This window comes from Natrinema sp. LN54 (genome assembly GCF_052439245.1).
Taxonomy (GTDB): Archaea; Halobacteriota; Halobacteria; order Halobacteriales; family Natrialbaceae; genus Natrinema; species Natrinema versiforme_A.
In genome coordinates this window covers 219,244-661,574 of record NZ_JBQVRP010000002.1, presented here as the reverse complement: position 1 = coordinate 661,574, position 442,331 = coordinate 219,244, and the positions used below count along the sequence as shown (strand labels likewise).

The window sequence follows — 442,331 nt, the reverse complement described above, 5'->3', positions numbered from 1 at the left end:
GATCGACAGCACCCAGCCCAGCCACACGACCAGGTGAACGTTCCCGAGCCAGAACGACGCCACGGCGAGCCGACCGTCGCCGGCAAGCACCGCCCCGGTGCCGTAGACCCACGCCGCGAGCGGGGCCACGCCGAACACCGAAAGCGCCGCGAAGCCGTGTAGACTCGTCTCGAGGTAGACGGCCGTGTGGTCGAGAAAGAAGACGCCGACGCCGATCATCCCGGCGACCGTGAGCGCGAGCAGCGCTGTCCCGACGCGCTCGAGGGCGTTCCGGCTCGCGATCCACAGCCGCCAGCCGAACGGGAGTCCGAGCAGGCCGCCCGCGATCAGCCCGCCGTTGAACAGCGGGAACGTCGGCGCACCGTAGCGGCCCATATCCGAGAGGGCCCGCCCCTGCCACGTGAACGTCTCGCTCGGGGCGACGATCGTCGCGAGCACGATCGCGCCCACCGAAACGATCGGTCCGGCGATCCCGCAGTACGTCGCGATCGTCCGCCTGTCAGCCATACGGTCGCTCGTGCGTGCCGGCGTATCAACGTGACTGTTTCGAACGCTGACACCACGCGAACCGATAGGCGAGAGCGGACGACTACCGATCGAACGGGCCGGTCATCGTGGCAGGGCGGGAAGAGAGTCAGTCAGTACCGGCGGAAGCGTCCGCGTCCGTCCCGACGTTTTCTCGCCGGTTCTTCTCGCGGTGGTCCGCAGGGAACCACGCGAGGTCGTGATCGGGTGTGAGTCGGACGGCGACGCGCTCGTCCGGGTCGATCCGATCGGCGTGGTTGTGCAGACACTCGAGGGTTTCGCCACCCTCGAGTTCGACGCGGTAGCGGACGGTCGGGCCGAGATAGCGCCGGGAGACGACGCGGCCGTCGGCCGCCGACCCATCGCTGTGACCGACGGGAGCGGCCGTCACGTCGTCCGGTCGGACGAGCAAATCGACGGTGCTCCCGTCGTACCGGCGTACCGCCCCGTGAACGTCGTCGCAGTACACGTCGCCGAGCGCAGTCTCGACGACGTCGCCGCGGACCTCGCCCGAGAGGAAAGTGGCGTGGCCGAGGAATCCGGCCACGAACCGCGATTCGGGCCGCTGGAAGACCTGCTGTGGGGGATCGGTCTGTTCGATATCGCCGTCGTTCATGACGGCGACCCGATCGGAGATCGACAACGCTTCCTCCTGATCGTGGGTCACGGAAATCGCGGTGACGCCGGTGTCCTTGATGATCCGGCGAACCTCCTCGCGCATTTCGACGCGCAGGTCGACGTCCAAGTTCGAGAACGGTTCGTCGAGGAGCAGCATCTCCGGTTCCGGAGCCAGCGACCGCGCGAGCGCGATCCGCTGTTGCTGGCCGCCGGAGAGTTCGTCCGGGTAGTCCCCGCCGTGGTCCGCGAGCCCGACGAGCTCGAGCAGGTCGTCGACGCGGGCCTCGCGCTCGTCGTCGTCCCAGTTCCGTAAGCCGAAACCGACGTTCTCGCGGGCGGTTAGATGCGGGAACAGCGCGAAGTCCTGAAAGACGATGCCGACGCCGCGTTCCTCCGGCGGGACGAAGCGACCGTCGCCCGCGACGGGGTCGCCCCGTAACCGGATTTGGCCGGAATCGGGGTTCTCGAGGCCCGCGATCAGCCGGAGCGTCGTAGTCTTGCCACAGCCCGACGGCCCGAGCAGCGTCAGGAGTTCGCCCTCGCGGACGGTCAGCGAGAGGTCGCGGATAACGGCGTCGCTGCCGAACCGTTTCGTGACGTCCTCGAGTTCGAGAACCGTCGTCCCGGCCGGCGGTTCCCGTCCGCTGTGCTCGACCGTCGAGGGCAGGTGTCCGTTCGCCATGAATCGACGCCGGCGTCTGCCGGCGTATACTCTCGAACGGGGGCGTAAAATCCATATAATTGCCGGTCGGTCCCGACCGGTGGGAACGTGAGGGTCTACAGTTCGACGCCGCTGGGGATCAGGCTGTGCTGACGGAGCAAACTCCCCTCGTCGTCGTAGACGAGAAACGTCTGTTTGTCGTACGTGACGAAGGGGTCGCCGTCGAGCGTGATTGCAACCTCGTACCGGCCCTCGTCGTCGGCGTCCTCGCCGTAGCCCCGTGCCGCTCGAATGAACTGGAGGACGTCGTCGGCGTCCTCGTTGAGTTCGAGGATGAACTCGCCGGTGACGCGGTTGGTCACGCTCACTACCCCCGTGGTGTCGTCCCCGAGCGGCCCCTGCAATCGAAGGGCCGTGTCGGTTTCGTTCGCCTCGAGAACGTCGCCGTCGGGACCAGTGAGGCGCTCGCGAAGCATCGTCGCCGGGCCGGTGAAATCGATCGATACCGCGGGCTTTTCGGGTTCGCCGCCGGTTTCGACCCAGTCGATATTGTTGACGTCTAACGTGAAGTGCTCGCGCCTCATTCCGTACCCGTAGCTTCGGACTCCCGCGGTATGAACGTAACGCACGATAAGTAAGATATCAGAACAATCTCGCAAGCCGTCATCTCGGCGGACGATCAGCCAGCAGGACATCGATTCGCGTCTCCCGGGTCGGCCGCTCGCATGTGGACGTGTCGTCCGATCGGTATCCGAACGCGAACCGGTGGTGCCGGCGATGTAGAAACCCTTTAGTCCCCGACGAGGGAAGGACCGGTGGGAAGCGCACGGCCGCAAATCCGACTGCGCCATCCGCTCTTTGGGATGGCTTGGGATTGCGGAAGTGCACGGCGAGAGCCGGATGCTGTCGTTCGACAGCATCCCGAGCGGTCAGTGCGATTCCTATCCTCAACAATGGCACGAATGCACACCCGCCGTCGCGGCTCGTCCGGTTCGGACAAGCCGTCGGCAGACGAACCACCGGAGTGGAGCGACGTCGACCCAGCAGACATCGAAGACCGGGTCGTCGAACTGGCAGAGCAGGGTCACGACCCGAGTCAGATCGGGATGAAGCTGCGTGACGAAGGCGTCACCGGCACGCCCGTCCCGGACGTCAAGCTGGCGACCGGGAAGAAGATCACTGAAATCCTCGAGGAGAACGACGCGCGAGCGGACATCCCCGAGGACCTCTGGAACCTGATGGAACGCGCCGTGCGCCTGCGCGAGCACGTCCAGCAGAACCAGCAGGACCACCAGAACAAGCGCGCCCTGCAGAACACCGAAGCGAAGGTTCGACGCCTCGCCGACTACTACCGCGGCGACGAACTCGAGCCGGACTTCACGTACACGCCCGAGCTCGCCCGAGAGCTCATCGAAGACGCCGAGTAAGTAGATGTCCACCGAGGGTCGATCCGCCGAGCCGGTGTCCGCCACGAGCGCACTCGAGAGCGCCGGCTTCGTTCGGCTGGTCACCCGTGCGGACGGCGACGCGCTCGCCGCGAGCGGCCTCCTCGCGAGCGCCCTCGACGAGCGCGAGACGCCGTTTCAGGTGACCGTCGGACGGACGGTCGCGGAGCGATCCGAGCGCGCTCGAGCGCCGACCAACGACGGCGACGTGGCGGTCGTCGTCGGGGCCGCGGACGCGGCCGCCGACGAGGCCCACGTCCTCGAACTCGAGGCGACGGACCGACCCGCAGCGCTCGAGGCCGTCGATCTCGTCCGCGAACTCGGTGCGACGCCGGACCCGGTGCTCGCACTCGCCGGCCTCGTCGCCAGCGGCGGCGACCCCGGTGCGGGCGAGAGCGAGTGGCTCCTCGAGACCGCACGCGAACGCGACCGCCTCGAGCGGCGACCGGGCGTCGCGGTGCCGACCGCGGACCCGATCGACGGGCTCGCGTACTCGACGCGCCTTCGCGCGCCGTGGTCGGGCGATCCCGACGCGGCCCGCGAGGCGCTTTCGGACGCCGACACCGGTGATCCCGACGCGCTCGACGCGGACGATCATCGCGCGATCGGCTCGCTGGTCGCACTCGACGCCGTCGGTGCCGACGACGCCACCGACGCCGCCGCGGAGACGATCGGCCGGGCGCTGCGACCCTACGCCACGCCCGACGCCCCCTTCGCGACGCTCGGCGGCTTCGCCGACGTGCTCGAGGCGCTGGCACGGACCGACCCCGGAACGGGCACGGCGCTCGTGCTGGGCCACGACGTCCGCGAACCCGCACTCGAGGCGTGGCGCGAGCGCGGACGCCGCGCTCACGCGGCCCTCGAGGCGGCGTCGACCGGTCGCTACGACGGGCTGTTCGTCGTCGGAATCGACGACGCCCCCGTCGAAGCGGTGGCACGGGTCGCGGCGGCTGCCCGGTCGCCGGAACCGACCGTTCTCGCCGTTTCCGACGGCGAGGCGGCCATCGCGACTCGCGAGGCCGGCTCCCTCGGCGCGACCGTCGAGGGGGTCGCTCGCGAACTCGCGGGCGCGGCGACAGCGACGGACCCGGAGGCGGACGATGAATCCGAGACCGGAACCGGCGTCGAGTACGATGTCGGCCACCGGCGCGGCTACCTTCGGTACGACCCCGACGTGGACGAATCGACGATCATCGCGGCAGTGAGGGACCTGCTATGAGCCGGCGAGCGACGATCAGGACGGACCACGACGACGCGGCACTCGTCGCGCGGGCGCTCAGCCCGGACAACACCGACGAGATGACGACGACCGTCGAACGCGACGGAAGCGAAGCGACGGCAGACGACGACCACGCAGCCGCGATCGTCACGCGGATCGACCGCGAGACGACGAGCGGACTCCGAGCGACGGTCGACGACTACGTCGTCAACCTCGAGGTCGCGATCGACGTCGTCGAGCAGGCACGGACCGTACAGCGCGACGAACCGACGGACACGGGACCTGTGTCCGATACCGACAGCGACTCAGAACACGATACAACACAATGAGTGAACGATCAGTTTCACGTGCGAAACAGGAAAAGCGGTGGTACACCGTTCTGGCACCCGAGCAGTTCGACCGCCAGGAACTCGGCGAAACCCCCGCTGACGAACCGGAGAAAGTCTACGGCCGAACGCTCGAGACGACGCTCGGCGAACTCAACAACAACGCAAGCGAGAACAACACGAAGCTCACGTTCAAGATCACGGACGTGGGCAGCGACAGCGCCTACACCGAATTCGTCGAACACTCGCTGACGCGGGACTACCTGCGCTCGCTCGTTCGACGCGGTGCCTCCAAGATCGAGGCCTACGTCACCGTCCTCACGACGGACGACTACCGCGTCCAGATCCAGCCCGTCGCCTTCACGACCAAGAAGGCCGACGCGAGTCAGGAGAAGGCCATCCGCGAACAGATGGTCCAAATGATCGAAGAGGCCGCCGAGGAGCGCTCCTTCGAGGAACTCATCGACAGCGTCGTCGAAGGTCGTCTCTCCTCGGGTATCTACGGCGAGGCCAAGACGATCTACCCGCTGCGCCGCGTCGAGATCCAGAAGGCCACCCTCGAGGCCCACCCCGAAGAAGTCGCCGAAGAGGAAGCGACCGCGGTCGACGTCGACGACGAAGACGTCGCGACGAGCGACTGATTCGACGGCGAATCGTTCGAATTTTCTCGAGAACCGTTTCGATATTTTGCGACGGTTCGCTGGCGGGCTGAGCGGAGAGCGTCGCGGCTCCGAACGCAGTCACAGTCCGAAAACCGATCCCTCGGCAGTGAAGTTAGCCCTGCGTTCAGAGCTCGACGTCTTCTGCCGACTCGACGTCGAATCTGGTAACGTCGGGTTCGCCGGCGAGGAGGTCGGGGAGCGCCGCCGCGAACTCCCGGAAGTGCTCACTCTGGCCGTGTTCGGCGAACGCGGCCTCGTCTTCGTACTGCTCGAAGAACCGGACGAGGTTCGGATCGGAGACATCCGTCGCGGCCCGGTAGTCGATCACGCCGTCTTCGGTCTGGGACTCGGCGACGAGATCCTCGATCAACTCGAGCGCGTCGTCGCGACGGTCGGGGTCGAGCGGAAAGCTCGCGCGAATAACGATCATTACGGCAGTGACATGCGTTCCTCGAGGGATAAACGTGGCGTGACCGTTCGGACTCGGGCCACAGCGCGGTATGGTGTGGCGGTGTCGGTACGCCGTAGACAGTGGCGCGTCAGGTCCGTTACTCGGTGACGACGATTTCGCCGACCATCTGGGCTCGCTCGTGGGGGATACAGAAGTAGTCGTAGGTGCCCGGGACCTCGAAGGTGTGTTCGTACGTATCGCGCGTCCCGAGCTCGCCGCCGTGGTCGTCCCACGCGTCGTAGGCGGCCGCCTGACTCTCGTAGCCGCCCGACGCGAAGTACTCGGCCTCGTCCGGAATCTTGCTCTCGTAGGCCGTGACGGTGTGATAGGCCTCGCTGGTGTTCTTCCAGACGACGGTGTCACCGACTGAGACCTCGTGGCTCTCGGGGGTGAACTCGGTGCGAGTCATCCCGATGTAACAGTCCGCTCCGCTGCAGGACTCGTCGTCATCGAACGCGCTGCGGACGGACGAACAACCCGCCAGAGTGGCCGACACGGCGGTTCCGACGGCGGCGAGATAGACGCGCCGTTGCATACGTGACCGTTAGGAGAGTCGCGGTATAACCGCCCCGGTTCAGTTCTCGAAAACGGCGACCCTGTGGAAACGAAAACACGTAAGGTAACTCCCCGTCGAATCCGGGCATATGCTCCCCCGGTTCGCCGGTCGGCTCGGGATCGCCGACGCGGTGACGATCGCAAACGCCGCGCTGGGGTTCGTCGCGGTCGTCGTCGCCGTCGTCGACATCGATCTCGCCGCCCGACTCATCCTGCTGGCGGCGATCGCGGACGGCCTCGACGGCATCCTCGCGCGCCGCTACGGTGGCACCGACGCCGGTCCCTACCTCGACTCCCTCGCCGACGTCGCCTCCTTCGCCGTCGCCCCCGCAGTCCTCTCCTTCGTCGTCGTCACCGACGGCCTCGAGGTCGGGTTCGACGCGATCACCCCCGAACTGCTGGTCGTGACCGCAGTCTGTGCGCTGTTCGTCGCGATGGCCGTCACCCGACTCGGGATGTACACCGCCTACGACATCTCGGGTAGTTACACCGAGGGCGTCCAGACGACGCTGGCCGCGACCGTTCTGGGCGCGGCCATCCTCGCGGGCGAGACCCAACCGTGGCTCGTGCTCGCGGTCACCGGCGCGTTCTGTTACCTGATGGTCTCGCGGATCCAGTACCCCGATCTGCTGGCTCGAGACGCCGCGATCATGGGTGTCGTCCACGCGCTCGCGATCCTCGTGCCGAATTTCGTCGGTCGGACGTTCCCCTACGCCCTCCTGACGCTCGGACTCGCCTACATGGCACTTAGCCCGTGGCTCTACTGGGGCGACGCCGAGCGGACCGGCGAGGTCGACGTGCATGGAAACGCTTAGGGCCGTGCTGACACGACCGTAGAGTATGTACACTGTCACGCGTCGGCGTCGTCCCGAGGTGGGACTATGAGCGAGGACGAGGCGACCGGTGACGACGCGGCCGCCGAAGGGGAAGCGGACGAGGCGGACCAGTCGGCCGATCTCGAGGCCATCCGCGAACGGCTCGAGGCGCTCGCCGCCGACCTCGAGGGGCTCGAGTCGAACCTCGAGGCCGCCGAGACCGAAGACGACCTCGACGTCGTCGAGGCCGACCTCGACTCCATCCGGACCGAACTCGAGAGCGTCGAGGTGCCGGAACCGCCCGAGACCGACGACGAGGACGAGGAAGAAGACGAGGAACCTGCGCCCGAAGAGGAGCTACAGGACGAGTACGACGAGATCGAGAGCGACCTCTCGGACCTCGAGTCCGATCTCGAGGACCAGCGCGGTCCCTACGGGGAAGACGTCGTGGACGAGATCGACGACGCGAGCGGGACGATCACGGGCACCCGCTGGACCGAGGAGGGCAACGCCGAACTGATCGAGGCGGTCGACGACTTCCTCGACGACCTGAACGACCTGCTCGGAAGCTCGGTCACGCTGGTCAACGAGGGCGAGACGGTCCCCGATCAGTTGGACGCGACCCTCGACAACGCGGCTACAGCCGTCGAGGACGCCGCCCTCGACGCGGACGACGACGCCGAGACGATCGCCGGCCTGCTCGAGGCGACCGACGACCTCCAGAGCGATATCGACGACGCGACCGAGTGGACCGACCTCGAGATCCGCGAACAGCTCCGCCGCGAGGGCTACTACGACGTGCTCGACCACGTCAAGGACTTCCCGCCGGAGTGGCACGCGCTCAAGGTCCACGAGAAACAGGGCAACGTCGACCAGATCCTGCTCGCGCTCGAGACCTTCGACTCCGACTTCATGGAGGAACACTGCATGGAATCGCTCGAGCGCATGGGCTCTAGCGCGGAGCCGGCTATCGACGCGATGCTGCAGAAGGCGAATCGCCGCGATCAGGCTGCCATGCGTATCCTCGGGAAGATCGGCGTCGAGAACGAGGAGATCGTCGAGACGCTGGTCGATTACGTCGACTCCAACCCGAACCTCCAACAGCCCGCGTTCCGCGCGCTCGGCGAGATCGGTGCCGCGGACGCGGTCGAACCGATCGCCCAACAGCTGGTCGCCGACGAGGCCGACGTCCGTAGCTGGGCCGCTCGCGCGCTCGGCCTGATCGGCGACACCCGCGCCATCGAGCCGCTCGCGGACATCCTCGAAGACGACGATTCCGACCGCGTCCGGGCCAGCGCCGCGTGGGCGCTCAACCGCATCGGCACGCAGGACGCCCTCGAGATCGTCGCCGACTACGACGACGACCGCGCGTATCTCGTCCAGGCCGAAGCCGAGAACGCCGACCTCGAGCCCGCGGCCTGACGGCGTCGACGGATGGCTTCACCGCGTTCGAAACGGCTCGGCTGGGGAACCGACGGCTAGTCGTCCGGCCGCTCGGGCTGTAACTGCCGGACGAGGTTCAGATGCATCAGGTGGAGGTGCATCCCGATCCCGTACAGGATGGTGCCCAGCCCGACGAACGTCAGCGGCATGAGTATCGCCTCGACCGCCTGCGACGGGCTGTCGAGGTTCGCGGGGAGGACGACACCGACGGCCAACAGAAACGCGCTCAGAATGATCACCAGTCCGAGACGCACTGCCCGGGAGTACCGGCCGACCCGCTGAATTCGCGCCTCGATCTCCGCTCGAGAGGGTGGTACCGTCTCGCGATCCATGGCGTACTAGTGTCGGACGAGGTCCTTTAACGTCATACCGTCACGGGCCGACTCGAGCGAATCGCTCCGACGGTTTAAGTACGAACGGCGGGCCAGACGGAGCGATGGACACCCGTCGAGCCGCGGTCGCGGCCGTAGTCGTCTGTGGACTCGTCACCGGGACCGCGCTACTGGCGGGGTTTGCGATCGCCACCGAACCCGAACCGGCGGCGGTCGACCGAGCAACCGCTCGAGCGTCCGCCCAACCAGCCGCGAACGCGACTGCGCTCGCCTGTCCGCCACGAGCGGGCGATGCGAACGTCTCGATCGCTGACCCCCCGACACAACCGCGGATCGCCGGCCTCTATCCGAACCCCACGACCGACGGGAACGTCGGCGAGTTCGTCGTCCTCGAGACGCCGCCCGAAACCCGACTCGAGAACGTCACGCTCACCGACGGCCACACGACGGCGGGACTCCCGAACGAGACGGTTTCCGGACGCGTCGCGGTGAGCACGGCACCCAACGTCACGCGAACGCTGACCGACGCGCCGGTCCTCGAACTCGAGGGCCACCTTCAACTCGCGGCCGACGGCGACGACCTCCGACTGCGAAACGCGACGGCCGCGATCGATTCGGTTGCCTACGAGCGCGCGCCGACTGCGGAACGGTGGTATCGAACCGCCGGCAACGGCGATGAGCGGCCGACGCAGGGGGAGTGGTGGCCGCGAGACGCGACCTGTCTGCCGGTCTCGAGCAGCGAGGTCGACGACGCCACGGCGTTCGTCCTCCCTGACGGCCCCGAAATTCCGCGAGAAGCGATCCGAAGCGCCGACGATCGGCTCCTGCTGGCCGGCTACACCGTCACCTCCGAGGCGATCGCTACCGACCTCGTCGCCGCGGCCGAGCGCGGCGTCGACGTCAAGGTCCTCCTCGAGGCGAGCCCGGTCGGTGGGACGCCGGCACCGACCGACGGCGTCATCGAGACGCTCGAGTCGGGCGGCGTCGAGGTGCGAGCCATCGGCGGCGAAGGTGCACGCTACCGGTATCACCACCCCAAATACGCCGTCGCCGACGACCGCGTGCTCGTCACCAGCGAGAACTGGAAGCCGTCGGGCGTCGGCGGCGAGAGCAGCCGCGGCTGGGGCGTCCGACTCGCGGACGAGAGTCTGGCGACCGACCTCGCGACCGTCTTTCGCGCCGACTTCGCGGGTCGAGACACGGTGTCCGGCGAGACCTATCGCAGGACCACCTCGTTCGTCGAGGAAGACAGTCAGGACTTCGCGGCCACCGATTCAAACGCCGAGTTCCCGACGAATCACGAGGCGGCGACGGTCCCCGTCGAGTCGGCCGAGCTCCTGCTCGCGCCGGACAACGCCGACCGGCGGTTGCAGGTATTACTGGCCGACGCCGACGACGAAATCCTCGTCGTCCAGCCCACTATCGCCGCCGACGTCTCGGTGCTCGAGGAGACGCTCGCGGCGGCGCGCCGCGGCGTTGACGTTCGAATCCTGCTCGGGTCGGCGTGGTACAACGCCGACGAGAACGATGCGCTGGCGGCGGACCTCGAGCGGGTTGCCGAGCAAGAGGACCTCCCGCTCGAGGTCCGCCTCGTCGAGGATACCGACCGGTTCGAAAAGGTCCACGCCAAGGGCGTCGTGATCGACCGGGAGACCGCCGTCGTCGGCAGTGCGAATTGGAACGCAAATTCGCTCGAGAACAACCGCGAGGTACTCGTCGCGCTGCACGGAGACGAGGTCGCGAGCTACTACGCCGACGTGTTCGACGCCGACTGGTCGGGCGACTCGTGGTCGTTCCCGGTCGGGCTGGCCGTGGCGGTCGCCGTCGCCCTCGCGGCCGCCGCGCTCGTCGGGCGTCGCTATATTCGATTCGGTAACTCCGAAGACGGAGACATCGTCCCGATTGAACCGGGTTCCGAAACCGAAAAGTGAGCCTCAGTCCGCGCGACCGCTGGCCTCGAGTTCCAGCAGTTCACAGCAGTCCTGCTCGGCGTCGAAACAGTCGGGGCACTGCTCGGGCCGGTCGATGATCGTATCCAGCCGTTCGGCGACCGTGTCGTCGATGACGCTCTCGAGCGCGCGGGCCTCGTCGCGGAACTCCTCGACTTCGAGGACGTTCGCGAGGAACCGCTCGATGATACAGTAGGTCTGCAGCGCGTTGTGGGCGCGCTCGAGCCCCTCATCGGTCAGGCTGGCACCCTTGTACTTCTCGTGGTCGACGAGTTCGCGGTCCTCGAGTTTCCCGATCATCTCGTTGACGCTCGCCGGGCTCACCTCGAGCAAGTCCGCGAGCGTGCCGGTCGATGCGGGACCGTCCTCGATTCGTTGCGCCAGATAGATCGCCTTGAGATATTGATCTGCGGTGTTCATAGCGTCCCTCCGTCGGTCGCGTTGCGTGCCGCGTCGGTCCCTCGCCGGTGTACCCGAACCCGGGAATCGGTTCGCGTCTCGACCGCTCCGCCGTCGACGGTCGCGGCCGCCGCGTTCGCCGTTACCCCGTTCATGCTCTGTGCTCCATGATCTCGGTCACTTCCTCGACGCCCTCCTTTTCCTCCTCGCGGATGGTAGACAGCGTCTCGAGCAGCCGGTCGCGATCGACGGCGAACTCGGACTCGGAGGCCTCGATCGCCTCGATCAGGTCGTCGTAGAACTTGTAGGCCGTCTCCTCGTTTGCTAACTGATCGTAGAGGACGCCGTCGGTGTCTTCCGGCGGCCCGTATTGGGCGTCGACCAGTGCGTTGATTTCCTCGTATCCGACCGTTTCGGCCTCGAGATCGTCGATCAGCGCCTCGAGTCGCTCGCGGTGCTCGGCCGACTCCGCAGCGGCCTCCGCGAGCAACTCTTCCACCTCCTCGTCGAATTCCGCCCGCTCCGCCGGCGGGAGCGAGTCGATGTGGTGGGCGGCGCGTGACTCGACGAGTTCCTCCAGCACGACCCCGATCTGCAGCAATCGGGTCAGCTGGTGGTCGCTCGAGACACGCTGTCCCAGACTCATATCATCACAAGAGAGCCGCTGTTACTTAGTCGTCTCGGAGCACGGACAGCGAAACCGCGAGAAACGGCGGTCAAATCGGGTGCGACAGTGACGACAGGGCGACGGCGGTTAGTCGCGCTGGCGGAGCCGAGCGCCGATCAGTTCCGTGAGATCGTCGCGGAGTTCGTCGACATCGACTTCCTCGAGGACGGGCACGAAGAAGCCCTCGACGAGCATGTTGCGGGCGGCGCGCGGGTCGACACCGCGGGAGGTCATGTAGAACAGGTCCTCCTGATCGATCTGGCCGACCGTCGCGGAGTGGCTGGCCTCGGTGTCGTGGTTGTTGATGATCAGCTTCGGCGAGGCGTCGGCCTCGCTCTCGTCGGAGAGCATCAGCGTGTTCTCGCGCTGGTAGGAGCTGGTGTCCCACGCGTCGGAGCCGACGTCCTGGACGCCCTCGTAGACCGAGCGGGCGATGTCGTCGGTGACGCCGCGGGTGACGAGATCCGCGGTCGTGTGCTCGGCGCGGTGCCAGACCTTCGCGTCGAGGTCGAAGTGCTGATCGTTGTGGCCGTAGAAGGCCCCGACGATCTGCGTCTCAGAGGACTCACCGCGAAGCTCCGTCGAGACCTCCGTCTTGGTCAGTTGCGTCCCGAGGTTGCCCTCGATCCAGTCGATCGTGGCGTAGGTGTCGGTGACGCCGCGCTTGACGGTGAAGTTGTAGGCCTCCTCCGAGAGGTTCTGGAGGCTGCCGTACTGCACGTAGCTGTTCTCGCCGGCGGCGACTTCGACGATGCCGCTATAGTACTGCTCGTCCTGTTCTGCGCCGGTCGACTGGCGCTCGAGGATCGTGACCGAAGACGACTCCTCGGTGACGACGAGCGTGTAGTTGAACAGCGATCGGGAGTTCTGCTCGGTCCGGATGGCGACATCCTCGGCGTCGACGCCTTCGGGGACGTAGATGACCGTCCCGGTGCTGAACAGCGCCGTCGAGAGCGCCGTCAGGTAGTTCTCCTGCGGGTCGACGATGCTACCGAAGTGCTCCTTGAGGAGGTCCTCGTGTTCCTGGACGGCGTCGCTCCAGGACAGGACCTCGGCTTCTTCGGGACCGACCTGATCCTTGTCCTCGGCCGCGTTCAGCGGGTCCACGAGGGACTCGAAGTCCAGGTCGTGGAGGTTCGTCCAGTCCCGACCCGGCGTCCGGATGACGTCCGGCATGTCGAGCTCCTCGAGGGCCGCGAGGGCCTCGAGTCGGGTCTCGAGGAGCCAGTCGGGCTCGTCGAGATCCCCGCTGATTTCGCGTACCTGTTCTTCGGTCAGATTGGCGTGTACCTGTGTTCCTGCGCTCATATTATCCGAGGCTCCCCTCCATCTCGAGTTCGATGAGACGGTTGAGTTCGACCGCGTACTCGATCGGCAGTTCCTCCGTGATCGGCTCGATGAAGCCGGCGACGATCATCTTCTTGGCGTCGTCGTCGTCCAGTCCGCGGCTCTGGAGGTAGAAGATGTCCTCGTCGCCGATTTTGCCGACGGTCGCCTCGTGGGCAACGTCGACCTTCGACTCCTCGATCTCCATGTACGGCATGGTGTCCGACGTGGACTCGTTGTCGAACATCAGGGCGTCACACTCGACGGCGGTGCTCGAACCCTCGGCACCGTCGGCGATGTGGACGAGGCCGCGGTAGTTGGTGCGGCCGCCGTCCTTGGAGATCGACTTGGACTCGATGGTCGAGCTGGTTTCCGGCGCGTTGTGGTAGACCTTCGCTCCGGTGTCGATGTCCTGTCCCTCGCCCGCCAGGGCGATGGTGATGTGGGTGTCCGTCGCGCCGCGACCCTTGAGGATCGTACACGGGTAGAGCATGGTCACCTTCGAGCCCATGCTGCCCGAGACCCACTCCATCGTGCCGTTCTCCTCGCAGATGGCGCGCTTGGTGTTCAGGTTGAAGGTGTTCTTCGACCAGTTCTGGACAGTCGAGTACTGAACGTGAGCGTCTTCGCCGACGAAGACCTCGACGCCGCCGGAGTGGAGGTTGTGGGTGCCGTACTTCGGGGCCGAACAGCCCTCGATGTAGTGGACTTCCGAGCCTTCCTCGGCGATGATGAGCGTGTGCTCGAACTGGCCCATCCCCTCCGAGTTCATCCGGAAGTAGGCCTGGACCGGCATCTCGACGGTGACGTCTTCCGGAACGTAGACGAACGATCCGCCGGACCAGACGGCTCCGTGCAGCGCGGCGAACTTGTTGTCGCTCGGCGGCACGCAGGTCGTCATGAAGTGCTCTTTGACGAGTTCGGGGTGCTCTCGAACGGCCTCATCCATGTTACAGAAGATGACGCCCTTCTCCTCCCACTGCTCTTGCATGTTCTGGTAGACGACCTCGGACTCGTACTGGGCACCGACGCCCGAGAGGGCGTTCTTCTCCGCTTCCGGGATGCCGAGCTTGTCGAACGTGTCCTGAATCTCGTCGGGCAGTTCCGTCCAGTCGTCGACGCCTTCGCGCTTGTCGACGTCCGGTCGGATGTACGGAATGATCTCCTCGACGTCCAGTTCGGAGAGGTCGGGCATGCCGGGCCAGTCGGACGGCATCGGCATGTTGTGATACTGCTCGAGCGCGCGGAGACGCCGCTCGAGCATCCAGTCGGGCTCGTCCTTGTCGTCGGAGATCATGCGGATGACCTCTTCGGTCAGGCCTTTGCCGGATCGGACCGCGGAGTTCTCCTCCTTCTTGAACTCGAATCGGGCCTCGGTGTCTGTCTCTTTCAGGTGGTCTTGATCTGAACTCATGATTGATGTAGTTGTGTTTACGGCTGTAGCGTTATTACGGTTGTTCTAGTCGAATTCCGTTACGCAGTGCCGTAGACGTCTTCGCGGACCCAGTCGTATCCCTTGTCCTCGAGCTTCTCGGCGAGCTCCGGCCCGCCGCTCTTGGCGATCTGACCGTCGAGCATCACGTGGACGTGATCGGGCTCGACGTAGTCGAGGATTCGCTGGTAGTGGGTGATCTGGAGGATCCCGGTGCCCTGCTCGTCGCGCAGCGCGTTGATGCCCTCGGAGACGTCCTGCAGTCGGTCGATGTCGAGCCCGGAGTCGATCTCGTCGAGAACGGCGACCGAGGGCTCGAGGATGGCGGCCTGCAGCACTTCGTTTTGCTTCTTCTCCCCGCCGGAGAAGCCGGCGTTGAGGTAGCGCTGGGCGAACTTCTCGTCCATGTCCAGTTGCTCCATCTTCTCTTGGAGGATCTGCTGGAACTCGGCGACGCCGACTTCGCCCTCGTCCGCGGGGCCTTCCATCGGCGAGGATTCGAAGCCGTCGTCCTCCTCCGCTTCGTCTTCGCCGTCCTCGTCCTCGAAGAGCTCCTCGCGCTCCTCGATCTTGGCGTTCAGCGCCGTCCGGAGGAAGTTCGTCATCGTGACGCCCTCGATCTCGGCGGGATACTGGAAGCCGAGGAAGATACCGAGCGCGGCGCGCTCGTTGGGCTCGAGGTCGAGCAGGTCCCAAGTGCGAAGGTCCTCGTCGATCTCGATGTCCTCACCGAACTCGCCCTCCTCTAAGTGAAGGAGGACCTCACCGTCGGTGACCTCGTAGGCCGGGTGGCCGGCGATGACCTTCGCGGTCGTCGACTTTCCGGAGCCGTTCGGTCCCATCAGGGCGTGGATCTCGCCCGATTGGACCTCGAGATTGACGCCCTCGAGGATCTTCTCGTCGCCCTCCGCTACTTCCGCGTGCAGGTTGTTTAGTTCGAGACGTGCCATAGTATTCGCTCGTCTGAAGGGTGGGTCGTATGACTGATAACGGTTTCGTATCCAATTGGATACTGTCCCACATTAGCAAAATAATTTTCTAAAAGGGAAACTCGCGTTGTGGTCGAGCGAGTCTCTCAATCGCGAGTTCACGTCGCTCGAATAGCAGCTATTCGGATGCGCTACTTCCTCGAGGAGGCGCGAGTGGCTACATGAAGCTGTCTAAGCCCTTCTGCTCTTGACCGCTTTTCACTTCTTCCCACGAAATCCCCAGCGCCTCGAGGATCCGCTCGATCGGCCCCTGCAGCGTCTTCTCGAGCATCTTGTCGTAGTCGACGTCGAACGCCTCGGGAATCTGGTCCTCGTACTCGAAGCAGATGACGTCGGGATCGCGCTTGAACGCGCCGTAGAGCGGATCGGTGCGGGCGTCGAACCCGTCCTCCGCCTCGAGGCGCTCGAAGAACGACGGGTCGACCCGGTCGAGGTAGAGTCGCTTCGGCTTGCTGCCCCGTTGGAAGTTGGTGCCCAACAGGAGGTTGGCGTACTTCGCGCCTCTGACCTGTGCCGTGTCGGTGTCGTAGTTGTCCAATCGCTTGCCGATTCCGCCCGGGATCGCGATGTCCTCGAGCGAAATCTCTCCCTCGAGGACGTCTTCGATGACGCCGTTGACGTACTCCTTTGCCCCTTCGACGTCGCCCTCGCGGACGATCATCTCGATGACGCGGTGTTGGACCTCCTTGGTGATCGGGGCGATGTCCGAGCGCTGGTACTCGAAGCCGACGATGTCGACGTTGTCGACGTCCTTGCCCTCCTTCCACGTGATGTGGCCGGCGTAGCGCTTCTTCTTGCCGGCCTGGAAGAACCGCCGGTAGAGCTTCTCGAACTCGATCTGGAACCGGTGGTCCTCGGCGTTCAGATCCTCGCGCGCGAAGTCGTCGTAGCGGCCGTTGATGTACTCCTCGATCTCGAAGGACTGCTCGAGGGCCTCTTCCTTCGAGATATCGGGACCGAGCTCGAGCATCACGCTGTCGGTGTCCCCGTACGCGACCTGATAGTCGATCTCGCTGGCGGCGGTTTCGGTGAACTCGATGACTTCGCGGCCGGTCGCGGTGATCGCGGACGCGGCTTCCTTGTCGTAGAGGCGGAACTGCTCCCAGCCCGAGACGCCGTACAGGGAGTTCATGATGACCTTCACTGCACCCTGCTGGCGGTCGTACTGTTCGTACTCGCGGGTTCCGGGCTCGAACTCGTTGCGCTGGGACTTCTTCTCCTCGCGTTCGGCCAGCAGTTCGTTGATCATCTCCCGCATGACCCCGTCCGGCTCCTTCCGGAAGTGGGTCGGCTCGGGTCTGGTCGGCGCGACGAACGTCTCGCCGTCGTACTCGTCCGGATCGACCCGCGTCTCGGGCGAGGCGTTGACCGTCACCATACACATCGGATACAGCGACTTCAGGTCCAGTACGGTGACGTTTTCCTTGACGCCCGTGATCGGCTCGAACACCGCGCCGCCCTCGTACTCCTCGCCGGCCTCCTGCTGGCCCTTCGAGGGCAGGGCGAACCGGCCGTAGGCCTCGTGGAGGACGTACATGTCGACCGCGTCCCCCGGCGTCGGCGCGTCCTCGAGTTTGCAGCCGACGAACGAACGCACCTCGTCCCAGAAGGTGATGATCTCCTGCTGGCGGTCGAGTTCGACGCAGAGTTCCACGTCCCGGAGGTTGTACTCGAGCAGCCGGGTGGGGTCGTCCTCCCAGAGGTCGCCGATGTCGCCGGCGTAGCGCTCCTTGCCGACGCCGAGTTCCGCCTCGCCCACCGCGTCGAGCCGGTAGGAATCGAGTTCGGAGAAGACCGTCCGCTGGTAGGCATACAGCAGGTCGAAGACGATGCGGCCCTTGATGTCGGGGCCGCCCCAGTTGCTCCGCCAGACCTCGTCGACCCGGGAGAGCTGATCGATCGAGAGGTCGTACTCGTGGTGGGGGCCCGCGAGTTCCTCGAGGCGGTCGAGGAAGTACGGCGCGTCGAAGTCCTCGAAGTTCCAGCCCGTGAGGATGTCGGGATCGGTGGTTTCGATGTACTCGATGAAGGCCTCGAGCATGGCTTCCTCCTCCTCGAAGGCTCGAACCTCGTGGTCGATAGCACCCTCGATCGGGTCGTACTCCTCGATCTCGGTCGGGATCTCGCCGTCGCCGATCGGGGCCTCGTAGAGCCACATGATGTACTCGTCGCGGTAGGAGTCGTGGCTGGTGAGACAGACGATCGGTTCCTCGCCGTCCTCGGGGAAGCCGTGTCGGTCGTCGACCTCGATGTCGAACGTGTTGACGCGGGGATCGGCGTCGACGGCGGCCGATTCGACCTCGTCGTGGGGAACGACCAACGAGTCGTCCTCGGCGCGTCGCTCCGGCACGCGAAGCCCGCTGCGGATGTCCTTGTCGATCAGGAACCGGTTCGGGAACAGAATGTCGGCCTCGTAGTGCTCGAAGTCGTCGCGCACCTGCCCGACGTCGCGGGGCGTCTGGCCGAAGATCTTGGTGAGTTTCTCGCCGCGAATGCTCTCGTAGGGCTCGCCGTCTTCGCCGACCTCTCTGCTCCCCGTCAGCCGGTCGTACTGCTCCTCCGGCGGTCGCTCTAAGCTCTCAGTCGGCGCGTAGAAATACGGTTTGAAACCGACCACCTGTACGTGCTCGAGTTCGCCCTCGGGCGTGCGCCCGAAGACGTGCATGATCGGTCGCTCCTCGTCCCCGTAGCCGGCGATCGTGTAGTCGACCTGCATCACCGCGAGCTCGAGTTCGCCCTCGGGCTCGGGCAGCGTCTCCTCGACGACGTCGATCACTTCCGCGGCGTTCGACCCGCCGTTGCCGGCGACGGCAGCCGCCTCTTCCGCCGGCCGGTCGTCGCTCTCGTCGGAGTCGCCGCCGAACGCCGCGAGTCCGGTCTGGCCCGCCTCAGTCATGATACCGAGATTCGCAGTCGGCGGATAAAAACCCCTGCAATCCCCGTCTGCGTGATCGATCCCGCGCCGCCGTCACTCACCCCGATCGGCGGTGCCGGCGCAGGAGCACCGCCGGTTTTACATAATTAATTTAATGTGTAATTCGGTCCCGACGGCTTGCGGGAGCAACAAGACATATAACTTGGTAACACATAGCACGGAATCAGGTGATCGATGTGTCCACCCATGTGAACGACGACGCGACGGATCCGAGCGAACCGAGTAGCGAACCCGCGGGGACCGCAACGATCGAGTCCTACGAGACCGAGGACGGCGTCGTCTTCTACGACGCCGAGAACCCGCTCGCGTGGGTGGAGACCTCCCGGACGCTCACGCTCGCGGAGTTGGCCTGAACTGCCGTCGAAACGCGAACACTTTTCCTGTCGGTCGCCCTTCCGCCGAACGTGGTGTTCGACCCGTTCGAAGACGAGTCCGAGGACTGGGAGCCCGACGATCCCTACGACGACCCCGAGGACGCCTTCGAAGACCCGGACGACGATTCGCTGACGATTCCGAGCGTCGAAACGGACGACCTCGCCGCCGAGGCCGACGAGGAGCCGTACACCAACTCGGTCGACGTTCCGGCCGTAACCACCGACGAGACCGACGCCCCGAACGACCTCCTCGAGGCGTTCTGGGTCCTGATCATCGTGATCAACGGCGCGTTGCTCGCTCTCTCGCTCGGCGTCCTGTTTCTGCTCTTCGAGGGCGACGCGACGACGGGCGGGTGGCTGCTCGTCATCGGACTCGTGCTGAGCGGGTTCGCGGCGCGGCGGTATTGGCAGTACCAGGACACCGCGTTCGAGACGGACCCGCCGAACGGATCGGAGCCGACCGACGACGCCGCGACCGAACCGGACCCGACGGACGAATCGAACACACCCGACGACCCGACTCATTCATGAAATCCGTTCAGGACGACACCGGCAGACGATACCTCCTTCTCAAACGATCGGATAGCGCGAGTCTCGTCCGCGATCCCGAAAACGGCAACGAGTGTTACATTCAGAACGACCGCCTCGAGGTCGTCGACGAGGAATCCCCCCTCGAGACGGCCGCCCGAAGCGTGGGCGACCCGGTGCTGACGCTGCTGACGAACGTCCACGACGAGGAGACGCTCGGCCTGTTGGTCGAACTCGCGGAGCGCGGCCCGCTCGGCGTGCGGACCCTGCTCGACGGCTACGACTTCTGCGAGAGCGACCTCCACGGCCGGCTGACGGTCCTCACCGCCGCCGGACTGCTTGAGGAGACGGAGGTCGCCGGCGAGCGCGGCTACCGGCTCACCGAGGACTGCGAGACCGCACTCGAGACGATTCGCCCGAGCCTCGAGGCGACGGACGAGACGGCCACCACCGACCCCGAGTGAGCCGGCCGAACTGAACCGAACGGAGACGAAGCGTCGTTTTACTCCGACGCGAGCAGTTCCGCTTCCGGCGGCTCGCCGCGCTCGAGTCGCGAGCGGTTCGACGTGGCGTCTTTTTCGACCCGGACCAGCGAATCCGCCGCGCCGACGAGTTCCTCGTCGTGGCTGACGACGACGATCTGTTCGACGCCCAGATCACGCATGGACTCGACCAGCGAGACGAGCTGCGTGACGTGGCCCGAATCGAGGAAGACCGTCGGCTCGTCGAGGATCAGCGGCGGCATCGGCGCGGTCCCCTCCACGCCCTCGGCGAGCAACCGGTAGATCGCACACCGCAGGCTGAGGTTGAACAGCGCCCGCTCGCCGCCGGACAGCTGCTCGGGCTCGAGCGCTTCGCCGTCCTTCTGGTAGACCGTCAGCCGGTAGTCGCCGTCGAGATCGATCGCCGCGTAGGAGTCGTTCTGATAGACGAGATCGAACGTCTCGTTGAGCAGCCGCTCCAAGGTCTCGACGTTGCGCTGGCGCAGTTCCGCCCGCAGTTCCCCGTAGGTCGTCTGTAGCGTCTCGGCCTCGTCGTACAGCGACTCGAGTTTCTCACACCGATCCTCGAGGCTCTCGAGGCGCTCGCGGAGGCGCTCGAGTTCCTCGAGTTCGTTCTCGACGGCGCCGATGGCGTTCTGGACGCCGTTGCGTTGCTCCTCGAGTTCGTCGAGTTTGTCGTCGACCTGCTCGATATACCGCTCGGCGTTTTGCTTGTCCTCGCGGGCGGTCTCGACCCGCTCCTCGTCGAACTCGGACTCGAGGTCGCGCTTGCGGTCGCGCTTCTCGGAGAGCCCCTCGCGGCGCTCGTCGTTCATCGTCTCCCAGTCCTGGCGTCGCTCCCGCAGGGTTTCGATCTCGCTCTCGAGGGCCGCCCGCTCGTCGGCGATCGCCGAGATTCGTTCGAGCGCCTCGAGGGCGTCCTTGATCTCGCCGCGTTCGGTGTTGATTGCGCCGAGTTCGGCCCGCGCGTCGTCGACGTCCGCTTCGCGTTCCGCTGCCGCCGCACGCTTTTCCTCGGCCTCGGTTTCGTACTCGTCGGCGTCCTCGTGGAGCCGCTCGCGCTGGTCGCGCCGGTCCGCCAGCGTCTCTCGTTTCTCCGCGAGCAGTTGCTCGATGTTGTCGCGGTTCTCCTCGAGCCGGTCGACCTGTCGCTCGGCCTCCCGCAGATCCTCGGCGCGGTCGATCCGTTCGTCGATCTCGTCGCGCTGATCCTCGAGTTCCTCGCGCTCGGCCTCGAGGTCGGCGAGTTCCTCCCGGCGCTCATCCAGCACGTCGACGTGGGGCGAGTCCTCGACCGGTTGGCCGCACTCGGGACACTTGCCCTCCTCGAGCAGTCGTTCGCCCTCCTCGATGGCGTTCTCGGCGGTCCGGATATCGGCGGTGAGATCGTTGATCGCCGAGACCAGTTCCTCGCGCTCGGCCTCGAGGTCCTCGAGCTGTGACTCGGCCGCGCCGAACTCGACGGGTGCGTCCTGGAAGGTGGCTCGCGCGGTCTCGATCCGCTCCGCGAGGTCCTCGAGTTTCTCCTCGCGGTCCGCGATCGCCTCCTCATCGGCGTCGATCCGATCCTCGAGGTTGTCGGCCTCCTCGCGGGCCTCGTCGGCCCGCGTCTCGAGGTCGTCGGCCTCGGACCGAAGTCGTTCGATCTCGTTGTTCCCTTCGGTGATCGTCACGCGAATGTCCTCGAGGTCGTCCCGGAGTTCCTCGTCGCGGGCCTCGAGATCCGCGATTCGCTCCTTGACCGCTTCCTCGTCGGGGTCCGTGGCCTCGAGGTCGGTCTCCGCGAGCAGGTCGTCGCGCTCGTCCGCGAGTTCCTCGCGCCGGTCGCGGACCTCGCCGATCTCGTCTTTCGCGTTCTCGCGCTTGCGTTCGGTCTCGGAGATCTTCGACCGCAGCTCCTCGATCTCTTCCTCGAGCGTCTCGATCTCCTCGCGGGTCTCCGCGTGGCGCTCGAGGACGTCTTCGGCCGTCTCGAGTGTCTCGTGGGCTTGCTCGCGTTGCGTTTCGTAGTGCTCGATCTCCTCTGTGACGCCGGCACGGCGGGACTCGAGGCTGTTCAGGCGCTCGTGGAGGTCCTTCTCCTCTTTCTGCTCGACCTGATTGCGGACATCCTCGAGGACCTCGCGCTGGCCGTCGAGCACCGTCTTGACGCCGAGCCGGGCCTCGCTGGCCCGCTCGCGGTAGTCCTCGAGCGCGCCGAGTTGGAGCAGGTCGTCGATCATGTCCTGCCGGTCGCTCGGCGAGGCGTGAATGAGTTTGTTGACCTCGCCCTGCCGGACGTAGGCGCAGTTGACGAACGCCTCGGCGTCCATCCGCAGGAGTTCGGTCACCTCCCGGCGCACGTCGCGTGCCCCCTCGATCGTCTCGGTCGGCGTCTCGAGGACGCACTTCGTCGTGGTCGCGCGGTCGCCGCGCAGTTTGAGCCGCCGGTCGACGTGATACTCGCGGTTGTCGTGGGTGAACCAGAGTTCGACCTCGGCCTCCTCCTCGCCGGTCGTGATCACGTCGTCTAACGTGCGATCGTCCAGCGCTTTTGAGCCGTAAAGCGCGAAGAAGACCGCCTCGAGCAGCGTCGACTTCCCGCTGCCGTTGACGCCGTGGACGACGGTGACCCCGCGCTCGAGTGTAAGGTCGGCGTCGCCGTAGCACTTGAAGTTCAACAGGCGGACGCGGTCGACTCTCACGCGAAATCACCCAGTGAGGCGGTATCGGCGTCAGCGTCGGCATCAGTCGTTTCCTCGGTTTCGGCGGCGTCACTGTCGCCATCGTTGATGTCGCCGCTGGCAGTATCGTCGGTGGCGTCATCGGCTTCGTTGGCAACTGTCTCGCCCCCGTTCGTCGCGGCCGCCGCGTCGCCGTCCGCGTCCGCCGAGTCGGTCGACTCGGCCGCGGTCGCGTCCGCCGCCTCGCTCCCGTCCGCGAGCTGATCGGCGACCGTCGTCACGTCCTCGTCGCCCGGTTCCCGCTCCGGCGCGGGCTCGAACGCCGATTCGTCGTCCTCGAGCAGGTCGCGAACCCGCCGCTCGACGGACTCGCGGACGTTCGAATCGGCGAGGTCGCCGCTCCGGACGGTCTCGTCGATTTCGAGTGCGGCGTTGCTGAGCCCCATCTCGCGCACCCGCTCGCGGACGGCGTCGTCCGGGTTCGCGAAGCTCACCGACACATCCTCGTCCTCGTCGGGCAGGTCGCGGCGATCGTTGACGCGGGCGACGAGCGCGCCGCGGTCGATGGCGAGTTCCTCGATCGCGGCCGGCGCGATGGGGCGGCCCTCGCCCTCGACGGTGACGATGACGACCGCGTCCTCGAGGTCGTGCTGGCGGACGCGTTCCTGCACGCGGTCGACGCCTTCCCCCTCCGCGAGGTCGGCGTCGACGAAGACGAACTCCCGGGTCGAGGAGAGACCGCGGCGGCTGATGGCGACTTCGTCGTCCGCGAAATCGACGAGGTTGTAGCCCCGGTCCTCGCGCTCGCTGGCGCTCGCGCGCTCGGTCGACCCGCAGTAGGTGACCCACGTATCGCGTACCTCCGCGGTGTCCGGTTTGTGGTTGTCCCCCAGCAGGACAGCGTCGAAATCGACCGTCGACTCCTCGAGGACGGTCTCGGTGTCCCAGTCCGCGTGCGCGAAGGGTTCGAAGAGGCCGTGGCTCACCAGCGTCGCGTACGCCGCATCGTCCGGGACGGCGTCGAAATCGTAGGTCAGATCGTCCCGCCGTGAGCGGGGGACGAAGTCCAGTCCGTAGAGGGCGACATCGTCGACGACGACTGGCTCGGCACCGAGCCGGGTCGCCAGTCCGAGATCCGCGAAGAGATCGAGCCACTGGGCGTCGCGTTTCGACTCGTGGTTGCCGACGACGGCGAGAAAGGGGATGTCGGCGTCCTCGAGCACCCGGAGGATGTCGACGGTTCCCTGCAGGTCGACCAGTCCCGGCCGGCGGTCGTGAAAGAGGTCGCCGGCGTGGACCACCGCGTCGACGTCGTCCGCGACCGCGTCCTCGACGACGGTCCGGAACGCCTCGAGGAAGTCCTGTCGTCGCTCGGGCGAATTGTACTGCTGGTACCCGAGGTGGGTATCGCCCGTGTGTAGTACCCGCGTCATTGGCCAGTCGTTGGCGAGCCCGCCCTAAAGGGGTTCCGTGACCGAAGTGAAAGTAGTACGGACAGTTCGGAGAGCCTCGAGACGGCCGACCGTGTCGCGCTCGCAGACGAGAGAAACAGAAGCGAGAACAGCGAAGATCGACACGACAACGCCAGTTACGATTCGATATCGAGGCTGTACAGGCGCTTGCGAGCGTCGGAGAACGAAAAGCGCGAATCGATGACGTTCTCCTCGTCGAGCCGGTTCAGAGCGTACCGAACGGTTCGAGAGGGCAGGAGCGTCTCGTCGGCGATCTGTTGTTGGGTCATCGTGTCGTTGTACTCGAGGACCTTCGCGACGAGTTTGGCGCTCGGCGGCAGCTCGCGCACGTCGTCCCACGTTCCCCGCTCGCTGGTCTCCTGTCGAAGCGACTCTGAAGCACTCATCCTACCTCCCCATTCCGAATACGGGGTGATAATATTTTCTATTCGTTTTAATGCTCTATAGTTATATTACGAGCCTGAATACACCTACCCGAAGTCTCTTATGAACCAGTACCTAAAGGACGGGTGATGAGCGACACCGTGGACGACGTCGACCTCCCATATGATGAGGACGAGGCGTCCCAACAGGAGAAAATCCAGGCGCTCGAGGAACGGCTGGAGATCCTCGAGGCGCAAAACGAGGAGATGCGCGACAAGCTCCTCGACGCCAACGCCGAGAACAACAAGTACCAGCAGAAACTCGAGCGACTCACACACGAGAACAAGAAACTCAAGCAGTCGCCGCTGTTCGTCGCCACCGTCCAAGAGGTCACGGACGAGGGCGTCATCATCAAACAGCACGGGAACAATCAGGAGGCGCTGACCGAAGTCACCGACGAGATGCGCGAGGACATCGAACCCGACGCGCGGGTCGCGGTCAACAACTCGCTGTCTATCGTCAAGCCCCTCTCGAACGAAACCGACGTCCGCGCTCGCGTGATGGAAGTCACCGAGAGCCCGGAGGTCAGCTACGAGGACATCGGCGGGCTCGAAGAGCAGATGCAAGAGGTCCGCGAGACCGTCGAGATGCCCCTCGAGAAGCCCGAGATGTTCGACGACGTGGGCATCGACCCGCCCAGCGGCGTCCTGCTCTACGGGCCGCCGGGCACCGGCAAAACGATGCTCGCCAAGGCCGTCGCCAACCAGACCGACGCCACCTTCATCAAGATGGCCGGCTCGGAACTGGTCCACAAGTTCATCGGCGAGGGGGCAAAGCTCGTCCGCGACCTCTTCGATGTCGCCCGCGAGCACGAACCCGCAGTGATCTTCATCGACGAGATCGACGCCATCGCGGCCAAGCGGACCGAGTCCAAGACCTCCGGCGACGCCGAGGTCCAGCGGACCATGATGCAACTCCTCTCGGAGATGGACGGCTTCGAAGAGCGCGGTGAGATCCGCATCATCGCCGCCACCAACCGCTTCGACATGCTCGACCGCGCCATCCTGCGACCCGGCCGGTTCGACCGCCTGATCGAAGTGCCAAAGCCCAACGCCGAGGGCCGCGAGATCATCTTCGAGATCCACACCCGCGGGATGAACGTCGCCGACGACGTCGAATTCGCTGAACTGGCCGAAGAGGCCGACAACGCCTCCGGTGCCGACATCAAAGCGGTCTGTACCGAGGCCGGCATGTTCGCCATCCGCGACGACCGCACCGAGATCCGGATGGAGGACTTCCGCAACGCGTGGGACAAGGTCCAAGCCGAATCCGACGAGACCGAAGACGTCTCGAAAACCTTCGCCTAACACCCCGGCTCGAGGTCGACGTCAGTTCGTTATTTCGTCTTTCGCTCGCTCGAGCGACGGCATCGGTGGCCGTCAGTCGCAGTTCGAACCGACCACCGCGAGTTCTAGCAGGCTCGGACGATGGTCACAGCGCAGACGACCGCGCTACGCGCCCAGCGTGGGAGAGCCACGATACGTCGCGTCGCCGAAGCCGAGCAGCGGGAAGAAGAGGAATCCCAGGAACCACAGCCCGAGAGTGAACCCGATCCCGTAGCCGAACGCGTTCGAAACGCCGGCGAACAGTTTGTAGGTAGCGTAAATATTCACGATGGGAACGAACATGACGAGGACCCACCACCACTCGTTGTTCCCGATTTTGAACATGATGTACCAGTTGTAGATGGGGATGATCGCCGCCCAGCCGGGCTGATTGGCTTTACTGAAGGTCTTCCATGCGCCTGCGATGTAGGACACGACAAACAGCAATCCGATGATCATCGTGAGGCCGCCGCCGGCTTCGCCGCCACCTTGTTGCAGCACGGCGGTTGTAATATCCAAATATGACATCACACCGCTTTCGAACACGTGACTGATAGTCATTCCGACTATATCCGAACCGGCGGTACCGGGTCGCCGTCGACTTGTCGGGAGGATCGGTCGATCACGAGAGGCTGTACTACTGCGTAGTCGCAACCGTTCGGAACTCGGACAGGTCTGAGAAAACGGTAGTAGCCACTGAAAGTCACTGCGCACCTGATCGCCGGACAGCGTTGCGATCAGTGTGCAAATCGGGTCAGTGGCTACGATAGCAAACGGTGTGAGAACGTGCCGACGATCGACCGGAGCACAGCGCGAAGCGCCGCGTCGGAGGATCGACGCGCGAGCCGTCGTTAGAACAGGTGGTCGTCTTCCTCGAGCAGGCGGGCGGGGCCGCCGACGTCCCACGTGGTCGTCGAGACGCCGCAGTCGGAGACCGCTTCCTCGACTTCTTCGGCGTGTTCCTCGGTGGTATTGACGTAGACGCTGGCACCGGTGTCCGTCGAGAAGTAGACGGGGATGTCCTCTTCCTCGCGGAGTTCGCGCACCTTGTTGAAGACCGCGAGCGTGGCCGGCTGCCAGTAGACCCACCCGGAGGGGCCGGTCATGGTCGTCGCGGCCAGCGACAGCGAGTCGTGTTCGGCGCGTTCGAACACGCCCTCGAAGTCGTCGTTGCGCAGGGAGTCACGCATCTTCGCGATCTGCTCGTGGATGTGGGCGTTGCGGGCCTGGAACATGTGGCTGTCGGCGGCCTCGCGGTGGGCGTCGTCGGTGTCCTTGTGGTAGGGGACGAGGCCGACGATGATCTTCAGGTCCTCGTGGAGGTTCGAGGGGATCCGCTCGGAGCGACAGTCCTCGTCGTTCATCCCGGTTCGGAGATGCGAGAACGCGCCGGTGACCGCCCGCGCGGCCGAGGCCGATCCGACGCGCGCAATCGTCGAAATTTCCCCTTTCGAGGCGTCGAGTTCGGCCGCCTCGGCCAGCGCCATCGCCGCGGCCGCAAAGCCAGAGGAGGACGATCCCAGCCCGACGTTCGTCGGGAAGCTGTTCTCGCTCTCGAGGCGGACCGGGTAGACGGTGTGGGCGGCGTCGGACTTCGAGCGGGCCTTCTCGACGACGGCCTCGACCCGTTCGTGGGCCCGTCCCTCGAGTTCCTCGCCGTCGACGATGAAGGTGTCCTCGTCGTAGTCCATCGAGAACTCGACGGTCGTCCGGGTGTGGCTCGGGGCCGTACAGACGCTGATACTGTCGTGGTACGGCAGCCGCTCGATCTCGTCGCGCATCCCGTGATACTTGACCAGTCCCTGAATGGGGTGGGCCATGGCCGTGGCTTTCATACCCGGATACGTGGCTGAAGACCGCTTAAACCTCACGGCATCCTATCAGTCCGACGGTTCGAACGTCTCAGCGACGCTCCGCACCTATATCCGCAGTATATCGCACTTCTCGTCGATTTCATAAACGGTCTGATCGATCGTCCGCGGCGAACTCTCGGATCGGCGTTCTCACTTCCGACGCCGCGCGACCTATTTTCGCTCGGTCTCGGGTTCCGGGTCGGTCCCCGTTACCTCCTCGAGCGCGGACAGCCGCTGCTCGAGCGCGCCGATATCCTCCGTCAGGGACGCTCGCACCCGTTCGAGATCGCTCTCGAGGTCCGACGTGACCGCGTCGAAGGCGGTCGCGACCGTTCGCTCGAGGGCCGCGAGATCGTCCGCGAGCGCGTCGATGTCGGTGTCATCAACGCGGTCGGGATCATCGTCGCGAACGTCAGCGAGGGAATCGCGGACGGCGGTGAGCTCCGAGCGGAACTCCCGCGTCTCGGACTCGAGACTCGACAGTCGGGTCTCGAGGTCCCGCAGGCGGCGGTCGACGGTATCGAGCCGCGGCTCGAGGTCGTTCTCGATCTCGGCCCGCAGTTCGGCGTGGGCTGCCGTCCGGTCGTCGAGAGCCGCCCGCAGGGACTCGATGGCGGCCTCGGTCTCCGCGACCCGCTCCGGCGTGGCCGTCCGCTCGAGGTCGAGCGCCCGGCGGAGCGCTTCCCCGTTCGGGCCGTCGTCGGCCTCGAGTTCGGCTATCAGCACGTCGAGCACGCCGATTCTCGACTGTCCCTCCGCGCGGTCGACCTGCGTCCGGTGAGTCTCCTCTGTCATTATCGATCGCTCCTCCCGGCGGACTCGCCTTTCATACTACGTCCGTCGGATATGATAATAGTACTCCTTCCGTGAATTCTGACGGGGCGGTGAGCCCTGCGAGCCGTGTCACCGGCTCCGAAAGCGGAGGGCGGCGTTACTGGAGATTCGAACTCCCACCTCGAACCGAACGGCTCAAATGCGCGCTCTCGCAACGACTCCTGCATGGGAACCCCGCTCGAGACCCGCGCCGAGCAGGCGACGGAGGTCATCGACCGACTCGAGGAGGCGTATCCGGACTCGACGATTTCGCTGCGGTACTCGAACCGGCTCGAACTCCTGATCGCAGTGATCCTCTCGGCGCAATGTACGGACGAACGGGTGAACAAGGAGACCAAGCACCTCTTCGAGAAGTACGACGGCGCCGAGGACTACGCCAACGCGCCAGAGGAGGAACTCGCGGAGGATCTGAATTCGATCACCTACTACAACAGCAAGGCGGGCTACATCAAGAGTTCCTGCAAGACGATCCTCGAGGACCACGACGGCGAGGTGCCGGACACGATGGACGAGTTGACCGAGCTCTCGGGCGTCGGCCGGAAGACGGCGAACGTCGTCCTCCAGCACGGCCACGACATCGTCGAGGGAATCGTCGTCGACACGCACGTCCAGCGGCTCACACAGCGGCTGGGGCTGACCGAGGAGGAGTACCCCGAACGGATCGAGCAGGACCTGATCGAGATCGTCCCCGAGGACGACTGGCAGCAGTTCACTCATCTCTGTATCGATCACGGTCGAGCGACCTGTACGGCCCAGAACCCCGACTGTGCCGACTGCGTGCTGGCGGATATCTGCCCGTCGGCAAAGGGCGACAGCGAGATCGATCTCGCTTCCGACGAACCCTGGTAAGACGCGGCTAAACGGCCAGTTGCTGCAATACAGCTGCCGCGCCGACTCTCGCAAGCCCAACGCCTTTTCAGCGACCGAGGGTAGCCACAATCGGGATCACTATGTCTGACAACACTGACGAGCGCGACACCACCGGCAAGGACGAACACGGGCGGGACGTCCAGCTCACGAAAGAGGAGACCGATCCTGAGGAGGCCCAGGACGAAGAGGGGCTCACCGAGGAAGAGAAGGAAGCTCGCGAGCGCCAAGACGAGGAACAGCGCCGGCAGGACATCGAACAGCAATCGGTCGACCGGGAAGACGACGCCCTCGAGAACGAGAATCCGGACCACCACCGCGACGAGGAGCCGTACAACGGCTAAGCGGGCACAATCGAAGCGAGCCGGCCGCGACCCGGTCCCGATCGCCGACCAGCGGCCGACACCGCCGTTTTCGCGCTCTCTTCTGCCGACTCCGCGAGTCACTCGTTCGGAACGACCAGCGTCGAGAGCGTCCCGGCGGCGGAGACGGTCACCTCCGAGTCGACGGTGACCGGATCGATCGATCGTCCGTCGACGACGAGCGTCACGTCGCACGCCTCGCGTTCGACGGTGAACGTCAGCTCGTCGGTCGGCAGCACCCACTGCCGGGTCTGGGTGACGAAGGGACCGATCGGCGCGACCGCCACCGCGTCGACGGCCCGCGAGAGTTGGGGCGCGTCGACCGCGCTCGCGTAGCCGTGACTCCCCGCCGGCGTCGCCGCGACGACGCCGTCGGCGCGAAAGGTCGCCACGGACCCGCCCCGGTCCCGGACGCCGTACTCCGAGATCCGAGCGGGTTCGTCGGTGATGAGCGTCACGTCGAACAGCGCACGCACTCGAGTCGCGGTCGCCGCTGTCTCGTCACGTGTCGACTCGAGGGAAACGCCGAGAACGGTCCGCTCGCGACTGCGAGCACGGCCGTCGAGGACGGCCTCGAGCGCATCCGAAAGGCGATCGCGGTCGACCGACTCGATCCCGGAAACGGAACCGACCGGCAGAACGGGACCGTCGACATCGGCGCGAGCGACCGCCGACAGGGTCGCTTCGTCGGCCGTCACCACCACCGACGGCTCCGCCGCGAGCACGTCCTCGAGACCGCCGTTGATAGCCGTCACGTCGGCGTCCGCATCGGCGAACACCGACTCGAGGTCGTCGTCGATTTCGATGGCGCCGCTCCCGTCTGCCTCGCCGACGACGCCGACCACGGGCGAATCGCCCGCGCTCCACGCGGCATCCATGGCCGTCAGTTCACACGGGCCGCTCAAAAGCGTACGGTTGTCGGTCGCAGACTGCACGCCGGCGGTCGGCTGCGGTCGCCCCGGCCACCGCGGGCGCGATCACTCGTCGTAGGGCCAATCGCCGGTGATCCGCATCCCTTCGGCGAGGTCTTGGGACTCGAGGTCGGCCGCGATAGCGGCGGTGTCCCTGTGATCGACCGTCACCTCGCTCTCGGCGAGTGCGACGACGTATTCAGTCAGGAGGATCGCCTGTTCGCGCAGGGTTCGGGGCTCGAGTTTCTCGATGGTGTCGGCGGCGGTGTGGCCCCAGCCCCGTCCCGGCCCGTCCGAGATCGATTTGACGTGACAGCCCGGAACACCGTGCTCGACGAACGACCAGTGGTCGCTGTGGGGGCCGACCTTCGGGACCGTCCCGATCGGGTGATCGTACCGGTCGGCCACGTCGTTCGCGACCTCCTGCAGCGCGTCGAAGCCCTGCGTGACGATCGAGAGCGTCCGATCGCGGACGACGCCGTCGTTGTTGACGGCCGCCTTGATCGTCTCGCGGTCCGTCTGCTCGGCGTATCGCGCGGAGCCGACGAGGCCGACCTCTTCCGCGCCGAAGCCGACGAACTCGACGCGGGTCTCGAGGTCGTCCTCGCGCTCCGCGAGGGCGTTCGCAAGTTCGACGATCATCGCGGTTCCGGCGCCGTTGTCCATCGCGCCCTCGGCGATGTCGTGGGCGTCGACGTGGCTCGTCACGAGTACGCGCTCGTCGGTGTCGGGGCCGAGTTCGGCGCGCACGTTCTGGCTCTCCGCAGGGTGGATGTCAGCCTCGACGGAGACCGTGATCGACTCCCCGTCGAACCGCCGGGCCAGCCGCGCGCCGACCTCGTTCGAGACGCCGAGTGCCGGAATCGCGCCGACCGGGTCCGCGTCGGTCCCCACGCTACCGGTCGGCGGCAGACAGCCCTCGACGTGGTTTCGGTACACGAACCCGACGGCGCCGTTCTCGACGGCGTGGTAGTACTTCTCCCGCCGGTGGACGTACCGATCGTAGTAGTCGGGGCTGTCGCTGCGGACCATGACGATCGCGTCCTCGACATCGGTCTCCGCGAAGTCCTCGGGCATGCCGTAGCCGAGATCGATCATCGGCGCGACGACGCGCTCGTCGGGACTGCGCGGCAGGGCGATACACTCCTGTGTGGTGTCGCCGGCCGTAATCGCGCTGTCGCCGCGGGTCCAGCCCTGTATCTCGAAGGGCTCGAGGCGGGCGTTTCGCGCGCCGGCGTCGGCCAGCGCGTTCCGGGTCAGTTCGGCGGCCTCGCGTTCGCCCTCGCTGCCGGCCATCCGGTTCCCGACATCGACGAGGTCCTCGAGGTGGGTCCAGCCGACGTCGCTCTCGAAAACGGATCCGATCCAAGCGCTCATGGCTGGAGTGACACACGACGGCCGGGTAACTGTATCGCTCGCTGGACTCTGACCGCCGACAGTAGTATGTGGATTGACACCACTCGTTGACACGACAAACTACGAATCTTTTTTACGCCGCTCCCTCTCGGGGTCGGTATGCGGGAGACGCTTGCCGACTGGCGGCCGGCCATCGATGAGGCGATCGCCGATCTGGTCCCACGCGAGATCGATGCCGACTACCTCGAGTCCTTCTTCGGCCCCCCGACCTACGAGTACGACCCCACCGGCATCCAGCGCGCGCTGGCGACGCCGCTGTGGGATCTCCTCGATCGAGGCGGGAAGCGGTGGCGTGCGGTACTCTTTCTCGTCTTCGTCGAGGGATTCGGCGAGGACCCGGCCGAGTACCTGCCCTACGCCTGTATTCCGGAGATACTGCACAACGGGACGATCATCGTCGACGACGTCGAAGATGGGGCGACGATTCGGCGCGGCGAGCCCGCGCTCCACCGCGTCTACGGGCGCGACATCGCGCTCAACGCCGGCAACGCGATGTACTTCCTGCCGCTGAAGGTCCTCACACGGGACCCCGCCGACCTCCCGGCGGACCGGCGGCTGGCCGCCTACGAGATGCTCATGCACGAACTGAACCGCACCCATCTCGGCCAGGGGATGGACATCTGCTGGCACAACGAACGCGAGGTTCGGATCAACACTGACCAGTACCTCGAGATGTGTGCGTGCAAGACGGGCTGTCTCGGTCGGATCGTCGCTCGCCTCGCCGCGATCATCACCGACCAACCGCCCGAGGTCGAGGCGGCCGTCGCCGAATACGCCGAACTGACCGCGGTCGCCTTCCAGATCGGCGACGACATCTTGGACATCGAGCACTCGCTCGGCCGAGCCGGCGAGTTCGGCAAGGAGTTCGGCAACGACATCCGCGAGGGCAAGAAGACGCTCATGGTCATCCACGCCATGCAAACGAGCGACCCCGACCGCGTCCGCCGGCTGCAGTCGATCCTCGAGGCCGAGGACAACACCGACGACGAAATCCTCGAGGCCCTCTCGATCCTCGAGGACGCGGGCAGCGTCGAGTACGCCCGCGAGCGAGCCCTCGAGTTGGCCGCCGACGCGCGGGCGGCGATCGACGACGTGGAGTTCGACGCGGAGACGACCCGAAAGCTCGAGGAGTTCACCGAATTCGTCATCGAGCGCGACGAGTAGCGAACCGACGCGCCCGCCGAGTCTCCGTTTTCACTGTCTCGAGACCGTCACGAGATCAGACGGGTAGGGCCAGATACTACACCCTCGACGTGGAACGCCGAGTATGGCCGACCACTCGCGGGGAGCGGCGACCGAACCGACACGGGCCGACGGCGAGCGGCCGTGGCCGATCCTCGTCGCCCTCGGGCTCGTCGGATCGGAAGTCGGCATCGTCGTCGGCTTCCTCCCCGTCGCCGTCATCGGACTCGTCGCGTTCGCCGCAAGCGTCGCGGGGATTCTGGCGGACGCCGACTACGTCGATCGTCCGTTCGCGTTCGCGGCGACGTTCGGCGCGGCCTTCGTCGTCGTCGGCGGGGTACTGACCGCCCACGGGACCGGGACGGTGCCGATCGGCCTCCTCGAACCGCTCTCCGGGCTGGCGAGTCGTGGCGTCGCGCTCGTCATCGCCGGGGTCGTGACGATCGCCGGAGCCGGCGTCATGCGGTTCCGACGGAGATAGAACGATAGCAGCGCCGCGACAGCCGTGATGGCCACGACGGCCACCACGGTCGCAACGCGACTGAATCGAGTCGAAACCCATCGCAGACGTCCACTCGAGACCATCCACAATCAATGAGTCGACGCGCATTCGACGCCGAAATCGGGCTCGATCTCACGGTCAACCTGATTCCGTTCGCGATCATGGCGTTCTTCGTCGCGATCTTCGCGGTGTTCAACCCGTGGGGGTTCGATCCGCTCCAATCGACGATCCAATTCGCCATCCTGATCGTGACGATGGGAATGCTCGCGGTCGTCACCTACATCGCGGCTCGAGCGATCGAGACCGACGACCGCACGCGACACGACACGTCCGAGAGCTGAGTGGGGCACGCCGCTTGCCCGGACTCAGTTGATAATGAGGACGAATCCGGTAATCGACATCAGTATCGTGATGCCGACGAGCAGTACCAGGAACAGTTCCTTCTCGGACAGCCGGTGCTGGAGAACCGACCCGTCGGCGTCGGCCTTATCGGAGCTCACGGGAGGTCACTGTCGGGGCTACACCGTAATCGGGGAAGAACGTTTCCCAGCAACCGGCCGTGACGCTGGTAGCGACTCCGCCTCGCTTTCGTTGCGGTCGGATCGATTGGAGCCGCTCGAGTAAACGACGGCCTCGAGTCGACGGGGCCGTCGCCTCGTCAGCGCCAGCGATCCGACACAAGACCCTCAAATCAGGCCGTCGTACGCGGGACCGTGTCCAGTGATCGACGGATTACGGGCCGGAGCGCCATCGCCGGTCTCGGCCTCGCGCTGGTCGCCGCGACTGCCGCCTTCGGGGCGCTGCTCGGCGCGACGCTGCCCGGCCGGACCGGGCTCGAGGAGATCACCGTCCTCGCGGTCGCGGTTCCCGTTACACCGCTCACGCTCGGCGTCTACGGGGCCGTCGCCGTCGCGGCGCTACTCGGAGTACTCGGGCTCGTCATCGGTATCCTCTCGCAGTTCGACGAGGACGCCGCGTAGCCGTCGGTACCCGCCGGCGACGGCTCAGGCCAACCCGATGCTCTCGCTGTACGCGCCGTGCTGGTCCTCGAAGACGCCCATGATCTCGCCCATCGTCGCGTAGGCCTTCACGGCGTCGACGATGTACGGCATCGTATTCTCGCCGCGCTCGCTGGCCTCGCGCAGCGCCTCGAGTGCCTCCTCGACGGCCGCGTCGTCCCGGTCGGCTTTCACGTCCGCGAGCCGTCCGAGCTGGCGCTCGGACGTGGTCTCGTCAATTTGGAGGATGTCGGGACTGGTGTCCTCCTCGAGCGTGTACTCGTTGACGCCGACGACGACCTCTTCGCCTCGCTCGACGCGTTCCTGATACTCGTAGGAGGCATCCTGAATCTCCCGGAGGAAGTAGCCGTCCTCGATGCCGGTGAGGATGCCGTCGCGGACCGAGCCGTCGCCCATCTCTCGGATCTCCTCGATGTAGCGCATCGCGCGTTCCTCGATCTCGTTCGTGAGCGTCTCGACGGCGAAGGAGCCGCCCATGGGATCGACGATGTCGGCCGCACCGGACTCCTCGGCGATGATCTGCTGGGTCCGCAGGGCGACCCGGACCGCCTTCTCGCCGGGCAGCGCCAACGCCTCGTCGAAGCTGTTGGTGTGCAGCGACTGGGTCCCGCCGAGGACGCCGGCGAGCGCCTGTATCGTCACTCGAGCGACGTTGTTCAGGGGTTGCTGGGCCGTCAGCGACTGGCCCGCGGTCTGGGTGTGGAACTTGAGCCGTTTCGATTCGTCGGCCTCGGCACCGTACCAGTCGTCCATCACCCGTGCGTAGATCCGGCGGGCCGCCCGGAACTTCGCGATCTCCTCGAAGAAGGAGTTGTGGCAGTTGAAGAAAAAGGAGAGCCGCGGCGCGAACTCGTCGACGTCGGGTCCCCGCTCGACGGCATCTTCGACGTAGCCGAAGCCGTCCGCGAGGGTGAAAGCGAGTTCCTGGACCGCCGTCGAGCCCGCCTCGCGGATGTGATAGCCCGAGACCGAAATCGGGTGGAACTTCGGCGTCTCGGCCGTGCTGAACTCGAGGACGTCCGTCACGAGATCCAGCGAGGGCTCGGGCGGGATGACCCACTCCTTCTGGGCGATGAACTCCTTGAACATGTCGTTCTGGAGGGTTCCGCGCAGGTTCTCGCGGGGGACCCCCCGCCGGTCGGCCAGCGCGACGTACATCGCGTAGATCACCGGCGCGGAGGGGTTGATCGTAAACGAGGTCGAAATTTCCTCGAGATCGATCCCGTCGAAGAGGATCTCCATGTCCCGGAGCGTGTCGACCGCGACGCCCTCCTTGCCGATCTCGCCCTCGCTCATGGGGTCGTCCGAATCGAGTCCCATCAGCGACGGCATGTCGAACGCCACCGAGAGCCCGGTCTGGCCCTCATCGATCAGGTAGTGAAAGCGCTCGTTGGTCTCCTCTGCGGTGCCGAAGCCGGCGAACTGCCGCATCGTCCACGTCCGCCCGCGGTACATCGTCGGGTACGGCCCGCGGGTGTACGGCTCCTCGCCCGGAAAGCCGAGATCCTCGAGGTAGTCGAGGTCCGAAACGTCGTCGGGGGTGTAGAGGCGGTCGACCTCGTGGTTCGACACGGTCGCGAACCGGTCCCGGCGCTCGCCGTGACGCTCGAGGGCCGGCTCGAGGCGCTCCGCCGCCCACTGGTCGCCGGCTTCTCGGATCTCCTCGAGTTCCTCGTCGTCGTACATGGTCGTAATATTTGCCGACAGCGCAATGAAGGTTCGGGGGGTGTTTGCCCGACTGCAAACGGGACCGGAATGGCCCGGAGAACGGCTCAGGCCCGGCTGCGTTCGCGGGGGGTCGTGAGGGCGTCGTCGGCCCAGTCGATATCGACGAGGCGTTTCGGCGTTCCCGACAGCCCGTCGCGGCTGACGATTTCGATCGTCCGATTGCGCGCGTCGGGCGTGAACGGCGACGCGGCCATGATCCGGGCCACGTCGGCGCGCGGAATCGACCCCGAGACGGAATCGCCGCCCTCGCCCACGAGAACCTCGCCGCTCGGCGGGCTGTTCGTGAGGCTGCCGGGACGAACGATCGTATATCCCAGCCCCGATCGGCGCAGCGAGGTCTCGGCGTCCCGTTTCGCCCGCAGCGAGCCCCGGGTCGCGAGCCACGACGGCAGCGACAGCCCTGCCCTCGAGTTCCCGACGCCGATCGCGCTCTCGAAGACGAAATAGGAGACTCCCTCCGCCACGGCGGCGGTGATGAGGTTGATGACGCCCGTCCGGTCGACCAGTTTGCCGCCGGTCGCGTGGCGCAGGCCCGGTGGCGTACCGAGCGCACAGTAGACGATGTCACAGTCGTCGACCGCCTGCACGGCGTCGGCCGACTCGAAGAGATCGGCGACGATCACCTCGTCCGCCCCGTGTCGCTCGAGCGTGTCCGCGGCCGCGTACGACCGCGTGATCGCACGAACGGTCAGTTCGGTCGGCCGCAGGACAGACAGCAGTTCGTGTCCGGTGTCGCCGCTGGCACCGGCGATGAGAACGCGATCGGGCGTGTGTGATCCAGCCATCGAGCGAGGTACCGCGCCGACACGGAAAACGCTCACCAGCGGTCGGTCCGGCTGACTGTCTCCCTGCTGAGTATGAGAAATCGTCCCCGCGGTTCGCCGACCCCCTACTCGTCTTCGTCCCTGTCTCCGCCCCCGCCGTCGGACTGGAGCCGCTTGGTCGTCTGGACCAGCGGATGTCTCGCGTAGTCGACGACGTCGATGTCGTCGATCCGCTCGAGGTCCTCCTTCTCGGCGGTGCGTGCCATCCCCAGATCGATCTCGTGGGCGATGACGATGACGTAGGCGTCCATCTCGTCGATCGATAGCTGATCGGCCGCGAGCACGCGGTGGTGGCCGTCGGCCAGCAACAGTGTGCCGCCGTTGTCGATGACGACCAGCGGCTCGGCGAGCCCGCGCTCGAGTTCGTATCGCCGCCCCTCGAGTTCGTCGGCGTACACCCGGCCCTGCGTCGGGGTGAGTTCCGAGAGCGGAACGGTCCGGCGCTCCTCCGTCAGCTCGATCTCGTGGATCTGCTCTAAGGTCCGCATCAGTTTCCCCACCTTCTCGGGGGTCGCGCGCTCGATCTGGCTGCGGATGACGTCGGCGTTCGAGATGATCCCGACGAGGTTGCCCGCGTCGTCGACGACCGGGAGCTTCTGGATGCCCGAGCGGAGGATGACGCGCGCGGCGTCGTTTACCTTCATGTCGGGATGGGCGACCAGCAGATCGGTCGCCATAACCTTGAAAATCGGGTCGTCGTCCTCGGCGAGCAGCAGGTCGCGGGCGCTGATGAAGCCCTCGACGCGCCGTCGATCCGTGACGGGAAACCCGCTGTGTTCCTCGCTCTCGGCGATCCGCGTCGCGACCTCGCCGACGGTTTCGTCGGGCGACACCGTCGCTACGTCCCGCGTCATGTAATCCTTGACTTTGGGCTTCGTCCGGCCCGACACGACCTCCATACCCGGACACACGGGAGCCGCGCGCAAAAGTACTGTTACTGACGCTGCCTCTTCCTCCTCTCGACCCTCGAGTCCTCACGCGGACTCGCCGTCTTCGGGCTCGCCCCGCTGGGTGAACAGCCACTCGCTGGTCTGGGTGTAGGCCCCGACCGGGACCCCAGGCCGCGTCTCGATCGCCTCGAAGAACCGGTTCGTGATGACCTCCTCGACGACGCTGACGATCGACTCGATCTCCGCCTCGTCGTCGGCGCTGCCCAGAATGCCGATCTCGAGTTGCGCGCCGGCCATGTCGGCGTGGCCGCCGGCGCTCCCGATCCGGTCGAACGCGTCCCGCAGGGTCTCCCCGAGGTCGACATCGGCGGCCCGCGACCGGGCCGAGAGGTAGACCATCTCGTCGTTGAAGCCGAAGACGAGCGTCGTCTCGACGCCCTCCATCGCGAGCAACTGATCGGCCGCTTGGGGCAGCGCGTCCCGATCGCTGATCCGCCCGACGCTGGCGACGGCGACCGACTCGCGTTGCACCCGATTCTTGATCGCTCGCGCGATCGTCTCGAGGGTCTCGCCCTCGAGGGAGGGTTGTTCGATCTGGCGCAGGAGCGACGTGTCGACGTGGGGCCACAGCCGCGACGCCGCCCGGAAGTCGGCGGGCGACACCTCCCGCGTGAAGTCGTTCGTGTCGACCCGGATGCCGTACAGCAGCGCCGTCGCCGTCGCCGGATCGAAGTCGAGGTCGAATCGCTCGAGGTACTCGGTCAGGACGGTGCTGGTCGCGCCCGCCTGCTGGCGCAGGTCCACGAACTCGCCGGGGACCGGCCCGCGGGGCGGATGGTGGTCGATGACGATATCGACGTGGAGGTCGGACGGGAGCTGATCGTTGACGCCGGGCCGGGAGTGATCGACCAGCGCGAACGCCGAGTACTCCGAGATCGGCTGGTCGCGGTCTAAGTTCCGCAGATTCAGCCCGAGCAGGTTGACCATCGCCCGGTTCTCCTGATGGGAGATCTCGCCGAAGTAACAGGCGTCGGCGTCGACGCCGACGGACTCGGCGACGGCGACCAGTGCGACCGCACTCGCGATCGCGTCCGGGTCCGGGTTATCGTGTGCGAGGACCGCCAGCCGGCCGTCGATCCCCGCGAGTTGCTCCCGGAGTTCGATCGCCGCTTCGGCCGACGGGCTCGCCGCGCCGTCGAGGACCCGATCGGCCATGACGCTCGAGGGATCGACGACGGCGTCGGCCAACTCCTCGAACCGGTCGCGGTCCGCCGCCGTCGCGTTCCCGCCCAGATACGCCACGATCGAGGCTTCGGGGAACCGATCCCGCGCCGCCTCGAGTGCGGCCCGATTGATGTCGGTGCGGTCGCTCCCGACGAAGATTACGTCCGGGGGGTCGACGTTCGAGATCACGTCGGGGTCGGCCGGGTCGGCGCCGCGGGCCGGCACGCTCTCGTCGCGCAACGTTTCGACGACGCTCTCGTCGTCGGTGATCGCGAGCAGTCGGTCGCCGTCGCGCTCGGACAGTCGCTCCGTGACCTGTCGGCAGACGGTCCCACAGCCGAGCACGAGCCGGAAAACCATTTGTCGCGGCTTGCGACCCCGACGGGTAAAAGCTACCGGGTCTCCGCTCGGTTCAGGCGACGACCGCCGCGGCCGCCTCGAGCGCGGCGTCGGCGATCGGCCCGAACGCGGGCAGGGCGACGACCGTGAGGACGGCCGCGGCGATGATCGCCGCGTAGAGCCCGGTCGGCTGGGCGAGGCGGTCCCGGTCGAGGATCGGCTCCTCGATCCAGAGCGCCTTGACCAGCCGCGAGTAGTAGTACAGCGAGAGCGCGCTGTTGACCACGAGCGCGGCGGCGAGGACTAAGAGGATCGTGTTGTCCGCGGCCGCGTTGATCGTCTCGGTGTAGAGCAGATACTTGCTCCAGAAGCCGCCGAAGGGCGGCACCCCCGCGAGGCTGAACATGAACACGGCCATCGCGGCGCAGGCGAACGGCGCTTGCTTCGAGAGGCCGTTGTAGTCCTCGAAGGTCCGGCCGACGCCCCAGTACTCCGCGAGGGCGACGAACAGGAACGCGCCCGTGTTCATGAAGCCGTAGACCAGCAGGTGCATCATGGCCGCGCCCATGACGAGTTCCCCGCCCTCGGCCGAGAGGGCCGCGAGGCCGATCAGCACGTAGCCTGCGTGGCCGATCGAGGAGTAGGCGAGCATCCGTTTGACGTTCTCTTGAGTCGCCGCCGCGAAGTTCCCGACCGTCATCGTGACGATCGCGAGGATGACGAAGGCCAGCGTCCAGTCGACGCCGATGGCCTCCGTCGTCGCGGCGACCGGGAACGCCGTCGTGAACACGCGGAACGCGAGCACGAAGCCGGCGGCCTTCGAGGCCGAGGAGAGGAACGCCGAGATCGGCGCGGGTGCACCCTCGTAGGCCTCGGGGGCCCAGAAGTGGAACGGAACGCTCGCGGTCTTGAACGCGATGCCGCCGATCAGCATCAGGATCCCGAGCCCGAGCAGGCCGCCCATTTCGCCGACGGCTCCATCGCCGCTCTCGAGAACCGCGGCGATATCCGTGAGTTGCAAGGAGCCGGTCGCACCGTAGACCAGCGAGACGCCGTAGACGAAGATCGCCGAGGACAGCGCGCCGATCAGGAAGTACTTCAGCCCGGCCTCGACGCTGCCGCGGTTGTCCTTGAGGATCGCGACCAGCGCGTACGACGGCAGGCTCGTCAACTCGAGTGCGATGAAGATCGTCACGAGGCTGTTCGAGGCGGCCATCATCGACATCCCGGTCGCCGCGAGGACGACCAGCGAGTAGTACTCGGCCTGATAGGTGTGATCCCGCAGGTAGTCGTGGCTCGCGACCGTGACGAGGGCGGTGACGATCGCGATGATGATCATGAAGTACAGCGCGAGCTGATCGACGATGAACTGGCCGCCCATCAGATCGATGACGCCGTAGTTCTCGATCCCCGTCGCGCCGACGCCGGCGGCGGTAAACCAGACGGCGACGGCCAGCGACGACAGCGAACCGACGACGGCGACGCCGGCGAGCAGCGTGCGGTTCGTCGAGTGCGGGTTGATACTATCGAGCAGGAACAACACGAGCGCCGTCCCCGCGAGGATCAGTGCCGGCGCGAGTGCCATCCACTGCGGAAGCTCGAGGACCGCCATCAGAGATCACCTCCGTGCTGGATGATCGGATCGATTGCGTCGGTTATCATGTCGAAGATCAGGCTGGGGGCCACGCCCAGCAGGATGATGAGTCCCAGCAACACGACCATCGGCGCGATGTCGTGGAGGGGTGCACGGCCCACCTCGTAGTCGGTTTCGAGTCGATACGGTCCGAACACCGTCCGCTGGAGCGCAAAGAGCAGGTAGCCAGCGACGATCACGATGCCGAACATCGCCGCCGCGGTAAACAGCGGCGAGTAGTCGAGCAGTTCGGAGCCGAAGGCCCCGAAGAAGATCGTGAACTCGCCGTAGAACCCGCTCATCAGGGGCAGCCCCATGTAGCCGAAGGCACCGGCGATGAGGATGCCGACCGCGATCGGCATCCGATCGGCCATCCCGGACATATCGGTGACCATTCGGGTGTGGGTGGCGTTGTAGATGACGCCGACGGCCATGAACATCAGTCCGGAGATCAGACCGTGAGACACCATCTGGAAGGTCGCGCCGCCCACGCCGAAGGTGGTGTACGCGACCAGTCCGAGGATGACGTAGCCCATCGACGAAACGGACGAGTAGGCGACGATCCGTTTGAGGTCCGTCTGGGCGAGCGCCAGCATCGCGCCGTAGATGACGCTGATAACGGCGATCGCCGCGATCGGGACCGCATACATTTCGACCTGTTCCGGGAACATCGTGAAGTTGAACCGGAGCAGCGCGTAGGTCCCCATCTTCAGCAGGACCCCCGCCAGCAGCACCGACGCCGGCGTCGGCGCTTCGACGTGGGCGTCCGGCAGCCACGTGTGGAACGGGACGATGGGCACCTTCACCGCGAACCCGAGGAACATCGCGACGAAGACGACCGACGCGAGCGTCGTTCCCTCGAGGCCGAAGAAGCCCTCGGGGCCGCCGTCGAGCATCGCCCCCGCGATTTCGGGCAGCGCAAAGGAGGTGACCGAGTCACCGAGCCCGAAGACGAGCGCGATGAAGGCACCGAACATCACCAGCGACGCCACGTTCGTGTAGACGAAGAACTTGATCGCGGCGTACTTGCGGCGCGGGCCGCCCCAGATGCCGATCAGCAGGTACATCGGGATCAGGACCGCCTCCCAGAAGACGAACCAGAGGAAGAAATCGAGCGCCGTGAAGACGCCGATCAGGTTCGCCTCGATGAAGAGGATCAGGCCGTAGAACTGGGATTCGCGCTCGTCGATCGGCGTCCACGAGCTCACGATCGCCAGCGTACAGAGGATCGTCGTCAGGACGACCAGCGGCAGGCTGATCCCGTCGACGCCGACGAACCACGAGATCGAGTGTTCGCCGAGTTCGATCCACGCGGCCTGCGATTCGAACGCCAGTTCGCCGCCGCGCAAGGCGTTGCCGCTGCCGTCGAAGGCGGCGAACAGCCACAGCGATAGCGCCGCCGGCACGAGGCTGATGGCGAAGGCGAGTTTGCCGGCGATTCGATTCGGCGCGACGAACGTCACCAGCGCGCCGAGCAGTGCGACCGCGATAAGCGCTTCTATCATCATGCGAACCACCCTCCGATATAGCCGAGGACGAGTAGCAAGCCGATGAACCCGCCCACCAACAGCGCCGCGTAGTTAGTTACGATACCCGTCTGCAGCCGCTTGACCACGTTACTACCGGACAGGCTGATCCGCGAGGTGCCGTTGACGACCCCGTCGATCACCGTCTGGTCGAACCGATCGGCGGCTCGAGCCAGCGGTAGCGTCAGGCCCTCCGCGAGCCAGACCTGGTATTCGTCCTGGTAGTAGTTGCGCTTGAGGACGCCGTACGCGCCGCCGAGTTTCGTCGTGTGGCGCTTCGGCTCGGGGACGTTGTACAGCACGTGTGCCGCGAGCGCGCCGGCCAGTGCCAGCCCGAGCGACAGCCCCGCAGCCAGTAGCATGGTCGTCGTCTCGGAGCCGATCACGCCCTCCTCGAAGGCGACCGTCTCGTGGTAGTCGTGGTAGGTCAGTCCCTCGAGGTAGCCGTATTCGCCGTCGAGCCAGAACTCGAGGAAGGTGATGTCGGCGTGGAGCAGTTCCGCGACGGGCGCGAGGTTCGCGAGACCCGCGACGGTCGCGAGCGTCCCGAGCGCGAGCAGCGGGACCTTAACCGCCCAGCCGACCGCGTGGGGGTCCTCGGCCGTCTCGGAGCGGGGCTCGCCGTGGAAGGTCAGAAAGACCATCCGGAAGGTGTAGAACCCGGTGAAGAAGACGGCGATCAACCCCATCGCGTAGGCCGCGAGGAAGATCGGTTGCTCGAGGCCGACGGCGAGCGCGTCGAACAGCACCTCGTCTTTCGACCAGAAGCCGGAGAACGGAACGATTCCCGCGAGCGCGAGCGCGCCGGCGAGGAACGTGTAGTAGGTGACGGGCGCTTTGGCTTTGAGCCCGCCCATCTTCCACATGTCCTGTTCATGGTGCATCAGGATGATGACGGCCCCGGCACCGAGGAACAGGAGCGCCTTGAAGAAGGCGTGGTTCATCAGGTGGAAGACGCCGGCGACGTAGCCGCCGACGCCGAGGCCGAGCATCATATAGCCGTACTGGCTGATCGTCGAGTACGCCAGCACCTGTTTGATGTCGTCTTTGACGACGGCCATCGTCGCGGCGAAGAGCGCGGTGAAGCCGCCCACGAAGGCGATGATCGCCAGCGCGGTCGGGCTCAGTGCGTAGTAGCCGAACATCCGCGCGACCAGGTAGACGCCGGCCGCGACCATCGTCGCGGCGTGAATCAGCGCGGAGACGGTGGTCGGGCCTTCCATGGCGTCGGGAAGCCACGTGTGGAAGGGGAACTGCGCGGACTTGCCGAGCACGCCACCGAGGACGAGCAGTCCGGTGATCGTCACCCACGTCTCGGCGTCGAACCCGAACAGGGTTGCGCCGTCGTCGATCGCCGTCTCGGCTGCGGTGACGAACGACTCCTCGCCGGCGAAGCCGACGGTGCCGAACGTCGCCGCGATAGCGACGACCCCAACCAGGAAGAAGTAGTCACCAAATCGGGTGACCAAGAAGGCCTTCTTCGCGGCCGAGGGTGCAGATTTCGTGCGGAACCAGAACCCGATCAGGAGATACGAACACAGCCCGACGAGTTCGAAGAACATGAACGCCATCAGCAGGTTGTCCGCGAAGACGAAGGCGAGCATGCTGAACGTAAAGAGGCCGAGTTCGGCGTAGTACCGCGGGAGCCCCGTTTCGCCCTCGGCGTTCATGTAGCCGAGACTGAAGACGTGGACGAGCAAGGCGACGAGCGAGACGATTACCAGCATGAGCGCCGAGAGGGGATCGATAAGGACCCCGAACGAGAACGAAATCGTCTCCGCGCCCGTCTCGCTCATCGCCGCGCCGGCCGTCCACTCGTACAGTTCCGTGTGATGTGCGTTGCCGCCCGCGACCGCCGCGAACATCACGAGCGAGATGAGAAGCGAGCCACCCGTCGCGATGATACCCGGGAGCGCGCCTTTCTTCGGCAGGTACCTCCCGAACAGCAGCGTGATCACGAACGCCACGAGCGGGAGCACTGCGATCGCCGGTGCGAATCCGAACGGTCCTGTTGCTGTTGCTGCCATCTTCTACCACCTCATCGTCGTCGGTACCGTGACGTCGACGTCACGGAAGTTGCGGTACAGCACCAGAATGATCCCGAGTCCGACCGCAACCTCCGCGGCAGCCAGCGCCATCGTAAACAGCGCGAACAACTGCCCCGTGAGGTTGCCGTGATAGAACGCGAACGCGATCAAGTTGATATTCGCCGCGTTCAGCATTAGCTCGACGGACATCAGGAACAACAGTGCGTTACGACGCGTCAGCACGCCGAAGAGCCCGATACAGAACACCGCCATCGACAGCAGCACGTAGTACTGTACGTCGACGGTCATCGGTTCTCACCACCGGTGTCTGCGGATCGGCCGGTCGATTCGGCGCTTCCACCGTCGGCGACTGTCGGCGCCGCACCCTCACCGCTACTCGAGGACTCGCCGGTGCTCGAGAGCGCGGCGACGGGTTCGCCGCCCTCCTCGCGTTTCGCGAGGACGAGCGCGGCGTCGAGTGCGGCGTCGAGTGCGATCGCGACGAGCAAGACGGCGGCGAGGAACGGTTCGGTGCCGCCGATCTGCTGTAGCGAGTCGTAGCCGAAGAGCGCGTAGCCGAGTTCGGCCGTGATCGAGACGTCGTCGGGGAAGCCGGCTCCGGCGGCCGCGGTCATCGGATCGAAGGACGCGTTCAGCGTGATGAGCGCCATCACGGCGAACAGTCCGACGGCGAGTAGTCCCGGAACCAGCGTCTTGCCGAGTCGGAGTTTCGGACCGGTCGTCATGCCTGTACCACCTCGTCTGCGTCGGCGTCGGAATCGTCGCGCTGGGTCAGCATGACGGCGAACGTGATGAGGACGAGGACCCCGCCGACGTAGACGAGGACCTGCATCATGGCGACGAATTCAGCCGCCAACATCACGTAATGGGCCGCGACGCTGAGCAGCGCCACACCAAGCAGGAGCGCCGAATGCCACGGGTCCTGCATGAGCACGACACCCACCGCGCTGGAAAGCGTCACGACGGCGAACAGCGCGAACGCGATCAGCTCGTAGTTCATGTTTTGTTGATAGTGCCCGTTTGCGGGACGGGCGGACCCGTTACTGGTAGTCGACCTCCCCGTCACCCTCACCGACCCACGCGCCCCGGTCGGGTTCGCGGGCGGCGAGCGGGTCGATGTCCTTGTACCACGGTACCGCTTTCAGCTGCTCTTTGTTGTAGACGAAATCGTGTTTCGTGTCCGCGGTGAACTCGAAGTTCTCCGTGAGCAGGATGGCGTCGACGGGACAGACCTCCTCGCAGAGCCGGCAGTAGATACACTGCCCGATGTGGAGGTTGTACTGTTCGCCCTGTCGCTGATCGTTCGTGACGATCTGGATCGTGTCGTTCGGACAGACGTTCTCACACTGGCGACACCAGATACACCGCTCCTGACTGAACTTGTGGACGCCGCGGAATCGCGGCGACACGTCGGGTGCGGTCTCCGGGTACTCCACCGTGAAGGTAGAGCCGTCCAGTGCGTGTTTCATCGTCGTTGCCATCGATTTGAGTATCCCGATCATGCTATCAGCCCCACGATTACCGCGGTCAAGATGAGATTGGCGAAGGCCAGCACGAGCAGTCCCTTCCAGCCGATCTCGATGAGTTGATCGATACGAACCCGGGGAACCGCCGAGCGCAGCCACTGCGTCGCGAGGAACACCGCCCAGATCTTGATGATGAACCAGACGATGCCCGGCAGGATCGGCCCGGCGGGTCCGCCGAGGAAGATCGTCGCGATGATCGCACCGCCGAGGAAGATGTGGAGGAACTCCCCGAGGTAGATCAGGACGAAGTAGACCGAGGAGTACTCGGTCTGGTAGCCCGCGACGATTTCAGTCGGTGCCTCCGGCGTGTCGAATGGGTTACGGCCGACCTCCGCGAAGTTCGCCACCAGAAAGAGGACGAACGCGAAGGGGTTGACCAGCGCGTACCACGACGGAATCGAAATTCCTGCGATCGTGATAAGCGGCTCCGCCTGCGCCGAGACGATCTCACCCATCTGGAGGGTGCCGGCGAAGATCACGACCGACATCCCGGTGACGACCAGCGGGATCTCGTAGGCGACGTTCTGTGCCACCGCGCGCAGGCCGCCGAGCATCGAGTACTTGTTCGCCGACGCGTAGCCGGCCATCACCAGTCCGAGGCTCGCGATCCCCGAGACGGCGAAAACATAGGCCAGCCCGACTTCGGGATCCGAGAGATGGATCCCATTGCCCATCGGGATGACGGCGAAGCCAAGCAGCGCCGACGACGCGACGACGATCGGCGCGAGGTCGTAAGCCGGTCGGTCCGCGTTCTCGGGCACGACCAGTTCCTTCGACAGGAGCCGCACCGCGTCGGCGATGATGATGAACAGCCCGGCCGGTCCGAGCCGGTTGACCGCGATCCGGTCCGTGAAGGCCGCGGTTATCTTCCGCTTCGCCCACGGCCCCGCGACGCCGGTCATCGCGAGCATCAGGTTGCCGATGAGGAAGGCCGCGAGGAAGGTCGCGAGCAACTCGCCACCCAACCCGAACCCGTCGAGACCGGTCAGCTCGCCGATCCGCTCGGGGAGCAAGACCGTGTCCTGTAGCGGCACCGCCGGCAGTTCGGACAGTTCGCCGGCCGCACCTGCGATCTGGCCGCCGGACATACTACCGGTCCACCTCTCCGAGCACGATATCGAGGCTGCCCAACGACGCGATCAGGTCCGGTACGTACTCCCCTTCGGACATCTCGGGCAGCGCCGAGAGGTTGTGGAAGCACGGACTCCGGATCTTGAACCGACCCGGCTTGTCGGTGCCGTCCGAGCGGATGTAGATCCCGAGTTCGCCCTTCGCACCCTCGACGCTGCGGTAGATCTCCGTATCCGTGTCCGGCTTGAGCGTCCGCGGGACGTTGCTCTGGACCGTGCGTTCGTCCTCGGGCCAGTCCTCGAGCAGATCGAGACACTGCTCGATGATCTTCGCGGACTCCTCGACCTCTTGCATGCGCACGAGGACGCGGCTGTAGTTGTCACAGCCGTCCTCGGTGACGACGTCCCACTCGAGGTTATCGTAGTAGCCGTAGGGGTCGTCGCGCCGGAGGTCGTAGTCGATGCCGGATCCGCGTGCGACGGGCCCGGTACAGCCGTACTGTTTGGCGACCTCGGGCTCTAAGACCCCGGTGTCGTGACACCGGATCTGGAAGATCTCGTTGCCGGTCAGCAGGTCGTTGTACTCGTCGACCTTCGCGGGGAGCCCGTCGAGGAAGTCTCGCGTCTTCTCGATGAACTCCTCGCGGGGTTCGGGCAGGTCCCACGCGACGCCGCCAAGACGGAAGTAGTTGAACATGAGCCGCTGGCCGGTCAGATCCTCCAGGATGTCCTGGACGACCTCGCGGTCGCGCATGCCATATTGGAAGATGGCGGTGAAGTCGCCGTAGACGTCCAGCGCGAACGTCGCCAGCGCGAGCATGTGGGAGGCGATCCGGCACAGTTCTGCGCCCATCGTCCGGATGACCTGCGCGTACTCGGGGACCTCGATGTCCGCGAGGTCCTCGGCCGTGCGCGCGTAGGCCCACTCGTTGAGCAGGCCGGCCGAGACGTAGTCCCAGCGGTCGGGATAGGGCATGATCTGGTGACGGTAGGTCCCCTGCTGGCACATCTGCTCCTCGCAGCGGTGCAGGTAGCCGACGTCGGGATCGACGTCGACGACCGTCTCGCCGTCCAAGACCGTCTCGATGTGGAGCACGCCGTGGGTCGCCGGGTGGTGGGGACCGATGTTCAGGAACATCGTGTCCGACTCGTCGTCGTGGTGGTCCGGCTGGACCGGGTTGGCGTGTTCGGTCAGGGTCACCAGCTGGGGTTTCTCCTGATCGTAGCCCCGCGAGAGCGGGTGGCCCTGCCACGTTTCGGGCAGGAGGATGCGTCGCGGATCAGGGTGGCCCTCGTAGTCGATGCCGACGAGGTCGAAGGCCTCCCGCTCGTGCCAGTCGGCGGTTCGGAAGACCGGTTCGGCGCTCTGACTGACCGGGTCGTCGGTGGTCGTCGGGACGACGATCGACACCTCTTGGGTCGGATCGTCGTACTTCCGGAGGTGGTAGATCGATTCGTACCGATCGGCGTACTCCTGTGCGGTGAGGTTCGCGAGGTGATCGAATCCTGCCTCGTCCCGGAGGTCCGTGAGGACCGATTGGACGTCGTCCGGTCGGATGACGAATCCGGGCGCGTTCATGTGGTCGTCGCGTGCGAGCGCGCGATCACCGAGCAGCGCCTCGAGGTCGTCTTCCGTGACTTCGATCGGCGGCTGGCCGCCGCGCTCGAGTCCCGTGCTCATGGCGAATCAGCCCAGTTGTAGCGCATGACGAGGTCCTCCTCGTCGATGTCGTCCGCGAGCTTCTGGACGAGTTCGTCCTGTGGTAGGTCGCCGAACTCCTCGAGTTCGTACGGTTTGACGACGACGGGCGTCGACTCGCCGTTTCGGATCCGCTCTTGGAGTTTGGCGATGCCGTAGACGAGCGCTTCCGGTCGGGGAGGACAGCCGGGGACGTGGATGTCGATCGGGATGATCTCCTCGGCTCCCTTGACGACGTTGTAGCCCTCTTGGAAGGGGCCGCCGGAAATCGTACACGACCCCATACCGACGACGAACTTGGGTTCGGGCATCTGGTCGTAGACTCGCTTCATGCGGGGCCCGAACTTCGAGACGATCGTCCCCGGGACGATCATCACGTCGGCCTGCCGCGGCGAGGCCCGCGGGACCCCGGCGCCGAAGCGGTCGAGGTCGTGTTTGATCGCGTACGTGTGCATCATCTCGATGCTGCAACACGCGATCCCGAACTGGAGCATGAACATGGAGTTGCCCCGGACCCAGTTCATGAACTTATCGAACTTCGTGAGGATGAACGGCGTCGATCCGAACGCCTCCCGAAGCTTGGAGTTGAAGCGGTCGTCGGCACCCTCACCGATTCGCGAGTCGCGGGTGTCCGTCGACGGTGCGGTGCTATCGTAGATTTGCTGGCGTGGTTGTTCGCTACTCATGATCTGTCAGTTTCCAGCTGACGCGGTGTCTGTGCCCACTGTACTGCACCTGTGCGCCACGCCCACGCGAGTCCGACGAGTAGGATGGCGACGAACAGTAGCATTGGCCCGAGCGCGCTGACAAGCGAGATTTCCTCCGCCGCGAGCGCATCCTGATAGGCGACCGTCCACGGGAACAACAGGACGGTCTCGATATCGAAGACGACGAACAGCAGCGCAACCATGTAATACTGAATATTGAACCGGATGCGCGTCCCGCCGGTCGGAATCTCGCCACTCTCGTAGGTGGCTCGTTTGCTCGTTTCGGGCACGGTGGGTCGCAGGAGATACGATACCGCCATCATCCCGAACGGTATCAGTACCCCGACGAGCGCCAGCGCCCCGATGGCGATCCAATCATTCATCTCGGTAACGTCCGAGGCTTCAAACCGCACGCACATAAGGGTTGATTCTTCGTTTTTCGGGGAAGCACGGGCCAAGGAGCGACTTCTGTGAAAACGACTCTCGTGAATAATCACGAGAGATGATAGCCGGTCGTCGAGAACGCGAACGGATCGGTAAAACGGGATTGGCGACCGCCGAAATCGACTGCGACGCGGCCTGTGAGCGGACGGGAGTGTGCGCCGAACGAGTTCGCCAGTCGTTCGGTTACTGTGGCGGCGACTGATATGGAGGCGACGATGAGGACCACTACGAGCACATGGCGAATCCGAGACGCCGTTACCGATCGCGGTCCCGGAACGCCGGCGTGCCGCTGTCGTGCAGTTTGCGAGAGACGTCCCCGACGCCGTCGCGCAGGTCCTCGTGGTACGCGACCAACCGGTCGCGAACCTCGTCGTGCTGGCGTGCGAGGATTTGGGCGGCCGACAGCGCGGCGTTGAACGATTTGCCGGCATCGACCGCGACCAGCGGTGCGCCCGTCGGCATGCCGATGACGCTGTCGACGGACTTCTCTTGGACCGGCACGCCGATGACCGGTAGCGGGTACGCGATCGACGCGGTCATGTTCGGGAGGTCGGCGGACTTCCCACCCGCGCCGGCGATAATGACCTCGAGGCCGCGCTCCTCGGCGGTTTCGGCGTAAGCCGTCATTAAGTCGGGAGTGCGATGGGCCGAGGTGACGTAGGTCTCGAACGTAAACTGCGCGTCGGGCGCGCGTTCGTAGTCGGTCTGTTCGGCGAAGCCGAGTTCGTCCACGAACGCGTCGTACGCGCCGCGGCGCTCGCCGCCGGTCATCATCGTCTCGAGGTCGGAGTCGCTGCCCATGACGATCCCGACATCGGGTGTCTCCTCGGCCGGGCGGTCCTGTGCGGCCTCGTCGTGCAAGCGGTCGATCAGATCGGTGACGCTGTCGCTCATGCGTGACTGTGGTCGGGCGGGTGACTTGAAACGGTGGCAAACGGGCCGGTCCCGGGCGTCCCGTCTCGGCTACTCGTCTGTTCGGAACGTCACAGAATTCTCGAGGTCGCGCGCACGCTCGAGCAGGTCCTCGACGCCGGCGTCCTCGGTCTCGCCCGAGACGGTGACGTGGCCCATCTTGCGCAGCGGCCGGACCTGCCGCTTGCCGTACCAGTGGAGGTGCGCGCCCGGCGTCTCGAGGATCCGGTCGATATCACCGAACCCCGCGCGCTGTTCCTCGTCGACATCATCAGAATCGCTTTGCGATTCTGATTGGCTCGAAAGAGCGAAGCTCTTTCGAACGTCGCCGAGCAGGTTCGTCAGCACGGTCGGCGAGCGCAGTTCGGTCGAGCCGAGCGGCCAGCCCAGTACCGCCCTCGCGTGCTGTTCGAACTGCGAGCTCTGAGCGCCCTCGATCGTCCAGTGGCCGGAGTTGTGCGGACGCGGGGCGATCTCGTTGAGCAGAATTTCCTCGTCGGGCGTCTCGAACAACTCGATGCCGTAGACGCCGCGTCCGTCCATCACCTCGAGGACGTCGCGCGCGACGTCGTAGGCGCGTTCCGCGGCCGCGGCGCTCGAGCGCGCGGGAACGATGGTCTCCCGGAGGATCTCGTCGACGTGGACGTTCTCGCCGATGGGGAAGGTCGCGACCTCGTCCTCGCCTTTGACCGCGATGACCGAGACCTCGCGCTCGAAGTCGACGAACGACTCGACCATCGCGGGACCGGCGACGGACTCGAGCGCGTCCGCAGCTTCGTCCTTCGACTCGACGGGAACGTTCCCGCGGCCGTCGTACCCGCCCGTGCGGGCCTTGAGCATCACCGGCGCGCCGTAGTCGTCGATCGCCGCGCGGATGTCGTCGGCGTCTTCGACCGCGCGGAACGGCGGCACCGGAACCCCCGCGTCCTCGAGTTCCCGTTTCTGGACGAGTTTGTCGTGAATCGTCTCGAGCGTCGACGGCTTCGGGTGAACGGGCGTGCCCGTCTCCTCGCTGACGCGCTCCATCACGTCCTGGTCCGCGAGTTCGATTTCGAACGTGAGCACGTCGGCGCGCGCGGCGAGTTCGCGGATCCCCGCCTCGTCGTCGAACTCGGCGACGATCTGGTCGCGGGCCACGAGCGCCGCCGGACAGTCCGGCGTCGGGTCGAGCACGACCACTTCGACGCCAAGCGGCGCGGCCGCCTCCGCGAGCATCCGCCCGAGCTGTCCCCCGCCGACTACACCGATCGTCGGTCCCGGCGTCCGTAGCGTCGTCATTACGCGGCGGTTCTCGTCGCCCGCGCTTAAGAATTCGCAAATGGGCCGTCGCTCGGGGCGCGAGTCGGTTTCGGTCACCGGAGAACGGTACCTCTTTTACCTGCCCTCCCGACCGCTCGCGTATGACCACGCTCGGACTGGTGGTCGCGGAATTCAACCGTCCGATCACCGAGCAGATGGAGCAGGAAGCGCTCGAGGCGGCCACCGCCGCGGGTGCCGAGGTGTCCGAGACGGTCCGCGTCCCGGGGGCGTACGACGCGCCGCTGGCCGCCGACCGGCTCGCACGCCGCGACGATGTCGATGCCGTGGCCGTCATCGGAACCGTCATCACCGGTGACACGGACCACGATCAGGTGATCACCGACGCCACCGCCCAGCGGCTCTCCGACGTGAGTCTCGAGCGCGATACGCCCGTGACACTCGGCGTCACCGGCCCCGGCATGTCCGCCGCAGAAGCGCGCGAGCGCGTCGAAAACGCGGCGAAAGCCGTCGACGGCGCGCTCGATCTCGTCGACGAACTACCCGACCCCAGTCCCGCCGCCGATTCCGACTAGATCCACAATGACGATGGAATTCACCGACCGCGTCAGCCGAGTCGAACCGTCCGCAACGCTCGCCATCTCTGCACTCGCCACCGAACTCGAGGCCGAGGGCGCAGACGTCGTCGACCTCTCCGTCGGCGAACCCGACTTCCCCACGCCCGAGAACATCATCGAGGCGGGCCAAGACGCGATGGACGCCGGACACACCGGCTACACCACCTCCGCGGGCATCCTCGAACTCCGCGAGGCCATCGCCGACAAACTCGCCGACGACGGCCTCGATCACAGCACGGACGAGATCATCGTCACGCCCGGCGCGAAGCAGGCGCTGTACGAGATCGTCCAGGCGCTCGTTCAGGACGGCGACGAAGTCGCCCTCCTCGACCCCGCGTGGGTCTCCTACGAGGCCATGGTCAAGATGGCCGGCGGCGATCTGACCCGCGTCGACCTCTCCGAGACCGACTTCCAACTCGAGCCCGCGCTCGACGACCTCGCCGAAGCGGTGTCGGACGACACCGAACTGCTGATCGTCAACTCGCCGTCGAACCCCACCGGCGCGGTCTACTCCGACGCCGCCCTCGAGGGCGTCCGCGATCTGGCCGTCGAACACGACATCACCGTCATCTCCGATGAGATCTACAAGGAGATTACCTACGGCGTCGAGCCGACGAGTCTCGGCACGCTCGAGGGCATGGCCGACCGCACCGTCACGGTCAACGGCTTCTCAAAGGCCTACTCGATGACCGGCTGGCGGCTCGGCTACTTCGCCGGCCCCGAGGACCTGATCGATCAGGCCGGCAAGCTCCACAGCCACTCCGTCTCCTCGGCCGTCAACTTCGTCCAGCACGCCGGCCTCGAGGCCCTCGAGACCGAGGCCGCCGTCACCGAGATGGTCGAGGCCTTCGAAGAGCGCCGCGATCTGGTCGTCGACCTGCTCGCCGAGTACGACGTCGACGTATCAGTTCCGGAGGGCGCGTTCTACATGATGCTTCCCGTCGATGAGGACGACCAGGCGTGGTGCGAGGGCGCGATCGAAGACGCCCACGTCGCGACCGTCCCCGGCAGCGCGTTCGGCACGCCCGGCTACGCCCGAATCTCGTATGCGGCGAGTGAGGAACGGCTCGAGGAAGGGATCGAGCGACTGGCCGAGGAAGGCTACCTGTAGTCGGCTTTTCGCAGGTATCCGCTTTCGCGACCCGTCTCGACGTATTCTTCAACGCCTCGCTGTCTGCTGAGCGAAGCCGCTCGTCACTGGTGCCAGCGGCCGCGAGTTTATATCCGATACCGAAGCCAGTCCCCGCATGGACTGTCCGACGTGTGGGAAATCGCTCTCGACGGAACAGGGAATGCGACAACACCATACGAAAGTCCACGGCGATCCGCTGCCGAATCGCACCTGCAGCGGGTGCGGGACCGAGTTCTACGATCCGAAAGCCCGCCTCGAGTTCTGCGACGACTGCAACCCAAACGGCGGAACCCACAACGGGAACTGGAAGGGCGGGAAAGAAACGACGACATGCAGCCGCTGTGGATCAACGTTTGACTTCTATCCATCAGACAAACCGGGCATATACTGTCCAAAATGCGTTGCGAACGCCGATACATTCCTCGGGACGCCCTATTACGAATACCACGATATAGAGCGAGTAAAGACGGTCTGTGAATGGTGTGGCCGGATTTCGACCGTACTGAAGTCGAAAGCGGAACGCGAACCAGTCCGGTTCTGTAGCCAGAACTGCCTCAGCCATTGGCTATCGGCACAGTGGGAAAATACCGAAAACGCATACAATGGCCGCTGGAGAAGCGTTCGACGGAAAGCCCTCGAACGAGACGATCACACGTGCCAACGCTGTGGCATCACTCGCGAAGAGATCGGCCACGAACCCGACGTTCACCATATCGTCCCGGTACGAACGTTCACCGACCCACAGCTTGCACACACCCTCGATAACGTCATTTGCCTCTGCCGAAGTTGCCACCGGTACGCTGAAATTGAACCGATTGAGGCATTCTCTCCTACTGCGACTCAGAGCGAATAACAACTCATAAATCGTTCTGTCGATAACTTCGAGTTGACGGCTCAGTCCCGTGGTGTAGTGGCCAATCATATGGGCCTTTGGAGCCCATGACGGCAGTTCGAATCTGCCCGGGACTATTTTCACGTCTTACATACCTGAGAGGCGAAAATATCGCCATTAAGTCGATCGTAGAAGTCGAGAGGATTCGAGCCCTTTCGATTCAAATCTACCGTAGCTCGCGTACCGAGTTCGATCACTCACCGGCGGCTCGGACGAAACGTCGCAACCCATAGACTCGAGCATCATTCCAACCCACAGTATCGACGACCACTCCCAGTCGCCGGGAATGCGGGGCAGTCTTAGGAGCGCGCTCGAGCAAGCGGTCATATGGCGCTCTCGTCCGACCAGCAGTCACAGCGTCCGCCGTCGACGGTCACCGATCGCGAGGGGCGAACGGTGACGGTCAGTACCTATGCGGGCGATGCCGACCCGCTGGTGGAGATGTACGCCCACTTCGACGACGAATCGCGGTCGCAGGGACTCCCGCCGCGCGGGGAGGCCCGGCAACGCCAGTGGTTAGACGGCCTCCTCGAGGACGGGCTGAACGTCGTCGTCTGGCATCGAGACGACGCGGTCGGGCACGCGGTGTTGATTCCCTACGACGACACGGCGGAGTTGGCGATTTTCGTCTGGCCGGCGTATCAGTTGGCGGGTATCGGGACGGAACTCATCCGGTGCTTGCTCGGACACGGGCAGGCGAACGGGGTCGACCACGTCTGGCTGACCGTCGCTCGAACCAATCGAATCGCGATGAACCTCTACCGATCGGCCGGGTTCGAAACGACGGCCCGCGAGCGCGGCGAACACGAGATGGAACGCCAGTTGTGAGCCTCGCGTCGCCTGGGTTCGGAACATCCGGTCAGTCGGCTCGCCGCGATTCGGAATCGAAATGGCCGGTGTCCTGACGAGTGTGACTTTCTCGAGGGCGCCGTCGCTCTTCGCCGCCGACCTCGCGTGCTATCGTGGCCCTCGTCTCGCGCAAGCGGCGAGGGTCCGCCAGTCCGAGTCCGCTCAGAGGATCGGATGAGATCCGACTGCGAACGTCGGGTGGGGAGTCAGTCCGGTCCGCGTCGAATCGAACGCCATCGGTCAATCGGTCCGTACTATCGTCTCGAGTCCGTCCTTTCGCCGGCCGCCGCGTCTGTCAGATTCGCGGTATTCAGGGCTCAGTGACGGATTTAACGGATAGATAATGAAGTGTTTCGTCTCAGTTATCGGGAATAGAGACGTGGTGCAACGAACGACACCGCTGCCGGGGTCTCTCGGCGGCGGGCGAACGGGAGTACTGCGACAAACGAGGTCAACTGAACGATGACTCGGACGTTTCGCCGGGACGACGCGACAGCGACTGGGAGTACCGCGAGCGAATCGAACGGGCTGGAGACGTTACTGATCGGGATCGACGCGGGCTGTCTCCCGGTCTTCGAGCGGTTGTTCGAAGCCGATCGGATTCCGACCATCGAGCGGCTCTGTTCGGACGGCGTGACCGCACCGCTCGAGTCACAGATCCCGCCGTGGACGCCGAGCGCGTGGCCGTCGATCTACACCGGGGTCAACCCCGGAAAACACGGCGTGGTCGGGTTCGTCGGCTACGACGGCTACGACTGGCACGTGACGAGCAACGACGACGTCCACGAGCACCCGCTGTGGACGCTGCTGGATCGACACGACCGCTCGAGCGTCGTCGTCAACGCGCCGGTCACTCATCCGCCAGACGAGTTCGACGGCGCGGTGATCCCCGGCTTCCTCGGGCCCGAGGATCCGGCGTGTCAGCCCGAGGGGCTGCTCGACGACGTCCGCGACGCGATCGGGGAGTATCGCGTCTATCCGAACTACACGCGGGACGACGACTCGCTCGACGACGACGAGAAACTCGCGGAGTATCGAAACCTCGTCCGGATGCGCGGCGAGGCGTTTCGCTATCTCGCCGACGAGTTCGATCCGGATTTCGGTTTCGTGCAGTTCCAGAAGACGGACACAGTATTCCACGAATTCAGCGGCGAAGAGCGACACGTCGCGCCCGTCTACGAGGCGGCCGACGAACAGATCGCGGAGATCCTCGAGACCTGCGATCCGGACCGGGTCTTCCTCGTGAGCGATCACGGGATGGGGCGGTACGACGGCTACGAGTTCCGGGTCAACGAGTACCTCCGCGACATGGGCTTCCTCGAGACGACGACCGGCGGCAAGGGAATGCCGTCGTGGACGCCGATGCGGAGACGCCTCCGCGAGGGCGAGGAGTGTGACACGTGGGAGCCGGGAGCGGTCGCACGTGCAGCGTCGATCGCCGCGCGATTCGGCGTGACCGCAAGTCGAATCAGGGCGGCCCTCGAGCGCGTCGGACTGGCAGATGTCGCCATCGAGTACGCGCCGGGCGGCGTCTCCCGGACGGCGAACGAACAGGTCGATTTCGCCGAGTCGGAGGCGTACGTCCGCGCGCGGACCGAACTCGGCGTCCGGATCAACCTCGAGGGCCGGGATCCGACGGGCGTCGTGCCGCCCGAGGAGTACGAGGAACTCCGCGAGAACCTCATCCGGGCGCTACAGGCCGTCGAGACGCCCGACGGCGAGCCGTTCTTCGAAACAGTCGCGCCGCGCGAGCAGTACTTCCACGGCGACGAAATCGAGGAAACGGTCGATATCGTCACGATCCCGGCCGACTTCGAACACATGCTCTCCGAGCAACTCGGCGACGGGGACTACTTCGGCCCGGCCGAGCCGTGGAACCACAAGCTCGACGGCGTCTTCGTCGCGGCGGGCGAGGGTATCGACGAGGACGCCTCGCTCGAGCGGGCCCACCTCTTCGACGTCGCGCCGACGATCATGGCCGCGATGGGGGTCCCCTACAGCGACCGCATGGACGGCAGCGTCGTGCCCGTCGTCGACCCGGTCGACCCGATTTCCTATCCCGACTACGAGGAGGGGGCCGACGAGTCGCGGCCGGCGACCGACGAGGAGGTAACGGACCGGCTGGCCGATCTCGGGTACATGAACTGAGTGGCCAAACCGGACGGTTTGATCCATTGCAAGCCGCTTAAACGCGGTATAAGTATGGGTCGACGGTCCCGACGATGGCGTAGACAGCGAGATCGAAATGGGATTTACCGCAGCAATCCGCCTCGTCCACGACGACCTGCCGCTGGTACCGACGATCGAACGGTGTCCCGGCGTGACGCTCAGACTCGAGTACGGGACGACGATCGACGGGCGACGCCTGCAGTTCGTCTCGGTCTTCGGCGACGGGGACAGAGAAGAGACGGGGGCGGAACTCGAGGACGCGATGGCCGCCGACCCGACCGTCTCGGACCCGACCCGCGTCGCCGCCTTCGAGAACCGGGATGTCTATCGCGTCGTCGTCGAGACCGAACTGGAGATCGTTCCCGACCACTGTGTGGAGTACGGGATGTTCGTCTTCTCGGTGACGAGCGACGCCGGCGGCTGGGTCGCTCGGATCCACCTCCCCGACCGGGACGCGCTGTCCGCGTTCCGGGAACGTTCCCGCGAGCGCGGGATTTCGTTTCGCGTCACCCAGTTGTACGACTCCGCGGTCTCGGACGAGCAGGCCTACTTCCTGACCGAGCGACAGTACGAAATCCTCACGATGGCGTACTACGCCGACTACTTCGCGGTGCCCCGCAAGACCACCCAAGACGACCTCGCCGACCGCCTCGAGGTCTCGGATTCGGCGGTTTCCCAGCGACTGCGGCGGGCCATCTCCGAACTGATCGCGGCCACGCTCGAGAACGATCGCACGCCCGTCGAGCGCGGATGAATCGGCCAATGGTATGACAAACAACTGTCCAAAGCGTATTGAAATCCCCACACATGGGCCGAATCCGAGCGAGTGACTGAGTGACAACAGCCCGCATTCGTTCTTAAAAGCTTGCTATCCGAATCCATAGATACTGGACCCCGACATCACTCAGAAAGAAGTGACTTTCAATGTCGGATCGAAGTGATATGCAGCGCTCGAATCGTGACGTTTCTCGTCGTTCTCGGTCGGCCGACGGGGAGGACGGTCGGCCATCTCTCGACGGCTCGGATTCGCGGACGCGATCTCGCCGGCGGTTTCTGGGAGGTACCGTTGCGGCGTGTGCCGCCGGAATCGGACTGACGGCGACCGCCGGTGCGGCCTCGGAGCCGTACGGCCACTACTACGACGACTACGCGACCGTCGTGGACGTGACCGACGCGGGCGCGGACGATACCGGGACCGAATCGATCACGCCCGTTCTCGAGAAACTCCGGGACGACGACACCCTGCTCGTCTTTCCCGAGGGGGAGTACTTCATGGACGAGCAGTTCCGGTTCACCGGCTTCGAGAACTTCGGTGTCGTCGGCGAGAACGCGACGCTGATCCCGGCGACCTACCACGAGTTCGACGGGCCGCAGTATCGACTGTTCCGTCTCGGCGTCTCGTACAGTCCCGGGAGTCACCTCCGCTTCGAGGGGTTCGACGTCGATCAGACCGCCCCCGACACGGGGATTCGGGTCATCGAAGCCTACGCCGCCGACCGCCTCGAGGTCCGCGACGTGACGGTCCGCGGCCAGCACGACAGCGGCACGTGGGGGCCGGGCCTGTTCAACGTCACCGACCCCGACGGCCGGGGGATCGTCGAACGGTTCCGAGCGCCCGACGGGGGCGCGTGGGTCAGTGAGACGCCGAACGCGGGCAACCGCTGGCGCGGCCCGATCGGGATCGAGGCGAACGAAACCGAGGGAACGCTCGAGTTCAGGCGCTGCTGGCTCGGCGGGTTCCCGAACAACGGTCTCTACGCGGCGGGCGGGAACGGGACGGTCGTCGTCCACGGCGGGCTCTACCGGAACAGCAACGGCGCGAACGTACGTGTCGGCGGTCGAGGCAGCGAAATTCGATGGCCGACCGTCGAAGTCGATTCGACGCGGTCGGCGGACGAGTCCCAGCGCGGCATCCGGATCGAGAACGGACGCGACCTCGAGATTTACGGCGCCGCCGTCGAGATCTCCTCGCCGAAGCCGACCAGCCACGCGATTTCGGTGATGAACACCTGCAACAGCGCGCGAATCGACAACACGCGGATCGAAATCCGCGGCTCGGAGGTGAACCACGGGATCGTCCTCTCGCCCGACTGCGGGGAGGCGACGATCGTGGACACGGAGATCACCCACGAGACCGCCGGCGGCTATCCGCTCTGGATTCGGGACAACGACGAGGGCGAGCAGGTGCTCGCGGAGACCCTGACGATCTCGGGGCGAGCGGGCGACGCCAGCGGGTTCCGCGACGGCATCCGCTGCGAACGGGATAACTGTCGGTTCAGTAACATCGATGTTACGCAGCACGGACGCGACGGAACCGACCGAAACGCCGTCGTCAACACGGGCGAGGATCTGACGATCTACCGGAGCGACCTGCGCGCCAGTCAGTACCCGTTCGTCGACCTCGGGACCGAGGCGCTCGTTCGCGACTCGACGCTCGAGTCCTCGGCGGGCCGCGAGGCCGTCTGTCTCTACTCGTCGTCGACGAATCCGACCTTCAAGAAGAACCGGCTGGTCGGCGGTATTCGCGACCTCGGTGCGAGCGGCGTGACGACCTGGGAGAACACGCTCGAGTAGGCGATCCTGCGCTACCAAGGAGTCGTCTTCGTTGCTGGAGACCCGTCTCACGCGGTCACCGTCGGCGGCTATCCTCCGTTTTCGGTCATCGCCGATCCGCGTCTCGAGCCCGTTTAACCCCAGTATAATAACGCCTCGTTTCGCCCACCGTGTGACTACAGTGAGTCCGTCGTATCGTGACCGGTCGTCGGCGAGCGGTGCCGTCGACGGTCGGCTCGAACGCTACAGGGTGAAACCGTGAACAGGAGTATCGCGAGCGGCGTCGTGTCGGTCGTCAGCGCGAAAGTCGTCGTGCTCGTCGTCACTGCGCTCTCGACGCCGCTGCTGTACCGGCTTCTCGGCGCGTCGGCGTTCGGCGAATACTCGTTCCTGCTCTCGGTCTTCGCCATCTACATGATCTTCGTCAGTTCCGGCGTCACCGACGGCGTTCGCAAGTTCCTCGCCGAGGACCGCGCCGCGGCGAACTGGAGCGAACACGTCGTCGGCTTCTACTTCCGGCTGGCGATCCTGCTGGCCGGTCTCGGTGCGGTGCTACTGGTCCTTTCGACCGGGCTCGGAATCGTCGACCTCGCGTTCGGATCGGGGCTGACGCTCTACTTCTACGTCCTCGCCGCGCTCGTGGTGACGGCGCAGTTCCGCGACTACACGCGGAAGACGCTCATGGGCTTCGGCCTCGAGCGGTACTCGGAGCCGCTCAAGATCCTCGATAAGATCGCCTTCGTCGCGGTCGCCGTGCCGTTGGTTTCCCTCGGTGCCGGCGTGATCGGCGCGCTCGCGGGCCATCTGGTCGCGAGCACGCTCGTCGCCGTCATCGGATTGGTCCTCGTGCACCGACGGGTGTCGCTGTCGTGTCTCTTCAGCCGACCGACCGAACGGTTCCCGCGGAAGCAGATGCTCACCTTCAACTCGATGAGCATCGCGCTGGTCTTCCTGCTGATGTCGCTCTATCACATCGACATCGTGATGCTCCAGCGGTTCCGGGAGAGCGCGGCGGTGGGCAACTACAAGGCGGCGCTGACCCTCGCGGAGTTCCTCTGGTTCATCCCGATGGCGCTCCAGACGGTGTTCGTCCACTCGACGTCGGAGCTGTGGTCGCAGAACCGGCTGCGGGAGATATCCGACCTCGCGTCCCGGACGATGCGGTACACGTTCCTGCTGACGGCCGTCATGGCGGTCGGCCTCGCGGCGCTGGCCGACGTGGCCGTCCCGATTTACTTCGGCGAAGAGGCCGTGCCGGCGATCACGCCGCTGTTGCTGTTGCTTCCCGGTGCGCTCGGCTTCGCGCTCGCGCGGCCGATCCTCGCGATTTCGCAGGGGAAAGGAACGCTCCGGTATCCGGTCGCGGCGACCGGCGCTGCGGCCGCGATCAACCTCGTCCTCAACCTCGCGCTCATCCCGCGGTTCGGGATGGGAGGTGCGGCCGTCGCGACCAGCATCGGGTACGGGTCGATGTTCGTCTTCCACTGCTGGAGCGCTCGACTCGTCGGCTTCGATCCGCTCGCGGACGCGCGACTCGGCCGCGCGGCGCTGACGACCGTCCTCGCGGCCGTTCCGATTTTCACTCTCTCGGCGGCGATCGCGAAACCGTGGCTCGCGCTCGTCGTCGTCCCGCCCGTCGGGTTCGGGATCTTCGTCGGATTCGCGCTGCTCGTCGGCGCGCTGGACCCGGCCGAGCCGTTCGAGGTGCTGTCGATGGCCCCCGATCCGATCGGCTCGCGGGCGGCCGCGATACAGGTCTCGCTCGAGGACGACAATGACGGCGAGACGCGGAGCTGGTTCCAGAGCCTGCTGTTCGTCGCCGGGCTGTCGCTGCTCGTCTCCGGGCTCGCGCTGGGAATTGTTGGCACGGACATCCGGTTCTTCTAGTCCTGACGACCATCGGCCGACGGCGCGCAACGACGTCGTTCGGTCGGGATCGACTCGCGAGCGATCCGATAGCCGTCGCTCTCCGACACCTTCATGCACTCGAGCAATCCCGGTCGCTGACGTTTCTCGATCGTCCGAAACGCGAACCCGCTCGTCCGTTGAGCGACGGTCGACCGATGCGGCCGCCGGTGATTCGCTGTGACGACGAGACCGAAACCGACCCTCCCAATCTTAAAGTACATCGGGAAAACACAATATGATGTAGATGGATGGAAATACCCTTAAACGGCCCTGGAATCGAATAGCAAGCCGATATACTCCGGATTCCGAATCGGATTGTTGCGGCACTAATATCGTCGAATCACAATCTGATTCGACGGAGGCCGACTCGGTGGAGTGCTGCGAATGACCGGCGACCGATACGAAAACTGATGTCCAATTCGAATTCACTACCTGAGGGCGCCTACGACGCGCTCGACCGACTGTACGACGATCCGGAGGAACGAATCGCCGACCTGCAGGAGATCCGACCGTCCGAACGGGACCAGACTGATCGTGAAACCGTCTTCAAGGCGCTCGGAAACGAGAAGCGACTCCGGATACTCGAGGCACTGCGCGAGTCCGAATGCTGTGGTTGTGAGTTACAGGTCGTCCTTGACGCGCCGCAGTCGACGGTCGCGACGCACCTCCGTACGCTGCGAGAAGCGGGCCTAGTGAAGTCCCGGAAGAAGGGAAAGTGGAACTACTACCGGATCGCCGACACCGCGGTGTTCGAACTGCTCGACCTCGCGGACGCTGTTCAGATTAACGAGTAACTGAGACGAGACACGATGATTCCACCGACTATCGCCGACGCGGCCATCGACTCGGGGGAGTACTTCGTCCACCTCGCGGTGGTCCTCGTACCCCTGTTCGTCGGAGCATCGTTCCTCGTCGGTCTGGCCCAGGAGTACCTGCCGCCGGAACGAGTCGAACGAACGCTGCGCGGCCACGACGACGGCGCCGGAAATATCGCTGCGGCCGGACTGGGATCAGTGACGCCGTTCTGTTCGTGTTCGACCGTCCCTATCCTGGCCGGACTGCTGCAGGCGGGTGCGCCGCTCGGACTCGCCTTTTCGTTCCTGCTCGCGTCGCCGCTCGTCAACTGGATCGCCGTGGTACTGCTCGTCGGCCTGTTCGGCGTCGAAGTGACCGTCTGGTACATCGTCATGACGTTCAGTGCGGCCGTCGTCGGCGGAGTCGTCATCGGACAGCTGGGGTTGGCCGATCAGGTGAAGGAGGTCCGTCTCGCGGATGCCGACGAGACCGTCGCGACGGACGGTGGCTCCGTCGAGTGCTGTGCCGGACGGACGGCGAACGCCGAACCCACCCACGCGGAACACTTCAAGACCGCTTCACGTGAAGCGTGGTCGTTCTTCGTCGACACGCTCTCCTACCTCATCGTCGGGATGGCGATCGGAGCACTGATTCACGGGGCCGTCCCCGCGGACCTGCTTCAGACCGTACTCGGGTCCGGGAATCCACTGGCCGTTCCGCTGGCCGCACTCGCCGGCGCGCCCGTCTACGTCAGCCTCAGCGGAATGTTACCCATCGCGGCCTCCTTAAGCGAACACGGGATCGCTGTCGGCACCGTTCTCGCGTTCGTCATCGGCGGCGCCGGCGTGAGTATTCCGAACCTGATACTCCTGAACAAACTGTTCAAACGACGACTGTTGCTCGTCTATGCCGGCACCGTCATCACCATCGGTATCGCCGTCGGATTGACGTTCAACCTCGTTATCGCCTGAGAAACCAGAAAAGGAGGATAATACAACACGATCGGAGAGATCGAGGACGAATCGGCCCTCTAAACGAGCACTGCGTGCAGACCGGATTTAAAACGACTTACGAGACTACCAATGTCCGAAAACACCGCATCAGAAGACGAGTCGACATTCACCGCTAACGAACAACGCGAGACGGTCCGTGACCGATACACCGAAGTGGCGAGCGACGAGGAGAGTTGCGGGTCGAATACGGCGACCGAGTGCTGTAGCGAGACGGAGAACCGGTCGAACACCGAGGAGAACGAAGCGTCACTGACCGGTTGTTGTACGAACGAAACCTTCGGAAGAGTGGGCAGCGGAGGTGGGATATGACGCCGATGAGATAGCGGCGGCACCAACGGAAGCAAACCTCGGCCTCAGATGCGGGAATCCGACCGCGATTGCGAATCTGGACCCGGGACAGACCGTCCTAGATCTCGGTTCTGGCGGTGGGTTCGATTGCTTCCTCGCCGCGACCGAAGTCGGCGAGGACGGCGCCGTAATCGGCGTCGACATGACGCCGGCAATGATCGAAACGGCTCGAGAGAATCTCGCGGAAAGCGATACCGAGAACGTAGAGTTTCGGCTTGGGGAAATAGAACACCTTCCCGCGGGAGACGGTACCGTCGATGTCATCATATCTAATTGCGTCCTCAACCTCTCACCCGACAAACACCGAGTCTTCAACGAGGCCTATCGAGTGCTTCGTTCCGGAGGACGACTCGCGATTTCTGACGTCGTCTTGAGCGCGCCGCTTCCCGCCGACCTGCGTGCGGACCTCGACTCCGTCGCCGAGTGTATCGGCGGAGCAGCACCGGTCGGGGAACTGGAGTCGCTGCTCACCGAAGCGGGATTCAGGGACGTTCGAATCGAACCCGAAGACGAGACACAGGAGTTCCTTCGCGAGTGGGGCGGCGACCGCGATCTGGACGAGTACATCGTATCCGCGTCGATCACCGGACGCAAACCGGCGGAGTAACGGTCGCGACTACTGCACCTGTCGCTCGAGGTGTTCGCTTTCTCCCATGTCGAACACCATCGCGAACAGGAGGAAGGCGACACCGGCGACGAGCAGGAGCAGGATCGTCGATCCCTGTACCGTCGGGCCGACCGTCGAGAGCGTCGCGAACAGCGCCACGCCGGCGGCGAGGACGCCGGTCGCTGCCAGTCCCGCGCCGACGAGGTAGAAGAACGCGAGCGGGTGGAAGTCCAACACGAGGTACTTCGTCTTCAGCCGCCACAGGAAGTCGCGAAGCAGCATGCTCGACACGTTCGGGATGTACTGCGAGTAGGTGATACTCGAGTCCTCCTCGCCGTAGACGGCCGGCATCGCCACGTCGGCGACGCGCATCTCGCGGACGTTCAGTTTGACCAGCAGGTCGTTGCAGTAGCCGTAGTACTCGTAGAGGTTCTCGACATCGATCGCCGTGAGCGCGTCGTGGGAGATGGCCGTGTACCCGTTCTGGGGATCCATCGTCTTCCAGTAGCCCGACGCGATCTTCGTCAGGAAGGTCAGGATCGCGTTCCCGAGAAAGCGGAAGCGCGGCATCGCCGCTCGGTACTCCCGGGAGAGGAGCCGGTTGCCCTTCGCGTAGTCGGCCTCACCCTCGACGATCGGGTCGAGGAGCCGCGGCAGCTGCGAGAGGTCCATCTGGCCGTCCGCGTCGACGGTGACCGTCGCGTCCACGCCGTCCGCGAGCGCGGCGAGGTAGCCGGTCTTGATCGCGCCGCCGGCACCGCGGTTCTCCCGGTGCTCGATCGGCACGACGCGGCCGATGGCGTCGCGAACCGTCGCGCGACTCGAGAGCGCGGACGCGCCGCCGTCGGCCACGAGCGGGTCGATCGGTTCGTCGGGACCGCCTCGGCGCTCGCGGTCGTCCGCGTCGTCCCGTGCGGCCTCGAGGATCTCGTCGAGGGTCCCGTCGGTCGATCGATCATCGATCGCGTAGATCCGGTCGATATAGGCGGGCATCTCGCGGATCACGTCGCCGACGAACCCCTCCTCGTTGTAGGCGGGGAGCACGACGCCGACGCTCGCGCCCCGGTACATCAGCGGACACCCCCGGACGCGGCGCGGCGCGTCGCCTCGGTCGCGCGCTCGAGTTCGTGCTCGAGTTCGGGCTCGTCGCTGCCACCGAACCGATCCGGACCGCCCGTGTCGTGTGCGGTCATGCTCCCTCCAGCAGGTCGGTTGCGGTGACGACGTCGACGTCCCGCGCGTCGACGTACGCGAGGAGGTCCGCGAACGCGCCCTCGCTCAGCCCGTCCGCACCGATGTGTTCGAAGTGCAAGACGGCGAGTTGGCCGTAGTCGGCCGCGAAGTCGACGTACGATTTCGTCTCCTCGCCGGCGGCACCGGAGAAGAAGCCGACGTTGTGGGGGTCCGTGAGCGGCAGGCCGTTCGGGCCGCCGCCGAACCGGAACGCCTGCTCGTGATGTTCCCGGACGAGATCGAGGCCGTTCGGGCCGAGCACGTTCCGGGGCGTGACGAAGTGGTTCGCGCCGTCCTCGAAGCCGCGGTTCTCGAGGAAGGCCTTCGTCCGCCGGATCATTCCCTCCTGCTTCTCGGGGGTGTACTCGTGGAGGAATCGAGAGCCCGTCCGCGGGCGAGCCGCCATGTCCCAGCCCGCGTCGTGCAGGTCGTGGAGTTGATCGAGCGTGAGCCGACCGCCCTCGCCGACGGCTTCGGGGATGACCGCTTCGACCCCCGCGAACCCGTAGGACCCCATCAGGTCGGCGGCACGCGTCGCGTGACTCTCGAGGGTCCCGTCGAACAGGAACACGACCTTGCCCGTTTCAGGCCGGTCGACCGCCCGGAGGTCGTCGACCAGACAGTCGATCGAGCCGGAGCGATCGCCGCGACGGCGGGCCGTCAGGCGGATCTCGCGCACGTCCGAGAGGTCGGGCTGGCCGTCGATGCGGTCGGTCCCGAAGTCGACGCGGACCCACCGATCGGTCGGGCCGGTGAGCGTTCGCTGCACCGCGTAGGAGTCACGCGAGTTCGGCGCGAACAACTCGAGCGTGAGCCGGAGCTGATCGCGGCCGGTGAATTTCGTCGCGAGCGAGAGCGTCGTCTCGCGCAGATCCAGCCCGTCGGGGATCGTCCGGTAGACGGCCGCGTACTCGGTCTCCTCTGTGGCCGTGAGGCGGGCCGACTGAGAGCCGGCGTACGGCGCTTCCGTCTCGGCCTCGAGGTCGCCGGCGTCGATCATCGCCGTCCACTCGTCGAGGGCTTCGAAGCCGTCGATCGAGTTCCCCGGGAGGTCCGGACGGTCCCCGGAACCAGCATCGGCACTGGAGCCGTCGGTCTCGTCGTTCGACTGCGTCGACGCCGGCTCGCCGTCCGCGCCGCGCCACTCGCGCACCTGCGAGAGGCAGCCGGCGAGTCCGAGCGTTCCGGCCGCTGCAACCGTGGTTACGAACGATCGGCGGTTTCGATTCGTCATCGACCGCGTCGACGGAGCGATCGCTCTTGCTTATACAGTCATTAGTGCGTCTATCGCCGATTGAGGCCAGTCGGCTCGCGGACGCTGTGCGATCGGCCGGGCAGCCTCTCACAGCCGATACCGTCCGGACGCGGCGTTTATCCACGCGATAATAATCCGCTATACCCAGGAAGGTCGGGGAAATGACTCGCGTCAGCGTCATCATCCCGACGTACAACAGAGCGGCCACGCTTTCGCGCGCGATCGACAGCGCGCTCGAGCAGACGATCGACGATCTCGAAGTGGTCGTCGTCGACGACGGCTCGACCGACGACACCGACTCGGTGCTGGCCGCCTACGACGATCCCCGCGTTCGACCGGTCGTCCACGCGACCAACCGGGGTGCGAACGTCGCCCGGAACACGGGCCTCGAGCACGCGCGGGGGGAGTACGTCGCCTTCCTCGACTCCGACGACGAGTGGCACCCCGAGAAACTCGAGCGCCAGTTCGCGGCCCTGGAGGGGCGCTCGGACGACTGGGTCGGCGTCTACTGCGATTCGACGTACGACCTCTCCGGCACGGGCGGCCGGCTTCGGTCGGTCGCCGCGTCCGTGCTCGCCCGTTCGGACGACGAGCCGACGCGGGAGGGCAACGAGGAACTGGTCGGCGAGATCCTCGCCGACAACGTCCAGCCGGGGGCCGGGTCGACGCTGCTCGTCCGCACCGACGTCGCCAGCGCGGCCGGCGGCTTCGACGAGGACCTCGACCGGTTTCAAGACCCGGAGTTCTGCCTGCGAGTGCTCGAGCACGGGAAACTCGCCTACGTCGACGAAGCGCTCGTGCGCCGCGAGGAGACCGGTTACCCGTCGGCAGATGTTATCGCGAACGCGAGCGAGCAGTACCTCTCGACGTACGAAGACGAGGTCGAGCGCTTCGAGGACGAGGGGTACGAGATCCGCTCGAGCCACGCGCTCGTCCTCGCGAAGCGGTACGTCGCGGAGGGGCGGTTTCTGCGGGGCGCGTGGTATCTCAGGACCGCCGCGGTGTCGCCGCGGACGTATCCCGGCATCTGTTGGGTCGCCGGTTCCGGCGTTCGGCGGCGGCCGCTGCCGATCGCCGCGACGCTCGTCGCCCTACTGGTCGCGGCCACGCTCGGTCGGCGGACGCTCTCTCGGTGAACCGACCGGGTTCCCGGCTACCGTTGCCGATCTGAAACGGCTTCGTCGGTCGGTTCTATCGGCACAGACCGTTGCACGAGCGCAACGGTATCGTTTCCAGCGGTTATCACACCTGTAGTAAACCCGGCCCACATCCACGGGACGGACGGATGAGACGCGATACACTCTCACGGCGATCGGTATTGACTCTCACTAGCGGTTTCGCACTCGCGAGCGCCGGCGTCGCAAGCGTCGTCGGCAATTCGGCACAGAACGACGAGGGAACCGTTTCTCGAGAGTCCATCGTCCTACGCGAGGGGACCGAGGAGGAGACGACGGCGTACGTGACGACCGCGGACGCCGAGGGGCCGACGGCGGTCGTCGTCGGCGGGATGCACGGAAACGAGGTCGCGGGCTACACGGCCGCGGGCCGGATCGCGGAGTGGACGATCGACGCGGGCACGCTCGTCGCGATCCCCGAGGCCAACGCCGCTGCGATCGAGCGCGGGACCAGAAACGACGCCGAGGGGAACAACCTCAACCGGCAGTTCCCCGAGTCGGAGACGCCGGAAACGGAACTCGCACGCGCCATCTGGGACGTCGTCAGCGAATACGACCCCGACGTGATCGTCGACCTGCACGAGTCGACGGGCATCTACGCGGGCGATCCGATGGACGGCGTCGGACAGGCGATCTTCCACTCCGCGGGCGAGGCGGCCACCGACGCCGCCGCCGATGCCGCCGACTACGTCACGCGGACCGCCGTGGACGACCCCGAGCTCGCCTTCGAGATCGGCCCGTTCTCCGAACCCGAAACCGACCCGTCCGGCCTGCTCGCGCACAAGACCGCTCGAGACCTGAACGCCGACGGGTTCCTCGCGGAGACGCTGTCGACCGATGTCGAACTCGAGACCCGCGTCCAGTGGCACACGGCGATCGTCGAGCGACTGCTCGAGGGGGAACTCCTGCTCGACGAGTCCGACACCGGGAGCGCTTCCGACGACCCGACCGGCGAGGAGCCGTCGGAATCCGAACCCGACGAGGAACCGGCGGACGACGAGTCGGGCGACGATACTGACGACTCGGACGGTGAGGAAGCGGCGTCGAACGAGTCCCCGGTCGCTCGGATCGACCTTCTCCCGACGTGGCGCTCCGAATCGGCCCTCGAGCCGGGGGAGACGGTCACGCTCGACGCCTCGAACTCGGACGATCCGGACGGCGAACTCGTCCGCTACGAGTGGTGTATCGGCGACCACGGCTCGTTCGACGAGACCGGCGAGACGGTCGAGGTGACGGTCAGCGCCGACGGCGACCACCCGGTCGCGCTGCGCGTCGTCGACGACGACGGCTCGACCGACATCGATCGGCTCACGCTCTCGACGAACTGCTGACTCGCCGTCGAACTCCCCGTGTCTCCGTCGCGACGAGCTTCCGTCGTGACTGCCCTTCTCAGCCCGAAACGGAACCATAGCTGGCGCTGAACCTCGACCTGATGACGGTCGAAAACAGCCTCCGAACAGCGTCGCGATGTGACGCCGACCGTCGCCGTTCAACTATTACTCGTCCGCAGTCGCCAGAGGTCGTCGAAGGTAATGACCTCGACATCGGCGCCGTCGATGTGCTCGAGTAACGACTCGTAGTCGGCCTCGGGCATCGTGTTCGACGCGTCGAACGTGTGGAAGTTCAACACCGTACACTGGTTGTGCTGGGCAGCGAGATCGACACATCGCTTCGAGATCTCGAGGTCGTGGCCGATCGTCCGCGGCAGCGCCAGCGGATCGAAGCCGTAGACGTTCGTGGTGTTGACGTTGCCGGCCTGATTGAACCCGCCGCAGTAGTGGTAGTCGGTCGCGTACTCGAGGCTCGTCTTGTCGTAACTGTTGTGCGGGTAGACGATGTAGTTCGCCCCCTCGAAGTCGTTGTCGACGAACCAGCGTTTGTCCTGTCTGAGTCGCGCCTCGATGGCCGATTCGTCGTCGAGTTCGTGAATGGGGTTGTGTGTCCCGTGGACGACGATCTGATCGCCAGCCTCCTGGCGCTCCTGCAGTTCCGAGACCGACATGGTCCCGTCCTGATTCCGTTCGACCCAGCGCGGCACCGCCGCCTGCACCGCCGGGAACCCGTATTCGTCGTGCAGCGGCGCGGCCGTCTCGTAGTAGTCCCGCGTGCCGTCGTCCCAGCTCAGCATGACGTACCCCTGATCGGGCGTATCGTGGGTCCGCAGGTCGTCGATCCAGATCTCCGCCTCCGACATGGAGTGAAGCACCTGAATCTCGAGTCGATCGAGGTGATCCAGCGCGGGTTCGTACTCGCTCTGCTGGAAGACGCCGGGGCTCGAGCGGAACCAGCCCACGTCGGGCGACCGGTAGGTGATCTCGCGGAGCGAGTACACCTTCTCGCTCCCGAACTGGTCGACGAGGCGCAGGTTGACCGCCAGGCTCTGGGGCGTCGTCGTCCGGACCGCAAACGAGAGGTCGGTTTCGGTCAGGTCCTCGCCCTCGAGGCTCCGCTGAGCAATGATGTTCTCGCTGCCGTTCGACTGGAGCTTGAAGCTCTGTTCGCCGTCGAAAACGACGTCCGTGTCCGCTTCGCCCGATCCCCGACCGACGGTCCACGCATCGAGGTCGCTGAAGTCGTCGAACGACTCTCCCGGCTGGCGATACCGTTCTCGGCTGTCGAACTCGGTCTCGAGCGGCGGAACCCCGTCGGTGAGTCCCGGCACGGCCGAGTCGTCGGGATCGCCCGAAGAGTCGTCCGATGAGTTACCGCTAAGTTCGTCGGACGCCGACTTGAATCGGTCCGCACAGCCGGCCATTCCGGTGAGTCCGGCGGCACCCGACAGTGCGAGGAACCGACGTCGTGTCGCGCGGTTTCGTGTCATTGGCGGGCCGAAGCTACCCACGGTGATCCCATTATTATAGATTTGATAGGCGACATCGAGACCGGTTCAATTCGTCCTGTACGCGCCGGCTCGGCGCTTAACAGTCCCATAGTAATTGAGCGACCGTCCGATGCTGTTCCACGGAGGCGTACGTGCGGCGAGTCGTCAACTCGACTCCACCGGACTGTGATCGTACGCCGTCTCGAGGTGGTCTTCGACGATGAACAGGGAACTATTCGGTGTATTCGGCGGTATCGACGCGTTCGAGCGGTTCAGATCCAGCGACGACTTCGACGAGGTGCTCGCCGGACCGGCCGTCACGGTCGGGATCAGGGACCCCGATCTCGGCGCACCCGGCTGGAGCGCTACCTACGCGAGCGAGGAGGGGTGCTGTCTCATCTGGGGCGAGGCGTACGTTCCCGGCGACGAACGGAACGCGGCTCGCTGGCTCCTCGAGCACTACGAGACTGACGGACGCGACGCGGTAGACACGCTCAACGGGTCGTATCTCGCCGTGCTCGACGCCGGCTCGAACGGCGACGCGGTCGTCGCGACGGATCCCGTCCGGTCCCGGGAGTGTTTCTATACCGATGACCCGGGGACGCGCGTCTTCGGAACCGACGCGGCCGCGGTCGGCCGCACGATTTCGGACCCGACGCTCCACCGAGACGGCGTCCTCGAGTTCCTGCATCTGGGCGTGACCCTCGGCGAAAAGACGGCCGTCGAGGAACTGAATCGGCTGCCGCTCGACAGTCTGCTGACGCCCGCGTCGGTCGACTCGCTCGAGCGGTTCGTCTACGATCCGCGGCCGTCCCGGGAGTTCGATCCGGTCGACGAACTCGCCGACCGCCTCGAGCGGGCGCTCGGCCGACGGTCGTCGCTGCCGGGTCGAACGGGCGTGCTTCTCTCGGCGGGCTACGACTCGCGGATCATCCTCTCGCAGGTCGGCGACATCGACCGCAGTTACACGGTGGGATCGTTAGACGCACAGGAGGTCCGCGGCGCGAGAGCCCTCGCCGCCCAGTACGGCGCGAGCCATACCGCGTTCCCGCCCGACGAGCGCTATCTCCGCGCCGACGAGTCGAAGACGCGGTACTCACAGGGGATCAAGGAGTCCTTGCACATCCACCACGCCGGCTACACGGACGAGATCGAGGTCGAGACGATGTATCACGGCCTCCTCTGTGACACGTTCCTGCGCGGCCACTTCACCGCCTCGGAGACCGTCGACGTCCTCGGAAAAACCGTCCCGACCGGCCGGCTCGAGTCCGATCCGGACCCCGTGGAGGTGCTCCTCGAGAAGTTCGGCTACAGCCGCGAGGCGAGCCTCGAACTCGCCGAGTTGACGTCCCTCGATGCGGATCCGGAATCGTTCGTCAGGGACGCGATCGGCGACGAGTTCGACCGGAGACGGGGTCGTGCGGACACGATCCAGAACGCGCTCACCTGCTGTGGCATCGCCAACCAACCGTCGATGCCGTTCCATACGCACCTCGCCGATCACTTCGTGACGTCGTTTCCGGCGACGGACCGCGAACTGATCGACTGGCACCTCCGGGCGCCGCCGGAACACCGAACGACCGAAACGTTCCTCCGGGCCTGTGAGCAACTCGACGACGATATCTTGCGGCACAGACCGCCCGATCGACCGTACGATGCGACGCTGCTCAACGAGGTCGAAGGGTTCGTCCGGCGGAAGACACCGTTTCTCTCGTCGTTCGAACCGCCGTGGCCGGACCGGAAGACGCTCTTCGACCGACACGACCTCGACCGCCGCCTGCTTTCCGACCTCGAGCACGTCCACGACCTGCCGGCCAGACATAAACTCAGGCTCACCGACCTCCGGGGATGGCTCGAGAGTTGGTCGGACGCGAGAGCGCAACTGCAGCCGTGGTTGCGCCCGTCGGAGCCGATAGTTGCCTGAGCTGAACACGTCGTCTCAGGGACTCCCCCGATCGGTCGACCGTCTCGGGATCGGATATTGCTGCCGGAAACCGCTCTAACGGGTCTTTATTTCGTTTACGGGCGGTGAACCGTGAGAATACTTATATACCAAGGGATTTTAGCGTGGAATATGCGTCTGACGCCGTCCTGGTTTCGCTCTTCGTCCGACGAGTCCGACGAAGCGGACGCTGGGGATCCGCATGGGATATCTGGGCTGACGATGGTTCACGCCCCGGGTGAGGTCCCCTCGACGGGCGAGGACGACGACGATTATCCAGCGGGGGAATTCCTTCCGGAGTCCGACGGCGCGCTCCTCGCCGTCCTCGAGGGGATGAGTACGCCCGTGACCGTCGACGAGGTCGCCGATACGCTGGTGGAACCGGCACAGCCGTCGATCGAAACGTGGGCCGTCGTCCACGAGCGACTGCACGCCGATCGACTGCCGTCACTCGATGCGTCAGGGGCCATCGAGTTCGACGAAGCGCAGGGGCTCGTCGAACGGACACCGCCCCACCCGAGTGAGGCCGGTCGCTTCGCTGCGACCGTGTTGACGGCGATCTCGATCGGATTCCTACTCGTCTCTATCGGTCTCGTCTCGATCTCCGTTCTCATCGCGTAACTGTACTCAGCGGACTCGCGTCGTCAGGCGGTCGGTCAGAACAGAAGCGCGTCGTCCGTGGGTTAGTCGATGACGCGACTGATAGTGAGAGCCGTAAAGAGGAACAGAATCAGCGCGCTCAGGCCGATGCCCGAGAGGAACGAGATGAACGGGAGTTCGATCACTGCACCGAGGAGGACCGCGTAGCAGAGGACGGTCGTAACGATGTAGTAGTCGTCCCACTCTCCGTCGTCGGACCCCTGCTCGTCGGCTGATTCGTCCGTCGAATCAAACTCGAGGTACTGGTCGACGCGATCGGCGAGGGGCTGTCGCTCGACGATCCCGCGGTTCTGCTGATACTCGATCAGGCCGGCCTCATCGAGCTTCGAGAGATGAGACTGATAGAGCGGAATGTAGACGCGCTGTCGTTGCGTGGACGTGAGGTCTTCGACGGTCGTATCGTGCTCCCACGCCGCGACCTGCTCTGCGACATCGCGCATGCGTACGGCTCCGTCAGTCCCTTGGAGATACCGGAGGACCATCCGTCGGCGTTCGTTTTGCAGGAGATGAAAGATTTCGTCCTTCGAAAACGCGGGCTCCTCCGAGGGACTATCAGCCGTCTCATCTGCGCCCTGAGCGTCGTCGTTCACACCCTGCTCGTCCTGCTCTTCAGAGCTGATATGTTTCGCTTTCATTGCGCCAATCCCCCCTATTCAGAAGAGGGTAATAAATGGTAGAAACCGTATACCTGAGACATACACAGTTTACGTGTTTTCATAGTATGTGATTTCTTTTTTCGTGATTTTAAAACCCAGATATTCTCGATAATAGGGCCTGATATCAGGATCTGGAATATCGGATAGGTCCTTTATTTCGAGCGATTACGCTGCACGTATTTCAAAACATCATCCCGAATTTCGATTCGTTCACGGTTCTATGACAGTCACAAAGAACCGAAAGCTATGGACTCGTATTCTGTGTCGTGTTCGTTATAGTTCCGCGTCAGACGGCCGTCGGACCGACCGGGTGGATCGGGGCTTATCGTGGCGATAATAAACCGCTCTTACCCCCTACTGACGACGTAATGAGCGACACCAACTGGTGGTTTGTCGATCAAGCACTCGTCATCGCGGTCACCGGCGCGCTCACGCTCGGGATTCTTTCAGGGATCGGCGGCGTCGGACGAATAGCTCTGACGGTTCCGCTCGTCCTCTTTCTTCCCGGGTATGCGCTCGTCTCGGCCCTCTTTCCGGACGAACCGAACGACGAGTACCAGTCCTTCGACGACGAGAAAACCGGGCTCGGAAATCCGTTGCTGGTCAGTGGCGGACTCGAGTCGATCGAGCGAGCGATCCTGTCAGTCGTATCCAGTGTCGCGGTCGTTCCAGCGGTTACCCTTTTTTCGACCGCGACCCCTAGGGGCATAGCCCTCGAACCGGTACTCTCCGCGCTCGCGGTGCTCACCGTGCTCCTCGCACTCGCCGCGATCGGCGCTCGCTACCGCTGTCCGCCCGATCGACGGTTCGTTCCCGCGCTCCCGTCCGGGTCCCCGTTCTTCGCTCCCGGGCGGCCCAGCCCCTATCAGCGGGTCAGTTGTCGTCCGTACAACGTGGCTATCGCCGCCGGGCTGCTCCTGTTGGTCGTGAGCGGTGGCTTCGCCCTCGCGAACCCGCCACAGCACGACGGGTTCACGGAGGTCTCGGTCGAAACGGAGAACGTCTCCGGCGAGACCCAAACGATGTACGACTCGACATACAGCGCGGGAGAGCGCCACGAACTGAACGCGACGATCACGAATCAGGAACACGAGGAACGGACCTACACGACCGTCGTGATGCTCGAGCGGGTGAGCGACGACGGGGACGACGTAACCGTCCACGAGTCGACTGAGATGGACAGACGGACGGCGACGGTTGCCGACGGGGAGTCGCGACAACAGACCCTCGAGATCACGCCGTCGATGCGAGGGGACGATCTCCGGCTGACACTGTTGCTCTACAACGGCGAGGCGCCGGCAGAGCCGACGACAGAGTCCGCCTATCGCACGATGCACCTGCCGATCGAGGTGGAATAGATGTGGCCGTGGGAGCACCTCGCGTTCGCGTACGTCCTGTACTCGCTGACGACGAACGTGGTGTTCCGGCGGTCGCCGTCGGCCGGCGAGACGATCGCCATCGCCGTCGGCTCGCAGTTCCCGGACCTCCTCGACAAGCCACTCGCCTGGACGATCGGGATCACGGAGACCGGCTACTCGGTCGGCCACTCGATCTTCGTCGCGCCGTTCGTCTGTCTCGCGGCGTACGCAGTGGCCGCTCGGCTGGGCGACCGAACGCTCGCGAGCGCCTTCTCGGTCGCGTTGGTCTCACACCCGATTGCCGACATTCTCAACCGAGTTCTCAGGGGAGAAGTGGTCGACCCTCGGATCGTCCTCTGGCCGATTGCGTCGCCGCCTGTGGGATCTCAAAGCGGTTTCATCGACCACTTCAGGCGGTACTTCTTTCGGTACGTTCACCAGCTCCTCACCGACGGGCTGACGCCACAGGTCGCGTTCCAGTCCCTGCTGGGACTGTCCGTCGTCGCGATCTGGCTGTTCGACGGTGCGCCGGTCGCGGCCGATCTCTGGCGAGCGTGGCGCGACCGAAGCCGGCAGTGACCGGCGAGTAGCCAGTAGTCGGAGACGGCACGGCGGCTCGAGGCGACGAGCCGTAACGCGAATCACAGCGCATCGACGTTTCGACGCTCGAGCCGTTGAGTGGTAGTCATCGTATCGAACGAACGGCAGTGATCGCTCCGTTCTCGCCCTCGAGAGATCATCCGATCGGGAGGACCAGCCGACCGGGAGGACGACGATCGCGGGAAAGGCGGCTACGGACTGTCGGTCGCATCGACTGGCTAAACCATCGTTCCCGACAGCGGGTCGGGGACTGGGACCCTTGAGGTCACTCGTCGTAGCGGATGGCTCACAGTGAATCGAAACGAAACTCGAGCGGCGTCGCAGAGGATGGCGAGAGGGGAGGTCCGTCAGTTACCTGCCGGAGAGGGCGTACACATCGTCACGTCTCCGTTCGTGTAGACCGTGCCCTGCTCCGGTCGGCAGAGTTGCGTCCGAGAGAGCTGTTCGATCCGCGCGTTCCCGTCGTCGTCCGTGACGTACGTCGCGTCGGTCGATTGCTCGGATCGATAGACCGTGTACCCGTGATCCGCGACACCGCCTTCGGGAACCGTCGCGGTCGTCGTGGACGGATACGCGCCGGTCCGACTGAACAGCGTCTGATACGGGTGGTCGGTGTGGAGTTGCTGGTCGGGACGGATCTCGTCGCCGTCCGGCGAGCCGGTCAGCGCGGCGATCGACTCGACTGCGGCGAGTTCCGACTCGTCGTAGGCGAGTCGCTCGTGGTGATCCGAAAAGACCGGATTATCGGCGTTGCTCTCGACGGCGAGGATCATCGCGCCCGGATAGACGAGCACGACCAGTAACAGGACGGAGACGACGAGCGCCGGCGTCAGGCTGCCCCGTAGCGTCCGTACCCCGATCGCACCGAGGACGGCCATCGGCGCGTAGAGGAACGCGAACCAGCGCGTCGGGATGAAGTTCCGGATGCCGAACATCGGCAATCCGAGGACGAACACGAGCATGAAGGCCGCCGCCAGCAGGAGGGTAAACACCGACTGCTCGGCGCGTCGCCTGTGAACGACGTACAGACAGCCGACGAACGTGACCCCGAGCAGGAACAGGAAGCCGAGGGTATCGACGTAGGGGACGATCTGCTCGACCAGCGTCGGTGTGGCCTCCGCTCCCGCGTCGGCCGCCTCGGCGGATCCGCCCGCCGTGTTGAGGAACCCGGCGCTCTCCTCGATCGTCTCGCCGAGATACAACAGGACCGTCTCGAGGAACGAGCCCTCGCCGTACGGCGTCAGCGACCAGACGAATATCGTCAGCCCGGCGTTGAAGACGACGAGGCCGACGAGGTTGACCGGCTTTTTCGTCCGGAAGACGCTCGTGTCGAGTCGCGTGAGCCCGAACGGACCAATCACGAACAGGACCTGCGCGACGAACGCCGCGAGCAACAGGACGAGCATGATGAACGTCGACACCTGATGGGTGAGGATCACGGCGACGCTCAACAGGAGGAGCAGCGAGAAGTCCCGGATGGTGTACTCGATTCGCATCACCCGGATCAGGGCGTACAGCATCGCGAGGAAGAAGACGAGCCCCAAACTCGTGGGGATGAGATGCACCCCCCACCGCGCGACGTGGCTCCCGAAGGCGTAGAACGCGGTCGCCAGCACCGCCCAGCGCGTCGAGACGAGCAGGTTCGTGGTCGCGTAGATCAGCAGGACCGACAGCGGCATCACGAGCCCGACGGAGAGATACAGCGCAGTGCGGATCGGGACGTCGTACAGCAGCGACGAGGCAGCGACCAGCAGGTGATAGAACGGCGAGCCGTAGTGTTTGTCGTGCGAGATCGCGCTCAGTGACCCGTCCGAGAGGATCGACTCGACGAAGGAGTGGTGGGTCCAGATGTCGATTCCGATGTATCCCGGCGTCGCGTACAGCGCGGTAAACCGGAAGACGAAGGCGAAACAGACGATCTGGAGGAGCAACAGCCCGGGGTGAAGATCGTGGTCGCTCGCGAAGATGATCTGCCCGATAACGAGGGTCCCGACAACGCTCGCCAGCCCGAAAAAGAGGGGCGTTCGCGCCCCCTGTACGACCGTCAGGGCCACGAGCCCGGCGAGTCCGGCCAGCACGACGCTCGGCAGCGCCATCGATACCGCAGACGGCAGCGTCGGGAACGCCCCCGCGTCGTCGCCCTGATACAGGGAGAGCAGATACAGCGCACAGGCGGTGCCGAGGACGACCGGCACGGTCTCGAGGTAGATCTGCGACGAGAGCAGTCGCAACGGGAGCAACACCGCTGCGAGCAGGAACCCGCCGATCGCAGCGACGGTGTCGAGTCGCAGCGGCCGCAGTTCCGACAGCGATCTATACGTCATGGCTGACCCCCGTCGGGTAGCCCGTCCCGTCGTCCCGGTCCAGTACGCGGCGGTAGAGTCCGTGCAGACGGTCGCCGAGCGAGTCGACGGAGAGCCCGTCGATCGACTCGCGGCCGTCGGATCGACCGCCGTTTTCGACGGCCCGCTCGAGGCCGCCGAGGAGGGCACCGTCGTTGTCGCTGACGACGCAGTTGCTCACGCCGCGGATCGTCTCGCCGACGAAGCCGACGTCGGTCGAGACGACCGGCAGGTTACACGCGGCGGCCTCCTTGACCACCATCGGGCCGCTCTCGCGCCGTGACGTGACGAGTAGGGCATCGCTCGCGTTCATGTAGTAGGGCATCTGGGCGTGATCGACGCCGGAGACCGTTCGCAGTTCGATGTCGGCGTCGGCCCGCTCGACGAGCCGTTGCGCCCGCGGATAGTCCTTGACCGATCGGGTCCTGTCGTAGGGAAAGAGCGCGATCGGTCGGTCGGTCTCCCAGCCGACCTGCTCGCGCGCTTGCGCCCGCGACATCGGTCGGAACAGGTCGGTGTCGACGCCGAAGGGAATCAGTTCGTGCTCGGTCTCGAGGTCGCGGGACATCGTCCGGCTCGGAACGATCGCGGCGTCCGCTCGGCGGGCGCCGTACCGACTGCACGACCGCAGCCACGACCGGTCGCTCATGAGGTCCGTCCCCCACAGAGTCAACACTACCGGACGGGTCGGTTGGGCGAGCGCGAAGGGCGCGACGAGGCCGTAGTTCGCGTGGACGAGGTCGTACGACGTCGAGCGGACCTCCGAGACGATGTCGGGATAAAACCGCGCGTAATTCGTCGGCGTCCGGCCCGAATCCCCCTCGTGTTCGCCGGGGACCTCGAGGACCGTACAGTCGACGCCGCGGTCCTCGAGAGCCGAGACCTGCTGTTCGAAAAACGGTCGCGACGAGGTGACCAGTTGCAGTACCTTCATGATTAGCCCGGATTCGCTGCGGGAGCGGAGCGCTCCGACGTGCGCGCCTGCGCGAGCGTCTCGATCTGTCGAACGACGAGATCCGTGACGTCGATCCGGTCGGCGAGCAGGCGCTCGCGACGGCGCTCCCACGTGTCGGCCGGCTCCTCGACGATCGAGACCGCCTGCTCGAGCCCGCGGGTATGTCTCGTCTCGCCGGCGTACTCGAAGAGCAGGCCGTACTCCTCCTCGAGTTCCGTCGTGTAGCCCAGCGAGAGCGGGTTCACGTAGACCGCCGGCGTGCCGAGTACGGCGGCCTCCGCCGCGGTCGTCGCCCCTTCGCTCAGGACGACGTCCGCGTGGGCGAGCAGATCGTGCATTCGGTCCGGCGAGGTCTCGAACTGATAGGATTCGAGGTCGTCCGGCGGCTCCCCCTCTGCCGTGAGCAGGACCCGCAGCCCCGCGTCCTCGAGTCGGTCGACGACCTCGCGGGGGTCGTCGAACCCGCCGTGACCCACGTCGTGGGACGCGTCCCAACTGCTGAGCCGGACGACGGCGAACGAGTCCTCTGGAGCCACGCCGACCGCCTCGAGCACCGACGGATCGGGCTCGAACCGATCGGGGTGGAGATAGGCGAGTTCGTGATAGCCCGGATACGTCACGTGTTTCGAGCCGATCTCCGCCCGATAGCACGCCGGCGTACAGATCACGTCCGCGAAGGGGTAGCCGAGTCGCGTGATGAGCGTCGCGTGTTCGGTGTCGTAGAAGACGAGGCTCTTCGTGCGCAGCACCGACGCGACGTGGGCGGCGGCGACGCCGCCGATGGCCGTGATCACGTCCGGATCGATCCGCCGCGCCCGCCGCAGCAGTCGCATCTCGTAGGTCGCCTGCACCGCCGCCAGCGAGACCAGCGAGTCCGACTCGCCGGCCAGTACCTCGTGGTCGATGTCGTAGGCCTCGAGCAACTGGACGGCGACGCCGCTCTCGCGAGCGAAGACGTGGACCTCGTGGCCCGCGGCTTCCAGTTCCGCGATCGGATGGCGGAAGAAGTGGACGTGGCCGGGGTGCTGGATCGTGATCATCACGCGCATCGTCGATCCGCCTCCGTGACCGGCCGGTCGGCCGAGGTACTGCTCGTCTCTGCTTCTGCGTCCGGCTTCGACTCCGAACCCGATCCCGGCTCTGAACCCGAACCAGACGGCGCTCGAGTCCCCGCTCGGGTCGGCACCGGTGTCTCGTCGGAGGACTGGCGCTGGTCTCGCATCGCTTCACAACCTCCGGTAGACGAGTCCCGCATCGGCGGCCGCGTCCGCCTCGACCGCGCCCGTCACGTCGATCAGTGCGGGGTCGTCCGCGAGTTCGCCCGCCACGGCCTCGAGATCCAGTTGCTCGAACTCCGCGTGGGGCGTCGCGAGCAGGACCGCGTCGAAGCCCTCGAACGAGAGCCGTTCCTGAACGTCGATATCGAACGACTCGCGGGCCGCGTCGTCGTCGGCGAACGGGTCGAATCCCTCGATGTCGATGTCGTACTCCCGGAGTTCGTCGATGACGGTGCCGATCTTCGAGCTACGGATATCACCGACGCCCGGTTTGTACGACAGTCCCAACACCAGCACGCGACTGTCGCGGAGCGTCTTGTGACACTGGTTGAGCGCCTTGATCGTCAGCTCGGCGACGTGGTCAGGAACCGACTCGTTGACCTGCCGGCTCGTCTGCATGAGTTCGGGGTCGAACCCCTCCCGGGACGACCGGTACGCGAAGAAGTACGGGTCGACCGGGATGCAGTGACCGCCGACCAGCCCCGGCCGGTAGTCGTGGAAGTTCCACTTCGTGCCCGCGGCCTCGAGGACCGCCTGCCCGTCGACGTCCATGCTGTCGAGGGCCATCGAGAGCTCGTTGACGAACGCGATGTTGAGATCGCGCTGGGCGTTCTCGACGACCTTGCAAGCCTCGGCGACCTCGATCGAGGGGGCACGGTGGACGCCCGCGTCGACGACCGACTCGTACAGCGTCGCCACGTCCTCGAGGACCGTCTCGTTCTGTGCGCTGACGACCTTGACGACGTCCTCGAGGCCGTGTTCCTCGTCGCCCGGCGTGGCGCGCTCCGGGGAGTAGCCGACGAAGAAGTCCTCGCCCGCGGTCAGCCCGGACGCGTCCTCGAGCGCCGGCACGAGGACCTCGCGAGTCGACCCCGGGTAGACCGTCGACTCGAGGACGACGGTCGTTCCGGGGTCCATCTTCGAGCCGACGGTGGTCGCCGCGCTCTCGACGTAGCCGAGGTCCGGCCGATCGTCGTCGTCGATCGGCGTCGGCACGGCGACGATGACGTAATCGGCCTCGCCGATCTCGGCCGCGTCGGTCGTATACGAGATGTCACCGTCCTGGATCGCCTCGTCGGAGAGGTCACCGGTCGTGTCGACCCCGTCCTGGAGTCGACCGACCGTCACGTCGTCGACGTCGTAGCCGATCACGCGGTAGTTCGACTGTGCGAACCCGACCGCGAGCGGGAGCCCGACGTATCCCAATCCGACGACACAGATCGTCGCCGCACGCGTCGATTGGGTCTCCGTGTGCTCGAGGGCGGTTCCGCCGCCCGCGTCCCGTGCGTGCTGGTCGCTCTCTCGATCGTCCGTTCGCTTCTCCGTGTCGCTGATTATCGTGGTCATGGGTGAGACGTTGTCGCGTTCCCGTCACACGACCGAGTGCGACGGTGACGTTGGTGCACCCGCGATCGGCGGGGGCTTCCGTGAACGCAGCAAGTCGTCGTCGGGGGTTTACTATAGCTCGGATAAACGGATGCGAGAGCGACAACGAGCGGAAACCGCCGGTCGGGAACGCTACCGGCGGCTCTGGCGGACCGGGGGCCGGTCACCGCCGCGATCGCTTAGAACGTTGTTAAACACACCTGTACTGCTCTATAATGAAGGGGGCGCGGGTCGGATCACCGATGCGGTCGGCGAGTCCACGGGATCGTGGCTCGGTCACGCACCGACTGCAGCAGACACGCGAACCATGGTGATTACGTCCCAGATCGGAGTCCGCGGCCGGCTCGAATCGATTCACGACACCGTCTCGATCGACGCGGTTCCGGCTTCGATACGGCAGTCCGAGGGCCACGCGATCGCGTCGGAAGCGATCGGTCCGCAGGTCGGTGACCTGTCGGGTGGACCGTTGTCCTGGGGACAACTGCTACGCGTGGCGTCGTTCTGGGAATCCGCGCTGATCGCGGCGCTCTTCCTGTTGATCAGCGGCCTCGTCGGGCTCCGAATCGCCGACGTGGCATCGGATCGCGACGTCGACCTGTCGTCGCTCCCGCTGGTGACGAACGCGGCAGGTGACGGCGACGACCCGGATCGCACACGCGCCGCCGATCACCGGGCGTACGAGTCGTATCTCTCGCCCGACACGCCGCCGCGACTCCTGAGCGACGAGGGACGAGTGGTTCGGCTCCTGATCGCGAATCACGGTCGCATCCGGCAGCATCGAATCGCCGACGAGACCGGCTGGTCGAAGTCGAAGGTGAGTCGCATCTGCTCGCGGATGCACGCCGACGGCACGATCGAGAAGCAGTCGGTCGGTCGGGAGAACGTCATCACCCTCTCCGATCGAACGCCGGACGATGCGACGCGGTCGGACGAAGTCGAGAACCCGTTACCGTAACGCATCCCCCTGTCATCGCACAGCAGTCCCGCCGCGTACGGGCGGTCGAAACCGCTACCGCCGCTGCCGACCCTTTCTGCCGTCGCGTCTCGAGTTCGAGTCCTCGAGTCGGCGATCCACACCGCGAGACGGGAGGCCGCGTCCGTCGGTTTCGGCGGATCGAAGTGTCCCGATCCGTTGCCGAACCGGGTAGAACTGCTCGAGACGGACGGACTGGACTGAGACAGTCAGAGACGAAGAACGGACTGAGACCGTCAGAGACGAAGAACGGACTGAGACCGTCGAGGCAGACGACTGTCTGGGACGTTCGATATCGGGTGACCGAACTGAGTACCGTTCGACGGGGCGAAACGAGCGTCACGTCGCGCCAGGATATCGTGTCGAGCGGAAGAAATCACGGATTGTGAAAACGAATGGTGGATTATACAGCCGATAGCGACCGTCGTATTCACGGTACCGTCTTAATCGTGGTATAGTAATGGCCGCTGTCGCACGTGGTGGAAGTGAAGCCCCGGCCGTCGGCAGCGACGGCGGACGGGGTCGGAGATACCAATGACACGGAACAGTTCCGCACTGCCGGCAGCGAGATCGAACCGCCCCGAAACGACCGCCGCGACCGCCGCAACCGTCGCCGACCGCGCTCCCTGCCGCCAGCTCGGTGCTCCGCCGTGGTCGACGGTCGCCGCTCGAGCGGGGGTGATGGGCTGATGTGCGGAATCATCGCACGGATCGGCCACGGCAACGCGACGGAGACGCTCCTCTCGGGGCTCGAAAACCTCGAGTACCGCGGGTACGACTCGGCGGGGATCGCCGTCCAGAACGGCTCCGGCGTCAAGGTCCACAAGTGTTCGGGCGAGGTCTCGAGTCTCAAATCGACCCTGGACGGACGCCCGAGCGGGAACATGGGGATCGGCCACACCCGCTGGAGTACCCACGGTCCTCCGACCGACGAGAACGCCCATCCGCACACGGATACCGCGGGCGACGTCGCGGTCGTCCACAACGGCGTCATCGACAACTACACCGAGCTCAAGGCGGACCTCCGGGAGAAGGGCCACGAGTTCGAGAGCGACACCGACACGGAGGTCATCCCGCACCTCATCGACGAGTTCCGGTCGGAGACCGGCGACACCGAACTGGCCGTCCGCCGGGCCGTCGACACCCTCGAGGGGAGCTACGCGATCGCCGCGATCGTCGACGGCGAGGAAGCGGTCTACGCCGCGCGGAAGGGCTCGCCGCTCGTGCTCGGCCTCGACGAGGAGGAGTGGTTCCTCGCCAGCGACGTCCCGGCGTTCCTCGATCACACCGACGACGTGATCTACCTCGAGGACGGCGATATCGTCGTTCTCGAGCCCGACTCCTACCGGATCACCGACCTCGCCGGCGAGCCGATCGAGCGCCCGGTCGACACCGTCGACTGGGACCCCGAGGACGCGGGGAAAGGCGAGTACGACCACTACATGCGAAAGGAGATCAACACGCAGCCGACGGCCCTCGCGAACACGATCGAGGGCCGGATCGAGAACGGCGACGTCGCCTTCGAGCGACTTCCGCCCGGCTCGTTCGAGGGCATCGACACCGTCCAGTTCGTCGCCTGCGGCACCTCCTACCACGCCGCGATGTACGGCGGGCAGCTGGTACGCGAAGCCGGCCTCCCGACCGAGGTCCTCCGCGCGAGCGAGTACGAGTCGACCTCCGGGCCGGTCGACGAGAACACGCTCGTCGTCGCGGTCACCCAGAGCGGCGAGACCGCCGACACGCTCGACGCGGTCCGGAAGGCGACGGACCGCGGCGCTCGGTCGCTCGCGGTCACCAACGTCGTCGGCTCGACAGCCGCGCGCGAAGCCGACGACGCGGTCTACATCCGCGCCGGGCCGGAAGTCGGCGTCGCGGCGACGAAGACCTACTCCTCGCAGGCGGTCACGCTCGCCCTGCTCAGCCAGCGCATCGCCGGTGACGTGCCGGAAGCGACCCCCGTCGAGGATCGAGCGGCGATGCTCGAGGCCCTCGAGGACCTGCCCCGGCACGTCGAGACCGTCCTGGAGGCGAGCGAAGCCGACGCGCTCGCCCGGGACACCGTCGACAGCGAGTCATTCTTCTTCATCGGGAACGGGCTCGGCCGCTCGGTCGCGCTCGAGGGCGCGCTGAAGTTCAAGGAGATCACCTACGAGCACGCCGAAGGATTCGCCGCCGGCGAACTCAAACACGGCCCGCTCGCGCTCGTCACCGAGGAGACGCCGGTGTTCGCGGTCGCGACCGGCGGTGTCGACGACAAGACGAAGACGAACGCGATCGAGGCGCAGGCCCGCGGCGCGCCGATCGTCGCCGTCGGACCGGAGGACCACCCCCTCGTCGACGTCGCCGACGAACACCTGTCGGTCCCCGAGACGCATCCGGTCTGGACCGGGCTGCTCGCGAACGTCCAGTTACAGCTGCTCTCCTATCACGCCGCGGACCAGCTCGACCGGCCGATCGACAAACCGCGCAACCTCGCGAAGAGCGTCACGGTCGAATGATCGTCTCCGCTTCCAGATAACGCCTTTTCGACGCGTTCGTTCGACACCGAAACCGAGAGTCCCGTCTCAGTCGACCTGCGCCGACGCCACGTCACAGCGGCTCGATAGCGAAGCATTCCGGATAGCAGTGTCCCGTCTCTCGAGCGCTGTGCGAGATCACAGCGGGCGGTCTCTCGTTCCGCTCGAGTCGCTGTCGCAGTAGCGAGTCGTCTCTCCGACGCGGCTCGGCGCGCTGTCGGCGACTCGAGGAGAGGTTAGAGTAGATTGTAGTGTGATTTCGTTATTCAGAAGTATGACTGAGACCGACTCGGGCAGTTCGGTAACTACGTGTGCGAACTGAACAGTCGGTTCCCTGAAAGCACTTATAGAGCGTGTTAGTAAGGGAGAATATGAAGCGGCGAGTACTCCTTGGTGCTGTCACGACGGGAATAGCTGCAGTGGCTGGTTGTCTTTCCGATAGCGGCAGCGATAATCCTAATGACCACACAGAGAATGAGCCAACGAACGATGATGAGGGACAAGATGATAACTCAAACCCGTATAATCAGCCAGCAGAGTATGATGAAGTGAAGAATCTCACAGTACAAAACAACCTGAATGCGACGCTGAACGGGTCAGTAACGGTCATAGATAACGATGAGGACGCTACTCTCTCTGAGACGAATATAACTATTCAAGCGGGAGAGAGGGTCCGTGATAGAATACCTACTGCTGATGAGAGCGGGAACTATACGGTGAAAGTAACGGTTGACGGTCGAGGAACTGTAGCAGATGATTTCAATCTCAGAACGCCAGTTGGTGAGCCTCACTTGTACATTAGCGAAAGCCGAGATGATGATGAACCATTCTCGGTGGGTGTAGATGGAGCTCCTAGTGTCTGACCTACACCAACAGTGAGCAATATCGAGTCTTTTCCTTCTATCACCTGTTACTGGCTAGCTGTGACTGCTCTCGAGAAAACTAACGCACTCTATCGTCATACCACTGATTCACGATCTCCTGTCCGACTCTGTCTGATTTCTCGGACACAGTCTCGGTAACTACGTCCGCGGGCTGAACACCGAAGTACCAGAAAATACTTGCCATCAATTAGACAATTGTCGTTTAGATGAAGGTACGATCTCTTCTGTCGATTTCACTCATTATCGCGATTCTCCTTACAGGCGCTATCTTCTATTCCGGTGCGCTCACGAAACCGTATAGTGGGGATAGCGAATACTATGCTATTGCACACGAATCGTCAGAGGCATATAAAGAAGATATCGGCCACGCCTCTCATAGAAGTGATGGTGGTATTCCCGTGGAGAGTTTTTCTGAGAGTCAGCGAAGAGCCTTCGAAGAAGCGAAAAAACAGGAACCGAGTAGAGCCGGGTTGCGGTCATTAGGGAAACCTCCTGTTTGCTCTCCCACACTACTCCTATGTGATAAGTATGAGAGCTTTCCACATCCAGCCAGTGATGGAAGTCGTGATCATGGATATATCGCTGTAGAAGATTCCACCGGCGATCAGTTCATAGTCAAAATAGGCCAGGCTGACCCAATTGGGGGAATAGAGCAGATAGTTATGTTCATTCTGGGCCCATATGCTCTCTTTCTCGCATATCATGGGTGGTCCGACCGGTTACCCGAACCAACATTTTTCTCGGTCGGGTATGGTGCTACCCTCTTAACGATAGTATTTGCGTATCCGTATACCCTGATGTTCACAGAAGTCTCTCTCCCGTCATGGCACCTCCCGTTCTTAGCTATAGTAACGTGGGGGGTGATACTCGCTGAGATATGGCGGGCCGAAACAAAAACCAACCAAAAATAGCCTGTATTTCTGAAGACCCCATCACTTTACACCGTGATGTCAGTTCAGGTGCTAAGTACTTCACCTAGACTGAACTCGAATTCACTCCTCACTCTGAATAACGAAACCGTGGGACCAACTACTGTACCCCGTCCGCGACTGATGGCGACGGGCAGCGAATAGCGGACTCGAGACGACGTGAACCCGCCGACGGGCCCGTGATAGCAGTGCTCGACACACGCTGGAAACGCCGCTGGCAGCTGTCCACAGCGCCGATCGATACTCGACACGAGCACCACCGCTCACACAGACACAGCAGTCGTGTGATCGACGGTGCACTGTTGCAGCGGCGACTCGAGTCTGTCGACGGCACCGGCCACCGCGTCGACCAGTGGCGAGACCGCGTCGAACGGGCGGATCGATCTCTGGGTATGCGCTGCCCTCGAGACTCGAGATTACCGAGACGCCCCTTCGGAAAAACAGCCGACCGACCGAGACACGCGCCGAACGGTGATTCGATCAGCCGTCGTCTTCCGCGATCGTCAGCGTAATTTCCCGATCCGAGCCGTCGATCTCGACCGTTCGCTCCGTCTCGGAATAGCCGTCCGCGGTCGCGATTACCGTGTACTCCTCGCTCTCGCGTTCGAACTCGACCTCGCCGTCGTCGTCGACCGCCTTCTCCTCGCTCGAGGCGATGATACCGGAGTCGTCCTCGAGTTCGACGGTGGCGGTATCGACCGCGCTGCCGTTCTGGTCCTCTACGGTCACCGCCAGCGTGTACGGGCCGTCGCTATCGTCACTGTCGTCGTCATCGGTGCTATTGCTATCGTCGCTCTCATCGCTGTCGCCGCCGCTTCCATCACTATCGCTCCGTTCCTCGAGTGTCAACGGAACCGTCGCGTCGTCGCCGTCGATCCGGACGGTGGTCTCCGCGGTCCGGTATCCGTCCGCGTCCGCGGTGACCGTGTAGTCGCCGTTCGCGCGCTCGAAGTCGGCCTCGCCGTTCTGCCCGACCCCGCTCTCCGTCGTCGTCCCTTCTCCGGAGACCGTGACCGTGGCGTTGTCGAGCGTATCGCCGTCTTGCGTTTCCACGACCGCCGTCAGGACGTGCGTTTCGTCGCCGTCATCGGCGCTTCCGTCGCTCTCGTTTCCGGCATCCGTCCCGCCGTCACCACCGTCGGTCTCGGCCGGTTCGTCGCCGCCGCTCGTTCCGTTGGCTCCGTCACCACCGTCAGCACCCCCGGTGTCGTCGGTCACCTGATCGGCGTCGTCGCCGGCCGGCTGTGCGGAACCGTCCCATCTGTCGGTGACCGACCCGACCGCGCCGCTGATCGACGCCCCGCTCGCAGCGAGTACCAACCCGGCCAACAGGAACACGATGCCGCTGACGGTGAGTAAAATCTGGACGCTGCTCTGAATCGATCGAGTCTCCGTCCGCTTCCGTTTGGCATTGCTGCGCATTGGTAGTATAGGGGATTGAAATCGATAGTCAGTCGTTACGCGCTCGCCGCCTCGAGGGCGGTCTCTCCGCACTCGGCTTCGGACACGACTGTCGTGACCGGTCTCGGGCTGTGCGTCTCACTGTCTTGCCTGTAGCGTGCGGGTACGAGTGATTTCATTACACCATCGTTTCGCTGTTCGGCGGTTCACTATACGGACGATAAAACCGTTTCAGCGGGGGAAAACCGACTGCAACAGCGATGGATTACCTGCGTGTAACTCGATTCGAGCCCGCTCGATCCGCCGACTGTACCGGCCGTGAAGTGGGCAGGGAACAGCCACGGGATCGGTGGAATCTGGATTGCGATAGTCCGTCCACCGATGCGTTTTCGTTCGGTGCCGTCACCGTCACAGTCACGGATACCGCTCGGACCCCGACTCGGGTGTCCGTCGCTCGAGCAACTCGAGGACGGGTTCGCTCGCGGCCAGTCGAATCCCGAGTCGCGTGAGCCGGTCCCGGATCGCGGCGGGGACGAGCGTGCCGTACAGGGAGCCGAGCAGGGGCACCGGACCGACGCGGTAGTGCGTGTCGGGATTCCGGGCGGTCGCTGCCTCGCGAATCGTCGCGGCGACTCGGTCGGGGTCGTTGATGAAGGGGCCGCCGCCGTCGACGGCGCGGAGTCGCCGGAGGACGCGGTAGAGGTCGGTGTAGTCCGTCGGCCTGACGACGGTCGAACGCGTCTCCGAGACACCCGCCGCGCCGGCGTCCGAACCGCCGCCGACGGCTCGCGACCGAGACTGCGCGCTCGCGGCCGCGTCGTCGACCGCCGTGACGGCGCGGTCGTAGAACGGCGTCCGAACGATTCCGGGCTGTACGACGACGACCTCGACGCCGGAGCCAGACAGCTCCTGTCGGAGCGCGTCGCTGAGACTCGCCATCGCCCACTTCGACGCGGTGTAGCCGCCGATCCCGGCGAGCGCGAGGCGGTCCGCGGCGCTGGTGACGGTGACGATCCGCCCGCGGCCGCGCTCGCGCATGCCGGGTAACACCGCCCGAATCAGCCGGTGCGGGCCGAAGCAGTGGACGGCGAACTGGCGCTCGAGCAGGTCCGTCGGCACGTCTTCGACCGGGCCGAACTGTCCGTAGCCGGCGTTGTTGACGAGGCAATCGACGCCGCCGGCCTCCTCGCGGATGCGATCGACGACGCGGTCGATATCGTCGGGTTCGGTCAGGTCGAGCGCCGCGATATCGGCCCCGCGATCGGCCAGTTTCTCGAGGCCGATCCGGTCGCGGTCTCGAGCGGTCGCGTAGACGCGCCAGTCGTCGGCCAGCAGCCGGCGGGCGGTTTCGTAGCCGATCCCGGTGGAGCAGCCGGTGACGAGTGCGGTCGAGGGCATGGAACGTGGTACGACGGCACCGGAGAAGGTGATGTTCATCGGTCGGGTTCGGAGACCGTCACGGCTCCCGATAGGTCCGGTGAGGCGGCGATTCGGGAGTTACTCTCCGAACGGCCCGGCGTCATCCGGCGGGCCGCGCTCGTCGTCCGATGGCCCGGCATCATCCGGCGGGCCGCGCTCGTCGTCCGATGGCCCGGCATCATCCGGCGGGCCACGTTCGTCATCCGATGGCCCTGCATCGTCCGGTGGGCCGCGCTCGTCGTCGGCCGCGTCGTCTTCGTCATCGGCCGAGTCGTCCTCGTCGTCGATCAGTCCGGCTCGCTCGAGCGCCCACTCGAGGCCGGTGGGATCGGACGACTCGTCCGCGTCGTCGGTGGCCGATCGGTCGGATTCGGTCGCCGAATCGTCGGCCGCGGGTTCGTCGTCCGACGGGTCGACCGCGGGTTCGGTCGCCGAGTCGTCGATGGAGTCATCGTCCGCCGAGTCGGTCGGCGGATCGTCCTCGGCCGAGGAATCCTCGGCCGAATCGTTCCGTTCGGCGACGCTCTCGTTCGCGTCAGCCGTCGCGTTCGCATCGGTCGTCGGGTTCGATTCGTTCGTCGACGCGGCGTCGCGCTCGAGTGCAGTGTCCGTCGGGTTCGTCTCGCCGGCCGTCAGGTCCGGGCCGAAGACCGAGGCGAGCAGCCCGAACGCGAGCAAAACGGCCGCGATCGTGACGAGTAACGTGACCGCCGATGGGAGATCGTCGCGAAAGCGGGACATTCGACGCGTCGTTCGTAGACGACCCACCCGCTTTGTTAATCTCAGCCCACAGCGACCGACGCCGACCCGCCGATCGATCCGGGGTCGGTCGTCACCGACTCGAGCCCGGCGGCTCGAGTCGGGGGATTCGGTCACGACAGGGGACGACTCCCCCGCGTGCGGCCGAACAATGATATAGCCGGCCCACCGAGTGGGTGACAACGGACCTCGCCGACAATGACGAGTCATTACGATCACGCGCAGGTACAGGAGTTCTGGCAGTACGTCTGGGAGCGCGACGACGTCTACGCGCTCGATGCCGACGCCGCCGATCCGACCTACGTCCTCGGCATGTTTCCCTACACGTCGGGCACGCTCCACATGGGGCACGTCCGCAACTACGCGATCACCGACGCCTACTCGCGCTATCGTCGCATGCAGGGCGACGACGTCCTCCATCCGATGGGATGGGACGCGTTCGGGTTGCCCGCCGAAAACGCGGCCTTCGAGCGCAAGACCGATCCGGAGTCCTGGACGCAGGCCTGTATCCGGCGCATGCGCGAGGAACTCGAGACCATGGGCTTCGGGTACGACTGGTCTCGGGAGATCACCACCTGCGACCCCGACTACTACCGGTGGAATCAGTGGCTGTTCAAGCGGCTCTACGAGGCCGGACTCGTCGAGTACGAGGCGGCAACGGTCAACTGGTGTCCGGACTGCGAGACGGTACTCGCGGACGCGCAGGTCGTCGAACGCGAGGATGAACACGGTGAGTCCTCGGATCAAGGGAGCGACGAAGCGGCGAGCAGCGCCCACGATCGGGTCTGCTGGCGCTGTGAAACCCCCGTCGGTCGGCGCGAACTCGACCAGTGGTTCTTCACGATCACCGACTACGCCGAGGAACTCCACGATGACCTCGACGACCTCGAGGGGTGGCCCGACGGCGTCCGGGAGATCCAGCGCAACTGGATCGGCCGACAGGAAGGGGCGCGGATAACGTTCGAAATGGAAGACTACAGCGGTCACGGCGACGCCGGAGACGGCGGCGGACCCGGAACCGTCGACGTGTTCAGCACCCGACCGGAGACCATCTACGGCGCGACCTACCTCGCGGTGTCCCCCGGTCACGAACTCGCCCGCGCGCTCGCCGAGTCGGACGACGAGGTCGCCGACTACGTCGACACCGTCCGCGAACGAGGCCCCGACGAAGTCGGTTTCTCCGGCGTCGAGACCGACGCGACCGCGATTCACCCGCTGACCGGCGCGGAACTCCCCGTCTACGTCGCCGGCTACGTCCTCGAGGACGTCGGCACCGGGGCCGTGATGGGCGTTCCCGGCCACAACGAGCGCGATCACTCCTTCGCACGCGAGCACGGCCTGCCGATCGATCGCGTGATCGATCCCGACGACGGCTCGGAGGAGGCCGACGTCGAAACCGAGGCGTACACCGGCGACGGCGTCCTCGAGGGAAGCGGCGAGTACGACGGCCTCGAGAGCGAGACGGCCGCCGACCGACTCGTGGCCGATCACGACGCGCTCGAGGAAGATGTCACCTATCGGCTTCGGGACTGGCTCATCTCCCGGCAGCGCTACTGGGGAACGCCGATCCCGATGGTCCACTGCGACGACTGCGGCCGCGTCCCGGTACCCGACGAGGACCTCCCCGTCGAACTCCCGGAGTTCGTCCGGACTACGGGCAATCCGCTCGATGCCGCCGAGGAGTGGAACGAGACGACCTGTCCGGACTGTGGCGGCCCCGCCCGCCGCGAGACCGACACGATGGACACCTTCGTCGACTCCTCGTGGTACTACCTGCGCTTCCTCTCGCCCGATCTGGCGGACGCCCCCTTCGACACCGACCTCGCGGACGACTGGATGCCGATCGACGTCTACGTCGGCGGCGACGAACACGCCATCCTGCACCTGCTCTACACCCGCTTTTTCACGAAGGCGCTGGCCGATCTCGGCCTGCTCGAGCGGCGAGAGCCGATCCGGGAACTGCTGAGTCAGGGGACGGTGCTCTACGACGGCGAGAAAATGTCCAGTTCGAAGGGGAACGTCGTCGCGCCCGAGGAGTACGGCGCGGAGACGACCCGGCTGTTCGTGCTTTCGGCGGCCCACCCCGAACAGGACTTCGAGTGGACCGCCAACAACGTCCGCGGGGCCTACGACCTCCAGCAGACGCTCTACCGAATGGCGGCCGCCTTCGTCGAGGAGGGTGACGCCCGCGTCGAGCGCCGCGATCACGACGACTACGTGGCCCGGGAGATCGATCGGACGATCGCCGCGGTCACCGAGGAGTACGATCGGTTCCGGTTCCACCGGGCCGCCACCGAGATTCAAGAGCTCGCGCGCCTGCTCCGGCGTTACCGCGAGTACGACGGGCCACACGGCGACGTCTACCGGCGCGGGCTGTTGACACTGGCCGCGCTGATCGCGCCGATGGCCCCCCATCTCGGCGAGGAGTGCTGGAACAAGCTCCGCGGCGAGGGCCTCGCCGTCGAGGCCGACTGGCCCGAGCCCGAACGCGAGGTCTCGGCCGTCCAATCCGAACGGCAACTCGTCGACCGCACGCTCGAGGACGTCCGCGACATCGTCGACGTCGCCGCGATCGACGAACCGGAACGGATCGAACTGGTCGTCGCCCGCGAGTGGAAGTACCGGGCCGCCGAACTGGTCGGTCGGACGACAGCGGCGGACGACGGCGAGATCGGCGGCATCGATTCGATCGTCGACCGCGTCCTCGAGGACGAGACGCTCGACGGTCCCGACGATCGCGAGCGCGTCGCGGCCTTCGTGGGCGAACTCGTCGACCGCGACGGCGGAACGGAACGCGATCAGTTGCTCGCGGCCGACCGCGAGCAGGCGATCCTCGAGCGCGCGTCCTGGCTCGTCACCGACGAGTTCGGTGCGGCGGTCACCGTCAGGCGGGCGTCCGCCGACGACGAGCAGGCGGCCAAAGCTCGACCCGGCAAACCCGCGATCCACATCAGCTAACGGCCGCTCCGGTTTTCCCGACGACGTTACGCGGTCGTCCGTCGGGTGTCGCGCTGCCTGTTGACCGTCGCTAACCGCTATATTCCGTCGATAACTCTTGTTCCGGCGTCGGATATCGCTCCCGCGTACGGCTCCCGTTCCGTCACTCGCTTCGCCGTGAGCGGTTCGTGCGGAACTGGGAAGGACAGTTTTATTCACCGGGATTCAGAAGGAGAGATACGATGGTTGAGGGTGGCGGTAGCGTCGGTGCATCGTCTCGGAAGGCACTGAGCCAAGCGGTTATCGAAGCAGTCGCCGAGGCGGAAGGCGTTTCGCCGACGGAAATCTCCCCGCCGGCGTACGAACCGCTCCACGCGGTCGTCGATCCGGCGGCGCTCGACGCGCTCTTTGCGGACCGACACAACGGCGCGAGCAGATCGCTCGGAACCGTCTCATTCCCGTTCTGTGGCTACGATGTCACCGTCTCTCAGGACGGGACCGTCTTGCTCGAGGACCCGACTGAATCGGCCGAGTGAGTCCGCGCCGGCGGATCGATCGGATGCCGGTACTCCCGCCGGAATCGAGCGAGCGGCCCGACTGACTCGAGGGACGCAGGGACGGAAAGACTCTTTTCGACCAAGGGACGAATGGGCTCATCGTGGAGCGCCACTACGACGCCCTCGGACTTTCGCCGGACGCCGACGAGCGGACGGTTCGGCGGGCCTACAGGTCCCTCCTGAAGGACCACCACCCGGATCAGGGTGGCTCTCGCGAGCAGTTTCTGCGGATCAAGGAGGCCTACGAGGCGATCCTCGGCGAACGGGTGCCGAGAGACCGCGAAACCGACGGCGGTGCCATTACGCGAGGCGACGACGGGTCGCGACGCCGGCGTCAACCTACCTACGACCCGGACGAGCGCGACGGGCACGCCGACCGCGACCGGACCCACGAGTTGACCGTCAACAGCGAGTACCTCACGCTCGCGCTCGCCGGGCTGGTCCACGACGTCGACCTCGCGTCGCTGGTCGACGGCCCCGTCACGGCGGCGACGACGCGGACGGTCGCGTTCTTCCGCGTTCACAACACGAGTTCCCAGCCGCTCCCGTGGCGGGGAAAGACGAACACGAGCTTCATCGGTGACGACGGCTTCCTCTACGAGGGCTCGAGCATCGTCGCCCCCCATGCGACCGATCTGCCGGAACGGTGGGTCGGGACCGACGTGACCCTCGAGCCGGGCCGGGCGCTGGACGCGGTCGTCATCGCACAGGAGATGCCGGACGGCGTGACCGTCGAGCAGGTCATGTACGCCCAACACGTTCCCGACGAGGAGAGCGAGGGCGACGGCCTCGCCGACACCGAACGCTACCTCTTCGAGTTGAAACCGCTCGTCCGCGAGCGGCTCAACCGGTTTCCGTTCGAACGGGGCTGAGTCAGACAGCCGGAACGCGCCGGCGTCGCCGCGGCCGGTCTCGGAACAGCAAGCGTGATACGGCGGTGCTCCAAAGGACCACTAATGGCAACCGCTGACGCAAGACGGCGGCTCCGCGAGCAGCCGATGGGCGTAACGCTCCTCCTGACGATCGTCGGGTACGCGCTGGTCCTCGGGACGTTCCTCCTCGACATCCCGATCTATCCCGATCTGACGAACGCGCAGGTCGACCTGCTGTCGCACGTGATCGCGGTCATCAACACGACCGCGACCGTCGTGCTGACGCTCGGCTGGTACTGGATCCGCGCCGGCGAGGTCGAGAAACACCGACTCGCGATGATCGGCGGGTTCGTGTTGATCCTCGGCTTTCTGGTCGTCTACCTGCTCAAGGTCGGCGGCGGCGGGACGAAGGAGTTCGTCGGCCCCGATCTGGCCTACTATCCGTATCTCGTCATGCTGGCGATCCACATCATCCTCTCGATCGTCTCGGTCCCGGTCGTCCTCTACGCGCTGGTCCTCGGCCTGAGCCACACGCCCGCCGAACTCCGCCAGACGGCACACGCCCGCGTCGGGCGGATCGCTGCCGGCGCGTGGATCCTGAGTCTCTTCCTCGGGGTCGTCACCTACGTCCTGCTCAACCACGTCTTCACCTACGAGTTCGCGTCGATCGTCGCGCCGGTCGTCTTCTAGACCGAGCGCGTCGGGTTCGATCCTCGTCGACCCCCGCTCGAGCCGGTCGCCGCCGGTCCGACCGACAAGTTATCCCGTCGGCCGCCCGTAGCCACGAGCAACGAATGCAATTCGCCGAAGAAATCGTCGTGGACGAGTTCCTCCCGACTATCCGGTCGCTGCTCGCCGGCGACCTCCGGGACCGGGGGCTCACGCAGAGCGAGGTCGCCGAGGTGCTCGGAATCAGCCAGAGCGCCGTTTCGAAGTACGCCCACGGCGACGTGACCGTCAACGATCGCATCGCCGAGGACGACCGGGTTCGGGACCTCGTCGACGAACTCGGAAGCGGACTGGCGGCCGGCGATATATCGCCCGTCCAAGCGTTGATCGAGATCGAGGTCCTGATCCGCGAACTGGAGTCCGGCGGGGACCTGCTCGCCCAACTCCACGAGGAGGCCGTCCCGGAACTGGCCGATCACGGCTCGAGCTTCCGGGTACACGACCCCGAGAGCGACCTCCGGACCAGCGAGCGTGTCCTCTCCTCGCTCCGGCGCGGACTCGGCATGCTCGAGACCGCGAGCGGATTCACGGGCCTGATCCCCGCGGTCGGCTCGAATCTGGTGGCCTGTACGCCGGACGCGGAGACCGTCGACGACGTCGCGGGCGTCCCCGGCCGGATCTTCGACGTGAAAGGACAGGCCACGGTCCCCGCGGACCCCGAGTTCGGCGTCTCCGAGCACGTCGCGCAGGTGCTGCTGGCCGCGCGCCGCCACGGCGCGGACGCCTCGGCGGCGATCAACATCACGTACGATCCCGAACTGATCGACGAACTGACCGAGCGGGGCCGCGTCGCCGCCGAGTTCGACGAGTCCGGCGACGTCGCCTCGAGCGTCGGCGCGGCGATCGAGGACGAGCCCGAGGCGACGGTGCTCTACCAGACCGGCGGCATGGGGATCGAGCCGCTGATCTACGTCCTCGACACCGACGCGGAGTCGATCGCGGACACGATCCGGTCGCTCATCTGACCGGAATCGGACTGCTCTTCATGACGACCGAATCAGCACAGGAGTTCTACGGCCGCTGGGCGCGGCTCTACGACTTCGTCGCGCGCCGAACGCCCGGGATCGCCGGTCTCCGGAGCCGCGCGGCCGCCGCCTGCCGGCTCGATCCCGGCGACACCGTCGTCGAGATGGGCTGTGGCACCGGTGCGAACCTACCGTATCTCCGCGAGCGAGTCGGCCCCGAGGGCACCGTCGTCGGGATCGACTTCACGCGACCCGTCCTCGAGCGGGCTCGCGCGGCCACCGCGGCGTACGACAACGTCCACGTTCTGCAGGGTGACGCGACGCAGCCGCCGATCAGGAGCGGCGGGAGCGGGGCGCTAAATGCGGTCGCGGACGGCGATGCGATCGACGCCGTTCTCGCGACGTTCGTCGTCGGCATGCTCGCGGACCCAGCCGATGCGGTCGACGACTGGTGCGATCTCGTCGGTCCCGACGGCACCGTCGTCCTCGCCAACGCCGCCCGGAGCCGGGAGTGGTACGCGCCGCCGGTCAACGCCGTCTTCCGGGCGATCGTCGTCCTCTCGACGCCGCCGACGACACAGCTCCGCTACGAGAACGAGCCCCACCTTCGGCTCGATGAGAAGATCGATACCGCACACGCTCGGCTCCGCGAGCGCGCGGTCGCCGTCGCGGACGAAACGCACGTCTTCGGCGTCGTTCGGCTCACCGCCGGCCGACTCGAGTGAGTCGAGCGAAGCGAACGGCCGTCGACCGCCGGTGGCCGATCACGCCGCCGCCTCGAGGCCTTCGTACTCCCGGATGCGTCGGGTCATCGCCTCGGGGATCGAACTCGGCTGCCTCGTCTCGGGATCGACGTGGACCATCGTCGTCTCGGCGGTCGCCACGACATCGCCGTCGACGCGGATCTCGTAGGCCATGGTACAACTCGAGTCGCCGAGCCGCGAGACCGAGAGCGCGACCGTGGGGTCGTCGCCCATCGTGATCGGCCGCTCGTAGGAGATCTCGAGGTTTGCGAGGACGAAGGAGATCTCCTCGGAGTCCAGTTTCGCGACTTCCTCGAGATAGGCGGTTCGGGCGACCTCGAGGTAGCTCGCGTAGACGGCGTGGTTGACGTGGTCCAGCGGATCGAGATCGCGATAGCGGACGGGAACGTCGACGGTAAACTCAGCACTCATTGTGTGTTGTCGGAGGCTACCGGGACAAAAATACGAACCGGTTCGGAGCGTTCAGGGTTCGTAGCGCTGCGCGTGATCGCGACAGAACGCGGGTGCTCGCAGTTGCGCGTCGATCAGGTCCTCGTGGTAGTGGGCGTTGTACAGCCGACAGCCCTCCCGATCGCAGAACGCCTCGCCCGTCTCGAGGTAGTGGTAGCACTGCAGGACGTACCCCTTCAGCGCGTCGGTCGTTCACGGATCGTCCGCGATCAGGAAGTCGCCCTCGACCTGATTCTCGAGGACTTCCCGCGGCGGTGTCCCGCCGGACAGGAGGGCGTGGCGCTGCTGTTCCTTGTAGTAGGCCTCGGGCTTTGCGGGAGCCTCGTAGAGGCCGGGTACCGAGACGAGCGCCGGTTGTCCGAGGACGGTCACGCGCTTGTGCCAGCGGCCGTCGTGTGTCCCCCACGTTCCGATCGCCCGATCGAGGATCGGGACGTGAAGCGTCTCGAGGCCCCGTTGATGGGCCGGAAGCGCGGCGTTGAGCGCGCGCTGAACCGTCGCGCCGTCGTAGAGCACGCCGCCCTCGAGTTCGGGGTTCTCGAGGGCGCGTTCCTCGTACCGGATCGTCCCGAGCATCGTGTTTCCCGTCTCGCGGTCGTACGGCGAGGGGACCCGCGCCTCGGCGAACCGCTCCGCGAGGTCGTCCATGCGGTGGACATCGAGGAAGCGGTCCCGGACGGTCACGTCGGCGTCGATCCGCGCTCGCAGCCAGTCGGCGATCTCCTCGACCGAGGCGACCGTCGACGGCGCGCGGTAGCAGATGAGTCGATCGACCATACAGCGGGAGATCCGCGATCAGTCGTCGGCCGGGGCCGCACGCGAGGTCAGTTCGACGGGGTCGGCGTCGACCTCGAGTTCGTCGAGCGCGACCTGTGCGGCGCGCTTGCCCGAGACGAGCATGGCACCGAAGGTCGGCCCCATCCGCGGGAGGCCGTAGGTCGTCGCGGTCGCCATCCCGGTCGCGATGAGGCCGTCGTGGACGAGCCCGGTGTGCTCGACGACGGCGTCCTCGCTCTCGCCGACCCACATCGAGTCGTGGCCGGGCGAGTCGTGGCCGGGCGCGCCGTAGGTGTCGTCGCCGGTGCTGTCCATGCCGGTCGCGTTCTCCTCGGCGTCGGCGATGCCGGGTGCGTCGAGGACGCCGCGCTCGTCGAGTTTCTTGACCGCCATCGCGTCGTGGCCCGTCGCGTCGATGACCAGATCGGCCTCGACCGCGATCGGGTCGACACAGGTGATCTCGCGGGGCAGCGCGTGGACCGGCGTCCAGTTCATGACGATGCCGCCGACGCGGTGGTCCTCGCGGATGACGATGTCGGTGAACTCGGTCATGTTCTGCATCTTCGCGCCCGCGTCGCAGGCGGCCTTGATCAGCCCGGAACAGGCCTCGGGGCCGTTCGCGACGTAGAGCCCCTCGCTGTCCTGGGACTGCTTGTAGTCGACCTCGAGTTCGTCGAGGACCTTCTGGGCCGGGTCCCGGACCGTGACCTTGTTCATCAGGAACCCGCCGAGCCAGAAGCCCCCGCCGAGGTAGTTGTTCTTCTCGACGACCATTACCTTGACACCGCGCTCGGAGAGCTCCTTCGCCGCCGTGAGCCCCGAGGGGCCGCCGCCGACGATGATGACGTCCGAGTCCGAGAAGTCCATAAACTCCTCGGTCCACTCCTGTCCGATCGCGCGGGTAACGTCCGCTTCGCCCACCTGACTGAATTTCTCGAATTCGCTCATACAACTAGGTGGTAACACCAAGTAGTGTTAAGTCTGTCGCCGCTTCGATCAGCCGTTGATACACGTTGTAGAGGTCTCTCGAGACAGGAAAATCGTCGCGAGACGTGCGGTCGTCATGGCTGTTCGCCAGCAGCTATCGGCTCGCAGCCAGTGCAAGCAGACGAGTCGTGACCAGTCAGCGATCAGCCAGCGGTCGTACACGGTCCACGCGCACGCGACGCGACCCGCACGCAACGCGACCGCACGCACACCCGCGCTGTCGGCCGGTTTTCGGCGAAAACGTTATCAGATACTCACTCGTACCGAGCCACAATGACCGACACTCGTCCGCGACGACGGCGACGGACTCGAGGAGCGGGAGGTGATCCCCGGTGGAGCTGATAATCACGGAGAAAGACAACGCTGCCCGCCGGATCGCCGACATCCTGAGCGGCGGGACCTACGACTCGAGTCGCGAGAACGGCGTCAACGTCTACGAGTGGGGCGGCAAGCGCTGCGTGGGGCTTTCGGGCCACGTCGTCGGCGTCGACTTCCCCTCGGAGTACTCCGACTGGCGGGACGTCGAGCCGGTGGAGTTGATCGACGCGAGCGTCGAGAAGACGGCGACGAAGGAGAACATCGTCGCGACGCTGCGACTGCTGTCCCGTCGCGCCCAGCGGGTGACGATCGCGACTGACTACGACCGCGAGGGCGAACTGATCGGCAAGGAGGCCTACGACATCGTCCGGAACGTCGACGAGGACGTGCCGATTCGTCGGGTGCGGTTCTCCTCGATCACGGAGAACGAGGTCCAAAGCGCGTTCGACGAGCCCGACGAACTCGACTTCGATCTCGCGGCGGCCGGTGAGGCCCGCCAGATCATCGACCTCGTCTGGGGAGCCGCGCTCACCCGCTATCTCTCCCTCTCCGCGGGGCAACTGGGCAACGACTTCATCTCCGTCGGCCGGGTCCAGTCGCCGACGCTGAAGCTGATCGTCGACCGCGAGCGCGAGATCGAGGCCTTCGATCCCGAGGACTACTGGGAGCTCTTCGCGGATCTGACGAAGGACGAGACGGCCTTCGAAGCGCAGTACTTCTACCGCGACGAGGACGACAACGAGGCCGAACGCGTCTGGGAGGAGACCACCGCGGACGAGGTCTACGAGACGCTCGCCGACCGCGACGCCGCAACGGTCGTCGACGTCAACCGGCGGACCCGCACCGACACGCCGCCGGAGCCGTTCAACACCACCCAGTTCATCCGCGCGGCGGGTGCCATCGGCTACTCGGCCAAGCGGGCGATGTCGATCGCCGAGGACCTCTACACCGCCGGCTACATCACCTACCCGCGGACCGACAACACCGTCTATCCCGACGATCTCGACCCCGAGGATCTCTTGGACGAGTTCGTCGGCCATCCCACGCTCGGCGACTCCGCCGAGTCGCTGCTCGAGGCCGACGAGATCCTGCCAACGGAAGGCGACGAGGAGACGACCGACCACCCGCCCATTCATCCCACGGGCGAGATTCCGACCCGCGGCGACGTGAGCGACGACGAGTGGGAGGTCTTCGAACTCGTCGTGCGTCGCTTCTACGCGACCGTCGCCGACGCCGCGGAGTGGGAGCACCTCAAGGTCGTCGCGGAAGTCGAGGACCACCGGCTCAAATCGAACGGCAAGCGGCTGGTCGAACCCGGCTATCACGACGTCTATCCCTACTTCTCCACCACGGAGAACTTCGTCCCCGATGTCGACGAGGGCGAGGAGTTGGGGCTCTCCGATGTCGAACTCGAGGAGAAACAGACCCAGCCGCCGCGCCGGTACGGCCAGTCGCGGCTCATCGAGACGATGGAGGAGATGGGGATCGGGACGAAGTCGACGCGTCACAACACCCTCGAGAAGCTCTACGATCGGGGCTACATCGAGAGCGATCCGCCGCGGCCGACGAAGCTCGCGATGGCCGTCGTGGACGCGGCCGAGAACTACGCCGACCGGATCGTCAGCGAGGAGATGACCGCCCAGCTCGAGGCCGACATGGACGCCATCGCGAACGGCGAGGCGACCCTCGACGACGTGACCGACGAGTCCCGGGAGATGCTCGAGGAGATCTTCGAGAACCTCGCGGAGTCCAGAGACGAGATCGGCGATCACCTCCGCAAGTCGCTCAAAGACGACAAGCGCCTCGGGCCGTGTCCCGAGTGCGGCGAGGACCTGCTCGTCCGTCGGAGCCGCCACGGCTCCTATTTCATCGGCTGTGACGGCTATCCCGACTGCGAGAACACGCTCCCGCTGCCCTCGACCGGCAAGCCGCTCATCCTCGAGGACGAGTGCGAGGAACACGGCCTGAACGAGGTCAAGATGCTCGCGGGCCGCCAGACGTTCGTCCACGGCTGCCCGCTCTGTAAGGCCGAGGATGCAGGCGAGGGGCCGGTACTGGGCGCGTGTCCCGAGTGTGGAGACGAGCACGGCGGCGAATTGGCGGTCAAAACGCTCCAGAGCGGCTCGCGGCTCGTCGGCTGTACGCGCTACCCCGACTGCGAGTACTCGCTGCCGCTGCCCCGCCGGGGCGACATCGAGGTCACCGACGAGCGCTGCGAGGAACACGACCTGCCGGAACTCGTCGTCCACAGCGGCGACGAGCCGTGGGAACTCGGCTGTCCGATCTGTAACTATCAGGAGTTCCAGGCCCGCGAGAGCGAATCCGGCTCGGACCTCGAGGCGCTCGACGGCGTCGGCGCGAAGACCGTCGAGAAACTCGCCGACGCGGGGATCGAGGACCTCGAGGATCTGACCGACGCCGATCCGGACGCGATCGCGGACGACGTCGAGGGCGTCAGCGCCGACCGCGTTCGGAGCTGGCAGGCGAAGGCGTAAACCGGCGCTGGCTCTCGACCGGTCGCGCGGATCGCAGCGTTGAATCTCGTTTTGCTGGAGGTAGAATTAACTGAGTGTGTCTGCATGTACAACTATCAACGCGATTGCGTGTAGCGGAATCACGCACGCCGTGAGACAGGGACCACTATGTCAGAATTGAACAATATAGCGGACAGAGCGGGCGAGGGAGAGGGGGACGGAGTCGAAGTCACCGTCGGTATCGATCAGTTAGAGGAGTTCCTTACGGCCGACGACCCCGAAGTCAGGGAGTACGCGGCCAAGACGCTGGCAAACGAGGCGTCGGATCGACCGGCGGACGTTCGGTCCGCGGTCGGATCGTTGACGGACTGTCTCGAGGACGATCCGGCGATCAGATCGCACGCGGCGGCGGCGCTGTCGGCCGTCGCGGCCGCCTACCCGCGAGACGCGCGGGACGCCGTGCCGGCGCTGACCGACCGCCTCGAGGGGTCGACGGCGGTCCGAGGGGACGCGGCGGACGCGCTCGCGTCGATCGCCGACGACTACGCGACCGGCGTCGCCGACTCGGCGGCGGAACTCGCGGCCTACGTCACCGACGATCAGGAGCGGGTCCGAGTTCGGACGACGGACGCGCTCGCGGCGATCGCCGACGCCGATCCCGAGCGGGTCGTGTCGATCGCCGATGAGGTCGCGGCCGCGACCGACGACGAGACCGCGACGGTCCGGGAGAACGCGACGGCGATCCTCGCGGCCGTCGCGGAGCGAGAGCCCGACGCCGTCCTCGACGCCGTCGATCGGCTCGTCGACCGACTCGAGGACGAGCCCGTCATCAGGGAACACGCCGCTCGAGCGATCCGGTCGATCGCGGCCGAGCGGCCCTCGGACGTAACGACGGCGGTCGAACCCGTCGCGGCGGGACTAACCGACGAACGCGACGCCGTTCGCACCGACGCCGCGGCAACGCTCGCGGCGGTCGCGGCGGAGCGGCCGGAGCCCGTCGGCGAGGTCGTCGGCTCGCTGGCCGCCAGCCTCGACGGCGAGGCAGCCGTCCGCCGGGAGACGGTCGGCGCGCTCCGGGCCGTTACCGGGAGCGCCCCCGACACGGTCGCGCCGGCCGTCGACTCGCTCGTCGACCGACTCGCCGACGATCTCGAGTCGGTTCGTATCGATGCGGCCGCCGCGCTGGCGACGCTGGCGGCGGAGCGGCCCGACGCGGTCGAGTCGGCCGTCGAACCGCTCGCGGAGCACCTCGAGGGGGACGAGCCGGCGGTCCGAAGCCACGGCGTCGCGGCGATCGCCGCCGTCGGGGACGCGACGCCGGAGGCCGTCGCCCCCGTCGTCGCCGAACTCGCCGCCGTACTCGCGGACGAGGACGACGACGTACGGTTCGAAGCCGCCCGCGCCGTCGCGGCGGTCGCGGCGGTTCGGCCCGACGCGATCCGACCGGTCGTCTCCCGGCTCGCCGACCGACTCGACGATCCGCACGAACCCGTCCGCCGCCGCGCGGCCGACGCGCTGGGCGAACTCGCGCTCGCGGACGCCGACGACGAGGACGGCGTCTCGGCGCTGGTCGACCGACTCGAGGACGACGACGAGTGGGTCCGCGGCCACGCCGCCCGCCGGCTGGCCGAAATCGCCGAGTCCCGAGTCGCCGACGCGCATCCGGCGGTCCGATCGCTGTGCCGGCGGCTCGAGCACGACGACGCGGCGGTCCGGCGGTCGGCCGCCAGAGACCTCGTGCCGATCGCCGCCGAACGGCCGCGGGAAGCCCGCGAGGCCGTCGCACCGCTCGGCGACCGGCTCGCGGACGACGACGCGAGCGTTCGGAACAACGCCGCGCTCGCGCTCTCCCGACTCGCGGGGACCGACCCGGACGAGGTCCGGCCGGCGCTGGTCGGGCTCTTCGGCGCGGTCGACGATCCCGACCGCAGCGTTCGCGCCACGGTCCGGGAGACCCTCGCCGCGGTCGCGCCCGTCTCTCGCAGCGACCGCCGGCCGCCGGTCGCGCTCGCCGTCGCGGAGACCGACGCCGACGAGGAACCGATCCGCATCGCCGCCTGCGAGGCGCTGGCCGCACTCGGCCTCGAGACGGGGGCCGAAACGGCGGCCGCCGTCGGGGCCGTCTGCGACCTGCTCGTCGAGCCGACGCCGAGGGTTCGAACGGCGGCGCTGGAGACGCTCGAGGCGCTCCTCGCGGCGGAGAGCGAGACCGAGCCGACGGCGATGGAGGCCCTCACCGAGATCATCTCGACCGGCGACGAGCGCGCGACCGCGGCGGCGACGGCGCTGGCCGACATCGCGCGGACGGACGCGGACCGGCTCGCCGAGGCCGCGACTCCGCTGGTCGAGCGGTTTCGGGCGGCGACGGGCGACCGGCGGCGGGCGCTCGGCCGCGTCCTGACGGCGGTCGTCGCGGAAACCGACCGCAGACCGGTCACGGCGCTGTTGCTCGACGACCTCGAGTCGGCCGAGGCCGAGACCGATCGGGCGTCGATCGCGGGCGAGATCGCCCGACTGGCGGCCGCGTCTCCGGACGACGCCGCGGAGAGCCGGGAGCGACTCGTCGCCGTGCTCGACGACGATACCGAGGCGGTCCGCGGATACGCGGCGCTGTCGCTCGGAACGCTCGCGCTCGCAGACGCCGACGACGGCTCCGCGTTGGGGGACAATCTCGACAGCGTCGACGACCGACTGCTCGACGCCGCCTCGCTCGTCAGCGGCGGCGAGACGCCGAGTCACACCGACGGGATCAACAACCAGCTCTCCGGACTGGGGAACCGCCTCGAGGACGACCCGTGGGCCGCCGGGCTCGCCGTGCTCGCGCTCGGGGTGCTCGCCGACGAGTCGGACAGCCTGCGGCCGACCGGCGTCTCGAAGGTCGCGGCCGGGCTCGCCGTCGAGAGTCCGATCGTCCGAGCCACCGCCGGACGGACGCTGGCGACGATGGCCGCGGACGATCCCCAGGGGCTCGAGGCGGCGACCGACGAGCTGTCTGCGGCGCTGTCTGATCCGGACGCCGACGTTCGAGCCGCCGCCGCCGGCGCGCTGGCCGACGTCGCCGAGTCGACCGACGAACTCGAGGCCGAGGCGGATAGTCTCGCGGCCGAACTCCGACCGCGCCTCGCCGATCCCGACGGGCGCGTTCGAGCCCGTGCGATCCGGGCGCTGACCGCCCTCGAAGCCGTCGACTCGCTCTCCGCGATTCGGCCGCTGGTCGACGACCCGGTCCCGGCGGTCTCGAGCGCGGCGTCGACCGCGACGGACCGCCTCGAGGACGGCGACGACGGGAGCGACGAGTTCGACTGGCCGATGGCCCGCGCGGGGCCGGCGGGCACCGGCTCCGTCGGTCGCGGCGACGCGCTCGGCGGGCAGCCGACCAAGCAGTGGCGCGTCGAGACCGCCGGGACCGTCGACGCCCCGCCGGCGCTGGTCGGCGACACCGTCTTCGCCACGAGCGACGCCGGCTCCGTCGTCGCACTGGCCCTCGAGGACGGAGACGAGCGCTGGCGGTTCGAGACCGACGCGCCGATCGGGACGACGCCCGCCGTGGTCGGTGACACCGTCTACGTCGGCGGCGACGCCGCGGTCTACGCGCTCGATATCGAGACGGGCGAGCGGCAGTGGCGGTATCGGATGGACGCTACGGTCCGCACGTCCCCGGTCGTCGCCGACGGAACGGTCTACGTCGGCAGCGACACCCTCCACGCGATCGACGCCGACACCGGCCACCCGCGCTGGACGGCCCCGCTCACGGATTCGCTCGTCGGCGTCGCCGTCGACGATGGCGTCGCCTACGCCGCCTGCGCCGAGCGCGTGATAGCGCTCTCGGCCGCCGACGGGAGCCGGCGCTGGGAGACGTCCCTCGAGGTCGCGGGAACGGTACGAACGCCACCGGCGGTCGCAGACGGGAGCGTCTACGTCGGCTGCGGGGGGACGCTGTGCGCGCTGTCGGCCGCCGACGGCTCGCGGGAGTTTCGGTTCGACACCGGCGGCAGGTTCGCCGCGTCGCCGGCGGTCGCGAACGGGAGCGTCTACGCCGCCAGTACCGACGGAAGCGTCTACGCGGTCGACGCGAGGACGAGCGCGGAACGCTGGCGGGTCGACGCCGGCGAGGCGACGACCGATCCGGTCGTCATCGACGACACCGTCTGTCTGGGTACCGGCGACGGCCACGTTACCGCGCTGGGGATCGCCGACGGCTCCCGGCAGTGGGAACTCGCGGTGGACCCCGTGACAGCGGTAACGGCGCTCGCCGTCGCGAGCGAGCGGCTCTGTCTCGTCGGGCCGGACGGCATCACCGCGATCGGGGACGCGCAGTCGTCGTGGAAGGAGTCGATTTCGGGGCTGTTCACCCGGTTCGGAAACGGCTCGTCGTAGGTCTCGGCGGCTCGAACGGGTGACCGTTCAGTCGCTCGCCGATCGCCCGCTCGTCTCGTTCTCGGAGGCTGACTCGGACATCTCTCTATCGTTCGCCTCGAGGACGGACTCGACGGCCGCGACGATATCCGCAGCAGCTGTGACCCCGAGTTCCTCCCAGCGTTTCTCGCCCTGGTCGTCGATGACGGCGGTGACGGGGTAGCCGACGATGCCGTAGTTCGCCGCGAGCGTCGAACTCGAGTCGTAGCCGACGGCCCAGTTACCGCTGTGGGCACGCCACCACTCCCGGAGTTCGTCGTCCGGCATGGTATCGAACGACTGGTAGGTCACCGACAGAAAGGTGAGATCGTCTCCGTGGTCCGCGACGAGGCGAGACCGTGCGTCGGCGACTCTGGGCAGTTGCGCCTGACAGTTTCCACATCCAGTGACGAAGAACATGGCGACCGTAACGTCGTCGTTGGGGACGGTCATCGTCCCGTCCTCGCTCCCCCGGGCGTCGATCGTCTCCACCTCGACCGGGCCGTCCGTCTCCCCGCCCTCCTCGGATGCGGTGCGGTCCGTCCCGAACGAGGGAACTCCGCCGAGGGCGATCCCGGTCGCCCCGGCGAGTACGCCGACGCTGCCGAGCCCGGCGATCAGCTCGCGCCGTCTCATGGTCGTCTCACCGTCATGGAGCACGTGGACGGCATGTCGTATGACCTGGTATGGGACGCGATGCAAAAAGGATTCACTGGTTCGTGCGTCGAACCGACCACCTGCGTTCGGAACCAGTCGGACGGCCCCGTTCGGAGCCCGACAGTTAAGCGTCGAGCGTCCGTCGATAGCCCCGTGAGCGACGACCGCGACCGATGGAACGACCGGTACGAGCAGGCCGACTTCGACCCCGACGATGACCCGGTTCCGTCCCTCGAGCGCCGTATATCGACGCTTCCGGACGATCGCGCGCTCGACGTTGCGACCGGGGCCGGGCGAAACGCGCTCTTTCTCGCCAAGCACGGCTACGACGTGGACGCGGTGGACATCTCCGACGCCGCGCTCGAGCGCGCTCGGGACCGCGCCGCCGAACGGGGTGTCGACGCGAACTGGATCCGCGCCGATCTGGCCGACTTCGATCCCGGCCGCGAGCGCTACGACGTGATCGTCGTGAGCTTCTTCGCCGCCCTCGAGCACCTGCCGGCGCTCAAAGACGCGCTCGCCCCCGGTGGGGTGCTGATCTACGAACACCACCTCCGATCGAGCGACCCGGTCGCCGGCCCCTCGACCGATCGCTACCGATACCGGTCGAACGACCTACTCCGAGCCTGTCTGGACCTGACGATCCTCGCCTACGAGGAGCGGCGGCGACCGGTCGGGAACGGAGACGAGGATGAGAATGAGGACGACGATGACAGTATCGCAGTCGCGACGCTCGTCGCGCGGCGCTCGAGCGGCGGGACGCAGTCGTATCCGCTGGTTTCGGATGAGGGCGGTGACGACGCCTGAATACGGAACCCGACCGCGGTTCCGCGAGGTGATGCGACCACCGACTGCCGCGTGTTCGATTCGCGACCGCCCCGCGTTCGGGCCGGGCGAGCACGGCGGTCGAATTCGCGATTCTTTTCACGGCAGCACGCCCACTTGCAACCGAGAACGCGTGGCTTCATTCGTCGTTACAGCGCTGGCCGGCGTGATCTTCGGGCTCGCGCTCGCGGCACCGCCGGGGCCGATGAACGCGATCATCGCCGAGGAGAGCGTCGTCCGCGGCTGGCCGGCCGGCTTCCGGGCCGGCCTCGGTGCGATGCTCGCGGACGCGATCTTCTTCGCGCTCACCTTGGCCGGCATCGTCGCCGTGATCGACCGCATTCCGGCCGTCAGGCCCGCGCTCTATCTGGCCGGGGGCTGTCTGATGCTGTACTTCGCGATCGGTGCGATCGACGAGGCCAGAGCCGCCACGTCGTTTACCGATGCCGGCCGAGCCGCCGCCACGGGGTTTCGGAAGACGTTCGTCCTCTCGCTGACGAACCCCTACCAGATCGGCTTCTGGCTCACCGTCGGAGTCGGCCTGCTCGAGCCGGGGACCCTCGACGTGCTCGCACACGCCCCGGCGGTCGGGCAGGTCCTCGCGGGAACGCTGGTCGTCCAGACCGGCTCGCCGGCACTGCTGATCGGCTTCTTCGGCGGGATCGCCCTGTGGATCGTCGCCTATCCGGCGGCGCTGGCCGCGGCCGGCAAGCGCGTCGATGCGTTCGCCCCCGCGGTCGCCGCACTGAGCGCCGTCGTCCTCGTCGGCTTCGGGCTGCTCTTTCTCGTCATGGGCGCGCTCCGGTTCGTCTGAGCGGCCCTCGAACTGCGTCTTGCTCGATTCCTCGAGCCATCGCTCGAGCGGTTCCGACTCGAGGCCGGCGGCTTAGCACCTGAGCATCTCGAAGCGGCCGTCGGATTCCGCCGTCTCGCCGTCGCTACCCGTGGTACCCTCCTCGCCGTCCGACTGATCCCCGTCGGACTGGGTCGATTCCGCGCTGAGTCCCGTCGTCACGTTCTCGAGCATCGGAAGTTGGAAATCGAACCCGCTGACAAGGTCGATCGCGTCGGCGGGGCTCGTAAGGAGGTCGCGGAGCCCGTCGCCGACGTACTCGAACCCGACGACGACCTCGGTGATCGACGAGCCGCCGGTCGAGCCGGCGAGTTCGGCGCCGATCGAGCCGCCGGAGTCGGTCAGCATCGCCGCGTGCAATCGAACCCAGATGTGCGTGCCGTTCTCGGAGCCGATCGTAAACTCGGTTCCCGACCCGGTGAAACACGTCGAGACCGGTTGCCCGCTCGAGTCGGCACCGTTCCCGACGGGAGCCGGAGACTGCTGGGCGACCGTCGCGACGGGGACCGTAGCGAGAAGTACGAGACAGCAGAGGGCGAGAACTGAGATGGTGCTCGGTCGACGTGGGATGTGCATTACACTCGTCTCGAGAGCAGACCAGTATGAACGCACCGGCCGATTCGGTCGGTCGTCGATCGGGAGACGCCGGTCTCGAGGTCGTCAGAGAAACAGGACTCGAGCGGGCGAGGCCGCGACCGGCACCGGACCCGTTTAGTTACCCATCGCGGCGATCTCGTCCTCGAGCCACTCGCTGAACCACTTGACGCGTTTCAGGCGCTGGTGGGCGATGCCCTCGGCGGTGTCGCTCTGAACACGGGAGGCGGCGTCGTAGCCGCGCTCGAGGACGCGCTCGACCATCTCGTCGCAGTCCATGTGGGTGCGGGCCTCGTAGCCCATCCGGAGCAACATCAGGGCGGTGCCGTTCGCGCCGACCTTATCGAGCAGATCGGCTTCGATGAGACACTGAGTCTCCAGTGCGAGATCGGTCAGATCGCCCTGATAGGAGTGGTGTTCGATCGCGCGACACACCTGCTGGATGAACGACTCGGGGTACTCGGCGCGGGACTCGAGGTACTCGCGGGCGACGCGAGCGCCGGCCTCGGCGTGGAGTTCCTGATCGGTCTCGAGTTTGGCGACGTCGTGAAAGAGGGCGGCGACGCGGGTGACGTCGACGTCTGCGCCCTCCTCCTCGGCGATGTCGGTCGCGAGATCGACGACGTTGAGGATGTGGTTGTGGCGGTACTCGGCGGAGTGCCACGGGTACCAGCGCATGCGACCCCCTTCCTCCTCCTTTTCGACGCTTGCCGCGAGGTACTCGAAGACGAAGCCCTTCATCTCCTCGAACTCGGCGTCGGGCACACGCGTTTCCTTTATTTCAACGCCCACGATAGATCCCTCCGCAGTAGACGAACGATAGTCATTAGCGGAATGTTCGGTCGTTTCGTTCTTTAGCCTTTGGTTCGGACCGATTCCGTTGAGACGTGACAGTAACGAAACAATATACGCGCCGGGAACGGGGCGATCGACCGGCGGTTCGCCGGCGGGCGGAGACCTCTCTTCTCGTCGCAACTTCAACCATCTTCCGTTAAAGTCAAACAGTCGGATCGGGTAGGTGTGTGTATGAGCAGCGAACAGGAAGCGGAGTCGATCCGGTGTCTCGTCGCCAAAGTCGGTCTCGACGGCCACGACCGCGGTGCTCACGTCGTCGCGCGCGCGTTCCGGGACGCCGGGTTCGAGGTCATCTACTCCGGACTGCACAAGTCCCCTGAGGAGATCGTGCAGGCGGCCGTCCAAGAGGACGTCGACGTGCTCGGGATCTCCATCCTCTCGGGCGCACACGACACGCTCGTCCCGAAGATCATGGACGGCCTCGAGGAGTACGGGGCGAAAGAGGACACCCTCGTCCTCGCCGGCGGCGTCATCCCCGACGAGGACCGCGAGGGGCTCAAAGAAGAAGGCGTCGCCGCCATCTTCGGCCCCGGCACGTCGATCGAGGAGACCATCGAGTTCGTCCGCGAGAACGCGCCCCAGCGATGACCATGGACGCCGACGACGAATCGCTGCTCGAGGACTTACTGGCGGGGAAACACCGCGCGCTCGCCCGGATCATCTCGAAGATCGAGAACCGATCGCCGGGCTATCGGGACCTCGTCTCCGAACTGTACGCGCACACGGGCGACGCCGATGTGATCGGTATTACGGGCAGCCCCGGCGCGGGCAAGTCCACGCTGGTCGACAAACTCGCCGAAACCTACCGCGACCGGGGCGAGACGGTCGGCGTCATCGCGATCGATCCCTCATCGCCGTTTACCGGCGGCGCAGTGCTGGGCGACCGCATCCGGATGGCCTCCACCGTGGGCGATATGGACGTGTTCGTCCGCTCGATGAGCGCCCGCGGCACGCTCGGCGGCCTCTCGACGGCGACGGCGGACGCCGTCAAGGCGATGGACGCCTTCGGGAAGGACAAGATCATCATCGAGACCGTCGGCGCGGGCCAAAACGAGATCGACATCGTCCGGACCGCCGACACCGTCGCCGTCCTCGTCCCGCCGGGTTCGGGCGACGACATCCAGACGCTGAAAGCCGGTATCCTCGAGATCGCGGACGTCTTCGTCGTGAACAAGGCCGACCGCGACGGGGCGGACCGCACGGTACAGGAGCTTCGGGAGATGGTTCACCTCGGCGAGGAGAGCGGGCTCGGCAGTGGCAGCGGTGGCCACCACAGTCAGGAGGTGATCGACGCCCACGACGACTGGGACGGCGAGACCGACGCGGACGAAGACGAGGCCGAGGACTGGACGCCGCCGATCGTCGAAACGGTCGCCACGAAGGGCACCGGCGTCGAGACCTTTATCGACGAACTCGCGAACCACCGCGCGTACCTCGTCGATTCCGGCACTCGAGCCGAGAAGGTCCGCCAGCGCTACGCCGAGGAGATCCGCACGCTGCTCCGCGAGGACGTCCACGCCCTGCTCGAGGACGAACTCGACGAACGCGGCGGAATCGACGGGCTCGCCGACGCCGTGCGCCGGGGCGAGACCGACCCGTATTCGATCGCGAACGACGTGCTCGCGCCCGTCGAGGCCTGTGTCGAGAACCTCGAGACCGAGCCGGGCGAGGGCGACTCGAGCGGAGAGTAGCGGTACGAAACAGGGAGAACGGCGTTCGGACTTATTTCATTCGTCCATCCGTTTCGGCCCGTTAGTCGCTCGAGCGTTACGCCGCTTGCTCGAAGTTGATTCTCAACAGTACATTTCAATTACCGAAATGTTAAATGGCGGAAAGATGCAATTCTCTCGTATGATTGACCTCCTGTACGGCAGCCTGCCGATCGTCGGAGCGTACGCCGTCTACGTCGATGCGACAGATCGAGAAACCGACCGCCCGATCTGGTGGGCGATCACGACGCTGGCCGTCGGCTACGCCCTCGGGCCGGTACTCATGGCGGTGTTCCTGCTGCTGTACCTCGTCCTGCACGCGATCGAGGCCCGGTGGATCCGGAGGGGCCGTGGTCACGATCGCGCCGTCTGAAATCGCTCGCCGATTACAGCAAGGTCTGAACTGAGACCTGAAGTCTAAGGCCATTGCCCTCCAACGACCCGTTATGAAAGCCCGAACAGTCCTCGGTGCGGCCCTCGGAACCGTCGGTGGGGCAGTCCTCGGCAACCGTCTCCTCAAGCGACGCGCGGGCGACCTCGAGAACCCGCTGATCGGCGTCGAGCGGACGTATCGCTGGCGGGGAATCGAGACGAGTTACACCGTCGCGGGCGATCCGAACGACCCCGACATGCTCCTCCTGCACGGGATCTACGCGGGCTCGAGCAGCCACGAGTTCGAGCCGATCGTCGAGCAACTGGCCGAGGACTACCACGTGTACGCGGTCGACCTCCCCGGATTCGGCCGGTCCGAGCGGCCGCCGTTGGTCTACTCCGCGACCCTCTACGCCGAGTTCGTCCGCGACTTCGCGGCCGACGTGACCGACGAGCCGATCGTCGTCGCCTCGTCGCTGTCCGGAACCTTCGCCGTCGACGCCGCCGACGAGACCGACTTCGAGCGGCTGGTGTTGATCTGTCCGACAGACGAGACCGGCGACGAGCGGCCGTGGCTCCGGACCCTCATGCGGACGCCGATCGTCGGCACGACGCTGTACAACCTGCTCGCGAGCAAGCCCTCGATCCGGTACTTCTACGACCGGGACGGCTACTACGATTCCGACCGGATCGACGCCGACGAGGTCCAGTACGCGTGGACCAGCGCCCACCAGCCCGGCGCACGCTACGCGACCGCCTCCTTCGCCGCAGGCACCCTCGACCCCGATTTCGACCTCGCGACGGAGCTGGCGGCCCTCGAGACCCCCACGACGCTGATCTGGGGCCGGGACGCCGAGCTCGTCCCGCTCCGGGAGGGCAGGGATCTCGCCGAGGCGGCCGACCTCGATCTCGTCGTCATCGACTACGCGACGCAGTTGCCCCACGCCGAGCATCCCGACAAGTTCGTCGAGTACCTGAGCGCCGAGCTCCCGCGAGCCGATCTCGGCGGCGACGAGTAGTCGAGCAGCCGATCGAGACGACCTTCTTCCGAAATTTGACCCGCTTCCAGACTCGGCGAGTTCGAACCTAAAAAAGCGGCTACGCCGGACGGAGTCCGATCACGCGCTCGCCAGTCGTCTCCGAAACCGTGATCTCGAGTTCGACCGAGAGCCCGGTTTCGACGGCCTCGGGATCGATCCCGACGACCTGTCCGGTCAGTCGAACGGAGCCGAAGTCGACGACGGCCGTCGCGTACGGAGCGTCGTCCTCGAAGGCCGGCGTCGGGACGTGCGTGACGGTAAACGTCTGAATCTCGCCGGTTTCGGGCAGGTCGGCCTCGGCGAGGTCGGTCGAGCCACAGTCGGGACAGACCCGACGCGGCGGCAGGGAGCCGTGACCGTTCGCACACTCGAGGTAGTACGCGTCCCCCTCCTCGGCGGCCGCGAGCCAGTCGTCGAAGCCGGCGTCGTGGACCTCGTTTTCGGAGTCGCTCATCAGTTCGTCACCTCCAAGACGTGAACGGTCGCACTCGCGACGGTACCACCCGCGTTGTGGGCGACGCCGGTCGTCGCGTCCGCGACGTGGTCGCTGTTCGGATGCTCGCCGGCCAGCAGATCGGTGACCTCGGCGATCTGGGACGCGCCGGTCGCGCCGACCGGGTGGCCCTTGGCCTTCAGCCCGCCCGAGAGGTTGATCGGCGTCTCGCCGTCCGCGGTCGTCCGCCCGTTCCGGGCCGCCGAGATCCCCTCGCCGATCGGCTCGAGATCGAGCGCCTCGAGCGCGAGCACTTCGGCGATCGTAAAGCAGTCGTGGACCTCCGCGAAGTCCACGTCGCCGGCGTCGACGCCGGCGTCGGCGTAGGCCTCCGCGCCGGCCTCGCGTGCGGCGGGTGAGCGAGCGAGATGCTCGCGGTCGTGCAGCGCCATCCGGTCACCGCCCTGTCCGGTCCCCGTGATCGCGACGGGGGCCTCGAGGTCGTGGTCCTCCGCGTAGGCCTCGCTCGTCAGGACGAGCGCGGACGCGCCGTCGGAGATCGGGCAGGCGTCGTAGAGCCCGAGCGGTTCGGAGACCGGCGGGGCCTCGAGGACGTCCGCGACCTCGATCGCGCGCTGGTACTGGGCCTTCTCGTTGGTGAGGGCGTTCTCGTGGTTCTTCACCGCGATGTGGGCCAGATCCTCGTGTTCGCCGCCGAACTCGTCGAAGTAGGCCTGTGCCATCAGCGCGTACGCGCCGGGGAAGGTCACCCCGGCCCGCACCTCCCAGAGGTCGTCCGCGGCGATGGCGAGCGCCTCGGTCGCGCCCGCGGTGCCGAGGTTGGTCATGCGTTCCGCGCCGCCGACCAGCAACACGTCGTTCTCGCCGTTGCGGATCCGTTTGACCGCCTCGCGGACCGCGACGCCGCTCGAGGCGCACGCGGACTCGTAGCGGGTCGCCGGCGCCCGCACGCCCGCCGCTTCGGCCATCAGCGGCCCCTGATGGCCCTGATGTTCGGAGAGTTCGCCCATGAAGTTGCCGTAGAGGACGGCCTCGACGTCGTCCCGGGGAACCCCGCTCTCTTCGAAGGCCGCGATGCTCGCTTCGGCGAAGAGATCCCGCCCGGTCCGCTCGGGACTGTTGCCGAACGGCGTCAGCCCTGTGCCCGCAACACGTACGTCACTCATATACACACGAGTAGTGGACGGATCCGTTAATACTCCGCGGTTACGACCGCGGACACTCATCGCATTCGGACTCTCCGCCGGCCGGAACGGCGCTCGCGGCCCAACTCACGGCAGCGCCCCGCCCGTTTCCACGACCTTATATCACATCGCGCCGCACGTACGGGCATGACAACCGTTCCGTTCGATCTGTCGCTCCTGACGGAGTTGACGGAGACGAGTGGCGTCCCCGGCTACGAGGATCGCGTCCGCGAACTCGTCGTCCGGGAGTTCGAGGACTCGGTCGACCGCGTGCGCACCGACGCGATGGGCAACGTCGTCGGGACCCTCGAGGGCGAGAGCGACTACTCGGTGGCCGTCGCGGCGCACATGGACGAGATCGGCTTCATGGTGCGCCACGTCCGCGGTGACGACGACGGCTACGGCTTCGTCGAACTCGACGCGCTCGGCGGCTGGGACGCTCGCGTGCTCAAGGCCCAGCGCGTGACGATTCACGCCGAAGACGAGGACGTTCCGGCCGTTATCGGCTCGCCACCGCCGCACACGTTAGACGAGAGCGAGCGGGAGAAGACCCCCGAGGTCGAGGACGTCGTCGTCGACCCCGGTCTACCCTACGAGGAGCTAACCGAGCGCGTCTCGCCCGGCGACCTCGTCACGATGGACCAGACCACCGAGCGCGTCGGCGAGACGATCACCGGCAAAGCGCTGGACGACCGTGTCTGTCTGTTCGCCATGCTCGAGGCGGCCCGCCGGCTGACCGATCCCGACGTGACGATCCACTTCTGTGCGACCGTCCAAGAGGAGGTCGGACTCCGCGGCGCTCGCGCCCTCGGCGTCGATATCGACCCCGACCTCGCGCTCGCACTGGACGTCACCGTCGCCAACGACATCCCCGGCTTCGACGCCGGCTCGCACGTCACCGAACTCGGCGACGGCACCGCCATCAAGCTCAAGGACTCGAGCGTCATCACCAACCCGAAACTCCACGGCCGACTCCAGTCGCTCGCCGAGGACGAGGAGATCGACCACCAACTCGAGATACTCCCGTCGGGTGGCACCGACACCGCCGGCTTCCAGCACACCGCCGGCGCGAAACCCGTCGGCGCGATCTCGGTCCCGACCCGATACCTCCACACCGTGACCGAGACCGCCCACGTCGACGACATCGCTGCGACGATCGATCTGCTCGAGGCCTTCCTCGCGACCGAAAACGGCGAGTACGACTACACGCTCTGACTGGGGATCAGACATCGCGACTGCGCGAACGGCTCTTTTGAGGAGTAACGGCCAGTATTCGACGATAGGGGACGAGTGCGGCGAACTCATTCGGGGCAAGCGGCGGCGTATGACGCCGATTCCTGACGAAGCACATTTCAACGATGCCTCTCATTTCACTCGTACCGACTCTCATGGATGCGTCCGACGTTCCCGATCCCGATCCCGATGCCATCTCGCCGCGCGCGTGGCGACTGCTCCGAGTCGCCGCCGGGTACGACCAGCGGGCGGTCGAACGGGAAGTCGACGAGCTCATGCAGGCCCACATCTCGATGCTCGAGAGCGGGAACCGGTCCCTCTCTCGAGCGCGCCGGGAGACGCTCTTGGAGCTCTACAGCGTGGAACTCGCCGACGAACAGGTGCGGGCGATCGTCGACCATTTTTAGTCGGAGTGAGGACCGTCGCTGTGACCACCGCAGATTCCCCGTCGCGTCCGCGAGGCGAGTTGTAGACCTCGCATCTCGACGCGTGAACAGCGTGGGTGGTGATCTCACGCTCGCGGATGAAAAGGTTTAATAACAATAATGATTATTTATGGCTGTATCAATGATACATCGGCTCTTGGGCGGGTCAAACAAGCGATTAGTACAATTCCTCCTTGCGGGAATCGGGATGGTTGCGATCGCAGCCGCCCCGTCCCCGGCCGGGCTCTCGGTGACGGGCCAGTACGCCATTGCGACGATGTTCTTCGCAGGCATCCTCTGGGTAACCGGTGCGCTTCCGCTGGCGGTCACCGCACTAACGATTCCCGTGTTGCTGACCGGCACCGGCGTCTACGACTCGATGGACGCCGCGCTCGTCGGGTTCGCGGATCACATCATCTTCCTGTTCCTGGCCGGGTTCATGCTCGCGAACGCGATCCAAAAGTACGATATCGACCGGCGGATCGCGCTGTACTCCATCGCCAAGATGGGCAGTTCGCCGCGGCGGTTGATCCTCGCGATCATGGTCGTGACCGCCGTGTTGTCGATGTGGGTCTCGAACACCGCAACGGCCGCGATGATGACGCCCATCGCGGTCGGGGTCCTCACGCAAGTCCTTGACCGCGATGACCTCGCGTCGTCGGAGGCGAAAACGCAGGACGCGTCGGCGTCCGAAGAACCGGCCGCCGACGGCGGGATCGCCGAGTCGCCGGCCGCGTTCACGAACCTCCAGATCTCGATGCTCCTCGGGACCGCCTACGCCGCCAGCGTCGGCGGCGTCGGGACGATCATCGGTACGCCGCCCAACGCCATCCTCGTGGGTCAGCTCAACGCCATTCTGGACTACGAGATCGGGTTCGCCGACTGGTTCCTCGTCGGCTTCCCGATCGTCGTCGTGACGCTCCCGCTCGTCTGGTTCATCCTGACCTACGTGCTGTATCCGCCGGAGGTCCCCGACGTGGGCGCCGCTCGAGCCAGTGCTCGAGAGCAACTCGCGGCGGAGGGCGAACTCGATCCCCGCGGCAAGCGCGTGGCCGCGATCTTCGCCGCGACGGCCGGGCTCTGGATGGTCGGCGGGCTCGGCGAGTTCTTCGAACCGTACCTCTCGAGCGTCTGGATGACGACCATCTTCGGCGGCGAGGGGATGACGGTCTTCGGCGTCGAGGGCCATCAGGGACTGCTCTATTACGTGATGGTCGGCGTCGCCGCGGTTCCGGCGCTCGTACTGGCCGACACGATGGAGTGGGAGGAACTGGTCGACATCGACTGGGGGACGCTGTTGCTGTTCGGCGGGGGTATCTCGCTCGCGAACGCGCTCGCGGACACGGGTGCGACGGAGTGGATCGCGAACACGGCGTTCAGCGGGCTCGTCGGCGCGCCCATCGTCCTCGTCATCGGCGCGGTCGTGTTGCTGGTCATCTTCCTCACCGAGATGACGTCGAACGCCGCGACGACCAGTATCATCGTTCCCATCCTGATCAGCCTCGGGAGCGTCTTCTCGGCGACGCTCGGGCTGACCGACTTCTCGACCGCGCTGTTCCTCTCGGTCGCCGGGACGATCGCCGCGAGCTTCGCCTTCGCGCTCCCGGTCGCGACGCCGCCCAACGCCATCGTGTTCGGCAGCGGCTACGTCGAGCAACGCCACATGCTCCGAGCGGGGCTCGTCCTAAACGCGATCATGACCGTCATCTTGACCGGAGCCATCTGGTTCCTGTTCACGTTCGTCTGGCCGCATCTGCTGTGGTAAGCGAGACATTTCGGCTCGATCGGAGAGGCTAACTTGAGTCGCCCTCGAGAGTCGGAGATTACTGTTCGTATCGGTGGCGGCTATCGAAGCCATCGTGTGCTCGTCGGCGGTACGCTAGAGTCGAGTTCGGAACTCTCTAAGAGAAGCCTGCGACCGGCGATGACTCCTTGCCTTCGCTTTTCGGCTATCGCCCCGAGACCGCGGGACGATCAGAACTGAGGGGACGATTCCGGATCTGCCGCACGGACGAGAGAGCAACGACTGCCACGTTTCTCCCCGATCGCACGCGGGGTGCGGTCGGTGTACGCGACGGTCAACGGGTACGAAGCGGCGTTACGAAGAGCCGGACTCACCGATCGGGTCGTCGGAAAGGTCTGTCCGTTCGTTCTCGAGAGCAAGACAACGGCTCAAAACGCGAGCGCGTCGACGAGGATCGCGACCAGCACGGCTCCGAGGAACGCGTTCGAGGCGTGGAAGGCCCGGAACGCGGCGGTCTCGGTCTGCTCGAAGTGGAGTCGGACGGCGGCCCAGAGGAAGAGCCCGCCGAAGACGACGACCGTCCCCGCGTACAGCGGACCGAGGTCGGTCAGCCACGCCAGCGCGATCGAACTCACGAGCGTCGCGGCGATGTAGTAGATGATCTGCTTTCGCGTCTCCGTCTCGCCGCGGACGACCGGCATCATAGGGAAGCCGCCGCGGGCATAGTCGTTCTTGTAGGCCAGCGCGAGGTTGTAGAAGTGCGCCGGCGTCCAGAGGAAGATGACGCCCGCGAGCGCGAGGCCCGGCCAGCCGATCTCGTTCGTCACGGCGGCCCAGCCGATGAGCGCGGGCAGCGCGCCCGCAGCACCGCCGATGACCGTGTTCTGAACCGTGTTCGGCTTGAGCAGGAGCGTGTAGACCACGCTGTAGAAGATGATCGCGGCCAGTCCGAGCGCCGCGGCCAGCCGGTTGATCGTCAGGAACGCGGCCAGCGACGCGACGGTCAGTCCGGCGCCGAACAGCAAGGCGTTGCGAACCGGGATCAGATCGACCGCCAGCGGCCGGTCTGCCGTGCGGGACATCTTCTGGTCGACGTCGCGCTCGAGGACGTGGTTGAAGGTCCCCGAGGCGCCGATCGCGAGGACGCCGCCGCCGAGCGTCGCGATGATCGTGGGAATCTCGAGGCCGGGGCCGGCGGCCAGTGCCATCCCCGCGGCGGCGACGAGACAGAGCAGCCACATCAGCCGCGGTTTCATCATCTGGAAGTACGCGAAGGCGGTGAGCCGAGCGCGAGCGAGGCGACTCGAGGGGAGCGTGCGTTCCGAGGCGGTCGGCACCGATTCCTCGAGGTCCGCGAGCGGTTCGGGCGAGTCGATGCCGTCCTCGTCCTCGCTGCCGGTCGCGAGCTCGAGGTCCCACGCGAGCGCGAGGACGATCCCCGAGAAGATCACGAGTCCGAGCCCGAGGTGGAGCCCGGGGAGGATCGCCGCGGGGCCGATCGTCGCGGTGACGGCACCGACGCCGATCTGGACGACGTAGAGCGCGGCGGCGACGACGAGCGTCGTCCGGATGCGACTCGAGGTGTCGCCGAGGACCGCGGCGACGGCGGTCGCGGCGACGAGCAGGCCGACGACGACCGCCGTGAGCCGGTGGGCCCACGCGATCGCGAGTTCGGTCTGACTCAGCGGGTCGACGGGCGCGTGACAGGTCGGCCACGTCGAACACGACGCGGCCGCGTTCGTCAGCGAAGTCGTCGCGCCGACGATCAGGAGCAGGTAGACGCCCAGAGCGGTCGCTGCGAGCAGTGCGGAGAAGCGGCGTCGCGTGCCGATCGGGCGGGGAAACGACTCTCTTGCCACGGCTATTCTCGTCTACAACCTTCGACTCCGCGTATTTAGGGCTCCCGCTTTTTCCCATCAGCGGCGGCGAGTTTCCGGGCGTCTGTCGGCCGCCGACACAGTCCTCGAGAGACGACCGAAGAGGGATGGGGCAGGTCCTCGTAGCCGGTCCCGTGTCCGGCGAATCGCGCGGTCGCGCCCCCGCGGTCGACACCCCTGCCGTAGCGACCGCCATCGACGGCGAGTTCGAGGGGAACGATCGCGACGGCGAGCCGCCCGCCCGCTGTCCGTACTGCGACCGGCCGTTCCGACGGGAGCGATACGAGCGGCTTCACCGCGGCCTCGAGCACCCCGATCGCCTCTCCGATCGCGAGCGGGCGGCCGTCGAGCGGGCGGCTCGCGAGGAACACACGGCGATGCGGCGCTTCCGGCTGTACGCCCTCGGCGTGCTCGTGTTGCTGTACTTCGGGCTGTTAATCCTCGCGGCGTTCGTCGTCTGAGTCACATCCCCATGTCCTCGGCCGCCTCCGGGATCGGGAGGTCGTGTGGCGAGACGCCGAGCAGTTCGCCGACGTGATCGAGCGCCATATCGAACCCGTAGTAGCGCTCGAGTTCGTCGCCCTCGGCCGTCGGCCGCACTTTCAGCATCGCGTACCCCTCGCGGTTCTGGGCGATCGCGGCCGTTCCGCCGGCCGCCCGCTCGAACGCGAGGACGCGCTCCGTCTCGGTCTCGTCGTAGGTGGCCGTGATACCGTCGGCTTCGGCCGTCCGGTCGTCGGTCATGATCGGACTTCCTCGACCGATCACCGGGAAACTGTCGGTTCCGGTCGGGACTCGCGGTCCGAACATCGACACCGATTTTTCGATGGCCTTCGAGTCTCGCTCCGTGAGCCGTTCGGACTCCGTCCAGACCCGTCGCCCGCTCGCGACGTTTCGACTCACGCGATCGGTCGCGATACAGTGGCTCGTCGTCTCCGCGGTGGGATTCTTCGGCTTCGCCTACGCGTTCGGCCACGTTCTCGCACGGATCCGGGGTACCGCGCTCGAGCCGATCGCGATCGCGCCGTCCTCGCCGCCGACGGTGCTCGGCGGGCTGGTCGTCTCACTCGGGCTGCTCGTCTGCGTGGTCGTCCCCCACGAACTCCTCCACGGCGTGTTCATGGCCCGGTACGGTGACTCCCCGAGCTACGGCATCGGTCTTTCCTACTTCGTGTTGCCGTACGCCTACGCCGAGACGAGCGGGGAGAGCTACACCCGGAATCAGTTGCTCGTCGCCCTGCTCGCGCCGTTTGCGGTGATCACGGCCGTCGGACTCGCCGCGATGGTCGTCGTCCCCACGCCGTTGCTGATCGTCCCGCTGGCGGCGAACGCGGCCGGTTCGATCGGCGACCTCTGGATGGCCGGCGTCCTCTGTCAGTACCCCGCCGACGTTCGCGTGGGCGACCCGCCTAGCGGCGTTCGCGGATTCGGCATCTACGGCGCGGACGAACGGGCCGTGAGCCGCCTGCCGGGGACGCCGCTCCTCTCGCGATTCCTGCGGGGAAGTGTCGCTACCCTCGCCGCAGTCGCGGCGTACGCGCTTCTCGCGGTGTTTCTCTCGCTCGCCTTCGGCTCCGGCGACGTCGTTCTCGGCGATCCCGACCGCGGCTGGCTGCTCTTCCGCCACGACCGCCGACCCGGCGGCACCGCGTTCCTCGAGATCGGTGACCGCGCCCTGCTCGGCGTGGCCGCCCTCGGCGGCCTCGTCTGGACGCTCGTCGCGACCGTCCGTCACTGGCTCGAGCGCAAGTGAGTGTGCGTGGGCGCGGTCCGCGAACACGGAAACCGTAACGCTCGAGCGGCCGCCACCCCGACACTGCGCCATGAGCAAGTGGCTCCGGAGCGGCCGCCGCCGAGACATCTGTTTCCTGCTCGCCGCGGCCGAGGACGGCGAACTGCGCGGCCAGCAAGTGAAATCCCGCCTCGAGTCCCACTACGACGACCGGCTCGAGCCGAAATCGTTCTACGGCTCGCTGTCGGCGCTGGTCGACGCGGGCTTCGTCGAGAAACGGACGGAGGGGCTACACGACGTCTACGCGCTGACCGACGGTGGCACACGGCGAGTACAGGATCACTACGCGTGGGTTCGGGACTGTCTCGAGGACGGCGACGATACCGACGAGTAGGCCGGGATCACCGCATCGGTCACTCGAGGGACGGGTCTCTGATGAGGCGGACGACCACGTACAGTGGAATGGCGAACAGCAGTCCGAAAAGCGGGACCATCGCGAAGTCGACGTATGCGCCATCGATCGTGAACGTCATCACGATCAGCGTGTACGCGATGATCGCGAGGAACAACTCCGTTCGGTCCATGCGCCCACTGGACGCTGGATTACTGTAAACGTACTGTAATCGATACGGTGGAACAAACGAGAGCCGCGATAGCCGCGACGGCCGGCGGCTGTGAATCGTGACCGAGCGACTACTCCTCGAGCAGTTGGTCGCCGATCGTGTTCCGCAGCACTTCGCTGGTGCCCTCGTAGATCTCGTTGAGTTTGGCGTCGCGGTAGAACCGCTGGGCGGCGAAGTCCTTGGTGTAGCCGTAGCCGCCGTGGATCTGGATGCCCTCGTTGGCGACCTCGCGGCTGACCTCGGAGGCGTAGAGCTTGGCCTGCGAGGCGTCCTTGATGTAGTCCTCACCGCGGATCTTCTTGTCCGCGGCCTTGTGCATGAGCATCTTGGCGGCCTGAATCTTCGTGTCCATGTCCGCGAGCTTGTGCTTGATCGACTGGAACTCGCCGATGGGCTGGCCGAACTGCTCGCGCTCGTTGGCGTAGTCGCGGGCCTCCTCGAAGGCTGCGCGGGCGATGCCGACGCCGCGGGCGGCGATCGTGATTCGGCCGCCGTTGAGCGTTTTCAGCGCGTGGACGAAGCCCTTGCCCTCCTCGCCGAGCCGGCGCGATTCCGGGATCCGAAGGTCGTCGAACCGGAGTTCGGCGGTCGGACAGCCCTTGTCGCCGAGTTTCTCCTCCGTGCCCTCGACGATGAAGCCGTCGTCCTCCTCGGGCCGGACGATAAAGGAGGAGATGCCCTTGTTGCCGGCCTCGGGGTCGGTTTTGGCGAAGAGCGTGACCGTGTCGGCGACGGAGCCGTTGGAGATCCAGAGCTTGCCGCCGTCGATCACGTACTCGTCGCCGTCCTTCTCCGCGACGGTATCCATCGCCGGCACGTCGCTGCCCGCGCCGGCTTCCGAGAGCGCGAACGCGCCGATGTCCCGACCCTCTGCCAGCGGCGTCAGGTACTCCTCCTTCTGGGACTCGTCGCCGAACTCGTAGAGCATGTTCCCGGCAAGCGAGGTGTGGGCGGCGACGATCGTCCCCAGCCCGCCCGAGCCGCGAGCGATCTCCTCGAGCCCGATCGCGTAGGAGTGGTAGTCCAGTCCGGCACCGCCGTACTCCTCGGGGAACGGCATTCCCATCAGCCCGAGGTCGGCCATCTCGCCGACGAGGTCGGCGGGGAACTCGTCCTCGTGGTCGATCTCGTCGGCGACGGGGACGACCTCCTCGTCGACGAACTCCGAGACCATGTCCCGAATCTGTTGCTGTTCGGCCGAGAGTGCGAAGTCCATACCCGGAATGCGTGACCTCGCGCCTTTATAGTTCGCTCTTCGGCAGCGGCCTCGAGGCGACGCCGAGTCCCGATTTCGGGCGACTCACGCGGCCAGCAGACCGACGATGACCGCGGTGATGAGCAGATTAGCGATCGAGCACACGAGCAGCCCCTTCCAGCCGATCTCGATCAGTTGGTCGATCCGGACTCGGGGCAGCGCGGAGCGCGCCCACTGCGTGAACAGGAACACGGCCCAGATCTTGGCGAGGAACCAGACGAATCCGGGAAGGACCGGGCCGGCTGGCCCACCGAGGAAGACCGTGGCGACGATCGCACCGCCCAGAAAGACGTGGACGAACTCGCCCATGTAGACGAGCACGAAGTAGACCGAGGAGTACTCGGTCTGGTAGCCGGCGACGAGTTCGGTCGGTGCTTCGGGCACGTCGAAGGGGTTGCGGCCGACTTCCGCGAGGTTCGCCGTCAGAAACAGGGCGAAGGCGAAGGGGTTGACGATCGCGTACCACGACGGGATCGACAGCTCGCCGAGTTCGAAGAGCGTCGCTTGCTGGGCAGCGACGATTTCGCCCATCCGTAAGGTGCCGGCGAAGATCACGACCGACAGCCCGGTGACGATCAGCGGAATCTCGTAGGCGATGTTCTGTGCGACCGCACGCAGTCCGCCGAGCAGCGAGTACTTGTTCGCCGACGCGTAGCCGCACATCGTCAGTCCGAGCGTGGCGAGCGACGCGACCGCGAAGACGTACGCCAGCCCGACCTCGGGGTCGGCCAACTGAACGGTGACGCCGGCGATCGACCCCATCGGAACGACTGCGAACCCGACGATGGCCGAGAAGACGACGAGGACCGGGCCGAGATCGTACGCCGGCCGGTCGGCTTCGTCCGGAACGATCAATTCCTTACTGAGCAGGCGGACTGCATCGGCGACGATGATTAGCGTTCCGCCGGGCCCGAGTCGGTTCGGGGCGATCCGGTCGGTGAACGCAGCCGTTACTTTGCGCTTTGCCCAGATAACGATCGCGGCACACGTCAATGGAACCGCTGCGACGAGTACGGCGGCAGCGATCGCAGCGACAGTCTGCTCGAGGAGCGTCGGCGAGTTACCGAACAGCGTCCGAGCAACCGCCTCGGGGAGGAGCGTCATGCGCAGTGGTTCGGCCCGATCCAGGAGTTTGGTTCTGCGAGACATATTCGGACATTTATAGTAGCGCCGTCCGAACCCCGAGCTATGCGGTATCTCCGACTGACCGTCCGGCCGACGGACCGCGAAATCCATCCTGTGCACACGGTCATGACGGAGCGGGGGTTCGTCGATCGCGTCCGGATGGTCCACTGGAACATCGCGGACATCGACGTCCCAGCCATCCTGTTCTCCGTCGTCGGCGACGCCGAAGCGCTCGCGGACGCGCTCGAGTCGACCGCCGAAATCGAGTCGTTCGCCATCACGCGAATCGATGAGCAACGGTTCTACTGTTATACGCAGGGGCGGACGACCGCGGTCGAACGAGCCCTGTACGAGGCGTTTACGCGTGATGGGCTGGTCGTCCTCCCACCGTTGACCTACGAGGACGACGGTGGGATCCGCTTCGAGGTGGTCGGCGAGGCCGACGCGCTCCGGACTGCACTGGCGACCGTGCCTGACGGAATCGACGTCGCGGTCGAACGCGTCGGGGAGTACGACACGGCGCGAGAAACCGTCGATGCTGCGCTTACGTCGCGCCAGCGCGAAGCGATCACCACCGCGCTGGCGACGGGCTACTACGAAACCCCGCGCGAGGCGACGATCGAGGACGTGGCGGCGGAACTGGAATGTGCGCGAAGTACCGCGGCGGAGCACCTCCAGAAGGCGGAGTCACGCATTATCCGAACGGTACTGTGACGACCACGGCGGCGGCCGATGCGGTGCGCGGAGAACTCGATTACTGCGAGCAGAACCACTCGAGGGCCTCGCCGATCGGCTCGTCGCCCGAGAGAATCTCGAAGGTCTCCCCGATGAGAGCGTCGTAGTCGAGCGTGGCCACGAGGGTTCGGGCAACGTCCTCGCGGGGGATGTCCCCGGCGTCGAGCCCGATGTCCTCCCCGATTTCGATCGTCCCGACTCCGGAGTCGTTGGTCAGCTCCCCCGGCCGGACGATCGTGTGGTCGAGCCCGCTCTGCCGGAGGTACTCGTCGGCCTCCGCTTTCGCGGTCAGGTAGTCCTCGAGCGCGTCGGGACCGGCCGCGGGATCGTCGGCACCCATCGAACTGAGCATGACGAACCGGTCGACGCCGGCGTCGCCCGCCGCGTCGATCAGGTTGATCGCCCCGTCGCGGTCGACACCGTAGACGTCCTCGCCGCCGGAGCCGGCCGCGAAGAGTATCGCGTCGCAGCCCTCGGCCGCGTGATCGACATCGCCGGTCAGGTCCGCGACGACCGGCTCGCCGCCCAGGTCCGCCATTTCGTCGGTCTGGGAGTCGTCGCGGACCATCGCTCGAGCGGTGTGCTCGCTCTCGCCGAGTAGTTCCGTGATATGCTGTCCGACCTGTCCGTGAGCGCCGGCGATGAGTACGGTCCGAGTCACAGGCACGGTTACGCCTGCGGTGGCATACGAATTTCGTCGGAACTCGCCGGGCAGCGAGGAACCGATCGACCCGCGTTCACACCGCGATTGCCGCCGATCGGAAGAACACGCCGCGACCGCGGTGTTTTTCCCGGATGGTCACGAAACTAACTCGAGTAGATGACCACGGGCCAGCCCGAACCCCCCACTGACGCCGACCTCGAGTGGTGTTATGATGCGGTTCACGGCGTTTCGCGGACCTTTTCGATCACGATCGATCGGCTCGAGGAGCCGATGGCGAGACACATCTGTCTCGGCTACCTCCTCTGTCGAATCGCTGATACGATCGAGGATGCGGGACACATCCCGCCGGAGACCCAGACCGAACTGCTCTCGACGTTCGATCGGCTGCTCGATCCGGACGAGTCGGCATCGGTCGCGGCCTTCATGGACGACGTCGAGCCGTGGATTCCCGAGGAACGCACCGACGACTGGGAGGTCGTCGACGAGACGCCGCGGGTGCTGCGAACGTTCGAATCGCTCGAGGAGGAGCCCCGAGAAATCATGCGCGAACCCGTCCGCGAACTCGTCGACGGCATGGCGATGTTCACCGACCGGTACGCCACTGAGGGCGGACTGCGCCTCCAGACCATCGAGGAACTCGAAGAGTACTGCTGGTACGCCGCCGGCACGGTCGGCACCCTGATTACGGGCCTGGTCGCCCGCGGCACCTCCAACGAGCGGGCCGCGGAGATGCGGGAGAACGCCCGATCGTTCGCGCTCCTCTTGCAACTGGTCAACATCGCGAAAGACGTCGAGGACGACTACCACGAGGAAAACAACGTCTACCTCCCCGCCGAGTGGCTCGCGGCGGAGGACGTCGACGTCGAGGCGGTCACCGACGAGGCCCACCACGGTGGCGTCACGAACGTCATCAAGCGGGTGACAGGCCGCGCCGAAGGCTACCTCGACGACGCCCAGCGCTACCTCGAGGTCGTGCCCGAACACCACGGCAACCGGCTCTCGGCGTGGGCGATCCCCTACCTGCTCGCGGTCGGGACCCTCCGGGAACTGCGCGAACGCCCGGAAGACGTCGTCCGCGAGGGCGACGTGAAGGTCTCTCGAGCGGAGGTCTTCGCGCTGCTCCAGCAGTTCGAGGACGGCGTCTCCCGCTCGCGGCTCGAGGAACTCCGGCGTACGATGTCCGAACAGCCGCTCCACCAGTAGCCGGCCCGCGCCGACCGGAACCCTGAATTGGAACCGGCCGCAACGGGGAGACAACAATGAGTTCGGAGACGCCGGACGGCCCGGTCATCCTCTTCGACGGCGTCTGTAACCTCTGTAACGGGTTCGTCCAGTTCATTCTCCCCCGGGACACCGAGGGGACGTTCCGCTTTGCCTCGCTCCAGTCCGATGTCGGCACCGAACTGCTCGCCGAGCACGGCCTCCCGACCGACGAACTCGAGTCGATCGTCCTGATCGAGGGCGAGGACTGTTACGTGAAATCCGACGCGGTCATCCGCATCGCGCGGCTCCTCGGCGGCGTCTACGCCCTGCTAGGCCCGTTCCGATTCCTCCCGCGCCGGCTCCGGAACTGGGCCTACGACTTCGTCGCCGCGCGTCGCTATCGCTGGTTCGGCAAAAAAGACCAGTGTGCCATGCCGCCGGCTGACGTCGACGTCGGCGCGCGATTCCTCGAGTAGCGCCGGTGTCGGCACGTTCGGTCTCGAGTGGAAATCGACTACGAGGAGCGCTCAGTCGACCCCGAGAGCCAGCCGTCGACCGAGCAGCGCGAGCGGGTAGCCGAAGGCGGCGACGACTCCGACCCACGGGAGCAGTAAGAGGCCGTAGACGGTCGGCCCGTATCCGAACAGGGAGACGGGAGCGATGCTCGCGATCGCACCGACCGGCGCGAGCGCGGCGACCGCGACGAGTGCGATCGGGAATCGCCCGCGCTCGGCGGCGTACCCGATCGGGAGACAGAGCGCGGTGGCCGCGCCGAAACAGAGCGGGAACCCGTACACCGGCGGGCCGACCAACAGGAGAGTTATTCCCGCAGTGGCGACCGTCGCGAGGATCGACAGCCCGACCAGCCCGCGAGTCTCGAGTCCGTCCCCGAACCGGCGCGCCGCGCTTCCCAGCAGGGCGTAGCCGACCCCGAGCGCGGCCAGTGCGACGGCACCCGGTGCGGGATCGGCACCGGTCGCGGCCACGCCGACGACGAGGAAGCCGCCCGCGCCGACGGCACCGACGGCGACGATCAGCCGCTCGAGCGTCGCGGCGTCGACGGCGTCGATCCCCGTGTCGATTCGACCGATCGCGACGGCGACGAGTCCGAGCAGGACGCCAGGGATGAGGCCGCCGGTCACGCCGTGCTCGATCGCCGTCGGACCGGTCTCGAGCCCGATCGTGGCGTAGCTGGTCGCCATTCCGGGGATGCCGCCATTGCCGTAGGTGATGGATGTCTGCCTGTCGAACCCGGTCTCGGCCGTCCACGTCGCGGCGTTCCCATCGACCTCGGCGTCGGGGACGCGGTTCGTGATTTCGGTCCCCTCGGGCGTGTGGACCGTCACCCGATCGGCCGCCAGCCCGTACCGGGTGTTCGACGCGCCCACGGCGAAGTAATCGACGAGCCACGCGTCGCCGACCCCGCGGCTCGCGACGTCGTCGACGGTGTAGTTCACGACGACCGTCTCGTCCTCGAGACTCGAGTCGACGGTGCCGACGTTGCCGGCGGCCGCGTGGTAGCGCGCCCACGCGTCGTCGACTGCGGCCTCGAGTGCGGTGTCGTTGCTCCGGTATCGCTCGGCGGCCGACGAATTGACTGGAACCCGAGCCTGCCACAGCGAGTCACCCGTTTCGTCGATATAGATATCGAGCGTGCCGGGTTCGGTCGCGCCGTCGATCTCGGCGTCGTTCGCGACGTGCGGGCCACAGACCCCGCAGAGCTGCGTCGGCGGGGGCGCGCCCGCGACGGTGGCGAGGCCGCCTATCGCGACGAGGCTACAGCAGAGGGCGAGGAGCGCGAGTCGGGCGGGTCGCATCGTCGCCGAGTACGCGTGTCAACTGTAAATAAATTAGGTCTTGATGAACTGTACTCGAGCGCTCGAGGACGCTGGCGTGGTAGCCGGCGATCGAACGCTCGTTTCAGAACGGACAGTCAACGGTACGCGCCTCGAGCCGGGCAGTGAGAGGGCGTTCACTCACTCGTATTCGTAGAAGCCCGTCCCCGTTTTCTTGCCGAGGTCGCCGGCCTCGACCTTTCGCTTGAGCAGGTAGGCGGGCTTGTACCGGTCGCCCAGTTCCTCGTGGAGCGTTTCGGAGGCGTGGAGACAGACGTCCAGCCCGATGTGATCGGCGAGGGTGAGCGGTCCCATCGGGACGTTCGTGCCGAGTTCCATCCCGCGGTCGATGTCCTCCTTCGAGGCGACGCCCTCGTCGTAGGCGCGGATCCCCTCGTTGATCCAGGGCATCAGGATGCGGTTGGTGACGAAGCCGGGCTTGTCGTCGGCCTCCCACGTCGTCTTTCCGAGATCCTCGGCGATGTGGTGGGCCAGTTCGGTCGCCGCATCGGTCGTCTTCTCGCCGACGACGACCTCGACGCCCTCCATGATCGGCACCGGGTTCATGAAGTGTAGTCCGACCACGCGCTCGGGGGCCTCGAGATCGCTCGCGATCGAGGTGATCGAGAGCGTACTCGTGTTCGTCGCCAGCAGGACGTCGTCGTCACAGACCCGCTCGAGGTCGGCGAAGACTTCCCGTTTGACCTCGAGCTCCTCGAGGGCGGCCTCGACGACGAGATCGCAGTCTCCCAGATCCTCGAGGAGCGTCGTCCCCTCGATCCGGTCTCGGACGGTCGACGGGTCCTCGCCGAGGTCGCCGCGGGTCGCGAGTCGCTCGAGGCTGTCGTCGATGGTATCGAACCCGTTCTCGACGAACTCCTGTTCGATGTCGCGCATCACGACGTCGTACCCGTTGGTCGCCGCGACCTGTGCGATGCCGCTGCCCATCGTTCCCGCGCCGACGACGCCGATCCGGTCGATCTGCTCGCGAACCATACGGGCGCTACCTCGGTCGCGGCCGTAAGCGTGCTGGTGTCGGAGCCACTGAAGTGGCTACGATACGGGACGCGGCGAGGATAAGTTTCAAGACGGGACAGTGTGAGCTACGGACAACCGGTGGATCGCGTGAGCAAGAAAAACGCCGTCAGCGACGCGGGGACGGGTACACCAGCCGAGAGCGAGGGAGAGGGGAGCCGTATCGTCGATATCGGCATCACCGTCGACGTGAGCGACGACGGGAACGCTGTCGTCGATGCCGGCGGCCGCGACGACATCGAACTCGAGTTCGACGAGGACGACCTGCTCGAGGCGACCGACGCTGTGGCTGAGACCGCAGCCGACACAGCAGTCGATACGGACGACGACCCCGACGGAACGGCGGAGACGGATGCGCCGATCGAACCCGATGAGCGCGACGCGCTCGAGGCGGTCGATATCGATCCGGACGCCATCGCGGACAAGGAGTACTCCTACCGGATGTTACTGGATCGAGGCGTCGCGGAACCGATCGCGGACACCCTCCGCCGGCGGTACTCGCTGCCGTGGTCGTTCGAGAGCGACGGCGACCTCGAGCGACGCTCGGACGAGGTTCGGGGCCTCGGCGACGCCGAACGCGAGTGGATCGCCGTCAGCGGGGACGAGGACTGGCAGGCCTTCGAGTACGAACACTCGGAACCCATCGCCGTCGGCCGAGAGCGACCGTCGGAGCGACCGTATCCCAGACCGACGCCGATCACGGCGGTTACGGGGGTCGGACCCGACGACGCCGACACGTTGGCCGAAGCCGGCGTCCGCTCGGCGGAGCGACTGGCGACGATCGACGCGATGGCGGTCGCCGGCGTCCTCGATCTGAACGTCCTGCACGTCCGGACGTGGCGGCACAACGCGCGCGAACTGCTCGGCGACTGAGTTCGCCGGCGACTGTTCCGATTCGGCGCATTCTCGCGATCCGAGCGTTCCGTCGCCGACTCGAGGCGATCGCTCTGAACACGACGCGTGTTCATTTCGAACCGATAGTTTTCAGTTCGATACAACGATTCGCCACGGAAAACCGGCCATATTACTACTGTTATACTCAATTTCGATAATCCGGACCATCAGAGATTTATAGCGGCCTGTTGGACCGTCTAACAGATGATTCCGATCGACGACTCTCCGATCGTTCGCGACGGCAAGTCACTGATTCTCGCGATGGACCACGGGTTAGAGCACGGGCCCGTCGATTTCGAGGAAGTACCGGAGAAACTCGATCCGTCGACCGTCTTCGAAACGGCGACGCACGACGCGGTCACCTCGATCGCCGTCCAGAAGGGGATCGCGGAGGGCTACTACCCGAGCTACGAGGACGACGTCAACCTCCTGGTGAAGCTCAACGGGACCTCGAACATGTGGATGGGCGAGCCCGACTCCGCGATCAACTGCTCGGTCGACTACGCGGCCGAGATCGGTGCCGACGCGGTCGGCTTTACCGTCTACAGCGGCTCGAACCACGAGGTCGAGATGTACGAGGAGTTCCGCCGCGTCCAGGAGAAGGCCCGCGAGTACGACCTCCCCGTCGTCATGTGGTCCTACCCGCGCGGACAGGGACTCAAGAACGACACCAAGCCGAGCACGATCTCGTATGCGACCCGCATCGCACTCGAGGTCGGTGCCGACATCGCGAAGGTCAAATACCCCGGCAGCACCGACGCCATGGAGCACGCCTGCAAGGCCGCGGGCGACATGAAAGTCGTCATGAGCGGCGGCTCGAAGACCTCCGACTACGACTTCTGTTCGACCGTCGAAGCTGCCGTCAACGCCGGCGCGAGCGGCCTCGCCGTCGGCCGCAACGTCTGGCAGCGCGAGAACCCGACCACGATCCTCGACGCGCTCGAGGAGGTCATCTACGAGGAGGCCACCGCCGACGCCGCACTCGAGGCCGCCGACTAGGATGACGGTGTCCGATCCAGTCGTCGAGAGCGTCGTGGCGACGATCAGTCGCTCGGCGACCGAGATCCGACAGGGGCTGATCGGCCGACGCGGGACGGTCGACGAGGAGAATCCCAGCGGCGAGACCCAAGCCGAGGCCGACGTCTGGGCCGACGAGTTGCTCGGCGATCGACTCGCCGGAATCGACGGCGTCGGCCAGTACGCGAGCGAGGAGCGAGCCGCAGTCATCGACTGCGGCGCGGATCCGTCGGCGTCGGATAGCTACGCCGTCGCCGTGGACCCGCTCGACGGCTCCTCGAACCTCAAATCGAACAACACGATGGGGACGATATTCGGCGTCTACGACGCCGCCCTCCCGGCTCGCGGCGAGACCCTCGTCGCCGCCGGGTTCGTCCTCTACGGACCGATCACGACGATGGTGATCGCGACCGACGAGACCGTCACCGAGTACGAACTCTCCGGCGGCGAGCGCACGGTCGTCGACCGCGACGTGACCCTCCCCGCGGAGCCGGTCGTCTACGGCTTCGGCGGCCGCGTTCCCGACTGGCCCGCCGACTTCCGCGAGTACGCCCGCGAGATCGAGTCCGAACTCAAACTCCGCTACGGCGGCGCGCTGATCGGCGACATCAATCAGGTGCTCACCTACGGCGGCACCTTCGGCTACCCCGCCCTCGAGTCCCGTCCGGACGGCAAGCTCCGGCTGCAGTTCGAGGGGAACCCGATCGGCTACGTCGTCGAGCGTGCCGGCGGGCGCTCCTCGGACGGCACGCAGTCACTGCTCGCCGTGGAACCCGACGAGTTACACGACCGGACGCCGGTCCACGTCGGCAACGACGAGCTGATCGAGCGACTCGAGGCGACGCTCGCGTAACGGCTCAATCCTCGCCGTCACCGTCGCCGGTGGTCCGGACCCACGCCGGCGTCACGGTGACATAGGTCGCGACACCGATCACGAGCAGCGTATAGAACGCCCAGCGGGGCCACGCCGTCTCGAGGAACAGGAGCGTCAGGAAGAGGACCCACAGCGAGACGGCGAGCAGGTCGCCAAGTAGTCTGAGAAGACCGCGTGCAGCGGTACTGACGGTGCTTCGATTGCGACCGGCGTCCGTCGAGCGGGCGGTGTCGTTACTCATCTGCGGTCGGGTTGAGCGGGCTCGTCGGCCCGGTATGAGTTCTGTCGTCGATTCCGCGGCGGTCAGAAGTGGTAGCCATGTTTCTCGGTCAATCGGTAGGCACCGACGCCCCAGACGTAGCTCTGTCCGGGCCACCAGGTGCGGGCGTTGTTGAACCCCGCGACGAGCACGTCGCCGTCCTCGCTCTCGGGGTCGCGGTGGTAGCTCACGGAGCCGCTGTCGCCGTCGGTCAGATCCATCTCACCGCCCCAGCGGATCTGCCCGCGACGACAGAAGTCGTCGGTGAAACAGGTGACGGCGTCGACCCCCTGAATCTTGCCCGTCGTGTGGCCGCTCAGGGCACCGACCTTCTCGAGTTCCTCGTCACGAGCGACGAGATCGGCGAGGCCGAACTTGGTGTACTGCCCGCGGACACGGGGCTGGGACGGCGCGTCGATCCTGCTCGCGGGTTCGACTTCGCCGGTAGGGACGACGGCGGCGATGTCCTCGACGGGATGGTAGTCGGCGACGGTCCCGATTTCGAGCGTCTCGTCGCCCTCGCGGGGCAGCAACAGGGAATTGCCGGTCGTGTCGCTATCCTCGCCGAAGGCGTGGTCCGCCGTCACGAAGAACTGCCGCTCGCCGTCGGGGTGGTACAGCGCCGGCCCGAGCGTCGCCATGCTCGAGGGCGTCTCGCAGGCGACACCGCTGGGGACGCGGCCGTCCGCGGTGAGATCGGCGATTCGCGGCTCTCTGGACTCGGGATCGTTCTGGATGTCGCCGACGTCGATGATCGTCTCGGCGTTGATGTCGATCCCCTCCGCGAGCTCGCCGAGCAGCTCCCGCAGGGAGTGACCGTCGCTCGAGAGGCCGACGGAGACGGTGGCGGTCCCGCTCTCGTAGCTGCCGGGGATGACCGCGCTCCCGAGGTAGCCGGTGAAGGCGCGGCGGGCCAGCAGGTCGTTGATCTCGAAGGCCTTCTCGACGGCGGCGTACCACTCCGCGGGGACGTGGCGCGTTCGGTCCCGGACCGACCACGGATCGTCGGGGTCGTCCCTGACGAGGGCGGTGACGACGGGGACCTCGCCGTCGTCGGCGGCGAGGAAGTCATCCACGCCGAGCCACTGGGCCATGCCGACGGCGAACCCGCCACTGACGACGGTTCGCAGGAACTCTCGCCGGTCCATCCCCGTCTCGAGTCGATCGCGAAGCGTTGCGAGTCGCTGCACGAGACGCCCGGAGTGTGCTGTCGACATACCGCGATACTGATGTTCGGTCGCTGTGCGCCCCGCTCCGTCGAATCGTCTGTTCACGGACACGGGATCGATAACCGTCAAAACGAACGGCAAAATTGACGAAAGGGGTTCTGCCTGCAGCTGCCGCCGAAGGTAGTATTCCCGATATACGGCGGTTTCGATGCGTTTCCGCCGGATTTCGGAATTCGACGGCCCGCCCACGAGACGGCGGCCATTCCCACTGGAAATACCCCTATATAATAGCTGCACGACTGAACGCAAGCGTTCGTGTCACGTGCCCGGTCAGTACGTATTGTCTCCGCGTTGGTGACCGCGGAGGCAGAACGCACCTCTCGATCGGTTCGCGCCGGCCGCGATGACGCAACCTCCTCATCCCCTCGCGGCGAGCTCCGATGATCAGTGGCGATCGATTCGGCGCGGACCGTTCTCTCCTTTCCACCTCTGTGCCTCGAGCCCCCGAGCCGACGGCCCGCTCGCTCGAGCGATCGCGAATCGGGGAAAACGGTATCCGGTCGCCCGACACAGGCAGTAGCATGCGAGTTCGTATCACGGCCGGTGCCGACGACGAGGAGGCTGCGGCGATCGCGGCCGCGCTAGCCGATCACGTCGGCGAGACGGTCGAGGTCTACTGCGCCGACGAGAGTGATCCGACGGCGGTCCACGAGATCGACGGGGAGCCCGGCGTCCCGGCCGATGAGGGAACGACGGCCAGCCCTGGTGCGGAGACCCACGACTCCGGCGATGACGACGACCTCGAGCCGACCGAGCGCGAGCGGCGATTGCGGGACGAAATCGCGGACATCCTCGAGGGTGGTCCCGAGAAGTACAGGGACCAACTTGCCGAGGAGGGGAAACTGTTCGTCCGCGACCGGCTCGAGCTGTGGTTTTCCGGCGCGGACAGCGAGTTGCGCTTCGAGGACGGCAAGTTCGCGGCGTTCGACGACTGGCACTCGAGCGGGGCGAACACGGACGAGGACACCGACGACCGGCTGCCGGCGGACGGCCTGATCACGGCCGCGGCGACCTTCGAGGGACGGGATGTCCACGTCATGGCCAACGACTACACGGTCAAGCGCGGAAGTATGGCCGCCAAGGGCGTCGAGAAGTTCCTCCGGATGCAACAGCGCGCGCTCAAGACCGGCAACCCCGTGTTCTACCTGATGGACTCCTCGGGCGGCCGGATCGACCAGCAGACCGGCTTCTTCGCCAATCGGGAGGGGATCGGGAAGTACTACTACAACCACTCGATGCTCTCCGGGCGGGTACCACAGATCTGCGTGCTCTACGGGCCCTCGATCGCCGGCGCGGCCTACACGCCGGTCTTCGCGGACTTCACGATCATGGTCGAGGGGATGTCCGCGATGGCGATCGCGTCCCCGCGGATGGTGCAGATGGTCACCGGCGAGGACATCGACCTACAGGAACTCGGCGGGCCGCAGGTCCACATGCGCGAATCGGGATCGGCGGACCTGATCGCCGACGACGAGGAACACGCTCGCGAGCTCGTAGCGCAGTTGATCACCTACCTGCCCGACAACGCCGACGAGACGCCGCCGAATCGGGAGCCGACCGCGCCCGCGAAGTCGCCGGACGGCATCGACGCGATCGTCCCACAGCAGCCAAACCGGGGGTACGACATGACCGACGTTATCGACCGGATCGTCGACGCGGGCTCGTACTTCGAGTTACGCCCCGATTACGGTCCCGAAATCGTCACGGTCTACGCCCGGATCGACGGCCGGCCGGTCGGCATCGTCGCCAACCAACCTGCCCACCGCGCCGGGGCAATTTTCCCCGACGCGGCCGAGAAGGCCGCGGAGTTCATCTGGAAGTCGGACGCGTTCAACATTCCCTTACTCTACCTCTGTGACACGCCCGGCTTCATGGCCGGCTCGCAGGTCGAGAAAGACGGCATCTTAGAGCAGGGCAAGCGGATGATCTACGCGACCTCCTCGGCCACGGTGCCGAAACAGACCGTCGTCGTCCGCAAGGCCTACGGCGCGGGCATCTACGCGATGGGTGGGCCCGCCTACGACCCCGAGAGCGTGATCGGGCTGCCCTCCGGCGAGATCGCGATCATGGGGCCCGAGGCGGCGATCAACGCCGTCTACGCCCGCAAGCTCGCTGAGATCGACGATCCCGACGAGCGCGAACGGCTGGAAAAGGAACTCCGCGAGGAGTACCGCGAGGACATCGACATCCACCGGATGGCCAGCGAGGTCGTCATCGACGAGATCGTCCCGCCGAGCGCGCTGCGCGAGGAACTGGCCGCCCGCTTCGATTTCTACGCCGATATCGAGAAGTCGCTGCCCGACAAGAAACACGGGACGATTCTCTGACGGGCCGGCTGGCCGACAGCGAGGCGACCCGTTCGTCACTGTTCTCGCCCGCGAATCCCGGACTACTCCGCGCCGCTCGAGCGGAGAATCCGCGGTTATGACGGCTTACCGACGACGGAGCGGCCCCTACGCTTGGCATAACAATACCCCGCGTGCTGGAATCGACGCTCGTTCCCGAGGGCGCGACGAGCCGGTTCGATTCCGGCGGGGAGCCTATGAGTTCCGAGGGCGCGTTCCTGCGCCATCGTTTGCCGGGCGACGTGACGCCCGTCGACCTCGAGCGGCTGCTCTGGGCGGTCGTGATACTGGCCCTGCTCGCCGATGTCGTGACGACGTTCGTCGGCCTCCACGTCGGCCTGTCTGAGTCCAATCCCGCCGCTCGCGGGGCGATCGAGAGCCACGGGCTGGGCGGGATGCTCGCGCTGAAGGGCTTCGCCATCGGCGTCGGACTGGTCTGTCGGCTCCTCCTCGAGCGAGAGTACCGGCCGATCGTCCCGGCCGGGCTCGCGCTGCCGTGGCTGGCCGCCGCGGTGCTTAACGTCTACACGATCGCGAGCGTTCTCTGATCGGCGAAGGGGCGAGAATCGGTCCGAATCGGGGTCTCGCGTCCGTTGCTTCGAGCGGTCGGACGACTCGAGTCCCGGACCGTCTGTACTGTGTGCTGTCATCAATGGATTTATCTTCTGACATAGAAACTATATTCTCATGACAAATAGAACGACGAGACGGCGGTGGCTTCGCGGGTGCGGCGCGCTCAGTGTCGTCGGACTGGCCGGCTGTCTCAGCGACGATATCGGCAGTTCCGAGACCGACGACGGACCCGAGGGCGAATCGACCGACCTCGAGTTTCCGCCGGGGTTGAGTATCGACGGCATCGACGACTCAGCGGCGCTGTTCGACGCTCACAGCAGCGTGGTGACAGCGACAGCGTTTACCGGCGAGCACGCGGTCACGGTCCGACGGACGGACGAAACCACGGGTGAATCGACGACGACGACGCCGGCGTCCTTCGAGATCCGTGCCGAACCCAGCGCCGAACGCGCCGAAAAAACCACGTTCGAGGGGCCGGACGGGAGCGACGTGGACCACGCCGTCTACATCGACGGCGACCGCGGCGCGACGAGTACCGGCGACCATGTCACGCAGCGCACCGCCGACGAGTTGGTCGAGGCGTCGCTCGAGCCGATGGGATCGTGGGTGCGGATCGTCGACGGCGAGTACGACGGGACGGAGACCGTCGGAGAAGAAGCCGTCCACAGCGTCAGCATCACGGGCCTCGAGGAGCAACACGTTCCCGGCGACGAACTCGACGAGGAGGGATCGATCCTCGTCGACGAAGACGGGCTGATTCGGCGGTTTCGAGCGGCCCAATCCGGGGTACGGAACGACACGCGCGTCGAACTCGAGGCCAGCTTCGAATTCAACGATGTCGGCGAAACGACCGTCGAGAAACCCGCGTGGGTCGACGACCTCGAGGAAACCGGCGAAAAACGGTTCGAGGTCGAGCCCGGTAGCACGGTCGACCTCGCGGGAGAGATTAGCGCGTGGGTCGGGCGCGCACCGTCGGCCATCGCCGGCGTCGAGAACCCGACGCTCGTCCTCGAGGCGGGCGAATCGTACGAAATCGGCTGGTCTGTTGGTAACGGCGCGGCGCACAACATCGAAATCCGGGACGAAAACGACGAGGTCATCGACGACTACGAAACCGAGGTAACGACCGATCCGGGTCCTGAACAGTTTCTCGACATTACCGCGAGCGAGGAGATGGCGAAATACGTCTGTAACCCGCACGAACCCCTGATGAACGGCGATATCAAGGTTCGCTGAGCGGGGGCTGATTACGGGTTCCGCTCGAGGCTCCGTCGCCAGTCCCGGACCTCGGCGAGGACCGCTTCCCACTGGTCGCGCCGGCCCGGGATCTCGCTCCCCGTCAGACGCTCGCGTTCGGCCTCGAGTCGGTCGCGAATTCGGCCCGGTTCCTCGACGTTCCAGAACGCGAGTTCCGAACCGCCGGCGGTCTCGATCGTGACGGTGCCGTAGCCGACGACCCGGCCGATCGGGTCCTGCTCGACGGTCGTGTTCTGGATCCGCTCGAGGGAGACGATTCGGACGGTCCGCCCGAGGACGCCGTGTCGCGTGGCGGCGACCGTCTCCGTGACGACGAACGCCGTTCGCGAGACGCGAGCGTACTGCCACAGCGCCGGCGCGAGGACGACCGGCAGGCCGGCGACGGCGACGATCGGAAGCACGTCGACGACGACCGCGGCCAGCAGGGCGACCGCGCCGACGAGTGCGAGCGCGGCCCACGGGAGGATAGTCTGGATTCGCGGACCGGCCTGCCAGCGGATCCGGTCACCGTCCTCGAGCGGGAGCCACGGGGGAGCCGACGCGGACGGATCGGCGGCCGACGGCGTCTCGTCTGCAGCTCTCGCCGGCCCGCCGGCCTCAGATCGACTGATCCTCGTCATACTCGTAGGACTGGCGGTCGTCGGCTGGCTGGGCTGCGGATCGGTTCTCGGTAGACGACTGACCGGACGACCCGTCTTCGACGGCCGTTCGAATCGCTCGGAGTTCGGTGAGGATCTCCTCGAGCACGTCGTCTTTCGTGCGGTCGTCGGCGGACTCGCCGCGCTCGCGTTTGATCCGTTCGCTGATCCGCTGCTGGACGGCCTTCGGGTCGGGAACCGAGTTGAACGCCATCTCGACGCCGGAGCCGCCGGCGGTGCTGACCTCGACGGTACCGTAACCGAAGTGCGTTCCCAGCGCGCTCTGGCTGTAGGAGATGTCCTGGACCTTCTCGTGTTCGATCCGCTTGACGTCCCGCGAGAGCACGCCGGTCTTCTTGTACAGCGCGCGGTTCGTCACGACGTAGTGGGTGTTCGTCACGCGGAGGTACTCGCTGACGATGATGACGACGCCGATCAGGACGATCGCCAGCGGAATCCCGATCGCAAAGGCCGGAATGAGCGTTCGGCGATCCGGGCCGCCGGCCCAGATGATCTCCTCGTCGCCGTCCAGCGAGAGCCACTCGAGGGCCGCGGTGTCGGGACCTACAGCGTCGGACGCTTCTGATTCGGTGCTCATCGCGATCACGCACCCTCACCGTTCGCGTGCTCGTCGCCCGCGTTTCCAGCGTCTGTGTGGTCGCTGGTCGCATGCTCCCGTTTCAGCGAGAGCACAGTCCTGTCGAACTCGCAGACGAGCGGTTCGTCCGGATCGTTCGCTTTGAACGCCTCGACGTGCATGGTGACGATCCCGCGCTCGCCGTCGCTGGTCTCGCGCTTGTCCGTGACCGTCGACCGGGCGCGGATCGTATCGCCGTGGAAGACCGGGTTCGGGTGCTCGACGTCGTCGTATGAGAGGTTCGCGACGATCGTCCCGTCGGTCGTCTCCGGAATCGAGACCCCGACGGCCAGCGACATCGTGTAGAGCCCGTTGACCACCCGCTGGCCGAACTCGGTATCGGCCGCGAACTCGGCGTCGAGGTGGAGCGGTTGCTGGTTCATCGTCATATCACAGAAGCGCTGGTTGTCGCTCTCGGAGATCGTCCGCCGGCGCTCGTGGTCGATGGTCTCGCCGACCGAAAACTCCTCGTAGTACAGTCCCGTCATGCGTTCGAAATCACGCAGATCCTACAAAAGCGTGGCGTCGTCCCGGGCTCGAGACAGAAGCGGGACGAACGGTCGCCTGTCCCCGCCGCTCGAGTCCCGGCACCGGTTTCGATTTCGGCTCAGTCGGTCACCGGCCTTCCGCTCCGATAACCGCCTCGTGTCCGTCACTCGACCATATCGGTCTCCTCACCGGCGTCCTGCTGGACCCAGATGGTCTTGGTGTTCACGAACTCCCGGATACCGTGTCGAGAGAGTTCGCGGCCGTAGCCCGAGTCCTTCACGCCGCCGAAGGGCAGGCGCGGGTCGGACTTGACGAGTTCGTTGACGAAGGCCATCCCGGACTCGAACTGGCGGGCGACTCGTTCGCCGCGCTCGAGGTCCTCTGTCCAGACGCTCGCGCCGAGGCCGAAGCGGGTGTCGTTGGCCTTCTCGATCGCGGCGGCCTCGTCCGGGACCCGGAAGACCGTCGCGACCGGGCCGAACAGTTCCTCCTGATCCGCGGGCGCGTTTTCCGGGACGTCCGTGAGTACCGTCGGCGGGTAGAACGCGCCGTCGCGGTCCATCGGCTCGCCGCCGAGTTCGATCTCGCCGCCCTGATCGACCGTCTCCTCGACCTGCTCGTGGAGGTCGTCCATCAGGTCGTCGCGGGCCTGCGGGCCGATATCGGTGTCGTCGTCCATCGGATCGCCGACGACCTGCTCGTCCATCGCCTCGGTGAACCGATCGACGAACTCGTCGTAGACATCCTCGACCACGATGAACCGCTTGGCCGCAATACAGGACTGGCCGTTGTTGATGAGTCGGGCCTGTACCGCCGTCTCGACCGTCTGCTCCATCGGCGCGTCCTCGAGCACGACGAAGGGGTCGCTCCCGCCTAACTCGAGGACGTTCTTCTTGAGCTGGCTGCCGGCCGTTTCGGCAACCGCTCGGCCTGCCCCGTCGCTGCCGGTGATGGTGACGGCTCGAATGCGGTCGTCCTCGATCACCTCGTCGATCTCGCTGGAACTGATCAGCAGCGAGGTGAAGGCACCCTCCGGGAACCCCGCCTGTTCGAAAACGTCCTCGATGGCCCGCGCACAGCCGGGGACGTTCGAGGCGTGTTTCAGCAGGCCGACGTTGCCCGCGGCGAGGTTGGGGGCGGCGAAGCGGAACACCTGCCAGAACGGGAAGTTCCACGGCATGATGGCGAGCACCGGGCCGAGCGGCTGGTAGGCGACGACCGTGCGGGCGCTCTCGTCGCTCGCGACGACCTCGTCCTGTAGGTGTTCGGCGGCGTGTTCGGCGTAGTAGTCACAGACCCACGCGCACTTCTCGACCTCGTCGTGGGCCTGTCCGATGGGTTTCCCCATCTCCTCGGTCATCAGTTCGGCGTACTCGTCCTCGTTGTCCCGGAGGACGTCGGCCGCCCTCGAGAGGAGCCGCTGGCGGGCCTGGATCGGCGTGTCGCGCCACTCCTCGAAGGTCTCGTTCGCCCGCGCTAGGTGTTCGTCTCGCTCTTCGGTCGATGTCTCGTCGAAACTGTCGACCACGTCTCCCGTCGCCGGATTCGTACTCTCGATGGACACGCGGGAACCGACCACGACGAACCGCTTAGTACGCAGGGCTGCCAACTAAAGGACGAGTCGGACCGTCACGGTCGTTCGTACCACACAACCCCTATACTCCTCGAATTCCTAGAAACGGCAATGTCAACGCAGACCCAACACGACGATTCACACCCGCCGCCAGCGCAGCGAAAGACCGTCCTCTTCTGTCCGGACTGTGGCCACGAGAGTCCGATCACCGGCGACTGGGAGACCGCGACGGCCGACGGCGAGCGGTTGCTCGTCTGTACCGACTGCGGCTCGGTCGTCGACCGCCGATCGCGACGCCGGTCCGACCTCGCCGAAGCAGTGTAACACGGAGTCCGACTCTTTTCGACGGGCGATGCGAGCGGTGTCCAGATCGCAACGAGGGTCCCCCACCCCTCGTTCAGACTGAAAACCGTCTCGAGCGGGCGGGGTGGGTGTGGGAAGTTGGAGGTGAGTGTGTGGGTAGTCGGTGAGCGAGTAGGTAACCGGTGAGCAAGTGGGTAGTCGGTGAGAGGACAGTGAGAGAGTAGTTGATGGTGACTAGGTCGGCACGAACGGGATCCCGACCCAGCGGTTGTCCTACGAAAACGACTCGAGGTCGACGTCGCGGTCCGCCGTCGACGAGTCCCGCTCGCGGAGGTGATCGTACGTCGGCAGTTCCTCGAGCGAGGAATCGCGGCGGACGGCCTTGACGATGTGTTTCGGATCGGTGACGAGGCGATGGAGGAGGTAACTGCCCTGCGACCGGCCGCCGCCGGTCTTTTCGGACTCGATAACGCCGAGGAACGCCTGTTCCTTGAGTTGGCGGTAGAGTCCGTTCTCGGTGATCGGATCGTTGGCAACCAGTTCGCAGATTCCGACGTAGCGCTCGTAGACCTCTCGGGTCTTGTAGGTCTCCCGATCGCCTGTAATGATGCGGCTCGCGAGCGCGTACAGCGCGAGTTTCGCGTGGACGGTCGCACCGCTGGTGAGTTCTTCGATACGGTTGATCTCGGCGACCTCCTGTGCCTGCTGGATGTGATCCTCCGAGACCGTCTCGCTGCCGGTTCGACGGGCGAGTTCGCCGGCTTCCTTGAGGATCTCGATCGCCTTGCGCGCGTCCCCGTGTTTCTTCGCGGCGAGGGCCGCACAGAGTTCGATCGTGCCGCCCTCGAGCACGTCGGGCTGGAAGGCGTCCTCGCGATTGCGCATGATCTCCCGGAGTTGGGAGGCGTCGTAGGGATGGAAGAACAGTTCGCGGTGGCCGAAACTGCTGTCGATCCGTTCGTCGAGGGTCTCCCGATACTGGACCTTGTTGCTGATCCCGATCACGCCGATGTACGCGTCGGTTTTCCGGGCTTCGCGAGCGCGGGAGAGCTGCATCAGAATGTTGCTGTTGTCCAGTTTGTCGATCTCGTCTAAGATGACGATGACCGCGTCGAAACACGCCTCGAGAATGCGCCAGATGTGCTGGTAGTACTCCATCGTTCCGACCCCCCGAAGCGGGATGTTCTGTTGGTAGTCGGTCTGGTCTTTCAAACTGAGCGCCAACTGGCGCGTCGTTCGGGTTTCCGTGTTCGCCTCGGAGCAGTCGACGTAGAGCACGCCACAATCGATATCGTTGCTCCGGGCGGCGTCTTGGGCTCGAGTCGCGACGTGCCGGGAGATGAGACTCTTACCGGTTCCCGTCTTGCCGTAGAGCATCACGTTGTTCGGCGGGTCGCCGCGCGTGATCGCACCGACCTCGGCCGCGACGGACTGGATCTCGTCGTCGCGCCCGACGATGCGGTCCTCATCGGGGACGTGACCGACGTGGAGGAGTTCCTTCCGATTAAAGATGGGGTCGTGAGATTCGAAGAGCGGGTCCCCACCCGTCTGCTCAGCCATGTTTCCGTTCTGGAAGACTGTCGTTATAAATCTATGGAAGGTGGTTCAGACTGATAAACATAGAATAGAGACGTGATAACAGCAGTATAATCCGAATATGGTGCAATCAGCCTTCTCAGCCGGATGCAGACTGAACTCGCATCGTGAGCGGTCCACACCCCTCGTTCAGACTGAAAATGCGAGCCGGTGGAGATGAGAGACGAGACCGGTCGGATGGAGACCGCTGTGCTCGTTACGGCGGCGTCGCAGATCGGTTTCGAGCGGCCCCGAGGCGATACAGCGCGATCGCGATCGCTTGGACCAGCAGGACCAAAAGGACGCTGTCCACGAGAAAGACGGCGACGATACTGCAGACGAACGCGACGATCGCGATAAGCAGCGGAGAACGGCGGTTGTGAACCGCGGCTTCGCGGTAGACGAACCGTGCGATGTTCCCTTGGAGACCGAGATAGACGACAAATCCGAGTGCGATCGCAGGCATATGGTTTCGTTCCTGTCATACCGTATATCTTTTGTGTCTTCTCGCCGGGTGGCTCCCGCTGCGTCTACAGCACGACTGCCGACTTTCAGAAGATCGAGACACGAGCCACGATTTGCCGCTCGAGCCACTCTATCGGCAGATTCCCGTCTCAGATTGGCCATTGATCGAACAGAAGCCCGCAGGAATGGTTCGGAATCGCCGGCAGTCGTCGACACCCCGCCCCCGCTCGGACCCGTTTTCACTCTGAACGGGGGGTGTGGGCCCCATCACCGTCGCTTCGCCGCCGGAGTGCCCCTCGTGCAGAGTGAAAACATCGCAACCGCAGTCGGGGGTTTCACTCTGCACGAGGGGTGGGAACGATTTGCGCACCGAGCAGCACCGGCCATCGCTTCGGTCACGAACCACCCCCACGTGTCGACGCGCCTTTCACTCTGCACGAGGGGTGTCCGTCACCGAACGGGTCACTGTCCGCGTGAGACCGTCTATGATCCGTTCGACGGTCGCAGCCCCGGTCGGGTTCCCACTCGAGTGTGCTCCTCGAATCGAATACTCGAGCGGTCGTCGACGCGTCGAAACGCGCCGCCACACCGACGCCTTTGACCCTGGACGACCGAGATGAGGACATGGTTCGCAGAAGCGTCCTGTTCACGCCCGGTGACCGACCCGAAATGTGCCGGAAAGCGCCCGAGTCCGGAGCGGACGTGATCGTCTTCGACCTCGAGGACGCCGTCTCCCCCCAGCGAAAACCAGAGGCCCGCGAGGCCGTTCGGGATGTGCTGACCGATCCCGACTTCGATCCCGAGTGTGAGGTCTGCGTTCGAGTCAACGCGGCGGAATCGACGCTCAGGGACGACCTCGATGCCCTACTGGGAGACGGCACGGAACTCCGGCTCGATAGCGTCATGCTCCCGAAGGTCGGCTCGGCCGACGACGTCCACGCGCTCGTCGACGAACTCGGTACGTACGAGACGATGTTGCCCGTCTTCGCGCTGATCGAGAGCGCCGCCGGCGTCCTCGCGGCAGCCGAAATCGCGGCCGTGGCCGCGACCGACGCGCTGGTGTTCGGCGCGGAAGACCTCTCGGCGGACATCGGGGCGACCCGGACCGCAGAGGGTATCGAAGTACTCTACGCGCGGGAACGCGTCGTGCTCGCGGCGGCGGCCAACGAGTGCACCGCGATCGACACCATCGTCTCCGACTTCGAGGACGAAGACGCATTGCGCGAGGACGTCGACTTCGCGATCCAGTTGGGGTACGACGGCAAACTGGCGATCCACCCCGCGCAGGTCGAACCGATCAACGAGGCGTTTACGCCCTCGGCGGCGGACCGCGAGTGGGCGACCCGCGTCCTCGAGGCCAAACGCGAGGCCGACGCCGAGGGGCGTGGCGTCTTCGCGGTCGACGGCGAGATGATCGACGCGCCGCTGATCGCCCGCGCCGAACGGATCATTGAGCGGGCAGAAGCCGCCGAGGAGGTCTGACCGAACGATCAATATAAAAGGTACTTTCAAGGATCAAACTGGACGAGTGGCCCATTCCATGATAGATATTCGCTACGCTTATCCCTCGGTCGCCGGAACCCACTGCGTATGAGCGATGATACCAACCCGTTCGAAAGCCTGCAGTCGCAGATCGACGACGCTGCGGCGTACCTCGACATCGGCGACGATGTGATCGAGCGGCTCAAACACCCCGAGCGAGTGCTCGAGACCAATCTCACGATCGAACGCGACGACGGCGACCTCGAGCGATTCACGGCCTTCCGCTCGCAGTTCAACGGCGACCGCGGTCCCTACAAGGGCGGCATCCGCTATCACCCGCAGGTCTCCCGCGACGAGGTCAAGGCGCTCTCGGGCTGGATGACGTACAAAACCGCGATCGTCGACATCCCGCTCGGCGGCGGCAAAGGCGGGATCGCGGTCGATCCGGACGACTACTCCGAAGCGGAACTCGAGCGACTTACCCGCTCGTTCGCGAAAGAACTCCGCCCGCTGATCGGTGAGGACCGGGACGTTCCCGCACCCGACGTGAACACGGGCCAGCGGGAGATGAACTGGATCAAAGACACCTACGAGACCCTCGAGAACACGACCGAGCCGGGCGTCATCACGGGCAAGGCACTCGACTCCGGCGGGAGCGAGGGCCGCGTCGAGGCCACCGGTCGCTCGACCGTCATCGCCGCGCGCGAGGCCTTCGACTACCTCGACAAGGATCTCGAGGGCGCGACCGTCGCCGTGCAGGGCTACGGCAACGCCGGCTGGATCGCCGCCAAACTGATCGACGAGATGGGCGCGACCGTCGTCGCGGCCAGCGACTCGAGCGGCGGTATCTACAACCCGGACGGGTTCGATCCGGTCGCGGCCAAGGACTACAAGAACGAGACCGGCAGCGTCGTCGGCTACGAGGAAAGCGAAGCGGAACTCACCAACGACGAAGTCCTCACCCTCGACGTCGACCTGCTGATCCCGGCCGCGCTCGAGAACGCGATCGACGCCGACCTCGCCGAGGACGTCGAGGCGGACGTCATTTCCGAAGCCGCGAACGGGCCGCTGACCCCCGCGGCCGACGACGTGCTCGAGGAGAAAGACGTCTTCGTCATTCCGGACATCCTCGCGAACGCGGGCGGCGTCACGGTCTCGTACTTCGAGTGGGTCCAGAACCGCCAGCGCTTCTACTGGGCCGAAGAGCGGGTCAACGACGAACTCGAGACGGTCATCGTCGACGCCTTCGACGCCCTCGTCGAGACCTACGAGGAACACGACCTCGAGAACCCCCGAACTGCGGCCTACGTCGTCGCGGTCCAGCGGGTCGCCGACGCCTTCGCGGAAGCCGGGAGCTGGCCCTGATTCGGGGACCGGTCGTCCGCGGCCCAGAACCATCGGTTCGTGCGGGCGCGGCCGATTTCCTTTCGTATTGACAGACGGTCGTCGTTCCAACAAACACTTACCAACTGAACCGCCATTTCTCAGGAAATGAATCGACGAACCGTACTCGCTGGCGCTGGAGCTGCAGGCCTCGCCGGCCTCTCGGGCTGTCTGGGACTGATCGGTATGGACGAACACGAGTCCTCGCCCGCCGGGGTCGAGGCGGACACGCGATCGGCGACCGGCTACGACCAGATCGGTATCGAGGAGGTCGTCGTCGAGCGGGAGGTCGGGCCCCTCTCCGAGGAGATCAGCGTCACGAACTACAAGACCACCCACGAGAAGGCAGTGGATATGGGGCCGCTGGGCCGACAGCGCGGTGCCGTCTTCATCGTCCTGACGACGCCGCAGGTCTCCCTGCTCGGCCGGGAGTTCAACCCCGTCGAGGAGATGTCCGCCACCGAACTCATGGAACTCGTCGCGAGCAACTACGACGGGCTCGGCGACGTCTCCCCCGACGAGGAGTTCTCCGTCTCGATCCTCGAGGAGGAGACGACGCGGTCGCGGTTCACCGGCGAGGCCCAGTTCGACGGTGCCGACGTCGACGTCGACGTCCACGTCAGCGAAGCCGTCGAGGCAGGCGAGGACCTGCTCGTCAGCATCGGCGTCTACCCACGACGGCTCCGCGGTCAAGAGGAAGACCGCATCGTCTCGCTCATGGAGTCCGTTACTACCGATGTCGACGAGGACGCCTCGAGCGGAGATTCCGGTTCCGACGGCGACGGCGGCAACGAGAGCAGTGACGACTCGGGGAGCGGAAACGAGACCAACAGCAGTGACGGCAACGAGAGCGACGGCGACGACGGCATCCTCAATTAAGCCGGTCCGGCGACCGGGTCGACCGCGAGAGCCGCTCGGCGTTCGTCAGCCGCGCCGCCTCGAGCCCGCAGCCGCCGGAGCCGTCTACAGGCCCAATTCCCGGCCGATGACCACGTGTTGAATCTCGCTGGTCCCCTCGCCGATCTCCATGAGCTTCGCGTCGCGGTAGAACCGTTGCGGCGCGAAATCGGTGGTGTAGCCGTAGCCCCCGAGCACTTGGACGGCGTCCTCTGCCACCTCGCGGGCCGCCTCGCTGGCGTCGAGTTTCGCGAGCGCGGACTCTCGGGTGACGGGATCGCCCCGATCGTACGTCCGCGCGGCTCTGTGCGTGAGCAGTCGCGCTCGCTCCGTCTTGCGGTGCATGTCGACGATCGTGTCCCGAACCGCGTCGAACTCGCAGATCGGCTGGCCGAACTGCTCGCGTTCCTTGCTGTAGGCTTTGGCGTGCTCGTAGGCCCCCTGTGCGAGCCCCGTCGAGAGCGCGGCGATGGAGATGCGGCCACCGTCGAGGGTCTTCTTCGTCTGTTCCCAGCCCTCGCCCTCCTCACCGAGTAGGCGGTCCTCCGGCAGGCGCACGTTCTCGAGGGAGATTTCACAGGTCGGAGAGGCGTTCAGCCCCATCTTGTCCCAGACCGTCGTCACCTCGAAGCCGTCGTCCTCGCGCGGGTCGACGATGAACGTCGAGATCCCGTCGTAGCCGGCATCGGGGTCCGTGACCGCTTTGACGAGGATCGAACCGGCCTCGGAGGCGTTCGTGATGAACTGCTTGGTGCCGTCGAGGACCCACTCGTCGCCCTCTTTCCGGGCGGTCGTGTCCATGTCCGACGCGTCGGAGCCGCTACTGGGTTCGGTCAGCGCCCAGCCGCCGACGTAGTCGCCCTCGGCGAGCGGGCGCAGCCAGCGTTCTTTCTGGGCCTCGGAGCCGAACAGTTCGATGGGTTTCGACGCGAGCGACGTGTGGGCGACGTAGGAGAGCCCGATCGCGCCGGAGACACGGCCGAGTTCCTCGGCGACCAGCGCGTACATGAGCGTGTCACCGCCGAGCCCGCCGTTCTCCTCGGCGATCGGGACGCCCATCATATCGAGATCGGCGAGCTGGTCGAAGATTTCGGCGGGGAACCGGTGCTCGTCCTCGATCTCCTGGGCGATCGGCTCGATCTCCCGCTCGCAGAAGTCCCTCACGGTCTCCCGGATCATCCGGTGTTCGTCGGGCAGGTCGAACTCCATACGTGACACTTGCTAGCGCCCGAAATAAGCGCACCGACGATCCGCACGATCGCACGACGATGGCCGTCTCCCGCGACCCGTCGGAGACAGTTCTACCGCCAGCCGTCGTCGTCCTCGTCGCGGTCGTTCGAGCCGTCTCGGTCGTCCCGCCAGTCGCGACTGTCCGACCCACCTCGGTCGTCCGGCTCGTCGTCCCAATCGCCGGAGTCGTCCCAGCCGCTCGAGTCGTCCCGTCCGTCCGAACCATCCCGACCATCGGAATCGCCCCAGCCGGAGCCGTCGTCGGACTCGAACCCACCGGATTCGGTTCCGCCCCCGGCGTCGTCCCGCCCGGCCGATCCGAGACCGCCGTTACGGACCGCCTCCCGTCGGTCGGGGATGAGATCGAGATCGTCGTCGGCATCGCCGAGGAGCAACAATGCGTAATACCGGAAGTACGCCGTAATCGGGACGTAAAACAGGAGAGCGAAGACCGCGAACAGCACGAGGCCGACGAGGGCGACCAGAATTGCCAGTACTAGGCCGATCGCATCGAGGGCGATGAACAGCAGGATCGCGACGATAGCGAACGGAATCGCCAGTATCAACCCGCCGAGTCCGAGGACGAGTCCGGCGGCGATACCGACGATGAGCTGGAGGACCCAGACCAGCAGCAGGTAGACGCCGTAATCCGCCCAATTCGCTCGTAGCGTCGCCCGGAACCGACCCCACGAGGCGAGCACGCCGCGGTCCTCGAGCAACATGATCGGCGTGACGAAGTCAGTGGTGAATCGCATCACGATTGTGTAAATCAGCCCCAGCGCGAGCGCGTAGAGGATGTAGAGCAGGAGGAAGGTGGCCGAAACGCCGTCGAGCCCGGATTCCATCGAGAGGATGATGGCTACGGCCGGGACGACAGCGAGGGCGCCGACCAGGATCTGGAGACCGAGTCGGAAGAGGAACAGCCACAGCCCCTTCCCGAGGTTCGCCGAGAAGTAGCGCCTGAGACGCACGTCGGACGAGCGAAGCGACTCGAGAAAGACGAACTCCATGACCGCGGCGACGAACTCGAGGGTGAGCCAGAGCACGAGGACGACCGCGAGGATAGCAAGCACCCAGAAGAGCACGTCGTCGACGGGAAGGTCCGTGGATCCCGTCGGCTGTTCGCCCTCGAACGTCGGGTCATCGGTGCTCGCTCCGAAATTGCCGGGAAATCCCATCCCGCCGATCCCGAACGAACCCACGAAAAAGACGACGAGCGCGAGTTTGAGCCACGTTCCTTTCCGAACCGGTGTCAAGCGGTTTCGCGTGACATCGATCGCATCGCCGAGATCGTCGATAGCGTCCATATTACTCGACGATACTTTCGCAGCAGTGATAATAATACTGTTCTGATGGGCAGTCAGTGAACGGGACGAGCAAACGGTCGGTCGACGGCAGACACGTTCCCCCGGCAACACTTCGAGGAACATTTAACCACAACCGCCGACAGTGCGAGTATGGATATCCGCCGGCTCGCACGAGGATCCGTCGAGTGGAGCCGCATCGAGCGTGTCGTCCGCACGCTGGCGGATCGCTACGACCGCGACTGCGTCCGCGTCGAGTTCCTCGAGGCCGACAACTGGCTCTCGACGCCTTGCGTCATCGACGACGAGTGGTTCGTCAAGATCGTCTCCCGGCAGAACGCGCTGGTCCACGCGGTGCTGACGACCGGTCGCAACGTCGGCGCGTTCTCCGCCGGGAGCGAGGGCTTTTTCGACCGCTTCGACACGCCCCGCGAGATGGTCGAACACGAGTACGCGGCGACCGAACGGATGCGGGAAATCGGCGTCAACGCGCCCCGACCGATCGATGCATTCGAAGTCAACGGCCTCGGCGTGCTCGTCCTCGAGTACCTCCCCGACTTCCGGTCACTCGACGACGTCTCGGACGATATCGTCGCGGGACGAGCGCCCGAACTGTTCGCGATGCTCGCGACCGTCCACGAACACGGGCTCGCCCACGGCGACCTGCGGGCCGAGAACATCCTCCTCTGTGACGGCGAGTTCTACTTCATCGACGCCACCAGCGTCAACGACGACCGCGTCGACGAGACAACGGCCTACGATCTGGCCTGTGCGCTGGCCGTCCTCGAGCCCCGAATCGGGCCGCGGAACGCCGTCGACGCGGCCGCGACGGCCTACGGCCCCGACGTATTGCTCTCCGCGCGGGAGTTCCTCGACTTCGTCCGGCTCCGACCCGATCACGAGTTCGACTCGACGACCCTGCGGAGCGAACTCGAGAAGGCGGCCGATCTGGGCGGGCAGTGACCGAAGGACGACCGGCGGTCGATCGGAACAGCGGCCACAGCACAGGCCAGTGCAGGCACCACGGGTTTTCGCGGGGTGGCGCTATGGTCGCGCATGTGCGCAACGTTTACCGACGACGATGTCGGGAAACGGGTCGAAACCGCCGGCGGCGACGTCCTCGGGACCGTCGAGATGACCGAACCCGAGACGGCCTACGTCGACGTGAACGACGACGCCCGAAACACGCTTCGGGCGATCCTCGAGTGGGAGAACGAGGCGAACGTCGTCCCGATGGACGCCGCGGCCGTCGGCGAGGTCACCGGGACCGCGATTCGACTCGAGGGAGAGCGCGACTCGCTCGCGGCGTCGGACGAGGGAACTGATCCGGTCATCGAGCGCGACGAGAGCACTGACGCGCGAGACGACAGCGACGAACAGCGGACGATGGGGCCGCCGTCCGGAACGCCCGACGAGCCGGCCGCGAGCGAGGAGGGTCGGACCGGCGAGGGCCTCGAGCCCTCGACGGAGGGGATGACCGAGGCGGGTGACGAACGCCACGAGGACTTAGAGGACGCGCCGCCGGAGGGTGAACGGACCGTCACCGAGGACCGCGGGACGGAAGAGGATCGATAAGTGAGCGTTCGAACTTTCCATTAGTCGATACCGTATTCCTCGTCACGGTACGGATCATATCTTCGGCCGCAATTATCGCATTCATAGAATTGTATCCGCCATCCCGGCGTCGTATAGTGTGCTGAGTACGTCTCACGCTTCCCACAACGTGGGCAGATAGTTGGTGGAGACGATTCCATCACTGGTAATGACTAAATGTACCACGATAAATTCGTTCCCTGTACTGAGCACGTAATCCGAATCTCTTCGTTGCTCGGCAGACAGAGCGAATCTCCACAGTGGTCACACGGCTGTCGTCGAGCGTGTTCATAGCAGTGACTGTCTTTCCTCGAGTCGAGCACCATCCACCCGATTCGGGGCGTGTGAACCACCATCAGGATTTTCACCGCTGCCGCCGTCCGGTCTAGTATGAGCCAGCAACTCACCGAACAGGTACACGGCCACTACATCGGCGGCGAGTGGACTGAAGGGGACGAGGACACCTTCGAGAGCGAGAATCCCGCCACCGGGGAGACGCTGGCGACCTTCCAGCGCGGGACCGAAGCCGACGTCGACGCGGCCCTCGAGGCCGCCGAGGACGCGTTCGAGGAGTGGCGCTCCCTGTCCTACATCGACCGCGCGGAGTACCTCTGGGACATCTATCACGAGCTGCGGGAGCGCCACGAGGAGCTGGGCGAGATCGTCTCGAAGGAGTGTGGCAAGGAGATTTCCGAGGGGAAGGCAGACGTCACCGAGGCGTGGCACATGGTCGAGTGGGCGGCGGGCAACGCGCGCCACCCCCACGGCGACGTGGTTCCGTCGGAGGTCGCGGGCAAGGACTCGTTCATGCGCCGGAAACCGCGGGGCGTCATCGGCTGTATCACGCCGTGGAACTTCCCGGTCGCGATCCCGTTCTGGCACATGGCCATCGCCTTGGTCGAGGGCAACACCGTCGTCTGGAAGCCCGCCGAGCAGACGCCGTGGTGCGGCCAGATCATCGCCGAGATGATGGACGACGCCGGGATTCCCGACGGCGTCTTCAACATGGTACAGGGCTTCGGCGACGCCGGCGCGGCCATCACGGACGACGAGCGCGTCGACACCGTGCTCTTTACCGGCTCCGCGGAGGTCGGCCACGAGATCGCCGGCAAGGTCGGCGGCGAACCCGGCAAACTCGCGGCCTGCGAGATGGGCGGCAAGAACGGGATCGTCGTCACCGAGGAGGCGGATCTGGACATCGCCGTCCACTCCGCCGTGATGAGTTCGTTCAAGACCACCGGCCAGCGCTGCGTCTCGAGCGAGCGCCTGATCGTCCACGAGGACGTCTACGACGAGTTCAAAGCGCGGTTCGTCGACATCGCCGAGGACATCGCAGTCGGCGACCCGCTCGAGGCGGACACGTTCATGGGACCGGCCATCGAGGCCGACCACGTCGAGAAGATCAGCCGGCACAACGACCTCGCCCGCGAGGAGGGCGCGACCGTCTTGGTCGATCGGTTCGAACTCGAGGAGAGCGAGATTCCGGACGGGCATGACGGTGGTCACTGGGTCGGCCCGTTCGTCTACGAGATCGACTACGAGTCCGACCTGCGCTGTCTGAACGAGGAGTGTTTCGGCCCGCACGTGGCCCTGATCGAGTACGCGGGCGATATCGAGGACGCGGTCGAGATCCACAACGACACCCCCTACGGGCTCGCTGGGGCGATCATCTCGGAGGACTACCGCCAGATCAACTACTTCCGCGACCGCGCGGACATCGGGCTCGCGTACGCGAACCTGCCGTGTATCGGCGCGGAGGTCCAACTCCCCTTCGGCGGCGTCAAGAAATCGGGCAACGGCTACCCCAGCGCCCGCGAGGCCATCGAAGCCGTCACCGAGCGGACCGCGTGGACGATGAACAACGCCGAGGACATCGAGATGGCACAGGGGCTGTCGGCCGACATCAAGACATCCGAGGACTGAGCAGGTACTCGAGGCTGTCTCGACACGCCCCACGAGGTAGAGTCCCGCCACATCGACGCGGCGTTCGATTTCCCAGCAGTATTAACGGAACGCTCGTCTTTCATTTTCTACTCGCGAACGAATCGCTTATCCGGGGATTCGTGGAAGGGGCGAGTACATGAAGGCAGTCGTTCTCGCGGCGGGGCAGGGAACACGAATGCGACCGCTGTCGGAATCGGTGCCGAAGCCGATGCTCCCGGTCGCCGACCGACCGCTTGCGGCCCACACCGTCGACGCGGCGATCGAGGCCGGAGCCGACGAAATCGTGCTCGTGATCGGCTACGAGGCCGAGACGGTCCGGGACTACTTCGGCCCGGAGTACCGGGGCGTCCCCGTCTCCTACGCCGTCCAGGAAGAACAGGCCGGAACCGCCGACGCGGTCAACGCCGCTCGAGACCACCTCGAGGGGCCCTTCGCCGTCCTCAACGGCGACAACCTCTACGATCAGGCCGCGATCGATCGGCTGTTCGACGCCTGTCCGGCGATCTGTGCGATCGAGGTCGATCGGCCGAGCAACTACGGCGTCCTCAGCACCGAACCCGGCGGGGACCGCGTCACGGAAATCGTCGAAAAACCCGACGAACCGCCGACGAATCTCGCCAACGCCGGGGCCTACGCCTTCCCAGCCGAGGCCCGCGAGTGGCTCGAGGTGCCGGCGAGCGAGCGCGGCGAACACGAGATCACCGACGTGGTCGCCCGCGTGATCGACGAGTACGACGTGACGCCGGTGACCCTCGAGCGCTGGCTCGACGTGGGCCGGCCGTGGGAGTTACTCGAGGCGAACGAGTGGAAACTCGCCGACCTCGAGCGCCGGATCGACGGCGACGTGAGCGAGGACGCCACGCTCGAGGGGCGGGTCGTCGTCGAGGAGGGCGCGACGGTCGAACCCGGCGTCGTGATCGAGGGCCCGGCACTCGTTCGTGAGGGTGCCGAAATCGGACCGAACGCGTACGTCCGCGGCGCGACGCTGGTCGGCCCGGACGCGGAAGTCGGGCACTCGGTCGAGATCAAAAACAGCGTCCTCTCGCGGGGCACGTCGGTCAGTCACCTCTCCTACGTCGGCGACAGCGTCCTCGGCCGGAACGTCAATTTCGGCGCGGGAACAAACGTCGCGAACCTCCGCCACGACGACGCCGATATCGAGTTCACCGTCAAGGGCGACCGCGTCTCCACCGGCCGCCGGAAGTTCGGCGTCGTCGCCGGTGACGAGGCCAAGACGGGCATCAACACGAGTCTCACGCCCGGCCTGAAACTCGAGGGCGGCGCGACTACACATCCCGGCGAAACCGTTGATCGGGACCGATAACCGGTGACCGGTGACGGCGGACCGTCTCTAACGCCGTTCGCCGGCTGTTACCACCGCTTTTGGCGAATGGTTTTCTTCCGGTAGTCGTTGCTCGAGCACCAGTGCTTATGTCCCTCTGCTGACTGGTGGCACGCATGTCGTCGGCGACGGTTCGCGGAACGATCAGGGGGATGGGGAAACGAGCGAATCCGGCGTTTGCGGTCGCTGTCGTAGCGGTTCCGCTCGCCGCACTCGGCTACGCGGTAACGGTCGCGACGATCCAGCAACACACCTTCGTCCACGTGATGGCGGGGATTCTGTGGACGGGGTTCGACGTCTTCATCGGTGCCGTCCTCGGGCCGGTCATCGGCGGTCTCGACGACGAACAGAGCGCGGCGGTGTTCCAGCGGCTCACGCCCAAGACGGCGTTTCTCCTCCCGTCGCTCGCGTTCGTCACGATCGCCGGCGGCATCACGCTGGCTCAACGAACCGGCATGTTTCCCCACGCCGAGTCGTGGCTGGCGCTGTTTACCGCGGCGAACCTCATTCCGATCCTGCTGTTGTTGGGCTGGCGGCTGAACGCGTGGCGCGATCGGCGCTGGCAGGTCCCGTTCGCCCTCGCGACGGTCGGCTCGCTGGCGTGGATCGCGGTCACCGTCGACGGGTTCGCGATGACCGATCCCGCGATCGCCGTCGCGCTCGGAATCGTCACGATCCTCTCGGTGCAGGGTTTCGGCTTCCTGCTACCCGGCGAACTCCGCATGTACAAGGAGATGCGCTCGGCCGATCCCGACCCGTCGATCATTTCCGCGATCGGCCGACAGAACGCGATGCTCGGGGGCGTGCAGGGCTTCTTCCAACTCGTCCTCATCCTCGATATGGTCTATCTGCGCTACGGCGGCTTCCCCGTCTGACTCGAGCGAAAACGGGCGAGAACGGGCGAAGACGAACCTCAAGAGTCTCGGATCGAAGTCGAACGGTATCGAAACGAGAGCGCGGCGAAAGGTGGGACGAGGAGACGGGTGCGGGCGTGACGCTCGGTTCCCGGGAAACCGAGCGCGCGACGGGCCGGAGCGACGCGCAATGCCGGTGAGACGTGAAAAGCGCCTATGCCGGCATCCGTATTGAGAACGTGCCGAGATAAAAAGTCAGCGGTCGGTCCCCGCCACAGCGTGCGATTCCGTGACGGTCACAGTCGCCGATCCCGCAGCGCCGGGAACTCCTCGCGGACATCGGCGACCGTTCCGGAATCGATTTCGGTCGTGACCAGCGCCGGCTCGTCCCCGCTCGAGGCCAGCGAGACCCCCCACGGGTCGTAGACGCTCGAGCGGCCCAACAGGGTGGCGTCGTCGAACTCGCCGGCCCCGTTTACCGTCGCGACGTAGGCCTGATTCTCGATGGCGCGGGCCCGCGAGAGCGTCGTCCAGTGTTCGATGCGCGGGTAGGGCCACGCGCTCGGGACGAGTACCAACTCGACGCCGTCGTCGACCAATCGCCGGTAGAGTTCCGGGAACCGCAGGTCATAACAGGTGGTCACGCCGACGGTCAGCCCGCCGATCGACGCCGTCTCGAGTCGCTCGCCGGGGACCAGCAGCTCCGACTCCGCTGACTCGTAGCCGAATAGGTGGTGTTTCCGATAGACGAGTCGGAGGTCGCCGTCGGCGTCGAACAGCGCGGCGGTGTTTGCCAGCCCGTCGTCGGCCGGCGTTTCGACGGTCTCGGTTTCCCCCAGATCCTCGACGATGCTGCCCGCGAGGACGGCGATCCCGTGGTCAGCGGCCGCCTCACGGATCCGGGTGAACGTCTCGCCCGCGAAGGGTTCCGCGTTGCGCGCGTAGAGATCGAACGCGAAGTAGCCCACATTGAACAGTTCCGGCAGCGCGACCAGGTCCGCCCCGCGAGCGGCGGCCCGCGTCACCGCCTCGTACGCTCGATCGACGTTCGCCTCGACCTCGCCGGCCTCCACCCGAATCTGTGCGAGCGCGAGTGTGAGCGAGTCGCCGGCGTCGGCGCCGGCGGCCTCGGCGTTCGTATCGACGGTCATACTCCTATCGTGGCCTCCACCACCGTTACTGTGTCGTCTGGAGGTCCCGCTCGAGCGCGCGCTGGAGGTTCTCGAGTTCCGAGTCGAGATTGCGCTTGAAGAACTTCTCGACGCCCGGTAGCTTGCCGTCGACGACGAAGGAGTTCTCGAGGCGGGCACCGTCGTCCGTTTCGACGATCTCGTGTGTCCCGGTGACCTCGAGGACCTTTGATTTCCCGACGAACTCGACGTATTCGGGCGGTCTTCGGGTGACGTCCTCGGTGTTTACGGTGACGGTCTTTCGGACGAGGGGGATGGGGAGTTGCACGTGCCAGGTCACCCGTCGTCCGTCCGGATCGTCCACCGAGTACTCTTCGACGACGCTGATCGCCCGGGCGCGGTTCGCCGGATCGGCGATGAACTCCCAGACCCGCTCGGGCGATGCCGACACGTCGAACGACCGGTCGACCCGTACAGTCATGCCCGTATGTGTGCGATTGTCGGATAAAAAGACCGTGGACCGCGGGCGGTCGCCGGCGTCAGTTCGAGCGGTGGCAGTCGGGCCCCGGCCGGGGTCCGTTCGACCCGACTCAACTGATCGTGACGCGCCACGTCGTCGACCGAGCGCGACCCCATTTCTCGATGTCGACTTCGTCTGTCTTCTCCGCGAGATGGGGAAGTCGAGCGCCTACCTGTTTCGACGAGAGTCCGATCGCGTCCGCGATGTTTTTCGCCCGGAAGTACTGCTCGCCGCGGGCGGTGCTCTCGCGGAGGTACGAGATAATTCGCTGCTCTTCGTCGGAGTAGTCGGTCATCGTCCGTGGGTTCTCCTAGGTGGTCGTCGGTCTTAACTTTTAACGGCCGATACGGCCCGATCGCGAGCGGATCGCCGTCGAGTATCGGGGTCGACCCGCGATTCGATCGTCGTCAGTGCCAGTAGAGGTGGATGCCGACGACCGCCAGCGAACTAAAGAGAACGGCCGCGGCGAAGCCCCACGCCGCGGTCACGTCCGGTGCGCCAGTGAGCATTAACAGTGCGCCGATCACCGCGAGCGCCCCCAATGCGAGCGCCAGTCCGACGCCCTTGTCCGTTGTCTCGGATTCCGTAGCCATGTCCGGGCGTTGTGTGTGGGGTCTCTTAACTTCACTCATTCCAACGAACGTTCGGGCCCGGCAACGGGAGCCGAGGGAGACGAGAGAGATAAACGTGCCCGCACTGCAGCGAGCGGGCCGATCAGTTGATCGTCGTGTGCTCGGATTCCTCGTTCAGCGCGAGGTTCGCCGCTATTTCGGCGTTTCGCATCGCGTACTGGGCGGTCTGCTGCAGACTGACGAGCACTTCGCGGATCCGCAGCAGGTCCTCGTTGTCCATCTCGGGCAGCCCCGAGAGGATTTCCTGTTCGAGGTCGTCGATCTCGTGGAACAGTTCGCGGACCTCGTTGGATTTGTCGTAATCGCGCTCGACGGCCGCCTCGACGGCTCGGGAGGTGATCTCGTCGACGAGGTCGTTCAGCTCTCGGATCTGGCGCATCACCGAACTGTCAACGTTCAGCGTGTGCCCCTGGGTCTCGATGACGATTTCGGCGATGTCCTCGCCGTTGTCAGCGGTCAGCTCGAGGTTCTTCGCGATCGAGCGGTAGCCGATCAGCGGAAAGCCGGTGTTCAGGCCGACCGCTCGCGCGAGGTTGGGGTTCTGGTAGGCCGTAAAGATCAGGCGAAGCAGGAGGACGAAGATCTTGTTCGCCTGGCGCTCCCGGTTGAGCGCGCGCTGGGCCAGGTCGGGGTTGCCGTGGGCCAGGGCCTTGATCCCCTCGCCGCGCATCGTCTGGCCGGTCCGCTCGAGGCGCTCGAGGAGGTTGTCGAGCGTGAAGTCCTCGGGGTCGACCGAACAGCGAATCGAGATGCTCTCGGGGGTCTCCTCGATGACGCCCAGCCCCATCAGCTGGGTTTCGGCCTGATAGACCGCGTTGATGTGGTCTGACTCGAGGGCGCCGTCCTCGCGTTCGATGCGGATGATCCGCCGGCCGAGGACGTACTGGGCGACGATCGCGCGCTCGACGGCGTTGGCGTCGAGGTCGTCGGTGTGGATGATCGCTTCCGTTTCCTCCGAACTCGCGGACTCAGGCATCACGGTCAGGGTCCCCTTCCCGCTGGTCCGCAGGGAGACCTCGTCGCCTTTCTCCACGTCGTGTTCGGACGCCCACTCCGCGGGGAGCGTCATCGCCAGCGTCGACGGGCCGAGCCGTTGCACTTTCCGCGTTTCCATACGACACCTTACGAGGGACCCGACCTTAATCTTGACTATATGGTCATTATATAGGATCGGATCGTTATATGGTTGATTTCCGTGACCGTTTCGGCTAGCACCTTATATGCCGATGTGCTGCCGGGGTGGCCCTTAGACACGTCTGCAGACTCCCCTAGACGACGTTCACGAGACGAGTCGTAAACCGTCCCGTTCGGACCTGCAGCCAGCCTCTGAGTTCCTCGTCGACCGCCTCGTCGTCGGTGTCGACGCGCAGCGAATCGATGTCGTCGAGTTTCTCGTCGGCGGCGACGACCGAAACCTCGTCGGCCCGCCGGATCACCGCGGGCGAAATCTGGTGGTTCCCGCGGCCGAAAACGAACCCTTGCCCGCCGATCGGCGAGACGACGATCGTAACCGGATCCGCGAGCACCTCGAGAATGTCCGACTCCGCGGCGTCGCGGGCGAGTAGTTCCCCGCGCTCCGCAGTCGAGTCCGCCGCGTTCCCCTCCGACTCACCGCGGTCGGCCGCACGCCAGACGTCGACGCCCAGCGGCGAGGGATCGATACCCAGTTCTTCCTCGATCGCACCGACGGTGCTCCCGGGCCCGAAGACGTAGGTCCGCCCCGGCTCGACCTCGCGGGCGAATCCCGCGGCCAGCGAGTCGACGCTGCCGCTCGAGACCTGCTTGCTCGACTGGACCGCCGGAGCGACGGGGACCGGGACGACGGCCTTGAGTTCCGTCCGGACCTCCCCCTCGCGGTAGGCGTCCTCGTCGATATCGTTGACCTCGCGGGCCTCGACCCGGTCGAACTCGGCGGCGATCCGGCCGGCGTCGGCCGGCGTCACGCCGAAGACCGACGAGTAGATCTTGACGCCGGCCGGCACGCCGAGCATCGGCGTCTCGCCCTCGGCCGCCTCGAGCACCTCCGCGACATCGACCGCGGTCCCGTCGCCGCCGACGAAGAACACGAGGTCGACTCCGCGCTCGAGCAGCGCGCGGACGGCCGCTCGGGTATCGGCCGCCGTCGTCGCCGCGGTTTCGGTGTCGCTGGCGTTGGCGTCAGCCGGATCGTAGACGACTTCGGGGTCGTAGCCCGCGTCTCGCGCCGCGCGTTCGCCCATCGCGCCGGCGGCCGTGTAGACGGTGATATCGGGCGCACGGCGGTGCAGCGATCGCAGCGCCTCCCGCGCTCGGTCCGGCGCTCGCGGCTCCGCACCGCGGCGGCGCGCCTCCGCCACGTTCCCGTCGGTCCCCTTCAGCCCGACCCGACCGCCCATCCCCGCGATCGGGTTGACGACGACGCCGATGGACTCCATAGTGGAGGGTGGGGACCCCAGCCGGAAAGCCGTATCGCAGGGCTCGTCGAGGCCGGTGTGCCGCTCTGAGATGCCGCCGCGTGCGCAACTCGAGTCCGGTTTGCGGGACCAACTCGGTTTCTGAAAGGTTAAGAGGGATGCGGACGGATCGCCGATCATGTCTGCACTGATCGACGCCGCCGTTCTCGCGACGGAAACGGGAGCCGAACCGGAGCTACCGATGGCCGTCGTCGGCTGGGGGGCACTCGCGCTGGGCCTGCTGGTCACGATCGCGTGGCTTGCCTACTTTTACCGCTGAGGACTCGCGGAGCTTACGGAGAGTCGACCCGCTCGCGGAGCCACGCGGCCGCCTCCGCGACGGTCGCCTCGTCGGTCCCGTTCAGTTCGATCCGGACCGATTCGCCCGGATAGCTCCCGACGGAGACGTCGAACCGCTCGCGGAGTTCGGCGATCCGATCGAGCAGCGCGCTCTCCGGTTCGTCGGCGACGACCGCCTCCCGGTAGGTCGGCGTCCCGGTGAACTCCTCGGCGATCGACTCGAACATCGCCTTCATCTCCGAGGGCACGCCGGGCAGTACGTAGATGCCCTCGAGCACCGCACCGGGGGCAACGCCCGGCTCGTTGTGGAGCGCCCGCGCGCCAGCCGGTAGCTCCGCCGTCCCGGACGCGAGGTCGTCGCGAGTGTAGCCGTCCGCCTCGAGCCACGCGAGGGCGTCCTCGTGTTCCTCGACCGAGCGGCCGAGCGCGGCCGCGACGCCGTCCATGGTGATGTCGTCGTGCGTCGGCCCGAGGCCGCCGGTGACGATCACGGCGTCGTACTCGGCGCGGTACTCGTTGACGACGCGGGCGATATCGGCGACTCGATCCGGGACCGTGGTCACGCGCTCGACGGTGACGCCGCGATCGGCGAGTCGCTCACAGAGCCACGTGGCGTTCGTATTCGTCGTTCGTCCGGCGAGCAGTTCATCCCCGACGGTCACGACCGCGACGTTCATACCGGTCGTTCGACCCCGGTCCTCAAATGGGTCTCGCCCTCGAGTCGATCGTCACTATTGTCAGTGGTCTGTCCTCCTGGCGAGTGATCACTGACGGATATCACATAAAGTAGTAGCCGCGATAACCACAAGATTCAATTTAGGTAATTAGTAACGAAGAGAGTATGTCTCGGAGTCGAACACAACATACCGACGCGGATTCGGCCGCGATCCTCGCCGCGCTGGGTAACAAATACAGCGCGGAAATCCTCTGTGCAGCCGGAACGCCGAAATCTGCACAGGCGCTGAGCGAAGATATCGAGATCCCCATCGCAACCTGTTATCGCCGGATCGAAGAACTCGTCAACGCCGGACTGCTGACCTGTGAGGGGCGACAGCTCTCCGACGAAGGGCGACGGACGAACATTTACCGACGCACACTCGACGAGATCGAAATCGATTTCTCCGACGAGACGCCCGCGTTCTCGCGGAAGCGTCGCACGGAAGCCAAGAACAGACTGCAAGACCAGCTCACGGACTGAGATCGACCGGGTGTCCCGTCGGAACGTCACACGCCGCTCGAGCGAGTAGTGGTGCCGTCACCGCGGATTTCTGTTGCTGCAGTATCTCTCGAGAGAACGTCTAGTACGCCATAGAGCGCCGAGTCCCGTCGGTGAATCTCTGGCCCGCTCGTGGGCGGCCGACCTGCGTTCGATCGCACTCGGCCATCTTTAAGTATTCTCTCGAGAATATAGAGGTATGACCGAACCAGCCGCGGAGCGCGACGACGTGCCCACCGACACGGCGGACGACGGGGTCGTCGGAACCCCTCGCGTCCTCCGCGTCGGGAACGATCGCCCGATCAGGATCAGTGCCGGCCACCGGCTCCAACACCACGACGGCAAGTGTTCGCGACCGCACGGGCACAACTACGAGATCGCCGTCACCGTCACGGGCCGCCTGACGGAGGAGGGGTGGATCGCCGACAAAGGAGATATTACCGACGTGATCTCAGAGTGGGACCACATGTTCCTGCTCGAGGCCGGCGACCCCCTCGTCGAGGCCTTCGAGGCGGCCGGGGACGCCGACGGGGTCGTCGTCCTCGAGCAGCCGCCGACGGCCGAGGTGATGAGCGTGCTCCTCGAGCGGAAACTCGCGGCGGCGCTGCCCGAGACGGTGACCGACGTGGCGGTCCGGGTCAGCGAGACGAGCGAACTCTGTGGAGGGAGCGAGCGCTGAGATGCCGGTTTCCGATTCCGTCGATCGCGAGGCCGGAGCCGAGACCGATTCGGGAGGCAGCGGCGACCGGCCCGAGGGGCTGCCGATCAACGAACTGTTCGCCTCCCTGCAGGGGGAGGGAACGCTCGCCGGGGTCCCATCGGTGTTCGTCCGCACGAGCGGCTGTAACCTCCGGTGTTGGTTCTGTGATTCCTATCACACGTCGTGGGAACCGACCCACGCGTGGCTGGGACTCGAGGAGATCCTCGCCGAGATCGAGTCCTACGACGCCGATCACGTGGTTCTGACCGGCGGCGAACCCCTGATTCACGAGGAGAGCGTCGCCCTGCTCGAGGCCCTCGACGACCGGGGCTATCACACGACCGTCGAGACCAACGGCACGGTCCACCGCGACGCGCCGATCGATCTCGCCTCGATCAGCCCGAAACTCGAGAGCAGTACGCCGACGCCCGAGCGCGCGCCGGACGGCGCGGACGAGGCCGACGCGGAGCAGTGGGCCGAGCGCCACGAGCGCGACCGGATCGACATGGACGCGCTGGCCGGTCTCGTCGAGGACTACGAGTTCCAACTCAAGTTCGTCGTGACCGACGCCGAGGACATGCCGGAGATTTTCGATCTGCTCGCGGACCTCCGCGAGGCCGCCGCCGTCCCGATCCGCGACGACGACGTGCTCTTGATGCCCGAGGGCGCGACCCGCGACCGGCTCGCGGAGACCCGCACCCGCGTCGCCGACCTCGCGATGGACCACGGCTTCCGGTACACGCCGCGACTGCACGTCGACCTCTGGAACGACGCGCCCGAAACCTGAGACTGCACGCGACTCATGACTGACACCACCGACACGACCGACACCGCGACCGACGAATCGACTTCCGAACGCAAACGCGCCGTCGTCCTCCTCTCGGGGGGCATGGACAGCGCCACCGCCGCCTACGAGGCCCGCGAGCGGGGCTACGAGATCTACGCCCTGCATACCTCCTACGGCCAGCGAACCGAGGACCGCGAACTCGAGTGCGCCCGCCGGCTCGCCGACGAACTCGACGCGGCCGATTTCCTGCGACTCGAGACCGACCACCTCTCGGCGATCGGGGCCTCGAGTCTCACCGACGACGAGATGGCCGTCGCGGACGCCGACATGGAGAGCGACGAGATTCCGACCTCGTACGTCCCCTTCCGGAACGCGAACCTGCTCGCGATGGCGGTCTCCTACGCCGAGGCGAACGACTGCGAGGCGGTCTTCATCGGGGCACACAGCGAGGACTTCTCTGGCTATCCCGACTGCCGCCCCGAGTTCTTCGAGGCCTTCGAGAACGTGGTCGACGTCGGCACGAAACCCGACACCGAAATCTCGATCGAAGCGCCGTTCGTCGAGCACTCGAAGACAGACATCGCCGAGCGCGGCGTCGACCTCGCGGTCCCCTACGAACACACGTGGAGCTGCTACCGCGAGAACGAACCCGCGTGTGGCACCTGCGACGCCTGCGCGTTCCGGCTGCAGGCGTTCCAGAACATCGGCGTCCGCGACCCGATCGAGTACGCCGAGCGGCCGTCGTACGTCGACGATTCGTAGCGACCGCGTCGCCGCACTCGCCTTCGCGTTCGGCAGTCGATGGAAACCTTCACCATCCGACACGTCGAACGGACCGCTAAGGGCTCGCAATGCGTGACTGGTTCCGAGACGACGACGGAGGCTGGCAGATTCCGGACGGACGACGCGGCGAGTTCGTCGCGCTGCTCGTCGGACTCCCGTTATATATCGCGTATCTCCGCTGGGATATCGGACTCCCGCAGCCCCTCGAGTACTGGCCAGTAGTGCTTGTCGGGGCGTGTTGCGGGCTATTCTACGTGACTACCTATCGGGACCGCATCGCCGACCGCGTTCCCGACTACACCCCTGACTGGGCCGACGCGGGGCAACTCCTCTCGCTCCTCCTCGGCGGCGCCGGTCTGAGCCTCCTCAGGCTCGTTCACATCGCCGATCCGACGCTGGTGTTCCTGCTTTCGGCGTGCGGTACAGTCCTGCTGTGTTACGCCGTCAGGCTGTGCTCGCCGGTCCACCCCGGCCTCGAGCCGCCGCCCCGCGGGGCTGAACCGCCGCCGGCGGTCGATGGGACGGACCCCGGCGTCGATCGCTGAGACGATCGTCTTACCACGCCGCCTCGAGCACCGCTTCGATTTCGTCGACTGAGGGGTCCAGTCCCGGCGGTGCGTTCGCCATGAACGGGTCGTTCAGGATCGACTCCGCGACCGCGGTGAACGCCGCGGGCTCCGGGCCGTCGACCTCGCGGAGTTGAGACGGGAGGTCGAGCCCGTCCCGGATCGCCGCGACCGCCTCGACGACCGCAGCGCCGTGGTCTGCGGCACTGTCAACGCCGAGCGCGGTCGCGAGCATCCCCGCCCGCGCGTCCACGCCGTCCCGATCGAACAGGTACTCGAGGACGTGGGGCGCGACGACGGCGTGAGCCACTCCCTGCTGGACGGCGTCCGTTCGCGCGAGCCCGTGGCCGAAGGCGTGAATGATCGAGGCCGTCGTCTCGCCGGGCCGCGAGATGCCGTACTGGACGAGCACGATCCCCTCGAGTATCGTCTCGAACGTGCCGGTATCGCGGTTTCCGTCGCCGAACGCGCCGAGTCCGTCCGCGAGTTTCTCGAGGCCGTGTCTGGCCGTCGCGTCGGTCACCGGCGTCGCGTTGCTCGCGTAGAGGGTCTCGATTCCCTTGTCGAAGCCGTTCATGGCCGACCCCGCGAGCACCGACTCCGGCGTGGTCGCGACCAGTTCGGGATCGTAGACCGCGGCCGCGGGCATCAGTCCGGGACCGGAGATGTCCCCGCCGATCTCCTCGTCGACCACCCCCGAATCGGGCGAGGCGGTGACGCCGGCTACCATCGAGAGGTCCGCGCCCGCGAGCGTGGTCGGCACCGCGACGATCGGCACCAATCCCTCGTCAGGGACCGAAAGCGTGCCCGATTCGGCGAACTCCCGGCCGGCGGCCGCCGGGCCCCGATCGGTCGCCGCGAGGACGCTGATGACCGTCGCGACGTCGAGGCTGCTGCCGCCGCCGAGGCTCACGAGCGCGTCGGCGTCGACGTCCTCGAGCCGGTCGCGGCCCTCGAGGGCCGTCTCGAGGCGCTTCTCCGGCGTCGTCTCGTCGAAGACGCCGGCGAGCCGATCTCCGAGCCCCGATTTCACTGGTTCGATCACCGTTGGCGTCTCACCCACCGTCGAGCCGCAGACGACCAGCGCGCGTTCGAGGCCCTGTGCCTCGAGTTCGGCCGCGAGGTCGTCGACGCAGCCGGCACCGAACCTGATGGTCGACGGCTCGTACTCGAACCGAAAGGCCGGATCGCGGTCGCTCGAACTGGACGGAGTCATGGCTGTCCGTACGACCGACGTGCTGTTAAAGGGACGCGGCGGTGCTCCGATCGAGGCGGTTATCAGACGCTGAAATCGATACTGAGCTGCCGCTCGGCCCGGTCGGCCCACGGCCGCAGGATCGCGTGGACCGCCTCGTTCATCGGCGCGTCGATGTCGACCGCGTCCGCGTGGCGAACGACGGAGCCGTGCAGCGCCTCGAGTTCCAGCCGCTTGTCGTGGGTCAAATCGTAGTGCAGCGACGAGTACATCTCCGGCTCGAGGTCGCGCGCGAATTCGAGCCACTCGTCGACGGTGTCCTCGGGGAGGTCGACGCCCTCGGCCCTGCCGACGGCACAGACCTCCTCGATGAGCCGGCGGTACATCGCCCACGAGGCGTCGGTCTCGCGGATCTCGCCGACGGGGAGCCGGGTCGTCGCGGTCATCCCCGCCTGCGCGCAGATGAACGCGAACTTGCGCCAGAGTTCGACGCGAATGTCCGCGGCGAGCACCGCGTCGACGCCCTCGCTCTCGGAGAGGGCCGCGTCGAGTCCCTCGATTCGGGCGGTCCGCTCGCCGTCGAGTTCGCCGTAGACGAACCGCGCCGGGCCGCCGGTGTGTTCGACGACCCCGGGCTCGCCGATAGTCGAGAAGATGTAGGCCACGCCGCCGACGACGTGGTCCGCGCCGATTTCCTCGGCCAGCCACCCCTCGTTGTCGACGCCGTTTTGGAACGAGACGACGGCCGTGTCGTCGCCGAGTAGCGGCTCGAGGTCCGGTGCTGCGTCTCGCGTGTCGTGGGCTTTCACGCAGAAGAGGACACAGTCGCACGGCCCGATATCGGCCGGGTCGTCGGTCGCCGGGAGGTCGATCGCCGCGTCGCCGCGGACGCTCTCGAGGCGCAGTCCGTCGGACTCGAGGGCGGCGAGATGGTCGCCCCTCGCGACGAGGTGGACCTCGTGTCCCGCGTCGGCGAGGCGGGCTCCGAGGTAGCCGCCGACGCCGCCGGCACCGAAGACAGCGAATTTCATACACTCCGTACGGACAGATCGGTCAAAGGGGTTGTGGGCTGCCGGGCTCGCTCGAGCGTCAGTACCGGTCGTCGGAACCCGGCGCTCGAGTCGTTTGCTCGCGTTGGCGTTACCGCCCCGAACCTCCCGTGTTGCAGCGACCGTTACCACCCCGCGACGTAACGGACGGTATGGGCGGTCCCGATCTGGAAGACGGGGGCGGATCGGCCGATCCCGACCGCGACGACTCGTCCGCGTCGCCGAGGAACTGGGCCGCGAGGTCGCGATGCCGGCGCGGGCGCGGGAGATCGTCGGGCACTGAGAGCGAGCGTTCGACGGCGGTCCGTCAGGGACCCGGAGGAACGCTTCGGCCCAACCCTTACAACGCCCGACCCGTGGTGAGCTAGTATGGACCTTCAGCGAGGCGGCTTGGAGGACCTCGAGGGGCGACTCCGAACGGCGATCAGCCGAATCAGTGAACTGCAGGCGGGAATGCGGGTGACGTCCGACGAATTCTTCTCGGACCCGTTCATGTGCGAGCACACGCAGTTTCGCTCGTTTCCCGCGTTCTGCGAGGCGAGTCCGTGGTCGCTCGAGAGGCCGCGGACCATCCAACGGGTGAACAGACGGCGACTCGACGCCTACGTCGCGGAGACGACGGACTTCGAGAGCTGGGAGGCGATGAAGACGCAGGCCGCCGAAGAAGAGATCATCGATCAGGCCGTCTCGGACGTTTCGTGAATCACGCGAGTCCCGGAACGGCGTGTAAGCCGTAATAGAGTCCGAAGCTGAGGATCCCCGCGCCGACCATCGAGCCGACCCACGATCCGACCGTGTAGCCGACTTTTCGACCCGAGACGCCGCCGCCGGACGAGTTCGCTGCGAGGCCGCTGCCGACGATACTCGCGATCATCACCTTGTTGAACGAGATGGGGATGCCGAGGACGATCGCCAGCTGGGCGATGAGAAACGCCGGGATGAGAGCGGCGATCGACCGTCGCGGGCCGAGCGAGGCGTACTCGTTCGAGACGGCCTGGATGAGCCGCGGCCCGCGCGTCCACGCGCCGAGGAGGATGCCGCCCCCGCCGAGCGCGAGCAGGTAGATCGAACTGAGTCGGAGATCCGATTCGAAGACGGTTTCCAGCGGACCGGTCGCCAGCCCGACCTGCGTGCCGCCGCTGGTGAAGACGACGACGAGGCCGAGGGCGATCAGGAACTGATCGATGCCCGCGGTCTCGTCCCGCCGGAGGAGCAGCCGCGTTGTCCCGAGCGCGGCGATCCCGACGACGGCGCTGACGAGCACCATCCCGACCGTGTACGGTCCGACGAGTCGGGTCGAAACGAGGTGGTACCGAGCGGCGACGAACCGCGCGACTGAGCCTTGTGCGCCCGATTCGGTCGGAATGATCGTCAACTGGATGTTGGCGAGTGCGTAGCCGACGGCACCGGCGAGCGCGGGAATCCCGACATCGTCCGGAATCGCGTCGCTCCGGAGCCCGCGAGCGAGTCCGTACGCGAGGATCCCCTCGACGATTGGGATCGCAAACCAGAATCCGAGAATGACGGCGTATTCGTGTACTGCAAAGCCGCCGCCGAGGGCGATTCCGGCTCCGATCATCGCTCCCGTGACGGTGAAGGCCGACGGGATCGGGTAGCCGTACGAGTTGCCGACCGTGATGAGCGTCGCGGCGGTGACCAGCGCCGCGGCCGCCGCCAGCGGCGTGATGGTGACGCCGGTGACGAGATCCTTCCCGATCGTTTCGGAGATGCGCCCGCCCTGCAATACCGCGCCGAGCCCGGCCACGAGACCGACGAGTAACGCCGCTCGAAGGACTGACAACGCGTTCGCGCCCACGGCGGGCGCGACGGGTGCGGAGTTGCTATTGACACCGACCGTGTACGACATGAAGAGCGCCGCGACGAGCGCGATACTCAGAACGAGCAGTACCGAAGCCATTCGTTAGACCACGCTCGATCGGTCGCCGCGTCGTTCGCCACCCGTCGAAGCGGTCCGGACTCCCCGTCCTCTCATTTGGCTACAGGGTACCATCTGGAAGCGATGAATCCGTCGATCTCCCCTATATCACCGTTTATTCTGCCAATATTCGAGATAACATATGACCGAGAGCGGACGGCCGCCGCGCCGTCTCGGCTCACGGGGCACCCCCGAGCGGGCCCGATTCTCGCACTGTCGGACGACGGTCAGTAACCACTCGATCGCGTCTCGAGTGCGATCGGTGTGTGCATTGATTTGTCCGACGGGATCACTCCCCCGCGAGTCGCTCGACCGCCGCCGCGAACTCCTCGCGGGTGTTGACGTTCTCGAAGGTCTCGAGGGTCGCGTGCTCGCGGACCTCGTCCTCGTCGACGACGACGTAGTCGAGTTCCAACAGCGGTTCGACGATTCGCCGCTCGCCGCGCTCGAGGGCGCGCTCGCAGGCGTCGACCATCGCTTCGGTCCGGTAGACGGCCTGTGTCGTCTGAAACCACTGGTCGTCGAGTCGGGGCACCGCGGCCTCGCGGCCGGCCGCCCGTTCGAAGAGGTGGTCGACGAGGTCGGGGTCGACGAACGGCATGTCGCAGGCGACGACGGCGGCGTACTCCCCCGCGGCGTCCCGGAGGCCGGTCATGATGCCCGCCATCGGCCCGCGGTCGGGGACCGGATCGACCGCGACGGACACCGCCGGCCCGCCGTCGAGCGCCTCGCGGATCGCCGGCACCTGCTCGTCCCGGCAGTTGACGACGATCTCGTCGACGACCGGCTCGAGCCGATCGACGACGCGGCGGAGCATCGGCGTGCCGGCGAGGTCGGCGACGGCCTTGTCGTCGTCGCCGAAGCGGGTCGAGTGGCCGCCGGCGATGACGACGCCCGTGCGCTCGTCTCGGCCAGTCTCGGGGGGCATGGGCGACTGTTGGTCGACCGATCGCAAAAGTGTGCGGTCCCGGCGGTGGGTCGGCACGGCTCGAGCCAACTGTCGACTCGATCCTGCTCACGGCGGAATGGATGTCACCGGGCGGCTCCCGACTCGTCCACTGTCACCCCGGCCAACTCGAGCCACGGATCGGCCGCCGACTCCGAACAGACGCGTTCGACCACCGGTTGGTCACACTCCTCACAGACCGACCGGATACCGACGCGGGGCCGCCGACAGCAGTGCTCGAGACGCTCGGCGGTGATCGGTAGCCGCTCGCGACAGGTCGGACAGTCGGTCCGCAACAGTCGCAGCCCCGTCAAGAGGTCGCGCCGCTCACCGACCTCGAGCGCGTCCCAGCCGTCGATTCGAGCTCGGAGTTCGGCCGCCGCGGCACTGTCGGCCGCGAGCGCCGCAGTCGATTCCCACCGGACCCGCTTCTGACCATCCAGGACGAACGCGGTCTCGCTGACTCGCTCGCTCTCGTCGGCCCCGAGCATCGATCCGATGTCGGCCGCGCTCGGGTCGGCCGCGTCGCCGCTCGAGAGGCGGTCGTTCCACCGCCGTCGGAACGCGGGCGCGAGTCGGATCCCTCCCTCGTCGGCCGTCGCAACGCCGGCGGCGGTCAGGACGCTCGCGAGTCCGTCGGGGGAGACCGTCTCGATCGTCGGAGTGTCCGCTGTCGACTTGCCGAATCGCTCGAGGAGGCGGTCCGGGAGGTACCGTCGGGTGATCGTCGGGGTGCCCGGAACGAGGTAGCCCCGGAGGCGGATGAGAACCAGACAGACGCCGAACGCGAGCGCGCCGGTGATCGCGGACCCCGCGACGGCGAGGCCGGCCGCGAGGGCGAGCGCGATGGCGACGTTCACGGCGGTACACGGCAAACACCGATTGTCACCGGTGTACGCGGGCTGCTCGAGCCGAGCGACTACCTCTGGAATGTCGACCATCACCGGTCACCCCGTGGTACGCGTCGAACGGTGAAAAAGCGCCACCGTAAGCTCCGGCGAGCACCGTCGGCCGACGGAGGCGACTCGAGCCAGAACGGGTCGGGAACCCGATGTTCCCCGCCACCGGTGGACGGGTACCCTCTAGGGCCCGTCCGAGTCACTCTCGTCGCCCTCACTGGGGGCGCGGAACGGCCGACAGATAACGCGTCCACAGAATTACATCTATTCAATAATCATACTCATTTAGCCTGTCTCGAGAACCCCTGAACTAATTGACAAGTATTATCAAATCACGAGGTGGCGGCAATTGTGCCGTGGTATCATGGCACAAGTATCCACTGCGTCAGACATGACGGTCGCGGAACAACGCGATCTGGCGACGGCCCTCGGCGTTGAGACCCCAGGGGACGGGGCGATAACGTGGGAGCTACTCGCGGGACAGATCGAACCGCGGTCCGACTCGACGTTCGCCTCTCGAGGCGACGCGATTCGGGCCGATCTCGCCGGGCGACTCGATCGGGAGTCGCTCGAGCGGGAGCGGGCGGCTATCGCGGACGAAATCGGTCGCTTGCCGGCCGTTCGCGATGCGGGCGTACCGGACGAGCAACACGGACTGTATACGGCGGTCGCGGAACCCGGGTGGCGTCTCTACGACCACCTGCTCGAGATCGGCTTCTTCGAGAGCCTCGACGAGAACCTGCCGCGGTTCACGGCGGATCACGTCGAGACGACGACGCGCGAACTGATCCTGACTGACCCGCTGTCGTCGGCGCTCGACGACGTCGGGTTCGACGAGTCGGAGAAGACGGCGCTGCTGGTCGACGTCGCGAACAACGACGAGCGGCTGGCCCGGTGGGTGCCGTCGAATCAGATCCCGGCGGGCGTCGAGTTCGAGACCGACACCGTGCCGCCGCTCCACCAGCGCGCGATGGGCGGGGCGCTGCTGTGGATCCGCGGGCTCGACAGACACCTCTGGCAGAACGAGGTGCTGGTCACCGACGACCTCCTCGACGCGGCGGTCAGGTACGTCAAGGCGATGCTGGGCGGGCTGTTCGTCTCGGCGACCGCCGCCTGCGATCTCGCCGGCGACGAACGCTTTACGGACGAACAGCTGACGGCGGCGTTCACCGCGGGCTCGGCGGTACAGATCGTCAGCCAAGAGGAGCTGTTGCACACCGTCTTCTACGTCACGGACGAGATGCGCGCTCCCAGCGAACTGAGGTGATCACGCATGGCACTACGCAACGACAGGGCCGTTCAGGCCGCACGCGAGATCGAACTGCGAGAGATCGAGGACGGCTACACGCTGGTCGGGGGTCCAGACGACTCGGTCACCGAACAGCACGATACCGACCGCATTCCGGAGGTCGACGTCGATCAGGAGATGCTGAGCGGGACCGGCGACGACCCCGAGTCGTGGCTCATGTACGGCGGGAACTACGAACAACACCGGGCCACGCCCGCCGACACGATCACGCCCGAGAACGTCTCCGACCTCGAGCTCGAGTACGAGCTGTCGGTCGGGACGGGTTCGAGCATGGAGGGGACGCCCATCGTGATCCCGGGCGACCCGCCGGTCATGTACCAGACGAACGGGCCGAATCACATGAAGGCGATCGACCCCCGCGAGGGGGAGGTCCTCTGGAGCTACACCTACGCGGTCCCGATCGGGGTCGAGCTGTGCTGTGACGACAACAACCGCGGGGCCGCCGTCTACGGCGACAAGGTGTACATGACGACGCTCGACTCGGGCGTCGTCGCGCTGAATCGGTACACCGGCGAGGAGGAGTGGTACACGAGCACGGCCGACCACGAAGAGGGGTACTCCGCGACGTGGGCACCGGTGATCCGTGACGGGACGCTGTACACGGGCAGCGCCGGCGGCGAGTACGGCGTGCTCGGATTCATGGCCGCGCTCGATGCGGAGAGCGGCGAGATCCAGTGGCAGACCGAGACGCTCCCGGAGGACGAGTGGGTCGGCGCGAGCCGCGAGCACGGCTGCGGGACGACCTGGATGACGCCGACGATCGACGAGGACCGCGAGGTCCTCTACACGGCGGTCGCGAACCCCGGACCGGACTTCGACGGCACGGTGCGGCCGGGACCGAACTTCCCCACCTGCGGAACCATCTCGCTGGACCTCGAGAGCGGCGAGTGGGAATGGGGGTTCCAGAGTAGCCCGCACGACGTCTGGGACTACGACGCGGTCGCGCCGCGGGTACTGATTCGCGATGTAGATGTCGACGACGGACCGTCGAAGATGGTCGTCGGTTCGGACAAGACCGGCTGGGTGTACATGATGGACGCCGAGTCCGGCCGGCTCCACGAGCGCAGCGAGGAGATCTGCCAGCACATCAATATGTGGGAGATGATTCCCCACCTCAGCTCGGACGAGCGGATCCCGTTCGTCCCCGGCGCGCCGGGGGGAAACGACTGGCAGCCACCGTCGTACAACCCGGAAACCGGATACGTGTACGTCGTCCATCAGAACTTCCCACAGGACCTGATGTGGCGCTACGAGGAGTACAGCGAGGGCAACCCCTACTGGGGCGGCGATCTCTCCGACCCGGCCGAGGAGTTCCCCGACGAGTGGAACGAGTCGATCACCGCTTTCGCCGCGATCGATCCCGCGACGGGCGAGCGCGTCTGGCGCGAGTGGATCGAGAGCGAGGACAACCACTACATGTGGGGCGGGTCGCTGTCGACTGCGACCGGACTCGTGTTTAACGGCACCCAGAACGGCAACTTCGTCGCTTACGACGGCGAGAGCGGCGACCGCCTCTGGGAGTACGAGTTCGACGTGCCGATCAGCGCCTCGCCGATGAGCTGGTACGATCCCGGCGAGGAGAAGCAGTACGTGGCCGTCCAGGTCGGCGGCAGCGGCTGGCTCCGTCAGGGACCGCGCGGCGACACGCTCGCCGTGTTCTCGATGGACGCCTGAACACAAGACAGCATCCACACAACAATGTCAAACGAAAACCAATCTCGCGACGACGTTTCCCGTCGCGGCGTGCTGAAAGGCACGGCAGCGCTCGCCGGGACGGCCGCGATGGCCGGTACCGCCGGTGCCTACCGCGACGAGATCGACTTCCGACTGCCGGCCACACAGAACGACGGCGAGGGCCGGACGCTCTCGCTGCTCGGCATCGTCGGCGGCTGGGTCGGCGTCGCACCCGCAGAGATCGACGGCGCATCGAACCCGCCGCTGCGGCTGATCGAAGGCGAAGAGAACGAGATCGTCTGGACGAACGGCGACGGCTCGCGTCACAACTTCACCCTCGAGGACGAGAGCGGCGACGTGATCGAGGCGACCGATTTCGTCGAAGAACAGGGCGAGTCGACCTCGCTCACGATCACGCCCGAAGGGGAGATGGCGGACTACTACTGCGTTCCGCACCCGGTCCAGATGCGCGGTCCGGTCGAACTGATCGATCCGGACGAGGTCCACGAGTTGCGGGTCCAAGTCGAAGACCAAGAGGGCGAGCCCCTCGGCGCGGAGGTGTTCGTCGGGGATCACCACTCCTTCTCCGACCCGTCCGCGCGGCCGAGTCCACCCGAAGAGCAAACGGAGGAATCGGAAGCACAAGAGACGGACCCGGATCAGGCGACGGACGCGGAGGAAGGAGCCGAAGAGACGACGCCGGAAGCGGACCAGACCTCGGAGGACGAGGACGGAGACGGAACCGGGGACGAACAGGGCCAGGAAGACCCGCCGGCGATGGCCCGCTTCGACATGCTCGAGGACGGCGAGTACGACCTCGAGGTCTGGACCTACGGCCACGAGCGGGTGACCGACACGGTGACGATCGACGGCGACGACACCGAAGTCACCGTCACGCTCTCGGCCACCGAACCGGGCGAGCCGACTGAGACCTACTCGCTCGCACTCGAGGAGGGCCAGTGGGTCGGCCAGGAGCCCGAGGCCATCGCCGACGAGACGAACCCGACCCTCGAGTTCGAGGCGGGCGAGACCTACGCGATCGAGTGGGAGAACGCGATCGGGCGACGCCAGCCCGAACGGGAGAACCGGACCTTCGAACCGCTGCCCGGCCACAACTTCGTAATCGCCAGCGACGGCGACACGAACCAGTGGAACACCTACGTCCGATCCGCCTTCCTCGACGAGGAAGGCGAGACGCAGTCCGTCGAGTTCGTCGCCGAGGAGGACATGGGCGTCTACCTCGACCAATCCCAGCTCGAGGCGGTCGGCGAGATCGACGTCGAGTAGCCCACCGCTCCGCCGATTCGCCGTTTTTTCGCACCCTCTCGGCCTCGGGAGACACACAATCAGACCGACTTCTCACTCCGCCGTCTCGCCACGGCGCTCGCGCTCGAGGGTCGTCACGAAGACCCCCGCGATCACGACGAGACCGCCGGCGATCGTGACCGCGTCGGGGACCTCCGCGAGCAAGACGAGCGCGAGCAGGGTCGCGCCCACCGGCTCGCCGAGCCACGCGACGCTGACGACGACCGACTCGAGGTGCTCGAGGACCCAGTTGCTCACCGTGTGGCCGAAGACGCCGGGGCCGACGGCCAGCCCGAGAAAGAGCAACCACTCGCGGGGCGGGTAGCCGACGTAGCTGTGGCCCTGCACGCCGACGAGACAGAACAGCGCGAGCACGCAGGCGCCGTAGACGACGGTCACGTAGGGAAACAGCGGCACGCGCTGGCGGATCGAGCGGCCGGCGAGCACGTAGCCGGCGACGGTCACCGCGCCCAGCACGGCGAGGGCGTTGCCGTACGGCGTCGCACCGGAGAGGGCCGCGCCCCCGGCGTCGCCCAGCGACATCGCGGCGGCCCCGACGATCGCGACGGCGATTCCCGCCGCCGTCTCGCGGCCGATCCGCTCGCCGAGGACGAGGCTCGCACCGAGGGCCACGAAGATGGGCTGGCTCTGGACGAGCGTGACGCTCGCGGCGACCGTGGTGTGCTCGAGGCTCTCGAACCACGCCGCGAAGTGGACCGCGAGCGCGAGGCCGGCGACGGCGGCGCCCGCCAGATCGCGCCGCGAGAGTCGCGCGAAGGCCGCGCGGTGTCGGGTGACGGCGAGCGGCGCGACGAGTATCGTCGTAAAGAGGACCCGATAGAAGGCCGCGACCGAACTCGGGGCCGCGCTCCAGCGGACCAGAATCGCGCTGGTACTCGTCGCGAACACCGCGACGGCGAGCGCGACCGCCGGCGTGACCTCGAGGTCGGTTTTCACACGTGATCGCACTCGCTCGAAGGGCCAAACGGGTTCCGGAACGAATCGTCGGGTCGCTACTCGTCGGGGAGTCGCGAGCCGCGGTAGATCGATGCGATCTCGAGGTCGACCTCGTCCAGTCCGACGATGATGTCCTCCTCGGGATTCAGGTCTTCGGCGTCCCACTCCTCGAGGAAGGCGACGGCGTCCTCGCGGTCGGCGTAGGGACGCGGGTCGATCCCCATCGGATCGTCGGCTGCCTCTTTGTCGGTGATGAGGACGAAGTGGGCCTCGGTCGCGTCGATGAGGTCGCCGGTCCGGCGGTCGACCGTCCAGGCTCCGGTGATCGGCGAGTCCGGCGTCGACGAGGCGATGTAGGCGAACAGACAGCCCGGCGACTCAAAGGTCGCTCCCAACCCGTTTTCGTGAACGAGTTGCCCCCGACCGCCGAAATATTCCTGGACCGACATGTTACAGACCGCACAGGAGTCGTCGTCCCCGAACTCGACCGGTCCCTCCTCGACGCCCTCCATCGTCGGTTCGTACACCTGCGCCTGCGAGTCGTCGTCCTCGTCGTCGCCGCCGAGACACCCCGCGATGCCGGCGATTACGCCTCCCCCGAGCGCACCCAACAGCCCCCGTCGCTCGAGTCCGTCGCGTTCAGTCATGCGCCGCTCTAGCGCCGCGACCGCCAAAACGAGCGTGGTACACCTCTCGAACCCGAACGGAACGGCGTTCGTCGCGATCGATCTCGCCGATCACTCGAGTTGGGCTTTCGCCAGCCGGTGGCGCGCCCGGAACATGGCCTCGAAGCCGAGCGTCGAGAGGGGTTCGACCGCGTCGCCGAGCCCGCCGAACGGGAGTTCGTACTCGACGCGATCCCGAACGATCGTCCGATCGCGGTCGGCGTAGAAGGTGTGGGTGTGCTCCCAGTGGTCGAACGGGCCGTGAACCATCTCGTCGCGAAAGTACGCCGACCCCTCGCCGCGCTCGCGGTCCGTGATCACCGACGTCCAGTGCTGGCGCGGCCCCACGCCGAACGGGCGCATCGATAGCGCGATCTCCGATCCAGGCTCGAGCACGTCCGGCTCCGGCTCGCCGTCGGGACCGATCACGCGCTCGACGCGTAAGTGCAGCCAGTCGGGCGTGACCGCCTCGAGCCCGGAAATCCGCGAATTGAATGCCCAGACCGATTCGAACGGCGAGTCGACGGTCGTTTCGCGTTCGTACGTCTGCATGAACTGACTGGGTCTACGACGGCGAGCGTGAAAACGTGAATCCCGACGGCGACGACGGAGAGTGCCGAGGGGCTTACTTCAGTCGCTCCTGCAGGAACGAGGGATGGGCCGCGGTGACCCCGTCGATCTCGAGGAGTTCCTCGGAGATGGTCTCGCCGAGGGCGTCGCCGTCCTCGGCGCGCACTTCGGCCATCAGCATGTGGTCGCCGCTGGAACTGTACAGCGCCTCGACCTCGTCGAGGGACTTGAGCGCTTGCGTCGCCTCGACGTAGCGCTCGCTGGCCACGTCGATCCCGACCAGCGCGATCGTCTGGCTCGAGAGCTTCTTCGGGTCTACGTCGGCCGAATAGCCGACGATGACGCCCTCTTCCTCGAGCTGATTGATGTACTTGCGAACTGTGGGTTTCGAGACGTTCGCCCGCTCGGCGATCTCGGCGTAGGACGCCTGTGCGTCCTCCTCGAGAACGTCGAGAATACGGTCTTCCGTCGCCTGCGTACTCATGAGAGTATGTTTTGCTCGGGCGGAAAAATATCTTTTGTATACGAAAACGACGGATATCCGAACGGAAGCAGGCGAAACGGCGGGTATGCGGGCCGCAGTTCGAACAGATAACCGTCGGACTTATTCGCCCGCTTGGCACAGATCCGGCACCGAAATGGTCGATCCGAACCTCGTCAGCGGCTTCGTCTGGATCCTCTGTGGACTCGCGATTCTGGGTCTTGGCTCCCTCATCGCGTTCCGCGGGCGCGTCGACCTCCACGCGAACTACGACGAGTCGGTCGACCCAGCACACGTCGCCCGATGGGCGGGCGGGACGGCCCTGCTCATGGGTGTACTCGTGGTGGCGTACGGCGTCCGCGAGATGCGGTCCGGCTTCGACCCCCGCTTCCTCGCCGGGCTGATCGTCGCCCTTCTCGTCCTGCGGTACCTCTCGAACCTGTTCGCCGGCGGGTTCGGTGCTCGCGAGTAGACCGTCGACAGATCCGACGACGACGGAGTCCGGACCGACGAGTTAATGATCGCTGAAAAGTGAGGTAGATAACATGTTGGCCAGCGATCGCGACCCCCGATCCACCCTTCTCACCGTCGCGCTGGCGCTCGTCCTCCTGACCGCGGGCTGTGCCACGCTGCCGAGTAGCGGCCCGACCCCGGACGACCTCGAGCGAGAAATCGGCGACGCCGAGCCGCCGGACGACGTCGCCGCGACGGTCGAGGTTACCCGGACCGTGGACGGCGAGACGACTCAGTATACGGAAGCCGTCTGGCTCCGAAGCGACGGGAAGAGCCGAATCGAAACCAGCGCCGGCGGCACGGACACCGTCATCGCGGACGACGGCGACGAACGCTGGCACTACGACGCGGGCCACGACTGGGCGACCGGCCTCGAGACCGACCCGAACGCGATGTCGTACCTCGAGGGGCTGTACGCACAGCAAGAGCGCTACCTCGAGGCCTACGAGATCACGACGGCCGAAGCGACGACGGTCGACGGCCGCGACACCTACCGCGTGACGTTCGATCCGCCGGACAACGAGACGATCGAGCGATCGATCAATATCCTGATCGAGGACACCGAGTACGTCATTCCGCTGGCGACCAGCGAGGGCGAGCCCGCCGACCGCAGCGTCGACCGCGTCGAGGTCTGGTACGATCAGGAGACGCTGTTCCCGGTCAAACACGCGATCGAGGGCGACGGGATCGCCCTCGAGCGAACCTATCGAAACCTCTCGATCGACGGCGGGATCGACGACGAGCGCTTCGCGTTCGACCCACAGGCGGCGGGCGCGAACGGCACACACGTCGAGACGGTCGAATTCCCGTCGATCGACACCTACGATACCCTCGAGGCGGCCGACGCGGCCGTCCCGTTCGCGGTCGCCGAGCCGCCGGCAGATACGCTGCCCGACGCGGTCGAACTCGACTCGATCACGAGCTACGAGTTCCCCGACGAGAACCGGACGCAGGTCTCGCTCCAGTACCGAACGCCGGACGACGAGACGGTGTCGGTCACGACGAGCGACGGCCCGCGCCAGTTCGCGGTCGGCGGCGACGCGGTCGCGGTGGGGACCGCGACGGGAACGATCGCCGAAACCGACGAGGGGACGGAATTACAGTGGTCGTGCGGCGACCGGACCTATTCGGTCTTCGCCGACGACGCGTTCGACGACGGCACGGCCGTGATGGTCGGCGAGTCGCTCCCGACTGGCTGCTAACGGAGTCGGGGCCCACTTCTATCTCTATCTCTGCTCGTCGCACTCGTGCGGTTGTGACACTCTCGAATCGGGGCGAGACGAACTAGAAAAACCGAACCGCAGGGATCGCGCGGATCGAGTCTACGTGTGGCGCTCGAGCAGGTCGTAGCTGCGCTCCCACTCGACGTCGTCGTCGAAGTACCGTTCCGCCAGCGGCTGGTCGGGCATCTCGCCGACGGCCTGCTTTTCCTCTTGGTAGGACGGTCGGTCCTCGTCGACGTAGTAGCGGCCGGTCAGGACGGTGCCCTCGTTGAGCACGTCCTCGGTCTCGCGCATCATCTCGGCGGCTTCCTCGCGATTGGTGACGTCGAAGTCGTAGTCGTCGGACTCCTGAACGTCGACGTAGGGGACGTACTGGCGGGCGTCCTTGTTCCACGTCGGACACTGGGTCAGGAAGTCGATGTGAGCGAAGCCGTCGTGTTCGATGGCCTCCTTGATGATCTCCTTTGCCTGATTCGGATTGACCGCAGCGGTGCGAGCGATATAGCTCGCGCCGGCAGTCAGCGACTGCGACAGCGGCCGAATCGGCGTCTTTGCGCTGCCCGAGGGCTGGGTCTTGGACTTGTGGCCCTTCGGGCTGGTCGGCGAGGTCTGGCCCTTCGTCAGGCCGAAGATCTCGTTGTTGAACACGATGTAGGTCATATCGTGGTTCTCCCGCGCCGAGTGGATGAAGTGGTTGCCGCCGATCCCGTAGCCGTCGCCGTCACCGCCGGCGGCGATGACCTCGAGGTCGGTGTTGGCGAGCTTCGCGGCGCGAGCCACGGGCAGCGAGCGGCCGTGGATCGTGTGGAAGCCGTACGTGTCGAGGTAGCTGTTCAGCTTGCCGGAACAGCCGATCCCGGTGACGGTCAGCACCTCTTCGGGCGTCTTGCCGATCTCCGGCAGCGCCTGTTTCAGTGACTTCAGAACGCCGAAGTCACCACAGCCCGGACACCACGTCGGCTGCGGTTCGACGCCGGGGGTAAACTCGTCCCGGTCGATCTCCCGTTCCTCTCCGATAGCGTTGAATGCACTCATGGTTCAGTCACCTGCAGCGGGTTCGATTCGTACCTGTGCGGTCGGTTCGCGGTCCTCGTCGGCGAGGTTGACTTCGTAGCCCTCGACGATCTCGGCGGGCTCGAAGGGGTTGCCGTTGTACTTCAGCAGGCTGGTCAGCTTCTCGCCGAAGCGACCCAGTTCCTTCTGGAGCAGTCCGCGGAACTGCGCGGTGGCGTTCATCTCGACGACCATCGCCTCGTCGACACTCTCGAGGAATTCGGTCACCTCCTGCTCGGGGAACGGCATCATATCGGAGACGCTGAGCCCCTTGACGGAGTGGCCGTTCTCGTTGAGTCGCTCGATGGCCTCCTCGACGGCACCCTGACTCGAGCCCCACGTGATAATCCCGTAGTCGGCCGTCTCGTCGCCGAAGTAGGTCTGCGTGGACTCGCGTTCCTCGTCGAGTTCCCGACGGATCGACTCGAGCTTCTCGAGGCGACGATCCATCTGGAAGACGCGGTTGTCGGGGTCCTCGCTGATGTGGCCGACGGGCGAGTGCTCGTTACCGGTCGCGAGGTATCGACCGCCCTTCTGGCCGGGCAGCGACCGCGGGCTGACGCCGTTCTCGGCGTCCTCGTGGTTGAACCGCTTGAACTTCCCGGAGTTGTCGTGTGCGGCCTCCCGGAGTTCGTCCTCGGTCAGCGTCGACCCCAGATCCGGCTTGGGCTCGCGGTCGAAGAACTCGACGTCGACGTTGGTGTTCTCCCCGGAGAGCTTCTGGTCGTAGATGATGATCGCCGGGATCTGGTAGTCCCACGCGATCTCGAAGGCGAGTCTGGTCTGTTCGTAGGCCTCCTCGATGTTGCCCGGCGCGAAGACGACGCGCTGGGAGTCGCCCTGACTCGTGTAGAGGACGTGCTCTAAGTCGGCCTGTTCGGGCTTGGTCGGCATCCCGGTCGAGGGACCGGCGCGCATGGCCTCGATGAGGACCAGCGGCGTCTCGGTCATCTCGGCGAGGCCGAGCGGTTCGCTCATCAGGGCGAATCCGCCGCCCGAGGAGCCGGACATGGCCTTGACGCCGGCGTGACTCGCGCCCACTGCGAGCGCGGCCGCGGCGATCTCGTCTTCGACCTGCTCGGAGACGCCGCCCATGTCGGGGAAGTTCTGGCTGAGGATGGTGAACACGTCCGTCCACGGCGTCATCGGGTAGCCGGCGATGAACCGACAACCGGCGTCGATCGCGCCGTAGGCGATCGCGTTCGAGCCCGACAGCAGCGCCTGCTCGGTCTCGTGGGAGCCTTCGGGGACACGGAGGTCGTGCTCGAAGTCGTACTCCTCCGTGACGATATCGTAGGCCTCGTGGAGAATCTCGAGGTTCGACTCGAGGATGTCCCCGCCCATGGCGTCCGACATCAGGTCCTCGATGTGCTCGAGATCCATCTCGAGCAGCGCCGCGGTGACACCCACACCGGCGGTGTTTCGCATGACCTCGCGGCCGTGATCGCGGGCGAGCGACCGAAGGTCCATCGGGAAGACGTGCCAATCGTTCTCTTCGGCGCGTTCCTCGAGATTGATCGCCTCGACGTCTTCCTCGCTGACGAGACCCTCGTCGTAGACGATGATCCCGCCCTCGCGGAGGTCGTCTAGGTTCTCCGAGAGGGGTTTGATCTCTTCGTTTCCGTAGTAGGCTTCTTCCTGTGGGTTACGAGCGAAGGAGTCGCCCAGCGCGAGCAGGAAGTTGTAGCCGTCGCCACGTGACTGTACCTCGCGGTCCGCGGCTCGGATCTCGACGTAGGTGTGGCCACCGCGAATCCGCGACGGATAGTGGCGGTGTGTAAATACGTCGAGCCCCGAGCGCATCAGCGCCTTGGCAAAGTTCTGGCTCGTCGAGTCGATTCCGTCCCCGGAACCGCCCGCGATTCGCCAGATGAGTTCGTCGCTGCTCATAGGTGGATCAGTGGCCGATGGGCCAACCGTACCCGGATTTTCGTCCTACCGTACCTAAAGCCTTTGCTATAGATTACCAAGGAACTTTCGTGAAGAATGGACAGCCATTGAAGAATATGTATGAAAGATCATTACTATACTCGGGCCTCGAGCGTATAATTGTCCACATTCGTTCGGGGAACGGAAGTCGCGTTTGCAGCCATTGAACTGCTACGACGTGTTCGGCCGTTTTTTCGGTCGCTACTCGAGGCCGGCGGGTTCGACCGGCTCGAGTCCGGTCTCCGCGACGAAGTCGTCGAGGAAGTCGGCGCGGTCGGGAATCTCGCTCGGGTGGTGTGAGTCGGTGCCGACGGTCACGGCTACGTCGTGTTCGCGGAGGACGGTGAGAAATCGCTCGGAGGGGTGGACGATCTCGGCGTCGGTCAGCGCCCGGCCGGCGTTGATCTCGGGGACCGTTCGGGAGTCGGCGAACGCCCGCGCCACCTCCCGGTACTGCGCCTCCGTCGCCCGCCCCCGCAACGGCGGCGTCCGCTCGAGCAGGTCGACGTGAGCCGCGATGTCGAACAGTTCGGACTCGACGAGCGCGATCAGCGTCTCGAAGTACTCGTCCGTGACCGCGTCGCGTTCGTCGTCGGACATCGCCGCGAAGTTCGACGCGACTTGGACGTTGTTCCCGCCGATCCCGTGGACGCTCCCGATCGCGTAGTCGAAGTCCGCCTCGTCGAGAAACGCATCGATCGCGTCCTCGTCGCGGGGATCGTAGTCCATCTCGACCGCGTCGTAGATCTCGAGGTCGAACTCCTCGCGGAGCCGCTCGATCCCCCGTCGCCGGCGCTCGTAGGTGAGATCGAGGTTGAAGCCGTAGAGGCTACGCATCGATTCGGGTCCCGCGCGCGAGGCCACGTTACAGTGGTCGGCGAAGCCGACGCCCTCGAGCCCGGCCGCCTCGGCGGCGCGCACCATCCCCCTGAGAAAGTCGCCGTCCGAGTAGTTCGAGTGGACGTGAAAATCGCGCATACGCCGTCGACCACGGAGGGTCGGTTAGTAGTTTCGCTCGCGGAACACGTTTCGAACGAGCGGTGAACCGCCGCCTTACCCTGTCTGACAGCATACATATTCGATACTCGAGGGGAGTAACACCGGGGTAATCACCTAACACCGGTATCCGCGAGCGCTTAAGTCCGATACGTCCCCATTCAAGGATACGGATACATTCAAATGTCACAGCAGAAATCCGATTACGTAGACGACGCCGAGATCGACGCGACGCTCGACGAACTCCCGACCGACGAGGCCGTCGCAGAGGCCGTCGAAAACCTCGAGGAAAACGGCTTCGACGTCGTCGTCGCCGACTCGGCCGAGGAAGCCCTCGAAGCGATCCAGTCGCAGATCCCCGCCGGCGTGTCGGTGATGAACGGCCACTCCACGACGCTCGAGGAGATCGGCTTCGCCGACTACCTCTCCGAGGGCGACCACGAGTGGGAGAGTCTGGCCGACGAAATCTGGAGCATCGACGACGACGCGGAGCGCCAAGCCGCGCGGCGAGCGTCACAGACCGCCGACTACTTCCTCGGCGGCATCAACGCGATTGCCCAGACCGGCGAACTCGTCGCCGCCGACCGCTCGGGCAGCCGGATCGGCGCGTACCCCTTCGCCGCGAGCAACGTCGTCATCGTCAGCGGCGTCAACAAGATCGTGCCGACGCTCGACGACGCGCTCGAGCGCCTCGAGTCGGTGGCCTACCCCCTCGAGAACGAACGCGCACAGGAGGCCTACGGCGTCGATTCGGCCATCGCCAAGGAACTCATCTTCCGACAGGAACTCGAGGAGGGGCGCACGACCGTCGTGCTCGTCCGCGAGCAGCTGGGATATTAACGAGCCGGTCCGTCGGACAGGGTCTCTGCAGTGCGGAGACACCACCTGACACAGCGCTCTCTCTTGAATTTTACCGATCAGGACAGCGGGAAGAGATATCGGATCGGGTCCGGAGACGAAACGCGAATCGGTTCGTGACGCGGTGCGTGGCTCCGCGGTGATATTTACCCTCGGGACGCCATGAAGCGGACGATGGCTACGGAGGCTTCCTTTACGGTACCGTCCGACGAGTTCCCGCTGGGGACAGTGTTCAAGCGACTGCCGGACGTGTCGATCGAACTGGAGCGGATCATCCCCGCTCGAGACGTGGTGATCCCCTACTTCTGGGTTCGGGGAACCACGATCGACGACATCGAGGGGGCGTTCTCGGAGCATCCGGGCGTGAAGCGAATCCAGTTCATCGACTCCGTCGAAGACGAGAACCTGTTGCGCGTCGAGTGGGCGTTGGACTACGACGACGTGTTAACCACGCTGACGGAGACGGAGATCGCGCTCATCGAAGCCGTCGGCACGAACGAGCAGTGGACGTTCGATATTCGTGGCGACACTCGTTCCGATATCGCTGATTTTCAATCGCGGTGTCGCGAGGTGGGCATCCCGATCGCGCTCACGGAACTGCACGCGCTCACGCCGATCGAGACGGCTACCGAGGCGGCCCTCACCGACGCCCAACAGGAAGCGCTGGTCCTCGCCTACGAGCGCGGCTACTTCGAATCCCCGCGCGAGACGACGATGGAAGAACTCGGCGACGACCTCGGCATCTCACAGCAGGCCGTCGCGTCCAGACTCCGGCGCGGGATCAAGCGTACCCTCGGGAAGACGCTCTCCGACGTGTCGGCTCCCTCTCGATAGTGGTCTTAAAAGCGTGTTGAATACTCAAAAGTGAGGATAATCCGCGACGCCATTCTGAACCCGTGTAATGACCGAGGACCCCATCGCGTTCGACGCCGTGCTCGACCTGTGTAGGGACAAGCATCGTCGCATCATCCTCGCAGTGCTCGCGGAAGAGCGGCGTTCGTTGACGGTGAACGACCTCAGGAAAACGATTCTCTCCTGTGACCATCATCTGCCAGTCACCGAAACGTCCGAAGCGACGCTAACGGAAATCGAGCGCTCGCTACACCACACGCACATTCCGAAGTTGGAATCGGCAGGGGTCATCGACTACGATTCGGACCGGCAACTCGTGGAGCCGACGGACCAGTTCGACCGGCTACAGCCCCACCTCTCTGCGATTCTCGATATCGATCCGACGCTCGAGGACCCGATCGAGCTGTGAGTTCGGCCGGACGGCTCGCTGTTGACGACGTCGCGATGGGGAGCCGACGAATCGGGGAAGACGGATCGATCAGTTCGCTCTCGTCTGCGTTCGAGCCAATGTACCGTCTCCGTCCGCGAAACGGACTCGAGTGGGTATCCGGCCGGCGAACTACTCGTTGTTCGGGTTGCTCGGGTGGTAGTCCGTGTCGTATTCCCCGGGCTGGTCGTCGACGCGGTCGGGGTTGATCCGGCCGCTGAGGAGCATGAAGTCGACCAGCGTCAGCGCGAGCATCGCCTCGACGACGGGGACGCCGCGGGGCGGGAGGACGGGATCGTGGCGGCCGATGACCTTCTCCTCTTTGAGTTCGCCCGTCTCCCAGTCGGCGGTCTGCTGGGACTTGGGAATCGAGGTCGGCGCGTGCAGCGTCACTTCGCCGTAGATCGGCTCGCCGCTCGAGATCCCGCCCTGAATCCCGCCGTGGTCGTTCTCGACGGGGGTCGGGTCGCCGTTCTCGTCAAACTCCCAGTCGTCGTTGCGCTCCTTGCCGGTCCACTCCGCCGCCTCGGTTCCGAGACCGAACTCGAAGGCCGTCGTCGCCGGCACCGCCATCATGGCCTGTCCGAGCCGCGCGGACAGCGAGTCGAAGCGGGGCGCGCCGAGGCCGACGGGGACACCCTGCGCTTCGAAGTAGATGCTCCCGCCGATGGAGTCGCCCTCCTCTTGGTACTCCGCGATCCGCTCTTGCATCGCCTCGGCCGTCTCGGGGTGGGCACAGCGGACGTCGTTCTCTTCGGAGTGCTCCTTGATCTGCTCGAAACTCACGTCGGGGGCCTCGATATCGCCGATCTGGTTGACGTGGGCCTTGAGTTCGATTCCCTCCCGTGCGAGGATCTTTTTCGCGATCGCGCCCGCGGCGACCCAGTTGACGGTCTCGCGAGCCGACGAGCGACCGCCGCCGCCCCAGTTGCGCGTGCCGAATTTGGCCGAGTAGGTGAAGTCGCCGTGGCTCGGCCGCGGCGCGGTGATGAAAGGTTCGTACTTGCCCGAGCGGGCGTCCTTGTTCTGGATGACCAGCCCGATCGGCGTCCCCGTCGTGTAACCGTCCTGGATCCCCGATTTGATCGAGACGTCGTCGGGTTCGCCGCGGCTGGTCGTGATCATCGACTGGCCCGGCTTTCGCCGGTCGAGATCCGCCTGAATGTCCTCTTCGGAGAGCTCGAGGCCGGCGGGACAGCCCGAGACGGTACAGCCCATCGCCTCCCCGTGGCTCTCGCCGAACGTGGTCACCTGAAAGAGGCGACCGAAGCGGTTGCCGTTCATTACCACGTCGTCGGAGGCGGGGCCACTTAGCGGTGCAGGGTTCGAACGCGGTCCGATCCCGCGTTGTCGCTCGAGCGACCACTCGAGGTGGAGCCGGCTGCCCATCTCGTCCGTCGCCGTCGCGTCCGAACGGTTTCGCGACCGTCCTCGAGCGTGAAAGAGACCGAATATATCAATGAACGATGCCGGATACACTACCGGACTGCACTTTGGTACCCCCGGACACTCCGGTGTCACCACGCTTATACGGCTCACCGCGAAAGTCCGCGGGTAGAACCAATGCGCTGGCAGTACCGGACGACGGTGCTCGTGCTCTGTCTGCTCGCCTTCTTCGTCACCTACTTCGCGCGGATGGCGATCAGTCCGGTCATCCCGTTCATCGTCGCGGATTTCGACGTCTCGAACGCGGAAATCGGGCTCGCGCTGACGGGGATGTGGCTCGCCTACGGCCTCTCGCAGTTCCCGAGCGGCGTCCTCAGCGACCGGTACGGCGAGAAACCGGTCATCCTCGTCGCCGTCGGCGGTACCGTGGTCGCGAGCGTCTTGCTCGCGTTCTCGCCGATTTTCGCCGCGTTCGTCGTGCTCGCGATCCTTCTCGGCTTAGTCGCTGGCCTGCACTACGCCGTCGCGACGACGCTGCTCTCGCGGACGTACGACGAACTCGGCCGCGCGGTCGGGATCCACTCGATGGGCGGCCCGCTGGCCGGGCTGGTCGCGCCCGTCGCGGCGGCGTGGGTTGGGTCCCGGTTCGGCTGGCGGCCGGCGCTCGCGCTCACCGTCGCGGTCGGCGTTCCGGTCTTCGCGCTGTTCGCGTGGCGTATCCGCCCGACCGAGCCGCGGCGGCCGGACCAACCGATGCGCGACCGGTTCGAGGTCGCGGCGCTGTTCGACCTCGTCTCGCGGCCCGCGGTCGCGTTCACGCTCGCGATCGCCATGCTCGGGACGTTCATCGTCCAGGGACTGCTCACGTTCCTCCCGACCTTCTTCGTCCAGCACCGCGGCTACTCGGCGACGGTCGCCGGGACGGCCTTCTCCGCGTTTTTCGTCGTGCGCACCGTCGGCCAGTTCCTGCTGGGCGACCTCTCCGACCGATACGGGCGCGACCTCGCGATCGGCGGCTCGATGTTCGCCGGGACGATCGGCCTCTTCGGGCTGGTCGCCGCGCAATCGCAGGTCGTCGTCGGCGTCGCCGTCCTGCTGGCTGGCCTCGGCTCGAGTTTCTTCGCGGCGCTCGATCCGCGATTCCTCGACCAGTTCGGCGACGCCGAACGCGGTGCCGGGTTCGGGCTCGTCAGGACGTGTTACACCGTCGTCGGCTCCGCCGGCTCCGTCGGCGTCGGGCTGCTGGCCGACCTGTTCGGCTGGGGACCGTCCTTTCTCGTCCTCGGCGGACTGTTCGCGATCACCGTCTGCTCGCTCGCCGTGAACCGGGCGTTCGGTCTCGGCTACTGACCGCGCGTCGGCGCGAGGAGGCCACGCGATCCGTCTCCGAGCGGCCGCCCCGCCGTTCGTCTCGCGACTGCGTGTGATCGGTATAACTTACAGAAAACTATGCTAACACGTATCCATATGATTATATATGCCCTGCGGTCCTTCTAGGTAGTAGGAAGTTTTCTTCCGCCAGCATGACTACATCCACCATCTCCCCAGACTCGCACAACACGTTCGAAAGCACCGTTCGCGGCTACACGGTCGGCGGTCGCGCCCACAGCCTCTCGGCGTGGTTCGTCCTCTCGCTCCGGCTCATGATGGGCTACGCGTTCGCGTACTCCGGGTTCACGAAACTCGTCGCGGCCGAGCCGTTCAGCGCCGGCGGCTACGTAGCGAACGTCGCGGCGACCAACGGCAACCCCCTCGCGAGCGTCTTCGCATGGATGGGGTCGACCCCGTGGGTCGTCGAGTTCGCGAACGTCGCCGTTCCGTGGGGCGAACTCCTCATCGGTCTCGGGCTCCTCGTCGGCGCGTTCGTCCGCCTCGCGGCGTTCTTCGGCGCGTTCATGATGCTCATGTTCTACTTCGGGAACTGGGACATGGCCCACGGGTTCATCAACGGGGACTTCGCGTACATGCTCGTCTTCCTCGCCGTCGCCGCCTTCGGTGCCGGCCGGATTCTGGGCCTCGACGCCCGACTCGAGACCTACGACCTCGGCGGCGAAACGCTCCTCGAGCGCTACCCGCGCCTCGAGTACATCCTGGGATAGGAAGTCTCTTTTCTCGGCTCGTCGCTCCGACCCCGTTTCAGCCGCTGCTCGCGGCCGGCCACCGTGGACAAAACGATCCAAAAAGGCTACTCCAACGCCTCAGGGCAGTTCGAACTCGATCGCCGCACCCTGACGCGACCACCTTTTATCTCGCTCGTCGCTTCGCTCACGGGTCGCTTTGCTCCCCGTTCGCGTCTGCAGTTCTCGTTCACTTCGTTCGCTTCGAACTGCACCCTCCTCGCTCGCAAAATCTGGACCAAAAAGCCCAGACTAATCGCCTCAGGGCAGTTCGAACTCGATCGCCGCACCCTGTCCGAAGCCGACGCACTCGGTCGCGATGCCGCGGTCGACGCCCTGCCGATTCATTTCGTGCACCAGCGTCACCGGCAGTCGCGCGCCCGAACACCCCAGCGGGTGGCCGATGGCGATCGCGCCGCCGTTGACGTTGAGCCGGTCGTCCGGAATCCCGAGTTCGCGCTGGGAGTACAGCGTCTGGCTGGCGAACGCCTCATTGATCTCCACGAGCCCGTAGTCGTCGATCTCGCGGCCGGCGCGCTCGAGCAGCCCCTCCGTCGCCGGCACCGGGCCGACGCCCATGATCGTCGGGTCGACGCCGGCGACGTAGCTGGTCCCGACTTCGGCGAGGACCTCGAGGTCGTTGTCGTCGGCGAAGTCGCGGCTGGTGAGCATGACGCCGGCCGCGCCGTCGGCGATCTGGGAGGCGTTGCCGGGCGTGACGGTGCCGTCCTCCTTGAATACCGTCGGCAGTTCGGCGAGTTTCTCGGGGGTCGTGCCGGGGCGGAGGCCCTCGTCCTCGTCGTGGACGCCGTCGTCGGTTTCGATCGGGACGATTTCGTCGTCGAATTTGCCTTCCTCGGTGGCCTCGACAGCGCGCTGCTGGCTGCGAGCGCCGTACTCGTCCTGTTCCTCGCGGCTGATATCGTACTCCTCGGCGACCTTCTCGGCGGTCATCCCCATCTGGAGGTTCTGCATCCCGTACTTCTCGTCGAGTTTCGGATACATCTCGCCGCTGTCGGCCGCGCCCATCTTGACGCGGCTCATGCTCTCGACGCCGCCGGCGATGACCGCGTCGTGGCGGCCCGCGGCGATCGAGTCCGCGGCGCTGATGATCGCCTGCGCGGAGGAGGCACACTGGCGGTCGATGGTCGTCGCCGGAACCGACTCGCCGAGGTCCGAGAAGAGCGCGATCTGTCGTGCGATGTTCGTCCGCTGCTCCGAGCGCTGCTGGGCACAGCCCCACATCAGGTCGTCGACGCCCTCGCCCTCGACGCCCGTCTCGGCGAGCATCTCGTCGACCAGCGGGATCGAGAGGTCTTCGCTGCGAATATCCGCGAGCGCACCGTCTTCTCTCCCCTGTGCCGTTCTAACAGCGCTAACGATTACTGGTGTATTATCTGCCATTGTATGACATCATTGTTCGTGTCGTAAATAGCTATCTCTGCCGGAAAGCGATCGGTGCAATCAGCGAAGAATGGAAATCTCGAGAAACGCCAGTCGTACCGCTCGAGCGAAACAGCCAGTTCCTCGAGCAGTCCGAAGATTTCGAAGACCGGGATACCGACGGAGTCGAGGCCCTCGATCGGCGTCTTCCGTCGCCGACGGACCGCGAGCGTGAGGGCGAGATGCCGAGCCGTCAGTGGTGAACGTTGCCACTACTTTCCGTTCTGAATATATTGTATCACAGAACTTATTGCATAGATTACCAGTCTAGTACTATGGTTCGCCGCCGCCAGATTCTGCTCACGACACTCGCCGCCGGAGCGACCGGTATCGCGGGCTGTACGAACGACGATACCTCCGACGACAGTACCGACCCCACCGACGAACAGGACGACGAACCGAGCAACGACGGAACCCCGACGGATCTCGAACGTCGAGGTGACGGTATCTACGAGGTCGATATCGGCGCGATCAGCGACGGGCAGGTACAGTTCCACGAGGGCGGGGTCACAGAGGGGTCAGTGGTGTACGTTGCCCCGATCAGGATCGAGTGGATGTACGGTCACCTCCGGGACGCCGATGTCCCAGAGTCGTTCGAGATCGACCCGGTCCTCAACACGACCGACGACGCGGAGAACCTCTTTGTGGCCCCGGTCTACGACGCCGACGCCGGGAACTGGACGATCAACGCCTACGCCGACGAGACCTACTACGAGACATGGGAGAACCACCAGATCCACCTCGGGAAGTTCATGGGGGCCGTCGACGACCGGGAGATCGAGGAACACGACGCGGCGTTCACCGAACACCACGACGGCGTCTACCGAGCGAGCGTCGATTTCGGTCCGACGCCGGGCGATTCCGAGGATCCCCGCATGGTTCACGTCTCGAACATGACCGTCGAAGCGGCCGATAGCGACGACACGGGCCCCGAAGTGGGCGGCTACCTGAACCCGAACGTCATCGACCGCGACCCGCCCGAGGTTCCGAACGTCGAGTTCTCGTTCGAGTACGACGACGCGGCCCAGCGAGTCACGATCACTCACGAGAGCGGTGAGACGCTCGACGGTGAGTCGACGTGGACCGTCCTCGGCGGCGATCCCACCGACAAGCAGTTCTCCGGCGAAATCGCACCCGGCGATCAGCTCACCGTCACAGTGACGGACGCGAGCCCGGGTGACGTACTCATGATCGCCTGGACCGGTCCCGAAACGGACGACGGAATTCCGCTCGGTAGCGTCGAGATTCCGGAGTGAGCTACCGTCCGTCGTCGCGCTCGAGGGCGACGCCTAACTCCTCGAGCACGCCGAAGAAGCCGGGGAACGAGACGTCGACGTGGTCGGCACCCTCGATGGTCGTCTCGCCGTCGGCCGCGAGCCCGGCGAGTGCGAGCGCCATGATGATCCGGTGATCGTCGCGCCCGAAGACGGTCGCTCCCTCGAGGACCGAGTCGCCGCCGTGAACCGTCAGCGAATCCCGCTCTTCGGTCGTCTCGACGCCCATTTCCCCGAGTTCCGCGGCCATCGCACTCACGCGGTCGGTCTCCTTGTAGCGGACGTGCTCGGCGTTCGTAATGTGCGTCTCACCGTCCGCGACCGCACCCAGCGTCGCGATCGTCGGCAGCAGGTCGGGCGTGTCCTCGACGTCGACCTCGATGCCGGAGAGCGGGGCCGCCGAGACGTCGATCGTCCCCTCGTCGCGGTCCCAGTCCACGTCGGCACCCATTCGCTCGACGATGTCGACGATGGCGCTGTCGCCCTGCGCACTGGGGTGTGCGCCCTCGATGCGGACGCCGTCGCCGTCGTCGCCGGCGATCGCACCCGCCGCGAGCGGGTACGAGATCGACGAGAAGTCACCGGGAACCGCGTACTCGCCGCCGGCGGGCGCGTACGATTGCCCGCCGTCGACGGCGAACCCGGTCTCCGTCTGTCGGGCCTCGACGCCGAAGTCCGCGAGCACCTCGAGCGTGATGTCGACGTAGGGCGCGGACTTGAGTTCCGTCTCGAGGTCGATCGCGATCCCCTCGTCGGTGACCGCGCCGGCCATGAGCAGGGCGGTGATGTACTGCGAGGACACGTCGCCGGGGATCGACACCTCGCCGCCCGCGAGGGGGCCGGTGACGACCAGCGGGGCCTGCCCGTTCCCGCGGGTGCTCTCGGCGGCGGCGTCGAGGTCGGAAAGCGCCTCGAGCAGCGGGCCCTGCGGTCGCGAGCGCAGGGACTCGTCGCCGGTCAGGACCGTGGTCCCGTCGGCCAGCGCCGCCGCGGCGGTGACGAGTCGCATGGTCGTCCCGCTGTTCGCACAGTCGATGACGTCCGCCGGCACGTCGGGGCGGCCGCCGAAGCCGTCGACCGCGAGCGTGCCGTCCGCGGCCCGGTCGACGTCGCCGCCGAACAGTTCGACCGCGCGAGCGGTCGCCTGCGTGTCCGCGCTCCAGAGGGCGTCGCGGACGGTCGCGCCGTCGGCGTAGCCCGCGGCGAGGATCGCCCGGTGGGTGTAGCTCTTCGAGGGCGGTGCCCGCGCCGTGCCGGCGACGCTCGAGGGCGTGATCGTGACGTTCATGCTCGCTCTGTGGAGTGGCCGCCCCTTACCGATACCGATCCCAGCAGTATCGACTCGAGGCGAGCGATCCGGGCACGGATTCGGTCAGAGCGCGTCTGTGTCCGTCGATCGGAGGGCGAATGGAAGAATCCGATTTAGGCGAAAACGACGCCGAGTTACGGACAGCCGATCGAGGCCGCGATCTCCCGCAGCGGGTCGTCCGCGACCAGACTCGAGACTTCGTAGCTCACGTCGCCACAGTCCCAGAAGATGCTCTGAATCCGGCCGTCCCGGTAGTAGGCCGTTCGGCCGTCGATCTCGATCTCCTCGAGGAGGGTCGGTTTGAATCGCGGTTCCTCGCGGACGACGACGAAGAGTTCGCGGGCGACGACGTTCGGATCGTCGTACCACAGCGTCGTCGTCGTGCCGCCGTACTCGTCGGCCCGCTCGACGACGGTGATTCGATCGGAGAGGTACGCGTCGGGAACGTCCGAGTCCGGCAGGTCGTACGGGACCGCGTCCTCGGCGTTCTCGACCGAGCGGAAGATCCCCGCCGGCTCCGACCCGTCGGTGACGACGTCGGCGTCGGCCGGCGGCTGATAGGTGAACGTTTTCGGCTTCAGTCCCTCGTCGATCGCGAGGTCCTCGTACGTGACGGTCAGACTGTAGCGCGTCTCCTCGCCGTCGCTGACCTCGTTTCGCTCCTTGACCGGATACCGGTACTCGTCGTCGATCCAGACCGTCCGCGAGACGTCTAGCTCCTCGAGATCGCCCGGCGACAGCGGAACGGCGTACGTCGTGTCCCCGACGACGAGATCGATCCGCCGCCCCGTCTCGTCGAGCGGCGGCCGCGTTTCGATGATGTGGGCGTCGCGTCCGTCGACGGTCGCCGTCCCGCCGTAGCCGAGCCGATAGTCCGCGAGGAGGGTCTCGAGTACCTGCAGCGTGCGGTCGGCGTCGACCTTGGTCCCGTGAAACTGGACGTCCACCATGTCCGTCTCCGGGTTGTACTCCCACGTGACCTCCCGGTTGGTCACGATGACCGAGTCGGCCGGTACGTCCGGATCGGTCGACTCGAGGACCTCGATCCGCTGGTTGGCCGGCGGCTTCCGGGCGACCCGCTCCGTGCGCTCGACGGTCTCGTCCGGCGTTTCGACCGTCACGGTTCGTCGGGCCTCGAGGTCGGTCATGTGACGGCGCGTCTCGATCGCGTCCCGGACGAAATCAGCACTCGAGGGGGAGTCGTCGGCCGGCGAACTGACACAGCCGGCGAGCGCGATTGTGGCTCCCGCTGCCAGAATCCGACGACGGTTCATACGCGGTGATTACCACCTCTATTGATAAGTTTGTGGATTCGAATCGATCCGAACGGCTGGGATCCACGGGATTATGTACGCCGACGTTACAGATTCGCACATGAACGTCGATGTCGACCTCTCCGCGCTTCGCGAGTATTTCGAGGCCGAAAGCGTAGACGGCTATCTCATCGATGACGACGCCTCGGACTCCGACCAGCGGTACGTCTCCGGCTTTACCGCCCCGGACCCCTACCAGACGCTGGTGACCCGAGACGGCGTCCACCTGCTCGTCTCCGGCCTCGAGTACGGGCGGGCGAGCGCGGACGCGAACGCCGATTCGGTCACCCGGCGGGCGGCGTACGACTACCAGCGGCTGGTCGCCGAACACGGCCAGTACGAGGGGAAGATCCGCACGCTCGCCGCCTTTCTCGAGGACCACGACGTCGAATCGATCGCGGTCCCGCGGAACTTTCCGACGGGGACCGCGGACGGTCTGCGGGAGTTCGGTCTCGGCGTGACGGTCGAACGGGAGGGGATCATCGCGACCATCCGCGCGACGAAAACCGATTGGGAGGTCGACCAGATCCGGGCGAGCCAGCGGGCCAACGAGGCCGCGATGGCGAGAGCCGAGGAACTGATCGCGACCGCCGATATCGAGGACGGGGTTCTCGTTCGCGACGGCGAGCCACTCACCAGCGAGCGAGTAACGGAGGAGATCGAGGTCACCCTGCTCCGCAACGGCTGTGGGTTAGACGAGACCATCGTCGCCTGCGGAGCCGACGGCGCGGACCCCCACGACCGCGGCAGCGGCCCGCTCGAGCCCGACTCACCCATCGTGATCGACATCTTCCCGCGGGACAAGGAGACGGGCTACTTCGCGGACATGACCCGAACGTTCGCCCGCGGCGACCCCGGCGAGGAAGCCCGCCGGCGCTACGAGGTCACTCGCGACGCGTACGAGGCCGCCCTCGAGACCGTCGCAGCGGGCGTCACCGGTGCCGCAGTCCACGACGCGGCCTGTGACGTGATCGAAGACGCGGGCTACGAGACCCTGCGGAGCGATCCGAACACCGAGACCGGATTTATCCACAGCACGGGCCACGGCGTCGGCCTCGACATCCACGAGGAGCCGAGCGTCTCGCCCGCCGGCGGCGACCTCGAGCCGGGTCACGTGATCTCGATCGAACCCGGCATCTACGATCCCGCGGTCGGCGGCGTCCGCATCGAGGACCTCGTGGTCGTCACCGAGGACGGCTACGAGAACCTGACCGACTATCGGATCGGGCTCGAGCCGACGGCCGACGGGGAACGGTAGACTGCCGCGGGTTCGGTGATGTATCGGTTCGGACCGGAATGTCGTCTCTGACACTGCGGCGTCAGTCGTCGTCCGCCGAATACGACGTGCCGGCGTTCGAGGAAGCGCCGGTCGATGAGTCTTCGACCCGTTCTAGCACGGCGATCGTCCCCGCGGCGTACGCGACTACGCCGGCACCCGTGACGAGGAACCCGAGTCCGAGCCGTAGCTCCTCGGAAATCGGGAGCGCCGGACTCACCCCCGTGAGAGCGGCGAGGGTAACGAGTCCGACGCTGAGCCCCGTCCACCGTTTATCGGCCCACGTTTCGCCCGTGGCGTATGCCGGATACAGACGGCCGATGCGGAAGGTGAGTCCGAGCCCGCAGGCCCAGCACAGCCCGGCTACGAGCGCGAGGCTGGCGTATCCGCTGAGCCAGTAGATCCCGGCCCCGATTCCGCCTCCGAGCAAGAGAGCGATGAGGGTGTGTCGACGGGCGCGTTGCATAGTGGCGGAAACGTTCGACTGTCAGATAAATGTAATCGAATATACGTTATTGGCACTCGCTGTGACCCTCGCTTCGGGTACCGAAATGGAGTCGAGCCACGACGATCCTGAGTCAGCGATAGCCGCCGTCGTCTGCCCCGCGAGCGGCGTCGATCCGCTCGAACTGCTCGTCGCTCAACTCGAGGTCGACCGCGCCGACGTTCTCTTCGAGTTGCTCGGGCGTCCGCGCGCCGACGATCGGCACGCAGGTAAACCGGTCTTGCTCCATGAGCCACCGCAGCGAGACCTGTGCGGGTGTGGCGTCGATTTCGTCGGCAACGGTCTCAACGGCCTCGAGGACGTCCCACGCGGTGTCGCTCGTGTAGCGGTCCTCGAACAGATCGGTGAGACTGCCGCGAGCGCCGTCGGGTGCGATGACGGTTCCGTCGTCGGCCCGCTCGTACTTTCCGGTGAGGAAGCCGCCGGCCAGCGGCGAGTACGGACAGACGGCGATGTCCTGATCGTCACAGACGTCGAGGTAATCGCCCACGTCGTCCGTATCGGCCGCGTTGAACATCGGCTGAGTCACGTCGAAGCGCTCGAGCCCCTCAACGTCGCTCTCCCATAGCGCCTTGGTGAGCTTCCAGGCGGCCATGCTCGAGGCCCCCAGATAGTGGACCTTCCCCTCCCGGACGAGTTCGGTCAGCGTCTGCATGGTCTCCCGGATCGGCGTGGTCTCGTCCCAGCGGTGGATGTAGTACAGGTCGAGGTAGTCGGTACCCAGTCGCTCGAGGGTGCCCTCGATCTGGGCGCGGATGTGCTTGCGCCCGAGCCCGGAGTCGTTCGGACCGGGCTCGCCGCGACCGTCGAACGGGAAGTAGACCTTCGAGGCGAGGACGAGGTCCTCGCGGTGGTGGCCCCGATCCTCGAGCCACTCGCCGATCCACTCCTCGCTGGTGCCGTTCGGATCGCCGTAGACGTTCGCGGTGTCGATGAAGTTGATGCCGCGATCCCAGGCGGTGTCGAGCAGTTCGTGGGCCTCCTCGCGGTCAGTTTCGACGGTGCCGTCGCTCTCCTTTCCGAAGCGCCACGTGCCGAAGCAAAGTTTCGAGACCGTCGTACCCGTATCGCCGAGCGTGGTGTACTCCATGGGCACAGGTTCGTCCGCGGGGTGCAAAACGGATGGGGAAGCGGCGAGCGAGCGACGGTCACTCGAGCGCGGTGACGATTCGTCGAACGCGGACGCGATGGGACCGCGAGCGGTCCTCTCGTCGTTCCGAAATGATCCGCTCGAGTTCGGTCGCTGTCTCGTCGGTCAGGGTGCCGTAGTACTCCTCGAGTCCGGTCACGTCTCCGTGTTTGGGTTGGAACAGGAAAACGCTCACTAGAACGACGGCAGTACCTCCTCCTCGTAGAACTCGATCGCCTTCTCCTGTTCCTCGCCGATCTGGTGGAAGTAGACGTGATCGTAGCCGGCGTCGATCGCCTGCTCGATGCTGTCGATGTGTGCCTGCGGGTCCGGCTCGGTGGCCGTGCCGGCCTCGGCGATGTCCTCTTTCTCGACCATCTGGGCGGCCTGTTCGAAGTGGGCCGGCGTCGGGAGTTCCTGCCCGAGTTCGCCCGAAATCGAGCCGTTTGGCCACTGCTCGTAGATCGTCTCGATCGCCTCCTCCTCGCTGTCTGCGTAGCAGCCGTGGAGTTGGGTGTACTTCGGCCCCTCGCCGCCGGCCTCCTCGTAGGCCTCGACCGGCTCCGATTTGGGGCCGGAACACCAGAGCCCGTCGGCGGTCTCGGCGACCCACTGGGCCGTCTGTGGGCCGAACGCGCTCCCGATCGTCGTCGGCTGCTCGTCGGGAACCGTGTAGAGCCGCGCGTTCTCGACCGTGTAGTACTCGCCGTGGTGGCTCGTCGTCTCGCCTGTCCAGAGCGACCGCATCACGTCCATCGCCTCGTCTAACATCTCGAGGCGAACGTCGTGTTCGGGCCAGCGCTCGCCGGTGACGTGCTCGTTCAGGTTCTCGCCGGTGCCGACGCCGAACGTGAAGCGATCGCCGAGCATCTCGTCGACGGTGGCGACCGCGTGGGCGACGTTGACCGGATGGATCCGAATCGTCGGGCAGGTGACGCCGACGCCGACCTCGATGTCGTCGGTCGCGGTCGCGATCCCGCCCAGCGTCGACCAGACGAACGGTGACTCGCCCTGCGCGGAGATCCACGGATGGAAGTGATCCGAAATCGAGAGGAAATCGAAGCCGGCGTCCTCCGCCTTGCGGGCGATATCGACCAGTTCCTGCGGACCGAACTCCTCGCTCGAGAGGGTGTATCCGAGTTTGACCATTCTCGGCTCGCTACCACGAACTGACCGGTAACGGTTGAGCCTGCGAGGGCAAGAGTGCGGGCGCGGTTCGGAGATGCGCAGTTCGGAACGAGCGAAGCGAGTGAGAACCGCGATGCGAACGGTAACACCGTAAGCGAACGAAGTGAGTGAGAACCGCGATGCGAACGGCGACGCCGTGAGCGAGATCCGTGTTCGAACGTGGACGACACCGTCCGTGAGCCCTTGCGAGAATCGAACCCCTTACCCGCGATGCGCGGGAACCGCCCCGTATGGAAGCCGTAGTCGACGCGACGGACCTCGAGAAGCGCTACGGCGAGACGACGGCGCTCGCGGGGGCGTCGCTGTCCGTCGAGGCCGGCGAGGTCTTCGCGCTGATCGGCCCGAACGGGGCCGGCAAGACGACGCTCGTCCGCGCGCTGACGGGAACGACCGATCCGGACGACGGAACGGCACGAATTCTCGGCGAGACGCCGTCGGCCGTCGACCGCGACCGGCTCGGCGTGTTGCCACAGGAGTTCTCGCCGCCGGCCCGGCTCAGCGCGCGCGAACTGCTGGCCTATTACGCGGGCCTCTACGACGACGCGCGGGATCCCGCCGACGTCCTCGCGGATGTCGGCCTCGTCGACGCCGGCGAGACGTGGTACGAGGATCTCTCGGGCGGCCAGCAGCGGCGGGCCTGCGTCGGCTCCACGCTGGTCAACGACCCCGACCTGCTCTTCCTTGACGAGCCGACGACCGGCATCGACCCCGCCGGTCGCCGCACCGTCTGGCGGCTGATCGAGGACCTCGCCGACGCCGGGACGACCGTCGTCCTGACCACCCACGACATGGCCGAGGCCGAACGCCTCGCCGACCGCGTCGGCCTGCTCGCCGACGGACGCCTCGTCGCGCAGGGAACCCCCGAGTCGCTCGTCCGCGACCACGGCGGCTCGAGCCGGCTCACGGTCGAGACGGCCGCCGATCCGGACGCCTTCGCAGACCTCGAGTACCCGGTCGAACGCCCGGACCGCGGCCGGGGCCGCAATCCGGAGAAGGCGGTCGTCGTCCGCGACATCGACCCCGCCGCCATCGGGGCGGTGGTCGACTACCTCGAGGCGCGAGACATCGAGTACACCGAACTCTCGTGGGCCGAACCCGACCTCGAGGACGTCTATCTCTCCCTCGCCGATACGGCCGAACGCGAGCGGACCGATCGTCTCGAGGGCGAGCGCGGAGCCGACGGCTCCGATCTCGCACACGCGGGTGAGACGGCATGAGCCGGATGGGCCGTGTCGGCGCCGAGACGAGCGCCGGCTGGCGGTCGTTCGTCCGACGCCGGACGGCGGTCTTTTTCACCTTCTTCTTCCCGGTGATCCTGATCGTCATCTTCGGGGCGCTCATTCGGACCGATCCGACCGGAGAGGGGCTGTTCACGGAGCCGGCGGCGTACTACGTGCCGGGGTATCTCGCCGTCGTCGTCCTCTTTACGCCCCTGTCGCGGATGGGCAGCGAGGTCGCGCGCCACCGCGAGGGCAGCCGCTTCGAGAAGCTCGCGACGACGCCGCTTTCCCGTGGCGAGTGGTTGCTCGCCCAGATCGTCGTCAACGCCGTCATCATCGGGCTGGCGAGCCTGCTCATCCTCGGGTTAGTGATCGCGCTGACCGGCGCGGAGATCGCGTTCTCGCCGCTGCTGGTGCCGTACGTCCTCGTCGGCGTCGTTTGCTTCTGTAGCGTCGGCGCGATGCTCGGCAGCTTCACCGACTCACAGGACGGCGCGGTCGCCGCCAGCAACGCGATCGGCCTCCCGCTGCTCTTCCTCTCGGAGACGTTCATCTCGCTGTCCCAACTGCCCGGCTGGTTCGAGCCGCTGGTGAACCTCTCGCCGCTGACCTACTTCGCGCGGGGCGTGCGGGCCGCGACCTACGCCGACGCGGGGACGCCCGCGGTCGCCGGCGTCGACCCCGCGCTCGCGAACCTCGGGATTCTCGCCGTTCTCGCAGTCATCGCGTTCGCGATCGGCGCGTGGTCGATTCCGCGGACGGACTGACTGCGGGGCCGAGACGAATCGACAGCGAACGATTCTCCGCCGCGAGAACGAACCGATTTACGCCCGGCACTCGAATCGCCGCCAACCAGTATGCGCTCAGCCCACCCTACGGAGCAGGCCGTCGGCATGGACCACTACGTCAGCGAGACCGACGGCGTCGGCGGTCGCCTGCGCGAGGACGACGCGGACTTCCGGGTGCGCGAACTCGAGCGCTTCGACACCGAACCCGTCGACGCGCCGACGGACGCCTACCCCCACCTCGTCTTCCGAGCGACGCTGCGCGGGTGGGACACCAACGATTTCGCCTCGCGGCTCTCGGACGCGCTCGGCATCTCCCGCGAGCGGGTCAACTGGGCCGGCACGAAGGACAAGTACGCCGTGACCACCCAGCTGTTTTCGGTCTACGGAGCCGATCCCGCGGACCTGCCGGAAATCGACGGCGTCGAGCTCGAGGTGCTGGGCCGCGCGGGGCGAAACCTCGAGTTCGGCGACCTCGCGGGCAACGCGTTCGAACTCGTCGTCACCGACCCCGAACAGCCCGACAACGCCGCGGCGATCACCGACGAACTGCGCGCGTTCGGTGGGCTCGAGAGCGGCAGTGGCGGTGGTGAGAGCAGCGATTCCGCGACATCGATCGGCGTCCCCAACTTCTTCGGCCAGCAGCGCTTCGGGAGCCGCCGGCCGGTGACCCATAAAGTAGGCCTCGCGATCGCCCGCGACGACTGGGAGGGCGCGGTGATGGCCTACCTCGGGAACCCGACGGACGCCGAACCCGAGGGAACGCAGGAAGCCAGAGCGTTCGTCGAGGAGACGAGGAACTGGCAGGAGGCCCTCGAGCAGGTGCCACACCGCCTGCGCTACGAGCGCTCGATGATCCACGCGCTCGCCGAGTACGACGGCGAGCCCGGCCCCGAGCAGTTCAGAGCGGCCCTCGAGCGGGTGCCCTCGAACCTCCAGCGGCTGTTCGTCCACGCGGCCCAGTCCTACGCGTTCAACCTGATGCTCTCCGAGCGCTTAGAGCGCGGGCTCCCTTTCGATCGCCCCGTCGCGGGCGACGTGGTCTGTTTCTCGGACACCGACGCTCCCGACGGGCTCGCACTGCCCGACACCGATCGGCTCCAGCGCGTCGACGAGCGCCGGGTCGACTCGGTGACTCGCCACTGCGAGCGCGGCCGGGCGTTCGTCACCGCGCCGCTGGTCGGCACCGAGACCGAACTCGCCGACGGCGAGCAGGGCGAAATCGAGCGCAGCGTTCTCGACGACCTCGGTCTCGAGCCCGCGGACTTCGACCTTCCCGGCGAGTTCAATTCGACCGGAACCCGGCGAGCCGTGCTCCTCCGGACGGATCTGGCCCTCGAGACCGAGCCGCTGACCCTCGAGTTCGCGCTGCCGAAGGGGTCGTACGCGACGGTCGTCCTGCGGGAGTACCTGAAAGTCGATCCGGTCGACCTCGGCTGAGCGAGTCCGCCGACGCCGGGTCCCGCTGACTGACGCTGACTCGAGCGGCGACACGACACAATCTTTAGGTCGTTGTCACGAGTATCGACGCGACGAATGGACACCGCGACTCACCGCGCGCCGAACCGCGTACCTTCTCGAGCATGATCGGCACGACCGGAGACCGCGAGATCGTCGACTGGCGGAAGATCACCGAGGACGGGGAGACCGTCTACGAGATCGAGTACGACGGGCCCGCGCCGGAGTTGACGGGCCGGTCGAAGTCGCTGTTCGGCGCGAGCAGCGGCGGGACGGTTCCGGCCGGCGAGCAGTACTACCAGCTTCCGGACGGCGAACAGATCGCCGCGACCGAGGCGGCGTTCGAGGCCGACGGAACCACGCTGCGGGTCCGCCGCCAGCGATCGATCGTCGCACGTCTGCGGCGGTACCTGCCGTGGTAACGGTTTCGGATCAGTATTGTTAACTCACTGTCGGGTGTCCCGGAATTTATGTTCGAGCTATTCTCGATATTCATGTCGGTACTGTACGTCGTACAGGGGTTACTGGGCCTCTCCGAACAGCGACTCTACACCGACACGCAGCGAGCGCGCGCACCGCTGCTCTCGAGGGGCCACCGCCTCATTTCGATCGCGGTCACCGTCGTCGGCGTCGCCAGCGCGTTCTGGGTTCGCCTGAGCGGACTCCCGACGATCTGGTATCCGACGATCCTCTCGTGTGGACTGTTCGTCCAGATCGTCGTTCAGGGACGGATGTACCGGGCAATGGGCGTCCCGCACAGTCCGGTGATCGACCGCGTTTCGGCGCGCCTGCACTGAGCTCCCTCGAGTCCGCCCGCATCAGAGATAGGTTCGGAGTATCGCGCCGAAGCCGGCGGCTCCGAGACAGATCGCGAGGAGGCCGCCGATCCCGGTCACCGCGAGCGCCCCGCTGATACACGCAGCGACCACTAGCGGCTTCAACCAGCCGTCGTTACGACCGACCAGTCGGTCGGCGATGGCGAGGGAGGCGATCGCGCCACCGATCGCCCACACCAGATACGCGACGACGATGAGCGGAACTGCGAGCAGGATGCCGATGATCGTGATGGCCAGGAGCAGTATCACCAGTCCGAGCGCGAGCAGCGAGACGATCCCGTACGCGAAGGTTCCGACCGGGTCCTCGAGCACGTCCGCCATCATCCGCTCGGTGAAGTCGGGGGCGACGGCGACCAGAATAGCGCCGACGACCAGCGTGGACAGGAACACGCCGATCGCGCCGCCGAGAAGTCCGTTCGTCGTCCCGATATCGAGTTGACGCCGGGGTCGGTCTGTGCGAGTAGCGAGGCGATCTGTGGCCAGTAGTCGAATCCGATCATGCATCCCGTAGGAGCGACGAGTACGTAAACCGAACTGTCACGGAGCCCGCGGACAGTCGGGACCGAACCCGCGGGGGACCGAACTGATACGTAGCTCGCCCGCCACCGGACGAACAGGCAATGGAACTGGATTCGGACCCCCACATTCTCCTGACGAACGACGACGGAATCGATGCGCCCGGCATCCGAGCGTTACACGACGCGCTCTCGGCGGTCGGCACGGTCACGGTCGTCGCGCCCGACCGAAACCGGAGCGCGGTCGGCCGGTCGCTGTCCTACGGCCGGACGCGGTCGGCCGACAACGACGACCTCTCGCTGGATCTCGAGGCCGACTCGTTTACCTCGCTGGTCCCGCACGTAGACCACGACCTCGGCTACGCCGTCGACGGCACCCCCTGTGATTGTGCCATCGTCGGGGTCAAGGCCCTCGAGCCGACCCCCGACATCGTCGTCTCGGGCTGTAACTCGGGGGCGAACCTCGGGACCTACGTGTTCTCTCGATCGGGGACCGTCAGCGCCGCCATGGAGGCGGCCTTTCTCGGCACCCCGTCGATCGCCGTCTCGATGGACACGCTCGGCCACGACGGCGACCTCGAGCCGGCGGACTTCGAACGCGCGGGCGAGATCGCCGCGAAACTGGTCGACGGCACGCCGGGAACCGGACTGTTCGACCGCGTAGACTACCTGAACGTCAACGTGCCGCGACCGGACTGCGAGCCGAACGGCGTCGAACTGACTCGGCCGACCGACGTCTACGAGATGGACGCGACGTTCGAGAACGGCCGGTTTCAGCTGACCAACCGGCTCTGGCAGCAGATGGCGAACCGGGACATTCCCGACCCCGACGACACCGATCGGCACGCCCTGCTCGAGGAGCAGGTGTCGGTCTCGCCGCTCAGAGTGCCCTACGAGGTCGTCGACACGGAGCCGGTTCGGACCGTTCTCACCGATATTCTGTAGCCGCTGACCGTCTCGAACGCGGTTCTCTCGAGAACCCTACTAATGTAAACAGCCTCGAGCGGGCCGAGTTCGAACTCCGAGACCCCGAGACGGGCGAGGCGATCGACGCGGCGACGGCGGCTCTCGGCGGTGACAGCGAGACCGTGACCCGGACGCTGCGCGCTCGAGGGAGCGAACAACTCGCGACGTATCGGATCGCCGTCACCGCTATCGACGCGGACGGAAACGCCGGGAGCGACGAGACGACCGTGAGCGGGAGCGGGCCGTAGCTCGGACCCAGCGGGGATTCGACCGTTCTCCCGGAACCGCCGGATTCCGGCCCGTTCGTCCGGTGAAACGCAGCCGAACCTCGTCTCCGACGAAAACAGGCCTGTTTTACCTGTGTCGCCCGATGCCTCGATATGGAGTGTCGTCACTGCGCATCGCCGCTCGAGAAACCCGGTGACTTCTGTCTGGTCTGTCGGGAGGCCAACACCGAGGCGATCGTCCTCGAGGCGGCACGCGACAGGGCGACCATCACGATGCTCGCCGGCGAGCCCGACGAGCCGGGCGAGCGAGACGCCGACGAACAGGTTCTCGGGGAGACGACGATCACGACGACGCCGGAGGACGGCGAGAACGAGCCGATCGAACTCCGGAACTTCGCGGGGCTGATCGGCGACGAGATCCGGCGGAAACGCCCGGAAGAGGTCTACGCCGGCGGCGTGCGAGCGGTGATTCGCGCCGTTCGCGAGGACGTCCACCACCCGTTCTACCGCGTCGACGACGACGAACCCGTCGCGGCGGTCCTCGAGCGCCGCGGGAACCGCGCGCTCGACGTGGTCGAGACGCCGCCGGCCGAGAAGATCAGCGGCAGTCACTCGACGCTCATCGGCGGCCGGACGGGAATGCGGGCCATTCACACCGTCGCGGATCACCCCCACGTCAAGAAGGTGATTCCGGGCCCCATCGACGCCGGCGGCAAGGGCTCCCAATCCGGCATGCGCGCGAAGGTGACCCGCGCCGACGACGGCGGCAACGTTCGCATGCTCCTGCGGGACGGCTCGAGCGTGCAGGAAAACCGCGTCGTGACGACCGCTCGCGACCGTGAAATGGGCGAGCGGATTCGCGAGGATCTCAACGACGTGCTCGCGGACGCGGAGTTCCAGTAGTCGCTCGTCGCAGTCGCGGACTGCTAGCCGTCGATGTCGATTCCGCAGTCGGGAGACTCTCGAGGCAAATATTGTGCCGAATCGATGGAAGTGTCAGTTGCTGCTGGTTGTCCGAGCCTTATCGGGACGGCCGTAATTAGATATAATTAGCCATGCTCGAGCGACCGGACGCCGTCCTGACCCTGATTCCGCTGTTGGCGACGAGCGGTCTCGCGGTCCGCACGCTCCTCGCGGCCCCGAGTATCGGCCCGGGACTGCTTACCGCGCCGCTTGCGATCGCCGGGTATCTCGCCGCGCTCGCGCTCGTCTTTCTAGAACTGCTGGCGTGGCCGGTCGCCGAGCGAATCGGCGGGTCGTGATCTGGGCCGACCGACGAAGCGCCGTCCGAGAGCCGTCACGACTCAACAGGTTTAAGAATCCGCTGGCGATAGTGAGGACTACTATGGCCAAGAAAGGACAGGTCGGTAGCGCTGGCCGCTTCGGCGCCCGCTACGGCCGCGTCGCACGACGTCGCGTCAGCGAGATCGAGGACGACATGGAAAACGCCGAAGTCGACGGCGACGACGTCACCCGCGTCGGCACCGGCATCTGGAAGAACGAGGAGACCGGCGAGGTCTTCACCGGCGGCGCGTACCGCCCGGAGACCCCCGCCGGCCGCACCGTCCAGCGCTCCATCCGCGCTGCCCTCGCAGAGGACGACGAATAACGCGTCATTCAGGTCCCGCATGAGTTACAAATGCTCTCGCTGTAAACGCGACGTCCAGCTCGACGAGTACGGCGGCGTCCGCTGTCCCTACTGCGGCCACCGCGTGCTTCTGAAAGAACGCAGCCGCGATGTCAAGGAAGTCGACGTCCAGTAACTGCGCGTGTCTTCTCACGACGCGACCCTCGAGTTCGACTACGAGACCGCGTCGCGCGCCGAACTCGTCGCCGAGAGCGTCGCCCGCGAAATCGGCGAGATCGACGACGAGCGCTCGCGGACGACCATCGAACGGGAGGGTGCCCGCGTTCGCATCGAGATCGACGCCGACGACGTAATCGCGCTTCGAGCGGCGCTGAACACGTGGTTTTCGCTGATCGACGTGGCGGAACGGACCGCTGACGTGGGCACAGCCGTTCTCGAGTCCCAATAGATCGTGGCTCTCCGTCCGGTGACTCTGGCCCCAGTAGATGATCCCATCTCGAGCGACTGCGTCGACCGACCCTGTACGGGCAGGCAACGCGGTCTTCGTTCTCGTTTCCGAAGTCACGGTATGGCCGAACGGGAGGGCACGTGGCTCGGACTGCGGCGGGACGCCAAGCCGCTGGTGATCGCCGGACTCGCGCTCGGGCTCGGGCTGGGCGGCTTCTTCGACGGGATCGTCTTCCACCAGATCCTCCAGATCCATCACATGCTCTCGTCGTATCCCGACTCGAGCGTCGCGACCGATCTGGAGCTCAACGTGATGGCCGACGGGCTCTTTCACCTCGGGACGTACGTGTTCACGATCATCGGCGTCGTGTTGCTCTCTCGAGCGTGGCGGTTCCACTCGGTCCCGAACTCCGGGCGGGCGCTGTTCGGTGCGGTGATCATGGGCTGGGGCGTGTTCAACCTCGTCGAGGGGATCGTCGATCACCACCTGCTCGGGCTGCATCACGTCTGGCCCGCCGGTCCCGGCCCGATCGTCCTCTGGGACGCAGTCTTCCTGCTCTGGGGCGCGCTTTTCCTCGTCGGGGGCTACCTCGTGATCCGAACCGACAGCGCCGCGACGCCGACGGCCGGCGACGACGCGGTCGCAACCGACGGACGCGGTTCGAACTAGGCCAGGACGATCGGCAGTCGGTGCCGACCGCCGACCGGAAGACAAAGCTGGTCTTTATCAGTCCGGAGGGCGACGGTCGAGATATGCAAGGAAACCTGCCGCCCGAGGCACAGGAGAAAATCGAGCAGCTTCAGGACCTACAGGAGACGGCACAGGAAGTCGCCGTCCAGAAACAGGAAGCCGAATCGGGTCTCACCGAGGCACAGAACGCCCTCGACGAGCTCGAGAACATCGACGAGGGAACGACGATGTACCGAAACGTCGGCGAACTCCTCGTCGAGACCGACTACGATCAGGCCGAAGAGGACCTCGAGGACAAGGTCGACTCGCTCGAGATCCGTCTCGAGACCCTCGAGAAGCAGGAAGAGCGCGTCCAGGACCAGTTCGAGAGCCTGCAGGAGGAACTCGAGGACATGCTCGGCGGCGGCATGGGCGGCGGTCCGGCCGGCCCCGGCGGTCCGGGCGCTGGCGGCGCGTAAATGCCGACTGACGAGCCGTCGGACGAGACCGTCGTTCAGACGGCGGCCGACGCCGCGGAAGGCGTCATCTTTTCACAGTACAAACAGTCCGACGTGCGCGATTACGACGTGACCGTCGTCTTCGAGGACGGCGTCCTCGAGGTCGACGTCTACCTCAACGCGCCCGAGGACGACGAGGCCGATCCCGACCCCGAACAGGTCGCCGACGACGCCGCGCTCGCGGCGCGACACGCAGTCGACGAACTGTTCGAGGCGTAGGCACGCGGTTTCGTTCGATTCGCTGTACTCCTGCCAGATAGTGAGCGATCCGCTCGAGTCGCGCGATTCGTTACGACCGTAACCGGCCGCTCCCGATGACTGCGAGCCCGAGGGCGCCGACGAGTATCAATGCGCTGAGCACGGGCTCCGGCAGGGTATCGATTTGTTCGCCGACGACGCCCACGACGACGAGCAGTCCGGCGACTGCAGCGGGAAGCGGCCGTGTGACCAGTTGTTGCCCGAAGGCCCGGAGCGACCAGTATCCCATCTCGAGTTTCGACGCGACGGCGGCCCCGAACGGGCGGTTTCCGTCCGGGTTTGCGGCCGACTCGAACGCCTCGAGGTCGGCCTCTGAGACCCGCTCGAGTTCGCCGGTGTTGACTCGTCTGCCATCAGCGTCCCCGACACGGAGTAGTGTCACGGTCTCTCCGCTCGTTCCGACGACGCGGTAGATTCCGGCAGGGTAGTCGCTATCAGTCGGGCGGAAATGGTCGTAGATGGATACCGAAGTCATTCTACTACCTGTGCGGGCTCGAGTTTCGTTCCCTACCGCCGAGAGCCGGGTGCGAGCAACTCGATCGGATGCGGAACCTCGCGCTCGAGCAGCGCCTCGAGCTGGTCCCCACACGACGTTCCGGACGCGACGACGGTTTCCGCGTCCTCGACCTGTGTCGCCAGCCGCTCGCCGACATCTATACTGAGTTCGTAGTACTCCCGCTTGTAGCCAAAGGAGCCGGCCATGCCACAACACTCGGCGTCGGAGGGTTCGGGCGCGTAGCCACAGCGCTCGAGGACGGCCACGGTGGGGGCTTCGAGGTCGAGCGTACGCTGCTGGCAGTGGGAGTGGTAGGCGACCAGCTCCGCTCCGTCGCCGGTCGACAGGGCCGACGGCTCGGCTCCGTTCTCGAGCAGGCCGTAGACGTACTCGCAGATCTCGTAGCTGCTCTCCCGGAGCCGATCGAACGACTGCTCGGGGAGCAGGCGCTCGTACTCGCGGTGCATGGCGGCCAGATCGGAGGGCTCGATGACGACCACGTCCCGGCCAGCATCGAGGTCCTCGGCTAGTGCACCGAAGAGCCGGCTGGCCTGCCGGTCCGCCGTCGCGATCATCCCCTGTGAGAGCGCCGCGCGCCCGCTCTCGGGCAGGTCTGGAACCCGAACCGGAACGCCGAGCGCCTCGAGTGTCTTGACCGCGGCTTTCCCGCGCTCGGTGTCGACGTAGTTCGTGTACACGTCCGGGTAGAGGACGACCTCGCGGTCGATCTCGGTCCCGCCGTCTCGAGCGGCCCGTGCTGCTCGTCGGCTCGAGGCGTCCGGGCCACCTCGCTCCTCGAACCAGTCGACAAGGGACTCCCGCCGGAAGGTGGGCAACTCTCGGCGGCGGTCGATTCCGAGGGCGTGCTCGAGGGCCGCGCGGACGGGGCCGGCGTCGGCGAGCCAGTTCGAGACGGGCGCGGTCGCGCTGGCGGCCTTCGCGACGGTGCCGATGTTGCCGAAGAAGCGTTTGCCGGGGTCGATCCCGCCTGCTTCCTCGTCGGGCGTAAGCCCGTCGACGAGGAAGTCGTACGACTCCGCGTCGCCGCTGCGGTTGATCCGGTCCCGGACGACGGTGTTGATCCACGGGATGTCGATCTTCACCGGACAGGCGTCGACGCAGCGCGTACAGCCGGTACAGAGGTCGTTGAACTCGGCCGCCGAGTCCTGTCCGTGGACGCCGGCCTCCCAGCCGGTCGCGATGCCGCCCGAGTAGGTCTCGCCGCCGAACCCGTGGCCGCCGACCGACTGGAAGTTCGCACACGAGTTCGAGCAGGCCCCACAGCGGATGCAGTACAGCGTCTCCCGGAGCTGATCGTCCTCGCGCATGTCCGTGCGGCCGTTGTCCAGCAAGACGAGGTGGAAGTCGCGGTCCGAGTTCCCGAGTTCGTCCCCCGCTCCGTTACCGTCGCCCGTGATCGGCTCGTCCGGCGACTCGAAATCCAGCGTCGGCGAGTCGGTCGGCGGGGACAGCATCGTCACGTACTGGGAGATCGGCTGGCCCGTCGCGCTCTTGGCGATCAGATCGACGAAGGGCTCGAGGTCCGACAGCGTCGGGATCAGTTTCTCCACGCCCGCGATCGCGACGTGGGTGTCGGGCGTGACCGCGCACTTGCGGGCGTTGCCCTCGTTCGTGATGAGCGTGATCGTCCCGCTCTCGGCGACGACGAAGTTCGCACCCGTAATCCCCACGTCGGCCTCGGTGATGATCTCGCCGAGGTGGTCGCGGGCGAACCGGGTCAGCTCTTCTGCCGTCTCGAACGGCTCGTCGGGGTCGAACCGCTCGTTGAACAGCTCGGCGATCTGCCCGCGATCGAGGTGCATCGCCGGGCCGACGATGTGGGAGGGCGTATCGTCCGCGACCTGCAGCACCCACTCCCCGAGGTCGGTCTCGGTGACGTCGATCCCCGCGGCCTCGAGTCCCTCGTTGAGATCGATCTCCTCGGTCGTCATCGATTTGGATTTGACGACCGACGGCTCCGCGGCCGCCGCGTCGACGTCGGCACCGCTCGCGGCCTCACTCTCGACCACGTCGGCCACGTACGCGTTCGCGTCCGCGGCGTCGTCCGCCACGTAGACGGTACCGCCGTTGGCTTCGACGGCCGCCCGGACCGTCTCGATCAACTCCGGCAGTCGCTCGATGGCGTCTTCCTTGATCGCCCGTGCGTCGGTTCGCAACGCCTCGAGGTCGTCGGTCCCGCCGTAGGTCTCCTTCCGGCGGTCGTTCGAGGCGCTCGCCTGGGCGTGGATCGCCGGCCCCTCGGTCTCGAGCAGGTGCCGGATCCGCTCGGCTCGCTCGGATCGCGTGCGCTGGGCCATCCTATCGGTCCTCCAGAACGATCACGTGGACCTCGCCCGGCCCGTGGACGCCGTGGACGAGGTCGCCCATGTCCGCCGTCGCGCTCCGTCCGGTCGCGAAGACGACGCTGTCCCGGCCCGCGTCGAACCCGTCCGCGAGCCGGTCGAAACCGGCGCTGAGATTCGGGACGACGTCGCTCTCCGGGACGACCGCGACGTGACGGTCCGGGTAGAGGGCGATCGGTTCCGCGCCGTCGGCCGTCGACTCCACGGCGACGCTGCCGTACTCCGCGATTGCGAACCCGACGGGAGTGACGCCCGTTCGTGCCGCCTCGAGTTCGGCGGTCGTCGGCGCGGTCGTCACCGTCTCGGGGAGCGAAACGCCCTCGTAGGGAAGCGCTGCGCCGACGGCCGGCGCGTCGGCGACCGCGTCGATCCGCTCGCTCGCGTCGGCGGCCGCGACGCGCTCGAACCCCACCTCGAGTCCCTCGAGGGCGCGTTCGAACCGACCGATAGTGTCAACTGTCATCGTCACCCACATCCGGGCGGACGGGCAAGAGACTGACGGTCAATCGGGGACGTGGTGAGCCTCGCTGCTCGAGCGCGTGTTCGATCTCCCAGGTGGCGAAAAAGAAACTGAATGCCGGGCCGCTCTCACTCCGAGACCGACAGTTCGCCGTAATCGAACTCCTCGCCCATTTCCGAGAGGCTGTCGAGTTCGTCCTGCTCCTCCCGCAGCGTCTCCTCTAAGGTGTCCGCGACGTCGTCCATGCCGAGCTGGTCCGCCATCGGGATGAGGTTCCCGTAGACGGCGATCTCGTAGTGTTCGGACTTCTGGCCGGCGGCGATGTTGAACCGGTCGATGGCCTCCTGACTGGGATCCTTGTCCATGAACTCCTCGTGGGCCTCGATCATCCCGTCGACGACCGGATCCGTCTCGGCCTCCGCGTCGGCGTCGAGTTGCTCGAACACGTCTTCGATGCGCTCGACGTGATTTTGCGTCTCCTCGCGGTGCTCGGCGAAGCCCGACTTGAGTTCCTCGCTCGAGGCAGTTTGCTCGAGTTCGTCGAGGGCCTCGACGAGTTGCTGTTCGGTGTAATACGCGTGTTTCAGTCCGTCTACGAAGAGGTCTTCGGTTGAGTCGATAGTCATAGGCGCTCGTGTGAGTCGACAGCGCTGATTTCAATAAACAGGTGGCTTGCAGATGAGACGGTCGCCGGTCGCCGCAACCGTCCGAACCCACACGAGCACGTATGATAGCGGTGTGGCGGGACCGGGACTACCGCGATTCGCAGATCGCGACGAAGTTCTCGAAAATCTCGTCGCCCTCCTCGGTATGGGCGACCTCGGGGTGCCACTGGACGCCGTAGAGGTCGCGGTCGGTGTCGCTCATCGCTTCGACGTCACACACGTCGCTTCTCGCGGTCAGTTCGAAGCCGTCCGGCAGTTCCGTGACCTCGTCGGCGTGGCTCGCCCAGACGCGGGTCTCGGGGTGCAGGGTGCCGGTCAGCGGGTCCTCGTCGTCGACGATGTCGACGGTGACGTCCGCGTAGCCGCCGTAGTCGCCGCTGCCGACGCTCCCGCCGAGTTCCTCGGCGATCAGTTGCATCCCCAGACAGATACCGAGGACCGGGATATCGGCCTCGAGGTACTCGGCCGACGTGCCGATCCGATCCATGTCGGGACCGCCCGAGAGGACGACACCGTCGGCGTCGACGGCTTCTGGCGGCGTGTCGTTGTCGATCAGTTCCGTGTCGACGCCGAGGTCGCGAAGCGCTCGGCGTTCCAAGTGGGTGAACTGTCCGTGGTTGTCCACCACGACGATCTTCGTCATTGCGTGCTCGTAGCGGCTCACTCGGTAAAAACGGTCCGAAAACCGCGCTCGGCTCGCACGCGAGGCGGAACGCTATCGCCGCCCCGTCATAAGCGATGAACGACTCGAGGCGCGGGCTTTTCAGTGCACAGTACAATCCCGGCATAGAGTATGACTCGCCCGAGTGTCGATGCCGGCGATATGCGGTGGGGATGGACCTGTCCGCTGTGCGAGACGGACGCCTCGGTCTCGAGGGATCCCGAGTCCGAGACGTTCCGATGGGAGTGTGACGACGAGTCGTGCGAGGCGGTGGGCTTTGGCTTCACCTCGCGACGCAAGGCCAGACTCGCCCTCAGAGAGTACCGCGAGCGGTATCAGAACATCTACCGGTAGTCGGGTTACGACGGACTGCTCGAGGCCCCATCGATTCCGCCGATGTAACCCGTGAGTCGGCGTTCCGGTACGTTTATGCGTTCGTCACCGGATGACAGAGACATGGCTGTCGATCTGAGCGAATTCGACCATCCGGCGTGGCTCACTGTCGTGGGAACGGGTATCGGCTACGGACTGATCCTCGCCGTGCTGACGCTGGCGATGTTTATCGTGCCGTGGCTCGTCTTCTCGGCCCTGTAGCGACGCACTCACCGGCGGTCGTTCGCGCTCGTTTTCCCGCTTCGGTAGGACCGAATCGCCGACTCGAGTCGGATCTGTAGATACCGTTCCAGTCGGGGCGATCGTCCACCGGTCACTATGCGACTCGAGTCCCTACGCCTACCCATGCACGTCGTCGTTCTCGGTGCGGGCTACGCGGGGCTGACCCTGACGCGGTTGCTCGAGGAAGACCTCCCCGAGGCGGTCGACATCACGCTGGTCGACCGGTCGCCGGACCACCTCGTTCAGCACGAACTCCACCGGGTGATCCGCCGGCCGGAACTGGCCGCGGCGATCACGGTCCCGCTTCCCGAAGTGCTCGAGCGGGCCGCCGTCCGCGTCGCTCGCGTCGAAGAAATCGACCGCGACGAGCGGGTCGTCTCCCTCTCGAGCGGCACGCTTTCCTACGACGTAGCGGCGATCTGTCTCGGCGCGCGGACCGCCTACTACGGACTCGAGGGCGTCCGGGAGCACTCGACGCCGCTCAAGCGGCTCTCGCACGCCAATCGGATTCGGTCGGGCGCGCTCGAGGCGTTCCGCGGCGACGACCCGCGACTCGTCGTCGGCGGGGCCGGCCTCTCCGGGGTGCAGGTCGCGGGAGAACTTGCGGCGCTCGCTCGCGAGGAACGGGCCGACGCGACGATTACGGTCCTCGAGCAATGCGAGCACGTCGCACCGGGGTTCTCGGACCCCTTTCAGCGCGCGGTTCGGACCGCACTCGAGGAGCAGGGGGTCGAGGTGCGGACCGACGCGGCCGTCCGGCGAGCCGACGAGACGCACGTCCACCTCGACTCGGGCGACCGGGTTCCCGCCGACCGGTTCGTCTGGACCGGCGGAATTCGGGGCGCGGACGCGCTCGAGGGCGAGCGGCCGACGGTCCGGAGCGACCTCCGGCTCGACGAGCGGACGTTCGCGCTCGGGGACGCGGTCCGCGCGGTCGGCGCCGACGGGGAGCCCGTGCCGGCGAGCGCACAGGCCGCCGTGCGGGAAGCGCGGACGGTCGCGGAGAGTATCACCACCCTCGCTACGGACGGCGACGGGATCGAGGTCGACGCCGCTCTCGAAGCGTTCACCTTCGAGTCGCCCGGCTGGGTCGTCAGCGTGGGCGACGACGCGGTCGCGACGGTCGGCGACCGCGTCCTCACGGGCCGAGCAGCGAACGGGCTGAAAACGACGGTCGGGTTGGGGTACCTCTCCGCGGTCAGCGACGCCGAAACCGCGGCGGGGTTCGCCTATCGGGACCTCGTCCCGGAGCGGTTCCAGCGCGATCGGTGAGTCGCGGTCGACCGACGCGTCGGAACGGTTGCGGAACGGCCGTAGTGTCGGTCCGCTGGGGACGGTTTGCTGGCTCCCGGAGACCGGCACGCCGCGGCCGCGACTTCCGAGAGAGGCCGGCACGACAGTCGTCTCTCCCCACTACAGATCTTTTAGGGCTCCGCACGGTACTGCTCGGTAATGAGTCGACAGGCCGAACCCGACGATCAGGAGGGCCCACCGGATCGCGGGGGCGGGATCGAGGCACTGCGCCGGAGTTCGGCGTTTCGCGGCCCGGCCGAACCGATCGAGGCCCACGACCACTCGAACGGCCATCTCGCGTTGCTCTACGAGAGCCGCGACGAGCAGTTCGCGGCCACGATTCCGTTCGTCCGGCAGGGGCTCGAGCGGGGCGAGCAGTGTCTCTACATCACCGACGAAACCGACGGGGATGCGGTACTCGAGGCGCTGGGCGATGCCGGCATCGACGTGGATTCCGCGCTCGAATCGGGTACGCTGCTGGTTCGATCAGCGGACGAGACCTATCTGGCCGACGGGTCGTTCGACCTCGAGGAGTCGCTCGCGTTCCTCGAGAGCACCGTGGCGGCGGGGCTCGCGGAGTTCGAGGGCGTTCGCGTGGCCGCAGAAGAGACGTGGCTGCTCGAGGAGGCCGACACGGCCGAGGAGTTCATGGCGCTGGAATCGCGGGTGAACGAACTGTTTCGGGACGAGAACTGTGCCGTGCTCTGCCAGTACGACCGCGACCGGATGCCGGCATCGATCCTCCACGACGTTATCAAGACGCATCCGCACCTCGTCGTCGGCCGGACCGTCTCGCAGAACGTTTACTACACGCCGCCCGAGACGTTCTTCGGGCCCGATGACCCGGCCGCGACGGTCGATCGAATGCTGGCGACGGTCCGCGAGCGGACCGAAGCGAAGACGGGGTTACGGGAACACGAACGCTACCTTCGGGAACTCTACGAGACCACCGCGAACAGCGACGGATCGTTCGAGGAGACGGTCGAGCGACTGCTCGAGCTGGGCTGTGAGCGGTTCGATCTCAGGGGCGGCGCGCTGGCGCATCTCCCGTCGTGGGAGAGCAACTTCAGGGCGGAGGCCACGGTCGGCCCCGACATGGGCGATCTGGAGGGCGAGTTACCCGTCCAACCGGCCGAGGGCAACTTCTGCCGACGGGCGATTACCTGGGACGAGCCGACCGCCGTCCCCGACGTCGTCGAGGCCGGCTGGGACGACGACGTCGTGTTCGAGGAGTTCGGACTCGAGACCTATTTCGGCATCAGGGTCACCGCCGGCACCGATCCCTACGGAACGCTCTGGTTCTACGACACGTCGCCGCGAGACGACCCGTTCACCGACGACGAGCGGACGTTCCTGAAGCTGATGGGACAGTGGGTGAGCAACGAACTCGAGCGCCGGGAGCGCGAGCAGTTCCTGCGGACGAGCTACGAGATCACGTCGAACCCCGATCACACCTTCGAAGAGAAAGTCGACCAGTTGCTCGAACACGGCCGCGACTGGTTCGGGTTCGACATCGGCTATCTCACGTCGGTCGCGACCGATACCAATCGGTTCGAGGTCGTCGACGCGGTCGGCTCGCACGAACGGATTGAGCCGGGCGTCACCGACACGCTCTCGGAGACGTACTGCCAGCGGGTGATGGACGCCGGGGAGTCAGTGAGCGTGACGAACGCCGTCGCCGAGGGCTGGGAGGGCGATCCCGCCTACGATACCTTCGGTCTCGACGCCTTCCTCGGGACGACCCTGGAAGTCGACGGCGATCGCTACGGAACGCTGTGTTTCGGGGCACAGACTCCGCGAGAGGAGGAATTCACCGACACCGAGTACACGTTTCTGGAGCTGATGAGCCAGTGGGTGAGCAACGAACTCAGTCGCCGCGAGCGCGAGCGGTTCCAGCGGCGGCTGTACGAGATTGTCGCCGACCCGGATCGGTCGTTCGACGAGCAACTCCAGTCGGTTCTCGATCTCGGCTGCGAGCGGTTCGACATGAAGTTGGGCGGGATCGCCGCGGTCGATCCGGAGACCGATCGATTCGAAGTCGAGGTCACGAACGGCGATCACGACCACCTCGTCCCGGGCGAACGGTACCCGCTCTCCGAGACGTACTGTCAGGTCCCCGTGACCAACGGTGGTACGAGCGCGATCACCGACCCCCTCGCCGACGGGTTCGACGGGAAACTGTGCGCCCAGCGATTCGGCGTGCGGGCGTATCTCGGGACCTACCTCGAACTCGAGGAGGCCGACGACCGGACGTTCTGGTTCATCGCGAACGAGTCCCGAGACGAGTTCTCGGAGGCCGAGCGGACGTTCCATCACCTGATGGGGCAATGGGTGAAGTACGAACTCGAGCGCCAGCAGTACGAGCGGGACTTAGAGCAGACGGTCGCCCAGCTCCAGCAGTCCAACGACCGGCTGAAACAGTTCGCCTACGCCGCCTCGCACGACCTGCAGGAGCCCCTGCGGATGGTCTCGAGTTACCTCCAGCTCCTCGAGCGCCAGTACGGGGCCGACCTCGACGAGGACGCCCGGGAGTACATCGATTTCGCGGTCGACGGCGCGGACCGGATGCGAGCGATGGTCGACGACCTGCTCGCGTACTCGCGGGTCGAACAGGCAGACGGCGAGTTCGAGCCGGTCGACTGTACTGCCGTTCTGGAGAACGTGCGGGCCGACCTATGGGTGGCTATCGAGGAGCGCGACGCGGAGATCACCGTCGGCTCGCTTCCGACGGTGACCGCCGACGGCGAACAGCTCGAGCAGCTGTTCTCCAATCTCGTGTCGAACGCCGTCAAGTACAACGAGAGCGAGCCGCCGCGGGTCGACATCACGGCCGAGGAACGGGCGAACCACTGGCAGTTCGCGGTCGCCGATAACGGGATCGGGATCGATCCGGACAAGACCGACCGCATCTTCGAGGTCTTCAAGCGACTCCACCACGACGAGGAGTACGCGGGCACCGGCGTCGGACTCCCGCTGTGCCAAGAGATCGTCGAGAACCACGACGGCGACATCTGGGTCGAGTCCGAACCCGGTGAGGGGTCGACGTTCTACATCGAACTCCCGAAACGCACCGCGAGTTGACGGTCGACGGTCGGACGGTCACGCGCTGCGAGCGGCTCCGTGTCGATCGAGACCGAGAACCCGACCGGCGCTCAGGTCCAGCGATCCAGCCCCGTCTGCGTGACGCTCTCCTCGATGCGCTCGAAGCCGCGTGCGACCTCGCCGGCGTCGACGCCCCACTCGTCGGTGACGTAGGCCCTCGCCGCCTCGAGGTCCGGATCGACGCTCGCGTCGAACTCGTAGTCGTCGGTCACGTCGGGATCGCGGAACAGTTGGCGAACGCGGTCGCCGTACTCGACGTGGTCGCCACGCGCCTCGAGGACGCTCCAGAGGTCGCCGTGTTCGGTGATCGCCGAAATCGCCGTCTTCGGTCCGATCCCGGAAACGCCCTCGTTGAAGTCCGTCCCGATGAGGATCGCCGCGTCGATCAACTGCTCGAGGGTCAGGTCGTGGTGGGCGAGGGTGGCCTCGAGATCCATCAGTTCGGGGTCACCCTTGCTCGTCAGTTGGCGCAGGGTCAGCGGGGAGCCGAAGAGGAGGGCGTCGTAGTCTTCCGACCCCACGTAGTCGGCGTCGCCCCGTTTGACCATGTGGGCGGCCTGGGCCTCGCCCTCCGCCGGCGCTTCGACGATGGGCACGTCGAGCAGTCGCAGCAGTTCGCGGCTCGTCTCCTGGATCGTCGGCGTCAGCCGCTGCGTTCGGGACTCGAGTTGCGCGATGGCGACCGAATCGCCCTCCTCGCGGGCGGTCTCGAGTTGCTCCTCGTAGCTCCGGCGCTGCTCGCGGCGGGACTCGATCTCGTCGTCTTTCAGTTCGGACGGGCCGCCGTCGAAGACCATCACCGGCGTGATGTCGTGTTCGAAGAACTTGGGCAGCCCTTGGACGATCCCGACGAGGTTGGCGACTTCGGTTCCGTCTCCGGTCGTGTACTTCCTGCTGTCGGTCCACTTGACCGTCGTCGTCAGATAGCGGTAGAGCCAGTTGTGCGCGTCGACGGCGACGGTCCCCTCGATGTCGTCGAAGGGAATCTCCTCGATGACGGCGATGTCCCGAAGTGCGGCGTTTCCCATTGGCAGCCATTTGGGCGGACCGGGATTTGAATCGTTGGCTTCGACCCGCCCGCGTACCGAGTCGATCGGCGTCGATACGAAGTTTTATTCCGGAGATAAAATGGATATACACTAACTGATAGCATGGATAACGCCTCGAGCCCGGGTCGTCGGGCAGTGCTCGCCGGCGTTGGAACGCTGCTCGGCGCGGGCGCGGGCTGTCTCGGCGCGGACCGGACGCCCGCCGCGAGCGAGACCGACTGGCGAATGTACGGCCGCGATCCGGGCCGAACGCGGTACGTCTCGGACGCTGACCTGCCACGGGACGGCGTCGAGATCGCTTGGTCGCGCTCGGTCAGCGCGTCCGGGTGGCTCCCGCCGGTCGTCGCGAACGGGACCGTCTACTGCCAGTACGCAAACGGGCTGTTCGTCGTCGATGCCGAGACCGGCGACGGAGATGTCGCCAATACCTACGGCGGCTTCGGTCGGGGTGCCGGCCCGATGGCGTTCGCCTCGACGACGGTCTACCGGGACGGCGTGTTGCTCGTCCCGTACGGGAACGCGGTCGCCGGCTACGCCGCCGAACCCGACGGCTGGCCCGAGACCGTCTCGGGGATCGGCGAGGACCGGGCGCGCTGGTGGATCGACGGCGAGGGCGTTAGTACGGCGCCGCCCGGCGGGTTCGGTGCGGACGCGGCGCAGTCCGGCACACCGGTCGTCGCGGACGGGACCGTCGTTAGCCTCCATCCGCGGGGAACCGTTTCGGCTGTCACGCCCGACGACGGCGGCGAACGCTGGCGATACGGACTGGCGGCCGCCAACCCCGACGACGAGTACTCGCTCGTTCCCATCGACCACGTCATCGACACCGCGACCGGGACCGTCGTCGTGAAAGGGCGCGTCCTCGGCGGACCTGTGCTCGTCGGACTCGACCTCGCGGACGGCACTCACGAGTGGACCGTCGGTGAGGGGCGGACCTCCGAGTGGCGGGTCGAGGCCGATGACAGTATGGCGGCACGCGACGGGACGGTCTACACCGTCGGATGGACGGAATCGGACTCGAGCCGGGCGGTTCGGATCCGCGAACTCGACGCGGCGTCGGGCGGTCGCGGCTGGACTCGCCCGCTCGAGCGCGACGCACACGTCGGGTTCGCCGTCGACGAGACGACCGTCTACCACGTCGGCGTGATCGAAGCCGACGAGGGGGCTGACCCGATCGGCGTCGCGGCCATCGACCGCGCGGACGGCGGCGTTCGGTGGACGGAGACCATCGACGACGCGCCCGGCAGCATCCTGACGGAAGGGGGCCCACCGCCGACGGTCGCCGGTGACCTCCTGCTCGTCCCCAGCCGTGTGGGTCTCCACGCCCTCGCGACGGCGGACGGCGAACGGCTGTGGACGTTCACCGAAACGGTCGGGACCTCGGGCGGCGGCGAAACCGAACGTGCCGCCCTGACGCCCGCGGTCGTCGCCGGCGATCGAATCGTCATCGGAACGACGCTGATGCTCTACGGGCTGGGTGACGATGGCGACTGACGACTCCGATTCCGACGCGGTCAACGGGGGCGAGACCGGGCCGGAGCCGGTCGTCTCGAGTCTCGGGGCCGGTCCCGGTCTCAGGTCGATTTTCGCGACCGTGGTCGCCCTGCTCCGCGGGCGGCCATCGCTGGTCAGCCCATTCGCCGTCGCCGGCGCGTTCGGTGCCGCAAGTACGGTCGCTAGGCTCGCGTCGCCGTACCCCGTTGGCCTCGCGCCGTTCCCCGACCGTGGCCTCGTCCAGCTTTCGCTGCCGCTTGTCCCGCGGCTCGAGCCGACGGTCGAAATCAGTTCCGCGATCCTGTCCGGGATGAAACCCCGGTTTCTCGTCGCCTTCGTCGGCTGGCAGGCGCTGCTCAGCGCCGCGACGGCGGTCGCGTTCGCCTGGTGTCTCTGGCTGGCGGGCACGGACACGAACGGGGTTGTCCCGCCGCTCGATCGGGTCGCCCGACTCGTCGCGTTCGTCGCGGTCGTCGCCGGCGTCTCGCTCGGCACGGTAGTCCTGGCCGGCGCGTGGACCGGGTTCGGCATCGGGCTCGCGTTCGTGGCGCTACTCCTGATCGCTCCCGTTTTCGTCGCGCTCTTCGTCGCTCCCGCGGCCATCGTGATCGACGGCGACGATCTGGTCGCGGCCGCACGCGAGAGCCTCGATTACGCGGTCGCAAGTCCCGGCACGATTCTGGTGATATTGGTCGGGCTCGGCTCCGTCGGATACGCACTGACCGGCGTCTCGCGGCTCGCGTCGTCGCCGCCCGTTGGAGCCGTGCTGGCGACCGTCGTCAGCGTGACCGTCGCGGGAACAGTCCACGCCGTCACGGTCGCCGCGCTCCACTCGGCGGGGCCGCAGTAGGGTTGTCGGCTGGGACTCCGTTGTGTCGCGACCCGTCGTCGATACGGCCTCGCCGTCCGTTCACTCACCGCCAGTCTCCGGCGGCTCACTGCCGAGCCGCGACTCGAGGAACGCCTCCTCGTCCGCCGAGAGGTCGCGAGCGCGGTACTCCTCGAGTCCCGCCTGATACCGCTCGCGCGGGGTCCAGTCCGCGTCGGCGTCCGGGGCTGCGTCCGCATCCGTCTCCGGGTCCGAGTCCGGGCTCGGATACTCGAGGATCAGTTCAGCGATGCCCGTCGTCTCGCCGGTGTAGGCGAAGCCGGTCCGGTAGAGCGCCTCGTAGGCGAAGGGGTTGTTGACGGCGATCCGGAGCCGGTCGTAGCCGCGCTCGAGGGCCCGATCGCGGACCAGTCGACAGAGCCGCGGGCCGATCCCCTCGCCGCGGCGCTCGCGGTCGACGGTCACGTAACGCAGCCACAGCGTGTCGCCGTCGGTGCGGTCCTCGTTGAACGCGACGGCCGCGACGATCCGGCCGTCCTCGGCTCGAGCCACCGCCTTCCCCGTGTTCGTCATGACGAACTTCCCGGCGTAGCTGAACCGTTCGTGATCGAGTCGGAGTTTGGGGCCGTCGGGCGGCCACTCGAGCAGTTCGTACTCCACGGGAGCGCTTGGCGAGCGAGCCACTACAATGCACGGATCGGGACGTTCCGCCAGCCCTGAGATGCCGGAAAACCGACGGAACGAACACTTTTGGACTCGTTTGTGGTAGCGATGACATGATGAGTAGTGAATCCAACACCGTGGCTACGACCGGACTCAGCGGCAACACCGGATGGCTCGTCGGCGGCGCGCTCGGCGGTGCGATCGGTGCGGTCGCGTTCGGCATCGTCATGTGGCTGCTCGACCCGGACGTCCTCTCGGCCGCGATCCCGTCGATCTATGGGCTCGATCCCGTCAGCCCCGTGGGCTGGGCAGTCCACGTCGCTCACGGGGTCGTCCTCGGAATCGTCTTCGGGGTGCTGGTCACGCGCCCGCCGATCCTCGGTACCCTTCGAACCGATGTCGAGACGGATGCGCTCTCCCGAACCGGGATCGTCTTCCGAACGACCGCCGCCGGGTTCGTCTTCGGACTGCTCGTCTGGACGGTCCTCCCCCTCATCGTCCTCCCCGTCTGGCTGGACGCGGTCGGCGGTAGCGGGGCCGAACCGCTCACGACGGCCGCCGCGGGGAGCCTGTTCGGCCACCTGCTGTTCGGAACCGTCCTCGGGGCCGTCTTCGCGGTGACCGTGGATCTCCCCGACCGGACGGCCGAAACGCCGTTTTAGCGCGGACCCTCCGCAGCGCCGTTCCGAGTCTGCTATCGTTTTCGTTTCGAAAATCCAACCAGAACCGACGACTGTTTATTGATTGACCGTTCAGTCAGTATACGAGATGACACCATGAACGCGATACGCGTCGACGGACTAACCAAGGAATTCGACGGCGTGACCGCTGTCGACGACCTCTCGTTTACGGTCGCGCAGGGCGAACTGTTCGGTCTGCTCGGACCGAACGGGGCCGGCAAATCCACGCTCATCAACATGCTGGTGACGCTGTTGCCACCGAGCGCGGGAACCGCGACCGTCAACGGCCGCGATATCCGCGCCGAAAAGGGAGCCGTCCGATCCAGTCTGGGAATCGTCTTTCAGGAACCAGCGCTCGACGAGGAACTCACCGGCGCGGAAAACCTCGCTTTTCACTCGCGGCTGTACGGCCAGCACGCGACCGAACGGGCCGACCGCATCGACGAGGTGCTCGCGCTCGTCGGCCTCGAGGCCGAGCGGGACGACCCCGTCGGCACCTACTCGGGCGGCATGAAACGTCGCCTCGAGATCGGTCGCGGCCTGTTGCACGAACCGGCGGTCCTCTTCCTCGACGAACCGACCGTCGGCCTCGACGCGCGCACCCGCCAGGACATGTGGGCGTATATCGAGCGGCTGAACGCGGAGGCCGGCGTCTCGATCGTCCTGACGACCCACTACATCGAGGAGGCCGAACGCCTCTGTGACCGCGTCGCGATCGTCGACGAGGGCGACATCGTCGCGATGGACTCGCCGACGGCGCTCAAAGACTCGCTGGGCGGCGACGTCGTCGCCCTCGAGTTCGCGGACGACGTTCCAGCTACACTGCTCGAGCGACTCCCCGAGCAGCCCTGGATTCGCGAGCACGCCGTCGTCGATACCGGCGTCCACGTCACGGTCGACGACGGCGACGCGCGGATCGCCGACCTCGTCCGTCTCGCCGACGACGCAGGCGCTCGGATCTCGGCGGTCGACCTGCGCGAGCCGACCCTCGAGAACGTCTTCCTCGACCTGACTGATCGCTTGGCCAGCGACGAGCGGGACGGCGTCAGCCTCGAATCCGGCACCGGCAGCGAGGGGGCCGGATCGGCCGCGAACGGCTCGAGCGCGGCGACGGGAGCCGGTAGCTCGGGTACGGGTCCGGAGGCCGACCGCTCGAGTACGGTCCCGACGGAGGAGCAGCCGTGAACGTCGTCGACTGGCAGGCCATCTACGGGCTCTGGCTGCGCGATACCAAGCGGTTCCTCCGGACGCCGTCGCGGATCGTCGGCTCGCTCGCGATGCCGCTGCTGTTCCTCGTCTTCATGGGCTTCGGGTTTCAGGGGGCGGCGATCCCCGGCCTCCCCGAAGACGTGGACTACCTCCAGTATCTCGTCCCCGGTATCGTCGGCTTCACCATGCTGTTCGGGGCTTCCTTCGCCGGGCTCTCGATCCTCGCGGATCAGGAGGTCGGCTTCCTCAAGGAGATTCTCGTCGCACCCGTCAGCCGCACGTCCATCGTCCTCGGCCGGATCGCAGGCGGCTCGACGACGGCGCTCGTCCAAGCGCTCCTCATCCTCCTGCTCTCGATCCCGCTCGGGTTCGCGCCCGTGAGCCTGCTCTCGGTACCCCTCGCGGTCGTCTTCCTCGCGCTGCTCGCGATCACCTTCGTCGGCTTCGGGATCGCGCTCGCGTCCCAGTTCAGCGACAGCGAAGGGTTCGGCCTGATCGTCCAGTTCGTCATCTTCCCGCTCTTTTTCCTCTCCGGCGCGCTGTACCCGCTCGAGGGACTGCCGAGTTCAGTGCGGTATCTGGCGTACGCGAACCCACTGACCTACGGGGTCGACGGGCTGCGAGCGGTGCTGGTCGGCACGTCGTCGTTCTCCGTCCTGGTCGATCTCGGCGCGCTCGGGTTCTCGTCGGTCGTGATGGTCGCGATCGGCGCGTCGCTGTTCGAGCGCGTCGAAGCAGTGTGAGAGCGGGTACTCGAGAGGGGGTTTTCGCGAACTTTTGCAGCCGTTCGTCGAAACGTACACGGACCGGGATTCGAACTACCTGAAGACGGTCTCGCTCGTCTCACTCGCGAATGTGCGTCTTCCGTCGGTCAAATCCTTGAGCGATTGCTGTGGCTCACGTATTTGTTCGCCGCAGGAATGCGCGGACCGGGATTTGAACCCGGGCCATGAGCTTGGAAGGCTCAGGTCCTACCACTAGACCATCCGCGCGCATCTCCCGATTTTCGTCCCACGTTTAAGGCTCTTCCTTTTCCGCTCGAGTCCCGGCTAGCGATTAGCCCGCATCGAGGACCGGGTCACGCGAAAAAACGGTGTCGCATCAGCCAGCGGATGGTGGTCACGAGCGCGACTCCTGGACGGAATCGGTGAGTCGGAACCGTTATCGCTCGAGCAGGGCACCGGAGGAGCCGACGGCGATGTCGACGGGGCCGGTGGCGACGGCTTGGAGGTTCTCGCCGACCGGCGTCTCGTTCCGGGTCCACTCGCCGTCCTCGAGTTCGAAGACCGCGCCACCGCTACCGACGGTGTACCCGGTGCCGGCGTCGGTCTCGATGTCGAAGAGGGCGGCGTCGCCGAGGCTCTCGGGGACCCACTGGCTCCCGTTGTACGTGAACACGGAGGCGTTACCGCCGCTGACACGGACGTCGTCCGCGGCGTCGCTGTCGAGGCCGTAGTAGGTGACCCCGGCGTCCTCGATGCCGATCGGGTTCCACGTGACGCCGTCGTCGGTGGCGAACACCTTTCCGTTGGTGTCGATGACGTGGCCCGAGCGGGCGTCGTAGAACTCGATCGCCTTCAGCCCGGAGCCGCTGCCGGGGACCTCGTAGTTCCACGTGCCCTCTTTGCCGTTGTCGAAACTGTAGTGGACGGAGCCGGAGTCGTCGGCCACGTACACGTCCGCTTCGCCCGCGGGGCCGGTGACGGCGATGTCGTTGAAGTTCGCCGTGAAGTCGTTGGGCGCCGAGCGGTCGACGAGGTTGCCGGTCGTCACGTCGTACTCGCCGATCGCACCGCTCGAGCCGACGAGCCAGAGTCGCTCGCCGTCGTCGGTGGTGTCGACGCCGTAGAGGTCGTTGCCGTTGCCGGTGGGACCGCCCTGCAGGACGACCTCCCAGCCGCCGGCGGTGCGTTCGATGACCAGTCCGGAGCCCGCGACCGCGTGCGGGTTCGTCGCCGTGTAGGCGATGTCGTGGATCGTGCTGTCGACCGGGGTCTCGACGACCGTCCAGTCGGACTCGGCGGCGGAAACCGTCGCGGGAACGGTAGCTGCGGCAAGCGATGCGCCTGCGGCCTTCAGTGCCGAACGTCGGGTGAGACGCGTCATAGCGCATCCGGGGCTGGCGGCGAGACGATCATAAAAGCCGGACGTTCTTCAGACCATTCCGGTCCATTCCGGACCTTTCATTCCATTTTATTCCGTTCTCAGTGACTGACACTCGGGCGGATATGCGGCGCGTAACTGGGCCAACCCGCGAAAAACGGTTTCCGGTGGTGATTGGGTCTGGCTACCACGGGAAATCTACACACTTCGTGGGTTCCGACGGCACTGGTATCGAAACGGTATAGCGGAGGGTCCCTCGAGCGAGTTCTCGACACCGCGCGCGGAACTCGTCCCGATCGCGATCCGATGGGCTACCGACTCCGCGATCGGCCGTGTCCCGCCACCGTCGCGTAACAGTTACCGCTCGAGAGTTCCCACTCGCGGAGCTCGAGGTCACTGTTTTCGAGATCGGCCTCGAATTCGTCGGGCGCGTAGATGTGGTAGAAGCGGTCGACCGGTTCGCCGCCGGGGAGGGTCCACTCGACCGTCGTGTCGAAGCCCTCGGTCTCGTCGAACCGGTCGTGGGCGGTCGACCACGCGCTGACCAGCGCGCGGCCGTCGGGCGAGAGCACCCGCGCGAGTTCGTCCAGACTGGCCCGGCGGGCCGCTCGCGTCGGCAGGTGGTGCAGCGTCGCGACGTAGACCGCGATGTCGATCGCGTCGTCGGCCACCGGAAGGCTCGCCGCGTCGCCCTGTACCAGTTCGACGTCGAACTCGCGCTCGAGAGCGCGGTCTCGCCCCGTCTCGAGTAGCCCGCGGCTGACGTCGAGGCCGACGACGGACTCGCAGTCGGCGGCGAGGAGTTCGGCGTGCCGGCAGTTGCCACAGCCGAGATCGAGCCCGACGCCGCCGGCTCCGTGGTCGGCCGCGCTCGCGACGAAGGATTCGACCTCGGGCCACGCGTACTCCCGCGTGGACGCGAAGTGTGTCGCGATCCGGTCGTAGGTGTCGCGCACGTCGTCTCGGCTGTGTGCTCGCTCCTGATCCCCGGCCATCGTCGGATTTCGTCGGGGTATCCGGAAAAAGCGTTCGCAAAGCCGCTCGGATTTCCACTCGGGGTCCCCCGGCGAGCGGCTGTAGTGTGTCGCTACTGTGGGGTATCGGGGTCGATGCGCTTCATCGGGTGTGAGTCGGCAGCCACAGGGCCCCCAATGCTCTATCGGGCGCCGGGACGTGACCGTGTGAATGTGGGACCGTGACGGGGACTCGAGGAATTCGAGGGGTTTATCTATTCCCGACGGGAACTGTGGGATGCGTACGAGGGCTCGTAGATCAGGGGTAGATCACTCCCTTGGCATGGGAGAGGCCCCGGGTTCAAATCCCGGCGAGTCCATCTCTGTTTTGCCGTTTCAGGCCTTCTACACCGCGAATACGTGCGCTTGAGGGTGTTCTGAAGACTATCCGTGAGTCGATGCTTTCAGCCGCTTGTTCGTGGGTCATGTTCCTGTCTATAGATCTTCGATGAAGTCGCGTCGCTGTTCCATCTTCTCGCGGTCTGTACGCCGGTCGTAGTGGCGCTCGAGGACTTCCGAGGAAACATCACAGCGATCGCTAACGATTTTCTCGGGAATGTCCTCACGGAGTTGGTGCGTGATCGCCCCGCGCCGGATCGTGTGCGGCGAGAGACTGCTCGGGCACTGGGAGTAGTGGCCATACTCCGTTGCCCCACAGCTTATCGGCTCGCGGTCGTGCGGACAGTCCTCGATCATGCAGGGCTGCGTGAGCCGGTACACCTCCGAGCGTATCTGTCCGGAGCTCAGCCGCCCTTGCGTACTCGTCACAAGCGGCTCACGGCCGTACTCGTCGGTGACATCGTTCCGATGGAATCGGATGTACTCATCGAGGACATCGCAGTAGTAGTCGTCGAGCGCGATCGCCCGCTCGGCCGGCTCCTGATTCTTGAGCGGTGTGTCGGTATCCGGCCGGTGACGGAGCCAGAAGCACTGGTCCTCGGGCTCGTAGTCCTCGAGGTCGACCGCTCGAAGACTCCCGAGGCGGATCCCCGTGTGCCAGAGGACGGCCATGATGACGTGCTCGCGGCTCGCGCGCTTGTACCGCTCGAGGTAGCCGATGATCTTCCTGGCCCGCTCGGTGTCGACCATTTCGTCGCGAGCTTCGTCACCGCGGTCGACGTCCGGGAGTTTCACCCGCTCGCGCATTCCAGGTTCCACGGCGTCGATCGACGCGCAGAACTCGAGGAAGACGCGCAGCGTTGCGAGCTGACCGCGGAGGGTGACGACGTTCACGTCTTGCTGTCGCCACACTCGGTACCGGTGGAGATCCCGACCGGTGAGATCGTTGAGGTTGTCGATCCCGACCTCGTCACACCACTCGACGAAGGCGTTGAGCCGGTACTTGTGGTTCTGCAGGGTCTTCGCGCTCACCTCGAGTTCGCGGTGGGAAACGTAGAGGTCGACAGCCTCACGAGGGCCGATCGGCTCGAGGTCGTCACTCATGCGCTGACCCTCCGTGTGGCGTAGTTGCTGAGCCGGCGGAAGACACCGCCTCGCCGGAGTTCTCTACCGTCCCCGGTATGGGCGATGTGGCCGCCAGCGTGGCACTCGGTACAGCGGTAGCAGGGCGTCTCCGCTGATCCCCAAGCGACCCGTCGCGCGGGTTCACCGCAGGTTCTGCAGGTGACCGTCTCGGGTGCGACTGTCATGCCGATCCTCCCTGTACACTGCCGTCGGTGGCAATTTCCGGTTCGGCTTCGTACTGCTGCTCGAGTTCGGCTGCGCAGTCCTCGCAGACGTAGCCGTCGGGCGTGATTACCTCTTTCCACCCGTCGCAGTCGGGCGTATCGCAGGAGTAGAGGCTGTTCCCGCTCATTCGTCATCCCCTTCCCCGTCCTCGAGCGGACGGAAGTTCTGCTGAACCATCCCGGGAGCGGGAATGTGTCCGTCGCGCTCATATCCGACCTCCTTGAGCGCCTCGTCGATCTCGTCCACATCTTGGTCGTCGGCATCGCTGTGGATCACGAAGTGACCACAGTCGTCATCGTACTGCGCGATGCTGTCCGGGTCAGCGTCGGGGATCGACTCGACTGCGCCGACGAGCGCATCGTCGACCATCTCAGATCCCCTTCTGTTCACGGCGGGTCACTTCATGGTCCGTGATTGCGGTATGGATCGCCGTTCCCGAGCGTATTCCCTCGCCGTGGATCGTGTCGAGGGTGGCGATAATTTCGGTGAGAACAGCGTTCTGGTACCGCAACTCGCTCGCAATCGTCTCGAGCGTGTTGGCTTGACGTTGTTCCTCTGGCGAGCCCGCAGTGGGACCGCCGTCAGCGTGGATCGTCGCGCACAATCGGCAGGCTGGTTCGTCGAATCGAGCGTCGTAACACTCCGCTCGAGCGCCGCAGGCGCAGCGAGCGTTAGACCTTTTGGCTGGCGATGCTTCTTGCCGTGCGTGGGGTGCATGCCCCACGGAAGTTCCGAGATTCATTTCGAATCACCGAAGTTACCTTCCGGGCGGCGCTCCAACGCCGCCCGCCCTCACATACCAACAAGAGTCATCTTCAGCCAATTTGGTAACTCCGCAGCCCCACCTTTGTATCCAATATGCATAAATGCATCGCAGACTCGGAAGGGGGTTCAAGATAAACACACGGGTAAATACTGGGAAATAGGTTCCCCCACCCTGTATTAGGATTTAATGAGGCAGTCGGGTACTTGGATGACGATCTGGGATGACCGGATTCTCGAAATCATCCGTGATGAAGGACCAACACCAGTAGGTAAATTAACGGAACGTGATGGAGTTCGAATTAGTCAGTCATCAGTTTCTCGAAGATGCCAGAAACTAGCGGATCACCGACTCTTGATCCCGATTGGGAACGGTGTCTACGATATCTCTGACATTGGGAAAGCCTATCTCGATGAAGAATATGACGCCGAAAACGAGACCTACCTCAATGGTGGCGACTCGAGAGATGGACCGAGCGCCAGTGGTACTACCCAACCCTAATGAGCCGAAAGCCCGCTTGCTGGATGTGTACGCTTGATGAACGGATCCTTGAGCATCTCTCGGAAGATTCGTGGTCGACACCGCGACATATGTCTCAGGCCGTCAAACTCACTGCATCACGTGGGCGGGTTGAAGAGCGATGTCTGATGCTTTCTCAGGTCGGACTAGTTGCTCCGATCTTCGAGGATAGCAACATGTACGAGATCACCTGTGAAGGACAGGGGTACCTCGATGGCGAGCTTGATGTTGAGAATCGGCCGGAACCATCACCTGGTGCAACTAGCTTGCCAAAATCCACATGGTGATTATCTAAGATATATCTCTAGGTGTTCTCTTTCCCCTTCAGTCGAGATAAACGAGACGTCGGACTTTTAGTAGTGGGAATATAGGCATTAGATAGAAGGTCCAATATGGAAAATCTGAAAGTGATCGATTTATTTTGTGGTGCAGGCGGTGCCTCTACGGGATTGATCAGAGCAGGATATGATGTAGTCGGTGCCGTCGACGCATACCAGGAGGCACTGGACACGTATCGAAAAAATCTGTGTGAAGGAGATCTGACTAACGAGTTCCCTGGATCGGTAACATTCGATAAGCCCCTTCGAGCGGATCTAAGTCAGGGTTACGATGATAGCGGTAAAGGGGAAAATCTCCCCGAGATCACGTTCGAGGATATCCGTGAGAACTTCGAACTGGAAGAAGGAGAAGTAGATGTCATTTGTGGTTGTCCACCCTGCCAGAATTTCAGTAGTCTCCGTGATACGGAACCATGGCCAGATGGAAAGCCGAAAGACGGATTACTTCGTGCATTTGTTGATTTCATTCGTGAAGAGGTTCCTGACGTGGTTCTTTTCGAGAACGTCAGCAATATTCTCAATGCTGGCGAGGAAGTCCCTTCGACCTACGTAGACTGGTTCATCCGACAGATGAAGAATATTACCCGACCATCCGACTCACCCCAAGAAGGCGGATATGGATATACGTTCAAGGTCGTCAACGCAGCAGATTACGGTGTTCCTCAGCGACGACGGCGGACGATCGGGATTTTCATCTACGGTGCAGAAGATGAGGAGGTAACAATTCCGGCTCCGACACATGCACGAGATCCCGAAGAAGATAGTGACCGGGAGCCTTGGGTTGAAGTACAGGATCGAATCTTCCGGGAAGATCTAAAAACAGACTTAGATCTTGGCCAGAAACAGACTGGAATTGACGGGTATCCCGACGATCCTGCACATCGCTCTCGCCGTCATCATGACAGCACCATCGAAATGATAGAAGCAATCCGTGAACATGGGGGTAGTTGGAAAGATCTTCGCGGCACTAACGATAAAGACCTAATCAAAGAGTGCCATCAGGATTTGAGCAGTGGTGCTAGATCGGCGTATGGTATTATGGCAAAAGATGAACCAGCACCAACACTGACAACTCGCTGTGCGAACGTAAGTTCAGGTCGCTTTACTCATCCTACAGAGAATCGAGCAATTACATTTCGAGAAGCCGCACTTCTCATGGGCTTTCCACGAGATTACAAACTACCAAGCGTCAACGAACATGCCGAACGTGTCGTCGGTAACGCCGTACCACCGTTGCTTATCAAGAAGGCCGCCGAACATGCCCGCTCAGATCTTCAACAAGTGAAAAAGAAAGAGATCACAGAAGCAGCTTAAAAGTCATCTACGGCAGCCTGATAACCAAAGCTGTCACCGTCTTCCTGCTCAGTTTCGTCTAAATACGTCTGTAGCATCTGGCTTTCAGTGCGTTCTGCTTTGCGCTCAAAGACATCGAGGAAGGCCTTGTGAGAGCGACGAGCAATATCTTTGATATCATCGTAAGTCCTGATTCTCATGTCGTCCATCTTCATACGCCGAACTTCCTGATTTACACGCCGTTGATCTTGTGTACCTGCTGCAATGATGTATCCCTCAACATCTCGCCCATCGATTGGTGACATATCTCGGATAGATCGTAGGTAGTCGACATAGTCCTTGAATTCGTCTAATTCGTCATTCCCCAGGATATGGTCTGTTTCACGGATATCTACGAGTCGGACAGTATCGGTCCCGCCAAGGCTGATAAACCCAACTCGGCTGTCATCATCAGTATCGGAGAAATTCTTTTGAATCTCTTCACGGATTTTAACCTCTTCATCAAGATAGTCCCAACGAGGATCAATCAGCCACGGGTTATCGCTGACAAATCCGTGGAGGTCGTCGATATCCGAATGACTTTCCTCAATGAGTTCTTCGAACTTCTGTATTGCATAGAACCGGCCACGGACAATACGAAGAGAGTTCATCGCATCAAGGACTTCATACTGATCGAAGAGTTCGACAAGTCGCTCTGTATTAGAGATATTTGATTCTTCAATTTCTTTGAGAAGTTTTTGGAAGGATTTCTGTTGAACTCCGCTGGAGACATATGACGCCATCTCTCCCAAGGTCCCATCATCGTAGTCTCCCTTTTCAGCCAACTCCCCGAGGAACTTATCTGCTAGTTTCTTTTCTCGATCATCCAGTGGCTCAATATATCGTTCATACGGTTCCTCGTCCCGTATATCCTCCATCTGTTCGTCACGACGTTTTTTCGGCCACTGTGAACAAATCTCTTTGATTTCCTCCACAAGGAATTCACGAAGTTGCGTTGCAGGCTGCTTGTCCCACAGTACTTCACTTCGATGTGTGGCAATTAGGTCCTCATCTTCGTCGAGGAAGTCAGCATGAATTTCGCCTACAAGATACTGTAGAGCCATCTGTCCACGAGTCCCACCCTCAGCAACTCCGAAAGTAATTGGTTTCTGGACCGTCTTACCTCGAGCCATTACAGCGACACCGCCCTCAACATTGTTAGGAGTGGGATTTGGTAGTGTACCGATCCAACCACTCACTGTGTATTCACCGTCGTTGTCAATCGGCGTCTCTTGGTAGGTGTTCTTGAACTCACACCTGCCTTTCAGGTTCCGCTCGTCTCCACGGACTTCCTCACTGTTAACCAGAACCTCGAAGTCGTCTCCAACTACACTGAAGCGGCGCGAAATCCTCTGACGAACATATTTTTCTCGAGGGCGTTGTGAATGGTCGAGTTTCGCCAAAGTAACTGTCGTACCACTTTGCTCATTAGTATCTCCTTCGCCGAGAATTTCTGGTCGATACGTAGTGGTCGTGTCGTCACCTTGTTCAGCTTCCCGTTGCATTTCTCCATAATTAAGTTCGAACTCAACAAATTTGCCATCCTTAACGGTTCGAATCCGAACAATTTCGGCGATGCCGAATCCAGCCAATTTCCCAATCCCCTTTCGTCCCATCACCTTCCGTTTTGAGCCATCTTTTTCGACGTAGTCTTTCCCGTCGTCTCGACGCCTGTTCCGACCGACGACAAGAAATTCTTCGTTGACCTCATCTTTTGTCATCCCCCTCCCATTATCCTCGATCGTGATCTCATAATCAGAGGTCATTTTTTCCTGAGGAATCGTTATTTCGACCTCTGTCGCCCAAGCATCCCATGCATTTGCCACGTACTCGGAAACTACAGCAGGGAGGCTGGTATACATCCGGAGGCCTAAATGTTTGAGAACATTTAGGTCGAACCGCATCTCTAAGTCAGCGTCGTGTTCTGTAGTCATTTTATTCATCTCCATCCGGTCTGTTTTCCCGCACGGTCTTCTCGGCATCAACGAGTCCGGCGATTCGTTGCATTACGTCATGGAATTCGGCCGGCAATTCCTCGATATCAGTGTTCTGAGACAATTCACTGATCTCAGTTGGTTTGTCGAGAGAATCAACACCCTCTGGGAGATCATAATGTCTTCTACATATACGCTCCAATCGCTTATCAGGTTTTATCTCCTCATCATCAGCAATTTCATCAATGACGCCATCATCTACCTGATTATATTTTTGTTTGATATTTACACGATCCGCAAGGAGATAGTGTTCAATCTCTATATGTTCCCAAGCATGAACATCTTCGAGGCTAGCCCCAGCACTTTCTGAGTGGTCCGAAGAATCATCATTTATCCACTGATAGAATCGCCCCTCAATAGCGCCAGGGGTGTCTGGTATTCCCTGTTCGTCATCGTCAGCAAAGTGCCTACCAATATCTGAGTCACAGACGAACAAGTAGGGGACATTGAAAATATTCAATAACCGTGCTACAGGACGGGAATGTTCTACCATTCGGCTACTACCATCCATCACGAGGACACCGATATTACATTCATCGAAATCTATTCCATACTTTGGACCTATTTTCTCGAGAGCGATTTTATCGGTGACCCCTTCCACTATAACGACTGCTTCCGACTGTAACATTCCGGCATATTCGTAACCCAATTCTCGAAGGTCAGCTCCAATAGTCTTCGAATCAGTTGGTTCGATTTCCGTGTCGCCCTGGCGGTTGATGCGATAAATATTATTCACATCAAGGTGGTGAATGAAAACGCTCGAATGAGTCGACAGAAGGACCTGTAATCCATTTTCCCCTTCGACTTCCTCGACAATAAGGTCGAGAATTTCTTTTTCGGCAGCGGGGTGAAGATGTAGTTCGGGCTCCTCAACGAGTAAAAGGTCAGTGTGTCCGTTTGCAAGAACAATTTTAGTAATAAGCGTAAGAATCTCTTTTGAGCCAGCTGAGATTTCACTCAATTCGAAACCGATATCCTCGTATTCTTCTTCATCAACTACAACAGTCGTTTTATCATCTTCGGATAAAGATGCTCTAATTCCCTTAACTCCCGCCATTATGTCTGCATATTTGTTCGAAATCCTTTGGAACTCGTCTCCTTTCTCGCCACGTAGAGTAAGTAGAACCCTTGTAAGATTCTCACCACTTTTATCGAGGGAGAGTTCACGTCTCGCTTGTTGAAGATCGTCCGGTTCTCTGAACGCATCGATGAATTGCCAAGACTCGATAGATGACTGCATTATATCTTTCAAACCCCTCCAAATCCGACGTTCGTCGGTATAGTTAATATCGGGGAGAGTTCTGAATTTTAGATATTCTGCTCCCTCCTCATCTAATGGCCCACGGCGAAGGTAGACTTCTTCATCTCCAAAGTTGGTCGTCATAATAGATTCGCCGGTAACATGATCATGGCCTCGAGGGGAGGAACGGATTACGAGCCGATGGGTGATTTCCTTCAGATATCCACTGTCTCGCCACCGTCCGACTTCGTTTGCCCCAAGGGAGTAATTAGTAAGTTGGTCGCAGAACTTTGCGTGTTCCTCGTCATCTAATTCGAACTCTAACTCGAAAGTGATCTCACCGGTAGGATTCTTTTCTGTATTTCGCTTGTGAGCCCAGCCAGAATACGTGTCGTTTGCAACGGGGAATATATCACGGTAGTCGTCAAGAGCATCAATAACGCTTGACTTTCCAACGTTGTTTTCTCCTAACAAAACGTTCAGATCGCCAAACTCTACAGTTTGTGGCTCTCGGATTGACTTGTACCCCGATATAGTTAGCTTATTAATTTGCATTGGCAGAGTATCTGAGGCAACAGAGTTGTACACTGGGTCTGTGCCGAATTATACGTTGTTCTATGTTTAATGCATATCATTTTGACGGTTCCAGTCAAGTGGATGCATTTTCTGTGCTACTTAGAATGACATCGGAATTAAGTCAGCAAGCCGAGTAACCGTCTAGTTCCTATCTACGGTACTGTCACTGACCCTTCTTGAATCCGGTGCCTATGACAGAGAGCGAAATACAGCGGTGCTACTCTACTGATTTTGTCCCGACTGGCATCGCTGACGTGTTCGAGGCTTCTGACTTGCCCGAGGTCCTGCCTTCGAGATAATTCACCTTCCCACGCTCCCGGCGAATCGCTTCCGGCGAGAACTCTCCGAGGTAGTGCCGCCGGAACGTCTCCCAGTCCTCCCAGCCGCCCCAATCCATCACGACCGATGGCAGGACGCCCTGCTCGAGCAGGTTCGTCCCCCAGGTCCGCCGAAGGTCGTGGACGTCAAGGAACGACCAGCCGCGATCTCCGCTCTCGGCGTGGAGTCGTTCAGCAGCTCGCTGCACCCAGCGGTAGACCGTCTTGTCAGTCACGTCGACGATCGGCGCGTCCGGTGCGATCCCCGCGGCGTCAGTGTGGGCATCGATATACGTCGCCAACTGATCGGGGACCGGCGGCTCGCGGTAGTGTTCCTGTTTCGCAACGTCCTCCCAGACGCGCAGGTGCGTCCCGGTCGGCGTCTCGACCACATCGGCGGGTGTTACCTGGACGATCTCGCAGCGACGCAGTCCGCATCGACCGGCGAGCAGGAATGCGATCATCTGGCGGTTGTCCTCTGCCTCGTCGATCACAGCCTGCAGTTCGTCTTCACTCAACCACACGCGCTTCCCTTCGCGTTGCGGGTAGGGCTTCAGTCTCATCGCTGTCCTTGATACTCATTTTTAGCCCAACAAACCATGAAGAATGGGGTTATCAGTACAGAAATCGGCCTCGATCTCGGGGCAAATTGTCCGCGAAGAGTGGGTTCGCGGACACTCTTCTCTCACATTCGAAATTTGTAAACATAACATTGAGATAATGGTTTGTATCTGATGATCAAATCACGCACCAGGGAAGTACTCAAAATTATTAGCTACTGCTATCAATCCACAAGCAATTCCGAATGGAAAGGTGATTAGAGCGATCATTAGGCCTATGTTAGGAATAATCGACATTAGGAATAAGATAGGAGCTAATATAGTGAGAATTATTCCCAATACGACAAGCCATCCACCGATTTTTCCCATCTTGTCCGCGAGTTTGATTTCCGTTCGATACTCAAAAGCGATCCCGATTGATCCATCCTCCTGGATATCTATTACCGAGTTTGGATTCTCGACTTCTTCAGTAGGATCTCTACTTTCAGATGGGGCTTCATTAGACGGACTGTCCGCTGAAGGAGTCGCAGATTCTTGTTCTGACGATCTACCTCGTCTTTCAACGACTTCTGTTTCTTCACCCCTCCGACCCATTTCCAATGACCTCCTTTATACTTTCAATTGCTGTGGAAAGTTCGGCTATTTTCCCTCCCAACCATCCATAAAATACTAAGAAAATGAAAGAGATGACTATTGCAATCTGTTCTTCAGTTAATGGACTGGAAACTGCGTTTGAAGCAACTAGGGCTGCTATAGAAACAGATGTAATCAATCCAAGAATCCCACCGATAATTACCCTCTTCTTTAATTCATTAGTTCTATTAACAGCCTCTCGAAATTGTTCTGCTCCATTTATTATCACTCCCTCAAAGTCACTATTAACAGATTTTACATCAGTGAATTCTGCTCCTCTAAGATCAGCATTAGAAAAATCAGTATGATCTAATAGAGTTCCCTGAAATACTGAACCACGCAAATCTGTATGTTGTAATTTTGATCTAATGACCTCAGATCGACTTAAGTTAACATCTCGTAAGTCTGATCCAGAAAAATCTGATTCTTGTACATTAGCGTTAGTGAGATTAGCTTCCTGAAGGTGGACCGAGGTTAACTCAGAAGTAATCAAGTTTGAACTGGTTAGGTCAGCCTGCCCAAGGTTTGCCCCGGTAAGATTTGCATCTTGAATATTTGCCTTTGTGAGATCAGCGCCTTGGAGATTTGCTCCGGTGAGATTTGCCCTATAGAAGTTTGCCCCAGTAAGATCAGCGCCTTGGAGATTTGCTCCTGAGAGATCCGCCTCGCGGAAGTTTGCGCCTGTGAGGTTAGCATTCTGAAAATCCGTTTGACGGAGTGCAGTGCGGTTAAACGGGAATCCTTCTTCGAAGTTAATATCGGAGACATTAGCCCCATCGAGGATTTCCCTAAAATTAGACTGAGAAACAGAACCTATCCAGGATTCGCGCGTCTCTCTAAGCATCTCGATTGTTTTCTTTTCTGTGTCATCTGGATCTGCATGCCAGACACAGCGGTCTGTATCTGGTAATGTCTCTCGGTAACAACAACTCTGGTAAGTCTGTGGTGTATAATAGATGTGGCCCCCATTCCATGTATAGCCACATCGATCCGGTGGTGGACTCTCCATAGGAATCACTGACTCATACCGACCATACAACTTTTTCCCTAGAACTACTGTACAACTTCCTTCCAGCCTCAAAAATCCGATCTACGTATATATATTTCCAAATAGGAGTGAGAAGTGAAGTTTCTATCATGACCTTTGCTTTGATCGCCCCTAAGATATCTTATGCCTCCGCCTTTGGATAATCGTTAGGATCGATCACAGATACTTCCCATGTCCCTGTATCAGTCTGCGTTACCCGTATTGGTTGATCTTTCACGTCCCCGTTCTCATCGACCAATCCAAGCGCTCGAAGTTCGCTCTTCGGAAGCACAACACCGCCCGACGTACGACCAACTTGTGTCAACTGGTGGATCGGCATGGCTACGTTCCTAACTGGTCCTGAACCTGTTTAAATATTGGTCTCACCAGTACGAGACTATGATATTCCCGACCGCTATCAGCTACTCTCGAGTCCCATCTGAGCATGGGGACAGACAACCCGCCACCGACTGACGAGAAGTCTATCGACGAGGTCTACCACGACCGGAATCTCCTCGCGATCGCCTTCGCGAGAGCGGTCCGACTCACATGGGGCCCGAACACCGCGGGCTGGTACTGGCACGACGGGTGGCCGGTCGTCTGGGTCGATACCCCAACCGGTCAGAAGTCGTGGCACGTCACGCCCGACCTCGAGGATGTCCTCAAGCGGTCGTCGCTCCAACAGATCAAGCCGACCGGCGGTTACGACGGCCACTCGCGGACGCTGAAGAACTGCCGACTTGCCCGCTACATCACCGGAGCCTACTGATGACCGAACGAATCGAGTTCGGATCGAAAGCGGCGGCTGACCAGTTTCGCGACGAGTACGAGGATCAACTCTGTACCGACGACGATCGCCGACTCAAGACCGTCGCGATCTCCTCGGACGCACCCGACCACGTCCTCGAGACGGCAACAGTCGAAGCGTCCGATAGCCAGGCCGACCGCAACGGCTCAGGCCAGCTCCCGCTCGAGGACTACGAAATCGAGTCGATCGACTGGTCGAAGGGACGGGCGAACGTCCCGTGGGCCCGCTCGGTCAAGGCGGTGATGCGCGACGAAGGAGTCGACGACTGGCTCGCCTACCTCGATCCGTCGCTCACCGTCGACGAACACCGCGAGGTTGCCAAGCGAGCTACTCGAGACGAGCGCGGTGATCGCCTCGATTCCAAATCGGATGTCGAAGAGCAACTCGCCGAGACGAGAGCTGCAGGCGATCAATGCGGCAACGCGGCGACCCACTGTGAGGACGGCGACGATGCTGCCTGTGAGTTCCTCACCGACGAATGTGGCTTCGACGAAACCGAGGTACAGACACTGTTCTCCGATTTCGACGACGAAATCCCGTCCGACGAAATCACCGGGAAGTGGCTCGGTGCGATACGGCGGGCCTGGCAAGGCTACCACAACGCGACTGACACGCTCGAAGCGGCCCTCGCAGAAGCCGGCGATTCGGTCAACCACGCGATCGCCGCCGCGAAGGCCATCAACGGCATCCGTCGAGCGCACGGTCAGGACGAAATCGAGGCGTTCACCGAACTCGAGCGACTGCAGCGGCCCCTTCGGTGGGATCCAACGGCGGAGATCAGTGATGAACTCGACACCGACGACGAATCTGACGACCAACCGCTCGCAGATGACCGCCACCTCGAAGACGAGACCGACGAGACGCTGTTCGACCACGCGGTGAACGAACCCGACGAAGGATCCGACGGACCCTCGAGGGAGTTCCGCGCAACTCAGCAAGACGGCTACCTCCGACAGAGTGACGGTGACGACGTCGACGAACGCGAGGGACTCGGCCAGTTCGGAGCCAGGAGAAGCGACACGAAAGCACTCGAAGACTTCGAGAGCGACTCATGACAGGCTACTTCTGCCCCGTCGAGGGGTGCGACAAACACGACGATGAATGGGACGACGAGCAACCTCCTTTCGCCTCGAGGGAGGCGGTCAGGAGCCACATCAACGCGATGAGCGGCGACGACCACCAGCGAGCAAGGGACGAAGGGGCCTGGGAAGGGGCCCCGACCAGCAGCGAAGGCACAGACGGAGAGGGGGTCGAGAGCAGCAACGACCAGCAACCCGAAGGGACCGAGAGCAGCAACGACCAGCCAGACGAGCAGGCAGAAAGCAGCAACGAAGGGGACGAACCCAGCCCCTCGAGCAGCGACTCGACTGACGAGAGCAACGACGACCAAGGAGACGAGCAAGTGAAACCCGAAGACAGCACCGACCCGTGGGACCCAGACGAGCAGGGAAACGACCAGCAAAAAGGGGCCGCTCAAGGGGCCTCGAGCAGCGCCTCGATCGGTGGACCGAGTCTCCGGACCACTGCCGTCCTGATCGGAGCGGCCGTCGCCGTGGCGCTCCTGATCCTCTTGTGGCGTCGTCGCCGGTCGAACATGATCAACGCCGACTCGGCCGACCCGACGCCCAACGAGGACGACTCGAGCGGCAACGGCATCGACCGCGAGGCCGGGGGTGGTCTCGTTGACTGACGACCGAGACGGCGACCGCGAGGACGAACCCGAGCCCGAGGAGTCCCTCGAGGAAGACGCCTACGCGGACATCGATCCGGAGATAGCCGAGCAGGTTGCGGAAGCCGACGCCGAGGACCCCGACAAAGAGGTAGACGTCGACGACCCGGCAGAGGAGCAGGACGGCACCGACGACAGTACCAGTACCGGCGACCGGAAGACGGTCGGTCACGTCTACTGCCGGGCCCTCGGAGCCGGCGCGGCGATCAGCCAAGACCGGATGGGGTCGGGCGTCGACGACCGCTCGGCGGTGATCGACGAGTACGCTGACCTCGCGAAGGAACTCGACCTCGACGAGTACATGGACCAGTGGTACCGGGAGAACCTGAGCGGCAGCTCGGAACTCGGGCCCGGTCAGGGACTCGTAGCGATGACCTCGCTGTTCGCCGTGATGGTTCTCGTCGAGGACACGGAGATGCTCGACGGGGCGATCGACTCCATGAGCGGAGCCACTGCGGAGGTGGAGGCATGAACCTCCGGGAGATCGCGACCGGCGGCGACCCGCGGAAGGCCCTCGCGACGAAGTTCTTCCAAAGCAAGCAGGCCGAAGCCTTCCTCTCGATCGTCGCTCACCGCGAGCGGCGGATCATGGAGGCCGTCGCCGATCTGCAGGAAGCCGTCGACGATGACAACATCGAACCCCTCGAGGGACTGCCGTCGGTCGACGACCGCGTCGAGCAGATTCGCTCGATGGCGCTCGCGATGATTGACGATTCGCTCCCCTCGTGGTACGTCGAGGAAGCGATCGACATCGACAACGCCGAGGAAGCCGCTCAGTACGCCGATCTCTCCGACGAGGAGTGGCAGACGACCAAAGAGACGTGGGCCGACCGCTACCGCGAGCAAGGCGTCGAGGGCGGCGTTGACGAACTCGCGACCGCCCACGTCCGTACCCGCTTCGATGTCGACGACCTCGAAACGTTCCGCGAGGCCGTCGTCGAGTGGCCCAACGAGCGACAGCAAGCCGTCCTCGAGGAAGCCCTCGCCGGTGGCCTCGAGATGGCCGAACAGGGGATCCGCGACGTAACCGACGCCGTCGACTCGGAGGATCGATGAACCTCGCGTTCGGTGCCCGAACGAACTGGGGGAAATCGTACGGTCTACAGGCGTACACGGAACGCAACGCGCCGGAGTACGACCGGACGGTACTCGTCGACTACAAGGACGAGTACACCGGCCTCGTCGAGTCAGGGCTCCTGCAGCGACTCCCGCTCCGACCGGGAACTGACGAGCTCTCGCGGGCCGAGTGGCGACGGATCTTCGAGGACAACGGCAGCCTCCAACTCGCCCGCGACGGCATGACCGACGACGCCTGGCGCGAGGCGATCGCGACCGCCATCGCCGCGCTCGCCCAGCTCGAGGAACGCACGTTTCTGGGGTTGGACGAGGCTCACCGGCTCGCTCCCCAGCGGGACGGCTATCCCGACGAGTTCGACACGCTCGCGACGACGTGGCACGGCGACGGGATGGGTGTCGCGTGGGTCACCCAGCGCTTCGCGAAGCTCGACGAAGACATCGCCTCGCAGTGTCAGGCCTCGATGCTCGGCGGCTTCGGCTCCGGCAACGATCTCGACAAGGTCCGCGGGATCGTCGAATATCCGGCCGATGTTCACAAGGCCGACGCCGAAACCTGCCCGCGAACGCTCTCCAACGAGTTGCTCGTCAACGGTGAACCGCTCACACTCCGTCGGTTCAGCGATGACGCAGGCAATACGATCGGCTCCGAATGGATCTACTCGGACGACACGACTCTCAGACGCATCGATTCACGCGACTGGACGCTCGAGAGTACCCACTACGGGAGCGATCGCGTTCGAATCAAACACCCCTTCAACTAACACAATATGCGCATCGACGTTTCACTCCGTGAGAGCAAGGCTGATCAGTTTAAGCGAATCCAGGAGTACCTTGAGGATCGACGTGGTCACGAGTTGACCCGTGCAGACGTTGCTGCACACCTCATGGCTGAATTCGAGCAGCGTCATGATTAGTAAATAGCAAGCAGAATCTTCGCGGCAAGTCAGATAGTTATCTGAACCACAATTAAGCCCCATAAGAAAGAAGAGATCACACTGGTCAGACTTCAATCATTCAAAATATGGATAGTTTGTCTGAATCCGTGCCATCCTCTCAAAATTAAAATCTGTTTGAGTTTCCCACAGTTCTTCGATGGCATACTCAAGCGAGGTTAATTTCCTGGCCTCAGAAGTTATATTAGTAAGAAAATGATAGTGTGGATTCCGGATTCTCTGATATAATCTCTCTCCAAATTTATCAAAGGTCTCGCCTATGAACCCGCTGAATAATTGTAATGCTTTGAGGAAATACTTTGCTTCCCCACCTATCCCTGGTATCGCAGGAACACTCTCTACCGCTGCTTTGACTGTTGTACCCCCAAGCTTAGAAGTTAAACCAGATGCCTCATCGTTTAGGACTGACTGTATCTCTTCAATTTTCTCTAGATTTCCTTTCTTAACTTCTGTGCGCAGTTCTTTCGAGTGTTCTCGATATGGGCCTGCTTCATCCCTAACCTCTGGGAGAACATCCATTAAATCTTTAGGCTCGTTAGCACGCTGGATTAGTACGGATAAGAACATTGGACATCTAAATGTTATTGGTTCTGCTAAGTATGGATTTTTATCTCTCTGATTTTCGAGTTGATCGTCGAGTTTCATCTCAAATTCATTGATTATAGCGTCAAAAGTAGGCTTAGACCGTCTTGTGTTTGAGATGATATAATCTTCAATTGGTCCGCGAGCTGAATTTGGTAAATATACTAACCCAAGTTGCCGCGCCAGTTCGTGATTAAAGAAAGATCGGAATGTAGACATCGTAATGAAATAATCATCAACTGCTCCTAAAGATCCGCTATAACTCAAGTTTTTATAAAAATTTGGCGGTGAATTCACGGCTAGGTCAACAGACCTCCAATCAAACTCAACTTCGCTAATGTCTTTCCCTAAATAGTTAGATATTGATTTCCTCAATTTTATCTCATCTTCTTCTGGGAGTGATTCTAATTTTGTTACTGTATCGTACCATAATGCATGGAGAAATAGATCCTCTTGTTTATTCCTGGGTTCAAGGGCATGAAATATGTCCTCTTCAAAAATAGAATTGACCTTATCCATGTCCGGACCAGCCGTCACATAAATATCGTCGAATAATATTGTAGCATACGCAAATACCTTTAGGTCAAGAATCCTAAGATCTGAAATCACGTTTCCGTCCTTCATGAGAGATATTGCATTTTTAAAAGTAGTTGAGTCAAGCATGATAGAATTTTTCTTCGATACTTTCTCCCTTAATCTTCGTCCTCCCTTCAGGGAACCATCTTCTAAGTATCCAGAACGGTCAAAGTCGCTCAAAGCATCTGTGTTCAGTTCAACAGCGATACTCTCAGCAACCAATCCAGGATCTATATTTTCTGGGTCTACGAATAGTTCTTTTAGATCTTCCTCCGTGAACTCAAACTCAGAGTCGGTAGATGAAATAACATATTCGCCATTATTTCCCTCATCAATACTGATGTCCTCCGTCATAATAGAATACTGTAGCCAGGGTATCAAATTAGTATTGGATGGATTCTGTTGCAAATCGCGTCAAATTGACACAATTTGAGTCAGCTAACGTCGGTTCTAACGCGCTCTTATATCTGATTTCGGCCGGTTGGTCGGAACCGCATGGCGATGAATTTCGATCAGGCCACGCAGGCCCTGACTGACAGCGACGTGTGGATGGATGTCGGCATGGTCGCGGGCGGCTACCTCGCCCCGTACCTCGTCGATACCGCGACTGGCACGATGCTCCCGTCCGAGATCTTCGGCATCGGCGGGATGGCTCTCGGCGAGATGGTCGTTAGCAACCGAGCGTTCACCCTCGGCTCGGGCGCGTTTGTCGTTCGCGAGGCAGCCGAGCGCTTCAACGCCCAGGGCATGATCAACGAGGTGCTGGCGTAGATGAGCCTCTCGCTGTACGCTGCGCTCGGTGATACCTCGAAATACATCTCGACGAAGACGAACATCACCGATCAGCTGACGCCGGTCCTCACAATCAGTCCGAAAGACGGTATCGGAGTGCTCATCCGGAACGCTGTCAGCGTGGGTGACAAATCCGGCCTCCCGATCTACGGCAAGTTCAACGACTCGAACGGAAACCCGCTCCCGGCAAACACTCGAGTCGCGCTCGGCTACAAGGCTCCAACTGACGAGAGCATCCAGGTCGTCTCGGATCCCAAGGCCACGATCGCGAGCTACATCAAGAACAGCGTCTCCGACCAGCAGGACGATCGGAAGGTCGACGCTGTCAAGCACCAGCTCAAGGGCAACAAGCTCGAGGTACGGGACATCGACGAAGCGTACATCCTCGTCGATTCGTCTGAGCAGATCGACCACTCCCAGAGCGAGATTTACTTCGAAGAAGCAGCACTGGCGGAGGTGGACCTCGAGTAATGGCGATCAAGAACAAACTCAAAGCGGCCTCCTGGGTTCCTGGTAGCGTCACCCTCCGCGAGTTCGACACCCAGGCGGGCACGCCCGGCGAAGCGAGCGTCGTCGCCGAGATCAAACTCGGTCGGCCGCTCCAACTTCGCGACGATCCCGACAGTGAACTGCGACTCGTCCTCCCGGCACACGAACACTTCACGACCAACGGGACCGCCGACGAGCAGGAGACGTTCGAACTCGGTCATAATCTGATCGAGAGCCCGTCGACGCAGGATTTCCTGCTATGGGAGGACGGGAACGTCGTACAGCCCGACAGCGTCGACTACGACGCCAACTCCTTCGACTACACCTCGAGCGGGACGGAGACGGACCTCGACGTCTTCTACGTGCCCCGGAATCCAGCGTCGGTCGAGATTCGGAAGACCGCACCGGGAGCGGGCGGTAAGGTCAATCAGACGCTCAAGGAGGCACAGACGGCAATCCTGCACACTCGCGATCAGGCTCAGCAGGAAATCCAGTTCGGCTTCGACCGAACTCCGCTGCAGCCGTACCTCCCCCGGAAGTTCAAGCTGCAGGTCGTCGTTGACGCTCCGTATACGGTCGCGTTCGAGGCTCCCGAGCGAGCCAACGGGACGCCGCGAGCCCGTAATGCCCTGCTGTCGCTGCCGCGGTTCCAGACCGAGGCCCGGATCGAGGGTCTGGGCGCGGCGGTCAAGCAGGACATGATCGGAGTCCGGGGGTGATCCCCCGTGCAGGGCGGCTTATCCGACGGTACCGAACCCGGAGAGTTAGCGGTGACGACGGCTACGTCGGCGTCGACTGCGACCTCGAGTCCGGAGAACCAGAACCAACCCCAGCAGCCCCCGGAGAGCCCGACAGCGCGGCTCGTCTACGGCACGCAGTGGACTCAGGACGACATCATGATCGGCCTGCTGGCGCTGCAGGCGGTGCTGCTGGTCTTCGTCACGATTCGATCATGAACGGACACACGCAGGGGCTCGTTGGCATGACCGTCGCGGGCCCTCCCGATGGTATCGGCACGGAGGTGAGCTGACCGATGGCGGGACCTGCTGCAGCGATGGCCGCCGGCGAGGCGGCCGACAAGGCTGGAGATGTCGCGGAGCCTGCTGCAGAGGCCGCGAGCGATATCTCGGACAGCATGAGTGAAGCCGCCCAGAATAGCCGCGGCTTCAACATCGCGATGGTGATCGGTGCGATCGTCATCGGTTACATGATGTACCGGGTCCTGCAGATGATGAGTGCCCCCGGTCAGACCGTTGACGGAATCGGCGACTCGCTCGGCAACATCGTCGACGGGACGACCAACGCAGCCGGTGGAGCTGGCGATGCAGCCGGTGGAATCGGCGGCGCGATCGGCGATATTTGGGGTGGTTCAACCGACGCAGCCGGCGGTCTCGGCGGTGCGATTGGTGATATCTGGGGCGGCTCAACAGACGCAGCCGGTGGGATTGGCAACGCTGTCGGCGATGTGTGGAGTGGATCGACCGGTGCACTCGGCGATATCTGGGGAGGATCGACCGATGTCGCGGACGGTGCCAGCGATGCGGTCGGCGACGCGATCGACGCTGGCGGCAACCTCTTCGGTGGTATCGTCGATACCGGCGGCGACGCAGCCGATGGTGCGGCCGACACTGGTGGTGACCTACTCGATGGCTTCCTGAGCGCTGGCGGGAATGCGGCCGACGAGGCCACCAACACTGGTGGTGACGTGGTCGATGGCGCAACGGACGCCGGAGGAGATGTCATCGACGGCGCAGCCGACGCTGGCGGCGATCTCGTCGACGGGGCAACCGACTTCGCCGGAGGGCTGATCTGAGATGGAGCCCACCGCTTTGCTCAACAACTTCGGCTTCCCGACCGTCGCGTTCCTACTCATGTATCGGCTGTACCTGAAGGAGCGCGACCAACGCCGCGAGGAACGGGGCAACTGGCTCGAGGCGATCCAAGAGCACACGGCCGCCGTGCGCGATCTCCGGCGCGATGTCAAGACTGTCGCGACCGACGGCGGCGAGCAGGAGGGGGATGCACCGTGATCGGCTCGTCAACGGTCGGCCCGAACAGCCCCATCGAGCGCGTCCTCGAGGACTACGGCGTCGGAGCCTCGTCATGGGGCGAGGATCTCGTCGAGAATGACACCGAGCGGCTACTGCTCGCGTTGCTCCTCGAACACCGCGGGGAGAACGCGGTCGAGGCGCTCAACCCCGAAGCGGAAGACAGTCAGGAGGCCGCGTATTTCGTGACAGAAGATCCGCTTCCGGTAACGACGGCCGAAGAGAATCGTCTCAAATGGGGATTCCCGGCGACCTCGGTCACTGTCTGGGGATTCGACGAGCCGATCTATGTCGCATTCCGGTCGGAAGGCAACTATCGAAAGATCCCTCTCGAGCCCTCAGACGCTCCGTATCATGCGGGTCCAGAAGGTGGGCTCGGAGCGTCAGCCGCGTGGATTCGGAAACAGAGTAGCGATACAGCAGACACGACTGTGAAGGTTAAAGCCTACAAGTAAAAATGACGACAATCGCAGAAACGACGGGGAAACTCCCCGACCTGATCGACGATATAGCATCGGCCGCGACCGCTCTTAGCGAGTGGTCCGACGCAGATACCGCCGTCACGAACGACGGCAGTTCGACGAACTACGTCGACAACGGTCGCGTACTACAGCACGCCTCGAGCGGCCTGTACGTCGGCCTGTTCGTCCAAACGTCGCACTACGCTCGCCATGACGACAACTACAACAACGCCCATGCTGGCGGTATCCGAGTCGTTCACTCCTCGGATTGGGACACCTCAACCAACTCCCCCGCTGGCAACACCGACGTTCGCGCCTCTGACCCGTGGAGCGGAGACGTTGGGAATAACGCCTCGTCCTCGTTCACGACGTACAACACCGACAACGGACAGTACAACTGGACTCACGGGAACGCGAAAGGATCGACTCAGGTCTACGTTATCGAGGGCAACAACGGGATGAGCGCCCTCCAAAGCACGGATGTGACGTACTTCGGTTCCGTCACGAACAACTGGATCAATTTTGCCGCGTGGAATACCACCGACGGGAACAACGGCCGTTGTGGGTACTACTCGGGCGAATACGTCAACAACAAGTTCTGGGCGGACGGGAATCAGCCGTTCGCGGCCTACGCCCAGTCGAGTACCAGCCGCGGGAACGAGACGGCGCTCGCGAGCTTTCAGGTCTACTACGGCCGAGCTAACAACAATACCAGTTACCCGTACGGTGCGGTCGGATTCGACCGCCCGAGATGGTGCGTCGTCAACCCTGACTCGGCGGATGATACGTACTTCTTCCGCCGCGGGGTGATGTACCAGACATCGAGCCAGAGCATCCCCGTCGCCTACATCAAGGCGATCATCGGCAACGACATCAACGAGGGTGGAGCGCATGGCGACACGATCGATCACAGCGGGGAAACCTACCGCGTGGTTCGACAATCGGGAGCAGGGACGAATACGACCATCTCGGCGGCACTGCGGTACGAGTAAGCGATGGCCGCGTACTCAACGACGAGCGCACAAAGCGATTCGGACGGGTTCGGCACCAAGGGCGTTTCGGCCCGCTCGAGCGGGTCGACCGTCACAGGCGGAGTCGCCCTTTCGAGTCGTTCTGTCGTCAATCGCGAGGGGTACACGGCCGAAGGGTCGGCCGCGACGACCGACCACGATCTCGAGCACCGACTGGGCCAGTACGTGATTCCGGTTCAGGACATCGAGGGAGTCCAACCGGAGGGCATAGCGGCAGCGTCGAAGTCGTCGAGTAACACGTTCGGCGGGGTCTCCGTCGGTATGGACTCTCCAACAGCCGCGTACATCCCGAGCGCGTACTTCAGACGCGTTCGTGGCGTAGCGATCAATCCGAAGGGAGAACGGATCACTACCGGGAAATGGGTCATCGCACAGGACGGCCTACCAACTGCCGGGAAGGTCGACGACAACGGCGAGTTCGAGATAAACCTACTCCGGAGCGAGTACGAGGACTTCGCCCTTCTCGTCGAAGCGGAGGACTACAGTGGACTCGATTACGTCTGGTATCAGTATCGGCGGACGGTCGTCGACTCGACGCGAGCCGAGGTTGTGCTCGTATTCGAGGAATCGGAGGTATCGAACGGTCTCGCCGGCGATATAGGGGTTCATATGGGATGATGGGCTACGACATCCCGGTCGGCCTGCTCGCGGCGATCGTCGTCGCGTTCCTCGCTGGCGCGTGCTGCCCGACATACTACGCTACCGAGCGCCTGCGCGGGTTCGGCCGGGCGACCTTCGGCAGGATCCCGTACCAGCCCCCGCCGGGCATGGACAGCGAGCAGGCGATGCGTGCGGCCCTCGAGAGTGCGGAGGAACACGACGCGGAGAAGCCAACCGAATCTTAACCGGTGTCCAGCCAGTCAATTCCTCAAGGAGGAGTTGTCGGTCATCCACAAACAGAACGGTAAGAAGGGATCGGGTTACGCGACTGCTTTCTCTCCCGCCTCGACGATGTCCTCACCGTCGGTGTAACGCATCGGCGGCACAATCACCCAGACATGTTGGTTCCCCGCCCAGACCGAGACGTACCCCTCACTCTCGAGGGGCTTGATAATCTCGTCGAGGACGGCGCTCTTCGGCGTGCTGTTGTCGTAGAGCTTGTTCTTCGCAGTCTCGAGTTTGACGCGGCGCTTGCTCTTGTGACGAGCAGACGCGCGTTCGTGGAGCATCCGGTACGCCTCGGCGAGTCGTTCATCGTCGGGAAGAACCGGCTGGGGTTCGTCCAGATCACCCTTTGCCTCGACCTCTTTCTGGACCAGCTCGCGAAGCTTCTCACTTCGATTCTTGTCCTCCCGCTCGGCGATCTCGTCGAGCGTCTCGAGCAGGTTGTCGGGACAACCGAACGAGACGCGGCTCGAGGGGTCGTGATCCATCCGGCCCATCAGTGGCTCACCCCGATTTGCATATCCCGTGAATACGCAGACGGCGTCGGGCTTCGCAGTTCGTATGCAAGGGGGGTGGGGATGCCTACGGAGGCGGCTATCGCGCGGGTGTGCGTGCGCGTCATAGCCGCACCTCCGCCTCCCGCTCGTGGCGTCGTGTCTTCTCGATCGCCCCGTCGTGGGGCTCGCCCTCGAGCGCCTCGTTGGTCGCGTGGCGCATCTCGTGTTCGTCGTCGGGACTGCCGTCGGTTGACTTCACGTCGATCAGTTCGAGGAAGTCGGCCTTCCGGAGCGTGCAAAGATGGGCGCAGGGGCCGTCGTGGTACTCCCAGCCCTTGCAGTCGCATCGACCGATGTACTCGCCGTTCTCGAGGCCGAGCGCGCAGTAGTGGACGCTCTCGCCGTCTCTGAGCGTGACCTTGTAGCCGAACCGACCGAACGACTCGATCAGCGCCTCGCGTGGATCCGCTCGAGTCCACGACTCGGTGTCTGCGTCCCGCTCCTCGAGGAAGTCGATGTCCTCGCCGTCGGTCGGCTCTGGGAAGGCGCTCATCGGCCGTGGGACACCTCCTGCAGATCATGTGGGCCGTTCTCACAAACGCGACGGGGGAGGCCGCCGGTCGAGGTTTCGGTGATCATCCGACCACCGCAGTGCGGGCAGTATCGGGTCATGCTCCAACACCTCCGCTGTACTGCGATTGATTACGACCGCGGATTACAGTTGCCCGCCCGGCGAGTCCACTTCTCTATCACTCGGTTCCCACGGAGCCGACAGCACTGTGTTTGAGGCTCCAAAACTTCTCGAGCCTCGAGCAGAGAGACGCCGCGCTAACCAGTACACAATCGGCTCAGAAACGGACACAGACCGCCGCTCGAGTCGGTCTCAGAAGAGGCCTCTGAAGAGATACAGCGCGACACCGGAGAGGACGATGAAACTGAGGAAACCGACGAAGATGAGTCCTGCTTGGCGTCCGGTGAGCGATTCCCCGTCGAGGAATTCGTCTGAAGGCATGATTGCTGTCTTCGCAACTCGGTCGCTTAAACATGATGGTCCCGTGAGGCGGACAGTCGCGACCGCGAACGGGCTGATCGATCGGCTAGAGACGCGCTACTCGAGGCAGGTCGCAACGCACCGATCACCCGCCGACCGATGGAGGGGCAATGCTCGAGCGACCGGCGGAAAGCGGATACTCACCCCTCGTCGGGTCCCACCTCCGAATCGTCGTCGGAGTCTTCGACGAGTTCGAAATCGGTTGAACCACACGAGCAACTTTCTTGGCCGATGACTCGGATCTCGCCGTCGGGCCACTGTCGAGCCGCATAGATCGATCCACACGCGGTACATGCTGCAAGCACCCGTGTTACGTCATCTTTGTGTGCCATCCCCAGTGGAAAGGTAGCAAAACTACGGAATGAACCTTTCCACTTGGATGAAGTTCATTGCGGAGAACAACCACGACGCTGACCGAGGCAGCGACGCGTTCAATCGCGGTAAACGATGTATCCGCGCGTCTCGAGTTCCTCGAGGACCGCGTCAGGCACCGTCGACTCCGGGCCGCTCGTGTCGTCGTACGCGAGTTCGGTCTCGCCGACGACCTCGAACGAGTAGTCGGTCCCCTCGTAGTCGACCACGACCTGCGCGTCCTCGATCGTGAGATCCATCGGAATCGACTCCGCCTACGCCGACACTGCCCAAAAAGCTGGGCCGGGAGATGGCCGGGTAGCAGTCGGCCGCGAATCGTCGTCCGACTGTAACGCCGAAGCGCCCGGAGAGGAACCAGAACCATACCCGCTCGAGAACGACCGGACTGAACACCACTGAGTCCCCAGCTCGGTCGATCCCGCCGCCGCTCGAGTCGAAACAGTCTCGGAGTAGAATCGTCGTCGCCGTTCCCAGGTCGGATAACGGGGACGTTATTCGTTGAGATGGCCGCGGTAGCCCTTGGGTTCGAAACCGCGTCGGCAGATTACGCGCTTGCGACCGACGGTAATCGCACTGACTTGGTCGTCGTCTTCCATGCGGTCGATGACGTCCGCGAGGCGATCCTGGGACCAGCCGGTCTCCTCGCGGACGGTCGATTGGTCGACGCGGCCGCCGCGTTTGACGAGCAGTCTGAGAACCTTGTCCTCGTCCGGCAGTTCGCGTTCGTCGACGCCGTATTCGATGTCTTCGGCGTAGCTTAACGTTTCGTCGTCGGTTTCCTCGGTCGGTTCCTCGGCCGCTGTTGTCTCGGACTCGTCCGATGGGGACTCGTCGGACGACCCGGTCCAGAGAGACGAGAGGCGAGTCCAGAGTGTATTGAATACCATCTATTGATCACGCTCCGTTGGGACTATCACAGCTTGAACGCCCACCTACCTTGATTTTATGTTCCACATATGACATGGTTGCGCTCCGTTGGTTACGTTGTGACTATCGTGACGGTGCCGTTGTCGAATAGCAACCGCCTTGCGACCCGCAAGTCAGTTATCACTTTCAGCGACCGACAGGCTCGCCGACAACCTTACCCGGCCGATCGAGCACACGTACCACGTGTCCGATACCGCGGTAATCGACGGTTTCCGCGCCTCGAGTCCCGAAACGAGCGACGACTCACGCCCGGTCATGACTCGAGCGGACACGGTCTCAGCGGCTCCGGTAGGAGTCGGCGAGCGCGTCGAGCGCCTCGTGGTGGTTCGTCGTGTGCGGGGCGGTCAGCGGCGAGACGCTGATGCGGCCCTCGACGACGGCGCGGCGGTCGGTCCCCTCGGGGTCGGGGAGCGACTCGGGATCCATGTCGTCCCAGACGCGGTCCTGAAGGGTGACGTGGGCACCCTCGCGCTCGGCATCCATCTCGTAGCGCTTCGAGGGGCGCGTGATCTCGATCGGCGCGGGCTCGCCGTCGGGCAGCGGGACGTTGACGTTGAGGTACGCGGCGTGCTCGAAGACGCCCTCCTCGAGCGCGCGTTCGGCGAGATACGAGGTCACGCGGGTCGCTTCCGCGTACTCGTCGGCCGTCAGTTCGACGTCCTCGAAGGGCGTGTCGTCGACGGGAACGTACAGCGACGTCGCGATCGCGGGGACGTCGAAGAAGGCGGCCTCGACGGCCGCGCTGATCGTTCCCGATCGCCCGAGGACGTACTCCCCGAGGTTCGCGCCCTTGTTACAGCCCGCGACGACCAGATCGGGATAGGGGCCGAGTTCGGCGAGGCCGGCGACGACGCAGTCGGCCGGCGTGCCGTGGACCGCATAGCCCAGCTCGCGCTCGTCGACTTCGACTTCGTGGGAGAGCGACCGGCCGCAGGCGCTTCGGTCGTCGGCCGGGGCGACGACGGTCACGTTGGCGTGCTCGGAGAGGGCGTCGTGGAGCGCCCTGATGCCGGTGCTGTCGATCCCGTCGTCGTTGGTCAACAGGATCTCGAGGTCGTCGCTCATGTCACGGCGGTCGGGCGGCGGCGCGAAAAGCCCACCGCTTCCGGGGCGGGTTGCCGTCGGCCGCCCTCCTCAGGCGATCCGGTCGACGATCGTCTCCTCGTCGACGACCAGGTTGTAGGCCTCCTCGTCGTCGTTCCAGAGCGCGAGGATCCCCTCGAACGAACAGATGTCGCCGTAGTCGGCCTCGAGCAGCGGGCGGTTGAGCGCGGTTTCCCTCGTGAGGACCGCGTAGTGGTCGATCTCCTCGCTGCCGTCGCTGATCTTGAACAGCGGGTTCGATCGTCCACGGCCGCGACCGTCGTTTCCACCGTTGCCGCCCTCAGAGAGCGAGCGGCTGAGCTTCGCTGCGACGAGGTCGATCCGCTCGGTGACGTGGCGTTCCATCTCCGCCATCTTCGCCCACTCGCTCGTCTCGAGGGCCATGTCGATCCGCCGGCGGCCGTCGAGTCGGAGCTGGGAGTAGGAAAACTGCACGTCGACGTTGACGAACTCGCCGGGGGCGTGGTCCTCGTCGTCGGCCGGCGCGGCCTCGTCGAGTCGGCGCTGGAATTCCGGGACGGCCAACTCCGGCCGAACGTCGAACGACCAGCCCCGATCCGAGGGCCGTTCGCCGGGCCAGAGACGGACGGTGGGGCCGTAGGCGGTGACTTGACCGCGGCGGTATTGCTCCGCGTCGCCGCCGCTCTCGTCGTCGAACGCTACCGCCGTCCGCTCCCAGAGGCGTTCGTCCTCGAGTTCGCGTTCGACCGCGCGCAACTGTACGCTCGTGTTCTTGTCGGCGGGTGCCATCGCGAGGAACGTCCCCTCGGGTGCGAGCGCCTCGAGGTACGAACGCGCGACGGCGGTCGGATCCTCGAGTTCGCTCAGCACGTTACAGGCGAAGATCAGATCGAAGCCGTCGTCGGGGGCGGTGGGATCGAACTCCTCGCCGGAATCGTCGCCATCACTGCCACGGCCGTTGGCGGCCTCGCTCGGGTCGAACTTCTCCGCGGTCTCCCGGTGAATCGTCGTGTGGACGTTCCGCCCCGTCTCCGCGAGCAGGTCCTCGAGTACGTCCGCGGCCGCGCTCGGCTCGACGGCGTGGTACTCGAGCAGGGCGTCGTCGGGGAGGTAGTCACAGAGGCCGAGCGCGGGGCCGCCGACGCCCGCGCCGATGTCGAGGACCCGGAGGTTGCGACCCAGCAGCCCCCGGTCCGCGAGGTCGTCTAACGCGTACTGGATCGCCGCGTAGTAGCCCGGCAGGTGATAGATCGCGTAGCCGGCCGCGACATCCTCGTCGTACTCGACCGACCGGCCGTCGAGGTAGTCGGCCTTGAACCGGCGGATCGTCGACCGGAGCAGGTCTCCGGAGACACCTTCCTCCCAGTCGGGGCCGTAGCGCTCGACGAGCAGGTCCTCGAGCCGACGCTCGTACTCGGCGGGGAACCGCTCGACCGGCCCGCGCCGCGGGGAGACGGGCTCGTCGTCGACGGGGACGAACGTGCCGTCGTCTCGCTCGATCAGTCCCAACATCGCGGCGTCCTCGCGGAGGTGCTGCCGGACGACCGCCGGATGCGGGGTCCCCTCGACGTACTCGCAGATCTCCTCGGGGTCGATCGGCCGGACGTTGCGCAGATACTTCGCGTTCGATCGGATCGCCTCTCGTTGCTCACTCACTCGGATTCACCCCCGGTATCGCGCCGCTCGTCGCTCCCCGCTCCGTCGCCGTGCCAGTTCGCCGCCGCCTCCCGGTACAGCGCCTCGAGGTCGTCGGCGTCGGCGGCCGCGATCTCGCTCGCGGCGTCGGCGACCGCGTCCGCGCCGTCGAAGGTCGCCTGAATGTCGGCGTAAACTCGCGGCGTGCCTGCGGTCACCTGTTCGGCGAGCCGTTCCAACCCTTCGTAGATCGGCGTCTCGAACCCGTCCGGGACCGACTCCGCCGCCAGCGCGAAGGACAGAACCGCGGCGTGGGTCGCCGCTTGGACCGTCTCCATCGCCTCGTCGTGTTCCGTCGCCGTCGTCTCGAGTAACTCGTTGCCCCGCTCAGCGAGCGCGGCGAGCAGGTCGTCGGTCGCCGGTCCCGACTGGTCCCGGACGACGGCGATCGAGCCGGGTGCCCGCTCGGGCGCGAAAAGCGGGTGCAGGCTCACGCGCTCACGGTCCGGCGCGGCCCGCTCCATGGCCGCGATCGCGGGCTCCATCACGCCCGACACGTCGACGATCGCCCGCTCGGCTCGGTCGGCCTGCGCGGCGATCGCATCGCGGACGTGCGTCATCGGCACGGCGAGACAGACGACGTCGTACGTCGTCTCGCCCTCGAGGTCGGCGACCTCACCCCCGACCCGTTCGGCCGCGGCGGCCGCCGCGTCGCGGTCGACATCGGCGAACGCGACTCGGGCGTCGATCGCGTCCCCGAACCACGCCCCCATCGACCCCGCGCCGACGATCAATACGTCCATCGCCCGCTCTTACCCGCCGGCGTCGCAAAAGCCGTTCGATCCGACGGCTCGCGAGAGCGTCACCGCGCGCGAACTGTCTCGGCGGCGTCTCGCGTTCGGCTCCCGACCCGACGACTCAGTGCTCGTGATCGCTGCCGTCGCTGTGGTCGTGATCGTGACCGCCCCCGTCGCCGTGGCCGTCGCCACTCTGCCCGTCCGGCCCCGCCTCGAGCACCTCGCGGACCCGCTCGTTGTACCGCTCGAGTCCCTCGACGGCGGCGTCGGGGCGGTCGTCGGCCGGCGGTTCCAGCCCGGGTTGGCCCTCGGGGTCCGGCCAGCCGACGACGACGGTGCCGACCATGCCGTCCCGCTCGTGGGGCGCACAGACGTAGTCGTAGACGCCCTCGACGTCGAACGTCCGCGAGAAGGTCTCGCCCTCGTCGCTCAGGTGGTCGCTCGCCCACGGCTCGGCCTCGTCGGGGATTCGTTGCCGGCCGTTGTACACGTCCGGATGGTACGCGGTGGTGTCGTGGGCCCCGCGTTTCAACACCCACTCGACGGTGCCGCCGGGTTCGACGTGAACGACGTGGGGAATGAAGTGCTTGCCGGCGTCGTTCGTGGTCATCTCGACCGTGATTTCGGACACCGGCTGCCCGATTTCGTGATCGGTGTCGTGGTCGTGGGTGTTGGACCCGTGCTCGTGAGTGTCGTCTCCGTCGTCGCTCTCGTTGCCCGCGTCGGGAGTCTCGTCTCCGGGGTCGTCCTCGTCCGCCTCGGTGGTATCGTCGCTCCCGCCGAGACAGCCCGCGAGGCCGACTGCGAGACCGCTACCGCCGGACGCCAGTAGTCGCCGTCGGGTCGGATTAGGGAGATTCATTTTCTCGAAACGATCACGTTCCCGAAGAAAAGCGTTCGCGACTGTCACAGTTCCTGAACCGTTCCAGCGATCGCTATCGGCACAACCGGCAATCGACGTGTTCCGTACCCGGATTCTTACAGGACCGTGCCCGAGACACACCCATGACCCGAATCGGAATCGTCGGCGCAGGTGCGGCCGCCGCGGCCGCGACGTACGCCCTCGAGGAAACGCCCACCGAAACGGAGATCACGGTCCTCGAGAAGTCCCGCGGCCTCTGCGGCCGGGCCGCGACGCGGCGGCGCGACGACGTCGTCTACGACTACGGCGCGAACTACGTCACGTCCGACGACGAGCGTGTAGTCGAGTTACTGACCGAGACGCTGGACACCGAGGGGTTGGTCGACGTGACGGACCCGGTCTGGACGTTCGACGGCGACGGTGCGGTGTCAGAGGGCGACGACCGCGACAGGCACAAGTGGACCTACCGGCAGGGACTGACACAGATCGCGAAACGGCTGTTCGCGCGCACCGACGCGACGATCCACCGAGAGACGCGGATCGAAACGGTAGTCCAGAGTGACGGCGGCGGGAGCGAGAAGGGGAGCGGAGACGCGGGCAAGCGTGGAGACGCAGGCGGGCACGGAGACGCGGACGGCGTCTGGCACCTCGAGGACGCCGACGGAACCCGCTGGGGTCCTTTCGACGCGCTCCTCCTGAACCCGCCGGCACCCCAGACCGCCGACCTGCTTCGGTCGGCCGAGTGGGACGCGGACGTTCGCGGCGATCTGGTCGACGCCGTCGAGGCGGTCCCCTTCCGGACGATCTGGACCGGGGTGTTCCACTACCCCTTCGAACTCGAGCGACCCTACTACGCGCTGGTCAACACCGACAAGGCCCATGCGGTGGGCTGGATCGGCCGCGAAGAGTGCAAGCCCGGCCACGTTCCCGACGGCGAGTCACTGCTGGTCGTGCAGGCAAACCACGAGTGGTCGGTCGAACGCTACGACGAGTCGCCGGCCGAGAACCGCGAGCGACTCGCCGATCTGACCGCCGACCTCATCGGGGACGAGCGCCTGCGGGACCCGGACTGGGCCGACCAGCAGGGCTGGCGGTACGCCTTACCCGAAGACGGCGTCGACGACGACCCGCTGCGCCGCGCCGAACGCGAGGACCTGTACTGTCTCGGCGACTGGGTCGCCGGCGAGGGGCGGCTCCACGCGGCGCTCCGGAACGGGCTCGAGGTCGGCGAACGGATCGAGCACGGGCGCGGAGCCGACGGCTGCGGCTCATAACGCCGATGTGATCTCGTCTAACACGGCGGTATCGACGAAGAGGACCACGTGGTCGCCCCCGCGGACGACCGTCTCGCCGCGGGGCGTAATCAGGTCGCCGTCGCGGCTGATCGCGCCGACGACGACGCCGTCCGGCAGGTCGGCGATCGCGTCCTGAATCCGCGCCTCGAAGAGCGCGCTGTCCTCGCCGATCTCGATCTCGAGGACCTCCGCGCGATCGGACTCGAGCATGGCGACGTTTTCGGCCCGGCGCTTGCGCGTGAACCGGGTGATCTCTTCGGAGGTGACGAGCCGGGGGTTGACGCCGACGTCGATCCCGACCGTCTCGAAGAGGTCGACGTACTCGCCGGACTCGACGAGCCCGATCGTGCGCTCGACGCCGATCCGCTTCGCCAACAGGGAGACGAGCAGGTTCTTCTCGTCGCTCTCGAGGGCGGAGACGACGATATCTGACTCGTCGACGTGTTCCCGGACGAGGAAGTCGATGTCCGTCGCGTCGCTCTCTAAGACCAGCGTCCCCGGCAGTTGCTCGGCCAGCTCTCGCGCCCGATCCGGGTCGCGTTCGACCAGTCGCGGCTCGAGACCCTCCGCCTCGAAGAGCCGCGCCGTCTGATAGCCGATGTCGGTTCCGCCGACGATGACGATCTCGTGGGCGTCCGCGAGGGTCGGTTCGGGCGTCAGCGAACTCGCGAAGGCGCGGACGCTCTCCTTGGACCCGATGACGACGACGGCGTCGCCCGCCGTGATGACCGTGTCACCCCGCGGAATGATGACGTCGTCATCGCGGAGCAACGCGGCGAAGGTCAGCGACTCGAATCGGTCGGCCTCGGAGACGGTCTCGCCGTCGATGGGACTGTCCGAGCCGATTTCGAACTCGGCCATCTGGACGAGGCCGTCGGCGAAGGTTTCGACGTCGTGAGCGCCGGGCAGACCGGCGATCCTGACGATCGTCTCGGCGGTCTGTAAGTTCGTACTGACCATGAAGTCGACGCCGAACGCGCCCGTGGACTGCTCCCACGTCCGCAGGAGGTTCGTCTTCTTCACGCGGGCGATCGTGAACGGATCGGCGACGGCCTTCGCCGCGCCGCAGATGACGATGTTCGTCTCGTCGACGTCGGTGCTCGCGATCACCAGATCCGCGTTCTCGATACCGGCCTCCCGCAGCGTCTCGATCGAGGTGCCGTCGCCCCGAATCGCCAACACGTCGTGAGAGTAGGTAATCGAATCGATGCGATCGGGGTCCGTATCGATCACGACGACGTGATGATCGTCGTCGAGGCTCGCGGCGATGTTCGAGCCGACCTCGCCCGCACCGACGACGAGGACGCGCATCAGCGTCTCACCCGGAGGTGGCGAGGACTCGAACCGGTGCAGCTTCCGCTCATATCAGCAGTGTCGGCCGCCGAGCAGTAAGTGGGTTTGCCCTGCCAGCGAACCGGTTGCGAGACGAGAACAGCGGCCGCCGCCGCCGACGGCCTCCGCGCCGCGCGAGCGCTACGGCATCTCGTGAACCGTCAATTCCACGTCCCGCGGCCGCCCCTCGATGTCCGCGACGAGCCGTTCGACGACGGATCGGGCCTCGCCGAGCAGTTTGGGTTCGACCTTCTTGACGACCCAGTCGAGCGAGACGAACCGCGGGAGCGAGATGGCGTCTTCGTTCGCCGAGTGGGGGTCATAGCGCGCCTCGAAGTAGATCCGACTCGCCGTCTCCGCGTGGGCCGGCGCGGATTCCGGCTCCGGTTCGACCCGCCACTCGCCGCGGGCGTCGAGGTCGTTGACCAGTTCCCACGTGAGCGATTCTGGAGCCGAGATCTCGGTCACTCTCGAGCGAGCGGTGTAGCTCAGCTTCCACCACGCCAACTCGAGGTCGTAGACGGAGCCGACCCCGCCGTTCCCGTTGACTCGAACCTCCTTGAGGTGGTCCGTGTACCGCGGGTAGTCGGTAAAGGATCGGACGTACGGGAAAACCTCCTCTGGCGACCGGTGGGCGAGCGTGCTGAGGAGAATTCTGTCCACACCGGTCGTACGACGGGTCCGAAAGTAAGGATTGGCATACTATCAATCGGCTCCGCCACGGTCCCCGCTCGAGTCGCTCGGCCGCTCAGGTCGGGTCTGCGAACTCGGCCGCCCTCAGCGCGGGTCCGCGAGGAGCGAGTCGTCCGCGACCGCGGCGGCGAGTCCGAGGCGCTCGACGGTCGCTCGAGTCGGCCGGCCGTCGGGTCCCCAGCCTCGCTTCCGATAGTAGCGCTCGCGGGCCGTCTCGAACCACTTGTCGTCGACGGCTGACCCGGCGTTCGGCCCCGACTCGAGGGGCTCGCGGAGAGGGGCGGGCAGTTCGTCGGCTGCCCGCCCCAGCCCCTCCCGGACGTTGAACAGGCGAGTCAGGGTCCAGACCCGCTCGCCGACGGTCAGGGGGTCGCCCGCCGTCTCGAGTCCGACCGCGTCCAACCACTCCGCGCCGAGGTCGTCGAACGCCTCGCCGACGAAATCGTCCGCGACGAGACACCAGAGGACCGAGCGCCGGTTCTGCTCCTCGATGACGGCCGCCGCCGCGCGGTCGGGACTCCACCGCCGGTCGAACACCTCCCGCTCGATGGGGCGGGCCCGCCGGTGACAGGCCCCGCGGTCGCTGGTGGCGTACGCGAGCGCCATGCTCCGTGCGCCGCGCGGATCGTACGCCGGCAGCGCCATCGCCTTGACCGTCGGGACGAGGTCGTCCCCGCCGAACCGTTCCGCCGCCGCGTCGACGCCGTCCGCGAGCGCGTCGCCGACCGGCGTCCGCCGCGCGGCGATTTCCTCGAGTAACTCCCGAGCGGCGTCGGGGTCACCGAAGGAGATCGAGCGCTCGAGCAGGCCCGCGTCGGCGGCCTTGATCGCCCACGCGACCGCGCTGCCGGCGCTGATGAGGTCGATACCGAGCCGGTCGCAGGTGCGGCCGAGTTCCGCGACGGCGTCGAACTCGTCGATGCCAAGCCCCGCGCCCAGCGACATCGCGGTGGCCCCGCGCGGGACGTAATCGCCGTCGTCGGTCTCGACGCGGAAGCCGCCGGGCTCGCCGTCGCTGTCGGCATTACTGTTGCCACCGCTGTACTCTCGCCCGGTCATTCGCTCCCTGACCGCAGCGATGCCGATCCCGTCGGCGCCCTCGAACCGGCCGTCCTCCCAGCCGCGGGTCGAGAGCGCGCCGATCTCGTTCGCGAAGTCGACGGTTTCGACCGTCCCGCTCGCCTCGAGCCACCGGCCGGTCTCGTCGTCGCGGTACCGTTCGGCGGCGGCCTCGCGCAGGTCCGCAAGTCCCTCGGGCGGCTCCCCCCGCGCGACGACGGCCTTCAACCGCTTCGATCCCATCACGGCGCCGGCACCGCCTCTGCCCGCGTGGTGGTCCCCCTCGTCGGAGGCGATCGTCGCGGAGGCGACCCGCCGCTCGCCCGCCGGGCCGATGCAGGCGACCGACGCGTCGGGGAACGCCGCGGCCGTCTCGAGGGTGTCCTCGCCCCACGCGTCGGCGGGTTCGACGGTCGCCGTCCCGTCCTCGACGACGAGACGGACGGGTTCGTCCGCCCGCCCCGTGACGAGCAGTCCGATACTGGGACCGAGCGCGCCGGCGAGCGCGTCCGGAAACGAGCCGCCGGCATAGGAATCGAGGAAGCCGCCGGTCAGCGGCGATTTCGTGATGGCCGCGTATCGCGACTCGCCGGGCAGGTAGCCCGAGAGCGGGCCGAGCATGAATAGGAGGGCGTTCGCCGGCCCGAGCGGATCGGTCTCCGCCTCGAGTTCCGCGTAGAGGTATCGAGCGCCGAGCCCCTTCCCGCCGACGTACCGGCGGAGCCACGGCTCCGGGACGGGGACGCGTTCGACCGACTCCGCCGAGAGGTCGACGCGGAGGAGTCGGTCGGGAGTAGCGAGTGCCACGGCGAACGATCACCGCGGACGGGAAAAAGCGTTATCACGGCACGTGTTGGCCCCGTCGTCGGGCGACCAGATCGTGCGTCGCTCCGACTCGAGCGGACGACGGGAGAGTGCCGACCAGTGCTAAACGACGTCCACGAGCGGCCGATCGGCGCGCATCTCCGCGAGGACGACCCGCGGAACGTCCGCCCGCTCGTGGATCTCGGCGGCGACCCGCCGCGCGGTGGCCGCGAGCGCCTCGTCGTCGACCATGTTGACGAGTGGGATCACTGTCGCGCCGTCCGGAACGTCCTTGCGGCCGCCGCGATCGCTGGCGAGGACGGTCGCCACGTCGGCCGGCCGTATCTCGTCGCCCGGCTCCAGTCCGGTCAGTTCCGCGACCCGATCGACCCGGTGCACTCGCTCTTCGGTCAGCGGCTCTCCGACGACGCGTGCGCTCGCGATCGGCACGACCGTGTCCGCACTCGAGGGAAGCTGTGGCTCCCGCCCGTTCGGGGCTTTGAACCGCCGCATCCGCGCACCGTCGGCTTTGACGAGCACGGGCGCGTCGAGGTCGGCGAGGGCCTCGACCGTCGCGCGATCGTACCCCAGATAGCGGTCCTCGCGTTCCCGCTCCGGGACGAGGCCGAGCGGCCAGTCGGCGGTCCCCTCGACGGCCGCGACCGGGTCGTCCGTGACCGCGACCCGCTCGACCCAGTCGTCGAAGATGGGAATGCGAACGGTGGCAGTGACGACCGCGCGCTCGAGGACCGACGCGAGCGTCGCCATCGTCGTCTTCTTGCCGCCAGCCCCGACGAAACAGGTCGTGCCGCGCCGCGCCTGGAGGGCCTCGACGACGTCCATACCGAACACACCGCACGGCTCGCCATAACGGTTTACTCACCGGAACGGAAGACGGCGGTTGGCAGCGAGACGGACGGCTCCGAGGACCGGTACGCAAAGGAGTGATCGAACCGGTTCGGGACCGCGACGGACGATAACATTCTATACCCGGGCCAGTCAACGGGCGGCCATGCGAGACGTCTGTATCGTCGGCGGCGGCGTCGCCGGCCTCGCCGCGTCGATCTTCACCGCCCGCGCCGGACTGGACACCCTCGTCGTCGACAGCGGGGAATCCATCCTCGCGCGCAACGCCAGCCTCGAGAACTATCCCGGCTTCCCGGACGGGATCGACGCCCGCCGGTACTTACAACTGACCCGCGAGCAGGCCCGGAACGCGGGCGTCGAGTTCGAACTCGGCCGCGTGACCCGTGCCGAACCGGTCGTCGAGAGCGATCTCGAGGAGGGGTTCGTCCTCGAGACTGATGGCGGGGAGCCCCTCGACACCCGACGGCTCGTCGCGGCCTCGTGGTCGGACAGCGACTACCTCGTCCCGCTGGACGTGGGTCGAACCAAACGCGGGAGCAAACACTTCGTCAACGTCGACGACGGCGGGCGGACGGCCGTCGACGGTGTCTACGCGGCGGGCCGACTCGCGGACGAGCCCCACCAGACCATCGTCGCCGCCGGCCACGGCGCGAAGGTCGGCCTCGCGGTCGTCCACGATTCGGACGCGAACTTCTACCACGACTGGGTCGTCCCCGAGGGCTACTTCACCGGCCGTGGCCGAGAGGTACCACCGGGCTGTGAGGAGATCGACGACGAGGAACGGCGAGAGCGCGACGAACAGGCGAGAGAAACGATGCTCGAGGCGTTCGCGGAGCCGCTCGACGAGGAGCCGACGATGCATCCGAGCGTCGAGCAGGACTGAGCCACTCGCCGCTTCCGCGGCCGACGCTCGGTCTCACGCGGTCAGCACAAAAAACGGCTCCCGATCGGCCGGTCTCTCGGTTAGTTCGCCTCGAGGGCGCACGCGGGGCTACAGAACCCGCGCTGGGCCGCGTTGGCGTCCGGATATGCCTTGAAATCGCCACCACACTGCTCGCACGTGATGGATTCGAAGTCAGACATACTCGGTCGTACCTTCGGCGTCCGGAGCCGAAAACGTATCGGAATCGCCCCGTACCCGGTCGATCCCCAGTTCGAACCGCATCGTTTCGAGACCGGAAACAGCTCGTTTCGTACCGATACGGTCACCCGGACCGTTCTCCCGCTGAAACGGTTCGATCTCCTGTCGGACCCACTGCGCAACGGACGATGCAATTATGTTGGTGGACTATGACAACATATATCATGAACGGTGTTCTGAACGAGACGACGAACAAGATCCACAAGCACGAATCGGGCCGGTCCGACTTCCAGACGACCTGTGGAGCGACCGCTCACATCGCTCACGAACACCTCCGCGTGATTCCCGTCGAGCAGGCGGTCAGCGACGGCGACGCGAACCGGTGCGGTCGCTGTTTTGCCGACGGCGGCAGTTACTGACGACCGGTCGAAACGGGCTTACAACACCCGCAACTCCGTCGTCCAGAACGATCGAACGGCGTCCTCGAGCGCCGGCTTCGGGTCGCCGGTCGCGTCGACGGCGGCCGTCGCGGTCGGCTCGAGGGCCGATTCCTCGACGAGCGCGTCGACGATGCCGCGCTGGCCGACGAGAGAAAGCGGCGTGTCGGCGGCCTCGCCGCCGGGTTCGTACCCGGCGAGGGCCTCCCGGCAGCGCTCGAGGTGGTCGTCGATCTGGCCGTCGCGAATCCGCTCGAATCGAGCCTGAGAGAAGCCGCCTTTCGAGTGGCTGCCCTTGACATCGCTCTCGAATCCGCGGTAGTCGACGCGGTCCGCGCCCTCGTAGACTCCGAGGGCGAACAGGTCGGTCCGGACGAGGGCGATCGCGTGGCGGCCGGTCGGGAGGAACCACTCGCGCTCGAGAGCGAACCGGTCGCTCCACGTCACGTCTCGGTCGGGAACGACCGGGGGCTCGAGTGTCACGGTGAGCAGCCCCGCATCGTCGACGCAGCACAGACACGGCGCGGCGTCGTCGACGAGCGCGACGCGATCGCCGAGGGCCGGTTCCAGTTCCGCGCGGGCGGACTCGGAAACGCCCTCGTCGTCCACGCCGACGGTCAGTGCACCTTCCGGACCCGTCCGAAACGTCGTCAACCGGTCGATCACCGACTCGAGACGGGCACCCCGCAGTTGCTCGCGGCGGCGGACGGCGAGCCCGGTTTCGTCCTCTTCGACCCGCTCGAGTTCGCCCTCGAGTTGGGCGATCCGATCCTCGAGTCGGTTGATCCGCTCCTCGGCGTCCTGTCTGGCGGTCGCGGCGTCGGCCCGGCGCTCGGATTCGGCCTCGTAGCGCTTCCGTAACCGCTCGTTTTCGTCCTCGAGTTCGTCGATTCGGTCCTTGAGCGATGCACGGCCGAGCAACTCGTCGAACATCCGGGCGAAAACGGGAAGCGAGCGTACTTCTAGGTTCCGGCGTTTCGCAGGTCCTCGTCGGGCCGGTCACCCGAGTCCCGCCATCCGCCGGTGAACTCGAGCAACTGCCGGGCGCGCTCTCGACGGGCGAGAAACACCTCCCTGAGCGAGGGCGGGTTCCTGATCTCGGACCCTTCGACCATCGATTCGGGCAGTGCGAGCGTATTCGTCGGGACATCTTCCGCCCCGTGAACCGGGAAGTGCTGTGACTCGAGTTTCATCACCAGCGGGGTGTCGAGGCGCTCGAGTCCGTCGCCAGTCGCGTACACGGCCTCGTTGATCCGCTCGTGTTGCTCGCTGTGCATGAGTGCGTGATCCCCGTCGGTGGGGGTCACGTAGAGACGTCCGAGATAATAGCTGCGCGAGAACACCTCGAACATGGTAACAAGTATCACGAGTTGGAGCGATATAACTGTTTGCGGATACGTTTAAATCGTCGCGCTATCAGACAGATCTCCGGACGAGGTGCCGGGGTGGGTTGGAAACCGCCGACCACTTCAGGGCTGAGTTATCGGGTCGGCTATCGGTTCCCTCGGCTGACCCGTTTCGTTCACAACGGTTCGTAGCACGTGATTGATGCGTACTCAGTCGCCTCGAACGATTCGAACGGAACGGGCGGCAGTCGGCCGACTCGAGGAACGGGTCCCACTGGGATCGGGTCCGATTACGGAAATTGAGCCCTGCTTGAACGCTCAGAACGAATCTCGGTCACCGATCGAACTGTGTGAACGGTTCGAACGAAAGTCCGTCTTTTTAGTATATTCGGTACAACGACAGAAGCGATGACAACCACTCGGTCGGTCACCCTTCTCGTGGCCGCACTGGTCGTCGGCCTCACGGTCGCGCCGCTTGCAAGCGGTGCCGTCGCGAGTTCGTTGACCGCGGCCCAAACGAGCCAATCCGACCAATCCGAGACGACGAACGCGTCCGTGGGGACGCTGATGCAGGCGAACGCAGCCGAGACGAAAAACACGGTCGACTCCGAACTGTTCGAAGCGAAATACGAAACCGCGGACAACGAGAGTCGGGACGCTGTCGTCAGTGATCGAGCGGCCGAACTCGAGGCCCAGTTGACCGAACTCGAAGCCGAACGCGCCGAACTCCGCGAGCAGCGTGACACCCTCTCCAATGGGTCCTACCGCTCTCGAATGGCGAAACTGACGGTCGAAATCGCCAGCCTCGAGCGGTCGGTCGAACGAACCGAGCGCCGCGCCGCCGAAGCCGGCGTCAACGAGACCGACCTCGCGGATCTTCGGGAGAGCGCCTCGAGCATCCGGCAAAACGCGTCGAAAGAGGCGGGTCCGGGCACTGCGGCAGTCGCTCGCGGGCTGTCTACCGGCAACGGTAACGGTCCGGGAAACGGCAAGGCTCCGGGCAACAGCAACGCTCCGGGCAACGGTAACGGTCCGTCCGGTGTCGGCGGTGGCCCACCGGACGATCGCGGTCCGTCCGCCGAGAAGGGAAGTCAGGGAAACGGTGACGCACCCGGGAACAGTGAGAACGCCGGGAACGGTGATGCGCCGGGAAATAGCGGAGCTGCAGGAGACGGTGATGCGCCGGGAAACAGTGAGAACGCCGGGAACGGTGATGCGTCGGGAAATAGCGGAACTGCAGGAGACCGCAATGATTCTGGGAACAGTGAGAACGCAGGGAACGGCAATAATTCTGGAAATAGCGAGAACGCAGGAAACGACAAGAGTTCCGGAAACAGCGAGAACGCAGGAAACGACAAGAGTTCCGGAAACAGCGAGAACGCGGGGAACGACAAGAACTCCGGAAACGGGAAGAACGCAGGAAACGGGACTGGCAACTAGCCAGCGGAACCGCCCCGGTGATCTGATCGGTCGGATCCGGACGACTGGCGGTCGGAGCCTAACGCGATCGACGGGAACGAAACCGACAGCGACCGCACAACAGTCCCTGAGACCGGAGTCGACGTCGACCTACGTCTGTCGGTGGAATCGAAACGAATCGCCTCGAGCCTCGAGGGTGCCATCGAATCGCGGTCGGCCCTCGAGTCTGACGAGCAGACACGCTTTTCAGCGGTGATCACTAACCCTCTCTCGATGGACTCCGCCGCGTTGTTGGATTTACTCGGGAACGAAAACCGGAGACGGATCCTCCGGTTGCTCGCCCGCAAACCCTGTTATGTCACCGAAATTTCGGAATACCTTGGCGTGAGTCCCAAGGCGGTTATCGAACACTTACGGAAACTCGAGGAGGCGGGCCTGATCGAGAGCCGCGTCGACGATCAGCGACGAAAGTACTTCCACATCGCCCGGAACGTCCGCCTCGAGGTGAACGTCTCGCCGTACGGGTTCGCGAGCAAGAGCGCCTATCCGGCGAACAGTAGCTTCGATATCACGACCTGTCGCCACCTCACGCTCGACGTGTCCTGGGACGACGCCGGTGATCTCGACGACCAACTCGCCGCCCTCGAAGACCTCGAGCGGCTCGAAAACGAACTCTCCTTGGCCCAGCGGTGGGTGCAGGGCCGGCTCTGTGACGTGCTCGATTCGATTTCCGAGAACGTCGGCGCTGGCCCGGAGAGTCGGATCTACGCCGACCTGCTCGCGAGCGTGCGCTCGGAGCCGAAATCCGTCGGCGAACTCAGCGAGGACATCGACGCGCCCCGCGAGGTCGTCGCCGAGTTGCTCGAGGTGATGGCCGACAACGGCGTCGTTCGGCGAACCGAGCGCGGCTGGGAACTGACGACGAACGGGTGAGGAAGGGGTCCCACACGGCGAGCGATCGGAGTCCGGCTCAGTCGATATCCCGCACGAGACCGTCGCGGAAGTCGCGGCCGAAGTAGTAGCCCACGACGGACGCGAGGAGTCCGACAGTCGCGCCGACTGCGACGATCGTTTGTCCGGAGCCGAGGGCCGCAAGGACGGTGTTGCTGAGAATCGCGCCGACGCCGCCGACCGAGACGCCGGCGACGCTCACCTCGAGGTAGCGTCGTTTCGACGCGAGCAGGCCGACGGTGAACGCGACGCCGAACATGCCGATCACGCGACCGGCGAACGGGAGCACGGCCCTGCCGGCCAGCAGGCCGGCACCGAGGACGAGCACCAGCGCGAGATACTCCTTCGGCGAGAAATACTGCCCGAGCGAGAGCCGCGACGTGAGCGGAGCGAGCCACGAGCGCGACGAGCCGGCGTCGGTCTCGCCGGCGGGTTCGGGCTCGGTCTCTGGCCCGCGGTCGATTCCGGTAGACAGGTCCTGCAGGGGGTCACTGCCGGACGCGTCCGACGGCTCCGCGGGCCCGGGCGACGCGTCGCCGGTACCGCCGCCCGACCCGGAGAGCAGTCGATCCGTCTCCTCGAGGAGGTCGTCGGTGGCGGGCGGGTCTCGGTCCCGACTCTCGGTCACCTCGTCCGAACGGTCGCTCATATGTCATCTGAGGGTCCCCTGTCTCATGGACCTTTCCCCGAGACGGCCACAGGCTATAGGGTGGTCGCCGTCCCACCGGACCTATGACCTGGGCCGCGCCGGCCGTGTTCGGGCTGTGTGCGGTCGGTGTCGGTACGTTCGTCTACGTCCTCGTGGCGAACCTCGAGCCCCAGCCCGAGTACCCGGAACTCATGACCGACCTACTGCGGCTGCTCGGGTTCGCGATCGCGGCCTGTGCGGTCGGAATCGGGATCGTCTTTCTCGTCGCCGCCGGGCGAGCCTACACGTGGTGAGGGGCGGCTCGACGAGATCGACGGGTCACTTCGCTGTGGACCCGGTCGATCGGTTCAAACGCGTCACTCGAGGCAGGGACCGAAACCGAGGCGGGCTCGGAAAAGAATCACCGCGGCTCCGTGGCGAAAACGGATTTCGAGGTGGTTAGCGCACCGAATCGAGCAGGAGCTTCTGTTCGACGCGTTTGACCTCGTGTTGGACGTCGCGGACGGCGTCGATGTTCGCCGAGATCGACGTGATGCCCTCGTTGGCGAGGAACTGGACCATCTCGGGTTTGGAACCGGCCTGTCCGCAGATACTGGTGTCGACATCGTGTTCGCGGCAGGTTTCGATGACGTCACCGATCAGGCGCAACACGGCGGGGTGGAGTTCGTCGAAGCGGTCGGCGACGTGCTCGTTGTTGCGGTCGACCGCGAGCGTGTACTGGGTCAAATCGTTGGTGCCGAAGGAGGCGAAGTCGATGCCGGCCTCGGCTAACTCTTCGACCGAGAGCGCGGCCGCGGGCGTCTCGATCATCGCGCCCCACTTGCGCTTCTCGGGGTCGATGCCGGCCTCCTTCATGCACTCTTTGGCCCGATAGACGTCCTCGGCGTCGTTGACCAGCGGCAGCATGATCTCGACGTTATCGTAGCCCATCTCGTAGAGCCGGCGGAACGCCTCGAGTTCGTGGGCGAAGACATCGGTTCGATCGAGCGACCGGCGGATGCCTCGGTAGCCCAGCATCGGATTGTGCTCGTTGGGCTCGTCCTCGCCGCCCTCGAGTTGGCGGAACTCGTCGGTGGGTGCATCGAGGGTGCGCACACGGACGGGACGGGGATAGAACTCGTCGGCGACGCCGCGGATGCCGTCGATGAGTTCCTTGGTGTAGGCGTCCGGACCGTTTTCGTCGATGAACTTCTCGGGGGTCTGGTTCAGCGAGAGGATCATGTGCTCGGTCCGGAGCAGGCCGACGCCGTCGGCCCCTGTCGCGGCCGCGCGTTCGGCCGCTTCCGGAATCGAGACGTTGACCTTGACCTCGGTCGCGGTCATCGGCTTGACCGGCGACTGCGGGCGGACTTCCTCGACGGGTTCGGTCTCCTCGTCGGGTTCGACCGCCGACCCCTCGAGCACGGAACCCTTGTCGCCGTCGAGGGTGACAACCTGTCCGTCCTCGAGAACGGTGGTGGCGTTGGTGGTGCCGACGATAGCGGGGACGCCGAGTTCGCGGGAGACGATAGCGGCGTGGCTGGTCATGCCGCCCTCGTCGGTGATGATTCCCGAGGCCCGCTTCATCGCGGGGACCATATCAGGCATCGTCATCTCGGTGACGATAATGTCGCCCTCGCCAACTTTAGCCAGATCGTCGAGTTTCGTGACGATCCGTGCCGGCCCGCTGACGGTGCCCGGACTCGAGCCCAGTCCGTCGACGATGACCTCGCCGGAGCCGCTCGCGTCGGCGGTGTCGGCGCTGCCGCCCTCGGCGGCTTGAACGCTGCCGCTGCCGTCGGTAAGTCCCTTCGCGGGATCGCCGCCTTCGGCGTCGGCGGCGTCGCTGCCGCTCTCGTCGATCGTCGTGATCGGCCGGGACTGGAGCATGTAGACCTCGCCGTCGACGATGGCCCACTCGACGTCTTGGGGTTCGCCGTAGTGGTCCTCGACGCGCTCGCCGAGGTCCATGAGGGCGTCGATCTCGTCGCCGGAGACGACCCGTTGGGTCCGTTTGTCCTCGGGGACCTCGCGCTCGACGGTCTGCCCGGTCGCCTCGTCTTTCTCGTGTTTGACTTTCTTCTCGGCGATGGTGACGTCCATCGACCGGTCTTCGCGATCGATGACGTAGTTGTCCGGCGAGACGGCGCCGGAGACGACGGCCTCACCGAGCCCCCACGCGGCCTCGATGATCATCGTCGGATCGCCCGTCGAGGGGTGGCTCGTAAACATCACGCCCGACTTTTCGGCGTCGACCATCTGCTGGACGACGACGGCGATGTTCACCGCGGAGTGGTCGAACCCTTGCTCCTGTCGGTAGTAGATCGCCCGCTGAGTGAACAGCGAGGCCCAACACTCCCGGACACGGTCCAGCAGGTCCTCCTCGGTGACGTTGAGGAACGTCTCCTGCTGGCCCGCGAAGGAGGCGTCGGGCAGGTCCTCGGCCGTCGCAGAGGACCGAACCGCGACGAACGCCTCGCCGTTGCCGACCTCGCGATAGCTCGCGAGAATTTCCTCGCGAAGCTCCTCGGGGAACGGCGTCTCGAGGATGAGTTCCTGTGCGCGGTCGGCGGCGTCGGCCAGCGCACTCGAGTCGTCGACGTCGACGTCGACGGCCTCGAACAGTTCCTCGTCGATTTCGGCGTCTTCGATAAACGCTCGATAGGTCCCGGCAGTCACGACGAATCCCGGTGGAACGGGCAGCCCCGCGCCCGTGAGCTCGCCCAAGGAGGCACCTTTACCGCCGACCTTCTCGAGGTCGCCGGCACTGATCTCGTCCAGCCAGAGTACAGCCATCTCTACTGAGGTGGTCACTGGAACGAATAAAGAAGGTTGCGAACAGTTTCGCCCAATCGCAACTCACAAGTGAATGAGTTTCTGCCGTAGCGGCCGGCAAACGCGCGGTTCGTATCGGGAAGCCGCCGAATCGAACTGCGCGGTTACACGGGGCGACGACCGATATGAAGCCGTCAGGTTACCGGACGCCGATAGCGTCGACCTGTTGCCCACAGCGATTATACAAGTTCGGTGATTGTTCCCGATATGGAACTTCGAAATCCGTTCAAGTGGACGCTCGTCTATCGCGCGATTACGGTGGGGGCGCTCGGACTCGGGCTGGCGCTCGTCGCCGCGGGATTTCTCGCCGGCTTCGGCGGCGCGATCACCGGGTTACTCGCCGATCCGCTGAACCCCGGTACAGCGATCGAGAGCGCGAACCCGACGATCACCCTGCTCTTTGCCGCGCTCGGCATCGTCGTCTGGCAACTCGGGAAGAGCTACGCGCTGTTCGTCACGCTCCCGCGCGCAGCGGGCCGAGCCGCCGGCCGCCAACTCGACCCGAACCGACTCGCGAGCGAAGTCCACGACGGACTCGATGACCGCCTCGCCGACATGGAAGCCGAGATCGCCGAGACTCGCCGGGCTATCGAGGCGCTCGAGGAGAACGACCGGACCGCGACGTTCGACGAGCGCGAGCACCTCGACGACGCGGCGACCGCCGACGCGGCCGGGGCCGCCGGATCGAACGAGACGACCGACCGCGCCGTCGCACCGGCGACTCGAGAGACGGCATCGGAGCCGGCATCAGAGCGGGAGTCGGAGACGGAGCCGAAATCCGAATCGTCGACCGAACCGTCCGGAACGGGGCCGTCACCGCCCTCGAGTCCGTCGGACTCACCGCGGGACGGTCTCGAGAGCGACAGCAGCGGCGGCGGTGAGGGACGTAGCAGCGATAGCGACGGTGACAGCAGCGGCGGCAACGGCGGCAGCGACCCGCTCGCCTGAGCGCGGCCGTGGCCGCGGACTCAGGCCTCGAGAATCTCGTCCTCGTCGGCCTCGGGGACGACGATGGAGCCGTCGAGGGCGGTCACGCCGCGGCCGCCGACCCGCACCACATCGTCGAGGCGAACGCGGACGATCCCCGGCCGGTCGACGTAGTGACCCTGCTCGAGCCGAAGCTCCTCGGGCAGGTCGTCGTCGAACGCACCGAAGCGGTCGAGGTACGCGCCGACGGCTCCGCTCGCGGTGCCGGTGACCGGGTCCTCCGGGACGCCGGCACCCGGCGCGAACATGCGCCCGTGGACCGTCGACTCGGCCTCGAGCGCGTCGAACGTGAAGAGGTAGACGCCGGCGGCGTCGACCGCGTCGGTGAGGGCTTCGATCGCGGCCATATCGGGCGCTGCGTCGCCGACGTCCGAGAGGTACGTGATCGGTGCGATCAGGAACGGCAGACCGGTCGAGGACACCGCCAGCGGGATATCGGCGCTCGCGCCCTCGAGGGCGGCCCGATCGACGCCGAGCGCGTCGGCGACACGGTCGTAGCCCACGTCGATTTCGCGGATCGTCGGCTCGTCCTGGGTCATCCAGACCGTGCCGTCGTCCGCGACCTCGATCTCGAGCGTCCCGACGTTCGTCTCGAGGGTCGTCGTTCCCGTCGCAAGGCCCTCCTCGTGGAGGTGTGCGAAGGTGCCGATCGTCGCGTGACCACAGAGATCGACCTCCTGTGTCGGCGTGAAATAGCGAATCCGTCGGTCGGCGGTCTCGCTCGAGCGGAGGAAGGCCGTCTCGCTGACGGCCATCTCGGCGGCGATCGCCTGCATCTGGTCGTCCGAGAGACCGTCCGCGTTCGGAACGACTCCCGCCGGATTCCCGGTGAGCGGTTCGTCGGTGAAGGCGTCGACCTGCAAGACCCGAATCGTCTCCATACGACGTGGGTCGGGCGACCGGCGTATGAATCCTCGGTCCATCGGTCGAGCGACCGGCGGCTCGGTCTCGGTGGTCGCCCGGCTGCGTTACAATCCGTCGATCCAGTCCGAGAGATCGGTGACGACCGCCTCGTCGACGTTGTTACGAACGGCGTAGGCGAACTCGACCGACTCTCCCTCGCCGGGCATGAACAGGTGATTGAGCCCGTCGTAGGTCTCGAAGTCCGCCGCCGAGTCCCCCTCGAGGTCGGACCGCCACCGTGCTAAGTCGTCGTCGGCGCTGACCTGAAAGTCGCGCGTCCCCTGCAGGAAAAACAGGGGCGCGTCGATCTCCGCCGCGGTCGCGAGGTGATCGTAGGACTCGAGGCTCTGCCAGAACGCACCGGGTTTGTTGAGCAACGTTTCGTCCGCCTCGTACTCTCCCGATCGAACTCGTTCGATCTCGTCGGTCCAGGTTTCGTAGACGCTCGTCAGATCTCCCCACTCCTGTGAACCGACCGACGCCTTGTGCTCGAGTTGCTCGAGGGTGAGCTCGTGGAACGGCCGCGCCGGCGCGGCGAGGCCGACGACGCCGGCGAGAGCCCCGTCTCGAGCCGCGATCCGTGGCGCGGCCCGTCCGCCGAGGCCGTGGCCGACGACGGTGATCCGATCCGGGTCGACGCCCTCGACGCTCCGCAGGCGCTCGACCGCGACCAGTGCGTCGTCGACGGTGACGCGGTCGAGAGTGTACTCGGTGCCCGTGACCTCGCAGGCGGGAACGCGCTTGTCGTACCGAAGGGTCGCGATGCCCTGCGTCGCGAGTCCCTCGGCGAGATCGGTGAACAGCTGGGTGCCGCCGCGAGCGGTGTCGGCGGTCACCGGTCCGGAATCGTGGACCAGTACGACCCCGGGGACGCCGTCGCCGTCGGCCGGCGTCGTGACGGTACCGGGGAGCGAACAGCCCTCGACCGAGAGACTGAGGTCCTCGCTGGCGACCGCACTCGAGTCGACGTACGACGGCCGTTCGTACTCGTCGGTGACCCCGCAGTCGACGATCCGCGATTCGGCGTCGACGACGACGCGGCAGTCGTGATCGCCGCGGGCGAACGACAGCGTCAGATCGACCGCCGACGCCCCGTCGCCCGTCGTCACGCTCGTGTCGGCGATTTCCTCGAACGAGCCGCCGACCGCGCCGTACCCCATCCAGAGCCGCTCGAGACGGCCGGGGTCACCGTACCGGTCACGCTCGCTCGAGACGAATCGTTCGCTCGCCCGTTCGAACTCCCCGTTCGCGAGGTTCTCGACGAACGCCGTCGCGACGGTTTCGTCGCTCGTCGGGCCGCTTTCGTCGTCCGTGTCGGCGAGCAGGTCGGCACAGCCGGCCGCTGCCGACGCCGTCGCCGTCGATACCGCCGCCAGTACGGTCCGCCGTCGAGGTGCCATCGATACCGAATCGACCACGGTCTGTCGGATAAAGACACGGTCGATTCTCTGTGACTGTGTTCGGTTTTGATATACGAAGGCCCGCGCCCCTCGAGTCCGCGGGTTTGCGGAGCCGCGAAGCCACGTATCAGTCGTCTCCCGGTTCCTCGAGCGAGTCGGCGCGGTCGTGGTCCGCCATCGGCGGCAGCTCGCCCGACTCGTGGGTCCCCACCGGCGGCCGGTTGACCTCGGCGGCGGACGAGGACTCGAGGTCGGTTCGGTCCTCGCCCTCGATGGCCGCCATCTCGCCGTCTTCCCTCGCATCTTGGTCGATCCGCATCGAACAGAACTCGGCACCGCACATCGAGCAGAAGCGGGCCTCCTTGTAGTTGTCTCCGGGCAGGGTCTGGTCGTGGAACGACCGGGCGCGGTCGGGATCGAGCGCGAGTTCGAACTGCTCGCGCCAGTCGAACTCGTATCGTGCTTCGGAGAGCGCGTCGTCCCAGTCGCGCGCGCCGGGGCGTTCGTTCCCCACGTCGCCCGCGTGGGCGGCGATTCGATAGGCCGCAAGTCCGTCGCGAACGTCCGCCTCCTCGGGGAGCCCGAGGTGCTCCTTCGGGGTGACGTAACACAGCATCGCGGCACCGGCCTGGGCTGCCATCGCCGCGCCGATAGCACTCGTGATGTGGTCGTAGCCCGGCGCGATGTCGGTCACCAGCGGGCCGAGCACGTAAAACGGCGCGCCGTCGCAGACCTCCTGCTGGCGCTCGACGTTCTCCGCGACCTTGTGCATCGGGACGTGGCCCGGCCCCTCGACCATCACCTGCACGCCGTGGTCCCAGCCGACGCGGGTCAGTTCGCCCAGCGTGTCGAGTTCCGCGTACTGGGCCTCGTCGCAGGCGTCGGCCAGACAGCCGGGTCGCAGGCTGTCCCCGAGACTAAAGGTGACGTCGTGCTCGGCGAAGATCTCACAGATCTCGGGGAAGACCTGATAGAACGGGTTCTGCTCGCCGTTCGCTTCCATCCACTTGGCCATGATCGAGCCACCCCGCGAGACGATCCCCGTCTTCCGGCCGTCGGTCAGCGGCAGGTGTTCGGCGAGGATCCCCGCGTGGATCGTCATGTAGTCGACGCCCTGTTTCGCCTGTTTCTCGATGATCTCGAGCAGCAGGTCTTTCGTAATGTCCTCGGGGCTGCCCGCCTGCTTGACCGCCTCGTACAGCGGCACCGTGCCCAGCGGCACCGGCGAGTGCTCGACGTGGGCCTCCCGGATCTCGTCTAAATCGCTGCCCGTTCCGAGGTCCATCACCGTGTCCGCGCCGTAGTGGACCGCGGTGTGAAGCTTCTCGAGTTCCGTCTCGAGGTCGCTGGTCGTCTCGCTGTTGCCGATGTTCGCGTTGACCTTCGTCGCGAACTCGCGGCCGATGATCATCGCGTCGAGCGCGTCGTGATTGACGTTCGCCGGAATCACCGCCTGTCCGTCGGCGACCTGCTCGCGGACGAACTCCGGATCGCGGTTCTCTCGCTCGGCGACGCGTTCCATCTCGGGCGTGACTGTCCCTTCGCGGGCGGCCTGAATCTGCGTCTGCGCCATCGATAACTAGGTTGTACCATTCGATTATAAACCTCCGGCGGTTCGGGTCGGCGACGGTCGGGCCGCTGGCGGGCGCGATCCGTTTCAGCCGACTTAAGGGGACCGCGCTCGAGACACCGGGTAGGTGGCCATCAGATGTCCGACTTACCGGACGATTTCGACTGTACGATAACCAACTGGGAGTATATCTACGGCCTGTGTCGGGACGTGAGCGACGAGATCCGCGACGACGAGTTCGAACCGGACGTCGTCGTCGCGCTGGCTCGCGGCGGCTGGTTCGCGGGGCGGTGTCTCTGTGACTTCCTCGGACTGGACGACCTGACGAGCCTGAAGATGGAACACTACGTCGGCACCGCCGAGAAGTCCGGCGAACCGACCGTCCGCTATCCGATGCCAGAGGGCAGCGTCGAGGACAAGGACGTCCTCATCATCGACGACATCGCCGACACCGGCGGCTCGATTCAGCGGGCCTACGAGTACGTCGACGACCGCGACGCCGGCGAGGTCCGCACCGCGACCCTGCAACTGCTCGGTACCAGCGAGTTCCGCCCCGATTACGTCGGCGAACGCTTAGCGGAGTGGACGTGGGTCGTCTACCCCTGGAACTTCATCGAGGACATGGTCGACCTGATCACCAGCGCGATGGAGAAAGCCGACCAGCAGTCGTTTACCGAGGAGGAGATCCGCCACTTCCTCACCGAACACCACGGCATCGAGCGTATCGAGATGGAGATCGCCCAACCCGACCGCCTGCTGGAAGTCCTGAGCGAGATGGAACGGCGCGAGGTGCTCGAGTCGGTCGGAGCCGACGAGTGGGCGCTCGCCGAGTAACGCGTCTCGTCGGGTCGTGTCTTTCGTCGAGACGGTAGTTCGTTCTCGATCCCGGATTTGAGCTGCACTTTTCGGTAGGAACCCGGTACGCACCGTTTACTCCGCGACAGACTCGGCCTCGCTCGAGTCGGTCGTCTCCGATCCCGCCTCGCCCTCGTCGACCAGCGTCCCCTTCCACGTGCCGCGGCTGAACCACGCGACGGCGGCGATCGCGCCGGCGATATCGCCGATCACGACGCCCGTCCAGATGCCGGTCGGGCCCCACCCGGCGACGAAGAGTAGGTAGTAGGTGACGGGGACGCGGACGATCCACAGTCCGAGCACCGCGAACGCGAGCGCCGTTTTCGTGTTTCCGGCCCCGCGGAACGCGCCCTGAATCACCTGTAACACGCCCATGAAGGCGAAGCCGACCGCGGCGAATCGGAGGTAGGTCACGCCGTAGTCGATCGTCGCCTGCTTGCCCGCGGCGTCGGCCGTGACGAACACCGAGACGAACGGCTCCGGAAAGAGCGCGGCGAGTACCCCCGCCGCGAACATGACAGACCCGATCACGCCCGCCGCGAGCCGGACCGCCCTCGCCGCCCGGTCGGGTTCGCCCGCGCCCAGATTCTGGCCGACGATCGTGTCCGTCGCCTGCCCCATCCCCAGCGCCGGCAGGAACGCGAGCGAGATCAGCCGATTCCCGAGTCCGTAGGCCGCGACGACCGCCGGCGGGAAGGTCACGACCATCGCCGTCATCGCGACCAGCGCCAGCGCCGTCATCGACTGCTCGAGCGCCGTCGGGATCCCCAGTCGCGTGATCTTCGCGACGTACTCGCGTCGCGGCCGGAGGTGCGAGGGCTGGATGTCGGGGCCCACGTCAGTGTAGTACAGCAGGTAAAAGCCGATCGCCGTCGCGATCCCCCGCGAGAGGAGCGTCGCGACGGCGGCTCCCTGCACCTCGAGGCGCGGGAGGGGGCCGACGCCGAAGATGAGCAGCGGATCGATCGCGACGTTGATGACGACGCTGACGAGCATGACGCGCATCGGCGTTCGCGTGCTGCCGTAGCCGCGCATGAGCGCGACGAAGACGAAGAAGCCGAAGAGGAAGGGAAGCCCGAGGAAGAACACCCGCAGATACTCAGCGGCGAGCGGGATGATCGCGGCCTGGGTCTCGGCGTCGGCGGGCAAGACGGCGAGCATCGGCTCGGTCGCGACGAAGCCGAGGGCGCTCAGCCCGACCGCGACCAGCGAGACGAACGAGAGCGTCTGGCCGGCGATCAGCCCCGCGTCGCCGCTCTTCGCGCCGGTGTGCTGGGCGATCAGGATCGCGCCGGCCGTCGTGAAGCCGCCGCCGATCGCGATCAGCAGGAACAACAACGGGAAGGCGAGGCTCACTGCACCGACCGCGTCGGGCGAGAGCGCGCCGAGCCAGAAGGTGTCGCCGACGTTGTAGGCGACCTGTAACAGCTGGATGACGATCAGCGGCCACGCCAGACGGATCATCGGCCGCACGAGGGGACCGTCGGTGAGACTGCCATCCGAAGCCTCGTCGAAAGCCATACCCCGATAGTGATCGCGGCGGTACTTGGGTGCTCGTGACCCGTGATAGCGACGGCCACCGGATCGAACCGCACAACGGGGGTCGGCGGTAGCCATCCGCATTGCAGGGCTGACCGATATCCGCGCGTTTAGGGTCCTGCTTGACAGACGTCCGTGCATGACGATCGGCGTTATCGGCGGTAGCGGTATCTACGACGCACTGCCACTCGAGAACACCCGCAAAGAAGCGGTATCGACACCCTACGGCGAACCCAGCGAGGCGGTCACGCTCGGTGAACTCGCCGGGAAGGAGGTCGCGTTCCTCCCGCGCCACGGCGAGGACCACCAGCATCCGCCGACCGACGCGGCCTACCGCGCGAACATCTACGCGCTCAAATCGGTCGGCGTCGACCGGGTCATCGCGACCAACGCGGTCGGGAGCCTGCGCGAGGAGCTGCCGCCGCGGACGCTGGTCGTCCCCGACCAGATCTTCGACCGTACGAAACACCGCTCGCCCACCTTCTTCGGCGACGGAATGGTTGTCCACATGGGCTTCGCCGATCCCTACTGTCCCGCGATGGTCGACCACCTCGCGACCGCGGCCGAAGAGGCGACCGACGACACGAAAACCGAGGAGGGCGGCACCTACGTCTGCATCGAGGGCCCGCAGTACTCCACGAAAGCCGAGAGCGAGTTCTACCGCGATCAGGGCTGGGACGTCGTCGGGATGACCGCCATCCCGGAGGCCAAACTCGCCCGCGAGGCCGAACTGAGCTACGCCACCGTCGCCGGGGTCACCGACTACGACGTCTGGAAGGACGACAGCGAGGTCACCTTGGACGAAGTCCTCGAGAACGCCGCGGCGAATCGCGAGGCCATTAACGCGGTCGTCGAACGCGCCATTCGAACGATGCCCGAGGACTTCCACAGCGAGGCGTGGACCGCTCTGGAGGGCACCATCAACACGCCACAGGAGGCGATTCCCGAGGACACCCTCGAGCGCGTCGACCTGCTGGCCGGCGACTACCTCGAGTAGTCACTCGAACGCGCGTCTGAGTTCCAGCGCGGTCGTCTCGTCGCTCCGGTCGACGCGGCGGGCGCGCTCGAGCCGACCGGCGCTGCGGTCGACGTGCGTCGTGGCGGTCGACGGCGCTGTCGGTCCCCGGTTCCGGTTCTGATTCTGATCCCGGTGCCGATCCCCGTCTCGACCTCGACTCCGCTCCCCCTGCGGCACCGTCGACTGAGCCGCCGTCGGCTCCGGCCCCGCGGCTCGGTCAGCCTCGGGACTCGAGCCCGCGCCGTCCGCGAGTCCGATGCAGTCTGCACAGAAGTCGTTGTGCCCCCACTCGAGGGTGTGCAGCGGCACGCCGAGGACGACGATCTGCTTGGCGTAGCGGCGGTGCGTGCCCGATTCCACGAGCGTCTCGCAGCGAACGCACCGTCGGCGCTCGGTCTCGAACGGCTCCTCCTCGAAGCGGTATTCGACTCCGAACGTGTGGGCCGGATACAGCGGCAGGCGACTCACGAGGTGGAGCCCGACCAGCACGAGCAAGACGCCGAGTGCCGAGAGCCACATCCCAGTCGTCGGATCGGTGACGGCGATCGGCCCGACCAGCGCGCCCGCGAGGAGTGCGATCGGCAGGCACCGCCGGATCAGCGCGAACGTCTCGATCCGGGTGCGAAAGAGGACATCGTCCGGCCTCGTCATCGACCCGACGTTTCGCCGGTGCGGGCTAAACGCTTGTGGGCGCTCGAGTCGATCGGAGTCGGAACCGGCCTGTTTTGTCGCGGAATAAACGGCCCGCTCGAGTCCGCGGAGCGGTCCTGGCGACAGAAGTACTCACTCAGCGATCGCTTCGCTCGCGTCCGACGCCACCGTGGCGTCTTCGATCCAGAGGTCGCCGAACAGTTCGTCCTGCTCGAGGGAGACTCGACCGCGGTGGGCCAAGAAGAGCAAGGCGAGATAGGTCATCACCCGCGTGCCGCCGACGTCGTCGATTTCGGCGTACAGCACCTCGTCGCGGCCCGCCTCGTAGTTGGTCTCGAGTTCGGCTTCGACATCGTCGATGACGGACTCGATGTCCTCCTCGTGGGTCGTGTGGGTGACGTCGTCGCTCGTCGGTTCGTCGTCGACCCGAAAGTCGTCGCCGGAGTGGTAGTTCAGCTCCTGCACGCCGCGATCGTACCCCTTCGGCGAGTCGCTCGTGTCGTAACTTCGCGACTCCTTCCACCACGTGTCGCGCTCGGCGGTCCGAAGCTCCCGGACCAGTTCGTCCAGCGTCTCCGGCTTCCCGCGGGCGTGTTTGCGCTCGAGGCGCCGCTCCATCTCTTCCTCGAGGTTCTCGACGGGATCGAAGCCGGGCGGGTAGTCCTGCTCCTCGTCCTCGGGATCCATCGGCCCGTCGTCGGCGAAGGGCGCTTCCCACGGCGGCAACTCCTCCTCGTCGGGGTCGTCGGTCGCGAACAGTTCGTCGCTTTTCATCCGCAGGAGGACGCTCGCGTAGAACAGCGCCCGGCCCGACGTCCGCAGGTCGACGTCCTCGATCGCCTCGAGGAACTTGTCGGTGACCGCGACGATGTCGATGTCCCACGGCTCGATCTCGCCGTCTTTCGCCAGTTGGACGAGCAGTTCGACGGGCTCGACTTTCTCGTCGTCCTCGTCACCGTCGTCCCCGTCCGAGGCCGTCTCGACGTCCGTGAACTCGAGGACCGATTCACCCTCGTCCTCGCCGGCGGGGTCGTCGGTGCTCGAGGGCGACTCGCCCGGCGGCTCGCGGTCTTCGTGCCCGGTGATGTTCAGCGGAATTTCCTCGCCGCCGTCGGCTCGCAGTTCGTTTCGATTGTCGTCGCAGAGCGGTTCAGCCGTCTGCTCACGGGCCTTTGGCCCGCTCGCATCGTTGTCCCCCGGGTTGCTTCGCTCACGGGTCGCTTCGCTCCCCGTTCGCGTTTCCGAGGACCCCGTCGTCGGCTCCGCCTCCTCGGGCCCCTCGCTAGTCATCAGCAGGAACCTCCCCACTACTCAGATCGATCCCGGTCACTGCGCTCACGTTGTCCTGTTGCATCGTCACGCCGATCGCCCGCTCGGAGCGGTCGAGCATCGCCGAGCGGTGGGAGACGACGACGAACTGTGCCTTGTCGGAGAGCTCCTCGACCATCTCGCCGATCCGCTCGGCGTTGACCGCGTCGAGGAAGGCGTCGACCTCGTCGAGCGCGTAGAACGGGGCCGGGTTGTGCCGCTGGATCGCGAAGATAAAGGCCAGCGCGGTCAGCGACTTCTCGCCGCCGGACATCGCGTCCAGCCGCTGGATCGGCTTGTCGCCCGGCTGGGCCTTCATCGTCAGCCCGCCGTCGAACGGATCCTCCTCGTTCTCGAGGTGGAGCGTTCCCGTCCCCTCCGAGAGCTTCTCGAAGATCTCGGTGAAGTGGGCCGCGATCGCGTCGTAGGCGTCCATGAACGTCTGCTTCTTCTGGGTCTCGTACTGCTCGATGCGGTCGCGGATTCCCTCCGCTTCCTCGACCAGCGTCGCCCGCCCCTCCTCGAGGTCGTCGAGATCGCTGCGGACCTCGTCGTACTCGTCGATCGCGAGCATGTTCACGGGCTCCATGGCCTCCATGTCCGCCTGCAAGTGCTCGATCATCTCGAGGACGGTGTCGTGGTCGGGCACGTCCTCGGGGTCGTAGTCGCCGACCTCCGATTCGAGGGATTCGATCTCCCACTCCAAGCTGCTCGCCCGCTCGCCGGCGTCCTCGAGTTTGCTCTCGACGGCGTTGACCCGGTCTTGCTGCTGATCGCGTTTCGTCCGGGCCTCGGAGAGTTCCTCCTTGAGGTCGCTACGCTCGGCTTTCAGCTCCGTGAGCTCTTCCTCTAACTCCTCGACGGCGGCCCGTTTTTCGTCGAGTTCCTCGCGCTTGCCGGCGATTTTCGTCTCGTAGTCCTCGATCCGTTCCTCGTGCTCGGCCTTGCGATTCTGGGCCGCCTCGATGTCATCGTGGAGGTCCTCGATGGCGTCCTGGGCGTACTCCTTCTCGAGGCTCAGTTCGTTGAGTTCGTTGTCGAGTTCCTGAATGCGGTCCTCGCGCTCGTCGATCTCGGCCTCGAGTGCCTCGATCTGGTCCGTTAGCTCGGGAATCTTCGAGTCCGCGAGCTCGCTCTCGAGGTCCGCGATATCGGCCTCGAGTTCCTCGACCGTCGCGGTCTTCGCCTCGATCTCCGCGGAGATTTCGTTCATCCGCTCGTCGACGGACTCGCGTTCCTCGCGGAGCTCCTCGAGGTCGGCCTCGAGCGTTTCGATCTCGCGCTCGACGTCGTCGCGCTTCTCGTCGAGCCCCTCGAGTTCGGACTCGATCGACCGGACCTCGTCGGCCGCGTCAGACTTCCTGTCGCGGGCGTCGTCGAGTCGCTCCTCGACGCCGCGCAGGTCCTCGCGGAGGGACTCGCGTTCCTCCTGCAGTTCCGTGATCTGTTTCGCGACGCGCTCGAGTTGGCCCTCGCCGCCGCCGGTAAAGGAGTACCGGGAGCCGCCGCCGGAACCGCCGGTCATCGCGCCGCTCTTCTCGACTAAGTCGCCGTCGAGGGTGACCATCCGGTAGTCACCCATGTACGAGCGGGCGGTCTCGATGTCCTCGACGACCAGCGTGTCCCCGAGGACGTAGGAGAAGACCCCGGCGTACTCGCTGTCGAAGTCGACGAGGTTGTACGCGAAGTCGACGATTCCCGGATCGCTCGGCGCCGACGGCAGCCGGCGCTGGCTCATGTCCGTCAGCGGCAGGAACGTCGCCCGTCCCGCGTTTCGGGACTTCAGATGCTCGATACACTGCTGGCCGATGACGTCGTCGTCGACGACCACGTTCGCGAGGCGACCGCCCGCGGCGGTCTCGCAGGCCACGGCGTACTCGCCGGGGACGTTCCCCAGTTGGGCGACCGCGCCGTGGACGCCGTCGATCCCCGAGTTGAGGATCGTCGTCACCGCGCGCCCGAACGAGGAGTCGCCGCTCTCGCCCGCGTTGGCCTCGAGTTCGGCGTACTCCTGCTGTTTGGCCTGAATCTCGTCGTCGAGGTCGTCGACATCGGACTGGAGCCGTCGTTTCTCGCCTTTCAGGTCGTCGACGACCTCCCCGATGTTCGCGCGGTTCCGTTTCGCCTTCTCGAGTTCGCGCTCTAAGTCGCCCCGCTGACTCTCAATTTCGGGGATCGCCTCGCGTTTGTCCTCGATCGTCTGCTCTTTCTCGCTGATGTTGTTCGACCGCCGCCGGGCCTCGTCGAGCAGACGGTCCTGCTCGCGCTGGAGGTCGTTTTTCTCGGTCTTGGCCGCCTCTAACTCGTCCTTTCGCTCGGCCAGGTCGGCTTTGAGCTCGTCGAACTCGGTGTCGACGGCCTCGATCTCGGCCTCGAGATCGTCGCGTTCGGTCTCGCGTTCTTGAATCTCGCTCTTGATCGAGGCCTTCTCGAGTTTGTGCTCGCGCATCTCGTCGGCGAGGTCGTCGATCGTCTCCTGCTTGCGGTCGATCTGGACGAACGCCTCCCGGCGTTCGGACTCGGCGTCCTCGATCTGTTCCTCGCTGGCCTCGATCTTGTCCTCGAGCCGCGAGATGTCGCCTTTGATCTCCTCGATCTCGCTTTTGATCCGGAGCTGTTCGTCCTCGCCCTTGCGCTCGATTTCGGCGTTTAAGTCCTCGAGGTCCTCTTGGAGCCGGACGACCGCGCCTTCGCGTTCGTCGAGTTCCCGCTGAAGGTCTTGGAGTTCGGCTTCGAGATCGTCGACCTCGCTCTCGACCGACTCGAGTTCGTCGCGTTTCTCCTCGAGTTCGCTGGCCTTCCGGTAGCCCTCGTACTCCTCTTTCTCGCGGCGGAGCCGGCGATACCGCATCGCCTCGCGGCGTTCGTCCGCCAGCTGTTCGAGCCGGTCGCGTTTCTCCTCGATGCGGAGTTCGGCCTCGTCGATCCGTTCCTGGACCGTCTCGAGTTCCCCGAAGGCGTCTTCCTTCTTGGCGTCGAACTCCGCGACGCCCGCGATCTCGTCGATGATCTCCCGGCGGGCGTGGGGGGTCATGTTGATGATCTCGGTCACGTCGCCCTGCATGACGACGTTGTACCCCTCCGGCGTGATCCCGGCCTGTGCGAGCAGGTCCTGGATGTCCGAGAGGTTGACCGAGCGATCGTTGAGGTAGTAGTAGGAGTAGTAGTTGTCCTCGGTCTCCTTGACCCGGCGCCGGATGCGAATCTCGTCGACGTCGCCGACGTCGTCGCTGCCCGCGGCGTTGACGACCTGCGAGCGCTCGAGGGTTCCCTCGGAGTTGTCGAGAATGACCTCGACGGTGGCCTCGCGGGGTCCGCTCGAGCCGCCGCCGTCCTCGTGACCGGGGTTGTAGATCAGATCGGTCAGTTTCTCGGCGCGGATCCCGCGGGTACGGGCCAGTCCGAGCGCGAAGAGAACGGCGTCGATGATGTTCGATTTGCCGGAGCCGTTGGGGCCCGTGACGACGGTGAAATCTTCGTAGAACGGGATCTTCGTTTTCCGGCCGAAGCTCTTGAAATTGTCGAGGACGATCGCCTTGATATACATTCTTCTTGCGAGACCTCCGTACCGCAATCGGCCGTCGGAGCGGGCGCGAGGATCGCGTCTCGGCTCCCCACCAACGGCGATAGCCGCAGTTATGCTACAATGATGTCGTCGCTACCTGAGTCTTCCGCTTCGTCGTCGGCCGGTTCCGCTTCGGTCTCGGCGTCGGCCGCCGCTTCCGCGACATCGTCGGGTTCGGCCTCGGGCGTTTCGTCGCCGTTGGACGCCGTCGTTCCGGTCTCCTCGTTCCGTCGCTCCGGCACGCGCGTCGGCGTGTCGGCATCGAGTTCGGCCTCGAGGACGCGGATTCGCTCTTTGGCTTCGATGAGTTCGTCCGTCAGCCCCTCTACCGTCGACTCGAGTTCCGCAACCGTCGATTCGAGCGTCTCGACGCGGTTGTTCGACATATCAGCTAGGGGACCGTCCGGCCACATAAACGTACGTCAGACGACTATAAGTCATATTACAATTCTTGCGTGGCGCGGTCGGCGAGTGCGCGCACTCGCGCTGACTGCGGACCGGAACAGGCGTCAGTGACGACGGCGGGGCGGTGACGACGTGAACCGGGGGTCGTGACGACAGCGGAGTCACTGCCCGGCTTCCGCCGCCGCGGGGAGCGTAAACGAGAACGTCGATCCCTCGCCGGGTTCGGACTCGACCCAGATCTCGCCGCCGTGGCGTTCGATGATTCGCTGACAGAGCGCGAGGCCGATTCCGGTGCCGGAATACTCCTCGCGGCTGTGGAGGCGCTGGAAGACCTCGAAGACGCGGTCGGACTCCTCGGGATCGATCCCGATCCCCTCGTCGCGGACCGAGATTACCCACTCTTGCCCCCGTCGGTCGGCGTCGACGGAAATCCGCGGCGGCTCGTCGCCGCTGTACTCGATCGCGTTCGACAGCAGGTTCTGGAACACCTGCCGCAACTGGTCCGCGTCGCCCTCGACCCGGGGGAGCTCCGTCGTCTCGATCTCGGCGTCGCTCTCCTCGATCTGGAACTGCAGATCCGTCAGCACGCTCTCGAGGACCGAATCGAGGTCGGTCGGTTCGAGCGGCTCGCCCTGCGTCTCGATCCGGGAGTAGGTCAGCAGCCCCTCGATCATGTTCCGCATCCGCTCTGCGCCCTCGACGGCGAACTCGAGGAACTCCTCGCCGTCCTCGTCGAGCGCGTCGGCGTAGCGGTTCTCGATGAGTTGGAGGTAACTCGAGACCATCCGCAGCGGTTCCTGCAGGTCGTGGGAGGCCGCGTAGGCGAACTGCTCTAACCGCTTGTTGGACTCCTCGAGTCGGGAGATCGTCTCCTCGAGTTTGCGCTGGTACTCCTTGCGTTCGGTGATGTCGTGGGCCATCGTCACCCCGGCGAAGACGTCCCCCCGGTTGTCGGTGATCGGGACCGTATAGATCACCCACTCCCGGCCGGCGTACTCGAGTTCGATCGATCGCTCCTCGCCCTCGAGGGCCGCCCGAAGCGCCGGTTCGAGCGCGTCGCTCGTCGCCGCCGGCCAGACGTCGTCGAAGCGTTCGCCCTCGGCTTCCGTCGGGTCGACCGGTATCTTATCGAAGCCCTGCCCCGCGACCAGCGTGTACTCGAGGTCGTGGTCGAACAGGGTGACGACCCCGTTCGGGAAGTGTTCGGCGAGGGTGCGGTAGCGCTGTTCGGACTCCTCGAGTTCGCGCTCGCGCCGCTTTCGCGCCGTGATGTCGCGGTCCGAGACGAAGATCGACACGACGTCTCCCTCGTCGTTCGTGACCGGCCTGAAGACGCCGTTGAGCGTGTACTGGTCGCCGTCCGGCCGGGTGAGGTCGGTCTCGAACTCGACGTACTCGCCCGCGGCCGCGCGCTCGGTCCACTCCTTGACGGCCGACTGAACCCCATCGCCCGCACCCCACCACGGCGTCTCCCAGAACGGCTCGCCGGTCACGTCCGCGAGGTCGGCGTCGACGTACTCCATCGCGGTTCCGTTGATGTCCAAGACCGTCCCGTCGGGCTCGAGCAGGCCGACGAGGATGTTCGGGTCCTCGAAGATCGCCTCGAACCGACGTTCGGTTCGCTCGAGTTCCCGCTCGCGCTCCCGGCGCTCGGTGACGTCGCGGAAGTACACCGAGATACCGGTCTCGGAGGGGTAGAGGTTCGCCTCGACCCGGAAATCGAGCGTGTCGTAGTAGAGTTCGTAGCTGGTCGGCTCCTGCGTTTCTAAGGCCGTGTGGAAGGCGTCCCAGACCTCGTCGAGGTCGTGGAGATCGGGGAACACGTCCCAGAGCCGCTCGCCGAGGAGTTCCTCCTCGGAGTGCTGGAGGAGTTCCGCGGCGCGGTCGTTGACGTGCGTAAAGCGGAACTCGTCGTCGACCGCGTAGAAGGCGTCGGAGATCCGCCCGAGGATGCGCTGGAGTTCGGTCTCGAGTTCCTGCTCGCGCTTCCGGCGATCCGTCATGTCCCGCGTCACCTTCAGGTAGCCCTGAAGCTGTCCGTCGTCGTCCCGGATCGCCGTGATCGTCACGTTCGCCCAGAACCGCGTGCCGTCATCGCGGACCCGCCACCCTTCGTCCTCGACGGACCCGTTCTCGGTCGCGGCCTCGAGGTTCCGCTCGGGGACGTTCGCCGCTCGATCACCCTCGGTGTAGAACGTCGAGAAGTGCTCGCCGACGATCTCTTCGTAGTCGTAGCCCTTGAGCTTCCGTGCGCCCTTGTTCCAGCTGATGACGCAACCGTCCGTGTCCAGCCGGAAGATCGCGTACTCCTCGACGGCGTCGACCAGCGACTGGAACTCGGCTTTGTTCTCCTGTAAGTCCTCTTCGGACTGCTTCTGGTCGGTGATCTCGTAGTAGAACTCGACCCGTCCGCCGGCGAACTCGCCGGATTCGATCGGTTTGCTCTGGTAGGAGAGCCAGCGCTCATCGCGGTCGTCGTCGGCAGCGACCCGACACTCGAGGCGGTCGATGTAGCGCTCCTCGTCGTACGTCGAGACGACGGTCTCAGCGAACGAATCGGGGTCGGCGATCCTGTGTTCGAGCGTGTCCTCGATGAAATCGCGACCGTTCCGCCCGATGAGCGCCTCCCGATCGAGGGCGAAGTACTGTTCGACGGTCTCGTCGACCCACGCGATCTCTTCGGCTTCGTCGAGGACGAAGACGCCGATATCGGCCGTGTCGATGACGCTCGTTATCGATTCGTACGATGCCACCGCCGATGCGAGCGTCTCCTGTTGGCGCTGTTCCGCGGACCGATCGCGAGCGACGCCGATAGTGCCCTGAAACTCGCCGTCCTCGATCAGCAGGTTGACGCGCAGTTCGCAGGGGATCACGTCCCCGTCGGCGGTTCGGATAGCCAGTTCGAAGGTGGCGATATCGTCGTTTTGCGCGTCGATCTGGCTCGCAATTTCGCGTTCGATTCGATCGGTGTCGGCGTCGTCGAGCAGAATCGAGACGTGCTCGCCGAGGAGTTCCTCGCGCGGATAGCCGGTCTCCTCGACGATGACGTCGTTGACCGCGACGAACCGACCGTCGACATCGAGCTGATAGATCGCGTCGTCGATCGTGTTAACGAGGGTCCGATAGCGTTGGAGCGCGACGTCGTCGTCGGCATCTCCCCAGAATGCCCCATCGCTCGCGCCCGCTCGAGTGCTCATAGTTATCCGAATGCGATAGACCGGGAAAAAACGCTCGCCGGCCCGAACCGAGCGATCCGACGGACGGCGGTGCTTCGATCGGTTGCGGTCCCGGAGTTGAGTTCACTGTTAACATGTTTACGTTCTCCTATTTGGTTTGGTAGCTCGTCTCACACATATGGCGCGACAGACGCGCGGTGTGCACTACCGATGACAACTGGACCACTCACGGCGGCGGAATCCGACGGCATCGATCGACGAACGCTACTGAAAACAGTCGGCGGTTCGGCGCTTGCGGTCGCACTGGCCGGCTGTACGGAACTGCTCGAGGACGGGGAGGACTCGCTTGCGGACGCGGACGTTCCGGACGAACCGATCGAGTCGGGGCTCCAGACGTTCACCGAGGGCGCGCCGTCGGTACTCGGCGTACAGGCCCAGTACGGTGCCGAAACGGCGGTCCGGCGAATCAACGAGAACGACGGGATCGCCGGCCGGGAGATGAACCTCGACGTCGTCGAGGAGGGCGGCGCGTACCTCACCAACTACCAGCAGTTCGTCGACGAGGGCAAAGACGTCACGTTCGGCCCGATCTCGAGCAGCGGACACGCGGAGATGGTCCCCGAGATCGAGGCACAGGAGGTCATCAACGTCTCCACGGACGGGACGGTGACGACGCTCTACGAGGAGGACTTCCCGGACGTGACCTACTCGTTCCGGTTCCAGAACCACGACGTGATGGAGGCGCTCGCGGCCGTCATGCAAGCGGTCGAAGTCCTCGGCGCGGACTCGATCGACACGTACGCCGGAATCAACCCCAACTACGCGTTCGGTCAGGACGAGATGGACCTGTTCTCGCGGGGGATCGAAGCGCTCACCGGCGCGGAAGAAGTGTACAGCGGCTTCCCGGATCTGGGTACCGGCGACATGTCCACCCACATCACCGAGGTCAACGGGGAGGCCCCCGACGTCGTCTTCTCGAGTTGCTGGGGCGGCGACGCGACGCTGTTGCTCGAGCAGGGCCACGCCAACGGCATGTTCGACGCCGTCGACCTGCTGGTCGGGCCGGTTCTCTACGGCTCGGCGAATGACCTGAGCGAGGACCTCGTCGACGGACCGATCTACTCCGGATCGCGCAACTTCTACTGGGGGGAGCCGTCGACCGACCGGTGGAGCCCGGCCGCGGACCTCGTCTCCGAGGTAGAAGACGAGTACGGCGTCGTTCCGACGGCCCACTTCATGAGCGGCTACGGCGCGGTGACGGCGTGGGCCACGGCCGCGGAGAAGGCCGTCCGTCTCCTCGGCCGCTGGCCGGAACAGGAGGAACTCGCGACGGTCCTCGAGAATCACGGCTTCTTCACGCCGGCGGGCTACCACACCATCGGCGCGGACCATCAGGGGTACTCCAACGCGCACTTCGGCGAACTGACGTGGTCGTCCGACCACGACGCCGCGGCGCTCGCGGACGTGAACGTCTTCGCCGCGAAGAACGTGTCGCCGCCGCCGGGCGAGACCTCCGCCGACTGGATCGGGAGCTGGTGACGCCGTGCGAGACGGGACTCAATAACTATGCTCGAACACGTACTCAACGGGTTCTATTACGGCTCGATCCTGTTCATGATCGCGTCGGGGATGACGATTATCTTCGGCGTGCTCGGGATCCTCAACCTCGCGCACGGGGAACTGTACGCGCTGGGGGCGTTCTGTGCCTTCAGCATCGTCGGCTTCCTCGCCGGGCAGGTCGCCGCCCCGACCGGACCCGCGACGGCGATCGTCTTCGGACTGGTCGTCCTCGCCGGGTCGCTCGCGGCCGCGGCCGTGTTACTGCCGGTCGGCGGCGCGCTCGAGGCGACGTTCATCAGGCCGATCTACGACCGGGACGAGGTCTACCAGCTCCTGTTGACCTACGGGCTACTGCTGGTCCTCACCGACGTGATGAAGTTCGTCTGGGGCCCCTCGCCGGTCGACGTGGGCGTCTTCAGCGCCGTCAACGAGATCCCGACGACGGAGTTGGTCGGGTTCGGCTACCCGTCGTACAACGTCCTCGTCATCCTGATCGGCGTCGCGGTGTTCGCCTGGCTCGCCTGGTTCTTCGATCGGACGAAGACCGGCCGCATCGTGCGGGCGACCGCGATCAATCGGGAGATGTCGACGGCGATCGGCGTCAGCACGGACCGCATGTTCACGCTCGTGTTCGCCATCGGCGCGTTCTTCGCCGGCTTCGGCGGCGCGATGGTCAGTATCGGCCCGAGCAGCGCCTCCCTCGGGATGGGGCTCAGCTGGCTGGTGCTCTCGTTCGTCGTGATCGTCATCGGCGGGCTCGGGAGCCTGAAAGGCGCGTTCGTCGGTGCGCTCTTGGTCGGCGTCTCGAGCCGCGTCGTGACGCCGTACTACCCGCAACTCGAGCTGGCCGTGCCGTTCCTCCTGATGGTGCTCGTCTTGCTCGTCAGGCCCGAAGGCCTCTACGGAACGTGGGGTGAGATCCAATGAGTCGCTTTCTCGTCGAACGGGACGGCGAGACCCGCGTGCGACTCTCGGAGGGCATGGAACTGACGAAAGGGCAGTCAGTCCTCGCAGTCCTCGGCCTCGCGGTCCTCTTTGCGGTCCCCGATATCACGCGACTGACCAGCCTCTCGTTTCAGGCGGTCCACCGCGGGATCCTCTTCGGCCTCGCGGCGGTCGGCCTGAACCTGCTGTTGCGCCACACCGAACTCGTCTCGTTCGGCCACGCGGCGTTCTTCGGCGTCGGGGCCTACGGCGCCGCCGTCTTGGCGTCGCACTTCGACGTCTCGAGCGGCCTCCTGTTGCTGTTCGGTGGCGTCCTCGCGTCGACGGTGACTGCGGTGCTGATCGGCTACTTCGTCGCCGGCTACCTCGACATCTACTTCGCGCTGCTGACGCTCGCGTTCAATCAGGTCCTGTACGCGTTCGTCCTGCAGAGCGGCTACTTCAACTACAGCGACGGGCTCAGCGTCCGTCCCGACGGGCTGAATCCGCCGACGCTGTTCGGCCTCCAGTGGACGTCGTCAGGGTACGACCTGATCCTGTACTACTTCACGGTCGTCGTCCTCGTCGTCTCGCTGCTGGCGATGTGGAAGCTCGTCAATTCGCCGTTCGGCCGGGCGCTCGACGCGATCGGACAGGACCGAACGCGGGCCAGATTCGTCGGGATCCCCGTCGAGAAGTACGTGTGGATCGCGTTCGCGATCTCGGGCGTCTACGGCGGACTCGCCGGCGGGCTGTTCGCGCTCCTGCAGTTACACGTGAGTCCGGATCCGACCCTCTACGCGTTCGTGTCCGGCGAGATCCTGTTCATGGCGATCCTCGGTGGGTTCGGGACGCTCGTCGGCCCGGTGATCGGCGGCGTCGTCCTCGTCTATCTGCTGATTCAGGCGCCGTTCTACGTGGAGTACTACAACGCCCTGACCGGGCTGGTACTGATCGCGGTCGTCCTCTTCCTGCCGGAGGGAATCCTGGGATCGATCCCGAAGATCGGCACCGGGCTGGCGCGACGACGGCGTGATCCCGGCCTGCTCCGCGAGGACCTCACGACGCTCGGCACGTCGCTCCGTCGCGGCGCGAACCGGGCCGTAACCACCGTTCGAATCATCGTTTTCGGGGTAAACTGAGATGCTCGAAGCACGAGACCTACGCAAGGAGTTCGGAGAACTGCGCGCCACGGACGACGTCTCGCTGGAGTTCGGGAAGACCGACGGCGAGATGGTGTTCATCGTCGGCCCCAACGGGGCCGGCAAGACGACGCTGATCAACCTGTTGACCGGGCTCCTCGAGCCCGATCGAGGTTCGGTCGTCGTCCACGGCGAAGAGAACGGCGCTTCCGTCGAAGACGACATCACCGAGATGGCGCCCGAGGACCGGGTCAAACAGGGCCTCGTCAGGAGCTTCCAGATCGTCCACGTCTTCGAGGAGATGACCGTCCGCGAGAACCTCCGCGTCGCGGTCCTCTCGCGCCACGGCAAGACACTGAGCATGCGATCCGTCGACGACGGCCACGAGGAGGTCGAGTCCGAAATCGACGGGCTCCTCGAGCGGTTCCGTCTGACCGACGTTCAGCACGAAGTGGCCGAGACGCTACCCCACGGGGACCGCAAGCTGCTGGACGTGGCGATGTCGTTCGGGCTCGACCCGACCTACCTGCTGCTCGACGAGCCGACCGCCGGCGTCGCGACCCGCGAGAAGGAGTACGTCATCGAGACCATCGTCGAGGCCGGCGAGGCCGACGACGTCACCACGGTGACGATCGAACACGACATGGACCTCGTCAAGGAGTACGCCGACCGCCTCGTGGTCCTCCACGAGGGGCGGGTCTTCCGGGAGGGCGATCCCTCCCTTCTCGAGACCGACTCGGAACTCCGGCGGGTCCTGTTGGGGGTGGACGAATGAGCACGCTCGGCCCCGGTTCGGGTTCCGACGCCGGACCCGGTGGCTCCGACCCGCTGCTCGAGGTCTCGAACCTCACGTCGACCGTCGAGGGGTTCGAGGTCACTCACGGCATCGACCTCGAAGTCAACGAGGGCGAAGCCGTCGCGCTCGTCGGCCGCAACGGTGCCGGGAAAACGTCGACATTCCGGTCGATCATGGGCCTGACGCCGGTCGCGAACGGGTCGATCAGGCTGCGCGGCGAGGAGCTACTCGACATGCGGCCCGAGCTGATTCCCAAGCGGGGGATTGGCTACCAGCCGGAGAACCGCGACCTCTTTACCGGGATGACTGTCGAGGAGAACTTCCGGCTCCCGATCTGGACCGCCGGGACGGCGCGCGGAATCGAGGACGAGGACGCCGTCGTCGAGGACGTCTTCGACCTCTTCGCGGAACTCGAGGAGCGGCGCGACGCCGAAGTGCAGAACCTCAGCGGCGGGCAGGGGAAGATGACCGCGATCGGCCGAGCGCTCGCGCTCCGGCCGGACCTGCTCATCCTCGACGAACCGCTCGAGGGGTTGGCGCCGGTCGTCGTCGAGAACGTCAAGTCCCACATCCGCGAGATCATCGATCGGGACATCTCGGTGTTGATCGCCGAGTCGAACGCCAGTCACGTCCCGGAGATCGTCGACCGGATGTACGTGATCGAACGCGGCGAGATCGTCGATAGCGGCGACCCCGAGGCCCTCTCTGCCGACGAGGAGATCCAGCTGTTGATGCAGGGCGGCGGGGAATGAGGCGTCGCTGCGCCGCGTTTCCGTTCGACCGCTCGCAGTGCTACCGACGTTTGTCGCAGTGAGTGACCGGATGTCTCCCCGAAGCAGCGGAACAGACGTTTTCGCCGTCCCGCTCAAAACTGGTCGTCGTTCATCCGCTCGAGCACGCCCAGCGCTGACTGGAGCACTTTGCGCTCGCTCCGGCGCAAGTTCATCGAGACGGCCGTCTTCGAGATATCGAAGTGCTCCGCGAGGTCGTCGAGCGTCGTTCCGCGGGGCGTCTCGTAGTAGCCGTTTCGGAACGCGACTTCGAACGTTTCGCGTTCGGTCTCGGTCAGCGATCGGCAGCCCTCGAGCAGTTCCATCGCGCTCTGGGCGTTCTCCAAGAGGTCGAACAGCGTCGACGGACCGAACTGATCGCGGTCCTCGACGCTGAACTCGTTGTGGCGCTCGAGTTCCGCGAGGGTTCGGTCCTCGTCTTCGTCGGCGTCGAAACCGATGTGCCACCGTTCCCGGCCGTTCTCGATCTGAAACGGGCCGGTGATGTAGCCCCCGTTCCGTTGGATCGTCTGCATGGCGTTGGTCACCTCGATTTTCGTGCCGATTTCGGCGACGGTGTCGCGCTTGGAGAGGAGATAACAGTCCGTCATGTTCGAGTGGGTTCGGAGCGCTCGAAGCCCGTCCTCGAGCGTTTCCCTCGAGTCCCCCTCGGCGATGAGTCGCGTCTCGAGCTGTTCGGCGTCGGTGTCGAGTTGCCACTGAACGGCCGAGAACGCGATGTCGACATCGTCCGTCGTATCGATGAACGGACAATCGTACTGCCGCATATCGATATCGAGGTCGATCATCGCTAGGAAGAGAATAACTGACATACAATGTCTTAATAGTTGCTATTATTTACACACACTAGCCCCTTACCGTCGGAACTAGCGTATGGTCATGTAATTTGACAGACGATAATAGTACGATTAACTACTCCGAAAACTACGCACCGTACGGTCGTCCGATAGGTCGTCGTTGACATGTTAATGGCGATCTTTTAGGGTGGTCCTCGATAACAATGAACTGTGTACAATGACTCAAAATCAGGTCACGGCGCCCACCGTCTCCGCTGAAGAGATATACCGATTTCCCGACGAATCGTTCACCGAACGCAACGTCTGTCTCGTGACGGGCGGGGCCTCCGGCATCGGCCGGGCGACCGCGCTGGCCGCCGCCGGCAACGGCCTCACCGTCGCGGCCACGGATGTCGACGAGGACGGCCTCGCGGGAACGATCGACCGCGGCGAGGACCTCGGCCTGGAGGGGACCATCGAGTCGGTTCCCGGCGACCTCACGAGCGACGACGACCTCGAGCGCATCGTCGACGAGGCCGCGCAACTGGGCGATCTCAAATACCTCGCGAACGTCGCGGGGATGCAACACATCGACCCCATCGACGAGTTTCCGATGGAGACCTACGACCTGATGCACCGGATCATGCTCCGGGCACCGCTGTACCTCTCGAAACTCTGTATTCCTCACTTCCGGGAGACCGACGACGGCGAGGGCTGCGTCGGCAACATGGCGTCGGTCCACGGTCACTACGTCACCAGCGACAAGGTCGCGTACAACGTCTCGAAGTTCGGCCTGCGCGGGCTCACGCAGTCGATCGCCGCGGAGGGCGAGGGGAAGATTCGGGCGTTCTCGCTCAGCACCGGGTACGTGAAGACGCCGCTGGTCACGGCCCAGTTAGAGGACACCGCCGAACAGCGCGGTATCTCGGTCGACGAGGTGATCGAGGACGTCATGCTCGGCCAGTCCCGCGTCAAAGAGATGATGGAACCGATCGACGTCGCGAACCTCTTCCTGCTCGGCTTCTCCGATCTGGGCCGCCACCTCGACGGCGGCGACCTGTTGTTTGATGGTGGCATGACCCTTACCTACGAGTAACAATGTCGGAAAACACCAGTCTCAGCCTCGAGGACATCGACGAAATCGCCCACGAGCCGAGCCGGGAGTTCGTCGAGTCGACGAACGTCTTCGAGTTCATGCAGGCGTACGGAATCGACGACTACGAGGAACTGATCGAGCGGACGACGACCGAACTGGAGGGCGAACCCGAAAGCGGCGTCGACTGGTTCTGGGACGAACTGGTCGACTACCTCGGGATCGAGTTCTACGAAGCGTACGACGAAATCCGAGACGACAGCGAGGGACCGCAGTTCACCGACTGGTATCCGGGCGGCGAACTCAACATCGCCCACAACGTCGTGGACCGCCACGCCGCGGTCGACGAGGAGCGCCGGAACAAGGTCGCCACCATCTGGGAGGGCGAGGACGGCGAGGTTCGCGAGGTCACCTACCACGAACTCCACCGGCAGTCGAATCAGGTCGCGAACGCGCTCGCAGAGCGGGGCGTCGGCACGGGCGACACCGTCGGCCTCTACATGCCGATGGTCCCGGAGGTCGTCTCGATCCTCTACGGCTGTTTCAAGGTCGGCGCGATCGCGGTCCCGATCTTCTCCGGGTTCGGGGTCGACGCGGCTGCGACCCGGATCGCGGACTCGGAGTGTTCCGTGCTCTTTACCGGCGACGGTTTCTACCGCCGCGGCGATCCGGTCTTCCTCAAGTCCGCGGCCGACGAGGCCATCGAGGAGGCGGGTCACGTCGAGCGGACGATCGTCTTCGATCGGTTAGGGTCCAGTTCGACGACCAGCGAACACGAAATCCCGTGGACCGACGACCGCGACGAGTGGTGGGCCGACGCCGTCGAGGAGAGCGACGACGAGTACGAGACGAAGTCCCTCGACTCGAGTCAGGAGTCGATGCTGCTCTACTCCTCGGGGACGACGGGGAAGCCGAAGGGGATCGTCCACACCCACGCGGGCGTGCAGGTCCAGTGTCCCAAGGAGGTCTACTTCGGGATGGATCTCAAGCCAGCGGATCGGTTCTTCTGGGTCTCGGACATCGGCTGGATGATGGGGCCGTGGAGCCTGATCGGGACCCACACGTTCGGCGGCACCGTCTTCATGTACGAGGGCGCGCCGGACTACCCCGAGCCGGACCGCTTCTGGGAGATGATCGACCGCCACGAACTCACCCAGTTCGGCATCTCGCCGACCGCCATTCGGGCGCTGCGCAAGCACGGGGACGAGTGGCTCGCGGGCCACGACCTCTCCTCGCTCCGGATTCTGGGCTCGACGGGGGAGCCGTGGGACCCCGAATCGTGGCACTGGTTCCACGAGCACGTCGGCGACGGCGAGTGCCCGATCATCAACATCTCCGGCGGGACCGAGATCTGTGGCTGTTTCCTGATGCCGATGCCGACCGAACCGCTGAAACCCTGCACGCTCGGTGGTCCCGGCCTCGGGATGGACATCGATATCGTCGACCGCGACGGGAACTCAGTGAAAGAGGACAACCAGCGCGGGTTCCTCGTCGCGCGGGACTCCTGTCCCTCGATGACCAAGTCGCTGTGGTCGGGCGACGACCGCTACCTGAACGAGTACTGGTCGACCTTCGAGGACCCGCCGCTGTGGGACCACGGCGACTGGGCCCAGAAGGACGACGACGGCTTCTGGTTCCTCCACGGCCGGGCCGACGACACCCTGAACGTGGCCGGCCGGAAAGTCGGCCCGGCGGAGGTCGAAGGCGCGCTCATCGACCACGAAGTCGTCAATCAGGCCGCCGCCATCGGTGCGTCCGACGACACCACCGGCACCGCCGTCGTCGCCTACGTCGTCCTCGAGGACGATGTCGCGGAGTCCGACGACCTCCGGGCGGAACTCCGCGCGCAGGTCGGCGAGGAGTTAGGAAAACCGTTCCGCCCGCGCGAGGTGCTGTTCGTCGACGAGTTCCCCAAGACCCAGTCCGGCAAGATCATTCGGCGAGCCATTCAGGCGGCCTACACCGGCGAGGAGCTGGGCGACATGAGCAGTATCGAGAACCCCGAGGCGCTCGAGGACCTCGAGGACGCGAGATAGGCGGGAACGCGGCGGTCAGTCGTGGGAGCGCCAGCATGACGGGTTACTGCTATTCGTTGCCGTCCGCCTCGCTATTCTCGGTCTTCGGTATCGCGGGTCAAAGACGTGAGATCGCCGGCGTTGGACCCGGTTCAAAGAGTCGGAACGCCGAACAGGAGCGTGAACGCGGCGGCACCGAGCAACACGACGCCCAGCGCGACGGCGACGTCGTCACCGTCGGGGGCCAGTCGCTCGAGCGAGACGACGAGCGTCAGGCCGACCATCACGAGGGGGTTCATCGTTCCCAGAACGACCATGAGCGCGAACAGCGGCCACGTACAACCGATGCAGTTGACGGCGTATCGGACGCCGTCGCGGGCCATCCGAGCGAGTTCGGGGCGGTGTGGGGCCGACTGGCGGCAGCCACACCGCGCGAGGAGGTCGCGTTTCAGCGACGTGAACTGGTAGCCGCCGGCGAACGCGAGCGAGCCACCGATACCGACGGCGCTGGCGTCGACACCCAGCACCGACGCGGTCAGCAGGCCGCGGATCGAGAGCAGATACTCGACCGCCAGCGGGACTGCGCCGACCAGCGTCCAGACGAGGCCGTACGCGCCGAGGAACGCGGCGATCGAGGGCAGGAAGACGGACGGTGAGTCACACAGTTCGTCACGGTGGCGGCGGACGACCGGCACGAGCGACGGGAGCATCATCGCCAGCATCATCGTTCCCCACATGAGCAGGTACGCGACGAGACCGGTGAGGCCGTTCGCCGTCGCCAGCGCCTCGGGAACGCCGGGCGCACGCATCGGGGCCTCGAGGCCGGCAGGGGCCGGTCCCAGTCCGGGGAGCCACCCCTCGAAGAGGACGAGCCACAGCAGGGCGGACAGCGAGAGGACGAACGCGTCCGCGACCGGGAACGCGTCGAAATCGATACGATCACTGCACGGAAGTGAATTATCGAGAACCATTGGGGACGCGGCGGGGCGGTCAGCGGGCGATCCGGAAACGGCACCGAAGGCGATAGTCGCCGTGATACTCGCGGTCGCGGGTTACGAGCTCCCGTCACGGTCGCTCGAGCGAGCGCGCCGATCGCGCTCGAGGATGGCACCGCCGGCACCGACGGCGACGTCGACGGAGACCGTCGCCAGCCCGTCGTCGACGTCGTCGCTCGAGCGGGCGAGCGCGAGTCCGCGAAGCGACTGTTCGGTGGGGGCCTCGAGTCGGGTCCAGCGGACGCTCTTGTCGCGTTCGTATATCCGGCCGCCGGTGGCGACCGCGACCGCGTCCGTCCCGACCGATCGGATCGCCTGCAGCGCGCCCTGTCCGACGTGCAGCGGCGTCCAGTTCTCACAGTGGGGATCGTACCGGTAGGCGATGCCGTCGGCACCGGCGATGAACACGGAGTCCGTGCCGGCCCAGATGTCCTGGAAGTCGACCTGTGCGTTCCGGACGCCGATCCGGTCCCACTCCTCGGGGTCGCTGTCGGTGGGTTCGGTGTCCGCCGGCTGGCCGTCTCTGGATCCGGAATCCGTCGTGTCCTCGGCGGCCGTAGTATCGTCCGCAGCCTCGCTCGAGGGGCTGGTGCCCTTCGAGTCGCCGTCCGCGGGTTCGGAGTAGGCGCCGCCGCTGGTGTCGACGGCGTAGAACCCGTCCGGCCCCGCGGTCAGGCCGGGAATCGTCGACCCGCCGCCGGGTTTGACCACCTCCCCCCAGACCGGACAGCCGTCTTCGACGGCGCAGTCGAGCACCTCTCCGGACCCGTTGGCGACCCGGACTCGCTCCTCGCCGGTCTTCCCGGTGACGGCGATGGCCTCCCACGTGCTCGTCTTCTCCATCGGCGCCGAGTAGTCGCTGAGGTGGCCGTCGGCCACGTCGTAGTAGCCGAGCGCACCGCTGTCGCCGGCGAACCAGAGCCGACAGCCGTCGTCGGTCGTCGCGATGGACCGGAGGGTGTTCTCCGAGACGCCCGGCCCGCGCTCCAAGAGGATCCGCCACCCGTCGGGTGCCCGGTGGAGCAGGAGGCCGCCTTCGCCGCAGGCGTACGGACCGTCCTGTCCGTGGACGACGCCGTGGAGGGTCCGCGACGTCGGCGATTCGACGGCCTCCCAGCCGCTTCGATCGCCGTCGTTCCCGTCGCCATTGCTCCGATCGGTGGCGCTCGGCTCGAGTCGCGTTTCGGCGTCGGGATCACCCCCGTCGGCTCGCCGGTCCGCCGCGTCGTCACCGCTCTCGTCCCCTCCGTCGTCGCGCCCGTCCGTCGCCGGGCCGACGCGCTGGAGCCAGTCGAGCGCGTCCGTCAGCGACTCGTCGAGGCGGTCGATCACCGCACCACCTCGTGGGCCGCCGCGACCCGCGAGACGCCGACGCTGTAGGCCGCCTCCCGCCAGCTCAGATCACACCGCTCGCGGCGCTCTCGCACGTCGTCGACCGCGTCCGCGAGCGCGTAGTCGAACTCGTTTGTCACGCGGGCCTCGCTCGAGCGGTCGCGGCCGACGCTCTCGACCCACTCGAGGTGGGCCGCGATCATCGTCCCGGCCGTCGCCAGCACGTCGGGGACGACGGCGATGTCGCGGTCCTCGAGGGCGCGCTGGCCGCCGGGTGTCACGCTCCCCGTCGCGCCCTCGACGACGAGATCCGCGTGAATCGCGTCGGTGTTCTCCGCGGTCACCGCCGTCGCGGGCTCCGCGAGGACCAGCACGTCGACGTCCCGCTCGAGGACGTTCTGTGTCCCGGTCATCGTTCCGTCGTCGTACTCGGCGAGCGTCCCCGGTCGCTGGAGATAGCTGGGGGCGAGGTCCGTGTCGAGGCCGGTCTCGTTGTCGGGAGCGGTCAGCCCCGCTCGATCGCTACACATCGCGACGACGGTCCCACCGCGGAACTCGAGCAGGCGAGCGGCCGTCGCGCCGAGGGGGCCGGTGCCGTAGACGGCGATCGTCGCGTCGGACAGCGGCCGGTCGTGGTCGGTCTCGAGGACGTCACGGGTCACGCGGGCGACGCTCTGCCCGCTCGCCCGGGAGATCTCTCGGAAGCCGCCGATGGCCGGCGGCTTGCCGGCGACCGTCGCGTTGTGCGGGCCGTCGACGCGGTCGGCGACGGCGTCGGCGAACCGCGCCATCGTTCGCTCGTCGGTCCCGACGTTCGGGACGAAGACGTCGCTGTCGGGTCCGACGCCGGTGACGCGGGCCGCGTAGGCTCGAGTGAGTCGGACGCGTTCGTCCCGCGAGAGCGTCGCCGGATCGACCGCGACGCCGCCCGCCGCGCCGCCGAAGGGGACGCCCGCGAGCGCGGCGCTGACGGTCGTCGCGGCCGCGAGCCCGGCACAGTCGTCGCCGCGCAGTTCGGAGGTGTACCGGTGTGGCCCGACGAAGGGGCCGCGAGCGCGGTCGTGGCGCACGCGGTAGCCGTCACAGACGCCGAGCGTGCCGTCGTCGCGTTCGAACTGGACCGTGATCCGCTGGCGGTGGTGCGGGTGCAGGAGTCGCTGCTCGATCTCGTCGGGAAGCGAGAGCCGACGCGCGGCGGTCGTCGCGTACGTCCACGGGGCGTCGAGATCGGGGTCTGTTCGACTGCGTTCGTCGCTGGAGAAATCTGTGTCTGGTGTCATTGTCGGTCGATTACGTGCCACAACGTGGCCGATCGGTCGGATCGGCCGATCGGCCCGTCAGTCGCCATCGGACCGGTCGCTCGACTCCGTCGGCGTCGAAGTGGCCGGTTCGGCTACCCAAGCGGCTCGATCGCGGCTTCGACGGACCGCTGTCCGTGACCGCCGCCGGGTGCCACCACGGACGGGTCGCGCTCACGGGAGGTCGCGAAAGAGACAGCGACGCTCCCACTCGTAGTGCTCCTCGAGGCGCTCGTTGGCGCGCGTACTCGGCCGGTAGGCGTAGGTTCGGCCGTCGAGGGGATGCTTCTCGACGTAGCCCTCTTCGATGAGTTCGGCCAAGTTCTGGTAGAGCCGCCCCTGCGTGATCTCCTCGTCGTAGTAGCAGTCGAGTTTGTCCTTGATGACGAGGCCGTGGGGGTTCCGGTCGGCGAGCATTCGGATGACGAACAGTTGATCGCGCTTGAAGCCTGTCAGGTTCGTCAGCGGACGCGGATCCGCGTCGTCGGTCGTCGACCGTTGGGTCTGGTCGTCGGTATTCGATTCGTCACTGTCGTCGGTATTCGATTCGTCACTGTCGTCGGTGTTCGTGGGGGTGTGATTGGACATCGATTCGATATCGGCGGCGGGGCCGCCGAAGCTACGCGCGGGGATCGAACCCGCGGTCGGCCGAATCCGAGCGTAGCGAAGTTAGGGGCCGTGTTCCTTCCGGTGCTCGCGGTAGAGCACGGCGAGGAAGGCACCGAGGGGGACGAGCCCGAGAATGACGAGCAACAGCCCGGCGACGACGGTCGCGGCCAACTGGACGCTCGCGACGAAGTACGCCAACACGGCGACCGCGCCCGCGATCAGCAGCGCCACGCTCGAGACCACGAGGCCGAAGCTCAGCTTTCGAAACTGCCACTCGAGGTTCTCCGACCGGTTCAACAGCCGGATCAGGACGACGACCGGCGGGATCGTCAGGGCGATCAGTTGCAGAAGCATCAGTGCGACGTCGGTGCTGACAGTGGTTGACATGGATAGACTCTGGACTGGCGGGAAGGTGGGCGGACAGCGCGCAACTGCGGTCGTCGGCCGGCGATGCGACTGAACAGTCTGGTGTCGATACGTCTGTGGACGGACTGCTATCGGTTCGGCAGGGAACGGGTAGCGGTCGAGACGACCGTGAGCGCCGGCCGCCGGACCGCAAACCGCGCGGGCGGCGAGTCCCCGCGATCGCACGTCGGTCGTTCAGTCGCGATCGCGGGGACTCGACCGCCATTCGCGCGTGTGAGTGGGGCCGCTCTCGAGGTCCCATGGATCGTCGGAGGCCGGTTCGCCGACCCACAGCGATCGACCGAGATTCGCGAGAAACACGAGTTGACCGGCGGCGATGACGTACGCTCCGACGGTCGCGAGTTGCTGCAGCGGCGCGTAGGCCGCCGGATAGGTTGCGACGCGTCGGGGGAGCTGTGCGAGCCCGACGAGCAAGAGCGCGCCGAAGGTCACGGCGACCCCGACGATCGTGAGCCAGCCGTGCAGGCGGGCCAGCCCCGGCTCGAGCCGACGGTCGGTGAGCAGGGGGAACCAGTAGTACGCGCCGGCGACGAGCGCGAGCCCGACGAACCCGGCAAGTAGCAGGTGGAAGTGCGCGACGACGTAGTAGGTGCCGGTGTAGCGGACGTTAATCGGGACGGCGGCGAGGAAGACGCCGGTGACGCCGCCGACGACGAAGAAGCCGACGGCGGAAAGCACCGCGAGCATGGGCGCGGTGTCCCGGATCGAGCCGCCCCACAGGGTGACGAGCCACGTACAGAGCTTCGCGGAACTCGGGACGGCCACCGCCAGCGTGGTGAGCATGAAGACCGTCCGAATCGACGGGCTCATCCCGGTCACGAACAGGTGGTGGCCCCAGACGGTAAACGAGACGACGCCGATCGCGAGCGTCGAGTAGACCGACGACCGGCGGCCGAACAGTCGCCGCCCGGCGAACCGCGGGAGGACGTGGCTCGCGATCCCCATCGGCGGCAGGACCAGCACGTACACCAGCGGGTGGGCGAAGAACCAGAACAGGCGTTGCCAGCCCAGCGGCCCGCCACCGCCGACGAGGAACCCGGTCCCCAGCGACCGATCGGCAAGCAGCAGGGCGACCGTCGCGGCCAGCACCGGGAACGCGACCAGCGCCATCGCGGCGGCCGTCAGCACCGTCCACGTGAACGTGTCGATGTCGAGCCACCGGATCTCGCGCCGCCGCAGGACCGTGACGACGAGGTTCGCCGCCGTCGCCGCGGTCCCGACGGCGACGAGCGCGAGCCCGACGAGGACGGCGTCGACCGCGGGGTTCGACGAGAGAAGACTCAGCGGCGGATACAGCGTCCACCCGCTCGCGACCGGCTCGAGCCCCGCGATCCCGAGAATCCCGCCGATAGTGCCCGATCGAATCGCCAGCGCCGCCGGGACCTGCAGCCAGAACGCCCAAGCGCCGAGCAGCGGGAACGCGGTCCCGTCGGCCTCGATCAGCAGGGGGACGGCGGCGTACGCGAACCCCCAGATCGCCGGCAGCGCGAACAGGAACAGCATCGTCAGCCCGTGAGTCGTGAAGAAGGCGTTGTAGGTCTCTGCCGTCCAGCGGTCCAGCGTCGGCGCGACGAGCGCCGTTCGGAGTAACAGGGCGTCGAGTCCGCCCCACAGCCCCATCGCCAGCGCGAATCCGAGGTGCCACCGAGCGAGCCGTCGATGACCGACGTTCGAGAGCCCCGCCAGCGAGCCGTTCGCTCCCTCGAGCGCTCGTCTCGACGTGGACGGCGTCATCGTCGATCGGAGGTGAACGCGCGTCCCAGTTCGCGCACGCCGAGCAGACCGACCGTCGTCGCGACGGTGAAGGCCACGACGGGATCGATCGCGTACAGGAGTCCGCCGAGCAGCGGCGCGGGAACGACGGCGACCCGGACCGCCGTCCGGATTTCGCCGGGGAGCCGCGGGCCGGGAACCGGGCTCGCTCGAGCGCTCGAGCCGACGGTCGGCCGGAGCGGCTCGATGGCGGTGCGACAGCCGAGCAGGCCGAAGAGGGCGGCGACGACAGCGGCGTTGGCCGGTGCCGCAACGAGCGCCATCGGGAGCAGCGAGAGCGCCGCGAGGCCGACGGCGAGGAGCGCTCGGCGATCGACGCGCGAAGCGAGCGCGGGGAACGCGACCGCGCCGAGGGTCGCGCCGGCGGCTTCGACGAGGACGAACAGCCCGAAGACGGCGGCCGGCGCGAGCGAGAGGCCGCCGACCGAGAGGGCGATCGGCCGGTAGTCGACGACCAGCAGGATCAGAAACGGCGAGATTCCGGCGATCGCGACCCGGACGACCGCGTCGCCGATAACGGCCCACCGGCGGCGGTCGGGCAACCGCGAGACGGCGCTCCGAACGACCGCGATCGACGGGTCGGCCTCGCTCGTCGCACCACCCGCTCGGTCATCGCTCGCCGCTCCGCCGCCGGAGAGCGGCGATCGGTCGCCGACCGTGCCGAGTGCGACCGCGCCGACGACAGCGACCGCAGCGCCGGTCGCTGCGACGAGCGCGAAGCCGGTCCGGACGGTATCGGCGCTCGCGACGGCCGTCGTCGCGAACGTCGCTGCGGCGACGACGCCGAGCGCGCCGAGGACGACCGGCGTTCGCCGATCGGAGCCGACGGCTCGAGTCGGGGAGCAGTCGCGGTCTTCGTCGGCCGCCGTCGACGGCGAACTCGTCACCCGGGTGTCGACCGGCCAGAAACCGCGTGCAGGCCCCCGAACGTGCCACGCCTGCAGGAGCGCGACGCCGATCGCGAGCCAGCCGAGCGCCGAGAGCGGCGTTCCCAACAGCGTATCGAGCGCCGGCGACCCCGCCCACGCCAGCAGGCCGACCGCGGCGATCAGCGCCGACAGCACCGCGACCGCCCTCGCCTCGAGCGGCGTCGAATCGCCGCCGATCGGTCCGCTCGAGTACTCGGTCGCGGCGACGGCGATCCCGAGGCCGAGGGTCACCAGCGAGCCGACGACGATCGGCCCGTAGCCGAGCGCGGACAGGAACTCGGGGAGGTAGCGTTCGGCCAGGCGAACCAGACCGTGGGTCGACACGAGGGTCGCGAGGCAGACGAGTCGGACCGGATCGCTCCGTTCGACGGGGTCTATCGAGTGTTGAGTCATGGGTACTGGAACAGGGGAATGGGGTCGCGGCCGTCTCGCGGCGACGGTCAGCGACGGCTGCGGCGGCGTCGACGCGGCGGGATCGGTCGCGGAACGGTCAGCGTCACTTCAGCCCGCGATCCTCGAGCGCGTAGGCGATCCGCTCGAGGGTCTTGTAGGCGTAGTAGATGACGCCGGCGACGTGGGGTGCGAGTCGGTTACCGATACGGACGCGCCGATCTGGCTCGAGGGCGACGTAGACCTGTACCGCGAGGACCGGGATGGTGACGACGTTGAGGACGGCCGTGTACGTCCCGGGGACGGTGCCGCCGGCTGCGCTCACGGGCGGGATGAGCCCGAGGCCGCCGAACAGCAGGTGGACTGCGAGACCGGCAGTCACTGCTGCGAGGAAGAACGCGACGAAAATCACGGCAGCCATCCGGATCCCGTAGTAGCGGCGATAGGCCTGAACCAGCGGGAGGATCAGCAGGTCCGCGAAGATGAACGCGAGGACGCCGCCGAAGGAGACGCCGTTCTGCCAGAGAACGACCCCGAAGGGGATGTTCCCGACCGAACAGAGGAATGTGACGACGCCGACGACGGCACCCAGAACGACGTTCGAGACGAGCCGAACGGCGCTGCCCTCGGCACCGACGCCGAAGACGGCTGTCCACCAAGCGTTCGGCACCAGCGCGGCCAGCAGGCCGGCGATGAGAAAGCCCAGCAGGATGTCCCGCCAGAGCATGTCCCACTCGCGGATCGTGTTCGCGGCCGCCGCCCGCCAGCGGTCGCCCGAGAAGAGTTCGGGGCCGGCAGTGACCGCCTCCCGGTCAGTCGCCGGATCGTACGCGCCCCGACAGCCCTCACAGCAGAAGTACCGCCGTTCGCCATCGACCTCCCGCACGATCGTGTCCTCGTCGGCCGGATCCGCACGCATGCCACAGGTAGCACACTCGGTCTCCTCGAGTGTCCGGGCGTGCTCTCGTGCGCGTTCGATCCACGCCTCGGGGACGAACCGACGGTAGACGATCGCGAGGACGACGATCGCCACGAGGCCGCCGACGATCTCGGCGAGGGCGAACTGCCAGCCCAGCAGGAGCAGAACGACCAAGGCGAGTTCCAGTACGAGATCCGTACTCGCGAACTGGAACGCCCCCAGACTGGCCGCGGCCGACGCGCCCTTCGTGAACAGCGACCGGGTCATCGAGACCGCCGAGAACGAGCAACTCGAGGACGACGCGCCGAAGAACGAGCCGTAGGCGACGGCTCGCCAGCTGTCGTCGCCGAGGTAGTCAGTGATCCGGTCCTCGGAGAGGAACTCCTGGATCGCGCCGGAGAGCGTGAAGCCGAACACGAGCGCCCACCACGTCTCCCAGCCCATCTTGAACGCGATGATCGTGCCGTCGACGAGAGCCAGCAGGAACGCGCCGAGCAGCCCGACGAGCCGTGCGGCGAGGTCGAGTCCGCCGTCGTTCGGGGCGACCATTCCGGGGCCGGCCAACCGCCCGACGAACGGGGGACGCCGTCCGTGCTCGATCACCGTCAGTGCCAGTGAGGCGAGCGGTCGTCCCTGTGCGAGCGCGAGGTCTGACGCGTCGATGATCGGATGTAACGCTGAGAGCATGGTGGATGAAAGCGAGGCGGCCCGCCAGAAGCGAGGGCGTTCGATCGAGGCTGCGATCGGACAGCAGCGGCTGTGCCGTCGAGCCAGGAGGTCATCCGCGCCGAGGCGCGTCGTCCGGGCTTTCCAACACCAATAACCAATGGATTGTGCCCTATAAAAATGGACGAAACCTAGAAGATATAAATCGGATGTGCGACGTGTCGGTGTCGATTCGTTCGCGAGCCCACTCCCGGGGCTGTTTCAGCGGTTCAACAGGCCGATCGCTCGGTGACGGTTGTAGAGGTAGGCGATACAGACCGCCACGGTCGAGAGCAGAAACGCGACGATCGCGATCGCGATCGCGATTCCGAACCCGGCCGCCAGCCCGGAGAGCACGCCGAGGAGAAGGGGTGCGGCGACCGCCGCTCCGACGTAGATCTTGCGGTCGGGGGCCCACGAATCGGTCTCGCTCGCGACGTATTCGACGTCGCGCCAGATCGCGGGCAGCGTCACGGCGCCCGTCGCGGTGACGACGATCAGGAGGGCGACGCTCCCCAGACTCGAGGCCACCACCGAGCCGCCGCCGGTGAGGCGAGCGAGCGAGACGATTCCGAGGAGGCTCAGGGCGGGATAGCCGATCAGGACGTACCAGTACCACGGCGCACGGTCGGTCGGGTCGATCGCTGTGAGATCACCACGTGACATGACGCATCCGCCGTTCGAACCACCCACTGATAAGCTGTCTAGATACATAATATTAGTACACAAAATAACTGAAATAGGCGTCTAGCGTGTCCTATGGGTCCGTATCTTTATTCTAAACACTCTCAGTATTGTGTCTGTTTATGGCACTGGCACCGCTAGCCGGGATACCCCGGTCGGACCGCTCTGACGGTCCGATCGACCGCAAACACATGATCGGTGAACACGCATTCTGTCCGACCAGCGGTGCATCTCTCTCGCGAGAGGTCCACTACGACGAACGCGGCCGTCCGGAACGCGTTCCCCAGTCCGACGACCTCTCGCCGAACGCGTCCCTCGACGCCCCGCTCACGACAGGGGAACGGCGCTCCTCGAGGCGTGCGCTCGCGACCCACTTCCGGCGGTGTCACCGCCGGCACGCCGACGCGGACGACGAACTCTACTGTCGCGCCGCGCTCTCGCTCGCCCGACTCAAGCGGGCGGCGGCGGGTCGCCAAGGGCGCGATGTCATCGTCTGGTACGCGCTGGCCGAACGGCTCGCCCGCGACGGGTTCGACGTGGACTGGATGAGCGCCCACGCCGAACCGCGATGTCCGGACTGCAGCGGTCGGCTAACGTACGTCGAGGGCCCCGACGGGCCGATCGGCCGCTGTGGCGGGTCGTGTCACGGGACGCGTGCCGATCGACTCGAGACGATCCGTGACACCGTCTGCTCGCTGTTCGCGCGAACGTTCCCCGACGATCCGACCCCAGATACCGATGCACTCACGCTACTGTGATCGACCGCGACGGGTATCGCCGGTCCACCCTCGCCACGGGAACGACGAATATGCGACTCCTGACCGTGCTTACCACCTCGCAGTCGAGTACAGACGAGGTCACGGCGATCGTCGAGCACCACGACCTCGAGTACAGTCTCACCGACCACACCGACGGCGAGAGCCGGACGATCACCGTCCCCGCGCCCGCCCACGCGATCGAGCCGTTGGAGGACGATCTGGCGACGGTCGGCGACGACGTCTCCATCGTCGTCGAAGAACCGATGGCGATCGTCGGGAGCGGCTGGGACGAGTCGCCGCCCGCGAAGCGACGCGAGTGGCTCTCGTTCGAACGCATCTCGCGGAGCGAACTGCGATCGAAGGCCCAATCGCAGTTGCCCTCGCTCGTCATCTTCGCCGCGATGACGGCGATCAGCGGCGTCGTCGCCACCACCGGCGTCCTGCTGAACTCGCTTGCGGTCCTGGTCGGCGCGATGGTGATCGCACCCCTGCTCGGGCCGGCGATGGCCTCGAGCGCCGCGACGGTGCTCGACGAGCGCCAGTTGTTCGTCCGCGGGGTCAAGCTCCAGCTCGTCGGCATCGGCGTCGCGATGGCGAGCGCCCTCGCGTTCGCGGCGTTCGCGCGGACCTCCGCGGTCATCACGGCCGCGGTCGACCTGCAGGCGAGTCTGGGGCTCGGCAGCCACGGCCTGCCGCCGTCGCTGCTCGTGACCGTCGCGGTCTGTTCGGGCATCGCCGCGGGGCTCGGGATGGCGACGACCGGGATCACGGACCTCATCGGAGTGATGATCGCGGCCGCGATCATGCCGCCGATCGGCGTCGTCGGCGTCGGCGTCGCCTGGACAGAACCCGCGGCCGTCCTCGGCTCGCTCGTCGTCGTCGCGGTCAACGTCATCGCGATCAACGTCGGCGCGATCGCGACCCTCTGGACCGTCGGCTTCCACCCCTCGGACCGCTCGCGCATCCGGACGACCCGAGGGGCCATCCTCCGGCGAGTCGTCCTGCTGACGGCCTTGCTACTGGTCGCGATTCGACTCCTCGAGGTCGTCTCCGACGGCCTCTGAACCGTCCCGATACCGCCGCATCTCCGACCCATGACTGACGATCCGTCACACCCAGATTCCGAACGCGCACCCGATTCGTCTCCGCCACCCGCGGCGGGCAACACCGCCGATTCCGAGGCGGTCCGCGGAACCGGCCGCTCGAGCGATGACGGCGACTCCGACCGCGACGACCGAGACGACTACGACAGCGACGGCCATGACCGCGACGACCACGATACTCGCGACGACCGCGACGGCGGGGACGAGTCCTCGCTCGGCGTCTCCCTCGTCGGCTACGCGCTCCGACTGACGGCCGCCGCGCTGGTGGTCGGCGGGCGGCTCCTCTGGACCGGCGTCCGGATCGGCTCGCGGTACGTCACCGACACGCCGTCGCGACGGCGGGGCCGCCGGTGGCTCCTGCTCGAGGGCGATCGGCGGGTGATCGTCGGCTGGTTCGTCGCCGGCGTCTTCGCCGTCGCGCTCGTCCTCGGGGTTAGCGACGTCATCGGCGTCCGGGAGAGCCGGTTCGTCACGACGATGTTCAGTACGATGATCGCGGGGCTGTTCTCGTTCATCCCGATCGTCGTCGCGGTCAACCAGCTGATCATCTCGCGGCTGTTCGGCACGCCCGATCGGCTCACCGAGCGGATCGACGGCGTCCAGGCGTTCCGCAGTCGCGTCGAGACACAGACGGAGGGCGACGGTGTCAGTCCCACCGATCCCGCCCCGTTTCTCGCCCGCCTCGCCGGGACGCTCGGCAGTCGCGCCGACGAACTCGCGACCGAGTGCGGGGACGACCATCGGCCGACCGACGGCGGCGAGCGCAGCCGCGTCAGCGACGCCGACGACACGCCAATCTCGGCCCTCGAGTCGATCTGTCGCTTCGCGTCGCGAACGCGCGAGCACACCCGAGACCTCTCCGCGCGGCTCACCGGCGAGACCGAGTCGGTCTTCGCCGTCGTGTTACCGACGATCGACCACGACTACGCCGGTGCCGCAAACGAGGCGCAGCGGCTCGGTCACCGGTTCGACGAGGAACTGTCGGGCCGGGCCGCGTCGCTGCTCGAGGAACTCCGCGAACTGTTCGTCACTGCGGACGCGACGCGGCAGTACTTCACGACGATCTACCTCCAGCGCGAACTCGCGCGGCTGTCGCGGCTGATCACCTACAGCGGCACCGCCGCGATCCTGCTCTCATCGCTGGTCATCATGATCTACGCGAGCGGCTACCCGCCGGTCGCATTCGAGGGGTGGCTGCTCGTGCTCGTGAGCCTCGCGCTCGCGGTCGCGTTCAGTCCGCTCGCGGTGCTGTTCGCGTACGTCGTCCGCATCTCGGCCATCCTCAAGCGGACCTCCGCGCCGGGCGCGTTCACGCCGCCGGGCGAGTTCCACCGGTCGTACGACGCCCGCGGCGCGACCCAGCCCGGCGAGGTGACGGCGACGACTCGAGCGGCCGACGCCGACGACCGGTCGAGCGAGGGCGATCGGTGACCGGGCGTCACCAGTCCCGGCGCGCCGTCCTCGCAGCGGTCGGGACGGCGGTCGGATCGCTGTCGATCGCGGGCTGTGCCGACACCGACAGCGAGTGGGTCGCCGCCGACCCGCCCACCGACGCGGCGCTGGAAGCCGTCGTGACGACCGCCGACGGGGCCTACGCCGTCGGCGAGGACGGGATCGTCCTCGCCCGCGACGGCGGCGACTGGACCGTCCGCCTCGAGCGCGGGCTCGGCGGTGCGGGCGACGGCTTGCGCTCCGCGGCGGTCACGAGCAACGGACGAGCGATGTGGGTCGCCGGCGACAGCGGCGCGCTCGGCTACTACGACGTCGTCGCCGACCGCGCCGTGGACTTCTCCGCACCGAAGGAGAAGACGACCTCGTGGACGGCGGTCGCCGCCGCCGGACTGGCCGGCGACGAGCGGCTCACGGCCATCAACAGCTCCGGCGAACTCCTCCGGGGCCGGCGCGACGGCGCGACCGTCGACTGGAGCGACGTGATCAAACCCGGGTCCGGCTCGAGCGTGACCGACATCGACCTCACGCCGCTGGCGTACGGCTACGTGGTCGACACCGACGGCGGCGTCTTCGAGTCTCGAGACGGCGGCGTCTCGTGGAGCCGCATCGGGCTCGAGGGCGCGGGAGTCGACTTCGCGACGGTCGCGGCGACGGACAGCGGTCGCGTCTCGGTCGCCGGCGGCAACGGCGTCGTCTCCACCTACAACGGCGTCGACTGGTCGCGAACGACGCTGGGCGAGCAGCCGATCGCGGCGCTCGCCCGGGACCGCGACACCGCGCTGGCGGTCTCGTCTGCGGGAGTGATCTACGAGCGCGGCTTCGACGGCTGGGCCGAACTCGCCGACCTCCGGCCGGGGAACGAACTGCGGTCGGTCGCGCTCGCCACCGCCCGGTCGCCGCAACTGGTCGTCGGTGAGTCCGGAACGATATTCGAACGGCGGTACTGACGGCCGTCGGTCCCGGGACCGTCGCCGACTCGCATCCCCGCTCGTTCCATCAGTGATTACTTGTGTCTCTCCGTCACGTTCGAACGATGGTCTCACGAAGAGACGCCCTCGCTCTCGGTTGCGGTGCGGGCGTCACCGCAATCTCCGGCTGTACCGGCCTCCTCTCCGACTCGTCCCGCCTTTCGCTGATCGCGTTGAACTTCGATTCGGAACCGCACGCGATGACCGTCGAACTGCTCCGCGCGGACGCCGACAGGTACTCCGAGGCGGTCGAGTTGCGAGAGCGATACGAACTCGAGGCGCCGCCGGACGGCGACGCCGCGTATGAACACCGCGAGCCGGATTCGTTCGAGAACGAGAGATACGTCGTCAGGGCCGATCTCCAGGACTTGCCCGCGACGAGGGCGACGTATCAGTACTATCCGGACTGTCCGGACGGCGACGAGTCCGACGACCTCTACGTCGAAGTCAGAACCGAACCGGAGAGCGACGACCGGTACATCGAATTCACGCAGAATCGGTGTTCGGGCAGTTCCGGGTGGTTCTGAACGGCCGTTCGCACCGCGCTGCGATCGCGACGAGCGATCGGTCCGGGGACGGTCGCGCTGGGACGGCGGGGACGCCGTCGGCTCCGTCCCGTTACGCTTTACCCCCACCAGCCCGAATCGAGGCGCAATGACTGCCCAGACCGCCCAGCAGGGCGACCTCGTGACCGTCATCGGACTCGAGGTCCACGTCCAGCTGGAGACCGACACGAAGATCTTCTGTGGCTGTTCGACCGAGCCGAGTGACGAACCCAACGACAACGTCTGCCCGGTCTGTCTCGGCCTGCCGGGTGCGTTGCCGGTCCTCAACGAGGCCGCCGTCGAGGCCGCCGTCAAGATCGGGAAGGCGATCGACGCCGACATTCCCGAGGAGACCCGGTTCCACCGGAAGAACTACTACTACCCCGACCTGCCCAAGAACTTCCAGATCACCCAGTACGACGAACCGATCTGTGCCGACGGCGAACTCGAGGTGTCCGTCGAGGGGAACCGCCGCACGGTCGCGATCGAGCGCGCCCACCTGGAGGAGGACCCGGGCAGCCTGCAACACGTCGGCGGCGGTGGCGGCATCGATTCGGCCGACTACACCCTCGTCGACTACAACCGCGCGGGCACGCCGCTGATGGAGATCGTCACGGCCCCCGACTTCCGCAGTCCGAGCGAGGTCCGAGCGTTCCTCGCGGAACTCGAGGAGGTGCTCGAATACCTGAGCGTCTTCGACGCCGAACGGGACGGCAGCCTGCGGATCGACGCCAACCTCTCGATCATCCCCGAGGAGGAGATCGACGGCGACGACACCGACGAGATCGGAATGGACGCACTCGAGTCGGCCAACCGTACCGAGGTCAAGAACATCTCGAGTCACAAGGGCGCCGAGAAGGCCTTGGCCTACGAGGAGACCCGCCAGAAGAACGCGATCCAGCGCGGACGCGCGGTCGAACAGGAGACCCGCCACTGGGACGAGTCCCGCGGGATCACGGTCTCGATGCGCTCGAAAGAGGAGGAGAAGGACTACCGGTACTTCGAGGAGGCAGACCTGCCGCCGCTGCGGGTCTCGGGCTGGAAAGACGAAATCGCGATCCCGGAACTCCCCTCCGCTCGCCGCGAGCGGTTCCGAGACGAATACGGCCTGAGCGAGGAGGCGGCCTCGAAGCTCACCTCGACCAAGCAGGTCGCGGACTTCTACGAGGACGTTGCCGGCGAGTTCGACCCCGATCTGGCCGCGACGTGGGTCGCGGACAACCTGCTGGGCGAACTCAACTACCGCGACATTGAGATCACCGAGATCGAGGGCCGACTCGAGGAGATCAAGCGACTCGTCGAACTCGTCGCCGAGGACGAAATCACGGCGAAAAACGCCCGGGAAACGGTCCTGCGATCGATGCTCGACGACGGCCGAACGCCCGACGAGGTCGTCGCGGAGGAAGGACTGGGCAAGACCGGCGAAGACGAGGTCCAGCAGGCCGTCGTCGAAGCGATCGACGAGAACCCCGACGCCGTCGGCGACTACGAGAGCGGCGACGACGGCGCGATCAACTTCCTCGTCGGGCAGGTCATGCAAAAGACTGGCGGCAGCGCGGACCCGGGCGACGTGAACCAGCTGCTGCGGGCCGAACTCGAGGACTAACCGGCGCGTTCGACGTTTTCTCACCTCCACAACCGAGCTTGCGGGTCTTGTCGGCCTGACGTGCTCCGAGTCGCGACTATCACCGGAGTCGTTTCCGTACCAATCCGGTACACGTCCCCTTCCGCGACCGCGTGAATTATGAACTATCGATATGTTCCTAGCCGGCATGGACCGCATTACGCTCGGCAACGAGGAGTTCGAGGGCCGAAACAACGCGTACGTGTTCGCTGACGACGACGCGGGCGAACTCGCGCTGGTCGACACCGGCATCGCCACCGATCCGGTTCGGCGGGATCTCCGCGACGGCCTCGCTGAACGCGGCTACGATTTCGCCGACGTCGACGACATCGTCCTCACTCACTTCCACGTCGATCACGCCGGACTGGCGGGCGAGATTCAGGCCGAAAGCGACGCGACCGTCTACGTCCACGAGGCCGACGCCCCGCTGGTCGCACAGGACCCGGACGCGGTCGCCGCCGTCGAGGACCGCCGCCGAGAACGCCTCGAGGAGTGGGGCGTCCCCGAGGACGCGCGAGCGGAACTGCTCGACTTTCTCGAGTCGGCCGAAATCGATGGTCCACCGGCCGAGCCGACGCCGATCGAAGACGGGGAGATACTCGAGGTCGGCGGCCGAACCCTCGAGACGATCCACGCGCCGGGGCACGCGGCCGGGCTCTGCTGTTTCGAGACGGCGGGCGGCGACGAGGCCTTCGTCGGCGATGCCGTCCTCCCAGTGTACACGCCGAACGTCGGCGGCGCGGACGCCCGGGTCGAGCGTCCGCTCGAGAAATACGTCGCGACCTTGCGGCGGATCGCCGACCGCGACTACGAGCGGGTCTGGCCCGGGCACCGTGACCCCATCGACGAGCCGACCGACCGCGCGCTGACGATCCTCGAGCACCACCGCGAGCGGACCGAAACGATCCTCGAGTTGCTGGACGACCGCGGCCCGGCCGACGCGTGGACGATTAGCGCCCACCTATTCGGCGACCTCGAGGGGATTCACATCGTTCACGGGCCGGGGGAGGCGTTCGCCCATCTCGACCATCTCCGGCACGAGGGGGTCGTTGCGTTCGAAAACGGCGAGTACCGATCGCTGGACGAATCGGTGTCGCTCGACGACCTGTTCTGATCGGTCGGTAGTTTCGAGAGAGGGAGTATCGCTTCGTAGCCTCCGCCATCGGCAACTCTGAACACGTGTCTCGTTCACAAGTTCCTTGGTAACTACCCTCATCTTTATTAACGAGGGTTCGAAAGAAGAGTGTGAGAATCGGTAACTCAGTGACTCATAATGCCTAACGAAGATAACAATACTCTCGGAATGGATAGATCTGGTAAGGGGGGCGTGGGACGCCGGACGTTTCTGGGTGCGGCTAGTGCCGGTGCCCTGACGACGACGCTGGCCGGCTGTCTCGGCGGCGGTGGCGACGACGGACTCACGATCGGCCACCTCGCGCCGACCGACAACCCGCTCGGCATCGGCTCCACACGAACCGCGGAGATGGCCGTCGAGGAACTCAACGAGGACGGCGGGTTCAACGGTGAGGAAGCGGAACTCATCACCAGAGACACGCGAACGGACCCGGCCGAAGCCCAGAACGTGACGGAGGAACTCATCCAGCAGGAGAACGTGAACCTGCTCATCGGGACGTTCAACTCCGAGACCACGCAGTCGATTTTAGACCTCACCGCGGAGTTCGACGTCCCGTTCATGATCACCGGCTCGGCCGCGCCGAGCCTGATCACGGATTCCGTCGGATCGGACTACGAGGAGTACAAGAACATCTTCCGCGTCGGCCCGATCAACTCCGATTTCCAGGCGGAGTCGATCGCCGATTACTGCACCTATCTCAACGACCGACACGACTGGAGCCGGGTCGCGTTCCTTCGCGATCAGGCCGAGTGGACGACACCGTTCGGCGATCAGATCCCGGACCTGCTCTCGGAGCGCGGACTCGATCTCGTCTACGAGGACGCCCTGTCGATCGAGGGGACCGATTTCAGCCCGGTCATGAGCGATATCAACGACTCGGACGCGGACTTCGTCTTGCGGTTTTTCGCACACATCGACGGCGGCGACATGCTCACGCGCTGGCACGAGGGCCAGTACGAGTTCGGCATCGAGGGCGTCCACGTATCCGGGATGCTCCCGTCGTACAACGAGGCCTACAGCGGCGCTGCGACCTACGAGACGACCTCCCAGTCCGGCGCCGCGGGCGTCGCCCCCATCACGGAGCGAACGGAGTCGTTCGTCTCCGACTACGCGAGCCGCTATCAGGACGAAGCGGAGCCGCCGATCCGGGCGCCGATGTACATGGGATTCAACACGTACGACGGCATCTCGGTCTTCAAGGAAGTCGTCGACGGGATCGGAACGACGAACACGCGGGACAATCTCGACGACTTCGTCGACGAGATGCTCGGCGTCGACTTCACCGGCGTCGCCGGGCAGGTCAGTTTCTACGGGGAAGACGCCGACTACCCCCACGACGTACAGGAGGAACGCGGCGACGACGGCACGGTTACGAACTACCCGGTGACCCAGTGGGTGTCGGAAACGGAACTCGAGTGCGTCTACCCCGAACAGCACCGCACGGCCGAGCATCAGATGCCGCCCTGGATGCAGTGAGCAATGCTCGGAGATATCGGGACACTGGTGTTGCAGGGGACGATGATCAGCGCCGTCTACGCGCTGATCGCCATCGGGTTCACCATGATCTTCGGCGTCGGCGGGACGCTGAACCTCGCCCACGGGGCGCTGATCATGGGCGGTGCCTACGTCTTCGCGCTCCTCTCTCGAGAGATCCACGCCGCCGTCGCGTTCCCCGTGACGATCGCCGTGATCGCCCTCCTCTCGTGGGGGCTCTATCAGGTGCTCGTCCGGTGGGTCGAGGAGAACGTCGTCATCACGTTTCTGGCCACCGTCGTCGTCGCGATCGCGACGACGGAGTTCGTCCTCTACCAGTTCGGCAGTTCGCCGATCGGGATGACGCTGATAAGCGGCGCCGTGAACCTCGAGCCCTACGGGATCAACGCGCGGACTCGCTACGTCCAGTTCGTCGGCTTCGTCATCTCGTGGCTCGCGATCGGGCTGCTGTGGTACTACATCACCCACACCGACGACGGGCGATCGGTCCTCGCGGCCTCGATGAGCGAACGCGGGGCCCAGTTGACCGGCGTCGATCTCCACGCGGTCCGGTCGAAGACGTGGCTCATCGCCGGGGCGCTGGCCGGAACCGCCGGCGTCATCCTCGGCTCGACCGGCGGTGCGACGCCGCTCATGTGGCTCAATCCGCTGGCGCTGGCGTTTATCATCGTCGTCATCGGCGGCATCGGCTCGATCAAGGGATCCGTCATCGCGGCCTACGTCATCGGATTCCTCGAACAGTTTACGGTCACCTTCATCGGGCACGGATTCAGGGGCATCCTCTCGCTGGTCGTGCTCGTGGTCTTCCTGTTGTACATGCCACAGGGACTCTACGGGAGGGAGTTCGCCCATGATTAGTACGATCCTACTCCTCGGAACGGTACTCGCGACGGTGACGAGACGACTCGGCAACGTCGCCGGCACGGTACGACGAGAGGTCCTGTTACCGATCGGTCAGGCGCTCGAGCGACTCCTCGCGCCGATCGATCGAGCACTCGAGCCCGTCGCGAACGTCTACAACCGGTCGCTCGGACCGTATTTCGGCACGATGACGGGGCTGCAGTTCGCGCTGATACTCGTCAGCGTCGTGGCCCTCCTGACCGCGGGCGTGTGGGCGCCGATGGTCGGTCCGCTGGTCGGCGGCGGCCTCCTGCGGACGCTCGCGCTCGCCAGCATCTGGGCCATCTTCGCGATGAGCTGGGACATCCAGAGCGGTTACACCGGCTACATCAGCTTCGGCCACTCCGTGTTGTCGGGGGCGGCCGGCTACACGACGGCGCTCCTGCTCGTCCACGTCGATCCGGGGCTGTCGATCTGGGTCACGGCCTCGGTGTCGGTCCTCGCGGCGCTCGTGATCGGGCTGCTGATCGCGCTGCCGACGCTCCGACTCGAGGGCCCGTACTTCTCGCTGATCACCTTCGTCGCCGTACTCCTGTTCTATCGGCTGACGACGGCGTTCAGTTCGCTGGGCGGCATCCCCGGGTTCGGACAGCCGGACGTCTTCACGTGGGATCCGGTCATGCGGTACTACTACATGGCCATCCCGATGCTGCTCATCGCGCTCGGGCTGACGTTCATGGCCCGGTCGAACCTCGGCATGATCCTGGTCGCGATCCGCGAGAACGAATCGGCGGTGTCGGCCGCCGGGATCAACCCGACGAAGTTCAAGATCTGGTCGTTCGCGCTCAGTTCGATCCCGATGGGGATCGGCGGGGTGCTCTTGGTCGGCTTTACGGGTAACGTCGACCCGGAGACCTTCGTCATCGTCGACAACAGTATCGAGATGATCGCGATGGCCGTCATCGGCGGCATGAGCTCGATCCTGGGACCGCTCGGCGGCGCGTTCCTCTTCGAGTTCCTCAATCACCAGCTCTTCCACAGCTACTCGACGCCGGTCCGGTATCTGTTCCTGTGGGGACTGGTCTTGCTCGTGCTCGTGTTCGCGCGGGACGGACTGTTCAGGATGATCTGGCACCGCCTCGGTGCCGTTCGAGGTGAGTCCGAATGAGCGTCCTCGAGGTCGACGGACTCACCAAACGGTTCGGCGGACTGGTCGCCGTCGACGACTTCTCGCTGGACGTCGAGGAAGGCGAAATCGTCGGCCTGATCGGACCGAACGGATCGGGCAAGTCGACGGTGTTCAACTGCATCATGGGTATCTACGACGTGACCGAGGGGTCGATTCGGTTCAACGGCGACGACATCACCGCCGATTCGACGCACGAGATCGTCAACAGGGGGCTCTCGCGGGTCTCACAGGAGTCCAATCCGATCGATCTCTACTCCGTCGCCGGCAACATCAAGCTGTTCACGCTGCCGAACAGCATCCGCTCGCTCCACGGCGGCGCGAGCGACGAGGAGATCTACGAGTACGCCGCCCGCATCGACATCGAGGACAAACTGGAGGAGATGCCGGGCGAACTGCCCCACGCGGACGTCCGTCGACTCGAGATCGCCAAGGCGCTGGCGACCGAGCCGGATATGATGCTGCTGGACGAGCCATTCGCCGGGATGAATCAGGCCGAGATCTCGGAACTGTCCGACCAGATCGAACGCTTCCGCGAGAACGGCATGACGATGGTCGTCGTCGACCACAACATGGGCGGCCTGATGGAACTCGTCGATCGGGTCGTCGTGCTCAACAACGGCGACTTCCTCGCGGCGGGTACTCCCGAAGAGATCGCCGAGAACGAACGCGTTCAAGAGGCATACCTCGCCGGGGAGGGAATCGAATGACAGATCCGATACTCGAGGTCGACGACCTCAACGTCTACTACGGCAAGTCACACGCACTGAAGGGCGTCTCGCTGTCGATCGATCAGGGCGAAATCTACGGCGTGATCGGGCCCAACGGGGCCGGCAAGACGACCATGCTCAACGCCATCGCCGGGTTCGTCGAGTACGAGGGGACGATCCGCTACGACGGCGCGGACCTCGCTCGCGTGAGCCCCCAACAGATCGTCAGGGACGGCCTGATCTACTGTACCGAGGACCGGGACCTGTTCCCGTACTTCTCGGTCCACGAGAACCTGCTGATGGGCGCGCAGTTCCGCGACGACCGGGATGCGGTCCAGGACGACCTCGCGATGGTCTACGAACTGTTCCCGCGGCTGGACGAACGCCGCGAGCAGGAGGCCGAAACCATGAGCGGCGGCGAACAGCAGATGCTCGCCGTCGGCCGCGCACTCATGAGCGATCCCGACGTGTTGATGCTCGACGAACCCACGCTCGGGCTCGCGCCGGTCATCATCCAAGATATCAGCGACGCGCTCGAGCGGCTCTCCGAGCAGGGGCTGACGATCCTGCTCGCCGAGCAGAACTCGACGTTCGCGCTGCGCCACGCCGACCGACTCTCGCTGATCGAAACCGGCGAGATCGAACTATCGGGAACGTCCGCGGAGTTCCACGACAACGAGTACGTCCGCGAGGCGTACGTCGGCGTTCACTGAGACGGGTTGCTGTAACGATGTACCGGCGCAACCCCGACCGCTCTGGGGTTGCGCCGGCAATGACTTACAGCAGACCGTATGAAGAACCGATTCGCCGCGGACTCCATTTTTCGGTCGGGTCGGCGACGACGGGCGGTGAGGCGAGTGCGTACCGATCCGGAGCCCGTCGGCCACGCCGTGGTACCCGGATCGGGAGCGACGGTCCTGTAAATGCTTGCCGGCCACCTACGTGTCGTCCCGTCGACGCTACCGTATGGTCAAACTCTCGACGATCGTCATCGTCGCCGGCATCGTGATGCTGGTCTTCCCGATTCCGCCGATCGCGAGCGCGCTCGGCGGGGTCGTCGTGATCCTCGTCGGCATCATACTCCGGTTGGTCGCGGGGAAGTGAGGCCGCCGCGGCGATCACCAGTCGCTGTCCGACCGTTCTCGGAGCCGGCTCGAGCGGTCGGACGATGATGCGATCGGGTATGCACTGCCGTTCAGAGATTTCACACAGCTATCAGTAGTCGAACACACCTGCATTAGTGGGCCGACGATTTTATTCGCCGCTGGCCGACGGTCACCTATGCAGACGACTCCGCGGGTACTCGTCGCCGGCGGCGGACTGGCCGGACTGGTCGCCGCGCGCCATCTCGTCGCCGGCGGCGCGGACGTGGCGCTGCTCGAGCGCAGAGAGCGGGTCGGCGGCCGCGTTCGGACCCTCGAGCGCGACGGCTACCGGTTCGATCGCGGTTTTCAGGTCCTCTTTACCGCCTATCCCGCAGTGAAGCGGGAACTCGATCTCGAGGCGCTCGAGTTGCGCCGGTTCGCGCCGGGAGCAACCATCGCGGGACCCGACGGCCGATCGGTGCTCGCGGACCCGCTCCGGGAGCCCGGGACGATCGCAAAAACGCTGTCGAACTCGTTCCTCTCTGCCGGCGACGCGCTCCGGGTCGCCCGGCTCTGGTGGGAGCTTCGCCAGACCGACCCGAACGAACTGTTCGCCGGCGAGGACGGACGAATCGACGCATTCCTCCGCGACCGCGGCTTTTCGGACGCGTTCATCGAGGGCTTCGTCGCACCGTTCTACGGCGGGATCACGCTCGATCGATCGCTCTCGACCTCGAGACACGTCTTCGAGTACACGTTCCGCACTCTCGCGGCGGGCGAGACGGCGGTTCCGGCCGCCGGCATGGGCGCGATTCCGGCCCAGCTCGCCGCCCGCGTTCGCGAGGCCGGCGGCACGATCAGGACGGGAGTCGGCGTCGAGTCAGTCGCGGCGAACGGCGGCGACTCGAGCAGGGAACGCCCCGACACCGACGGCTCCGTCACCGTCGAGACCGACGAGGGGACCGTCGCGGCCGACGCGGTCGTCGTCGCGACCGATCCGCCGACCGCTCGCAACCTCACCGGCGTCGAGTCGATCCCCACCGACGCGCGGGGCTGTGTCACCCAGTACTACGCGCTACCGGACGATATCGACCTCGAGACCGGGCGGCGGCTCCTGTTGAACGCGACCGATCGGGGGCCGAATCACGTCGTGCCCCACAGCGCGGTCGCGCCCGAGTACGCCCCCGACGGGATGGCCCTACTCAGCGCGACCTATCTCGGCGTCCCCGACGAGAGCGACGACGCCTTGGCCGATCGGACGCGAGCGGCCCTCGAGTCGTGGTATCCCGACCGGGAGTTCGACGCGCTCGAGGCGGTCCACACCGAGCGCGTGCCGTTCGCGCAGTTCGAGCAGCCGCCGGGGTTCCGCGACCGGCTGCCCGACGCTCGCGACCCCGCGGGTCCCGTCTATCTGGCCGGCGACTACACGCAATGGTCGTCGATTCAGGGCGCGATGGAGAGCGGACGGGACGCGGCGAAAGCCGTGATCGACGATCTGTCGCGATAATCCGGGCGGAGTCGGACTCGAGTCGTCCCCGTTCGATCGGATCGACTGATGGCTACGCGGCGGTCAGACTCCTTCGATCCCGTGACAGTCCCGCGAGTAGCGGAGAACTATTAAGCGCCGCGAGCCCCCTTCTGGAGACACGGAGACAGCACAGCCATGGCTCTGGACGAACTCCTCGAGGGGACAGCGTTGACCGGGCGGCAGGCGGCGATCATCTTCTTTACCTTTCTCACCCTGATTATCATCGCCGCGCTGATCCTGATCACGTTCAGCGACTTCTTCAGGGACCTGTTCATGTACCGCGACGCGGCCGACCTTCGAGTCGGCGCGCTGGCTCTCGTAGCCGGGCGGTCGGCCCTCGGAAGCCGCGGTCCCTGATTCCGATTTCGGAGGCCGCCGCCGATCGGTACGGACCAATCGCGGCTCACAGCAGCCGCCGACACTGCCCCAGCGGCGGGAACCAAAGCGTCTCGCCGCTCGAGGCGTCCCTGACCGCGGGATAGAAGGCGTCGGGGGTGCGGACGAGCGGCGTCTGGAAGTCCCGGCCGGACATCCCGTTGACCGTCGCCCCGGCGGCGAGGCGGGTAAACGCCGGGAGCACGAGCACGTCCGCACCCTCGTACCGTTCGGGTCCGTAGAGGAAACACGGGCGTTTGCGCCCCTCGATCGATAGCGCCGGGTGATCGTGACCGACGATATAGCGGTCGGCGGCCGTGTCGGGGCGCTCGTGGCCGTGACAGACCACCGTCTCCCCGTCGGCGACCGCGTACTCGGCGGTCGTCTCGCCGTCGAACGCATCCGCGAGCATCGGGTCGTGGTTGCCGGGCGTGACGATCAGTTCGGCATCGGCCCGCTCGACGATTTCTGTAAGGCGATCCAGATCGCGCGCCACGCCGCGGGGAACCCGCGAAAACGAGTGCAACAGATCGCCGGCGACGACGACGGTTTCCGGGGTCGTTTCCGCGAGGAGGTCCCGGAGCCGCTCGAGGCTATCGCTTCCGTCGTCGATCGGCGCGTCGACGCTCGAGGCGGCCGCTTTGCCGAGGTGGACATCGGTGAGGACGAGCGTCTCGGCTGCGGGCAGGAAGACCGCGCGATCGCGGACGGAAAACGGAACGTCGATATCGACATCGGGTGCGGTCATCGCTCCGGTTCGGTGTCGGACTCGGCGTCCGTCATCGCTGTCTCGGACGCCGGCTCCGTCCCGGACGCCGCCGTCGTCGCCCCGCCGTCGGCGCGCAGTTCCTGTCCGAGCGCGTCCGCGAGGTCGTACTCGGTGCCCGTCAGGATGTAGAGCACGTCCTCGAGGGGCTCGAGGACTTCGGGGAGAATGCGGACGACGAGGTAGGTGATCCCCAGCAGGGCGACGATCGACAGCGATTGGGCGATGAAGTTGTGGGCGACGATGTAGGACGTGCGGTCGGCGGGGGCACCCATGAACTCCGTGACGACGTAGACGAGGGCGTCCTGCTGGAACCAGCCCCACGGCGAGGCGAGCCCGATGAAGACGTTCCGGACGAGGTTGAGGAACCAGATGACGCCGATCGCGAGCGCGAAGGCGGTCGCCTTCCGCTCGAGCGGCGCTTTGACGGCGGCGATGAGGCCGCCGAAGATGGCCATGCTCCCGATACCGGTACAGGCTGTGATGATGTAGGTGGTCCGGCCGGTCACCGTCTCGTTCGGATCGAAGTCGAACTTGCTCACGTAGCCGTTGCTCCCCTCCGTAAGCCCGGGACTGTGACCGAGCAGTTCCATCCCGAAGTGGGTCTGGGACGCGGTCGTCTCGATCAGCCACGTGCGAACGACCGGAATCGTCTCGACCGGCAGGTAGATCAGCCCCATGATCGCGACCGCTTTCGAAAGCAACAGGAGCGACTCGCGGCCCTGAAAGAGCAGATACCCGGTATAGACACACAGCGGCAGCGCCGCTATCGTTAACAGGGTCTCGATCGGGCTCTTGACCTCGAGATAGTAGTGGGGGGTGAGCGTGACCCAGAAGACGCCGAAGACGACCCACGCGCCCGCAGCGAGGTACCGCGCCGGATCGACAGCATCGAGCCACTCGAGGACCATCGCGGTTACGAACGCGCCGATCGCGAGCCACGCGAGCGCGTCCGACAGGGTGATCGAGCCGATACTCGCGAAGAGAGGCGTCGCGGGTCCCGCCGCGACGTCGACGACTGCGTCGGGAATCGCGGTCGTCGCTGGTAGGGCCGGCATACTCACGTGAATCCGACGAACTCTCCCGCTATCAACTTGACGCCTCGAGACTATCGCCGATTCTGAGAGGGAAGTATCGCCGATTCGGCGGCCGACAGTCGCGCATTCGGCGGCCGGACGGAGCGCGACCGCGTACCTTTTTGCAACGCTCTCGAAAAGGCTAGCCATATGGTCGACGTCCTCGACAACAAGCGGGCCGCGACGCGATTTCGGATCCTCGTCCAGATCGCCGAGCGCCAGCCCGCGGTCAGCCAGGGGGAGATCGCCGGGGAAGTCGGCGTGACGAGTCAGGCCGTCAGCGAGTACATCCGCGAACTCGTCGACGACGGTCTCGTCGAGAAGGAAGGCCGATCGCGCTATCGCGTCACCCGCGAGGGCGTCGACTGGCTCTTTCGGGCCGCGGACGACGTCCGGCGGTTCGCGGACCACGTCACCGGGGACGTGCTGGGCGCGATGAGCGAGGACGCCTATATCGCGACCGAGGATATCGAGGAAGGCGAGACCGTCTCGCTGTCGGTCGAAGACGGCCTCCTCCACGCCGCGCCGGGCAGCGAGGGTCCCGCGACCGGTATCGCGACCACCGACGCCGCGGCCGGCACCGACGTCGGCGTCACCAGCTTCGAGGGTGTCATGGAACTCGATCCAGGATCCGTCACCGTCCTGCAGGTCCCCTCGATCCGAACCGGCGGGAGCCGTGCGATCGACGACGAAACCGTCACCGAGGCCTGCGACGAGGCCGACGTCGTCGTCGCCGCCGGCGTCGAAGCCGTCGTCGCCTGTCGGCAGGCCGGCACCGATCCCGACGTCACCTTCGCCGTCGGCGACGTCGCGGCCGACGCCGCAAATCACGGCCTCGAGGTGACCGCCGTCGCCACGACCGACGCCGTCGGCCGGGTCACCGACGCGCTTCGGGACGCAGACGTCTCCTACGAAGTACTCGAGGGATAACCACCGGTCTCGTCGGCGTATACTCACTGCTCGAGCGGCGTGACGAACGTCTCCCTGCCAATGACTTTAGGTAGAATTCCTTTCCCGTCACGGCCGCTTTCTCGGACTGAGGTTGCGAATGGAACCCTCCGACGCGTACAGAGTAATCGCCAGTGTCGACCGACAGTATCTACTCCACGAACTCGTCGAGCACGGCGGAGAGAGTAGCGTGAGAGACCTCGCGCGGAGGGTCGCCATCCGACGACATCGGACCGACAGCGCGAACATCTCCGAGACGGAGATCGATCGGGCTCGCCTCAGACTGGTCCACATCCACCTGCCGCAGTTACTCGAGCGGGACGTGATCGACGTCGACTGGAACGACGGCGCGGTCGCGCTCGCCGAGGATGACCGCGTCGACCCGCTGCTCGAGGCGGCCGAAGAGGTCGCGCAGTGGCCGCCGGAACCGCAACTGCCACAGCGGTCGGAGTCCGAGGCGTAGCGCGGTGTATCCACTGATCGAGTGACCAGTGTCTCGACCACCGTTCCGAGTGCCGCGACGACCGGAAGTGCCGAACGAACGAGACGCTTAGCCGATGTACCGCAGGTCGTCGTCGGTCGGCACGTCCATCTGCTGTTGCTGTTCCATCTCTTGGATCTTGCCGATGACTTCCTCCATCTCGTCGGCCCGCTCGTCCAAGGACTCGTAGTCGAGTTCGAAGCCCAGCACTGCCTCGAGCACCTCGAGGACCGCGCGAGCGCTCTTGGGGTCGACGAGGTAGCCGCTGGTCTCGCCCATCAGGCAGGTCGCGTCGAAGCCGCGGCGCTCGCCGAGTCCGAGCAAGAGTCCGGAGACGCCGACGATACCCCCCGCCGGCTCGTCTTCGCGGAACTCGACGCCCGCGTCCTCGAGTGCCTCGAGCAGCGACTCGTCGCTGACGGCCCCGACGACGGCGTACTCGTCGATGAGTTCGCCGGTCGGAACGCCCCCGAGCGCGTACACCTCGGTCGCGCCGAACTCCTCGGCGACGTCGAGGAAGGCGTCGGTCAGCGTGTAGTGGCCCTCGTTGCTCTGGGCCTGATGATCGCCGGTCAGCAAGAGGAGGTCACGGCCGTCGGGCACCTCGACGGCGTGAATCTCCGCGCAGGTCAGCGTCGAGACGCCGTCTTCGACGCTCACCTGCGGCGGGAACTCTTGGGAATAGATTCGCCGTACGAGCGTGCTCTCACCCTCGAGTTCCTCGAGCAGGTGCTCGACGGCGAGGTTGCCGACGTGCCCGACTCCCGGCAACCCCTCGACGAGGACGGGGTCGTCCAGTTCGACCTCGGCGACTGCGTCGATCTCGAGTTCGTCCATACCGTATCAGCGGCGGCGACGTTTAAGAGCGCGTCGGTACTCGCCGTACGGATCGTTCGGATTGAACGGTGCCGGGGCGCTGTTCGCCGTTTCGGCACCGCAGTCGGGGCAGGTCGCAGAAAGGGTATACACCGGGCTGTCGTGGGCCTCGCGCCACGCCGAGCAGACCCGGATGTCGGATTTCATTATTCGTCGTCGGTCCGGCGCTCGCGGTGGTACTGCCCGGAGCCACCCTGGTCCTCGATCGCGACGACCGCTCGCTGTGCGCTCTCCTCGAGCTGGGATTCGGCGGTCTTGTAGTTGGGCGCCTGCACTTTGATTCGGTACTCGGGTGCGCCGACGTAGCTCACTTCGAGGTCGACTTCCTCGGGCACCTCACCGTTGCCCTCGGCGGCTTCCAGCGCCTCACGGATCCCGTCGACGCCGGTCTCGGTCGGGTTCTCGAGGTCGACGTAGCCGGTGACGTTGACGTACGGCACCGAGACGTTCTCGCGAGCTGTCTCGACGATCGCGTCGATTTCGTTCTCCTCGAGATCGGTGTCCTCGAGGGCCTCCTCGCCGTGAATCGCGGCCTGCTTGAAGCCCTCGTAGAGTCCGCCGTGGATGCCGATCAGTTCGTTGGCGATCGCCGTGTAGTCCTCGTCGTCGATCTCCTCGCCGAAGGCGAGTTCCATCCAGTTGTCGGCCTTCTGCTCGTTTTTCCACTCCTGAATCTTGTCGGAGCGCTGGTGGTCGTTGACGTCTTTCAGCGAGAGGTCGATCTGCTGGGACCCCTCGTCGACGTCTAAAACCTTACAGACGGCGATCTGGCCCTCGCGGACGTGATCGCGAACGTTCTTGATCCAGCCGCTCGCGACTTCGGAGATGTGGATCAGGCCGCGCTTGTCCTCGTACTCCTCGAGATCGACGAAGACGCCGAAGTCTTCGATTTCGTCGATCTTGCCGACGACGAGTTCGCCGGGTTCGGGCCAGCCGCTGTACTTCATCGTGACTCGACTGTCTCGAGGATCTCGTGTTCGATCTCGGCTTTGCCACCGGTCGGTCGCACGAGCGTCGTCCCGCAGACGGCGCAGGCGACCTCGGAGGAGGCCTTGCCGAAGACGGTCTGTTCGTTCTCGCAGTCACTGCATCGAACGTTGTAGAAATTTCCTGCCATTGGAATCACTCCTGGAACTCGAGTCGGCCGGTACGCCATCCCTCGCGGAGATGGGCCTTGCCACACTCGCTGCAGCGGTATTTGAGGTCGGTCTTCTTCGTCGGCTTTTCGCCGACCGGCACCTTCGAGAAGCGACCGGAGTTACCGATGCTCGAGGTGCTCCGACGGGTGCGGCGAGCGTCCCACTTGAGACCACTCGAGCGGCCCGTTCGGGACTTTTCGACTTCGTGTTCGTGGTGTTCGTTGCAGTGCGGACAGTACGTATTGAATCGGCGTGGCATCTGCATAGTTATCTCACTTGCCGTGGGCTAAGATAGCGCTGTTTAAAACCCGTTTGGTTCGTCGTCGTTCGTTCCCGCCGGCTGTCGTGTTGGATCGCTCTCGGCGGTCGCCGCTGTCGCTCGCTCCGAAGCGTTTAATCCGCTCTCCTGTGAAGCGTGAGCCATGAAGCAGCTCATCATCCACGGCGATCCCGGGATCCGAAACGGGGCGATCATCCAGTACGAAGGGGAGGAGGTGGTCTGTTTCGGGATCAACAGAAACGGCGAGTACCACGGTCCCGAGCGGGTACAACTCTGGTGTACCGTCGGCTCCGAGGACGAGTACGAGGACTACGAGAAACGGAACTTCACGCCGCACTTCCTCGATGTCGACCGCGCCGACGCCGAGGACATCGACGTCGTGCAACCGAAGAGCGATCTGGCAATCTAACGGCCGACTCTTGATCGCGACGGCGATTCCACGCGCCGATTTTCCGACCCGTGTTCGACCGACGCCCGTTTTCTGAGCCAGCGGCCGACTGACCGAGCCCGCCGACCGAAACGGTATCCCGCGGATAGTCACGATATCTGATGTTTTTACACATCAATCGCAAGAGGGAAAACGAAGCCGTCGACAGTAGACGATACTCTCGAGGCCGAACCGACGATGAGTAAGTCCCTCTCAGAGGCCGTCCGAACGCGGATTCGCGCGCTCCGCTCGACGGCACGGTTTAGTCAGTTCGTCGGTGTCGGCACCGTCGGGGCGACGGTCGACAACGTCGTGCTCTTTCTACTGGTCCAACGGACGGGGCTCGGACTTGCGTGGGCGAAACTCATCGCTTGGGAACTCGGCATCGTGGTCATCTTCGTGATCAACGAACAGTGGACGTTCTCGAGCCACGGCGAGGACGGGATCGGACCCCTCGGACGGCGGTTCATACGTTCGAACGCGGTTCGATTCGGCGGATTACTGGTTACGCTTGCCGTGCTAACGGTGCTGACCGAGCAGTTCGGCGTCTGGTTCATGGCGGCGAACGTGATCGGGATCGCCGTCGGCTTCTTCGTCAACTACACCTGTGAGAGTCTCTATACGTGGCAGGTCCATCAGGAGTAGCGGTAGAAATCCGCATACGGCGTCCGAATCATAACCCTTAACTAGCACACTCGGGTATGATGTGGTAGCGGGATGGGATAGCCAGGAGATTCCGGCGGGCTCATAACCCGCAGACCGGTAGTTCAAATCTACCTCCCGCTATACTTTCGCTGCGAGCAAATACGCGAGCAGCGAGTATAGCACAGTAGTGGATTTGAATCAGGGAGCAGCTTTGCTGTGACCGTGGTTCAAATCTACCTCCCGCTATGTTTTGGCGCAAACAAATCCGTGAGCGCCATCCATAGTATAATGGTAGTTTGTACTAGGGAGCAGTTTCGCTGCGACCGTGGTTCAAATCTACCTCTCGCTGTCCTTTTGCTGTGAGCAAATACGCCGAGTAGTGAACTCTCGTCCTCGAGTCCGTCAGCACTCGGTCTCGAGAGGCCTGGGTCGAGACTCGCCGGAAGCGGTTATGAAGAGTATCAGAGCCAAACTAAACAGGAATAGCGTTGAAAGGCGTTTATCCCCTACATCCCATATGAATCCAGAGCGAGGGAGTAACGCGGTCGTCGCGGACGGTGGCACGGCGTTTCTGACGGAGCGAGATCCGGAGGAATCGACGACGGAGGCGATCTCCCGGAGTATCGCCGCGGTAAAGGGGGTTCCCGAAACGGACCTCGATCCGCTGTACTCGAAAATCGAACTGGAAGCGCTGGAAACGATGGTGCGACACGCCGACGAACGCGGCCGCTCGGTGCAGGTCGAGTTCACGGTCGACGAGTACACGGTGCTCGTACGCGGTGACGGGGAGATACGAATACGTCCCGATGACGCCGGTGGATATCGGTGAGCGATGCGAACCGGGATCTTCGGAAACGCGCGGCGACACGAAAGAAGCTGAGCTGACGGAGCCCCGTCTTAGTCGACGATTTCGATCTCGGTTCGGTCGACGAGCCCTCGGTCGTCGGCGTCCGGACGAGTGATCCCCACGTCGATCGTGTACCGTCCAGGATCGACGGGCTCCCACTCGTCGTCGGCGACCCGAATTCGCTGTGGCCACTCCCGTCGGAACCGTTTCCGCTCGCTTCGGGCGAAGGAAAACGCCGCCGGGCGATCGGGAACCGCTCGAGGGATCCGCGAGGCGTTCCGCAGGCCGTCGATGGCCCAGTACCAGCGGTTCGGCGATTCGGTTCGGATGCGGATCGGGAACGGGAGCCGATTGCGAAACTCGACGGTGATTTCGACCGGGTCACCGCGCTCGTACCGTCGCTTATCCGTGGAGACAGCGACGCTGAGTCCGCGGTGGCGCAGCGCCAGCGGGGTGAACGCGTGGCTGAACGCCGTCCAGTCGATCGTTCGCGGCCCGCGTGCGTCGCCGCCCTCACGTTCCGGAGTGAACGGGTCGTCGTCCGCGCGCTCGAGCGCGCGTGAATCGTAGATCCGTCTCATGGCTGGCTCCCTCGCGAGGAGTGGTCGCCGCGCTCGGCCGTGGTGTCGGTTTCGGCGTCGTCCGCCTCGTACCGGTCGTCGAACCGGTGACAGGCGATCGGGTGGTGGTCCGGACCCGCCGACAGCGCCGGGTCGCTCGTCTCGCAGGGCGTTTCGAACGCCGACGCGAGGCGCTCGCGTGCGGCGTCGAGGTCGCCGGCCGCGGCGGCCTCGAGCGCGTCCAAAAGCGCGGCCTCCGCATCGGGATCCTGCAGTCGTCGGGGGATGTCGTAGGCCTCCCTGAGTGTCGCCGTGAGATCCTCGCTCCGGTCGGGCCGAGAGCACAGCGCCTCGAGCCCCGCATCCGGGTCCGCGTCGGCGAGTCGGGTTCGAAGCGTCATGACCGCGCGGAACGCGTCTTCCTCGAGGTCGTACTCCGCGGGCGGGATGACCCGCGGACAGCGGGTGTGGAACCGACAGCCCGAGGGCGGGTCGGTCGGCGACGGGACGCTCCCCTCGAGGACGATCCGGTCGCCCGCCCAGCAGGGGTCGGGTTCGGGGATGGCCGACAGCAGTGCCTCGGTGTAGGGGTGAGCGGGTGAGTCGAAGACCTCGGCGGTCGTCCCAGTTTCGACGAGTTTGCCGAGATACATCACGGCGACCCGGTCGGCGACGTGTTCGACGACCGAGAGATCGTGGGCGATGAAGAGGTAGGAGAGGTCGAACCGCTCCTGCAGGTCGGAGAGTAGATTGAGAATTCCGGCCTGCACAGAGACGTCGAGCGCGGACACGGGCTCATCACAGACGATAAGCGACGGTTCGACCGCGAGCGCGCGGGCGATGCCGATCCGCTGGCGCTGCCCGCCCGAGAACTCGTGGGGGTACCGGCTCGCGTGGTCGGCCCGGAGCCCGACCGTCTCGAGCAGGTCCCGAACGCGCTCGTCGCGTCGCTCCGGCGGCACGATGTCGTGGACTGAGAGGGCTTCGCCGACGATTTCGCCGACCGTCAGTTGCGGGTTCAGGCTGGCCGTCGGGTTCTGGAAGACGTACTGGATCTCGGTTCGCAACTCCCGCAGTTCCCCTCGAGAGCAGTCCGACAGGTCGGTCCCGCGGTACGCGACCGTGCCGCCGGTCGGCTCGAGCAGTCCAAGCAGCGTCCGGCCGAGCGTCGTCTTGCCGCAGCCGCTCTCGCCGACCAGCCCGAGCGTCTCACCTTCGCGGATCTCGAGGTCGACGCCGTCGACCGCCCGGACCGTTTGATCGCGGCCGAGCAACCGATCGAGGAGTCCGTCGGCGGTCGTGTAGTGTTTCTCGAGGTCGGTCGCCCGGAGGAGCGGCTCGTCGTCGGTCGCGGTCATCGCGTCTCACCCCCGCGGTCTCGGTCGGATCGCTCGGTCGACGGCTCGTCTCGTACCCGCACCTCGTAGTCGAGTCCCTCCTCGAGGTCGCCGGTGTACTCGAGGCAGGCGGCGAGGTGGGCGTCGGGCGCTGCCTCGGCCGCCGACGTCTCCGAGTCCGTCTCGACGAGCGGCGGACTGCGTCTGGCACACGCGTCCTCGGCGTAGGGACACCGAGGGTGAAACCGGCAGCCGGTCGGCGGATCGACGAGCGACGGGACTGTACCGGGGACCGTCGTAAGACGCTCGCGGTCGTCGCCGAGCCGGGGGATCGAGGCCAGCAGCCCGACGGTGTAGGGATGTTTGGGGTCGTAGTAGAGCTCCTCGACCGGCGCGCGTTCGACGATCTCCCCGGCGTACTGCACCAGCACCCGATCGCACAGCTCCGCGACGATCCCGAGGTCGTGGGTGACGAGTTGGATCGCCGTGTCCGATTCCCGCGCGAGGTCGTCGAGCAACTCGAGGATGCCGGCCTGGACGGTGACGTCGAGCCCGGTCGTCGGTTCGTCGCAGACGAGGAGGTCGGGATCGCAGGACAACGCCATCGCGATGACGACCCGCTGTTGCATCCCGCCGGAGAACTCGTGCGGGTAGTCCGCGTACCGCGCGGCCGGCTCCGGAATGCCGACCCGCTCGAGGAGGTCGATCGCTCGGTCGCGAGCCGCACGGTCGGACACGTCCTCGTGGGCGCGGATCGCCTCGGCGATCTGTTCCCCGACGGTGTAGACCGGGTTGAGCGCCGCGTCGGCGTCCTGAAACACCATCGCGATCTCGTCGCCCCGAATCCCCCTGAGTTCGTCGGTCGAACACTCGAGGAGGTTCCGGCCGTCGAGGCGGATCTCGCCGCCGACGATCTCGCCGGGCGCTCGAATCAGGCGCAGCAACGCGAGGCTGGCGACGCTCTTGCCGGCCCCGCTCTCGCCGACCAACCCGACCGCCTCGCCCCGCCGGATCTCGTAGCTGATGCCGTCGACCGCCCGGACCACGCCGTCGTCCGTGTAAAACTGGACGGTGAGATCCTCGACCTCGAGCAGCGCCATCAGCGCATCCGCCTCCGGTCGTCGCTCACGTCTCGGTGGGGATCGAGCGCGTCGTTGATCCCGTCGCCCACGAGGTTGATCGCCAGCACGAACAGGAAGATCGCGAGCCCGGGGAAGGCGGTGACGTGCCAGTGGCCCTGCGCGAGCGAGTCCCGACCCCGCGAGAGCATCGCGCCCCACTCGGCGCTCCCGGGCTCGAGACCGAGTCCGAGGAAGCCGAGCGCCGCCGCGGCGAGGACGACCGTCCCGACGTTTAACGTCGCCTGCACGACGACCGGCGCGATGGCGTTCGGAACGACGTGTCGCCGGATGATGGTCCGATCGGGGACGCCGAGCGCGCTCGCGGCCGTCACGTACTCGCGTTCGCGGACCGAGAGGATTTCACCGCGCAACAGTCTGGCGTAGCCGATCCAGCCGGTGACGACGAGTGCCAGCACCACCGTCCAGAACCCCCCGCCGAGGATCGGGATCGGCTCGAGGATCGGGACGATCGCGATTGCGAGCACCAGAAACGGGAAGGCGTAGAGCACGTCGACGATCCGCATAACGACCTCGTCGACCCAGCCGCCGAAATACCCCGCGATCGCCCCGAGGGGAATCCCGACGCCCAGCGCCAGTAGGACGGCGACGAGGCCGATTCCCAGCGTGTAGCGCCCGCCGACGAGGATCCGGGCGAACTGGTCTCTCCCGGCCCAGTCGGTGCCGAAGGGATGGTCCCACGAGGGCGGCGCGTTCGCTGCCCCGACGGCCGGCCGGGACGGATCGTGCGGGGCCAGCGAGAACGGCTGAAGGGTGATCGTGTACTCCGCCGTCGAGACCTCGATCGGCCGGGCGAAGATCGCGAGCACCGCCATGCCGACGATGACTGCCAGTCCGACCATCGCCGTTCGATTCCGGCGAAACCGGTGCCACGCGTCCGCGAGGCGGTGGCGCTCCGTTCCCTCGAGTGTGGATTCCGCCGGCTCCGTCGCTCCCGTTGCCCCAGTCGCCCCCGTCGGTGATTGGGGTCCCGCATCGGTACGCTCAGGAGAGCCGTCACTGTCGCGCTGCGACGAGTCGGCGTCGTCGAAGCCGACGATGCGAATCCGGCCGCGTTCGGTGGTGGGTCGTCGGTCACTCATAGTCAGTATCGAATGCGGGGATCGAGGACGGCGTAGACGATGTCGACGAGCAGGTTCACGAGGACGATCGAGACGCCGATGACCAGCACGGCGGCCTGAATGACCGGGTAGTTTCGCTGCAGGATCGACCGGACCAGCAGCCGCCCCATGCCCGGCCACGAGAAGATCTGTTCGACGACGACGGCACCGTCGACCAGAAACGCCAGCTGGAGGCCGGCGACGGTCACGACCGGGAGCAGGGAGTTCCGCAGGACGTGTTTCAGGATCACCGTTTGCTCGCGGAGCCCCTTGGCGCGTGCGGTCCGGACGTATCCCGCCTCGAGCTCCCGCAGCATCGACGAGCGGAGCAAGCGCGTGACGAGCGCGGCCGAGGCCGTTCCGAGCGTGATCATCGGCAGGAGCATGAACTTCGCCATCGCGAGGCTCGCGAGCGGCGCGTCCGGCGGGATCACCCGGAACCACCCCAGCCGGACGCTGAAGACCAACAGGAGGACGAGGCCGAGCCAGAAATTCGGCGTCGCGATCCCGGCGAGGGCGGCGACCCTACTGAGTTCGTCGGCCGGTTCGCCCCGCTTGACCGCGGCGACGATGCCCGCCGGGACCCCGATCGCGAGCGCGAGCAGCCACGCGGCCCCGCCGAGCGCCAGCGTCGCGGGAAGCCGCCGTCCGATCGTCGCCGCGACGCTCCGCCCGGTGACCGGCGACCGCCCGAACTCGAGTGCGAGGGCGTCCCGCAGCCAGAGCACGTACTGTTCCCACACCGGCCGATCGAGGTGGTACTCGGCCCGGATCGAGGCCTCGGTCTCGGGGCTCACAGTCTGGTAGCCGATGATCGCGTCGACCGGATCGCCCGGCAGCGCGTGCAGAAACGAGAACGTCAGGACGGTCACGCCCAGGAGGACCGGAACGGCGACCAGCAGCCGCGTGAGGACGTATCTCCCGAGGGACATCTATGGGTCAGTCCGGACGGACGTATTCGTCGGCGATTCGCTCTCGAAACCCCTCGTCGGCGTACGTCTCGAGCAGCGGTGAGATCGGCGTGTAGGTCGGCTGCCCGTGCCCGTGATAGACGTTCTCGACGATTGCCTCGCGGGGGATCAACATGTTACAGCCCCGGCGGACCTGCTCGTCGGTAAACGGCTCGCGATAGAGCGGGTAGATCACCAGATCGAACCCGCCGCCGACGTGACGATCGACGCCGTACGCGTCGTCTTCGCCAAGTTCGGCGAGACTCGCCGACGACACGCCGTCGCTGAAGTCGATATCGCCGGCCTCGAGCGCGCCCTGTCGAGCGGCCGCCTCCGTGATGATCTCGAGGGTCACGGTTTCGATCGGTGCCGGGGCCGGGACCGTCTCGTCGCCGTCGAACCAGTAGTCTTCGAACCGCCTCAGCCGCCAGTGATCGCCCGCCCGGTAGTCGTCGAACCGATAGGGACCGGTTCCGACCGGCCGTGACGCGAGGTCGAGGTCGCCGTCGATCGCCGCCATCGGGACGATCGGGAGGTCGAACAGTCGCCGTTCGAAGGGGCCGTACTTCCGCCAGCAGCGGACGTCGATCGTGTAGTCGTCGACGATCTCGCTGCCGTCGTACCAGTCGGTGACGTCCGACTCCCTGGCTTCGCCCTCGTAGCGTTCGAACGAGCCCTTGACGTGTGCGGCGGTCAGTTCCTCGCCGTTGTGAAAGCGGACGCCTTCTCGGAGGGCAACCCGGTAGGTCGTCGAATCGAGTTGCGTCCAGTCCGCGGCCAACACCGGTTGGACCGTCCCGTCGAAATCGACGCCCGTCAGCCCCTCGTAGACGAGTTGCGTCGCCCGACTCGAGGCGGTGTCGTTCATCGAGACCGGATCGGTGGTCGAAACGTCGCCGCCGAGATCGCCGACGAACTCGTCGCCGTCCTCGAGATCGGTGTAGACGCCCGCCCACGGAGCATAGATCGCGGTGTAGGTCCCGGACTCGAGCGGATACGCCCGCCAGCCGCTGACGCTGTCGGCGTCCCAGACGTGTGCCGCTTCGCTCACGCGGACGAACGACGCCGGGGAGTCGGCGACCAGTTCCTCCTGTAACTGCTGGTAGATCTCGACCCGCTCGTCCGGGGTCGTCTCCTCGAGGCCGTCGTCGATGTATCCGTCGACGGTCTCGCTGGCGTAGTGGTTGATGTTGAGCCCGGTGGGCGTGTGATTGTCGGAGTGAAACAGCGTATTGACGTAGTCGTCGGGGTCCCAGCCGCCGGTCCAACTGACGATGAAGAGGGCGTTTTCCTCGTCGTCGGCCGCCGCGTTCAGCATCTCGAGATAGGTCGTCCACTCGTATTCGCTGATCGAGATATCGAAGAAACCGGTGTCCTCGAGTTCGGTCGCGAGGAGTTGTGCGAACCGGCTCCGCTCGGTGTCTTCGGTGATCGCGATCGTCGTCTCGAACGGCGGCTCGATGCCGGTCGCCTCGAACCCCGTCTGAATCAACTCCTCGGCCGGGCCGTCGGCTTCGATATCGTTACTGCGAACACAGCCCGCCAATCCGGCGATACCGGCCGTGCCCACGCCCTTCAGCAGCGACCGCCGCCGCAGGCGATGGCGGTCACTCGGCCCGACGGGGTTCTCTGCCATCGCTACGAGGTTCAAATCGTGGCGACATATTCCTTGTGATGGCGAAACACATTAGTTGAAAACCGAATGCGTCCGGTACAGCCGAGACTCCGTCTCCGTCGAAGATACAACGGAACGGAATATCGGGAGACGTGCTATGCGTTGGGCCGAGAAACGAGTGGGTCGTACGCTTCGTGTTCGAACGTACCGAGAATCGTCCCGTCTATCGTCTTGACGTGGGTGTACAGGACGCCTTCGTCCGCCCAGACGGTCGGCACGCGCCATATCGTATTCACGACTTACAGCCGTTGGACCACCGATAGTGAGAAAGCCGACCGGATCTGAACGGGGGAGATCGGACCGAACCGAGAACTGTCAGTGGTCGCCGTCTTCGTCGACGATAACGACCTCGCCGTCGACGACGTCGACGTTGATCAGTGTCTTGACGTCGTAGCCCGCGTCGTCGACCTTGTTCTCGCCGCCGACCTTCTTGATGACCGCGACCGTGTCGATGACCTCGGCGCCGATCTCGTCGAGGGCCTCGAGCACCGACGCGAGCGTGCCGCCGGTCGAGAGCACGTCGTCGAGCACGAGCACGCGCTCGCCCTCGCGGACGTCGTTGATGTACATCTCGTTCTCCGAGTAGCCGGTCTTCTGAGAGATCGCGACCTCGTCCTCGAGGCCGTACTGGCGCTTGCGGATGACCGTCAGCGGAATGTCGGTCATCAGGGAGACGGCCGTCGAGATGTGAATGCCCATCGCCGCGGGCGTGACGATCCGGTCGACGTTCTCGAGTTCGGCCTTCCGGATGATTCGGATGACGATCTCCCGCAGGAGCGTCGGATCGAGCTTCGGGACGCCGTCGCTGATCGGGTGAACGAAGTAGTGATAGCCGTTCTTCTCGATGATCGGCGCCTCGAGGAGCGACTGCTTCAGTTGATCCATGTCGTAGGTCGGTCGGTACCGGAGTAAAAGTTGACGATACGAGCGAAGTGGCGCCACCTGCGAACGTCCCGCATTCGCCGCGGCGGGTCGGAGCGGTTCGGCACCGACTCGAGTCGATACGCTCGTTTTCGCGCCCGCAAGGCGGCCGAATCGATCGGGTCTCGAGCGCAGTCGGCGCTACTTGTCGGTCCCGTAGCTGAGTTCCGGCGGCTGATCGCCGTGGCCGAGGCGCATGTTCCGTTCGTGGTAGACGTGTGCGACCGCGGTGAGCGTGAACGTGACCGCGACGACGGCCACCCACGACAGGTTCGACAGGATCGTCAGCGGATAGATCCCCAGCCAGAGCGCGGCGACCAGCGCGCAACTGATCGCGCCGAGCGAGAGGTACAGTTCCCGCCACGCGAACTCGCGGCCGGGGACGATCTCGAGGTAGACGCTGATGTCCCGCGTTCGTTCGGTCCCCTCGATGACGCCCCGATCGGAGTCGAAACGGAGGATCCCGGCCGTATCCATCTTCGGGAGATGGGTTTGCTGGAGTGTCGTATAGACGCGTTTGCGCTGTTCCGGGGTGACGCCCTCGAGGGTCGTGTCGTACTCCCACGCGGCGACCTGCTGGGCCAGATCACCGAGTTCGACGGGTCGGTGGTCCTGCTTGAGGTACTGGAGGACGTAGCGCCGTCGCTGGTTCCGGAGGACTTCGAATATCTCGCCTTTGGAGAGCGATTCGTTCGTATCGGACGTGTCGCCGTCGGCGTCTGGGGTGTCGGCGTCGGCATCGGCCTCACCACCCTCGTCGGCCGCGGTGGCGTCGTCGGGTTGCTGTCGTTGTGCCACCTCGATCACCTCAAATTGCCGGCTACCGGCGCCGTCGCACGAAGATCCGCATCCGGTCGTCTATCCATTACGTCGGTCGGATGAACCCCACCCATATAATTCTCCTGACGGCCCGCCCGCTCAGTCGGCCGCCGCGGAACCGCACACCGCGGCGATCGAGTCGGCGATTTCGCCGCCCAGCCCCGCCTTCGTCCCCTCGTAGCGGGCGGCGTCGGTCGCGTGGACCAGCAGCGCCGACGTTTCCGCCGCACCCATCACGCTCGCGTCGTTGGCGACGACGAAGGCCAGCCCGGCCCGTTCGAGCGTCTCCCTCGCCCGCTGGATCATGGCCCCCTCGTCACCGGACGTTTCGGTCTTGAAGCCGACGATGGGGAGGTCGGGGTGCTCGGAGCGGATCTCGTCGATGAGCTTCGGGGTCGGCTCGAGCTCGAGCGTGAGCCGCTGTCCCGAACGGATCTTCTCGTCGCTCGTCTCGACGGTGTAGTCGCCGATCGCGGCCGCCGAGACGAGCGCGTCGGCCTCGGCGCAGGCCTCGCGGGTCGCGTCGAGCATCTCCGCAGCGCTCTCGACCGCGCGGACATCGGCGTAGGGGACCGCCGGCCCGTCGTGGACGAGCGTGACAGCTGCCCCGCGGACGTAGCAGGCCTGCGCGACCGCGCGGCCCATCTTCCCCGACGAGCGGTTCGTGATGATCCGAACGGGGTCGATCGACTCGCTGGTCGCCCCGCTGGTGACGACGACGTGCTCGCCCTCGAGCGGCCGGTCGCCGGCCGCGCGGGCCGTCTCGCAGACGATCGCCTCCTCGCTGGCGATCTTGGCCTTCCCCTCTTCGAGGCGCGGGTCGACGAAGTCGACGCCCCACCCCTCGACGGTCTCGATGGCCTCGAGCACGCCGGGGTGGTCGTACATCGGTTCGTGCATGGCCGGCGCGATCACGACCGGCGTCTCGGCGCCGAGCGCGGTCGTCGCACACGTGGTGACCGGCGTGTCGTCGACGGCACCGGCGATCTTCCCGACGGTGTTGGCCGTCGCGGGCGCAATCACGAACACGTCGGCCCAGCCGTCGTAGCCACAGAGGTCGACGTGTTCGACGCTCCCCGTGATCTCCGTGACCACCTCGTTCTCGGTCGCGAACTCGACGGCCCACGGGTGGATGATCCCCTGCGCGCTGTCGGTCATCACTCCGCGAACCGCCGCACCCTGCCGCCGCAACTCGTGGGCCAGTTCGACCGTCTTGACGGCCGCGATCGACCCCGTCACCCCGAGCGCGACGTTGACTCCCTCGAGCATTCAGTCACAGTTCGCGCGTGGTCGGTTTATCAGTACCGCCATCGGCGTCACCGTCGGCGTCGACCCCGGCCGCGGGCGCGGCTCCGGCGGCCGCCGGCGTTTCGACGCGGTCGCTCCGAGAGAGCGCCTCGAGCGAGACGCTCGACTCGGTTAGAACACCGCCGCGAAGCCGCCGACCACGCCCAGCGTGACGACGAGCCGGCCGAGGCTGCCGAGGAACGTCGCGAGCGCGAACTTCGGATAGTCCTTCTCGAGGATAGCGAAGGCGTATATCGAGATCGTATCGGGGAAAAACGGGACCGAAAGGGCGATCGCGAGCCCGCCGTAGCCGTACTTCTGTGCAAGTCGGACCGACCGGACCTCCGACCACGCGAGGACGTCCCACCGGGACTCGCGCAACCACCGCTCGATCGGTCCGGATCGCTTGACCTCCTGTCCGAGGTGAAACGCGACCACGCTTCCGGCGGCCTTCCCGGTCGCGCTGACGAGCATGATACTCGAGAGGCGGAGCCACGGCGGGAAGCCGAGATCGAGCGGCGCGAGGAGGACGACTTCGCTGGGACCCGGGAGCGCGAACGCGATCAGAAACGAGTAGCCGAAGATGATACCCATGCCGGGCCAGCCGGTGGCGGACTCGACGAGTGCCTCGCCGCTGCCGGTGAGGACACCGCCCAGTGCATCGAACGCGAGAATCGGTGTGAGCGAGAGTGTTTCGATCATTATCGAAATTTCGGTCGGGCAGGTCGCGGTCGGTTCGCGGGTCGCGCGGCGCCGGGCGGGAGCCGGTCGGTCCGGTCGAGCGGTGGTCCGTCCATCGCTATCCCCACGTCCAGCGGGCGTCGAGGACGTACCGGTATACCCCGCTGAGGACGATTGCGATGCCGTTTGCGAGCAGGTACGGGACGTTTCCCCACTCGACGAAGCCGAAGAGGACGCCGAGCTGGATCGGGATCGCCGTCCCGCGGACGACGTTCGTCTTGAGCAGGCCGACGAGATACTCGGCGGTTCCGGTGTTCCGGCTCGCCCGAAACGTCCACGCGTTGTTCAGAACGTACGAGAGGATGATCGTGGTCTCGATCGCCAATACCGCACCGAGCAGGTAGTGCAGGCCGATGCTGTCGACGAGCGCCCACAACAACACCAGTTGCACTCCGGCGGCGACGGCCCCGACGATGACGAACCGACGCATCTGGCTCGCGAACGGGCCGTCGACGAGACTGCGCAGGAACGATCGAATCATCTATCGGTAGCCGAGTGCCGACAACCGGGCCTCGAGGTCCTCGTCGACGTCCTCGTCGTCGGGCGTCGCCTCGGCGTCTCGTTCTCGTATTGTCTTCGCATGGGCAGTAACGATCGGCTCGAACGATTCGATAACGTCCCGTTGTTCCGGGGTCGGATCGGTCGCGAGATTCGTCTGCTGGGTCGGATCGTCCGAACGGACGTACAGTTCCTGTTCGTCTGTGTCAACGTTTTCGATGTAGGTCCAGTCCCGATCCCGAACGCTGACGAGGAGATCGCCGTCGGCCAGCGACCGCGGAATCGGCTGTTTCGTCACCGATTCGCCGCGGACGGTGACCGACACGACCGGCTCGTCACCCGGCTCGTCGCCATCGCGAACGCTCGGGACGAGGGTGTCGCCGGTCCACGAGTCCGGGGTGTCGGCATCCAGCAGGTCGGTGACCGTCGGCGGGATCGAATCGAGCCCGACCTGTCCGTCGATCCGCCCGCCGTCGGAGCCGGGAACGTCGACGATGAGCGGGACCCGAATCAGTTCGTCGTAGAGCTTCGGATAGTGGGCGAGGTGACCGTGTTCCTGAAACTCCTCGCCGTGGTCGCCAGCCACGACGACGGCCGTGTCGTCGTCGAGCCCGTTCGACGACAGCGTCTCGAGGAGTCGCCCGATGCTCGCGTCGACCTGCCGAACCGCCGCCTGATAGAGGGTTCGGAGGTCCGAGCGCGTTCGCTCGCTGACGTCCCACCCGAGCCCGGTTCGCGTGTGGGCGAGCAGCATCCTGTGGGTGCCGAGGCGATCGGAGGAAACCTCGCGGATGTACCGCGGTGCGGGGACGTACGGCGTGTGAGCGTCCATGTAGTGGACCCAGAGGAAAAACGGGGAGGACGCCTCTTCGATGAACGAACTCGCGGCGTGTTCGACGTCGAACATCCGCGAGGTGTCCAGAAACGGTCGATCGTCGGTCTCCCCGCGGAGCCACGAACCGGCGCGACGGACCGGCGAGGCGGCCAACTGGAGCCACGCTTCGACGGTCGGATGCGTCGCGAGATAGCGACTGTAGACGCTCGAGCCCACGTTCGCGACGAACGAGTCGAACTCGTCGAAGCCGTCGTCGTACCCCCAATGGGTCGTGAGAAATCCGTTGGCGGCGTTGAAGCCGCCGGTTTCGATGTCTTCGTCCGACAGCGCTTCCGCGAGCGTCGTCGATTCCTCGACGCCGATCCCGCCGCTGTCGGCGAACACGGGCCGTGAGGAAAGGATCGACGGAAACGAGAACGGGGTCCAGTTCCCGGTGGCGAAAGCGCGGTCGAAGACGGTGCCACTGTCGGCGATCGAATCGATCACGGGCGTGTGCCGGTCGGTGTCGTACGGGCTAACCGCGTCGGCCCGCAGCGAGTCGACTGTGACCAGTACAACATTCGAAACCTCATTTGTAGATGACATCTTTGTTCGGTTCGTCTCGTCGGACGGCTCCGGTCCGATGCTCGAGCGAGTTCCATCGAGCGCGACAGAAGTGTTGAGTAGGGGCCCCTACACCGGTCCAGTCGCGCTGATGGAATAATACGATACCGTCGAATCGGTTTGATATCGAAATGAGAGTTTCGGTCTTCTTGAATCGGGATTATATGTTGACACGATCGGTTCTCGAGTCGCGTCGATAGGCGACGGGGCACGACCCACATTTTCGAAATCGGCTGGAGAGGGATAGGCTGTCGCCCGTCAACCGATTCGACCTCAAACAGTGAGGCTCGAGGAAAGCGAAGACTCTCCGACGCGAATCCCCCGCCGGAACGGGTCTGTAGCCTTAAGTGACCCCCTCGCCATGTGCCAGTATGAACGTTGCAATTCTCGCTCACGAGAAGTTCCCGGATCGGGCGAAGACCGCGCTCGGCGTCCTCCGATATGCCGACCACGATGTCGTCGCCGTCCTCGATCGGGAGACCGCCGGGCAGCGCGTGACCGATTTCGTCCCCGACGTACAGGACGCACCGATCGTCGCCGGAATGGACGACCTCGAGCCCGACGCTGTCGACACCCTCCTGATCGGGATCTCCCCGATCGGCGGCGAGTTCGACGAGAGCTGGCGCGACGACGTCCGGACGGCGCTCGAGGACGGGTGTGACGTGATCTCGGGACTGCACTACTTCCTCGCCGAAGACGAGGAATTCGCGCGGTTGGCGGCCGAACACGGCTGTGAGATCCGCGACGTACGGAACCCGCCGGCCGACCTCTCGGTGGCCGACGGCGTCGCCGGCGAGGTCGACGCCGAGGTGATCCTCACCGTCGGGACGGACTGCTCGGTCGGCAAGATGACGACGACGATGGAACTGGCTCGCGACGCCCGCGCGGCCGGCCACGACGCCGCCGTGATCCCGACCGGCCAGACCGGGATCATGATCGAGGGGTGGGGCAACCCGATCGACCGCGTCGTCAGCGACTTCACCGCGGGCGCGGTCGAGGAGATGATCCTCGAGAAGGGCGACCAGCACGATTATCTGTTCGTCGAGGGACAGGGCAGCATCGTCCACCCGGCGTACTCGCCGGTCACGCTGGGCATCCTCCACGGCTCGATGGCGGACGAATTGGTGCTCTGCCACGAGGCCGGGCGCGAGGCAATCCACGGCTACGAGTCGTTCTCGCTGCCGTCGATTCCGACCTACGTCGACCTCTACGAGAGCATCGCCGCACCGGTCGCGGAGAGTCAGATCGTCGCCGGCGCGATAAACACCGCCGGTCTCGCGGACGACGCGGCGGCCCGTGATGCCGTCGAGGAGTACGCCGACACCCTCGGCGCGCCCGCGACCGACGTGATCCGCTTCGATACCGACGACGTGCTCGAGGCGTTGCTCTAGCATGGCCCTCGAGACCTCGTTCGAGCGGCGCTCGCTGCCGCTCGAGTACCCGTTCGGGATCGCTCGCGGGACGACGACCGAGACCGAGGCCGTCTTCGTCCGGATCGAAGATGGCGACGGAACGACCGGGATCGGTGCCGCCACGCCGTCGGCCCACTACGGCGAGACCGCCGCGACCGTCGAGGCGGTCCTCCCGGACCTGCTTTCGGTCGTCGAATCCGTCGGCGATCCCCACCAACTCGAGCGGATCGAGCGCCGCATGCGCGAGGCGGTCCGGCGGAATCCGGCCGCCCGGACCGCGGTGAGCATCGCTCTGCACGACCTCGTCGCGAAGCGACTCGCGGTCCCGCTCTATCGCTACTGGGGGCTCGATCCCGCGGAGACCCTCGAGACCTCGTACACGATCGGGCTCGACGACCTCGAGACGATGCGGGAGAAGACTGAGACGGCCGTCGATCGGGGCTACGGCACGCTGAAGGTCAAACTCGGCACCGATCGGGATCTCGAGATCGTCCGGACGATCCGCTCCGTCGCCCCCGACGTCCGGCTGTTCGTCGACGCGAACGAGGCGTGGACGCCCCGCGAGGCGGTCGCGAAGATCGACCGGCTCGCCGAGTACGACCTCGCGTTCGTCGAACAGCCCGTCCCCGCCGAGAACCCCGAGGGGCTGCGGTTCGTCTCCGAGCGCTCGAGCCTGCCGATCGCCGCCGACGAGTCCTGCGTGACGCTCGCGGATATCCCGCGGATCGCGGACCGCTGTGACATCGCGAACCTGAAACTGATGAAATGCGGCGGGCTGCGGGAGGCCAGACGGATGATCAGCGCCGCCCGCGCCCACGGGCTCGAGGTGATGTGTGGCTGCATGACCGAGTCGAACGCCTCGATCGCGGCGGCCTGTCACCTCGCGCCGCTGCTCGACTACGCCGACCTCGACGGCTCGCTGCTGCTGGCCGACGACCCCGCCGACGGCGTTCCGATGCCCGACGGCCGGATCGACCTCGCCGGCCTCGAGCGCCCGGGAACGGGTGCCGTCCTCGAGGCCGCGTTCGACTGACCGGCGAGTCGCGGACGGCGGGTCGCGTTCTCCCAGTGGCGACTGTCAGTCCGACCGGCAACAGGGTTTCATAGCCGTCGTCGGTGTGGAAGTGCTGGTATGCACGACAGTGACGACGGTCTGAACGTATCTCGACGAGCGCTGTTGCAGGCGTCGGCCGGAACGGTCGGGCTCTCGGCCGTCGGCAGCGTCCGCGCCGACGGAGCCGACGGCGGGACCGAGGCCGAGGTCGCCCGGCAGTTCGATCGGGACTGTCCGGACGCGACCATCGAACCCGGGATGGCCCACTGCGAGGGGACGACCGCGGAGGGCTGTACGGACGACCATCCGGCGACAACCGAACTTCGGTCGGCGGTCGCCGACTCCCTCGAGACCCAGTTTCCGGACGCGAACGCGCTGATCGACGCGGGGTACAAACCCTACTTCGACACCCTCGAGAGCGGCGACGACAGCTGGTCCCATTGGCTCAGCCCGGAATTCATCGGCGACGACGAGATACTGACCCCCGAGCGGCCGGAATCGGTCCTCGTCGACAACGACTCGTGGCGGTCGATCGGCGTCATGTTCATCGCGACGCGGGACGGGGAGCCGGTCGAACCGCCGGCGGTATACGGCGAGGACGAGGCGGCGGCCGAGGAGCGATGTTCGCCGTGGCACGCCCACACCGGCCTCCCCGGGCGGTTCGCGTGGTGGTTCTACCAGCAGACCTACGAGCAAGACTATCGGGAGGGCGACCTCGAGTTCCCCTGTCGGACGCCGTGTATGCTCCACATCTGGACCGTCGACCACCCCGAGAGCGTCTACGCACACGACGCGCCGCCGGCGGAGTATCGTGACCTGCCGCCCGCCGACGACCCCGATTTCGATACCAACGCGGTCCCCGGTGAGGACGAACTCGGCTGGGACGTGCTGCCGGACGACATCGTCCCTGATCAGACACCTGGGGAGTTCACCGTGCCCGATCCGTTCGGTATCGGTTTCTGAAGAAACTGCCGACGGACGCGACGGGAAGGAATTGCACCCTCGGCACACCCGTGGCACGGGCGTGTGTTACGCTACACCACCGTCGCACTGACCGCATCCTGACTATCGGATGCATATGAAAAAGTTATATTCCGAATACCGGGACGTAAGCGCCGCCATAGCGGGTCGTTACCGCTCGAGCCAGTCCCCGATCGCGGCCGCGATCCGAGCGGCCGCCTCGCCGGGCCCGCACCGGTCGGTATCGATCTCGCGGTCGGCGTCGGGCGCGTCGAACTCCCGATAGACCACGTGGACTCCCTGCTCCTCGATCGAGTCCGCACGCGTTCGATTGCGCTCGAGGCAGGTCTCGAGGCTCGCGGTCACGTGGACGAACCGAACGTCGTCGAACGCCCGAAATCGCCGCTGCCACTTCCGGCGATAGAACGTGCCGTCGACCAGCGTGACTCCCGCTTCGGGCGCGTCCATGACTCGCTCGGCCAGTTGCTCGTAGGTCCGACTCGAGAAGGAATCGGAGTGAAACGACCGGACCGGAACGGCTCGGGCCTCGAGTCGGTCGCGAACGCGGGCCGTGACGGTGGACTTGCCGGCACCCGGCGGCCCGCAGATGACGACGATCACGGCCGACGGTAGCGGCCGGGGCCATACCAATGGCGCGGATCGCGAATCGGCAGTCGAGGTCGGTCCGGACGGCTCAGAGCACCGCGGACTCCGACCCCGTCGGTCTCGAGGGGAGTTCCGCGAGACACTGTCGACAGTAGGTGTAGAAACCGTCGTTTTCGGTCCGGCAGACGCGGCATTTCTGCGTGGTCGTCGTGTCGGATACCGTCGACATGGCCGTCGGTTCGGGCCGAGAGCCAAAAGCCGCGGGGCTCACGTCTGCAAGCATCCGCGACGCTCGACCCGAGACGGCGCGCTCACTCCCAGTCGATCTCCTCGCCGCGACTCGACTCTCGGAGGATGAACGGGCCGATCGCCAGCGTCCGCTTGGCCATCGTCGCGACCCGCAGGATGAACGCGATCAACAGCAGGAACGGCGCGACGGCGATCGTCGCCGCCGCCACGACGATCCAGACGAGGAGATCGACGCCGATGAACACGCCCGACACGGCGTTCGCGTCGAAGAAGAGCAGCATCGACATCGTGACCACCAACGCCGGGACGGCGACGTACATCATCGCCCGCGAGAGGTTGATCAGTTCCCACTGGAAGTACAGCGTCTTGAAGTGCTCCCGGGCGAGGCCGAACAGCTTCAGCGACTCGAGCAGGTCGTCGTAGGCCTCGTGGGCCTCGTCGGTAAAGGAGTCGGCGTGGACGTTCCGAATCCGTCGGGCGCGGAAAATCTTCCACGAGTAGTTGTAGTCAAGCGCCGCCTTGAGGACCGCGTACGTGCCGAACTGGGCGTCCTCGAGGCCGTCGCGGATCGAGTCGGCGTGGGTCGTGACGTTGTCGACGAAGTCGTCGACGCGGTCTTTGAGCTCCTCGTCCTGACTCTCGGAGACGGCCTCGCGGAAGTCGTGTGCCCGGTCTTCGGAGGCGGCGACGACCGCCTGCAGGAACGAGGACGGTTCCGGCGGGCTGATCGGCGCGTCGATCGACCCCTCGACGTTCCGCCGGAAGTCGAGCGCACCCTCGAGGCGCGTGCGCTGATCCTCGACGGCCCCGAGTTCCTGGGACAGCACCAGCGAGTTGATGGTGACCACGAGCGTGACCCCGGTGATCAGCGCGGTCGTCAGTGCCTGAAAGAGCGTCCCGATCGGATCCTGACTCCCCACGAGCGCCCTGAACGAGACGGGACTGAAGCGGGCGACGGCGAGGAGACCGACGAAGACGAACAGCATGAGCCCGGCGGTGACGACCCACCGGTTCGCGTTCAACAGCAGGTGGTGTTTCCACGTCGGGTCCGTGCTGCGCTCGGCCATCGTGTCGCTGGGCTGGGACCCGTCGCCGCTCATCGTTCGATCCGGACGATACCAGACGGCCCCGGAAATAGCTACGGCAAGCGCCGGCGGACCGAACGCGGCGGTGTCGGCGAAGTTACCCGAGGTCCTCGTCGCGCTCGGACTCCCGCAGGATGAACGGTCCCATCGCGAGGGTCCGCTTCGCGACCGTCGCGATCCGGAGGATGTAGACGATGAAGACGACGAAGGGCGAGATACCGATGACGAACCCCGCGCTGGTCAGCCAGACGAGATTGTCGACGGTCAGCGTCGTCCCGGGGAGCGTACCCGCGTCGACGTACATCATCAGTAGTCCCATCACCACCAGCGCGGGCACCGAAATGTACAACAGCGCCCGCGAGAGGTTGATCAACTCCCACTGGAAGTACAGCGTCTTGAAGTGCTCGCGAGCGGGGCCGAAGAACTTCAGCACCTCGATCATCTCGTCGATCTCGCTGTCGGCCTCGTCCGAGAGGTCGTCGCTGTGATCGGCGCGAATCTTGCGCGCGTCGTGGATCTTTCGGGAGTAGTTGAAGTTCAGGGCGTTCCAGATCACGTCGAACGTCCCGAACTGGGCGTCCTCGAGGTCGTCCTTGACGACCGCCGCGTTCTCGGTGATGTCGTCGACGTAGTCGGACACTTTCCCCTGGATTTCGTCGCCGTGATCGGCCGCCACCGTCGATTCGAACTCGTTGGCTTCCCGCTCGATACCGTCGACGAGTTCGTAGAGGAACGCCGCGGGTTCGGGGGGCGTCACGTCCTCCTCGTCGAGGACGGCCTCGATATCGCCGCGAAACTCCATGGCGTCCTGCATCCGGTCGCGCTGGTCGCCGACCGCCCCCAGTTCCTGGGACAGCACCAGCTGGTTGATCGTGACGACGATCGACGTCCCCGTGATGATCGCGCCGATGAACGCCGAGAAGATCCAGAAGGTGCCGTTGTGCTGGCCGATGATGAGACGGAGCGGTGTCAGCCCGAGTTTGCTGCAGGCGACCATCACGACGAAGACGACCGCCAACGCGACCGCCGCGAAGAGCCAGCGTCCCATCCGAAGCAACACCCACAACCGCAGCCCACCGACGCCGGCCCGCTGACCGAGGACGCCGCTCGAGTCCGAATCGCTCATTGACTGTGGAAAGGGGAACAACGGCGCGGGATAAAATACTCGCCCGGGAGTGAGCAACCCCGCGGGTAGTCGACGGCGCCCGCTCGCGATCGAAACCCACCGCATCAAGCGTCGTGCGAACGACGAAAACACTTGTCAGCCCGGCCGTGGTACGACCGGCGCACATGAGCGAGTCCGGTCGGAGCGCGAGCGACGAGACCTCGAACACGATGGTCGACCGCGTCCGCGGCGGTCGCTCGGCGCTGTGGTTTCTCGTGGAAGGCAACCGCGTCCTCGTCGCCGGCGCGATGCTCGCCGTTTCGTTCGCCCTGTTGATCGTGCTCGGGACGTTCGGTCCCGGTTCCATCTCGAAGCTGTTCGATCCCGCGCCGATCGCCTCGGTGTTCACCCCGACTATCATCGGGATCATCATGGGCGTCACTCTCGTGTTGACGTTCAACCAGTTCGTCCTCGCCGAGGAACTCGGGCCCGTCGCCGACCAGCGCGAGCGAATGGCGGGCGCGATGGCGTTTCGCCGGGACACCGAAGACGCCGTCGACCGCACCACCAGCCCGCCCGAGCCCTCCGCGTTCCTCCGCGGCCTCGTCGAGGCGACCGGGGCCCGAGCCGACGACCTCGTCGCCGCGCTCGAGTCCCATCCCGACCTCGACGACGCAGTCCGTCGGGACGTCCGCGAGTACGCCGAGGGGATCGCGGCCGACGCCGATCGGGTCGCCGATAATCTCGAGGGCGCGCAGTTCGGCCGGTTCGAGGTCGTCAAGGCCGCCCTGGAGTACAACTACTCCTGGAAGATCTACACCGGCAACCGGGTGCGCAACCGACACGAGGACGTACTGCCGGACGCCGTCGACGAGGAACTCGAGGGGTTACTCGAGGTGCTGGGCTTTTTCGGCCCCGCTCGGGAGCACTTCAAGACGCTGTACTTCCGCTGGGAGATCATCACCCTCTCGCGATCGCTGGCGACGCTCGCCCTGCCGGCGCTGTCGGTGTCGGCGTACATGATTCTCGTCTTCGAGGTCGGCGACGTGGCCGGGACGACCGCGGGGATCGACCACGGACTGCTGTTCGTCGGGTTCGCCTTCGCCCTCGGCGTGACGCCGTTCGCGATCTTCCTGTCGTACATCCTCCGGGTCGTCACCGTCGCCAAGTGGACGCTGGCGATCGGTCCCTTCATCCTCCGGGAGACCGACCGCGGGGCCGACGTGGACTGGGAGTGATCACCGGTCCTCGCCGGCGGTCACGTCGAACGGTCCTTCATCGGGGTCCTTCTGCGGGATGAACGGACCGACCGACGCGGTCCGGCGGGTAACGGTCGCGGTCCGGAGGATATAGGAGACCAGCAGCGCCAGCGGCGAGAGAACGATGACGATCAGGACGGAGACGACGTAGGGCAGCGCGGCGACGCTGACGCTCGGGCCGGTGAAGTCGGCGTACAGGAGGCCGACGAGGATCGCCGACAGGATCGACGGGACGCCGCAGTAGATCGTCAGCTGCGAGAACCGGGTCAGTTCCCGTTGCAGGTAGGTCGTCTTGAACTGCTCGCGGGCCACGCTGAACAGTTTCAGGGAGCCGATCAGTTCGTCGAGTTGCTCTTTCGCGACCGGCGACAGCGACTCGTCGTAGTCGTTGCGGAGATGGGTCGCGACGTACAGCTGCCAGGCCTCGTCGTAGTTGATCGCCGCCGAAACGGCCGAGAAGGTGCCGAACTCGGACTGCTCGAGCGTGTCGTCGACCCGGTCGGCCCGCTCCTTGACGCTGTTGGTGTACCGGACGACCGTCTCCCGGACCTCGTCGTCGTGATCGGCGACCATGTCGGCGAGTTCGGCGGCGTCGCCTCGGATCGCTTCGATGATCAGCTCGAGGACCCTCGTGGGCGCGGCCGGCGTGGCGGGAACGGCGGCCTCCTCGGCGACGTCCTCACGGAACGAGACGACCCCCTCGAACCGGTCGCGGGCCTTCCCCGCCGCGCCGAACTCCTGGGAGAGGATCAGCTGGTTGACCGAGACCACGAGCGTCACCAGCGAGAACGTCCCCGCGATCATGCCGCTGGCGACGCGGGTGACGGAGTTCTGGTTGACGAAGTTGATCACGCCGAGTTCGTACAGGCCGACGATAAGCGCGAAGATGACGGCCGAGAGCAACGCCGCGACGGCCAACCGGTTCCCCTGAATCAGCACCCACTCGTGGAACCGCGTCAGCGGTCCCCCCGGCCCGCCCACGTCGGCCCCGAAGGACTCGAGCGTCTCGTCGGTCTCGGAGGACATGGAGACACGTTCAATCGACCCGACAATAAGGGCCTGCGTTGCACACACCGCCGATCGCCGTCCCACCGCCGCGGCCGCCCTCGAGACGGCGGTTCGGGCCGCGGCGAGACACCGAGCGGTCCGAGCGCTGTCGCTTCAGGGCTTACACTGAAATGCGTCGGCGGTGTCCCCGAAGACATGGTCGGTACCGGAATCGATTCGCAGACGAGAGGCAGGTCGCGATGACGCGCTCGGACGCGACGAGCCGACGGCGACTGCTCGCATCGCTCGGCGTCGGGATGGCGACCGCGGCCGCCGGCTGTACCGGCAGCAACGGACTCGGCGGCGAGCCGAACTACGAGAGCGGCAATATGGGCCAGATAAACGCCAGCAACGCCTCGAGCAGGAACGCCACGGAGATGTCCACGGCCTCGTCGCTGGCCCAACAACAGCCGACCAACTCGGTGACGCCACTCGATCCCCTCGAGTTGGTCGAACACGAGTTCGTCGTCGAGGACGGCTACCTCGGCTCGACGGTCCAGGGGGTCGTGACCAACACGGGAGCCGACCGGATCCAGATCGTCGAGGTCCGGACCCGGATCTACAACGACGCCGGCAACCTCCTCGGCCGGTATCTCGCCAGCACCGGCGACCTCGACGGGAACTCGACGTGGGAGTTTCAGGTCGTCGTCCTCGAGGCACCCTCTGACGTCGCTGACTACGAGATCACCGTGCTCGGAACGCCGTCGTGAGTCCGCGCCCGTCTGCTGCCGCGCTCGACGCGACCGCCGTCCGCCGCGGCGAGGTCAGTCGCCGGCCCCGTTCAGAAGTTCGTCGTCGACGCCGTCGTAGACCCTGCCGGCGGTCACGGCGAGCGTATAGGCGGGCCGTCCCTTCCCCGTCGGCGACGTCTCGGTCGGCTCGACCTCGTCGACGAGCCCCTCGTCCTCGAGCCGGTAGAGCGATCGAATGACGTCCGCTTCGGTGATCGTGCCGACGACCTCCGTGTCGACCTCGGAAAGCTGTCGCCGGCAGTGCCGTCGGAGGTCGTGGGTCTGGACCGGCGTCTCGTCCTCGCGGGCGAGTTCGGTGACGCCGAGCAAGACGACCTGATTGGTCAACGAGATGGATTCGAACGGTGACTCGTCGCTCATAGTGCAGAGTAGTCGTGAACGATCGTAACCGTTTCTCCGCCTCACAGCACGGGAGACGGGTACACGCCGACTGACTGGGAGCAGCAGGGAGAGACAGCTCAGCCCAGATCGGCAGTAAACACGTCCACGCAATCAACACGGACACAAAAAACGTGTCTCCGCCGCGACCCCGTCGGCAGCCGCTCTCTAGGCGTTCTCTTCGTCCTGGAGCTCCGCGAGTTCGGCCTCGACGTCCTCCTGATCGTCGCCCTCGAGTTCCGTGAGTTCCTCCTCATCGACCTCGCTCGCGGCGTCCGCCCCGGCCTCGGATTCCGTCTCCGTCTCGGCCCCGCCGACATCGGACTTGAGCGTCTCGAGTTCGGCCTCGACGCCGCTGTCGGTCTCTAACTGCTCGAGTTCGCGGTCGATGTTGTCCTTATCCGAAAGAACGTCGTCGAACGCGCCCGACTCGTGGAGTTCGTCCATCGCGGCGGCGCGAGCCTCCATGTCCTCGGTCTGTTCCTCGGCGCGCTCGATGGCGCGGCCGACATCCTCGAACTCCTCGCCGGTGGCCGTCATGGCCTCCGAAACCGTGGAACTGGCTTTGGCGGCCTCGTGGCGGGCCTTCATCGTCTCCTTCTTGGTGCGGAACTCCTCGATGCGGCTTTGGAGTTCGTTCTTCTGTTCGATCAGCCGATCCTGCTGGCCCTGCAGGTCCGAGATCTGGCGCTCGAGGTCCTCGATCTGGTTCATCTTCGTCTTCTTCTTCTCGAGGGCGCGTCGCGCCAGATCCTCGCGGCCCTGCTGAACCGCGGTTCGGGCCTGATCGTTGTGTTTCTCGACGTTGTCCTCGAGGCGGCGTTTCTGCATCTCGAGGCGCTTTTTCTGCGTCGTGAGGTCGGCGATGCCGCGTTTGACCTGCTGGAGCTGGTCCCGCATCTGCTCGTAGGAGTAGTCCAGCGTCTCGGTCGGATCCTCGGCCCGGTTGAGCACCGAGTTGAGCTTCGACCGGATGACGTAGGAAGTCCGAGAGAGGATGCCCATACTCGCAACGTATTGCTCCCCGGCCTTAAAAATGTCACCTCAGAAATATCCACTGTGAGACGACGTTCTGTGGAGTCCCCCGGCCGGCGTCGGCCGAGCCGCGACTAGCGCTCGAGGGCGACGGGGATTGATTACCACCGCTTCGTAACAGGGCCCCATGAGCGATGTCCTGATCCCCGGGAGCCGCGACGTTCGCGGGACGCTCGAGGAACCGGCCGGCGAGACCGAGGCGATCGTCGTCGCGTGTCCGCCCCATCCCCAGCAGGGCGGCTCGCGAAGCGATCCCCGCCTCGTCGCGGTCTCGAAAGCACTTTGCGAGGCAGGTATCGCCTGCCTCCGCTTCGATTACGGCCCGTGGGACGAGGGTGACGGCGAGCGAGCGGACGTTCGCAACGCCGTTCGATGGGCCCGCGACGAGGACGACCTCCCCGTCGGCGTCTTCGGCTACAGTTTCGGCGCGTCGCTGGCCCTGCTCGCGGCTGCCGACGTCGATCCCGCTCCCGACGCCGTCGCCGTTCTCGCCCCCGCAGCGCGGCTCGCGGACGACCTCGACGCGGCCGCGGCGCTCGGGCCTCTCTCGAGTGAGACGCCCGTCCGCGTTCTCTACGGGGAACGGGACACGACCGTCGACTGGGAGCCGGTGGTCGAACGCGCTCGCGAGCGCGGCGACGAGGTCACCGCGCTGCCGGCAGACCACTTCTTCCTCGGGAAACGCGAGGCCATCGCCGAGGCGGCCGCGGGGTTCTTCGAGGGCGAACTGCTCGAGTCGGGGTCACAGTAGCTCGAGACGGCCGAACAACTCGAAGCGGAACGGAGGGTCGCTGCGAATCGATCGACAACGGGGGCGCGCTGCGCGCCGGGCGTTCGATATTCTTGCAGCGCCGTTATTTCCGCGGCGGCGCTAGGGTCGAGTATGCTGAACCGGTCTCTCGAGGAATCCCATCGGACCGCTCACAGCGACCGATGACCGACGACACGGATGCCCAGTCGACCGTCCGCGCCGAATCGTGGACGGAGCTACAGGACCTGGTCACCGCGGAGATGTGGATGCCCGACATCTCCCGGCACCGCTCGCCGTACGTCTTCCGGGGAGTCCCTCACGTCGATCACACCCTCGAGACATCGATCAACCGCTTCGTCGGCGAGTCCGGAAAGTGGAACCTCGAGCCGCTCTTGCTCCGGAATTTCGCCCAGTACGCGGCCGACGAGATCGACGAGTCGCAGTCGATCTGGCACCTGCTCTCGATCGCCCAACACTACGGGCTGCCGACGCGGCTGCTCGACTGGTCGTTCTCGCCGCTCGTCGCGGCCTACTTCGCGACGCGAACCGGTGACACCGACCACGACGGAGCGATCTGGGCCGTCGACTACCGGCAGCTACACGCCGACCTGCCCGACTCCTACCAGTCGGTCCTCGAGATGACGGAGACCCACATGCTCGACACGCATCTCCTCTCGAACGTGACGCTGGACGACGAACCGCGCGAGTCCGGCCCCGACGACGCCGGATCCGGCCTGACTCGAACCCTCGACGACGTCACCCGCATCGACGAACTCTGGCAGGAGTTGTGGGCACCCGACGAGGGCTCCGAAGAGGAGTACGTCATGTTCTTCCGACCGCCGGCGATCGACGACCGCATCGCCAACCAGTCGGCCGTCTTCTCGTTCCAGTCCGATCCGCGGCTGCTCCTCGATCAGTGGCTCGCGGACCACCCCGATTGCTACCGGAAGATCGTCATCCCGGGCGAGCGCAAACTCGAGTTCCGCGATAAACTGGATCAGATGAACGTCAATCACCGGACGCTGTTCCCCGACCTCGAGGGGCTGGCGACGTGGTTGAAGCAGTACTATCAGCCCCAGTCCGGGGAGTGACGGGCGGTTTCGATCGACTCCCCCGAACGACGTCCCCGTCGATGCCGTCTGTCGACAGTACGACCGTTCTCCCGACCGCAACCGAGACGATACGTTCCGCTTTCCGACTGATCGCCGACTGCATTCTCGGTACGACTACTCTATTCGGTTATTTCCAATAGTTGCAACAGTTTTACAGTCCGTATTACTACCGTATTCTCCTCCGAACGACCGGTCGCGATGAAACGACGTTCGAACGCAGTCGTAACCGCGACAGTCGCAGCGATTCTCGCACTGAGCATGATCGGCGTCGGGGCCGCAGCACCCGGCCACGGTCCGTCCGTGACCGATACGACGGTCACTGAGACCGTGGCTTCAGGGCCAGAGACCGTCACGCAATCGGAGAGCGTGACGACGGTAAGTACGGATACCGAGATTGACACCGAGAGCGTCGATACGGGCGCGTCCGGAGACGACGCCCTCGAGTCGGTGCCGACCGATCTCCGGTCGGGTCCGGACGCGGACCTGCCCGGTTCGACGTTCCTCGAGGACCTGTTCGACGACCTCGGAGAGAGCGGCGATTCCGTCAGTGACAGTGACGATTCCGACGGTGACGAGTCTGCCGACGATACCGGCGCGGACGACGATACTGGAACGGACGACGCGGAGACGCCTGACGAAACGACCGAAACCGGTGATGGCGAATCCGACGAGAGCGCCGACGGCGAAACGACCGATGATAACCTCGACAGGAGTCAGGTCGAACGAGACGTTCACGAAGCGGTAAACGAGGAACGGACGGCCCGCGGCCTCGAGCCGCTCTCGTTCGACACCGAACTCCGCGACATCGCTCGCGGCCACAGCGAGGACATGGCCGAGCGCGGCTACTTCTCGCACGTCGACCCCGAGGGGAACGATTTCGCCGACAGGTACGACGCGGCGGGCTACGAGTGCAGCGCGAACGGGTACACCGGGGGTGAGAACATCGCCCAGACGTGGTACGACACGCGAGTCGCGACGGGCGACGGCGAGATCGTCCGGTACGAGAACGAGCGCGAACTCGCCGACGGAATCGTCACCCAGTGGATGAACTCGCCGGACCACCGCGAAAACATCCTCGCGTCCCAGTGGGAGAACGAGGGTATCGGCGTCTCCGTCACTGACGACGGCCGGGTGTACGTCACGCAGAACTTCTGTTGAGTACCGCCGGCGGGCGCGACTTCCCGTCAGCCGGTCCGTTTTTTCAGTCCCGGCCGTGCCGGGTGAGACACTTCGGCAGCCCGATCAGTTCGACCGGCTCCGAGTTATCGGGCGAGTAGACCACCATCTGGCCCTTCTCCATGTAGGGGACCTTGGACTCGAGGTTGCTCGGGATGTTCACGCTCTTGATCGCGTCCTCATCGCCGAGGTTGAGCACGACGGTGGTGTTGATCTGCTTGAAGACGGCGTCGTGGATGTCCTGTGGGTCCTGCGTGATCAGGAAGAGGCCGAGACGCTCTTTCCGGCCCTGTTTGGCGGCTTCGGTGAACTTGTTGATGACCTTCCCCGCCTGCACGGAGTCGGCGTCGGTCAGGAAGTTGTGGGCCTCGTCCATCCCGAGGACGAGCGGGGTCTCCTTGATCCGGTCGTAGGCCGGGTCGTTCGAGAGTTTCTGGTCGATGACGAGCGAGGAGACCGCGAGGACGATGGCCTCGGTCGCCCGGCTATCGTTGATGTGGTAGGTCGGGACCACGGTCAGCCCGCCGGGGCGGACGAACTCGTGGACGAGGTCGGTGATCGGGCGCGCGTCCTGATCGAAGACGTGGCCGAAGCCGAGCACGCGCCGCCGGACCGCGTCGAACGTCGCCTCGTGGACCCGCCCGGATTCGTCGAGTTCCTCGCGCAACGCGGGGTCGTCGAGGAACGTCGTGAACTCCTCGTAGGTGCCGCCGTCGCCGTACTGCTTGCGGAACCGCGGCAGGAGCACGCTGACCAGCGCGCCGTACTGGTTGTCGTTCAGCCCGCTACCCGCGACCAGCCACGGGTTGTCGTAGACCATCGAGAACGGGATCGTGAACTCGACCTGCTCCGCCCGGTGGTGGCCCGCGGCGTACGACGCCGATCCCACTTTCGGAACGAACGCGGTCGTGTCCTCGTGACCGCCGTAGGCGATCCCCTCGCGCTCGAGGCGGCGCGCGAACTCGTCGTCCAGATCAGGGTTGTCGTCGTGCATCTGGGAATACTCGTCTTGGGGGTCGAACTGGATGACGGCGGGGCGGACCTCGCGGCCGTCGTCCATCGGATACGTCCGCTCCTCGTCGAGGTATTGCCGCAGGATGTTCTTCGCGCCGTGGGTCTTCCCCGACCCCGTCCCGCCGGCGATCAGGGAGTGGCGGAAGACGAGCGGATCGCCCGCGTCGTAGTCGTCTTTCAGCCGGTAATCGATCGTCGGCGGGGTGGCCGCCGTCCGCACCTTCTCGCCGCCGACCGAGAGGTGGCCGAGGAAGACGCCGTCTTCCGGCATCTTCAACCCGGTCTTGATCTCCTCGGTGTCGTCGGCCTGCCGGATCACCGTCTGGGGTTTCGGCACGCGGTCGGTCATCCGCCGTTTCAGTTCGCCGTCGTCTCGCGGGCTCTGCCCGCTCGAGTCGTCCGCGGAGCGTGGCTCCGCGCTGTCCTCATAGAGAATAGCAACCGGCTCGAGTTCGGCGACGAACTTGTAATCGGACTCGTCGATCTCGTCGGTCCGCATCGCCCGCCGCGCGTGGATCTCCGTCGCGTCGTCGGCGTGGTACTGCTGGGCGTACTCGAGTCCCGTAATGCGACAAAAGAGCGTCTCGCCGTCGGGGTAGGGCGCGAGCAGGTAGCTCCCGATGCGGATCGAGGAGCGGTTGCCGCGGGTGACGTAGGCCCGGAGCGCGGTGTCGTCCCCGTCTTCGGCGACGCGCAGGCCCTGCGAGACGCAGATCGTCCCGATACCGACGTCATCGCCGCTGGGCTCGACGGGCGTCGGTTCGAACTCGTCGTTTTGCTCACTCGTCGTCGAACTCGCGCTCGCCGCCTGTTCGGTGGCCGAAGACGACGGCGACGAGCCCGCTGTGTCGGCGTCAGCGCCGTCTCCGGTATCGGCGTCGGCGTCGAATTCGCCGAAGTCTCCCAGATCGGTCATATCACCTCAATCCGGCCCGTTCCTCAAACACGTTTCCCTCCACCTGTCGGGACTGTTTATTAGCGGCGGCCATCACGACCGGCCGAAAGGCGGTAGACCGCGAGCGCGACGGCCACGAGCGCGATCTCGAGCGTAAATCCGGAGACCGGCTCGCCACCGTCGGTTTCGGCCGCGTCGTCCCCGCTCGAGGCCGTGGACTCGCGGTCGATCTCGTCAGGATCGGGGTGGTCGAACGTCTCGAGCGACTCGTCGCCGCCGTCGATCGCGACCGTCACGGGCTCGTCGACGACGGCGGACGGGTAGTCGCCGGTGAGTTCGATGTCGCTCTCGTCGAACGAGATCGGCGTCGTCCCGGCCGGTGCGTCCTCGGCGACGCGGACGGTCAGTGTCGCGATCGTTCCCGTTCCGGTCGTTCCGCCGGCGGCGGGCTCGCGGCGCTGCTCGAGGATCGTCGTTCCCCGCTCGCGAGCGTCGGTTTCCGTCGCGCGGATTTCGGTCCCGTCGCCCTCGAGCCACGGCCCGCGCTCGATATCGGTGATCTCGAGGTAGTCGGGGTGATACTGGGCGATCAGTGCCACGGCGGCGACGCCCTCGCCGCCGTGACCGCCCTGACTCCGGAGGGAGACATCGATCTCGATCGTCTCGCCGGGCGCGGCCTCGACCTGTGTCTGCTCGGGCGAGAGGATCGCGACCTGATCGATCGCGGCGGCCGGTCCCGCGACGATCGGGATCGTCAGCGAGAGGGCGAGGACGACGGCGAGCAGGCAGGCGACGACGCGGTCGCTATCGGGTCCTATGCCGTCGGTCCGACGGTCGCCGTCACGCGCGGCGTCAGTTCGCGACACGTCTGCCCGTAGGGACGGGAACGAACTTACCGTTTGGCGATCCGGGTGAAAAGACGAAACCGATGCGGACGCGGGCGATCGGACGAATCAGTGGGTCGGACAAACGAAACTCGGTCGAACGGGCGGTCGGCCGGACCCGAGGTGGCGACTACTGGACGATCGAGACGACCTGCTCGTATCGCGTGACCCGCTGGGACTCGGCGTCGTAGCTGACGACGCCGAGGTCCGCCATCGCGGGCAGGTGGGAGTGGTGGAGCGCGATCTTCGCACGCTCGGTGTCGTCGAAGGGGCCGCCGTCGCGGGCGCTGAGCTCGGCGGCGAGGCGCTCGAGCGAGACCGGACTGTCGCCCGCTTCGAGCAGCGAGAGGAGACGCATCCGAACCGGATCGACGAGCGTCTCGAGCAGGGTCTCGGCGTTCTCGCTGTCACAGAGGTCGAGGAGGACGGAGAGATCCGCGGGGTGTACCGGCGGTTCGTCGACGAGCGCGACGCCGTCGTCGTCCCAGTCGACGATGTCGTACTCCTCGAGTCGCGGGAGGTGGTTGTGGACGAGAGTGATCCGAACTTCGTGACGCGCCCGTCCGTTCGAGGCGGTCGTCGACATCCGGTCGATCAGTTCCGTCGTTAGCTCCGACAGCGAGAGTCGCGTCTGCCGACAGCCGAGGACTTCGAGCAGCCGAAGTCGGCGCGGATGGCGCAGGATCTCGTAACACTCTGTCGGAACGGTCGCGAGTGGGTCGGGCATGTCGCCGCCGAGGTGAGCGTCCGAACTCATTACTCATTCCAACCCCTGCAATGGGGATAAGGTCGTTTCCAAAACGATTTGGGCCGAAAATTCTGTCATTACTCCCGTAACCTCATCGTAACCCAGTGAAGTCCCCGATGTCGGTGTATAGCGGTGATTCCGTCCGGAAATACGTCTATCAGGAGCCGTGACTGCCCTCTCGTCTCGAGTGATCACGTGTACTGATCGTCAGCACTGCCGTCTCGTACTCCGGGATTACTACCGCTGTAATCACCGTTCGATGGTGATTCGGCTTCCCCATCACCGCTAATCGGCCGGTCGGGCGGGCGGCGAGCCGTCCGCGTGCCGAGATGAACGGAGCGGATTTCCGACCGCTCCCAGTCGGACCCGGTGAACCGTGCAGCCACCGCGTCGCACGGATCGACCGATGCCACGACGTTTTTGCGTCCGCGAACCCTACGAGAGCGTATGCTTATGGTACGCGGTCGCGCGGGCGGGACGGAGCTCACCGGGACGCTGTACGAACGGGGTGAACGAGCCCCCACGTTCCGCGGTGCACCCGACGAAGACGCCGCGTACGTCTGGGTCTGTGACGAGTTCTACGAAGTCGACAGCGGCGGCTCGACACAGCTCGTCGACGGCCGAGAGGTCAACCTCGCCTTCGAGTCGCCCATGCCGCGGGGCTTCGACACCCGCGAACAGGCCCTCGAGGGAGCCAAGGAACACGTCCGGACGCAGTTCGCCCGGATCGGCGTCGACCCGGACGATGTCGAACTCGAGGTCGAGAAAAACGACGGCTAGTACGGACACGGTACATGAGACCGCCGGTCTCGCACTCTGGAGATGGTTCGCGGAACCACTGGTTCCGTGCTCGCGCTCCCGTTCGCGCTCTCTTCCCGCGGATCGAGAATAGCAGCGACACCTCCTGTCTGGCTAATACGGCTGTTCGTCCCACCGGTGGTCGTCGTAGGTTCGGTCCTGGGCCGCGTCGAATCGCTCCTCGAGGGTCTCGCGGAGCGAGGCCTTCTCCGCGTTGCTGATCCGGGCGAGTTCGTCGGCTTTCTCGACGATCGTCGGCGGGCCGTGGGCGATGGCGACGTCCTGTAACAGCTGCATCGTCAGTCGCTCGCGCGTGTCCGGGTCCTTCGTGAACGCGTAGGGGGCCTCGATCCGATACAGCAGGTCGTCGCGCGGGTCGTAGATCACGAAGAACGTCACCTCGTAGGCCTCGCGCTCGAGGCGGCGGTCGACGCCGAGCGCGTCGCCCTCGGCCGACAGCGGTCGATCGACCCCGCCCCGCGACCGGAACCAGTTCGTGTAGGTCAGCGCCGACGTGTCCCGCTCCCAGCGGTCGCCGTCGACGTCGTCGACGTACTCGCCGCGCTCGAGCAGGCGGGTGAACAGCGCCGAGTCGTCGCTCCACGGCACGCTGACGTCGACCTCCCGCTTCGACTTCAGCGTCCGCGTGAGGACCCGCGTCGCGGGGTTTTTGACGAAGCCGACGAGGGGAACGTCCCGTTCGACGAACTCCTCGACCAGCCGGACGTAGTTCTCGAGGACCGTCGTGGGCCGGGGGTCGTCGAGCAGGAAGTCGGCGAGGTCGGGGTGCTGGTCGGCCCAGCGCAGCAGGCCCCGCGGGTACAGCGGCCCGTCGAGGACGAGCAGGTCCGAGACCGTGTCGGCGTGGTCGCGGGCGTGCGTGCTCTCGGCGAGGTACAGCGCCAGCGCGTGGACGACGCCCTCAGCGAAGCGCGGCAGCGGCGGAATCTTGACCGCGCGACTCCGGCTGTAGCCCTCGTCGAATTTCCCCCACGTCTCGTCGACCATCATCGTCTCGTCGTTCGAGTGGACCGTCATCACGGTCGTCCGCGACCGGTGGAGGTCGAGGTCGCTCGGAGTCGCGCTCATGGCCGCCTGCGCGATGTCGATGACCAGTCCGTTCTTGAACGTCGTCGGGTTGATCGTCCCCGCGTCGAGGCCGTGTTCGGTCGGGAACTCGCGGTCGCGCAACGCGACGGCCTCGCAGTCGACCACCCGGCGGGATCGCTCGTCGATCGGCTCGAGGATCGTCCGTCCGTCGTGAACCAGCGGGTCCAGAAACTCCTCCCAGACGGTCTCGGCGAAGGCGCGTCGGTCGCGCTCGTCGGTCCCGTGGTCGATCCGCCTCGCGAGCCGCGCGATACCGTCGAAGTGGACCGGATCGAGCGTCATGACAGGGGGCACCCACCCGACTCGCAAAAATCCAGTGGTCGTCGGCTCCGGACGTTAACTCGAGGCCGGGTAAAAAACTATCAGAAAACGTATATGTGGGCACGTCGAGGCTGGTACTATCTCGATGTCCGAGCGAGAACCGGCTGCCGTCACCCGCGACGATCGTGCGATCAACTGGCGACAGGACAGTTCCGGCGTCACCCTCTACGAGGACGGGAACCGCGACGCCTGGATCCGCGCCGACTTCGAGGCCGGCGTCGCACCGGAACACCGCCTGTTCATGATCTGTGACGAATGTGGTGCCGTGTTCGCACAGCGAGTCAAGCCCGGGAAGGGGACGACCTGTGGCGACTGCGGGACGACCTTCGAACACGACGGGGACGCGACTCGACCGTCGCACTGAGAGAATCGGAGTCGCTCGAGGATCTGTTCTGGCCCGCATCGACGGGGAGACGGCCGTGAAAGAGACGTTTCAGTATACACTAAACTTATGCCGGTCGATACGAGAGCCGAGAGCGAACACGGAAACGATGGCTCAGGCCCTTCCCAGCGAGGCGCGGAATCGAGCGGCGACCGCTCTGGATAGTCTCTCGAGAGCCGTCCACCGACGGTTCGAGATCGATCTGCGAGCGCTGGCCGCCTTCCGCATCGCGGCCGGGCTGTTGATCATCACCGATCTGGTTCTCCGGGCCCGCAACCTCAGGACCTTCTATACGGACGCCGGCGTCCTCCCGCTCGAGGCGCTGTTTTCGGACTACTCGTCCGTGTACTCCCTCCACGCGATCTCCGGCGAACCGTGGGTTCAGGCGGTCCTGTTCGCCGTCGCCGGTTGCTTCGGGCTCGCCCTGGTCGTCGGCTACCGAACTCGAGTCGCGACGGCCGTCTCGTGGTTCCTCCTGGTCTCGTTGCACATCCGGAACCCGATGGTGCTCAACAGCGGCGACGTGCTGTTGCGAATGCTGCTCTTCTGGGGCGTCTTCCTCCCGCTCGGGGAACGCTGGTCGATCGACGCGCGCCGGATCGATCGGGACCGGTCGACGGTGGCCTCCATCGGGACGATGGCCGTTCTATTGCAGGTGTTGCTGATGTACGCGACGAACGCCATCCACAAGACCAGAAGCGACGTGTGGATGAACGGCGACGCGCTCGTCGAGATCTTCCAGGCCGACCACCTCACGATCCTGCTCGGGAACGTCCTCGCCGACCAGTTCCTCCTCTTGGACATCGCCGCCTACGCCTGGATGGCGCTCATCCTCCTGTCGCCCCTACTCCTCGTCCTGACCGGCTACCGGCGGGCGATATTCGCGTCCTGTTTCGTCGGCATGCACCTCGGGATGCTGGTCATGCTCAGGATCGGCTTGTTTCCGCTCATCGCCGTCGCCGGACTGCTCCTGTTCTATCCGACGGTCATCTGGGACCGGCTGACCGCGCTGGCGACTCGAGCCGGCATCGCGCCCGACCTCCGCGACGGGCTGGCGCGGCTCCAACGGGGCGCGCCGCGACTCGCCGTTCCCTTGCTCCCGACGGCCCTGGAGACCGTGCCGTCGGCCGCCGCCATCACGAGCCGCGGTCGGGTCCTGTTCTCGACGGTCGTGCCGTGGCTCTTCCTCGCCCTCGTCATCCTCTCGAACGCCGAAGCGGTCGCCTACACCGACGTTCCGGACCCCGCCGAGGACGTCCTCGAGACGGCACAGGCCGAGCAGAGCTGGCGGATGTTCGCGCCAGAGCCGACTTCCGACGCGAAGTGGCTCGTGGTGCCGGGCGAACTCGAGAACGAGTCCGAGGCCGACGTCTTCCACGGCTCGGCCGTCAACTGGGACAGACCGCCGTCAGTCGACGAGACCTACGAGACGGCGCGGTGGCGAAAGTACGTCTCGAACATGCGATACGCCGGCAACGAGAACCACCAGTCGTACTTCGCCAACCACCTGTGTGGTCGCTGGAACGAGACCCACGAAACCGGCGTCGAACGGGTCACCGTCTACGGGCTGACCGACCGGGCCGCTCCGTACGACGACGAGCCGGACATTGCCGAGTACAAGCTGCTCGAGTACGACTGTTCGGGCGAGTTCATCCAGAACGAGTGATCCCAGCGGTGCGTCGATCCAACCGTTCGAGCCGCGCGGTCGGAATCGAACCCGGGCGTTCCAACTCGCGGCGGACAACGATAGCTAAGTAACCCCGGCTGGAAACCGAGGACACATGGAAGCTGCGCTGATCGTTCTCGACGGCTGGGGGCTCGGAAACGGCGGTAGAGATGCAGTCCAAGCGGCCGAGACACCAGTTTTCGACCGGATAGCGGACACGGGGTCGTACGGCCGGCTCGAGGTCGCGGGCCGGCGCGTCGGCCTGCCCGACGGCCAGATGGGAAACAGCGAGGTGGGCCACCTCAACATCGGCGCGGGACGGGTCGTCTATCAAGAGTACACGCGGATTTCGGACTCGATCGCGGACGGCTCCTTCCGGGAGAACGACGCGATCAACGCGGCCTTCGATCAGGCGCGGGAAAACGCCGTCGGACAGAAGTCCGACGAGCCCTCACTCGCTGACGCTCGCGAGGACGACGGGCGCGTCCACTTCCTCGGACTCGTCAGCGACGGCGGGGTTCACGCCGATCAGGAGCACCTGCACGCGCTGATCGAACTGGCGGCCGACCGCGACGTCGAGGCCGTCACCCACGCCATCACCGACGGCCGGGACACCTCGCCGACCGGCGGCCGGGACTACCTCGGCCGGCTCGAGGACGTAATCGACGAGCACGGGACCGGCGACGTGGCGACGGTGTCGGGCCGGTACTACGCGATGGACCGCGATCAGAACTGGGAGCGGACGAAGCGGGCCTACGACGCGATCGTAAACCGCGAGGCCGAGTGGACCGCCGACTCGGCCGTCGACGCCGTCGAGGCGTCCTACGACCGCGGGGAGACGGACGAGTTCGTCGAGCCCACGGTCGTGGACGGGCAACCGGCGCTCGAGGACGGTGACTCGGTCGTCTGGTTCAACTTCCGATCCGACCGCGCCCGGCAGTTGACGCGGATGCTCGCCGATATCCGCCCGGAGGACTGGGCGGACGAGGTCCAGACGAACCCGCCCGAGGCCGAGGTCGTGATGCTGACCCAGTACGACAAGACGTTCGACCTCCCCGTGGCCTACCCGCCGAACCAGCCCGAGCAGGTGCTCGGCGAGGTGCTCGCCGACGCGGGCCGAACCCAACTGCGGATCGCCGAATCCGAGAAGTACGCCCACGTGACCTACTTCTTAAACGGCGGCCGCGAGGTCGAGTTCGACGGCGAGATCCGGAAGATCGTCGAGAGCCCCGACGTACCGACCTACGACCTGCAACCCGAGATGAGCGCGCCCGAGGTGACTGACACGGCGATCGACACCATCGAGTCGGACGATCCCGACGTGCTCGTGCTCAACTACGCCAATCCGGACATGGTCGGTCACACGGGCGACTACGAGGCCGCGATCGAGGCCGTCGAAGCCGTCGACACGCAACTGGGGCGGCTCGTCGAGACGCTCGAGGCCGCCGGCGCGCACGTCCTCGTCACCGCGGACCACGGCAACGCCGACGACATGGGAACCGAAGAGAACCCCCACACCGCGCACACGTACAACGAGGTCCCGCTCGTCTACGTTTCGCCCGACGGAACGGACGGCAATCGGACGGTCCGCGAGGGCGGGACGCTCGCCGATATTGCGCCGACGATACTCGAGGTCATCGACCTCGATCAGCCGCCCGAGATGACCGGCGAGTCGCTGCTCGAGTGAGTGCGGCTGCGCCGGACGACGCCGACTCCGCGACTCGAGATCAACTGATGGCGTCGACCGTTCGGCTCTCCGATGTCGTCGAGTCGGATTCGGCGGCGTGACCGGCACCACGGGACCGGGACTCGAATCCCGGTCGCCGTCACTATCGTCCTCGCAGTCCCCGCGGTCATCGGCCTCGGTATCGGAACGGACGGCTCTCGAGAGATATATACGGTTCATACGAAGCTTCAATAGGGCGATAGGACTGGCTTCGGCTGGAACCGTTCCGATATGTCCCAGACCACATCCGTCCCCGACACCGAGGAGTCAGTCGTCGACGCGTACGTTCTCGACGTTCGCATCGTCGAAACCGACGCGGCCGACGACGAGGACCCGCGCTACCGATTCGAGGCACCCGAACACACCGCAATCGCGTTCGACAATCTCGAGGACGCACGGCTCTACGCCGACGTCTACTTCGACGTCAACGGCTTCGTCGAGGAGGGAACCGGCGAGCGCGGCATCCCGCCGGAGGTCGTCCAGGCGGGCAAGGACACCCTCGCCGCCTACCTCATGACGATGCCGTGGGCCGACCGCGACTGGGTCGCCTCCTTCTACGGGTCGACGCCGACCGAACTCGATCGCTACCTCACGTGGGTCCGCGACCGCGCCGAAACGATCCGGACCGACGTGCGGGAACAGGGTCTCGACTGACGGGCGCGACGGTCGATCCCGTCGTTCCCCGCCCTCGTCTCATTTTCGTCGCCGCCACCGCTCTGTACCGCTCGGAACCGCGATACCGTCGCGCCCGACGCGGTACCGCCTGACCGACACGGCGGGTCTCGAGTCGTTCGGTTCGTGCTCCGATGGGCCGAGTACCGTCGGTCCGCGCCGGAACCGACTCCCGGTCCATATTGGCGATTGTATACCACTCAATAGTCATCAGAGCGCTCTGTTCGCTATGTTCCGGAACGTTCGCCTTATCAATATACATTATAATAAGTTCCAATATTATAAAATCTAATCAGTTAATAGGGGGTTGATCCGGTTGCATGGTCGAATTTACGAGGCGAAAGCTGATAGCATCGTCAGCGGCAGCGGCAATCGGCACGGGGGCAGTCGGCCTCGCGGGGGCAGAGGAGTACCCGGAGGAACACGACACGCTCGAGGCACCTCACGTCAAGGGGAACATCGATCGGTTCTCGACGACGGCGCTCGGCGCCGAAGTAACGGGACCGTTCGTCTTCGAGACCGGGGAACTCCTCTACAGTCTTCAGGGACCCCGTAACGACAACATCGAGCCGTTCGACACGGGCGGAGTCGGCGTCTTCGACGATTTCCAGTTCACGTTCAACGGGGCGAACGACGAGTTCGACGAGCTCGAGGCACCGCGGACCGACCGCGAGGAGAAGCAGGTCCTCTCGGCGGCCGGCGAGTACCGGTTGCTCGTGCAGACGGGCGACGAGATCAACGGCGGGACCGAGCGGTTCGGCCACCCCCAGACGCCCGACGGGACGGAACTCGTCGAGATCTGCGAAGACGAGTACGAGGGGATCGGCGAACAGGCCGACATGAACTTCTTCGTCTCGACGAACGAGGAAGGGACGGAGGGGTACCTCTTTACCAACAACGAGATCCGGCCGGGCGGGATCACGCGAACGCCCCTCTACCGCGACGAGGACGGCTACTGGCAGGCCGATCTCGAGAACGCGATGGAACTTGAGAACACCGAGCCGTTCCGCGATATCGGCGGGACGAAGACCAACTGTTACGGCGATCTGAGTCCGTGGGAGACGCCGCTGTCGGCCGAAGAGGAATACGGTCACCCGCGAGTCAACGGGCTCGCGACGGTCAGCGACATCGTCGACCAGGGCAGCGGCGTCGGCCTCCGCGGCGGCAGCGAGTTCTGGAACCGACCCAACATCCTCGAGGTCGAGGCCTCGCTCCAGGAGATCTTCGGCGACGAGACCGCATACCCGATGGGGCTGCACAACAACCGCAACACCGAGAAGTTGGCCTATCACCTCGGCGTCGACCCGGTCGACATCGACGACGGCGAGGATACGCCCCGACCCATCGGCGACGAGAAATTCCCGAACCGCTACCGCTACGGGAAGATCGTCGAGGTCACCGAGCCGACGGCCGAGGTCCCGACGCCCGTCAAGCACCACGTCTTCGGTCGCGCCGCGTGGGAGTGTCCCGAAGTGCTGCCCGACGAGCGGACGGTCTATCTGGCCTCCGACGGCGGCGCGAAGGGGATCTACAAGTTCGTCGCCGAGGAGCCGATTCCGGAGTACGACACCCGGATGGACGTCCGCGGCACGCTGTACGCCATGAAGGCCACCGAGATCGGCGAGGGACCGGTCGCGGAAACCGACCTCGAGATCGAGTGGCTGGAACTCGGGACGGCGAGCAACGCCGAGATCGAGTCCTGGATCGCCGACTACGACGACGTCACGCAGGTCGACTACCTCGAGACCCACGCCGAGACCGACTGGGAGGACGACCTCGAGACCGCGCTCGCAGAGGCCGACGAGGAAGTCGCGATCAACGGCAATCGGGACTACATCACCGACGAGGAGATCGTCGAGTGGGCCGCACAGTACGAGGAACGCGGCCCCGACGGCGTCGACGAGGAACTTCGCCGCGTCCCCTTCCTCGAGACTCGCGCGGCCGCCAAGGAGATCGGTGCCAGCGTCGAGTTCAACAAGGCCGAGGGGATCGACTCCCACGACGAGGCCGAACCCGGCGACTTCATCTACTTCGGCATCTCCTCGCTCGGCGGCTCCATGGCCGACGAGCACGGCGACATCCGATTCGACGAGGTCCAGTCCGGCGTCCTCTACCGAGCCGAACTGCAGGACGACTACGACGTCTCTCGACTCGAGCCGGTCGTCGTCGGTCCGAACGGGAGCGACTCCAAGTCGGTGCTCAACCAGTCGCTCATCAACGTCGACAACGTGATGGTCATGGACGACGGTCGAGTCCTCCTCTGTGAGGACAAGAGCCCCTTCGGACGGGAACGGACGTACAGAAACGACGCGCTGTGGGTCTACGAGCCCCCGACGTCGCTGTCCGTCGACTCCGTCGCGGTCAGCCACGGCGGCACCGGCACCGCCGACCTGACGCTCTCGTCGGTGCCCGACGGGCTCGCGGGCGGTCGCGTCACCGTCTCGCTCGAGCACGCCGAGGTCGCCGAAATCACGGGCGCGAGCTACCACGACGCGATCGAACTCACCGCCGGTCCGACGATCAGCGACGACGGCTCGAGCGTCGAGTTCCAGTTCGCCGACCTCGAAAACGCGATCGAGTCGGGCTCGATGGACGTCACGCTGGCGTCGCTCGAACTCGAAGGGACCGGCACTGGGACGACGGATATCACGGTCGATATCCACGCGCTGGACGACGACGACGGGAACGCGATCGACTCCCGATCGCACACCGGTGTCGTGGTCACCGGACCGCCGGCAGTCGGCGGACCCGGCAGTGGCCGGAACCCGACGGACCCCGACGGCGACGGGAAATTCGAGGACGTCAACGGCAACGGCCGACTGGACTACGACGACGTGGTCTTGCTGTTCGATCACATCGAGGACGAGTCGGTCACCCTCAACGCCGACGCCTACGACTTCAACGAGAACGGCCGCATCGACTACAACGACATCACCGAACTCTACGACGAGATCTGAGTCGATGGCACGGCACGACGCTGACCCGGCAGTCAACGAGACGGGCCGGGGACGCACACCGACGGACGAATCGGACCGGGACGCGACCCCTTCGCGACGGTGGAAACGGCCCGTCGCGGCGCTCCTCGTCACACTTGCGATCGGCGTGGCGGTCGTCCCGATCGCTTCGATGGCGGCCGCCGACGCGGGAGCCGCGACTGCGACCGCGACGCCGACGGCCGCCGGACCCGACCTCGTCGTCGACGACGCGGCCGTCGAATCGGGCGAGACGGCGACCCACCGGCTCGCGCTCACCGACGCACCGGACGGCCTCGCCGGGTTCGAACTCACCGTCGAGCTGTCGGGCGACGACGGAACCGCGACCGTCGCGAACGCCAGCTACCCCGACCGGTACACTCCGACGACCGACCCGGCAGTGAGCGCCGACGGCCAGTCGATCACCGTCGAGGCCGCCGACCTCACCGACGAAGTGACCCCCGGCGCGAGCGACGTGACGCTCGCGACGATCGAGGTGAACGGCACCGACGCCGGGTCGACCGCGCTCGAGGTGACGGAGCTACAGATCGACGCGGACGGCGGCGACCGCATCGAACCGTCGCTCGAGGCGGGGACGCTCACGGTCGACGGCGGGTCGGCGTCACAGAACGAGACCGGCGACTCGGACGACGGGACGGGATCCGACGGCTTGGACTCGGTCCCCGGCTTCACGGGCGGCGCCGCGGTCGCTGTGATCGCCGCCCTCGCGGTCGCCCTGCTCGCGCGGTCGCGCTGACGCTGGTCGAGCGTTTTTTCGGCCGACTCGGTCGCGCCGGTCGCTCGAGTGCCGGCGAGGCGGAACGGACGACGACGATGGACCTGTCGCGTCGGCCGATTTTATTTTCGGAACGCACGTCCCGGCGATAGTCAGGGACGTTTACACGTCCGGACGATGACGGGGACAGTATGAACGGGGACAGCGACGATCCGACGGACGACAGAGCGCGGACGACCGCTCCGAACCGGTTTCGCCGGCGAGCCGCCGGCGGTCAGCGATGATCGATATCCTCACCTTGCTCGCGCTCGCCGCCGTCGGAACGGCGGTCGTCTGGAAAGGCAGCGACTGGCTCGAGGAGTCGGCGAACGCACTCGCCGCCGCGTACGGGCTCCCGCTGGTCGTCCAAGGGGCGATCGTCGCCGCCGTGGGCTCGAGCACCCCCGAACTGGCGAGCGTGTTGCTCGCGACGGTGCTCCACGGGGAGCTCGAACTGGGCGTCGGCTCCATCGTCGGCTCGGCGGTGTTCAACCTTCTCGTAATCCCGGGGCTCGCGATCCTCGTCGGCGGCGGGATCGACACGACGCGCGAACTGGTCTACAAGGAGTCGCTGTTCTACATGCTCGCGGTCGCCGCGTTGCTGCTGACGTTCTCGCTCGCGGTCATCTACAACCCCGTCGACAGCGCCGACGGCCTCATCAGAGGGGCCGTCTCGAGGCCGCTCGCGCTGTTTCCCCTCGCGCTGTACGGGCTCTACCTGTTCACCCAGTACCTCGACGCCGCGGCGAGCGACGAGCCGAACGACGAGTCGATCGCTCTCGTCCGGACGTGGCTCCGGTTCGTGCTTGGGCTGGTGCTCATCGTCGTCGGCGTCGAGGCGCTCGTCCGCGCCGCGATCGGGCTCGGGGACGCGTTCGGCACGCCGTCGTTCCTCTGGGGGATGACCGTCGTGGCGGCCGGCTCGAGCCTGCCCGACGCGTTCGTCAGTCTCGCGGCGGCGCGGGCCGATCGACCGACGGTCACGCTGGCGAACGTCCTCGGGAGCAACACGTTCGACCTGCTCGTCGCCGTCCCCATCGGCGTCCTCGTGAAGGGATCGCTGACGATCAACTTCGCGTACATCGTCCCGATGATGGGGTTTCTGGTCTTCGCGACGATTACGTTCTTCGCGATTTCGCGGACCGGGATGTACCTCTCCCGTCGGGAAGCGTGGGCACTACTGGTGACCTACGGACTGTTCGTCGTGTGGCTCGTCCTCGAGAGTCTGCGGGTCGTCAGCGTGCTCGGACTCTGAGGGAGGCTACTGGAATCCGCCCCGGAGACAGTTCGATCGATAACCCAAGGGAACCGAACGAATTCGCCTAATAGCTTTACCAGTTCCCGTTTGATAGACCGGTATGAGCGACGATCCCGATTCCGACGAGCGTCAGTTCGCCACGAACAGCGTCCACGCCGGACAGGAGCCCGATCCGACGACGGGTGCCCGGGCACCGCCGCTGTACCAGACCACCTCCTACCAGTTCGAGGACACCGACCACGCCGCCGCCCTCTTCGGGTTAGAGGAGGCCGGCAACATCTACTCGCGGATCATGAACCCGACGAACGCGATGTTAGAGGAGCGCATCGCGACGCTGGAGGGGGGCGTCGGGGCGCTTGCCACCTCGTCGGGGATGGCCGCGTTCGACCTCGCGACGTTCATCCTCGCCGAAGTCGGCGACAACATCGTCTCCTCGTCGTCGCTGTACGGCGGGACCTACACCTACCTCACCCACACCGTCGAAAAGCGGGGGATCGAGACGAAGTTCGTCGATACGCTCGACTACGAGGCCTACGCCGAGGCCATCGACGACGACACCGCGTTCGTCCACCTCGAGACGATCGGCAACCCCGCGCTGGTGACGCCGGACATCGAACGGATCGCCGACATCGCCCACGACCACGACGTGCCGCTGTTCGTCGACAACACGTTCGCCACGCCGTACCTGTGCCGCCCGCTCGAGCACGGCGCGGACCTCGTCTGGAACTCGACGACCAAGTGGATCCACGGCGCGGGGTCGACCGTCGGCGGCGTGCTCGTCGACGGCGGCTCGTTCCCGTGGCCGGAGGGCGACTACCCCGAGATCACCGAGCCGAACCCGGCCTACCACGGCGTGAACTTCTACGAGACCTTCGGCGACGCGGCCTTCTCGGTTGTCGCCCGCACCCGCGGCCTGCGCGACCTGGGCAACCAGCAGGCACCCTTCGACGCGTGGGTCACCCTGCAGAAACTCGAGTCCCTGCCCCTGCGCATGGAGAAACACTGCGAGAACGCGATGGCCGTCGCGGAGTACCTCGAGGACCACTCGAAAGTCTCCTGGGTGAACTACCCCGGCCTCGAGAGCCACGAGACCCACGAGAACGCCAAGAAGTACCTCGGGGGCGGCTACGGCGGCATGATCACCTTCGGCCTCGAAGGTGGCTACGACGCCGCCGAGACGGTCTGCAACGAGGTCGACCTCACGAGCCTGCTCGCGAACGTCGGCGACGCGAAGACGCTGATCATCCATCCCGCGAGCACGACCCACCAGCAACTCACCGAGGAGGAGAAACTGGCCGGCGGCGTCACCGACGACCTCGTGCGACTCTCGGTGGGGATCGAGGACGTCGACGACGTGATCGCGGATCTCGATCGGGCGATCGAGCAGGTGTAACTCGCAGGCGCCGCCGCGACTGCTGGCGACCGTTTCAGCGCGCTGTGAGTAGCCCTCGCGGTTAAGTTCGCTGAGACCGACTGGTCCCACGTATGCCGACTGGGATACTCACGTCAGAGGCAGCAGAGCAGATCGTCGCGACCTGTCGAACGGCCATCGGCGACAGCCTCCGTTCGGTCACCTACTTTACGCGCGACGACTTCGAGCAGCTCTACCTCCGCGACGACCTCGAGCGCGACGCCGACCTCTCGACGTTCATCGGCCACGAGTGGCGCGGCTTCAAGACCACGCAGACGGCCTACGAAGGGTCGGAACTCGGTGGATACGACTACACGATCCGGGTCTTCGAGAACGGCTTCCTCATTCGCGTGACCAACGACAGCGAGGGCGTCTTCGCCACGACTGACGGGCTGACGGTCAAAGACTTCGAAGAAGTCGCGACGGCACTCGATTCGTTCCTTACCGATCGGCAGACGGCGTAGCAGCGTCGTCGCTCGAGCGGTCGTCGTCGCGGTCGGCCGCGTCTCGGTCGTCCTCCTCGCTGTCGGCGTCCCGCCCGCCGATCGGCAGGCCGGAGCCGTGGTCGCCGTCCGTTCCGAGGAGGCGAGCGAAGCGACGACGTTCCGCGGCGTGTCTGTCCAGACTCATGCCGTCGATAGAGGACGGTTTCCCTTGTAGTAATGGGGGCCATTTTCGGTAGAAACACGTTACTTCCCTGTGAAACAGTGCCGCTGCGACCCCGAGAGCCACACCCGATGGCCCCGCTGTAGCGGTTTCCTACGAATCGATCCGTCCGTAGTCGGGACAACGTAACACCCTTTTCCGCCACGCCCGTTCGTCCGACAATGAGCGACCTTCCAGATTCCATCGCGCGCGAACTCGAGTCGCACGACGCGTTCGACCGGACCGACGACGGCTACGCCCTCGCGACGACCGTCTTCGACACCACGATCACGGCCGACGACGCCGAGGGGAAACGAGACGGCCGATTCCGCGTCACCGTCTTCCTCCCGACGCTCGACGCCGCCGTCGCCGACGAGGTCGTCGCCGACCCCGTCGAAAACGGCTGGTTCGAAACTCTCGAGCGCCGACTCGAGGACGTCTTCACCGTTGCACAGACGAGCACCCACGACGAACCGGTCGTCGAACGCGACGCCAACGAAGTCCGCGTCCGTCTCGAATACACTGCGTGGGACGCCGGCGAGGGCGTCACAGACGCCAAGGCCCTGATCGAATTCGTCGAAGGCACCTTCGCACAGGGAATCATCCCCGGCTACGACTATCAGGGGGAAGCGGCGACGCTGCTCGAGAACGCCCAGGACAGAGGTCAGCAGGCCGCGGACGGCGACGGCAGCAGCGGCGGCATGCCGCTCTAAAACGAAGTTTTGCGCTGTCGTTCGAGAGAGCTTCGCTCTCTCGTGATGACGAAAGACACCAGAGGCGTCTTTCGAACCACGGGTACGCCTGCGGCGCACCTCGACAAAAATTCGATTAAAAGCCTTCCTCGCTCCCAGTGGTCACTCGTCGGCCCGAACGCGAAGCGCTCGGTGAACAGCGGCGCTCAGGTTCTCCGAACTGTTCGATTTCTGATGCAACATTAGTGGGAGTCCATCATTCGTTGCGCCGGTTGCAACTACCCACCAGCAGTATAGACCTCAGCCCAGAGATACCCTATTCCGATGCAAGCGTATAAGAGACCGAACACGGCGAACTGCCATTCGCTATCTACGAAATACGAACCTGCCTGAACGAGCCCCAACAGAACCATCGCGACTCCAAGAATTGCTTTGTGTTGTCTCTGTACCATATTTGGAAGGTAGTCTACTTGGTTGATAAGTTCTAGTGTTGGACTATCAAACGACCGCTGTGGCCAGGAGCGCGGCTCGAGCAGACGCGAGAGCCGTGCACCCCGGGGGAGGGCAGGCCGTTGCAAGTCGCCGACCGCGAGCGAGTGAAACGAGCGAGCGGGCCGACGACTGATGTGGAGAGCGCTGTGCGCTCGGAACGGAAGGAGGAGTGCTTTTGATCGAAATTTTGCCGAGGGACATCGCGAGCGAAGCGCTCAGCGCTTCGCTCGCGATAGACCGCAGAGGAAAATTTCGTTCTTAATCCATCGCGATGTACGTCTGCGTGTTTTCGACGCCCTCGATGGCCTGAATGTGGGTGGCCGCGATCTCCTTGACTGCGGCCGGCGTCTCGACCTGCGTTTTTGCGATGAGGTCGACGTCGCCAGCGACGATGTGGGCCGACTGGACCCCGTCGATGGATTCAATGCTGTCTTTGAGCCGATCCGCCTCGCCCGTGTTCGCCTTGATCATGATAAACGCGGTAACCATCAGTTGACACCTCCGGTGTCGGAGTCGGTCTCCGAATCCGCCTCTCCCTCCAACAGTTCCGTCGCCGCCGAACTCGAGCCCGTGCCCGCGTTCGCGGCCGCTTTGGTTGCCGTTTCGCCGACCAACAGTTGGCGCACCTCGCTCAGGACGTCGAAGTCCGCGAGGACGACGAGTCGGTCGCCGTCCTCGAGCGAGAGGTCTTCGGTCGGGATGCCGAGGGGTTGGTCGCGCTTGCCGAACGCGAGGACGGTCGCGTCGGCGGGCAGTTGCAGTTCGCTGATCGTGTAGCCGTTGACGGGGGCCGCGTCGGTGAGCGTGAGTTCGACGACCTGCAGGTGCGGGGCGATGTCGGCGATGGCCCGTATCGTCCCGCCCAGCAGGGCGTTTTTCGCGCCGATCGCGCCGAGTCGCTCGGGGTAGATGATCTCGTCGACCTGATCGGCGTACTTGCGGTAGATGCCCTCGCGGTAGGCCTCGTCGATCCGCATGACCGTCCGACAGCCGTAGTGGTTGGCGATCATGCAGGCGGTGAAGTTGACGTTGAGGTCGCCGGTCAGTGCGCCGACGGCGTCGGCCGTGGTGACGCCGGCCTCCTCGAGAATGTCTTCGCGGGAGCCGTCGCCGTCGACGACGGTAAAGCCCTGATCGCGGGCCCGTCTGCGCGTCGGTTCGTCGCGTTCGACCATCGTCACCTCGTGGTCCTCGTCACGCAAGACGCGTGCTGTGCGCAGGCCGACCCGTCCAGCCCCGATAATCACGAACCGCATGTACTGGGGTACGCTCGCCCCGGTGAATAAGTTTGCGCCCGATTACCATGGTATCGAATGCAACGCCGTCGCTCGAGCACCGAAAGCGGCGGTGGAGAGCCCGTGATCGAGACGCCCGCCGCGCCGGTCTCGGTCTCCTACCCCATCGCGATGTACGTCTTCGTCTCCGTGACGCCGCTGAGTCCCTGCATGCTCGAGGAGACGGTCTGAAGCACGTCGTAGACCTCCGGTGCGTCGACCTCGGCGATGATGTCGTAGTTGCCCGCGACGATGTGGGCGTCGGCGACCGACTCGAGGCCGTCGATCTCCGCGAGCAGCCCCTCGGATTTTCCGGCGGCCGTCTTCACCATGATGAACGCGTGGACCATCGGAAGTGTGGTACAGTCTATCACGACTAAAGCCTTTGCCCGAACCGATGGTCGGGAGGTGGCGTCACGAACAGGGAAAACCGGTAGGACGCGGTTAGCTCGAGTCGGATACCGCCGACGCGAGCGCGTCCGTCACCGACTCGAGTACTACCGCCGGCGACTGCGTCGCGTCGACGCGGACGAACCGGTCGGGGTCGCGCTCGATCAGCCGTTCGTAGTTGTCCCGGACCGACTCGAGGTACTCGGCTCGCTCGAACTTGTTCGTCGTCCCCGCGCGGATCGCGGCGGTTTCGGGGTCGAGGTCGAGGTAGATCGTCAGATCCGGGGTGATCGAGAACGGCTCGTGGATGTCGATGACGTACTCGAGCGGGTCCGGGAGATCGTGGCCCTCGGCCGCCGCGAGCGTCGCGCCCTGATAGGCGAATCGGGAGTCGGAGTAGCGATCGGAGATCACGAGATTGTCCTGCTCGAGGGCGGGTTCGATCACGCGCGAGAGGTGGTCGGCGTGGTCGGCGGTGTAGAGGAACAGCTCCGCCAGCGGGTCGGCGTCGTCGTCCTCGATCGAGCGGTAGACGACCTCGCCGTACCACGAATCGTCCGTCGGTTCCCGCGTGAACGTGGCCTCGGGATAGCGCTCGTGTAAGGCCTCCCAGACCGTCGTCTTGCCGCTGCCGTCCAGTCCCTCGAGCGTGACGAGCATGGTCCCACCTCGTGGCGGTTCCTATTACAATCCGTCGAACGCCGGCCACACCGAACAGTGTCGCCGCACACCTATTTATCGCTGTACCTGCATCTCTCGGGTATGAAGGTCCTCGTCGCCGGCGGCACCGGATTCATCGGAACGAATCTCTGCGAAGAACTGGCCAAGCGCGGCCACGAGGTGACGGCGCTATCGCGGTCTCCGGGTGACGCCGGCCTCCCCGACGGCGTCGAGTCGGCTCTGGGAAACGTCAGCGCCTACGACTCGATCGCCGACACCGTCGTCGGCCACGACGCCGTCGTGAACCTCGTCTCGCTCTCGCCGCTCTACAAACCGCCCGAGGGAACGAGCCACGAGGAAGTTCACCTCGAGGGCACGGCGAACCTCGTCCGCGCCGCCGAGGCCGCCGGCGTCGATCGCTTCCTCCAACTGAGCGCGCTCGGTGCCGATCCCGACGGCGAGACCGCCTACATCCGTGCCAAGGGGAAGGCCGAGGCGGTGGTCAGAGAGTCGGCGCTCGAGTGGACGATCGTTCGCCCGTCGGTCGTCTTCGGCGACGGCGGCGAGTTCGTCGAGTTCACGAAGACGCTGACGACGCCGTACGTGACGGGGCTGCCGGGCGGTGGGAAGACCCGGTTCCAGCCAATCTGGGTCGGCGACCTCGTCCCGATGCTGGCCGACGCGCTTGAAGGTAGCGAGGCGCGAAGCGCCTCGGAAGCGAGCGAGCAGGGCTCGCGAGCAGATGACGCCCACGTCGGCGAAATCTACGAACTCGGCGGGCCGCAGATCGCCACGCTCGCGGACGTGACGGAACTGGTGTACGCGGCCGAGGGGAAAGACGTCACGATCGTCCCGATCCCGATGGAACTGGCGAAACTCGGCCTCTCGGCGATCGACTCGCTGCCGTTCGTTCCCTTCGGCCCCGATCAGGGCCGGTCGCTCGAGTTCGACAACACCGTCGCCGACAACGACGTGACCGCGTTCGGCCGCGACCCGACGGCGTTGCGAACGCTCGGTTCGTATCTCGGTCTCGAGGGGACCCGCCACCGGGCGAAACCGGCAGAAACGGCCTGATTGCGGCCGCGATCACAGGTATCGCGCGCGATTGCACTCGCCGGATATACGTAACATAAAAAACATCTGTAGGCCGAGTAAGCAGTGATTTCCGGAGCGGAATACCCGCTCGAATACCGCCTCAGTCCTGCGATTAGCCCGAATAGTATGCGACTAGAGAAAGTCAGTTTAGCACAAGACTTATATCCTCCATCGCACTGTTACCAATTCAACGGAGCCCCCTGACAAATAATGAAGCTGGCGATGATCGGATTCGGACAGGCTGGTGGCAAAATCGTCGATCGATTCCTCGATTACGACGATCGGACGAACAGCGGAATCGTCCGGGCGGCAATCGCCGTCAACTCCGCGAAAGCGGACCTCATCGGTCTCGACAATATTCCACAGGAGAACCGCGTACTCATCGGCCAGGCCCGGGTAAAGGGCCACGGCGTGGGTGCTGACAACGAACTCGGCGCGGAAGTCGCCGAGGAGGACATCGACGAGGTCCAAAACGCCATCGACTCGATCCCGACCCACGAGGTCGACGCCTTCCTGATCGTTTCGGGGATGGGCGGCGGCACCGGCTCGGGCGGCGCGCCCGTCCTCGCGAAACACCTCAAGCGAATCTACACGATCCCCGTCTACGGGCTCGGCGTCCTGCCGGGTACGGACGAAGGCGGGATCTACACGCTCAACGCGGCGCGATCCTTCCAGACGTTCGTCCGCGAGGTCGACAACCTGCTCGTCTTCGACAACGACTCCTGGCGACAGACCGGCGAGTCCGTCGAGGGCGGTTACGAGCAGATCAACGAGGAAATCGTCCGTCGCTTCGGCATCCTCTTCGGTGCCGGTGAAGTCGGCGACGGACAGGAAGTCGCCGAGAGCGTCGTCGACTCTTCGGAGATCATCAACACGCTTTCCGGTGGTGGTGTCTCGACCGTCGGCTTCGCGAGCGAGGAGGTCGAACTGAACTCCGGCGGCGGCCTCCTCTCGCGGTTCACCGGCGACGACGGTGGCGGCGCGGACGACGACCTCGACGCCGCGAACACGACGAACCGCATCACGAGCCTCGTCCGCAAGGCCGCGCTCGGCCGGCTCACGCTCCCCTGCGAGATCGAAGGCACCGAGCGCGCCCTGCTCGTGCTCTCCGGTCCCTCGGAGTACCTGAACCGGAAAGGCATCGAACGCGGCCGCAAGTGGCTCGAGGAGGAAACGGGAAGCATGGAAGTTCGCGGTGGCGACTTCCCGCGAGAGGAGCCCGAAGTGGCCGCGGCGATCTTGCTCTCCGGCGTGACGAACGTTCCCCGGATCAAGCGCCTGCAGCAGGTGGCCATCGAGGCACAGGACAACATCGACGACATCCAGCAGGAGAGCGAAGAGAACCTCGAGGAACTCGTCGAAGACGACGAGGACGAACTCGAGCCGCTGTTCTAGGCCCTCGTTCTTTCGGTTTTCGACGCCGCGAGCGGTCGCACTCGTGTCGGGGGGCACGAGATCGGAGCACACGTGTCTCCGGGGGGAACCGGTCGCATTCCGACGTGTTTTTGAGCGCGCCCGGACTACCGCAACTAGATTCAGATGCGCGTCGTCGTCCCGTTCGCCGCCGAGACGCCGAAAACTCGCCTCGAGTCAGTACTCACGCCGGCCGAGCGGTCGGCCGTCGCCCGCGCCATGCTCGCAGACGTCCTGCGCGCGATCGTCGACGCCGGCCACGAGCCGACGATCGTCTCGACCGCGCCGCTCGCGCTCGAGGATCTCGAACTCTCGAGCGAGGTCGCCGCGTCGACATCGATCACGGTCGACGACCGGTCGCTGACGGACGCGGTCAACGCGCGGCTGCCGGGGACTGACGGGAACGAGGATGGCGAGAGCGAGAGCGACGACGCGGCCACTGCTCCCGACCGCGAACCCGTCGCCGTCGTCATGGCCGACCTCGCGCTGGCGACCCCCGATGCGCTCGAGCGACTCCTGACGACTGCTGCCGACATCGCGATCGCACCGGGGCGTGGCGGCGGAACGAACGCGCTCGTTGTCGGTCATCCCGAGTTCCGCGTGGACTACCACGGCACTTCGTATCTCGACCACTGCGAGATCGCCCGCGAGAGCGGGGCCACCCTCGAGACGATCGACTCGTTCCGGCTGGCGACCGATATCGATGAGCCGGCCGATCTCGTCGAGGTGCTCGTCCACGGACGCGAGGGCGACCGCGCACCCGCTCGGCTCCGCGAGCTGGGGTTCGAACTCGACGATCGAGCCGGCCGAGTCGACATCGCCCGGAGCGAGGATCGCGCGAGGAAGTGATCGGTCGCGCTCGAGGCGATCACGTCGAGGGAAGGCCTTATGTGCCGAGCGACGACATCCAGAGGTAATGTTTCCCGGGGCGAGCGAGTACGGCGTCGATATCGCGGTCGACGACGGAGCCGTCGACGAGCTGTTACAGACCAGCCCGAGCGACGTCGAGGCACCGCCGTCACTGACCTTTTCCCGAAACGTCTTCATCCCGCTGACCACGGCCTGTCGCTACACCTGTACCTACTGCACCTACTTCGACCCGCCGGGACAGGCCTCCCTGCTCTCGCTCGAGGAGGTCCGCGAAATCTGCCGGCGCGGGGCCGACGCCGGCTGTACGGAGGCGCTGTTTACCTTCGGCGACGACCCCGACGAGCGCTACACCGAGATTCACGCGCAACTCGAGGAGTGGGGCCACGACTCGATCCACACCTACCTGCGGGAGGCGTGCGAGGTGGCCTTAGAGGAGGGACTGCTCCCCCACGCGAATCCGGGCGATCAGACCCGCGAGCAGCTGGCGGCCGTCGCGGACGTCAACGCCAGCATGGGCGTGATGCTCGAGACGACCGCCGAGGTGGGCGCACACGCGGGACCGCGGCGCAAGGTGCCCGGCCAGCGGCTCCGGACTCTGAAAAACGCGGGCGAACTGGACGTCGCCTTCACGACCGGGATTCTGGTGGGGATCGGCGAGGACTGGCGCGACCGCGCGGAGAGCCTGCTGGCGATCCGCGAGTTACACGAGCGCTACGACCACATCCAGGAGGTGATCGTCCAACCGGTCGTGGACAACGAGCGCTGGTCTGACGGCTCGCCCGATCTCGCGACGATGCGGCAGGTGACGGCGATGGCCCGCGTCGCCCTCCCCGAGGCGGTCTCCGTGCAGGTCCCGCCGAACCTCGCCCCCGCGAAGGACCTGATCGACTGCGGCGTCGACGATCTGGGCGGCGTCTCGCCGGTCACCGACGACCACATCAACCCCGAGTACAAGTGGCCCGCGCTGCGCGAACTCGAGGAGATCGCCGACCACGCGGGCGTGCCACTCGGCGAACGGCTCCCGGTCTACGAGCGGTTCCTGCCCGCAGATCTGCGGACGACAGGGTTCGACGGCACCCTCGCCGACGGCGCGGACGGCGACCGGGAGTGGATTTCGCCGACGATTCGGGACGCGCTCGGCGGCGACGGTTCGGCCGGCCGGCGCTACCGGTCCGTGCTCCGGGACGAGACGGCAGCGACTGCCGACTAACCGAACGGCAGCGCGGTCCGCTGGCGACCCGGGATGGTCGTCGAACGACTAAAAGTAGTCCTCGTGGACGGCGAGTCCCTCGTCCTCGAGCACCGGTCCCTCCACATTCGTCGACCCATTTGCCCGGTCGACCACCTCCTCGCAGGGAATTTCGATCACGCCGTCGTCGCGGACAGCTGCGAGCGAGTCGACGGAGACGCTGTAAACCACCCGATCCAGCCCCGCGTAGACGATCGCGCTCGCACACATCGGACACGGCTCTGTGCTGGTGTACATCGTACAGGATGCGCGCTCGTCGGGCTCGAGTTCGCTCGCGGCCCATCGGGCTAGTTCGAACTCCGGATGGGCGGCAATATCGTCGTCGGTGAGGGTGGTGTTCTCCGCAGTCCGGACGACTTCGTCGTCGACGACGAGCAGGGATCCGAAGGGCGTGTTGCCGTGGTCGACCGCCGATTCCGCGAGATCGATCGCCTGCCGTACGTACGATTCGTCGGTGGCCATAGCGGCCGTTCGACCGCCGATTCCGAAACGCTTCCCCTCGAGGGGCACTCGAGCGAGGCGTTACGTACAGGAGAAGCCGCCGTCGACGACCAGCGCCTGCCCGGTGATCCAGTCGGCCTCGTCGCTGGCCAGAAATAGCATCGCGTTCGCGATGTCCTCGGGCTCGCCGAGGCGCTTGAGCGGATAATACCTCGATAGCTCTTCCTTCCTCGCCGCCCACTCCTCCTCGGTGTAGTTCTTCCGGGGCATCGCGGTGTCGGTCACGCCCGGACAGACCGCGTTCGCCCGGACGCCGGCCGGGCCGACCTCCGCCGCGACGGTCCGCGTGAAGTTGACGACCGCGCCCTTCGACAGCGAGTACGCGCCGAGTTCCGGCGCGCCGATGACGCCCGCCAGCGACGCCGTGTTGACGATCGCGCCCGACCCCTGCTCCTTGAAGTGGGGCAGCACGGCGTGACAGCCGTTCCAGACGCCCTTGACGTTCACGTCCATGACTCGGTCGCGCTCGCCCTCGGCGATCTCCTCGATCTTCGCGCGCTCGTGGCTCACGCCCGCGTTGTTCACCATGATATCGAGGCCGAACTCCGAGACCGCCTCGTCGACCGCCGCGTGGACCGCGTCGGCGTCGCGGACGTCTAACTCGAGTGCGGTCCCGTCCCGCCCCATGCTCTCCACGCGGTCGATCGTCTCCTGGGCCCCCTCGAGATCGACATCGGCCGCGACGATCGTCGCGCCCTCTTCGGCGAACAGTTCGGCGGTCTCCCGGCCGAGACCGGAGCCCGCACCCGTGATAAATGCTGACTTACCTTCGAGTCGCATATTCACATGTTATTAAGTATCATCATAAATCATCGCCCCGTAATCGGAGCCCGAGCGCGGGCGGCGACTCGAGAGCACACAGCGTTATCCCCCTCCACCCACGGATACCGCGTATGCACGTCGATCTGAGCCACCCGATCGAGACCGGGATGCAGACGTACCCGGACGACCCGGCCGTCGCCGTCCGGCGGCACACGACCCACGAGGACCACGGCGTCCGCGTCGACGCCCTCGAGTGTGGCAGCCACACCGGAACCCACGTCGACGCGCCCGCCCACACCGAACCCGACGGAAAAACTCTCGAGGCGTTCCCGCTCGAGCGGTTCGCCGTCGACGCGGTCCGGATCGACTGCCGCGATCTCGGGGCCCGCGAGCCGATCCCGGCGGACCGGGTTCCGGCCGTCGACGCCGATCTCGCCGCGTTCTGGACGGGCTGGGACGCCCACTGGGACACCGATCGCTACCTCGAGCATCCGTACCTCTCGCCGGCAGCGGCCGAGGCGTGCGTCGAGCGTGAGTTCGACGTGGCCGTGGACGCGCTCAACCCCGATCCAACTCCGACGGAAAACGCCGGTGAGGACGAGCCAGCGGGGTTTCAGGCACACCACGCGCTGCTCGGCGACGAGCGGTTGATCCTCGAGAACCTGACGAACCTCGAGTCAGTCGGGGATCGCTTCGAACTCCGGGCGTATCCGCTGGCGCTCTCGAGCGACGGCGCGCCGGTGCGGGCCGTCGGTGTCGAAAGCATGGAATAGAACTGCCTCCTTCCGGCGCCGGCTCGAGGCACCCGTCTCTCCGGTTCGTTCGGGTATCGGCCGTCGCCGACCGGCAGCCGCTCAGTCGTCGGCCGGAACCGCTCGCTCCTCGCGCTCCGCTCGAGTCAGCAGCGGCGTGCCGTCGGCCTTCGGCCCGAGTCGAGGGCCGAAGGGCGGGTCGTCGGGATCGATGACGCGCCGCTGCTCGTAGTCGGTCGAGCGTTCGACGGGGACGCGACCGATCGAGGCGATCATCTCGACGTAGTCCTCGAACGAGCGGAACTCGCCGAAGCCGCCGCCCGCTCGTTTGGTGATCTCCTCGGAGAGGATCGTTCCCATGTAGTCGTCGGCCCCGCAGTTGAGCATCTTCAACCCTTGCTCGTCACCGTACTTGACCCACGAGGACTGGATGTGGTCGATATTGTCGAGGAACAGCCGCGAGACGGCGATCAGCAGTTCGTCCTCGTCGATGCTCGGGCCGCTCGAGACCACGTCGTGTTCGAACAGCGGCGTGTTCTGGTGGACGAAAGAGAGCGGGACGAACTCCGTAATGTTGCCGGTCCGGTCCTGCAAGTCCCGAATTCGTTTCAGGTGCAGCGCGCGGTGGGCCTCGTTCTCGACGTGGCCGTACATGATCGTCGCCGTCATCCCGAGTCCGACGTTCGCGGCGGCCTCCATGGCCTCGAGCCAGTCCTCGGTGCCGATCTTGCCCGGGCAGATCACGTCGCGGACTTCCTCGACGAGGATCTCGGCCGCGGTTCCGGGAACGGTGTCGAGGCCGGCGTCTTTCAGCCGCCGGTAGACCTCCTCGTAGGACCAGTCGGTGCCCCGGCGGGCGTGGTAGGCCTCTTCGGGCGTCATCGAGTGGACGTGGACGCCGTCGACGCTCATCGCCGCGATCTGGTCCGTGTAGGTGCCCGGGCTGGTGTCGTACCGTTCGGGGGGCTTGTAGTTGACTTCCTTCGGGTTCGGGTGATCGTCGAGGATCGCTCGGTGTTCCTCGTCGAGCGCGAACGCGGGGTGGAGCCCGGAGACCGACGTGACCTCGTAGATCCCCCGGTCGACCGCATCGGAGACGATCTCGCGGGACTCCGCGGGCGTCTTCGTGAAGCCGGCCGTCTCGATCTCCGTCTCGCTCTCGAAGGTGTGGGCGGCGTCCTTGAAGTTACAGAACAGACAGCCCACGTTACAGGCCGTCGTCACGTTGTTGTTCAGGTTCGCGATGAAGGTGACCTCCTCGCCGACCTGCTCGGCCCGGCGGCGGTCGGCCGCCTCGAGCACGCGCTCCTTGCGTTTCCGGTCGATCCCCTCGCTCTCGGTCCCCGTGGTGAGTAACTCGATCGCGTCGTCGACCGCGAGTCGCTCGCCGTCGCGCGCCTTTGCCAGTGCGTTCTCGAAGGACTGGTCGGTCTCGGGAACGTGATCGAACGTGAGGTCGGCCTCGGTCACCGGTCGCTCCATCGACGTAACGATACCCGTACAGCGAGAAAAGCATGATGGATCAGGAACCGCCGTCCGCCCCGGCGTCTCCGGCCGCGGCTCGCTCGAGACAACTCGGAGTTCGCAGGTCCCGAAGCTATCCGCGAGGCGAGCGAAGGCAAGCATATGAGCTCACGGACGCCGGAGGAATGTATCGACCTCGCCCTCGACGACGAAGCCGCCGACGGGCGGCGAACCGATGCGATTCGCGAACTGAAGACGGCAAACGAGTGCGACGAACTCGCGGCGCTCGTCCGCCGGGAGAACTTGGCCGATCAGTATCGCCGGCAGGCCCTCGAGGCACTCGCGACGCCCCAGTGCGATTCGACGCTTCGAACCCTCGTCGAAGACGGGCTCGAGGGATCGTTACAGCAGGACGCCGAAGAATTGCTCGCGACCGTCGAGGACGACTGAGAGTGTGGACGAATCCGTCGGTTCGCACACGAGTCATGCGCTCGCGCCGCCGATCAGCGGTCTCCCGCGCGATACTGAAACCTTCTTACGGTCCGGCCACGGCAACTGGGATATGAACTGCGGGAGCGGACACGGTCTGGGGTGTCTCGAATGACGAGCGTCAAAGAGTTCCGCATCGAGGAGGCGGCGACCGCCGACGACCTCGGTCGCGGCTCGTTCGTCTTCACCGACGACTACTCGGTGTTCGACTGGGGGAAGATGCCCGACCAGATCCCACAGAAGGGCGCGAGCCTCTGTACGATGGGTGCGTTCAACTTCGAACTGCTCGAGGCCGAAGGCGTCCCCACCCACTACCGCGGGGTCGTCGAGAACGGCGACGTCATCCCGCTCGAGGACGCGTCCCACCCGCCGTGGGAGATGGCCATCGATCTCACGCAGGTGCCCGAGCTTCCCCACGAGGGCCGCGAGTACGACTACGACAGCTACCACGACGCAGCCGGCGAGAACTACCTGATCCCCCTCGAGATCGTCTTCCGCAATCGAGTCCCCGTCGGCTCGAGCCTGCGGGATCGGACCGACCCCGCCGACCACGGCCTCGCGTTCGAGAGTTGGCCCGACGAGGCCGTCGACCTCGAGGACCCGATCGTCGAGTTCACCACGAAGTACGAGGAGAGCGACCGCCACCTCGACCGCGACGAGGCCGATTCGATCGCCGGCAAGGCAGCGATCGAGGACCTCGAGTCCCTCGCCCGCGAGGTCAACCGGATCGTCACCGAACAGGCCGACTCGGCCGGGCTGGTCCACGAGGACGGCAAGATCGAGTGTCTCTACTACGGCGGCGAAATTCGCGTCGGCGACGTCGTCGGCACGTTCGACGAGAACCGCTTCAGCTACGAGGGCACCCAGCTCTCCAAGGAGGTGCTCCGCCAGTACCACAAGCGCACCCAACCCGAGTGGGTCCAAGCCGTCGACGCCGCCAAGGCCGAGGCCAAACGAGAGAACGTCGCCGACTGGAAGTCGCTCTGCGACGAAGAACCGGAATCCCTCGAGGACGGTGTCCTCGAGACCGCTCGCGACCTGTACTGTGCGGGTGCCAACGCCTACACCGGCCAGGAGTTCTTCGACGCGCCGCCGCTCTCGAGCGCGATCGGTGCGGTTCGGCGGCTCTGAGACGGCTCGACCGGCGCTTGCCGACCGCAGTCCCGAACTCGACGGGATCGCACACCGTGAACTGTGCTATCGTTCCACAATCCGTAGCGAAGAAAGTAACCCTCATATTGAGGGCCGAACCACGGTCGAACGAACGCAAATGACCCCTGCTATCGCCAGTGGCGCCGCAACGAGTATCGTCCTGTTCAGTCTCACCAGCGGGATCGCAGCCGTCTCGAGCGCCGTGCTCGCCCTGTTCATGCTCGTGATGGTCGGCTTCGCCGTCGCACCGCTGTTCTCCTCGTCGTGGATCGGCCAGCAGGACGTGTCGTCGGCCGCGGCCAACGCCGAACCGAACGACGACTGAGTCCCCCGTTTTCTTTGCTCGTCGTTCGTCTCCGCAACACGAGTGGCTAGGCGCTTGTCCGATCCTACCGCAGGAGCATCACGAGTAGAAAGAGGACGGGAAACCCGATGCCGACCAATAGGATCCCGATAAAGACGATCTGGGGGGAAAGAATCGGGAGAAGCAGTACGAGAAGGACGGCACTCAGAAGGGCGATAATGAGATTCAGGCGGAGTTTGATCCCTGACTCGTCCATTACGATATCTCTCACGTAGCACACGATATGTTTTTTGATTTACGTATAGCCGTTGCCCGCGAGCTCGTCCTCTCGAGTCGCTGTCCGCCGACGATGGAGATGCGATGACGGCTTGCAACTGAGTGCCCAATCCCGATGGCGTTGACCGGCGAAGCGCCGTCCATGCAAGAAAGCGAGTTCTACGGACTGGTACAGGAAGCGGGCCACCTCGACACGACGGATCGCGCGCAGGCCGCGACCGAGGCCGTCATGGCGACGCTCGCCGAGACGCTGACCGGCGGCGAGGCCGAGAACGTCGCCGCACAGCTCCCCGACGAACTGGCCGGGATCGTCGAGGACGCCGATCACGACGCCGCCGGCTACGACCGGGACGATTTCGTCGAACGGGTGAGCGAACAACTCCGCGGGACGGACGTCGAGCCCGACGACGCGGAACAGTACGCCGACGCGGTGACCGACGCCCTCGCGGTCGCGCTGACCGACGGCGAACTGCAGGACCTGAAGGCCCAACTCGACGACGACCTCGATCCGCTGTTCGAGGGCGTGACGGTCGACCGCGAGAACGTCTGAACGGTCTGAACGACTCGAGCGGGCCGAAAGCGACGGTCAATACCGAGTCGTCGTCATCGAGCCGCCAACCGGTGCCGTTTCGGGGTTGCCGGCCGGGCGAACGGATTCGCCGACCGTGGCCGAATACGCCGCAATGGATTCGTTCAAGTGGGCCTCGGTCCACCTGTCAACCGATGACCGATTCGACGGACGACGACTCACCCGACTGTCGACAGTGTGGCAATCCCGTAGGACCGTCCTCCGAACAGCGCGTCGTGACGACCGTCGAGGACGGAACGACCGTCTACCGGCACTTCTGTACCGACGACTGTCTCGAGCAGTGGGAGTCGTCGACGTCCGCCTGAGCGCCGGACTAGTTCTTCGCTGTAGTCACCGAAACCGACCGCAAAAGCCGCGCGTTCAGTTGTCTTCGGCGACCGCACTGCCGATGCCGTCGACCGGCCGGTCCGGCGTGAACTCGTCGAGTTCCTCGGGCAGGCCGAGCTGGTACTGGGTGCCGTTCTCCCGGACCGACGTTCGGCCGCGGTGGACCGACACGTCGCCGTTTAAGTGGAGTTGGACGGCCTCGAGCAGGGCGTCGGCCTCGAGGGGCTGGCCGCGGCGTTTCATCACGTCCAAGTCGGCGTCGTCGGGGACGTCGAACGCGCGCTGGGTGATGATCGGACCCTGATCGAGGTCGGTCGTGACGTAGTGGGCGGTGACCCCGGCCACGCGAACCCCTTCTTCGACGGCCTGTCGGTAGGCCTCCGCGCCGGGAAACGCCGGCAGCAGGGAGGGGTGGACGTTGATGATCCGGTCCTCGTAGCGGAAGACGACGTTCGGGCTCAGAATGCGCATGTACCGCGCGAGGACGATCAGGTCGACGTCGTATTCCGCGAGGAGTTCGAGCAGTCGATCCTCGTTTTGCTGGCCGCCCTCGTCGCCGATGTCGTGAAACGGCACGTCGTAGTGCTCGGCCAGCGGCTGGAGATCGTCGTGGTTGCCGATCACGACGCCGATATCCGCGCCGAGGTCGTCGTTGGCCCACGCCTCGAACAGCGCCTCGAGGCAGTGACTCTCCTTCGTCACGAGGACGGCGATCTGTTGGGTCTCCCGGTCGGCGGGGAACCGGACCTGGACGTCGAGGTCGAGGTCGTCGCCGAGGTCGCGGAGGTCCTCCCGGAGCGTCGCTTCCGTACAGACCATCTCGGAGGTATCGACGGCGAGATACATCCGGAAGACGCCGTCGCGGACCGCCTGATCGAGGTCCTCGATATTGATCCCGCGCTCGAACAGGAGGCTGGTCACGTTGGCGACCAGCCCGGTGTCGTCGTCTCCGATCACCGTGATTTCGGTTACGTCGGTCGTCAACGCTTCCACCTCCGCTCGAGCGAATCGCGATTCATCACGACGGAGTGCAGTCCGCGGGCGGCTAAAAGTCCTGCTTTCCGTAGAGGGCCGTGCGAATCGCACGCATTCCGTTCGAGAGACGGAGCACACCGGGAGATCACGCCGAGCGACGACGTGAGTACGAGATACTTGTTGGAAGACGTATGACAGACGCCCCGAATCGACCCCGCCCCCGTCACGTGAACGCGTTTATTTTGTCGTACAGGAGAATGAAATATGTCTGACAGGGATTTATACGGTGGTCTGTGGTACGACTGTTTAGTCACGCGGCGTGACAGTCGCTAATAGGTAGGTGAATACAATGACAGTAACACCGGACGACCACGGCCGATCACGAATCGATCGCGAACGGAAGACGGCGTTCGTCTCGCACGACTGGGAGGGGACGGAGTCGTTGACGACCACGATCGTCTCGACGGTTGCGGAACTCTCCGGGAACGACCCGACCGACGTCGAACGACTCTACGACCGGATCGATCCCGAGAGCCTCGAGGCGCTCTTCGCGCCGGCGAACAGCGCCGCGAGCCGAAGCACCGGGCAGGTATCATTCCAGTTGGACGCGTACACAGTCACCGTTCACGCGACGGGCGACATCGTCGTCGCGCGAGCGGCGTAATCGGCCGTCGGGCGACTGCGGCTCGAGACGGGAACGGGGGTCCGCCGCCGAGTCACGCGTCGGTGTCCACGAACGTGTATTACGCAGCCAAGGCGAAAGCGTTTTTGAGCACGGTTACGGGGTATCAGGTAATGACCGCCTACACCGCGACGGTGACGGTTCGACTCAAACGGGGCGTCTTGGACCCCGAGGCCGAGACGACGACGCAGGCCCTCGAGCGGCTGGGCTTCGAACTCGAAGAGCTGCGATCGGCCGACCGCTTCGAGATCGACCTCGAGGCCGACTCCGCGGACGGTGCGCGCGAGCGCGCAGACGAGATGGCCGAACGGCTGCTGGCGAACCCGACCATCCACGACTACGACGTGGAGGTCGCCGAACGGTAGATGACGGTTTCGATCATCCGATTCGGCGGCTCGAACTGTGACCGCGACGCCGAGCGCGCGCTGGCACACCTCGACATCGACGCCGAGATCGTCTGGCACGAGGACGGACTCCCCGAGGACACGACGGGCGTCGTCCTCCCCGGCGGGTTCTCCTACGGCGACTATCTCCGCGCGGGGGCGATGGCGGCTCGTTCGCCGATCATGGCCGAAGTTCGAGAGGCCGCGGCCGACGGCGTGCCGGTGCTGGGCGTCTGTAACGGCGCACAGATCGGCTGCGAGTCCGGCCTGACCGAGGGCGCGTTCACGACGAACGAGAGCGCTCGCTTCCAGTGTGAACACGTCTATCTGCGCGTCGAGCGTGCGGACACGCCGTGGACCGCCGCCTACGACGAGGGCGAGGTCATCGAGATCCCCATCGCCCACGGCGAGGGCCGCTACGAGATCGACGATGACCGATTGGCCGACCTCGAGGACGAGGGCCGAGTCCTCTTTCGCTACTGCGACGAGAACGGCGAGACGGGACCGGACGTGAATCCGAACGGGTCCAAGCACAACGTCGCCGGCGTCCTCGGCGACCGCGAGTCCGTCGCGGTGTTGATGCCACACCCGGAGCGCGCGACGCTGCCCGACGTCGGACCCACCGACGGACAGGGGGTCCTCCGCGGATTCGAATCGGAAGCAAGCGGTGTATAGGACCGTAACCGGCTGTTTTCCGCGGAATACGCGAGCGGTCGACGAAGACAACTCAATTCGTGAGTCGAGTCAAAGAGTAATAGTGCCGGCGTTCGTTGGATCGAACTGAATACAGGGGATGGGCACGAATAGCGGACCGGACACCCGAGCCGTCATCGTCGGTTCCGACGCCGGAGCCGTCCTCGAACGCCCCCTCGCGGAGCGCGGCGTGACGACCGAGACCGTTCGGACGACCGACGCGTGTCTCGAGTCCCTCTCGGCTGTCGACTGCGTCGTGATCGGGGACACGCTCCCCGACGCCGACCCCGTCGACTGCTGCCGGGCGGTTCGAGACCGCCGGTCCGATATTCCGATCATCGCTTTTCCAGACGACGGCAGCGAAGCCCTCGCGGGCGCAGTCGTCGCCGCGGGAGCAGACGGTTACGTCCCTCGCTCGCAGGGACACGAAACGCTCGCGACGCGACTAGATGCACTGCTCGAAGAGCGACGGGTCGACGCGGAGACGACCACCGACACGGGAACGGCCGCCGGCGCGGCCGAGTCCGGGTCGCCGGAGCCGGCCGACGACCCCTCGGACCGCCTCGAGTTGCTGGTCGAGCAGTCGCCGCTCGCGATCATCGAGTGGAACCTCGCGTTCGAGGTACGAAACTGGAACCCGGCGGCGACCGAACTGTTCGGCTACACCGCCGAGGAGGCCGCTGGCGAATCCGCGGTCGACCTGATCGTCCCGGAGTCGGAGCGAGCGGCCGTCCACGAGTACTGGAACGACCTCGTCAGCGGGTCGACCGACGGACAGCCGTCCCGGCAGGTAAACCGCAACGTCCGCGCGGACGGCACGCCGATGACCTGCGAGTGGTTCAACACGCCGCTCGTCGAAGACGGCGAGGTCGTCAGCGTCCTCTCGTTCGGACAGGACATCACGGCCGACCGCAAGCGAGCGAACGCCCTCGAGGCGCTCCAAGCGACGACCCAGGAGCTACTGCGGGCCGAGTCGACCGACGAGATCGCCGACGTCGTGATGGCGGCCACCGAGGACGTAATCGATCGGGCGCTCGGCGCGATCAGGATCTACGACGAGGACAGCGAGACGCTCGAGTTGGCCGGCGTCACGTCGGCGCTCGACGAACACACCGACGACATCTCGTCGATTAGTTCGGCGGACGGCGTCCTCTGGGACGCCTACACCGACGACGAGCCGACTCTCCTCGAGGACGTCTCGCGAATCTCGTACGACATCGACCTCGACGTCGAGAACGCACTCCTCCATCCGCTCGGCGACCACGGCTTGCTGTCGGTCGGCGCGGCGGGAGCCGACGAACTCGACGACGCCGAGATCCACTTACTCAACGCCCTCGCCGCGACTGCCGAAGCGGCGCTCGATCGAGCAGCGCGCGAACGCGAACTCGAGCGGACGGAGACCGTCGTCGAGACGGTCGGCGACTGCGTCTACCAGCTCGACCCCGACGGTCGGTTCGTCACGGTCAACGAGACGATGATGGGAACGACCGGCTACGACCGCGACGACCTCCTCGGCGAACACGTCTCGACGATCCTCACTGACGAGAGCGTCGAACGGGGACGCCGACAGGTTCGGGACCTCGTGGCCGACGACGATCGGCGCGTCGCGACCTACGAAATCACGCTCACGGGTCCCGACGGGGAGCGGACGCCGGCCGAGGTCAACATGTCTCTGTTGTACTCCGACGGCGAGATCGACGGCACGGTCGGCATCGCTCGCGACATCAGCGACCGCAAGCGCATGGAACGGAAACTGGTCGATCGGAAGTCGAAGATCGAGGGGCTCCACAGCGTCGCCTCCCGGCTCGACGACTGCGAGAGCCGCGCGGCGATCTACGACGTGGCCGTCGAAGCCGCCGAAGACGTCCTCGACTTCGACGTCTGTCTCGTCAACAGCATCCGCGACGACTCCTTCGTCACGGAAGCCGCGTCCGCCGGCCTCGAGACCGACCTCGAGGGACGGCGGCCGATCGGCGAGGGCGTCGCCGGGCAGACCTACCGCACGCAACGATCGATCCGCGTCGACGGGAGCGCGGCGAGCGACGCGGTCCCGGAGATCGACGACTGCCGGTCGGTCTTGAGCGTCCCGATCGGGGATCGCGGCGTGTTTCAGGCGATCTCGGCGGAGCCGGACTCGTTTACCGCGTCCGACGAGGAGTTAGCGGAGCTGTTGCTGTCCCACGTCACCGACGCCCTCGATCGAATCGCCTACGAGAAGCGGCTGCGAGCCGAACGCGACCGGTTCGCGGCGCTGTTCGAGAACGTCCCCGACGCCGTCGTCAGCGTCAGCCGGCTCGCGGACGGGCCGATCGTCGAGGACGTCAACCCGGCGTTCGAACGGTGCTTCGGCTACGACGAGTCGGAACTCGTCGGGACGCCGATCGATCAGGTCATCGTTCCGCCCGACAGAATGACGGACGCCGAGAGGCTCAACCAACTGGGCAGCCGCGGCGAGGTGAGCGAGACAGCGGTCAAGCGGCGGACCGTGGACGGACTGCGCGATTTCAGGCTTCGAGTCGTCCCGATGGAGATGGACCGGTCGTCGGATCGTGCGTTCGCCCTCTACACCGACATCACCGCCCAGAAACAGCGACAGAAGCGACTCGAGATCCTCAATCGCGTCTTGCGCCACGATCTGCGCAACGGCATGAACATCATCAACGGGTGTACGGAAATGCTCGCGGACGCCGTCGACGACGCGGATCGGGAGTACGTCGAGACCATCCAATGTCGGACGAACGAACTCATCGGCCTCGCGGAGAAGACCCGCGCCGTCGAACGGGTCCTCGACCGCGACGAAGTCGCGGCCGGGCCCGTCGATCTCTCCGAAGCCGTCGAACAGGCGGTGAGCCGCCTCGAGAGTGCCTACGACGTCGATATCTCCTGTTCGCTACCGGATCGAGCCTTCGCCCGGGCCGACGAGTACCTCCGGACGGCCGTCTTTCAGGTGCTCGAGAACGCCGTCGAACACACCGACCGGTCGCGACCGACCATCGATGTGACGCTGCGTGACCCGCCGGACGGCGAGTTACTGACGCTGTCGATCGCCGACGACGGCCCCGGGATGCCCGAGGAAGAGCGGGAACTGCTCGAGGGCGACCGGGAGATCACGCAACTCCGCCACGCCAGCGGGATCGGGCTCTGGCTGGTCAACTGGGTCGTCGCACAGGCCGGCGGCCAGCTCTCGTTTACCGACAACGAGCCGCGGGGGACCGTCGTCACACTCGAGGTTCCCCGGGCCGACACGGCGTCGATCCAGTCCGCGTCGGACGGCACGGCGACCGGCGACTAGGCCCGTCTCCCCTAGCGGCCCCACTCGTAGAACCACCAGCTCCCGCCGAGTAACATGAGTCCCGCGCCCAGCGCGGAGGTCGCGGGCTCGGGAAAGACGAACAGCAAAAAGCCGACGACGATCAACACCGCGGGCTCGAGTTCGTTCCAGTAGTCCGAGAACGATGGGAGTGCCATACGAGGAGTTGTCGGCCGACGGTAAAGTAAGTAGCCCCGACTCCCGCCGCGCGGCGTTACCGCGTCAGCGGCTGGTTGAAGCTCCGTTCGCGCTCCATGACGGTCTCCCACGTTAGTTCACACTCGCAGGAGACCTGCTCGAAGACCGAGGGGTCCTGCCGGAGGTCGAAGTCCTTGATCGCCTTCTGGACGTTGTCGTCGCACTCCTGACAGTTGTGCGGGCCGCGATCGGAGCCGTGTCCGACGGGGTCCGAGACGACGATGGCATCGACGTCCGCGGTCTCCTCGAGCACGTGGGCGACCGACCAGAGCCACGGCGGGCGGTAGCCGTCCTCGAAGTAGAGGTCGTCGACCATGGTGTAGCGCTGGACGTTACAGGGGTTCATCGAGACGGTGTGACAGCCAGCGACGTCGGCACAGCGCTCGATCGAGGAGATCATGTCCGCGACGGCCTCGGACTCGGTGAGGAACGGTGGCTTCATCAGGAGGTAGGCCTTGATGCCGGCTGCGACGTCGTCGCCCGCGGCCTCGTCCCCGGCGGCGGCTTCCGCGCAGGCGTCCTCGAAGTCGGCGAAGTCGAAGTACTTGTTCACGCAGTCGTGGCGCACGCGGTCCGTCGCCGTCTCGAGGCCGATCGCGATGTCGGTGTCGAGCCCGTGCTGAGTGAAATCGCCGATCTTCTCGCGGTCGACGAAGTCCGGCAGCGATTCGACGACGATCCGCTCGCGGTCGGCGAAGGTGTCGGCGATCGCTCGGCGACTCTCCGCGCCGACCTCGCGCTCGTCGAGGAACGAACCGGAGGTGTAGATCTTGATGAGGTCGGCCGGCTCGTCCGAATTCTCGGACTCGTGGGCCAGACAGATGTCGATCTGGTCCATCAGGGCCTCGTGGGAGACCGAGCCGCCGTCGACGCTCTCGGCGACGTAGCCACACATCGTACAGCCGCCGGCGCGGGCCCACCGGCAGCCGCCGGTGTTGAGAATGATCGTCAGACTCGTCTTGACGCCGTCGGGCGTGTTGTCCTCGTCGAGCCAGACGCGGGTGGGCTCGTGGGGGTCGTAACTGGCCTCCTTTCGGGAGCGGATCTCCCGCATCGCCTGATTGTGGGCGTCCATGCCCTTGCCCTGCTCGTATACCTCGGGCGTGGGTTTACTCATTAGGAAACGCAAGCGGTCCAGCGCCTAAAGCGCCTTCGTCTGTGACCGGTCGCGGCCGCCGTACAGCGCGGTATCATCGCAGGGCAGCACACAGCAGGCGCAGCCGGGGTTCGCAACGAGGCTCGCAGAAAAACGGAGTATTCGGAACCGCCGAACGCAGGTTAGGCTTCGCTCTCGTTCGCGGAGTCGTCCTCGGTGATTTCGATGTCCGTGTCGTTGTCGTCGGTTTCGTTGTCGTCAGTGTCCGTCTCGTTCATCTCGTCGTCAGACGCCATCGAATCGTCGCTCTCGATGTCCTCGAGTTCGCTCGCGTCGCCGAGCGTGAGGGTGTCACTGGTCGCGTTCTCGATCGTGATCGAGGACGCGGAGAGGTTCGAGATGGTCTCGCCGGAGCTCTCGTTACTCTCGGTGTCCATCTCGTCGGTCTCGTTGTCGTCCTCGGAGATCTCGAGATCGTCGCTTTCGTTGTCCGCGGACTCGTTGTCCTCGTCTTCGGAGATCTCGAGGTCGTCGCTCTCGTTCTCCGTCTCGTTATCGTCCGTACTAGCGCTGTCGTCCGCTTCCTCGACCGAATCGACGGTCATCGATTCGATCGTGATCTCCTCGGCGTCGAACTGCTCGATCGTGAGTTCCTCGATCTCCTGGGACTCGTTCTCGCTTTCGGTCGACTCGTTGTCGGTCGCGTTGTCGTCCTCGGAGATTTCGAGGTCGTCGCTTGCGTTGTCCTCGTCTTCGGAGATTTCGAGATCGTCGCTCTCGTTCTCCGTCTCGTTGTCGGCCATCGCGGAGTCGTTCGACTCGTTGTCGTCCTCGGAGATCTCGAGGTCTTCGCTCTCGTTGTCCGCGGACTCGTTGTCTGCCATCGCGGACTCGTTGTCGGCGTCCTCACCGGCGGTCAGCTCCTCGACGGTCAGCGTCTCGACGTCCATCGTCTCGATGGTCAGGTTCTGAACCGTGACCTCGCTCGCGTTCTCGTCGATCACGGACTCGTTGCTGGAGCTTTCGGTCTCGGACTCGGTGTCGTTCTCGACCGTATCGTCGGCTTCAGCGTCGGCATCCGTGTCGGTATCATCGGTTTCGAGGCCGTCCTCGTCGTCGGACGCGTTCATTTCATCGTCGTCGGACGCGTTCATCTCCTCGTCCGTCGACGCGTTGGCCTCACCGCCCTCTTCGAACTCCTCGAGCGAGACGCCCTCGAGCTCGAGTTGCTCGAACTGGATGTCGGAGAGGGTTACGTTCTCGCTGCTCGCGTTGGACTCGTTGTCGTCAGCGGTCTCGGTCTCGTTCGACTCGGTGTCGTCCGACTCGGTGTCGTTGCTCTCGAGTTCGTCCTGGAGTTCCGCGACGTCAGCGTCGAACTCCTCGACGTTCAGCTCCTCGATCGTCGCGTTCTCGACCGTGACGTTCTCGAGTTCGAGTGTCTCGACCTGTACGTTCTCGAGCGTCGCGCTCGATTCCGATTCGCCCATGTCTCCGGCGTCGTCGCCAGCGCCCGCTGTCGCACCGGCGAGGGCAGGACCCCCCGAGAGTGCGATCAGCAGCGCGACGAACACAACGCCAACTTTCTGCGGTCGTGAAACCATGCGCTCTCCCCTACCCCCGGATCCGGGCTAAAACGAGGCGACTGTTACAGGATTATCTCGGAGAAAACCAGTGTTGGAACCGTGCAACGGTCTCTAATCTCCGGTTCATCTGTCGCGATCGATGACGATCACAGCCGTCAGGAAGAACGCATTTCCGTGCCGCGATATGGCGCTCATCACGACGGACGAATGCCGTGCTTGTGGCTGCCGGGATCGCATCGCGAACGGGACAGAACGGGGCGTTTATCGGTTCTATCAGCCACTGACGCCTGTCCGATCGCCGCGTCTCGGCCGGCCGGTCGGTCGAAATCCGTCATGACTTACGTCGGACAATCCAACACGCGGTCAATGCGCGAGTGCTTCGAAGTCCGGGACACCGACGCCGGCGGCCGCATCGGCGAACTCACCGTTCCCCGAGCCGACGCCACCGTCGAAACCCCGGCCCTGCTGCCAGTGATCAACCCGAATTTGGACACGATCAGCCCTCGCCGGCTCGCCGACGAGTTCGGCGCGGAGATTCTCATCACGAACTCCTATATCATCCACGGGGACGATACCCTCCGCGAACGCGCGCTCGAGGAGGGCCTGCACGATCTGCTCGATTTCCCGGGCGCGATCATGACCGATTCGGGGTCGTTCCAGCTCTCGGAGTACGGCGAGATCGATGTCACGACCGAGGAAATCCTCGAATTCCAGCGCGAGATCGGCTCCGACATCGCCACGCCCGTCGACATCCCGACGCCGCCGGACGTCTCCCGCGATCGCGCCGAAGCCGACCTCGAGACCACACAAGAGCGACTCGAGATCGCCGAGACCGCCGATACGGGCGAGATGCTCGTCAGCGCGCCGGTGCAGGGATCGACCTACCCGGCCCTCCGCGAGCGGGCCGGCAGCCACGCCGAGGGGACCGCTCTCGACGTCTTCCCGGTCGGCGCGGTCGTGCCGCTGATGAACGACTACCGGTACGACGACATGATCGACGTCGTCGCCGCCGCAAAACGCGGGCTGGGTGCCGACGCGCCCGTCCACCTCTTCGGTGCCGGCCACCCCATGATGTTCGCGCTCGCCGTCGCGATGGGCTGTGACCTGTTCGATTCCGCGGCCTACGCGCTGTACGCCCGCGACGACCGCTATCTCACGGTTCGGGGCACCCGCGCCCTCGACGACCTCGACTACCTCCCCTGTTCGTGTGCCGTCTGTACCGAGCACTCGCCCGACGAGTTGCGCGCCCTGCCAGACGCCGAGCGCGAGACCGAACTGGCCGCCCACAACCTCCACGTCACCTTCGCCGAGATCCGCCGGATCAAGCAGGCGATCCGCGCCGGCACCCTCATGGAACTCGTCGAACAGCGCGCCCGTGCCCACCCGACGATGCTCGACGGCTATCGCACGCTGCTCGATCACGCCGAACAGCTCGAGCGCTCGGACCCCGTCTCGAAGGGCGCGTTCTTCTACACCTCCCACGAGAGCGCCCGCCGACCCGAGGTCGTCCGCCATCACCAGCGCCTCGAGCGGCTGTCCGTCCCCGATTCCCTGCTGCTCACCGAAGGCGACGCGCCGCGGGGCGACGAGTTCGACGACTCGTGGCGGGTCGAACCGCCCTTCGGCCCCTTCCCGCGGGCGCTCTCGCGGAGCTACCCGCTCACCGCCGAAGTCCCGGACCGGACCGACCGGGCCGCCCTCGAGGCCGCGGCCGACGGCGTCGCTCGGCTCGTCGACGTGAATCCGGACACTGCGATCACGCTCGCACATCGAGGGTGGCCCGCGGGCGTCCTCGAGCGCGTCCCCGAGGGCGTCGCGCTCGTCGACCTCACGTCGGACTGAGCGGACCTGTCACTCTCCGTCTGCGTGATTTCGAAAACGCCTGCTTCGATACGGCGGGGTCGCGGTGGGGCGGAATTACGCGTTCGTCAGCGAACCGGGTTCGGAATCGACGACGACCGGTCTGGCGACCGGCGAGTCGTCGATCTCGATCGCCACGCCGTCGGTGCAGTCGACGGTGATCGCGTGCCCGTCGTAGGTGAACTCGAGTCGGCCGCCGCGAGACCCACCGCGCCGGGTGGGTGCGAAGATGGAATCGAGCGCGTCCGGGTCGATCCACTCGTACAGCGGCGGGAGTTCGGCCGGGTCCGCCCCCCGGTGGGTCGCGACTGCGGTAACGACGGCGATGCTCACAGACTCGTAGACGTCGTCACCGGACGACTTGTTGAAGGAAGTACTCACGACGTACTTCAACGGACGGGTACGTAAAAGGCTACCGGCGATACCTCTGTTACCGCAATTAACGGATTGTGAATTTAGATTTCCGAAAGTATGACCCAAAACAGGAGTGTTTACTCACCGGGCCTGTGTGAGAATCGAATCGACAGATGCCCCGGTCAGGCAGGTGACAGCGACCCTCGATGGCCGGTTGACAGCGGCCGTTGCAGCCAGTGGCGCTCGGTTGACGGCAGCCGATACCCGCTCAGTCGTCGGCGGGACTGAGTCCGAAGTGATCGAAGGGCTGGAGGTACTCCGCCTTCAGTAACTCCTGTTCCTCGACCTCGATCCCCTGCTGTTGCAGCCGGCTTACTGCCGCCGTGATTTCGTCGGTATCGCCGGCGACGAGGTCGATTCGGAGGTTCCGATGACCGGTCATCACTTCCCGAACACCGACGACACCGTCGATGCCGAGCGCCGTCTGGGCGATCGCTCCTCGCTCGTGGATCGGCACCGTACACTGGACGACCATATGCATCGACTTGTCCGTCTGCTCGTAGTCGATCACCGGTACGTACCCCTTGATGATCCCTGCATCCTCGAGCCGCCGAATACGGTTTCTGACGGTGTTGGCCGTTACGTCGACGCTCTCGGCGATATCCGTCGCCGTGTTGTGTCGCGCGTCCTGCTGGAGGAGATGGAGGATCCGCCTGTCGACCGCGTCGAGCTCGAGCCCCATAGCGACTACTGCGCCCCCAGCGACAAGCGCTTGCTGGTTGGGCGGTCGGTGAGCCAACCGCCCGTCGAGACCGGAACATCGAAGACCGAGGCGACGTCCGGTTCCGGTATGCTCGGCCCGGCAGTACTCGGCGGGAGCGCCATCGTCGCCCTCGTGATCGGATCGTGGCTGTTCAAACGGTTCCGCGGTCGGTCCGCGGGCGAACGCCGATCGTGGGAACGACACACGGATGCACAGGAGCGCGACCCCCCGGTCGATATCGGAGATGTCGAGGAAACGGCGATCCGCGAGTTCAGCGACCACCACTCCGGCGAGCGGCGAGCGGTCTGTAAGATCGAAGGGTTCGTCGTCTTCGTCGAGGACGTGCCCGACGACTGCGACCCGACGGACGTGATCCGGATCAAGATCCTCTCGTTCAACCGCGGCCACACGTCGGCGACGGCGACACACCTCGAGACCGTATAATCGGCTGCGACTGCGGTTTCTCAGCGGTGTTTCGACGCCGAGAGCGGACGCTACCGGTGCCGTTCAATCGCTGGCAAAAAGGATGAAATCCGGTTACGCTGCGGACGGTCGGATCGGGACTACGTTCGCTGTCGGAGGACGAGCGCCGTCAGCAGTCCGGCGATCGCGGCGAGTCCGACGCCGGCACCGAAGCCGGGAATGCTTTCGGACTCTTCCTCTTCAGTCGTTTCGCCGCTCTCGGCAGAGAGCCCGAGGTAGTTGCGCATTTCGGTGGTGTCGGGTTCGGGGAACTCCTCGTCCCAGTCGCCGGCCTGCCGGACGGTCGTCTCGGAATCGACCACGCCGAGGTGCTCGATGTCCGATTTGGTCGCCGACTCGGTGTCGACATCGCCCATATCGTCGACGTGGACGTACATGGACGTGTTCCCATCGGTCGTTTCGGTTGCGATTCCGCCGATGCCGACGGTACTACTGAGGCTGTCCGCGACCTTGCTCATGTTATCGAACTTCGCGCCGCCTTCGACGCGAACCGTGTCGTCGGTGAGGCTGGCATCGACGCGGGCGACCTCGAGTTCGGAGTCGGCGAGCGTCGAGACGAACTGGTCCGCCTCGGAGGACGACGATGTCGTCGGCCCGGACTGAGCGGACTGGGCCATCGATTCGATCGCCTGACTGGCCAGATCCTGTGCCTCGACGTCGAACTGTCCGTCGACCGCGAGCTCGTCACCGTCGGTTTCGGCCGTCAGACTGAACGTGACATCGTTCGGGGTCTCGACGCCTCTGGACTCGAGTTCGTCGATGTAGGCGACCCAGTTTTCGGTGTCGCTCGTGAGTTCGGCATCGAGCTGGAGTTCGTCGTTCGACGTCTGCTCGACTGTGGCGTCCCACTCGAGTTCCCACGTGAGGTCCGCCGCCTGCTGTGCCTCGAGGGAGGTTCGGGCGTCCTCGATGTCGGACTGGTTCAGCGCGTCGTTCATCTCGGCCGATTCGGCCAGATCGAGCATGGCGAGGGAGAGTTCGTCGTAGTTCGCGAGCGCGAACTCCCACTCGATGTCGATCGAGCCGTCGCTCTCGCTCATCGTGAACTCGGCGGTCTCGATCTCGAGGTCGGTGACGCTGGTCGCGATCTCTTCGGCCTCCGACCGACTCAGGTCCATCGATTGGTCGTTTGCCAGCGTGTCCGTGAGTTGCTCTTCGATTCCGTCATCGATTCCGGTGTACTCGACCGTGAAGTCGATCTCGAGGCGATCCTCTCCGGTCGATCGCTCCTCGTAGTTGTAGTTCGTGATCTCGATAGTGCTCGTTCCGCCCAGGCCAGTTGCGAGGTCGCCGTACTGGCGCTGGAGGGTCTGTTTGGCCTGCTCTCGAGTCTCCCAGTCACCGGACTGGAAGTCGGCGAGATTGCGCTCCCGGGAGACGTCCACGGTGTAGCCGTCGCTCGTGTCCTGCAGGGAGACGTCCATGTACGTTCCAGTGTCGCTGGACGCCATTGGGTCGTCGACGGAAACGCTGCCCGCCGTCTCGAGTCGGTCCGTCGTAGCGGTCACGTAGCCGCTCGTGCTGACCGCGCCGGTGGACGTGGCGTCGCTCTCGAACGTACCGGTGGCGGTCGCATCGAACTCGTTCGTCTCGTCGGAGACCTCACCGGAGACATCGACGGAGAGATCTTCGATGTCCTCCGGTTGCTGCATGACGAGGGAGCCGTCACCGGAGAACCCTTGTTGGTCGAGGATCGCCGAGAAGTTCGCCTCCTCGATATCCTCGACGCTGTCGTCGTCCTCGATGTCGTCGACGACCAACATGTGGACCAGCCCTTCGCTGGCGTTCATACCCAGCTTGAACTGGTTGACATCCGAGTCCTCGTCGTCGTATCGGAGGACGGCGCTCCCGTCGTCACGGAGGTACACTTCGTCGGCCGGGTCGAGTTCCGATTCCGCCTGCGAGATCGTCTCGTACGATTCGACATCGGCAGTGTCCGTCGCTTCGGCGGTCGTCGTCATGCCGCCGTAGACGACCGGCAGCCCCATCGACGCGATGCCGACGGCTGCGACCAGCAGGAGGGCGAGGAAGGCTCTGCTGGCGTCGGTCGATTGTCGTCTCGAGTCTGTTGAATCCGATGGCATAGTTGTAACTTCGACTACTAACGCATAAAGGTTAATTTTCCATTATTTCATGGGATGGGTTCAGTCACTGTCTCAAGAAATACATGGGTGACTGAATACGATAAAGAGGGGCAACGGGAGTGGAACCGCTCAGCGGGTCGCTCGCTATCGACAACCTCTTTCGCCCGCCCCGGCCATATCGGGTATGACCGACTATTTCGAAGTACACGAGCGCGACGGGGCCGCGCGCGTGGGCGAACTCCGCCTCTCCTCGCCGATTTCGACGCCCGCACTCGTCGACGACGTCCTCGAGGACGCGGGCTCGCTCTGGAGCGCCGACCGCGAACTCCCCGACGGCGACGACTCCCGACTCACCGTGCTGCCACACCGGGCGTTCCCCGGCGGCACCGCCGACGAAGTCCGGGAGTCGTTCGGCGTGGACTACCCCGACGTCGACTACCCCAGCGTCGCGGTCGTCTCGAGCGAGAGCCCCGAAGACCACGGCACCGACGCGTACGCGGTCTCGAACGTCCAATCGGTGACCGGCCACGGCGCGGCGCTGGTCGAGGCCGTCGTCGACGCCCGCGAGGCGATTCCGGCCGACACCGCCTTGCTGTTCTCCGGCGTCGCCACGCCCCGGAACGTCGCCGTGTTGGCCTACGCCGGGGTCGATCTGTTCGACGAGACCGCAGCCGTCGTGAAGGGGACCGAAGGCCGGTATCTCACGACAGACGAGGCCTACTTCCTCGAGGACCTCGAGGAACTCCCCTGCTCGTGTCCGGCCTGTCAGAAACCGCGCGAGGAGTTCACTCGCGAGGACTGCGCCGAGCACAACGTCAACGCCCTCGAGTCCGAGCTGGCGATCGTCCGCCGCCGGATCCGAGACGGTCGGCTCCGGGACTACGTCGAGGGGCAGGCCCGCCACGATCAGTGGCTCACCGCCGCCGTGCGCGAACTCGACTCCCAATGGGGCTACCTCGAGGAGCGGACGCCGATTCTGCGGGACGCCCAGATTAGTGCCGCGACCAGCGACACCCTGCGACGCGTGGAGATCCAGCGCTTCGCCGACCGGGTGACGACGCGCTACCGGAACCGCTTCAGCAACCCGCTGGTGCTCGTTCCCTGTTCGGCCGCCAAGCCCTACAGCGAGTCCCAGAGCCACCGCCAGTTCCACGACGCCATTCAGTGGCGCGCCCACCTCGTGTCGATGACCAGTCCCATCGGCGTCGTCCCACAGGAACTCGAGACGACCTATCCGGCCCAACACTACGATACCGTGGTCACGGGCCGCTGGTCCGAAGACGAGAAGCAGTTCGTCAGCGAGGTCCTGCAGCGGTACCTCGAGCGCAACGAGTATCCCGAGATCATCGCCCACGTCCCCGACGAGGGCTACCGCGACATCGTCGAGCGCGTCGAGGAGCGACTCGACCTCGATATCACCTACACCGTCGCCGAGCATCCGACCGACGACGAGTCGATCGCGAACCTCTCGAGTGCCCTCTCGGGCGAACTCAAATACTCCAAGCGCGAGCGCGAGCACAACACCGTCCGCGCCATCGCGGACTACCTGCTCGGCGACGGGGCCGGCGACGACCTCTTCGAGGACATCCAGACGACCAGCCGCTACCCGAAGATTCAGGTCCGCGACCCCGAGGATACCCAGCTCGCGACGATGGTTCCCCAGTACGGCACCCTCTCCTTTACGCTCGCCGGCGCGCGGCAGTGGCTCGAGAGCGACGCGCCGACGAAGCGCGTCGAGATCGACGGCTTCGTCCCCCACGGCAGCGTGCTCGCGCCGGGGGTCGTCGACGCCGACGAGGACATCCGCGTCGGCGACGAGGTGGTCGTCGAGGGGCCGCAGGCGTTCGCCGTCGGCCGCGCCGAGATGTTCGGCCGCGAGATGGCCGAAAGTACGCGCGGCGTCGCCTGCGAGATCCGCCACGTCGAAGAGAAGTAGCCCGCACCGGGGCGAGCGCGTGACTACGGGTCCGGGTCCGAATCGGACCAGCCGTCGGACTCCCCGCGATCGGAGACGGTTTCCCCACAGGACGGACACCGGCAGCCGTTCACGAAGCCGTTGACGGACCGTCCACACATCGGACACTCCCAGAGTCTCGAGGTCGAAGCTCCCGTCACTGTTTCGCTGTGATTTCGCCGACTCGTATAGGGTTTTCTCCGTATTTCAGTACCAGAGAGAACGGCGGGCCGAACGACTCCGCTCGCGGCACGACACTGATCACGAGACGCGAGCACGACAGCGCGCGTCTCAGTCGCCCGAACACTCCTTGAGCAGGTGCTCGCGATAGACCGCCGCGGGAACCGTGTCGCCACAGAGATCGCATTCGCGGTACTCACTGCTTCGATCGTCCGTCACGGCTCGATCAGACACGGCCATCGAAATAACGGTCGCGCTTCGGCGTCGAACTGCATCTCTCGTTTCCCAGCTCTCCCTCGAGCCCGCTCGAGACGCCCCATCCGTCCCGGTTTCGGACCGGTCCGAAACCGAGACAATCTATCAAATTGTGTATCTGTATTATATACTGAGACGACGTAGATAGTATCGGTGACTCCGATGAACAGTATCACAGCATCCACCGGACACGACGGGGGCTACTCCCTCGAGAACGAATGGCGAACGCTCGCGATCGCGGGTGTGGCAATCGGTCTGATCGGACTCCTCGCGATGGCCGTCCCGATGGTCACCGGCCTGTCGATGACGATCGCGCTCGGCGTGCTCCTCGTTGCGGGCGGGATCGTCCACGGCGTTCACGCGTTCGCCGCCCGGGGCTGGCGCGGCGCGATCTGGCAGACCGCGCTCGCGGTCGTCTCGGTGATCGCCGGGGTCGCCGTACTCGCGGCACCCGCGGTCGCACTCGTCACGCTGACGCTGGCGCTCGTCGCGTACTTAGTCGTCGACGGCGTCGCGGAACTCGCGGCGGCGACGCGAATGACCGGCGCTCCCGGCCGGACCTCGATCGCCGTCAGCGGCGCGGCCTCGGTCGTCCTCGCCGCGCTCCTCTGGGTCGGGTTCCCGGCCACCGCGGCGTGGGCGATCGGCCTGCTCGTCGGCATCAACCTCCTCGTGACCGGGCTCTCGATGGTGGCCGTCGCGATGGCCGCCCGCCCGCTCGAGGACGTGACTCCGCCCGCGACCGAACCTCGCGGGGCGTGATTATTTTTTGAACTGTCGCTCGACACCCCAGTTATCGTATCCGACTAGGTATTTCCGTTTCACTGTCGTCCCGTCCTCGAGCGGGAAAACCGAACGAGGCGAGTCGAACGGGCGCAACGAACGGAACGAACGGTTATTGGGCGCGGACCCCCGAACGCAGATGTGAACCTCTCGATCGTCGATCTCGCGCCGGTTCGCGACGGAGACAGTGCGACCGATGCGTACGCCAACACGGTCGACCTCGCCCAGACGGCCGAGGAACTCGGGTACTCGCGGTTCTGGGTGGCCGAGCACCACGGGATGGCCGACTCGATCGCGAGCACGACCCCGGAGACGCTCATCGCGTACCTCGCGGCCGAAACCGACGAGATCCGGGTCGGTTCTGGGACGGTCCTGCTCAACCACTACCAGCCGTTCAAGGTGGCAGAGACGTTCGGCTCTCTCGACGCGCTGGCACCGGGCCGCGTCGACCTCGGCCTCGGCCGAGCGACCGGGATTCCGGCCGCTGACCGCGCGCTGGGGACCGAACGGAAGAAACGGAACCCCGACAAAGACCACGCCGAGAAGATCGAAGCGACAGTCAACCACCTCTACGACGGCTTTGGCGACGACCATCCCTACGCCGAATTAACGCTCCCGCGATCGGCCGACGACACTCCGGAGACGTGGGTGCTCGGCTCGAGTCCCTCGAGCGCCGAAATCGCCGGGGAACTCGGCCTCCGATACTGCTTCGCCGGGTTCATCCGACCGAACCTCGCCGAACGAGCGTTCGAGACCTATCGAGCCACCTTCGAACCCTCGCCGCTCGAGGCGGGGCCGGACGACCCGACGGGAATGCTCGCGCTGAACGTGGCCTGTGCCGAAACGGACGAGGAAGCGGCCAGACTCCGGTCGACCGCCGAGGCGTCCTATCAGCGAATGCGACGCGGCGTCGTCGGGTCGCTGCCGCCGGTCGAGGAAGCCATCGACGAACTCGGTGGCGTCCCGGAGCCGACGCCGAACCCCCTGCCGGACGGCGACCGGCCGCGTGCGATTTCCGGGGGTCCGGAAACGGTGGCCGACCTGCTCGGACAACTGACCGATCGGGTCGGCGTCGAGGACGTCATCGTCCAGAATCTGATCGCCGACCACGACGACGTGGTGCGCTCTCACGAACTCCTCGCCGACGCCGTCGGACTCTGACGAATTCGGGTCGCTACTCGCCGAAGACGGAAGTGAAGAACTTCCGCTCTGCCGTCCGCAGATGCTGGTTGAACGTCGCCGGCGCGATTCCGAGGCGGTCGGCGATCTCCTCGCCCGTGCTCCCGCGGGGCCAGTCGAAGTAGCCCGCGAAGAAGGCCGTCTCGAGGGCGGCCCGCTGTTTGTCTGTCAATTCCTCCTCGAGGACCGAGGAGGAGCCGGAATCGCTGCGCTCGCTGCGTTCGGTGGTGCGCTGGGCGAGGTAGGTCACGTCGTCGCGCTGGGTCCTGATGAGTTCGATCATCTGGCGGGTGTCCCGGCCGCGCGGGAGTTCGACGACGAACCGGAACTCCCCGTCGGCGATCGTCGCCGACGCGACGCGGCCGCCGTGGGTCGCGATCGTCTCGAACAGCGAGACGGCCGCGGGCGCGACGAGTTCGAACTCGAGTTCGTCGCGCCTGACCGAGAAGAACCGAACGTCGCCGATCCCCTCGGTTTCGTCGAGGGTGTCGGTGAACGCCTCCTGTGAGATACCGCGTGCCGAGCCGTAGGCGAGCAGCGCCTCGTCGCCGCTGACCAACTGTTCGAACTCGATCGTACACGACTCGGTCGCCGAGAGGGCGACCAGTTCCTCCGCCATGTCCTCGACGCGGAACTCGAGTTCGACGACGGCGTCGCTGACCAATGCGTCTTTGCGTTCGATCGCCGTGATCGCGTGGGCGATGACGTCGCCGATCCGGGCGAGGACGGCGGTCTCCGGTCCCTCGAACGCCCGCGGCGACGACGAATAGACGTTCAACACGCCGTAAACGAGGTCCTCGTGGACGATCGGGATCGCCGCGGAGGACCGGTAGTCGCGGGCGCGTGCCTGCTCTCGCCACGGCTCGAACTCGGAGGCGGTCTGGACATCGTTCATGACCTGTACCTTCCCGGTCCGGATCGCCGTTCCCGCGGGCCCCTGCCCGCTCTCGTCGCTTTCGGCGACGGAGATGTCGATCTCGTCGAGATAGCCGTCCTCGACGCCGGCCGCCGCCTTCGGGACGACGCGGTCGCTGCCCGGATTGACTCCGCCGATCCACGCGAACCGGTAGGCGTCGGAGTCGGCGAGCCGATCGCAGACCTGCTGTTCGAGTTCCGCCCGCGTCTCGGACGTGATCACCGCGTGGGTGATGTCGTGGCCGATCCGGTTGAGCCGGTTGAGCGCCTCGAGTTGTTCGCGTTGCTGGCGGCGTTCGCGCTCCTGTCTGGCGCGCTCGATCGCGTGGTGGATCGTCCGCACCAGCAGTTCGCTGGTCACCTCGTCTTTGACGAGGAAGTCCTGTGCGCCGCGCTGGATCGCCTCGACGCCGACCTGCTGGTCGCGGACGCCGGTCAGGACGACGATCGGCGTCTCGCCGGTCTCCTCGTGGACCGTCTCGAGGGTCGAGAGCCCCTCGCTGTCGGGGAGGTTCAGATCGAGCAAGACGATGTCCGTGGGCTCGGAGTGGGCCGTCTCGAGCCCGTCCTCGAGGCGGTTTTCGCGGGAGATCTCGGGCGTCTTCCCGGTCGCCTCGCCGGGGCTTACTCGCTGGGCGAGTTCCTCGGTGTCCCGGAGCATCTCCTGGATGAGCCGGGCGTCGCCGGGATTGTCCTCGATGAGGAGGATGCGGAGCATGTCGGCCGCCTCCGCGTCCTGCTCGCTCTCGGCTTGGGTGTCCGTCTCGCTCATTGGCCATCGACCTCGGGGGGAAGCCGCACGACCGAAAACCAGAACTTCTCGAAGGCGCGGACGGTCTCGATGAACTCGTCGGGGTCGACCGGTTTCGTGAGGTAGGCGTTAGCGTGTAGTTCGTAGGACTTGACGACGTCTTCCTCCGCTCGCGAACTCGTCAGCACGATCACCGGAATCGATCGCAGCGCCGAATCGTCCTTGAGTTCCTCGAGCACTTCCTCGCCGTCCTTGCCGGGCAGATTGAGATCCAGGAGGATGAGGTCCGGCCGCGGTGCGTCGGCGTACCCGCTGCGCTGGGAGAGGAAATCGAGCGCCTCGGTGCCGTCGGAGACGACGTGCAGGTCGTTCTCGATCCGACCCTGTTTGAACGCCTCCTTGGTCAGGCGCACGTCGCCGGGGTTGTCCTCGACCAGCAGGATCTGTGCCGGCTCGGCCTGAAAGCCGTCGGTCTCACTCATCGGTTGGCCCGTTCGCGTCCGCATCGGTCTCCGGTTCCGTCGCCGATTCCGCGTCCGTCTCGGGTGCGGTCGGGAGCGCGACCGAGAACGTCGTCCCCTCGCCGGGCTCCGACTCGACGGTGATCTCGCCGTCGTGGCGCTCGACGATCCGCTGGCAGAGCGCGAGTCCGATTCCGGTGCCGTCGTACTCCTCGTGGCTGTGGAGGCGATCGAACACCTGAAAGATACGGTCCGTGTCGCCCGGTTCGATCCCGATCCCCCGATCGCGAACTGAAACCATCCATCTTGTCTCATCTTTCTCCGCGAATACGGATATACGTGGGGTTCCGTCGCCGGAATAGGTAATCGCATTGTCGAGCAGGTTCTGGAACAACTGACGGAGTTGGCCGGGATCGCCGTCGACCCGGGGCAGCGACTCGACGGCGATCTCGGCGTCGGTCTCGTCGATCCGCACCTCGAGGTCGGCCAGCACGTCCGCGACGACGGCGTCGACGTCGACGGTGCGGAACGGATCGCCCTGCGTGTCGACCCGGGAGTACCGGAGGAGCCCGTCGATCATCTCCTGCATCCGTTCGGCCCCGTCGACCGCAAACTCGATGAACTCCTCGCCGTCCGCGTCGAGTTCGTCGCCGTACCGTCGCTCGACCAGCGTGAGGTAGCTCGAGACCATCCGCAGGGGCTCTTGGAGGTCGTGAGAGGCCGCGTAGGCGAACTGCTCGAGCCGCCGGTTCGACTCCTCGAGGTCGTCGACCAGCCCCTCGAGCGTGCGCTGGTACTCCCGCTGGTCGGTCACGTCCCGCCCGATCCCGGTGACGACCGGCTCGCCGTCCGGGTTCTCGAGCGCCGAGGCGACGAACTCGTAGGGGATCTCCGTGCCGTCTTTCGTCCGCACCGTCGCTTCGGCGCGCGTGCGGCCCGTTTCGAAGGCCTCCTCGATCGCGGCCGCGATGTCGGTCGCGTCCTCGTCCCCGAAGAACTCGAGGGAGTGCATCGACGCGACCTCCGCGTCCGTATAGCCCGTCACCTCGGTGAGCGTCTCGTTCCACCGCGTGAGGTCCCCCGTCTCGTCGAGGACGTAGAACACGTCGTCGATCGCGTCGATCACGTCGTCGGTGTACTCCTTGAAGCGCTCGAGGCGGGACTCGCGCTCGCGGAGTTGGCGTTGTTTCGCCTTGGCCTCGGTGACGTCTTGGACCATGACCATCCCGGCGAACACCTCGCCTCCCTCGTCCTCGATCGGCACCGCGTGGGCCGTCCACTCGCGGCCGTGGAGGCTGAACTCGAACGACCGGTGGTCGCCCTCGAGCGCGGCCCGAAAGTTCGTTTCGAACGTCTCGCGCGTTTCGCCTTCGTACCGTTCACGAACCGTCTGGCCGACGAACTCCGAGACCGAGAGATCGATCTCCTCGAGAATCTCGCCCCCGGCGAGCGTGTACTCCAGCTCCCCGTCGAACAGCGCGACCATCCCGTTCGGGAAGTGCTCGACGAGGGTCCGGTACCGGTGTTCGCTCTCCGCCAAGTCGCGCCGATAGGCCCGGCGCTCGAGTTCGTCGCTGACCCACTGGGTCGCGAGTTCGACGAACGAGCGCTCCGCCGGGGTGAACGGCCTCGAGCGAGCCGACTCGTCTTCGAAGCAGAGCGTGCCGTAGGTGTCGCCGTCGACGATCACCCGGCCACCGAGATACGACTCGAGCTCCCACTCCTCGTAGGCGTCCTCGCCGATCCCGTGCTCGAGCGGCGAGTCGGTGAACGCGAGCAGGCCGTCCGATTCGATGGTCCGCTCGCAGTAAGCGTTCGACAGCGACGAGACCGTCCCCGGCCGGAGCCCGTCGGTCCCGCCGCTGGCGTGGGTCACCTCGAAGCGGTCGGCGGCCTCGTCGATCCGCGCCAGAAAGCCGCCCTCGAGCCCGAGCCGCTCGCGGCCGAGCGCGAGCAGGTCGTCGACCGTCTCGTCGAACGTCCGCTCGTCGTCGGCGGTGATCGCGTAGAGGCGCTGCAGGGTGCGGTTCGACTCCGCCAGTTCCCGTTCGTTCTCGACCGCCGACTCGAGGAGGGCCGCGGTATCCGCGAGGAAGTCGATCTCGTGGTCGCCGAACTCGCGGGCCGCCGTCGCGTGGCCGACCAGGACGCCCCACGGCTCCGCCGGGTCGCCGATCGCGACACCGAGTCGCCGGGGGCATTCGGCGTCCGCGAGCGGGGCGATTTCGGCGCCCCCATCACGGCCTCCGCCGGCCGTGACGATCGGCTCCGGCGACTCGAGGGGCGCGCCGGCCCAGGAGTCGGGATCGGTCGCGACCGTCGTCGAGCCGACGGCCCCCCGCTCCCAGCCGACGCCCGCTCGCAACACCGCCGCATCGCCGTCCGGATACAGTTCGAGGACCGAACAGGCGTCGATCTCGAGCGTCTCCGTGACGACCGCGGCCGCGTCGGCGAGCGTCCCGTCGAGATCGGACGACTCGAGGGCTCGCTGGCCGAGGTCCGCGACGGCGTCCCGGTGACGGAGCCGCGAGCGAAGAGCATCTGCTGACGAATCAGCGGCAGCCATATTATCCAGTCGAAGGCCGGCAAGCAGTGTAAACCTAGCGTTCAAATTACACGCGAGAGAAACTCTCGTGACGGAATAACGGTCACAGCGACGTGAACGAGTCGCGGGTCGGATCGAGAGACGGACGCCGTGGATTCGTCGGTTCCGAGCGGCGACCGTCTCGTTACGCGGCGGACCGAACGCGGATCGCGATTCCGTCCGGATCCGCCACCTCGATGCCGCCGTCGGTCTCCGTGATCGAGACGCCGCCGTCCGCGAGTCGCTCTCGAACCGCCTCGAGCGCGTCGGCGTCCGGAACGAGGAGTTCGAACCACGCCAGTCCCAGCCCGTCCGCCGTCCGCGACCGCTGGTTCCAGGTGTTCGCGCCGACGTGGTGGTGATAGCCGCCCGCCGAGAAAAAGCGCGCGCCGGGCGCGAACGACATCGAGACGTCGAGCCCCAGCCTCTCGACGTAGAACGTCTCCGTCGCCTCGAGCGATGATACCTCGAGGTGGACGTGGCCGAGGACCGTTTCGTCGGGTGCCGGTTGCGAGCCGGTCGAGCCCGCGTCGTCCGCCGCCGCTGCGACCTCCGAGAGGGCCAGCGGGCCACCGGCCGCCCGGACGGTTCCGTCCTCGGTCCGCGGCCACGCCTCTCGCGGCCGATCGCGGTAGATTTCGACGCCGTTTCCCTCCGGGTCGGTGCAGTAAAGCGCCTCGCTGACTCCGTGGTCGGAGGCTCCGTCGAGCGTCCAGCGATCTCGAATTCGCCCGAGCGCCGCCCCGAGGGCCGCACGCGACGGGACACGGAACGCGTTGTGATAGAGCCCCGCGCCCCGCTCGTCGCGTGACTCGACACTCGGCTCCGCGAGTAGCTCGAGCAGCGGCGTGTCGTCGATGCCGAGTGTCGCCCTCGACTCGTCGCGGTCCAGCACACGGAGGCCGACGATATCGCGATAGAACTCGATCGTCACAGTGAGATCGGCGACGCGAAGCGCGGTCCGGCCGAGGCGGGTGTCGTCCGGAAGCGCGGAAGATCGGCTCATACTCTCGTATCGGACACCCGCGAAGTGGCTCTTACGGCCGGTCGGTGACTGAACCCGCGGTCGTCACGACTCGCCCTCGGCCCCGCCGGGATCGTCGACCAGTCGGTAGGTCCGGCCCCGGCGCTCGCCGACGGCCTCGATCAGGTCGTAGTGGACCATCTTCGTCAGGTAGTTGCGCAGCGTCCGGTTCGTCTTCGGCTCCTCGACGCGGCGCTCGTACTCCGCGTAGAGGTCGCCGGGTTCGATCTCGCCCGCCTCGTCGATCACGTCGTACAGCACCCGCTGGTGTTCGATCAGCCCCTCGACGGTCTTCCGGCGGATCGCCGTCCGTGCGTCCGGAATCGCCGCCTCGAGCACGTCATCCGTAATCGACGCCGACCCTTGTCGCTCCGCCCGGCGGGCGGCCGACCGGAGGATGCCGATTCCGACGCGGGCATCCCCCGACGCGGCGTCGGCGATCGCTCGCAGTTGCGAGTCGCTCACCGACGCCGGCTCGAGGGCCTTCGCAGCCCGTTCGGCGAGGATCGCCGCGAGTTCGTCGGTGCCGTAGCGGTCGAACCGCACTCGAGTGCCGGCGTGCAGCCTCGAGCGCACCCGGTCGTCGAAGCTCGCGAACAGTTCCACCTCGCGGTTGGCGATCAAGACGGGCGAGACGTGGGGAAGCCGGTGGAGATCGTACAACGCGGCCGTTTCCTCTAACTGGTCGACCTCGTCTAACACGACGACGATCGGCCCGTCATCCGTTCGGGAGAGTCGCTCGAACAGTTCGTCTTTCGGCGTCGAGCGATGGACATCGGCCGCCCGCCCGACCGCCTCGAGGATGCTGTAGAGCACGCGAAACCGCGTGTACTTCTGCCAGCAGTTGACGTAGGCGACCCGCACCCGCGGCTCCTGTTCGCACAACTGGGCGAGGACGTAGCGAGCGATACAGGTCTTGCCGACGCCCGTCGGCCCGAACAGGAACGCGGGGTCCGGCCGTCCGCCGGACAGCAGCGGCTCGAGGGTCTCCGAGAGGTGGGACACCTCGTCGTGGCGGTGGACCACCTCGCTGGGCACGAAATCCTCGCGCAGGACGCGGTCGTCGGCGATCACACCGGACCGATTCGTCCTCGATGCTAATAAACGACGCCGGGCCGGTTCCGATACTTCCGAAACCGAGCGTATTCGATATCGCAGTATGTGATTTATTGAGTGTATTCGAGGCCGTTTCGGCGGACAACGACAGCAATCTCGAACGGGGCGAACAGCGCTCAACAGTAGCGCGCTATCGGATTTTCGGAAACCGGAGCCGAAACGTTCTCTCGAGTGTGTCCAGCCGATTCGGACCACCGCCCTGCAGCCAACCGATTCGAAAGCCGCCTGATCCCGCTCGAGCGAACCGGCGATTTCGCGACGGCAGTGATACCGCCATCAGCTTGCGACCGAACCGACTGTCGTCGGGTCCGGCTCACACGAAGTGCGAATCGGCAAGTCGAGTCGGGACAGTATCTCCGACTGGACGCGATTCCGGACTCGACACCCACCGAACCCCGACCGTTCACTGTCGGTGCCGCGGCAGCCGGCTTCGAACGAGCCCGAATCGTGATCGCTGGTAGCTACGAGATTACCGCTTTCCGTCACTGATCGGACCTCTTCGATCGCTTCCGTACGCAGGACTCGAGTCGACTCGAGCGGAGCCCGGATCTCGACGTCTCACTCCCGGGGTTGCGGGCGAGAAACAGGGGGTTACCACCTCGAGTAGGAGACTCGAGCCGGATCGGAATATCGCCAGCCAGCGGACAAACAGCTGCAGAAGAGCGACCGAAACCAGCAGTCGAAATCGCGCGCTCTCGAGGTCCGGTCGCAATCAGTTCGAATTCCGGCCAGTCGACCATCTCGATAGACCGATCTCGGCTGCGGTTGAGATTACAAATCACGCCCGTCGATACCGCTCGAGTATCGACTCGAGTTACACCCACGCCGACGAGTGGTGATCGGCGGAGAGATGCCTCAAAAAGCGGAGCGACCGCCGTCCGGTTGATCAGGATCTGCTATGCTCTAAGCCAGAGTCTCAGCGTCAGCTCCGAGGGTCTGACTCGAAAATCCGAAGAACTCGACACTCCGCGGCGTCGATAAATCGAAATTCGCTATATCAATTTCCCTCTCGTGCTGACATCGTTTCGATTAGCCGGACCGCGAGCGCTAATCGCCTATTGGCCGGACGCGACGGCCCTCGGCGCGATTCGAAACGATTCGGGACCGCGGGCAATCGGTCGCTTCGGCGCGGCCGGACGGTTGCGGCGACCGATACGGATCGCATACTAATGGCGGCAGTCGGTGGGGTCTCGATATGAGCATGTATCCGACGGGATCGCTCGAGGACGACGTGCAGCGCCGCGTCTACGAGTACGTCGAGCGTAACGGTGCAGTCACGCCGGCCGAGTTGGCGCGATCGATCGAGATCGACGACGGCCGCGCCCACTCGAAACCCGCCCGATCGGGTACCTACACGGAAACGGTCGCGCCGGACCCGGACGAGCTCCGATCCTGTCTCGAGGCGCTGCAGGCCGAGGGCTACCTGACCGAAGTCGACGGGAAGTTCAGGGTGGCACTCGAGGCAACGACGACGGACCTCGAGTGCGGGGACGGGGTCGTCACTATCCGGCCGGCGCGCGAGGAAGACCGGGAGGGCGTCGTCGAGACGATGCGAACGGTCGCCGCGGACGGCACGTACGTCGTCGCCGAGAGCGTCGCGACGGAACTCGAGCGCGAACCGGCCATCGTCCGGGCCAACGAGGAGCGCTCGCGGGTCTGCTTCGTCGCGGAGTTCGAGGAGGGGACGGACGAAGAGAGGGACGAAAGCGATGCAGACGAAGCTGGCACCGGAAGCGACATGGGGGTCGACTCGAGCGGAACGGGCGGGCACGGGAGAGGTGAAATCATCGGCTGGCTCCATCTCGACGCGCCCGAACTGTCGTCGCTCCGTCACACCGCCGAGGTGACCGTCGGCGTCGATCCCGAGTTCCGGCGGCAGGGCGTGGGCTCGTCGCTGCTCGAGTACGGCCTCGAGTGGGCCGCTAGCGCGGGATACCAGAAGGTCTACCAGAACCTCCCCGGGACGAACGAGGCCGCGATCGAGTTCCTCGAGGACAACGGCTGGCAGCGCGAGGGCGAACACGAGGGGCAGTACTGTCTCGAGGGGGAGTTCGTCGACGAGATCATGCTCGCGACGTGGCCCTGAGCCCGGATCTCGAGGACCAGAGCGATTCACGTCAGCGGAGCGACGACCGAACGGGAATTTTCTTGCCACTCTATCGCATACCGGACCGTATGGAGGAACTTTCCCTCGGCGTTCCGGAACCGATTCTCGATCGACTGCCGGCAGACGATGAGACCGTGGCGGCGGACATGCAGAAGGCCGTCGCGGGCTGGGAGACGCAGTTCAATCGGATCCTCGAGGAGGCAGCGGACGAACGCGAGGCCGCGGGGCAGGTGCTCGAGGCGATCGACCGGTTCGAGGAGCGCTACGAGACCTACGACGCGTTCGTCCCCGAACTACGGGCGTGGGGCCAATCACCGATCTACGCGATCGCGTGGCGAACGCTGTACGCCGACGTGATCGCACAGCTCCACGAACACGACGAGTTGGGCGAGCACCTCGACCGGGAGCGGAACGCGCGGCTGGTCGAGGACGGGATCCGATTGCAGGATCTGTAGCGGCCGTCGACTGGCTTCGCTCGACTTCCGGACTGGTATCAGGTAGCTATGTATTTCTAAATACTTCTAACATCCCGTACTGACGACTCTATTGGTTGCTTTTCGAATCGTGGATGTCGAGGTGAAATGTATAGTACAGAAACAATTTTGTGGTCGCGCTCGAGAGAAAGAGGTGTGGCAACGACGATCGACGGGAGTAGTTCGGGCGAGGCCGGCGCGGTCGATCTGACGACACGCATCCGCCGTCGCGTCCTCCCGGCGCTCCATCGGATCAAGGAACCGCTCGGCGGCTACGCGATCTGTCGCCAACACCCGGCGGAGTACGTCGGGACCGTCAAGCGCGAACTCGACGCGGTCCGCTCGACGCTCGAGACGTTGGCGTTCGAGTCCGAACCCATCGCGTCGCTGAAGGTCCACGACGACGGGCGGCTCTCGGCGGGTAGCTGGGTCCGACGCGAGTCGCCGCTGGCGAGGTGGCAACTCCACGTCACGCTGTTTCAGACGGGCGATGGAGCCGTCGAGGTGTTCGCCCACCGGGAGTATTCGTGGCTTCGCCATCCCTACAAACACTACACGCAGGCGGGGTGGGATATCGCCGGCGGCGTCGAGCGGATGCGGTCGCTGCTGTCGGCACACGGTGTCCCGTTCTGGATCGAGTGAGCGATTGCACCCGATGTACCCATCCCAAGCGTTCAACTGCCGGGACTGAGTAGGGAGCGCATGGAGTTCGCTGTCTCTCGTGCGGGGACGACGCTCGTCACCCTCCACGGCGGGTCCGACACGACCGCTTGCGACGAGGCGACGACGGAACTCGCGGCGACCTTCGAGTCCCTCACAGCGGAGGGGCCGATCACGGACTGGGATATCGCCGATGCGGACGTGTACGAACACCCGACCGGCCCGTTCGATCCGTACACCATCGTACTCGAGTTTTCCGTGACGGTGGTCGTCGAGGCCGACGACGCCGACGAGGCGACCGAACGCGGCGCGAGCGCGATCGACGAGGCGCTCGAGGACGCGGGCGTCGAGTCAGTGTCGTACGCGTCGCCGCCGACGGCGTCGGCGGACTGAGAACCGCCCGCGCTCGGAACCCGGCTACGGAGCCGACGGTTCACCGCCCGGACTTATGTCGTCCGGACACGAGTGTGACGTATGGACATCGACCTCCGGTTCTTCGCCACCTTTCGGGAGGCCGTCGGGGAGAAAGAGCGGACGCGAACGGTCGACGACGACGCGACCGTCGGCGACGTGCTCACCGCGCTCGAGGCCGAATACGACGGGCTCGAGGGACAGTTGCTCGAGGACGGAACGATCCGCCCCCAACTGAGCGTGTTGAAGAACGGCCGCAACGTGGTACACATGGAAGGCGTCGACACGACGCTGGCGGAGGGCGACGTGGTGTCGGTGTTCCCACCGGTCGCGGGTGGATAGCGGAGTGGCGGATTCGGTTTGACGAGAGACGCGACCACTATGTTTTTTACAGACAAGAACAATTGCTGATCTATGCTCGACGATCTCCTTCTCCTCCCGTTCGAAGCCGCGGTCGAATGGGCCGTCGGTCGGACGGAAGACCAGACGGTGATCCAGCAGCTGTGTCTGTTCTTCGGCATCGTCTTCGCGTTGCTCGCGGTCGTATTGGCGGTTGTTAGCGGCCCGTTGTACGGACTCGCCGCGGGCGTCATCGCGGTCGCACTGCTGTATTACGGCGCATGATCGGAGCCGAAATGCGAGTGAATCGGCTTGATCCCCCTCGTCCGCGGGCGGTTTCGAGAACGATTTACGCGTCCTTGGACTGTAGCCGAACGTGACGGGATTCGACGGCAGCGACGCCGATCACGACCCCGGCGACCCCGCCGGCCGGGCGACGGACGAACCGGTCGCGGAGAGCCGAGCCCCAGCCGACGAACGCCAGCCGGTCACGTTCAGCCGGGAGGGGATCCGCGCCGGCCTCCTCACCTGTCTCCCGGTCGCCGTCGGCGTCGGCGGCTACGGCGTCGCCTTCGGCATGCTCGCCCGCCGGGCCGGGCTGAGCGTCGCCGAGGCGGCGCTGATGAGCGCGACCGTGCTCGCCGGTGCCGCCCAGATCGTCGCCGTCGAGCTCTGGGCGGAGCCGCTCCCGGTCGCGACGATCGTCCTCACGACGCTCGCGATCAACCTGCGCTACTCGCTGATGGGGGCCGCGCTGGGCCCGTGGCTCGAGCGGCTCTCGCCGGGCCGGAGCTACGGCAGTCTGCTCCTGATGGCAGACGAGAACTGGGCGCTGACGATGCGCGACCTCAAGTCCGGCAGCGGACGCGGCGCGTTCCTCCTCGGAACCGGTATCGCGATGTGGTGTTTCTGGGTCGCGTCGACGATCCTCGGCGCGGCCGCCGGCGGCGTGATCGGCGATCCGGCCCGCTACGGCATCGATTTCGTCCTCGCGGCGGTGTTCGTCGCGCTCGCGGCCGAACTCTGGGAGGGGCGCTCGACGCTCGTTCCGTGGCTCGTCGCGCTCGCGACCGCGGTCGCGGCCGCGGAACTCGTTCCGGGCCGGTGGTACATCCTGCTCGGCGGGCTCGCGGCCGCCGCCGTCGAGGTGATCCGCCATGATCGCTGAGGGGGCCCTCGCGCTCGATCCGCTCGTGGTCGGCGTCATCCTCGCCATGGCGCTCGTGACCGCGCTCACGAAGGTCGGCGGACTCTGGGTCCTGCGCCGGATCGAAGTGAGCGAGCGACTCGAGGCCGGGCTCTCGGTCCTGCCGGGCGCGATCGTGATCGCGATCCTCGGGCCGGAGCTGGCCGCCGGCGGGCCGGCGGAGTGGGGCGCGGCCGGCGTCGTCTTGCTGGTCATGTGGCGAACCGAGAGCATCCTGCTGTCGCTCTGTGGCGGCGTCGGGGCCGTGGTCCTGTTCCGGGCGCTCGTCTAGCGAGGGCGGTCGGTCCTCGTTACCGCCGAACGCGAATTTATCCGTTCGGGCGTCGAATCACGGATATGGCAACGCGTGTCGAGCGCTCCTTTCGCGGCATCTCCGAGCGGCTCGCGATCCGCTACCTGACGAATCTGGGCGGCGAGCAGGTCGCGGACGATACCGTCGAGGGCGCGGACTGGACGGCGACGCTTTCCTCGGAGCAGGTCGGCGTCGGCCCCTCGTTGAAACTGACCGAGGTGACGATCGCCTTCGAGGGCGACGATGACACCCTCGAGCCGCTGGTCGAGCGGTTCGCACAGAAGGCGATGCGCGCGGGTGGCTGATGGCGGGCGACCCGATCGAGGGGCAGGTGCTCGTGCTCACCGCCGCCAAGGCGAGCGTGCCGCCGACCAGACTACCCGATCTCATCGAGCGCGCACAGGCGGTGCTGGGACCGGCCCGCGAGCGATACCGCCGCGAGTACGAACGGCTCTACGCGGACGACGACCTCGAGGCGTTCCTCGTCGACTGGGGCCACTGGGAAGAGATCGGCGAGGAGATCGACGTGACAGAGCGAGAACTGTCGGCGATCCGCCGCGCACACGAGGAACAACTGGTCAAAATCGGTCGGCGAACGGACCGCGAAGACGAGTTCGAGACGGCACTCGAGATCCGGGAGCCGGTCGTCATCGGAACGAGCGATGTGGAGTCCGCCGGTGGCGACGGCGACGAATCCGCCAGTAGCGGCGACGGGGACGACCTCGAGTCAGCGGAGTGAGCCGGGCGACCGGTCTTCCGCTCCGCTCGCATCGACGGCCCGTCAGCAGCACGCCGACGACGCGACGATGGGTCTCGCGGTCGATAGCAACTATAATGGTCACGTTTCACCTTTGGCAAACCACTGAGACGATGGCCATCGACCAGGAAACCGAGATGACAGATGCGGAGATCGACGACTTCCTCAGCCGTCACGAGACGGGGGTGTTGTCGCTCGCACGCACGGACGAACCCTACGCGATCCCGATTTCGTACGGCTACGACGACGATTCCCGTGAGTTCTACATGCGGATGGTATCGACGCCCGAGAGCGAGAAGCGCCAGTTCCTCGAGTCGGAACCGGAGGCGCGACTCGTCGTCTACGACGAAGCCGACTCGACCTACCGGAGCATCATCGCCACGGGAGACCTCGAGAGCATCGAGCCGTCGGCACTGACGCCGGACGAAATCGCCCAGTACGGGGACGCGAAGCGGCCGCTGTTCGAGATCTGGGCCGAGGGGAAAGACGCGCTGAATATCGAACTCTACCGTCTCGTGCCGTCGACGCTCAACGGGCGGCGGACCGAAGTCGATCGCGAGGAGTGAGTTCTCGAGGACGGTCGGAATCGACGGCGACCGGCGCTAGCTCGTCTGCTGTTCCGTGACGAACGCCGAGGAGGTGACCGACGCTCCACAGACCGGACAGCCGTGCGTGAGCGTGGCCTCGCGCATCGATTCGTTGACCTCGATCTCCTGCCCGCACTCCGGGCACGTGAACTCGTATCTACTCATATCAGGGGTCAGTCGTGTGAAACGCCGGTTGTCTACCGTCTAGCTGTACGTCCAGTATATATAGGGTTGCGGTTCGGTGCCGTCGGTCTGTAGGTCCCGATACGTTCATGTGCCTCGAAACTACGCTCGCCTCGAGCGGCCGATCACTCGTGGTCCAAGATGGCGTCCAGCAGCTTCGTCTGGGCCGCCGCGAGGTGTTCGGTGAACGTCGTCCCGGTGATGTCGAGTTCGTCGGCGACCTCGCCGGCGTTGGCTCGCTTGGGGTGTTCGAAATAGCCCATTCGGTGGGCCGTCTCCAAGACCTCCGTCTGGCGATCGGTCAGCGTGCTCCGATCGACGAAGACGAGGTTGCGTTCGTCGTGGTCCTGTTGGGACTGGAGCAGCCGCTGGACGTCGAGGTTCGCGTAGCGGTCGCGTAACTCGCCGATGACCGCCTGCAGCCCGTGCATATCCGGCGCGTGAAAGGTCAGGTACAGCGCCGCACCCTGCGTGCGGACGTCGACGACGGGACAGTCGTGTTCCTCGATGCACTCGCAGGGACAGCCACACCCGAGTTCGCGCTCGAACCGATAGACCGAACTCGAGCCGTAGGAGAAGATCGGCGAGAGGTCCGCGTCGACGTCGAACTCGTCGGGGTAGCGCTCGGCGTCGAGCATGAACTCCTCGGTCACGCGCTCGGGCGCGGACGGGCTGGTGCTCTTCGAGACCGAGAGGACCCGGCCGTCGGCCTCCGCCGAGGCCTGCGCGACGACGCAGTCGGGCGGGTCGTCGATCTTCACCTCCGCGCGAATCCCCGAAGCCATACCCACTTCTGTGGAGCCGTCCACCCTAAATCCTGTGTCTACGGGCCGGAAGCACGTCGGCTGCCGACCCGCGGGGCGTGGGGCCGTCCGACGATCCATCGCGGCGGGCCCGGGGCGTCCACCTCGACCGAACCGACTCGAGGCCGATTCGCCTCGAGTATCTTCCTACCCCATATAAAGAGCCCTGTATTTATTGGGACTCATTTGGAGGGGGATCGGTCGGTACTAGAAGGTGTAACAGATGTCCGCTACGAACCCTGACGCCCGAAACCGAGGCTGGCAGAACGACGATCAGATCGACCCGCAGGCCGTCCTCGCCGCGCTCGACGACGGCGCGTGCCGAGCCATCCTTGAGGCGACGACCGAGAAGTCGCTGACGGCGACGGAGGTCTCCGAGGAGTGCGACATTCCGATGTCGACGGCCTACCGAAAGGTCGAAATGCTGACCGAAGCCGATCTGGTCGACGAACAGGTCCGGATCAACACCTCGGGCAAGCACGCGACCGAGTACCGCAAGAGCTTCGACGACGTGCTCGTCTCTGTCGCCGGCGAGGGGATCGAAATCGAGATGACCAAACCCGACGCCGAGACCGACTCCGGAGCCGCCTACGCCGTTGCTGACGACTGATTTTCTCAGTGTGTCTGCGAGTCGCGCTACCGACACCGTTCGATTGGACCGATAGCGGACCGGACGACGAGAGATCGATCACCGTCTCTCGAGAGCGACGGCTACCATCGGATTCGATATCGCACGGCGGTTCGAGAGATAGTCGCGTCTCCGTCTCAGCTATGCGAGGGTCTCGAGCAGGAGCATCGCCGGCTGCGTCTCGGGCGGGTTACCGAGGTCGAGGACGAACGCGGCGATGACGGCGGCGATGACGATGACAGCCGGGATGTACAGAATGACGGCGATCACCGCGGCCACGGCAGCTTTCCCCGTCGAGATGTCGTGAAATGCAGCCAGTCCCTTGATCTGCAGGTACCAGCCGTAGAAGCCAGTGGCCCAGCCGATGACTGGGAGCCACCAGAGCCCGCTACGGATGAGGGTGGGAAACGCGTACGCCTCCAGTGTCAGGGACGCGCCGCGGCCGCCGAACAGAGAGGCGATAACGTGGGCGACCAGCGCCTCGATAACACCGAAAATCCAAGCGACGATGCCGAAAACCAGCGCCACGACGATTCCGATCGCCGCGTCCGCCGGCGACGCCAGATTGAAGATTATCATGAGCGCCGCGAACGGCAGCATCGTGGCGAGAAACGAGAGCAGCATAAACGCGAGCGGATACCCCGCGCCGTGGGTCTCGTCGTACTCCGAGAAGAACGTTCCCGGATCTCGAATCATGTAGCCGTTGACACCTTTCCATTGTTTCAGTATACTCATACAACCAGATACGAGTAGGATTATAAGAATATATCGGAAATAGATATAACTCGTTTAACGGCTTCATCCGAGTTACGAGCCGAGATATTTGATATGGCTGATTGGGACTGGCAATTACCCATACATATCAAGATGGGGACTGGACATCGTGGGTCGTCAGAGTCCTCGGTGACGAATCGCTCCCCGAGAGCCGTTGCGCCGCCGAAAAGGGAACGGTCGACAGGGTCGGAAGACTGCGCTAGTCGTCGCTCGAGACCGCCGCGCCGCCGCCGCTGCTGACGCCGGTGCCGGGCCCGAGGTCGATCCCGAGTTCGTCGAGTTTCTCGTCGGGGACGACGCCGTCGACCCAGCCGCGGTGATCGTAGTACTCTGCCTTCATCTCCTCGAGTTCGCAGTACTCGCCCTCGCTTGCGCCCTGTCCGCGGATGCCGTCCTCGAGGAAGCGCTCGGGCAGCGAGTCGTCGCTGCCGTCGAAGCCGTTGAGGTTGTTGTAGTAGCGCTCCAAGTTGTAGATCCGCTCGCCGGCCTCGAGGAGTTCGTCCTCGGTGACGTCGCGGCCGGTCATGCCGTTGTACTGCAGGACGTACTCCTCGATGCCTTCGGCGAAGGCGTTGAACTTGCAGATGTCGAAGGAGTCCGAGATCGCGTGGAGGTCCTGGAACTGGGCGGTGAGTTCGCCTTTCCCTTCGTGCTCGTAGGGATCGACCTTCTCGGGGATGCCCAGAATTTCGGCCGCGGGGGTGTACCCCCGCAGGTGGCAGGCCCCGCGGTTCGAGGTGGCGTAGCCGATGCCCATCCCCTTCAGACAGCGCGGGTCGTAGGCCGCGATCGTCTGGCCCTTGACCGCGAGCGAGTTCTCGTGGGCCTCCTTGCGGTCGGCGACTCGGCGCGGCCCCTCGGCCAGCAGATCCGCGAGGTCGTCCTCGCGGTAGGCCATCCGCTCGATCATGTCGACCATCGTCTCGGCGTCGCCCCACTCCAACTCGCCGACGCCCTCGAGTTTGCCCTCCTCGGTCATCTCCATGGCCATCGCCATCATGTTGCCCGCGTCGATGGTGTCGACGCCCATGTCGTTACAGCGGTCGATCATGAGGGCGACGGCGTCGCGGTCGGTGTGGCCGGAGTTCGGGCCGAGCGCGTACGCTGATTCGTACTCGTAGGACTCGGTCCGGACGTTCATCTCCTCGCCCTTGTGCATCTTCGTCACTTCGACTTCCTTCTTGCAGGCGACCGGACAGGAGTGACACGTCGGCTCGTCGACGAGGATGTTCTCGCGGACGTTCTCGCCGGAGACGCGCTCGGCGTCGATGTCGACGCCCTCCGCGTCGCGCATGCTTTCGGTCGAGGTGTATCGGCCGTTCTTGGTCGGGAGACCGTCCATCTCCTCGCCGATGTTCATCAGGACGTTGGTGCCGTACATCGAGAGGCCGCCCTCGTTGGGCGCGGTGACCTCCGACTCCTGAATCGCCTGCATCGCCTGCTGGTGGCCCTCCTTGAAGGTCTCCGGATCCGCCGGCTTGGGCATCTTCGTCGTGGACTTGACGACGACTGCCTTGAGGTTCTTCGAGCCCATCACACAGCCCGTGCCGCCGCGGCCGGAGGCCCGGTCGTCCTCGTTCATGATCGAGGCGAACTTGACCTCGTTCTCGCCGCCGGGACCGATCCCCATGATGCTGAGGTTCTTGCCGTAGGAGCCCTCGACTTCCTCCTCGATCGCGTCGCGCGTGTCGTGGAACCCCTCGCCCCAGAGGTGGGACGCGTCCCGGAGTTCGACCTCGCCGTCCTCGACGACCGCGTAGACCGGCTCGTCGGCCTCCCCCTCGAACAGCAGCCCGTCGAAGCCGGACCACTTGAGCCGAGCGCCCGACCAGCCGCCGTGGTGACTGTCCGTGACGGTGCCGGTCAGCGGCGACTTCGTACAGATGGCGATCCGACCGCTCATCGTTACCTGCGTGCCCGACAGCGGCCCGTTCATGAACGCGAGCAGGTTATCGGGTCCGAGCGGATCGACGTCCGGTCCCTGTTCGAAGACGTACTTTACCCCGAGTCCCCGCGCACCGATATACTGCTTCGCGTCCTCGTCGTCGATCGACTCGTACGCGACCTCCCCGTCCGAGAGATCGATGCGGGCGACCCTGTCTTGAAATCCGCCGAGTTCAGTCATGGTAACCGTTCGTTCTTGTATACGACCTCCAGCGTGTTAGTCGTTCTCTACCTATCGTAACCGGAACCGATTACGCGGACGGGGACGCAATCGCTCTGTGTATCGCTCGAGGGAGGCGACGGTGACTCGAGACGGACAATCGGGAGTGCTGGCAAGAACTGCGGAAACGTAACCGTCAGAGATCACGCCGTTCGACGGGGCGGCGAAAACCGAGGCGAACCGGCCGCTGTGCCATCCGGAGGGTCCGACTCGAACGGCGCGACGCCGGCGGGGGACTCGCCGGATTATAACAGCAGTGCGACCACCGCGAGAATGATGAAGATCAGCACGAAGATCCGCGCGATCTCCATCGAGATGCCGGCGACGCCGCGAGCGCCGACGGCGGCGGCGACGATCGCGAGGACGAAGAAGATGAGCGCCCAGTACAGGAACCCACCGCCGGCTTGGAGCGGAGCTGTGAACGGAAGCATAGGAACTGCTCCCACGACGACCCACATAAATATCGGCGACCGTCCGCAGGGCTAAGCCGCGGCTACAGGTCTCGAGCCGTGATTGTCATTGAAAACGGCGACTACGCGTCCCCGAAGAAGGCTCGACACAGTTTCGCCTCGGCCGTCCGCAGGTGCTCGTGGAAGGTCGGCCGCGAGACGCCCATCGACTGGGCGAGTTCCTCGCCGGTCGTCGGTCGAGGCCACTCGAAGTAGCCGCCGAGGTAGGCCCGCTGGAGCGCGCCGAACTGCCGGTCGGTCAGCGACTCCTCGAGGCGGGCGGCGAACTCCTGTCGGGTTTCGCCCTCGCGTTCGCGCTGTTGGAAGGAGACGACGTCGGTTCCGTCGTAGCGGTCCTCGACGGCCTCGACGACCGAGCGGACGTTCGCCGAGCGGGGGATCTCGAGGGTGACGCGGGCGCGTCCGGCTTCGCTCTCGATCGTCCGCGTGCGGGCGCCGCGCCCGGAGAGCCAGCCGACGAGGTCGTCCGCGCTCGTCAGTTCGATGAGACAGCCCTCGTCGCGTTCGACGATGACCCGGCAGTCCACGTCGGGAAGGTCAGCGGCAGCGGCGGCGACATCGTCCGCGCTCGCGCCGGTGACGGTAAACAGCGACGCCGTCTCGTCGTCGGATCGGTGGACCGAGCGGCGGTACTCGAGCCGGCAGTCCGCCGCGGCGGAGAGCGCCACGGGTGTGAGGTCGCGATCGGTCAACTCGAGTTCGACGGCGACGACGGCGTCGGTCGCGAGCACGCGGCTCGTCTCGCGGGCGTTGATGCCGCTCGCGACCGCGCGGGCGAGCGCGGAGAGGATCACCGTTTCGCGGTCGTCGGCGGCGCGGTCCCGATCTGCCCGAACCGTCACGACGCCGTACTCGATGCCGTTGTACGACAGCGGTAACGCGACGCGGGTCGTTCCGCCGACGGTGTCGACGGCGGGCTCGTTCGTCGCGACCGCCTCGGCGGCGGGATGGTCGGTTCCGGCCTCGAGTCGCTCGCGCTCCGGACCGTCCCCGGCCTGCGAGCGGATCTCGATCGTACCGGTCGCGGGGTTTCGCTCGCCGATCCACGCCCCGTCGTAGGCGTCTTCCGCGGCGATCCGCTCGCAGACCTCGCGCTCGAGGTCCGAGCGGTCGGTCGAGCCGGCGACGACGGCGGTGACGTCTTGGATCAGTCCCTCGACGCGATCGAGGATGTACTCGAGTTCCTCGGTTCGGCGCTCGAGCGCGAGTTCGGCTTCCTTGCGCGAGGTCACGTCGTTCTGGAAGCCGACGTAGTTGGTCACCCGGCCGTCCTCGTCCCGGACGGGGGCGATCGTCACCTCGTTCCAGAACTCGGTGCCGTCCTCGCGGTAGTTCTCGAGTTCGACGGTGGTGGGCCTGTTCTCGTCGATCGCCGCCGCCATCTCCGCGATCGCGTCCTCGTTCGAGTCGGGTCCCTGGAGGAACCGACAGTTTCGACCGACGACGTCGTCGTACGCGTAGCCGGTGATCTCCTCGTAGGCCTCGTTGATGTACACCAGCGGATTGTCCTCGCGGTCGGGATCGGAGATGGTGACCCCGACGGGCGCTTCCTCGAGCGCGCGGTCTTTCAGCAGCCGGTCGCTCGAGCCCGACGGCGAGCCGGTCGCGCCGTCGGCGTGGGTCTCGGAGCCGTCGCGGTCGAACGTGATCGTCGCGCCGTTCGCGCCGCGGTGGAGACGCACGCTCCCCCGATCACCGTCGAAGTCGACGCGTCGGGCGGTGCCGACGGTCGTTTCGTCGATGGCCGCCGCGAGCCGATCCCAGCGCGCGCCGAGTGCCGTCGCCGCGTCGCGGTCGGCGTCGCCGAGGTCGAACGCGTCGCGGGCGGCCTCGTTCGCGTACGTGATCGTCCCCTCGACGACCGCCACGACCGGATCGACGACGTACTCGAGTGCGCGGACGGCCGCCGCGGGGTCGTCGACGGCGTTGTCGCCGCGCTCCGTGTCGGCATCGTCCATAGTTCGTACTACGGACGGCTCCCTAAGAACCGTTGTGATCGGAAGACCGGACGACCCCCGGTTCGGCAAGCTAGGTTGTTATATAGTACCACGGTGTATGTACACATATGTCAGTACATCGATCGCCGTTCGAGCGACTGCGGGAGAAGTTCGACGAGTCGGAACTACGGTGTCCCGCGTGTGGCTACGTCGACACCGACGGCGGCTGGCGCGTCACTACGTCGGGCGGCCGGGTTCGCTACCAGTTCGTCTGCCCGACCTGTGACGCCGTCGAGACGCGGGAACTCCGACTCGAATAGCCCGTGGGTGCTCCGACGCAGCCTCGAGCGACCGCGTCGCCTCGCAGACCGACGAGCCGACGTACCCGACGTGTTCGGCACCGATCGTCGTCGCATCCTTCGTTCGAGCGCTGACCGTACTGCCGGAACAGTAGATCGCCGCGCGGTTTCGGTATGCAGAACCACGGTCGAAAATAGATCCGAGAAGCAAGTCGTGCTCGGTAGATAGCGCGTCTCTCGAAGAGGGTTCAGTTTCTCATCCTCTCTCGGTGTAGTGGACCACCACTTCGGCACGGTGGGACTCGATGAGCGGCCCGGTCGGCAGAGCGATCGCCGACTCGGCGTAGACGCTCTCGCGTCCCTGGATCTCGTCGACGAGCGGCGGCGGGTCGGTCCCGACCGGGTAGCCGACCCTGATGACGACGCGGTCCGGTTGACGGGGCGGGACCGGATCAGTGTATTCGACCGTCACGTCGATGAGCGTGAGCGCGGCGTACTCCGGTGAATCGAGAACGGCTGCGATGTCGGCGTTGACCTCTTCCTCGTAGGCCCCGGTTCGGTAGGTGTCGTAGGTCACGACCCCGAGAAACGCCGAGAGGACGAGGATCGTGACGACGAGTGCGAGGGCGCGTTTTTCCGTCGCGACGCGGGCGTCGCCCTGCTGGGTCCAGCTGTCCGGCCGATAGCCCTTGTACCAGAGGACGGCGAGACTGGTGATGTTGATCGTGAGGATGTTGACCAGAACGAGGACGCCCGCGGCGAGGGTGACGTCCGGGAGTCCCCACGCGATACCGATGCCAACGACGCCCAGCGGCGGAACGAGCGCCGCGGCGATCATGACGCCGACGAGGGCGGCGGAGGTGCCCGCGGTGAGCGTCCACGCCCCCGCGACGCCGGCACCGATCGCGATGACGAGCGAGAGCATATCGGGGCTGAGCCGGCCTTCGATCTCCGAGATTTCGACGATGTCGATCATCGGCGAGACGAGCCCGGTCGTCCGGATGGCGAACGCGAAGATGGCGGCGGTAATGACGCCGACGCCGAGTCCGATCGCCTGGAGTTTGATCCCGCGCCGAAACAGTGTGCGATCGTTGATGACCGTACCGACGCTCGCACCGAGTGCCGGACCGATCAACGGTGCGATCACCATCGATCCGACGACGACCGCCGGCGAATCGAGCAAGAGACCGGCAGTCGCGACGATCACGCTCATGATGGTCATGACGAGATACGTGCTGAACCGGGGAGTGAGATCCTTCGCTTGAGCCTGCATCTCCTCGCGAGAGATGCGCGGGCTGTTCTGGGCGTACCGCTGTTCGAGGTCGTCGAACTGTTCGGAGACGACGGTTTCCGCCTCCAGAATCACGGTATAGGAATCCTCATCGATCCCGGTCTCTCGGAGTTCATCGAGGACGGACTCGACTGCGGGTGCCGGCAGTGGGAACGTGATGACAACCGAGGGCTCATCGCGGCTTTCCTCCGCGACGAGGGTGAAGTCAATCCCTTCGTCCTCGAGCGTCTCCTCGACGGCTTCGCGCTTTTCCTTCGGAATCAGAACCTCCACGAGCCGCATACGCTCACGTCCACAATGCCGTGGATAAACGTTCGTTCCGTCCCCACGTTCTGTCGGCGAGGCGATCGTGGTGTCGGTGATAGCGACGATATCTGTCCGTCGAACAGTGGGCGTGTGAAACGCGACACGGTTGGTAAACTCCCGTACTCCATGGTCCGCCTGTACTGCTCGCGATTTCACGCCGCACCCTGAATAGAGGATTTGTGTTGGAAGCTACTGGTGATTGCATACGGTATCCCCAGAAGAGGGCGTGTTCGACCCCTTCCGGGAACCCAGATGACGGCCAGACAGGCCATCACAGCGGAGCGGGGTCACCGTCGAGGCCTCGCGTTCTCTTTCGGGGCGGAAATAGATGCTTTTCGCCGCTCGAGAGCGGTAACGGGCCGCTGAGACGAGCGCTTCGAGTCGATGGTGACTCAGTTACTGTGAGACAAGGTCGTACGCGCCGATACCGGTGTTGGCCACAGAGCGGGATCGCGGCGGTCGTACACCGATGCAGCGCAGCATCCCGATACCGGATCGGCCGCGAACGGTTTTCCTCGAGTCCACAACGGTGGTTTTCTCCGCAATAATTCCGTAACAGTCTGCCCGTTTTAGCCGCGCGACGGCCGTACCTCGGGGCGTATGGTTTCACGACCGCGAACTATCGGTGTCGCATTCGTCGCGGTGCTGGTCGCGCTTTCGGGGGGTCCCGCCCTCGTCGGCGGAGCGACCACGGCCGCGACCGACGACACCGGAGACATGAGCGACGCGAGCGCAACGCTGGAGAACGTACAGGTCGAGACGCTCGAACTCGAGAACCTCACGATTCAGAACGTCACGATCGAGGAACTCAACGCCGGACAGTTGAATGTTCAGGACAGCCAGGAACTCGAGGGCGAACTGAACCAGACGGGTGACAACGAGTCGGAGGACAACGAATCCGCCGATAACGAGTCCATGGGCAACGAGTCGGAGGACAACGAATCCGCGGACATGCAGGTCACGATTTCGAACGTCGGCCTCGAGTCGCTCGCGCTCGAGAACGTCTCGATCGACGACCTCGGGACGGACGGAGCAAACGAGAGCGAGAACGGCGATAACGAGAGCGACGCCGACGGAAACGAATCGTCGTCCGGCATCGAGCAACTGATCGGCGAGGACGCCGACAACGCGACGGTCCAGAACATGACCATCGAGTCGTTGAACACCGATCAGCTGACGATCGAGGACCTCACCGTCGACGAAGACGAAGGGGGTATCCTCTCGGGTATCTCCGACTTCATCGGCGGACTGTTCGGTGGTGACGGCGACGGCGGCGACGGTCAAACGAACGAGAGCGACTCCGACAACGCCAGCTCCGAAGCGATCGAGTCCCTGACCGTCGAGGAGTTTACCCTCGACGAGCTCACGTTCGAATCGATGACCGTCGGCACCCTCGAGAGCCAAGAGGGTGGTACCGAGACGGGTGACGAGAACGCGACGGCCGACAACGAAACCGCCGATAACGAGGCCGGCGAAGACGCCAACGCGACCGACGAGAACGCGACCGACGAGAACGCGACCGACGAGAACGAAACCGACGGCGACAACGAGACCGCCGCGGACGGTGCGATGAACGAAACTGCCGCTGACACCGAGGGCGAGACGATCTCGTCGCTCTCCGGCGGGACGATGACCGTCGAAAACGGCAACGCGGACACCGTTACTCTCGGCGAAACCGAGGGACTCACGGAATCGCTCGAGCAACAGCAGACCGACGGCAACGAGTCGACAAACGAGAGCGCGAACGAAACCGAGAACGAAACCGGAAACGAGAGCGACGGCTGAATGTCGAGTCGCGCACTCGGCTGATCGAACCGAGGCGACCCGCGAGACACGCCGGTGTTCGACGGCGGTGTCGAACATCGGGTCCGTTTTTCACGCCGCCCGAGTCCCCGTCAGCGATCGGTATCGGTGGCGGGAACCGGCACGCGGATCGCGTCGCGGTTGGGGAGAGTCGACCTCACTTTCCGTCCAGGCCGCTGCCCTCGGCGAACAGCCGGTAGTACGAGAGGGCGAGTACCGTCCGGCCGTCGCGGATCTCGCCGTCGGCCACCGCGTCGGTCAACGCCTCGAGCGAGCGCTCGGTCACGCGAATGCTCTCGTTGTGATCGAGTCGCTGTTCGGCCGTCGGCCGGCAGCCCTCGGCGACGAAGAAGTGCAAGACGGCGTCCGCGATGCCGTTGGCCGGTTCGACGGTCGTCAGCGGCTCGAGGCGCTCGGCCTCGTGGCCGGTCTCCTCGGCGAGTTCCCGGCGCGCCGCCGCCTCGAGGTCGTCGTCCTCGGGTTCGACACCGCCGACGGGGAGGCCGTGGCTGATCCGCGAGACGGCCTGTCGCCACTCGTCGATGCAGACGACGTCGCCGTCGGGCGTAAACGGCAGGACGCAGACGCTCGCCGGTTCCGAGAGGTAGTCGAACTCGGTTTCGGTCCCGTCGGGCAGTCGAACGGACTCGTTAACGACATCGAAACCCGGACAGGAGTAGGCTACCCGGCGCTCGCGCGTCTCCCAAGCGAGTGGATCGGTTGGCATAGCGGCCGGTACGGCGGTGCGCGTCAAAAACGCCGCGTCACGCGGCGCCCTCACGTCTCGGTGATAAGCCCCCGCGTTCCGCCGAGTGTGTCGCCCGTCAGCGGTCCTACGCGGTGCGTTCTCGGTCTCACCGGAGACGTACCAGCTCTATAACAAAGCCACAACACCGTGAACGTCGTCACTCAGAGGGTGATCCATGGACCAGCTAACTGGCTTCCAGCGAGACCTGTTGTACGTGATCGCAGGGAAAGACCGGCCGTCAGGGCAGGAGATTCTCGACGACATCAATAGCTACATCGATCAGCCGGTCACGCACGGCCGTCTGTATCCGAATCTCGACACGCTCGTCGAGAAAGAACTCGTCGAGAAAGGCGAACTCGACCGACGGACGAACTACTACGCGCTGACGCCGAAGGGCCGACGCGCGCTGCAGCGCCGCCAGGAGTGGGTCGACCAGTACGTCGACGTCTGAACTTCTGGCCGTGTTCTCTCTCGAGGACAACCGCCGAAGAGCGCTCGCTCCGCGCCGAGTTCGCGTCGACGGACCCGCGGCCGCGCTCACCGAGCGTCGTCGAGGTCGACGACCGTCTCCATATCGGCGGTCAGCCACGCGTTCAGTTTCTCCTCGGTGGTCCCGTCGCGGGGGACGAGCGTACAGCGGTCGCTCCCGGACTGGTAGCGGACGACGATGGCGTCGAACAGAACCGATCCGGCGGGATCGATCTCGTCGGTCTCGGCCGCGTACTCGTGGGCGATGCCCTCGTCCCCGTCAGCAGAGCCATCCATGGTAGGTCAGGCGACCGTCGTCGCCACCGTCCGATAGGCACAGACGGTACAAAACGGCTACTAGTTCGGGTATAGAGCGTTCGGGACCGCTGTATATCGCTCCACAGTCGTCTCGAGGATCGATGCGACGACCGCGACGAACGACCGCGTGACTGCGGGCGCGGTCCGAGCCAGACCCCGTGATCGAATGATCCGTGCTCGAGGCGAACCGTCACCCCTGCAGTACGGGTCGATGAACGGCGGAAACGACTGCATACCGCCGCCTCGAGAGCGAAGACGACTGCCGCCTGCCCTCCGGGTCCGTCTAGACGTCCTCGAACCGGATCGTCTCGAGGTCCGCCTCGAGGTCCTCGACGTGGTCGTTGAACGCGTCGACGAAGGCCGGAACGTCGTCGGCAAGCCGGCGGACTTCGGGGGCCGCCGGCGGGCCGTACTGGGAGAGCAGATAGACCCCGTCGGAGCCGCCGACTCGTAGGTAAGAGGCAGTGTCGGCCTCCCACTTCAGCTCCCAGCGGGTGCCGGAAATCGTCGCCGCGTAGCTCCCGTAGTCGCCGTCGTACCGGTGGAGCTGGCTCGCCATCGCGTTGCACACGTCGCGAATCCGGTCGACGATCCGGTCCCGTTCGGCGACGAGTTCCGCCGTCGACTCCACCTCGGGGAACTCGTCGGACACGTCCGCGAACAGGCCCTCGAACGAGCGGACGTACTCGTTGTAGGCGCTGACGAACGCCCCGTAGTCGGCCATCGCCCGCTCGAGGGGCTCCGGTTCGGGCGGCTGCTTGCTCGAGACGACGTAGGTCTCCGAGCCCGATTGCGGATCGAAGCGCAGGTACTGCACGTCGCCGGCCTCGTACTTGAGCGTCCAGCTCCCGCCGTCGGTGTTGAACGTCTCTTGGCCGTAGTCCCCGCCCTGCAAGACGGCGAGTTCCCGCGCGATCTCGCCGGCGTGGGTCCGAACGCGAGCCGCCAGCTCGTTGCGCCGCTCGGCGATCTCGTCCGTCCCCTCGACATCGGTCTCGAGTCCCTCGGTCATTACTCGAGATAGGTGTCGGGTGCCGGTAACGGTTACGTCTCGTGCCTCGCGGGCGGGCGGATCCGACTCGAAAAGAGACGACGGCCGCCGAGAGAGACCGGTCTACTCGCTTTCGTTGCCGCTCTCGTTTCCTGTTTCGTTGTCGCTTTCGTTCGCGCCGCTTTCGTCCGTGCTTTCGTTGAGTTCCTCGGTCTCGTTTTCGCTCTCGTTGGTCTCGTCGGTTTCCGTCTCGTTGCCCGCGGCGGTTTCGTTCCCCGCCTCGGGGTCGTCTTCCAGGTCCTGTCCGTTGCCCGTCCCCTCCTCGGCTTCGGGTTCGTCTTCGGTCTCGTTCCCACCGCCGCCGCCCGGACCGCCACAGCCGGCGACGAGGGCGGTCGAGGCCGCTGCTCCTGTAAGTGTCAGTACTCGACGGCGAGTCGGCGGCTGCCGATCGGTCATACGTGAGCATCGCTGCGGAGGTTCATAAGCCGCCAGCCGACACTTGCGTGGTTCGGCAGCGTTCGTGTCCGCCGCTTCGAGACGGCTAATCCGTCGGTTTCGGTGACCGTTCGTTCCCGGTGGGTGTAGGCAGTATACACAAGAACGAGGGCGGTGAACGGAGTCCATGGCCTCGATACCCGACGAGTTCGACGACCTGTTCGAAAAGAAAACGTTCGCCCACGTCGCGACGCTGACCGAGGAGGGGCTCCCACACGTCACGCCCGTGTGGATCGACTACGACGCCGACGACGACCGGCTGCTGATCAACACCGAACGGGGCCGGCAGAAAGAACGCAACGTCCGGAACAACCCCGCCGTCGGCATCAGCATGGTCGACCCCGACAACCCGTATCAGCACCTCTCGGTGATCGGCGAAGTCGAGGAGACCACGACCGAGGGCGCTCGAGAACATATCGACGAACTGGCGCGGCGATACACGGACGACGACGAGTATCAGACGCCGATCGAAACCGAACGCGTGATTCTGCGGATTCGGGCGGATCAAGTCCTGTAACCGGATTCTGATCGGCAATACGTCTCCCCCGGCTCGAGGCGTTCCGACCGCGGACGACGGCGTACAGCAGTGGTAAACCAATAGACGCGATATAGAATACACTAACCAATCATATTTCTGAAGTGGTGTGCGATTAATGGACGGCGACGTGGACGGGACGACCATGCAAACGGCATCCGACCTGCTCGTGACCTGTCTCGAGGCCGAAGGCGTCGACCGCGTCTTCGGCGTTCCGGGCGAGGAGATCGAGGACCTGTTGTTCTCGTTGCGGGATTCCTCGATCCGGTTCGTCCCGACGCGCCACGAACAGGGTGCGGCGTTCATGGCCGACGTACACGGCCGCCTGACCGGCGAGGCTGGCGTCTGTTGCTCGACGCTCGGCCCCGGCGCGACGAACCTGATGACCGGCGTGGCCGACGCCCAACTCGACAAGAGCCCGGTCGTCGCGATCACCGGGCAGGGCGGCCGCGAGCGACTGCACAAGGAGAGCCATCAGGCGCTGGACGTGGTCGACATCTTCGAGCCGATCGTCGCGTGGAACTCCCAGATCGCCGAGCCCGAGATCGTCCCCGAATCGGTGCGCAAGGCGTTCAAACTGGCCGAGTACGAGAAGCCGGGCGCGACCCACCTCGAGTTCCCCGAGGACGTCGCCGCGGCGGAGGTCGACGCCGAGGCGATCCCGACCCGCGACCCGGTTCGCCGGCCGGATCCGGACGACGAATCGGCCGAGCACGCGGCGCAGTTGATCGCGGACGCCGAGCGGCCGATCGTCCTCGCGGGCAACGGCGCGGTGCGGACCCGCGCCTCGGAGCACATTCGCGCTATCGTCGACCGCGTCGGGCTCCCGGTCGTCGAGACGTACATGGGCAAAGGCGCGATCTCCGACCGCGACCCGGCCTCGCTGATGACTCTCGATTCGGGGCCCGAGGGCGAGGCCGCGAGGGCGATCGAACGAGCGGACTGCGTCGTCGCGGTCGGCTACGACATCGCCGAGCACGACCCGGCGGGCTGGAATCCGGACCTCGAGAAGACGATCGTCCACGTCGATTACGAGCCCGCGGAGGTCTACCGCCACTACAACCCCGACGTGGAGATCGTCGCCGACGTGGGCGCGGCGCTCGAGGCCATCGACGAGCGCCTGCCCGACGAGGCGTGTTCGCTGTGGTGTGGCGATCTGCACGATCGACTGCTCGAGGCGGCGACGGAGCCGCCGGCCGAGGACGATCCGGTGACGGTGCGAAACGCCTTGCCCCTGTTGCGCGAGGCGATGGCCGACTCGGACGTGCTCGTCTCGGACGTGGGCAGCCACAAGATGGCGATCGCCCAGTCGTTCCCGACCTACGAGCCGAACACCTGCGTCATCTCGAACGGGCTGGCGAGCATGGGCATCGCGGTGCCGGGCGCGCTCGCGGCGGATCTGGCCGTCGAGTCGAACGTCGTCGCGGGCACCGGCGACGGCGGGTTCATGATGAACGCGGCGGAACTCGAGACCGCGAGCCGGTTGGACTGCGGGTTCACGACCGTCGTCTTCAACGACGAGGACTACGGCCTGATCTCCGAGAAACAGGACGAACACCGCGGCGAGCACACCGGAACCGAACTGACGAACCCGGACCTCGTGACGTTCGCCGAGAGCTTCGGGATCGAGGCCTATCGGCCCGAGACGTGGACCGAGATCGAGGCGGCGTTCGCGGAGGCCGTCCCCGCCGACGAGTTGGCGCTGATCGAGATCCCCCTCGAGTGACGGTGCGAGTCGTCCGCGGCCATGGCTCAGATCGTCCGCCGGTAGGAACACTGTGGACAGTACAGCGACCGCCGGGTGACGATCAACAGGCTCTCGCCGCACTGGCAGGGGCCGCCGACGGACACGTCGTCCGTGCGTCGAACGATGTGCCGGAGCGCGTTCTCCAGTCGGACGAGCCGCTGGGACTGCTCCTCGAGGTCCGCCTCGAGGGCGCGGAGCCGCCTGTGTAGCCGCCGGCGCTCTCTCGCGCCGTTCGGACGAATCCGTCGACCCATACGCACGCCATCACGCGGTACTGGAAGTGTCTTCGGATCGGAGAGAAATCCGGACTGTCGAGCGAGTTCACGTGTCTGAGTGCCGACTCGTGATCGGCCTCGCGCGGCGTTCGGCCGGATCCACAGACGGACGACCGCGGACCGCCGAGCGCGAGCGACTCGGGACCGGACCTGAGTAAAGACTATGCATCCGGACATATAGTTTAGAGCCGTTCCGAGCGATAGAAAGGAGCGAACCGACCGGCGGCTTACGCCGTTACTTCGGCCACGCATGCAGCGATCACCAGCGTACCGCACCACCCGCGAACTGTTCGCCACCGCCGCTCTCGAGGACCGCCTCCCCGAGACGGATGCGTGGAACGCGGTGGCCGCGGAGGAACTCCGAGAGAGCTACGCCGAAATCGTCGAGCACTGGGACCGCGAGCGGGAAGCGGATCCGAACCGAAAAGAGACCGAGTCGGACGCGTCGTTCGTCCGATCGGTGGTGGAAACGGTCGGGCTCCCGTTCGATCGGTGGGCTGCGGACGGACACCCGGACGGGCACGAACGTCCCGATTCGGACGCCGTCGCGGTCGCCGACGTGAGGCGATGGGATCGCGGCGACAGTCGCGAGCGCGACGACCGCGAGCACGGATTCGGCGTTCCCGACTACCGGCTCCACGCGTTCCTGCGGGACGTATCCGCCCCGTGGGCCGTGCTCACGAACGGGCGACGGTGGCGACTCTATCGCGCGTCGGGGAACTGCCGACTGGACACCTACTACGAGATCGACCTCCCCGAACTGCTGGAAACCGACGATCTCGAGGCGTTCAAATACTTCTACTGTTTCTTCCGTCGCGAGGCGTTTCCGGACGACGCGGACGGCGGCTGCTTCCTCGAGACGGTATCGAACGAGAGCGACGCCATCGAACGGGAGATGGCCGCCGCGCTCGAGGCGAACGCTCGCGAGGCGCTGGCGGCCCTCGCCGAGGGGTTCCTGCACCACCCCGACAACGACCTCGACGAGGACGACCTCGAATCGGTCTTCGACGGTTCGCTCGTCTTCCTGTATCGGCTGCTGGTCGTGCTCTCCGCCGAGGGGAGAGGTTGGGAACTGCTCGAGACGGCCGACGAACGGGACGATCGAGCTGGTGGCGGGGACGCACATCCGCTCGAGCGAGCGATCGGTGCGGAAGCCGACCCGACACGGTCGACGGACGGCTGCCGGAATACGCTGCAGTCGCGCCTGAACGATCTCTTCGCGCGCGTCGACGAGGGCCGCACGGGATGTACGCCCTCCCCCGGTCCCGAAGCGGAGCGCCCGATTCCGGCGGCCCCCGGCTGGCTGTTCCGACCCGAACCCGACGGCGACGACCGACCGGAGGTACGGTTCCTCGCCGCCAATTCGATCGACGACGCGACCCTGTCGAGGGTCATCGAACTGCTGACCCGGCAGACGAAATCGTCGGGTAGCAGTGACGAGCCCTCGTTCATCGACTACGCCTCGCTCGACGTTCGCCACCTCGGGAGCTGCTACGAACGGCTGCTCGAGTACGACCTCGCGGTCGCCGACGCGCCGCTCGCACTCGAGGACGGCGAGTACGTGCGAGCGACCGACTCCGACGTGGTCGCCGTCGAACCGGGCGAGGTGTACCTGCGAGCCGACGGCGGCGAGCGGAAGGCCACGGGCTCGTACTACACGCCCGAGTACGTCGTCGAGTACGTCGTCGAACACACGCTCGAGCCCCTCGTCGACGAGGTTCGCGAAGAGGTTCTGACGCGGAACGAGCCGGGAACGCCCGGTTTCGCCGACGCGTTCGCCGATCGAGTGCTCGAGTTGACCGTCCTCGATCCTGCGATGGGCTGTGGACACTTCCTCACGTACGCCGCCGACTACCTCGCGCGGGAAATCGTCGACGCGCAGGCGATGCAGGCGGCACGGGCGGGCCCGGAGACCGTTACCGGCGATCTCGATTACCATCGGGCGCGCCGGCGAGTCGCCCAGCGGTGTCTCTACGGCGTCGACTGCGACCCGTTCGCCGTCGAACTCGCGAGGGTGTCGCTGTGGCTGCGAACCCGCGGCGCTGACCGGCCGAGTGTCCCCCTCGAGTCCCACCTCCAAGCCGGGAACGCGCTCGTCGGGGCGGATCTCGAGTCGATCGACGAACTGTCAGGGGCGAGCGATGGCGGCGCTCGGGCCGACGGGTCACCGTGGAACCGGCTCCGACACCGGGATCGGCTCGAGGCGGCCGCGAACGTCCGTACCGCGCGGGAGTTCGGACTGGAGACCGTCC

The 442,331-nt window shown here is 65.6% G+C and carries 450 protein-coding genes, 4 tRNA genes and 4 pseudogenes (2 of these 458 only partly in view); 234 read left to right on the top strand and 224 right to left on the bottom strand.

The window, feature by feature from the left end; translation table 11 throughout:
- From ACT4ML_RS08515 to ACT4ML_RS08505, 3 genes are all read right to left on the bottom strand, one after another.
- A protein-coding gene (locus ACT4ML_RS08515) for a DUF998 domain-containing protein (RefSeq protein WP_444720467.1) crosses the window boundary here: on the bottom strand, positions 1–507 show its 5' portion. The gene continues 135 nt to the left of window position 1, outside the view; 507 of the gene's 642 nt are visible here — the first part of the coding sequence; it begins with the start codon at positions 505–507; its stop codon lies beyond the left edge, outside the window.
- A gap of 127 nt (positions 508–634) precedes the next feature.
- Positions 635–1,825, bottom strand: a complete 1,191-nt coding sequence (locus ACT4ML_RS08510) for an ABC transporter ATP-binding protein (RefSeq protein ID WP_444720466.1) — start codon at positions 1,823–1,825, stop codon at positions 635–637.
- A 95-nt stretch (positions 1,826–1,920) separates the two neighbouring features.
- On the bottom strand, positions 1,921–2,388 hold the full coding sequence (locus ACT4ML_RS08505) for a DUF5793 family protein (protein WP_444720465.1): 468 nt from the start codon (positions 2,386–2,388) through the stop codon (positions 1,921–1,923).
- A 369-nt stretch (positions 2,389–2,757) separates the two neighbouring features.
- On the opposite strand from ACT4ML_RS08505, the gene ACT4ML_RS08500 reads away from it, so the two are divergent.
- Genes ACT4ML_RS08500 through ACT4ML_RS08485 form a run of 4 tightly spaced genes read left to right on the top strand, consistent with a single transcriptional unit; the run spans position 2,758 to position 5,435 of the window.
- Positions 2,758–3,231: a 30S ribosomal protein S15 gene (locus ACT4ML_RS08500; protein WP_444720464.1), complete on the top strand. Its 474-nt coding sequence runs from the start codon at positions 2,758–2,760 to the stop codon at positions 3,229–3,231.
- 4 nt (positions 3,232–3,235) lie between these two features.
- Complete coding sequence (locus ACT4ML_RS08495; RefSeq protein WP_444720463.1) at positions 3,236–4,468, top strand: exonuclease; 1,233 nt, start codon at positions 3,236–3,238, stop codon at positions 4,466–4,468.
- Entirely contained in the window at positions 4,465–4,797 is a 333-nt protein-coding gene (locus ACT4ML_RS08490; protein WP_444720462.1) for a KEOPS complex subunit Pcc1, read from the top strand. The genes ACT4ML_RS08495 and ACT4ML_RS08490 overlap by 4 nt, the downstream gene beginning before the upstream one ends.
- A complete protein-coding gene (locus ACT4ML_RS08485; RefSeq protein ID WP_444720461.1) occupies positions 4,794–5,435 on the top strand; it encodes a 30S ribosomal protein S3ae in 642 nt (213 codons plus the stop codon). Before ACT4ML_RS08490 ends, ACT4ML_RS08485 begins: the two co-directional genes overlap by 4 nt.
- A 145-nt stretch (positions 5,436–5,580) precedes the next feature.
- Here the strand turns inward: ACT4ML_RS08485 and ACT4ML_RS08480 are convergent, their stop codons facing one another.
- A complete protein-coding gene (locus tag ACT4ML_RS08480; RefSeq protein ID WP_444720460.1) occupies positions 5,581–5,886 on the bottom strand; it encodes a putative quinol monooxygenase in 306 nt (101 codons plus the stop codon).
- 118 nt (positions 5,887–6,004) lie between these two features.
- The gene (locus ACT4ML_RS08475; protein ID WP_138245649.1) at positions 6,005–6,442 is read right to left on the bottom strand and encodes a cupredoxin domain-containing protein; all 438 of its coding nucleotides are present in this window, start codon (positions 6,440–6,442) and stop codon (positions 6,005–6,007) included.
- A 109-nt stretch (positions 6,443–6,551) separates the two neighbouring features.
- On the opposite strand from ACT4ML_RS08475, the gene ACT4ML_RS08470 reads away from it, so the two are divergent.
- Both ACT4ML_RS08470 and ACT4ML_RS08465 read left to right on the top strand, forming a co-directional pair.
- Positions 6,552–7,277 carry a protein sorting system archaetidylserine synthase gene (locus ACT4ML_RS08470; protein ID WP_138245650.1) on the top strand — a complete coding sequence of 242 codons (726 nt, stop codon included), beginning with the start codon at positions 6,552–6,554 and terminating at the stop codon, positions 7,275–7,277.
- A gap of 66 nt (positions 7,278–7,343) precedes the next feature.
- On the top strand, positions 7,344–8,699 hold the full coding sequence (locus ACT4ML_RS08465) for a HEAT repeat domain-containing protein (RefSeq protein WP_444720459.1): 1,356 nt from the start codon (positions 7,344–7,346) through the stop codon (positions 8,697–8,699).
- A 56-nt stretch (positions 8,700–8,755) separates the two neighbouring features.
- Here the strand turns inward: ACT4ML_RS08465 and ACT4ML_RS08460 are convergent, their stop codons facing one another.
- Positions 8,756–9,052 carry a hypothetical protein gene (locus tag ACT4ML_RS08460; RefSeq protein ID WP_444720458.1) on the bottom strand — a complete coding sequence of 99 codons (297 nt, stop codon included), beginning with the start codon at positions 9,050–9,052 and terminating at the stop codon, positions 8,756–8,758.
- A 104-nt stretch (positions 9,053–9,156) separates the two neighbouring features.
- Between ACT4ML_RS08460 and ACT4ML_RS08455 the strand changes: the two genes are divergently transcribed.
- Positions 9,157–10,983, top strand: a complete 1,827-nt coding sequence (locus ACT4ML_RS08455; protein WP_444720457.1) for a phospholipase D-like domain-containing protein — start codon at positions 9,157–9,159, stop codon at positions 10,981–10,983.
- Between the two features lie 3 nt (positions 10,984–10,986).
- Here ACT4ML_RS08455 and ACT4ML_RS08450 read toward each other — a convergent pair whose 3' ends face one another.
- The 7 genes from ACT4ML_RS08450 to ACT4ML_RS08420 all read right to left on the bottom strand — a co-directional run bounded on the left by ACT4ML_RS08450 (position 10,987) and on the right by ACT4ML_RS08420 (position 18,710).
- Positions 10,987–11,421, bottom strand: a complete 435-nt coding sequence (locus ACT4ML_RS08450) for a metal-dependent transcriptional regulator (protein WP_138245653.1) — start codon at positions 11,419–11,421, stop codon at positions 10,987–10,989.
- Positions 11,418–11,555, bottom strand: coding sequence for a hypothetical protein (locus tag ACT4ML_RS08445; RefSeq protein WP_444720456.1), 138 nt, complete (start codon positions 11,553–11,555; stop codon positions 11,418–11,420). The genes ACT4ML_RS08450 and ACT4ML_RS08445 overlap by 4 nt, the downstream gene beginning before the upstream one ends.
- Positions 11,552–12,046, bottom strand: coding sequence for an enoyl-CoA hydratase/isomerase family protein (locus ACT4ML_RS08440; RefSeq protein WP_138245654.1), 495 nt, complete (start codon positions 12,044–12,046; stop codon positions 11,552–11,554). The genes ACT4ML_RS08445 and ACT4ML_RS08440 overlap by 4 nt, the downstream gene beginning before the upstream one ends.
- A 108-nt stretch (positions 12,047–12,154) precedes the next feature.
- Positions 12,155–13,375: a Fe-S cluster assembly protein SufD gene (gene sufD / locus ACT4ML_RS08435; RefSeq protein WP_444720455.1), complete on the bottom strand. Its 1,221-nt coding sequence runs from the start codon at positions 13,373–13,375 to the stop codon at positions 12,155–12,157.
- A gap of 1 nt (position 13,376) precedes the next feature.
- The gene (gene sufB / locus ACT4ML_RS08430) at positions 13,377–14,807 is read right to left on the bottom strand and encodes a Fe-S cluster assembly protein SufB (RefSeq protein ID WP_444720454.1); all 1,431 of its coding nucleotides are present in this window, start codon (positions 14,805–14,807) and stop codon (positions 13,377–13,379) included.
- Between the two features lie 59 nt (positions 14,808–14,866).
- On the bottom strand, positions 14,867–15,775 hold the full coding sequence (locus tag ACT4ML_RS08425; protein WP_444720453.1) for an ABC transporter ATP-binding protein: 909 nt from the start codon (positions 15,773–15,775) through the stop codon (positions 14,867–14,869).
- A 196-nt stretch (positions 15,776–15,971) separates the two neighbouring features.
- The gene (locus tag ACT4ML_RS08420) at positions 15,972–18,710 is read right to left on the bottom strand and encodes a DNA-directed DNA polymerase (protein ID WP_444720452.1); all 2,739 of its coding nucleotides are present in this window, start codon (positions 18,708–18,710) and stop codon (positions 15,972–15,974) included.
- Positions 18,711–18,916: 206 nt separating this feature from the next.
- On the opposite strand from ACT4ML_RS08420, the gene ACT4ML_RS08415 reads away from it, so the two are divergent.
- The 3 genes from ACT4ML_RS08415 to ACT4ML_RS08405 are packed head-to-tail and all read left to right on the top strand — an operon-like array spanning position 18,917 to position 20,115.
- Complete coding sequence (locus ACT4ML_RS08415; protein ID WP_175416415.1) at positions 18,917–19,102, top strand: DUF7331 family protein; 186 nt, start codon at positions 18,917–18,919, stop codon at positions 19,100–19,102.
- A 51-nt stretch (positions 19,103–19,153) separates the two neighbouring features.
- The gene (locus ACT4ML_RS08410) at positions 19,154–19,654 is read left to right on the top strand and encodes a DUF7322 domain-containing protein (RefSeq protein ID WP_444720451.1); all 501 of its coding nucleotides are present in this window, start codon (positions 19,154–19,156) and stop codon (positions 19,652–19,654) included.
- A complete protein-coding gene (locus ACT4ML_RS08405) occupies positions 19,651–20,115 on the top strand; it encodes a DUF7346 family protein (RefSeq protein WP_444720450.1) in 465 nt (154 codons plus the stop codon). Before ACT4ML_RS08410 ends, ACT4ML_RS08405 begins: the two co-directional genes overlap by 4 nt.
- A gap of 38 nt (positions 20,116–20,153) precedes the next feature.
- Here ACT4ML_RS08405 and rad50 read toward each other — a convergent pair whose 3' ends face one another.
- The 3 genes from rad50 to ACT4ML_RS08390 all read right to left on the bottom strand — a co-directional run bounded on the left by rad50 (position 20,154) and on the right by ACT4ML_RS08390 (position 24,675).
- Positions 20,154–22,838: a DNA double-strand break repair ATPase Rad50 gene (gene rad50 / locus ACT4ML_RS08400; RefSeq protein ID WP_444720449.1), complete on the bottom strand. Its 2,685-nt coding sequence runs from the start codon at positions 22,836–22,838 to the stop codon at positions 20,154–20,156.
- Positions 22,835–24,250 carry a DNA double-strand break repair protein Mre11 gene (gene mre11, locus ACT4ML_RS08395; protein ID WP_444720448.1) on the bottom strand — a complete coding sequence of 472 codons (1,416 nt, stop codon included), beginning with the start codon at positions 24,248–24,250 and terminating at the stop codon, positions 22,835–22,837. The genes rad50 and mre11 overlap by 4 nt, the downstream gene beginning before the upstream one ends.
- 155 nt (positions 24,251–24,405) lie before the next feature.
- Positions 24,406–24,675, bottom strand: coding sequence for a MarR family transcriptional regulator (locus ACT4ML_RS08390; RefSeq protein WP_138245663.1), 270 nt, complete (start codon positions 24,673–24,675; stop codon positions 24,406–24,408).
- A gap of 126 nt (positions 24,676–24,801) precedes the next feature.
- On the opposite strand from ACT4ML_RS08390, the gene pan1 reads away from it, so the two are divergent.
- Positions 24,802–26,019, top strand: a complete 1,218-nt coding sequence (gene pan1, locus ACT4ML_RS08385) for a proteasome-activating nucleotidase Pan1 (RefSeq protein ID WP_138245664.1) — start codon at positions 24,802–24,804, stop codon at positions 26,017–26,019.
- Positions 26,020–26,163: 144 nt separating this feature from the next.
- On the opposite strand, the gene ACT4ML_RS08380 is transcribed toward pan1, so the two are convergent.
- The 3 genes from ACT4ML_RS08380 to ACT4ML_RS08370 form a co-directional block, all read right to left on the bottom strand.
- On the bottom strand, positions 26,164–26,565 hold the full coding sequence (locus ACT4ML_RS08380) for a DUF5684 domain-containing protein (RefSeq protein ID WP_138245665.1): 402 nt from the start codon (positions 26,563–26,565) through the stop codon (positions 26,164–26,166).
- Between the two features lie 323 nt (positions 26,566–26,888).
- Positions 26,889–27,872, bottom strand: coding sequence for a phosphomevalonate decarboxylase MvaD (gene mvaD / locus ACT4ML_RS08375; protein ID WP_444720447.1), 984 nt, complete (start codon positions 27,870–27,872; stop codon positions 26,889–26,891).
- A gap of 189 nt (positions 27,873–28,061) precedes the next feature.
- A complete protein-coding gene (locus ACT4ML_RS08370) occupies positions 28,062–28,685 on the bottom strand; it encodes a hypothetical protein (protein WP_444720446.1) in 624 nt (207 codons plus the stop codon).
- A gap of 204 nt (positions 28,686–28,889) precedes the next feature.
- On the opposite strand from ACT4ML_RS08370, the gene nth reads away from it, so the two are divergent.
- The gene (nth, locus tag ACT4ML_RS08365) at positions 28,890–29,573 is read left to right on the top strand and encodes an endonuclease III (protein ID WP_444720445.1); all 684 of its coding nucleotides are present in this window, start codon (positions 28,890–28,892) and stop codon (positions 29,571–29,573) included.
- A gap of 101 nt (positions 29,574–29,674) precedes the next feature.
- Complete coding sequence (locus tag ACT4ML_RS08360) at positions 29,675–29,935, top strand: hypothetical protein (RefSeq protein ID WP_444720444.1); 261 nt, start codon at positions 29,675–29,677, stop codon at positions 29,933–29,935.
- Between the two features lie 98 nt (positions 29,936–30,033).
- Here ACT4ML_RS08360 and ACT4ML_RS08355 read toward each other — a convergent pair whose 3' ends face one another.
- On the bottom strand, positions 30,034–30,831 hold the full coding sequence (locus ACT4ML_RS08355; protein WP_444720443.1) for an NAD(+)/NADH kinase: 798 nt from the start codon (positions 30,829–30,831) through the stop codon (positions 30,034–30,036).
- A gap of 99 nt (positions 30,832–30,930) precedes the next feature.
- Complete coding sequence (locus ACT4ML_RS08350) at positions 30,931–32,241, bottom strand: M28 family peptidase (RefSeq protein ID WP_444720442.1); 1,311 nt, start codon at positions 32,239–32,241, stop codon at positions 30,931–30,933.
- 138 nt (positions 32,242–32,379) lie between these two features.
- Here ACT4ML_RS08350 and ACT4ML_RS08345 point away from each other — a divergent pair, with 138 nt between their 5' ends.
- From ACT4ML_RS08345 to ACT4ML_RS08335, 3 genes are all read left to right on the top strand, one after another.
- A complete protein-coding gene (locus ACT4ML_RS08345; RefSeq protein WP_444720441.1) occupies positions 32,380–33,444 on the top strand; it encodes a polyprenyl synthetase family protein in 1,065 nt (354 codons plus the stop codon).
- A 103-nt stretch (positions 33,445–33,547) separates the two neighbouring features.
- Positions 33,548–33,943: a DUF7541 family protein gene (locus tag ACT4ML_RS08340; protein ID WP_444720440.1), complete on the top strand. Its 396-nt coding sequence runs from the start codon at positions 33,548–33,550 to the stop codon at positions 33,941–33,943.
- Between the two features lie 113 nt (positions 33,944–34,056).
- Positions 34,057–34,305: a DUF6684 family protein gene (locus ACT4ML_RS08335; protein ID WP_444720439.1), complete on the top strand. Its 249-nt coding sequence runs from the start codon at positions 34,057–34,059 to the stop codon at positions 34,303–34,305.
- Between the two features lie 24 nt (positions 34,306–34,329).
- Here the strand turns inward: ACT4ML_RS08335 and ACT4ML_RS08330 are convergent, their stop codons facing one another.
- Positions 34,330–34,464 (bottom strand): hypothetical protein, encoded by a 135-nt coding sequence (locus tag ACT4ML_RS08330; RefSeq protein WP_444720438.1) that lies wholly within the window; start codon positions 34,462–34,464, stop codon positions 34,330–34,332.
- Positions 34,465–34,677: 213 nt separating this feature from the next.
- Between ACT4ML_RS08330 and ACT4ML_RS08325 the strand changes: the two genes are divergently transcribed.
- Positions 34,678–34,944, top strand: a complete 267-nt coding sequence (locus tag ACT4ML_RS08325) for a DUF7520 family protein (protein ID WP_444720437.1) — start codon at positions 34,678–34,680, stop codon at positions 34,942–34,944.
- 24 nt (positions 34,945–34,968) lie between these two features.
- Here the strand turns inward: ACT4ML_RS08325 and ACT4ML_RS08320 are convergent, their stop codons facing one another.
- The 17 genes from ACT4ML_RS08320 to ACT4ML_RS08240 all read right to left on the bottom strand — a co-directional run bounded on the left by ACT4ML_RS08320 (position 34,969) and on the right by ACT4ML_RS08240 (position 52,831).
- The gene (locus ACT4ML_RS08320; protein WP_444720436.1) at positions 34,969–36,669 is read right to left on the bottom strand and encodes a methylmalonyl-CoA mutase family protein; all 1,701 of its coding nucleotides are present in this window, start codon (positions 36,667–36,669) and stop codon (positions 34,969–34,971) included.
- 86 nt (positions 36,670–36,755) lie between these two features.
- The gene (locus tag ACT4ML_RS08315; protein WP_444720435.1) at positions 36,756–37,496 is read right to left on the bottom strand and encodes an SDR family oxidoreductase; all 741 of its coding nucleotides are present in this window, start codon (positions 37,494–37,496) and stop codon (positions 36,756–36,758) included.
- Between the two features lie 104 nt (positions 37,497–37,600).
- Entirely contained in the window at positions 37,601–38,434 is an 834-nt protein-coding gene (locus ACT4ML_RS08310) for a CBS domain-containing protein (RefSeq protein ID WP_444720434.1), read from the bottom strand.
- A gap of 75 nt (positions 38,435–38,509) precedes the next feature.
- Positions 38,510–40,009, bottom strand: coding sequence for a DHH family phosphoesterase (locus ACT4ML_RS08305; RefSeq protein ID WP_444720433.1), 1,500 nt, complete (start codon positions 40,007–40,009; stop codon positions 38,510–38,512).
- A gap of 52 nt (positions 40,010–40,061) precedes the next feature.
- On the bottom strand, positions 40,062–41,600 hold the full coding sequence (locus ACT4ML_RS08300; protein WP_444720432.1) for an NADH-quinone oxidoreductase subunit N: 1,539 nt from the start codon (positions 41,598–41,600) through the stop codon (positions 40,062–40,064).
- Positions 41,600–43,129, bottom strand: coding sequence for a complex I subunit 4 family protein (locus ACT4ML_RS08295; protein ID WP_444720431.1), 1,530 nt, complete (start codon positions 43,127–43,129; stop codon positions 41,600–41,602). The genes ACT4ML_RS08300 and ACT4ML_RS08295 overlap by 1 nt, the downstream gene beginning before the upstream one ends.
- Positions 43,126–45,174 carry an NADH-quinone oxidoreductase subunit L gene (nuoL, locus tag ACT4ML_RS08290; protein ID WP_444720430.1) on the bottom strand — a complete coding sequence of 683 codons (2,049 nt, stop codon included), beginning with the start codon at positions 45,172–45,174 and terminating at the stop codon, positions 43,126–43,128. The genes ACT4ML_RS08295 and nuoL overlap by 4 nt, the downstream gene beginning before the upstream one ends.
- Positions 45,175–45,177: 3 nt before the next feature.
- Entirely contained in the window at positions 45,178–45,483 is a 306-nt protein-coding gene (gene nuoK, locus ACT4ML_RS08285) for an NADH-quinone oxidoreductase subunit NuoK (RefSeq protein ID WP_006181260.1), read from the bottom strand.
- Positions 45,480–45,920, bottom strand: a complete 441-nt coding sequence (locus ACT4ML_RS08280) for a hypothetical protein (RefSeq protein ID WP_444720429.1) — start codon at positions 45,918–45,920, stop codon at positions 45,480–45,482. Before ACT4ML_RS08280 ends, nuoK begins: the two co-directional genes overlap by 4 nt.
- Positions 45,917–46,195 carry an NADH-quinone oxidoreductase subunit J gene (locus ACT4ML_RS08275; RefSeq protein WP_138245685.1) on the bottom strand — a complete coding sequence of 93 codons (279 nt, stop codon included), beginning with the start codon at positions 46,193–46,195 and terminating at the stop codon, positions 45,917–45,919. Before ACT4ML_RS08275 ends, ACT4ML_RS08280 begins: the two co-directional genes overlap by 4 nt.
- Positions 46,196–46,235: 40 nt before the next feature.
- Complete coding sequence (locus ACT4ML_RS08270) at positions 46,236–46,697, bottom strand: NuoI/complex I 23 kDa subunit family protein (protein WP_006429628.1); 462 nt, start codon at positions 46,695–46,697, stop codon at positions 46,236–46,238.
- Entirely contained in the window at positions 46,694–47,809 is a 1,116-nt protein-coding gene (locus ACT4ML_RS08265) for a complex I subunit 1/NuoH family protein (RefSeq protein WP_444720428.1), read from the bottom strand. The genes ACT4ML_RS08270 and ACT4ML_RS08265 overlap by 4 nt, the downstream gene beginning before the upstream one ends.
- Before the next feature lies 1 nt (position 47,810).
- Positions 47,811–49,472 carry an NADH-quinone oxidoreductase subunit D gene (locus ACT4ML_RS08260; protein ID WP_444720427.1) on the bottom strand — a complete coding sequence of 554 codons (1,662 nt, stop codon included), beginning with the start codon at positions 49,470–49,472 and terminating at the stop codon, positions 47,811–47,813.
- Positions 49,469–50,176: an NADH-quinone oxidoreductase subunit B gene (locus ACT4ML_RS08255; RefSeq protein ID WP_006429625.1), complete on the bottom strand. Its 708-nt coding sequence runs from the start codon at positions 50,174–50,176 to the stop codon at positions 49,469–49,471. The genes ACT4ML_RS08260 and ACT4ML_RS08255 overlap by 4 nt, the downstream gene beginning before the upstream one ends.
- On the bottom strand, positions 50,173–50,580 hold the full coding sequence (locus tag ACT4ML_RS08250; RefSeq protein ID WP_138245688.1) for an NADH-quinone oxidoreductase subunit A: 408 nt from the start codon (positions 50,578–50,580) through the stop codon (positions 50,173–50,175). Before ACT4ML_RS08250 ends, ACT4ML_RS08255 begins: the two co-directional genes overlap by 4 nt.
- Before the next feature lie 316 nt (positions 50,581–50,896).
- Positions 50,897–51,535, bottom strand: a complete 639-nt coding sequence (locus tag ACT4ML_RS08245) for an AIR carboxylase family protein (protein WP_444720426.1) — start codon at positions 51,533–51,535, stop codon at positions 50,897–50,899.
- Between the two features lie 69 nt (positions 51,536–51,604).
- Positions 51,605–52,831, bottom strand: a complete 1,227-nt coding sequence (locus ACT4ML_RS08240) for a 5-(carboxyamino)imidazole ribonucleotide synthase (protein WP_444720425.1) — start codon at positions 52,829–52,831, stop codon at positions 51,605–51,607.
- Between the two features lie 122 nt (positions 52,832–52,953).
- Between ACT4ML_RS08240 and ribH the strand changes: the two genes are divergently transcribed.
- The 12 genes from ribH (at position 52,954) to arsM (ending at position 65,693) form a co-directional block, all read left to right on the top strand.
- Positions 52,954–53,385: a 6,7-dimethyl-8-ribityllumazine synthase gene (gene ribH, locus ACT4ML_RS08235; protein ID WP_138245691.1), complete on the top strand. Its 432-nt coding sequence runs from the start codon at positions 52,954–52,956 to the stop codon at positions 53,383–53,385.
- Between the two features lie 7 nt (positions 53,386–53,392).
- On the top strand, positions 53,393–54,538 hold the full coding sequence (locus ACT4ML_RS08230) for a pyridoxal phosphate-dependent aminotransferase (protein ID WP_444720424.1): 1,146 nt from the start codon (positions 53,393–53,395) through the stop codon (positions 54,536–54,538).
- A gap of 136 nt (positions 54,539–54,674) precedes the next feature.
- On the top strand, positions 54,675–55,412 hold the full coding sequence (locus ACT4ML_RS08225; RefSeq protein ID WP_444720423.1) for an HNH endonuclease: 738 nt from the start codon (positions 54,675–54,677) through the stop codon (positions 55,410–55,412).
- A gap of 43 nt (positions 55,413–55,455) precedes the next feature.
- Positions 55,456–55,528, top strand: a tRNA-Gln gene (locus tag ACT4ML_RS08220).
- Positions 55,529–55,778: 250 nt separating this feature from the next.
- Complete coding sequence (locus tag ACT4ML_RS08215) at positions 55,779–56,279, top strand: GNAT family N-acetyltransferase (protein ID WP_444720422.1); 501 nt, start codon at positions 55,779–55,781, stop codon at positions 56,277–56,279.
- A 483-nt stretch (positions 56,280–56,762) separates the two neighbouring features.
- Positions 56,763–58,448: an alkaline phosphatase family protein gene (locus ACT4ML_RS08210; protein ID WP_444720421.1), complete on the top strand. Its 1,686-nt coding sequence runs from the start codon at positions 56,763–56,765 to the stop codon at positions 58,446–58,448.
- Positions 58,449–58,545: 97 nt separating this feature from the next.
- The gene (locus ACT4ML_RS08205; RefSeq protein ID WP_444720420.1) at positions 58,546–59,223 is read left to right on the top strand and encodes a helix-turn-helix domain-containing protein; all 678 of its coding nucleotides are present in this window, start codon (positions 58,546–58,548) and stop codon (positions 59,221–59,223) included.
- A gap of 170 nt (positions 59,224–59,393) precedes the next feature.
- On the top strand, positions 59,394–61,043 hold the full coding sequence (locus ACT4ML_RS08200; RefSeq protein ID WP_444720419.1) for a right-handed parallel beta-helix repeat-containing protein: 1,650 nt from the start codon (positions 59,394–59,396) through the stop codon (positions 61,041–61,043).
- 237 nt (positions 61,044–61,280) lie between these two features.
- A complete protein-coding gene (locus ACT4ML_RS08195) occupies positions 61,281–62,909 on the top strand; it encodes an oligosaccharide flippase family protein (protein ID WP_444720418.1) in 1,629 nt (542 codons plus the stop codon).
- 431 nt (positions 62,910–63,340) lie between these two features.
- Positions 63,341–63,724, top strand: a complete 384-nt coding sequence (locus ACT4ML_RS08190; RefSeq protein ID WP_444720417.1) for a metalloregulator ArsR/SmtB family transcription factor — start codon at positions 63,341–63,343, stop codon at positions 63,722–63,724.
- A 15-nt stretch (positions 63,725–63,739) separates the two neighbouring features.
- The gene (locus ACT4ML_RS08185; RefSeq protein WP_444720416.1) at positions 63,740–64,696 is read left to right on the top strand and encodes a permease; all 957 of its coding nucleotides are present in this window, start codon (positions 63,740–63,742) and stop codon (positions 64,694–64,696) included.
- A 340-nt stretch (positions 64,697–65,036) separates the two neighbouring features.
- Positions 65,037–65,693 (top strand): arsenite methyltransferase, encoded by a 657-nt coding sequence (gene arsM / locus ACT4ML_RS08180; RefSeq protein WP_444720415.1) that lies wholly within the window; start codon positions 65,037–65,039, stop codon positions 65,691–65,693.
- A gap of 9 nt (positions 65,694–65,702) precedes the next feature.
- Here arsM and ACT4ML_RS08175 read toward each other — a convergent pair whose 3' ends face one another.
- The 3 genes from ACT4ML_RS08175 to ACT4ML_RS08165 are packed head-to-tail and all read right to left on the bottom strand — an operon-like array spanning position 65,703 to position 68,160.
- On the bottom strand, positions 65,703–66,764 hold the full coding sequence (locus ACT4ML_RS08175; protein WP_444720414.1) for a glycosyltransferase family 2 protein: 1,062 nt from the start codon (positions 66,762–66,764) through the stop codon (positions 65,703–65,705).
- Positions 66,764–66,886, bottom strand: a complete 123-nt coding sequence (locus ACT4ML_RS08170) for a hypothetical protein (protein ID WP_444720413.1) — start codon at positions 66,884–66,886, stop codon at positions 66,764–66,766. The genes ACT4ML_RS08175 and ACT4ML_RS08170 overlap by 1 nt, the downstream gene beginning before the upstream one ends.
- Positions 66,883–68,160, bottom strand: a complete 1,278-nt coding sequence (locus ACT4ML_RS08165; protein WP_444720412.1) for a polysaccharide deacetylase family protein — start codon at positions 68,158–68,160, stop codon at positions 66,883–66,885. Before ACT4ML_RS08165 ends, ACT4ML_RS08170 begins: the two co-directional genes overlap by 4 nt.
- Positions 68,161–68,342: 182 nt before the next feature.
- Between ACT4ML_RS08165 and ACT4ML_RS08160 the strand changes: the two genes are divergently transcribed.
- Positions 68,343–69,317 (top strand): glycosyltransferase family 2 protein, encoded by a 975-nt coding sequence (locus tag ACT4ML_RS08160; protein ID WP_444720411.1) that lies wholly within the window; start codon positions 68,343–68,345, stop codon positions 69,315–69,317.
- A 149-nt stretch (positions 69,318–69,466) separates the two neighbouring features.
- Positions 69,467–70,687 (top strand): PKD domain-containing protein, encoded by a 1,221-nt coding sequence (locus ACT4ML_RS08155; protein WP_444720410.1) that lies wholly within the window; start codon positions 69,467–69,469, stop codon positions 70,685–70,687.
- Positions 70,688–70,845: 158 nt separating this feature from the next.
- Here the strand turns inward: ACT4ML_RS08155 and ACT4ML_RS08150 are convergent, their stop codons facing one another.
- Positions 70,846–72,177, bottom strand: a complete 1,332-nt coding sequence (locus ACT4ML_RS08150) for a polysaccharide deacetylase family protein (protein WP_444720409.1) — start codon at positions 72,175–72,177, stop codon at positions 70,846–70,848.
- A gap of 220 nt (positions 72,178–72,397) precedes the next feature.
- Here ACT4ML_RS08150 and ACT4ML_RS08145 point away from each other — a divergent pair, with 220 nt between their 5' ends.
- Complete coding sequence (locus tag ACT4ML_RS08145) at positions 72,398–74,101, top strand: hypothetical protein (RefSeq protein WP_444720408.1); 1,704 nt, start codon at positions 72,398–72,400, stop codon at positions 74,099–74,101.
- 240 nt (positions 74,102–74,341) lie between these two features.
- Entirely contained in the window at positions 74,342–74,740 is a 399-nt protein-coding gene (locus ACT4ML_RS08140) for a hypothetical protein (protein WP_444720407.1), read from the top strand.
- 62 nt (positions 74,741–74,802) lie between these two features.
- Here the strand turns inward: ACT4ML_RS08140 and ACT4ML_RS08135 are convergent, their stop codons facing one another.
- A complete protein-coding gene (locus ACT4ML_RS08135; RefSeq protein ID WP_444720406.1) occupies positions 74,803–75,414 on the bottom strand; it encodes a DUF7344 domain-containing protein in 612 nt (203 codons plus the stop codon).
- Positions 75,415–75,803: 389 nt separating this feature from the next.
- Here ACT4ML_RS08135 and ACT4ML_RS08130 point away from each other — a divergent pair, with 389 nt between their 5' ends.
- Positions 75,804–76,793 (top strand): DUF1616 domain-containing protein, encoded by a 990-nt coding sequence (locus ACT4ML_RS08130; RefSeq protein ID WP_444720405.1) that lies wholly within the window; start codon positions 75,804–75,806, stop codon positions 76,791–76,793.
- Positions 76,794–77,372, top strand: coding sequence for a metal-dependent hydrolase (locus tag ACT4ML_RS08125; RefSeq protein WP_444720404.1), 579 nt, complete (start codon positions 76,794–76,796; stop codon positions 77,370–77,372).
- Positions 77,373–77,740: 368 nt separating this feature from the next.
- Here the strand turns inward: ACT4ML_RS08125 and ACT4ML_RS08120 are convergent, their stop codons facing one another.
- The 4 genes from ACT4ML_RS08120 to ACT4ML_RS08105 form a co-directional block, all read right to left on the bottom strand.
- Complete coding sequence (locus tag ACT4ML_RS08120) at positions 77,741–79,717, bottom strand: hypothetical protein (protein ID WP_444720403.1); 1,977 nt, start codon at positions 79,715–79,717, stop codon at positions 77,741–77,743.
- Positions 79,707–80,669 (bottom strand): glycosyltransferase, encoded by a 963-nt coding sequence (locus ACT4ML_RS08115; protein ID WP_444720402.1) that lies wholly within the window; start codon positions 80,667–80,669, stop codon positions 79,707–79,709. The genes ACT4ML_RS08120 and ACT4ML_RS08115 overlap by 11 nt, the downstream gene beginning before the upstream one ends.
- Positions 80,670–80,671: 2 nt before the next feature.
- The gene (locus tag ACT4ML_RS08110) at positions 80,672–81,739 is read right to left on the bottom strand and encodes a DUF354 domain-containing protein (protein WP_444720401.1); all 1,068 of its coding nucleotides are present in this window, start codon (positions 81,737–81,739) and stop codon (positions 80,672–80,674) included.
- A gap of 177 nt (positions 81,740–81,916) precedes the next feature.
- Entirely contained in the window at positions 81,917–83,314 is a 1,398-nt protein-coding gene (locus ACT4ML_RS08105; protein ID WP_444720400.1) for a nucleotide sugar dehydrogenase, read from the bottom strand.
- Positions 83,315–83,660: 346 nt separating this feature from the next.
- Here ACT4ML_RS08105 and ACT4ML_RS08100 point away from each other — a divergent pair, with 346 nt between their 5' ends.
- From ACT4ML_RS08100 to ACT4ML_RS08080, 5 genes are all read left to right on the top strand, one after another.
- Positions 83,661–84,308 (top strand): helix-turn-helix transcriptional regulator, encoded by a 648-nt coding sequence (locus tag ACT4ML_RS08100; protein WP_138245714.1) that lies wholly within the window; start codon positions 83,661–83,663, stop codon positions 84,306–84,308.
- A 552-nt stretch (positions 84,309–84,860) separates the two neighbouring features.
- Positions 84,861–85,016 (top strand): hypothetical protein, encoded by a 156-nt coding sequence (locus tag ACT4ML_RS08095; protein WP_175416418.1) that lies wholly within the window; start codon positions 84,861–84,863, stop codon positions 85,014–85,016.
- The gene (glmS, locus tag ACT4ML_RS08090) at positions 85,016–86,824 is read left to right on the top strand and encodes a glutamine--fructose-6-phosphate transaminase (isomerizing) (RefSeq protein WP_444720399.1); all 1,809 of its coding nucleotides are present in this window, start codon (positions 85,016–85,018) and stop codon (positions 86,822–86,824) included. The genes ACT4ML_RS08095 and glmS overlap by 1 nt, the downstream gene beginning before the upstream one ends.
- A gap of 389 nt (positions 86,825–87,213) precedes the next feature.
- A complete protein-coding gene (locus ACT4ML_RS08085; RefSeq protein ID WP_444720398.1) occupies positions 87,214–87,705 on the top strand; it encodes a hypothetical protein in 492 nt (163 codons plus the stop codon).
- Between the two features lie 227 nt (positions 87,706–87,932).
- A complete protein-coding gene (locus tag ACT4ML_RS08080; protein WP_444720397.1) occupies positions 87,933–88,637 on the top strand; it encodes a hypothetical protein in 705 nt (234 codons plus the stop codon).
- A gap of 498 nt (positions 88,638–89,135) precedes the next feature.
- Here the strand turns inward: ACT4ML_RS08080 and ACT4ML_RS08075 are convergent, their stop codons facing one another.
- The 3 genes from ACT4ML_RS08075 to ACT4ML_RS08065 all read right to left on the bottom strand — a co-directional run bounded on the left by ACT4ML_RS08075 (position 89,136) and on the right by ACT4ML_RS08065 (position 92,216).
- Positions 89,136–90,077: a DUF3869 domain-containing protein gene (locus ACT4ML_RS08075; RefSeq protein WP_444720396.1), complete on the bottom strand. Its 942-nt coding sequence runs from the start codon at positions 90,075–90,077 to the stop codon at positions 89,136–89,138.
- Positions 90,078–90,470: 393 nt separating this feature from the next.
- Entirely contained in the window at positions 90,471–91,454 is a 984-nt protein-coding gene (locus ACT4ML_RS08070; protein WP_444720395.1) for an SDR family oxidoreductase, read from the bottom strand.
- Between the two features lie 99 nt (positions 91,455–91,553).
- The gene (locus tag ACT4ML_RS08065) at positions 91,554–92,216 is read right to left on the bottom strand and encodes a cell surface protein (protein ID WP_444720394.1); all 663 of its coding nucleotides are present in this window, start codon (positions 92,214–92,216) and stop codon (positions 91,554–91,556) included.
- Positions 92,217–92,432: 216 nt separating this feature from the next.
- Here ACT4ML_RS08065 and leuS point away from each other — a divergent pair, with 216 nt between their 5' ends.
- From leuS to ACT4ML_RS08035, 6 genes are all read left to right on the top strand, one after another.
- Positions 92,433–95,192 carry a leucine--tRNA ligase gene (leuS, locus tag ACT4ML_RS08060; protein WP_444720393.1) on the top strand — a complete coding sequence of 920 codons (2,760 nt, stop codon included), beginning with the start codon at positions 92,433–92,435 and terminating at the stop codon, positions 95,190–95,192.
- 221 nt (positions 95,193–95,413) lie between these two features.
- The gene (locus ACT4ML_RS08055) at positions 95,414–95,707 is read left to right on the top strand and encodes a HalOD1 output domain-containing protein (RefSeq protein ID WP_444720392.1); all 294 of its coding nucleotides are present in this window, start codon (positions 95,414–95,416) and stop codon (positions 95,705–95,707) included.
- 122 nt (positions 95,708–95,829) lie between these two features.
- Complete coding sequence (locus ACT4ML_RS08050) at positions 95,830–96,600, top strand: J domain-containing protein (protein ID WP_444720391.1); 771 nt, start codon at positions 95,830–95,832, stop codon at positions 96,598–96,600.
- Between the two features lie 84 nt (positions 96,601–96,684).
- Positions 96,685–97,290, top strand: a complete 606-nt coding sequence (locus ACT4ML_RS08045) for a DUF420 domain-containing protein (RefSeq protein ID WP_444720390.1) — start codon at positions 96,685–96,687, stop codon at positions 97,288–97,290.
- Between the two features lie 104 nt (positions 97,291–97,394).
- Positions 97,395–98,294: a thiamine-phosphate synthase family protein gene (locus tag ACT4ML_RS08040; RefSeq protein ID WP_444720389.1), complete on the top strand. Its 900-nt coding sequence runs from the start codon at positions 97,395–97,397 to the stop codon at positions 98,292–98,294.
- Positions 98,295–98,314: 20 nt separating this feature from the next.
- Entirely contained in the window at positions 98,315–99,019 is a 705-nt protein-coding gene (locus tag ACT4ML_RS08035) for a class I SAM-dependent methyltransferase (RefSeq protein WP_444720388.1), read from the top strand.
- A 39-nt stretch (positions 99,020–99,058) separates the two neighbouring features.
- On the opposite strand, the gene ACT4ML_RS08030 is transcribed toward ACT4ML_RS08035, so the two are convergent.
- The 3 genes and pseudogenes from ACT4ML_RS08030 to ACT4ML_RS08020 all read right to left on the bottom strand — a co-directional run bounded on the left by ACT4ML_RS08030 (position 99,059) and on the right by ACT4ML_RS08020 (position 101,233).
- Positions 99,059–99,469 (bottom strand): acyl-CoA thioesterase, encoded by a 411-nt coding sequence (locus ACT4ML_RS08030; protein ID WP_444720387.1) that lies wholly within the window; start codon positions 99,467–99,469, stop codon positions 99,059–99,061.
- Positions 99,470–99,520: 51 nt separating this feature from the next.
- Positions 99,521–100,285, bottom strand: a pseudogene (locus ACT4ML_RS08025) (DUF7001 family protein).
- Positions 100,286–100,303: 18 nt separating this feature from the next.
- Entirely contained in the window at positions 100,304–101,233 is a 930-nt protein-coding gene (locus ACT4ML_RS08020; RefSeq protein WP_444720386.1) for a sulfide-dependent adenosine diphosphate thiazole synthase, read from the bottom strand.
- A gap of 371 nt (positions 101,234–101,604) precedes the next feature.
- Here ACT4ML_RS08020 and ACT4ML_RS08015 point away from each other — a divergent pair, with 371 nt between their 5' ends.
- Positions 101,605–104,085, top strand: coding sequence for a DNA topoisomerase I (locus ACT4ML_RS08015; protein ID WP_444720385.1), 2,481 nt, complete (start codon positions 101,605–101,607; stop codon positions 104,083–104,085).
- Between the two features lie 147 nt (positions 104,086–104,232).
- Positions 104,233–108,441, top strand: coding sequence for a sister chromatid cohesion protein PDS5 (locus tag ACT4ML_RS08010; protein WP_444720384.1), 4,209 nt, complete (start codon positions 104,233–104,235; stop codon positions 108,439–108,441).
- A 27-nt stretch (positions 108,442–108,468) separates the two neighbouring features.
- Here the strand turns inward: ACT4ML_RS08010 and ACT4ML_RS08005 are convergent, their stop codons facing one another.
- Positions 108,469–109,095, bottom strand: coding sequence for a TlpA family protein disulfide reductase (locus tag ACT4ML_RS08005; protein WP_444720383.1), 627 nt, complete (start codon positions 109,093–109,095; stop codon positions 108,469–108,471).
- Between the two features lie 174 nt (positions 109,096–109,269).
- Here ACT4ML_RS08005 and ACT4ML_RS08000 point away from each other — a divergent pair, with 174 nt between their 5' ends.
- Both ACT4ML_RS08000 and ACT4ML_RS07995 read left to right on the top strand, forming a co-directional pair.
- Positions 109,270–109,923, top strand: coding sequence for a class I SAM-dependent methyltransferase (locus ACT4ML_RS08000; protein ID WP_444720382.1), 654 nt, complete (start codon positions 109,270–109,272; stop codon positions 109,921–109,923).
- A 151-nt stretch (positions 109,924–110,074) separates the two neighbouring features.
- On the top strand, positions 110,075–110,755 hold the full coding sequence (locus tag ACT4ML_RS07995) for a LysE family translocator (protein ID WP_444720381.1): 681 nt from the start codon (positions 110,075–110,077) through the stop codon (positions 110,753–110,755).
- Positions 110,756–110,827: 72 nt separating this feature from the next.
- Here the strand turns inward: ACT4ML_RS07995 and ACT4ML_RS07990 are convergent, their stop codons facing one another.
- Both ACT4ML_RS07990 and ACT4ML_RS07985 read right to left on the bottom strand, forming a co-directional pair.
- Entirely contained in the window at positions 110,828–111,370 is a 543-nt protein-coding gene (locus ACT4ML_RS07990; protein ID WP_444720380.1) for a DUF7332 family protein, read from the bottom strand.
- Between the two features lie 135 nt (positions 111,371–111,505).
- Positions 111,506–112,180, bottom strand: coding sequence for an HD domain-containing protein (locus ACT4ML_RS07985; RefSeq protein WP_083902750.1), 675 nt, complete (start codon positions 112,178–112,180; stop codon positions 111,506–111,508).
- 234 nt (positions 112,181–112,414) lie between these two features.
- Between ACT4ML_RS07985 and ACT4ML_RS07980 the strand changes: the two genes are divergently transcribed.
- From ACT4ML_RS07980 to ACT4ML_RS07965, 4 genes are all read left to right on the top strand, one after another.
- Positions 112,415–112,831 carry a cobalamin B12-binding domain-containing protein gene (locus ACT4ML_RS07980; RefSeq protein WP_138245735.1) on the top strand — a complete coding sequence of 139 codons (417 nt, stop codon included), beginning with the start codon at positions 112,415–112,417 and terminating at the stop codon, positions 112,829–112,831.
- Positions 112,828–113,934, top strand: a complete 1,107-nt coding sequence (gene meaB / locus ACT4ML_RS07975) for a methylmalonyl Co-A mutase-associated GTPase MeaB (protein ID WP_444720379.1) — start codon at positions 112,828–112,830, stop codon at positions 113,932–113,934. Before ACT4ML_RS07980 ends, meaB begins: the two co-directional genes overlap by 4 nt.
- Before the next feature lie 160 nt (positions 113,935–114,094).
- The gene (locus ACT4ML_RS07970; RefSeq protein WP_444720378.1) at positions 114,095–114,325 is read left to right on the top strand and encodes a hypothetical protein; all 231 of its coding nucleotides are present in this window, start codon (positions 114,095–114,097) and stop codon (positions 114,323–114,325) included.
- A gap of 73 nt (positions 114,326–114,398) precedes the next feature.
- Positions 114,399–115,343 carry an alpha/beta fold hydrolase gene (locus ACT4ML_RS07965; protein ID WP_444720377.1) on the top strand — a complete coding sequence of 315 codons (945 nt, stop codon included), beginning with the start codon at positions 114,399–114,401 and terminating at the stop codon, positions 115,341–115,343.
- A gap of 79 nt (positions 115,344–115,422) precedes the next feature.
- Here the strand turns inward: ACT4ML_RS07965 and ACT4ML_RS07960 are convergent, their stop codons facing one another.
- Positions 115,423–115,818: a Zn-ribbon domain-containing OB-fold protein gene (locus ACT4ML_RS07960; protein WP_444720376.1), complete on the bottom strand. Its 396-nt coding sequence runs from the start codon at positions 115,816–115,818 to the stop codon at positions 115,423–115,425.
- Positions 115,818–116,984, bottom strand: coding sequence for a thiolase C-terminal domain-containing protein (locus ACT4ML_RS07955; protein ID WP_444720375.1), 1,167 nt, complete (start codon positions 116,982–116,984; stop codon positions 115,818–115,820). Before ACT4ML_RS07955 ends, ACT4ML_RS07960 begins: the two co-directional genes overlap by 1 nt.
- A 165-nt stretch (positions 116,985–117,149) precedes the next feature.
- On the opposite strand from ACT4ML_RS07955, the gene ACT4ML_RS07950 reads away from it, so the two are divergent.
- From ACT4ML_RS07950 to ACT4ML_RS07940, 3 genes are all read left to right on the top strand, one after another.
- A complete protein-coding gene (locus ACT4ML_RS07950; protein ID WP_444720374.1) occupies positions 117,150–118,217 on the top strand; it encodes a M42 family metallopeptidase in 1,068 nt (355 codons plus the stop codon).
- A 173-nt stretch (positions 118,218–118,390) separates the two neighbouring features.
- The gene (locus ACT4ML_RS07945) at positions 118,391–118,642 is read left to right on the top strand and encodes a hypothetical protein (RefSeq protein WP_444720373.1); all 252 of its coding nucleotides are present in this window, start codon (positions 118,391–118,393) and stop codon (positions 118,640–118,642) included.
- 160 nt (positions 118,643–118,802) lie between these two features.
- Positions 118,803–120,425 carry an SLC13 family permease gene (locus tag ACT4ML_RS07940; RefSeq protein WP_444720372.1) on the top strand — a complete coding sequence of 541 codons (1,623 nt, stop codon included), beginning with the start codon at positions 118,803–118,805 and terminating at the stop codon, positions 120,423–120,425.
- A 407-nt stretch (positions 120,426–120,832) separates the two neighbouring features.
- On the opposite strand, the gene ACT4ML_RS07935 is transcribed toward ACT4ML_RS07940, so the two are convergent.
- Positions 120,833–122,263 (bottom strand): heme o synthase, encoded by a 1,431-nt coding sequence (locus tag ACT4ML_RS07935; RefSeq protein WP_444720371.1) that lies wholly within the window; start codon positions 122,261–122,263, stop codon positions 120,833–120,835.
- A 125-nt stretch (positions 122,264–122,388) separates the two neighbouring features.
- Between ACT4ML_RS07935 and ACT4ML_RS07930 the strand changes: the two genes are divergently transcribed.
- Positions 122,389–122,742: a DUF7410 domain-containing protein gene (locus tag ACT4ML_RS07930; RefSeq protein WP_444720370.1), complete on the top strand. Its 354-nt coding sequence runs from the start codon at positions 122,389–122,391 to the stop codon at positions 122,740–122,742.
- A 1-nt stretch (position 122,743) separates the two neighbouring features.
- Here the strand turns inward: ACT4ML_RS07930 and ACT4ML_RS07925 are convergent, their stop codons facing one another.
- A complete protein-coding gene (locus ACT4ML_RS07925) occupies positions 122,744–123,025 on the bottom strand; it encodes a DUF7111 family protein (RefSeq protein ID WP_444720369.1) in 282 nt (93 codons plus the stop codon).
- Positions 123,026–123,128: 103 nt separating this feature from the next.
- Here ACT4ML_RS07925 and ACT4ML_RS07920 point away from each other — a divergent pair, with 103 nt between their 5' ends.
- Together ACT4ML_RS07920 and ACT4ML_RS07915 are read left to right on the top strand one after the other, a co-directional pair.
- On the top strand, positions 123,129–124,034 hold the full coding sequence (locus ACT4ML_RS07920; RefSeq protein WP_444720368.1) for a DUF3267 domain-containing protein: 906 nt from the start codon (positions 123,129–123,131) through the stop codon (positions 124,032–124,034).
- A gap of 70 nt (positions 124,035–124,104) precedes the next feature.
- Positions 124,105–124,407 (top strand): helix-turn-helix transcriptional regulator, encoded by a 303-nt coding sequence (locus ACT4ML_RS07915; RefSeq protein ID WP_444720367.1) that lies wholly within the window; start codon positions 124,105–124,107, stop codon positions 124,405–124,407.
- A gap of 19 nt (positions 124,408–124,426) precedes the next feature.
- Here ACT4ML_RS07915 and ACT4ML_RS07910 read toward each other — a convergent pair whose 3' ends face one another.
- From ACT4ML_RS07910 to ACT4ML_RS07900, 3 genes are all read right to left on the bottom strand, one after another.
- On the bottom strand, positions 124,427–124,597 hold the full coding sequence (locus tag ACT4ML_RS07910) for a hypothetical protein (protein ID WP_444720366.1): 171 nt from the start codon (positions 124,595–124,597) through the stop codon (positions 124,427–124,429).
- A gap of 109 nt (positions 124,598–124,706) precedes the next feature.
- A complete protein-coding gene (locus ACT4ML_RS07905) occupies positions 124,707–125,852 on the bottom strand; it encodes an acyl-CoA dehydrogenase (protein ID WP_444720365.1) in 1,146 nt (381 codons plus the stop codon).
- 84 nt (positions 125,853–125,936) lie between these two features.
- Positions 125,937–126,995 carry a complex I subunit 1/NuoH family protein gene (locus tag ACT4ML_RS07900; protein WP_444720364.1) on the bottom strand — a complete coding sequence of 353 codons (1,059 nt, stop codon included), beginning with the start codon at positions 126,993–126,995 and terminating at the stop codon, positions 125,937–125,939.
- 84 nt (positions 126,996–127,079) lie between these two features.
- Here ACT4ML_RS07900 and ACT4ML_RS07895 point away from each other — a divergent pair, with 84 nt between their 5' ends.
- Positions 127,080–127,730, top strand: coding sequence for a helix-turn-helix domain-containing protein (locus ACT4ML_RS07895; protein WP_444720363.1), 651 nt, complete (start codon positions 127,080–127,082; stop codon positions 127,728–127,730).
- A gap of 40 nt (positions 127,731–127,770) precedes the next feature.
- Here the strand turns inward: ACT4ML_RS07895 and ACT4ML_RS07890 are convergent, their stop codons facing one another.
- Complete coding sequence (locus ACT4ML_RS07890; RefSeq protein ID WP_444720362.1) at positions 127,771–128,412, bottom strand: SDR family oxidoreductase; 642 nt, start codon at positions 128,410–128,412, stop codon at positions 127,771–127,773.
- Positions 128,413–128,571: 159 nt separating this feature from the next.
- Here ACT4ML_RS07890 and ACT4ML_RS07885 point away from each other — a divergent pair, with 159 nt between their 5' ends.
- Together ACT4ML_RS07885 and ACT4ML_RS07880 are read left to right on the top strand one after the other, a co-directional pair.
- Positions 128,572–129,618 (top strand): phytoene/squalene synthase family protein, encoded by a 1,047-nt coding sequence (locus ACT4ML_RS07885; RefSeq protein WP_444720361.1) that lies wholly within the window; start codon positions 128,572–128,574, stop codon positions 129,616–129,618.
- Between the two features lie 56 nt (positions 129,619–129,674).
- Positions 129,675–130,094: a thiol-disulfide oxidoreductase DCC family protein gene (locus ACT4ML_RS07880; RefSeq protein ID WP_444720360.1), complete on the top strand. Its 420-nt coding sequence runs from the start codon at positions 129,675–129,677 to the stop codon at positions 130,092–130,094.
- A gap of 51 nt (positions 130,095–130,145) precedes the next feature.
- Here ACT4ML_RS07880 and ACT4ML_RS07875 read toward each other — a convergent pair whose 3' ends face one another.
- Positions 130,146–131,435, bottom strand: a complete 1,290-nt coding sequence (locus ACT4ML_RS07875; RefSeq protein ID WP_444720359.1) for a hypothetical protein — start codon at positions 131,433–131,435, stop codon at positions 130,146–130,148.
- A gap of 159 nt (positions 131,436–131,594) precedes the next feature.
- The gene (locus ACT4ML_RS07870; protein WP_444720358.1) at positions 131,595–132,449 is read right to left on the bottom strand and encodes a 3-hydroxyacyl-CoA dehydrogenase family protein; all 855 of its coding nucleotides are present in this window, start codon (positions 132,447–132,449) and stop codon (positions 131,595–131,597) included.
- Between the two features lie 129 nt (positions 132,450–132,578).
- On the opposite strand from ACT4ML_RS07870, the gene ACT4ML_RS07865 reads away from it, so the two are divergent.
- From ACT4ML_RS07865 to ACT4ML_RS07850, 4 genes and pseudogenes are all read left to right on the top strand, one after another.
- Positions 132,579–133,361 carry a hypothetical protein gene (locus ACT4ML_RS07865; protein ID WP_444720357.1) on the top strand — a complete coding sequence of 261 codons (783 nt, stop codon included), beginning with the start codon at positions 132,579–132,581 and terminating at the stop codon, positions 133,359–133,361.
- Between the two features lie 135 nt (positions 133,362–133,496).
- Positions 133,497–133,583: pseudogene (locus ACT4ML_RS07860) on the top strand (hypothetical protein); the annotation flags it as partial.
- A gap of 3 nt (positions 133,584–133,586) precedes the next feature.
- Positions 133,587–134,381: a class I fructose-bisphosphate aldolase gene (locus ACT4ML_RS07855; RefSeq protein ID WP_138245755.1), complete on the top strand. Its 795-nt coding sequence runs from the start codon at positions 133,587–133,589 to the stop codon at positions 134,379–134,381.
- A gap of 1 nt (position 134,382) precedes the next feature.
- Positions 134,383–135,252, top strand: coding sequence for a class 1 fructose-bisphosphatase (locus ACT4ML_RS07850; protein WP_444720356.1), 870 nt, complete (start codon positions 134,383–134,385; stop codon positions 135,250–135,252).
- Between the two features lie 4 nt (positions 135,253–135,256).
- Here ACT4ML_RS07850 and ACT4ML_RS07845 read toward each other — a convergent pair whose 3' ends face one another.
- On the bottom strand, positions 135,257–135,514 hold the full coding sequence (locus tag ACT4ML_RS07845) for a hypothetical protein (protein ID WP_444720355.1): 258 nt from the start codon (positions 135,512–135,514) through the stop codon (positions 135,257–135,259).
- A 62-nt stretch (positions 135,515–135,576) separates the two neighbouring features.
- Positions 135,577–136,749 carry a hypothetical protein gene (locus ACT4ML_RS07840; protein WP_444720354.1) on the bottom strand — a complete coding sequence of 391 codons (1,173 nt, stop codon included), beginning with the start codon at positions 136,747–136,749 and terminating at the stop codon, positions 135,577–135,579.
- A 533-nt stretch (positions 136,750–137,282) separates the two neighbouring features.
- Here ACT4ML_RS07840 and ACT4ML_RS07835 point away from each other — a divergent pair.
- The 3 genes from ACT4ML_RS07835 (at position 137,283) to ACT4ML_RS07825 (ending at position 140,915) form a co-directional block, all read left to right on the top strand.
- Positions 137,283–139,088 carry an acyl-CoA carboxylase subunit beta gene (locus tag ACT4ML_RS07835; RefSeq protein WP_444720353.1) on the top strand — a complete coding sequence of 602 codons (1,806 nt, stop codon included), beginning with the start codon at positions 137,283–137,285 and terminating at the stop codon, positions 139,086–139,088.
- A gap of 215 nt (positions 139,089–139,303) precedes the next feature.
- Positions 139,304–139,654: a DUF5658 family protein gene (locus ACT4ML_RS07830; protein WP_138246790.1), complete on the top strand. Its 351-nt coding sequence runs from the start codon at positions 139,304–139,306 to the stop codon at positions 139,652–139,654.
- A gap of 139 nt (positions 139,655–139,793) precedes the next feature.
- The gene (locus tag ACT4ML_RS07825) at positions 139,794–140,915 is read left to right on the top strand and encodes a DUF7537 family lipoprotein (RefSeq protein ID WP_444720352.1); all 1,122 of its coding nucleotides are present in this window, start codon (positions 139,794–139,796) and stop codon (positions 140,913–140,915) included.
- Positions 140,916–140,926: 11 nt separating this feature from the next.
- On the opposite strand, the gene ACT4ML_RS07820 is transcribed toward ACT4ML_RS07825, so the two are convergent.
- The 4 genes from ACT4ML_RS07820 to ACT4ML_RS07805 form a co-directional block, all read right to left on the bottom strand.
- Entirely contained in the window at positions 140,927–141,556 is a 630-nt protein-coding gene (locus tag ACT4ML_RS07820) for a PH domain-containing protein (protein WP_444720351.1), read from the bottom strand.
- A complete protein-coding gene (locus ACT4ML_RS07815; protein WP_444720350.1) occupies positions 141,534–142,172 on the bottom strand; it encodes a PH domain-containing protein in 639 nt (212 codons plus the stop codon). The genes ACT4ML_RS07820 and ACT4ML_RS07815 overlap by 23 nt, the downstream gene beginning before the upstream one ends.
- A 5-nt stretch (positions 142,173–142,177) precedes the next feature.
- Positions 142,178–142,699 carry a MaoC family dehydratase gene (locus tag ACT4ML_RS07810; protein ID WP_444720349.1) on the bottom strand — a complete coding sequence of 174 codons (522 nt, stop codon included), beginning with the start codon at positions 142,697–142,699 and terminating at the stop codon, positions 142,178–142,180.
- A 164-nt stretch (positions 142,700–142,863) separates the two neighbouring features.
- Positions 142,864–144,264, bottom strand: a complete 1,401-nt coding sequence (locus ACT4ML_RS07805; RefSeq protein WP_444720348.1) for an NAD-dependent succinate-semialdehyde dehydrogenase — start codon at positions 144,262–144,264, stop codon at positions 142,864–142,866.
- A gap of 120 nt (positions 144,265–144,384) precedes the next feature.
- Here ACT4ML_RS07805 and ACT4ML_RS07800 point away from each other — a divergent pair, with 120 nt between their 5' ends.
- A complete protein-coding gene (locus ACT4ML_RS07800) occupies positions 144,385–144,597 on the top strand; it encodes a hypothetical protein (protein WP_138245766.1) in 213 nt (70 codons plus the stop codon).
- A gap of 252 nt (positions 144,598–144,849) precedes the next feature.
- Here the strand turns inward: ACT4ML_RS07800 and ACT4ML_RS07795 are convergent, their stop codons facing one another.
- Together ACT4ML_RS07795 and ACT4ML_RS07790 are read right to left on the bottom strand one after the other, a co-directional pair.
- Positions 144,850–146,136 carry a Cdc6/Cdc18 family protein gene (locus ACT4ML_RS07795; RefSeq protein WP_138245767.1) on the bottom strand — a complete coding sequence of 429 codons (1,287 nt, stop codon included), beginning with the start codon at positions 146,134–146,136 and terminating at the stop codon, positions 144,850–144,852.
- A 232-nt stretch (positions 146,137–146,368) separates the two neighbouring features.
- Positions 146,369–146,617: a sporulation control protein gene (locus tag ACT4ML_RS07790; protein ID WP_444720347.1), complete on the bottom strand. Its 249-nt coding sequence runs from the start codon at positions 146,615–146,617 to the stop codon at positions 146,369–146,371.
- A 623-nt stretch (positions 146,618–147,240) separates the two neighbouring features.
- On the opposite strand from ACT4ML_RS07790, the gene ACT4ML_RS07785 reads away from it, so the two are divergent.
- The 3 genes from ACT4ML_RS07785 (at position 147,241) to ACT4ML_RS07775 (ending at position 150,360) form a co-directional block, all read left to right on the top strand.
- On the top strand, positions 147,241–148,098 hold the full coding sequence (locus tag ACT4ML_RS07785) for an HpcH/HpaI aldolase/citrate lyase family protein (protein WP_444720346.1): 858 nt from the start codon (positions 147,241–147,243) through the stop codon (positions 148,096–148,098).
- Positions 148,099–148,206: 108 nt separating this feature from the next.
- Entirely contained in the window at positions 148,207–149,463 is a 1,257-nt protein-coding gene (locus tag ACT4ML_RS07780; RefSeq protein ID WP_444720345.1) for a Glu/Leu/Phe/Val family dehydrogenase, read from the top strand.
- A gap of 126 nt (positions 149,464–149,589) precedes the next feature.
- Positions 149,590–150,360 carry a DUF6517 family protein gene (locus tag ACT4ML_RS07775; RefSeq protein ID WP_444720344.1) on the top strand — a complete coding sequence of 257 codons (771 nt, stop codon included), beginning with the start codon at positions 149,590–149,592 and terminating at the stop codon, positions 150,358–150,360.
- Positions 150,361–150,444: 84 nt separating this feature from the next.
- Here ACT4ML_RS07775 and ACT4ML_RS07770 read toward each other — a convergent pair whose 3' ends face one another.
- Both ACT4ML_RS07770 and ACT4ML_RS07765 read right to left on the bottom strand, forming a co-directional pair.
- A complete protein-coding gene (locus ACT4ML_RS07770; RefSeq protein WP_444720343.1) occupies positions 150,445–151,587 on the bottom strand; it encodes an acyl-CoA dehydrogenase family protein in 1,143 nt (380 codons plus the stop codon).
- A 92-nt stretch (positions 151,588–151,679) separates the two neighbouring features.
- Positions 151,680–152,915, bottom strand: coding sequence for a DUF7544 domain-containing protein (locus ACT4ML_RS07765; RefSeq protein WP_444720342.1), 1,236 nt, complete (start codon positions 152,913–152,915; stop codon positions 151,680–151,682).
- Between the two features lie 150 nt (positions 152,916–153,065).
- Between ACT4ML_RS07765 and ACT4ML_RS07760 the strand changes: the two genes are divergently transcribed.
- The 5 genes from ACT4ML_RS07760 (at position 153,066) to ACT4ML_RS07740 (ending at position 158,666) form a co-directional block, all read left to right on the top strand.
- Positions 153,066–153,875, top strand: coding sequence for an RIO1 family regulatory kinase/ATPase domain-containing protein (locus ACT4ML_RS07760; RefSeq protein ID WP_444720341.1), 810 nt, complete (start codon positions 153,066–153,068; stop codon positions 153,873–153,875).
- 93 nt (positions 153,876–153,968) lie between these two features.
- Positions 153,969–154,487, top strand: a complete 519-nt coding sequence (locus ACT4ML_RS07755; RefSeq protein WP_444720340.1) for a hypothetical protein — start codon at positions 153,969–153,971, stop codon at positions 154,485–154,487.
- Between the two features lie 408 nt (positions 154,488–154,895).
- The gene (locus ACT4ML_RS07750; RefSeq protein ID WP_444720339.1) at positions 154,896–156,428 is read left to right on the top strand and encodes an aldehyde dehydrogenase family protein; all 1,533 of its coding nucleotides are present in this window, start codon (positions 154,896–154,898) and stop codon (positions 156,426–156,428) included.
- Positions 156,429–156,585: 157 nt separating this feature from the next.
- Complete coding sequence (glmU, locus tag ACT4ML_RS07745; protein ID WP_444720338.1) at positions 156,586–157,773, top strand: bifunctional sugar-1-phosphate nucleotidylyltransferase/acetyltransferase; 1,188 nt, start codon at positions 156,586–156,588, stop codon at positions 157,771–157,773.
- Positions 157,774–157,943: 170 nt separating this feature from the next.
- Entirely contained in the window at positions 157,944–158,666 is a 723-nt protein-coding gene (locus ACT4ML_RS07740; RefSeq protein WP_444720609.1) for a hypothetical protein, read from the top strand.
- A 275-nt stretch (positions 158,667–158,941) separates the two neighbouring features.
- On the opposite strand, the gene ACT4ML_RS07735 is transcribed toward ACT4ML_RS07740, so the two are convergent.
- The 6 genes from ACT4ML_RS07735 to ACT4ML_RS07710 form a co-directional block, all read right to left on the bottom strand.
- Positions 158,942–159,796, bottom strand: a complete 855-nt coding sequence (locus ACT4ML_RS07735; protein WP_444720337.1) for a carbon-nitrogen family hydrolase — start codon at positions 159,794–159,796, stop codon at positions 158,942–158,944.
- Positions 159,797–159,821: 25 nt separating this feature from the next.
- On the bottom strand, positions 159,822–160,256 hold the full coding sequence (locus tag ACT4ML_RS07730; RefSeq protein ID WP_138245778.1) for an SRPBCC family protein: 435 nt from the start codon (positions 160,254–160,256) through the stop codon (positions 159,822–159,824).
- A 109-nt stretch (positions 160,257–160,365) separates the two neighbouring features.
- Positions 160,366–160,590 (bottom strand): DUF7123 family protein, encoded by a 225-nt coding sequence (locus ACT4ML_RS07725; protein WP_444720336.1) that lies wholly within the window; start codon positions 160,588–160,590, stop codon positions 160,366–160,368.
- A gap of 112 nt (positions 160,591–160,702) precedes the next feature.
- On the bottom strand, positions 160,703–160,888 hold the full coding sequence (locus tag ACT4ML_RS07720) for a DUF7525 family protein (protein WP_138245779.1): 186 nt from the start codon (positions 160,886–160,888) through the stop codon (positions 160,703–160,705).
- A gap of 121 nt (positions 160,889–161,009) precedes the next feature.
- On the bottom strand, positions 161,010–162,041 hold the full coding sequence (locus ACT4ML_RS07715; RefSeq protein ID WP_444720335.1) for a PhoU domain-containing protein: 1,032 nt from the start codon (positions 162,039–162,041) through the stop codon (positions 161,010–161,012).
- A gap of 154 nt (positions 162,042–162,195) precedes the next feature.
- Entirely contained in the window at positions 162,196–163,341 is a 1,146-nt protein-coding gene (locus tag ACT4ML_RS07710; protein WP_444720334.1) for an ATP-NAD kinase family protein, read from the bottom strand.
- Between the two features lie 157 nt (positions 163,342–163,498).
- On the opposite strand from ACT4ML_RS07710, the gene ACT4ML_RS07705 reads away from it, so the two are divergent.
- Entirely contained in the window at positions 163,499–163,639 is a 141-nt protein-coding gene (locus ACT4ML_RS07705) for a hypothetical protein (protein WP_175416421.1), read from the top strand.
- 13 nt (positions 163,640–163,652) lie between these two features.
- On the opposite strand, the gene ACT4ML_RS07700 is transcribed toward ACT4ML_RS07705, so the two are convergent.
- On the bottom strand, positions 163,653–164,336 hold the full coding sequence (locus tag ACT4ML_RS07700) for a competence/damage-inducible protein A (protein WP_444720333.1): 684 nt from the start codon (positions 164,334–164,336) through the stop codon (positions 163,653–163,655).
- Between the two features lie 164 nt (positions 164,337–164,500).
- Between ACT4ML_RS07700 and ACT4ML_RS07695 the strand changes: the two genes are divergently transcribed.
- The 5 genes from ACT4ML_RS07695 to ACT4ML_RS07675 all read left to right on the top strand — a co-directional run bounded on the left by ACT4ML_RS07695 (position 164,501) and on the right by ACT4ML_RS07675 (position 167,690).
- Positions 164,501–164,857: a winged helix-turn-helix domain-containing protein gene (locus ACT4ML_RS07695; protein WP_138245783.1), complete on the top strand. Its 357-nt coding sequence runs from the start codon at positions 164,501–164,503 to the stop codon at positions 164,855–164,857.
- 217 nt (positions 164,858–165,074) lie between these two features.
- Positions 165,075–165,554, top strand: coding sequence for a 6-pyruvoyl trahydropterin synthase family protein (locus ACT4ML_RS07690; RefSeq protein ID WP_444720332.1), 480 nt, complete (start codon positions 165,075–165,077; stop codon positions 165,552–165,554).
- A gap of 1 nt (position 165,555) precedes the next feature.
- Positions 165,556–166,362 carry a 7-carboxy-7-deazaguanine synthase QueE gene (locus tag ACT4ML_RS07685; RefSeq protein WP_444720331.1) on the top strand — a complete coding sequence of 269 codons (807 nt, stop codon included), beginning with the start codon at positions 165,556–165,558 and terminating at the stop codon, positions 166,360–166,362.
- Positions 166,363–166,377: 15 nt separating this feature from the next.
- Positions 166,378–167,124, top strand: a complete 747-nt coding sequence (gene queC, locus ACT4ML_RS07680) for a 7-cyano-7-deazaguanine synthase QueC (protein ID WP_444720330.1) — start codon at positions 166,378–166,380, stop codon at positions 167,122–167,124.
- 89 nt (positions 167,125–167,213) lie between these two features.
- The gene (locus ACT4ML_RS07675) at positions 167,214–167,690 is read left to right on the top strand and encodes a hypothetical protein (protein WP_444720329.1); all 477 of its coding nucleotides are present in this window, start codon (positions 167,214–167,216) and stop codon (positions 167,688–167,690) included.
- A 10-nt stretch (positions 167,691–167,700) separates the two neighbouring features.
- Here ACT4ML_RS07675 and ACT4ML_RS07670 read toward each other — a convergent pair whose 3' ends face one another.
- Positions 167,701–168,927, bottom strand: coding sequence for an iron-containing alcohol dehydrogenase family protein (locus tag ACT4ML_RS07670; RefSeq protein WP_444720328.1), 1,227 nt, complete (start codon positions 168,925–168,927; stop codon positions 167,701–167,703).
- A 62-nt stretch (positions 168,928–168,989) separates the two neighbouring features.
- Complete coding sequence (locus tag ACT4ML_RS07665) at positions 168,990–169,937, bottom strand: 2-dehydropantoate 2-reductase (protein WP_444720327.1); 948 nt, start codon at positions 169,935–169,937, stop codon at positions 168,990–168,992.
- A gap of 387 nt (positions 169,938–170,324) precedes the next feature.
- Here ACT4ML_RS07665 and ACT4ML_RS07660 point away from each other — a divergent pair, with 387 nt between their 5' ends.
- Positions 170,325–170,657: a hypothetical protein gene (locus ACT4ML_RS07660; RefSeq protein ID WP_138245790.1), complete on the top strand. Its 333-nt coding sequence runs from the start codon at positions 170,325–170,327 to the stop codon at positions 170,655–170,657.
- A gap of 1 nt (position 170,658) precedes the next feature.
- Here the strand turns inward: ACT4ML_RS07660 and ACT4ML_RS07655 are convergent, their stop codons facing one another.
- From ACT4ML_RS07655 to ACT4ML_RS07645, 3 genes are all read right to left on the bottom strand, one after another.
- Complete coding sequence (locus ACT4ML_RS07655) at positions 170,659–171,873, bottom strand: anion permease (RefSeq protein WP_444720326.1); 1,215 nt, start codon at positions 171,871–171,873, stop codon at positions 170,659–170,661.
- A 307-nt stretch (positions 171,874–172,180) separates the two neighbouring features.
- Positions 172,181–172,819, bottom strand: coding sequence for a molybdenum cofactor guanylyltransferase (locus ACT4ML_RS07650; RefSeq protein WP_444720325.1), 639 nt, complete (start codon positions 172,817–172,819; stop codon positions 172,181–172,183).
- Between the two features lie 104 nt (positions 172,820–172,923).
- Positions 172,924–173,778, bottom strand: coding sequence for a hypothetical protein (locus ACT4ML_RS07645; protein ID WP_444720324.1), 855 nt, complete (start codon positions 173,776–173,778; stop codon positions 172,924–172,926).
- A 322-nt stretch (positions 173,779–174,100) separates the two neighbouring features.
- On the opposite strand from ACT4ML_RS07645, the gene ACT4ML_RS07640 reads away from it, so the two are divergent.
- Genes ACT4ML_RS07640 through ACT4ML_RS07630 form a run of 3 tightly spaced genes read left to right on the top strand, consistent with a single transcriptional unit; the run spans position 174,101 to position 178,006 of the window.
- On the top strand, positions 174,101–175,003 hold the full coding sequence (locus ACT4ML_RS07640; protein ID WP_444720323.1) for a hypothetical protein: 903 nt from the start codon (positions 174,101–174,103) through the stop codon (positions 175,001–175,003).
- A 6-nt stretch (positions 175,004–175,009) separates the two neighbouring features.
- The gene (locus ACT4ML_RS07635) at positions 175,010–176,719 is read left to right on the top strand and encodes a pyrroloquinoline quinone-dependent dehydrogenase (protein WP_444720322.1); all 1,710 of its coding nucleotides are present in this window, start codon (positions 175,010–175,012) and stop codon (positions 176,717–176,719) included.
- Between the two features lie 24 nt (positions 176,720–176,743).
- Positions 176,744–178,006 (top strand): plastocyanin/azurin family copper-binding protein, encoded by a 1,263-nt coding sequence (locus ACT4ML_RS07630; protein ID WP_444720321.1) that lies wholly within the window; start codon positions 176,744–176,746, stop codon positions 178,004–178,006.
- 72 nt (positions 178,007–178,078) lie between these two features.
- On the opposite strand, the gene ACT4ML_RS07625 is transcribed toward ACT4ML_RS07630, so the two are convergent.
- The 4 genes from ACT4ML_RS07625 to lrpA1 form a co-directional block, all read right to left on the bottom strand.
- Positions 178,079–178,981 carry a DMT family transporter gene (locus tag ACT4ML_RS07625; protein WP_444720320.1) on the bottom strand — a complete coding sequence of 301 codons (903 nt, stop codon included), beginning with the start codon at positions 178,979–178,981 and terminating at the stop codon, positions 178,079–178,081.
- A gap of 56 nt (positions 178,982–179,037) precedes the next feature.
- A complete protein-coding gene (locus ACT4ML_RS07620; protein WP_444720319.1) occupies positions 179,038–179,628 on the bottom strand; it encodes a nitrous oxide reductase accessory protein NosL in 591 nt (196 codons plus the stop codon).
- Between the two features lie 90 nt (positions 179,629–179,718).
- Positions 179,719–180,198: an SRPBCC family protein gene (locus ACT4ML_RS07615; RefSeq protein ID WP_444720318.1), complete on the bottom strand. Its 480-nt coding sequence runs from the start codon at positions 180,196–180,198 to the stop codon at positions 179,719–179,721.
- 73 nt (positions 180,199–180,271) lie between these two features.
- Positions 180,272–180,700, bottom strand: coding sequence for an HTH-type transcriptional regulator LrpA1 (gene lrpA1 / locus ACT4ML_RS07610; protein WP_444720317.1), 429 nt, complete (start codon positions 180,698–180,700; stop codon positions 180,272–180,274).
- Between the two features lie 154 nt (positions 180,701–180,854).
- Between lrpA1 and ACT4ML_RS07605 the strand changes: the two genes are divergently transcribed.
- Both ACT4ML_RS07605 and ACT4ML_RS07600 read left to right on the top strand, forming a co-directional pair.
- Positions 180,855–181,169: a hypothetical protein gene (locus tag ACT4ML_RS07605; RefSeq protein WP_444720316.1), complete on the top strand. Its 315-nt coding sequence runs from the start codon at positions 180,855–180,857 to the stop codon at positions 181,167–181,169.
- A 73-nt stretch (positions 181,170–181,242) separates the two neighbouring features.
- Positions 181,243–182,412 carry a LolA family protein gene (locus ACT4ML_RS07600; protein ID WP_444720315.1) on the top strand — a complete coding sequence of 390 codons (1,170 nt, stop codon included), beginning with the start codon at positions 181,243–181,245 and terminating at the stop codon, positions 182,410–182,412.
- Between the two features lie 120 nt (positions 182,413–182,532).
- On the opposite strand, the gene ACT4ML_RS07595 is transcribed toward ACT4ML_RS07600, so the two are convergent.
- The 3 genes from ACT4ML_RS07595 to ACT4ML_RS07585 all read right to left on the bottom strand — a co-directional run bounded on the left by ACT4ML_RS07595 (position 182,533) and on the right by ACT4ML_RS07585 (position 186,393).
- Complete coding sequence (locus tag ACT4ML_RS07595; RefSeq protein WP_444720314.1) at positions 182,533–183,468, bottom strand: thiamine pyrophosphate-dependent enzyme; 936 nt, start codon at positions 183,466–183,468, stop codon at positions 182,533–182,535.
- Positions 183,469–183,471: 3 nt separating this feature from the next.
- Entirely contained in the window at positions 183,472–185,376 is a 1,905-nt protein-coding gene (locus ACT4ML_RS07590) for a 2-oxoacid:acceptor oxidoreductase subunit alpha (protein ID WP_444720313.1), read from the bottom strand.
- A 240-nt stretch (positions 185,377–185,616) separates the two neighbouring features.
- Positions 185,617–186,393 (bottom strand): PHP domain-containing protein, encoded by a 777-nt coding sequence (locus ACT4ML_RS07585; protein WP_444720312.1) that lies wholly within the window; start codon positions 186,391–186,393, stop codon positions 185,617–185,619.
- A gap of 201 nt (positions 186,394–186,594) precedes the next feature.
- Here ACT4ML_RS07585 and ACT4ML_RS07580 point away from each other — a divergent pair, with 201 nt between their 5' ends.
- The 3 genes from ACT4ML_RS07580 to ACT4ML_RS07570 all read left to right on the top strand — a co-directional run bounded on the left by ACT4ML_RS07580 (position 186,595) and on the right by ACT4ML_RS07570 (position 188,530).
- Positions 186,595–187,251, top strand: coding sequence for a lactate utilization protein (locus ACT4ML_RS07580; RefSeq protein WP_444720311.1), 657 nt, complete (start codon positions 186,595–186,597; stop codon positions 187,249–187,251).
- A gap of 192 nt (positions 187,252–187,443) precedes the next feature.
- The gene (locus ACT4ML_RS07575; protein WP_444720310.1) at positions 187,444–188,103 is read left to right on the top strand and encodes a helix-turn-helix domain-containing protein; all 660 of its coding nucleotides are present in this window, start codon (positions 187,444–187,446) and stop codon (positions 188,101–188,103) included.
- Positions 188,104–188,170: 67 nt separating this feature from the next.
- Positions 188,171–188,530 carry a DUF7344 domain-containing protein gene (locus ACT4ML_RS07570; protein ID WP_444720309.1) on the top strand — a complete coding sequence of 120 codons (360 nt, stop codon included), beginning with the start codon at positions 188,171–188,173 and terminating at the stop codon, positions 188,528–188,530.
- A 150-nt stretch (positions 188,531–188,680) separates the two neighbouring features.
- Here the strand turns inward: ACT4ML_RS07570 and aroC are convergent, their stop codons facing one another.
- Positions 188,681–189,832, bottom strand: coding sequence for a chorismate synthase (gene aroC / locus ACT4ML_RS07565; RefSeq protein WP_444720308.1), 1,152 nt, complete (start codon positions 189,830–189,832; stop codon positions 188,681–188,683).
- A 279-nt stretch (positions 189,833–190,111) separates the two neighbouring features.
- Between aroC and ACT4ML_RS07560 the strand changes: the two genes are divergently transcribed.
- Positions 190,112–191,284 carry an MFS transporter gene (locus tag ACT4ML_RS07560; protein ID WP_444720307.1) on the top strand — a complete coding sequence of 391 codons (1,173 nt, stop codon included), beginning with the start codon at positions 190,112–190,114 and terminating at the stop codon, positions 191,282–191,284.
- Positions 191,285–191,457: 173 nt separating this feature from the next.
- Positions 191,458–192,033, top strand: coding sequence for a DoxX family membrane protein (locus ACT4ML_RS07555; protein WP_444720306.1), 576 nt, complete (start codon positions 191,458–191,460; stop codon positions 192,031–192,033).
- Between the two features lie 279 nt (positions 192,034–192,312).
- On the opposite strand, the gene ACT4ML_RS07550 is transcribed toward ACT4ML_RS07555, so the two are convergent.
- Positions 192,313–193,455 (bottom strand): thiolase family protein, encoded by a 1,143-nt coding sequence (locus tag ACT4ML_RS07550; RefSeq protein WP_444720305.1) that lies wholly within the window; start codon positions 193,453–193,455, stop codon positions 192,313–192,315.
- Positions 193,456–193,769: 314 nt separating this feature from the next.
- Between ACT4ML_RS07550 and ACT4ML_RS07545 the strand changes: the two genes are divergently transcribed.
- Entirely contained in the window at positions 193,770–194,750 is a 981-nt protein-coding gene (locus tag ACT4ML_RS07545; protein WP_444720304.1) for a hypothetical protein, read from the top strand.
- A gap of 1 nt (position 194,751) precedes the next feature.
- On the opposite strand, the gene aroA is transcribed toward ACT4ML_RS07545, so the two are convergent.
- Positions 194,752–196,056 carry a 3-phosphoshikimate 1-carboxyvinyltransferase gene (gene aroA / locus ACT4ML_RS07540; protein WP_444720303.1) on the bottom strand — a complete coding sequence of 435 codons (1,305 nt, stop codon included), beginning with the start codon at positions 196,054–196,056 and terminating at the stop codon, positions 194,752–194,754.
- 155 nt (positions 196,057–196,211) lie between these two features.
- The gene (locus ACT4ML_RS07535) at positions 196,212–197,351 is read right to left on the bottom strand and encodes a LolA family protein (RefSeq protein ID WP_444720302.1); all 1,140 of its coding nucleotides are present in this window, start codon (positions 197,349–197,351) and stop codon (positions 196,212–196,214) included.
- 100 nt (positions 197,352–197,451) lie between these two features.
- On the opposite strand from ACT4ML_RS07535, the gene ACT4ML_RS07530 reads away from it, so the two are divergent.
- A complete protein-coding gene (locus ACT4ML_RS07530) occupies positions 197,452–198,648 on the top strand; it encodes a M24 family metallopeptidase (RefSeq protein WP_444720301.1) in 1,197 nt (398 codons plus the stop codon).
- Positions 198,649–198,709: 61 nt separating this feature from the next.
- Here the strand turns inward: ACT4ML_RS07530 and ACT4ML_RS07525 are convergent, their stop codons facing one another.
- The 4 genes from ACT4ML_RS07525 to ACT4ML_RS07510 all read right to left on the bottom strand — a co-directional run bounded on the left by ACT4ML_RS07525 (position 198,710) and on the right by ACT4ML_RS07510 (position 201,449).
- A complete protein-coding gene (locus ACT4ML_RS07525; protein ID WP_444720300.1) occupies positions 198,710–199,132 on the bottom strand; it encodes a sterol desaturase in 423 nt (140 codons plus the stop codon).
- Positions 199,133–199,244: 112 nt separating this feature from the next.
- Complete coding sequence (locus tag ACT4ML_RS07520) at positions 199,245–200,261, bottom strand: aldo/keto reductase (protein ID WP_444720299.1); 1,017 nt, start codon at positions 200,259–200,261, stop codon at positions 199,245–199,247.
- A gap of 58 nt (positions 200,262–200,319) precedes the next feature.
- Positions 200,320–200,496, bottom strand: coding sequence for a hypothetical protein (locus ACT4ML_RS07515; protein WP_444720298.1), 177 nt, complete (start codon positions 200,494–200,496; stop codon positions 200,320–200,322).
- Positions 200,496–201,449 carry a TIGR03557 family F420-dependent LLM class oxidoreductase gene (locus tag ACT4ML_RS07510; protein WP_444720297.1) on the bottom strand — a complete coding sequence of 318 codons (954 nt, stop codon included), beginning with the start codon at positions 201,447–201,449 and terminating at the stop codon, positions 200,496–200,498. Before ACT4ML_RS07510 ends, ACT4ML_RS07515 begins: the two co-directional genes overlap by 1 nt.
- Positions 201,450–201,718: 269 nt before the next feature.
- Here ACT4ML_RS07510 and ACT4ML_RS07505 point away from each other — a divergent pair, with 269 nt between their 5' ends.
- The 5 genes from ACT4ML_RS07505 (at position 201,719) to ACT4ML_RS07485 (ending at position 205,748) form a co-directional block, all read left to right on the top strand.
- Complete coding sequence (locus ACT4ML_RS07505; protein ID WP_444720296.1) at positions 201,719–202,705, top strand: ABC transporter ATP-binding protein; 987 nt, start codon at positions 201,719–201,721, stop codon at positions 202,703–202,705.
- Entirely contained in the window at positions 202,702–203,475 is a 774-nt protein-coding gene (locus tag ACT4ML_RS07500) for an ABC transporter permease (RefSeq protein WP_444720295.1), read from the top strand. Before ACT4ML_RS07505 ends, ACT4ML_RS07500 begins: the two co-directional genes overlap by 4 nt.
- Positions 203,476–203,565: 90 nt before the next feature.
- Positions 203,566–204,933: a tRNA pseudouridine(13) synthase TruD gene (gene truD / locus ACT4ML_RS07495; protein WP_444720294.1), complete on the top strand. Its 1,368-nt coding sequence runs from the start codon at positions 203,566–203,568 to the stop codon at positions 204,931–204,933.
- Positions 204,934–205,076: 143 nt separating this feature from the next.
- Positions 205,077–205,373 carry a hypothetical protein gene (locus ACT4ML_RS07490; protein ID WP_444720293.1) on the top strand — a complete coding sequence of 99 codons (297 nt, stop codon included), beginning with the start codon at positions 205,077–205,079 and terminating at the stop codon, positions 205,371–205,373.
- A 72-nt stretch (positions 205,374–205,445) separates the two neighbouring features.
- Entirely contained in the window at positions 205,446–205,748 is a 303-nt protein-coding gene (locus tag ACT4ML_RS07485; RefSeq protein ID WP_444720292.1) for a hypothetical protein, read from the top strand.
- 21 nt (positions 205,749–205,769) lie between these two features.
- Here ACT4ML_RS07485 and ACT4ML_RS07480 read toward each other — a convergent pair.
- A pseudogene (locus ACT4ML_RS07480) lies at positions 205,770–206,287 on the bottom strand (hypothetical protein).
- Between the two features lie 120 nt (positions 206,288–206,407).
- Here ACT4ML_RS07480 and surE (ACT4ML_RS07475) point away from each other — a divergent pair.
- The 10 genes from surE (ACT4ML_RS07475) (at position 206,408) to ACT4ML_RS07430 (ending at position 210,937) form a co-directional block, all read left to right on the top strand.
- Positions 206,408–207,247: a 5'/3'-nucleotidase SurE gene (gene surE / locus ACT4ML_RS07475; protein ID WP_444720291.1), complete on the top strand. Its 840-nt coding sequence runs from the start codon at positions 206,408–206,410 to the stop codon at positions 207,245–207,247.
- Positions 207,248–207,390: 143 nt separating this feature from the next.
- Positions 207,391–207,516 (top strand): hypothetical protein, encoded by a 126-nt coding sequence (locus ACT4ML_RS07470; protein ID WP_444720290.1) that lies wholly within the window; start codon positions 207,391–207,393, stop codon positions 207,514–207,516.
- Positions 207,517–207,648: 132 nt separating this feature from the next.
- Positions 207,649–208,398: a DUF2103 domain-containing protein gene (locus ACT4ML_RS07465; RefSeq protein WP_444720289.1), complete on the top strand. Its 750-nt coding sequence runs from the start codon at positions 207,649–207,651 to the stop codon at positions 208,396–208,398.
- A gap of 152 nt (positions 208,399–208,550) precedes the next feature.
- Positions 208,551–208,757 (top strand): hypothetical protein, encoded by a 207-nt coding sequence (locus tag ACT4ML_RS07460; protein ID WP_444720288.1) that lies wholly within the window; start codon positions 208,551–208,553, stop codon positions 208,755–208,757.
- A gap of 83 nt (positions 208,758–208,840) precedes the next feature.
- Positions 208,841–209,104 carry a hypothetical protein gene (locus ACT4ML_RS07455; RefSeq protein ID WP_006429482.1) on the top strand — a complete coding sequence of 88 codons (264 nt, stop codon included), beginning with the start codon at positions 208,841–208,843 and terminating at the stop codon, positions 209,102–209,104.
- Positions 209,105–209,123: 19 nt separating this feature from the next.
- Positions 209,124–209,258, top strand: a complete 135-nt coding sequence (locus tag ACT4ML_RS07450; RefSeq protein WP_006181151.1) for a DNA-directed RNA polymerase subunit P — start codon at positions 209,124–209,126, stop codon at positions 209,256–209,258.
- A gap of 6 nt (positions 209,259–209,264) precedes the next feature.
- Complete coding sequence (locus ACT4ML_RS07445) at positions 209,265–209,531, top strand: KEOPS complex subunit Pcc1 (RefSeq protein ID WP_444720287.1); 267 nt, start codon at positions 209,265–209,267, stop codon at positions 209,529–209,531.
- A 120-nt stretch (positions 209,532–209,651) separates the two neighbouring features.
- A complete protein-coding gene (locus ACT4ML_RS07440) occupies positions 209,652–210,200 on the top strand; it encodes a DUF2243 domain-containing protein (protein ID WP_138245831.1) in 549 nt (182 codons plus the stop codon).
- 83 nt (positions 210,201–210,283) lie between these two features.
- The gene (locus ACT4ML_RS07435; protein ID WP_444720286.1) at positions 210,284–210,679 is read left to right on the top strand and encodes a prefoldin subunit beta; all 396 of its coding nucleotides are present in this window, start codon (positions 210,284–210,286) and stop codon (positions 210,677–210,679) included.
- Positions 210,680–210,937: a DUF3194 domain-containing protein gene (locus tag ACT4ML_RS07430; protein ID WP_138245833.1), complete on the top strand. Its 258-nt coding sequence runs from the start codon at positions 210,680–210,682 to the stop codon at positions 210,935–210,937.
- A gap of 70 nt (positions 210,938–211,007) precedes the next feature.
- On the opposite strand, the gene ACT4ML_RS07425 is transcribed toward ACT4ML_RS07430, so the two are convergent.
- The 5 genes from ACT4ML_RS07425 to ACT4ML_RS07405 all read right to left on the bottom strand — a co-directional run bounded on the left by ACT4ML_RS07425 (position 211,008) and on the right by ACT4ML_RS07405 (position 215,603).
- Complete coding sequence (locus ACT4ML_RS07425; RefSeq protein WP_444720285.1) at positions 211,008–211,358, bottom strand: hypothetical protein; 351 nt, start codon at positions 211,356–211,358, stop codon at positions 211,008–211,010.
- Positions 211,359–211,483: 125 nt separating this feature from the next.
- A complete protein-coding gene (locus tag ACT4ML_RS07420; protein ID WP_444720284.1) occupies positions 211,484–213,790 on the bottom strand; it encodes an LUD domain-containing protein in 2,307 nt (768 codons plus the stop codon).
- 1 nt (position 213,791) lies between these two features.
- Entirely contained in the window at positions 213,792–214,298 is a 507-nt protein-coding gene (locus tag ACT4ML_RS07415) for an LUD domain-containing protein (RefSeq protein ID WP_444720283.1), read from the bottom strand.
- Positions 214,299–214,423: 125 nt separating this feature from the next.
- On the bottom strand, positions 214,424–214,921 hold the full coding sequence (locus tag ACT4ML_RS07410) for a YciE/YciF ferroxidase family protein (protein WP_138245837.1): 498 nt from the start codon (positions 214,919–214,921) through the stop codon (positions 214,424–214,426).
- Between the two features lie 127 nt (positions 214,922–215,048).
- Complete coding sequence (locus ACT4ML_RS07405) at positions 215,049–215,603, bottom strand: GMP synthase subunit A (protein WP_444720282.1); 555 nt, start codon at positions 215,601–215,603, stop codon at positions 215,049–215,051.
- Positions 215,604–215,753: 150 nt separating this feature from the next.
- On the opposite strand from ACT4ML_RS07405, the gene ACT4ML_RS07400 reads away from it, so the two are divergent.
- From ACT4ML_RS07400 to ACT4ML_RS07385, 4 genes are all read left to right on the top strand, one after another.
- Positions 215,754–215,975, top strand: coding sequence for a hypothetical protein (locus ACT4ML_RS07400; protein ID WP_444720281.1), 222 nt, complete (start codon positions 215,754–215,756; stop codon positions 215,973–215,975).
- Positions 215,976–216,077: 102 nt separating this feature from the next.
- Positions 216,078–216,215 carry a hypothetical protein gene (locus tag ACT4ML_RS07395; protein ID WP_444720280.1) on the top strand — a complete coding sequence of 46 codons (138 nt, stop codon included), beginning with the start codon at positions 216,078–216,080 and terminating at the stop codon, positions 216,213–216,215.
- Between the two features lie 144 nt (positions 216,216–216,359).
- Positions 216,360–217,508, top strand: a complete 1,149-nt coding sequence (locus ACT4ML_RS07390; protein ID WP_444720279.1) for an NAD(P)/FAD-dependent oxidoreductase — start codon at positions 216,360–216,362, stop codon at positions 217,506–217,508.
- A gap of 180 nt (positions 217,509–217,688) precedes the next feature.
- Positions 217,689–220,610 (top strand): MEDS domain-containing protein, encoded by a 2,922-nt coding sequence (locus tag ACT4ML_RS07385; RefSeq protein ID WP_444720278.1) that lies wholly within the window; start codon positions 217,689–217,691, stop codon positions 220,608–220,610.
- 71 nt (positions 220,611–220,681) lie between these two features.
- Here the strand turns inward: ACT4ML_RS07385 and fen are convergent, their stop codons facing one another.
- Positions 220,682–221,659 (bottom strand): flap endonuclease-1, encoded by a 978-nt coding sequence (fen, locus tag ACT4ML_RS07380; protein WP_444720277.1) that lies wholly within the window; start codon positions 221,657–221,659, stop codon positions 220,682–220,684.
- Between the two features lie 123 nt (positions 221,660–221,782).
- On the opposite strand from fen, the gene ACT4ML_RS07375 reads away from it, so the two are divergent.
- Complete coding sequence (locus tag ACT4ML_RS07375; RefSeq protein ID WP_444720276.1) at positions 221,783–223,174, top strand: outer membrane protein assembly factor BamB family protein; 1,392 nt, start codon at positions 221,783–221,785, stop codon at positions 223,172–223,174.
- Positions 223,164–224,024: a hypothetical protein gene (locus tag ACT4ML_RS07370; RefSeq protein ID WP_444720275.1), complete on the top strand. Its 861-nt coding sequence runs from the start codon at positions 223,164–223,166 to the stop codon at positions 224,022–224,024. Before ACT4ML_RS07375 ends, ACT4ML_RS07370 begins: the two co-directional genes overlap by 11 nt.
- A 60-nt stretch (positions 224,025–224,084) precedes the next feature.
- Here the strand turns inward: ACT4ML_RS07370 and ACT4ML_RS07365 are convergent, their stop codons facing one another.
- Positions 224,085–224,663 (bottom strand): GNAT family N-acetyltransferase, encoded by a 579-nt coding sequence (locus tag ACT4ML_RS07365; RefSeq protein ID WP_444720274.1) that lies wholly within the window; start codon positions 224,661–224,663, stop codon positions 224,085–224,087.
- Between the two features lie 119 nt (positions 224,664–224,782).
- Here ACT4ML_RS07365 and ACT4ML_RS07360 point away from each other — a divergent pair, with 119 nt between their 5' ends.
- The 3 genes from ACT4ML_RS07360 (at position 224,783) to ACT4ML_RS07350 (ending at position 227,298) form a co-directional block, all read left to right on the top strand.
- Complete coding sequence (locus ACT4ML_RS07360; RefSeq protein ID WP_444720273.1) at positions 224,783–225,328, top strand: hypothetical protein; 546 nt, start codon at positions 224,783–224,785, stop codon at positions 225,326–225,328.
- 114 nt (positions 225,329–225,442) lie between these two features.
- Entirely contained in the window at positions 225,443–226,531 is a 1,089-nt protein-coding gene (locus tag ACT4ML_RS07355) for an ATP-binding cassette domain-containing protein (RefSeq protein ID WP_444720272.1), read from the top strand.
- Entirely contained in the window at positions 226,528–227,298 is a 771-nt protein-coding gene (locus tag ACT4ML_RS07350; protein WP_138245847.1) for an ABC transporter permease, read from the top strand. The genes ACT4ML_RS07355 and ACT4ML_RS07350 overlap by 4 nt, the downstream gene beginning before the upstream one ends.
- Before the next feature lie 178 nt (positions 227,299–227,476).
- Here ACT4ML_RS07350 and ACT4ML_RS07345 read toward each other — a convergent pair.
- From ACT4ML_RS07345 to ACT4ML_RS07335, 3 genes are all read right to left on the bottom strand, one after another.
- A tRNA-Gly gene (locus ACT4ML_RS07345) sits at positions 227,477–227,547 on the bottom strand.
- A 169-nt stretch (positions 227,548–227,716) separates the two neighbouring features.
- On the bottom strand, positions 227,717–228,661 hold the full coding sequence (locus ACT4ML_RS07340; protein ID WP_444720271.1) for a WD40/YVTN/BNR-like repeat-containing protein: 945 nt from the start codon (positions 228,659–228,661) through the stop codon (positions 227,717–227,719).
- A 308-nt stretch (positions 228,662–228,969) separates the two neighbouring features.
- Positions 228,970–229,653: a class I SAM-dependent methyltransferase gene (locus ACT4ML_RS07335; RefSeq protein ID WP_444720270.1), complete on the bottom strand. Its 684-nt coding sequence runs from the start codon at positions 229,651–229,653 to the stop codon at positions 228,970–228,972.
- 266 nt (positions 229,654–229,919) lie between these two features.
- On the opposite strand from ACT4ML_RS07335, the gene ACT4ML_RS07330 reads away from it, so the two are divergent.
- A tRNA-Ala gene (locus tag ACT4ML_RS07330) sits at positions 229,920–229,991 on the top strand.
- 115 nt (positions 229,992–230,106) lie between these two features.
- Here the strand turns inward: ACT4ML_RS07330 and ACT4ML_RS07325 are convergent.
- The 4 genes from ACT4ML_RS07325 to ACT4ML_RS07310 all read right to left on the bottom strand — a co-directional run bounded on the left by ACT4ML_RS07325 (position 230,107) and on the right by ACT4ML_RS07310 (position 231,964).
- A complete protein-coding gene (locus ACT4ML_RS07325; RefSeq protein WP_444720269.1) occupies positions 230,107–231,114 on the bottom strand; it encodes a tyrosine-type recombinase/integrase in 1,008 nt (335 codons plus the stop codon).
- 202 nt (positions 231,115–231,316) lie between these two features.
- The gene (locus tag ACT4ML_RS07320) at positions 231,317–231,487 is read right to left on the bottom strand and encodes a hypothetical protein (protein ID WP_444720268.1); all 171 of its coding nucleotides are present in this window, start codon (positions 231,485–231,487) and stop codon (positions 231,317–231,319) included.
- Positions 231,484–231,729: a hypothetical protein gene (locus ACT4ML_RS07315; RefSeq protein WP_444720267.1), complete on the bottom strand. Its 246-nt coding sequence runs from the start codon at positions 231,727–231,729 to the stop codon at positions 231,484–231,486. The genes ACT4ML_RS07320 and ACT4ML_RS07315 overlap by 4 nt, the downstream gene beginning before the upstream one ends.
- Position 231,730: 1 nt before the next feature.
- Positions 231,731–231,964 carry a hypothetical protein gene (locus ACT4ML_RS07310; RefSeq protein WP_444720266.1) on the bottom strand — a complete coding sequence of 78 codons (234 nt, stop codon included), beginning with the start codon at positions 231,962–231,964 and terminating at the stop codon, positions 231,731–231,733.
- A gap of 348 nt (positions 231,965–232,312) precedes the next feature.
- Here ACT4ML_RS07310 and ACT4ML_RS07305 point away from each other — a divergent pair, with 348 nt between their 5' ends.
- Positions 232,313–232,624, top strand: coding sequence for a PhiH1 repressor (locus ACT4ML_RS07305; RefSeq protein ID WP_444720265.1), 312 nt, complete (start codon positions 232,313–232,315; stop codon positions 232,622–232,624).
- Positions 232,625–233,034: 410 nt separating this feature from the next.
- The gene (locus ACT4ML_RS07300; protein WP_444720264.1) at positions 233,035–234,294 is read left to right on the top strand and encodes a DNA cytosine methyltransferase; all 1,260 of its coding nucleotides are present in this window, start codon (positions 233,035–233,037) and stop codon (positions 234,292–234,294) included.
- On the opposite strand, the gene ACT4ML_RS07295 is transcribed toward ACT4ML_RS07300, so the two are convergent.
- The 5 genes from ACT4ML_RS07295 to ACT4ML_RS07275 form a co-directional block, all read right to left on the bottom strand.
- Positions 234,291–236,246 carry an ATP-binding protein gene (locus ACT4ML_RS07295; RefSeq protein WP_444720263.1) on the bottom strand — a complete coding sequence of 652 codons (1,956 nt, stop codon included), beginning with the start codon at positions 236,244–236,246 and terminating at the stop codon, positions 234,291–234,293. The genes ACT4ML_RS07300 and ACT4ML_RS07295 overlap by 4 nt on opposite strands.
- A gap of 1 nt (position 236,247) precedes the next feature.
- Entirely contained in the window at positions 236,248–238,101 is a 1,854-nt protein-coding gene (locus ACT4ML_RS07290; RefSeq protein ID WP_444720262.1) for an ATP-dependent nuclease, read from the bottom strand.
- 238 nt (positions 238,102–238,339) lie between these two features.
- Positions 238,340–239,002 (bottom strand): tyrosine-type recombinase/integrase, encoded by a 663-nt coding sequence (locus ACT4ML_RS07285; RefSeq protein ID WP_444720261.1) that lies wholly within the window; start codon positions 239,000–239,002, stop codon positions 238,340–238,342.
- A gap of 180 nt (positions 239,003–239,182) precedes the next feature.
- On the bottom strand, positions 239,183–239,593 hold the full coding sequence (locus ACT4ML_RS07280) for a hypothetical protein (RefSeq protein WP_444720260.1): 411 nt from the start codon (positions 239,591–239,593) through the stop codon (positions 239,183–239,185).
- Positions 239,577–240,641 (bottom strand): pentapeptide repeat-containing protein, encoded by a 1,065-nt coding sequence (locus ACT4ML_RS07275; protein ID WP_444720259.1) that lies wholly within the window; start codon positions 240,639–240,641, stop codon positions 239,577–239,579. Before ACT4ML_RS07275 ends, ACT4ML_RS07280 begins: the two co-directional genes overlap by 17 nt.
- A gap of 463 nt (positions 240,642–241,104) precedes the next feature.
- On the opposite strand from ACT4ML_RS07275, the gene ACT4ML_RS07270 reads away from it, so the two are divergent.
- Genes ACT4ML_RS07270 through ACT4ML_RS07245 form a run of 6 tightly spaced genes read left to right on the top strand, consistent with a single transcriptional unit; the run spans position 241,105 to position 245,034 of the window.
- Positions 241,105–241,428, top strand: coding sequence for a hypothetical protein (locus tag ACT4ML_RS07270; protein ID WP_444720258.1), 324 nt, complete (start codon positions 241,105–241,107; stop codon positions 241,426–241,428).
- On the top strand, positions 241,428–242,522 hold the full coding sequence (locus ACT4ML_RS07265; protein ID WP_444720257.1) for a hypothetical protein: 1,095 nt from the start codon (positions 241,428–241,430) through the stop codon (positions 242,520–242,522). The genes ACT4ML_RS07270 and ACT4ML_RS07265 overlap by 1 nt, the downstream gene beginning before the upstream one ends.
- On the top strand, positions 242,519–243,157 hold the full coding sequence (locus tag ACT4ML_RS07260) for a hypothetical protein (RefSeq protein ID WP_444720256.1): 639 nt from the start codon (positions 242,519–242,521) through the stop codon (positions 243,155–243,157). Before ACT4ML_RS07265 ends, ACT4ML_RS07260 begins: the two co-directional genes overlap by 4 nt.
- Positions 243,141–243,668, top strand: coding sequence for a hypothetical protein (locus ACT4ML_RS07255; RefSeq protein WP_444720255.1), 528 nt, complete (start codon positions 243,141–243,143; stop codon positions 243,666–243,668). Before ACT4ML_RS07260 ends, ACT4ML_RS07255 begins: the two co-directional genes overlap by 17 nt.
- Entirely contained in the window at positions 243,665–244,252 is a 588-nt protein-coding gene (locus tag ACT4ML_RS07250; RefSeq protein WP_006109960.1) for a hypothetical protein, read from the top strand. Before ACT4ML_RS07255 ends, ACT4ML_RS07250 begins: the two co-directional genes overlap by 4 nt.
- A complete protein-coding gene (locus ACT4ML_RS07245; RefSeq protein WP_444720254.1) occupies positions 244,249–245,034 on the top strand; it encodes an ATP-binding protein in 786 nt (261 codons plus the stop codon). The genes ACT4ML_RS07250 and ACT4ML_RS07245 overlap by 4 nt, the downstream gene beginning before the upstream one ends.
- A gap of 249 nt (positions 245,035–245,283) precedes the next feature.
- Here ACT4ML_RS07245 and ACT4ML_RS07240 read toward each other — a convergent pair whose 3' ends face one another.
- Positions 245,284–246,738, bottom strand: a complete 1,455-nt coding sequence (locus ACT4ML_RS07240) for a hypothetical protein (protein ID WP_444720253.1) — start codon at positions 246,736–246,738, stop codon at positions 245,284–245,286.
- Positions 246,739–246,879: 141 nt separating this feature from the next.
- On the opposite strand from ACT4ML_RS07240, the gene ACT4ML_RS07235 reads away from it, so the two are divergent.
- The 10 genes from ACT4ML_RS07235 (at position 246,880) to ACT4ML_RS07190 (ending at position 252,050) form a co-directional block, all read left to right on the top strand.
- Positions 246,880–247,155: a hypothetical protein gene (locus ACT4ML_RS07235; RefSeq protein WP_006429449.1), complete on the top strand. Its 276-nt coding sequence runs from the start codon at positions 246,880–246,882 to the stop codon at positions 247,153–247,155.
- Entirely contained in the window at positions 247,156–247,647 is a 492-nt protein-coding gene (locus ACT4ML_RS07230; RefSeq protein ID WP_444720252.1) for a hypothetical protein, read from the top strand.
- On the top strand, positions 247,647–248,384 hold the full coding sequence (locus ACT4ML_RS07225; RefSeq protein ID WP_444720251.1) for a hypothetical protein: 738 nt from the start codon (positions 247,647–247,649) through the stop codon (positions 248,382–248,384). Before ACT4ML_RS07230 ends, ACT4ML_RS07225 begins: the two co-directional genes overlap by 1 nt.
- 6 nt (positions 248,385–248,390) lie before the next feature.
- Positions 248,391–248,621, top strand: coding sequence for a hypothetical protein (locus ACT4ML_RS07220; protein WP_444720250.1), 231 nt, complete (start codon positions 248,391–248,393; stop codon positions 248,619–248,621).
- A 98-nt stretch (positions 248,622–248,719) separates the two neighbouring features.
- A complete protein-coding gene (locus tag ACT4ML_RS07215) occupies positions 248,720–249,478 on the top strand; it encodes a phage tail protein (RefSeq protein ID WP_444720249.1) in 759 nt (252 codons plus the stop codon).
- A 1-nt stretch (position 249,479) separates the two neighbouring features.
- On the top strand, positions 249,480–249,695 hold the full coding sequence (locus ACT4ML_RS07210) for a hypothetical protein (RefSeq protein ID WP_444720248.1): 216 nt from the start codon (positions 249,480–249,482) through the stop codon (positions 249,693–249,695).
- Entirely contained in the window at positions 249,692–250,168 is a 477-nt protein-coding gene (locus ACT4ML_RS07205) for a hypothetical protein (RefSeq protein ID WP_444720247.1), read from the top strand. The genes ACT4ML_RS07210 and ACT4ML_RS07205 overlap by 4 nt, the downstream gene beginning before the upstream one ends.
- A gap of 2 nt (positions 250,169–250,170) precedes the next feature.
- The gene (locus ACT4ML_RS07200; RefSeq protein ID WP_444720246.1) at positions 250,171–251,166 is read left to right on the top strand and encodes a hypothetical protein; all 996 of its coding nucleotides are present in this window, start codon (positions 250,171–250,173) and stop codon (positions 251,164–251,166) included.
- Between the two features lie 204 nt (positions 251,167–251,370).
- Complete coding sequence (locus ACT4ML_RS07195) at positions 251,371–251,823, top strand: hypothetical protein (RefSeq protein ID WP_444720245.1); 453 nt, start codon at positions 251,371–251,373, stop codon at positions 251,821–251,823.
- Positions 251,820–252,050, top strand: coding sequence for a hypothetical protein (locus tag ACT4ML_RS07190; RefSeq protein ID WP_444720244.1), 231 nt, complete (start codon positions 251,820–251,822; stop codon positions 252,048–252,050). The genes ACT4ML_RS07195 and ACT4ML_RS07190 overlap by 4 nt, the downstream gene beginning before the upstream one ends.
- A gap of 75 nt (positions 252,051–252,125) precedes the next feature.
- Here ACT4ML_RS07190 and ACT4ML_RS07185 read toward each other — a convergent pair whose 3' ends face one another.
- From ACT4ML_RS07185 to ACT4ML_RS07145, 9 genes are all read right to left on the bottom strand, one after another.
- Positions 252,126–252,578, bottom strand: coding sequence for a ribbon-helix-helix domain-containing protein (locus tag ACT4ML_RS07185; protein ID WP_444720608.1), 453 nt, complete (start codon positions 252,576–252,578; stop codon positions 252,126–252,128).
- A 130-nt stretch (positions 252,579–252,708) separates the two neighbouring features.
- Positions 252,709–253,140, bottom strand: a complete 432-nt coding sequence (locus ACT4ML_RS07180; RefSeq protein ID WP_444720243.1) for an SWIM zinc finger family protein — start codon at positions 253,138–253,140, stop codon at positions 252,709–252,711.
- Between the two features lie 330 nt (positions 253,141–253,470).
- A complete protein-coding gene (locus tag ACT4ML_RS07175) occupies positions 253,471–253,599 on the bottom strand; it encodes a hypothetical protein (protein ID WP_267877913.1) in 129 nt (42 codons plus the stop codon).
- 470 nt (positions 253,600–254,069) lie between these two features.
- Positions 254,070–254,249 carry a hypothetical protein gene (locus ACT4ML_RS07170; RefSeq protein WP_138245880.1) on the bottom strand — a complete coding sequence of 60 codons (180 nt, stop codon included), beginning with the start codon at positions 254,247–254,249 and terminating at the stop codon, positions 254,070–254,072.
- A 252-nt stretch (positions 254,250–254,501) separates the two neighbouring features.
- Positions 254,502–254,897 carry a helix-turn-helix transcriptional regulator gene (locus tag ACT4ML_RS07165; RefSeq protein WP_138245881.1) on the bottom strand — a complete coding sequence of 132 codons (396 nt, stop codon included), beginning with the start codon at positions 254,895–254,897 and terminating at the stop codon, positions 254,502–254,504.
- A gap of 316 nt (positions 254,898–255,213) precedes the next feature.
- A complete protein-coding gene (gene surE, locus ACT4ML_RS07160; RefSeq protein WP_444720242.1) occupies positions 255,214–256,002 on the bottom strand; it encodes a 5'/3'-nucleotidase SurE in 789 nt (262 codons plus the stop codon).
- A 69-nt stretch (positions 256,003–256,071) separates the two neighbouring features.
- Positions 256,072–257,658 (bottom strand): small ribosomal subunit Rsm22 family protein, encoded by a 1,587-nt coding sequence (locus ACT4ML_RS07155; RefSeq protein WP_444720241.1) that lies wholly within the window; start codon positions 257,656–257,658, stop codon positions 256,072–256,074.
- Positions 257,655–258,440: a prephenate dehydrogenase/arogenate dehydrogenase family protein gene (locus ACT4ML_RS07150; RefSeq protein ID WP_444720240.1), complete on the bottom strand. Its 786-nt coding sequence runs from the start codon at positions 258,438–258,440 to the stop codon at positions 257,655–257,657. The genes ACT4ML_RS07155 and ACT4ML_RS07150 overlap by 4 nt, the downstream gene beginning before the upstream one ends.
- Before the next feature lie 115 nt (positions 258,441–258,555).
- The gene (locus ACT4ML_RS07145) at positions 258,556–259,296 is read right to left on the bottom strand and encodes a plastocyanin/azurin family copper-binding protein (RefSeq protein ID WP_444720239.1); all 741 of its coding nucleotides are present in this window, start codon (positions 259,294–259,296) and stop codon (positions 258,556–258,558) included.
- A 143-nt stretch (positions 259,297–259,439) separates the two neighbouring features.
- Here ACT4ML_RS07145 and ACT4ML_RS07140 point away from each other — a divergent pair, with 143 nt between their 5' ends.
- Positions 259,440–260,570 (top strand): NAD(P)/FAD-dependent oxidoreductase, encoded by a 1,131-nt coding sequence (locus ACT4ML_RS07140; protein WP_444720238.1) that lies wholly within the window; start codon positions 259,440–259,442, stop codon positions 260,568–260,570.
- Here the strand turns inward: ACT4ML_RS07140 and trkA are convergent.
- From trkA to yqeC, 4 genes are all read right to left on the bottom strand, one after another.
- Positions 260,565–261,902 (bottom strand): Trk system potassium transporter TrkA, encoded by a 1,338-nt coding sequence (gene trkA / locus ACT4ML_RS07135; RefSeq protein WP_444720237.1) that lies wholly within the window; start codon positions 261,900–261,902, stop codon positions 260,565–260,567. The genes ACT4ML_RS07140 and trkA overlap by 6 nt on opposite strands.
- A gap of 162 nt (positions 261,903–262,064) precedes the next feature.
- Complete coding sequence (locus ACT4ML_RS07130) at positions 262,065–262,586, bottom strand: SRPBCC family protein (RefSeq protein ID WP_444720236.1); 522 nt, start codon at positions 262,584–262,586, stop codon at positions 262,065–262,067.
- 114 nt (positions 262,587–262,700) lie between these two features.
- Complete coding sequence (locus tag ACT4ML_RS07125; RefSeq protein ID WP_444720235.1) at positions 262,701–264,482, bottom strand: aldehyde ferredoxin oxidoreductase family protein; 1,782 nt, start codon at positions 264,480–264,482, stop codon at positions 262,701–262,703.
- A gap of 120 nt (positions 264,483–264,602) precedes the next feature.
- Positions 264,603–265,322 carry a selenium cofactor biosynthesis protein YqeC gene (gene yqeC / locus ACT4ML_RS07120; RefSeq protein WP_444720234.1) on the bottom strand — a complete coding sequence of 240 codons (720 nt, stop codon included), beginning with the start codon at positions 265,320–265,322 and terminating at the stop codon, positions 264,603–264,605.
- Positions 265,323–265,491: 169 nt separating this feature from the next.
- On the opposite strand from yqeC, the gene ACT4ML_RS07115 reads away from it, so the two are divergent.
- Positions 265,492–266,229, top strand: coding sequence for an FAD-dependent oxidoreductase (locus tag ACT4ML_RS07115; protein ID WP_444720233.1), 738 nt, complete (start codon positions 265,492–265,494; stop codon positions 266,227–266,229).
- Between the two features lie 422 nt (positions 266,230–266,651).
- Entirely contained in the window at positions 266,652–266,846 is a 195-nt protein-coding gene (locus tag ACT4ML_RS07110; protein ID WP_444720232.1) for a hypothetical protein, read from the top strand.
- An 18-nt stretch (positions 266,847–266,864) separates the two neighbouring features.
- Here ACT4ML_RS07110 and ACT4ML_RS07105 read toward each other — a convergent pair whose 3' ends face one another.
- Entirely contained in the window at positions 266,865–267,797 is a 933-nt protein-coding gene (locus tag ACT4ML_RS07105) for a Vms1/Ankzf1 family peptidyl-tRNA hydrolase (RefSeq protein WP_444720231.1), read from the bottom strand.
- A 29-nt stretch (positions 267,798–267,826) separates the two neighbouring features.
- Positions 267,827–268,216 carry a DUF5802 family protein gene (locus ACT4ML_RS07100; protein ID WP_138245894.1) on the bottom strand — a complete coding sequence of 130 codons (390 nt, stop codon included), beginning with the start codon at positions 268,214–268,216 and terminating at the stop codon, positions 267,827–267,829.
- Between the two features lie 402 nt (positions 268,217–268,618).
- Here ACT4ML_RS07100 and ACT4ML_RS07095 point away from each other — a divergent pair, with 402 nt between their 5' ends.
- Both ACT4ML_RS07095 and ACT4ML_RS07090 read left to right on the top strand, forming a co-directional pair.
- Entirely contained in the window at positions 268,619–269,650 is a 1,032-nt protein-coding gene (locus ACT4ML_RS07095) for a hypothetical protein (RefSeq protein WP_444720230.1), read from the top strand.
- Positions 269,651–269,902: 252 nt separating this feature from the next.
- Positions 269,903–270,562: a metalloregulator ArsR/SmtB family transcription factor gene (locus tag ACT4ML_RS07090; protein WP_444720229.1), complete on the top strand. Its 660-nt coding sequence runs from the start codon at positions 269,903–269,905 to the stop codon at positions 270,560–270,562.
- A 37-nt stretch (positions 270,563–270,599) separates the two neighbouring features.
- On the opposite strand, the gene ACT4ML_RS07085 is transcribed toward ACT4ML_RS07090, so the two are convergent.
- Positions 270,600–271,229: a DUF456 domain-containing protein gene (locus ACT4ML_RS07085; RefSeq protein ID WP_444720228.1), complete on the bottom strand. Its 630-nt coding sequence runs from the start codon at positions 271,227–271,229 to the stop codon at positions 270,600–270,602.
- 83 nt (positions 271,230–271,312) lie between these two features.
- Here ACT4ML_RS07085 and ACT4ML_RS07080 point away from each other — a divergent pair, with 83 nt between their 5' ends.
- On the top strand, positions 271,313–271,522 hold the full coding sequence (locus ACT4ML_RS07080) for a hypothetical protein (RefSeq protein ID WP_138245897.1): 210 nt from the start codon (positions 271,313–271,315) through the stop codon (positions 271,520–271,522).
- A gap of 145 nt (positions 271,523–271,667) precedes the next feature.
- Here the strand turns inward: ACT4ML_RS07080 and ppsA are convergent, their stop codons facing one another.
- Positions 271,668–274,004 (bottom strand): phosphoenolpyruvate synthase, encoded by a 2,337-nt coding sequence (ppsA, locus tag ACT4ML_RS07075; RefSeq protein WP_444720227.1) that lies wholly within the window; start codon positions 274,002–274,004, stop codon positions 271,668–271,670.
- 246 nt (positions 274,005–274,250) lie between these two features.
- On the opposite strand from ppsA, the gene ACT4ML_RS07070 reads away from it, so the two are divergent.
- Positions 274,251–274,991 (top strand): hypothetical protein, encoded by a 741-nt coding sequence (locus ACT4ML_RS07070; protein ID WP_444720226.1) that lies wholly within the window; start codon positions 274,251–274,253, stop codon positions 274,989–274,991.
- Positions 274,992–275,011: 20 nt separating this feature from the next.
- Here the strand turns inward: ACT4ML_RS07070 and ACT4ML_RS07065 are convergent, their stop codons facing one another.
- The 3 genes from ACT4ML_RS07065 to thiC form a co-directional block, all read right to left on the bottom strand.
- Positions 275,012–275,911 carry a PhzF family phenazine biosynthesis protein gene (locus ACT4ML_RS07065; RefSeq protein ID WP_444720225.1) on the bottom strand — a complete coding sequence of 300 codons (900 nt, stop codon included), beginning with the start codon at positions 275,909–275,911 and terminating at the stop codon, positions 275,012–275,014.
- 87 nt (positions 275,912–275,998) lie between these two features.
- Positions 275,999–277,333 carry an alpha/beta hydrolase gene (locus ACT4ML_RS07060; RefSeq protein WP_444720224.1) on the bottom strand — a complete coding sequence of 445 codons (1,335 nt, stop codon included), beginning with the start codon at positions 277,331–277,333 and terminating at the stop codon, positions 275,999–276,001.
- A 127-nt stretch (positions 277,334–277,460) separates the two neighbouring features.
- Positions 277,461–278,906 (bottom strand): phosphomethylpyrimidine synthase ThiC, encoded by a 1,446-nt coding sequence (gene thiC / locus ACT4ML_RS07055; protein ID WP_444720223.1) that lies wholly within the window; start codon positions 278,904–278,906, stop codon positions 277,461–277,463.
- A gap of 135 nt (positions 278,907–279,041) precedes the next feature.
- On the opposite strand from thiC, the gene ACT4ML_RS07050 reads away from it, so the two are divergent.
- The gene (locus tag ACT4ML_RS07050; RefSeq protein WP_444720222.1) at positions 279,042–279,737 is read left to right on the top strand and encodes a phosphoribosyltransferase; all 696 of its coding nucleotides are present in this window, start codon (positions 279,042–279,044) and stop codon (positions 279,735–279,737) included.
- A gap of 96 nt (positions 279,738–279,833) precedes the next feature.
- Here the strand turns inward: ACT4ML_RS07050 and ACT4ML_RS07045 are convergent, their stop codons facing one another.
- Positions 279,834–281,279 carry an MATE family efflux transporter gene (locus ACT4ML_RS07045; protein ID WP_444720221.1) on the bottom strand — a complete coding sequence of 482 codons (1,446 nt, stop codon included), beginning with the start codon at positions 281,277–281,279 and terminating at the stop codon, positions 279,834–279,836.
- A gap of 157 nt (positions 281,280–281,436) precedes the next feature.
- Between ACT4ML_RS07045 and mtnP the strand changes: the two genes are divergently transcribed.
- Positions 281,437–282,294 (top strand): S-methyl-5'-thioadenosine phosphorylase, encoded by an 858-nt coding sequence (gene mtnP, locus ACT4ML_RS07040; RefSeq protein WP_444720220.1) that lies wholly within the window; start codon positions 281,437–281,439, stop codon positions 282,292–282,294.
- Here mtnP and ACT4ML_RS07035 read toward each other — a convergent pair whose 3' ends face one another.
- The 5 genes from ACT4ML_RS07035 to ACT4ML_RS07015 form a co-directional block, all read right to left on the bottom strand.
- Positions 282,295–282,966: a hypothetical protein gene (locus ACT4ML_RS07035; protein WP_444720219.1), complete on the bottom strand. Its 672-nt coding sequence runs from the start codon at positions 282,964–282,966 to the stop codon at positions 282,295–282,297. It abuts the gene before it with no gap.
- A 132-nt stretch (positions 282,967–283,098) separates the two neighbouring features.
- Positions 283,099–284,256, bottom strand: coding sequence for a segregation/condensation protein A (locus ACT4ML_RS07030; RefSeq protein WP_444720218.1), 1,158 nt, complete (start codon positions 284,254–284,256; stop codon positions 283,099–283,101).
- Positions 284,249–287,821 (bottom strand): chromosome segregation protein SMC, encoded by a 3,573-nt coding sequence (gene smc, locus ACT4ML_RS07025; protein WP_444720217.1) that lies wholly within the window; start codon positions 287,819–287,821, stop codon positions 284,249–284,251. The genes ACT4ML_RS07030 and smc overlap by 8 nt, the downstream gene beginning before the upstream one ends.
- Before the next feature lie 89 nt (positions 287,822–287,910).
- On the bottom strand, positions 287,911–288,225 hold the full coding sequence (locus ACT4ML_RS07020) for a DUF7518 family protein (protein WP_444720216.1): 315 nt from the start codon (positions 288,223–288,225) through the stop codon (positions 287,911–287,913).
- Between the two features lie 180 nt (positions 288,226–288,405).
- Positions 288,406–291,441 carry a PAS domain-containing sensor histidine kinase gene (locus tag ACT4ML_RS07015; RefSeq protein ID WP_444720215.1) on the bottom strand — a complete coding sequence of 1,012 codons (3,036 nt, stop codon included), beginning with the start codon at positions 291,439–291,441 and terminating at the stop codon, positions 288,406–288,408.
- Between the two features lie 189 nt (positions 291,442–291,630).
- Between ACT4ML_RS07015 and ACT4ML_RS07010 the strand changes: the two genes are divergently transcribed.
- Genes ACT4ML_RS07010 through ACT4ML_RS06990 form a run of 5 tightly spaced genes read left to right on the top strand, consistent with a single transcriptional unit; the run spans position 291,631 to position 296,594 of the window.
- On the top strand, positions 291,631–292,959 hold the full coding sequence (locus tag ACT4ML_RS07010; RefSeq protein WP_444720214.1) for an ABC transporter substrate-binding protein: 1,329 nt from the start codon (positions 291,631–291,633) through the stop codon (positions 292,957–292,959).
- Positions 292,960–292,986: 27 nt separating this feature from the next.
- Entirely contained in the window at positions 292,987–293,907 is a 921-nt protein-coding gene (locus ACT4ML_RS07005) for a branched-chain amino acid ABC transporter permease (protein WP_138245912.1), read from the top strand.
- A complete protein-coding gene (locus ACT4ML_RS07000; RefSeq protein ID WP_444720213.1) occupies positions 293,904–295,046 on the top strand; it encodes a branched-chain amino acid ABC transporter permease in 1,143 nt (380 codons plus the stop codon). Before ACT4ML_RS07005 ends, ACT4ML_RS07000 begins: the two co-directional genes overlap by 4 nt.
- Position 295,047: 1 nt before the next feature.
- On the top strand, positions 295,048–295,821 hold the full coding sequence (locus ACT4ML_RS06995) for an ABC transporter ATP-binding protein (protein ID WP_444720212.1): 774 nt from the start codon (positions 295,048–295,050) through the stop codon (positions 295,819–295,821).
- Positions 295,818–296,594 (top strand): ABC transporter ATP-binding protein, encoded by a 777-nt coding sequence (locus ACT4ML_RS06990; RefSeq protein ID WP_444720211.1) that lies wholly within the window; start codon positions 295,818–295,820, stop codon positions 296,592–296,594. The genes ACT4ML_RS06995 and ACT4ML_RS06990 overlap by 4 nt, the downstream gene beginning before the upstream one ends.
- A 113-nt stretch (positions 296,595–296,707) precedes the next feature.
- On the opposite strand, the gene ACT4ML_RS06985 is transcribed toward ACT4ML_RS06990, so the two are convergent.
- Positions 296,708–297,421, bottom strand: coding sequence for a helix-turn-helix domain-containing protein (locus ACT4ML_RS06985; protein ID WP_444720607.1), 714 nt, complete (start codon positions 297,419–297,421; stop codon positions 296,708–296,710).
- 226 nt (positions 297,422–297,647) lie between these two features.
- Here ACT4ML_RS06985 and ACT4ML_RS06980 point away from each other — a divergent pair, with 226 nt between their 5' ends.
- Together ACT4ML_RS06980 and ACT4ML_RS06975 are read left to right on the top strand one after the other, a co-directional pair.
- Positions 297,648–298,505, top strand: a complete 858-nt coding sequence (locus ACT4ML_RS06980) for an SDR family oxidoreductase (RefSeq protein ID WP_444720210.1) — start codon at positions 297,648–297,650, stop codon at positions 298,503–298,505.
- 2 nt (positions 298,506–298,507) lie between these two features.
- On the top strand, positions 298,508–300,538 hold the full coding sequence (locus tag ACT4ML_RS06975; protein WP_444720209.1) for an AMP-binding protein: 2,031 nt from the start codon (positions 298,508–298,510) through the stop codon (positions 300,536–300,538).
- 131 nt (positions 300,539–300,669) lie between these two features.
- Here the strand turns inward: ACT4ML_RS06975 and ACT4ML_RS06970 are convergent, their stop codons facing one another.
- The 9 genes from ACT4ML_RS06970 to ACT4ML_RS06930 form a co-directional block, all read right to left on the bottom strand.
- Positions 300,670–301,488 (bottom strand): DUF2182 domain-containing protein, encoded by an 819-nt coding sequence (locus tag ACT4ML_RS06970; protein WP_444720208.1) that lies wholly within the window; start codon positions 301,486–301,488, stop codon positions 300,670–300,672.
- An 81-nt stretch (positions 301,489–301,569) separates the two neighbouring features.
- Complete coding sequence (locus tag ACT4ML_RS06965) at positions 301,570–302,844, bottom strand: hypothetical protein (RefSeq protein WP_444720207.1); 1,275 nt, start codon at positions 302,842–302,844, stop codon at positions 301,570–301,572.
- Positions 302,841–304,124, bottom strand: a complete 1,284-nt coding sequence (locus ACT4ML_RS06960) for a Glu/Leu/Phe/Val family dehydrogenase (RefSeq protein ID WP_444720206.1) — start codon at positions 304,122–304,124, stop codon at positions 302,841–302,843. The genes ACT4ML_RS06965 and ACT4ML_RS06960 overlap by 4 nt, the downstream gene beginning before the upstream one ends.
- Before the next feature lie 192 nt (positions 304,125–304,316).
- On the bottom strand, positions 304,317–304,730 hold the full coding sequence (locus tag ACT4ML_RS06955; RefSeq protein ID WP_444720205.1) for a helix-turn-helix transcriptional regulator: 414 nt from the start codon (positions 304,728–304,730) through the stop codon (positions 304,317–304,319).
- An 81-nt stretch (positions 304,731–304,811) separates the two neighbouring features.
- On the bottom strand, positions 304,812–305,105 hold the full coding sequence (locus ACT4ML_RS06950) for a hypothetical protein (protein ID WP_444720204.1): 294 nt from the start codon (positions 305,103–305,105) through the stop codon (positions 304,812–304,814).
- A 246-nt stretch (positions 305,106–305,351) separates the two neighbouring features.
- Positions 305,352–306,911 carry a cytochrome c oxidase subunit I gene (locus tag ACT4ML_RS06945; protein WP_444720203.1) on the bottom strand — a complete coding sequence of 520 codons (1,560 nt, stop codon included), beginning with the start codon at positions 306,909–306,911 and terminating at the stop codon, positions 305,352–305,354.
- The gene (locus tag ACT4ML_RS06940) at positions 306,908–308,272 is read right to left on the bottom strand and encodes a transporter (RefSeq protein WP_444720202.1); all 1,365 of its coding nucleotides are present in this window, start codon (positions 308,270–308,272) and stop codon (positions 306,908–306,910) included. Before ACT4ML_RS06940 ends, ACT4ML_RS06945 begins: the two co-directional genes overlap by 4 nt.
- Positions 308,273–308,375: 103 nt before the next feature.
- Positions 308,376–309,875: a permease gene (locus tag ACT4ML_RS06935; RefSeq protein ID WP_444720201.1), complete on the bottom strand. Its 1,500-nt coding sequence runs from the start codon at positions 309,873–309,875 to the stop codon at positions 308,376–308,378.
- Positions 309,876–310,115: 240 nt separating this feature from the next.
- Positions 310,116–310,559, bottom strand: a complete 444-nt coding sequence (locus ACT4ML_RS06930; RefSeq protein WP_444720200.1) for a hypothetical protein — start codon at positions 310,557–310,559, stop codon at positions 310,116–310,118.
- A gap of 209 nt (positions 310,560–310,768) precedes the next feature.
- Between ACT4ML_RS06930 and ACT4ML_RS06925 the strand changes: the two genes are divergently transcribed.
- The 15 genes from ACT4ML_RS06925 (at position 310,769) to ACT4ML_RS06855 (ending at position 325,362) form a co-directional block, all read left to right on the top strand.
- Complete coding sequence (locus ACT4ML_RS06925; RefSeq protein ID WP_444720199.1) at positions 310,769–311,335, top strand: hypothetical protein; 567 nt, start codon at positions 310,769–310,771, stop codon at positions 311,333–311,335.
- A 50-nt stretch (positions 311,336–311,385) separates the two neighbouring features.
- Complete coding sequence (locus ACT4ML_RS06920; RefSeq protein WP_138245927.1) at positions 311,386–312,399, top strand: TIGR00341 family protein; 1,014 nt, start codon at positions 311,386–311,388, stop codon at positions 312,397–312,399.
- A gap of 30 nt (positions 312,400–312,429) precedes the next feature.
- The gene (locus ACT4ML_RS06915; protein ID WP_444720198.1) at positions 312,430–313,869 is read left to right on the top strand and encodes a hypothetical protein; all 1,440 of its coding nucleotides are present in this window, start codon (positions 312,430–312,432) and stop codon (positions 313,867–313,869) included.
- Positions 313,866–314,837, top strand: coding sequence for a WD40/YVTN/BNR-like repeat-containing protein (locus ACT4ML_RS06910; RefSeq protein ID WP_444720197.1), 972 nt, complete (start codon positions 313,866–313,868; stop codon positions 314,835–314,837). The genes ACT4ML_RS06915 and ACT4ML_RS06910 overlap by 4 nt, the downstream gene beginning before the upstream one ends.
- Positions 314,838–314,923: 86 nt before the next feature.
- Positions 314,924–315,385 carry a hypothetical protein gene (locus ACT4ML_RS06905; protein ID WP_444720196.1) on the top strand — a complete coding sequence of 154 codons (462 nt, stop codon included), beginning with the start codon at positions 314,924–314,926 and terminating at the stop codon, positions 315,383–315,385.
- 127 nt (positions 315,386–315,512) lie between these two features.
- The gene (gene gatB / locus ACT4ML_RS06900) at positions 315,513–317,009 is read left to right on the top strand and encodes an Asp-tRNA(Asn)/Glu-tRNA(Gln) amidotransferase subunit GatB (RefSeq protein WP_444720195.1); all 1,497 of its coding nucleotides are present in this window, start codon (positions 315,513–315,515) and stop codon (positions 317,007–317,009) included.
- Between the two features lie 166 nt (positions 317,010–317,175).
- Positions 317,176–318,141, top strand: a complete 966-nt coding sequence (locus tag ACT4ML_RS06895) for an MBL fold metallo-hydrolase (RefSeq protein ID WP_444720194.1) — start codon at positions 317,176–317,178, stop codon at positions 318,139–318,141.
- A gap of 255 nt (positions 318,142–318,396) precedes the next feature.
- Positions 318,397–319,638 carry an ABC transporter substrate-binding protein gene (locus ACT4ML_RS06890; protein WP_444720606.1) on the top strand — a complete coding sequence of 414 codons (1,242 nt, stop codon included), beginning with the start codon at positions 318,397–318,399 and terminating at the stop codon, positions 319,636–319,638.
- Positions 319,639–319,641: 3 nt separating this feature from the next.
- Positions 319,642–320,514 (top strand): branched-chain amino acid ABC transporter permease, encoded by an 873-nt coding sequence (locus tag ACT4ML_RS06885; RefSeq protein ID WP_444720193.1) that lies wholly within the window; start codon positions 319,642–319,644, stop codon positions 320,512–320,514.
- A complete protein-coding gene (locus ACT4ML_RS06880; RefSeq protein WP_444720192.1) occupies positions 320,507–321,664 on the top strand; it encodes a branched-chain amino acid ABC transporter permease in 1,158 nt (385 codons plus the stop codon). The genes ACT4ML_RS06885 and ACT4ML_RS06880 overlap by 8 nt, the downstream gene beginning before the upstream one ends.
- A complete protein-coding gene (locus ACT4ML_RS06875) occupies positions 321,661–322,392 on the top strand; it encodes an ABC transporter ATP-binding protein (RefSeq protein ID WP_444720191.1) in 732 nt (243 codons plus the stop codon). Before ACT4ML_RS06880 ends, ACT4ML_RS06875 begins: the two co-directional genes overlap by 4 nt.
- Entirely contained in the window at positions 322,389–323,105 is a 717-nt protein-coding gene (locus ACT4ML_RS06870) for an ABC transporter ATP-binding protein (protein WP_444720190.1), read from the top strand. Before ACT4ML_RS06875 ends, ACT4ML_RS06870 begins: the two co-directional genes overlap by 4 nt.
- Positions 323,106–323,358: 253 nt before the next feature.
- A complete protein-coding gene (locus tag ACT4ML_RS06865; RefSeq protein ID WP_444720189.1) occupies positions 323,359–323,496 on the top strand; it encodes a transporter in 138 nt (45 codons plus the stop codon).
- 177 nt (positions 323,497–323,673) lie between these two features.
- Positions 323,674–324,984, top strand: a complete 1,311-nt coding sequence (locus tag ACT4ML_RS06860) for an FAD-dependent oxidoreductase (protein WP_444720188.1) — start codon at positions 323,674–323,676, stop codon at positions 324,982–324,984.
- A gap of 156 nt (positions 324,985–325,140) precedes the next feature.
- The gene (locus ACT4ML_RS06855; protein WP_444720187.1) at positions 325,141–325,362 is read left to right on the top strand and encodes a hypothetical protein; all 222 of its coding nucleotides are present in this window, start codon (positions 325,141–325,143) and stop codon (positions 325,360–325,362) included.
- A 46-nt stretch (positions 325,363–325,408) separates the two neighbouring features.
- On the opposite strand, the gene ACT4ML_RS06850 is transcribed toward ACT4ML_RS06855, so the two are convergent.
- Together ACT4ML_RS06850 and artA are read right to left on the bottom strand one after the other, a co-directional pair.
- Positions 325,409–326,128: a metallophosphoesterase gene (locus ACT4ML_RS06850; RefSeq protein ID WP_444720186.1), complete on the bottom strand. Its 720-nt coding sequence runs from the start codon at positions 326,126–326,128 to the stop codon at positions 325,409–325,411.
- The gene (gene artA / locus ACT4ML_RS06845; RefSeq protein WP_444720185.1) at positions 326,125–327,204 is read right to left on the bottom strand and encodes an archaeosortase A; all 1,080 of its coding nucleotides are present in this window, start codon (positions 327,202–327,204) and stop codon (positions 326,125–326,127) included. Before artA ends, ACT4ML_RS06850 begins: the two co-directional genes overlap by 4 nt.
- 168 nt (positions 327,205–327,372) lie before the next feature.
- On the opposite strand from artA, the gene ACT4ML_RS06840 reads away from it, so the two are divergent.
- A complete protein-coding gene (locus ACT4ML_RS06840) occupies positions 327,373–328,152 on the top strand; it encodes a DUF7839 domain-containing protein (RefSeq protein WP_138245942.1) in 780 nt (259 codons plus the stop codon).
- Between the two features lie 118 nt (positions 328,153–328,270).
- Positions 328,271–328,633, top strand: a complete 363-nt coding sequence (locus ACT4ML_RS06835; RefSeq protein ID WP_444720184.1) for a DUF7344 domain-containing protein — start codon at positions 328,271–328,273, stop codon at positions 328,631–328,633.
- A gap of 87 nt (positions 328,634–328,720) precedes the next feature.
- Here ACT4ML_RS06835 and ACT4ML_RS06830 read toward each other — a convergent pair whose 3' ends face one another.
- Genes ACT4ML_RS06830 through ACT4ML_RS06810 form a run of 5 tightly spaced genes read right to left on the bottom strand, consistent with a single transcriptional unit; the run spans position 328,721 to position 330,931 of the window.
- Positions 328,721–329,488: a proteasome assembly chaperone family protein gene (locus tag ACT4ML_RS06830; RefSeq protein WP_444720183.1), complete on the bottom strand. Its 768-nt coding sequence runs from the start codon at positions 329,486–329,488 to the stop codon at positions 328,721–328,723.
- A gap of 6 nt (positions 329,489–329,494) precedes the next feature.
- Complete coding sequence (locus ACT4ML_RS06825) at positions 329,495–329,674, bottom strand: RNA-protein complex protein Nop10 (RefSeq protein ID WP_444720182.1); 180 nt, start codon at positions 329,672–329,674, stop codon at positions 329,495–329,497.
- Entirely contained in the window at positions 329,674–330,474 is an 801-nt protein-coding gene (locus tag ACT4ML_RS06820) for a translation initiation factor IF-2 subunit alpha (protein WP_138245946.1), read from the bottom strand. Before ACT4ML_RS06820 ends, ACT4ML_RS06825 begins: the two co-directional genes overlap by 1 nt.
- On the bottom strand, positions 330,471–330,644 hold the full coding sequence (locus tag ACT4ML_RS06815; protein ID WP_006429375.1) for a 30S ribosomal protein S27e: 174 nt from the start codon (positions 330,642–330,644) through the stop codon (positions 330,471–330,473). Before ACT4ML_RS06815 ends, ACT4ML_RS06820 begins: the two co-directional genes overlap by 4 nt.
- 5 nt (positions 330,645–330,649) lie before the next feature.
- Positions 330,650–330,931, bottom strand: coding sequence for a 50S ribosomal protein L44e (locus ACT4ML_RS06810; protein ID WP_006429374.1), 282 nt, complete (start codon positions 330,929–330,931; stop codon positions 330,650–330,652).
- A 157-nt stretch (positions 330,932–331,088) separates the two neighbouring features.
- Here ACT4ML_RS06810 and ACT4ML_RS06805 point away from each other — a divergent pair, with 157 nt between their 5' ends.
- From ACT4ML_RS06805 to ACT4ML_RS06790, 4 genes are all read left to right on the top strand, one after another.
- On the top strand, positions 331,089–331,355 hold the full coding sequence (locus tag ACT4ML_RS06805; RefSeq protein WP_138245947.1) for an HAH_0734 family protein: 267 nt from the start codon (positions 331,089–331,091) through the stop codon (positions 331,353–331,355).
- A gap of 216 nt (positions 331,356–331,571) precedes the next feature.
- Positions 331,572–332,018 (top strand): GtrA family protein, encoded by a 447-nt coding sequence (locus ACT4ML_RS06800; RefSeq protein WP_444720181.1) that lies wholly within the window; start codon positions 331,572–331,574, stop codon positions 332,016–332,018.
- 66 nt (positions 332,019–332,084) lie between these two features.
- Positions 332,085–332,159 (top strand) — tRNA-Met (locus ACT4ML_RS06795).
- 376 nt (positions 332,160–332,535) lie between these two features.
- The gene (locus ACT4ML_RS06790; protein WP_444720180.1) at positions 332,536–332,847 is read left to right on the top strand and encodes a HalOD1 output domain-containing protein; all 312 of its coding nucleotides are present in this window, start codon (positions 332,536–332,538) and stop codon (positions 332,845–332,847) included.
- Between the two features lie 68 nt (positions 332,848–332,915).
- Here the strand turns inward: ACT4ML_RS06790 and ACT4ML_RS06785 are convergent, their stop codons facing one another.
- The 13 genes and pseudogenes from ACT4ML_RS06785 to ACT4ML_RS06725 form a co-directional block, all read right to left on the bottom strand.
- A complete protein-coding gene (locus tag ACT4ML_RS06785) occupies positions 332,916–333,446 on the bottom strand; it encodes a hypothetical protein (protein ID WP_444720179.1) in 531 nt (176 codons plus the stop codon).
- The gene (locus ACT4ML_RS06780) at positions 333,443–334,783 is read right to left on the bottom strand and encodes an ABC transporter ATP-binding protein (protein ID WP_444720178.1); all 1,341 of its coding nucleotides are present in this window, start codon (positions 334,781–334,783) and stop codon (positions 333,443–333,445) included. Before ACT4ML_RS06780 ends, ACT4ML_RS06785 begins: the two co-directional genes overlap by 4 nt.
- A complete protein-coding gene (locus ACT4ML_RS06775; RefSeq protein ID WP_444720177.1) occupies positions 334,780–335,862 on the bottom strand; it encodes an ABC transporter ATP-binding protein in 1,083 nt (360 codons plus the stop codon). The genes ACT4ML_RS06780 and ACT4ML_RS06775 overlap by 4 nt, the downstream gene beginning before the upstream one ends.
- Positions 335,862–336,983, bottom strand: a complete 1,122-nt coding sequence (locus ACT4ML_RS06770) for an ABC transporter permease (protein ID WP_444720176.1) — start codon at positions 336,981–336,983, stop codon at positions 335,862–335,864. The genes ACT4ML_RS06775 and ACT4ML_RS06770 overlap by 1 nt, the downstream gene beginning before the upstream one ends.
- Positions 336,984–336,985: 2 nt before the next feature.
- Positions 336,986–337,933: an ABC transporter permease gene (locus ACT4ML_RS06765; RefSeq protein ID WP_444720175.1), complete on the bottom strand. Its 948-nt coding sequence runs from the start codon at positions 337,931–337,933 to the stop codon at positions 336,986–336,988.
- A 7-nt stretch (positions 337,934–337,940) separates the two neighbouring features.
- Positions 337,941–339,587 carry an ABC transporter substrate-binding protein gene (locus tag ACT4ML_RS06760; protein ID WP_444720174.1) on the bottom strand — a complete coding sequence of 549 codons (1,647 nt, stop codon included), beginning with the start codon at positions 339,585–339,587 and terminating at the stop codon, positions 337,941–337,943.
- Between the two features lie 134 nt (positions 339,588–339,721).
- Positions 339,722–339,826, bottom strand: a pseudogene (locus tag ACT4ML_RS06755) (DUF7529 family protein); the annotation flags it as partial.
- A gap of 115 nt (positions 339,827–339,941) precedes the next feature.
- Positions 339,942–340,511: a hypoxanthine/guanine phosphoribosyltransferase gene (gene hpt, locus ACT4ML_RS06750; RefSeq protein ID WP_444720173.1), complete on the bottom strand. Its 570-nt coding sequence runs from the start codon at positions 340,509–340,511 to the stop codon at positions 339,942–339,944.
- A 177-nt stretch (positions 340,512–340,688) separates the two neighbouring features.
- Positions 340,689–341,354, bottom strand: a complete 666-nt coding sequence (locus ACT4ML_RS06745; protein WP_444720172.1) for a DUF7344 domain-containing protein — start codon at positions 341,352–341,354, stop codon at positions 340,689–340,691.
- Between the two features lie 111 nt (positions 341,355–341,465).
- A complete protein-coding gene (gene coaBC / locus ACT4ML_RS06740) occupies positions 341,466–342,635 on the bottom strand; it encodes a bifunctional phosphopantothenoylcysteine decarboxylase/phosphopantothenate--cysteine ligase CoaBC (protein ID WP_444720171.1) in 1,170 nt (389 codons plus the stop codon).
- 150 nt (positions 342,636–342,785) lie between these two features.
- Complete coding sequence (locus tag ACT4ML_RS06735; protein WP_444720170.1) at positions 342,786–343,355, bottom strand: YqaA family protein; 570 nt, start codon at positions 343,353–343,355, stop codon at positions 342,786–342,788.
- A 97-nt stretch (positions 343,356–343,452) separates the two neighbouring features.
- Complete coding sequence (locus ACT4ML_RS06730) at positions 343,453–343,875, bottom strand: GtrA family protein (protein ID WP_444720169.1); 423 nt, start codon at positions 343,873–343,875, stop codon at positions 343,453–343,455.
- On the bottom strand, positions 343,876–345,312 hold the full coding sequence (locus tag ACT4ML_RS06725; RefSeq protein WP_444720168.1) for a sulfatase: 1,437 nt from the start codon (positions 345,310–345,312) through the stop codon (positions 343,876–343,878).
- A gap of 389 nt (positions 345,313–345,701) precedes the next feature.
- On the opposite strand from ACT4ML_RS06725, the gene ACT4ML_RS06720 reads away from it, so the two are divergent.
- The 3 genes from ACT4ML_RS06720 to ACT4ML_RS06710 all read left to right on the top strand — a co-directional run bounded on the left by ACT4ML_RS06720 (position 345,702) and on the right by ACT4ML_RS06710 (position 348,759).
- Positions 345,702–346,721, top strand: coding sequence for a DUF1611 domain-containing protein (locus tag ACT4ML_RS06720; protein ID WP_444720167.1), 1,020 nt, complete (start codon positions 345,702–345,704; stop codon positions 346,719–346,721).
- 1 nt (position 346,722) lies between these two features.
- Positions 346,723–347,775 carry a dipeptide epimerase gene (locus tag ACT4ML_RS06715; protein ID WP_444720166.1) on the top strand — a complete coding sequence of 351 codons (1,053 nt, stop codon included), beginning with the start codon at positions 346,723–346,725 and terminating at the stop codon, positions 347,773–347,775.
- A gap of 99 nt (positions 347,776–347,874) precedes the next feature.
- Positions 347,875–348,759: a hypothetical protein gene (locus ACT4ML_RS06710; RefSeq protein WP_444720165.1), complete on the top strand. Its 885-nt coding sequence runs from the start codon at positions 347,875–347,877 to the stop codon at positions 348,757–348,759.
- Between the two features lie 168 nt (positions 348,760–348,927).
- Here ACT4ML_RS06710 and ACT4ML_RS06705 read toward each other — a convergent pair whose 3' ends face one another.
- The 3 genes from ACT4ML_RS06705 to ACT4ML_RS06695 form a co-directional block, all read right to left on the bottom strand.
- Positions 348,928–349,377: an AAA family ATPase gene (locus tag ACT4ML_RS06705; protein ID WP_444720164.1), complete on the bottom strand. Its 450-nt coding sequence runs from the start codon at positions 349,375–349,377 to the stop codon at positions 348,928–348,930.
- A 296-nt stretch (positions 349,378–349,673) separates the two neighbouring features.
- Entirely contained in the window at positions 349,674–350,711 is a 1,038-nt protein-coding gene (locus tag ACT4ML_RS06700) for a hypothetical protein (protein WP_444720163.1), read from the bottom strand.
- A gap of 82 nt (positions 350,712–350,793) precedes the next feature.
- On the bottom strand, positions 350,794–351,822 hold the full coding sequence (locus ACT4ML_RS06695; RefSeq protein WP_444720162.1) for a hypothetical protein: 1,029 nt from the start codon (positions 351,820–351,822) through the stop codon (positions 350,794–350,796).
- A 164-nt stretch (positions 351,823–351,986) separates the two neighbouring features.
- On the opposite strand from ACT4ML_RS06695, the gene ACT4ML_RS06690 reads away from it, so the two are divergent.
- A complete protein-coding gene (locus tag ACT4ML_RS06690) occupies positions 351,987–353,039 on the top strand; it encodes a hypothetical protein (RefSeq protein WP_444720161.1) in 1,053 nt (350 codons plus the stop codon).
- On the opposite strand, the gene ACT4ML_RS06685 is transcribed toward ACT4ML_RS06690, so the two are convergent.
- Positions 353,040–354,086, bottom strand: a complete 1,047-nt coding sequence (locus ACT4ML_RS06685; protein WP_444720160.1) for a hypothetical protein — start codon at positions 354,084–354,086, stop codon at positions 353,040–353,042.
- A 221-nt stretch (positions 354,087–354,307) separates the two neighbouring features.
- Here ACT4ML_RS06685 and ACT4ML_RS06680 point away from each other — a divergent pair, with 221 nt between their 5' ends.
- Positions 354,308–354,817 carry an FxLYD domain-containing protein gene (locus tag ACT4ML_RS06680; RefSeq protein WP_444720159.1) on the top strand — a complete coding sequence of 170 codons (510 nt, stop codon included), beginning with the start codon at positions 354,308–354,310 and terminating at the stop codon, positions 354,815–354,817.
- A gap of 54 nt (positions 354,818–354,871) precedes the next feature.
- Here the strand turns inward: ACT4ML_RS06680 and ACT4ML_RS06675 are convergent, their stop codons facing one another.
- Together ACT4ML_RS06675 and ACT4ML_RS06670 are read right to left on the bottom strand one after the other, a co-directional pair.
- Positions 354,872–355,219 (bottom strand): hypothetical protein, encoded by a 348-nt coding sequence (locus tag ACT4ML_RS06675; RefSeq protein ID WP_444720158.1) that lies wholly within the window; start codon positions 355,217–355,219, stop codon positions 354,872–354,874.
- Between the two features lie 186 nt (positions 355,220–355,405).
- Complete coding sequence (locus tag ACT4ML_RS06670) at positions 355,406–356,242, bottom strand: PspA/IM30 family protein (RefSeq protein WP_138245968.1); 837 nt, start codon at positions 356,240–356,242, stop codon at positions 355,406–355,408.
- A gap of 157 nt (positions 356,243–356,399) precedes the next feature.
- Here ACT4ML_RS06670 and ACT4ML_RS06665 point away from each other — a divergent pair, with 157 nt between their 5' ends.
- The 3 genes from ACT4ML_RS06665 to ACT4ML_RS06655 all read left to right on the top strand — a co-directional run bounded on the left by ACT4ML_RS06665 (position 356,400) and on the right by ACT4ML_RS06655 (position 359,293).
- Positions 356,400–357,023, top strand: a complete 624-nt coding sequence (locus ACT4ML_RS06665) for an alpha/beta hydrolase (protein ID WP_444720157.1) — start codon at positions 356,400–356,402, stop codon at positions 357,021–357,023.
- A gap of 182 nt (positions 357,024–357,205) precedes the next feature.
- Positions 357,206–358,114 (top strand): FRG domain-containing protein, encoded by a 909-nt coding sequence (locus tag ACT4ML_RS06660; RefSeq protein ID WP_444720156.1) that lies wholly within the window; start codon positions 357,206–357,208, stop codon positions 358,112–358,114.
- Between the two features lie 219 nt (positions 358,115–358,333).
- A complete protein-coding gene (locus ACT4ML_RS06655; protein WP_444720155.1) occupies positions 358,334–359,293 on the top strand; it encodes a CAP domain-containing protein in 960 nt (319 codons plus the stop codon).
- 43 nt (positions 359,294–359,336) lie between these two features.
- Here the strand turns inward: ACT4ML_RS06655 and ACT4ML_RS06650 are convergent, their stop codons facing one another.
- The 3 genes from ACT4ML_RS06650 to ACT4ML_RS06640 form a co-directional block, all read right to left on the bottom strand.
- Positions 359,337–361,241 (bottom strand): ATP-binding protein, encoded by a 1,905-nt coding sequence (locus ACT4ML_RS06650; protein WP_444720154.1) that lies wholly within the window; start codon positions 361,239–361,241, stop codon positions 359,337–359,339.
- 59 nt (positions 361,242–361,300) lie between these two features.
- The gene (locus tag ACT4ML_RS06645; protein ID WP_444720153.1) at positions 361,301–362,086 is read right to left on the bottom strand and encodes a cohesin domain-containing protein; all 786 of its coding nucleotides are present in this window, start codon (positions 362,084–362,086) and stop codon (positions 361,301–361,303) included.
- 148 nt (positions 362,087–362,234) lie between these two features.
- Complete coding sequence (locus ACT4ML_RS06640) at positions 362,235–362,861, bottom strand: DUF7344 domain-containing protein (protein WP_444720152.1); 627 nt, start codon at positions 362,859–362,861, stop codon at positions 362,235–362,237.
- A gap of 438 nt (positions 362,862–363,299) precedes the next feature.
- On the opposite strand from ACT4ML_RS06640, the gene ACT4ML_RS06635 reads away from it, so the two are divergent.
- Complete coding sequence (locus ACT4ML_RS06635; protein WP_138245975.1) at positions 363,300–363,632, top strand: DUF7113 family protein; 333 nt, start codon at positions 363,300–363,302, stop codon at positions 363,630–363,632.
- 132 nt (positions 363,633–363,764) lie between these two features.
- On the opposite strand, the gene ACT4ML_RS06630 is transcribed toward ACT4ML_RS06635, so the two are convergent.
- Entirely contained in the window at positions 363,765–365,042 is a 1,278-nt protein-coding gene (locus tag ACT4ML_RS06630; protein ID WP_444720151.1) for a DNA double-strand break repair nuclease NurA, read from the bottom strand.
- Positions 365,043–365,166: 124 nt separating this feature from the next.
- Between ACT4ML_RS06630 and ACT4ML_RS06625 the strand changes: the two genes are divergently transcribed.
- From ACT4ML_RS06625 to ACT4ML_RS06585, 9 genes are all read left to right on the top strand, one after another.
- Positions 365,167–365,445, top strand: coding sequence for a hypothetical protein (locus ACT4ML_RS06625; RefSeq protein ID WP_444720150.1), 279 nt, complete (start codon positions 365,167–365,169; stop codon positions 365,443–365,445).
- A 127-nt stretch (positions 365,446–365,572) separates the two neighbouring features.
- Positions 365,573–367,129 carry an HTTM domain-containing protein gene (locus ACT4ML_RS06620; RefSeq protein ID WP_444720149.1) on the top strand — a complete coding sequence of 519 codons (1,557 nt, stop codon included), beginning with the start codon at positions 365,573–365,575 and terminating at the stop codon, positions 367,127–367,129.
- 115 nt (positions 367,130–367,244) lie between these two features.
- Positions 367,245–368,816, top strand: a complete 1,572-nt coding sequence (gene gpmI / locus ACT4ML_RS06615) for a 2,3-bisphosphoglycerate-independent phosphoglycerate mutase (protein WP_444720148.1) — start codon at positions 367,245–367,247, stop codon at positions 368,814–368,816.
- A 270-nt stretch (positions 368,817–369,086) separates the two neighbouring features.
- Positions 369,087–369,509: a hypothetical protein gene (locus ACT4ML_RS06610; RefSeq protein ID WP_444720147.1), complete on the top strand. Its 423-nt coding sequence runs from the start codon at positions 369,087–369,089 to the stop codon at positions 369,507–369,509.
- A 338-nt stretch (positions 369,510–369,847) separates the two neighbouring features.
- The gene (locus ACT4ML_RS06605) at positions 369,848–372,484 is read left to right on the top strand and encodes an alkaline phosphatase PhoX (protein WP_444720146.1); all 2,637 of its coding nucleotides are present in this window, start codon (positions 369,848–369,850) and stop codon (positions 372,482–372,484) included.
- Between the two features lie 4 nt (positions 372,485–372,488).
- Entirely contained in the window at positions 372,489–373,256 is a 768-nt protein-coding gene (locus ACT4ML_RS06600; RefSeq protein ID WP_444720145.1) for a hypothetical protein, read from the top strand.
- A 259-nt stretch (positions 373,257–373,515) separates the two neighbouring features.
- A complete protein-coding gene (locus ACT4ML_RS06595) occupies positions 373,516–374,529 on the top strand; it encodes a sodium:calcium antiporter (RefSeq protein WP_444720144.1) in 1,014 nt (337 codons plus the stop codon).
- Between the two features lie 103 nt (positions 374,530–374,632).
- Positions 374,633–375,925 (top strand): O-acetylhomoserine aminocarboxypropyltransferase/cysteine synthase family protein, encoded by a 1,293-nt coding sequence (locus ACT4ML_RS06590; RefSeq protein WP_444720143.1) that lies wholly within the window; start codon positions 374,633–374,635, stop codon positions 375,923–375,925.
- A gap of 92 nt (positions 375,926–376,017) precedes the next feature.
- On the top strand, positions 376,018–376,407 hold the full coding sequence (locus ACT4ML_RS06585; RefSeq protein WP_444720142.1) for a DUF7522 family protein: 390 nt from the start codon (positions 376,018–376,020) through the stop codon (positions 376,405–376,407).
- On the opposite strand, the gene ACT4ML_RS06580 is transcribed toward ACT4ML_RS06585, so the two are convergent.
- Complete coding sequence (locus ACT4ML_RS06580) at positions 376,385–376,573, bottom strand: hypothetical protein (RefSeq protein WP_444720141.1); 189 nt, start codon at positions 376,571–376,573, stop codon at positions 376,385–376,387. The two genes, ACT4ML_RS06585 and ACT4ML_RS06580, sit on opposite strands and share 23 nt — an antisense overlap.
- A gap of 197 nt (positions 376,574–376,770) precedes the next feature.
- Here ACT4ML_RS06580 and ACT4ML_RS06575 point away from each other — a divergent pair, with 197 nt between their 5' ends.
- The gene (locus ACT4ML_RS06575) at positions 376,771–377,301 is read left to right on the top strand and encodes a DUF5813 family protein (RefSeq protein ID WP_444720140.1); all 531 of its coding nucleotides are present in this window, start codon (positions 376,771–376,773) and stop codon (positions 377,299–377,301) included.
- A gap of 729 nt (positions 377,302–378,030) precedes the next feature.
- Here ACT4ML_RS06575 and ACT4ML_RS06570 read toward each other — a convergent pair.
- The 4 genes from ACT4ML_RS06570 to tmk all read right to left on the bottom strand — a co-directional run bounded on the left by ACT4ML_RS06570 (position 378,031) and on the right by tmk (position 380,096).
- Positions 378,031–378,261, bottom strand: coding sequence for an Lrp/AsnC family transcriptional regulator (locus tag ACT4ML_RS06570; protein WP_444720139.1), 231 nt, complete (start codon positions 378,259–378,261; stop codon positions 378,031–378,033).
- The gene (locus ACT4ML_RS06565; protein ID WP_444720138.1) at positions 378,261–379,028 is read right to left on the bottom strand and encodes a potassium channel family protein; all 768 of its coding nucleotides are present in this window, start codon (positions 379,026–379,028) and stop codon (positions 378,261–378,263) included. The genes ACT4ML_RS06570 and ACT4ML_RS06565 overlap by 1 nt, the downstream gene beginning before the upstream one ends.
- Before the next feature lie 137 nt (positions 379,029–379,165).
- Complete coding sequence (locus ACT4ML_RS06560) at positions 379,166–379,396, bottom strand: Lrp/AsnC family transcriptional regulator (RefSeq protein ID WP_138245990.1); 231 nt, start codon at positions 379,394–379,396, stop codon at positions 379,166–379,168.
- A gap of 94 nt (positions 379,397–379,490) precedes the next feature.
- Positions 379,491–380,096, bottom strand: coding sequence for a dTMP kinase (gene tmk, locus ACT4ML_RS06555; protein ID WP_444720137.1), 606 nt, complete (start codon positions 380,094–380,096; stop codon positions 379,491–379,493).
- Positions 380,097–380,198: 102 nt separating this feature from the next.
- Here tmk and ACT4ML_RS06550 point away from each other — a divergent pair, with 102 nt between their 5' ends.
- From ACT4ML_RS06550 to cofG, 4 genes are all read left to right on the top strand, one after another.
- A complete protein-coding gene (locus ACT4ML_RS06550) occupies positions 380,199–381,170 on the top strand; it encodes a complex I NDUFA9 subunit family protein (protein WP_444720136.1) in 972 nt (323 codons plus the stop codon).
- A gap of 231 nt (positions 381,171–381,401) precedes the next feature.
- Positions 381,402–382,586: a tubulin/FtsZ family protein gene (locus tag ACT4ML_RS06545; RefSeq protein WP_444720135.1), complete on the top strand. Its 1,185-nt coding sequence runs from the start codon at positions 381,402–381,404 to the stop codon at positions 382,584–382,586.
- Between the two features lie 144 nt (positions 382,587–382,730).
- Positions 382,731–383,453: a 2-phospho-L-lactate guanylyltransferase gene (gene cofC / locus ACT4ML_RS06540; RefSeq protein ID WP_444720134.1), complete on the top strand. Its 723-nt coding sequence runs from the start codon at positions 382,731–382,733 to the stop codon at positions 383,451–383,453.
- Positions 383,454–383,520: 67 nt separating this feature from the next.
- Positions 383,521–384,684, top strand: a complete 1,164-nt coding sequence (cofG, locus tag ACT4ML_RS06535) for a 7,8-didemethyl-8-hydroxy-5-deazariboflavin synthase subunit CofG (protein WP_444720133.1) — start codon at positions 383,521–383,523, stop codon at positions 384,682–384,684.
- A 48-nt stretch (positions 384,685–384,732) separates the two neighbouring features.
- Here the strand turns inward: cofG and ACT4ML_RS06530 are convergent, their stop codons facing one another.
- Both ACT4ML_RS06530 and ACT4ML_RS06525 read right to left on the bottom strand, forming a co-directional pair.
- Positions 384,733–385,185, bottom strand: coding sequence for a nucleoside deaminase (locus tag ACT4ML_RS06530; RefSeq protein WP_444720132.1), 453 nt, complete (start codon positions 385,183–385,185; stop codon positions 384,733–384,735).
- Positions 385,186–385,245: 60 nt separating this feature from the next.
- On the bottom strand, positions 385,246–386,004 hold the full coding sequence (locus ACT4ML_RS06525) for an SDR family NAD(P)-dependent oxidoreductase (protein ID WP_444720131.1): 759 nt from the start codon (positions 386,002–386,004) through the stop codon (positions 385,246–385,248).
- Positions 386,005–386,117: 113 nt separating this feature from the next.
- Between ACT4ML_RS06525 and ACT4ML_RS06520 the strand changes: the two genes are divergently transcribed.
- Positions 386,118–386,759, top strand: a complete 642-nt coding sequence (locus tag ACT4ML_RS06520; RefSeq protein WP_444720130.1) for a cyclase family protein — start codon at positions 386,118–386,120, stop codon at positions 386,757–386,759.
- Positions 386,760–386,840: 81 nt separating this feature from the next.
- Here the strand turns inward: ACT4ML_RS06520 and cofH are convergent, their stop codons facing one another.
- Entirely contained in the window at positions 386,841–388,220 is a 1,380-nt protein-coding gene (cofH, locus tag ACT4ML_RS06515; protein WP_444720129.1) for a 7,8-didemethyl-8-hydroxy-5-deazariboflavin synthase subunit CofH, read from the bottom strand.
- Positions 388,221–388,364: 144 nt separating this feature from the next.
- Here cofH and ACT4ML_RS06510 point away from each other — a divergent pair, with 144 nt between their 5' ends.
- The 3 genes from ACT4ML_RS06510 (at position 388,365) to ACT4ML_RS06500 (ending at position 390,168) form a co-directional block, all read left to right on the top strand.
- Positions 388,365–388,652, top strand: coding sequence for a hypothetical protein (locus tag ACT4ML_RS06510; RefSeq protein WP_444720128.1), 288 nt, complete (start codon positions 388,365–388,367; stop codon positions 388,650–388,652).
- A 150-nt stretch (positions 388,653–388,802) separates the two neighbouring features.
- A complete protein-coding gene (locus tag ACT4ML_RS06505; protein ID WP_444720127.1) occupies positions 388,803–389,822 on the top strand; it encodes a phosphoribosylaminoimidazolesuccinocarboxamide synthase in 1,020 nt (339 codons plus the stop codon).
- 139 nt (positions 389,823–389,961) lie between these two features.
- Entirely contained in the window at positions 389,962–390,168 is a 207-nt protein-coding gene (locus tag ACT4ML_RS06500; protein WP_444720126.1) for a hypothetical protein, read from the top strand.
- 64 nt (positions 390,169–390,232) lie between these two features.
- Here ACT4ML_RS06500 and ACT4ML_RS06495 read toward each other — a convergent pair whose 3' ends face one another.
- Positions 390,233–390,403, bottom strand: coding sequence for a hypothetical protein (locus tag ACT4ML_RS06495; protein ID WP_175416437.1), 171 nt, complete (start codon positions 390,401–390,403; stop codon positions 390,233–390,235).
- A gap of 162 nt (positions 390,404–390,565) precedes the next feature.
- Between ACT4ML_RS06495 and ACT4ML_RS06490 the strand changes: the two genes are divergently transcribed.
- Together ACT4ML_RS06490 and ACT4ML_RS06485 are read left to right on the top strand one after the other, a co-directional pair.
- Complete coding sequence (locus ACT4ML_RS06490) at positions 390,566–390,973, top strand: DUF2267 domain-containing protein (RefSeq protein WP_444720125.1); 408 nt, start codon at positions 390,566–390,568, stop codon at positions 390,971–390,973.
- A gap of 173 nt (positions 390,974–391,146) precedes the next feature.
- On the top strand, positions 391,147–391,317 hold the full coding sequence (locus ACT4ML_RS06485; protein WP_444720124.1) for a DUF7576 family protein: 171 nt from the start codon (positions 391,147–391,149) through the stop codon (positions 391,315–391,317).
- Between the two features lie 55 nt (positions 391,318–391,372).
- Here ACT4ML_RS06485 and ACT4ML_RS06480 read toward each other — a convergent pair whose 3' ends face one another.
- The gene (locus tag ACT4ML_RS06480; RefSeq protein ID WP_138246005.1) at positions 391,373–392,323 is read right to left on the bottom strand and encodes a formyltetrahydrofolate deformylase; all 951 of its coding nucleotides are present in this window, start codon (positions 392,321–392,323) and stop codon (positions 391,373–391,375) included.
- A 340-nt stretch (positions 392,324–392,663) separates the two neighbouring features.
- On the opposite strand from ACT4ML_RS06480, the gene ACT4ML_RS06475 reads away from it, so the two are divergent.
- From ACT4ML_RS06475 to ACT4ML_RS06460, 4 genes are all read left to right on the top strand, one after another.
- Entirely contained in the window at positions 392,664–392,978 is a 315-nt protein-coding gene (locus ACT4ML_RS06475) for a HalOD1 output domain-containing protein (protein ID WP_444720123.1), read from the top strand.
- A 131-nt stretch (positions 392,979–393,109) separates the two neighbouring features.
- On the top strand, positions 393,110–393,361 hold the full coding sequence (gene purS / locus ACT4ML_RS06470) for a phosphoribosylformylglycinamidine synthase subunit PurS (RefSeq protein WP_138246007.1): 252 nt from the start codon (positions 393,110–393,112) through the stop codon (positions 393,359–393,361).
- Entirely contained in the window at positions 393,362–394,054 is a 693-nt protein-coding gene (gene purQ / locus ACT4ML_RS06465; RefSeq protein WP_138246008.1) for a phosphoribosylformylglycinamidine synthase I, read from the top strand.
- 118 nt (positions 394,055–394,172) lie between these two features.
- The gene (locus ACT4ML_RS06460; protein WP_444720122.1) at positions 394,173–397,364 is read left to right on the top strand and encodes a PAS domain S-box protein; all 3,192 of its coding nucleotides are present in this window, start codon (positions 394,173–394,175) and stop codon (positions 397,362–397,364) included.
- Between the two features lie 11 nt (positions 397,365–397,375).
- On the opposite strand, the gene ACT4ML_RS06455 is transcribed toward ACT4ML_RS06460, so the two are convergent.
- The 3 genes from ACT4ML_RS06455 to ACT4ML_RS06445 form a co-directional block, all read right to left on the bottom strand.
- Entirely contained in the window at positions 397,376–397,540 is a 165-nt protein-coding gene (locus ACT4ML_RS06455) for a hypothetical protein (protein ID WP_006429288.1), read from the bottom strand.
- A gap of 56 nt (positions 397,541–397,596) precedes the next feature.
- On the bottom strand, positions 397,597–398,697 hold the full coding sequence (locus ACT4ML_RS06450) for an archaeosine biosynthesis radical SAM protein RaSEA (protein ID WP_444720121.1): 1,101 nt from the start codon (positions 398,695–398,697) through the stop codon (positions 397,597–397,599).
- 161 nt (positions 398,698–398,858) lie between these two features.
- Positions 398,859–400,280: a hypothetical protein gene (locus ACT4ML_RS06445; protein WP_444720120.1), complete on the bottom strand. Its 1,422-nt coding sequence runs from the start codon at positions 400,278–400,280 to the stop codon at positions 398,859–398,861.
- A 348-nt stretch (positions 400,281–400,628) separates the two neighbouring features.
- Here ACT4ML_RS06445 and tgtA point away from each other — a divergent pair, with 348 nt between their 5' ends.
- Positions 400,629–402,104 carry a tRNA guanosine(15) transglycosylase TgtA gene (gene tgtA, locus ACT4ML_RS06440; protein WP_444720119.1) on the top strand — a complete coding sequence of 492 codons (1,476 nt, stop codon included), beginning with the start codon at positions 400,629–400,631 and terminating at the stop codon, positions 402,102–402,104.
- Positions 402,105–402,179: 75 nt separating this feature from the next.
- On the opposite strand, the gene ACT4ML_RS06435 is transcribed toward tgtA, so the two are convergent.
- Together ACT4ML_RS06435 and ACT4ML_RS06430 are read right to left on the bottom strand one after the other, a co-directional pair.
- A complete protein-coding gene (locus ACT4ML_RS06435) occupies positions 402,180–402,503 on the bottom strand; it encodes a HalOD1 output domain-containing protein (RefSeq protein ID WP_444720118.1) in 324 nt (107 codons plus the stop codon).
- Positions 402,504–402,744: 241 nt separating this feature from the next.
- A complete protein-coding gene (locus ACT4ML_RS06430; RefSeq protein WP_444720117.1) occupies positions 402,745–403,218 on the bottom strand; it encodes an Lrp/AsnC family transcriptional regulator in 474 nt (157 codons plus the stop codon).
- Between the two features lie 108 nt (positions 403,219–403,326).
- On the opposite strand from ACT4ML_RS06430, the gene ACT4ML_RS06425 reads away from it, so the two are divergent.
- Positions 403,327–403,683, top strand: coding sequence for a TRAM domain-containing protein (locus tag ACT4ML_RS06425; protein ID WP_444720116.1), 357 nt, complete (start codon positions 403,327–403,329; stop codon positions 403,681–403,683).
- A gap of 119 nt (positions 403,684–403,802) precedes the next feature.
- On the opposite strand, the gene ACT4ML_RS06420 is transcribed toward ACT4ML_RS06425, so the two are convergent.
- Positions 403,803–405,806 carry a hypothetical protein gene (locus ACT4ML_RS06420; RefSeq protein WP_444720115.1) on the bottom strand — a complete coding sequence of 668 codons (2,004 nt, stop codon included), beginning with the start codon at positions 405,804–405,806 and terminating at the stop codon, positions 403,803–403,805.
- Between the two features lie 184 nt (positions 405,807–405,990).
- Between ACT4ML_RS06420 and arcS the strand changes: the two genes are divergently transcribed.
- From arcS to ACT4ML_RS06405, 3 genes are all read left to right on the top strand, one after another.
- Positions 405,991–407,742, top strand: coding sequence for an archaeosine synthase subunit alpha (gene arcS / locus ACT4ML_RS06415; protein ID WP_444720114.1), 1,752 nt, complete (start codon positions 405,991–405,993; stop codon positions 407,740–407,742).
- Positions 407,743–408,357: 615 nt separating this feature from the next.
- Entirely contained in the window at positions 408,358–408,957 is a 600-nt protein-coding gene (locus ACT4ML_RS06410) for an HdeD family acid-resistance protein (RefSeq protein ID WP_444720113.1), read from the top strand.
- Positions 408,958–409,119: 162 nt separating this feature from the next.
- Positions 409,120–410,139 carry an LLM class flavin-dependent oxidoreductase gene (locus ACT4ML_RS06405; protein ID WP_444720112.1) on the top strand — a complete coding sequence of 340 codons (1,020 nt, stop codon included), beginning with the start codon at positions 409,120–409,122 and terminating at the stop codon, positions 410,137–410,139.
- 13 nt (positions 410,140–410,152) lie between these two features.
- Here the strand turns inward: ACT4ML_RS06405 and ACT4ML_RS06400 are convergent, their stop codons facing one another.
- The 5 genes from ACT4ML_RS06400 to ACT4ML_RS06380 all read right to left on the bottom strand — a co-directional run bounded on the left by ACT4ML_RS06400 (position 410,153) and on the right by ACT4ML_RS06380 (position 416,966).
- Positions 410,153–411,844, bottom strand: a complete 1,692-nt coding sequence (locus ACT4ML_RS06400) for a bacterio-opsin activator domain-containing protein (protein ID WP_444720111.1) — start codon at positions 411,842–411,844, stop codon at positions 410,153–410,155.
- The gene (locus ACT4ML_RS06395; protein WP_138246020.1) at positions 411,841–412,305 is read right to left on the bottom strand and encodes a response regulator; all 465 of its coding nucleotides are present in this window, start codon (positions 412,303–412,305) and stop codon (positions 411,841–411,843) included. Before ACT4ML_RS06395 ends, ACT4ML_RS06400 begins: the two co-directional genes overlap by 4 nt.
- Positions 412,298–414,850, bottom strand: a complete 2,553-nt coding sequence (locus tag ACT4ML_RS06390; protein WP_444720110.1) for an ATP-binding protein — start codon at positions 414,848–414,850, stop codon at positions 412,298–412,300. Before ACT4ML_RS06390 ends, ACT4ML_RS06395 begins: the two co-directional genes overlap by 8 nt.
- Positions 414,851–415,013: 163 nt before the next feature.
- A complete protein-coding gene (locus ACT4ML_RS06385) occupies positions 415,014–415,874 on the bottom strand; it encodes a VOC family protein (protein ID WP_444720109.1) in 861 nt (286 codons plus the stop codon).
- A gap of 63 nt (positions 415,875–415,937) precedes the next feature.
- A complete protein-coding gene (locus ACT4ML_RS06380) occupies positions 415,938–416,966 on the bottom strand; it encodes a Cdc6/Cdc18 family protein (protein ID WP_444720108.1) in 1,029 nt (342 codons plus the stop codon).
- Between the two features lie 1,237 nt (positions 416,967–418,203).
- Here ACT4ML_RS06380 and ACT4ML_RS06375 point away from each other — a divergent pair.
- The 11 genes from ACT4ML_RS06375 to ACT4ML_RS06325 all read left to right on the top strand — a co-directional run bounded on the left by ACT4ML_RS06375 (position 418,204) and on the right by ACT4ML_RS06325 (position 423,820).
- Entirely contained in the window at positions 418,204–419,094 is an 891-nt protein-coding gene (locus ACT4ML_RS06375) for a GNAT family N-acetyltransferase (protein WP_444720107.1), read from the top strand.
- A gap of 89 nt (positions 419,095–419,183) precedes the next feature.
- Positions 419,184–419,570 carry a hypothetical protein gene (locus ACT4ML_RS06370; protein WP_444720106.1) on the top strand — a complete coding sequence of 129 codons (387 nt, stop codon included), beginning with the start codon at positions 419,184–419,186 and terminating at the stop codon, positions 419,568–419,570.
- A gap of 174 nt (positions 419,571–419,744) precedes the next feature.
- Positions 419,745–420,230, top strand: coding sequence for a hypothetical protein (locus ACT4ML_RS06365; protein ID WP_444720105.1), 486 nt, complete (start codon positions 419,745–419,747; stop codon positions 420,228–420,230).
- Positions 420,231–420,290: 60 nt separating this feature from the next.
- Positions 420,291–420,641: a hypothetical protein gene (locus tag ACT4ML_RS06360; RefSeq protein ID WP_444720104.1), complete on the top strand. Its 351-nt coding sequence runs from the start codon at positions 420,291–420,293 to the stop codon at positions 420,639–420,641.
- A gap of 81 nt (positions 420,642–420,722) precedes the next feature.
- On the top strand, positions 420,723–421,001 hold the full coding sequence (locus ACT4ML_RS06355) for a ubiquitin-like small modifier protein 1 (RefSeq protein WP_444720103.1): 279 nt from the start codon (positions 420,723–420,725) through the stop codon (positions 420,999–421,001).
- Between the two features lie 72 nt (positions 421,002–421,073).
- Positions 421,074–421,283 carry a hypothetical protein gene (locus ACT4ML_RS06350; protein ID WP_444720102.1) on the top strand — a complete coding sequence of 70 codons (210 nt, stop codon included), beginning with the start codon at positions 421,074–421,076 and terminating at the stop codon, positions 421,281–421,283.
- A 91-nt stretch (positions 421,284–421,374) separates the two neighbouring features.
- Positions 421,375–422,166: an AzlC family ABC transporter permease gene (locus tag ACT4ML_RS06345; RefSeq protein ID WP_444720101.1), complete on the top strand. Its 792-nt coding sequence runs from the start codon at positions 421,375–421,377 to the stop codon at positions 422,164–422,166.
- Complete coding sequence (locus ACT4ML_RS06340; RefSeq protein ID WP_138246030.1) at positions 422,156–422,476, top strand: AzlD family protein; 321 nt, start codon at positions 422,156–422,158, stop codon at positions 422,474–422,476. Before ACT4ML_RS06345 ends, ACT4ML_RS06340 begins: the two co-directional genes overlap by 11 nt.
- 65 nt (positions 422,477–422,541) lie before the next feature.
- The gene (locus ACT4ML_RS06335) at positions 422,542–422,802 is read left to right on the top strand and encodes a hypothetical protein (RefSeq protein ID WP_138246031.1); all 261 of its coding nucleotides are present in this window, start codon (positions 422,542–422,544) and stop codon (positions 422,800–422,802) included.
- Positions 422,802–423,236: a hypothetical protein gene (locus ACT4ML_RS06330; RefSeq protein WP_444720100.1), complete on the top strand. Its 435-nt coding sequence runs from the start codon at positions 422,802–422,804 to the stop codon at positions 423,234–423,236. Before ACT4ML_RS06335 ends, ACT4ML_RS06330 begins: the two co-directional genes overlap by 1 nt.
- 131 nt (positions 423,237–423,367) lie before the next feature.
- The gene (locus ACT4ML_RS06325) at positions 423,368–423,820 is read left to right on the top strand and encodes a pyridoxamine 5'-phosphate oxidase family protein (RefSeq protein ID WP_444720099.1); all 453 of its coding nucleotides are present in this window, start codon (positions 423,368–423,370) and stop codon (positions 423,818–423,820) included.
- A 36-nt stretch (positions 423,821–423,856) separates the two neighbouring features.
- Here ACT4ML_RS06325 and ACT4ML_RS06320 read toward each other — a convergent pair whose 3' ends face one another.
- Positions 423,857–424,006, bottom strand: coding sequence for a DUF7560 family zinc ribbon protein (locus ACT4ML_RS06320; RefSeq protein ID WP_138246034.1), 150 nt, complete (start codon positions 424,004–424,006; stop codon positions 423,857–423,859).
- A 143-nt stretch (positions 424,007–424,149) separates the two neighbouring features.
- The gene (locus ACT4ML_RS06315; protein ID WP_444720098.1) at positions 424,150–424,809 is read right to left on the bottom strand and encodes a helix-turn-helix domain-containing protein; all 660 of its coding nucleotides are present in this window, start codon (positions 424,807–424,809) and stop codon (positions 424,150–424,152) included.
- 241 nt (positions 424,810–425,050) lie between these two features.
- Between ACT4ML_RS06315 and ACT4ML_RS06310 the strand changes: the two genes are divergently transcribed.
- Positions 425,051–425,437 (top strand): winged helix-turn-helix domain-containing protein, encoded by a 387-nt coding sequence (locus tag ACT4ML_RS06310; RefSeq protein ID WP_444720097.1) that lies wholly within the window; start codon positions 425,051–425,053, stop codon positions 425,435–425,437.
- A gap of 159 nt (positions 425,438–425,596) precedes the next feature.
- On the opposite strand, the gene ACT4ML_RS06305 is transcribed toward ACT4ML_RS06310, so the two are convergent.
- The 4 genes from ACT4ML_RS06305 to ACT4ML_RS06290 all read right to left on the bottom strand — a co-directional run bounded on the left by ACT4ML_RS06305 (position 425,597) and on the right by ACT4ML_RS06290 (position 430,821).
- Complete coding sequence (locus ACT4ML_RS06305) at positions 425,597–426,190, bottom strand: YIP1 family protein (protein ID WP_444720096.1); 594 nt, start codon at positions 426,188–426,190, stop codon at positions 425,597–425,599.
- 238 nt (positions 426,191–426,428) lie between these two features.
- Positions 426,429–428,354: an aldehyde ferredoxin oxidoreductase family protein gene (locus ACT4ML_RS06300; RefSeq protein WP_444720095.1), complete on the bottom strand. Its 1,926-nt coding sequence runs from the start codon at positions 428,352–428,354 to the stop codon at positions 426,429–426,431.
- Between the two features lie 284 nt (positions 428,355–428,638).
- Positions 428,639–428,824: a DUF1328 family protein gene (locus ACT4ML_RS06295; protein ID WP_444720094.1), complete on the bottom strand. Its 186-nt coding sequence runs from the start codon at positions 428,822–428,824 to the stop codon at positions 428,639–428,641.
- 101 nt (positions 428,825–428,925) lie between these two features.
- Positions 428,926–430,821, bottom strand: coding sequence for a bacterio-opsin activator domain-containing protein (locus ACT4ML_RS06290; RefSeq protein WP_444720093.1), 1,896 nt, complete (start codon positions 430,819–430,821; stop codon positions 428,926–428,928).
- 107 nt (positions 430,822–430,928) lie between these two features.
- Here ACT4ML_RS06290 and ACT4ML_RS06285 point away from each other — a divergent pair, with 107 nt between their 5' ends.
- The gene (locus tag ACT4ML_RS06285) at positions 430,929–431,120 is read left to right on the top strand and encodes an HVO_0649 family zinc finger protein (RefSeq protein WP_444720092.1); all 192 of its coding nucleotides are present in this window, start codon (positions 430,929–430,931) and stop codon (positions 431,118–431,120) included.
- 235 nt (positions 431,121–431,355) lie between these two features.
- Here the strand turns inward: ACT4ML_RS06285 and ACT4ML_RS06280 are convergent, their stop codons facing one another.
- On the bottom strand, positions 431,356–432,672 hold the full coding sequence (locus ACT4ML_RS06280; RefSeq protein WP_444720091.1) for a TIGR00341 family protein: 1,317 nt from the start codon (positions 432,670–432,672) through the stop codon (positions 431,356–431,358).
- A 624-nt stretch (positions 432,673–433,296) separates the two neighbouring features.
- On the opposite strand from ACT4ML_RS06280, the gene ACT4ML_RS06275 reads away from it, so the two are divergent.
- Positions 433,297–434,481: a hypothetical protein gene (locus tag ACT4ML_RS06275; protein WP_444720090.1), complete on the top strand. Its 1,185-nt coding sequence runs from the start codon at positions 433,297–433,299 to the stop codon at positions 434,479–434,481.
- Positions 434,482–434,656: 175 nt separating this feature from the next.
- Here the strand turns inward: ACT4ML_RS06275 and ACT4ML_RS06270 are convergent, their stop codons facing one another.
- The gene (locus ACT4ML_RS06270; RefSeq protein ID WP_444720089.1) at positions 434,657–435,226 is read right to left on the bottom strand and encodes an NUDIX hydrolase; all 570 of its coding nucleotides are present in this window, start codon (positions 435,224–435,226) and stop codon (positions 434,657–434,659) included.
- A 196-nt stretch (positions 435,227–435,422) separates the two neighbouring features.
- On the opposite strand from ACT4ML_RS06270, the gene ACT4ML_RS06265 reads away from it, so the two are divergent.
- Complete coding sequence (locus ACT4ML_RS06265; RefSeq protein ID WP_090622019.1) at positions 435,423–435,698, top strand: PadR family transcriptional regulator; 276 nt, start codon at positions 435,423–435,425, stop codon at positions 435,696–435,698.
- An 86-nt stretch (positions 435,699–435,784) separates the two neighbouring features.
- Here the strand turns inward: ACT4ML_RS06265 and ACT4ML_RS06260 are convergent, their stop codons facing one another.
- The 3 genes from ACT4ML_RS06260 to ACT4ML_RS06250 all read right to left on the bottom strand — a co-directional run bounded on the left by ACT4ML_RS06260 (position 435,785) and on the right by ACT4ML_RS06250 (position 437,483).
- Positions 435,785–436,012 carry a DUF7511 domain-containing protein gene (locus ACT4ML_RS06260; protein WP_444720088.1) on the bottom strand — a complete coding sequence of 76 codons (228 nt, stop codon included), beginning with the start codon at positions 436,010–436,012 and terminating at the stop codon, positions 435,785–435,787.
- Positions 436,013–436,316: 304 nt separating this feature from the next.
- Complete coding sequence (locus ACT4ML_RS06255; protein ID WP_444720087.1) at positions 436,317–437,045, bottom strand: hypothetical protein; 729 nt, start codon at positions 437,043–437,045, stop codon at positions 436,317–436,319.
- 102 nt (positions 437,046–437,147) lie between these two features.
- Positions 437,148–437,483: a hypothetical protein gene (locus tag ACT4ML_RS06250; protein WP_444720086.1), complete on the bottom strand. Its 336-nt coding sequence runs from the start codon at positions 437,481–437,483 to the stop codon at positions 437,148–437,150.
- Between the two features lie 166 nt (positions 437,484–437,649).
- Between ACT4ML_RS06250 and ACT4ML_RS06245 the strand changes: the two genes are divergently transcribed.
- Entirely contained in the window at positions 437,650–438,039 is a 390-nt protein-coding gene (locus tag ACT4ML_RS06245) for a PPOX class F420-dependent oxidoreductase (protein ID WP_444720085.1), read from the top strand.
- A 163-nt stretch (positions 438,040–438,202) separates the two neighbouring features.
- The gene (locus tag ACT4ML_RS06240; RefSeq protein WP_444720605.1) at positions 438,203–439,783 is read left to right on the top strand and encodes an acetolactate synthase large subunit; all 1,581 of its coding nucleotides are present in this window, start codon (positions 438,203–438,205) and stop codon (positions 439,781–439,783) included.
- A gap of 26 nt (positions 439,784–439,809) precedes the next feature.
- Here the strand turns inward: ACT4ML_RS06240 and ACT4ML_RS06235 are convergent, their stop codons facing one another.
- Positions 439,810–440,058, bottom strand: a complete 249-nt coding sequence (locus ACT4ML_RS06235; RefSeq protein ID WP_138246047.1) for a hypothetical protein — start codon at positions 440,056–440,058, stop codon at positions 439,810–439,812.
- A gap of 271 nt (positions 440,059–440,329) precedes the next feature.
- Between ACT4ML_RS06235 and ACT4ML_RS06230 the strand changes: the two genes are divergently transcribed.
- Positions 440,330–442,331 carry the 5' portion of an Eco57I restriction-modification methylase domain-containing protein gene (locus ACT4ML_RS06230; protein ID WP_444720084.1) on the top strand. 1,799 nt of this gene lie beyond the right edge of the window, so only the first 2,002 of its 3,801 coding nucleotides appear in the window; the start codon lies at positions 440,330–440,332; its stop codon lies beyond the right edge, outside the window.

Excerpts from the sequence above, each read along its gene's own strand:
- ACT4ML_RS08510 (WP_444720466.1), bottom strand. The coding sequence starts at position 1,825 with ATGGCGAACGGACACCTGCCCTCGACGGTCGAGCACAGCGGACGGGAA.
- ACT4ML_RS08505 (WP_444720465.1), bottom strand. The coding sequence starts at position 2,388 with ATGAGGCGCGAGCACTTCACGTTAGACGTCAACAATATCGACTGGGTC.
- ACT4ML_RS08500 (WP_444720464.1), top strand. The coding sequence starts at position 2,758 with ATGGCACGAATGCACACCCGCCGTCGCGGCTCGTCCGGTTCGGACAAG.
- ACT4ML_RS08495 (WP_444720463.1), top strand. The coding sequence starts at position 3,236 with ATGTCCACCGAGGGTCGATCCGCCGAGCCGGTGTCCGCCACGAGCGCA.
- ACT4ML_RS08490 (WP_444720462.1), top strand. The coding sequence starts at position 4,465 with ATGAGCCGGCGAGCGACGATCAGGACGGACCACGACGACGCGGCACTC.
- ACT4ML_RS08485 (WP_444720461.1), top strand. The coding sequence starts at position 4,794 with ATGAGTGAACGATCAGTTTCACGTGCGAAACAGGAAAAGCGGTGGTAC.
- ACT4ML_RS08480 (WP_444720460.1), bottom strand. The coding sequence starts at position 5,886 with ATGATCGTTATTCGCGCGAGCTTTCCGCTCGACCCCGACCGTCGCGAC.
- ACT4ML_RS08475 (WP_138245649.1), bottom strand. The coding sequence starts at position 6,442 with ATGCAACGGCGCGTCTATCTCGCCGCCGTCGGAACCGCCGTGTCGGCC.
- ACT4ML_RS08470 (WP_138245650.1), top strand. The coding sequence starts at position 6,552 with ATGCTCCCCCGGTTCGCCGGTCGGCTCGGGATCGCCGACGCGGTGACG.
- ACT4ML_RS08465 (WP_444720459.1), top strand. The coding sequence starts at position 7,344 with ATGAGCGAGGACGAGGCGACCGGTGACGACGCGGCCGCCGAAGGGGAA.
- ACT4ML_RS08460 (WP_444720458.1), bottom strand. The coding sequence starts at position 9,052 with ATGGATCGCGAGACGGTACCACCCTCTCGAGCGGAGATCGAGGCGCGA.
- ACT4ML_RS08455 (WP_444720457.1), top strand. The coding sequence starts at position 9,157 with ATGGACACCCGTCGAGCCGCGGTCGCGGCCGTAGTCGTCTGTGGACTC.
- ACT4ML_RS08450 (WP_138245653.1), bottom strand. The coding sequence starts at position 11,421 with ATGAACACCGCAGATCAATATCTCAAGGCGATCTATCTGGCGCAACGA.
- ACT4ML_RS08445 (WP_444720456.1), bottom strand. The coding sequence starts at position 11,555 with ATGAACGGGGTAACGGCGAACGCGGCGGCCGCGACCGTCGACGGCGGA.
- ACT4ML_RS08440 (WP_138245654.1), bottom strand. The coding sequence starts at position 12,046 with ATGAGTCTGGGACAGCGTGTCTCGAGCGACCACCAGCTGACCCGATTG.
- sufD (WP_444720455.1), bottom strand. The coding sequence starts at position 13,375 with ATGAGCGCAGGAACACAGGTACACGCCAATCTGACCGAAGAACAGGTA.
- sufB (WP_444720454.1), bottom strand. The coding sequence starts at position 14,807 with ATGAGTTCAGATCAAGACCACCTGAAAGAGACAGACACCGAGGCCCGA.
- ACT4ML_RS08425 (WP_444720453.1), bottom strand. The coding sequence starts at position 15,775 with ATGGCACGTCTCGAACTAAACAACCTGCACGCGGAAGTAGCGGAGGGC.
- ACT4ML_RS08420 (WP_444720452.1), bottom strand. The coding sequence starts at position 18,710 with ATGACTGAGGCGGGCCAGACCGGACTCGCGGCGTTCGGCGGCGACTCC.
- ACT4ML_RS08405 (WP_444720450.1), top strand. The coding sequence starts at position 19,651 with ATGAAATCCGTTCAGGACGACACCGGCAGACGATACCTCCTTCTCAAA.
- mre11 (WP_444720448.1), bottom strand. The coding sequence starts at position 24,250 with ATGACGCGGGTACTACACACGGGCGATACCCACCTCGGGTACCAGCAG.
- ACT4ML_RS08390 (WP_138245663.1), bottom strand. The coding sequence starts at position 24,675 with ATGAGTGCTTCAGAGTCGCTTCGACAGGAGACCAGCGAGCGGGGAACG.
- pan1 (WP_138245664.1), top strand. The coding sequence starts at position 24,802 with ATGAGCGACACCGTGGACGACGTCGACCTCCCATATGATGAGGACGAG.
- ACT4ML_RS08380 (WP_138245665.1), bottom strand. The coding sequence starts at position 26,565 with ATGTCATATTTGGATATTACAACCGCCGTGCTGCAACAAGGTGGCGGC.
- mvaD (WP_444720447.1), bottom strand. The coding sequence starts at position 27,872 with ATGAAAGCCACGGCCATGGCCCACCCCATTCAGGGACTGGTCAAGTAT.
- ACT4ML_RS08370 (WP_444720446.1), bottom strand. The coding sequence starts at position 28,685 with ATGACAGAGGAGACTCACCGGACGCAGGTCGACCGCGCGGAGGGACAG.
- nth (WP_444720445.1), top strand. The coding sequence starts at position 28,890 with ATGGGAACCCCGCTCGAGACCCGCGCCGAGCAGGCGACGGAGGTCATC.
- ACT4ML_RS08360 (WP_444720444.1), top strand. The coding sequence starts at position 29,675 with ATGTCTGACAACACTGACGAGCGCGACACCACCGGCAAGGACGAACAC.
- ACT4ML_RS08355 (WP_444720443.1), bottom strand. The coding sequence starts at position 30,831 with ATGGATGCCGCGTGGAGCGCGGGCGATTCGCCCGTGGTCGGCGTCGTC.
- ACT4ML_RS08350 (WP_444720442.1), bottom strand. The coding sequence starts at position 32,241 with ATGAGCGCTTGGATCGGATCCGTTTTCGAGAGCGACGTCGGCTGGACC.
- ACT4ML_RS08345 (WP_444720441.1), top strand. The coding sequence starts at position 32,380 with ATGCGGGAGACGCTTGCCGACTGGCGGCCGGCCATCGATGAGGCGATC.
- ACT4ML_RS08340 (WP_444720440.1), top strand. The coding sequence starts at position 33,548 with ATGGCCGACCACTCGCGGGGAGCGGCGACCGAACCGACACGGGCCGAC.
- ACT4ML_RS08335 (WP_444720439.1), top strand. The coding sequence starts at position 34,057 with ATGAGTCGACGCGCATTCGACGCCGAAATCGGGCTCGATCTCACGGTC.
- ACT4ML_RS08320 (WP_444720436.1), bottom strand. The coding sequence starts at position 36,669 with ATGTACGACGACGAGGAACTCGAGGAGATCCGAGAAGCCGGCGACCAG.
- ACT4ML_RS08315 (WP_444720435.1), bottom strand. The coding sequence starts at position 37,496 with ATGGCTGGATCACACACGCCCGATCGCGTTCTCATCGCCGGTGCCAGC.
- ACT4ML_RS08310 (WP_444720434.1), bottom strand. The coding sequence starts at position 38,434 with ATGGAGGTCGTGTCGGGCCGGACGAAGCCCAAAGTCAAGGATTACATG.
- ACT4ML_RS08305 (WP_444720433.1), bottom strand. The coding sequence starts at position 40,009 with ATGGTTTTCCGGCTCGTGCTCGGCTGTGGGACCGTCTGCCGACAGGTC.
- ACT4ML_RS08300 (WP_444720432.1), bottom strand. The coding sequence starts at position 41,600 with ATGGCGGTCCTCGAGCTTCCGCAGTGGATGGCACTCGCGCCGGCACTG.
- ACT4ML_RS08295 (WP_444720431.1), bottom strand. The coding sequence starts at position 43,129 with ATGATGATAGAAGCGCTTATCGCGGTCGCACTGCTCGGCGCGCTGGTG.
- nuoL (WP_444720430.1), bottom strand. The coding sequence starts at position 45,174 with ATGGCAGCAACAGCAACAGGACCGTTCGGATTCGCACCGGCGATCGCA.
- nuoK (WP_006181260.1), bottom strand. The coding sequence starts at position 45,483 with ATGACCGTCGACGTACAGTACTACGTGCTGCTGTCGATGGCGGTGTTC.
- ACT4ML_RS08280 (WP_444720429.1), bottom strand. The coding sequence starts at position 45,920 with ATGACGACCGGTCCGAAACTCCGACTCGGCAAGACGCTGGTTCCGGGA.
- ACT4ML_RS08275 (WP_138245685.1), bottom strand. The coding sequence starts at position 46,195 with ATGAACTACGAGCTGATCGCGTTCGCGCTGTTCGCCGTCGTGACGCTT.
- ACT4ML_RS08270 (WP_006429628.1), bottom strand. The coding sequence starts at position 46,697 with ATGATCGGGATACTCAAATCGATGGCAACGACGATGAAACACGCACTG.
- ACT4ML_RS08265 (WP_444720428.1), bottom strand. The coding sequence starts at position 47,809 with ATGTCCGGCGGCCAGATCGCAGGTGCGGCCGGCGAACTGTCCGAACTG.
- ACT4ML_RS08260 (WP_444720427.1), bottom strand. The coding sequence starts at position 49,472 with ATGAGCACGGGACTCGAGCGCGGCGGCCAGCCGCCGATCGAAGTCACG.
- ACT4ML_RS08255 (WP_006429625.1), bottom strand. The coding sequence starts at position 50,176 with ATGAGTAGCGAACAACCACGCCAGCAAATCTACGATAGCACCGCACCG.
- ACT4ML_RS08250 (WP_138245688.1), bottom strand. The coding sequence starts at position 50,580 with ATGAATGATTGGATCGCCATCGGGGCGCTGGCGCTCGTCGGGGTACTG.
- ACT4ML_RS08245 (WP_444720426.1), bottom strand. The coding sequence starts at position 51,535 with ATGAGCGACAGCGTCACCGATCTGATCGACCGCTTGCACGACGAGGCC.
- ACT4ML_RS08240 (WP_444720425.1), bottom strand. The coding sequence starts at position 52,831 with ATGACGACGCTACGGACGCCGGGACCGACGATCGGTGTAGTCGGCGGG.
- ribH (WP_138245691.1), top strand. The coding sequence starts at position 52,954 with ATGACCACGCTCGGACTGGTGGTCGCGGAATTCAACCGTCCGATCACC.
- ACT4ML_RS08230 (WP_444720424.1), top strand. The coding sequence starts at position 53,393 with ATGACGATGGAATTCACCGACCGCGTCAGCCGAGTCGAACCGTCCGCA.
- ACT4ML_RS08225 (WP_444720423.1), top strand. The coding sequence starts at position 54,675 with ATGGACTGTCCGACGTGTGGGAAATCGCTCTCGACGGAACAGGGAATG.
- ACT4ML_RS08215 (WP_444720422.1), top strand. The coding sequence starts at position 55,779 with ATGGCGCTCTCGTCCGACCAGCAGTCACAGCGTCCGCCGTCGACGGTC.
- ACT4ML_RS08210 (WP_444720421.1), top strand. The coding sequence starts at position 56,763 with ATGACTCGGACGTTTCGCCGGGACGACGCGACAGCGACTGGGAGTACC.
- ACT4ML_RS08205 (WP_444720420.1), top strand. The coding sequence starts at position 58,546 with ATGGGATTTACCGCAGCAATCCGCCTCGTCCACGACGACCTGCCGCTG.
- ACT4ML_RS08200 (WP_444720419.1), top strand. The coding sequence starts at position 59,394 with ATGTCGGATCGAAGTGATATGCAGCGCTCGAATCGTGACGTTTCTCGT.
- ACT4ML_RS08190 (WP_444720417.1), top strand. The coding sequence starts at position 63,341 with ATGTCCAATTCGAATTCACTACCTGAGGGCGCCTACGACGCGCTCGAC.
- ACT4ML_RS08185 (WP_444720416.1), top strand. The coding sequence starts at position 63,740 with ATGATTCCACCGACTATCGCCGACGCGGCCATCGACTCGGGGGAGTAC.
- ACT4ML_RS08175 (WP_444720414.1), bottom strand. The coding sequence starts at position 66,764 with ATGTACCGGGGCGCGAGCGTCGGCGTCGTGCTCCCCGCCTACAACGAG.
- ACT4ML_RS08170 (WP_444720413.1), bottom strand. The coding sequence starts at position 66,886 with ATGACCGCACACGACACGGGCGGTCCGGATCGGTTCGGTGGCAGCGAC.
- ACT4ML_RS08165 (WP_444720412.1), bottom strand. The coding sequence starts at position 68,160 with ATGACGAATCGAAACCGCCGATCGTTCGTAACCACGGTTGCAGCGGCC.
- ACT4ML_RS08160 (WP_444720411.1), top strand. The coding sequence starts at position 68,343 with ATGACTCGCGTCAGCGTCATCATCCCGACGTACAACAGAGCGGCCACG.
- ACT4ML_RS08155 (WP_444720410.1), top strand. The coding sequence starts at position 69,467 with ATGAGACGCGATACACTCTCACGGCGATCGGTATTGACTCTCACTAGC.
- ACT4ML_RS08150 (WP_444720409.1), bottom strand. The coding sequence starts at position 72,177 with ATGACACGAAACCGCGCGACACGACGTCGGTTCCTCGCACTGTCGGGT.
- ACT4ML_RS08145 (WP_444720408.1), top strand. The coding sequence starts at position 72,398 with ATGAACAGGGAACTATTCGGTGTATTCGGCGGTATCGACGCGTTCGAG.
- ACT4ML_RS08140 (WP_444720407.1), top strand. The coding sequence starts at position 74,342 with ATGGTTCACGCCCCGGGTGAGGTCCCCTCGACGGGCGAGGACGACGAC.
- ACT4ML_RS08135 (WP_444720406.1), bottom strand. The coding sequence starts at position 75,414 with ATGAAAGCGAAACATATCAGCTCTGAAGAGCAGGACGAGCAGGGTGTG.
- ACT4ML_RS08130 (WP_444720405.1), top strand. The coding sequence starts at position 75,804 with ATGAGCGACACCAACTGGTGGTTTGTCGATCAAGCACTCGTCATCGCG.
- ACT4ML_RS08125 (WP_444720404.1), top strand. The coding sequence starts at position 76,794 with ATGTGGCCGTGGGAGCACCTCGCGTTCGCGTACGTCCTGTACTCGCTG.
- ACT4ML_RS08120 (WP_444720403.1), bottom strand. The coding sequence starts at position 79,717 with ATGACGTATAGATCGCTGTCGGAACTGCGGCCGCTGCGACTCGACACC.
- ACT4ML_RS08115 (WP_444720402.1), bottom strand. The coding sequence starts at position 80,669 with ATGAAGGTACTGCAACTGGTCACCTCGTCGCGACCGTTTTTCGAACAG.
- ACT4ML_RS08110 (WP_444720401.1), bottom strand. The coding sequence starts at position 81,739 with ATGCGCGTGATGATCACGATCCAGCACCCCGGCCACGTCCACTTCTTC.
- ACT4ML_RS08105 (WP_444720400.1), bottom strand. The coding sequence starts at position 83,314 with ATGACCACGATAATCAGCGACACGGAGAAGCGAACGGACGATCGAGAG.
- ACT4ML_RS08100 (WP_138245714.1), top strand. The coding sequence starts at position 83,661 with ATGGTGATTACGTCCCAGATCGGAGTCCGCGGCCGGCTCGAATCGATT.
- ACT4ML_RS08095 (WP_175416418.1), top strand. The coding sequence starts at position 84,861 with ATGACACGGAACAGTTCCGCACTGCCGGCAGCGAGATCGAACCGCCCC.
- glmS (WP_444720399.1), top strand. The coding sequence starts at position 85,016 with ATGTGCGGAATCATCGCACGGATCGGCCACGGCAACGCGACGGAGACG.
- ACT4ML_RS08085 (WP_444720398.1), top strand. The coding sequence starts at position 87,214 with ATGAAGCGGCGAGTACTCCTTGGTGCTGTCACGACGGGAATAGCTGCA.
- ACT4ML_RS08080 (WP_444720397.1), top strand. The coding sequence starts at position 87,933 with ATGAAGGTACGATCTCTTCTGTCGATTTCACTCATTATCGCGATTCTC.
- ACT4ML_RS08075 (WP_444720396.1), bottom strand. The coding sequence starts at position 90,077 with ATGCGCAGCAATGCCAAACGGAAGCGGACGGAGACTCGATCGATTCAG.
- ACT4ML_RS08070 (WP_444720395.1), bottom strand. The coding sequence starts at position 91,454 with ATGCCCTCGACCGCACTCGTCACCGGCTGCTCCACCGGGATCGGCTAC.
- ACT4ML_RS08065 (WP_444720394.1), bottom strand. The coding sequence starts at position 92,216 with ATGTCCCGCTTTCGCGACGATCTCCCATCGGCGGTCACGTTACTCGTC.
- leuS (WP_444720393.1), top strand. The coding sequence starts at position 92,433 with ATGACGAGTCATTACGATCACGCGCAGGTACAGGAGTTCTGGCAGTAC.
- ACT4ML_RS08055 (WP_444720392.1), top strand. The coding sequence starts at position 95,414 with ATGGTTGAGGGTGGCGGTAGCGTCGGTGCATCGTCTCGGAAGGCACTG.
- ACT4ML_RS08045 (WP_444720390.1), top strand. The coding sequence starts at position 96,685 with ATGGCAACCGCTGACGCAAGACGGCGGCTCCGCGAGCAGCCGATGGGC.
- ACT4ML_RS08040 (WP_444720389.1), top strand. The coding sequence starts at position 97,395 with ATGCAATTCGCCGAAGAAATCGTCGTGGACGAGTTCCTCCCGACTATC.
- ACT4ML_RS08035 (WP_444720388.1), top strand. The coding sequence starts at position 98,315 with ATGACGACCGAATCAGCACAGGAGTTCTACGGCCGCTGGGCGCGGCTC.
- ACT4ML_RS08030 (WP_444720387.1), bottom strand. The coding sequence starts at position 99,469 with ATGAGTGCTGAGTTTACCGTCGACGTTCCCGTCCGCTATCGCGATCTC.
- ACT4ML_RS08020 (WP_444720386.1), bottom strand. The coding sequence starts at position 101,233 with ATGAGCGAATTCGAGAAATTCAGTCAGGTGGGCGAAGCGGACGTTACC.
- ACT4ML_RS08010 (WP_444720384.1), top strand. The coding sequence starts at position 104,233 with ATGTCAGAATTGAACAATATAGCGGACAGAGCGGGCGAGGGAGAGGGG.
- ACT4ML_RS08005 (WP_444720383.1), bottom strand. The coding sequence starts at position 109,095 with ATGAGACGGCGCGAGCTGATCGCCGGGCTCGGCAGCGTCGGCGTACTC.
- ACT4ML_RS07990 (WP_444720380.1), bottom strand. The coding sequence starts at position 111,370 with ATGCACATCCCACGTCGACCGAGCACCATCTCAGTTCTCGCCCTCTGC.
- ACT4ML_RS07980 (WP_138245735.1), top strand. The coding sequence starts at position 112,415 with ATGAGCAGCGAACAGGAAGCGGAGTCGATCCGGTGTCTCGTCGCCAAA.
- meaB (WP_444720379.1), top strand. The coding sequence starts at position 112,828 with ATGACCATGGACGCCGACGACGAATCGCTGCTCGAGGACTTACTGGCG.
- ACT4ML_RS07970 (WP_444720378.1), top strand. The coding sequence starts at position 114,095 with ATGATTGACCTCCTGTACGGCAGCCTGCCGATCGTCGGAGCGTACGCC.
- ACT4ML_RS07965 (WP_444720377.1), top strand. The coding sequence starts at position 114,399 with ATGAAAGCCCGAACAGTCCTCGGTGCGGCCCTCGGAACCGTCGGTGGG.
- ACT4ML_RS07960 (WP_444720376.1), bottom strand. The coding sequence starts at position 115,818 with ATGAGCGACTCCGAAAACGAGGTCCACGACGCCGGCTTCGACGACTGG.
- ACT4ML_RS07955 (WP_444720375.1), bottom strand. The coding sequence starts at position 116,984 with ATGAGTGACGTACGTGTTGCGGGCACAGGGCTGACGCCGTTCGGCAAC.
- ACT4ML_RS07950 (WP_444720374.1), top strand. The coding sequence starts at position 117,150 with ATGACAACCGTTCCGTTCGATCTGTCGCTCCTGACGGAGTTGACGGAG.
- ACT4ML_RS07945 (WP_444720373.1), top strand. The coding sequence starts at position 118,391 with ATGGATGCGTCCGACGTTCCCGATCCCGATCCCGATGCCATCTCGCCG.
- ACT4ML_RS07940 (WP_444720372.1), top strand. The coding sequence starts at position 118,803 with ATGATACATCGGCTCTTGGGCGGGTCAAACAAGCGATTAGTACAATTC.
- ACT4ML_RS07930 (WP_444720370.1), top strand. The coding sequence starts at position 122,389 with ATGGGGCAGGTCCTCGTAGCCGGTCCCGTGTCCGGCGAATCGCGCGGT.
- ACT4ML_RS07925 (WP_444720369.1), bottom strand. The coding sequence starts at position 123,025 with ATGACCGACGACCGGACGGCCGAAGCCGACGGTATCACGGCCACCTAC.
- ACT4ML_RS07915 (WP_444720367.1), top strand. The coding sequence starts at position 124,105 with ATGAGCAAGTGGCTCCGGAGCGGCCGCCGCCGAGACATCTGTTTCCTG.
- ACT4ML_RS07910 (WP_444720366.1), bottom strand. The coding sequence starts at position 124,597 with ATGGACCGAACGGAGTTGTTCCTCGCGATCATCGCGTACACGCTGATC.
- ACT4ML_RS07905 (WP_444720365.1), bottom strand. The coding sequence starts at position 125,852 with ATGGACTTCGCACTCTCGGCCGAACAGCAACAGATTCGGGACATGGTC.
- ACT4ML_RS07900 (WP_444720364.1), bottom strand. The coding sequence starts at position 126,995 with ATGACGCTCCTCCCCGAGGCGGTTGCTCGGACGCTGTTCGGTAACTCG.
- ACT4ML_RS07895 (WP_444720363.1), top strand. The coding sequence starts at position 127,080 with ATGCGGTATCTCCGACTGACCGTCCGGCCGACGGACCGCGAAATCCAT.
- ACT4ML_RS07885 (WP_444720361.1), top strand. The coding sequence starts at position 128,572 with ATGACCACGGGCCAGCCCGAACCCCCCACTGACGCCGACCTCGAGTGG.
- ACT4ML_RS07880 (WP_444720360.1), top strand. The coding sequence starts at position 129,675 with ATGAGTTCGGAGACGCCGGACGGCCCGGTCATCCTCTTCGACGGCGTC.
- ACT4ML_RS07875 (WP_444720359.1), bottom strand. The coding sequence starts at position 131,435 with ATGCGACCCGCCCGACTCGCGCTCCTCGCCCTCTGCTGTAGCCTCGTC.
- ACT4ML_RS07870 (WP_444720358.1), bottom strand. The coding sequence starts at position 132,449 with ATGGTTCGCGAGCAGATCGACCGGATCGGCGTCGTCGGCGCGGGAACG.
- ACT4ML_RS07855 (WP_138245755.1), top strand. The coding sequence starts at position 133,587 with ATGATTCCGATCGACGACTCTCCGATCGTTCGCGACGGCAAGTCACTG.
- ACT4ML_RS07850 (WP_444720356.1), top strand. The coding sequence starts at position 134,383 with ATGACGGTGTCCGATCCAGTCGTCGAGAGCGTCGTGGCGACGATCAGT.
- ACT4ML_RS07845 (WP_444720355.1), bottom strand. The coding sequence starts at position 135,514 with ATGAGTAACGACACCGCCCGCTCGACGGACGCCGGTCGCAATCGAAGC.
- ACT4ML_RS07840 (WP_444720354.1), bottom strand. The coding sequence starts at position 136,749 with ATGTCGACAGCACACTCCGGGCGTCTCGTGCAGCGACTCGCAACGCTT.
- ACT4ML_RS07835 (WP_444720353.1), top strand. The coding sequence starts at position 137,283 with ATGCGAGTTCGTATCACGGCCGGTGCCGACGACGAGGAGGCTGCGGCG.
- ACT4ML_RS07830 (WP_138246790.1), top strand. The coding sequence starts at position 139,304 with ATGAGTTCCGAGGGCGCGTTCCTGCGCCATCGTTTGCCGGGCGACGTG.
- ACT4ML_RS07825 (WP_444720352.1), top strand. The coding sequence starts at position 139,794 with ATGACAAATAGAACGACGAGACGGCGGTGGCTTCGCGGGTGCGGCGCG.
- ACT4ML_RS07820 (WP_444720351.1), bottom strand. The coding sequence starts at position 141,556 with ATGACGAGGATCAGTCGATCTGAGGCCGGCGGGCCGGCGAGAGCTGCA.
- ACT4ML_RS07815 (WP_444720350.1), bottom strand. The coding sequence starts at position 142,172 with ATGAGCACCGAATCAGAAGCGTCCGACGCTGTAGGTCCCGACACCGCG.
- ACT4ML_RS07810 (WP_444720349.1), bottom strand. The coding sequence starts at position 142,699 with ATGACGGGACTGTACTACGAGGAGTTTTCGGTCGGCGAGACCATCGAC.
- ACT4ML_RS07800 (WP_138245766.1), top strand. The coding sequence starts at position 144,385 with ATGTCAACGCAGACCCAACACGACGATTCACACCCGCCGCCAGCGCAG.
- ACT4ML_RS07795 (WP_138245767.1), bottom strand. The coding sequence starts at position 146,136 with ATGGCTGAGCAGACGGGTGGGGACCCGCTCTTCGAATCTCACGACCCC.
- ACT4ML_RS07790 (WP_444720347.1), bottom strand. The coding sequence starts at position 146,617 with ATGCCTGCGATCGCACTCGGATTTGTCGTCTATCTCGGTCTCCAAGGG.
- ACT4ML_RS07785 (WP_444720346.1), top strand. The coding sequence starts at position 147,241 with ATGGTTCGCAGAAGCGTCCTGTTCACGCCCGGTGACCGACCCGAAATG.
- ACT4ML_RS07780 (WP_444720345.1), top strand. The coding sequence starts at position 148,207 with ATGAGCGATGATACCAACCCGTTCGAAAGCCTGCAGTCGCAGATCGAC.
- ACT4ML_RS07775 (WP_444720344.1), top strand. The coding sequence starts at position 149,590 with ATGAATCGACGAACCGTACTCGCTGGCGCTGGAGCTGCAGGCCTCGCC.
- ACT4ML_RS07770 (WP_444720343.1), bottom strand. The coding sequence starts at position 151,587 with ATGGAGTTCGACCTGCCCGACGAACACCGGATGATCCGGGAGACCGTG.
- ACT4ML_RS07765 (WP_444720342.1), bottom strand. The coding sequence starts at position 152,915 with ATGGACGCTATCGACGATCTCGGCGATGCGATCGATGTCACGCGAAAC.
- ACT4ML_RS07760 (WP_444720341.1), top strand. The coding sequence starts at position 153,066 with ATGGATATCCGCCGGCTCGCACGAGGATCCGTCGAGTGGAGCCGCATC.
- ACT4ML_RS07755 (WP_444720340.1), top strand. The coding sequence starts at position 153,969 with ATGTGCGCAACGTTTACCGACGACGATGTCGGGAAACGGGTCGAAACC.
- ACT4ML_RS07750 (WP_444720339.1), top strand. The coding sequence starts at position 154,896 with ATGAGCCAGCAACTCACCGAACAGGTACACGGCCACTACATCGGCGGC.
- glmU (WP_444720338.1), top strand. The coding sequence starts at position 156,586 with ATGAAGGCAGTCGTTCTCGCGGCGGGGCAGGGAACACGAATGCGACCG.
- ACT4ML_RS07740 (WP_444720609.1), top strand. The coding sequence starts at position 157,944 with ATGGGGAAACGAGCGAATCCGGCGTTTGCGGTCGCTGTCGTAGCGGTT.
- ACT4ML_RS07735 (WP_444720337.1), bottom strand. The coding sequence starts at position 159,796 with ATGACCGTCGATACGAACGCCGAGGCCGCCGGCGCCGACGCCGGCGAC.
- ACT4ML_RS07730 (WP_138245778.1), bottom strand. The coding sequence starts at position 160,256 with ATGACTGTACGGGTCGACCGGTCGTTCGACGTGTCGGCATCGCCCGAG.
- ACT4ML_RS07725 (WP_444720336.1), bottom strand. The coding sequence starts at position 160,590 with ATGACCGACTACTCCGACGAAGAGCAGCGAATTATCTCGTACCTCCGC.
- ACT4ML_RS07720 (WP_138245779.1), bottom strand. The coding sequence starts at position 160,888 with ATGGCTACGGAATCCGAGACAACGGACAAGGGCGTCGGACTGGCGCTC.
- ACT4ML_RS07715 (WP_444720335.1), bottom strand. The coding sequence starts at position 162,041 with ATGGAAACGCGGAAAGTGCAACGGCTCGGCCCGTCGACGCTGGCGATG.
- ACT4ML_RS07710 (WP_444720334.1), bottom strand. The coding sequence starts at position 163,341 with ATGGAGTCCATCGGCGTCGTCGTCAACCCGATCGCGGGGATGGGCGGT.
- ACT4ML_RS07705 (WP_175416421.1), top strand. The coding sequence starts at position 163,499 with ATGTCTGCACTGATCGACGCCGCCGTTCTCGCGACGGAAACGGGAGCC.
- ACT4ML_RS07700 (WP_444720333.1), bottom strand. The coding sequence starts at position 164,336 with ATGAACGTCGCGGTCGTGACCGTCGGGGATGAACTGCTCGCCGGACGA.
- ACT4ML_RS07695 (WP_138245783.1), top strand. The coding sequence starts at position 164,501 with ATGTCTCGGAGTCGAACACAACATACCGACGCGGATTCGGCCGCGATC.
- ACT4ML_RS07690 (WP_444720332.1), top strand. The coding sequence starts at position 165,075 with ATGACCGAACCAGCCGCGGAGCGCGACGACGTGCCCACCGACACGGCG.
- ACT4ML_RS07685 (WP_444720331.1), top strand. The coding sequence starts at position 165,556 with ATGCCGGTTTCCGATTCCGTCGATCGCGAGGCCGGAGCCGAGACCGAT.
- queC (WP_444720330.1), top strand. The coding sequence starts at position 166,378 with ATGACTGACACCACCGACACGACCGACACCGCGACCGACGAATCGACT.
- ACT4ML_RS07675 (WP_444720329.1), top strand. The coding sequence starts at position 167,214 with ATGCGTGACTGGTTCCGAGACGACGACGGAGGCTGGCAGATTCCGGAC.
- ACT4ML_RS07670 (WP_444720328.1), bottom strand. The coding sequence starts at position 168,927 with ATGACTCCGTCCAGTTCGAGCGACCGCGATCCGGCCTTTCGGTTCGAG.
- ACT4ML_RS07665 (WP_444720327.1), bottom strand. The coding sequence starts at position 169,937 with ATGAAATTCGCTGTCTTCGGTGCCGGCGGCGTCGGCGGCTACCTCGGA.
- ACT4ML_RS07660 (WP_138245790.1), top strand. The coding sequence starts at position 170,325 with ATGGACCTTCAGCGAGGCGGCTTGGAGGACCTCGAGGGGCGACTCCGA.
- ACT4ML_RS07655 (WP_444720326.1), bottom strand. The coding sequence starts at position 171,873 with ATGGCTTCGGTACTGCTCGTTCTGAGTATCGCGCTCGTCGCGGCGCTC.
- ACT4ML_RS07650 (WP_444720325.1), bottom strand. The coding sequence starts at position 172,819 with ATGCCCCCCGAGACTGGCCGAGACGAGCGCACGGGCGTCGTCATCGCC.
- ACT4ML_RS07645 (WP_444720324.1), bottom strand. The coding sequence starts at position 173,778 with ATGGTCGACATTCCAGAGGTAGTCGCTCGGCTCGAGCAGCCCGCGTAC.
- ACT4ML_RS07640 (WP_444720323.1), top strand. The coding sequence starts at position 174,101 with ATGGCACAAGTATCCACTGCGTCAGACATGACGGTCGCGGAACAACGC.
- ACT4ML_RS07635 (WP_444720322.1), top strand. The coding sequence starts at position 175,010 with ATGGCACTACGCAACGACAGGGCCGTTCAGGCCGCACGCGAGATCGAA.
- ACT4ML_RS07630 (WP_444720321.1), top strand. The coding sequence starts at position 176,744 with ATGTCAAACGAAAACCAATCTCGCGACGACGTTTCCCGTCGCGGCGTG.
- ACT4ML_RS07620 (WP_444720319.1), bottom strand. The coding sequence starts at position 179,628 with ATGACTGAACGCGACGGACTCGAGCGACGGGGGCTGTTGGGTGCGCTC.
- ACT4ML_RS07615 (WP_444720318.1), bottom strand. The coding sequence starts at position 180,198 with ATGCAGACGTACGAACGCGAAACGACCGTCGACTCGCCGTTCGAATCG.
- lrpA1 (WP_444720317.1), bottom strand. The coding sequence starts at position 180,700 with ATGAGTACGCAGGCGACGGAAGACCGTATTCTCGACGTTCTCGAGGAG.
- ACT4ML_RS07605 (WP_444720316.1), top strand. The coding sequence starts at position 180,855 with ATGGTCGATCCGAACCTCGTCAGCGGCTTCGTCTGGATCCTCTGTGGA.
- ACT4ML_RS07600 (WP_444720315.1), top strand. The coding sequence starts at position 181,243 with ATGTTGGCCAGCGATCGCGACCCCCGATCCACCCTTCTCACCGTCGCG.
- ACT4ML_RS07595 (WP_444720314.1), bottom strand. The coding sequence starts at position 183,468 with ATGAGTGCATTCAACGCTATCGGAGAGGAACGGGAGATCGACCGGGAC.
- ACT4ML_RS07590 (WP_444720313.1), bottom strand. The coding sequence starts at position 185,376 with ATGAGCAGCGACGAACTCATCTGGCGAATCGCGGGCGGTTCCGGGGAC.
- ACT4ML_RS07585 (WP_444720312.1), bottom strand. The coding sequence starts at position 186,393 with ATGCGCGATTTTCACGTCCACTCGAACTACTCGGACGGCGACTTTCTC.
- ACT4ML_RS07580 (WP_444720311.1), top strand. The coding sequence starts at position 186,595 with ATGTCACAGCAGAAATCCGATTACGTAGACGACGCCGAGATCGACGCG.
- ACT4ML_RS07575 (WP_444720310.1), top strand. The coding sequence starts at position 187,444 with ATGGCTACGGAGGCTTCCTTTACGGTACCGTCCGACGAGTTCCCGCTG.
- ACT4ML_RS07570 (WP_444720309.1), top strand. The coding sequence starts at position 188,171 with ATGACCGAGGACCCCATCGCGTTCGACGCCGTGCTCGACCTGTGTAGG.
- aroC (WP_444720308.1), bottom strand. The coding sequence starts at position 189,832 with ATGAACGGCAACCGCTTCGGTCGCCTCTTTCAGGTGACCACGTTCGGC.
- ACT4ML_RS07560 (WP_444720307.1), top strand. The coding sequence starts at position 190,112 with ATGCGCTGGCAGTACCGGACGACGGTGCTCGTGCTCTGTCTGCTCGCC.
- ACT4ML_RS07555 (WP_444720306.1), top strand. The coding sequence starts at position 191,458 with ATGACTACATCCACCATCTCCCCAGACTCGCACAACACGTTCGAAAGC.
- ACT4ML_RS07550 (WP_444720305.1), bottom strand. The coding sequence starts at position 193,455 with ATGGCAGATAATACACCAGTAATCGTTAGCGCTGTTAGAACGGCACAG.
- ACT4ML_RS07545 (WP_444720304.1), top strand. The coding sequence starts at position 193,770 with ATGGTTCGCCGCCGCCAGATTCTGCTCACGACACTCGCCGCCGGAGCG.
- aroA (WP_444720303.1), bottom strand. The coding sequence starts at position 196,056 with ATGAACGTCACGATCACGCCCTCGAGCGTCGCCGGCACGGCGCGGGCA.
- ACT4ML_RS07535 (WP_444720302.1), bottom strand. The coding sequence starts at position 197,351 with ATGAACCGTCGTCGGATTCTGGCAGCGGGAGCCACAATCGCGCTCGCC.
- ACT4ML_RS07530 (WP_444720301.1), top strand. The coding sequence starts at position 197,452 with ATGAACGTCGATGTCGACCTCTCCGCGCTTCGCGAGTATTTCGAGGCC.
- ACT4ML_RS07525 (WP_444720300.1), bottom strand. The coding sequence starts at position 199,132 with ATGCAACGCGCCCGTCGACACACCCTCATCGCTCTCTTGCTCGGAGGC.
- ACT4ML_RS07520 (WP_444720299.1), bottom strand. The coding sequence starts at position 200,261 with ATGGAGTACACCACGCTCGGCGATACGGGTACGACGGTCTCGAAACTT.
- ACT4ML_RS07510 (WP_444720297.1), bottom strand. The coding sequence starts at position 201,449 with ATGGTCAAACTCGGATACACCCTCTCGAGCGAGGAGTTCGGTCCGCAG.
- ACT4ML_RS07505 (WP_444720296.1), top strand. The coding sequence starts at position 201,719 with ATGGAAGCCGTAGTCGACGCGACGGACCTCGAGAAGCGCTACGGCGAG.
- ACT4ML_RS07500 (WP_444720295.1), top strand. The coding sequence starts at position 202,702 with ATGAGCCGGATGGGCCGTGTCGGCGCCGAGACGAGCGCCGGCTGGCGG.
- truD (WP_444720294.1), top strand. The coding sequence starts at position 203,566 with ATGCGCTCAGCCCACCCTACGGAGCAGGCCGTCGGCATGGACCACTAC.
- ACT4ML_RS07490 (WP_444720293.1), top strand. The coding sequence starts at position 205,077 with ATGATCGGCACGACCGGAGACCGCGAGATCGTCGACTGGCGGAAGATC.
- ACT4ML_RS07485 (WP_444720292.1), top strand. The coding sequence starts at position 205,446 with ATGTCGGTACTGTACGTCGTACAGGGGTTACTGGGCCTCTCCGAACAG.
- surE (WP_444720291.1), top strand. The coding sequence starts at position 206,408 with ATGGAACTGGATTCGGACCCCCACATTCTCCTGACGAACGACGACGGA.
- ACT4ML_RS07465 (WP_444720289.1), top strand. The coding sequence starts at position 207,649 with ATGGAGTGTCGTCACTGCGCATCGCCGCTCGAGAAACCCGGTGACTTC.
- ACT4ML_RS07460 (WP_444720288.1), top strand. The coding sequence starts at position 208,551 with ATGCTCGAGCGACCGGACGCCGTCCTGACCCTGATTCCGCTGTTGGCG.
- ACT4ML_RS07455 (WP_006429482.1), top strand. The coding sequence starts at position 208,841 with ATGGCCAAGAAAGGACAGGTCGGTAGCGCTGGCCGCTTCGGCGCCCGC.
- ACT4ML_RS07450 (WP_006181151.1), top strand. The coding sequence starts at position 209,124 with ATGAGTTACAAATGCTCTCGCTGTAAACGCGACGTCCAGCTCGACGAG.
- ACT4ML_RS07440 (WP_138245831.1), top strand. The coding sequence starts at position 209,652 with ATGGCCGAACGGGAGGGCACGTGGCTCGGACTGCGGCGGGACGCCAAG.
- ACT4ML_RS07435 (WP_444720286.1), top strand. The coding sequence starts at position 210,284 with ATGCAAGGAAACCTGCCGCCCGAGGCACAGGAGAAAATCGAGCAGCTT.
- ACT4ML_RS07430 (WP_138245833.1), top strand. The coding sequence starts at position 210,680 with ATGCCGACTGACGAGCCGTCGGACGAGACCGTCGTTCAGACGGCGGCC.
- ACT4ML_RS07420 (WP_444720284.1), bottom strand. The coding sequence starts at position 213,790 with ATGGCCCAGCGCACGCGATCCGAGCGAGCCGAGCGGATCCGGCACCTG.
- ACT4ML_RS07415 (WP_444720283.1), bottom strand. The coding sequence starts at position 214,298 with ATGACAGTTGACACTATCGGTCGGTTCGAACGCGCCCTCGAGGGACTC.
- ACT4ML_RS07410 (WP_138245837.1), bottom strand. The coding sequence starts at position 214,921 with ATGACTATCGACTCAACCGAAGACCTCTTCGTAGACGGACTGAAACAC.
- ACT4ML_RS07405 (WP_444720282.1), bottom strand. The coding sequence starts at position 215,603 with ATGACGAAGATCGTCGTGGTGGACAACCACGGACAGTTCACCCACTTG.
- ACT4ML_RS07400 (WP_444720281.1), top strand. The coding sequence starts at position 215,754 with ATGACTCGCCCGAGTGTCGATGCCGGCGATATGCGGTGGGGATGGACC.
- ACT4ML_RS07395 (WP_444720280.1), top strand. The coding sequence starts at position 216,078 with ATGGCTGTCGATCTGAGCGAATTCGACCATCCGGCGTGGCTCACTGTC.
- ACT4ML_RS07390 (WP_444720279.1), top strand. The coding sequence starts at position 216,360 with ATGCACGTCGTCGTTCTCGGTGCGGGCTACGCGGGGCTGACCCTGACG.
- ACT4ML_RS07385 (WP_444720278.1), top strand. The coding sequence starts at position 217,689 with ATGAGTCGACAGGCCGAACCCGACGATCAGGAGGGCCCACCGGATCGC.
- fen (WP_444720277.1), bottom strand. The coding sequence starts at position 221,659 with ATGGGAAACGCCGCACTTCGGGACATCGCCGTCATCGAGGAGATTCCC.
- ACT4ML_RS07375 (WP_444720276.1), top strand. The coding sequence starts at position 221,783 with ATGGATAACGCCTCGAGCCCGGGTCGTCGGGCAGTGCTCGCCGGCGTT.
- ACT4ML_RS07370 (WP_444720275.1), top strand. The coding sequence starts at position 223,164 with ATGGCGACTGACGACTCCGATTCCGACGCGGTCAACGGGGGCGAGACC.
- ACT4ML_RS07360 (WP_444720273.1), top strand. The coding sequence starts at position 224,783 with ATGAGTAGTGAATCCAACACCGTGGCTACGACCGGACTCAGCGGCAAC.
- ACT4ML_RS07355 (WP_444720272.1), top strand. The coding sequence starts at position 225,443 with ATGAACGCGATACGCGTCGACGGACTAACCAAGGAATTCGACGGCGTG.
- ACT4ML_RS07340 (WP_444720271.1), bottom strand. The coding sequence starts at position 228,661 with ATGACGCGTCTCACCCGACGTTCGGCACTGAAGGCCGCAGGCGCATCG.
- ACT4ML_RS07335 (WP_444720270.1), bottom strand. The coding sequence starts at position 229,653 with ATGGCCGGGGATCAGGAGCGAGCACACAGCCGAGACGACGTGCGCGAC.
- ACT4ML_RS07325 (WP_444720269.1), bottom strand. The coding sequence starts at position 231,114 with ATGAGTGACGACCTCGAGCCGATCGGCCCTCGTGAGGCTGTCGACCTC.
- ACT4ML_RS07320 (WP_444720268.1), bottom strand. The coding sequence starts at position 231,487 with ATGAGCGGGAACAGCCTCTACTCCTGCGATACGCCCGACTGCGACGGG.
- ACT4ML_RS07315 (WP_444720267.1), bottom strand. The coding sequence starts at position 231,729 with ATGGTCGACGATGCGCTCGTCGGCGCAGTCGAGTCGATCCCCGACGCT.
- ACT4ML_RS07305 (WP_444720265.1), top strand. The coding sequence starts at position 232,313 with ATGAGGCAGTCGGGTACTTGGATGACGATCTGGGATGACCGGATTCTC.
- ACT4ML_RS07300 (WP_444720264.1), top strand. The coding sequence starts at position 233,035 with ATGGAAAATCTGAAAGTGATCGATTTATTTTGTGGTGCAGGCGGTGCC.
- ACT4ML_RS07295 (WP_444720263.1), bottom strand. The coding sequence starts at position 236,246 with ATGACTACAGAACACGACGCTGACTTAGAGATGCGGTTCGACCTAAAT.
- ACT4ML_RS07290 (WP_444720262.1), bottom strand. The coding sequence starts at position 238,101 with ATGCAAATTAATAAGCTAACTATATCGGGGTACAAGTCAATCCGAGAG.
- ACT4ML_RS07285 (WP_444720261.1), bottom strand. The coding sequence starts at position 239,002 with ATGAGACTGAAGCCCTACCCGCAACGCGAAGGGAAGCGCGTGTGGTTG.
- ACT4ML_RS07280 (WP_444720260.1), bottom strand. The coding sequence starts at position 239,593 with ATGGGTCGGAGGGGTGAAGAAACAGAAGTCGTTGAAAGACGAGGTAGA.
- ACT4ML_RS07275 (WP_444720259.1), bottom strand. The coding sequence starts at position 240,641 with ATGGAGAGTCCACCACCGGATCGATGTGGCTATACATGGAATGGGGGC.
- ACT4ML_RS07270 (WP_444720258.1), top strand. The coding sequence starts at position 241,105 with ATGGGGACAGACAACCCGCCACCGACTGACGAGAAGTCTATCGACGAG.
- ACT4ML_RS07265 (WP_444720257.1), top strand. The coding sequence starts at position 241,428 with ATGACCGAACGAATCGAGTTCGGATCGAAAGCGGCGGCTGACCAGTTT.
- ACT4ML_RS07260 (WP_444720256.1), top strand. The coding sequence starts at position 242,519 with ATGACAGGCTACTTCTGCCCCGTCGAGGGGTGCGACAAACACGACGAT.
- ACT4ML_RS07250 (WP_006109960.1), top strand. The coding sequence starts at position 243,665 with ATGAACCTCCGGGAGATCGCGACCGGCGGCGACCCGCGGAAGGCCCTC.
- ACT4ML_RS07245 (WP_444720254.1), top strand. The coding sequence starts at position 244,249 with ATGAACCTCGCGTTCGGTGCCCGAACGAACTGGGGGAAATCGTACGGT.
- ACT4ML_RS07240 (WP_444720253.1), bottom strand. The coding sequence starts at position 246,738 with ATGACGGAGGACATCAGTATTGATGAGGGAAATAATGGCGAATATGTT.
- ACT4ML_RS07235 (WP_006429449.1), top strand. The coding sequence starts at position 246,880 with ATGGCGATGAATTTCGATCAGGCCACGCAGGCCCTGACTGACAGCGAC.
- ACT4ML_RS07230 (WP_444720252.1), top strand. The coding sequence starts at position 247,156 with ATGAGCCTCTCGCTGTACGCTGCGCTCGGTGATACCTCGAAATACATC.
- ACT4ML_RS07225 (WP_444720251.1), top strand. The coding sequence starts at position 247,647 with ATGGCGATCAAGAACAAACTCAAAGCGGCCTCCTGGGTTCCTGGTAGC.
- ACT4ML_RS07215 (WP_444720249.1), top strand. The coding sequence starts at position 248,720 with ATGGCCGCCGGCGAGGCGGCCGACAAGGCTGGAGATGTCGCGGAGCCT.
- ACT4ML_RS07210 (WP_444720248.1), top strand. The coding sequence starts at position 249,480 with ATGGAGCCCACCGCTTTGCTCAACAACTTCGGCTTCCCGACCGTCGCG.
- ACT4ML_RS07200 (WP_444720246.1), top strand. The coding sequence starts at position 250,171 with ATGACGACAATCGCAGAAACGACGGGGAAACTCCCCGACCTGATCGAC.
- ACT4ML_RS07190 (WP_444720244.1), top strand. The coding sequence starts at position 251,820 with ATGATGGGCTACGACATCCCGGTCGGCCTGCTCGCGGCGATCGTCGTC.
- ACT4ML_RS07185 (WP_444720608.1), bottom strand. The coding sequence starts at position 252,578 with ATGGATCACGACCCCTCGAGCCGCGTCTCGTTCGGTTGTCCCGACAAC.
- ACT4ML_RS07180 (WP_444720243.1), bottom strand. The coding sequence starts at position 253,140 with ATGAGCGCCTTCCCAGAGCCGACCGACGGCGAGGACATCGACTTCCTC.
- ACT4ML_RS07175 (WP_267877913.1), bottom strand. The coding sequence starts at position 253,599 with ATGCCTTCAGACGAATTCCTCGACGGGGAATCGCTCACCGGACGCCAA.
- ACT4ML_RS07170 (WP_138245880.1), bottom strand. The coding sequence starts at position 254,249 with ATGGATCTCACGATCGAGGACGCGCAGGTCGTGGTCGACTACGAGGGG.
- ACT4ML_RS07165 (WP_138245881.1), bottom strand. The coding sequence starts at position 254,897 with ATGGTATTCAATACACTCTGGACTCGCCTCTCGTCTCTCTGGACCGGG.
- surE (WP_444720242.1), bottom strand. The coding sequence starts at position 256,002 with ATGAGCGACGACCTCGAGATCCTGTTGACCAACGACGACGGGATCGAC.
- ACT4ML_RS07150 (WP_444720240.1), bottom strand. The coding sequence starts at position 258,440 with ATGGACGTATTGATCGTCGGCGCGGGGTCGATGGGGGCGTGGTTCGGG.
- ACT4ML_RS07145 (WP_444720239.1), bottom strand. The coding sequence starts at position 259,296 with ATGAATCTCCCTAATCCGACCCGACGGCGACTACTGGCGTCCGGCGGT.
- ACT4ML_RS07140 (WP_444720238.1), top strand. The coding sequence starts at position 259,440 with ATGACCCGAATCGGAATCGTCGGCGCAGGTGCGGCCGCCGCGGCCGCG.
- trkA (WP_444720237.1), bottom strand. The coding sequence starts at position 261,902 with ATGCGCGTCCTCGTCGTCGGTGCGGGCGAGGTCGGCTCGAACATCGCC.
- yqeC (WP_444720234.1), bottom strand. The coding sequence starts at position 265,322 with ATGGACGTCGTCGAGGCCCTCCAGGCGCGGCGCGGCACGACCTGTTTC.
- ACT4ML_RS07115 (WP_444720233.1), top strand. The coding sequence starts at position 265,492 with ATGCGAGACGTCTGTATCGTCGGCGGCGGCGTCGCCGGCCTCGCCGCG.
- ACT4ML_RS07110 (WP_444720232.1), top strand. The coding sequence starts at position 266,652 with ATGAACGGTGTTCTGAACGAGACGACGAACAAGATCCACAAGCACGAA.
- ACT4ML_RS07105 (WP_444720231.1), bottom strand. The coding sequence starts at position 267,797 with ATGTTCGACGAGTTGCTCGGCCGTGCATCGCTCAAGGACCGAATCGAC.
- ACT4ML_RS07100 (WP_138245894.1), bottom strand. The coding sequence starts at position 268,216 with ATGTTCGAGGTGTTCTCGCGCAGCTATTATCTCGGACGTCTCTACGTG.
- ACT4ML_RS07095 (WP_444720230.1), top strand. The coding sequence starts at position 268,619 with ATGACAACCACTCGGTCGGTCACCCTTCTCGTGGCCGCACTGGTCGTC.
- ACT4ML_RS07090 (WP_444720229.1), top strand. The coding sequence starts at position 269,903 with ATGGACTCCGCCGCGTTGTTGGATTTACTCGGGAACGAAAACCGGAGA.
- ACT4ML_RS07085 (WP_444720228.1), bottom strand. The coding sequence starts at position 271,229 with ATGAGCGACCGTTCGGACGAGGTGACCGAGAGTCGGGACCGAGACCCG.
- ACT4ML_RS07080 (WP_138245897.1), top strand. The coding sequence starts at position 271,313 with ATGACCTGGGCCGCGCCGGCCGTGTTCGGGCTGTGTGCGGTCGGTGTC.
- ppsA (WP_444720227.1), bottom strand. The coding sequence starts at position 274,004 with ATGGCTGTACTCTGGCTGGACGAGATCAGTGCCGGCGACCTCGAGAAG.
- ACT4ML_RS07070 (WP_444720226.1), top strand. The coding sequence starts at position 274,251 with ATGGAACTTCGAAATCCGTTCAAGTGGACGCTCGTCTATCGCGCGATT.
- ACT4ML_RS07065 (WP_444720225.1), bottom strand. The coding sequence starts at position 275,911 with ATGGAGACGATTCGGGTCTTGCAGGTCGACGCCTTCACCGACGAACCG.
- ACT4ML_RS07060 (WP_444720224.1), bottom strand. The coding sequence starts at position 277,333 with ATGGCACCTCGACGGCGGACCGTACTGGCGGCGGTATCGACGGCGACG.
- thiC (WP_444720223.1), bottom strand. The coding sequence starts at position 278,906 with ATGGCGCAGACGCAGATTCAGGCCGCCCGCGAAGGGACAGTCACGCCC.
- ACT4ML_RS07050 (WP_444720222.1), top strand. The coding sequence starts at position 279,042 with ATGTCCGACTTACCGGACGATTTCGACTGTACGATAACCAACTGGGAG.
- ACT4ML_RS07045 (WP_444720221.1), bottom strand. The coding sequence starts at position 281,279 with ATGGCTTTCGACGAGGCTTCGGATGGCAGTCTCACCGACGGTCCCCTC.
- mtnP (WP_444720220.1), top strand. The coding sequence starts at position 281,437 with ATGACGATCGGCGTTATCGGCGGTAGCGGTATCTACGACGCACTGCCA.
- ACT4ML_RS07035 (WP_444720219.1), bottom strand. The coding sequence starts at position 282,966 with ATGACGAGGCCGGACGATGTCCTCTTTCGCACCCGGATCGAGACGTTC.
- ACT4ML_RS07030 (WP_444720218.1), bottom strand. The coding sequence starts at position 284,256 with ATGACTAGCGAGGGGCCCGAGGAGGCGGAGCCGACGACGGGGTCCTCG.
- smc (WP_444720217.1), bottom strand. The coding sequence starts at position 287,821 with ATGTATATCAAGGCGATCGTCCTCGACAATTTCAAGAGCTTCGGCCGG.
- ACT4ML_RS07020 (WP_444720216.1), bottom strand. The coding sequence starts at position 288,225 with ATGTCGAACAACCGCGTCGAGACGCTCGAATCGACGGTTGCGGAACTC.
- ACT4ML_RS07015 (WP_444720215.1), bottom strand. The coding sequence starts at position 291,441 with ATGAGCACTCGAGCGGGCGCGAGCGATGGGGCATTCTGGGGAGATGCC.
- ACT4ML_RS07010 (WP_444720214.1), top strand. The coding sequence starts at position 291,631 with ATGACAACTGGACCACTCACGGCGGCGGAATCCGACGGCATCGATCGA.
- ACT4ML_RS07005 (WP_138245912.1), top strand. The coding sequence starts at position 292,987 with ATGCTCGAACACGTACTCAACGGGTTCTATTACGGCTCGATCCTGTTC.
- ACT4ML_RS07000 (WP_444720213.1), top strand. The coding sequence starts at position 293,904 with ATGAGTCGCTTTCTCGTCGAACGGGACGGCGAGACCCGCGTGCGACTC.
- ACT4ML_RS06995 (WP_444720212.1), top strand. The coding sequence starts at position 295,048 with ATGCTCGAAGCACGAGACCTACGCAAGGAGTTCGGAGAACTGCGCGCC.
- ACT4ML_RS06990 (WP_444720211.1), top strand. The coding sequence starts at position 295,818 with ATGAGCACGCTCGGCCCCGGTTCGGGTTCCGACGCCGGACCCGGTGGC.
- ACT4ML_RS06985 (WP_444720607.1), bottom strand. The coding sequence starts at position 297,421 with ATGATCGACCTCGATATCGATATGCGGCAGTACGATTGTCCGTTCATC.
- ACT4ML_RS06980 (WP_444720210.1), top strand. The coding sequence starts at position 297,648 with ATGACTCAAAATCAGGTCACGGCGCCCACCGTCTCCGCTGAAGAGATA.
- ACT4ML_RS06975 (WP_444720209.1), top strand. The coding sequence starts at position 298,508 with ATGTCGGAAAACACCAGTCTCAGCCTCGAGGACATCGACGAAATCGCC.
- ACT4ML_RS06970 (WP_444720208.1), bottom strand. The coding sequence starts at position 301,488 with ATGGTTCTCGATAATTCACTTCCGTGCAGTGATCGTATCGATTTCGAC.
- ACT4ML_RS06960 (WP_444720206.1), bottom strand. The coding sequence starts at position 304,124 with ATGACACCAGACACAGATTTCTCCAGCGACGAACGCAGTCGAACAGAC.
- ACT4ML_RS06955 (WP_444720205.1), bottom strand. The coding sequence starts at position 304,730 with ATGTCCAATCACACCCCCACGAACACCGACGACAGTGACGAATCGAAT.
- ACT4ML_RS06950 (WP_444720204.1), bottom strand. The coding sequence starts at position 305,105 with ATGCTTCTGCAACTGATCGCCCTGACGATCCCGCCGGTCGTCGTCCTG.
- ACT4ML_RS06945 (WP_444720203.1), bottom strand. The coding sequence starts at position 306,911 with ATGACGCCGTCCACGTCGAGACGAGCGCTCGAGGGAGCGAACGGCTCG.
- ACT4ML_RS06940 (WP_444720202.1), bottom strand. The coding sequence starts at position 308,272 with ATGACTCAACACTCGATAGACCCCGTCGAACGGAGCGATCCGGTCCGA.
- ACT4ML_RS06935 (WP_444720201.1), bottom strand. The coding sequence starts at position 309,875 with ATGCTCTCAGCGTTACATCCGATCATCGACGCGTCAGACCTCGCGCTC.
- ACT4ML_RS06930 (WP_444720200.1), bottom strand. The coding sequence starts at position 310,559 with ATGTCACGTGGTGATCTCACAGCGATCGACCCGACCGACCGTGCGCCG.
- ACT4ML_RS06925 (WP_444720199.1), top strand. The coding sequence starts at position 310,769 with ATGATCGGTGAACACGCATTCTGTCCGACCAGCGGTGCATCTCTCTCG.
- ACT4ML_RS06920 (WP_138245927.1), top strand. The coding sequence starts at position 311,386 with ATGCGACTCCTGACCGTGCTTACCACCTCGCAGTCGAGTACAGACGAG.
- ACT4ML_RS06915 (WP_444720198.1), top strand. The coding sequence starts at position 312,430 with ATGACTGACGATCCGTCACACCCAGATTCCGAACGCGCACCCGATTCG.
- ACT4ML_RS06905 (WP_444720196.1), top strand. The coding sequence starts at position 314,924 with ATGGTCTCACGAAGAGACGCCCTCGCTCTCGGTTGCGGTGCGGGCGTC.
- gatB (WP_444720195.1), top strand. The coding sequence starts at position 315,513 with ATGACTGCCCAGACCGCCCAGCAGGGCGACCTCGTGACCGTCATCGGA.
- ACT4ML_RS06895 (WP_444720194.1), top strand. The coding sequence starts at position 317,176 with ATGGACCGCATTACGCTCGGCAACGAGGAGTTCGAGGGCCGAAACAAC.
- ACT4ML_RS06885 (WP_444720193.1), top strand. The coding sequence starts at position 319,642 with ATGCTCGGAGATATCGGGACACTGGTGTTGCAGGGGACGATGATCAGC.
- ACT4ML_RS06880 (WP_444720192.1), top strand. The coding sequence starts at position 320,507 with ATGATTAGTACGATCCTACTCCTCGGAACGGTACTCGCGACGGTGACG.
- ACT4ML_RS06875 (WP_444720191.1), top strand. The coding sequence starts at position 321,661 with ATGAGCGTCCTCGAGGTCGACGGACTCACCAAACGGTTCGGCGGACTG.
- ACT4ML_RS06870 (WP_444720190.1), top strand. The coding sequence starts at position 322,389 with ATGACAGATCCGATACTCGAGGTCGACGACCTCAACGTCTACTACGGC.
- ACT4ML_RS06865 (WP_444720189.1), top strand. The coding sequence starts at position 323,359 with ATGGTCAAACTCTCGACGATCGTCATCGTCGCCGGCATCGTGATGCTG.
- ACT4ML_RS06860 (WP_444720188.1), top strand. The coding sequence starts at position 323,674 with ATGCAGACGACTCCGCGGGTACTCGTCGCCGGCGGCGGACTGGCCGGA.
- ACT4ML_RS06855 (WP_444720187.1), top strand. The coding sequence starts at position 325,141 with ATGGCTCTGGACGAACTCCTCGAGGGGACAGCGTTGACCGGGCGGCAG.
- ACT4ML_RS06850 (WP_444720186.1), bottom strand. The coding sequence starts at position 326,128 with ATGACCGCACCCGATGTCGATATCGACGTTCCGTTTTCCGTCCGCGAT.
- artA (WP_444720185.1), bottom strand. The coding sequence starts at position 327,204 with ATGCCGGCCCTACCAGCGACGACCGCGATTCCCGACGCAGTCGTCGAC.
- ACT4ML_RS06840 (WP_138245942.1), top strand. The coding sequence starts at position 327,373 with ATGGTCGACGTCCTCGACAACAAGCGGGCCGCGACGCGATTTCGGATC.
- ACT4ML_RS06835 (WP_444720184.1), top strand. The coding sequence starts at position 328,271 with ATGGAACCCTCCGACGCGTACAGAGTAATCGCCAGTGTCGACCGACAG.
- ACT4ML_RS06830 (WP_444720183.1), bottom strand. The coding sequence starts at position 329,488 with ATGGACGAACTCGAGATCGACGCAGTCGCCGAGGTCGAACTGGACGAC.
- ACT4ML_RS06825 (WP_444720182.1), bottom strand. The coding sequence starts at position 329,674 with ATGAAATCCGACATCCGGGTCTGCTCGGCGTGGCGCGAGGCCCACGAC.
- ACT4ML_RS06820 (WP_138245946.1), bottom strand. The coding sequence starts at position 330,474 with ATGAAGTACAGCGGCTGGCCCGAACCCGGCGAACTCGTCGTCGGCAAG.
- ACT4ML_RS06815 (WP_006429375.1), bottom strand. The coding sequence starts at position 330,644 with ATGGCAGGAAATTTCTACAACGTTCGATGCAGTGACTGCGAGAACGAA.
- ACT4ML_RS06810 (WP_006429374.1), bottom strand. The coding sequence starts at position 330,931 with ATGCAGATGCCACGCCGATTCAATACGTACTGTCCGCACTGCAACGAA.
- ACT4ML_RS06805 (WP_138245947.1), top strand. The coding sequence starts at position 331,089 with ATGAAGCAGCTCATCATCCACGGCGATCCCGGGATCCGAAACGGGGCG.
- ACT4ML_RS06800 (WP_444720181.1), top strand. The coding sequence starts at position 331,572 with ATGAGTAAGTCCCTCTCAGAGGCCGTCCGAACGCGGATTCGCGCGCTC.
- ACT4ML_RS06790 (WP_444720180.1), top strand. The coding sequence starts at position 332,536 with ATGAATCCAGAGCGAGGGAGTAACGCGGTCGTCGCGGACGGTGGCACG.
- ACT4ML_RS06785 (WP_444720179.1), bottom strand. The coding sequence starts at position 333,446 with ATGAGACGGATCTACGATTCACGCGCGCTCGAGCGCGCGGACGACGAC.
- ACT4ML_RS06780 (WP_444720178.1), bottom strand. The coding sequence starts at position 334,783 with ATGACCGCGACCGACGACGAGCCGCTCCTCCGGGCGACCGACCTCGAG.
- ACT4ML_RS06775 (WP_444720177.1), bottom strand. The coding sequence starts at position 335,862 with ATGGCGCTGCTCGAGGTCGAGGATCTCACCGTCCAGTTTTACACGGAC.
- ACT4ML_RS06770 (WP_444720176.1), bottom strand. The coding sequence starts at position 336,983 with ATGAGTGACCGACGACCCACCACCGAACGCGGCCGGATTCGCATCGTC.
- ACT4ML_RS06765 (WP_444720175.1), bottom strand. The coding sequence starts at position 337,933 with ATGTCCCTCGGGAGATACGTCCTCACGCGGCTGCTGGTCGCCGTTCCG.
- ACT4ML_RS06760 (WP_444720174.1), bottom strand. The coding sequence starts at position 339,587 with ATGGCAGAGAACCCCGTCGGGCCGAGTGACCGCCATCGCCTGCGGCGG.
- hpt (WP_444720173.1), bottom strand. The coding sequence starts at position 340,511 with ATGGATCAACTGAAGCAGTCGCTCCTCGAGGCGCCGATCATCGAGAAG.
- coaBC (WP_444720171.1), bottom strand. The coding sequence starts at position 342,635 with ATGCTCGAGGGAGTCAACGTCGCGCTCGGGGTGACGGGGTCGATCGCG.
- ACT4ML_RS06735 (WP_444720170.1), bottom strand. The coding sequence starts at position 343,355 with ATGATCGAAACACTCTCGCTCACACCGATTCTCGCGTTCGATGCACTG.
- ACT4ML_RS06730 (WP_444720169.1), bottom strand. The coding sequence starts at position 343,875 with ATGATTCGATCGTTCCTGCGCAGTCTCGTCGACGGCCCGTTCGCGAGC.
- ACT4ML_RS06725 (WP_444720168.1), bottom strand. The coding sequence starts at position 345,312 with ATGTCATCTACAAATGAGGTTTCGAATGTTGTACTGGTCACAGTCGAC.
- ACT4ML_RS06720 (WP_444720167.1), top strand. The coding sequence starts at position 345,702 with ATGAACGTTGCAATTCTCGCTCACGAGAAGTTCCCGGATCGGGCGAAG.
- ACT4ML_RS06715 (WP_444720166.1), top strand. The coding sequence starts at position 346,723 with ATGGCCCTCGAGACCTCGTTCGAGCGGCGCTCGCTGCCGCTCGAGTAC.
- ACT4ML_RS06710 (WP_444720165.1), top strand. The coding sequence starts at position 347,875 with ATGCACGACAGTGACGACGGTCTGAACGTATCTCGACGAGCGCTGTTG.
- ACT4ML_RS06700 (WP_444720163.1), bottom strand. The coding sequence starts at position 350,711 with ATGAGCGGCGACGGGTCCCAGCCCAGCGACACGATGGCCGAGCGCAGC.
- ACT4ML_RS06695 (WP_444720162.1), bottom strand. The coding sequence starts at position 351,822 with ATGAGCGATTCGGACTCGAGCGGCGTCCTCGGTCAGCGGGCCGGCGTC.
- ACT4ML_RS06690 (WP_444720161.1), top strand. The coding sequence starts at position 351,987 with ATGAGCGAGTCCGGTCGGAGCGCGAGCGACGAGACCTCGAACACGATG.
- ACT4ML_RS06685 (WP_444720160.1), bottom strand. The coding sequence starts at position 354,086 with ATGTCCTCCGAGACCGACGAGACGCTCGAGTCCTTCGGGGCCGACGTG.
- ACT4ML_RS06680 (WP_444720159.1), top strand. The coding sequence starts at position 354,308 with ATGACGCGCTCGGACGCGACGAGCCGACGGCGACTGCTCGCATCGCTC.
- ACT4ML_RS06675 (WP_444720158.1), bottom strand. The coding sequence starts at position 355,219 with ATGAGCGACGAGTCACCGTTCGAATCCATCTCGTTGACCAATCAGGTC.
- ACT4ML_RS06670 (WP_138245968.1), bottom strand. The coding sequence starts at position 356,242 with ATGGGCATCCTCTCTCGGACTTCCTACGTCATCCGGTCGAAGCTCAAC.
- ACT4ML_RS06665 (WP_444720157.1), top strand. The coding sequence starts at position 356,400 with ATGAGCGATGTCCTGATCCCCGGGAGCCGCGACGTTCGCGGGACGCTC.
- ACT4ML_RS06660 (WP_444720156.1), top strand. The coding sequence starts at position 357,206 with ATGACCGACGACACGGATGCCCAGTCGACCGTCCGCGCCGAATCGTGG.
- ACT4ML_RS06655 (WP_444720155.1), top strand. The coding sequence starts at position 358,334 with ATGAAACGACGTTCGAACGCAGTCGTAACCGCGACAGTCGCAGCGATT.
- ACT4ML_RS06650 (WP_444720154.1), bottom strand. The coding sequence starts at position 361,241 with ATGACCGATCTGGGAGACTTCGGCGAATTCGACGCCGACGCCGATACC.
- ACT4ML_RS06640 (WP_444720152.1), bottom strand. The coding sequence starts at position 362,861 with ATGAGTTCGGACGCTCACCTCGGCGGCGACATGCCCGACCCACTCGCG.
- ACT4ML_RS06635 (WP_138245975.1), top strand. The coding sequence starts at position 363,300 with ATGCTTATGGTACGCGGTCGCGCGGGCGGGACGGAGCTCACCGGGACG.
- ACT4ML_RS06630 (WP_444720151.1), bottom strand. The coding sequence starts at position 365,042 with ATGACGCTCGATCCGGTCCACTTCGACGGTATCGCGCGGCTCGCGAGG.
- ACT4ML_RS06625 (WP_444720150.1), top strand. The coding sequence starts at position 365,167 with ATGTCCGAGCGAGAACCGGCTGCCGTCACCCGCGACGATCGTGCGATC.
- ACT4ML_RS06620 (WP_444720149.1), top strand. The coding sequence starts at position 365,573 with ATGGCTCAGGCCCTTCCCAGCGAGGCGCGGAATCGAGCGGCGACCGCT.
- gpmI (WP_444720148.1), top strand. The coding sequence starts at position 367,245 with ATGGAAGCTGCGCTGATCGTTCTCGACGGCTGGGGGCTCGGAAACGGC.
- ACT4ML_RS06610 (WP_444720147.1), top strand. The coding sequence starts at position 369,087 with ATGTCCCAGACCACATCCGTCCCCGACACCGAGGAGTCAGTCGTCGAC.
- ACT4ML_RS06605 (WP_444720146.1), top strand. The coding sequence starts at position 369,848 with ATGGTCGAATTTACGAGGCGAAAGCTGATAGCATCGTCAGCGGCAGCG.
- ACT4ML_RS06600 (WP_444720145.1), top strand. The coding sequence starts at position 372,489 with ATGGCACGGCACGACGCTGACCCGGCAGTCAACGAGACGGGCCGGGGA.
- ACT4ML_RS06595 (WP_444720144.1), top strand. The coding sequence starts at position 373,516 with ATGATCGATATCCTCACCTTGCTCGCGCTCGCCGCCGTCGGAACGGCG.
- ACT4ML_RS06590 (WP_444720143.1), top strand. The coding sequence starts at position 374,633 with ATGAGCGACGATCCCGATTCCGACGAGCGTCAGTTCGCCACGAACAGC.
- ACT4ML_RS06585 (WP_444720142.1), top strand. The coding sequence starts at position 376,018 with ATGCCGACTGGGATACTCACGTCAGAGGCAGCAGAGCAGATCGTCGCG.
- ACT4ML_RS06580 (WP_444720141.1), bottom strand. The coding sequence starts at position 376,573 with ATGAGTCTGGACAGACACGCCGCGGAACGTCGTCGCTTCGCTCGCCTC.
- ACT4ML_RS06575 (WP_444720140.1), top strand. The coding sequence starts at position 376,771 with ATGAGCGACCTTCCAGATTCCATCGCGCGCGAACTCGAGTCGCACGAC.
- ACT4ML_RS06570 (WP_444720139.1), bottom strand. The coding sequence starts at position 378,261 with ATGGTTACCGCGTTTATCATGATCAAGGCGAACACGGGCGAGGCGGAT.
- ACT4ML_RS06565 (WP_444720138.1), bottom strand. The coding sequence starts at position 379,028 with ATGCGGTTCGTGATTATCGGGGCTGGACGGGTCGGCCTGCGCACAGCA.
- ACT4ML_RS06560 (WP_138245990.1), bottom strand. The coding sequence starts at position 379,396 with ATGGTCCACGCGTTCATCATGGTGAAGACGGCCGCCGGAAAATCCGAG.
- tmk (WP_444720137.1), bottom strand. The coding sequence starts at position 380,096 with ATGCTCGTCACGCTCGAGGGACTGGACGGCAGCGGCAAGACGACGGTC.
- ACT4ML_RS06550 (WP_444720136.1), top strand. The coding sequence starts at position 380,199 with ATGAAGGTCCTCGTCGCCGGCGGCACCGGATTCATCGGAACGAATCTC.
- ACT4ML_RS06545 (WP_444720135.1), top strand. The coding sequence starts at position 381,402 with ATGAAGCTGGCGATGATCGGATTCGGACAGGCTGGTGGCAAAATCGTC.
- cofC (WP_444720134.1), top strand. The coding sequence starts at position 382,731 with ATGCGCGTCGTCGTCCCGTTCGCCGCCGAGACGCCGAAAACTCGCCTC.
- cofG (WP_444720133.1), top strand. The coding sequence starts at position 383,521 with ATGTTTCCCGGGGCGAGCGAGTACGGCGTCGATATCGCGGTCGACGAC.
- ACT4ML_RS06530 (WP_444720132.1), bottom strand. The coding sequence starts at position 385,185 with ATGGCCACCGACGAATCGTACGTACGGCAGGCGATCGATCTCGCGGAA.
- ACT4ML_RS06525 (WP_444720131.1), bottom strand. The coding sequence starts at position 386,004 with ATGCGACTCGAAGGTAAGTCAGCATTTATCACGGGTGCGGGCTCCGGT.
- ACT4ML_RS06520 (WP_444720130.1), top strand. The coding sequence starts at position 386,118 with ATGCACGTCGATCTGAGCCACCCGATCGAGACCGGGATGCAGACGTAC.
- cofH (WP_444720129.1), bottom strand. The coding sequence starts at position 388,220 with ATGGAGCGACCGGTGACCGAGGCCGACCTCACGTTCGATCACGTTCCC.
- ACT4ML_RS06510 (WP_444720128.1), top strand. The coding sequence starts at position 388,365 with ATGAGCTCACGGACGCCGGAGGAATGTATCGACCTCGCCCTCGACGAC.
- ACT4ML_RS06505 (WP_444720127.1), top strand. The coding sequence starts at position 388,803 with ATGACGAGCGTCAAAGAGTTCCGCATCGAGGAGGCGGCGACCGCCGAC.
- ACT4ML_RS06500 (WP_444720126.1), top strand. The coding sequence starts at position 389,962 with ATGACCCCTGCTATCGCCAGTGGCGCCGCAACGAGTATCGTCCTGTTC.
- ACT4ML_RS06495 (WP_175416437.1), bottom strand. The coding sequence starts at position 390,403 with ATGGACGAGTCAGGGATCAAACTCCGCCTGAATCTCATTATCGCCCTT.
- ACT4ML_RS06490 (WP_444720125.1), top strand. The coding sequence starts at position 390,566 with ATGCAAGAAAGCGAGTTCTACGGACTGGTACAGGAAGCGGGCCACCTC.
- ACT4ML_RS06485 (WP_444720124.1), top strand. The coding sequence starts at position 391,147 with ATGACCGATTCGACGGACGACGACTCACCCGACTGTCGACAGTGTGGC.
- ACT4ML_RS06475 (WP_444720123.1), top strand. The coding sequence starts at position 392,664 with ATGACAGTAACACCGGACGACCACGGCCGATCACGAATCGATCGCGAA.
- purS (WP_138246007.1), top strand. The coding sequence starts at position 393,110 with ATGACCGCCTACACCGCGACGGTGACGGTTCGACTCAAACGGGGCGTC.
- purQ (WP_138246008.1), top strand. The coding sequence starts at position 393,362 with ATGACGGTTTCGATCATCCGATTCGGCGGCTCGAACTGTGACCGCGAC.
- ACT4ML_RS06460 (WP_444720122.1), top strand. The coding sequence starts at position 394,173 with ATGGGCACGAATAGCGGACCGGACACCCGAGCCGTCATCGTCGGTTCC.
- ACT4ML_RS06455 (WP_006429288.1), bottom strand. The coding sequence starts at position 397,540 with ATGGCACTCCCATCGTTCTCGGACTACTGGAACGAACTCGAGCCCGCG.
- ACT4ML_RS06450 (WP_444720121.1), bottom strand. The coding sequence starts at position 398,697 with ATGAGTAAACCCACGCCCGAGGTATACGAGCAGGGCAAGGGCATGGAC.
- ACT4ML_RS06445 (WP_444720120.1), bottom strand. The coding sequence starts at position 400,280 with ATGGTTTCACGACCGCAGAAAGTTGGCGTTGTGTTCGTCGCGCTGCTG.
- tgtA (WP_444720119.1), top strand. The coding sequence starts at position 400,629 with ATGCGCGAGTGCTTCGAAGTCCGGGACACCGACGCCGGCGGCCGCATC.
- ACT4ML_RS06430 (WP_444720117.1), bottom strand. The coding sequence starts at position 403,218 with ATGGGGCTCGAGCTCGACGCGGTCGACAGGCGGATCCTCCATCTCCTC.
- ACT4ML_RS06425 (WP_444720116.1), top strand. The coding sequence starts at position 403,327 with ATGCTCGGCCCGGCAGTACTCGGCGGGAGCGCCATCGTCGCCCTCGTG.
- ACT4ML_RS06420 (WP_444720115.1), bottom strand. The coding sequence starts at position 405,806 with ATGCCATCGGATTCAACAGACTCGAGACGACAATCGACCGACGCCAGC.
- arcS (WP_444720114.1), top strand. The coding sequence starts at position 405,991 with ATGACCGACTATTTCGAAGTACACGAGCGCGACGGGGCCGCGCGCGTG.
- ACT4ML_RS06410 (WP_444720113.1), top strand. The coding sequence starts at position 408,358 with ATGAACAGTATCACAGCATCCACCGGACACGACGGGGGCTACTCCCTC.
- ACT4ML_RS06400 (WP_444720111.1), bottom strand. The coding sequence starts at position 411,844 with ATGAGCGAGACGGACACCCAAGCCGAGAGCGAGCAGGACGCGGAGGCG.
- ACT4ML_RS06395 (WP_138246020.1), bottom strand. The coding sequence starts at position 412,305 with ATGAGTGAGACCGACGGCTTTCAGGCCGAGCCGGCACAGATCCTGCTG.
- ACT4ML_RS06390 (WP_444720110.1), bottom strand. The coding sequence starts at position 414,850 with ATGGCTGCCGCTGATTCGTCAGCAGATGCTCTTCGCTCGCGGCTCCGT.
- ACT4ML_RS06385 (WP_444720109.1), bottom strand. The coding sequence starts at position 415,874 with ATGAGCCGATCTTCCGCGCTTCCGGACGACACCCGCCTCGGCCGGACC.
- ACT4ML_RS06375 (WP_444720107.1), top strand. The coding sequence starts at position 418,204 with ATGAGCATGTATCCGACGGGATCGCTCGAGGACGACGTGCAGCGCCGC.
- ACT4ML_RS06370 (WP_444720106.1), top strand. The coding sequence starts at position 419,184 with ATGGAGGAACTTTCCCTCGGCGTTCCGGAACCGATTCTCGATCGACTG.
- ACT4ML_RS06360 (WP_444720104.1), top strand. The coding sequence starts at position 420,291 with ATGGAGTTCGCTGTCTCTCGTGCGGGGACGACGCTCGTCACCCTCCAC.
- ACT4ML_RS06355 (WP_444720103.1), top strand. The coding sequence starts at position 420,723 with ATGGACATCGACCTCCGGTTCTTCGCCACCTTTCGGGAGGCCGTCGGG.
- ACT4ML_RS06350 (WP_444720102.1), top strand. The coding sequence starts at position 421,074 with ATGCTCGACGATCTCCTTCTCCTCCCGTTCGAAGCCGCGGTCGAATGG.
- ACT4ML_RS06340 (WP_138246030.1), top strand. The coding sequence starts at position 422,156 with ATGATCGCTGAGGGGGCCCTCGCGCTCGATCCGCTCGTGGTCGGCGTC.
- ACT4ML_RS06335 (WP_138246031.1), top strand. The coding sequence starts at position 422,542 with ATGGCAACGCGTGTCGAGCGCTCCTTTCGCGGCATCTCCGAGCGGCTC.
- ACT4ML_RS06330 (WP_444720100.1), top strand. The coding sequence starts at position 422,802 with ATGGCGGGCGACCCGATCGAGGGGCAGGTGCTCGTGCTCACCGCCGCC.
- ACT4ML_RS06325 (WP_444720099.1), top strand. The coding sequence starts at position 423,368 with ATGGCCATCGACCAGGAAACCGAGATGACAGATGCGGAGATCGACGAC.
- ACT4ML_RS06320 (WP_138246034.1), bottom strand. The coding sequence starts at position 424,006 with ATGAGTAGATACGAGTTCACGTGCCCGGAGTGCGGGCAGGAGATCGAG.
- ACT4ML_RS06315 (WP_444720098.1), bottom strand. The coding sequence starts at position 424,809 with ATGGCTTCGGGGATTCGCGCGGAGGTGAAGATCGACGACCCGCCCGAC.
- ACT4ML_RS06310 (WP_444720097.1), top strand. The coding sequence starts at position 425,051 with ATGTCCGCTACGAACCCTGACGCCCGAAACCGAGGCTGGCAGAACGAC.
- ACT4ML_RS06305 (WP_444720096.1), bottom strand. The coding sequence starts at position 426,190 with ATGAGTATACTGAAACAATGGAAAGGTGTCAACGGCTACATGATTCGA.
- ACT4ML_RS06300 (WP_444720095.1), bottom strand. The coding sequence starts at position 428,354 with ATGACTGAACTCGGCGGATTTCAAGACAGGGTCGCCCGCATCGATCTC.
- ACT4ML_RS06295 (WP_444720094.1), bottom strand. The coding sequence starts at position 428,824 with ATGCTTCCGTTCACAGCTCCGCTCCAAGCCGGCGGTGGGTTCCTGTAC.
- ACT4ML_RS06290 (WP_444720093.1), bottom strand. The coding sequence starts at position 430,821 with ATGGACGATGCCGACACGGAGCGCGGCGACAACGCCGTCGACGACCCC.
- ACT4ML_RS06285 (WP_444720092.1), top strand. The coding sequence starts at position 430,929 with ATGTCAGTACATCGATCGCCGTTCGAGCGACTGCGGGAGAAGTTCGAC.
- ACT4ML_RS06280 (WP_444720091.1), bottom strand. The coding sequence starts at position 432,672 with ATGCGGCTCGTGGAGGTTCTGATTCCGAAGGAAAAGCGCGAAGCCGTC.
- ACT4ML_RS06275 (WP_444720090.1), top strand. The coding sequence starts at position 433,297 with ATGGTTTCACGACCGCGAACTATCGGTGTCGCATTCGTCGCGGTGCTG.
- ACT4ML_RS06270 (WP_444720089.1), bottom strand. The coding sequence starts at position 435,226 with ATGCCAACCGATCCACTCGCTTGGGAGACGCGCGAGCGCCGGGTAGCC.
- ACT4ML_RS06265 (WP_090622019.1), top strand. The coding sequence starts at position 435,423 with ATGGACCAGCTAACTGGCTTCCAGCGAGACCTGTTGTACGTGATCGCA.
- ACT4ML_RS06260 (WP_444720088.1), bottom strand. The coding sequence starts at position 436,012 with ATGGATGGCTCTGCTGACGGGGACGAGGGCATCGCCCACGAGTACGCG.
- ACT4ML_RS06255 (WP_444720087.1), bottom strand. The coding sequence starts at position 437,045 with ATGACCGAGGGACTCGAGACCGATGTCGAGGGGACGGACGAGATCGCC.
- ACT4ML_RS06250 (WP_444720086.1), bottom strand. The coding sequence starts at position 437,483 with ATGACCGATCGGCAGCCGCCGACTCGCCGTCGAGTACTGACACTTACA.
- ACT4ML_RS06245 (WP_444720085.1), top strand. The coding sequence starts at position 437,650 with ATGGCCTCGATACCCGACGAGTTCGACGACCTGTTCGAAAAGAAAACG.
- ACT4ML_RS06240 (WP_444720605.1), top strand. The coding sequence starts at position 438,203 with ATGCAAACGGCATCCGACCTGCTCGTGACCTGTCTCGAGGCCGAAGGC.
- ACT4ML_RS06235 (WP_138246047.1), bottom strand. The coding sequence starts at position 440,058 with ATGGGTCGACGGATTCGTCCGAACGGCGCGAGAGAGCGCCGGCGGCTA.